At 43.2% G+C, this 461,373-nt stretch carries 410 protein-coding genes, 7 tRNA genes, 1 other RNA gene and 17 pseudogenes (2 of these 435 running past the window's edge); 223 read left to right on the forward strand and 212 right to left on the reverse strand.

Features of this window, described 5'->3' with window-relative positions; translation table 11 throughout:
- The 3 genes from myaer_RS06335 to myaer_RS06345 all read left to right on the forward strand — a co-directional run.
- On the forward strand, window positions 1-295 hold the 3' portion of the coding sequence (locus tag myaer_RS06335) for a PH domain-containing protein (RefSeq protein ID WP_002784373.1). 101 nt of this gene lie to the left of the window's left edge; 295 of the gene's 396 nt are visible here — the last part of the coding sequence; its start codon lies beyond the left edge, outside the window; it ends in the stop codon at window positions 293-295.
- An 85-nt stretch (window positions 296-380) separates the two neighbouring features.
- Window positions 381-1,529: a membrane protein insertase YidC gene (gene yidC, locus myaer_RS06340; protein WP_046661446.1), complete on the forward strand. Its 1,149-nt coding sequence runs from the start codon at window positions 381-383 to the stop codon at window positions 1,527-1,529.
- On the forward strand, window positions 1,529-2,023 hold the full coding sequence (locus tag myaer_RS06345; protein ID WP_046661447.1) for a protein jag: 495 nt from the start codon (window positions 1,529-1,531) through the stop codon (window positions 2,021-2,023). The genes yidC and myaer_RS06345 overlap by 1 nt, the downstream gene beginning before the upstream one ends.
- Window positions 2,024-2,127: 104 nt before the next feature.
- Here the strand turns inward: myaer_RS06345 and myaer_RS06350 are convergent, their stop codons facing one another.
- The 3 genes from myaer_RS06350 to myaer_RS06360 are packed head-to-tail and all read right to left on the reverse strand — an operon-like array spanning window position 2,128 to window position 4,605.
- The gene (locus myaer_RS06350; protein ID WP_046661448.1) at window positions 2,128-2,337 is read right to left on the reverse strand and encodes a hypothetical protein; all 210 of its coding nucleotides are present in this window, start codon (window positions 2,335-2,337) and stop codon (window positions 2,128-2,130) included.
- 11 nt (window positions 2,338-2,348) lie between these two features.
- The gene (locus myaer_RS06355) at window positions 2,349-4,028 is read right to left on the reverse strand and encodes a glycosyltransferase family 39 protein (RefSeq protein WP_046661449.1); all 1,680 of its coding nucleotides are present in this window, start codon (window positions 4,026-4,028) and stop codon (window positions 2,349-2,351) included.
- A gap of 1 nt (window position 4,029) precedes the next feature.
- Window positions 4,030-4,605, reverse strand: coding sequence for a hypothetical protein (locus myaer_RS06360; RefSeq protein WP_046661450.1), 576 nt, complete (start codon window positions 4,603-4,605; stop codon window positions 4,030-4,032).
- 236 nt (window positions 4,606-4,841) lie between these two features.
- Here myaer_RS06360 and myaer_RS06365 point away from each other — a divergent pair, with 236 nt between their 5' ends.
- Window positions 4,842-5,036, forward strand: coding sequence for a hypothetical protein (locus tag myaer_RS06365; protein ID WP_002738625.1), 195 nt, complete (start codon window positions 4,842-4,844; stop codon window positions 5,034-5,036).
- A gap of 149 nt (window positions 5,037-5,185) precedes the next feature.
- Here myaer_RS06365 and myaer_RS06370 read toward each other — a convergent pair whose 3' ends face one another.
- The gene (locus myaer_RS06370) at window positions 5,186-6,715 is read right to left on the reverse strand and encodes a pyruvate kinase (RefSeq protein WP_046661451.1); all 1,530 of its coding nucleotides are present in this window, start codon (window positions 6,713-6,715) and stop codon (window positions 5,186-5,188) included.
- A 479-nt stretch (window positions 6,716-7,194) separates the two neighbouring features.
- Between myaer_RS06370 and gatB the strand changes: the two genes are divergently transcribed.
- On the forward strand, window positions 7,195-8,667 hold the full coding sequence (gatB, locus tag myaer_RS06375) for an Asp-tRNA(Asn)/Glu-tRNA(Gln) amidotransferase subunit GatB (RefSeq protein WP_046661452.1): 1,473 nt from the start codon (window positions 7,195-7,197) through the stop codon (window positions 8,665-8,667).
- A gap of 164 nt (window positions 8,668-8,831) precedes the next feature.
- Window positions 8,832-9,482: a ParA family protein gene (locus myaer_RS06380; RefSeq protein WP_002777994.1), complete on the forward strand. Its 651-nt coding sequence runs from the start codon at window positions 8,832-8,834 to the stop codon at window positions 9,480-9,482.
- A gap of 17 nt (window positions 9,483-9,499) precedes the next feature.
- Here myaer_RS06380 and myaer_RS06385 read toward each other — a convergent pair whose 3' ends face one another.
- Both myaer_RS06385 and myaer_RS06390 read right to left on the reverse strand, forming a co-directional pair.
- Entirely contained in the window at window positions 9,500-9,952 is a 453-nt protein-coding gene (locus myaer_RS06385) for a hypothetical protein (protein ID WP_046661453.1), read from the reverse strand.
- Window positions 9,953-10,000: 48 nt separating this feature from the next.
- Entirely contained in the window at window positions 10,001-10,828 is an 828-nt protein-coding gene (locus myaer_RS06390) for a pentapeptide repeat-containing protein (RefSeq protein WP_046661455.1), read from the reverse strand.
- A 364-nt stretch (window positions 10,829-11,192) separates the two neighbouring features.
- Here myaer_RS06390 and myaer_RS06395 point away from each other — a divergent pair, with 364 nt between their 5' ends.
- From myaer_RS06395 to myaer_RS06405, 3 genes are read left to right on the forward strand one after another with little or no spacing between them, the layout of a single operon-like run.
- The gene (locus myaer_RS06395) at window positions 11,193-12,230 is read left to right on the forward strand and encodes an AI-2E family transporter (protein ID WP_046661456.1); all 1,038 of its coding nucleotides are present in this window, start codon (window positions 11,193-11,195) and stop codon (window positions 12,228-12,230) included.
- Between the two features lie 18 nt (window positions 12,231-12,248).
- A complete protein-coding gene (locus tag myaer_RS06400; protein WP_046661457.1) occupies window positions 12,249-13,106 on the forward strand; it encodes an amino acid ABC transporter substrate-binding protein in 858 nt (285 codons plus the stop codon).
- 12 nt (window positions 13,107-13,118) lie between these two features.
- Window positions 13,119-14,525: a DUF2079 domain-containing protein gene (locus myaer_RS06405; RefSeq protein WP_046661458.1), complete on the forward strand. Its 1,407-nt coding sequence runs from the start codon at window positions 13,119-13,121 to the stop codon at window positions 14,523-14,525.
- On the opposite strand, the gene miaA is transcribed toward myaer_RS06405, so the two are convergent.
- From miaA to myaer_RS06420, 3 genes are all read right to left on the reverse strand, one after another.
- A complete protein-coding gene (gene miaA, locus myaer_RS06410; protein ID WP_046661459.1) occupies window positions 14,467-15,414 on the reverse strand; it encodes a tRNA (adenosine(37)-N6)-dimethylallyltransferase MiaA in 948 nt (315 codons plus the stop codon). The genes myaer_RS06405 and miaA overlap by 59 nt on opposite strands.
- Before the next feature lie 323 nt (window positions 15,415-15,737).
- Entirely contained in the window at window positions 15,738-17,591 is a 1,854-nt protein-coding gene (gene ftsH3 / locus myaer_RS06415; protein WP_046661461.1) for an ATP-dependent zinc metalloprotease FtsH3, read from the reverse strand.
- A gap of 393 nt (window positions 17,592-17,984) precedes the next feature.
- On the reverse strand, window positions 17,985-20,312 hold the full coding sequence (locus myaer_RS06420; protein WP_046663621.1) for a tetratricopeptide repeat protein: 2,328 nt from the start codon (window positions 20,310-20,312) through the stop codon (window positions 17,985-17,987).
- 605 nt (window positions 20,313-20,917) lie between these two features.
- Here myaer_RS06420 and myaer_RS06430 point away from each other — a divergent pair.
- Window positions 20,918-21,979 (forward strand): CIA30 family protein, encoded by a 1,062-nt coding sequence (locus myaer_RS06430; RefSeq protein ID WP_046661463.1) that lies wholly within the window; start codon window positions 20,918-20,920, stop codon window positions 21,977-21,979.
- An 86-nt stretch (window positions 21,980-22,065) separates the two neighbouring features.
- Window positions 22,066-22,686, forward strand: a complete 621-nt coding sequence (locus tag myaer_RS06435) for a CPP1-like family protein (RefSeq protein ID WP_046661464.1) — start codon at window positions 22,066-22,068, stop codon at window positions 22,684-22,686.
- On the opposite strand, the gene myaer_RS06440 is transcribed toward myaer_RS06435, so the two are convergent.
- Entirely contained in the window at window positions 22,683-23,378 is a 696-nt protein-coding gene (locus myaer_RS06440; RefSeq protein WP_046661466.1) for an HAD family hydrolase, read from the reverse strand. The genes myaer_RS06435 and myaer_RS06440 overlap by 4 nt on opposite strands.
- Before the next feature lie 362 nt (window positions 23,379-23,740).
- Between myaer_RS06440 and sds the strand changes: the two genes are divergently transcribed.
- Window positions 23,741-24,712: a solanesyl diphosphate synthase gene (gene sds / locus myaer_RS06445; RefSeq protein WP_046661468.1), complete on the forward strand. Its 972-nt coding sequence runs from the start codon at window positions 23,741-23,743 to the stop codon at window positions 24,710-24,712.
- On the opposite strand, the gene myaer_RS06450 is transcribed toward sds, so the two are convergent.
- Both myaer_RS06450 and myaer_RS06455 read right to left on the reverse strand, forming a co-directional pair.
- Window positions 24,709-25,254, reverse strand: a complete 546-nt coding sequence (locus tag myaer_RS06450; RefSeq protein WP_046661470.1) for a hypothetical protein — start codon at window positions 25,252-25,254, stop codon at window positions 24,709-24,711. The two genes, sds and myaer_RS06450, sit on opposite strands and share 4 nt — an antisense overlap.
- Before the next feature lie 80 nt (window positions 25,255-25,334).
- A complete protein-coding gene (locus tag myaer_RS06455) occupies window positions 25,335-25,691 on the reverse strand; it encodes a 2Fe-2S iron-sulfur cluster-binding protein (protein WP_046661471.1) in 357 nt (118 codons plus the stop codon).
- Window positions 25,692-25,753: 62 nt separating this feature from the next.
- Here myaer_RS06455 and cimA point away from each other — a divergent pair, with 62 nt between their 5' ends.
- On the forward strand, window positions 25,754-27,394 hold the full coding sequence (gene cimA, locus myaer_RS06460) for a citramalate synthase (RefSeq protein WP_046661473.1): 1,641 nt from the start codon (window positions 25,754-25,756) through the stop codon (window positions 27,392-27,394).
- A 117-nt stretch (window positions 27,395-27,511) separates the two neighbouring features.
- Here the strand turns inward: cimA and myaer_RS06465 are convergent, their stop codons facing one another.
- From myaer_RS06465 to rimM, 4 genes are all read right to left on the reverse strand, one after another.
- A complete protein-coding gene (locus myaer_RS06465; protein WP_046663623.1) occupies window positions 27,512-28,006 on the reverse strand; it encodes a hypothetical protein in 495 nt (164 codons plus the stop codon).
- A 64-nt stretch (window positions 28,007-28,070) separates the two neighbouring features.
- A complete protein-coding gene (locus tag myaer_RS06470) occupies window positions 28,071-28,535 on the reverse strand; it encodes a hypothetical protein (protein ID WP_046661475.1) in 465 nt (154 codons plus the stop codon).
- Between the two features lie 64 nt (window positions 28,536-28,599).
- The gene (locus myaer_RS06475; RefSeq protein ID WP_046661476.1) at window positions 28,600-29,379 is read right to left on the reverse strand and encodes an ABC transporter permease; all 780 of its coding nucleotides are present in this window, start codon (window positions 29,377-29,379) and stop codon (window positions 28,600-28,602) included.
- Window positions 29,380-29,640: 261 nt separating this feature from the next.
- Window positions 29,641-30,219, reverse strand: coding sequence for a ribosome maturation factor RimM (gene rimM / locus myaer_RS06480; RefSeq protein WP_046661477.1), 579 nt, complete (start codon window positions 30,217-30,219; stop codon window positions 29,641-29,643).
- 150 nt (window positions 30,220-30,369) lie between these two features.
- Between rimM and myaer_RS06485 the strand changes: the two genes are divergently transcribed.
- On the forward strand, window positions 30,370-31,167 hold the full coding sequence (locus tag myaer_RS06485) for a Tab2/Atab2 family RNA-binding protein (protein ID WP_046661478.1): 798 nt from the start codon (window positions 30,370-30,372) through the stop codon (window positions 31,165-31,167).
- Here the strand turns inward: myaer_RS06485 and myaer_RS06490 are convergent.
- Both myaer_RS06490 and myaer_RS06495 read right to left on the reverse strand, forming a co-directional pair.
- Window positions 31,150-31,944 (reverse strand): CPBP family intramembrane glutamic endopeptidase, encoded by a 795-nt coding sequence (locus tag myaer_RS06490; protein ID WP_046661479.1) that lies wholly within the window; start codon window positions 31,942-31,944, stop codon window positions 31,150-31,152. The genes myaer_RS06485 and myaer_RS06490 overlap by 18 nt on opposite strands.
- Window positions 31,945-32,287: 343 nt before the next feature.
- Window positions 32,288-32,674 (reverse strand): AbrB family transcriptional regulator, encoded by a 387-nt coding sequence (locus tag myaer_RS06495; RefSeq protein WP_046661480.1) that lies wholly within the window; start codon window positions 32,672-32,674, stop codon window positions 32,288-32,290.
- A gap of 532 nt (window positions 32,675-33,206) precedes the next feature.
- On the opposite strand from myaer_RS06495, the gene myaer_RS06500 reads away from it, so the two are divergent.
- The 3 genes and pseudogenes from myaer_RS06500 to myaer_RS06510 all read left to right on the forward strand — a co-directional run bounded on the left by myaer_RS06500 (window position 33,207) and on the right by myaer_RS06510 (window position 36,450).
- Entirely contained in the window at window positions 33,207-34,190 is a 984-nt protein-coding gene (locus tag myaer_RS06500; protein ID WP_046661481.1) for a succinate dehydrogenase/fumarate reductase iron-sulfur subunit, read from the forward strand.
- A gap of 62 nt (window positions 34,191-34,252) precedes the next feature.
- Window positions 34,253-35,255, forward strand: a pseudogene (locus myaer_RS06505) (CsgG/HfaB family protein).
- A 232-nt stretch (window positions 35,256-35,487) separates the two neighbouring features.
- The gene (locus tag myaer_RS06510; RefSeq protein WP_046661482.1) at window positions 35,488-36,450 is read left to right on the forward strand and encodes a protochlorophyllide reductase; all 963 of its coding nucleotides are present in this window, start codon (window positions 35,488-35,490) and stop codon (window positions 36,448-36,450) included.
- A 362-nt stretch (window positions 36,451-36,812) separates the two neighbouring features.
- On the opposite strand, the gene myaer_RS06520 is transcribed toward myaer_RS06510, so the two are convergent.
- Window positions 36,813-38,075 (reverse strand): esterase-like activity of phytase family protein, encoded by a 1,263-nt coding sequence (locus tag myaer_RS06520; protein ID WP_046661483.1) that lies wholly within the window; start codon window positions 38,073-38,075, stop codon window positions 36,813-36,815.
- A 185-nt stretch (window positions 38,076-38,260) separates the two neighbouring features.
- Between myaer_RS06520 and myaer_RS06525 the strand changes: the two are divergent.
- Together myaer_RS06525 and myaer_RS06530 are read left to right on the forward strand one after the other, a co-directional pair.
- A pseudogene (locus myaer_RS06525) lies at window positions 38,261-38,379 on the forward strand (IS200/IS605 family transposase); the annotation flags it as partial.
- Window positions 38,380-38,740: 361 nt separating this feature from the next.
- Window positions 38,741-38,878: a hypothetical protein gene (locus myaer_RS06530; RefSeq protein WP_235614811.1), complete on the forward strand. Its 138-nt coding sequence runs from the start codon at window positions 38,741-38,743 to the stop codon at window positions 38,876-38,878.
- A 148-nt stretch (window positions 38,879-39,026) separates the two neighbouring features.
- On the opposite strand, the gene myaer_RS06540 is transcribed toward myaer_RS06530, so the two are convergent.
- Window positions 39,027-40,523 (reverse strand): IS5-like element ISMae6 family transposase, encoded by a 1,497-nt coding sequence (locus tag myaer_RS06540; protein ID WP_046660474.1) that lies wholly within the window; start codon window positions 40,521-40,523, stop codon window positions 39,027-39,029.
- A gap of 137 nt (window positions 40,524-40,660) precedes the next feature.
- On the opposite strand from myaer_RS06540, the gene myaer_RS06545 reads away from it, so the two are divergent.
- Entirely contained in the window at window positions 40,661-40,981 is a 321-nt protein-coding gene (locus myaer_RS06545; protein ID WP_268807327.1) for a PIN domain-containing protein, read from the forward strand.
- Here myaer_RS06545 and myaer_RS21310 read toward each other — a convergent pair.
- The gene (locus myaer_RS21310; protein WP_158524793.1) at window positions 40,934-41,080 is read right to left on the reverse strand and encodes a hypothetical protein; all 147 of its coding nucleotides are present in this window, start codon (window positions 41,078-41,080) and stop codon (window positions 40,934-40,936) included. The genes myaer_RS06545 and myaer_RS21310 overlap by 48 nt on opposite strands.
- 603 nt (window positions 41,081-41,683) lie before the next feature.
- Between myaer_RS21310 and myaer_RS06550 the strand changes: the two genes are divergently transcribed.
- Window positions 41,684-47,299: a beta strand repeat-containing protein gene (locus myaer_RS06550; protein WP_046661486.1), complete on the forward strand. Its 5,616-nt coding sequence runs from the start codon at window positions 41,684-41,686 to the stop codon at window positions 47,297-47,299.
- A 93-nt stretch (window positions 47,300-47,392) separates the two neighbouring features.
- On the opposite strand, the gene myaer_RS06555 is transcribed toward myaer_RS06550, so the two are convergent.
- A complete protein-coding gene (locus tag myaer_RS06555) occupies window positions 47,393-47,611 on the reverse strand; it encodes a type II toxin-antitoxin system HicB family antitoxin (protein ID WP_046663624.1) in 219 nt (72 codons plus the stop codon).
- 176 nt (window positions 47,612-47,787) lie between these two features.
- On the opposite strand from myaer_RS06555, the gene myaer_RS06560 reads away from it, so the two are divergent.
- Entirely contained in the window at window positions 47,788-48,408 is a 621-nt protein-coding gene (locus myaer_RS06560; protein WP_046661487.1) for a PEP-CTERM sorting domain-containing protein, read from the forward strand.
- Window positions 48,409-48,724: 316 nt separating this feature from the next.
- On the opposite strand, the gene dnaK is transcribed toward myaer_RS06560, so the two are convergent.
- The gene (gene dnaK, locus myaer_RS06565; RefSeq protein WP_046661488.1) at window positions 48,725-50,629 is read right to left on the reverse strand and encodes a molecular chaperone DnaK; all 1,905 of its coding nucleotides are present in this window, start codon (window positions 50,627-50,629) and stop codon (window positions 48,725-48,727) included.
- A 572-nt stretch (window positions 50,630-51,201) separates the two neighbouring features.
- Here dnaK and myaer_RS06570 point away from each other — a divergent pair.
- A complete protein-coding gene (locus myaer_RS06570; protein ID WP_046661489.1) occupies window positions 51,202-52,383 on the forward strand; it encodes an RtcB family protein in 1,182 nt (393 codons plus the stop codon).
- Window positions 52,384-52,495: 112 nt separating this feature from the next.
- Here the strand turns inward: myaer_RS06570 and myaer_RS06575 are convergent, their stop codons facing one another.
- The gene (locus myaer_RS06575; protein WP_046661490.1) at window positions 52,496-53,260 is read right to left on the reverse strand and encodes a YebC/PmpR family DNA-binding transcriptional regulator; all 765 of its coding nucleotides are present in this window, start codon (window positions 53,258-53,260) and stop codon (window positions 52,496-52,498) included.
- Between the two features lie 214 nt (window positions 53,261-53,474).
- Here myaer_RS06575 and myaer_RS06580 point away from each other — a divergent pair, with 214 nt between their 5' ends.
- From myaer_RS06580 to myaer_RS06610, 7 genes and pseudogenes are all read left to right on the forward strand, one after another.
- Window positions 53,475-53,960, forward strand: coding sequence for a pentapeptide repeat-containing protein (locus tag myaer_RS06580; RefSeq protein WP_046661491.1), 486 nt, complete (start codon window positions 53,475-53,477; stop codon window positions 53,958-53,960).
- 152 nt (window positions 53,961-54,112) lie between these two features.
- Window positions 54,113-56,044, forward strand: coding sequence for a transglycosylase domain-containing protein (locus myaer_RS06585; RefSeq protein ID WP_046661492.1), 1,932 nt, complete (start codon window positions 54,113-54,115; stop codon window positions 56,042-56,044).
- A 115-nt stretch (window positions 56,045-56,159) separates the two neighbouring features.
- A complete protein-coding gene (locus tag myaer_RS06590; RefSeq protein WP_046661493.1) occupies window positions 56,160-56,441 on the forward strand; it encodes a hypothetical protein in 282 nt (93 codons plus the stop codon).
- 32 nt (window positions 56,442-56,473) lie between these two features.
- Window positions 56,474-56,851: pseudogene (locus tag myaer_RS06595) on the forward strand (Uma2 family endonuclease); the annotation flags it as partial.
- Between the two features lie 72 nt (window positions 56,852-56,923).
- On the forward strand, window positions 56,924-57,913 hold the full coding sequence (locus myaer_RS06600) for a transposase family protein (protein WP_046660511.1): 990 nt from the start codon (window positions 56,924-56,926) through the stop codon (window positions 57,911-57,913).
- An 81-nt stretch (window positions 57,914-57,994) separates the two neighbouring features.
- A pseudogene (locus myaer_RS06605) lies at window positions 57,995-58,198 on the forward strand (Uma2 family endonuclease); the annotation flags it as partial.
- Between the two features lie 72 nt (window positions 58,199-58,270).
- Window positions 58,271-59,080, forward strand: coding sequence for a DNA adenine methylase (locus myaer_RS06610; protein WP_046661494.1), 810 nt, complete (start codon window positions 58,271-58,273; stop codon window positions 59,078-59,080).
- A gap of 84 nt (window positions 59,081-59,164) precedes the next feature.
- Here the strand turns inward: myaer_RS06610 and myaer_RS06615 are convergent, their stop codons facing one another.
- The gene (locus myaer_RS06615) at window positions 59,165-60,022 is read right to left on the reverse strand and encodes a glycosyltransferase (RefSeq protein ID WP_046661495.1); all 858 of its coding nucleotides are present in this window, start codon (window positions 60,020-60,022) and stop codon (window positions 59,165-59,167) included.
- Window positions 60,023-60,086: 64 nt separating this feature from the next.
- A complete protein-coding gene (locus myaer_RS06620) occupies window positions 60,087-61,691 on the reverse strand; it encodes a glycosyltransferase 87 family protein (protein ID WP_046661496.1) in 1,605 nt (534 codons plus the stop codon).
- A 285-nt stretch (window positions 61,692-61,976) separates the two neighbouring features.
- On the opposite strand from myaer_RS06620, the gene myaer_RS06625 reads away from it, so the two are divergent.
- Both myaer_RS06625 and myaer_RS06630 read left to right on the forward strand, forming a co-directional pair.
- Window positions 61,977-63,635, forward strand: a complete 1,659-nt coding sequence (locus tag myaer_RS06625) for an ArnT family glycosyltransferase (protein WP_046661497.1) — start codon at window positions 61,977-61,979, stop codon at window positions 63,633-63,635.
- Window positions 63,632-64,597 (forward strand): glycosyltransferase family 2 protein, encoded by a 966-nt coding sequence (locus myaer_RS06630; protein ID WP_046661498.1) that lies wholly within the window; start codon window positions 63,632-63,634, stop codon window positions 64,595-64,597. Before myaer_RS06625 ends, myaer_RS06630 begins: the two co-directional genes overlap by 4 nt.
- A gap of 44 nt (window positions 64,598-64,641) precedes the next feature.
- Here myaer_RS06630 and myaer_RS06635 read toward each other — a convergent pair whose 3' ends face one another.
- Window positions 64,642-65,007, reverse strand: coding sequence for a DUF1815 family protein (locus myaer_RS06635; RefSeq protein WP_046661499.1), 366 nt, complete (start codon window positions 65,005-65,007; stop codon window positions 64,642-64,644).
- Between the two features lie 491 nt (window positions 65,008-65,498).
- On the opposite strand from myaer_RS06635, the gene rpe reads away from it, so the two are divergent.
- Window positions 65,499-66,206, forward strand: coding sequence for a ribulose-phosphate 3-epimerase (gene rpe / locus myaer_RS06640; RefSeq protein WP_046661500.1), 708 nt, complete (start codon window positions 65,499-65,501; stop codon window positions 66,204-66,206).
- Between the two features lie 48 nt (window positions 66,207-66,254).
- Here the strand turns inward: rpe and hisN are convergent, their stop codons facing one another.
- Complete coding sequence (gene hisN / locus myaer_RS06645; RefSeq protein WP_046661501.1) at window positions 66,255-67,061, reverse strand: histidinol-phosphatase; 807 nt, start codon at window positions 67,059-67,061, stop codon at window positions 66,255-66,257.
- 485 nt (window positions 67,062-67,546) lie between these two features.
- On the opposite strand from hisN, the gene myaer_RS06650 reads away from it, so the two are divergent.
- Genes myaer_RS06650 through hypF form a run of 3 tightly spaced genes read left to right on the forward strand, consistent with a single transcriptional unit; the run spans window position 67,547 to window position 70,984 of the window.
- Window positions 67,547-67,942, forward strand: a complete 396-nt coding sequence (locus tag myaer_RS06650; protein ID WP_046661502.1) for a hypothetical protein — start codon at window positions 67,547-67,549, stop codon at window positions 67,940-67,942.
- A gap of 52 nt (window positions 67,943-67,994) precedes the next feature.
- The gene (locus tag myaer_RS06655; RefSeq protein ID WP_046661503.1) at window positions 67,995-68,669 is read left to right on the forward strand and encodes a hypothetical protein; all 675 of its coding nucleotides are present in this window, start codon (window positions 67,995-67,997) and stop codon (window positions 68,667-68,669) included.
- A gap of 50 nt (window positions 68,670-68,719) precedes the next feature.
- Complete coding sequence (hypF, locus tag myaer_RS06660; protein ID WP_046661504.1) at window positions 68,720-70,984, forward strand: carbamoyltransferase HypF; 2,265 nt, start codon at window positions 68,720-68,722, stop codon at window positions 70,982-70,984.
- A 124-nt stretch (window positions 70,985-71,108) separates the two neighbouring features.
- On the opposite strand, the gene myaer_RS06665 is transcribed toward hypF, so the two are convergent.
- Window positions 71,109-71,402 (reverse strand): hypothetical protein, encoded by a 294-nt coding sequence (locus myaer_RS06665; RefSeq protein ID WP_046661505.1) that lies wholly within the window; start codon window positions 71,400-71,402, stop codon window positions 71,109-71,111.
- A gap of 365 nt (window positions 71,403-71,767) precedes the next feature.
- Here myaer_RS06665 and myaer_RS06670 point away from each other — a divergent pair, with 365 nt between their 5' ends.
- Window positions 71,768-73,498 (forward strand): diflavin flavoprotein, encoded by a 1,731-nt coding sequence (locus tag myaer_RS06670; RefSeq protein WP_046661506.1) that lies wholly within the window; start codon window positions 71,768-71,770, stop codon window positions 73,496-73,498.
- Between the two features lie 123 nt (window positions 73,499-73,621).
- Here the strand turns inward: myaer_RS06670 and myaer_RS06675 are convergent, their stop codons facing one another.
- Both myaer_RS06675 and myaer_RS06680 read right to left on the reverse strand, forming a co-directional pair.
- On the reverse strand, window positions 73,622-74,053 hold the full coding sequence (locus tag myaer_RS06675) for a DUF3368 domain-containing protein (RefSeq protein ID WP_046661507.1): 432 nt from the start codon (window positions 74,051-74,053) through the stop codon (window positions 73,622-73,624).
- Window positions 74,040-74,324, reverse strand: coding sequence for a UPF0175 family protein (locus tag myaer_RS06680; RefSeq protein WP_002754799.1), 285 nt, complete (start codon window positions 74,322-74,324; stop codon window positions 74,040-74,042). The genes myaer_RS06675 and myaer_RS06680 overlap by 14 nt, the downstream gene beginning before the upstream one ends.
- A 477-nt stretch (window positions 74,325-74,801) precedes the next feature.
- Between myaer_RS06680 and myaer_RS06685 the strand changes: the two are divergent.
- From myaer_RS06685 to myaer_RS22445, 3 genes and pseudogenes are all read left to right on the forward strand, one after another.
- A pseudogene (locus myaer_RS06685) lies at window positions 74,802-75,104 on the forward strand (flavin reductase family protein); the annotation flags it as partial.
- 75 nt (window positions 75,105-75,179) lie between these two features.
- On the forward strand, window positions 75,180-78,845 hold the full coding sequence (gene bchH / locus myaer_RS06690) for a magnesium chelatase subunit H (protein WP_046661508.1): 3,666 nt from the start codon (window positions 75,180-75,182) through the stop codon (window positions 78,843-78,845).
- A gap of 39 nt (window positions 78,846-78,884) precedes the next feature.
- Window positions 78,885-79,074: pseudogene (locus myaer_RS22445) on the forward strand (hypothetical protein).
- A gap of 59 nt (window positions 79,075-79,133) precedes the next feature.
- Here myaer_RS22445 and moaC read toward each other — a convergent pair.
- The gene (moaC, locus tag myaer_RS06695) at window positions 79,134-79,634 is read right to left on the reverse strand and encodes a cyclic pyranopterin monophosphate synthase MoaC (protein ID WP_046661509.1); all 501 of its coding nucleotides are present in this window, start codon (window positions 79,632-79,634) and stop codon (window positions 79,134-79,136) included.
- A 43-nt stretch (window positions 79,635-79,677) separates the two neighbouring features.
- On the opposite strand from moaC, the gene myaer_RS06700 reads away from it, so the two are divergent.
- Window positions 79,678-79,751: transfer RNA gene (locus tag myaer_RS06700), tRNA-Arg, on the forward strand.
- Window positions 79,752-79,906: 155 nt separating this feature from the next.
- Here the strand turns inward: myaer_RS06700 and ureC are convergent.
- The 8 genes from ureC to acnB all read right to left on the reverse strand — a co-directional run bounded on the left by ureC (window position 79,907) and on the right by acnB (window position 87,089).
- Window positions 79,907-81,616, reverse strand: coding sequence for an urease subunit alpha (gene ureC, locus myaer_RS06705; RefSeq protein WP_046661510.1), 1,710 nt, complete (start codon window positions 81,614-81,616; stop codon window positions 79,907-79,909).
- Window positions 81,617-81,697: 81 nt separating this feature from the next.
- Window positions 81,698-82,594: a polyphosphate kinase 2 family protein gene (locus tag myaer_RS06710; protein WP_046661511.1), complete on the reverse strand. Its 897-nt coding sequence runs from the start codon at window positions 82,592-82,594 to the stop codon at window positions 81,698-81,700.
- A 178-nt stretch (window positions 82,595-82,772) separates the two neighbouring features.
- Window positions 82,773-83,114 carry a XisI protein gene (locus myaer_RS06715; protein WP_046661512.1) on the reverse strand — a complete coding sequence of 114 codons (342 nt, stop codon included), beginning with the start codon at window positions 83,112-83,114 and terminating at the stop codon, window positions 82,773-82,775.
- Window positions 83,107-83,391, reverse strand: a complete 285-nt coding sequence (locus myaer_RS22645) for an element excision factor XisH family protein (protein ID WP_419178820.1) — start codon at window positions 83,389-83,391, stop codon at window positions 83,107-83,109. The genes myaer_RS06715 and myaer_RS22645 overlap by 8 nt, the downstream gene beginning before the upstream one ends.
- Window positions 83,348-83,701, reverse strand: a complete 354-nt coding sequence (locus myaer_RS06725) for a hypothetical protein (RefSeq protein WP_046661514.1) — start codon at window positions 83,699-83,701, stop codon at window positions 83,348-83,350. The genes myaer_RS22645 and myaer_RS06725 overlap by 44 nt, the downstream gene beginning before the upstream one ends.
- A gap of 131 nt (window positions 83,702-83,832) precedes the next feature.
- The gene (locus myaer_RS06730) at window positions 83,833-84,099 is read right to left on the reverse strand and encodes a BrnA antitoxin family protein (RefSeq protein WP_002746336.1); all 267 of its coding nucleotides are present in this window, start codon (window positions 84,097-84,099) and stop codon (window positions 83,833-83,835) included.
- Window positions 84,047-84,340: a BrnT family toxin gene (locus myaer_RS06735; protein ID WP_002735016.1), complete on the reverse strand. Its 294-nt coding sequence runs from the start codon at window positions 84,338-84,340 to the stop codon at window positions 84,047-84,049. The genes myaer_RS06730 and myaer_RS06735 overlap by 53 nt, the downstream gene beginning before the upstream one ends.
- A 139-nt stretch (window positions 84,341-84,479) precedes the next feature.
- Complete coding sequence (gene acnB / locus myaer_RS06740; protein WP_046661515.1) at window positions 84,480-87,089, reverse strand: bifunctional aconitate hydratase 2/2-methylisocitrate dehydratase; 2,610 nt, start codon at window positions 87,087-87,089, stop codon at window positions 84,480-84,482.
- Window positions 87,090-87,248: 159 nt separating this feature from the next.
- Here acnB and deoC point away from each other — a divergent pair, with 159 nt between their 5' ends.
- The 3 genes from deoC (at window position 87,249) to hisG (ending at window position 89,776) form a co-directional block, all read left to right on the forward strand.
- Complete coding sequence (gene deoC, locus myaer_RS06745; RefSeq protein ID WP_046661516.1) at window positions 87,249-87,926, forward strand: deoxyribose-phosphate aldolase; 678 nt, start codon at window positions 87,249-87,251, stop codon at window positions 87,924-87,926.
- 245 nt (window positions 87,927-88,171) lie between these two features.
- On the forward strand, window positions 88,172-88,996 hold the full coding sequence (locus tag myaer_RS06750) for an HAD family hydrolase (RefSeq protein ID WP_046661517.1): 825 nt from the start codon (window positions 88,172-88,174) through the stop codon (window positions 88,994-88,996).
- Between the two features lie 132 nt (window positions 88,997-89,128).
- The gene (hisG, locus tag myaer_RS06755) at window positions 89,129-89,776 is read left to right on the forward strand and encodes an ATP phosphoribosyltransferase (RefSeq protein WP_046661518.1); all 648 of its coding nucleotides are present in this window, start codon (window positions 89,129-89,131) and stop codon (window positions 89,774-89,776) included.
- A 196-nt stretch (window positions 89,777-89,972) separates the two neighbouring features.
- Here the strand turns inward: hisG and chrA are convergent, their stop codons facing one another.
- Window positions 89,973-91,121, reverse strand: a complete 1,149-nt coding sequence (gene chrA / locus myaer_RS06760; protein ID WP_046661519.1) for a chromate efflux transporter — start codon at window positions 91,119-91,121, stop codon at window positions 89,973-89,975.
- A 307-nt stretch (window positions 91,122-91,428) separates the two neighbouring features.
- Between chrA and myaer_RS06765 the strand changes: the two genes are divergently transcribed.
- Together myaer_RS06765 and myaer_RS06770 are read left to right on the forward strand one after the other, a co-directional pair.
- Window positions 91,429-92,544: a TIGR03032 family protein gene (locus myaer_RS06765; RefSeq protein ID WP_046663628.1), complete on the forward strand. Its 1,116-nt coding sequence runs from the start codon at window positions 91,429-91,431 to the stop codon at window positions 92,542-92,544.
- A 379-nt stretch (window positions 92,545-92,923) separates the two neighbouring features.
- Window positions 92,924-93,907 (forward strand): hypothetical protein, encoded by a 984-nt coding sequence (locus myaer_RS06770; protein ID WP_046661520.1) that lies wholly within the window; start codon window positions 92,924-92,926, stop codon window positions 93,905-93,907.
- A 67-nt stretch (window positions 93,908-93,974) separates the two neighbouring features.
- On the opposite strand, the gene myaer_RS06775 is transcribed toward myaer_RS06770, so the two are convergent.
- Window positions 93,975-94,379 carry a type II toxin-antitoxin system VapC family toxin gene (locus tag myaer_RS06775; protein ID WP_002778866.1) on the reverse strand — a complete coding sequence of 135 codons (405 nt, stop codon included), beginning with the start codon at window positions 94,377-94,379 and terminating at the stop codon, window positions 93,975-93,977.
- Complete coding sequence (locus tag myaer_RS06780) at window positions 94,376-94,621, reverse strand: hypothetical protein (RefSeq protein WP_002747004.1); 246 nt, start codon at window positions 94,619-94,621, stop codon at window positions 94,376-94,378. Before myaer_RS06780 ends, myaer_RS06775 begins: the two co-directional genes overlap by 4 nt.
- 270 nt (window positions 94,622-94,891) lie before the next feature.
- On the opposite strand from myaer_RS06780, the gene myaer_RS06785 reads away from it, so the two are divergent.
- The 3 genes and pseudogenes from myaer_RS06785 to myaer_RS06795 all read left to right on the forward strand — a co-directional run.
- On the forward strand, window positions 94,892-95,215 hold the full coding sequence (locus tag myaer_RS06785; RefSeq protein WP_046661521.1) for a DUF4347 domain-containing protein: 324 nt from the start codon (window positions 94,892-94,894) through the stop codon (window positions 95,213-95,215).
- A gap of 19 nt (window positions 95,216-95,234) precedes the next feature.
- On the forward strand, window positions 95,235-96,221 hold the full coding sequence (locus myaer_RS06790) for an Rpn family recombination-promoting nuclease/putative transposase (RefSeq protein WP_046661522.1): 987 nt from the start codon (window positions 95,235-95,237) through the stop codon (window positions 96,219-96,221).
- Window positions 96,222-96,247: 26 nt separating this feature from the next.
- Window positions 96,248-96,589, forward strand: a pseudogene (locus myaer_RS06795) (hypothetical protein); the annotation flags it as partial.
- 67 nt (window positions 96,590-96,656) lie between these two features.
- Here myaer_RS06795 and myaer_RS06800 read toward each other — a convergent pair.
- Both myaer_RS06800 and myaer_RS06805 read right to left on the reverse strand, forming a co-directional pair.
- A complete protein-coding gene (locus tag myaer_RS06800) occupies window positions 96,657-97,061 on the reverse strand; it encodes a type II toxin-antitoxin system VapC family toxin (protein ID WP_002778866.1) in 405 nt (134 codons plus the stop codon).
- On the reverse strand, window positions 97,058-97,303 hold the full coding sequence (locus tag myaer_RS06805) for a hypothetical protein (RefSeq protein WP_002747004.1): 246 nt from the start codon (window positions 97,301-97,303) through the stop codon (window positions 97,058-97,060). Before myaer_RS06805 ends, myaer_RS06800 begins: the two co-directional genes overlap by 4 nt.
- Window positions 97,304-97,573: 270 nt before the next feature.
- Here myaer_RS06805 and myaer_RS06815 point away from each other — a divergent pair, with 270 nt between their 5' ends.
- The 5 genes from myaer_RS06815 to myaer_RS06835 all read left to right on the forward strand — a co-directional run bounded on the left by myaer_RS06815 (window position 97,574) and on the right by myaer_RS06835 (window position 110,223).
- Window positions 97,574-97,993: a DUF4347 domain-containing protein gene (locus myaer_RS06815; protein WP_071846425.1), complete on the forward strand. Its 420-nt coding sequence runs from the start codon at window positions 97,574-97,576 to the stop codon at window positions 97,991-97,993.
- 165 nt (window positions 97,994-98,158) lie between these two features.
- Window positions 98,159-99,847, forward strand: coding sequence for a CARDB domain-containing protein (locus tag myaer_RS06820; RefSeq protein ID WP_046661524.1), 1,689 nt, complete (start codon window positions 98,159-98,161; stop codon window positions 99,845-99,847).
- Window positions 99,844-100,833 (forward strand): transposase family protein, encoded by a 990-nt coding sequence (locus myaer_RS06825; protein WP_046660511.1) that lies wholly within the window; start codon window positions 99,844-99,846, stop codon window positions 100,831-100,833. Before myaer_RS06820 ends, myaer_RS06825 begins: the two co-directional genes overlap by 4 nt.
- A 73-nt stretch (window positions 100,834-100,906) precedes the next feature.
- On the forward strand, window positions 100,907-109,819 hold the full coding sequence (locus tag myaer_RS21915) for a pre-peptidase C-terminal domain-containing protein (protein WP_080949718.1): 8,913 nt from the start codon (window positions 100,907-100,909) through the stop codon (window positions 109,817-109,819).
- A gap of 65 nt (window positions 109,820-109,884) precedes the next feature.
- A complete protein-coding gene (locus myaer_RS06835) occupies window positions 109,885-110,223 on the forward strand; it encodes a XisI protein (RefSeq protein WP_046661527.1) in 339 nt (112 codons plus the stop codon).
- A 125-nt stretch (window positions 110,224-110,348) separates the two neighbouring features.
- On the opposite strand, the gene myaer_RS06840 is transcribed toward myaer_RS06835, so the two are convergent.
- From myaer_RS06840 to myaer_RS06870, 6 genes are all read right to left on the reverse strand, one after another.
- Window positions 110,349-111,128, reverse strand: coding sequence for an HNH endonuclease (locus tag myaer_RS06840; protein WP_046661529.1), 780 nt, complete (start codon window positions 111,126-111,128; stop codon window positions 110,349-110,351).
- Between the two features lie 40 nt (window positions 111,129-111,168).
- Window positions 111,169-112,254 carry an alanine dehydrogenase gene (gene ald / locus myaer_RS06845; RefSeq protein WP_046661530.1) on the reverse strand — a complete coding sequence of 362 codons (1,086 nt, stop codon included), beginning with the start codon at window positions 112,252-112,254 and terminating at the stop codon, window positions 111,169-111,171.
- Window positions 112,255-112,337: 83 nt separating this feature from the next.
- Window positions 112,338-112,640: a DUF3181 family protein gene (locus tag myaer_RS06850; RefSeq protein ID WP_046661531.1), complete on the reverse strand. Its 303-nt coding sequence runs from the start codon at window positions 112,638-112,640 to the stop codon at window positions 112,338-112,340.
- Window positions 112,633-112,887: a hypothetical protein gene (locus myaer_RS06855; RefSeq protein ID WP_002761850.1), complete on the reverse strand. Its 255-nt coding sequence runs from the start codon at window positions 112,885-112,887 to the stop codon at window positions 112,633-112,635. Before myaer_RS06855 ends, myaer_RS06850 begins: the two co-directional genes overlap by 8 nt.
- Before the next feature lie 108 nt (window positions 112,888-112,995).
- On the reverse strand, window positions 112,996-114,864 hold the full coding sequence (locus tag myaer_RS06860) for a cation:proton antiporter (protein ID WP_046661532.1): 1,869 nt from the start codon (window positions 114,862-114,864) through the stop codon (window positions 112,996-112,998).
- Between the two features lie 944 nt (window positions 114,865-115,808).
- The gene (locus tag myaer_RS06870) at window positions 115,809-117,605 is read right to left on the reverse strand and encodes an N-acetylmuramoyl-L-alanine amidase (protein WP_046661533.1); all 1,797 of its coding nucleotides are present in this window, start codon (window positions 117,603-117,605) and stop codon (window positions 115,809-115,811) included.
- Window positions 117,606-117,801: 196 nt separating this feature from the next.
- Here myaer_RS06870 and myaer_RS06875 point away from each other — a divergent pair, with 196 nt between their 5' ends.
- Complete coding sequence (locus tag myaer_RS06875; RefSeq protein WP_002736091.1) at window positions 117,802-118,236, forward strand: peroxiredoxin; 435 nt, start codon at window positions 117,802-117,804, stop codon at window positions 118,234-118,236.
- A gap of 280 nt (window positions 118,237-118,516) precedes the next feature.
- The gene (locus tag myaer_RS06880; RefSeq protein WP_046661534.1) at window positions 118,517-122,095 is read left to right on the forward strand and encodes an N-6 DNA methylase; all 3,579 of its coding nucleotides are present in this window, start codon (window positions 118,517-118,519) and stop codon (window positions 122,093-122,095) included.
- Window positions 122,096-122,257: 162 nt separating this feature from the next.
- On the opposite strand, the gene cruG is transcribed toward myaer_RS06880, so the two are convergent.
- Together cruG and cruF are read right to left on the reverse strand one after the other, a co-directional pair.
- The gene (gene cruG / locus myaer_RS06885) at window positions 122,258-123,445 is read right to left on the reverse strand and encodes a 2'-O-glycosyltransferase CruG (protein ID WP_046661535.1); all 1,188 of its coding nucleotides are present in this window, start codon (window positions 123,443-123,445) and stop codon (window positions 122,258-122,260) included.
- Window position 123,446: 1 nt separating this feature from the next.
- Window positions 123,447-124,361, reverse strand: a complete 915-nt coding sequence (gene cruF / locus myaer_RS06890; protein WP_046661536.1) for a gamma-carotene 1'-hydroxylase CruF — start codon at window positions 124,359-124,361, stop codon at window positions 123,447-123,449.
- 503 nt (window positions 124,362-124,864) lie between these two features.
- Here cruF and myaer_RS06895 point away from each other — a divergent pair.
- A complete protein-coding gene (locus myaer_RS06895; protein ID WP_046661537.1) occupies window positions 124,865-126,403 on the forward strand; it encodes a serine/threonine-protein kinase in 1,539 nt (512 codons plus the stop codon).
- Between the two features lie 72 nt (window positions 126,404-126,475).
- On the opposite strand, the gene myaer_RS06900 is transcribed toward myaer_RS06895, so the two are convergent.
- On the reverse strand, window positions 126,476-128,065 hold the full coding sequence (locus myaer_RS06900; protein ID WP_002801847.1) for a glycoside hydrolase family 57 protein: 1,590 nt from the start codon (window positions 128,063-128,065) through the stop codon (window positions 126,476-126,478).
- Window positions 128,066-128,212: 147 nt separating this feature from the next.
- On the opposite strand from myaer_RS06900, the gene myaer_RS06905 reads away from it, so the two are divergent.
- Complete coding sequence (locus tag myaer_RS06905) at window positions 128,213-129,367, forward strand: histidine kinase (protein ID WP_046661538.1); 1,155 nt, start codon at window positions 128,213-128,215, stop codon at window positions 129,365-129,367.
- Here myaer_RS06905 and myaer_RS06910 read toward each other — a convergent pair.
- Window positions 129,345-130,172: an alpha/beta fold hydrolase gene (locus myaer_RS06910; RefSeq protein ID WP_046661539.1), complete on the reverse strand. Its 828-nt coding sequence runs from the start codon at window positions 130,170-130,172 to the stop codon at window positions 129,345-129,347. The two genes, myaer_RS06905 and myaer_RS06910, sit on opposite strands and share 23 nt — an antisense overlap.
- Window positions 130,173-130,466: 294 nt before the next feature.
- Here myaer_RS06910 and rnpB point away from each other — a divergent pair.
- Together rnpB and rnc are read left to right on the forward strand one after the other, a co-directional pair.
- An RNA gene (gene rnpB / locus myaer_RS06915) (RNase P RNA component class A) lies at window positions 130,467-130,993 on the forward strand.
- A gap of 105 nt (window positions 130,994-131,098) precedes the next feature.
- Complete coding sequence (gene rnc, locus myaer_RS06920; protein ID WP_046661540.1) at window positions 131,099-131,803, forward strand: ribonuclease III; 705 nt, start codon at window positions 131,099-131,101, stop codon at window positions 131,801-131,803.
- A 16-nt stretch (window positions 131,804-131,819) separates the two neighbouring features.
- On the opposite strand, the gene myaer_RS06925 is transcribed toward rnc, so the two are convergent.
- Both myaer_RS06925 and myaer_RS06930 read right to left on the reverse strand, forming a co-directional pair.
- Window positions 131,820-132,890 carry a WD40 repeat domain-containing protein gene (locus myaer_RS06925; protein WP_046661541.1) on the reverse strand — a complete coding sequence of 357 codons (1,071 nt, stop codon included), beginning with the start codon at window positions 132,888-132,890 and terminating at the stop codon, window positions 131,820-131,822.
- A gap of 79 nt (window positions 132,891-132,969) precedes the next feature.
- Complete coding sequence (locus tag myaer_RS06930) at window positions 132,970-133,263, reverse strand: hypothetical protein (RefSeq protein ID WP_046661542.1); 294 nt, start codon at window positions 133,261-133,263, stop codon at window positions 132,970-132,972.
- A 335-nt stretch (window positions 133,264-133,598) separates the two neighbouring features.
- Here myaer_RS06930 and myaer_RS06935 point away from each other — a divergent pair, with 335 nt between their 5' ends.
- On the forward strand, window positions 133,599-135,839 hold the full coding sequence (locus myaer_RS06935; protein WP_046661543.1) for a glycoside hydrolase: 2,241 nt from the start codon (window positions 133,599-133,601) through the stop codon (window positions 135,837-135,839).
- 378 nt (window positions 135,840-136,217) lie between these two features.
- On the opposite strand, the gene myaer_RS06940 is transcribed toward myaer_RS06935, so the two are convergent.
- The 5 genes from myaer_RS06940 to myaer_RS06960 form a co-directional block, all read right to left on the reverse strand.
- Entirely contained in the window at window positions 136,218-137,408 is a 1,191-nt protein-coding gene (locus myaer_RS06940; RefSeq protein ID WP_046661544.1) for a HEAT repeat domain-containing protein, read from the reverse strand.
- Between the two features lie 111 nt (window positions 137,409-137,519).
- Complete coding sequence (locus myaer_RS06945; RefSeq protein ID WP_046661545.1) at window positions 137,520-138,296, reverse strand: energy-coupling factor ABC transporter ATP-binding protein; 777 nt, start codon at window positions 138,294-138,296, stop codon at window positions 137,520-137,522.
- Window positions 138,297-138,310: 14 nt separating this feature from the next.
- Window positions 138,311-139,084: a cobalt ECF transporter T component CbiQ gene (gene cbiQ / locus myaer_RS06950; protein WP_046661546.1), complete on the reverse strand. Its 774-nt coding sequence runs from the start codon at window positions 139,082-139,084 to the stop codon at window positions 138,311-138,313.
- Between the two features lie 118 nt (window positions 139,085-139,202).
- Window positions 139,203-139,526 (reverse strand): PDGLE domain-containing protein, encoded by a 324-nt coding sequence (locus tag myaer_RS06955; protein WP_046661547.1) that lies wholly within the window; start codon window positions 139,524-139,526, stop codon window positions 139,203-139,205.
- Window positions 139,527-139,554: 28 nt separating this feature from the next.
- Complete coding sequence (locus myaer_RS06960) at window positions 139,555-140,283, reverse strand: energy-coupling factor ABC transporter permease (RefSeq protein WP_046661548.1); 729 nt, start codon at window positions 140,281-140,283, stop codon at window positions 139,555-139,557.
- A gap of 427 nt (window positions 140,284-140,710) precedes the next feature.
- Between myaer_RS06960 and myaer_RS06965 the strand changes: the two genes are divergently transcribed.
- A complete protein-coding gene (locus tag myaer_RS06965; protein WP_046661549.1) occupies window positions 140,711-141,247 on the forward strand; it encodes a deoxycytidylate deaminase in 537 nt (178 codons plus the stop codon).
- A gap of 652 nt (window positions 141,248-141,899) precedes the next feature.
- On the opposite strand, the gene gyrB is transcribed toward myaer_RS06965, so the two are convergent.
- Window positions 141,900-144,566 (reverse strand): DNA topoisomerase (ATP-hydrolyzing) subunit B, encoded by a 2,667-nt coding sequence (gyrB, locus tag myaer_RS06970; protein ID WP_046661550.1) that lies wholly within the window; start codon window positions 144,564-144,566, stop codon window positions 141,900-141,902.
- 583 nt (window positions 144,567-145,149) lie between these two features.
- On the opposite strand from gyrB, the gene myaer_RS06975 reads away from it, so the two are divergent.
- On the forward strand, window positions 145,150-146,844 hold the full coding sequence (locus myaer_RS06975) for an iron uptake porin (RefSeq protein ID WP_046661551.1): 1,695 nt from the start codon (window positions 145,150-145,152) through the stop codon (window positions 146,842-146,844).
- Here the strand turns inward: myaer_RS06975 and myaer_RS06980 are convergent.
- The 6 genes from myaer_RS06980 to myaer_RS07005 form a co-directional block, all read right to left on the reverse strand.
- Window positions 146,841-147,551, reverse strand: coding sequence for a response regulator transcription factor (locus myaer_RS06980; RefSeq protein WP_046661552.1), 711 nt, complete (start codon window positions 147,549-147,551; stop codon window positions 146,841-146,843). The two genes, myaer_RS06975 and myaer_RS06980, sit on opposite strands and share 4 nt — an antisense overlap.
- A 153-nt stretch (window positions 147,552-147,704) precedes the next feature.
- The gene (locus myaer_RS06985) at window positions 147,705-149,054 is read right to left on the reverse strand and encodes an ABC transporter substrate-binding protein (RefSeq protein ID WP_046661553.1); all 1,350 of its coding nucleotides are present in this window, start codon (window positions 149,052-149,054) and stop codon (window positions 147,705-147,707) included.
- A 20-nt stretch (window positions 149,055-149,074) separates the two neighbouring features.
- Window positions 149,075-149,785, reverse strand: a complete 711-nt coding sequence (locus myaer_RS06990; protein WP_046661554.1) for a PspA/IM30 family protein — start codon at window positions 149,783-149,785, stop codon at window positions 149,075-149,077.
- Between the two features lie 107 nt (window positions 149,786-149,892).
- On the reverse strand, window positions 149,893-152,460 hold the full coding sequence (locus myaer_RS06995; protein ID WP_046661555.1) for an ABC transporter substrate-binding protein: 2,568 nt from the start codon (window positions 152,458-152,460) through the stop codon (window positions 149,893-149,895).
- A 32-nt stretch (window positions 152,461-152,492) separates the two neighbouring features.
- Window positions 152,493-153,857, reverse strand: coding sequence for a DUF1822 family protein (locus myaer_RS07000; RefSeq protein WP_046661556.1), 1,365 nt, complete (start codon window positions 153,855-153,857; stop codon window positions 152,493-152,495).
- 22 nt (window positions 153,858-153,879) lie between these two features.
- Complete coding sequence (locus myaer_RS07005) at window positions 153,880-155,019, reverse strand: sigma-70 family RNA polymerase sigma factor (protein WP_046661557.1); 1,140 nt, start codon at window positions 155,017-155,019, stop codon at window positions 153,880-153,882.
- A gap of 245 nt (window positions 155,020-155,264) precedes the next feature.
- Between myaer_RS07005 and myaer_RS07010 the strand changes: the two genes are divergently transcribed.
- The 3 genes from myaer_RS07010 (at window position 155,265) to myaer_RS22320 (ending at window position 158,678) form a co-directional block, all read left to right on the forward strand.
- Window positions 155,265-156,359 (forward strand): fatty acid desaturase family protein, encoded by a 1,095-nt coding sequence (locus myaer_RS07010; protein WP_046661558.1) that lies wholly within the window; start codon window positions 155,265-155,267, stop codon window positions 156,357-156,359.
- Between the two features lie 167 nt (window positions 156,360-156,526).
- A complete protein-coding gene (gene pgsA, locus myaer_RS07015) occupies window positions 156,527-157,042 on the forward strand; it encodes a CDP-diacylglycerol--glycerol-3-phosphate 3-phosphatidyltransferase (RefSeq protein WP_046661559.1) in 516 nt (171 codons plus the stop codon).
- Between the two features lie 199 nt (window positions 157,043-157,241).
- Window positions 157,242-158,678: a calcium-binding protein gene (locus myaer_RS22320; RefSeq protein ID WP_052734166.1), complete on the forward strand. Its 1,437-nt coding sequence runs from the start codon at window positions 157,242-157,244 to the stop codon at window positions 158,676-158,678.
- Window positions 158,679-159,071: 393 nt separating this feature from the next.
- Here the strand turns inward: myaer_RS22320 and myaer_RS07025 are convergent, their stop codons facing one another.
- The 4 genes from myaer_RS07025 to myaer_RS07045 form a co-directional block, all read right to left on the reverse strand.
- Window positions 159,072-161,324 (reverse strand): PBP1A family penicillin-binding protein, encoded by a 2,253-nt coding sequence (locus tag myaer_RS07025; RefSeq protein ID WP_046661560.1) that lies wholly within the window; start codon window positions 161,322-161,324, stop codon window positions 159,072-159,074.
- 119 nt (window positions 161,325-161,443) lie between these two features.
- Window positions 161,444-161,968: an acetolactate synthase small subunit gene (gene ilvN / locus myaer_RS07030; RefSeq protein WP_046661561.1), complete on the reverse strand. Its 525-nt coding sequence runs from the start codon at window positions 161,966-161,968 to the stop codon at window positions 161,444-161,446.
- Window positions 161,969-162,164: 196 nt separating this feature from the next.
- Window positions 162,165-163,784: an ABC transporter substrate-binding protein gene (locus myaer_RS07040; RefSeq protein ID WP_046661563.1), complete on the reverse strand. Its 1,620-nt coding sequence runs from the start codon at window positions 163,782-163,784 to the stop codon at window positions 162,165-162,167.
- 525 nt (window positions 163,785-164,309) lie between these two features.
- A complete protein-coding gene (locus tag myaer_RS07045) occupies window positions 164,310-164,849 on the reverse strand; it encodes a pentapeptide repeat-containing protein (RefSeq protein WP_004162624.1) in 540 nt (179 codons plus the stop codon).
- A gap of 69 nt (window positions 164,850-164,918) precedes the next feature.
- Here myaer_RS07045 and myaer_RS07050 point away from each other — a divergent pair, with 69 nt between their 5' ends.
- Window positions 164,919-165,536, forward strand: a complete 618-nt coding sequence (locus tag myaer_RS07050; protein WP_046661564.1) for a DedA family protein — start codon at window positions 164,919-164,921, stop codon at window positions 165,534-165,536.
- Window positions 165,537-165,705: 169 nt separating this feature from the next.
- Here the strand turns inward: myaer_RS07050 and myaer_RS07055 are convergent, their stop codons facing one another.
- The 3 genes from myaer_RS07055 to menB all read right to left on the reverse strand — a co-directional run bounded on the left by myaer_RS07055 (window position 165,706) and on the right by menB (window position 168,014).
- On the reverse strand, window positions 165,706-166,512 hold the full coding sequence (locus tag myaer_RS07055; RefSeq protein ID WP_046661565.1) for a TylF/MycF/NovP-related O-methyltransferase: 807 nt from the start codon (window positions 166,510-166,512) through the stop codon (window positions 165,706-165,708).
- Between the two features lie 118 nt (window positions 166,513-166,630).
- Entirely contained in the window at window positions 166,631-166,933 is a 303-nt protein-coding gene (locus myaer_RS07060) for an RNA recognition motif domain-containing protein (protein WP_002799864.1), read from the reverse strand.
- A gap of 247 nt (window positions 166,934-167,180) precedes the next feature.
- Window positions 167,181-168,014, reverse strand: a complete 834-nt coding sequence (menB, locus tag myaer_RS07065; protein WP_002743375.1) for a 1,4-dihydroxy-2-naphthoyl-CoA synthase — start codon at window positions 168,012-168,014, stop codon at window positions 167,181-167,183.
- A gap of 302 nt (window positions 168,015-168,316) precedes the next feature.
- On the opposite strand from menB, the gene myaer_RS07070 reads away from it, so the two are divergent.
- Window positions 168,317-168,490: a type II toxin-antitoxin system HicB family antitoxin gene (locus myaer_RS07070; protein ID WP_071846427.1), complete on the forward strand. Its 174-nt coding sequence runs from the start codon at window positions 168,317-168,319 to the stop codon at window positions 168,488-168,490.
- 104 nt (window positions 168,491-168,594) lie between these two features.
- Here the strand turns inward: myaer_RS07070 and myaer_RS07080 are convergent, their stop codons facing one another.
- Window positions 168,595-169,545, reverse strand: a complete 951-nt coding sequence (locus tag myaer_RS07080; RefSeq protein WP_046661566.1) for a glycosyltransferase — start codon at window positions 169,543-169,545, stop codon at window positions 168,595-168,597.
- Between the two features lie 104 nt (window positions 169,546-169,649).
- Here myaer_RS07080 and myaer_RS07085 point away from each other — a divergent pair, with 104 nt between their 5' ends.
- Complete coding sequence (locus tag myaer_RS07085) at window positions 169,650-170,267, forward strand: serine O-acetyltransferase (RefSeq protein ID WP_046661567.1); 618 nt, start codon at window positions 169,650-169,652, stop codon at window positions 170,265-170,267.
- Here the strand turns inward: myaer_RS07085 and ispD are convergent.
- The 5 genes from ispD to bchD all read right to left on the reverse strand — a co-directional run bounded on the left by ispD (window position 170,262) and on the right by bchD (window position 175,510).
- Window positions 170,262-170,942, reverse strand: a complete 681-nt coding sequence (gene ispD / locus myaer_RS07090) for a 2-C-methyl-D-erythritol 4-phosphate cytidylyltransferase (RefSeq protein WP_046661568.1) — start codon at window positions 170,940-170,942, stop codon at window positions 170,262-170,264. The two genes, myaer_RS07085 and ispD, sit on opposite strands and share 6 nt — an antisense overlap.
- Window positions 170,943-171,088: 146 nt before the next feature.
- Window positions 171,089-171,487: a DUF1824 family protein gene (locus myaer_RS07095; protein ID WP_046661569.1), complete on the reverse strand. Its 399-nt coding sequence runs from the start codon at window positions 171,485-171,487 to the stop codon at window positions 171,089-171,091.
- Between the two features lie 364 nt (window positions 171,488-171,851).
- Window positions 171,852-172,742: a hypothetical protein gene (locus myaer_RS07105; protein WP_046661570.1), complete on the reverse strand. Its 891-nt coding sequence runs from the start codon at window positions 172,740-172,742 to the stop codon at window positions 171,852-171,854.
- 10 nt (window positions 172,743-172,752) lie between these two features.
- The gene (locus tag myaer_RS07110; RefSeq protein ID WP_046661571.1) at window positions 172,753-173,256 is read right to left on the reverse strand and encodes a hypothetical protein; all 504 of its coding nucleotides are present in this window, start codon (window positions 173,254-173,256) and stop codon (window positions 172,753-172,755) included.
- Between the two features lie 256 nt (window positions 173,257-173,512).
- Complete coding sequence (gene bchD / locus myaer_RS07120) at window positions 173,513-175,510, reverse strand: magnesium chelatase ATPase subunit D (RefSeq protein WP_046661572.1); 1,998 nt, start codon at window positions 175,508-175,510, stop codon at window positions 173,513-173,515.
- Between the two features lie 190 nt (window positions 175,511-175,700).
- Between bchD and myaer_RS07125 the strand changes: the two genes are divergently transcribed.
- Window positions 175,701-177,383: a hypothetical protein gene (locus myaer_RS07125; protein ID WP_046661573.1), complete on the forward strand. Its 1,683-nt coding sequence runs from the start codon at window positions 175,701-175,703 to the stop codon at window positions 177,381-177,383.
- A 357-nt stretch (window positions 177,384-177,740) separates the two neighbouring features.
- On the opposite strand, the gene myaer_RS07130 is transcribed toward myaer_RS07125, so the two are convergent.
- The gene (locus myaer_RS07130) at window positions 177,741-179,024 is read right to left on the reverse strand and encodes a TldD/PmbA family protein (RefSeq protein WP_046661574.1); all 1,284 of its coding nucleotides are present in this window, start codon (window positions 179,022-179,024) and stop codon (window positions 177,741-177,743) included.
- A gap of 271 nt (window positions 179,025-179,295) precedes the next feature.
- Between myaer_RS07130 and myaer_RS07135 the strand changes: the two genes are divergently transcribed.
- From myaer_RS07135 to myaer_RS07150, 4 genes are all read left to right on the forward strand, one after another.
- The gene (locus tag myaer_RS07135; RefSeq protein WP_046661575.1) at window positions 179,296-179,829 is read left to right on the forward strand and encodes a type IV pilin protein; all 534 of its coding nucleotides are present in this window, start codon (window positions 179,296-179,298) and stop codon (window positions 179,827-179,829) included.
- A 775-nt stretch (window positions 179,830-180,604) separates the two neighbouring features.
- The gene (locus myaer_RS07140) at window positions 180,605-181,138 is read left to right on the forward strand and encodes a type IV pilin protein (RefSeq protein ID WP_046661576.1); all 534 of its coding nucleotides are present in this window, start codon (window positions 180,605-180,607) and stop codon (window positions 181,136-181,138) included.
- Window positions 181,139-181,440: 302 nt separating this feature from the next.
- Window positions 181,441-181,986: a type IV pilin-like G/H family protein gene (locus myaer_RS07145; RefSeq protein WP_046661577.1), complete on the forward strand. Its 546-nt coding sequence runs from the start codon at window positions 181,441-181,443 to the stop codon at window positions 181,984-181,986.
- Between the two features lie 127 nt (window positions 181,987-182,113).
- Window positions 182,114-182,902 (forward strand): hypothetical protein, encoded by a 789-nt coding sequence (locus myaer_RS07150; RefSeq protein WP_046661578.1) that lies wholly within the window; start codon window positions 182,114-182,116, stop codon window positions 182,900-182,902.
- Here myaer_RS07150 and myaer_RS07155 read toward each other — a convergent pair.
- A pseudogene (locus tag myaer_RS07155) lies at window positions 182,899-183,362 on the reverse strand (DUF29 domain-containing protein). The gene myaer_RS07150 and the pseudogene myaer_RS07155 sit on opposite strands and share 4 nt — an antisense overlap.
- A gap of 597 nt (window positions 183,363-183,959) precedes the next feature.
- On the opposite strand from myaer_RS07155, the gene myaer_RS07165 reads away from it, so the two are divergent.
- Window positions 183,960-184,895: an NAD-dependent epimerase/dehydratase family protein gene (locus myaer_RS07165; RefSeq protein WP_046661579.1), complete on the forward strand. Its 936-nt coding sequence runs from the start codon at window positions 183,960-183,962 to the stop codon at window positions 184,893-184,895.
- Between the two features lie 295 nt (window positions 184,896-185,190).
- On the opposite strand, the gene myaer_RS07170 is transcribed toward myaer_RS07165, so the two are convergent.
- Complete coding sequence (locus myaer_RS07170; RefSeq protein ID WP_046661580.1) at window positions 185,191-185,403, reverse strand: DUF2839 domain-containing protein; 213 nt, start codon at window positions 185,401-185,403, stop codon at window positions 185,191-185,193.
- Window positions 185,404-185,556: 153 nt separating this feature from the next.
- On the opposite strand from myaer_RS07170, the gene myaer_RS07175 reads away from it, so the two are divergent.
- The 5 genes from myaer_RS07175 (at window position 185,557) to myaer_RS07195 (ending at window position 191,084) form a co-directional block, all read left to right on the forward strand.
- Complete coding sequence (locus myaer_RS07175; RefSeq protein WP_046661581.1) at window positions 185,557-186,792, forward strand: LL-diaminopimelate aminotransferase; 1,236 nt, start codon at window positions 185,557-185,559, stop codon at window positions 186,790-186,792.
- A 91-nt stretch (window positions 186,793-186,883) separates the two neighbouring features.
- Window positions 186,884-187,714, forward strand: coding sequence for a metallophosphoesterase (locus tag myaer_RS07180; RefSeq protein WP_046661582.1), 831 nt, complete (start codon window positions 186,884-186,886; stop codon window positions 187,712-187,714).
- Between the two features lie 250 nt (window positions 187,715-187,964).
- Complete coding sequence (locus tag myaer_RS07185; protein ID WP_046661583.1) at window positions 187,965-189,794, forward strand: tetratricopeptide repeat protein; 1,830 nt, start codon at window positions 187,965-187,967, stop codon at window positions 189,792-189,794.
- The gene (locus myaer_RS07190) at window positions 189,794-190,891 is read left to right on the forward strand and encodes a glycosyltransferase family 4 protein (RefSeq protein ID WP_046661584.1); all 1,098 of its coding nucleotides are present in this window, start codon (window positions 189,794-189,796) and stop codon (window positions 190,889-190,891) included. Before myaer_RS07185 ends, myaer_RS07190 begins: the two co-directional genes overlap by 1 nt.
- Before the next feature lie 106 nt (window positions 190,892-190,997).
- A tRNA-Ser gene (locus tag myaer_RS07195) sits at window positions 190,998-191,084 on the forward strand.
- Between the two features lie 301 nt (window positions 191,085-191,385).
- On the opposite strand, the gene mfd is transcribed toward myaer_RS07195, so the two are convergent.
- On the reverse strand, window positions 191,386-194,895 hold the full coding sequence (mfd, locus tag myaer_RS07205) for a transcription-repair coupling factor (RefSeq protein WP_046661585.1): 3,510 nt from the start codon (window positions 194,893-194,895) through the stop codon (window positions 191,386-191,388).
- A gap of 393 nt (window positions 194,896-195,288) precedes the next feature.
- Between mfd and myaer_RS07210 the strand changes: the two genes are divergently transcribed.
- The 5 genes and pseudogenes from myaer_RS07210 to myaer_RS07230 all read left to right on the forward strand — a co-directional run bounded on the left by myaer_RS07210 (window position 195,289) and on the right by myaer_RS07230 (window position 197,978).
- Entirely contained in the window at window positions 195,289-196,224 is a 936-nt protein-coding gene (locus myaer_RS07210) for a metal ABC transporter solute-binding protein, Zn/Mn family (protein ID WP_046661586.1), read from the forward strand.
- Window positions 196,225-196,337: 113 nt separating this feature from the next.
- Window positions 196,338-197,033, forward strand: coding sequence for a metal ABC transporter ATP-binding protein (locus myaer_RS07215; RefSeq protein WP_002755806.1), 696 nt, complete (start codon window positions 196,338-196,340; stop codon window positions 197,031-197,033).
- Window positions 197,034-197,176: 143 nt separating this feature from the next.
- Window positions 197,177-197,275: pseudogene (locus tag myaer_RS07220) on the forward strand (DUF29 family protein); the annotation flags it as partial.
- 177 nt (window positions 197,276-197,452) lie between these two features.
- Window positions 197,453-197,710 carry a DUF4160 domain-containing protein gene (locus myaer_RS07225; RefSeq protein ID WP_002792623.1) on the forward strand — a complete coding sequence of 86 codons (258 nt, stop codon included), beginning with the start codon at window positions 197,453-197,455 and terminating at the stop codon, window positions 197,708-197,710.
- Complete coding sequence (locus myaer_RS07230; protein ID WP_046661587.1) at window positions 197,664-197,978, forward strand: DUF2442 domain-containing protein; 315 nt, start codon at window positions 197,664-197,666, stop codon at window positions 197,976-197,978. Before myaer_RS07225 ends, myaer_RS07230 begins: the two co-directional genes overlap by 47 nt.
- Before the next feature lie 175 nt (window positions 197,979-198,153).
- Here myaer_RS07230 and myaer_RS07235 read toward each other — a convergent pair.
- The 3 genes and pseudogenes from myaer_RS07235 to myaer_RS07245 all read right to left on the reverse strand — a co-directional run bounded on the left by myaer_RS07235 (window position 198,154) and on the right by myaer_RS07245 (window position 199,609).
- Window positions 198,154-198,720, reverse strand: a pseudogene (locus myaer_RS07235) (REP-associated tyrosine transposase).
- Window positions 198,721-198,969: 249 nt separating this feature from the next.
- Window positions 198,970-199,386: a type II toxin-antitoxin system VapC family toxin gene (locus tag myaer_RS07240; RefSeq protein ID WP_002792614.1), complete on the reverse strand. Its 417-nt coding sequence runs from the start codon at window positions 199,384-199,386 to the stop codon at window positions 198,970-198,972.
- Window positions 199,376-199,609: a hypothetical protein gene (locus myaer_RS07245; protein WP_002792613.1), complete on the reverse strand. Its 234-nt coding sequence runs from the start codon at window positions 199,607-199,609 to the stop codon at window positions 199,376-199,378. Before myaer_RS07245 ends, myaer_RS07240 begins: the two co-directional genes overlap by 11 nt.
- A 380-nt stretch (window positions 199,610-199,989) precedes the next feature.
- Here myaer_RS07245 and myaer_RS07255 point away from each other — a divergent pair, with 380 nt between their 5' ends.
- The 3 genes from myaer_RS07255 to myaer_RS07265 all read left to right on the forward strand — a co-directional run bounded on the left by myaer_RS07255 (window position 199,990) and on the right by myaer_RS07265 (window position 201,320).
- Window positions 199,990-200,256: a hypothetical protein gene (locus tag myaer_RS07255; protein WP_002798441.1), complete on the forward strand. Its 267-nt coding sequence runs from the start codon at window positions 199,990-199,992 to the stop codon at window positions 200,254-200,256.
- Window positions 200,207-200,449, forward strand: coding sequence for a DUF2283 domain-containing protein (locus myaer_RS07260; protein ID WP_002775710.1), 243 nt, complete (start codon window positions 200,207-200,209; stop codon window positions 200,447-200,449). The genes myaer_RS07255 and myaer_RS07260 overlap by 50 nt, the downstream gene beginning before the upstream one ends.
- Window positions 200,450-200,879: 430 nt before the next feature.
- Complete coding sequence (locus myaer_RS07265; RefSeq protein ID WP_046661588.1) at window positions 200,880-201,320, forward strand: DUF29 domain-containing protein; 441 nt, start codon at window positions 200,880-200,882, stop codon at window positions 201,318-201,320.
- Window positions 201,321-201,477: 157 nt separating this feature from the next.
- Here the strand turns inward: myaer_RS07265 and myaer_RS07270 are convergent, their stop codons facing one another.
- Window positions 201,478-202,344, reverse strand: coding sequence for an alpha/beta fold hydrolase (locus tag myaer_RS07270; RefSeq protein WP_046661589.1), 867 nt, complete (start codon window positions 202,342-202,344; stop codon window positions 201,478-201,480).
- 294 nt (window positions 202,345-202,638) lie between these two features.
- Between myaer_RS07270 and myaer_RS07275 the strand changes: the two genes are divergently transcribed.
- From myaer_RS07275 to myaer_RS07295, 5 genes are all read left to right on the forward strand, one after another.
- Window positions 202,639-203,619 carry an ABC transporter ATP-binding protein gene (locus tag myaer_RS07275; protein ID WP_046661590.1) on the forward strand — a complete coding sequence of 327 codons (981 nt, stop codon included), beginning with the start codon at window positions 202,639-202,641 and terminating at the stop codon, window positions 203,617-203,619.
- A 107-nt stretch (window positions 203,620-203,726) separates the two neighbouring features.
- Window positions 203,727-204,668: an ABC transporter ATP-binding protein gene (locus myaer_RS07280; RefSeq protein WP_046661591.1), complete on the forward strand. Its 942-nt coding sequence runs from the start codon at window positions 203,727-203,729 to the stop codon at window positions 204,666-204,668.
- Window positions 204,658-205,488, forward strand: a complete 831-nt coding sequence (locus tag myaer_RS07285) for an ABC transporter permease (protein ID WP_046661592.1) — start codon at window positions 204,658-204,660, stop codon at window positions 205,486-205,488. The genes myaer_RS07280 and myaer_RS07285 overlap by 11 nt, the downstream gene beginning before the upstream one ends.
- Before the next feature lie 2 nt (window positions 205,489-205,490).
- Window positions 205,491-207,017, forward strand: coding sequence for a GldG family protein (locus myaer_RS07290; protein WP_046661593.1), 1,527 nt, complete (start codon window positions 205,491-205,493; stop codon window positions 207,015-207,017).
- A 47-nt stretch (window positions 207,018-207,064) separates the two neighbouring features.
- Window positions 207,065-207,685, forward strand: coding sequence for a Uma2 family endonuclease (locus tag myaer_RS07295; RefSeq protein ID WP_046661594.1), 621 nt, complete (start codon window positions 207,065-207,067; stop codon window positions 207,683-207,685).
- A gap of 21 nt (window positions 207,686-207,706) precedes the next feature.
- On the opposite strand, the gene myaer_RS07300 is transcribed toward myaer_RS07295, so the two are convergent.
- Both myaer_RS07300 and myaer_RS07305 read right to left on the reverse strand, forming a co-directional pair.
- Window positions 207,707-209,191, reverse strand: coding sequence for a serine/threonine-protein kinase (locus myaer_RS07300; protein WP_046661595.1), 1,485 nt, complete (start codon window positions 209,189-209,191; stop codon window positions 207,707-207,709).
- A 90-nt stretch (window positions 209,192-209,281) separates the two neighbouring features.
- Window positions 209,282-210,181, reverse strand: a complete 900-nt coding sequence (locus tag myaer_RS07305; RefSeq protein ID WP_046661596.1) for a J domain-containing protein — start codon at window positions 210,179-210,181, stop codon at window positions 209,282-209,284.
- Window positions 210,182-210,403: 222 nt separating this feature from the next.
- Between myaer_RS07305 and myaer_RS07310 the strand changes: the two genes are divergently transcribed.
- From myaer_RS07310 to myaer_RS21940, 4 genes are all read left to right on the forward strand, one after another.
- Window positions 210,404-211,018 carry a DUF1349 domain-containing protein gene (locus myaer_RS07310; RefSeq protein ID WP_046661597.1) on the forward strand — a complete coding sequence of 205 codons (615 nt, stop codon included), beginning with the start codon at window positions 210,404-210,406 and terminating at the stop codon, window positions 211,016-211,018.
- A gap of 159 nt (window positions 211,019-211,177) precedes the next feature.
- Window positions 211,178-212,146, forward strand: coding sequence for an endonuclease/exonuclease/phosphatase family protein (locus tag myaer_RS07315; protein WP_235614816.1), 969 nt, complete (start codon window positions 211,178-211,180; stop codon window positions 212,144-212,146).
- Between the two features lie 39 nt (window positions 212,147-212,185).
- Window positions 212,186-212,317 carry a DUF433 domain-containing protein gene (locus myaer_RS21935; RefSeq protein WP_080949720.1) on the forward strand — a complete coding sequence of 44 codons (132 nt, stop codon included), beginning with the start codon at window positions 212,186-212,188 and terminating at the stop codon, window positions 212,315-212,317.
- 219 nt (window positions 212,318-212,536) lie between these two features.
- Entirely contained in the window at window positions 212,537-212,737 is a 201-nt protein-coding gene (locus myaer_RS21940; protein ID WP_235614850.1) for a DUF5615 family PIN-like protein, read from the forward strand.
- Window positions 212,738-212,785: 48 nt separating this feature from the next.
- Here the strand turns inward: myaer_RS21940 and myaer_RS07330 are convergent, their stop codons facing one another.
- Together myaer_RS07330 and myaer_RS07335 are read right to left on the reverse strand one after the other, a co-directional pair.
- Window positions 212,786-213,088: an element excision factor XisI family protein gene (locus tag myaer_RS07330; RefSeq protein WP_002784929.1), complete on the reverse strand. Its 303-nt coding sequence runs from the start codon at window positions 213,086-213,088 to the stop codon at window positions 212,786-212,788.
- Window positions 213,073-213,492: pseudogene (locus tag myaer_RS07335) on the reverse strand (XisH family protein). Before myaer_RS07335 ends, myaer_RS07330 begins: the two are co-directional and overlap by 16 nt.
- A 525-nt stretch (window positions 213,493-214,017) precedes the next feature.
- Between myaer_RS07335 and myaer_RS07340 the strand changes: the two are divergent.
- The 3 genes from myaer_RS07340 (at window position 214,018) to myaer_RS07350 (ending at window position 215,557) form a co-directional block, all read left to right on the forward strand.
- Window positions 214,018-214,632 carry a DUF1349 domain-containing protein gene (locus tag myaer_RS07340; protein ID WP_002734072.1) on the forward strand — a complete coding sequence of 205 codons (615 nt, stop codon included), beginning with the start codon at window positions 214,018-214,020 and terminating at the stop codon, window positions 214,630-214,632.
- A 115-nt stretch (window positions 214,633-214,747) separates the two neighbouring features.
- Complete coding sequence (locus tag myaer_RS07345; protein ID WP_079209156.1) at window positions 214,748-215,146, forward strand: hypothetical protein; 399 nt, start codon at window positions 214,748-214,750, stop codon at window positions 215,144-215,146.
- A gap of 3 nt (window positions 215,147-215,149) precedes the next feature.
- Window positions 215,150-215,557, forward strand: coding sequence for a hypothetical protein (locus tag myaer_RS07350; RefSeq protein ID WP_046661599.1), 408 nt, complete (start codon window positions 215,150-215,152; stop codon window positions 215,555-215,557).
- Window positions 215,558-215,762: 205 nt separating this feature from the next.
- Here myaer_RS07350 and myaer_RS22650 read toward each other — a convergent pair whose 3' ends face one another.
- From myaer_RS22650 to myaer_RS07370, 4 genes are all read right to left on the reverse strand, one after another.
- Window positions 215,763-215,906, reverse strand: coding sequence for a PEP-CTERM sorting domain-containing protein (locus tag myaer_RS22650; RefSeq protein WP_080949721.1), 144 nt, complete (start codon window positions 215,904-215,906; stop codon window positions 215,763-215,765).
- Window positions 215,884-216,192 carry a type II toxin-antitoxin system death-on-curing family toxin gene (locus tag myaer_RS07360; RefSeq protein WP_235614851.1) on the reverse strand — a complete coding sequence of 103 codons (309 nt, stop codon included), beginning with the start codon at window positions 216,190-216,192 and terminating at the stop codon, window positions 215,884-215,886. The genes myaer_RS22650 and myaer_RS07360 overlap by 23 nt, the downstream gene beginning before the upstream one ends.
- Before the next feature lie 100 nt (window positions 216,193-216,292).
- Window positions 216,293-216,517, reverse strand: coding sequence for an AbrB/MazE/SpoVT family DNA-binding domain-containing protein (locus myaer_RS07365; RefSeq protein WP_002757519.1), 225 nt, complete (start codon window positions 216,515-216,517; stop codon window positions 216,293-216,295).
- Window positions 216,518-216,580: 63 nt separating this feature from the next.
- Window positions 216,581-216,784 carry a hypothetical protein gene (locus tag myaer_RS07370; RefSeq protein WP_103672697.1) on the reverse strand — a complete coding sequence of 68 codons (204 nt, stop codon included), beginning with the start codon at window positions 216,782-216,784 and terminating at the stop codon, window positions 216,581-216,583.
- 90 nt (window positions 216,785-216,874) lie between these two features.
- Here myaer_RS07370 and myaer_RS07375 point away from each other — a divergent pair, with 90 nt between their 5' ends.
- The 9 genes from myaer_RS07375 to myaer_RS07415 all read left to right on the forward strand — a co-directional run bounded on the left by myaer_RS07375 (window position 216,875) and on the right by myaer_RS07415 (window position 226,097).
- The gene (locus myaer_RS07375) at window positions 216,875-217,129 is read left to right on the forward strand and encodes a hypothetical protein (protein WP_046661600.1); all 255 of its coding nucleotides are present in this window, start codon (window positions 216,875-216,877) and stop codon (window positions 217,127-217,129) included.
- Between the two features lie 61 nt (window positions 217,130-217,190).
- Window positions 217,191-217,370 (forward strand): Txe/YoeB family addiction module toxin, encoded by a 180-nt coding sequence (locus tag myaer_RS07380; protein ID WP_235614852.1) that lies wholly within the window; start codon window positions 217,191-217,193, stop codon window positions 217,368-217,370.
- A 370-nt stretch (window positions 217,371-217,740) separates the two neighbouring features.
- A complete protein-coding gene (locus myaer_RS07385) occupies window positions 217,741-220,311 on the forward strand; it encodes a DUF3536 domain-containing protein (RefSeq protein ID WP_046663631.1) in 2,571 nt (856 codons plus the stop codon).
- Between the two features lie 137 nt (window positions 220,312-220,448).
- Window positions 220,449-221,696 carry a tryptophan synthase subunit beta gene (gene trpB / locus myaer_RS07390; RefSeq protein WP_004163756.1) on the forward strand — a complete coding sequence of 416 codons (1,248 nt, stop codon included), beginning with the start codon at window positions 220,449-220,451 and terminating at the stop codon, window positions 221,694-221,696.
- 105 nt (window positions 221,697-221,801) lie between these two features.
- Window positions 221,802-222,791 (forward strand): CAP domain-containing protein, encoded by a 990-nt coding sequence (locus myaer_RS07395; protein ID WP_046661601.1) that lies wholly within the window; start codon window positions 221,802-221,804, stop codon window positions 222,789-222,791.
- 173 nt (window positions 222,792-222,964) lie between these two features.
- On the forward strand, window positions 222,965-223,594 hold the full coding sequence (locus myaer_RS07400) for a ribonuclease D (protein ID WP_046661602.1): 630 nt from the start codon (window positions 222,965-222,967) through the stop codon (window positions 223,592-223,594).
- A gap of 303 nt (window positions 223,595-223,897) precedes the next feature.
- Window positions 223,898-224,548, forward strand: coding sequence for a DUF3318 domain-containing protein (locus myaer_RS07405; protein WP_002756971.1), 651 nt, complete (start codon window positions 223,898-223,900; stop codon window positions 224,546-224,548).
- Window positions 224,549-224,662: 114 nt separating this feature from the next.
- A complete protein-coding gene (locus myaer_RS07410; protein ID WP_046661604.1) occupies window positions 224,663-225,658 on the forward strand; it encodes an anti-sigma factor antagonist in 996 nt (331 codons plus the stop codon).
- Window positions 225,645-226,097, forward strand: a complete 453-nt coding sequence (locus tag myaer_RS07415) for an ATP-binding protein (RefSeq protein WP_046661605.1) — start codon at window positions 225,645-225,647, stop codon at window positions 226,095-226,097. The genes myaer_RS07410 and myaer_RS07415 overlap by 14 nt, the downstream gene beginning before the upstream one ends.
- Before the next feature lie 6 nt (window positions 226,098-226,103).
- Here the strand turns inward: myaer_RS07415 and myaer_RS07420 are convergent, their stop codons facing one another.
- The 4 genes from myaer_RS07420 to petN all read right to left on the reverse strand — a co-directional run bounded on the left by myaer_RS07420 (window position 226,104) and on the right by petN (window position 229,452).
- Window positions 226,104-227,549 carry a serine/threonine-protein kinase gene (locus tag myaer_RS07420; protein WP_046661606.1) on the reverse strand — a complete coding sequence of 482 codons (1,446 nt, stop codon included), beginning with the start codon at window positions 227,547-227,549 and terminating at the stop codon, window positions 226,104-226,106.
- 103 nt (window positions 227,550-227,652) lie between these two features.
- Window positions 227,653-228,891 carry an exonuclease subunit SbcD gene (gene sbcD / locus myaer_RS07425; RefSeq protein WP_046661607.1) on the reverse strand — a complete coding sequence of 413 codons (1,239 nt, stop codon included), beginning with the start codon at window positions 228,889-228,891 and terminating at the stop codon, window positions 227,653-227,655.
- Window positions 228,892-229,202: 311 nt separating this feature from the next.
- Window positions 229,203-229,346 carry a hypothetical protein gene (locus tag myaer_RS21570; protein ID WP_002736416.1) on the reverse strand — a complete coding sequence of 48 codons (144 nt, stop codon included), beginning with the start codon at window positions 229,344-229,346 and terminating at the stop codon, window positions 229,203-229,205.
- Between the two features lie 16 nt (window positions 229,347-229,362).
- Window positions 229,363-229,452 (reverse strand): cytochrome b6-f complex subunit PetN, encoded by a 90-nt coding sequence (gene petN, locus myaer_RS07430; RefSeq protein WP_012265708.1) that lies wholly within the window; start codon window positions 229,450-229,452, stop codon window positions 229,363-229,365.
- A gap of 414 nt (window positions 229,453-229,866) precedes the next feature.
- Here petN and myaer_RS07435 point away from each other — a divergent pair, with 414 nt between their 5' ends.
- On the forward strand, window positions 229,867-230,262 hold the full coding sequence (locus myaer_RS07435) for a hypothetical protein (protein ID WP_046661608.1): 396 nt from the start codon (window positions 229,867-229,869) through the stop codon (window positions 230,260-230,262).
- A 189-nt stretch (window positions 230,263-230,451) separates the two neighbouring features.
- On the forward strand, window positions 230,452-231,552 hold the full coding sequence (aroB, locus tag myaer_RS07440) for a 3-dehydroquinate synthase (RefSeq protein ID WP_046661609.1): 1,101 nt from the start codon (window positions 230,452-230,454) through the stop codon (window positions 231,550-231,552).
- Here aroB and myaer_RS07445 read toward each other — a convergent pair.
- Window positions 231,529-232,665, reverse strand: coding sequence for a geranylgeranyl reductase family protein (locus myaer_RS07445; protein WP_046661610.1), 1,137 nt, complete (start codon window positions 232,663-232,665; stop codon window positions 231,529-231,531). The genes aroB and myaer_RS07445 overlap by 24 nt on opposite strands.
- 238 nt (window positions 232,666-232,903) lie before the next feature.
- Here myaer_RS07445 and myaer_RS07450 point away from each other — a divergent pair, with 238 nt between their 5' ends.
- Both myaer_RS07450 and myaer_RS22450 read left to right on the forward strand, forming a co-directional pair.
- Window positions 232,904-234,088: an AAA family ATPase gene (locus myaer_RS07450; RefSeq protein ID WP_046661611.1), complete on the forward strand. Its 1,185-nt coding sequence runs from the start codon at window positions 232,904-232,906 to the stop codon at window positions 234,086-234,088.
- A pseudogene (locus myaer_RS22450) lies at window positions 234,088-234,678 on the forward strand (DUF4276 family protein). Before myaer_RS07450 ends, myaer_RS22450 begins: the two are co-directional and overlap by 1 nt.
- Window positions 234,679-234,812: 134 nt before the next feature.
- On the opposite strand, the gene myaer_RS07460 reads toward myaer_RS22450, so the two are convergent.
- Both myaer_RS07460 and myaer_RS07465 read right to left on the reverse strand, forming a co-directional pair.
- On the reverse strand, window positions 234,813-235,205 hold the full coding sequence (locus myaer_RS07460; RefSeq protein ID WP_046661612.1) for a DUF4278 domain-containing protein: 393 nt from the start codon (window positions 235,203-235,205) through the stop codon (window positions 234,813-234,815).
- A gap of 154 nt (window positions 235,206-235,359) precedes the next feature.
- Window positions 235,360-235,809 carry an FHA domain-containing protein gene (locus myaer_RS07465; RefSeq protein ID WP_235614820.1) on the reverse strand — a complete coding sequence of 150 codons (450 nt, stop codon included), beginning with the start codon at window positions 235,807-235,809 and terminating at the stop codon, window positions 235,360-235,362.
- A gap of 488 nt (window positions 235,810-236,297) precedes the next feature.
- Here myaer_RS07465 and myaer_RS07470 point away from each other — a divergent pair, with 488 nt between their 5' ends.
- On the forward strand, window positions 236,298-236,471 hold the full coding sequence (locus myaer_RS07470) for a hypothetical protein (protein ID WP_235614821.1): 174 nt from the start codon (window positions 236,298-236,300) through the stop codon (window positions 236,469-236,471).
- A gap of 21 nt (window positions 236,472-236,492) precedes the next feature.
- On the forward strand, window positions 236,493-237,542 hold the full coding sequence (locus tag myaer_RS07475; protein ID WP_046661613.1) for an AI-2E family transporter: 1,050 nt from the start codon (window positions 236,493-236,495) through the stop codon (window positions 237,540-237,542).
- Window position 237,543: 1 nt separating this feature from the next.
- Here the strand turns inward: myaer_RS07475 and myaer_RS07480 are convergent.
- A tRNA-Gln gene (locus myaer_RS07480) sits at window positions 237,544-237,616 on the reverse strand.
- A 288-nt stretch (window positions 237,617-237,904) separates the two neighbouring features.
- Between myaer_RS07480 and myaer_RS07490 the strand changes: the two genes are divergently transcribed.
- Window positions 237,905-238,090 carry a hypothetical protein gene (locus myaer_RS07490; RefSeq protein WP_046661614.1) on the forward strand — a complete coding sequence of 62 codons (186 nt, stop codon included), beginning with the start codon at window positions 237,905-237,907 and terminating at the stop codon, window positions 238,088-238,090.
- On the opposite strand, the gene ctpC is transcribed toward myaer_RS07490, so the two are convergent.
- Window positions 238,080-239,372, reverse strand: coding sequence for a carboxyl-terminal processing protease CtpC (gene ctpC / locus myaer_RS07495; RefSeq protein WP_046661615.1), 1,293 nt, complete (start codon window positions 239,370-239,372; stop codon window positions 238,080-238,082). The genes myaer_RS07490 and ctpC overlap by 11 nt on opposite strands.
- Window positions 239,373-239,617: 245 nt before the next feature.
- Here ctpC and myaer_RS07500 point away from each other — a divergent pair, with 245 nt between their 5' ends.
- From myaer_RS07500 to myaer_RS07515, 4 genes are all read left to right on the forward strand, one after another.
- Complete coding sequence (locus tag myaer_RS07500; protein ID WP_046661616.1) at window positions 239,618-240,439, forward strand: cell division protein FtsQ/DivIB; 822 nt, start codon at window positions 239,618-239,620, stop codon at window positions 240,437-240,439.
- A 192-nt stretch (window positions 240,440-240,631) separates the two neighbouring features.
- Complete coding sequence (gene ftsZ, locus myaer_RS07505; protein ID WP_046661617.1) at window positions 240,632-241,879, forward strand: cell division protein FtsZ; 1,248 nt, start codon at window positions 240,632-240,634, stop codon at window positions 241,877-241,879.
- Window positions 241,880-241,885: 6 nt separating this feature from the next.
- Window positions 241,886-242,686, forward strand: coding sequence for a bifunctional hydroxymethylpyrimidine kinase/phosphomethylpyrimidine kinase (gene thiD, locus myaer_RS07510; RefSeq protein ID WP_046661619.1), 801 nt, complete (start codon window positions 241,886-241,888; stop codon window positions 242,684-242,686).
- Window positions 242,687-242,695: 9 nt separating this feature from the next.
- Complete coding sequence (locus tag myaer_RS07515) at window positions 242,696-243,181, forward strand: bZIP transcription factor (protein WP_046661620.1); 486 nt, start codon at window positions 242,696-242,698, stop codon at window positions 243,179-243,181.
- Window positions 243,182-243,507: 326 nt separating this feature from the next.
- Here myaer_RS07515 and myaer_RS07520 read toward each other — a convergent pair whose 3' ends face one another.
- Window positions 243,508-243,954, reverse strand: a complete 447-nt coding sequence (locus myaer_RS07520; RefSeq protein WP_046661621.1) for a tellurite resistance TerB family protein — start codon at window positions 243,952-243,954, stop codon at window positions 243,508-243,510.
- A gap of 496 nt (window positions 243,955-244,450) precedes the next feature.
- Window positions 244,451-245,962, reverse strand: coding sequence for an ABC transporter permease subunit (locus myaer_RS07525; RefSeq protein ID WP_002801414.1), 1,512 nt, complete (start codon window positions 245,960-245,962; stop codon window positions 244,451-244,453).
- A 198-nt stretch (window positions 245,963-246,160) separates the two neighbouring features.
- Here myaer_RS07525 and myaer_RS07530 point away from each other — a divergent pair, with 198 nt between their 5' ends.
- The 5 genes and pseudogenes from myaer_RS07530 to myaer_RS07550 all read left to right on the forward strand — a co-directional run bounded on the left by myaer_RS07530 (window position 246,161) and on the right by myaer_RS07550 (window position 251,087).
- Complete coding sequence (locus myaer_RS07530) at window positions 246,161-246,916, forward strand: amino acid ABC transporter ATP-binding protein (RefSeq protein ID WP_008206739.1); 756 nt, start codon at window positions 246,161-246,163, stop codon at window positions 246,914-246,916.
- Window positions 246,917-247,358: 442 nt separating this feature from the next.
- Window positions 247,359-247,499 (forward strand): annotated as a pseudogene (locus tag myaer_RS22655) (IS701 family transposase); the annotation flags it as partial.
- Window positions 247,500-247,835: 336 nt separating this feature from the next.
- The gene (locus tag myaer_RS07540) at window positions 247,836-249,560 is read left to right on the forward strand and encodes a fatty acyl-AMP ligase (protein ID WP_046661622.1); all 1,725 of its coding nucleotides are present in this window, start codon (window positions 247,836-247,838) and stop codon (window positions 249,558-249,560) included.
- A 47-nt stretch (window positions 249,561-249,607) separates the two neighbouring features.
- Complete coding sequence (locus tag myaer_RS07545; protein ID WP_046661623.1) at window positions 249,608-249,853, forward strand: acyl carrier protein; 246 nt, start codon at window positions 249,608-249,610, stop codon at window positions 249,851-249,853.
- A 76-nt stretch (window positions 249,854-249,929) separates the two neighbouring features.
- Window positions 249,930-251,087, forward strand: coding sequence for a cytochrome P450 (locus myaer_RS07550; RefSeq protein ID WP_052734167.1), 1,158 nt, complete (start codon window positions 249,930-249,932; stop codon window positions 251,085-251,087).
- 352 nt (window positions 251,088-251,439) lie between these two features.
- On the opposite strand, the gene myaer_RS07555 is transcribed toward myaer_RS07550, so the two are convergent.
- Window positions 251,440-252,648: a hypothetical protein gene (locus myaer_RS07555; protein ID WP_046661625.1), complete on the reverse strand. Its 1,209-nt coding sequence runs from the start codon at window positions 252,646-252,648 to the stop codon at window positions 251,440-251,442.
- A 145-nt stretch (window positions 252,649-252,793) separates the two neighbouring features.
- On the opposite strand from myaer_RS07555, the gene myaer_RS07560 reads away from it, so the two are divergent.
- The 6 genes from myaer_RS07560 to myaer_RS07585 all read left to right on the forward strand — a co-directional run bounded on the left by myaer_RS07560 (window position 252,794) and on the right by myaer_RS07585 (window position 260,827).
- The gene (locus tag myaer_RS07560; RefSeq protein ID WP_052734168.1) at window positions 252,794-256,267 is read left to right on the forward strand and encodes a type I polyketide synthase; all 3,474 of its coding nucleotides are present in this window, start codon (window positions 252,794-252,796) and stop codon (window positions 256,265-256,267) included.
- Window positions 256,268-256,343: 76 nt separating this feature from the next.
- Window positions 256,344-257,252 carry a hypothetical protein gene (locus tag myaer_RS07565; protein ID WP_046661626.1) on the forward strand — a complete coding sequence of 303 codons (909 nt, stop codon included), beginning with the start codon at window positions 256,344-256,346 and terminating at the stop codon, window positions 257,250-257,252.
- A gap of 397 nt (window positions 257,253-257,649) precedes the next feature.
- A complete protein-coding gene (locus tag myaer_RS07570) occupies window positions 257,650-258,000 on the forward strand; it encodes a hypothetical protein (protein WP_045358317.1) in 351 nt (116 codons plus the stop codon).
- 79 nt (window positions 258,001-258,079) lie between these two features.
- A complete protein-coding gene (locus tag myaer_RS07575) occupies window positions 258,080-259,591 on the forward strand; it encodes an AAA family ATPase (RefSeq protein ID WP_046661627.1) in 1,512 nt (503 codons plus the stop codon).
- 134 nt (window positions 259,592-259,725) lie between these two features.
- Window positions 259,726-260,079, forward strand: coding sequence for a DUF1257 domain-containing protein (locus myaer_RS07580; protein ID WP_002731874.1), 354 nt, complete (start codon window positions 259,726-259,728; stop codon window positions 260,077-260,079).
- A gap of 100 nt (window positions 260,080-260,179) precedes the next feature.
- Entirely contained in the window at window positions 260,180-260,827 is a 648-nt protein-coding gene (locus myaer_RS07585) for a class I SAM-dependent methyltransferase (protein WP_046661628.1), read from the forward strand.
- 14 nt (window positions 260,828-260,841) lie between these two features.
- Here myaer_RS07585 and myaer_RS21950 read toward each other — a convergent pair whose 3' ends face one another.
- Window positions 260,842-261,048, reverse strand: a complete 207-nt coding sequence (locus myaer_RS21950; RefSeq protein ID WP_046661629.1) for a hypothetical protein — start codon at window positions 261,046-261,048, stop codon at window positions 260,842-260,844.
- Window positions 261,045-261,278 carry a hypothetical protein gene (locus tag myaer_RS07595; protein ID WP_046661630.1) on the reverse strand — a complete coding sequence of 78 codons (234 nt, stop codon included), beginning with the start codon at window positions 261,276-261,278 and terminating at the stop codon, window positions 261,045-261,047. Before myaer_RS07595 ends, myaer_RS21950 begins: the two co-directional genes overlap by 4 nt.
- An 81-nt stretch (window positions 261,279-261,359) precedes the next feature.
- Between myaer_RS07595 and myaer_RS07600 the strand changes: the two genes are divergently transcribed.
- Window positions 261,360-261,623 carry a hypothetical protein gene (locus myaer_RS07600; protein ID WP_071846433.1) on the forward strand — a complete coding sequence of 88 codons (264 nt, stop codon included), beginning with the start codon at window positions 261,360-261,362 and terminating at the stop codon, window positions 261,621-261,623.
- 169 nt (window positions 261,624-261,792) lie between these two features.
- Here the strand turns inward: myaer_RS07600 and myaer_RS07605 are convergent, their stop codons facing one another.
- Both myaer_RS07605 and myaer_RS07610 read right to left on the reverse strand, forming a co-directional pair.
- Window positions 261,793-262,380 carry a hypothetical protein gene (locus myaer_RS07605; RefSeq protein ID WP_046661631.1) on the reverse strand — a complete coding sequence of 196 codons (588 nt, stop codon included), beginning with the start codon at window positions 262,378-262,380 and terminating at the stop codon, window positions 261,793-261,795.
- Window positions 262,381-262,743: 363 nt separating this feature from the next.
- Complete coding sequence (locus tag myaer_RS07610) at window positions 262,744-263,217, reverse strand: hypothetical protein (protein ID WP_046661632.1); 474 nt, start codon at window positions 263,215-263,217, stop codon at window positions 262,744-262,746.
- A 147-nt stretch (window positions 263,218-263,364) separates the two neighbouring features.
- On the opposite strand from myaer_RS07610, the gene myaer_RS07615 reads away from it, so the two are divergent.
- A tRNA-Asn gene (locus tag myaer_RS07615) sits at window positions 263,365-263,436 on the forward strand.
- Window positions 263,437-263,488: 52 nt separating this feature from the next.
- Here the strand turns inward: myaer_RS07615 and myaer_RS07620 are convergent.
- Window positions 263,489-264,748: a M16 family metallopeptidase gene (locus myaer_RS07620; protein WP_046661633.1), complete on the reverse strand. Its 1,260-nt coding sequence runs from the start codon at window positions 264,746-264,748 to the stop codon at window positions 263,489-263,491.
- Window positions 264,749-264,751: 3 nt separating this feature from the next.
- Window positions 264,752-266,029 carry a M16 family metallopeptidase gene (locus tag myaer_RS07625; protein WP_046661634.1) on the reverse strand — a complete coding sequence of 426 codons (1,278 nt, stop codon included), beginning with the start codon at window positions 266,027-266,029 and terminating at the stop codon, window positions 264,752-264,754.
- Window positions 266,030-266,393: 364 nt separating this feature from the next.
- Between myaer_RS07625 and myaer_RS07630 the strand changes: the two genes are divergently transcribed.
- The 5 genes from myaer_RS07630 (at window position 266,394) to myaer_RS07650 (ending at window position 273,089) form a co-directional block, all read left to right on the forward strand.
- Window positions 266,394-267,173, forward strand: coding sequence for a pantothenate kinase (locus myaer_RS07630; protein WP_046661635.1), 780 nt, complete (start codon window positions 266,394-266,396; stop codon window positions 267,171-267,173).
- 70 nt (window positions 267,174-267,243) lie between these two features.
- The gene (locus myaer_RS07635; protein WP_046661636.1) at window positions 267,244-268,311 is read left to right on the forward strand and encodes an NAD-dependent epimerase/dehydratase family protein; all 1,068 of its coding nucleotides are present in this window, start codon (window positions 267,244-267,246) and stop codon (window positions 268,309-268,311) included.
- 178 nt (window positions 268,312-268,489) lie between these two features.
- Window positions 268,490-269,761 carry a glycosyltransferase gene (locus myaer_RS07640; RefSeq protein ID WP_046661637.1) on the forward strand — a complete coding sequence of 424 codons (1,272 nt, stop codon included), beginning with the start codon at window positions 268,490-268,492 and terminating at the stop codon, window positions 269,759-269,761.
- 27 nt (window positions 269,762-269,788) lie between these two features.
- The gene (locus myaer_RS07645) at window positions 269,789-270,853 is read left to right on the forward strand and encodes an NAD-dependent epimerase/dehydratase family protein (RefSeq protein ID WP_046661638.1); all 1,065 of its coding nucleotides are present in this window, start codon (window positions 269,789-269,791) and stop codon (window positions 270,851-270,853) included.
- Window positions 270,854-270,863: 10 nt separating this feature from the next.
- Window positions 270,864-273,089, forward strand: a complete 2,226-nt coding sequence (locus myaer_RS07650; protein ID WP_046661639.1) for a hypothetical protein — start codon at window positions 270,864-270,866, stop codon at window positions 273,087-273,089.
- 41 nt (window positions 273,090-273,130) lie between these two features.
- On the opposite strand, the gene myaer_RS07655 is transcribed toward myaer_RS07650, so the two are convergent.
- Window positions 273,131-273,203 (reverse strand) — tRNA-Ala (locus myaer_RS07655).
- 131 nt (window positions 273,204-273,334) lie between these two features.
- On the opposite strand from myaer_RS07655, the gene myaer_RS07660 reads away from it, so the two are divergent.
- Window positions 273,335-273,886 (forward strand): 1,2-dihydroxy-3-keto-5-methylthiopentene dioxygenase, encoded by a 552-nt coding sequence (locus myaer_RS07660; protein WP_046661640.1) that lies wholly within the window; start codon window positions 273,335-273,337, stop codon window positions 273,884-273,886.
- Window positions 273,887-274,055: 169 nt separating this feature from the next.
- Here myaer_RS07660 and petG read toward each other — a convergent pair whose 3' ends face one another.
- Together petG and myaer_RS07670 are read right to left on the reverse strand one after the other, a co-directional pair.
- Complete coding sequence (petG, locus tag myaer_RS07665) at window positions 274,056-274,172, reverse strand: cytochrome b6-f complex subunit V (RefSeq protein WP_002738052.1); 117 nt, start codon at window positions 274,170-274,172, stop codon at window positions 274,056-274,058.
- Between the two features lie 232 nt (window positions 274,173-274,404).
- The gene (locus tag myaer_RS07670) at window positions 274,405-275,541 is read right to left on the reverse strand and encodes a metallophosphoesterase family protein (protein WP_046661642.1); all 1,137 of its coding nucleotides are present in this window, start codon (window positions 275,539-275,541) and stop codon (window positions 274,405-274,407) included.
- Between the two features lie 65 nt (window positions 275,542-275,606).
- Here myaer_RS07670 and trmB point away from each other — a divergent pair, with 65 nt between their 5' ends.
- The 3 genes from trmB to myaer_RS07685 are packed head-to-tail and all read left to right on the forward strand — an operon-like array spanning window position 275,607 to window position 277,705.
- Window positions 275,607-276,242 (forward strand): tRNA (guanosine(46)-N7)-methyltransferase TrmB, encoded by a 636-nt coding sequence (trmB, locus tag myaer_RS07675; RefSeq protein ID WP_046661645.1) that lies wholly within the window; start codon window positions 275,607-275,609, stop codon window positions 276,240-276,242.
- Between the two features lie 34 nt (window positions 276,243-276,276).
- A complete protein-coding gene (locus myaer_RS07680; protein WP_046661647.1) occupies window positions 276,277-276,885 on the forward strand; it encodes a hypothetical protein in 609 nt (202 codons plus the stop codon).
- A gap of 19 nt (window positions 276,886-276,904) precedes the next feature.
- Window positions 276,905-277,705, forward strand: coding sequence for a tetratricopeptide repeat protein (locus tag myaer_RS07685; RefSeq protein WP_046661648.1), 801 nt, complete (start codon window positions 276,905-276,907; stop codon window positions 277,703-277,705).
- A gap of 143 nt (window positions 277,706-277,848) precedes the next feature.
- Here the strand turns inward: myaer_RS07685 and glgA are convergent, their stop codons facing one another.
- Both glgA and dacB read right to left on the reverse strand, forming a co-directional pair.
- Window positions 277,849-279,327 (reverse strand): glycogen synthase GlgA, encoded by a 1,479-nt coding sequence (gene glgA, locus myaer_RS07690; protein ID WP_046661649.1) that lies wholly within the window; start codon window positions 279,325-279,327, stop codon window positions 277,849-277,851.
- A 192-nt stretch (window positions 279,328-279,519) separates the two neighbouring features.
- Window positions 279,520-280,944 (reverse strand): D-alanyl-D-alanine carboxypeptidase/D-alanyl-D-alanine-endopeptidase, encoded by a 1,425-nt coding sequence (dacB, locus tag myaer_RS07695; RefSeq protein WP_046661650.1) that lies wholly within the window; start codon window positions 280,942-280,944, stop codon window positions 279,520-279,522.
- 174 nt (window positions 280,945-281,118) lie between these two features.
- Between dacB and gorA the strand changes: the two genes are divergently transcribed.
- The gene (gorA, locus tag myaer_RS07700) at window positions 281,119-282,471 is read left to right on the forward strand and encodes a glutathione-disulfide reductase (protein ID WP_046661651.1); all 1,353 of its coding nucleotides are present in this window, start codon (window positions 281,119-281,121) and stop codon (window positions 282,469-282,471) included.
- Window positions 282,472-282,517: 46 nt separating this feature from the next.
- Here the strand turns inward: gorA and myaer_RS07705 are convergent, their stop codons facing one another.
- Entirely contained in the window at window positions 282,518-283,303 is a 786-nt protein-coding gene (locus myaer_RS07705) for a slipin family protein (protein ID WP_046661653.1), read from the reverse strand.
- 233 nt (window positions 283,304-283,536) lie between these two features.
- Between myaer_RS07705 and myaer_RS07710 the strand changes: the two genes are divergently transcribed.
- The 4 genes from myaer_RS07710 (at window position 283,537) to myaer_RS21580 (ending at window position 286,023) form a co-directional block, all read left to right on the forward strand.
- The gene (locus tag myaer_RS07710; protein WP_002745306.1) at window positions 283,537-284,022 is read left to right on the forward strand and encodes an allophycocyanin subunit alpha-B; all 486 of its coding nucleotides are present in this window, start codon (window positions 283,537-283,539) and stop codon (window positions 284,020-284,022) included.
- Window positions 284,023-284,471: 449 nt separating this feature from the next.
- Window positions 284,472-284,984 (forward strand): hypothetical protein, encoded by a 513-nt coding sequence (locus tag myaer_RS07715; protein ID WP_046661655.1) that lies wholly within the window; start codon window positions 284,472-284,474, stop codon window positions 284,982-284,984.
- 24 nt (window positions 284,985-285,008) lie between these two features.
- A complete protein-coding gene (locus myaer_RS07720) occupies window positions 285,009-285,518 on the forward strand; it encodes a tetratricopeptide repeat protein (protein ID WP_046661656.1) in 510 nt (169 codons plus the stop codon).
- Window positions 285,519-285,849: 331 nt separating this feature from the next.
- On the forward strand, window positions 285,850-286,023 hold the full coding sequence (locus tag myaer_RS21580) for a hypothetical protein (RefSeq protein WP_002804198.1): 174 nt from the start codon (window positions 285,850-285,852) through the stop codon (window positions 286,021-286,023).
- 62 nt (window positions 286,024-286,085) lie between these two features.
- On the opposite strand, the gene corA is transcribed toward myaer_RS21580, so the two are convergent.
- From corA to psaA, 8 genes are all read right to left on the reverse strand, one after another.
- Window positions 286,086-287,246, reverse strand: a complete 1,161-nt coding sequence (gene corA / locus myaer_RS07725; RefSeq protein WP_046661657.1) for a magnesium/cobalt transporter CorA — start codon at window positions 287,244-287,246, stop codon at window positions 286,086-286,088.
- Between the two features lie 91 nt (window positions 287,247-287,337).
- The gene (locus myaer_RS07730; protein ID WP_046661658.1) at window positions 287,338-288,615 is read right to left on the reverse strand and encodes a recombinase family protein; all 1,278 of its coding nucleotides are present in this window, start codon (window positions 288,613-288,615) and stop codon (window positions 287,338-287,340) included.
- A 137-nt stretch (window positions 288,616-288,752) separates the two neighbouring features.
- Complete coding sequence (locus myaer_RS07735; RefSeq protein ID WP_046661659.1) at window positions 288,753-291,071, reverse strand: dynamin family protein; 2,319 nt, start codon at window positions 291,069-291,071, stop codon at window positions 288,753-288,755.
- A 12-nt stretch (window positions 291,072-291,083) separates the two neighbouring features.
- The gene (locus myaer_RS07740; RefSeq protein ID WP_235614822.1) at window positions 291,084-291,539 is read right to left on the reverse strand and encodes a hypothetical protein; all 456 of its coding nucleotides are present in this window, start codon (window positions 291,537-291,539) and stop codon (window positions 291,084-291,086) included.
- A complete protein-coding gene (locus tag myaer_RS07745) occupies window positions 291,539-293,968 on the reverse strand; it encodes a dynamin family protein (protein WP_046661660.1) in 2,430 nt (809 codons plus the stop codon). Before myaer_RS07745 ends, myaer_RS07740 begins: the two co-directional genes overlap by 1 nt.
- Before the next feature lie 256 nt (window positions 293,969-294,224).
- A complete protein-coding gene (locus tag myaer_RS07750; protein WP_046661661.1) occupies window positions 294,225-294,716 on the reverse strand; it encodes a DUF29 domain-containing protein in 492 nt (163 codons plus the stop codon).
- A gap of 54 nt (window positions 294,717-294,770) precedes the next feature.
- The gene (gene psaB / locus myaer_RS07755) at window positions 294,771-296,984 is read right to left on the reverse strand and encodes a photosystem I core protein PsaB (RefSeq protein WP_046661662.1); all 2,214 of its coding nucleotides are present in this window, start codon (window positions 296,982-296,984) and stop codon (window positions 294,771-294,773) included.
- Between the two features lie 178 nt (window positions 296,985-297,162).
- Window positions 297,163-299,412, reverse strand: coding sequence for a photosystem I core protein PsaA (gene psaA / locus myaer_RS07760; RefSeq protein ID WP_002780971.1), 2,250 nt, complete (start codon window positions 299,410-299,412; stop codon window positions 297,163-297,165).
- A gap of 467 nt (window positions 299,413-299,879) precedes the next feature.
- Between psaA and myaer_RS07765 the strand changes: the two genes are divergently transcribed.
- Together myaer_RS07765 and myaer_RS07770 are read left to right on the forward strand one after the other, a co-directional pair.
- On the forward strand, window positions 299,880-301,454 hold the full coding sequence (locus myaer_RS07765; protein WP_046661663.1) for a hypothetical protein: 1,575 nt from the start codon (window positions 299,880-299,882) through the stop codon (window positions 301,452-301,454).
- Between the two features lie 280 nt (window positions 301,455-301,734).
- Window positions 301,735-302,301: a hypothetical protein gene (locus myaer_RS07770; protein ID WP_046661664.1), complete on the forward strand. Its 567-nt coding sequence runs from the start codon at window positions 301,735-301,737 to the stop codon at window positions 302,299-302,301.
- 116 nt (window positions 302,302-302,417) lie between these two features.
- Here the strand turns inward: myaer_RS07770 and myaer_RS07775 are convergent, their stop codons facing one another.
- The 4 genes from myaer_RS07775 to myaer_RS07790 form a co-directional block, all read right to left on the reverse strand.
- Window positions 302,418-303,065 (reverse strand): YqiA/YcfP family alpha/beta fold hydrolase, encoded by a 648-nt coding sequence (locus myaer_RS07775; RefSeq protein WP_046661665.1) that lies wholly within the window; start codon window positions 303,063-303,065, stop codon window positions 302,418-302,420.
- Window positions 303,066-303,076: 11 nt separating this feature from the next.
- On the reverse strand, window positions 303,077-303,382 hold the full coding sequence (locus tag myaer_RS07780) for a DUF2973 domain-containing protein (RefSeq protein ID WP_046661666.1): 306 nt from the start codon (window positions 303,380-303,382) through the stop codon (window positions 303,077-303,079).
- Between the two features lie 99 nt (window positions 303,383-303,481).
- Window positions 303,482-303,886: a DUF2605 domain-containing protein gene (locus tag myaer_RS07785; protein WP_080949723.1), complete on the reverse strand. Its 405-nt coding sequence runs from the start codon at window positions 303,884-303,886 to the stop codon at window positions 303,482-303,484.
- 15 nt (window positions 303,887-303,901) lie between these two features.
- Complete coding sequence (locus myaer_RS07790; RefSeq protein ID WP_046661668.1) at window positions 303,902-304,528, reverse strand: TenA family protein; 627 nt, start codon at window positions 304,526-304,528, stop codon at window positions 303,902-303,904.
- A gap of 396 nt (window positions 304,529-304,924) precedes the next feature.
- Here myaer_RS07790 and myaer_RS07800 point away from each other — a divergent pair, with 396 nt between their 5' ends.
- The 4 genes from myaer_RS07800 (at window position 304,925) to myaer_RS07815 (ending at window position 307,650) form a co-directional block, all read left to right on the forward strand.
- A complete protein-coding gene (locus myaer_RS07800) occupies window positions 304,925-305,131 on the forward strand; it encodes a hypothetical protein (protein WP_046661669.1) in 207 nt (68 codons plus the stop codon).
- A gap of 41 nt (window positions 305,132-305,172) precedes the next feature.
- A complete protein-coding gene (locus myaer_RS07805; RefSeq protein ID WP_046661671.1) occupies window positions 305,173-306,072 on the forward strand; it encodes an amino acid ABC transporter substrate-binding protein in 900 nt (299 codons plus the stop codon).
- Window positions 306,073-306,420: 348 nt separating this feature from the next.
- Window positions 306,421-306,633, forward strand: coding sequence for a regulatory protein SipA (gene sipA, locus myaer_RS07810; protein ID WP_046661672.1), 213 nt, complete (start codon window positions 306,421-306,423; stop codon window positions 306,631-306,633).
- A 66-nt stretch (window positions 306,634-306,699) separates the two neighbouring features.
- Window positions 306,700-307,650, forward strand: coding sequence for a glycosyltransferase family 2 protein (locus myaer_RS07815; RefSeq protein WP_046661673.1), 951 nt, complete (start codon window positions 306,700-306,702; stop codon window positions 307,648-307,650).
- Here the strand turns inward: myaer_RS07815 and myaer_RS07820 are convergent.
- The 8 genes from myaer_RS07820 to myaer_RS07855 form a co-directional block, all read right to left on the reverse strand.
- Window positions 307,637-309,235 carry a peptide ligase PGM1-related protein gene (locus tag myaer_RS07820; RefSeq protein ID WP_046661674.1) on the reverse strand — a complete coding sequence of 533 codons (1,599 nt, stop codon included), beginning with the start codon at window positions 309,233-309,235 and terminating at the stop codon, window positions 307,637-307,639. The genes myaer_RS07815 and myaer_RS07820 overlap by 14 nt on opposite strands.
- 165 nt (window positions 309,236-309,400) lie before the next feature.
- Entirely contained in the window at window positions 309,401-309,529 is a 129-nt protein-coding gene (gene psaJ / locus myaer_RS07825; RefSeq protein ID WP_002738148.1) for a photosystem I reaction center subunit IX, read from the reverse strand.
- Between the two features lie 45 nt (window positions 309,530-309,574).
- Window positions 309,575-310,069, reverse strand: a complete 495-nt coding sequence (locus myaer_RS07830; RefSeq protein ID WP_002748906.1) for a photosystem I reaction center subunit III — start codon at window positions 310,067-310,069, stop codon at window positions 309,575-309,577.
- A 132-nt stretch (window positions 310,070-310,201) separates the two neighbouring features.
- The gene (locus myaer_RS07835) at window positions 310,202-310,621 is read right to left on the reverse strand and encodes a secondary thiamine-phosphate synthase enzyme YjbQ (RefSeq protein WP_002757262.1); all 420 of its coding nucleotides are present in this window, start codon (window positions 310,619-310,621) and stop codon (window positions 310,202-310,204) included.
- 10 nt (window positions 310,622-310,631) lie between these two features.
- Window positions 310,632-311,432 carry a uroporphyrinogen-III C-methyltransferase gene (gene cobA / locus myaer_RS07840; protein WP_046661676.1) on the reverse strand — a complete coding sequence of 267 codons (801 nt, stop codon included), beginning with the start codon at window positions 311,430-311,432 and terminating at the stop codon, window positions 310,632-310,634.
- A 270-nt stretch (window positions 311,433-311,702) separates the two neighbouring features.
- The gene (locus myaer_RS07845; RefSeq protein WP_002757266.1) at window positions 311,703-311,993 is read right to left on the reverse strand and encodes an addiction module antidote protein; all 291 of its coding nucleotides are present in this window, start codon (window positions 311,991-311,993) and stop codon (window positions 311,703-311,705) included.
- Between the two features lie 9 nt (window positions 311,994-312,002).
- The gene (locus tag myaer_RS07850; protein WP_046661678.1) at window positions 312,003-312,293 is read right to left on the reverse strand and encodes a type II toxin-antitoxin system RelE/ParE family toxin; all 291 of its coding nucleotides are present in this window, start codon (window positions 312,291-312,293) and stop codon (window positions 312,003-312,005) included.
- Between the two features lie 177 nt (window positions 312,294-312,470).
- Window positions 312,471-313,277: a matrixin family metalloprotease gene (locus tag myaer_RS07855; RefSeq protein WP_052734169.1), complete on the reverse strand. Its 807-nt coding sequence runs from the start codon at window positions 313,275-313,277 to the stop codon at window positions 312,471-312,473.
- Between the two features lie 210 nt (window positions 313,278-313,487).
- On the opposite strand from myaer_RS07855, the gene myaer_RS07860 reads away from it, so the two are divergent.
- The 6 genes from myaer_RS07860 (at window position 313,488) to myaer_RS07885 (ending at window position 317,263) form a co-directional block, all read left to right on the forward strand.
- Complete coding sequence (locus tag myaer_RS07860; protein ID WP_046661680.1) at window positions 313,488-313,976, forward strand: hypothetical protein; 489 nt, start codon at window positions 313,488-313,490, stop codon at window positions 313,974-313,976.
- Window positions 313,977-314,121: 145 nt separating this feature from the next.
- A complete protein-coding gene (locus tag myaer_RS07865) occupies window positions 314,122-314,412 on the forward strand; it encodes a nucleotidyltransferase family protein (RefSeq protein ID WP_002757283.1) in 291 nt (96 codons plus the stop codon).
- Window positions 314,402-314,752: a DUF86 domain-containing protein gene (locus myaer_RS07870; protein WP_046661681.1), complete on the forward strand. Its 351-nt coding sequence runs from the start codon at window positions 314,402-314,404 to the stop codon at window positions 314,750-314,752. The genes myaer_RS07865 and myaer_RS07870 overlap by 11 nt, the downstream gene beginning before the upstream one ends.
- 380 nt (window positions 314,753-315,132) lie before the next feature.
- Complete coding sequence (speB, locus tag myaer_RS07875) at window positions 315,133-316,032, forward strand: agmatinase (protein WP_046661682.1); 900 nt, start codon at window positions 315,133-315,135, stop codon at window positions 316,030-316,032.
- Between the two features lie 46 nt (window positions 316,033-316,078).
- Window positions 316,079-316,152 (forward strand) — tRNA-Val (locus myaer_RS07880).
- Window positions 316,153-316,213: 61 nt separating this feature from the next.
- Window positions 316,214-317,263 (forward strand): aromatic ring-hydroxylating oxygenase subunit alpha, encoded by a 1,050-nt coding sequence (locus myaer_RS07885; protein ID WP_046661683.1) that lies wholly within the window; start codon window positions 316,214-316,216, stop codon window positions 317,261-317,263.
- Window positions 317,264-317,279: 16 nt separating this feature from the next.
- On the opposite strand, the gene myaer_RS07890 is transcribed toward myaer_RS07885, so the two are convergent.
- The 5 genes from myaer_RS07890 to lysA form a co-directional block, all read right to left on the reverse strand.
- Window positions 317,280-318,392, reverse strand: a complete 1,113-nt coding sequence (locus tag myaer_RS07890; RefSeq protein ID WP_046661685.1) for a hypothetical protein — start codon at window positions 318,390-318,392, stop codon at window positions 317,280-317,282.
- A gap of 129 nt (window positions 318,393-318,521) precedes the next feature.
- Entirely contained in the window at window positions 318,522-318,836 is a 315-nt protein-coding gene (locus tag myaer_RS07895; protein WP_002738222.1) for a DUF1825 family protein, read from the reverse strand.
- Between the two features lie 239 nt (window positions 318,837-319,075).
- On the reverse strand, window positions 319,076-319,825 hold the full coding sequence (gene uppS, locus myaer_RS07900) for a polyprenyl diphosphate synthase (protein ID WP_046661686.1): 750 nt from the start codon (window positions 319,823-319,825) through the stop codon (window positions 319,076-319,078).
- The gene (gene cdaA / locus myaer_RS07905) at window positions 319,822-320,742 is read right to left on the reverse strand and encodes a diadenylate cyclase CdaA (RefSeq protein WP_002757027.1); all 921 of its coding nucleotides are present in this window, start codon (window positions 320,740-320,742) and stop codon (window positions 319,822-319,824) included. The genes uppS and cdaA overlap by 4 nt, the downstream gene beginning before the upstream one ends.
- Before the next feature lie 21 nt (window positions 320,743-320,763).
- The gene (gene lysA, locus myaer_RS07910) at window positions 320,764-322,167 is read right to left on the reverse strand and encodes a diaminopimelate decarboxylase (RefSeq protein WP_046661687.1); all 1,404 of its coding nucleotides are present in this window, start codon (window positions 322,165-322,167) and stop codon (window positions 320,764-320,766) included.
- Between the two features lie 228 nt (window positions 322,168-322,395).
- On the opposite strand from lysA, the gene myaer_RS07915 reads away from it, so the two are divergent.
- Window positions 322,396-323,121 (forward strand): GUN4 domain-containing protein, encoded by a 726-nt coding sequence (locus myaer_RS07915; RefSeq protein WP_046661688.1) that lies wholly within the window; start codon window positions 322,396-322,398, stop codon window positions 323,119-323,121.
- Between the two features lie 35 nt (window positions 323,122-323,156).
- Here myaer_RS07915 and myaer_RS07920 read toward each other — a convergent pair whose 3' ends face one another.
- The 3 genes from myaer_RS07920 to myaer_RS07930 all read right to left on the reverse strand — a co-directional run bounded on the left by myaer_RS07920 (window position 323,157) and on the right by myaer_RS07930 (window position 324,812).
- Complete coding sequence (locus myaer_RS07920) at window positions 323,157-324,104, reverse strand: TIGR01777 family oxidoreductase (RefSeq protein ID WP_046661689.1); 948 nt, start codon at window positions 324,102-324,104, stop codon at window positions 323,157-323,159.
- A gap of 129 nt (window positions 324,105-324,233) precedes the next feature.
- Window positions 324,234-324,593, reverse strand: a complete 360-nt coding sequence (gene psb28, locus myaer_RS07925) for a photosystem II reaction center protein Psb28 (protein WP_046661690.1) — start codon at window positions 324,591-324,593, stop codon at window positions 324,234-324,236.
- 105 nt (window positions 324,594-324,698) lie between these two features.
- On the reverse strand, window positions 324,699-324,812 hold the full coding sequence (locus tag myaer_RS07930; protein WP_002731506.1) for a PetM family cytochrome b6-f complex subunit 7: 114 nt from the start codon (window positions 324,810-324,812) through the stop codon (window positions 324,699-324,701).
- Window positions 324,813-325,106: 294 nt separating this feature from the next.
- Here myaer_RS07930 and myaer_RS07935 point away from each other — a divergent pair, with 294 nt between their 5' ends.
- The 6 genes from myaer_RS07935 to alaS all read left to right on the forward strand — a co-directional run bounded on the left by myaer_RS07935 (window position 325,107) and on the right by alaS (window position 331,652).
- Window positions 325,107-325,628, forward strand: a complete 522-nt coding sequence (locus tag myaer_RS07935) for a DUF192 domain-containing protein (protein ID WP_080949724.1) — start codon at window positions 325,107-325,109, stop codon at window positions 325,626-325,628.
- A gap of 351 nt (window positions 325,629-325,979) precedes the next feature.
- Window positions 325,980-326,174 (forward strand): DUF2949 domain-containing protein, encoded by a 195-nt coding sequence (locus myaer_RS07940; RefSeq protein ID WP_002732568.1) that lies wholly within the window; start codon window positions 325,980-325,982, stop codon window positions 326,172-326,174.
- A gap of 176 nt (window positions 326,175-326,350) precedes the next feature.
- On the forward strand, window positions 326,351-327,247 hold the full coding sequence (locus tag myaer_RS07945; protein WP_046661691.1) for a flagellar assembly protein H: 897 nt from the start codon (window positions 326,351-326,353) through the stop codon (window positions 327,245-327,247).
- A complete protein-coding gene (locus tag myaer_RS07950; protein WP_046661692.1) occupies window positions 327,244-328,080 on the forward strand; it encodes an Rpn family recombination-promoting nuclease/putative transposase in 837 nt (278 codons plus the stop codon). Before myaer_RS07945 ends, myaer_RS07950 begins: the two co-directional genes overlap by 4 nt.
- Window positions 328,077-328,955, forward strand: a complete 879-nt coding sequence (locus myaer_RS07955) for a flagellar assembly protein H (RefSeq protein WP_046661693.1) — start codon at window positions 328,077-328,079, stop codon at window positions 328,953-328,955. The genes myaer_RS07950 and myaer_RS07955 overlap by 4 nt, the downstream gene beginning before the upstream one ends.
- A 72-nt stretch (window positions 328,956-329,027) precedes the next feature.
- Window positions 329,028-331,652, forward strand: coding sequence for an alanine--tRNA ligase (alaS, locus tag myaer_RS07960; protein WP_046661694.1), 2,625 nt, complete (start codon window positions 329,028-329,030; stop codon window positions 331,650-331,652).
- A 134-nt stretch (window positions 331,653-331,786) separates the two neighbouring features.
- Here the strand turns inward: alaS and myaer_RS07965 are convergent, their stop codons facing one another.
- Together myaer_RS07965 and myaer_RS07970 are read right to left on the reverse strand one after the other, a co-directional pair.
- A complete protein-coding gene (locus myaer_RS07965; protein ID WP_046661695.1) occupies window positions 331,787-332,062 on the reverse strand; it encodes a BrnA antitoxin family protein in 276 nt (91 codons plus the stop codon).
- Window positions 332,025-332,246, reverse strand: coding sequence for a BrnT family toxin (locus myaer_RS07970; protein ID WP_232306232.1), 222 nt, complete (start codon window positions 332,244-332,246; stop codon window positions 332,025-332,027). The genes myaer_RS07965 and myaer_RS07970 overlap by 38 nt, the downstream gene beginning before the upstream one ends.
- 161 nt (window positions 332,247-332,407) lie before the next feature.
- Between myaer_RS07970 and myaer_RS07975 the strand changes: the two genes are divergently transcribed.
- On the forward strand, window positions 332,408-332,632 hold the full coding sequence (locus myaer_RS07975; protein WP_046661696.1) for a hypothetical protein: 225 nt from the start codon (window positions 332,408-332,410) through the stop codon (window positions 332,630-332,632).
- Complete coding sequence (locus myaer_RS07980; RefSeq protein WP_008205811.1) at window positions 332,629-333,024, forward strand: type II toxin-antitoxin system VapC family toxin; 396 nt, start codon at window positions 332,629-332,631, stop codon at window positions 333,022-333,024. Before myaer_RS07975 ends, myaer_RS07980 begins: the two co-directional genes overlap by 4 nt.
- Before the next feature lie 151 nt (window positions 333,025-333,175).
- Here myaer_RS07980 and myaer_RS07990 read toward each other — a convergent pair whose 3' ends face one another.
- From myaer_RS07990 to myaer_RS08005, 4 genes are all read right to left on the reverse strand, one after another.
- Window positions 333,176-334,363 (reverse strand): RNA-guided endonuclease InsQ/TnpB family protein, encoded by a 1,188-nt coding sequence (locus myaer_RS07990; protein ID WP_046661698.1) that lies wholly within the window; start codon window positions 334,361-334,363, stop codon window positions 333,176-333,178.
- 169 nt (window positions 334,364-334,532) lie between these two features.
- Window positions 334,533-335,849, reverse strand: a complete 1,317-nt coding sequence (locus myaer_RS07995) for a family 10 glycosylhydrolase (protein WP_046661699.1) — start codon at window positions 335,847-335,849, stop codon at window positions 334,533-334,535.
- Between the two features lie 93 nt (window positions 335,850-335,942).
- Entirely contained in the window at window positions 335,943-337,520 is a 1,578-nt protein-coding gene (locus tag myaer_RS08000; protein WP_046661700.1) for a glycosyltransferase family 39 protein, read from the reverse strand.
- A 1-nt stretch (window position 337,521) separates the two neighbouring features.
- The gene (locus myaer_RS08005; RefSeq protein WP_046661701.1) at window positions 337,522-340,140 is read right to left on the reverse strand and encodes a replicative DNA helicase; all 2,619 of its coding nucleotides are present in this window, start codon (window positions 340,138-340,140) and stop codon (window positions 337,522-337,524) included.
- Between the two features lie 208 nt (window positions 340,141-340,348).
- Between myaer_RS08005 and cobM the strand changes: the two genes are divergently transcribed.
- A complete protein-coding gene (cobM, locus tag myaer_RS08010; RefSeq protein WP_046661702.1) occupies window positions 340,349-341,137 on the forward strand; it encodes a precorrin-4 C(11)-methyltransferase in 789 nt (262 codons plus the stop codon).
- A gap of 370 nt (window positions 341,138-341,507) precedes the next feature.
- Here cobM and myaer_RS08015 read toward each other — a convergent pair whose 3' ends face one another.
- From myaer_RS08015 to myaer_RS08030, 5 genes are all read right to left on the reverse strand, one after another.
- Entirely contained in the window at window positions 341,508-341,975 is a 468-nt protein-coding gene (locus myaer_RS08015) for a TspO/MBR family protein (protein WP_046661703.1), read from the reverse strand.
- Window positions 341,976-341,984: 9 nt separating this feature from the next.
- A complete protein-coding gene (locus myaer_RS08020) occupies window positions 341,985-342,326 on the reverse strand; it encodes a translation initiation factor (protein WP_046661704.1) in 342 nt (113 codons plus the stop codon).
- Window positions 342,327-342,435: 109 nt separating this feature from the next.
- Window positions 342,436-343,950 (reverse strand): cryptochrome/photolyase family protein, encoded by a 1,515-nt coding sequence (locus tag myaer_RS08025; RefSeq protein ID WP_046661706.1) that lies wholly within the window; start codon window positions 343,948-343,950, stop codon window positions 342,436-342,438.
- Between the two features lie 2 nt (window positions 343,951-343,952).
- A complete protein-coding gene (locus tag myaer_RS21585; RefSeq protein ID WP_170915472.1) occupies window positions 343,953-344,111 on the reverse strand; it encodes a hypothetical protein in 159 nt (52 codons plus the stop codon).
- A gap of 211 nt (window positions 344,112-344,322) precedes the next feature.
- Window positions 344,323-345,456 carry a HetZ-related protein 2 gene (locus myaer_RS08030; RefSeq protein ID WP_046661707.1) on the reverse strand — a complete coding sequence of 378 codons (1,134 nt, stop codon included), beginning with the start codon at window positions 345,454-345,456 and terminating at the stop codon, window positions 344,323-344,325.
- A gap of 89 nt (window positions 345,457-345,545) precedes the next feature.
- On the opposite strand from myaer_RS08030, the gene myaer_RS22660 reads away from it, so the two are divergent.
- On the forward strand, window positions 345,546-345,590 hold the full coding sequence (locus tag myaer_RS22660) for a helix-turn-helix domain-containing protein (protein ID WP_110980728.1): 45 nt from the start codon (window positions 345,546-345,548) through the stop codon (window positions 345,588-345,590).
- A 131-nt stretch (window positions 345,591-345,721) separates the two neighbouring features.
- Here the strand turns inward: myaer_RS22660 and myaer_RS08035 are convergent, their stop codons facing one another.
- From myaer_RS08035 to myaer_RS08045, 3 genes are all read right to left on the reverse strand, one after another.
- Complete coding sequence (locus tag myaer_RS08035) at window positions 345,722-345,943, reverse strand: hypothetical protein (protein WP_046661708.1); 222 nt, start codon at window positions 345,941-345,943, stop codon at window positions 345,722-345,724.
- Window positions 345,944-346,256: 313 nt separating this feature from the next.
- Window positions 346,257-347,366, reverse strand: a complete 1,110-nt coding sequence (locus myaer_RS08040; protein WP_002750186.1) for an iron-containing alcohol dehydrogenase family protein — start codon at window positions 347,364-347,366, stop codon at window positions 346,257-346,259.
- 19 nt (window positions 347,367-347,385) lie between these two features.
- Window positions 347,386-347,943, reverse strand: coding sequence for a Ycf51 family protein (locus myaer_RS08045; RefSeq protein WP_002750188.1), 558 nt, complete (start codon window positions 347,941-347,943; stop codon window positions 347,386-347,388).
- Between myaer_RS08045 and myaer_RS08050 the strand changes: the two genes are divergently transcribed.
- From myaer_RS08050 to queC, 4 genes are all read left to right on the forward strand, one after another.
- Window positions 347,920-348,537: a 7-carboxy-7-deazaguanine synthase QueE gene (locus myaer_RS08050; RefSeq protein ID WP_046661709.1), complete on the forward strand. Its 618-nt coding sequence runs from the start codon at window positions 347,920-347,922 to the stop codon at window positions 348,535-348,537. The genes myaer_RS08045 and myaer_RS08050 overlap by 24 nt on opposite strands.
- 193 nt (window positions 348,538-348,730) lie before the next feature.
- The gene (locus myaer_RS08055; protein WP_046661710.1) at window positions 348,731-349,048 is read left to right on the forward strand and encodes a hypothetical protein; all 318 of its coding nucleotides are present in this window, start codon (window positions 348,731-348,733) and stop codon (window positions 349,046-349,048) included.
- A complete protein-coding gene (locus myaer_RS08060; protein WP_046661712.1) occupies window positions 349,045-349,407 on the forward strand; it encodes an aspartyl protease in 363 nt (120 codons plus the stop codon). The genes myaer_RS08055 and myaer_RS08060 overlap by 4 nt, the downstream gene beginning before the upstream one ends.
- A complete protein-coding gene (gene queC / locus myaer_RS08065) occupies window positions 349,407-350,105 on the forward strand; it encodes a 7-cyano-7-deazaguanine synthase QueC (protein ID WP_046661713.1) in 699 nt (232 codons plus the stop codon). The genes myaer_RS08060 and queC overlap by 1 nt, the downstream gene beginning before the upstream one ends.
- Before the next feature lie 17 nt (window positions 350,106-350,122).
- On the opposite strand, the gene myaer_RS08070 is transcribed toward queC, so the two are convergent.
- Together myaer_RS08070 and myaer_RS08075 are read right to left on the reverse strand one after the other, a co-directional pair.
- Window positions 350,123-350,695, reverse strand: coding sequence for a manganese efflux pump MntP family protein (locus myaer_RS08070; RefSeq protein ID WP_046661714.1), 573 nt, complete (start codon window positions 350,693-350,695; stop codon window positions 350,123-350,125).
- A gap of 276 nt (window positions 350,696-350,971) precedes the next feature.
- Window positions 350,972-351,163, reverse strand: coding sequence for a hypothetical protein (locus myaer_RS08075; protein ID WP_046661715.1), 192 nt, complete (start codon window positions 351,161-351,163; stop codon window positions 350,972-350,974).
- A gap of 199 nt (window positions 351,164-351,362) precedes the next feature.
- Between myaer_RS08075 and myaer_RS08080 the strand changes: the two genes are divergently transcribed.
- Entirely contained in the window at window positions 351,363-352,316 is a 954-nt protein-coding gene (locus myaer_RS08080; RefSeq protein ID WP_046661716.1) for a branched-chain amino acid ABC transporter permease, read from the forward strand.
- Window positions 352,317-352,603: 287 nt separating this feature from the next.
- Complete coding sequence (locus myaer_RS08085) at window positions 352,604-354,991, forward strand: ATP-dependent Clp protease ATP-binding subunit (RefSeq protein WP_046661718.1); 2,388 nt, start codon at window positions 352,604-352,606, stop codon at window positions 354,989-354,991.
- Between the two features lie 55 nt (window positions 354,992-355,046).
- Here the strand turns inward: myaer_RS08085 and myaer_RS21590 are convergent, their stop codons facing one another.
- Window positions 355,047-355,187 (reverse strand): hypothetical protein, encoded by a 141-nt coding sequence (locus tag myaer_RS21590; protein ID WP_002786556.1) that lies wholly within the window; start codon window positions 355,185-355,187, stop codon window positions 355,047-355,049.
- Window positions 355,188-355,667: 480 nt separating this feature from the next.
- On the opposite strand from myaer_RS21590, the gene myaer_RS08095 reads away from it, so the two are divergent.
- Complete coding sequence (locus tag myaer_RS08095; protein ID WP_046661719.1) at window positions 355,668-355,853, forward strand: hypothetical protein; 186 nt, start codon at window positions 355,668-355,670, stop codon at window positions 355,851-355,853.
- A gap of 138 nt (window positions 355,854-355,991) precedes the next feature.
- Here myaer_RS08095 and myaer_RS08100 read toward each other — a convergent pair whose 3' ends face one another.
- Both myaer_RS08100 and myaer_RS08105 read right to left on the reverse strand, forming a co-directional pair.
- Entirely contained in the window at window positions 355,992-356,786 is a 795-nt protein-coding gene (locus myaer_RS08100) for a TrmH family RNA methyltransferase (RefSeq protein WP_046661720.1), read from the reverse strand.
- A gap of 62 nt (window positions 356,787-356,848) precedes the next feature.
- Window positions 356,849-356,932, reverse strand: a tRNA-Leu gene (locus myaer_RS08105).
- A 191-nt stretch (window positions 356,933-357,123) separates the two neighbouring features.
- Between myaer_RS08105 and murA the strand changes: the two genes are divergently transcribed.
- The gene (gene murA, locus myaer_RS08110) at window positions 357,124-358,437 is read left to right on the forward strand and encodes a UDP-N-acetylglucosamine 1-carboxyvinyltransferase (protein WP_046661722.1); all 1,314 of its coding nucleotides are present in this window, start codon (window positions 357,124-357,126) and stop codon (window positions 358,435-358,437) included.
- A 120-nt stretch (window positions 358,438-358,557) separates the two neighbouring features.
- Here murA and myaer_RS08115 read toward each other — a convergent pair whose 3' ends face one another.
- Complete coding sequence (locus myaer_RS08115) at window positions 358,558-359,160, reverse strand: Uma2 family endonuclease (protein ID WP_046661724.1); 603 nt, start codon at window positions 359,158-359,160, stop codon at window positions 358,558-358,560.
- A gap of 417 nt (window positions 359,161-359,577) precedes the next feature.
- A complete protein-coding gene (locus tag myaer_RS08120; RefSeq protein ID WP_046661726.1) occupies window positions 359,578-360,525 on the reverse strand; it encodes a hypothetical protein in 948 nt (315 codons plus the stop codon).
- Window positions 360,526-360,859: 334 nt separating this feature from the next.
- Between myaer_RS08120 and myaer_RS08125 the strand changes: the two genes are divergently transcribed.
- The 9 genes and pseudogenes from myaer_RS08125 (at window position 360,860) to myaer_RS08165 (ending at window position 367,866) form a co-directional block, all read left to right on the forward strand.
- Complete coding sequence (locus myaer_RS08125) at window positions 360,860-361,567, forward strand: SIMPL domain-containing protein (protein ID WP_004268195.1); 708 nt, start codon at window positions 360,860-360,862, stop codon at window positions 361,565-361,567.
- Window positions 361,568-361,684: 117 nt separating this feature from the next.
- Window positions 361,685-362,572 (forward strand): alpha/beta fold hydrolase, encoded by an 888-nt coding sequence (locus tag myaer_RS08130; protein WP_046661727.1) that lies wholly within the window; start codon window positions 361,685-361,687, stop codon window positions 362,570-362,572.
- A 42-nt stretch (window positions 362,573-362,614) separates the two neighbouring features.
- Window positions 362,615-362,989 (forward strand): hypothetical protein, encoded by a 375-nt coding sequence (locus tag myaer_RS08135; RefSeq protein WP_046661728.1) that lies wholly within the window; start codon window positions 362,615-362,617, stop codon window positions 362,987-362,989.
- A 349-nt stretch (window positions 362,990-363,338) separates the two neighbouring features.
- A complete protein-coding gene (locus myaer_RS08140) occupies window positions 363,339-365,375 on the forward strand; it encodes a type I restriction-modification system subunit M (RefSeq protein ID WP_046661729.1) in 2,037 nt (678 codons plus the stop codon).
- Between the two features lie 5 nt (window positions 365,376-365,380).
- Window positions 365,381-365,599: pseudogene (locus myaer_RS08145) on the forward strand (Uma2 family endonuclease); the annotation flags it as partial.
- Window positions 365,600-365,619: 20 nt separating this feature from the next.
- A complete protein-coding gene (locus tag myaer_RS08150; protein ID WP_004268200.1) occupies window positions 365,620-365,865 on the forward strand; it encodes a hypothetical protein in 246 nt (81 codons plus the stop codon).
- 91 nt (window positions 365,866-365,956) lie between these two features.
- Complete coding sequence (locus tag myaer_RS08155) at window positions 365,957-366,196, forward strand: hypothetical protein (RefSeq protein WP_004268201.1); 240 nt, start codon at window positions 365,957-365,959, stop codon at window positions 366,194-366,196.
- Window positions 366,193-366,600 (forward strand): putative toxin-antitoxin system toxin component, PIN family, encoded by a 408-nt coding sequence (locus tag myaer_RS08160; protein ID WP_046661731.1) that lies wholly within the window; start codon window positions 366,193-366,195, stop codon window positions 366,598-366,600. The genes myaer_RS08155 and myaer_RS08160 overlap by 4 nt, the downstream gene beginning before the upstream one ends.
- 21 nt (window positions 366,601-366,621) lie before the next feature.
- On the forward strand, window positions 366,622-367,866 hold the full coding sequence (locus myaer_RS08165; protein ID WP_080949726.1) for a restriction endonuclease subunit S: 1,245 nt from the start codon (window positions 366,622-366,624) through the stop codon (window positions 367,864-367,866).
- Between the two features lie 385 nt (window positions 367,867-368,251).
- Here myaer_RS08165 and myaer_RS08170 read toward each other — a convergent pair whose 3' ends face one another.
- Both myaer_RS08170 and myaer_RS08175 read right to left on the reverse strand, forming a co-directional pair.
- Window positions 368,252-368,470, reverse strand: coding sequence for a DUF4926 domain-containing protein (locus tag myaer_RS08170; protein ID WP_046661733.1), 219 nt, complete (start codon window positions 368,468-368,470; stop codon window positions 368,252-368,254).
- 11 nt (window positions 368,471-368,481) lie between these two features.
- Complete coding sequence (locus tag myaer_RS08175) at window positions 368,482-368,799, reverse strand: DUF6883 domain-containing protein (RefSeq protein WP_046661734.1); 318 nt, start codon at window positions 368,797-368,799, stop codon at window positions 368,482-368,484.
- Between the two features lie 27 nt (window positions 368,800-368,826).
- Between myaer_RS08175 and myaer_RS08180 the strand changes: the two genes are divergently transcribed.
- Together myaer_RS08180 and ffh are read left to right on the forward strand one after the other, a co-directional pair.
- Complete coding sequence (locus tag myaer_RS08180; protein WP_046661735.1) at window positions 368,827-371,799, forward strand: type I restriction endonuclease subunit R; 2,973 nt, start codon at window positions 368,827-368,829, stop codon at window positions 371,797-371,799.
- 108 nt (window positions 371,800-371,907) lie between these two features.
- Window positions 371,908-373,344 (forward strand): signal recognition particle protein, encoded by a 1,437-nt coding sequence (gene ffh, locus myaer_RS08185; RefSeq protein WP_004268212.1) that lies wholly within the window; start codon window positions 371,908-371,910, stop codon window positions 373,342-373,344.
- Between the two features lie 3 nt (window positions 373,345-373,347).
- Here the strand turns inward: ffh and thiL are convergent, their stop codons facing one another.
- Both thiL and myaer_RS08195 read right to left on the reverse strand, forming a co-directional pair.
- The gene (gene thiL, locus myaer_RS08190) at window positions 373,348-374,316 is read right to left on the reverse strand and encodes a thiamine-phosphate kinase (protein WP_046661736.1); all 969 of its coding nucleotides are present in this window, start codon (window positions 374,314-374,316) and stop codon (window positions 373,348-373,350) included.
- 159 nt (window positions 374,317-374,475) lie between these two features.
- A complete protein-coding gene (locus myaer_RS08195) occupies window positions 374,476-375,147 on the reverse strand; it encodes a hypothetical protein (protein WP_046661737.1) in 672 nt (223 codons plus the stop codon).
- 104 nt (window positions 375,148-375,251) lie between these two features.
- On the opposite strand from myaer_RS08195, the gene myaer_RS08200 reads away from it, so the two are divergent.
- The 3 genes from myaer_RS08200 (at window position 375,252) to cax (ending at window position 378,641) form a co-directional block, all read left to right on the forward strand.
- A complete protein-coding gene (locus myaer_RS08200) occupies window positions 375,252-376,736 on the forward strand; it encodes a site-2 protease family protein (RefSeq protein ID WP_080949727.1) in 1,485 nt (494 codons plus the stop codon).
- 156 nt (window positions 376,737-376,892) lie between these two features.
- Window positions 376,893-377,525 carry a YdcF family protein gene (locus myaer_RS08205; protein ID WP_046661738.1) on the forward strand — a complete coding sequence of 211 codons (633 nt, stop codon included), beginning with the start codon at window positions 376,893-376,895 and terminating at the stop codon, window positions 377,523-377,525.
- 27 nt (window positions 377,526-377,552) lie between these two features.
- Window positions 377,553-378,641, forward strand: a complete 1,089-nt coding sequence (gene cax, locus myaer_RS08210; protein ID WP_046661739.1) for a calcium/proton exchanger — start codon at window positions 377,553-377,555, stop codon at window positions 378,639-378,641.
- A gap of 2 nt (window positions 378,642-378,643) precedes the next feature.
- On the opposite strand, the gene rsmG is transcribed toward cax, so the two are convergent.
- The 3 genes and pseudogenes from rsmG to myaer_RS08225 form a co-directional block, all read right to left on the reverse strand.
- Window positions 378,644-379,321: a 16S rRNA (guanine(527)-N(7))-methyltransferase RsmG gene (rsmG, locus tag myaer_RS08215; RefSeq protein ID WP_046661740.1), complete on the reverse strand. Its 678-nt coding sequence runs from the start codon at window positions 379,319-379,321 to the stop codon at window positions 378,644-378,646.
- An 85-nt stretch (window positions 379,322-379,406) separates the two neighbouring features.
- Window positions 379,407-379,721, reverse strand: a pseudogene (locus myaer_RS08220) (ATP-binding cassette domain-containing protein); the annotation flags it as partial.
- An 80-nt stretch (window positions 379,722-379,801) separates the two neighbouring features.
- Window positions 379,802-380,449, reverse strand: coding sequence for an ABC transporter ATP-binding protein (locus tag myaer_RS08225; protein ID WP_002786686.1), 648 nt, complete (start codon window positions 380,447-380,449; stop codon window positions 379,802-379,804).
- A gap of 85 nt (window positions 380,450-380,534) precedes the next feature.
- Between myaer_RS08225 and myaer_RS08230 the strand changes: the two genes are divergently transcribed.
- Both myaer_RS08230 and myaer_RS08240 read left to right on the forward strand, forming a co-directional pair.
- The gene (locus tag myaer_RS08230; RefSeq protein ID WP_046661741.1) at window positions 380,535-381,449 is read left to right on the forward strand and encodes a Sll0314/Alr1548 family TPR repeat-containing protein; all 915 of its coding nucleotides are present in this window, start codon (window positions 380,535-380,537) and stop codon (window positions 381,447-381,449) included.
- 493 nt (window positions 381,450-381,942) lie between these two features.
- Entirely contained in the window at window positions 381,943-382,983 is a 1,041-nt protein-coding gene (locus myaer_RS08240; protein ID WP_046661743.1) for a fatty acid desaturase, read from the forward strand.
- 251 nt (window positions 382,984-383,234) lie between these two features.
- Here the strand turns inward: myaer_RS08240 and myaer_RS08245 are convergent, their stop codons facing one another.
- On the reverse strand, window positions 383,235-384,821 hold the full coding sequence (locus myaer_RS08245) for a serine/threonine-protein kinase (protein WP_046661744.1): 1,587 nt from the start codon (window positions 384,819-384,821) through the stop codon (window positions 383,235-383,237).
- 494 nt (window positions 384,822-385,315) lie between these two features.
- On the opposite strand from myaer_RS08245, the pseudogene myaer_RS22455 reads away from it, so the two are divergent.
- A pseudogene (locus myaer_RS22455) lies at window positions 385,316-385,510 on the forward strand (tail length tape measure protein); the annotation flags it as partial.
- A 167-nt stretch (window positions 385,511-385,677) separates the two neighbouring features.
- Here the strand turns inward: myaer_RS22455 and myaer_RS08255 are convergent.
- The gene (locus myaer_RS08255) at window positions 385,678-387,168 is read right to left on the reverse strand and encodes a UDP-N-acetylmuramoyl-L-alanyl-D-glutamate--2,6-diaminopimelate ligase (protein ID WP_046661745.1); all 1,491 of its coding nucleotides are present in this window, start codon (window positions 387,166-387,168) and stop codon (window positions 385,678-385,680) included.
- Between the two features lie 184 nt (window positions 387,169-387,352).
- Between myaer_RS08255 and myaer_RS08260 the strand changes: the two genes are divergently transcribed.
- Window positions 387,353-388,099 (forward strand): DUF4079 domain-containing protein, encoded by a 747-nt coding sequence (locus tag myaer_RS08260; protein WP_046663649.1) that lies wholly within the window; start codon window positions 387,353-387,355, stop codon window positions 388,097-388,099.
- A gap of 6 nt (window positions 388,100-388,105) precedes the next feature.
- On the opposite strand, the gene myaer_RS08265 is transcribed toward myaer_RS08260, so the two are convergent.
- Both myaer_RS08265 and myaer_RS08270 read right to left on the reverse strand, forming a co-directional pair.
- The gene (locus myaer_RS08265; RefSeq protein ID WP_046661747.1) at window positions 388,106-389,698 is read right to left on the reverse strand and encodes a DUF7305 domain-containing protein; all 1,593 of its coding nucleotides are present in this window, start codon (window positions 389,696-389,698) and stop codon (window positions 388,106-388,108) included.
- Between the two features lie 298 nt (window positions 389,699-389,996).
- Window positions 389,997-392,222 carry a glycosyltransferase gene (locus myaer_RS08270; RefSeq protein WP_046661748.1) on the reverse strand — a complete coding sequence of 742 codons (2,226 nt, stop codon included), beginning with the start codon at window positions 392,220-392,222 and terminating at the stop codon, window positions 389,997-389,999.
- Window positions 392,223-392,409: 187 nt separating this feature from the next.
- On the opposite strand from myaer_RS08270, the gene myaer_RS08275 reads away from it, so the two are divergent.
- Window positions 392,410-392,592, forward strand: a complete 183-nt coding sequence (locus myaer_RS08275; protein WP_002769951.1) for a hypothetical protein — start codon at window positions 392,410-392,412, stop codon at window positions 392,590-392,592.
- Here myaer_RS08275 and myaer_RS08280 read toward each other — a convergent pair.
- Window positions 392,585-393,124 (reverse strand): NUDIX hydrolase, encoded by a 540-nt coding sequence (locus tag myaer_RS08280; RefSeq protein WP_046661751.1) that lies wholly within the window; start codon window positions 393,122-393,124, stop codon window positions 392,585-392,587. The genes myaer_RS08275 and myaer_RS08280 overlap by 8 nt on opposite strands.
- Before the next feature lie 120 nt (window positions 393,125-393,244).
- Between myaer_RS08280 and rpsN the strand changes: the two genes are divergently transcribed.
- Window positions 393,245-393,547 carry a 30S ribosomal protein S14 gene (gene rpsN, locus myaer_RS08285; RefSeq protein WP_002740009.1) on the forward strand — a complete coding sequence of 101 codons (303 nt, stop codon included), beginning with the start codon at window positions 393,245-393,247 and terminating at the stop codon, window positions 393,545-393,547.
- 289 nt (window positions 393,548-393,836) lie between these two features.
- On the opposite strand, the gene myaer_RS08290 is transcribed toward rpsN, so the two are convergent.
- Window positions 393,837-395,990: a polyribonucleotide nucleotidyltransferase gene (locus myaer_RS08290; RefSeq protein WP_046661753.1), complete on the reverse strand. Its 2,154-nt coding sequence runs from the start codon at window positions 395,988-395,990 to the stop codon at window positions 393,837-393,839.
- 619 nt (window positions 395,991-396,609) lie between these two features.
- Here myaer_RS08290 and prfA point away from each other — a divergent pair.
- Complete coding sequence (gene prfA / locus myaer_RS08300) at window positions 396,610-397,710, forward strand: peptide chain release factor 1 (protein WP_046661754.1); 1,101 nt, start codon at window positions 396,610-396,612, stop codon at window positions 397,708-397,710.
- Window positions 397,711-397,877: 167 nt separating this feature from the next.
- Here the strand turns inward: prfA and myaer_RS08305 are convergent, their stop codons facing one another.
- A complete protein-coding gene (locus tag myaer_RS08305; RefSeq protein ID WP_046661756.1) occupies window positions 397,878-399,053 on the reverse strand; it encodes a transaldolase in 1,176 nt (391 codons plus the stop codon).
- A gap of 208 nt (window positions 399,054-399,261) precedes the next feature.
- Between myaer_RS08305 and rpmI the strand changes: the two genes are divergently transcribed.
- The 6 genes from rpmI (at window position 399,262) to myaer_RS08335 (ending at window position 402,451) form a co-directional block, all read left to right on the forward strand.
- Complete coding sequence (rpmI, locus tag myaer_RS08310) at window positions 399,262-399,465, forward strand: 50S ribosomal protein L35 (protein ID WP_002781071.1); 204 nt, start codon at window positions 399,262-399,264, stop codon at window positions 399,463-399,465.
- Window positions 399,466-399,496: 31 nt separating this feature from the next.
- The gene (rplT, locus tag myaer_RS08315; RefSeq protein WP_046661759.1) at window positions 399,497-399,844 is read left to right on the forward strand and encodes a 50S ribosomal protein L20; all 348 of its coding nucleotides are present in this window, start codon (window positions 399,497-399,499) and stop codon (window positions 399,842-399,844) included.
- A 13-nt stretch (window positions 399,845-399,857) separates the two neighbouring features.
- Window positions 399,858-400,814, forward strand: coding sequence for a PhoH family protein (locus myaer_RS08320; RefSeq protein ID WP_002772048.1), 957 nt, complete (start codon window positions 399,858-399,860; stop codon window positions 400,812-400,814).
- A gap of 6 nt (window positions 400,815-400,820) precedes the next feature.
- Window positions 400,821-401,789: a cysteine synthase A gene (locus tag myaer_RS08325; RefSeq protein WP_046661761.1), complete on the forward strand. Its 969-nt coding sequence runs from the start codon at window positions 400,821-400,823 to the stop codon at window positions 401,787-401,789.
- Window positions 401,790-401,939: 150 nt separating this feature from the next.
- A complete protein-coding gene (locus myaer_RS08330; RefSeq protein WP_046661763.1) occupies window positions 401,940-402,170 on the forward strand; it encodes a type II toxin-antitoxin system HicB family antitoxin in 231 nt (76 codons plus the stop codon).
- Between the two features lie 53 nt (window positions 402,171-402,223).
- On the forward strand, window positions 402,224-402,451 hold the full coding sequence (locus myaer_RS08335) for a hypothetical protein (RefSeq protein ID WP_046661764.1): 228 nt from the start codon (window positions 402,224-402,226) through the stop codon (window positions 402,449-402,451).
- Between the two features lie 41 nt (window positions 402,452-402,492).
- Here myaer_RS08335 and leuS read toward each other — a convergent pair whose 3' ends face one another.
- Window positions 402,493-405,045, reverse strand: a complete 2,553-nt coding sequence (leuS, locus tag myaer_RS08340; protein ID WP_071846436.1) for a leucine--tRNA ligase — start codon at window positions 405,043-405,045, stop codon at window positions 402,493-402,495.
- A 276-nt stretch (window positions 405,046-405,321) separates the two neighbouring features.
- Between leuS and myaer_RS08345 the strand changes: the two are divergent.
- Window positions 405,322-406,731, forward strand: a pseudogene (locus tag myaer_RS08345) (IS4 family transposase).
- 364 nt (window positions 406,732-407,095) lie between these two features.
- On the opposite strand, the gene myaer_RS21955 reads toward myaer_RS08345, so the two are convergent.
- Window positions 407,096-410,971 (reverse strand): CHAT domain-containing tetratricopeptide repeat protein, encoded by a 3,876-nt coding sequence (locus myaer_RS21955; protein ID WP_235614823.1) that lies wholly within the window; start codon window positions 410,969-410,971, stop codon window positions 407,096-407,098.
- A 490-nt stretch (window positions 410,972-411,461) separates the two neighbouring features.
- Between myaer_RS21955 and myaer_RS08360 the strand changes: the two genes are divergently transcribed.
- Window positions 411,462-411,728, forward strand: a complete 267-nt coding sequence (locus myaer_RS08360) for a hypothetical protein (RefSeq protein WP_046661765.1) — start codon at window positions 411,462-411,464, stop codon at window positions 411,726-411,728.
- Window positions 411,725-412,147, forward strand: coding sequence for a type II toxin-antitoxin system VapC family toxin (locus myaer_RS08365; RefSeq protein WP_046661766.1), 423 nt, complete (start codon window positions 411,725-411,727; stop codon window positions 412,145-412,147). Before myaer_RS08360 ends, myaer_RS08365 begins: the two co-directional genes overlap by 4 nt.
- 26 nt (window positions 412,148-412,173) lie before the next feature.
- Here myaer_RS08365 and myaer_RS08370 read toward each other — a convergent pair whose 3' ends face one another.
- The 3 genes from myaer_RS08370 to myaer_RS08385 form a co-directional block, all read right to left on the reverse strand.
- Window positions 412,174-412,413 carry an antitoxin gene (locus myaer_RS08370; protein ID WP_046661767.1) on the reverse strand — a complete coding sequence of 80 codons (240 nt, stop codon included), beginning with the start codon at window positions 412,411-412,413 and terminating at the stop codon, window positions 412,174-412,176.
- Window positions 412,414-412,667: 254 nt separating this feature from the next.
- Window positions 412,668-413,609 carry a DUF1822 family protein gene (locus tag myaer_RS08380; RefSeq protein WP_046661768.1) on the reverse strand — a complete coding sequence of 314 codons (942 nt, stop codon included), beginning with the start codon at window positions 413,607-413,609 and terminating at the stop codon, window positions 412,668-412,670.
- A 70-nt stretch (window positions 413,610-413,679) separates the two neighbouring features.
- Complete coding sequence (locus myaer_RS08385; protein WP_046661769.1) at window positions 413,680-414,672, reverse strand: hypothetical protein; 993 nt, start codon at window positions 414,670-414,672, stop codon at window positions 413,680-413,682.
- A 114-nt stretch (window positions 414,673-414,786) separates the two neighbouring features.
- Here myaer_RS08385 and myaer_RS08390 point away from each other — a divergent pair, with 114 nt between their 5' ends.
- From myaer_RS08390 to myaer_RS08400, 3 genes are all read left to right on the forward strand, one after another.
- A complete protein-coding gene (locus tag myaer_RS08390) occupies window positions 414,787-415,737 on the forward strand; it encodes a class I SAM-dependent methyltransferase (RefSeq protein ID WP_046661770.1) in 951 nt (316 codons plus the stop codon).
- Window positions 415,738-415,800: 63 nt separating this feature from the next.
- Window positions 415,801-416,967: a fatty acid desaturase gene (locus myaer_RS08395; protein ID WP_046661771.1), complete on the forward strand. Its 1,167-nt coding sequence runs from the start codon at window positions 415,801-415,803 to the stop codon at window positions 416,965-416,967.
- A gap of 280 nt (window positions 416,968-417,247) precedes the next feature.
- On the forward strand, window positions 417,248-418,234 hold the full coding sequence (locus tag myaer_RS08400; protein ID WP_046661772.1) for a quinone oxidoreductase family protein: 987 nt from the start codon (window positions 417,248-417,250) through the stop codon (window positions 418,232-418,234).
- Between the two features lie 379 nt (window positions 418,235-418,613).
- On the opposite strand, the gene myaer_RS08405 is transcribed toward myaer_RS08400, so the two are convergent.
- Both myaer_RS08405 and myaer_RS21595 read right to left on the reverse strand, forming a co-directional pair.
- Window positions 418,614-419,495 carry a tetratricopeptide repeat protein gene (locus myaer_RS08405; RefSeq protein ID WP_046661773.1) on the reverse strand — a complete coding sequence of 294 codons (882 nt, stop codon included), beginning with the start codon at window positions 419,493-419,495 and terminating at the stop codon, window positions 418,614-418,616.
- A gap of 34 nt (window positions 419,496-419,529) precedes the next feature.
- The gene (locus myaer_RS21595; RefSeq protein ID WP_174236436.1) at window positions 419,530-419,676 is read right to left on the reverse strand and encodes a hypothetical protein; all 147 of its coding nucleotides are present in this window, start codon (window positions 419,674-419,676) and stop codon (window positions 419,530-419,532) included.
- On the opposite strand from myaer_RS21595, the gene myaer_RS08410 reads away from it, so the two are divergent.
- The gene (locus tag myaer_RS08410; RefSeq protein ID WP_046661774.1) at window positions 419,618-421,102 is read left to right on the forward strand and encodes an efflux RND transporter periplasmic adaptor subunit; all 1,485 of its coding nucleotides are present in this window, start codon (window positions 419,618-419,620) and stop codon (window positions 421,100-421,102) included. The genes myaer_RS21595 and myaer_RS08410 overlap by 59 nt on opposite strands.
- 161 nt (window positions 421,103-421,263) lie before the next feature.
- Window positions 421,264-422,481: an ABC transporter permease gene (locus tag myaer_RS08415; RefSeq protein ID WP_046661775.1), complete on the forward strand. Its 1,218-nt coding sequence runs from the start codon at window positions 421,264-421,266 to the stop codon at window positions 422,479-422,481.
- A 61-nt stretch (window positions 422,482-422,542) separates the two neighbouring features.
- Here the strand turns inward: myaer_RS08415 and myaer_RS08420 are convergent, their stop codons facing one another.
- Window positions 422,543-422,974: an NUDIX domain-containing protein gene (locus tag myaer_RS08420; protein WP_046661776.1), complete on the reverse strand. Its 432-nt coding sequence runs from the start codon at window positions 422,972-422,974 to the stop codon at window positions 422,543-422,545.
- 129 nt (window positions 422,975-423,103) lie between these two features.
- Between myaer_RS08420 and myaer_RS08425 the strand changes: the two genes are divergently transcribed.
- Complete coding sequence (locus myaer_RS08425) at window positions 423,104-424,033, forward strand: NAD(P)H-dependent glycerol-3-phosphate dehydrogenase (protein WP_046661777.1); 930 nt, start codon at window positions 423,104-423,106, stop codon at window positions 424,031-424,033.
- A gap of 118 nt (window positions 424,034-424,151) precedes the next feature.
- On the opposite strand, the gene myaer_RS08430 is transcribed toward myaer_RS08425, so the two are convergent.
- The 3 genes from myaer_RS08430 to sir all read right to left on the reverse strand — a co-directional run bounded on the left by myaer_RS08430 (window position 424,152) and on the right by sir (window position 428,560).
- Window positions 424,152-425,231, reverse strand: coding sequence for an MAE_28990/MAE_18760 family HEPN-like nuclease (locus myaer_RS08430; protein ID WP_046661778.1), 1,080 nt, complete (start codon window positions 425,229-425,231; stop codon window positions 424,152-424,154).
- Window positions 425,232-425,233: 2 nt separating this feature from the next.
- Complete coding sequence (locus myaer_RS08435) at window positions 425,234-426,445, reverse strand: DUF262 domain-containing protein (RefSeq protein ID WP_046661779.1); 1,212 nt, start codon at window positions 426,443-426,445, stop codon at window positions 425,234-425,236.
- Window positions 426,446-426,622: 177 nt separating this feature from the next.
- Window positions 426,623-428,560: a sulfite reductase, ferredoxin dependent gene (sir, locus tag myaer_RS08440; RefSeq protein WP_046661780.1), complete on the reverse strand. Its 1,938-nt coding sequence runs from the start codon at window positions 428,558-428,560 to the stop codon at window positions 426,623-426,625.
- Between the two features lie 196 nt (window positions 428,561-428,756).
- On the opposite strand from sir, the gene myaer_RS08445 reads away from it, so the two are divergent.
- Entirely contained in the window at window positions 428,757-431,156 is a 2,400-nt protein-coding gene (locus myaer_RS08445) for an ATP-binding cassette domain-containing protein (protein ID WP_046661781.1), read from the forward strand.
- Window positions 431,157-431,332: 176 nt separating this feature from the next.
- Here myaer_RS08445 and msrA read toward each other — a convergent pair whose 3' ends face one another.
- The gene (gene msrA / locus myaer_RS08450) at window positions 431,333-431,995 is read right to left on the reverse strand and encodes a peptide-methionine (S)-S-oxide reductase MsrA (protein ID WP_046661782.1); all 663 of its coding nucleotides are present in this window, start codon (window positions 431,993-431,995) and stop codon (window positions 431,333-431,335) included.
- Between the two features lie 584 nt (window positions 431,996-432,579).
- On the opposite strand from msrA, the gene myaer_RS08455 reads away from it, so the two are divergent.
- Complete coding sequence (locus myaer_RS08455) at window positions 432,580-434,562, forward strand: ATP-dependent nuclease (RefSeq protein ID WP_046661783.1); 1,983 nt, start codon at window positions 432,580-432,582, stop codon at window positions 434,560-434,562.
- 211 nt (window positions 434,563-434,773) lie between these two features.
- Here the strand turns inward: myaer_RS08455 and myaer_RS08460 are convergent, their stop codons facing one another.
- From myaer_RS08460 to sat, 3 genes are all read right to left on the reverse strand, one after another.
- Window positions 434,774-436,426, reverse strand: coding sequence for a DUF6930 domain-containing protein (locus myaer_RS08460; RefSeq protein WP_046661784.1), 1,653 nt, complete (start codon window positions 436,424-436,426; stop codon window positions 434,774-434,776).
- A gap of 75 nt (window positions 436,427-436,501) precedes the next feature.
- Window positions 436,502-438,574, reverse strand: a complete 2,073-nt coding sequence (locus tag myaer_RS08465) for a caspase family protein (protein ID WP_046661785.1) — start codon at window positions 438,572-438,574, stop codon at window positions 436,502-436,504.
- Window positions 438,575-438,922: 348 nt separating this feature from the next.
- Window positions 438,923-440,092: a sulfate adenylyltransferase gene (gene sat / locus myaer_RS08470; protein WP_046661786.1), complete on the reverse strand. Its 1,170-nt coding sequence runs from the start codon at window positions 440,090-440,092 to the stop codon at window positions 438,923-438,925.
- A gap of 131 nt (window positions 440,093-440,223) precedes the next feature.
- On the opposite strand from sat, the gene myaer_RS08475 reads away from it, so the two are divergent.
- Both myaer_RS08475 and hppD read left to right on the forward strand, forming a co-directional pair.
- Window positions 440,224-440,928 carry an SDR family oxidoreductase gene (locus myaer_RS08475; RefSeq protein ID WP_002803710.1) on the forward strand — a complete coding sequence of 235 codons (705 nt, stop codon included), beginning with the start codon at window positions 440,224-440,226 and terminating at the stop codon, window positions 440,926-440,928.
- Window positions 440,929-441,068: 140 nt separating this feature from the next.
- Window positions 441,069-442,154 carry a 4-hydroxyphenylpyruvate dioxygenase gene (gene hppD, locus myaer_RS08480; protein WP_046663657.1) on the forward strand — a complete coding sequence of 362 codons (1,086 nt, stop codon included), beginning with the start codon at window positions 441,069-441,071 and terminating at the stop codon, window positions 442,152-442,154.
- Between the two features lie 31 nt (window positions 442,155-442,185).
- Here the strand turns inward: hppD and myaer_RS08485 are convergent, their stop codons facing one another.
- Both myaer_RS08485 and myaer_RS08490 read right to left on the reverse strand, forming a co-directional pair.
- Window positions 442,186-442,722 carry a retropepsin-like aspartic protease family protein gene (locus tag myaer_RS08485; RefSeq protein WP_046661787.1) on the reverse strand — a complete coding sequence of 179 codons (537 nt, stop codon included), beginning with the start codon at window positions 442,720-442,722 and terminating at the stop codon, window positions 442,186-442,188.
- An 83-nt stretch (window positions 442,723-442,805) separates the two neighbouring features.
- Window positions 442,806-443,147: a histidine triad nucleotide-binding protein gene (locus tag myaer_RS08490; RefSeq protein ID WP_002798810.1), complete on the reverse strand. Its 342-nt coding sequence runs from the start codon at window positions 443,145-443,147 to the stop codon at window positions 442,806-442,808.
- 181 nt (window positions 443,148-443,328) lie between these two features.
- Here myaer_RS08490 and myaer_RS08495 point away from each other — a divergent pair, with 181 nt between their 5' ends.
- Window positions 443,329-444,855: a YifB family Mg chelatase-like AAA ATPase gene (locus myaer_RS08495; protein ID WP_046661788.1), complete on the forward strand. Its 1,527-nt coding sequence runs from the start codon at window positions 443,329-443,331 to the stop codon at window positions 444,853-444,855.
- 292 nt (window positions 444,856-445,147) lie between these two features.
- Here myaer_RS08495 and myaer_RS08500 read toward each other — a convergent pair whose 3' ends face one another.
- Window positions 445,148-446,449: a hypothetical protein gene (locus myaer_RS08500; RefSeq protein ID WP_046661789.1), complete on the reverse strand. Its 1,302-nt coding sequence runs from the start codon at window positions 446,447-446,449 to the stop codon at window positions 445,148-445,150.
- A gap of 198 nt (window positions 446,450-446,647) precedes the next feature.
- On the opposite strand from myaer_RS08500, the gene myaer_RS08505 reads away from it, so the two are divergent.
- Window positions 446,648-447,076, forward strand: a complete 429-nt coding sequence (locus myaer_RS08505) for a hypothetical protein (RefSeq protein ID WP_002740194.1) — start codon at window positions 446,648-446,650, stop codon at window positions 447,074-447,076.
- Window positions 447,077-447,097: 21 nt separating this feature from the next.
- Here myaer_RS08505 and myaer_RS08510 read toward each other — a convergent pair whose 3' ends face one another.
- Together myaer_RS08510 and myaer_RS08515 are read right to left on the reverse strand one after the other, a co-directional pair.
- On the reverse strand, window positions 447,098-447,682 hold the full coding sequence (locus tag myaer_RS08510) for a pseudouridine synthase (protein WP_002793040.1): 585 nt from the start codon (window positions 447,680-447,682) through the stop codon (window positions 447,098-447,100).
- Window positions 447,683-447,841: 159 nt separating this feature from the next.
- A complete protein-coding gene (locus myaer_RS08515) occupies window positions 447,842-448,630 on the reverse strand; it encodes an ABC transporter permease (protein ID WP_046661790.1) in 789 nt (262 codons plus the stop codon).
- A gap of 367 nt (window positions 448,631-448,997) precedes the next feature.
- On the opposite strand from myaer_RS08515, the gene myaer_RS08520 reads away from it, so the two are divergent.
- Window positions 448,998-450,494, forward strand: coding sequence for an IS5-like element ISMae6 family transposase (locus myaer_RS08520; RefSeq protein WP_046660474.1), 1,497 nt, complete (start codon window positions 448,998-449,000; stop codon window positions 450,492-450,494).
- 750 nt (window positions 450,495-451,244) lie between these two features.
- Complete coding sequence (locus myaer_RS08525; protein WP_046661791.1) at window positions 451,245-453,371, forward strand: serine/threonine-protein kinase; 2,127 nt, start codon at window positions 451,245-451,247, stop codon at window positions 453,369-453,371.
- Between the two features lie 175 nt (window positions 453,372-453,546).
- Here myaer_RS08525 and myaer_RS08530 read toward each other — a convergent pair whose 3' ends face one another.
- Window positions 453,547-453,945 (reverse strand): helix-turn-helix domain-containing protein, encoded by a 399-nt coding sequence (locus myaer_RS08530; RefSeq protein ID WP_002777883.1) that lies wholly within the window; start codon window positions 453,943-453,945, stop codon window positions 453,547-453,549.
- Window positions 453,946-453,965: 20 nt separating this feature from the next.
- A complete protein-coding gene (locus myaer_RS08535) occupies window positions 453,966-454,178 on the reverse strand; it encodes a hypothetical protein (protein ID WP_046661792.1) in 213 nt (70 codons plus the stop codon).
- Window positions 454,179-454,491: 313 nt separating this feature from the next.
- Between myaer_RS08535 and myaer_RS22460 the strand changes: the two genes are divergently transcribed.
- Window positions 454,492-454,632: a DUF2191 domain-containing protein gene (locus myaer_RS22460; protein WP_071846437.1), complete on the forward strand. Its 141-nt coding sequence runs from the start codon at window positions 454,492-454,494 to the stop codon at window positions 454,630-454,632.
- Between the two features lie 69 nt (window positions 454,633-454,701).
- On the opposite strand, the gene dxs is transcribed toward myaer_RS22460, so the two are convergent.
- The 5 genes from dxs to myaer_RS08565 form a co-directional block, all read right to left on the reverse strand.
- Window positions 454,702-456,612, reverse strand: a complete 1,911-nt coding sequence (gene dxs / locus myaer_RS08545) for a 1-deoxy-D-xylulose-5-phosphate synthase (protein WP_002803695.1) — start codon at window positions 456,610-456,612, stop codon at window positions 454,702-454,704.
- Between the two features lie 407 nt (window positions 456,613-457,019).
- A complete protein-coding gene (gene larB / locus myaer_RS08550; protein ID WP_046661793.1) occupies window positions 457,020-457,790 on the reverse strand; it encodes a nickel pincer cofactor biosynthesis protein LarB in 771 nt (256 codons plus the stop codon).
- A gap of 174 nt (window positions 457,791-457,964) precedes the next feature.
- Complete coding sequence (locus tag myaer_RS08555) at window positions 457,965-459,713, reverse strand: ribonuclease J (protein ID WP_046661794.1); 1,749 nt, start codon at window positions 459,711-459,713, stop codon at window positions 457,965-457,967.
- A gap of 242 nt (window positions 459,714-459,955) precedes the next feature.
- Window positions 459,956-460,849 (reverse strand): 4-hydroxy-tetrahydrodipicolinate synthase, encoded by an 894-nt coding sequence (gene dapA, locus myaer_RS08560; protein WP_002803691.1) that lies wholly within the window; start codon window positions 460,847-460,849, stop codon window positions 459,956-459,958.
- A 274-nt stretch (window positions 460,850-461,123) separates the two neighbouring features.
- Window positions 461,124-461,373, reverse strand: the end of a protein-coding gene (locus tag myaer_RS08565; protein ID WP_046661796.1) for an aspartate-semialdehyde dehydrogenase. 788 nt of this gene lie beyond the right edge of the window; the window shows 250 of its 1,038 coding nt (coding positions 789-1,038); the start codon falls outside the window, past its right edge; it ends in the stop codon at window positions 461,124-461,126.

The raw sequence follows: 461,373 nt of genomic DNA on the forward strand, positions 1-461,373 counted from the left end.
CGTTGGGGCAGTGGTACGGGCAATCTGGTTAAGATATAAGATAACCGATCGGCGGATTTCGATCACCGGGGGTTGGATGGGACGCGATCGCACAGATATTATCTATTCAGAAGTGGCAAAAGTGGCAAAAATGCCGAGAGGAATTGGTGTTTGGGGGGATATTGTCGTAACTCTCAAGGATAGAAGTCGTTTAGAAATGCGCGCGATGCCGAAATTCCGAGAAATTCATGACTATATTGCCGAAAGAGTCGCCGATAAAACCGGTCGTCCCCTAGAATCGATCATAAGTCAATAAAACAAAATAATCGATCGCCGAGATTCGATAAATTAGATTTGTTACAAGTGAACCCCCATTAAACGAGAAGACATAGATTAAACCCATGGATTTTGGAGTCGGATTTATTTCCACAAATATCATGTTGCCAATCCTAGATTTTTTCTTTCGGATTGTGCATAGTTACGGTTTCGCCATCATTGCTTTAACGCTGGTGGTGAGATTTGCCGTCTTTCCCCTCAGTGCCGGCCAGATTCGCAATATGAGAAAAATGCGAATCACTCAACCCTTAATGAAGGAAAGACAGGCAGAAATTCAACAACGCTACAAAAACGACCCGCAAAAACAACAGGAGGAAATGGGCAAATTAATGCAGGAGTTGGGCAATCCCCTAGCCGGTTGTTTACCCCTGTTATTACAAATGCCGATTCTTTTGGCTTTATTTGCGACGCTGCGGGGTTCCCCCTTCTCGGATATTAACTATACCGTCGATTTACAGGTGCTGCCGAGCGAACAAATCGCCCTCGTCCAGCGCCAACCCTATGGCACCAAACCCCAAAACGTCTATATTGACGAGTCTCTCCACTATCCCATTACCGCTTTTTTACCCCAAGGCAATAAAATCGCCCCGGGAGAACAGGTAAAAATCGACCTGCAAAACGACCAGGGCAAGTCTTTGGGCCAATTAGCCACGGAAGTACCGGAAAATAACCTAAAACCCACCTACGAGGTAGTTAAAGGTCAAGAACTGGTGCAAGTTAATGAAGACGGTTCCATCGTCGCTTTAGCCCCCGGAGATGCCAGTATTAAGGTTATCGTGCCGGGGATTGCCGCTAATACGGGTTTTCTCTTTATTGAGGCCCTGGGAAGAATTGGGGCCACCGGTCCGGATGGTGAAATTCACTGGGATATCTTGGCGATGGTGATCGCTTTCGGTATTAGTATCTATGTTAACCAAGAGTTATCCGGCGCCGGTGCGCCTTCGGGGGGAGCAGCCCAACAACAGCAAACGGTGAATAAAATCACCCCGATAATTTTTAGTATGATGTTCCTGTTTTTCCCCTTACCGGCGGGGGTATTGATGTATATCCTAACCGCGAACATCTTCCAAACTATTCAAACGGTGATTTTGATGCGGGAACCGTTACCAGAAAACCTGCAAAAATTGGTAGCGGAACAGGAAAAAACGGAAAAATCCCGCGATGCTCTCCCCTTTGAAAAACGTTCTAGCAAGAAAAAGGAAAAAACATCGTAATGAGTATATGGGAGCAAAATAGCGAGAAAGCTAAACAATGGCTGGAAAAACTGCTAAAGTTGATGGCCATGCCCGCAGATGTCCAGATTGGTGTGCAGGAATTGGGAACTGGACCTTCCTCCTGTTGGTTAATTATTGATAGCAGTCAATTGAGTCCCCAACAAGTGGAACTCCTCCTCGCTAACAAGGGTGAGGGACTGGATGCGATTCAATCCCTAGCTAATACGATTCTGAATATTGGTGTCGAGTCGGCAGAACATCAGTTCTATATTGTCGAAATCAATGGCTATCGTCAACAAAGACAGGCAGAACTTTTCGACTGGGTGAATCAAGCGGCGACGCAAGTGCGGCAAACAGGACAGGAAATAGAATTAAAAGCCCTATCTTCGGCGGAACGTCGCCAAATTCATGCCTTTTTTCAGGAAGAAAACGATTTAACCACGGAAAGTCGCGGCGTGGAACCCGATCGCAGATTAGTGATTCGTTTAAAGTAGGATCAAAGGGTGGGGTAAACCTGCCCTCTTTTTTATTTTAGCCAGATATTTCCTGTCTCGGAGTTTCTTCACCTAACGGAAGATTTTTGATTGTTGCAGGAGATTTAATAACTTAACTTCAGAGCATTTACTGGTACATCATCCCAAGATTCTACGGTTCTTAAAACTGCCACCCATCCCGCTTCTTTTTGTTCGTCCGTAAGACTGGTTAACCAACTTTGATGACAATCTTTTGCCGCTTGTTCGTCTTGACAGGCAATACAAGCTTGTACTAAACCACAGGGATCAATCTGTTCATTTACCCAAATAATCATAGTTAATAGCCCTACTTAACTTTATTATTATAATCCATCGATCGCCCACAGAGAAACTTTTGATATTGATAACCTGTTACATAATTGGAGGATAACTCTGAGAGTTGACAGTCCGATAAATCTATTGAAGAATGGAAATTAATTAACCATAATTCAAAATGGGCAGAAGATGACAGATTAAAATTTGGCTTTTGTCCTGAGTTAACTAAGATAAACTTAGGGTTTTTATCGGGAAATCTTTGGTTAAATTCCCAAGCAATCCCCATCATTTCTCCCACCTGCACCAAACTCCTATAGCTGGTGGCAATTACTAACGGATAACGGCTATTATTTTCGATAGTGGTAACTAATTTATCTGGCCGATAATACTTACGATAGCCTAAATTAAAAGTAACACTTAGGGAACTAAATAAAGCCATAATAATTACAATAATTACGATTTTTTGCTGCTGCCTTTGCCAACAATTATCTAATAAAATTGCTAGAATTAAAATTACCGAGGGAAAGTAAACAAAACTATATCTAGCTCCCCGGGTAATATCGACCGAAAGCAGATAAGTGATGACAAAGAAAATAGCAATTGAACTGAGAAAAAATGCCGAGAGAATGCCTAATTCTGGTTTATAGGAGTCTAGCCACGCTGTTTTTAATTGTGGGATAATCCAGAGAAAAAAAACGATCATTATTGCCCCAGAAATCAAGATAATTATTAAAGATTCTGATTCAACGGGGAGCAGAGAAAGCATAGTAATTAATGTTCCCAGCAATTGAAAAAAGGGGCTAATTACTGCTAAAAAACTATCATTGTCTCTCTGAATCCAACCAGTCATCTGATTGCCATAATCTTTGGGTACAAACGTGATAAACCAAATAATAATAAAGCTCAAGTTACCTAAAAAAACTAAACTTAAACGCCACCAATTAGTTATCCAAAAGTTTTTTTGTTTGATTTGATTCGATAAAATCAATAATAAAGTTATCGCTTCCGCTAGGATAGTTAAACTAAAAAAATAGTGGACTAATAACCCGATACAGTTGACAATTAACCAGAAAAAAACCAAAGTAGGGGATATTCTCTGACGGTGGATAATTTTGCCACTTGCCCTCAGAAAACAGCCTAAAGATATGAGGACAAATACAACCGCTAAAGTATAATGGCGCGCTTCTTGGGAAATAAAAACCCCATAGGGAGAAACCGCCATTAAAATCGCCGCAAGAAAAGCGATCGAGCCAGATTTAAAGACCAATTTGCTGATAAAATAAATTAAAGGAATCGAAATAACTCCCCAAAATACTGCCAGCAATCGCATTCCTTCTAAAGATACATATTCTCCCCGATCAAAGAATAATTTATTCCAGAGATAGGCGAGAATAAAATATAAAGGTGGATGATTATCCTCCTGAATAACTAACTTAATTACATCGGCAATAGTTGCCTGATGGTTGCTCTGGAGAGGTGCTAATAAAGTGGTGAGGGAAATTATTTGATTTAACGGCACTATCTGGTAATTATTGCCAACACTAAAAACCATAGTGGCAAATTCATCCGTCCAGGGAGGTTTGCTAGTTAATTGTGTTAACCTAATAACCAGTCCCAAAATTATTACTAATCCTAACCAGCAAAAATCAGACCAAGATAACCGCTCCTTGCTTCTTTGTTGTAGAGCAGAAATGACTGTAGATAAATTCAATTTAATTGTTATCTCCAAAAGATTCGATTATTTTAACTGCTTCCGATGGGGAAATATCTTGACGGCAATTAGGATAATCATACTCCTCCCGAGCAATTAATGCCCCACTGAGACGATAAAAATATTCTCCCATTTTCATCCAATCGGAATATAAATCGGGTTCGGGGAATTGTTGCCTTAATTCCGAGTCTTTGGGTGTACCATAATTAAGCCAGTATCCTTCTCCAAATAGTGGGGAATTGAGCGCTAGGGTTCCCTCTAATTCTAAACCATCATCGCCCCTGGCGTTTTCGATTCCTTCCACCAAAAAACAGCTATTCTCGGCATTTTCAAAGAGGACTGCGTATCCTTTCCTCTCTTCTGCGAGGATTTTAATCTCGCTGGCCCGAAATCCAGGAGGGATATAGTTAGGTAAAATAATCTTAGCATCTAGCGATCGCAGTTGTTGGCGTTGACTGGCGCTCAAAGTTACCGTTTCTGCTCTCAAATATTGCCCATTGTCAATAATAACAATAGATAATCCTAAAACTAAGGGCCAGAAAAATTTTATGGTCATAATCGCTGTTTCTAGGGTCATATTCTGGAGAATATGTCAGTTTTTAGGCAATTTACTGATTATTTAACCAGATTAATGACGAATATTGCCCTTTTCCTGTTCCCGATTCCCTATCTACCGATTCTAATCGACAAAAAATCATAGCTTGTCTGTGGATTCCACTTTTTTCCACTTCTGTCACCCAGAATTATGGGACTGACATCACCCCAAACCCTCTCGTATTCTAAGGTTATCGACAGGAAAGAGAGGTAACAACCATGTTAGTCAGCCACCAAAATCCAACTTTTGTCCGTAACTACTTAATCGCAGTTATCTCCGTGGTGATGATGGGTGTGGGAGTTGCCGATCTCGTCAATAATCCCTCTCGAATCGCTCAACAAAACCGTCTTGATGGTTATGGTCGCTATGTTAGCGCTGGTTTGGTTAGCGGTGCGGTCAATAATATGCGTTAATTTGCCTCTGATTCTCAATCCTGTTTAAAAGGTGTGAGTAATTATAAATTATGAATTATGAATTATGAACTGGGGAGAATAAATAAAAATAATCTCCTGAATACTGACTCCTGACTCCTGATAACTGATAACTGATAACTGATAACTGCTTAAACCCAAGAATGGAGAGCGCGTAATTGGGGCGTTTTTTTAGCTTGGTGGGTCTGCATTCTTTGTAAAACATCATCGAGAATTGTCACCGCTTCCCGGATATATTTCCCCTTATTCAGCATGACACATTCGGCCCTTTCGGCCATAGCGGCATCGGTAATCTCGGCCCGGGAAGGAATACTTTTCTGGACCAGATTTTCTAGGACTTGGGTGGCCCAAATTACCGGAATATGGGCCGCTTCGCATAACCAGAGAATTTCCTCTTGAATTTCTGCTAATCTTTGATAGCCAATTTCTACAGCCAAATCACCCCGGGCAATCATCACCCCAAAAGGTTGTTTACCGGCGGCATGGATGATTAATTCCGGCAGATTTTTCACGGCTAAAGGTGTTTCTATTTTGGCCACGATTGCTTTTTGTCGCCAAGCATCCCCCAAACGACTTTGTAACTCTAGCTGTAGTGTCTCGATATCGCTGGCTTTTTGTACAAAAGAGTAACCGATAATATCGGCATTTTCGGCAATAAAATCTAAATCTTGCCGGTCTTTTGCGGTCAAAGGATCGATATTTAAGACAGTATCGGGGAAATTTAGGCCCTTATCTGCTTTGAGTTTTTCCCCTTTCTCCCTGGCGTGGGTAATTTTTAGTAAAAGACCTTCTGGCATTATGGCAATAACTTCAGCCCCAATATGACCATCATCAATCCAAACTTTCGCCCCGACGGGAATTTGGGGAATAATCTCCGGTTGGGAACAATTAGCCTGAAAATACTGAGGATGGGCAGTATGGGGCGCTTGGGTGGTTAAGAGGAGAAAATCCCCTTGATATAGTCTGGTTTGGGACTGGGGGGCTAAAATCTGTTCTAAACGGATTTTTGGGCCCGCTAAGTCCATATAAACTTTACAGGTATGTCCATTGACTAAATTTTCGGGATTTTTGACCGCCTCGCGCAGATTTTCGAGCATTCCCTGCCACTCTTTCGGGCTATCATGGGCGCAATTAATGCGAATACAGTCCATCCCGCAACGCAGTAATTGAGCGATAAAATCGGGGTCAGTTGCCGCCTCCGTCGGCATTGTCACCATAATTCGCACCTGACGCCGGGGGGAAGGCAGACCGAAAACTTCGGCGCTATGGGAGGCTAAAAGTTGATCTCCTTGGAAAAATGCCTCTAAAGGGGGATGTTTGGGTAATAATGAGGCTTCTTGATGACAAACCGCCCCTAAAGTGGCAATTACCGCATCGAGGGTCGGTAAAACTTTCGATTCAATCCGGCCGAGGGAAGATAATCCCCAGGGCATTAAAGCTAATTGTAAATCCCGGATATCTTCTTGTCTCAGGGCGAGATAATAGGCTAAATTACGGGTGCTAGGTTGAAAATTATCCTTTTCAATCAGGTTTTTCCACTGCTGCAATTTCTCCTCTCCTTCTACTGTCACAAAATGCCGTAACCTTTGCAGATGATGGAGAAGAGTTTGGGGATAGGATAATTGTTCTCGTTTGAGTTGTTCTGAGAGAGTTAAAGACATAAAATTAAGTAAAAAGTAAAAATCGTCAATTACTAAGGCAATACTCGTCTAGAAAATGATCACTTTCGCCGCTTATATTGCTTGTGGGCGGTTATGGGGTCAGTTCTCAGGTATAATCTCTCTATTTCTATACTAAGCAAATATCCTGTCTCTAGAAGTTAATTTTTGCTGCGATTTATGGGGTTTATCTTCATGGTGAGGTGGGAAGTTTTGGTTTTCGGGGTTCGCTGGTCGGTGGTCGCTACTAGAAAAGCTAGGTTTATCGGTGAAAAACTATCGATAAGCTTCCCTGTTTTATTCCATAAAATTAAAAATAATGGCGGACATTGGTTGAATCAATTATCTTTTTTGAGCTATATTCAGGCTGTATAAAGTGATTAGTAACTACAGTATTAAGTTTTATGAAGGGAGAGAATGCTCCAGAATCGCGACTATAATGATTAAACAGATCATTCCTGTGTCGGCGAGAGCGAGAAAATATGTCTGCCACTGAATACGAAGCAATTATCGGTTTAGAAACCCACTGTCAACTCAACACCAAAAGCAAGATATTTTGTCCCTGTCCCACCAACTTCGATAGTCCCCCCAATACTAACGTCTGTCCCATCTGTTTGGGTTATCCGGGGGTATTACCCGTCCTTAACCAAGAAGTCCTGGCCAGTGCCGTTAAACTGGGATTAGCTATCGATGGTAAAATTACACCTCATAGCAAATTCGATCGCAAACAGTATTTTTATCCCGACCTGCCGAAAAATTATCAAATTTCCCAGTATGATCTCCCTATTGTCGAACAGGGTCAACTAGAAATCGAGATCGTCGATAAAAAAACCAAGGAAGTTAGCCGCAAAATTATCGGTATTACCCGTCTGCACATGGAAGAAGACGCGGGAAAACTGGTTCATGCTGGCAGCGAACGTCTCTCCGGTTCCACCCATTCCCTCGTGGATTTTAATCGTACAGGTGTACCATTATTAGAAATTGTCTCGGAACCGGATTTACGCACCGGGGCCGAAGCGGCGGAATATGCCCAAGAATTGCGGCGTTTAGTGCGTTATCTCGGCATCAGTGACGGCAATATGCAGGAAGGTTCCCTGCGCTGCGATGTCAATATTTCTGTTCGCAAAAAAGGCGCTAAAAAGTTCGGGACTAAGGTAGAAATTAAAAATATGAACTCCTTTAGTGCTATCCAAAAAGCCATAGAATACGAGATCGATCGACAAATTGAAGCGATCGAAAATGGGGAATTGATCGTACAGGAAACCCGTCTTTGGGAAGAAGCTACTCAACGGACGATTAGTATGCGGAAAAAAGAAGGTTCTAGCGATTATCGCTATTTTCCCGAACCGGATTTACCCCCCCTAGAAGTCTCCCCCGAACAGTTAAAAGCTTGGGCGGAAGAATTACCGGAATTACCCGCTCGTAAACGTCGTCGTTATGAAGAAGAATTTGGTCTTTCCGCCTACGATGCCAGGGTTTTAACCGATGATCGCACCGTGGCCGAATATTTTGAAACTGCTGTAATTGCGGGGGCAAATGCGAAATTAGTTGCTAACTGGATCAGTCAAGATATCGCCGCTTATTTGAATAATAATAAGCTGACGATCACAGAAATTGCCCTGCAAGCGTCAGACTTAGCCGAATTAGTTAAACTGATTGAAACGGGAACAATTAGTGGCAAAATTGCTAAGGAAATTTTACCCGAACTTCTCACTGAAGGCGGTTCACCGAAAGCGCTGGTGGAAAAGAAAGGATTAATACAAATTTCTGACACTTCTGCGATCGAAAAACTGATCGAGGACATTATCGCCGCCCATCCAAGCGAGTTAGAAAAATTCCGGGCGGGTAAAACCAATCTAAAGGGGTTTTTTGTTGGTCAAGTCATGAAAAAAAGCGGCGGTAAAGCCGATCCTAAATTAACTAGCCAAATCTTAGATCAAAAACTTTCTGGTTAGTTATATTCAGTGATCAGTAATCAGTAATCAGTGGGGAGCTTTTTTTCAGTGATAAGTAAACAGTAATCAGTGAACTTAAAACTCAAATCTGATAACTGGTAACTGATAACTGGTAACTGATAACTGGTAACTGATAACTGATAACTGATAACTGATAACTGAAAATGACCTCGCAATTAAAGTCTAATAGCCCAAAAATTCTCGCTGTTGTCAACGGTAAAGGTGGTGTGGGTAAAACCACAACTGCGGTCAATTTAGCGGCAATTTGGGGACAGAATCAGCGTGTTTTGCTGGTGGATGCGGATCCGCAGGGTTCCTCCACTTGGTGGGTAGAAAGAAATCAAGCGGGTATGGTATTTGATTTAGCCAAGCAAATTAATACAGAGAAATTAGGAGAATTGCGTCAAATTATCGAGTACGATCTGATCGTGATTGACACGCCACCAGCTTTGCGTTCCGAATTACTTACCGCAGTAATAGCAGAATCAGATTATTTAATTTTACCGACTCCTCCCGCACCGATGGATTTAATGGCTTTAATTGACACGGTACGGACGGCAGTTAAACCCCTAGGAATTGCCTATCGGGTTTTGTTAACAAAAGTGGATTCTCGTAGTCTTAAGGAAACTTTGGAAGCACAAAATACTTTATTAGAATTAGGTATTCCCGCCTGTCATGCTTTTGTCAGAAATTATAAGGCCCACGAAAAGGCCGTTTTAGACGGGGTTGCTATTACCAATTGGCGCGGTAAAAATGCCCAAGAAGCCAGCGCCGATTATCGTCGTGTGGCCGAAGAATTAGAACGGGATTGGTAGATTTATCGACAGGTTTTCTAAGCACAATATTTTTGCAGTAAAGAAATCACTAAACTTAGACCATCGGGCTGAACTTGAACAGTATAGGCTTCGGCTTCAATTTGTCTGCTAAAACCCTGATAATTCATAAAAAATCTTCTGGTCATTGCTGGGGGTTCTATGGCTAAATTAAGAGCTTTAACTGTTTTGCCTCCATGACAAAGTTGAGCGGCATGGACAGCTTCATGAATTAATGTTGGTCGGGCAATACCTAAGTCAAAAACCAGAGGATGAATCCAAATAATTCTAGTTTTACTATCAAATAAACCATAGGCTCCTCGCACTGGTGGCGGGGCAATTTTGACGATAAAATTGTGTTTTTCTAGAGCTTTTTGCAGCCGTAAAAAATCAGGATTCGCCGCCGCTAAATTTTCTCCTGTGGCTAATTGCATCCCTAGAAAAACAGCAGCGATTGTGTAATAAATGCCCATCGGGTGATAGTTCCTATTAAAGAAAAATCCAAATTAGCAAGAGGTTATTCATTGATGAATCGAACCATCGGGGAGAATTGTTCCCGTTAAAATTGCCCTGGTTAATTTCACCATAATACGCTTACCAAAGCCAATTTTTGCCCCGCGTAAATCCGCCGCCGACAGATCCGCCCCACTTAAATCCGCCCCGATGAGATTGGCTTCCTGTAAATTTGCGCCTTTAAGGTTCGCTTCGAGGAGATTGGCGCGAAAAAGATTAGCTTTATACAGATTAGCTTTTTCTAGGTTAACTTTGTGCAGGAAGCTATCGCTTAAGTCGGCATGGCTTAAATCTGCTCCGATGAGACTGCGACTAGAGAGATCTTTTTCTTTCAGGTTAGCCCCCTGTAAATCGGCTCCGTTTAAATCCCGATAGTGAGGGCGCCCAGTGCCATGATTGTGGACCTGATGGTTATTCTGGGAGTGGCTGTGTTGACTATGGGTTTGTTGACTATGGGTTTGTTGACTATGGGTTTGTTGACTATGGGTTTGTTGACTATGGGTTTTATGACTGTGGGTTTGTGAATTTTGGCCGGGTTGGCTAGGGTGAGGCTGATAGGGGGAGGCAGTTTTATGAGCGTGGGCGGGCTGTTTTTCAGTTTTAGGGGGGGAATTGGAGCGTTTAGGAGAATTTTGATGAATTTGCCGCAATTGTTCCCTAGCATGGTTAATTTCTTGCAGTTTAGCGGTGGCTTTTTCCAAAAGACGCTGATTATCTTTGGGAATGCGATCGGGATGCCAAATAAACACCAAATCCTTGTAGGCTTGATTGATCTCATCGAGAGATGCCCCATGATCTAACCCTAAAACTTTATAGTATCGCTCCAATTCTTTCATCATCGAAGTCCTAATACAAGGATAAAAGCACTAATGGCTACAATTTCTCTGAGTCTTGTCGGATTTTCTAGGAGAGGATTTCTTTTAGGATAATTTGACTCTGGGAGAGTTGCCATAAAATTTGAGAAAATGTCTGGTAATTAAGAAAATCTCATTTTTCTATCCTGTTTTGTGGTGTAACTGTATAGCACATAACAGCAAAATTAGCAAATTTTTGATACAAAACTTAATTTATGCTGTTGGGGATGATGAATTATGAATGATGAAGTGGGAAGTGGGGAGTGAGGAGAAAAAAGCTGCCGACCGCCTCCTGCCTCCTGACTGCTGTATGATAAAACTTGTCCCGATAGGATAAATCAAGGTTGTGAAATTTGGTCAGTGGTTGGGGTTTATCTGTTTAATAATGGCTCTCTATGTATTGTGGCAGATTCGACAGCTGTTATTATTGATTTTTATGGCGATCGTGTTTACCGTAGCCTTAAATAGATGTGTGAAAGGATTGCAGAGATTGGGGATTAAAAGGGGGTTGGCTATTTTAATTACCCTGCTGACGAGTCTAGCAATTGTGATTTTATTTTTTATAATTATTGTTCCCCCCTTTATCGAACAGTTTCAAAAATTAATTGAACTTTTACCGCAAGCTTGGGATTTAGTCCGTAATAACTCGATTCAATGGCGACAACAATTCCAATTTGATTGGTTGCCATCGCTGCCTAATTTAAGTGATTTAGTCCAGCAGTTACAACCTTTAGGAACCTTTGTTTTTAGTAACTTTTTTACTTTCTTTTCTAACTCAGTTACGGCCATTTTGCAATTATTATTCGTGCTGGTGTTAGCAATGATGATGTTAGTCAACCCCCAACCCTATCGACAAGCTTTCTTAAAATTATTTCCTAACTTCTATCGTCGTCGTGCTGAGGAAATTCTTACCCTATCGGAAGCGGGTTTGGGTAATTGGTTGTTGGGAATTGCCATTAGTTCAACTATGGTAGGATTATTCAGTGGTTTCGGTCTTTTGCTTCTACAAATTAATCTAGTTCTCGTTCATGCTATCCTAGCAGGATTGCTCAATTTTATCCCTAATATCGGACCGACTGCTAGTGTGATTTTTCCGATCCTCATTGCTGTTATCGATGCACCTTGGAAAATTGTCGCTATTCTGATTCTCTATTTTATTATCCAAAATGTCGAAAGTTATTGGCTGACACCAACTGTCATGGCTAAACAGGTATCTTTGCTACCGGCAATTACCCTAATCGCTCAAATTTTCTTCGCTCAAATGTTTGGCATCTTAGGTTTATTGTTGGCTTTACCTTTGACGGTGGTAGTAAAAACATGGTTAGATGAATTATTATTCAAAGACATTTTAGATCAATGGGATCACGGCCATAAAAAATCTTAAATAACCTCGGCAAAAGTCATGAAATTAATCATTATTACTCTCGTTATTTTATCTAATTTTTTTGCTGCTCTCCCAGCTAAGTCTGAAACGGTTCTAGAAAAAATTAAACGCACGGGATTATTAGAAGTAGCGATGAGAGAAGATGCCATTCCGTTTGGCTATCGAGATAGTAATAATAATTTGCAGGGATTATGCTTAGATTTTATCCAATTGCTCAGAGAGGAACTAAGGTATAAATTAAACCTCCAGATCATCAGTGTCAAAATTTATAAATCAACTTTATTTAATCGCTTCCAGTTATTGGAAAATAAAACCGTTGATTTCGAGTGTGGTCCTAATAGTATCAGAAAAAATATACCTGATGGTGTCAGTTTTTCCCGTCCTTTTTTTGTGACGGGAACTCAGTTTTTAGTTCGGAGTGATAATCAGAAAAATTTTAACTTTTCCTCGTCCTTAGAAGGTATAAGTATTGGAGTTTTGCGAGATACCAGCACTCAAGAATTATTAAGACAAAAATATCCTCTTGCTACCTATCAGGAATTTCAAGGAGTGACGGGAAGACTGCGGGGTATCCAAAGTTTAAGAAGGAATAGAATAGATGCTTTTGCTAGTGATGGTATTCTGCTAATTGGAGAAGCTGTCATTCTCGGTTTATCCTTAGAAAAAGATTATCAACTTATCCCGCGCAATCCTTTAAATTGTGATTATTATGGTTTCATTCTTCCCGCTAATGATCCCCAATGGCAAGAGTTTATTAATGGGGTTATCGTCACCAGTGAGAACAGAAATATTTTTAAAACATGGTTTACTGAAGTTGCTTCCTATTTTAGAGATACCTGGCAGTATTGTCGTAATAATCCCGAAAAATCCCAGTAAAACTTAACAATTATGCCTAAAAAAAATGATTTATTTTGGTTAATTGGTTGCGCGACAATAATCCTGTTTATTTGCAGTGCCACCAGACATATTTTATTTCAATCTAATGCTCTCGATCTTGGTTGGTTCGATCAAGGAGTTTACCTAATTTCTCAAGGTAAACCACCGATTATATCTTTTGTTGACTACCATATTTTAGGCGATCACATCGCTTTTATTCTCTATCCTATAGCCTTACTTTATAAAATTTATCCTAGCGTTTATTGGTTGCTTTTCTTACAAGCTTTTTCCCTTTCTCTTGGTGCTTTTCCCCTCTGGCAATTGGCAATAGAAGCGGGATTAGAAGAAAAAAAAGCTTATACATTAGCCTTAGTTTATCTGCTCTATCCCCTGATTTTTAATGTTAATCTCTTTGATTTTCATCCTGAAGTTATCGCAGTTCCAGCGATTTTTTGGACAATTTTGGCAGCAAGATTAAATAATCTCTGGGGATTTTGTCTGGGAATCATTATTATTCTCGGTTGTAAAGCAATTCTCTCTTTAACATTGTTGGGAATGGGTATCTGGTTACTTCTCTGGGAAAAGAAAAAAATCCCCGGAATAATTGCCATGATTAGCGGCATTCTTTGGTTTATTATCACCACGAAGTTATTAATTCCTCTCCTGACAGGAAAATCGGCAGTTATTGAAATGGCTGATTCTCGATATAGTTATCTAGGAGATAGTTTACCAGCAATTATCTTTAATCTTTTCCTCAAACCCGATCTTGTCTTGGGAAAAATCTTTACTGGCAATAATCTAGAATACCTAATCCTATTAATTATTCCCTTAGTTTGGGGTTTATCCTGGCGTTATTCTGCCCCAATAATTGCCGCTATTCCCGCACTCGCTTTAAATTTATTGGCAGATCATGCCCCACAAAAAAACTTAACTACTCAATATTCCCTGCCAATTTTACCCTTTTTATTTCTAGCGGTTATCGCCACTTTAGCCCATAATAGTAACTGGTTGAAGCAGCCTAAATGGATAATTACTTGGGCAATTATTGCCTTTTTTGCCTTAGCTAAATACGGCTATTTTTGGTCACTATATTTAAATTCCCTCGATACTTGGTCCGCCACCCAAAAAGCTCTAACCCAAATTACCACCAGTGAGAGTGTCTTGACTACTTCTAGAATTGCCCCCCATCTTACCCATCGAGAAATGATCAAATTAGCGATCGAAGGTTCCCAATCCCTAGATTTAAATCAATTTAATTATATTCTACTCGATCGCCGTCATCCCGGTTGGTCTAGTTCACCAGAACTAATTGATGATCACTTAAATAAACTCAATCAAAATGAGAACTTCCGGTTAATCGTTAATCAGGATGATGTGTTTTTATATCGGGCCTTGACAACCCCTCAAGGAACAAAATAATTTTTCGTTCCACCAATTCCAATAAATTTTCTTTATCGATGGGAAACCAGATAATATCAGCATCGGCACGAAACCAAGTGCGCTGACGTTTGGCAAATTGACGGGTATGGAGGATAATTAAATCGATCGCCTGTTCTAAAGAAATTTCTCCGAGGAGATATTGCTTAATTTCTGCATAACCCAAAGTCTGCAAAAGTGGCAAATCCCAACCGTATTTATCCCCCAAATTCTGCACCTCTGCTACTAATCCCCTGGCGATCATTTGATCAGTACGAACAGTGATCCGCTTGTCTAAACTTTCTGGGGAACAATCTAAACCAATTTGTAAAATCGGATAAGTGGGAGGGTTTTCTCCCTGCTGACTAGAGATAGGTTTTCCTGTCAGATAAAAAACCTCTAAAGCGCGTAAAGTCCTGACTTGATCATGGGGATGAATTTTTTTAGCAGCCTCCTCATCTACCTGCGTCAGAATTTGATAAAGATAGGATTGTCCTAAAGCTTGTAATTGCCGTCTTAAATCCGGTTGAGGGGAAACCCTCGGTATTTTTAAACCTTTGACAATGGACTTGATATAAAGTCCCGTACCACCGACCAAAAACAGGGGAGAATAGTGGAGATTGCTGATTAAATCCTCAGCTTGTTCTTGGTACTGTGCTAGGGTAAAATTATCCTGAGGATCACAAATATCAATTAGATAATGGGGAATCCTCTGACATTCTTCTAAGCTAGGTTTAGCAGTACCAATATTAAATTCTCGATAGATTTGTCGGGAATCGGCACTGAGAATTACTGAATTAAACTTTTCGGCCAATTGTAGGGCTAAACTCGATTTTCCCGTGGCAGTTGCCCCACAAATAACAATCAGAATAGGTAAAGAGGAAGTAGTCATCGATACTACATGACAGTGAACAGTAATCAGTAATCAGTGAAAAGATAGGAATATTAAGCTAAGTAGGTAGGCGTTAAAAATTATCAGACATCCCCTCATCAAGGTAGGGTTGATTCATGAATCAACCCTACTTATCAAGGGGGGATTAAGGGGGGATATATCTTCAATTTAATTATAACCACTTACTTAAGACGCATTTAAACAGGGTATTGTGAAGCTGATTAACAGCTTATCAGCAAGAAATTAAGTTTGTCATTAATTTTCGTTGAACAAAAAAAACAGCACCCATCAGGATGCTGTTTGTCAAGAAAATGTTACAAAACTTAAGCTAAAGCCGCCATTTTCACATCGTTATTAGCGAGGATATTTTGTAACTCCTCCGCGTCCACGGTTTCTTTTTCCACTAACATTTGCGCTAACTGGTCCAAGATGACGCGGTTATTGACTAAAACCTCTTTAGCGCGACGATAGGCCTGTTCCACTAGGTTACGCACTTCCTCGTCAATAGCTGCCGCAGTTTCATCGGAGAAATCTCGATCGGAAGCGATATCACGACCTAGGAAAACATTACCATTTTGACGACCTAAGGCCACTGGACCCAGGCGATCGCTCATGCCGAAACGAGTTACCATTTGCCGCGCTACTCGTGCCACCTGTTGCAGGTCATTAGAAGCACCCGTAGTCACTTCCTCCTCACCGAAGATAATTTCTTCAGCTAAACGACCCCCCAAAGCTACAGCCATCTGATTTTGCAGATAAGCGCGAGAATATAACCCGGATTCCATGCGATCCTCGCTGGGAGTGAACCAAGTTAAACCCCCAGCGCGACCGCGAGGAATAATACTAATTTTTTGGACGGGATCGTAATCCGGCATTAAAGCACCCACCAAAGCATGACCAGCTTCATGGTAAGCAACTAAAGTTTTGCGTTTTTCGCTCATGACGCGATTTTTCTTCTCAGGACCGGCTAGAACACGATCGATCGCATCGTTGATCTCATCCATGGAAATCTCGGTTAAATTGCGACGTGCCGCTAAAATTGCGGCTTCGTTGAGCAAATTAGCCAGATCCGCACCGGTAAAACCGGGGGTACGACGAGCGATTTTATCGAGATCCACGTCTTGGGCCAAAGTTTTGCCTCTGGAGTGGACATTAAGGATTTCCTTACGGCCGGCGTAATCCGGACGATCCACCACCACTTGGCGATCAAAACGACCCGGACGTAATAAAGCGGCATCCAGCACATCGGGGCGGTTAGTGGCGGCGATAATGATAATACCTGTATTACCTTCAAAACCGTCCATTTCCGTTAATAATTGGTTGAGGGTTTGTTCCCGTTCATCGTTACCCCCCCCTAAACCGGCGCCCCGTTGACGACCGACAGCATCAATCTCATCGATAAAAACTATACAAGGTGCATTCGCTTTCGCTTGTTCAAATAGGTCGCGGACGCGAGAAGCACCCACCCCGACGAACATTTCCACAAATTCCGAACCGGAAATGCTAAAAAACGGGACTCCCGCTTCGCCAGCTACTGCGCGAGCGAGCAGGGTTTTACCTGTCCCCGGAGGACCGACTAAAAGGACTCCTTTGGGGATTTTTGCCCCAATTGCCGTGAAGCGATCGGCATTTTTGAGGAAGTCCACCACTTCGTTTAATTCTAATTTTGCCCCTTCAATCCCGGCCACATCACCGAAAGTAACCTGGGTTTGGGGTTCCATCTGTACTCTTGCTTTCGATTTGCCGAAGTTCATCGCTTGGGAACCGGGGCCACTTTGGGCGCGACGGAGCAAGAAAAATAGACCAACAAGAAGCAATATAGGGAAAAATAGGCTACTGAAGGCTCTTACCCATACTCCTTCTTCTCTTTGGGGCAGTACGGAAATATCAACGTTATTTTCCGCCAAGATGTTGATTAATTGCGGATCGTTGGGCAGGTTAACTAATACATTTGCTCCATCTTGGGTGGGTACGATCGCCCGTTGCCGGTCGGCACTTAAGCGCACGGTTTCTACTTTACCTTCCCGTACTTCCTGTAAAAATTCGCTATACTTCCAAGTTTGTTGCACTGTTGGCTGGCGATCGAAGAAAGCTGAGGCCAAGGCAAGGACTACGATTAACAATAGGGCATATAGTCCCGCATTGCGCCATTTTTTGTTATTACCGTTTTTGTTCACGCTGTCGAACTCCTGATAAATTGAGGATGATCTTATCGGTTGTTAAGGGGTTGTTAATTTATGTTAACGTTTCTCAGGAACAGTGGACAGGTTTTTTTTTAATATGCCCGTTCTGGTCCTCAATGGGGGTTAGCTGTTGGGGGTTGGCAGTGGGGGAGCGGGGAGCGGGGGAGAAAAAAGCTGATAACTGATAACAAGGACTGCATCCAAAACCTAATTTGTTCGGACAAGAGCTTTCATGTACTTAGTTTCTAGCCTTCTTTTTCGGGGGGAGAATTGCCAGATTCTTGACTGGGAGCCTTTTGAACCCCCCAAAAATTGATTATACAAGGGAGCTAATCAATGATAAAGTCTTGAAGCCTTTGTCAAAAATGAGCTTATTTTTTCGAGAAATTACTGCATTTTTAACATCCATTCTACCGCTCGTTCATACAGTTCTAAATTACCGGTTTTTATCAAGGCATTAGCGGCTTTTTGCAAATAGTTAAGGCTCACTACTCGACTACTAGGATTTTTATCATCGTAGGTGGCAAGCGCCAAATTATAATAAGCTTCGCCATAATTTGGCTGATAAGTAATTGCTAATTGATAATCGGTGATCGCTCCCTTCTTATCGCCTATTTTTTCCTTAACTAAACCTCGATTATAGTAAGCTTCAGCATAGTTAGACTGGAGAGAAATAGCCATATTTAAATCCTCCAAAGCACCAGCATTATCTCCCAAATCAAAGCGAATAACTCCCCGGTTATTATAGGCGATCGGATTATTGGAATTCAATCTAACTGCCCTATCTAAATCCTCTAAAGCACCTTCCTTATCCCCAGTTTGTCGTCGAATAATACCACGATTATTATAGGCGATCGGATTGGCCGATATTCTCGGTGTTACTTGTACATTATCGGGAATAGTAGCGGTATCCGTGCGTGCATTTCCCCGATTACTATACACCGTCACATCGATAGGATTAATGCTCAAAGATTGCAGATAATCTGTAATCGCTCCTTGATCATCTCCCACGTCAGCGCTACTATTACCACGACTATAGAAAATTCTCGCATCACGGACTTTTTGTAGAAATACATTATAATCCTCGATCGCTCCCTGTTTATCCCCTTTTTCAAAACGCGCATTAGCCCGTTTATGATAGCCTTCTGGATCGTTAGGATAGGCAACTATATAAGTAGTATAATCTCTTTCGGCCGCAGCAAAATTTTTCAAGGCAAAATAAGCATCTCCCCGGGCCTGAGCATGACAAGAGAGGTTATAATTAGGACGAAAATCGGTTTCTCTGGAGTCATAAAAATAATTTCTGTCGGCAGATTCTTGGATATTTTCGCTACAGACAGAGCGAGAAGTAAAACTAGGTGTATTGATCCGATCATCTTGGTCTAAGGCAATATTATAATTATCTACTGCCTCCTGATAACGCCCTAATTTATACAGCACTAATCCCCGATGATAGTGAGCGGCTGCATCATGACGATTTCGTGCCACTGCTGCAGTAAAATCCTCTAAAGCTCCTGCGTATTCTTGATATTTATTGGCCCGCATTAACCCCCGATATACATAAGCTTTTGCGTCTTGGGGTTGCAGATAAATTGCTTGGTTATAATCTTGAATTGCCCCTTGATTATTGTTGAGTCTTAGGTGAGCATAACCCCGTTTAAGAAATGCTCTAGCATGGGGAATTTTATCGTAGTTGGGATTAATACGGATGACAAGTGCTAAGTCTTTGATGGCTCCATTATAATACTCGATCGCTGTTTGATATCCTTCCGGGGAATTATTCGATAAATTGGCTAATTCTACTTCCTCGTCAGCCATTTCAATTTGTACTCTGGCACGGTTTTGATAACTGCTAGGAGCATTCTTGGCTAAAAATAGTTTGGGTGAGCATTTTAAAACGATTTTATAATCCTTAAAAGCATCTCGTTTTCTCCCTATCTTTTCTAAAGCTATGGCCCGATTATAATAGAGTTCAATTAGATCGGGTTTGTATGAAATAGCCAGGTCATAATCTTTGATGGCCGCCGCATAATTGCCTAAGTGAGAGTAAAGGTTTCCTCGATGATAATAGCCGCGATAATTTTCAGTTTCATAACCGATGAAACGCTGGTAATAATCTAAAGCCAAGGATTGATGACCGAGCAAAGAGGCAATAACTGCTAGGTTAAAGTAAACTTCGCTTTTATTGGGATTATATTTAAAGGCTTGCTGAAAATCTGATCGAGCAGCTTCTAATAATTTTAGCTGACGCTGCTCCTTGGCTATGGCTAAATTTAACACACCTCTTTGATAATAGGCTTGGGCTAGTAACTCTCGATCTTTGAATCCGGGAGCATTATAATTACTATACCAAATGTATTGACTGAAATCATCGATCGCACCGTTTCGATCGTTGATTTTTTCTCGCGCCATTCCCCGTTGAAGATAAAGTTTAATCGTACTAGGATCGCTAGGATAGACTCGCAGAGTGGCCGAATAATTAGCAATTTCTCTTTGGAGAGCATTTGTATCAACTTCTTCCCTAGAAATGACAGGACATTGCAGGTTTTCTACCGCTTTAACCGAATTAACTTCTAAACCAAATAATCCCCAAAACAACAGGGGAGAAAATAAAAATATTTTTCTAAAAAGCTTGACATTTAAACCGTTTTGTGCTAAAGGAGTCGGGATGGCTTGATCTGTCGATGTTTTAGGAATTAAGGATTGTTGTGGCATGATGATTAAAAAAATTTGTAGTAAACTCAAATCTGAATTGCATCACTATCCGATCATATTTAATAAAATACCTCAAAGGGGGTTCGATAGTCAAGACATTTTCGGGGACGATTGTTAATTGACTCCACGACTTTTTCGACTTTATACCGTTGGCTCGCCTAGACTTTTTATAGCAAATTAGTAGTTTTAATCAGCTTAAAAACTTAGATAGTATGGAATCGAATAAAGCAAAAATAGGCCCTCTTGGGTTTGCTGGGTACGAGCGAATAGAACGAACCACAAAGACACAAAGGACACAAAGATCGATCGCTCCTATATTAAGTTAAACTGATCAGACGAAGAATAAGAGAGTCAAAATTAATAGACCTCCCGCAAAAGTAAGTTCTCGATCCGCTATCGGGTCAAAATATCTAAAAGCACAGATAAATTTGACATCATCTTCGGTTTTATGGGTAGGATAGTTGTCTCTTGTCTTTTTTCTCCTCCTGTCTCGGAGTTTCCTCACCTAACGGAAGATTTTTGATTTTTACAGGAGAGCTTTTGATCTCAAACAGCCAAACTAACTCGATAAAATAAAAATTAATGGCAGTAAGGAGATAAAAGTTATGGCTGAGTCAAAAAACTGGGATTTTCAGAGATTTTGGCAAACTCTCGACTATTTTGATAGTATTCCCCTCTGGAGTTGTCTGCAAAAGCTGCTCGGTTTCGGGGAAGATAAAAAAATTCAGCTAACAAATGAGCAAGGCATGAAGACTATTTTAGTCATTGGTGGTGAAAATGCGATCGGTAGAAAGGTAATCGCTCAACTACAGCAGCAAAACTATCAAATTCGCGCTTTAGTCGATAATATCGAGTCTGCACGTCAATTATTCGGCGAAAATGTCGATTTATTCGCTCTGGAAACCCCGCAATTATTCACGGGGATTGATGAGATTATCTACTGTCAAGGGGAGAATAACCGCCATAATTTAGCTAATTTACTCGATTTACTGAAAAATGCTGGTGTAACCGCCGAAAAAACCCTCTTTGACTTTAGCAATCCCAGCAGTGATATAAAAGAAATCTGGGGTGCGGTGGATGATGTGGTGATGGGAGGAGTGAGCGAGAGTCAGATAACCCTGACTAGAGGACGAGCGCTCTTTTCTGGTATCGTTAGAACCGAAAATAACGGCGGTTTTGCCTCAGTTCGTACCAGAAACCTGAATCCTCCCCTAAATTTATCTAACTACGAGGGAATAGAATTACAGGTACAAGGGGACGGAAAACGCTATAAATTAATTCTGCGCTGTGAAGGACGTTGGGATGGTATCGGTTACTGTTATTCTTTTGATACATTTGATCGCACCCTGCAAAAGATTTCTATTCCCTTTCGCGATTTAATCCCAGTGCTGCGGGCCAAAACGATGAGAGATGTAGTACCCTTTGATAGCAGTAGCGTCTATGCTTTGCAGTTAATGCAGAGTAAATTCGAGTACGATGGGGCCTTAAATCCCCGTTTCTCTCCGGGGTTATTTGCTTTAGAAATTGTCACAATTAAAGCCTACGGTGGCAAAAATCGCTTAATTATCGTTAAAGAAGGAGAAATCGCCGAAAAAAGCCTCTTAGATGCTAGTGGTTATCCCTACGAAGCGATCGATTCTGCCCAGATTTTCGCTAAACTTAATTAATTTAAATAAGCTTGGATCTCAAGTTAAACTACAGAACATCGGGTTAAGATCATGACTATCGGGAGCATAATTAAGGAGGTATGTTCATGAGTGAACAGAATCCCTACGAACAACTTGGGGTTACTGAAGAATCCTCTTTTGAAGAAATTCAAGAGGCCAAACAAAGACTGGTGCAACAGTATCAAAATGATAGCAAAATTGTCGAATTGATCGAGGCGGCCTACGATTCCGTCCTCATGGATCGACTGCGGATGCGACAGGAGGGTAGAATTAAAGTTCCCGATCGCATTCGTTTTCCCGAACGTCTGGCGATTCCGGTGGAAAGTAAACCGGTTACTAGCGGCAAATCTCCTAACTGGTGGAAAAGCTTAATCGATACACCTTCTGCACAGGATATCGGTGTACCAGCAGTGATTTACGCTTGTTTAGGAGCAATAACGCTGTTAGTTCCCGATCCTAGCGGCTCCCTCTTACCGCTGCTCTTAGCTTTTGGCGTTTTCGTTAATATCTATTTTTTCAACCGCAAAGAAAAACGTTTTGGCCGCGCCTTGCTGTTCACTCTCGCTGGTTTATTGTTAGGAGTCGCTCTGGGAGCGGGATTAGCCAGTTTAGCGGCCAAGGCTGATTGGCATATTTTCGGTGATCGCCAAATTTATGCGCTCGTCACTTTTCTGATCTTTTGGGTGATTAGTAGTTTTTTCCGTTAACCGAACGCTCGCAGGGAGCCTAAGATCACTTCCACTGCTTCCCCAAGGTTATTGACGATATAATCAGGCTCGTAGCTCTCTAAACGGGAACGGCTGCGAATCCCCGATAATACGCCAATAACCTTGATATTCTGGCTCTTAGCGGCGGCAATATCCGCTTCCGTATCCCCCACCATCCAAGTGTCGGCAGCCGCCGGCAGTTCTTTAGCGGCCTTAGCCATAAGCAGGGTTTTGTCGCGCACGTCGTTGGTTTTGGTGTAATTGTTATTTAGACAATAACGACGATTAGCGGCGAAAAAACGACCGATATCGTAGCGATTAAAGGCATGATCTAGCTCGGATACCCGCCGCATCGTCATCACGACTAAATCGATCTTTAACTCTTGGATTTTCTGGAGAGTTTCCAAAGAACCAACCACCGGGCGATCGTGGACAAGATAGGGTAAAGTATGAACAGTTTGACGACGAAGATGGGCAAATTTACGCGCTTGATCTTCATCTAATCCTGACATTTCCCCGATACGCTTCTCAGAAACCTGATCCCGTTTTAACTGCCAGAATTCCGCTTTCGATAATTCCCCGATAATTTGACCTTTATAGGCGGTTTTCTGTAAACAGTATTGATAAACTTGGTAATATCGCTCCGATACGTCCATTATCGGGCCGTCAAAGTCGCTAATTAGTCTCAACATCGTTCTAATACTTCTCGCTTTATTAATTTTTATATACAAGTTACCCTAGAGTCTTTACAATTACAAGAGTTTTGTCGGGAAAAAGATTAGGAATGAGGGAAGTGGGGAGATGGGGAGATGGGGAGATGGGGTGTGGGGTGTAGGGTGTGGGGTGTGGGGTGTGGGGGGAAATGGGGAGGTGGGGAAATTTCAACTAATACCCCAAAACCCCAACCTCCAACCCCTCACTGATTACTGATTACTGATCACTGATTACTGATCACTGATCACTGATGCTTCCCCTTCCCTAGTCTGGACGGTTAGCTTAAAATAAATGTAAGGATATGTAAACTTTCGTAACTATCTCGCCAATTGGCTAACCAATGATCCCAACAACTTCTTTATTCGCACCCGTTGACGATGATCTCCGTCTTTTGACCGATAACTTAAAAAATCTCGTCGGCGCTCGTCATCCCATTTTAGCGGCGGCAGCAGAACATTTGTTCGAGGCCGGTGGTAAACGCGTTCGACCGGCGATCGTGTTGCTGGTATCTCGCGCTACTATGTTAGACCGGGATATCACTCCCCGTCATCGTCGATTAGCGGAAATCACCGAGATGATCCACACTGCCAGTCTCGTCCATGATGATGTGGTAGATGAGGCAGAATTGCGGCGCAGTGTTCCCACCGTTAACAGTTTATTTGACAATCGTGTGGCGGTTTTAGCGGGAGATTTTCTTTTCGCTCAATCCTCTTGGTATCTAGCTAATTTAGATAATTTAGAAGTGGTAAAATTGCTCTCGGAAGTGATTCGCGATTTTGCTGAAGGGGAAATTCAACAGGGAATTAATCGCTTTGATACCAGTATCTCCTTAGAAGCTTATCTAGAAAAAAGTTACTACAAAACTGCTTCTTTAATTGCCAACAGTGCCAAAGCAGCTGGGGTATTAAGCGAGCAATCGGCCGAAGTTAATCATCATTTATATAATTATGGTCGTGATTTAGGATTAGCTTTTCAAATCGTCGATGATATTCTCGATTTTACCTCCCCCACGGAAGTATTAGGAAAACCCTCTGGCTCCGATTTGATCAGTGGTAATATCACCGCTCCTGCTCTCTTTGCCATGGAGGAAAATCCCTATATAGAAGTGTTGATCGAACGGGAATTTAGTCAGGAAGGAGACATCGAAAAAGCTCTTGACTTTATTCACTCTAGCCAAGGTATTCCTCGCTCAAAAGAATTAGCCAATCAATACGGTCAAAGTGCCTTAAAACACCTTGACTGTTTAGCTTCTTCTCCCTCAAAAGATGTGTTAATTGAGCTAGTAGATTACGTTTTGAGCCGAATTTATTAGGGAATAATAGTTCTCGCCGTAGCAATAGTCCAAGCATCGACTAATAATAAAAATAGGGTGAGAATAAAAAGAATTCCATACATCCAAGGTTGAGAAAGGGGGCGAATATCAGTCATATCCAAGTTAGTTTTTTCCTCGATTATTTTGACCATGCGATTAAATCCCACTACTCGCATCGGCAATAAATAGGCTTTTTCTGCGGAGCGATCAAGGAAATAATAAACTAAACCACCCTGTCCCGTACTGCGACATTTAAGTTCTTTTATATCTGTCCAATTTAACCACCAACCAGAGCGAAGAAAAGCGGGAAACCATTGGGGATAGGTAACTTGTATCCCTGTCTCTGATAAAATCACCCTTTCACTTAAAGCTCCGTATAAAGCGATTAATCCTAAGCTAATTCCTACCCAGAGAAAATTGGGATTAACGGGGGAATTAGTGACTTTTGCTAAAAAGGGTAAAGGGATGGTTAACGCCACATATAAACTTAATAAAGTTACCCGAATTATTGGTGAAATGCGAAAAGTTGTTGTCTCGTTCATTTGATAACCTTAATCAGTAAACAGTAAACAGTGAAAAGAAGGCTCCGAACTTGCCACTTAATACTTTAACACTTTAATACTTAATACTGCTCACTGATAACTGATAACTGATCACTGATCACTGAGTCTCCTTGTCCCCAAAAACCATCGTATTTAGTAACTTCGATATCACCAAAAACTTTGACTTGACAAGCAAGACGACGGTTATTATCGGGGTTATGGGGAGGTAAAGAAAGACGCGCTTTTTCCTGCCAATTGATAGCAGAAACTTCGCCCACAATTGCCACCGCACAGGTTCCACAGCTGCCGATGCCGCGACAATTGATTAACTTGGAACCGCCGTTATACAAAGAAATGTCATGTTTTAATAATATGCGACGGAGATTTGCCCCTCGATCGCAGGTGATTGTTTGACCGTAAACTGTTATTCTAGGCATTAGGGGCGTGATTTTAAGTGGCTACAGTTATTAATTAATATTAACACCTATTGACTATTTCTATGAACAATGGTAAGCGCATTTGGGTCTATGACACTACTCTCCGGGATGGGGCCCAGCGAGAAGGTATTTCTCTCTCCCTAGAAGATAAAATTAAAATCGCCAGGGAATTAGATCGGATGGGTATTCCTTTTATCGAAGGCGGTTGGCCCGGCGCAAACCCAAGAGACGGTCAATTTTTCTGGAAACTGCACGAAGAACCCCTAAAACAAGCAGAATTAGTCGCTTTTTGTTCCACTCGTCGCCCCCATATCGAGGCCCGGGAAGATCGGATGTTAACCGCCATTCTCGCCGCTAGAACCCGTTGGGTGACAATTTTCGGCAAATCTTGGGATCTGCACGTCACAGAGGGCTTAAAAACCAGTCTGGAGGAGAATTTAGCCATGATAGGAGATACGATCGAGTATCTACGCTGTCAGGGAAAACGAGTCATTTATGATGCCGAACATTGGTTTGATGGTTACAAAAATAACCCCGAATACGCCCTTTTAACCCTCAAAACCGCCAGGGATGCCGGGGCCGAATGGTTAGTTTTCTGTGATACCAACGGCGGCACTTTACCCCAAGAAATCGCCCCGATTGTGGAGAAAGTGCGGGAGCAATTGGATATCGATCCTGATAACGAAAATGGGACTAAATTAGGCATCCATGCCCATAATGACGCGGGAACCGCCGTAGCCAACTCCTTAGCGGCAGTTAACGAGGGCGCACGCATGATTCAAGGCACAATTAACGGTTATGGGGAACGCTGCGGCAATGCCAATTTATGTACTTTAATTCCCAATCTTCAGTTAAAAATGGGATTTTCTTGTCTAGAAGAAAATCAATTAGGCCGATTGGCGGGAACTAGCCGAAAAATCAGCGAAATGGTCAATTTAGCCCCAGATGATCATGCTCCCTTCGTCGGACGTTCCGCTTTTGCCCATAAAGGCGGTATTCACGTTTCTGCGGTGGCGAAAAATCCCCTCACCTACGAACATATTAACCCGGAAGCGATCGGGAATCAGCGCCGCATCGTCATTTCTGACCAATCGGGGTTAAGTAATGTGTTAGCGAAAGCGCGTAGTTTTGGCATCGATTTAAATAAAGATGATCCCACCTGTCGGCAAATTTTGGAACGTTTAAAAATCTTGGAAAGTCAGGGTTATCAATTTGAGGCAGCCGAAGCTAGTTTTGAGTTATTAATGCGGGAAGCTTTGGGACAGAGAAGCCACCTTTTTGAATTAAAAGGATTCCAAGTTTATTGTGATATGCTCCGGGATAGTGGTAATGCGATTGCAACAATTAAAGTACGGGTAAAAGAGGAAGATTTATTAGAAGTGGCCGAGGGTAACGGGCCTGTGGCTGCTTTAGATCTGGCTTTAAGAAAGGCTTTAGTCAAATTCTATCCCGAAATTGCTAACTTTCACCTGACCGATTATAAAGTAAGAATCCTCGATAGTGGTTCGGGGACGGCAGCGAAAACTAGGGTTTTAATCGAGTCCAGTAACGGTCAACAAAGATGGACTACTGTGGGAGTGTCTAGTAATATTTTAGAAGCTTCCTATCAAGCAGTAGTAGAAGGAATTGAATATGGTTTATATCTGCTGCAAAACAATAAACTAGAATTATCGGGTCAATTTTGTCCTTTGGGAATAATTTAGGGAACAGTTATCAGTTATCAGTAATCAGTTATCAGGAGTCAGTTATCAGTTATCAGATTTTTTATCCCCACACCCCACACCCCACTTCCTGCTCCCCTTTATGGGATTGAATGTTTACTAGGATAATAATCGGGTAACAAAAGAATTTTGCCAACGACGAGCCAAGGCCCGCAGATACATATTAACGGGAAACTGATAATATTCGATAATTAACCAGAGTAAACAAATACCATGGCAAATAAAGGTTAAAATCGACCAAAATAGAGGCACCCATGACAAAGGACTCCCCTCGACCGGAGGAAAAAGATAGGCCCCCGTAGCCACAATTGCTGTGGGAAAAATCACAAATCCTAAACCGATAATTAAGTAAAAACCTGCCATCTCCATTCCTTCTCTCGGTAAACCCTGCCAATACTTACCATTCCAATACCAAGTTAAGGGTAATTGACTATCGGCCATTTTTAAAACCTGTTGTTCTAAATTAGCAGTAAAAATGTGTTGACAAAAGTTACAAGCATAGGCTTCCATGAGTGGTAAAGTGGCGATTTTACCATGGCGACAGACGGGACAAGAATAGGTATCGTGATAGTTTAATCGGGTTGGCTCGGTCATGGTAATGTGAGTGAGAGTAAAAAAGGCCATTGCAGATAATTAACTTTTCCCTATTGATAACTAATTAAGCAAGATTAGAAGGAATTGTCCCTAGTTTTTGCAGTTGTTTTTCAATATTAGCCTTTAATTGGGTCCGGGAGATTTCTTTTCCTGTTTGAGCGGTGTGTGCATTTTCCAGAAAAATAATACTATCTACTTTTTCTACGGCAAATAATTGGAATAAAAGATGGGTTACAGGAATCAGGAGCGTTGATAGGGGGGAATTAGCAGTATTTTCAGCAGATAGGGCCATTTTTTCCGTAGCAAAGGCATAGATCACCCTTTTTTCCTGTTGCGGCTGCTGCCGATGAGCTAAGGTGGTTAGTAACCAATCACCCTGGCTATTCTGCACCACATAGTATTGTAAATGTTTTAACTGTCTAGCAAAAGCCGCGAGGACAGGATTAACCGCTTCTTCCATGACCACGGTGGCCAGTCCGTAATTGACCGCTTCTCGACTTAAAATATGCAGTTGGGCCTTTAATTTCATGGCTAATAATGTCTATAAACTAATCGATGGCGATGACATTCATTTCTTGACTCGGCAACCCCAGTTAAAATTGTCGTCTTGAAAAGATGAGGATGGAGATACCCAATAATAGACCAGTATAAACGAGACTGTAGAGGGCATTACCCATTAAGACATCAGCACTAGGCAGCAAACCATAAACGGCCTCGTTTCTAAAATTCAATCTCTCCAAATCTGGGAGAATTAGATAAATATTTTTAGTGATAGCGAGGATATTGGCATTTTTGCTGATTATACCCAATTGGATCAGATCTTTGCTGATGTGACCCATTAGATAGAACCCAAAAGTCATTAACGTGGCTATAATCGAACTGGTAAATACCCCAAAAGTGATCGCCACGGCCGCGATGAGAATTAATTCCAAACCGAGATAGAAAACCGAGACAATCAGGGGTAAAGCTTGAAAAGATACTTTCATCCCCAGCAACATCAGCAGGTAAATCACCAACATTACCCCCAACATCACCGCTAAAACCCCGGACAAACCCAAGTGTTTACCGAGGATAAATTCGGCCCGACTCAGGGGTTTGGGAATCAAAACTAAAATAGTTCTCTTGTCAATTTCCTTATTAATTAGCTCTGTACCCACAAAAACCGCGACAATTACCCCTAATAACCCGATAGCGGCTAATCCCAAGTCAAGAAAGATTTTCTCATGGGTTCCCACCGCAATTTCCGGTAATAAACGCCAAGCGAAGGCCATCAATAGGGCAAAAAACCCGATAAAGTAAAGAATGCGATCGCGAATAACCTCGCGAAAACTATTAGCTGCGATCGCCCAGATTCTCAGGATGCTGATACCCATAGCTTTTCATCAAAATAATATCTGTCTTTTCTTTTGAGATTACCCATTTCCGTGGCAAAAGTGGACCTCCTCTAAAAATCAAAAATTGTCGCGGTTGGTTAGCAGTCCCTAGGGATAACTAGGTATTGTTAAGTTAGCTAAAAAAGCAGCTAATCCTTACTGTTCCAGTGTTACCTTATCTTTGCAGGCAGCTGACTCCTTGGTTTTGTTGTAGTTGTCCTGAAACTTCCTCACCGTCCCAATCCGCCATCAAGAATAAGCCTAGGATAAATTGATCTCTAATAACCCCGGTGGTGGCGTAATCTCGATGCGTGCCGCTTTCAGATCCACCAGTGGCACAATTTCTTTGACGAAGGGGACCAGGGCCCGGGCCCCTGAGTCGGAGGATGAACTTTTTTTCTTGAGGGGGGCGAGATTTGCTTCTAGTTGCACTGCTAAAATGTCATTACCCGCCCACAAAATATCCACCACAACCCCGATTTTTTCTCCTGTCAGGTGATGATAAACCTCTAAGTTTACTAGCTCGCTAACATGATATTCATCCGCTTTTAGGCGAGGTTTTTCTAGTTTATTCGCCCATAATTTATATCCGCGCAAAGCTTCAGCTTGTTCCCGATTTTCAACCCCCTCTAACTTGATAACATAAACATTTTTTCCCGGTAGCTCACGTCCCCTGAGCAGAGTAATTTCTCGGATTTCTCCCCCCTGGGCCCCTTGTATTCCCCTAATACCTCGCTTCTCAAAACGTTCGGGAAAATCTGATACCGATAAAACTCGCAATTCTCCCTCCAGTCCCTGGGGTGCTACTATTGTCCCAATTTCTAGCCAATTTTCTTCCATTGTCTCGACATTTTTTGCTATAGCTTTCCCTAGTATATAGCCTTTTTTGTCTCGCTCCTAGATTTTAAAAGTCTTGGTAAGGTAAAATTTTTAGTTGACCTCTACTCCTGACCATTTTTTGACTTTTTACTGGTGACTTTTTACTGAATTATGACTATTTGGCAAGCGGATTTTTATAAATCTTCATCTTCTTCCCCTCTTGGCACAGTCTGGCAATTGTTAATTTTCGATCCTCTCGGTCATCTTATTTATGAAAATTCCTGTCCCCAATCCCAAGCTAATAGTGACTGGTTAACCCAACAGTTACAGCAAGCTTGTCAAGTCTCCTCCCCAGAAATTATCCAAGTTTTTCGCCCCCAATGCGCCAATTTATTTCTCCTCGCTGGTCAAAATTTACAGATCAAAATCGAGTTAACCCGTCACGTTAATGCCCTGAAAAAACAGCTAGAATTACGCCAAATCCCCATCAATATCGACTCTCCTCCACCGCAACCCCTACCGGAGCAATTTTTAGGTCAAGAGTGGCGTTTTGCTCGTTTTCCCGCCGTTGATTTAGTTAATTTTTTTGGCGATCGCCGAATACCGATTCTTTCCCTACCAGAGGCCTTTTCTCCTTTAAAATTAGGTTTAGCCTCCACTTTAATGATCCCCGGTCTGGTTATTACCGGTGGTAAAAAATCTCTTGCCATCGCTCGTTGGCTAGGGGAAATTAACCCAGTATTTATCGATCATATTCCCACAGAAAGGGGGCGATCGGGCGGTTTAGTCTTGGAATCGGGCCTAAATGAGCGTTGGATTTTTCTCACCTATGAGGATGAAGAAGTGGCCCAGGCAGCCAATGCTTATCAGGCAACCAAAGAGGAAAGCCAAGGTTTGCACTTTCTCCTCATACAACCGGATGATTCCGGTCGCACTTTTACCGGCTTTTGGCTACTGAAGCAAGTTTAACCCCCAAGCTGTCCCCAAGAGGCAGAGAATGCCGGCTAAACCCGCTAAAGGTTGGTTATAGATACCTTTAACCCAAACTAACCCAGAATCGCTGTAAGACATCAATTCGGCACTGTCTAGCAAGGCCAATCCCCATACCCAACCGCTATGAAGTCCCCAAGCTAATCCTAAACTACCATGATCGATCGCCCGCGCCCAGACCAGAACCATGCCCATCAGAAATAAACCGGGTAGTTGCGGCAGCGTTTGCTGACGTTCCCAAAGCAGGTGCAGCAGGGCAAAAATTAGGCTAGAAATGGCTCCCGCCACCCCAAAACCGTATTCTTGGCTTAATTGGCTCAAAAAGATGCCCCGAAAGATTAATTCCTCGGTAATACCCACCCAGAGGGCCACTATCAACAGGGGTAAACTCAAGGAAAAAGCACGAGTTAGATTTTTGGGCTGCCAATGTACCCAGGTCAAAATCCCCTCTAGAAAAAAAATTATCCCTAATCCCACCACTGCCAAGATTAATCCTTTAGTTAGGGAGATAAATAGGGAAAATGACCAAATTAATCCGTAATTATCGAGGCTGCTCCCCTCTATCTTGAATAATCCCCAGATAACTAAGGGAGCCAAGGCGTAAAGAGAGGCCACCAAGGGCAATTTTTGGTCAGGTTTTGTCCCTTGCAGCGGTTGCCATCCCAAACGACTCCCTAAACCAATGGCAATGGGCAGCCAGAGAATTAACCAGGCTAACAGGAAAATAATAATTTTTATTAAGGCGGTAATCTCCATTGTCAATTAGGTGTTATGGAAGTGGGGTGTGGGAAGAATAAATAAAAATAATCTCCTGTCTCGGAGTCTCCTGTCTCCTGATGGCTAAAACAACAAACCCTCTAGGGACAGAATAACAGTGGAACTTTGCTCTGGTAAAGCCTAGCTCCAACAAAAATCTATCCTTAGGGGGTTGCGAAAAAGAAGAAAAAGTGCTTGAATAAAACCCCTCAAGTTGATGAAAGAGGCGGTCAGGGGTTAGAATTGGGGATAAGAATCTATATTGTCTTTTTGGTCGGTCTTGTCAAAACTAGCCCTTTTGACTGCCGATTTTTTTTATCCTTATCCCTACTCCGTAACCTATTTAAGCTTCTACTGGTTCTTCTGATTCCGTTTGTTTGAGGTGGATGTGCTTGTAGCCAAGTTTGATTTCAAATTCATCCCCGGGCTGCAAGTTCATTTGTTCGGTATAGGTGGAACCGATGACGATTTGACCATTTTTATGGACACTAACCCGGAAAGTGGGTTCGCGGCCGCGGCCATCTTTAGTGCCTTCGGGATCGAGAGGAACGCCTTTTGCACCCAAAACAGCATCGTAAAAGTCGGTTAAATTAACCCGAACTTGGCCATCTTTACTTTGGGAGTAGTAACCACAACGTTTTGCCGTTTCGCGACGGGGTAAGTGGGCCAACTCTTTGACTTTTTGTAGTAGAGCTTTCCCGGTTAGGGGAGTAGGAGAGATATCACTCATGGTACTTTTAAATGTCCCTTGATTTTTGACTGACTGTCAATTAAGTTTACACTGACAAATTGATCATACCAAAAATCTTGCCAAAAATGTCTAGAGGGGAATAATAAATTTTTTAAAACTGATGGTTCGATGATGACAATCGTGCTAAGAAGACCCCAGACTAGGTAGTAAGTGTAAACCTTGTGGGGGAGAGGAAATTTTTGGTTAAGACTCTCGCAATTTTTGGTCGGGTGCGAAGAAAACAGGGGGGAGAAAGTAAGGACATAAAACGGATCAAGCTATACCCAGCAAGGAATTGAGAAACTATACTTGTGGTTGGAGTTGGCAAAAAACTAATGACCCAGAGCAGTAAATCCGGGGTGATTAAACTGTTTTCGATCGACTTGCCCATCTATGATTAGGTCTAGATACTCACCCCTTGGCTAAACCGACTGGGGAAAATCTTAAGGATTAATTACCATTACTAGCTCCCCTTTGGCCCGTTAACATCGATTATCCTGAGTATTAGGAGTCCCTCACCCCCGTGCCGAGTATGGAAATTTCTTTTAAAATTCTGCGTCAACGACCCAACGACAGCCCCTACCTAGAAAATTTTACCCTAGAGGTGGAGGCGGGAAATACAATTCTCGACTGCCTTAATCGCATCAAATGGGAACTTGATGGAACTTTGGCCTTTCGTAAAAATTGCCGCAATACAATTTGTGGCAGCTGTGCTATGAAAATTAACGGTCGTTCGGCCTTGGCTTGTCAACAAAATATCGCCAGTGAATTAAACCATTGTAGCCAAAAAGATGCCGGAGAAATTCCCGAAATCACGATCGCACCCCTAGGCAATTTACCAATTATCCGGGATTTAATCGTCAATATGCAACCGTTTTGGGACGATTTAGAAAGGGTTGAACCTTATATTAGTAGTCAAGCGCGCACCATTCCCGAACGAGAATTTCTGCAAACTCCAGAAGAAAGAGCCAATCTCAATCAGATGGGTAACTGCATTATGTGCGGGGCCTGTTATTCGGAATGTAACGCCAAGCAAGTCAATCCCGATTTTGTCGGGCCCCACGCTTTGGCAAAAGCGCAGCGCACCCTAGCAGATTCTCGCGATGGTAATCAAGAAGGTCGTCTAGAACTTTATAACCAAGGCACCGCAGGGGTTTGGGGGTGTACCCGTTGCTATTTCTGTAATGCGGTTTGTCCCATGGAAGTGGACCCCATGGATCAGATCGGTAAAATTAAACAGGAAATACTCGCTCGCAAGTCGGCCGATAGTAGTCGTCCCATTCGTCACCGAAAAGTTTTAGTGGAATTAGTCAAAGCAGGGGGATGGGTGGATGAACGCCAATTCGGCCTCTATGTGCTGGGCAATTATTGGCGCGATTTACAGGGTTTATTAAGTATTGCCCCCCTGGGATTGCGGATGATTGCTAAGGGTAAATTTCCCACTTCCTTTGAAGCTTCCGAGGGAACCGAGGAAGTAAGAGGTTTAATTACTGCCATTCAAAATTCTCGCTCTTGATAGTTAGAGTAATTCTGAGATAATTATGATCTATATTCTATTTGACTGGAGAACCCCTTATCATGTTCGATCGAGATAGTATCCGTGGTTTTTCTGCCCTGATTACCCTTGTGGGAGTCGCTTCTAGTTTGGGTTTTAGCCTCAACGCACCGGCTTTCTCCCAAGCTATCTCTAACAATTTACCATTACTCTTAGCCCAAAAAAGCGAAAAGGTGCGAGTAGCGGTTTTAGACTTCGATTATAGCGGTCTTAGTAATCCCCAATGGTTAACATTTCTCAATGGTGGAGCCAGTGGTGTCAGTGATATTCTCGTCAATAAATTGGTAGAAAGTGGTCGCTATACAGTCATTGAGCGCAGTCGCATTGATGCTGTCCTCAGAGAACAGAATTTGGGGGCTTCGGGACGGGTAGATGCCGCTACCGCCGCTCAAATCGGGCAAATTTTGGGGGTAGATGTGGTGATTATCGGTTCGATTACCCAATTCGATTTACAAAAAAAAACAATCCGGTGGCTCGTTTATTATTTTTAGCACCGCTAAGACAGAAACCGATGCTTTTGTCAAGTTAAATGTCCGGGCAATTAATACCACCACGGCCGAAATTATTACCACCGCTCAGGGAGATGGTACTGCCAATCAATCCGATGGTTCAACCGTGGTTTTAGGGGTTGGGGGTGGTTCCCAAACCTCCAACGAAGGGAAATTACTCAGTATTGCCACCGATAAGGCAGTAGCGCAGGTGGTGGGTAATCTCAATGATAAAGCCGACCAAATCGCCGCTACACCGCGCTCGCTCCCGACTGTCACCGCTTTAGTGGCTGCCGTGGCCGGAAATCAGGTAATTCTCAATAAAGGCACGGGAGAGGGTTATCGTGTTGGTTTACGCATTTCCATTGAACGGACGACTCAAACGGTCAAGGATCCGCAAACGGGTAAGGTTATCCGTCAGATTACTCAACCGATTGGCACTCTCGAAATTGTCGAAGCTGATGGTCAATCTAGCGTCGGTCGCATCATTACCGGTAATGGTTTTAAAATCGGAGATTTAGCTAAACCGATTCGTTAATTGGGGAAGTGGGGAGCGGGGTGTGGGGTGTGGGGAGCGGGGAGATCGGTAAACTTAAAACTCAAATCTGATAACTGATAACTGATCACTGATAACTGATAAGTGAACACTCACGAAAATTTGAAGTTATGTAAAGCGAAGCCTGGGGTCAGGTAAGACAACCGATAGAATTTATAATCGGAATCCCTTGCATATTCCCTAGACCAGAGCGATTAACAAAAACTATCAAAAAATGGTACAAGATCAAAAACCCACGGTGATCATTACTGGGACAACTTCTGGAGTCGGTCTCTACGCCGCTAAATCCCTTGCTCAAAGAGGTTGGTTTGTGGTTATGGCCTGTCGGGATATCCCGAAAATGGAACAGGCGGCCAAGGAATTAAACATTCCCCGGGATAACTACTGTATTGAATTTATCGACCTCGGTTCCCTCGATAGCGTCCGGCGCTTCGTTAAAAATTTCCGGGCCTTGGGCAGATCTCTAACCGCTTTAGTCTGTAATGCCGCTATCTATCTGCCTTTGCTCAAAGAACCCTTAAGAAGTCCCGACGGTTATGAATTGAGCATGGCCACCAATCATTTAGGTCATTTCCTGCTGTCGAATTTGCTCTTGGAAGATCTAAAAAATTCTCTCTCTCCCGACCGCCGTTTAGTCATTCTCGGCACTGTCACCCATAATCCCGATGAATTAGGTGGTAAAATTCCTCCTCGTCCTGATTTGGGCGATTTAGAAGGGTTTGCCAAGGGTTTCAAAGAGCCGATTACTATGGCCGACGGCAAAAAATTTGAATCGGTCAAAGCCTACAAAGATAGTAAGGTGTGTAATGTTCTCACCATGCGGGAACTGCACAAACGTTATCACGAATCCACCGGAATCACTTTTACTTCCCTCTATCCGGGTTGTGTGGCCGACACACCGCTTTTCCGCAATCATTACCCCTTTTTCCAGCAGTTTTTCCCCTGGTTCCAGAAAAATATCACCGGTGGCTATGTTTCCCAAGAATTAGCTGGGGAAAGAGTCGCTATGGTGGTTGCTGACCCCGAATACCGTCAATCCGGTGCTTACTGGAGTTGGGGTAACCGTCAGAAAAAAGAGGGTAAATCCTTTGTTCAAAGGGTTTCTCCTCAAGCTCGCGACGATGAAAGAGGCGCAAAAATGTGGGAATACAGCGCTAAATTAGTCGGATTAGCCTAATTTCCGATTTTGAGACTGAAAAGGGACACAAGGTAACTTGTGTCCTACCGAAGCGGGGAGCGCCGGGACAGGGAGCAACAGTCCATAACTGGGTTTTTAAAGTTTGATTGGCAGTTAATGATATTATTAAAAACCGATTTGGTATTAGGCTCTCTTGGATTTGGTGGGTAAAATGTATTCTAAGATACATTCCTCCTAGCGAGGGGCTAGACGAACCACAAAGACAGAAAGAACACAAAGATTGATCGATCATATTGTAAGTTAAACTTATCACACAGAACCTAGAAGAGCCATTGTCCAATTGACGAAACGCTCGGCAACCGTAAAGATAGCCTGATCTCTATGCTGTTGCCAGATTTTGTTTAGCTTTCCCGTTTTTTGACTAGAATGACACCGCAACCGATCACCAGCAATCCTGCGAGGGTTGAGGGTTCGGGTACAGTTTCCACGCTAAAGGCGAGAAATTGAGTAAATTGGAGCTGGGTAAAGTTATTGTCGCTGACGAGAATTATTGATCGCTTGCCGTTCGGTAAATCGGGGCCGAAGGTAATCCCCTCCACGTTATCGATGGGGATATTTAACGAGGTCAGATCGAATAATAGGGTTTTCTGGGCGGCCACGATACCCGAAACCCCATTAATACTGGGAAAGGCACTAATATCGGTGGCCCCCTCCAGGGAAACCTCGTAGATTTTCACAGTATAGCCCGTATTCCCCGGTGTTATGGAGAAAGAACGTTCTAGGGAGAGAAAGCGTTTGCCACTATTATCAAGTGCCAGTAAATCGACGAGTCCGTTGACATCGAAAAGGCTTGGAATAGTCGGGGGAAGGGCGATTGGATCGGTATTGTAGAGGAATTGAGCGATCGGCTGTCCATTAGCGAGATCGTACTGCAATATCCGTGAGGGAGAACCGTTCGTTGGCGTCGCAGCCGGCCCATCCTGCACAAGCGCGTTCTCGGAGGCCGTGAACAGGAATCGCTGATCTGGGGTGGTGGTCAGACTTTCTAGAGCCAGATTATTGCGAACCCCGCTTGTGGTGGGAATCGGGTTCGGCGCGGGGATAAACTGGTTTGGAATCGGTAAAGTATCGTTCTGTTGACCGTTGGCCAGCGCGAATCGATTGACAAAGGGATCGAGAATCTGATTGTTAGAGACCTCCCCTTCGGAGGAAATATACAGATTAGAACCCACGAGCGCGATCCCTTCTGGATCGAGACTCAGCGCGGGGAAAGTTTGCCCGTTAGTCTGTAACAGTGGGGTAACACCGGTAAAGGTAACGCCGCTATTCGTCCCATTAACATTAAATAGCGTCGGATTGATCGTTGCGGTGTAGAAACGCGCCGGGCCGTTCTGAGAGCGATCGTCCGAGATGATGTAAAAGTTATTACCCGCCGGATCGTAGGTAATGCCCGATAATCCCCCGACCGGAACGGAGACACCGTTCACGGTTCCCGCTGGGCCTGAGGGAATCAACCCCGTGGGAACAATCGATTGACCGAGAAATTGTAAATTTAAAGGCGAAGCTTGAACCGACGAGGTAGCAAGGAAACCGACCGTTATGCTTCCGGCGATCCCGATGAAAAAACGAGAGGGGGATTTCATGATTTCTATCCAAAAAAACATTAGAACTCTTGCAAATTAATTATATGTTACAATCGTGTGTTAACTAATTTTTTTGGGAAAATTAGTTATTTAGTACATTTGCGCTAAATGAAAGCCTGAAGTTTAACTTTTAACCCAAAACTCTTTAGATATGCTTTAATCTCTTCGGGTCTAATTCCCCGCCGCTCGCAGGGTATAATAGAAAAATGAGTGAATACATCCATAAGAGCCATAATGTAAGTGTTTTGCTATATATCGTAAAGCCGTTTTCGACAAACAGGTAGATAGCTTGTTGAAAGAAGTCTGTCTGAAGATGGAAAAACGATAGGAGATCAAGTTTGTAGAAATTGGGCTGTTCTCGACTTTGTGTGATAATTTTTGCTCATGAAATCGTGAAATGTTTACTGGGAAAAACTTTGAGGACTATTTTGTTAAATAAACTATCAGTATACTGAGAGGGGGACAAGCACGGGGTTTATGTCTCTTTGTTATAATTCAAAGGCTAGGCTATAATAACTCTTCATAAACACCGATAATTTTAGTCAAAGACCTAAAAAAGGAAGATCATTATTCTGAGAGCGTGTAATTAGTATAATTAAAGTAAAAATCATTCCAATGTAGCCATAATTAAAAATATTAATGTAACTGGACTTAAACCTGAACAAATTCAGCAGATACAGGTACTTATGGCCGCATTTAAAGCTCAAAATCAACTCAATAAAAGTGAAACTGAAATTGATATGATTGAATACCTGTTGTCAAATCCTATAGAGGTTGATAATTTAGAATTTATGAAACGAGAAGAAATTTATGACAGAACTTAAAAGTCATATTTGTTTTGTTGAGTCTAATATTTAGCTTTATGCTTTTTCCACTGATAAAAAAGAAGAAAGTAAAAGAATATTGGCAAAACAATTAATTAGGGTTTGCTGAAAAAGTCATTGAAAAGTACAGGTCTCTTAATCAATGATTTCACTTAGCTACAAGCATAAGCTTTAGTTGTTGATTAATTTTTAAGTTATAACTTATCCTAATCATTGACCGAGAAAAAGTGCTGTTTTTCCATTTCAGACATAAAAAAGCCCAAAAAACCTGCCTCAACAGGTTAGAAAGATTCATGACTAAAAAAGTAATAGCAATCGCTGAAAAGGAAGTATGAGGAAGTTTAGCCATCACTTTACCTAAGCTAAATCTTCTTTTCCCCTGTCCAAATTTGCCCTCTATACAATTCCGAATCCTCTCATCATCGGTAGCTTGTTTCTTTTGTTCTTTACTAACATTTTTGGCTGGTCTTCCTAATGGGGGACCACTGATTCTGATTCCCCTTTCTTTACACCAAGCTCGGTTTTCTCTGGTTCGATAAATTTTGTCCACATGAACTGATTCTGGATAGTATCCTGTATAGTCATAATAAGCTTCTATTTGTGCTTTTAAATCTCCTGATTCATTAAAGTTATCCCAACTAATTCGGTCTAAAAATATGTAACCATCTATACAGCTTGCTGAGAATTTAGCCCCAAATTCTACGGGTTTTCCAGCTTTTCCTCTGACTATCGGACGGATGTGGGGTTGAGTTAAGCTGACAATTCTGTCTTCAATACTCTGTTTGTTATTTTGGTACATCCAGAGTTGTTGACGATAAACTTCTGTGACTACTAACAACAGTTTATAGTCTCTTTTTTTCAAGCTTTGTAGAGAGGCTCCTTCTGCTAAAAGTTGTTCAATATGGTCGAGATTTCTTTTCAGATATTGCAGTTGTCTTTTCAGAGCTTTTCGTCTTTGTTTGACGGTAGGTTTTCTTTTTTTCGCTACTTCTAAATAACTTTTTCTGGCTAGAAGACGATAGGTTCTCGGTTTTTGAACAAGTTTTCCTTTTAAAGTTTCATAGAGAATATCAATAATTTTTTCGGTTTGTTTTCTTCCTTGATTTAACAGGTTTAAATCCGTAGGATAACTAATATCTGCGGGCGCACAACTGGCATCTAAAATTAATTTACCTCGATTTTCTGGTTGACTTTGGGTTTCGCTCTCTAACTTTTTTTCGGTGTTTTCTTCTTCTTTTATTTCTCTCGAATTTTTGACCATAAAGCGATTCACTTTATTAATTAGTTCCAGAGTGATTCTTTCTCGAAAGTGAACCAACATTGACGCTTCAAACCGGGGTTCATTGCTGTAGGATGAAAACCCCAAGAAGTATTGTAAATAAGGATTTTCTTTGATTTGTTCTACCGTTTCTCTATCGCTTGTTCCTAATTTTTCTTTAATAATTAATGCTCCGAGTGCTGTCCTGAATGTTTTGGCGGGTGTGCCCATTTCTTCTGAAAAAAGTGATGCGTATTCCGCTTCAAATTCTGACCAGGGAATGAGGTTGGCCATAATTACCCAACGATTGTCTTGGGATAATTTCCCCTCAAAGGGCAGCTCGAAGTTTTCTGGTGGGGTTGAGGGTAACTCGCTTTTACGGTACATTAGCACTAATTAGAGAAGATGCAAGGGTGATGCAAGGGTTTTAAGAGATTCTAGCAGATTTAAGTGCATTTGGGAAGCTCTCAATCAAGCTAAAAGCCCTTTCCTGTAAGGTTTTTACCATTATTCAGCAAACCCTAATTAAAGAAAAGTCCATCATTATCAGTACCCAAATAATTAATGAGGTTTCTTGTAATTTACTTAAAAAGCATAAGCTTGATGAAAAACAACTGTTTAAATTAATTGTTTCCTTTTATAGCAAATATCAAGTTATCTCATTTAATCTTGATATTTTTGAATCTGCATCTAATCTGATAATTCAATACCATCTATCATTTTGGGATAGTTTAGTGATTGCTTGCGCTTTATTTTATGATGCAAATATTTTGTATTCAGAAGATATGCAAGATGGTTTAATTATTAATAAAAAATTCACTATTATTAATCCCTTTAAGCAATAAAATTATTTTACTGGTTAATGATGCTGTCTTTAACATTTCTAAAACCAGTCCTAACGGTACAGTCGTCGGCACAATTAACGCCACTGATGCCGATAACAACCCCTTAACCTACAATATCACCGCGGGTAATCCTAACCTCGATGGCGATGGTAAGTAGTCATGCAAAATAAATTTCCTAGTGAAGATAGGCAAGAGGCAAGAGGCAAGAGGCAAAAGCTTTGTCGAAACGTGTAATTAATTTTGCTCAGGTACTTATCTCCGCCTTTACCATCAATAATAGCGGCCAAATTGCCATGGCTGACTCCGATGACAAGGCTGTAGTCATCTCCCTACCCTAACTGACTTGACAAAAGTTGATCAAAATATAACCTTAGCAACATAAATCGGCTTATCCCTAGGTAAATCCTTGCAGGAGTGCCATTATACCAGATATTTTCTCTCTGCTCGATTTATTTAATAAGCTCTGCTGATGAATGAAAAAAAAAAAAATAAACTAGGCTTATAACTATTCGCCTCTACAATCTAAGCATTATCCCTAACCAGTGCTAAATTTTCTGACATCCAAGCTTGATTAATGGTTTTGGTGTCTTTAAAGGCAGTTTTCTCCACTATTCGCTTACTTATCAACTTTATCTAACTCGAACTAAGGTTCGGGTGGATTCCCTATTGACTCTGTACCATCTTTTTCACACGAGGTATATCATGGCTATCATCTACGTTAAATCCGGTTCTACTGGTAATGGTTCAGCGTGGAATAATGCTTATGGCGGTTTAGCAAGTGCCATAACTGCGGCACAAGCTGGCGATGAGATTTGGGTGTCTGCGGGTACTTATAAACCCACGACGGGGACTGACAGAACCGCGAGTTTTACCCTAAAAAATAATGTCGGGATTTATGGCGGATTCGCCGGAACAGAAACCGCAGTAAATCAGCGTAATATTACCACTAATGTCACCATTTTAAGCGGTGAAATTGGTGTAGCGGGGATTGCGGATAATTCTTATCATGTTGTTACAGGAAGTAGTACGAATAATACAGCGATTCTCGACGGTTTTACGATTACGAAAGGGAATGCGAACGGTACGACGGGAAATCAGGGTACTGGTGGCGGAATGTACGTCAATAATGGCAGTCCTACCGTCAGAAATACAGTTTTTATTGATAATAATGCTACTTCTGGAGGTGGATTATACAACGAGCAGGGAAGCAATCCTTTTCTGTCGGATGTACGGTTTGAATTTAATACTGCTACGGATGGAGCGGCGATTTATAATCGTTTGAGTAGTCCCTTCATTACTAATGCCACTTTTCGACTGAATACGGCGGTTAATAACGGTGGTGCGCTTTACAATGCTAGTAGTAGTAGTCCTACGGTGACTAATGCTGTTTTTACCCGAAATACAGCGACTACAGCCGATGGGGGTGCAGTTTACAATATCTCAAGTCTTCCTAATTTCACTAATACTGATTTTAGTGGGAATGTGGCGGCGCGAGGAGGCGCGATTTCTAATAATTCTAGTACCATTGGTTTAAGTAATAGTATTATCTACGGAAACCAAGATCGACGTGGTACAGGACCCGAAATTTTTAACAATGGCGGTACGATTAATACGAACAATAGCATCATTAAGGGCGGTGTCTTTAATGGTACGGATGTTGATCCCAAATTTGTTAACGCGAGTGGGGATGATTTACGCTTATTAGCAGGTTCTCCAGCTATAGATACAGGTAATTCTGCCTCATTACCAACGGATCGTCAAGATATTGATGCAGATGGCAATACTACAGAAGCTACGCCTTTAGATTTGGCGCGTAATCCCCGTATTGCTGGTTCTAGTGTGGATATTGGCGCGTTTGAGGGTGCAACTACGCCACCAACGGCGACTAAGCGCATTATTTATGTGAACGCGGCAGCGACAGGGGGTAATAGTGGTACTTCTTGGACGAATGCGTTTACTGATTTACAAGCAGCGTTAAATGCTGCACCCTTATTAGGGGATGAAATTTGGGTGGCTGCGGGTACTTATAAACCGACGACAACCACAGACAGGACAGCAACTTTTACCCTGAAAAACCAAGTTAAGGTTTATGGGGGTTTTGCTGGAACTGAAACGACTTTAGAGCAGCGAAATGTTACCAATAATGTCACTACTTTAAGTGGCGATATTGGAGGAACAACGAATGCTCAGGATAATGTTTATCACGTTGTTACTGCGAGTTTTACCAATAATACAACGGTGTTAGATGGGTTTACCATTGCAGCAGGTAATGCCAATGGTACGGGAACGGATCAAAATAATGGCGGTGGTATTTTTATCAATGATGGTACTCCGGTTTTGAGTAACCTAATTTTTGATAATAATAATGCTTCTGCTAATGGCGGAGGATTATTTAACACAGGTGCAAGTAATCCTACCTTAACTAATGTTACTTTCCGTAATAATAATGCTGCCAATGGTGGAGGTATTTTTAACACGGGTAGCAGTAATCCTACCCTGACAAATGCGACATTTACTAGCAATAATGCCAGTAGTCAAGGTGGTGCGATTTACAACAATAGTAGTAATCCCACTCTCAATACTGCTACTTTTACCAACAATACAGCCACGAATAGTGGTGGTGCAATTTTCAATACCAGTAGCAATCCTACCCTCAATAATGTCACCTTCACTAATAACCGAACAACTGCATCTAGCGGTGGTGGTGGAGCGCTTTACAATGGTAGTAGCAGTAATCCCACCCTCAATCAAGTTAGCTTTCAACAAAACAGTTCGGCTAATGGGGGTGCAATCTTCAATACCAGTAGCAGTCCTATCCTAACTGATGTAACTTTTGGTAGTAATAGTGCTACTAATGGTGGTGCTATTTCTAACAACAGTAGCTATACAGCAGGGGGGACTAATTTTCATCTAACACGAGTTACTTTTACTAACAATAGTGCTAGTTTTCAAGGTGGGGCAATCTTTAACGCCAGTAGTAATCCCAGAATGACCAATATAACCTTTACTGGGAATACAACCACTGATCCAGCTAATGGTGGAACTGGAAGTGATCAAGGAGGTGCTATTTACAACACGAGTAGTAATCCCACTATCAATAGCACTACATTTAGTCAGAACAGCGCAAATAGCGATGGTGGTGCTATTTATAATTACTATAGTAGCCCAACTTTGACTGATATTACCTTCACCAACAACAGTAGCGTTAATGGTAGTGGTGGTGCAGTTTACAACACATATTACACCACTGCTACTCTAACCAACGCTAACTTTAATTTGAATAGTGCTAACAATGGTTTTGGTGGTGCTATCTATGGTAGCAGTAGCAGTGTCATTAATCTAACTCAGAATAATTTCCAACAAAATAGTGCTAGTAGTGGTGGTGCGATTTACAACAGTAGCAGTAGTTCCAATCTGACCAATGTTAGCTTTAGTCAAAATGCTGCTAGTAGTAACGGTGGCGCAATTTATTCTACAAGTAGCAGTTCTACCCAAACTAATGTTACCTTCAGCCGTAATAATGCTATCAGTCAAGGGGGAGCAATTTGGATTAATGGAAGTGGTGCTAATACCTTAGTTAATACCAGTTTTTATGGCAATGCGTCCAGTAGCGGTAGTGCCATCTTTAATAGTGGAACTGCTCCTACTCTCCGTAATAGCATCATTTGGGGACATGGAGGAACAGCTATTGTCGGAAGTCCTACCATCACCAATAGTATCGTACAGGGAGGATATACCGGAACAGGAAACGTCACCGTTGATCCTTTAACAACTCCTGCAACTGCAATATTTGTTGATCCCAACTTCGATGACTTACGCTTAAAAAGCGGTTCCCCTGCGATTGATGCAGGTAGCAATACTTTCCTCCCCGCAGACAGTCGAGACTTAGACAAAGACGGAAACACCACCGAACCCCTCTCCCAAGACTTAGGGAATAATCCTCGCGTTAACGGTACTACAGTTGATATAGGTGCTTATGAATTTACACCCCCCGTCAATCAACCTCCTGTTATCACTAACAAAACCTTTACCATTGCTAAAAGTAGTGCAGTGGGTGCTACCGTTGGTACTGTCCCCATTAGTGACCCCGAAAATAACCCTTTCACCGTCACTATTACTAATGGTAATACTGACACAGATAACGACGGAACTCGTCCTTTTGCCATCAGTAACGCAGGAGTAATTACCGTTACTGACCCTGGTGATTTTGGCACAAATACAAGCTTTAATCTGACCATTGCTGCTAGTGATGGTAGCGCGACAGGAACAGGTAATGCAGTTATTAACTTAAATAGTCCGCCTACTGTTAATAACGCCACCTTCTCTATTGTTAACAACAGTGCGGTGGGTGCAACTGTTGGTACTGTCACCGCCAGCGACCCGGAAAACAATCCCTTGACATTTAGCATTACTAATGGTAATACGGACACAGATAATGACGGAACTCGTCCTTTTGCCATCAACAACTCAGGGGTAATTACCGTTACCGACCCCGGTGATTTTGGGACAAATAACAGCTTTAATTTAACCGTCACCGCGAATGATGGTAACGCCACAGGAAACGGTGCAATTGTTGTTAACCTAACCAGTCCTGTCAACCGTCCCCCAGTGGTTAATGATGCTGTGTTTAGCATTTCTAAAACCAGTCCTAACGGTACAGTCGTCGGCACAATTAACGCCACTGACCCCGACAATAACCCCTTAACCTACAGTATCACCGCCGGAAATCCCGATACTGATGGGGACACTATCAAAGCCTTTGCTATTAGTAACACTGGGGTAATTACCGTTACCGATACTAATGATGTCAGCGCACAAACTAACCCCTTTAACCTGACAATTCAAGCCAGTGACGGCGCTTTAACCGATACGGGTATCGCTACCGTTAACCTAAATAATGTCAATCCTCTCAGCTTCCAACTGAAACTATATGAGGATAATAACGGGACAGTTGGCAGTGAAATTACTGGGAACAATCCCATTCTCGGTAATAGCTTCTTTGCGGAAATCCTCGTCGGTGATATTCGTACCAATGCAGCCGGTTTAATCATTAATTCCCTTGATTTTGGCTTCGCCGCTGATGTTGCTCAAAATATCAATAACTTCGCCGATATTGGCAATGTCAACAGTCCCCTAGTTACTTCTAGTTTCCCCCTATTCCGAGGCGGGACTTTAGATAATACTAACGGACTAATTGATAACTTAAGTGGCGGTTCCGTCCCTCAAGCAAGTCAAGGTTCAGCGATTGGGGTCAATCAATTAAATCGCTTTAGTCTGCTACGATTTAATGTAGTCGGGACACGGGACAACTCCAACTTAAACCTCACCTTTGATCCTTCCCAAATTGGTTTTGCTGATGGCACATTTGCTGATCCTAATGGTACTTTAAGCTTAACCCGTAATATCATTATCAATGATGCTCCCATCGTCGGTAGCATTAACAACGTCAACCTCGCCGAAAGAAACGCAGCAGGTACAGTAGTAGTAGCCGGTAACTTAGTCGAAGCAACCGATGATAATTACGGACAAACTCCCACCTTTAGCCTCAGTACCTCTCCTAAAGATGGCTCAGGAAATGACCTTTTTGCTATCAATGCAACCACTGGAGAAATTACCCTCACTCAAGCAGGTTCTAATACCATTGACTATGAAAGTGGAGTAATATCCTATCAATTGGGAGTCAAAGCAACCGATGGTTATAAACTCTCTACGGAAAAGACATTTAACGTTAATATTACTAACGTTAATGAAGGGACAATCGTAGTAGATAAAAACGCCATCACCTTCGGCACAAAACTCTCCCAATACCGCCAAGGTGCAACCGATAGCCTCTTTGTCCGTCCCAATTTTGCTGACCGAACCCAATACATTGATATTACTAATACCGCAGTGGGAACTAACGATGTACTCGCCATTGCTGGTATTACTGTCAACGCACAAAATGTCACCACAGATGCCAATTTTGCCAATGGAGACATACTGCTAAACCCCGGACAAACTCGACGTATTGCTTTAGCATATACACCCAAAGCAGCGCGAGAAAACTTTAATTTGGCTAACGGTTTAGTCATCAACAGTAATGCTCAAAACAATTCCGCTTTGAACATTCAACTAACAGGGAAATCAACCTTTAACAGTGATATTTCCTACGATGGACGGGTGAATTTAACCGACTTAAACACCTTACAACGTCCGGGGTTATTCGGTAGTAGCAGTGGACAAACTAACTATGACCCTACTGCTGATATTACTGGAGATGGAAGAATTAATCTGTCCGAATTGGTTCCCTTAAATTCTGAATTTGGGTTAGTTATTTAGATTAACTCTGTAGGTTGGGTTGACCCAAGGAAACCCAAGAATTCAGATTAATTATGATGGCTTTTGATTAGGTTTGATGGGTTAGCGCACTTCCTAAACCATCCTACAAAATAAAGGTTCAGGTAAGGGTTCATTATCTGCTTGATAAGCAATCATTAGGGATTCTATAGCTTCTTTTCCATTAGCGACAGCTTCCTCATAAGTATCTCCATGAGTACGCCAATATTGCCCTGGAAAATCAGGCAATGCAACCAAAAAACAATTATCTTCATCAGACCATTGAATCACCATGCGATATTTAATTTGTGCCATTTTATTGATTCCTCTTAACTTCTTTTTCTTGATACAGTTTGGCATCGGTACTGTCTTTTCCAGAAACAGTAACTTTACCAGAGTACAAATGATGTACCCAGTTAGTGTGACTTCCCTTGCCGGGTTGTAGCATTTGTTTTAACTCACTAACTTTTTTAACTCAGGAGAACTACATTATGTCTAGTCTGACTACTCAATTCAACCTCAAAACTGATAATAGTGGCCTAGTGGGAACTATTATTAATAGTCCTCTCCGTGTAGGCGATAGATTTTTTGTAGAAATTTTAATGGAAAATAGTGATATTAATCCAGTCGGTATCACTAGCAGTGCCATTAATTTATCCTTCGATCCTCGCTCAATTCAAAACATCGATAATCCTTTCACTCCCTCAGATATCAATAGTCCTCTTGTTACCTCTAGGTTCCCCTTTGGACGGACGGGAATCTTAGACAATACCAATGGTTCAATTACTAACTTAGGCGGCGGTGCTTTCCCCTTAGCAGGCATTGGTTCACCTCTGGGAATTAATCAATTGGATACTTTTAGTTTATTGCACTTCCAAGTAATCGGCAATGGTAATTCTAGTCTGGTACTTAATATTGATTTATCTCAAACTGGTTTTAGCGATGGCAGTGTTGCCAGTTATTCTGGCAATCAAAGTCAGTTTATAAAAATAGTTCAAGTGGGTTCATCGACAGCTATTCCCGAACCTTCTACAATTTTGGCAATAGTAATATTAGGGTTAGGTGTATTGCTGTCTAAAAAGCGCAATCAAGACAATAGTAATGATGGTTAATTGATGTTTTTCGGGGACGTAAGCGATCGAGTTTACATCCCCGTGTGTAGTTTAGTCAACTTGGTTCATTATGCAAATCGATGTTACACTTAGCTGGAAACCCTATCCGGCAAGGGATTAATTCAATTTAGAGCGGGAAAAAAACACGAAAGACTTATCTGGAAGGTGTTTCAATCCCTTAGGCTCCTGATAAACCGCCGAGAAGCATACCAAACTCAGAAGAGCCATTTTCAGTAACAACCTTATCTGTAAGAAAGCCGCCATGAAAAAGGACACAAGGTAACTTGTGTCCTTGTCGAAGCTAGGAACTTAATTTTTATTTAGCGTCGGAGAATTCGGCATCGATGACATCATCGCCGCCACCAGCACCACCAGAGGGGCCATTGTCATCATTGCCACCGGGGGGATTGCTAGGGGACCCTTGCTGATACATACTGCTGCCGATCGCGTAGAGGACTTGTTGTAATTCCGGTAGGATGGTTTTGATCTTACCATCATCGTCTTGAGCGATCGCTTCTTCCAGGTCTTTAATCAACCCTTGGGCTTTATTTTTCTCGGATGGGGGAACCTTATCGCCTAACTCTTCCAACTGCTTCTCAGCTTGATAAACCAGGGAATCAGCTTGATTTTTGCGTTCAATGCGTTCGCGACGTTCCTTATCGACCGAGGCGTTCGATTCTGCCTCATTAACCATGCGTTCCACTTCATTTTGGGGCAGGGTAGAAGCGCCGGTGATGCTGATCGATTGTTCTTTTCCTGTACCTTTATCCTTAGCGGTGACATTTAAAATACCGTTAGCATCGATGTCAAAAACCACTTCGATTTGAGGCACACCACGAGGCGCGGGAGGGATGCCATCGAGTCGGAAAGTTCCCAAACTCTTGTTATCTTTGGCCATTTCCCGTTCCCCTTGCAGGACGTGGATTTCTACGTTAGTTTGTCCATCTACTGCCGTGGAGAAAACTTCCGATTTTTTGGTGGGGATAGTGGTGTTGCGGGTAATAATCCGCGTCATCACACCGCCGAGGGTTTCCACACCCAAAGACAGGGGCGAAACATCAAGCAGAAGAATATCTTTGACTTCACCGGCGAGAACACCACCTTGAATGGCAGCACCGACGGCTACCACTTCATCGGGGTTAACGCTTTGGTTAGGATCTTTGCCGAGAACTTTTTTAACTAATTCTTGAACGGCGGGAATCCGGGTTGAACCACCGACGAGAACCACTTCATCGAGGGCAGATTTATTGATTTTGGCATCACGGATGGCATTTTCGACGGGAATCCGACAGCGATCAATTAAATCGGCGCAAATTTCCTCAAATTTAGCTCTGGTTAAAGTGGTATCTAGGTGTTTTGGTCCTTCGGCGGTAGCGGTGATGAAGGGCAGGTTAATTTCCGCTTGGGTAACGCTAGAAAGTTCAATTTTGGCTTTTTCTGCCGCTTCTGTGAGACGTTGCAGGGCCTGTTTATCTTGACGGAGATCTATTCCTTCAACTTTTTTGAATTCTCCGGCTAGATAATCGACGATTTTTTTATCGAAGTCATCACCACCGAGATGAGTATCTCCAGAGGTAGCAAGAACTTCAAAGACACCATCACCCACTTCTAGAACCGATACGTCAAAGGTTCCCCCACCCAAGTCAAAAACGAGAATGGTTTCGTTAGCTTTTTTGTCTAATCCGTAGGCAAGAGAGGCGGCGGTGGGTTCGTTGATAATGCGGAGAACTTCAACCCCAGCAATTCTCCCGGCATCTTTGGTGGCTTGACGTTGGGAGTCATTAAAATAAGCGGGTACGGTGATGACTGCTTGGGTAACGGTTTCGCCGAGGTATTTACTGGCATCTTCCACCAGTTTCCGCAGTACCTGGGCGGAAATTTCTTCGGGGGCGAATTGTTTGCCCTGGGCGGGACAGTCTAATTTAACGTTGCCGTTGCCGTCTTGGAGAGTTTTGTAGGATACTTCTGTGGCTTCGTTGGTAACTTCGTTGAATTTCCGGCCGATGAAGCGTTTGACGGAATAAAAGGTATTTTGCGGGTTCATTACCGCTTGACGTTTGGCGATTTGTCCTACTAGGCGGTCGCCATTTTTGGCGTAGGCGACGACTGAGGGCGTGGTTCTAAATCCTTCGGCGTTGGCGATAACGGTGGGTTTACCCCCTTCCATAACCGCGACGCAGGAGTTAGTCGTCCCTAAGTCAATTCCAACTACTTTTCCCATAATCTTTGTGCTGCTCCGATACAACTATAGTGACTTCTAGAATCGGAACTGTACTCGGTTTTTAGGCGATACCCACCCTTATCAGTTCCTTCGTTATCTCTATAGTGCAAAATAACCCCGCTTTCTCGATAGTGTAGGTATCCGAACCTTTTTGGTAGTATTGCAGTAGTCGGTAAACCTCTGGTAAAAGTTAACAATTGTCGTGGGGGCAGTCTGAACGAGTAATTTAGATAGGGGCTGCTGAAAAAGTTTTTCGTGGGGGCAGGGTGTGGGGTGTGGGGTGTAGGGTTTTACCGATTTTGAGGTAGTCAGTTACCTAATTTTCAGGGAAAAAGTCCAGGAATTTTACCCCCGATCCTCCAATGGTCGGCACTTTTTGAGGTAAAAAAAGTCTAAAAGCCTTATCCAACAAGGTTTTTAGATTTTTTCAGCAAGCCCTAGATAGTCAATAGCTTATCCTCTGCGCTAAAATTACGATCGCCGATAACAATTTATCTAAATTCATCGCAGAATCTCCATTGCCTTATTGTCTTGGTTGCATCGGCTTTTGACCTGATTATTTCATAAAAAATATGACTTACGAAACTCTGGAACTTTCCACACCGACACCGATTTTATCTTGGGCGGGCCATGAATTGGGACCCCAAGAAACCCAAATGGTCAAAAATGTCGCTTCCCTCCCCTTTGTTTATAAACACATTTCTTTAATGCCCGATGTTCACTTGGGTAAAGGTGCTTTAGTCGGTTCGGTGATTGCCACCAAAGATGCCGTAATTCCTGCCGCCGTTGGAGTCGATATCGGTTGCGGCATGGCTGCCCTAAAAATGCCTTTTACTGGTGAACAATTGCAGGGAAAACTTAAAAAAATTCGCCTCGATGTGGAGGCGAATATTCCCGTCGGTTTTGCGGAAAATAAAGAAGTGGATCGGGAAGTAACTAAATGGCCAAAATGGGCGGAATTTAAACAGATTCATCGAGGCGTACAAAACCTAGAGAAAAAAGCCCTTAAACAAATGGGTTCCCTGGGAGGTGGCAATCACTTTATCGAAATTTGTTTAGATACAGATAATCAAGTTTGGTTAATGCTCCATTCCGGTTCTAGAGGTATTGGTAATCAACTGGCCCAATGTCATATTGATACGGCCAAAGAGTTAGCAAAACTAGCAGAATGTAAATTACCCGACCTCGATTTGGCCTACTTTGTCGCTGGTACAGAAGAATTTGCCGCCTACTGGCATGACCTACAATGGGCCCAGGAATATGCCCGTTATAATCGGGAAATTATGATGGCTAGATTTAAACGGATTGTTGAAAAACATCTAGCGGGAGGCAAACCAACTAAACCCCTCTTAGTAGTTAATTGTCATCACAATTATGCCGAAAAAGAAATTCATTTTGGGGAGGAAGTTTATGTCACCCGAAAAGGAGCCGTCCGCGCCAGAGAAACCGATTATGGTATTATCCCCGGTTCCATGGGAGCGCAATCTTATATTGTTAAAGGTAAAGGAGAACATAATAGCTTCTGTTCCTGTTCCCACGGGGCCGGGCGCTTGATGTCGAGAAATCTGGCTAAAAAAACCTTTACTCTTGATGATTTAATCGCCCAAACCCAAGGGGTTGAATGCCGCAAAGATGAGGGCGTTATTGATGAGATTCCGGGGGCCTATAAACCGATCCAACAGGTGATGAATCAACAGGCTGATCTAGTGGAAATTGTCGCCACTCTCAAGCAGGTGATGTGTGTCAAAGGTTAAAAATCATGGCCAGAGCGATCGATTTTTACGGAACCCGAATTTTTACGCGATTTTGGGGACAGATTATTTCTTGATTGGGCCCAGAATCAGTGAGCAGTCTAGGAATTTAGGGTCACAGATCCAGTAACATCAACTCCTCGACTAAATCAAAATTAGCCGTTACCGATTGCACATCATCGAGAGATTCTAGGGTGTCGATTAACTTCAATAAAAAACGGGCCTGGTCTCGATCGCTCACTTCTAGGGTATTAGTGGGAATCCAGCGTAATTCTGCTTCTTTGACCTTAAATCCCGCTGCTTGCAGAACCTTATTCAATCTCTCCAGGTTAGACACCTCAGTAAACACTTCTGCTCCTTGACCTTCCTCCGCACTGTCAAAAAACTCGTAGGATTGGGCCTGGCCCTCTAGGGAAGCTTCTAAAAGCTGATCCTCATCAATAGTTCCCTCAAGACGAATTACCCCCTTATGGTCAAACATCCAGCCTACACAGCCCGTTTCACCTAAATTACCGCCATTTTTGCTAAAAGCCACCCGCAGATCCGCAGCCGTGCGATTGCGATTATCGGTCAGTGCTTCGATCAGGATCGCCACACCCCCGGGACCATAACCCTCGTAGCGAATTTCCTCAAAAGCTGAGTCATTTTCCCAAGTTCCCGCCCCTTTAGCGATCGCTCTTTCGATATTGTCATTAGGAATACCGGCCGCCTTGGCTTTTTCGATCGCCGTGCGTAGCTGAAAATTGCCCGCCGGATCGGGAACACCGTTACGCGTAGCCACGATAATGGCCCGGGATAACTGGGTGAAAGTTTTACCTTTTTTGGCATCAACCCGGGCTTTTTGTCGTTTAATATTTGCCCATTTACTATGACCAGCCATATCTATCTAAGATATCCAACATCAAAAATCTAGCAGATCGATCACTCTTGGTAAATCCGGGGATAATTGTCAACGAGTGCCGGGTAATGATCATAAATCCTGTTTAGAAACTATAGGGGAGCGGGTAGTGCGAGCATTTGTCCTAAAATTCCCGATAGGCGGTTTAAATCCAGTACAGCTTATTATAGAAAAGGTTGATTGATCAGGTGGCAATATGGCGCAATTTTCTCGCAAAACTCTACTAACCTTGTTTGCTAGTATATTAGTATTATTATTCTCCTTGGCTCCAGCCCAAGCGCTAAGTTATAATAACCGCAATTTGACCGATAATGACTTTGCGGGGCAGGATTTGCGCGATTCCACCTTCGATCACTCTAATCTGCGCGGTAGTAACTTCAGTCATGCCAATCTAGAAGGAGTGCGCTTTTTTTCTGCCAACTTGGAGGGGGCTGACTTTAGCGATGCCAATATGAGAAATGTGGATTTAGAATCGGCCCGTTTAACCAAAGCCAACTTTACCAATGCCGTTCTCGAAGGAGCTTTTGCCACTAACATTTTAATCAAAGGTGCAATTATCGACGGGGCCGATTTTACCGATACAATTATTCGCTCCGATGTGGAAAAATATCTTTGTGAGATAGCCACAGGAACTAACCCCATAACTGGCAGAAATACCCGCGATACCCTATTTTGTCCCTAATCGCGCTGTCATGACCGATCGAATTAGAGCCAGATCGGCCATAATTGCTGTAAGCTAGTATTCGATTTTTTAACAAAACCTTTAGAATAGACTTTCAAGTAAGTCAGTTCGATCGATCAGTCCCCTCTTGGAAAAAGGAAATTGTAACCATCGTGTCCACCAGTACCCTCGGCAATCAAGACAAAGAGCAGAAACCTAGTAGTGACTCGGATAGCTTTTTCCAAGGAGTCTCTAGAGTCGCAGGGGGAACTGTTCTCGGCCTGTTGATGGTATCCACGGCCGTGGTGACGGGGGCTGTGGTAGGATTAGCGATTAGTTACCGCAATCTACCCGATGTGAGGATTTTACGCGGTTACGTCCCCACGGAAACCAGTTATATCTACGATGTTAAAGGCAGACCCCTGACCAGCTTACACGGGGAAGCGCATCGGGAAGTGGTGGAACTCGATCAAATTTCTCCCAATCTAAAACGGGCCGTGATGGCGATCGAAGATAGCCATTTTTATCACCATCGTGGTATTAATCCTAATAGTATCGGTCGGGCAGTAGTGGCTAACTGGAAAAGTGGCGGTGTGGTAGAAGGTGCATCTACCCTCACCATGCAGTTAGTCAAAAATATCTTTCTTTCCCATCAGCGTACCGTTAGCCGTAAATTAGCCGAGGCGGTCCTGGCAGTACGAGTGGAACAGGTTTTTAGCAAAAATGACATTCTGGAAATGTACCTCAATAATATCTATTGGGGTCATAATAATTACGGAGTGCAAACCGCCGCTAAAAGTTATTTTAATAAACCCGCCTCCGAGTTAAATGTAGCAGAATCGGCGATGATGGCGGGAATAATCCAAGCGCCGGAAGTTTATAGTCCTTTTAATAATTATAAAACCGCCAAGGAAAGACAGGCACTGGTTCTCAGTCGGATGCGTGCCTTAGGTTGGATTACCCCCGCACAGGAAGAGGCCGCTTTAAAGGAACCACTGAAACTGGGTAAACCCACCGCTTGGCAAGAAAGTAAATTACCCTACGTTACCGATGCAGTGGTGGCAGAATTGCGGCAAAAATTTGGCAAAGAAACCCTAACTAAAGGGGGAATGCGGATTCAAACCACGATCGATCTCGACTTTCAAAACATGGCCGAGTCTACCATCCAAAGGGCCTATAATAGCTTGCGTCGTCGCGGTATTCGTACCAAAGACCTACAAATTTCTCTAGTCGCAGTGGATCCCCGCACCCATTTTGTTAAGGCGCTCGTCGGTGGCGTTGATTACAATAAAAGTCAATTAAACCGGGCCATCCAATCCCGTCGTCAACCGGGGTCAGCTTTTAAACCTTTTGTCTATTATACTGCCTTCGCTAGTGGTCGTTTTACCCCCGAAACGGTGGTTAATGATGCTCCCATTCGTTTTCGCGAGGCTGGCGGCTTCTATAGCCCAAAAAACTACGGTGGCGGCTTTTCTGGTCCGGTTTCCCTGCGTAGCGCTCTGGTGCAGTCTCTGAATATTCCCGCAGTTGTTCTCGGTCGTCGCGTCGGGATAAATAAAGTCATTGAAGTCTGTCGTCTGCTGGGTTTCGAGAGTCCTTTAATTGCCGTCACTTCTTTACCTTTGGGTTCCGTGGATGTGACTCCTCTGGAAATGGCGGGAGCCTACGCTACTTTTGCCAGTAATGGCTGGCATTCCGAGCCTACCTTTATCATGCGTGTTACTGATAGTCGGGGTAACGTCATGCTCGATAATACACCCAAACCGAAGCTAGTTTTAGACCCCTGGGCCACCGCTTCCCTCAATTCTGTCCTACAGGGAGTTATTCGAGGGGGAACAGCAACCTCGGCCCAAATCGGTCGTCCGGCAGCGGGAAAAACCGGTACTACCGATAACGAGAAAAATGTCTGGTTTGTTGGTTATGTTCCCCAATTAGCCACGGCAGTGTGGATTGGAGATGACCAAAACCGCACTTTAGGTAAAGGTATCACCGGTGGCGGTTTTGCCGCTCCCATTTGGCGTGATTTCATGGCACAAGCACTTAAAAATGAACGGGTAGAATATTTTCCTTCTCCTTCCAAATTCCGCAAACCAACAGTTAAGTAGATGGTTAATCTAATTGGTTTGATCGTAATTTATTGATCGAGTAAAGGTGGCTATGTTAAAAATGAAACCCACGCTTTGAGCCTTCAGGTTTCCTACGATTAATAGGTAAGTTACCATGAGTACCATCCAAGTTCAAATTCCCGACTCATTACAGAAAAGTTTAGATGATCTAGCGGCTCGTGATGGAATTTCGATCGATCAATTTATCTTTACTGCGATCGCTGAGAAACTTTCAGCGTTGATGACAGAAAATTACCTAATAGAAAAGTCCAAAAAGGGAAGTCGAGAAAAGTATCAGGCAATCTTAACAAAAGTTCCCGATGTTGAGCCAGAAGCCTATGACCAGTCAAATATGCCTGAATCGTCGGTAAGCAACCCAGATAAAGTTCATTTATAATAAAGTCACAAAAAAAACCTTTGCTTGAACCGATGACGACTTCCTTGACTGAGAGTCTCACCCTTGAAGATTTCCTCAAATTGCCATATTTGGAGGATTCTCCAGCATGGGAATACTTGCATGGAGTCGCAATTCAGAAACCCATGCCTAAGACTCGACACTCTATCCTGCAAAAACGTCTTTTAGCTGCGGTTGACAGCCACACTGTTGATTATACAGCCTTACCTGAGTTGCGATGTACCTTCGGCGGGCGTTCGATCGTTCCTGATGTGGCGGTAATTGCATGGAATCGAATTAACCTAAATGAAGCAGGTGAACCGGAGGACGACTTTAGGGAAGCACCTGATTGGACTATCGAAATTCTTTCACCGGATCAAAAGGTAAACCGTGTAATTGACAACATTTTACATTAGACCTCTCCATAATTTAATTAAATCACAATATATAGGATATAATAAAACAAATAGTAACTCAAAAAAGCCATGAAAAACTACACTTGGGAATACATTCAAAAATATCCGAAACAAACTAAAAGACTATTAGGAATTGACTACCAACAACTAGAACAACTGATGGCACTTGGAAAACTTATACATCGGAAAAACCAATCAGAAATCGAAAAAACCAAAATTAGGATTAATCAACCAGGAAGCGGAACACCTCCTAAATTATCAGAAGAGGAACAAATTGTTCTAATGTTGGTTTATTTAAGACATCATCTAAGCTTTCAAATCTTAGGACTAATATTTCAAGTGAGTGAATCAACGGCTCATAATATCTTTACCTATTGGCAAAAACTTTTTGAAGGAGAGTTACCGCCAAGTTTGTTAGAACAAATAAAGAAGTGCCAAGAAGAGGAAATAATAATTGAACAATTAAGGGATTATGAGTTGATTGTCGATAGCGCAGAACAGCCCGTGGAGAGGCCGACCGATTATCAAGAACAAAAAATATATTATTCGGGAAAGCAAAAAAGACATACTTTAAAAAGTCAATTTATTGTCTTGCCAAAAGCTGAAGATATTGTTGATGTAGTTATTGGTCAACCTGGTCCGACGAGCGACATAAAAATCTGTCGGCAAACTTTAAGCAAATTCGATTCTCAACAAACTTTTATTGGAGATAAAGCTTACCTAGGAGAAAATCAAATCAGAACTCCTGATAAAAAACCTAAGAATGGAGAATTAACCGAGAATCAAATTAAAGAAAATAAAGTTTTATCATCTCGGCGAATTTTTGTTGAGCATTTAATTCGAGTTGTCAAAGTATTTAAAGTAGTTCAAGAAAGATTTAGATTAAATAAAAGTCGATATAAATCGGTTTTACTGACCGTTTGTGGCTTAGTAAGGTTGAGAATTAGTGCGCTAATTTTAGAAGTAATAGAAGGGGAGCAATCAGGGGAAGTAATTGACGTTATAATTAGCCATAGTTTTCCGTCAAAATTGGATTTTGTCTCTTCAAACCCTGATTAATCGGTTTTGAGAGCTAATTTTGACTCTTGGTCTAATCTGCCTCTCTTCCTTGCTGTGACTGACTTATAAATTTTTGGAGAGGTCTATTGTTTAAAACATGGCAGTAAATTAGGATGGATGCTTGATCCAGATGATTATTCTGTTTTAATGTTTACTCCCCAACAAGAGCCGGAAGTTTGCAGAGGGGATGACCAACTTAAGGTAATTGCAGGGGTTCAGTTGACACTGACTCCACAACAAATCTTTGCATGGCTAAAAGTTGGTCAAGCTAGACAAAGTAAGTAGAAGTCTGGGGAGAAGCACAAGGACTAACTTGGTCGTTAGACGAAATTCAATAATAAACGGATTTAGTATAAAATGTCAAAAATTAAAAGTCCTCTGCGCTATCCGGGGGGGAAATCCCGGGCAATTAAGCAAATTTTGCCGCAAATTCCTGTCAATATTGGGGAATATCGAGAACCTTTTTTTGGTGGTGGTTCTGTATTTTTTGCTGTTAAGCAACTCTTTGGACAACAAATAAAAACCTATTGGATTAATGACTTAAATTATGATTTATATTGTTTCTGGCAATGCGCTCAAGAAAATATTGAGCTTTTGGTAGCAAAGATAACAGAAATTAAACAGAAATATGATAGCGGACGAGAATTATTTCAAGATTTGACAAGGGAAGATTTAAAGTTAACCGATTTTGAAAAAGCGGTGCGTTTTTTTATCTTAAATCGGATTACTTTTTCGGGAACAGTGGATTCGGGGGGTTATTCCCAAGCGGCTTTTACCAGTAGATTTACTGATTCATCAATTGCCAGATTAACTCAAATTGCGCCGTTATTATCATCGGTAAAAATTACTAACCAAGACTACGAAGAATTATTATTTGCTGAGGGAAAAGAAGTTTTTATCTTCCTTGATCCCCCCTACTATAGTGCCACAAAATCCCGTTTATACGGTGTAAGAGGTAATTTACATACTAGCTTCGATCATCAACGTTTTGCCGATAATATGCGTCAATGTCAGGCTAAATGGTTAATTACCTACGATGATTGTCCAGAGATACGAAAACTCTTTGATTTTGCCCATATTATCGAGTGGAATCTTCAGTATGGCATGAATAATTATAAACAAGGAGCGGCGGCATCCGGTAGGGAATTAATGATCAAAAATTATTAGTGCGATGCCGATATATTCTATGCTATTAATCACAGCAAAAAAGCTGAATACTGACCACTGCCTGCAGCGGCAAAACTAAGGGGTTCAATCTAGACGCAGTTTACTGATAATTCTTTGACAATAGAGTTGAATTCCTTCTAACTTAGCTAGGGAAAATTTGGGTTTAATGGGAAGGATCAGTAAAGACATAAAACTCATCCGCAGCAAGCGATAAACAAGGATAGTTAAAGTCGTATGTTTTTCGAGACTGAGAAGATAACTATAGATATTATGAGTTAGTCTTAGATAACCATAGCGACGGGTGATAGAAGATGGTTCATGAATAATTTTAATCTGATTGGTAACAACGACTAAATAGCCTTGATTTGCGTATCTTCGGGAAAAATCAAAGTCTTCGTAGTAGAGAAAGTAATCGGGATCGAAATGGGGACAAGTGGAAAAATTAGAGAAATTAATTAATAAACTGCATCCCGTCACCCAGTCGGGAACAAGATAGGGTTTATCTCGATAGTCTAAGGATTCCTCCACCACGTTAATTGTGCCGATTTTGGCATTAAATTTTCCCCAACCAAACCAGATTTTACCATCTGGTTCGTAAATTTCTGTACCGGCGATGGCAACTTCCGGATATTGCTGAAAAAATTTGCTTGCTTTCTCCAGAGAGTCCGGTAATAAGTAAGCGTCAGGATTAACTAACCAAACGATAGCTTTTCTGTCTTGTTGATAAATCCAATCAAGTCCTAGATTACATCCTTTCCCAAATCCTAAATTTTCCCCCGCTTCAATAATCTTGACTCTTTGCGCTGCTAGAGATTGGATATTTTTATCTTCAGTAGAATTGTTAACAATGATGAGAGTAGCAGATAAGTCATCGTTGAGGGAAGCGATTAAACGCTTAATTAATTCCGCGCAATTGTAGTTAACCGTCAATAGATAAATCATTACAGATAAAAGTTAGGAGTCACTGGCAATTAACAATGGTTAGAGAATGGCTTTTCCGTGCTAATTACTTTTTTTGGAGACGACAGAGATTAAAATTTTCAATTTTACTAGGAAAGGGTTGACAATTTTGGAAATCAATAACGAGATTTTCTTTAGCCAAATCTTCCACTATATCAGGGGATTTTTTATTAAAGTCCGTCTGGAGAATGTAGAGAGATTCTGGGGGAGTATTAGCAATAAATGTCTCGGCATTTTTTCGCATTAAAGTTCCCTCACTGACTCCCATATTCCCTCGCAATCGCACAAAACGAGTCGAAGCGGGAAAATGGGGAACTAGATAACCCGTTCCTTCATCTCCCCAGATAACAATCGTGGAATTTTCGTAGGGTTTTAATGCTTGACTATCGATACCAAAATAATTATCTGACCATCCCATTCTCCACCAGTCTAAGGGTTTGACTGTAGCGGCAATTAAGGCAAAAATAGCGATAGATATTATAAAAACTGTCCTTTTATGAGGATAAAAATAGGCAATAATCAGGATAATTAAAACCGGTGTGATTAACTCTAGAACCATCAGATAACGATAAATAGAAAACCCCTTTAACCAGATCAGATAGGCACTACAATAAAAAGGTAGTAAAAATCCGAGAATGGGTAAATGGACTAAATTATTTTTTTGCTCTAGAGAACGGCGAGAGGTGTAGCGATAAATAATTACTCCCAGAAGAATAACAATTAAAAGATAGGCAATAGCAAAACGAGTCTCTTTAAATTTTACCTCAGCCACTAGGGTTTGTTCCTGCACAAAATAAAAGGGATAAAATAAAAATTGCCAAACATCTTTCGGTAAAAAGCGTACATCTTGCAGGTTAAAATCTGTTTCGATGTAGGGAGATTGAAAAATTTTGTTGAAGAAGGGAAAAAGGGGATTAGCAAAATTAGTCCACATCAGGATTATCCAATAACCCATCGTCAGGGAAAATCCCACAGCCATAGAGAGAATTAAGGACAGAAGATTACGCAGCTTTTCCCTGATGGTATTGGTTAAAAAACTAATCGCCACGATTAAACTGATACTATACAGTGCCGTGGTCAATTTTAGTCCTGTTGCTAGTCCTAAAAGCAATCCTGCGAAAATTATAGTTTTAACCTTAACCGGTTGATTACGACCAAGACAAGCGATAATTAAAAATAATCCTGCCAAAACAAAAACACTGCTGGTACTATCACCAATACTGGTTCCCAACTCTGATAGAAAAGCTGCCCCAAAAATACTGGTAATTGCTGCCGCTATGCTTAAAGTTATCTTGTATCTTTCGGAAACTTTATCGAAGGAGTGATAAGTGATTAAATGAACCAACCACTGATTTAATCCATGAAAACCTCCCAAGAAAAACCCGACCACCACAGGAGGTAGTTTTAAGTAATGGATAGCAACGAAAAAAGGAACATCCATCAGAGGATTAAAGAAAGTTTGTATCTGCGCGGGTAGGACATCATACTTAAATCTTCCTGTCAATAACATATAGGGATTATAAAAATGATAATTGCGTAAATCCCAGCTAACATCTTGACCTAAGATAACTGATAAAATCCCTAGTCCGATAAAATAAACTACTGCCCAGAAGAGGGGATGAGTCAGGGTGAACCGTTTTAATAATGCCATAATTTAATCAATAATTTTGGTGAATTCGACGAGAAAACTAAACCCAATAGGACTGTTTACTTTCAGCAAAAGCCAATCAGTTATTAGTTTTTATTGTGCCATTAAACCAATGACTAGCTCTGGGATGAGTCGGCCTTTTAGCTGATAGCTTTTTACTTGATATACCATGTTTGGCTAACAAATACAAACGGAAACTTTTGACTCCAAAAAACGTCTTTGGGCAAGTTGACCAAATTTTGATATACTAAGGTGATAAAATTGCCCACCATACTGACTCGATCGCCAATGAAGTCTAGAAAAGGGTTAATCTCGGTCAAGCAAGCTTATCTAAAAATTCTATCGGTGATCCTAGTTCTGGCGATAATTGGTTTATCGGTAGTAGGAAACTATGGTATCACTTGGGACGAACCGATCGAAGTGGATATGGTCAATCATAATCTCGAATATATCCGAGAAAACAAGCCCATATCAGAAATGTCGCGTCATTACGGCTTTTATTTTAACTACATATCCCAACTTATCTATGAAACCAAAGAAAATTTTTTCCCTGCTACCCCCAATCTTCCCCCCAATCCCACCGATAAGGAGGAATGGCTATCGAGGATCTGGCAAATAACCCGGGTTAAGCACGTTGTCACCTTTCTTTTTTCCCTGATTACCTATCTATCGGTGGTGGGAATCGTCGCTATCCTAGCAGGAATCGAATCTGCTTGGTTAGGTGCGCTAATTTTAGCCCTATTTCCCGCTTTTTGGGGTCATAGCTTCTTTAATCCCAAAGATATTCCCTTTGCAGCCATGTTCACCCTCGGAACCTTCGCCGGTTCCCTATTGCTAGATAAATATTTTCGATCCGAAAATCAGGCTATTAAACTAGGATTTAACCGTTTAACCGTTTATTCTTGTCTCTACGGGGTTCTCGCTGGTTTAATCACCGGAATTCGCATCGGTGGCTTTTTTATCCTCTTTTATCTCATCTTCGCCCATCTGGTGGCCCGATGGGATCTCAAAACCCTCCCCAAAACTCTCTGGCGTTTTCTGCCCCTATACGCAGTTATTATAATTTTTTGGGCAATAACAACCTATATAGTCCATCCTGCCGCTTGGAGAGACCCGATTACTTGGTTTATCGAAGCGATAACCCTCATGTCAAAGTATAACATCTGGGATAATACGGTTCTCTTTGACGGTCAAAATATCCCCGGTCGTTCCCTACCGTGGTACTATCTACCCCGGCTATTTTCCCTCACCACCCCCGTCCTCCTGCAAATCGCCGCCCTGGTCGGTGTAATTGGGATTTTGACAAAAATGACCAAATTAACGCCAACCCAGCGTGCTTGCGCCCTAATCACCGTACTCCAAGCGTTTTTACTGCCTACCGTTGCTATCCTGCGTCAATCTACTCTCTACGACGGCATCCGTCACTTTTTATTTGTCATTCCCGCCCTAGCAGCGATCGCAACTACGGTCATTATTTGGACATACCATAAACTCAAACAAAAGTCAATAAAAATCTTTCTCACTACCCTGCTAATCCTCAACTTTAGCCTCATTGTCCACGACATGATTAGCCTACATCCCTACGAATACACCTACTATAATCGCGCCTACGGAGGCTTAAAAGCTGCCCACGGTCAACAGGAAACCGATTACTGGGGATTAAGTCTCAAAGAGGGGATGGAATGGCTTAATCAAAATGCCGCCGCTAACTCTACCATTGTCGTTGCCGGTCCGATGTTTGCGGCAGAAATGGTAGAGAATCACCAACGAAACTTTACGATGATCTATCGAGATGACTTTGCTTGGGGAAAAGCTCCCGACCCCGATTATTACATGGGTTTATCCCGATACGATTATTTCCAAGCTTTCCCCCATTGTCCCACTGTTCACGCCGTCCAACGCCAAGAAACCCCCCTAACTATCATTAAACATTGTCGTCAGCCATGATCGAAATGACCTCTATTCCGCCGATTTCCCTGCAAAACTACCGTATCGCCGCGATTATTCCCTGTCACAACGAAGAACTAACAATCGCTAAAGTTGTCTCCCAATTCCAAACTTTTTTGCCAGAAGCGGCAATTTATGTTTATAACAACCGCTCTAGCGATGATACCGTGACCGAAGCACTGAAAGCGGGGGCGATCGTTCGTCAGGAAATCCAGCCGGGGAAAGGCAATGTTGTCCGGCGGATGTTTGCCGATATCGAGGCCGATATCTATATTCTTATTGATGGCGATGATACCTACGAAATTGCGGCAGTACGTCGCTTAATTGAACGAATGCTGGGGGAACAATTGGATATGGTCGTCGGTGCGCGTCGGGAAGCGGTAAAATCCTCCCAGGCTTATCGTCCGGGTCATCGCGCTGGTAATCTATTTTTAACAGGATTCGTGAAATTTCTGTTTGGAGCGCGTTTAATCGATATGCTCTCCGGTTATCGCGTCTTTTCCCGTCGTTTCGTCAAATCTTTTCCCGCTTTATCCAATGGTTTCGAGATTGAAACCGAGTTAACTATCCACGCTTTAGAATTAAAAATTCCCTTCGCTGAAGAACCAACCCTCTACGGGGAACGTCCCGAGGGTTCCCAAAGTAAGTTAAAAACCTTTCAAGATGGCTGGCGGGTATTGGGAACCGCTATCCTACTATTTAAAGAAATTCGTCCTTTTCTCTTTTTTAGCCTTGTCTCGCTGATTTTGGCGCTTATTTCCCTCCTCTTAGCGATCCCCGTCCTGTTTGAATACCTCGAAACCGGCCTAGTACCACGTTTTCCCACCGCTATTTTATCGGCCTCGATCATGCTTTTAGCCTTTTTAAGTTTGACCTGTGGCATGATCCTCGATTCCGTCTCCCGGGGACGAAAAGAGATGAAACGAATGGCTTATCTAGCTAACAGTTGGCCAAAAGGTTAGGGGGAAAAGTTCACTAAACATACAGGTCTAGGTCACATATCGGGTTAAATCGTCTGTAACTGTTGCAGCACGGAGGAGGGTTTTTTGCCAATAAACTCCGCTGGCGAAATTTGATATTTAATCAGATTGGCTAATTCCTCTAGTTGGCTGATGGCTTCCGCACCTTCGAGTTTCATTAACTCTCGGTCGTCCCGCATTTCTGTCCAAGTGATGCCGTAATCGGACACGAGAAACCGAATTAGATGGGTTTCACCCAATCCCACCATAAAGGATGCGCTGTTCATTTGACCGCCACAGGTGTAGCAAGATGCTAGATAACCTTGATTTTCCAATGCGATCGCTAAGGCCTGTAAATCCATGACTAAGTCTTTGACCAGTTGGCGATGCTGTTCTGCAAGTCGTTTAAACACAATTTTCCTCCTGATAACACTCCTCAATTATAAAACCTTAATACTTTTTTAAGATTCTTGCTTGAGAAAATAAGGTATGTGAACCAAGTTTTTTTACGGATGTTAAGCAACAAAATGTAAAGAACCCGAGGCCTAGGGTAGCGTGAATTCCTGAGTTCGCCAAGTATATATAACTACAAAGCCACCAGTTTATCCATCTTTCCACCTCCTCGATCCCAACCATTCCCATCATGCCCATTTTTAAAGTTTATGATCCGGTTTCGACAAAAAAGTTCGTAAATCTATATTGACAATTACATAAACCTATGCTTCTATGCCGGATGCGGAGGGGTGTGGGGTGTGGGGTGTAGGGTGTAGGGTGTGGGGTGTCGGGTGTCGGGTGTGGGGAGAATAAATAAAAATAATCTCCTGTCTCCTGACTCCTGATCACTGATCACTGATTGCTGATAAGATTGTTACGAAAATATAAACACGAAATTCTATAGTTAGCCATGACCCAAAACGGAAGCTCGAAGTCGATCGTTGTCTCTCCCTCGATCCTATCGGCGGATTTTAGTAAATTAGGAGCCGATATCGAGGCTGTGGATAAGGCAGGAGCCGATTGGATTCACGTTGATGTGATGGATGGTCGTTTTGTCCCGAATATCACCATTGGACCCCTGATTGTCTCCGCTATTCGTCCCTATACGAAAAAACCTTTAGATGTGCATTTAATGATCGTCGAACCAGAAAAATATGTGGCTGACTTTGCGAAAGCGGGTGCTGACATTATTTCTGTTCACGCTGAACATAATGCTTCTCCCCACCTTCATCGTACTCTTTGTCAGATCCGCGAACTCGGTAAACAAGCGGGTGTGGTATTAAATCCCTCCACTCCCTTAGATTTAATCGAATATGTGCTGCATTTGTGCGATTTAGTCCTAATTATGAGCGTTAACCCCGGTTTTGGTGGCCAGAGTTTTATCCCGGAAGTTGTCCCCAAAATCCGTCAATTACGCCAAATGTGCGATGAAAGAGGCTTGGATCCCTGGATTGAAGTGGATGGCGGCTTGAAACCGGCTAATACTTGGCAAGTTCTCGAAGCGGGTGCTAATGCGATCGTAGCAGGTTCGGCGGTATTTAATGCCCCCGATTACGCGGCGGCGATCGAAGGTATCCGTAACAGCAAACGTCCCCAACCTCAATTAGCCACGGTTTAATTGCCGCAGGGGTGGGTTAGCTGTTGATTAATTATCTTAGTATTGGCACTAACCCACTCTGCTGATTTGTTCTAAAACCTGCCGCCATAAACCCGAATTAGAGACGGCTAAAACTTCGCTAGAATCAGCTTTTAGGGGATTACCAGACCAATCGCTAATTATTCCGCCCGCACCTTCAATAATCGGGATTAAAGCACAAAAATCGTAGTATTTCAGGTCTGATTCTAGGATTACCATCGGCATGGCAGTGCAGCCAGTGGCTAACATCATATAGTTATAACAATCACCCCCAAAAGCGGTACGTTTACAGACGCTTTGCAGCTGACGAGCGATCGCCTGTTGTCGTTCTGTGATAAACATTAAGGGAGTGGTGGAGGCTAAACAGGCATTTTTTAAGACAAGTTCCCGATCCTGACGATAGGGATTAACAATCATCTGGTTATTATAAAGACTGGCTTTTCCCTTCACTCCTAACCAGCGATCGCCTAAAATCGGTTGATCGACAATTCCTAAAATCGGTTGATTTTCTGCCACTAGGCCGATTAAAGTTCCAAAAATCGGCAATCCTTTGACAAAAGAGGATGTGCCATCGATCGGATCCAACACCCAATAACGACCACTTTGGGAGGGAATATTGGCTCCTTCTTCCCGAATAACCCCATCTTCGGGTAATTCTCGCTGAATAATCGCCACCATCGCCTCCTCAGCTTCTTGATCGGCGATTGTTACTATTGAGGAAACTTGCTCGAGTTTGGTCTCGGTTTCTAGATGGGGCTGCCGAAAATAGCGCCGGATAATCTCTCCAGACGCGTCCGCTAATTGATGAGCTAGTTGGATAGTGCGATCGATATTCATCAATAAAAGTTATCCATACAGGAAAACAATAATGTTTATTTATGGTAGAGGGGAGAGGGGAGAGGTGGGGGATTTAGCGTAAATTTCCCTATCACCCTAAATCTCTATTGCCTCTTGCATAGTGCGATCAATATTCATCAATAAAAGTTATCCATACAGGAAAACAATAATGTTTATTTATGGGAAAGGGGAATTCGGGAATTGGGGGAAATTTCCCTATCACCCTAAATCTCTATTGCCTCTTGCATAGTGCGATCGATATTCATCAATAAAAGTTATCCATAGTGGAAAACAATAATGTTTATTTATGGTAAAGGGGAAGTGGGGAAGTGGGGGAAATTTGCCTATCACCCTAAATCCCTATTGCCGCGTCGAAGCTAGAACTATCAGTGGGTAACAGTTTGATTTTGACTCCATAATTAAATTAGTCAACGATCGACTCAATCTCAAGACGAGAAAAAATTAATCTATTAGGAGTTTAGCTGATGACGGCTTTTACGGAAAATGACCTAAAAAGGTTAGAAAATCTGATTATCAATGGACAAAAAGCGATCGAAACTCGTTTAACCTCTCTGGAGAATGGACAAAAAGCGATCGAAACTCGTTTAACCTCTCTGGAGAATGGACAAAAAGCGATCGAAACTCGTTTAACCTCTCTGGAGAATGGACAAAAAGCGATCGAGAATAGTGTCGGAGAGATCAAAAGAGAAATTCAGGTCTTAGAGATAGGACAGACGGAAATTAAGGGAGAAATCAGGACTTTAGACGCAAAAATCACCGGTTTAAATGAAAGAGTGCAACTCATCGAGGCATCCGTGGGAAAAATTCCCGATTTAGCTGAAAAAATCGGGGGGGTAAAAAACTGGATTCGGGGAAAATAAAACTAGGCCATGTAACATAGTATTAAGCATTTGTATATTTTTATTAATTTTTATGGAACAGACAGCTTTAAATCTGATCGCGATTACCGTTTTTTCGATCACTCTTTCCGTATTTGTCACCCCTTTGCTGTCTATTTCGCCTTTTGTCCCCGCTTTAGCTACTCTTAGCCTCTTGGGATTAGTTACCGTCGATACTCTCACCTTTAATAACCGGGGCGTGACTTTACTACTGGATGCTCTTTCTCCCAGTAAACACCGTCAAAGAGTTATTCACCACGAAGCCGGACATTTTCTCACCGCTTATATTTTGGGCATTCCGATCGCCAGTTATAGTTTGACCGCCTGGGAAGCCTTTCGTCAAGGCCAGGAGGGAGTCGGCGGCGTTCAATTTGACATAGCAGATTTAGAGCAAAAAGTCAAGAACTTTACCGATTTTCCTGCTTTTTTAGAGCGAATTTCTACGGTGTGGATGGCGGGAATTGCTGCCGAAACCTTAGTTTATGGTAAAGCGGAGGGGGGAGAAAGCGATCGATTTTATCTGCAATCGGCCTTAAAATTAGCGGGGGTTCCTGAGAATAATTATGCCCAAAAAGAGCGCTGGAGTTTATTACAGGCAAAAACTCTTTTAGAAAAACAACAGACTGCCTATCAAGCTTTAGTGATAGCTATGGAAAAAAGGGCCAGTGTGGAAGAATGCTGTCGGGTGATTAGTGAAAGTTTAGTATAACGGGAAAAGTAATCAGGGATAGATTTGATAATTTCTCCGTTAAATTATTTATGAATAATCAGAGCATTCAATCCGATCAGCGATTAGCTTTAATTGTGCGCGGAGCAGTACAAGGGGTCGGTTTTCGTCCTTTTGTTTATCGATTAGCAACGGAATTAAACCTAACTGGTTGGGTGAATAATACAGCAGCGGGAGTTTTTATTGAAGTCGAGGGCAATCGAGACAAACTAGAAACTTTTTTGAATCGATTATCTTTAGAAAAACCACCTCAATCGCTAATTGAAAATATTGAGAATCAATGGTTAAATCCTATCGGTTATCAAAACTTTAGCATACGTCCTAGCAGCGGCGGTGAAAAAAATACAATTGTTCTGCCCGATTTAGCCACTTGTCCCGATTGTTTAGCCGATATTTTTGACCCTAATAATCGTCGTTATCGCTATCCTTTTACTAACTGCACTAACTGCGGTCCTCGCTACAGTATTATCGAGAGTTTACCCTATGATCGCAGTGCCACAACTATGAGGGATTTTAATCAGTGTCCCGAATGTCAAAGGGAATACGAAAACCCTCTGGATCGCCGTTTTCATGCCCAACCGAATGCCTGTCCTAGTTGCGGACCCCAAATTAGTCTTTTAGATAGTCAAGGCTCTGTATTAGCGGAAAAAGATCAAGCTTTAATCGCTACTGCTAGAGCAATTAAACAGGGAAAAATTATAGCGATCAAAGGGTTAGGAGGATTTCACCTAGTTGTCGATGCAAAAAATACGGAAGCAGTGCAAAAATTGCGACAACGTAAACAGCGACCAGATAAGCCTTTTGCCGTGATGTATCCTAATCTTGAGTTAGTGAAAAACCACGGTTATGTATCTTCTTTAGAATCGCAATTATTGCAGTCTCCTGCTGCGGCAATCGTCCTGATTAAACAAAGAAAAAATTATCTTTCTCCTTCGGTTTCTCCGGGTAATCCCTATCTAGGAGTCATGTTACCCTATACTCCCCTGCATCATCTTTTATTAGCAGAATTAGGCTTTCCTATTGTAGCAACCAGTGGTAATCTAGCCGATGAACCTATCTGTATTGAGGAAAAAGAAGCTTTAGAAAAATTAGGAAAAATCGCCGATTTATTTCTAGTTCATAATCGTCCCATAGTTCGACCAGTGGATGACTCTATTATCAGGGAAATGGCGGGAAAAGCGATGATTTTGCGCCGTGCGCGGGGATATGCTCCCTTTCCAGTTAAAGTTAATGAGGGAGATTTTACCCCGATTCTGGCCGTGGGAAGTTATTTTAAAAATACCGTGGCTATCTACCAAAAAAATCAAGTTTTTATTAGTCAACATATCGGCGATTTAGATACGGTTAATGCTGTCAATCATTTTGAAAATATCCTCGATAGTTTAAAAAAATTATACGAGTTTGCACCCGAAGTTATTGCCTGTGATGCTCATCCTGAATATCTAGCAACCAAGTACGCTTATAGCTTAAATTTGCCCGTTATTCCCATTCAACACCATTACGCTCACGTTTTATCCTGCATGGCAGAACATCAGCTACAACCTCCAGTTTTAGGGGTTGCTTGGGATGGAACAGGATACGGTTTAGACGGCACAATTTGGGGGGGAGAATTTATCCATATTGCTGCCGATTCTTGGCAGCGCGTCGCCCATTTTAAACCCTGGCCATTACCCGGAGGAGAAAAAGCAGTTAAAGAACCCAGACGAGTAGCTTTAGGATTACTAGAAGTTATGGAAAATACTGATAGGATAAAATCAGCTTTTAGTGAACAGGAATGGTCTATTTTTAGGCAAATGTTAACCAGAAAAATTAATTGTCCTTTAACTTCTAGTGTCGGACGTTTGTTTGATGGTGTGGCGGCGATTCTAGGTTTATGTTATCAATTAAGTTTTGAGGGACAGGGAGCAATGCAGTTAGAATTTGCCCTTGAAGGCATTAAAACGGAAGAATATTATCATTTTTCTTTATCCGCCGACTCCCCCATAGTTATTGATTGGAATCAGATAATTTTAGGAGTTGTTGAAGATTTAGAAAAACCAGTACAAATCGGCATAATTGCCGCTAAATTTCATAATAGTTTAAGTGAGATTATTGTAGAAATTGCTCACCAAATAGGTAGAGAAAAAATTCTCCTGACGGGAGGCTGTTTTCAAAATCGTTATCTAACGGAAAGAACAATTAATCGCCTACAAGCTTCGGGATTTCAACCCTACTGGCAGCAAACTGTCCCCACTAATGATGGTGGTATTAGCCTTGGTCAAATTATCGGGGCTTTTTCTGAACTTAAACGGTTCTAGATAGGATAAAATTAACTTCTTGGTTAGGATAGGCAAGAGGCAAGAGGCAAGAGGTAAGAGGTATTTATAAGCGTTAAAGATAAACCACAGAGACACGAAGAACACAGAGAGAGCCGATTTTTTTCTAGAATGTTAAACGATGCCACTCGACGATTTTATTGCCTACTTTCAAAATAATTGCTTGACCTAAACCCAGTTCTTGTGTCACATTAACTAGATGGGCAAAATTTTGACGGGTGATTGCTAGTCCCTGCAAACAGGCTAGAAAATCGAGACAGAGAACCGTAGAAAATTCCCAGGTTTGTCGGTAAACACGGCAATTATCCGGTAAAAAAGCCACAAGAGTGCGAAAATGACTCAAAGCGGCTTTCTCAAAATTGGCGCTAGTGCAGTCAAAAGACGAGTGCTGATAGCTCATAAAAACTTTGCCTGATAGAGAAAGAGCAGGGTTTCCCTCAGACTAGCACCTCGCTTCTGGGGATCACGTTCCCTTTAGAATTTCTCAATAGACTGGCAAATCCCCCCAGAGGGGTATCCTTACCCGCGAGCAAATCGCTAGAAGCTAGGTTTCTTCCCGGAGATGGTGTACTTTAGATATTGATGTCCTTCCGGCTGGCAAGATAACCCGCAAATTTCCCCACTCGTCCCCAGCGATAAAAGGCTGTATTTAGTCAAAAATCAAGTGTTGACTTTGATGCAAAACTTGCCAAGTAAAAAATGATGACAGCCTCAAGTTGCCGCTTAACTACTTGACTAATTAACTGATAACTGGTAACTAAAATTATGAATAATGCAATTGTCAAACCGAGAGATGTACAAGTAGCACCGATAGCCGCCGATACTTTTGTCTTTCGTTCCCGCACTTGGGACCGGTTAAAATTCGAGATCGAATACGGATTACAAAAGGGAACCACCGCCAATAGTTATCTGATTAAAGGTGAAAAGGTCGCTCTTTTTGATCCACCGGGAGAATCATTCTCGGATATATTTTTAGAGGCTTTAACTAAAAGAATCGATCCGAAAACTATTGATTATATTATCCTCGGTCACGTTAACCCCAATCGTGCCGTCACCCTCAAGGCACTTTTAGAAATCGCTCCTCAAGTCACTTTTGTTTGTTCTAATCCGGGGGCAATTTCCCTGACAAAAATTCTCGAAACCGAAGCATTAAATCTGTTCGTTGTCAAGGGGGAAGAAATATTAAATTTAGGAGCAAATCATCAATTAGAATTTATCCCCACTCCTAACCCCAGATTTCCCGATCAACTCTGTACCTACGACAGCAAAACTGATATTCTCTACACCGATAAATTATTCGGAGCGCACGTTTGTGGCGACCAAATTTTTGATGAGGGTTGGAGCGTTTATAACGAAGATCGGCGTTATTATTTTGATTGTCTCATGGCTCCCTATGCCAGCCAAATTAGCAACGCTTTGGAGAAATTAGCCGCTAAATCGCCCTTATTTTATGCTGTTGGTCACGGTCCGTTGGTGCGTTACGCGATGCACGAATTGACCCTTTCCTATCAACAATGGTTAGCAGTACAAAAGTCCCAAGAGTTGACAATCGCCCTGATTTATGCTAGTGCCTACGGCAACACCGCCACCCTCGCTCAAGCGATCGCCATGGGGATCACGAAAGCGGCAGTAGCAGTCACGGCGATTAATGCCGAGTTCGCTGAACCAGACGAGATCAAAACGGCGATCGAAAAAAGTGTCGGTTTTATCTTTGGTTCCCCCACTTTGGGAGGACACGCACCGACTCCCATCCAAACCGCCTTGGGGATTACCCTGTCCAATGGCGATAAAAGCAAGCTGGTGGGGGTTTTTGGCTCCTACGGTTGGAGTGGGGAAGCGATCGATCTTTTGGAAGGTAAATTCCGGGATGGCGGTTATCGCTTCGGTTTTGAGCCAATTCGGGTTAAATTTAAGCCCACAGAGGCAGTTTTAAAGACCTGTGAGGAAGCGGGAACCGATTTCGCTCAAGCAGTCAAAAAAGCTCGCAAAAGCAGACAACCGAAAACTAATGTTAACCAATCCCAAAGCGATCGGCGATCGCAGTCCCTGGGACGTTTGGTGGGTTCTCTCTGTATCGTCACCTGCGAATTGGGGGAATTGCGCGGCGCCATGTTAGCCTCTTGGGTGTCGCAAGCGACGTTCACACCCCCCGGATTGACTATTGCCGTGGCGAAAGAACGAGCGATCGAGTCTCTGCTTTATAGCGGTACGCCTTTTGTCCTTAATATCCTCCAAGAAGGTCAACATTTGGCTTTAATGAAGCATTTTCTTAAACCTTTTTCCCCCGGAGAAGATCGTTTTGCTCATATCGAAACCACTAAAGCTGAAAACGGTGGGCCGATTCTGGCCGAAGCGCTCGCTTATCTGGAATGTCGGGTAGAACAACGAATGGAGTGTGGTGATCATTGGCTGATTTATGCGATCGCAGAAAAAGGCAGGGTTTTACACCAGGGTTTAACCGCCATCCATCATCGCAAATCTGGCAGTTATTATTAACTCATGGTGACGGGCAAGGGATCGCAAAAAACAAGGGTTTCGGCTGATCCCGAAAGTGAACAATACTCTCCCCTATCCTTCTGCTACTGTTTGTAAAACAAGATCAATAAATTTCTGGCTGTATTATATGCCTTGTTGTTGCATCGTTTCTATGTAAGGTTTGACTGCAGCGATCTTTCCCAACTGTTTTGCTTTAATTAAAATACCGATCGAACCTGTAATTGGAATATTGAGAGATTTACATACCTGACGAGCAGCTAATTCATCGATAAGCACTAAAGAGGCTTTTTGTTCTAGTGCAAGGACGATGACTTCTGATTCTCCTCGATCCAGAGTCGGTAATAGTAAGGAAACCTGCTGTTGAGAGGCGATTTCTCGGACAGAAATCCACTGTTCTCGTAATAGATCGATCGAGCCAGTTTTGTCTTGATCGTAAGTGCTGATTTCAAGAGCTACCGCCTTAGGAATAATGATGCTTTTAACTATTTCTTGTAAAAGACCGAGTTGACCAATTCGCGCAAAAGCGATGAGGGGAGTAGCGTTACTTACAATCATCAGGCTCCAGTTTTTCTATTCCCTTTAATTCAACCGCTAACGCCGATTCGTCATAATCAAACAATACAATCCCTTTTTTAGACAAAATATCCATAAATTCTAGGCGATTAATTCTCGCTAATTCCGCCGCTTTTCCTAAAGAAAGTCGCTTTTCTTGAAAATAATAAATAGCGGCCAGAAGTTTAATTTCTTGACCGAGTTCATCAATTCCTATTTTTAAAGCGGCAAGAACATCGGGAGAAAATTCTAGATTTAATATTTCATTTTTCATTCTAAGTACCTAGTTAAAAATAAAGTTAACTTTAGAGACAAGGGAACTCCGGAACAGGGAACAGAAGGGTTTCTGACTTTTTTTAAGATGCCTCTTAATTATTACAGCTTACAGCGTTTGTCATAAAGATGAAGTATAATCTGATTTGGCATCGTCTCCTGACTCCTGATTGAGGTGATTAAACCGCACAGTGCGCTATTATAGCAGAGGGCAGAAGGCAGAAGGAAAATCCTTGCCAGAACTGAATTTTAGCGATTTAGGTTGTCCTAACCAACTCGTTCTCTGCTATAAGTCTTATTAAGGGGGTGTTAGACCGATGCAGGTGAGATAGTGGCAGCAATTCTCATTTTGAAACGATTTTGCGTTGTTTCAGCGATCTAGAGATTCGTTAAGAATTATTAACCCCTCTAGGTGCAAGGGTTTTAATGTCATGAAACCTTAAAATGAGAATTGCTGGAGGATAATACCTCCCATCGACTCTACCCACTTTATATCCATTTTGTCCTTAATATCCTCCAAGAAGGTCAACATTTGGCTTTAATGAAGCATTTTCTTAAACCTTTTTCCCCCGGGGAAGACCGTTTTGCTCATATCGAAACCACTAAAGCTGAGAACGGTGGGCCGATTCTGGCCGAAGCGCTCGCTTATCTGGAATGTCGGGTAGAACAACGAATGGAGTGCGGTGATCATTGGCTGCTTTATGCGATCGCAGAAAAAGGTAAGGTTTTACACCAGGGTTTAACCGCCATCCATCATCGCAAATCTGGCAGTTATTATTAATTTGTCGTTATGATCATTTCAGGGGGTGTTTTCAGGCAGGATAACCCACCCTGATTGGTCTAAAAATATATTCTTATGAAAAGTATTGTTTTAATTGTTGGCTTTGAAACCTTTAACAGGAATTTGTATCGGCAATCGGGCCTGTTGGCCAGTTCTAAATGTCCCGATTTAGAAGTAAAAGTATTTAGCGATAAATCCTTGACTAGCGAACCGGAAATAGTCGAGCAAGCTTTAGCCACTGCCGACGTTTTTTTTGCTAGTTTGATCTTCGATTACGATCAAGTTACTTGGCTGCGGCAACGAGCGGCACAGATTCCGATTCGCTTAGTTTTTGAGTCTGCTTTAGAGTTAATGAGTTTAACCCGTTTGGGAGAATTTGCCATCGGGGATAAACCAAAAGGAATGCCAAAACCAATTCAATTTATCTTGAGTAAATTTTCCAGTGGCAAGGAAGAAGATAAGTTAGCTGGTTATCTTAGTTTCCTCAAAACAGGTCCGAAACTACTGAAATTTATTCCCGCTAAAAAAGTTCAAGATTTGCGTAATTGGTTAATTATCTACGGTTATTGGAATGCGGGAGGAACCGAAAATGTTGCCGCTATGTGTTGGGTAATTGCCCAAAAATATCTAGGATTAAAAGTACAGGAAATACCCGAAGTTATTGAAACTCCTAATAAGGGACTATTACACCCCGATTATCAGGGTTATTTTCTCACTCCCCAAGAATATTTGACTTGGTATCAAAAAAATAAATCCCTTGATAAACCAGTGGTGGCACTGCTGCTTTATCGGAAGCACGTTATCAGTAAATTGCCCTATATTAATCAATTAATCCGTCATTTTGAAACGGCTAATTTAATTCCCCTACCCGTGTTTATTAACGGAGTAGAAGGCCATACAATTGTTCGGGATTGGTTAACCACAGACTACGAAATTCAGCAAAGAAAAAAAGGAATCATTGAAACTCCTTCTTTAAGTCAAGATGCGGTGACAGTAGATGCAATTGTTTCGACGATTGGCTTTCCTTTGGTGGGGGGTCCCGCGGGTTCTATGGAAGCAGGAAGACAGGTAGAAGTGGCTAAACGAATTCTGTCCGCTAAAAATATTCCTTATCTTATCGCTGCCCCTTTATTAATTCAAGATATTTATTCTTGGACAAGACAGGGAATCGGTGGTTTACAGAGTGTGGTTTTATACGCTTTACCAGAATTAGACGGGGCAATTGATACAATTCCTCTGGGGGGATTAGTCGGGGAAACTATCTATTTAATCCCCGAAAGATTACAGCGTTTAACTGGACGTTTAAATAGTTGGATTAAGTTACATAAAACCCCTCCGCAAGAACGCAAAATAGCCATCATTCTTTATGGATTTCCCCCGGGTTATGGGGCAGTTGGTACGGCAGCTTTATTAAATGTTCCCCGGAGTTTAGTTAAGTTTTTACAAGCTTTGCAAGCGCAGGGTTATAATGTGGGAACAATTCCCGAAGACGGGGAAGAAATTATTCAAAAAGTTAAATTTGCCGATGATGAAAATCTCTCTAAACAAAATCGTTTATCGATAGAAACTTTAGAAAATTGGCTAGGTTATCTGTTAACTTCTCGCATTGAAAAACACTGGAAATCTCTGAAAGATGCGGGGATAAAAACCATTGGCGACCAGTATCATTTAGGGGGAATTGAGTTAGGTAATATCTGGATTGGAGTGCAGCCACCTTTAGGCATTGCTGGGGATCCGATGCGGTTAATGTTTGAAAAAGATTTAACTCCTCACCCTCAGTATGCAGCCTTTTATCAGTGGTTACAAAAAGATTTTAAGACCGATGCTATCGTTCATTTTGGTATGCACGGAACTGTCGAATGGCTGCCCGGTTCACCCCTAGGAAATACTGGTTATTCTTGGTCAGATATTTTATTAGGAGATTTACCGAATTTATATATTTATGCCGCTAATAATCCCTCGGAATCTATCTTAGCTAAACGTCGCGGTTATGGGGTGTTAATTTCCCATAATGTGCCTCCCTACGGACGAGCGGGATTATATAAAGAATTGATGATTTTACGAGATTTGATTGCCGAGTTTCGAGAAAATCCTGAGAAAAATTACGCTTTAAGAGATAGTATTCTTCAAAAGATTATTGATACAGGTATCTCTAAAGATTGTCCTTTTCTGGAAGCAGAAAAACAGGGAATAGAATTCACTTTAGAAAATGCCAAATTATTTAGCCGCTATGCACTAACCGATTATTTTGTCAAGGTGTATAATTACTTACAAATCGTCGAACAAAGACTATTTTCTTCGGGTTTACACACCCTAGGAACTGCTCCCAACCAGGAAGAATTAAAAGGTTATCTTGATGCTTATTTTACCGATTTATCTGAGCGAGAATTTCAGCAAATTATCGCTGACGAAGCAACCAATGAAAAGCTTAAAGAAGGCATTGCTATTAAAAATTTATTAGGACAAAATAGCGAAGAATTAACTAATCTTTTGCGGGGATTAAATGGGGAATATGTACCACCGGCACCGGGGGGTGATTTACTCCGGGATGGTGCGGGAGTTTTACCCACAGGACGCAATATACACGCTTTGGATCCCTACCGGATGCCTTCCCCCGCAGCCTACACTCGCGGACGAGAAATCGCCAAAAAACTGCTAGAACAAAACTTAACCGAAAAAGGAAAATATCCCGAAACTGTAGCAGTTTTACTCTGGGGATTAGATGTGATTAAAACTAAGGGTGAATCCCTGGGTATTCTCCTAGAATTAGTCGGTGCGGAACCAGTGAAAGAGGGAACGGGAAGAATTGTCAGATATGAATTAAAACCTTTAGGGGAAATTGGACACCCGCGCATCGATATTTTGGCTAATTTATCGGGAATTTTTCGCGATACTTTTATCAATATTATCGAGTTATTGGATGATTTAATGCAGCGGGCAGCCGAGATAGAAGAATCGGAAAATGATAATTATATCCGTAAGCACTATTTAGCCTTAAAAAGTCAAGGGATTGACAATGCCAGCGCTCGTTTATTTTCCAATCCTGCTGGGGATTTTGGCTCTTTAGTTAATGACCAAGTAGTGGAGGGAAATTGGGACAATGACAACGAATTAGCGAAAACTTGGGAAAAGCGTAATGTTTTTAGTTATGGTCGTCAAGATAAGGGACAAGCGCGGCCAGAAGTGCTACAACAGTTATTAAAAACCAGTGAAAGTATTATCCAAGAAATTGACTCGGTAGAATACGGTTTAACCGATATTCAGGAATACTACGGCAACACGGGAGGATTAAAATTAGCCGCAGAAAAACAAAGCGGTAAACGGGTGATGACGAGTTTTGTCGAGAGTTTTTCCAATGATACAACTCCCCGCAAATTAGAGGAGGTTTTGCGCTTAGAATACCGCAGTAAATTACTCAATCCTAAATGGGCTAATGCCATGGTTAATCAAGGTTCCGGTGGGGCCTACGAAATCTCCCAAAGAATGACCGCTTTAATTGGTTGGGGCGGTACGGCTAATTTTAGTGACGATTGGGTGTATGATCAGGCAGCCGATACCTACGCTTTTGATGCAGAAATGGCGGAAAAATTGCGTCAAGCTAATCCCGAAGCTTTCCGTAATATTGTCGGTAGAATGTTAGAAGCACAGGGTCGCGGTTTTTGGCAAGCAGACCCCGACAAATTAGAGAAATTACAGGAATTATATCAATTGACCGATGAAAAGTTAGAAGGGGTTACTTAGGGTTTTTAGGCTGCATCTCATTTTTGTCAATCTACCAAGTTGGGATTTTTACGGGGACACTCTCGGCTAAAATCGGTCATTACTTCCGATTTTACCACTCAATCCAAGCCTTTGGGGGGTTCTACCCCCCAAACCCCCCGTTGGGGGGTAGAACCCCCCAAACCCCCCGCGCATTAGTTTTTCGGTGGGATGCTTACACGCAGCCGCTGACCCATCTGTAATAATTTAAGAGTCACTGATAATTGCTGATTGTCGGTATTTCTGCAAATGTGAGATGCACCCGGGTTTTCATCGCAACAGGGAATCCTTGGCATAATCTGATTTCCCTCCTGTTTTACTCAGCAGACGGATATTTTCAATCAGGATTGATTTTTCTAACGCTTTAGCCATATCGTATAAAGTCAAGGCTGCCACAGATACCGCCGTTAAAGCCTCCATTTCTACCCCTGTTTCCGATTTTGTCACCACTTCTGCGCGAATTTCGTAGCCGGGTAACTCTGCTTTCGGGATAATCTGAACATTGATTTTTTGCAGGGGTAAGGGATGGCAAAGGGGAATTAAACAGGAAGTTTGTTTGGCCGCCATAATTCCCGCTAGTCTGGCCGTCCCTAAAACGTCACCTTTAGGCGCATTTCCCTGTTCTATGGCTTCAAAAGTCGTTTTTAGCATTCTCACTTGTCCTAGGGCGATAGCAGTGCGTTTAGTGGGCATTTTCTCCGATACATCCACCATCTGGGCCTGGCCTTGGCCATCGAGATGAGATAATTTTTCTTTACCCTCTTGCGTCATTGAATGAACCTGTGCTATATTGGTTTACTGTTGAGAAAAACAAGGGCTTGTAGCTTAGTGGATTAGAGCGTGTGGCTACGGACCACAAGGTCGGGAGTTCGAGTCTCTCCAAGCCCGTTAGATACAATGGCATATACTACAGGAATTAGGAACCTATGGTTCCTAATTCCTTTGGTTTTCTACCCCATCTCCCCCAAGTCCCTAATATAGAACAAGTGTATTTATTTTTTTTTCTGCAAGGGGACTGAGGTTAAATTGAAGTAAACCAGAATTCAAAATAAGAAATAGCGTTGGGCCATAGGTAAAACCGTAGCCGGTTCACAGATTAATAATTCCCCGTCAGCACGCACCTCGTAGGTTTCGGGATTAACTTCCATGCGCGGTAAAGCGTCATTTAGCTTCATACTAGCCTTACTGATATTGCGCGTATTCGACACTGCCACGGCGGTTTTTTTCAGCTTTAACTTCTCAGGAATGCCCGCTTTCATAGCATATTTAGAAACAAATGTCAAGGAAGTTTTGGCGATCGCACCACCAAAAGAGGCAAACATGGGACGCATATAAACCGGTTGGGGTGTGGGAATACTGGCATTAGCATCGCCCATTTGCGCCCAGGCGATTAAACCGCCTTTCAGGACAATTTCCGGTTTTACGCCAAAAAATGCCGGTTTCCAGAGAACCAAATCGGCTAATTTGCCCACCTCGATGGAACCGACATAATCGGAGACACCATGGGTAATAGCAGGATTAATCGTATATTTAGCAATATATCGTCTTGCCCGCAGATTATCATTCTCTCCCGTTTCCCCGGTCAGTCTGCCCCGTTGTAACCGCATTTTGTGGGCAGTTTGCCAAGTGCGGATAATTACTTCCCCCACCCGTCCCATCGCTTGAGAATCGGAGGAAATGATGCTAAAAGCCCCTAAATCGTGGAGAATATCCTCGGCGGCAATAGTCTCTCGGCGGATGCGGGATTCGGCAAAGGCCACATCTTCGGGAATACTCCGGTCTAAATGATGACAAACCATCAACATATCAAGGTGTTCCTCTAAGGTATTCGTCGTATAGGGACGGGTGGGATTAGTAGAGGAGGGTAAAACGTTCATTTCCCCGCAAACCCTGATAATATCGGGAGCATGACCACCGCCGGCCCCTTCCGTGTGGTAGGTGTGAATGACGCGATTTTTAAAAGCGGCGATAGTGGCCTCAACAAAACCGGCCTCATTGAGAGTATCGGTATGAATCGCCACCTGCACATCGTACTTATCGGCCACGCTTAAACAGGTATCAATGGCTGCCGGAGTGGTTCCCCAATCTTCATGGAGTTTTAAGCCAATTACCCCCGCTTTTACCTGTTCCGCTAGTCCTTCCGGCTGACTGCTATTGCCTTTACCCAAAAAACCCAAATTCATCGGGAAAGCTTCGGCCGCCTCTAGCATTCGATAGATGTTCCATTCTCCCGGGGTGCAGGTGGTGGCATTAGTTCCCGTCGCAGGTCCAGTCCCGCCACCAATCATCGTGGTAATCCCCGACGCAATCGCTGTCTCAATTTGTTGGGGACAGATAAAATGAATATGAGCATCAATCCCCCCTGCTGTCAAAATCATCCCCTCCCCGGCTAATGCCTCGGTAGCAGGACCGATAATAATATCGACATTATCTTGAATGTGGGGATTACCCGCTTTACCGATTTTATAAATTTTGCCGTCTTTAATGCCCACATCGGCCTTAACGATGCCCCACCAGTCGAGAATTAAGGCATTAGTAATCACTAGATCCACCGCCCCATCTTCCCTAGAAATGGGGGATTGGCCCATCCCATCGCGAATTACTTTACCGCCGCCGAATTTTACCTCATCGCCGTAGGTGGTGAAATCTTTTTCGACTTCGATAAATAATTCCGTGTCTGCGAGGCGAACTTTATCTCCGACGGTGGGGCCGTAGGTTTCTGCATAGGTGCGGCGATCGATGCGATAATTCATAGGGGGAATTCTTGAAAATCGACATTGATTATACGATCAATTTTCCAGGAATTATCGCTTTTTAGGGATTTTCTTCCATTTTTAATCTGGCTCATTTTCCAGGATTTCTTTGGCTTTCAGTAAAGCTTGGCGATGTTCTTCGGTAACGGTGGGATATTTTAAACCGAGGGATTCCAGGGTGTGATAAATAACCGCCCCCACAGCTAAACGAGTAAACCATTTGCGATCAGCCGGGATAATATACCAGGGGGCCCATTCGGTACTGGTATGATTGAATACCTCCTCGTAGGCTTTCATGTAATCACCCCAAAAAGCTCTTTCTTTGACATCATTTTCGGAAAACTTCCAATTTTTTTCGGGGCGATCAATTCTTTCTAAAAATCGTTTTTTCTGTTCTCCTTTAGAAACATTGAGAAAGAATTTTAGGACAATAACCCCATTGTTAACCAGATATTTTTCAAAATTATTAATCTCCTCAAAACGTCGCTGCCAAACTTTCTTGGTTCTGTCTTCTGGGGGGAGTTTTTGCCGTTCCAATAAATTTTGATGGACGCGCACGACTAATAATTCTTCGTAGTAAGAACGATTAAAAATACCGATACGACCCCGCTCCGGTAAGGCTTTATAATATCGCCAGAGATAATCGTGGTCTAGTTCTTCGGCCGAGGGTACTTTAAAGCTAAATACCTGACAGCCTTGGGGATTTAAGCCGGACATAACGTGTCTGATCGTACCATCTTTACCCGCCGCATCCATGGCTTGCAGATTAATTAACAGGGCATAGGTATCCTGGGCATAAAGTTTATCTTGAAACTCGGCCATTTTTTCGATCCCCTGTTGCAGCAGCAGCGTGGCATCTTCTTTGGTAATGTAGTCTGGCTTAAACCCGGGATCGTAGTCTTTGTGCAGAGAAATTTCTTTACCCGGTGGCACTATTAAGGATTGTAAAAATGCTTGGCGATCAATTTTGCTGACCATGCTCTTCTCCTTGATTGTTTTGACCCCTAAAATTACATTGTAGCACTTTTGCTCGGAAAATATCTAACTCTTAAACTGGCGAGTCAAAGATGAAGTGGCAGAAATGACCTAGAAACAAGTATATTTAAATACTCGATTTTAGCGACTCCTCATCTGACGAGAAAGTAAAGAATAATTTTTAGGTGATCGCAAATTCGGTAAACTGACGCACTTCGGGAGGTTGAAAAGCTAAAACTATTTCACTACTGGGAATTCCTACGCGCATTAATTCCGTGGCGATACTTGCTTCTGTCCAATCTTCTTCAATATAAATTTTGTCATTTTTTAGACGAAGATAAACGGAAATCGCTTTAATTAGTTTGCCATTTTTCCAGCCAATATTAAACCAAAGATATTGGCTTCTATTATCGTCAAACATCAATATTTTTTCTATGTCTTGATCGGGTACTTGTGAGAAAATTTCTGCATATTCTGTGAGAATTTTCTTGATTATGTTTTGATAATAATTTAGTTTATCCATTGGACGATTCCTCCTGATTATTGTCAACAATTAACAATAAAATTTGATACTTTTGCAAGATTATTTGTATGGCAGCTTGAGCGAAAAACTTTTCATAAATTTCTTGTCCGATTAAAAAAATAAAGAAATTAATACATACAAGATATTTATTACAATGGTTCTTCGTTACTTGGTATGGTTCGATAGGGTGGCATAAATCGACTAAATCCTTATCTGGCAAGAGATTTAATTGATTAGTTCGCTCCAGATCGCAAACAATTGACAAAAATCGCAGCAATGTCTGTCTCTATAAGGGTTTCATTCCTTATAACCCCGTCCATTGCATAAGACAAACCGAAGAACCGAAATTCGGTTCCTTGTTGAATAAGGGAAAGGGCTGTACTCAATGGACGTTGTGCTTGTTTCCAATATTGCTCAGATGACAATTGATCGATTACTTCTTCATTCTCATCGCTATAATACACATTATAAAAATATTCCGCATCCTTAAGTTTTGTAGATAAACTTATCAGCGTATCCCAAGCCAGATTTAAAAAATCAATGCCAGAGGATTTAAAATCATCTCCAGTCGGTACATCTATAATCATAATTTTTCGTACTCACTTTTATCATTTCATTTAAGGCGATTTATTGGTAAATGAGATTGTGTGGCTTTTCATCCCGCTCAAAATGATAGCGAACTTTTTTATTGTGTGGCTTGTACCCGAACTAAACTTGACTATACTTTGTGAGCCTCCGCATAAATCCGTAAAGCGGCGGACATTTTTTGTTCACAATCCTCGCCCTGTGATTGAAACCAAGCTAGGGTTTCGGGATCTACTTGAACAAGAACATTTACTTTCTCTACAGGTTTCCACCACCGCGATTTACTAAAAAACTCCTCGGTTAAGGGCGGAATATCGGATGTGTCGATTTCCTCTTCTGTAAGAGCGTCAACTTTCTCCCAATTCGTCTCGGAGGTATTGTTCATATCGTTTTCGTTCATAGGGTAAAGCTTTACGAAGTGAAATAATACGAATTGTATCTCTACTCGGTTCTGTAAAAACGACAACTACCACTCGGCCATCGAGCGTACCGATTCCTATCAATCGATCTTCGCCATAATTTTCTCGTTCGTCAAGGGAAACTCGAATGGGATGTTCAAATATCCGCTGCGCGTCCGCGAAGTCTAGATCGTGCTTGATGATATTCGCTCGGTTCTTTTGTCGATCCCACTCGAATTTCATATTTTTATTTTATCGAGTTGTCATTCCGTATATCGAAAAAAATCCTATAATTGTCGAAAATTCGATCGTTAGAGGGGTCATCTTGATCGAAATCAAAAGAAATCTTTCGCCTCGATCGAAATGACCCATAACCGGTCAACTAACTCAAAACACCAGAAGGAATCCCTAAGATATCCTCAATTTTAGGTAAATCTTCTAGGGGAATTACCCGGCCTTCATCCTCAAAACCAGCGATTTCATTAAAGTTCAAATAGCGGTATAAATCGCCAGCAAAAGGATTAATTTTCTCGGTGACAATTGCCAGGTATTCCTCGACGGTGGGAATGCGTCCCAGTAGCGCACAAACTGCCGCTAATTCGGCGGAACCGAGATAGACTCGCGCATCTTTTCCCATGCGATTATTGAAGTTACGAGTCGAGGTAGAAAATACCGTCGCTCTGTCTTCAACCCGCGCTTGATTACCCATACAAAGGGAACATCCAGGCATCTCGGTACGCGCCCCAGAAGCGGCAAAAATGCCGTACATTCCCTCCTCGCGCAATTGTTTTTCATCCATGCGGGTGGGGGGACAAATCCACAGTTTAGCCTTAGCAACTCCTGCACCTTCTAATATCTTAGCGGCGGCGCGATAATGACCAATATTAGTCATACAAGAACCGATGAACACCTCATCAATTTTATCCCCGGCGCATTCCGACATTAACTTGATATTATCGGGGTCATTGGGTGCGGCAACAATTGGTTCTTTAATCTCGTTTAAGTTGACGGTGATAATATCCGCATATTCGGCATCCTTATCAGCCTCCATCAGGACGGGATTAGCTAACCATTGTTCCATTTTTGCTACCCGACGCAGGATAGTTTTAGCATCACTATAACCCCGGGCCGCCATATTCTTTAACAGGGCTACATTAGAGCGTAAATATTCCGCCACTGTCTCGGTACTTAACTTAATCGTACAACCAGCGCAGGAACGTTCCGCCGTGGCATCGGTTAACTCAAAAGCCTGTTCTAATTTCAAATCCGGCAGCCCTTCCATCTCCATAATGCGACCGTTAAAAACATTTTTTTTGTTCTGTTTTTCCACGGTTAATTTACCCTCTTGGATGGCAACGTAGGGAATAGCATTAACAATATCGCGCAGAGTTACACCTGGTTGTAATTCCCCCGTAAAACGCACTAAAACCGATTCCGGCATATCCAAAGGCATTACTCCCAAAGCGGCGGCAAATGCCACTAAACCCGACCCCGCAGGAAAGGAAATTCCCAGGGGAAAACGAGTATGAGAATCGCCTCCAGTCCCCACCGTATCCGGCAACAACATCCGATTTAACCAGGAATGAATAATGCCATCTCCCGGACGTAAAGCGACCCCACCCCGGGTAGAGAAAAAGTCCGGTAATTGGTGATGAGTTTGAATATCAACCGGTTTCGGATAGGCTGCCGTGTGACAGAAACTCTGCATGACTAAATCGGCGCTAAAACCTAAACAGGCTAACTCTTTTAACTCGTCTCTGGTCATCGGGCCGGTGGTATCCTGAGACCCTACCGTGGTCATAATCGGGTCACAGGAAGTACCCGGCCGCACCCCGGGTAAACCGCAAGCTTTGCCGACCATTTTTTGCGCTAGGGTGTAACCTTTACCCGTGTCATTAGGCATAGTGGGACGGGTAAATAGGGTACTAGCCTCAAGTCCCAAGGCGTGACGGGTTTTATCGGTGAGACTGCGACCGATTAATAGGGGAATACGACCGCCGGCCCGCACTTCATCCAGAATTGTCTCAGGTTTGAGGCTAAAAGTGCTAATAGTTGCGCCCGCTTCGTTGGTGATTTTGCCTTCGTAGGGATAGATTTTAATCACATCCCCCGTGTTCATTTGGCTAACATCGCATTCAATCGGTAAAGCACCGGAATCCTCGGCAGTATTAAAGAAGATAGGGGCGATTTTACTGCCTAAAATATAGCCACCAGCACGTTTATTAGGTACAAAGGGAATATCATCGCCAATATGCCAGAGAACCGAGTTAATCGCCGATTTTCGGCTGGAACCAGTCCCAACCACATCCCCCACATAGGCGACCGGATGGCCTAATTTTTTCAATTCGGCAATGGTTTCTAAGGACCCGGGTTGACGGGTTTCTAACATTACCAAGGCATGAAGGGGAATATCGGGCCGGGTGGTGGCATGGGGGGCGGGAGATAGGTCATCTGTATTGGTTTCCCCAGGTACTTTGAAAACGGTGACGGTAATTTCTTTAGCAAGTTTCGGTTTAGCGATAAACCAAGCGCCATTGGCCCAAGCATCGATAACCTGTTTAGCATAGGGATTGGTGTCGGATAATTCCAAAACCTCGTTAAATGCGTCGAATACCAGCAGGGTTTTACTTAAAGCGCTGGCAGCAGCGGCGGCGATATTAATATCTCTGGATTTCAGCAGTTCAATCAGAGAATGAACGTTATAACCGCCGACCATGGTTCCCAGTAAGCTAACCGCACCCTGGGGGGAGATAACGTTAGATTTTATTTCACCTTTGGCAATTCCTGTTAAAAATCCCGCTTTAACGTAGGCCGCTTCGTCAACTCCGGGGGGAACACGGTCACGCAGCAGGGTCAGCAATTCTCCTTTGAGTTCTTCGGACGGATTTTTGAGTATTTCGCATAATTCCGCCGTTTGTTGAGCATTGAGGGGAAGGGGAGGGATACCTAATTTCGCTCGGTCGGCAACGTGCTGATGATAGGCTTCTAACATAGGTCTATTGTCTCCTAGTCTTCACTTGTGACGGTTTCTTCCTAGGTTACTGGATTTTTGCTGGTCTCGGAATTTCTAGGTTAGCGAGAGATGACTTTATTGTGCGATTTCCATAAAATGAGAAAATAGCGATCGATTGACTATATTGAGGCTTAGATAATGGCTATCACCGATTCTGATCTAGATTTAGCACAATATATCGACCATTCTCTCCTCATCCCCACCGCCACCAGTGAACAATTAGAGGCTTACTGTCAACAGGCTGATCAATATCATTTTCCCACCGTCTGCGTTTATCCCGCCGCCGTTAAGCAAGCTGTGCAGTTACTCCACGGCAAAAAAACTTTAGTTTCTACCGTGATTGGTTTTCCCGCAGGGGCCACTACCTCCGCAGTTAAACGTTATGAGGCTTTAGAAGCTGTAGATAATGGCGCTAAGGAGTTAGATGTGGTTATTAATCTCGGTTGGCTAAAAGATGGGAAATCTGAGCAATTATTCCAAGAAATTGCTAGTATTTGTCAGGAAACCGGCCAGACGGTAAAAGCGATTCTGGAAACCTCGCAACTAACGGACACCGAGAAACGTTTAGCGGCAGAAATTTGCATGGATGCAGGAGTGAGTTATCTAAAAACCAGTACCGGCTGGTTTGGCGGTGCAACGGTTAGCGATGTCAAGTTTCTCAAGGAAATTAGCAAAGGCCGGGTAGGAATTAAAGCATCCGGCGGAATTCGCACCCTAGAACAAGCGCTCGCTCTTATCCGGGCCGGAGCCACCCGTCTGGGAACTTCCCGCGGTGTCGATTTAGTCCGTCAGCAAAAGGCCGCCTTTGAGGAGTAAAATGCAGTGGGCTGCCCGCGCATTTAAATTGCTTGTTGAGTAGGTTGATTCATGAATCAACCTACAAAGCACTATGTTTTGACAAATTTTCAGCTATATATTTCCGAGAAATCGACTAAAAACGTTACCAGATAAGGATTTGAGAGAATGACATAAGAGAGAATCAAACGACCCCAGGGTAAGAGGGGGTGAGGAAGATTCAGCTAATCTAATAATAGGCGGTTAAAATGCCTCTTAGCTGACGGATGACATTCAATAAAAATAAGGGGGTTTATTTGCCGATAATTCGCTGTGGTAATCGAGAATTTAGAGATATTCAAGGGATTGTTTTTGATAAGGACGGTACGCTAGAGGATTCGCGAGCTTTCTGGTACGATCGAGCTATAGCCCGGATACAAGCCATTGAATCGCGAATCCCTGGTTTAGAGTCTTTATTAACTAAAACTTTCGGTATTGGGGCAAATAGTCTCAATCCTGCCGGTTTAATGGCAGTGGGCAGCCGCAGAGATAATCATATCGCCGCTGCCGGTTGTATTGCTTCCACCGGCCGGGATTGGTTAACGGCAATGGCGATCGCAAAAGCATCCTTCCAAGCGGCCGATGAAAAGGTTCCCCCCCGCTTAAATCCCCTCTATCCCCAATGTTTAGAAGTAATTCGTTATCTGCACGCGGCCGGTTTACAATTGGCGATTCTTTCCTCCGATACCACAGCACGAGTTGAGCAATTTGTCAAGGAAAATCACCTATTAAATTATATCAAAATTGCCCGAGGCTGCGATCGAGGTTTAAGTAAACCAGATCCCTTATTATTGCAAGAAACCTGTCAAGCTTTGGGGACCGCAGTGGACAAAACCCTGATGGTGGGGGACACTAGGGCCGATTGGGAAATGGCTAAACAGGCAAAATCAGCAGCTGCGATCGCAATTAGTTGGCAACCAGAAACCCATCAAGATTTACAATTAGCTGATGTGGTCATTAGAGAACTTGCTGCCATCTCGGTTATCAGCTTCTCAAGGCAAGAGGCAACAGGCAAAAGGCAAAAGAAAGAATCTGGCAATTCTCCCACCTAAAAAGATGGATAGTTATCAGTTATCATTTTAGCTTTCAGCCATCAGCCATCAGCTTTTTTCTCCCCCACACCCCACACCCCACACCCCATACCCCACACCCCACACCCCACACCCCAATTCATAATTCCCTCTATGCTAACAATTGCCTTACCGAAGGGTGCTTTACTAAACGAAAGTATCCAAATATTTCAGAAAATTGGCTTAGATTTTAGTGCCTTTCTTGACTCAAAAAATCGCCAACTACAGATTACCGACCCCACTAACCAAGCGAAAGCGTTATTAGTCAGAGCCACAGATGTACCAGTTTATGTAGAATACGGTCAGGCACAATTAGGCATCGCCGGTTATGATGTTTTATTGGAAAAATCTCCCGATGTGGCTAATTTAATTGACCTAAAATTTGGTTATTGTCGGATGTCGGTAGCTGTCCCTGCTGATAGTCCCTATCAAAGTCCTCTAGACATTCCCCATCACGGTAAAGTCGCCTCAAAATTTGTCAATTGTGCTAAGGATTATTTTCGTCGTTTAGATATTCCCGTCGAGATTATACCTCTCTATGGTTCCGTAGAATTAGGCCCGATTACGGGGATGTCAGAAGCGATAGTTGACCTAGTTTCCACCGGTCGAACTTTACGCGAAAATGGTTTAGTAGAAATTGCCGAATTATTTGCTAGTAGCGCTCGATTAATCGCCCATCCCCTCAGCTATCGACTAAATCGTGATCAGATTTATAACTGGGTAGAAAAGCTCAGTTTAACGAATCAGCACCCCCCTTATTAAGCGGGTATCAAGGGTAGGGTTGATTCATGAATCAACCCTACCTTGAATCAACCCTACCTTAAATCAACCCTACCTTAAATCAACCCTACCTTAAATCAACCCTACCTTGAATCAACCCTAGGGATCAAGGGGTGATCAAAGGCAAAATCTATCTTATATTTAATTAGAACCATTGACTTATTTCCCCCTAACCTAATTATTTCAATAGCAAACCAATAAGCGCACCAGCCAGAATTAACCAAGTAGAATTAACCTGAAAACGTAGTAAAAGAATAGCGGAGACAAGAGATAAAATGATAGCCAATAAATTAAAAGGTAAATTCCCGTAGGGTTGTAACCAAGTAGCTAGAGCTAAATTAAAAATAACTGCTACCATTAAAGCCACAGCACTAGCATTAATTGCATCTAAAAAAGCACCCGCCCAAGCGGACTCTCTCAGTTTAGGAATAAGAGGATTAAGTAATAAAACAAAGATAAAAGAAGGAAAAAAAATCGCTAGAGTCGCCACAATTGCCCCCGATACTCCTAATATTTGATAACCGATAAAAGTGGCTGTGGATAACACTGGACCGGGGGTAAATTGACCCACAGCAATAGCATCTAATAATTGTTGCTGGGTTAACCATCCTCTCCCCTGCACTAAATCCCCCTCTAAAAAGGCAACTAACACATAACCACTACCAAATAAAACACTACCCACCTTGAGGAAAAATAGCCCTAATCCTGTTAATGTTGGTGGGATGTTGCTAGGATTAGCAACCGCCGTCGCACCGCCTATTCCTGCCACAATCAGGGGAAAAGTAGCGAATTTTTTTAGGATAAACATTCCGATAATTCCGCCTAACAGTAAAGCGATAACTTCATTTAACCCTAAGATTAATAATCCGATAACTCCCAATCCGATGAAGAGTAATTGACGGGTTTTCAGTGCCTTTTTGCCTAAGCGCCAGAGTGCCTGAAAAATCACCGCAATTACTACCGGTTTAATCCCCGCAAAAATCGGAGCCACATCCGGTAAAGTCCCGTAGGTAGTATAAATCCAAGCTAGAAAACCCGTAATTAACACCGCAGGAGTAATAAAACAAACCCCCGTGATTATTAAACCCGCTAAACCACCAAAAATATAACCGATATGAATAGCCATTTCCGTGGAATTAGGACCAGGAATCAGATTAGTTGCCCCCACCAAATCGAGAAATCGCTCCTTAGTCATCCAACCGCGACGCTTAACCACTTCTTCCTCCATTAAAGCGATATGGGCAGCCGGACCACCAAAACCGATAAGGCCGATTTTGAGAAATAAAAGGGCAAGTTGTGAGAGATTGGGAGGCGATGAAGTCAGCATTTTCTGATTACCAATAGTTTTTCTAGAATCAAGTTTATATCCAAAAGAATAAGCTTAAGCTAAATTCTTGGCTAGATATCGTCACTGCTAAAATTCCATAATTGCAAAAGTGTTTTATACAAACTCAATCATAAATATTTAAGGCTCCCGGTCAAGTAAATTTGATACAAAAAAAGTTAAGAAAACTTTATAAATAATATTGATTAGTTTATTTATAATAAGCCCCATTAATACCAACTGAAACCATAATCAACCATAAACAATAATCAATTATCAGAATCGATGCTAATCTATGCAAAAAAACTCTATGGACAGCTTGCCGCCCAAGACTAACCAGTTTTCAGATACCCAAGAGCCAGCAGCGAGTCCAACTCAGCGCCAAGCAGTGCCGGTCAATTATGAGTACAGCCTCAATCTGCCGGAATTACTCAACCAGCTTGACCTCTCAGTGTTGATTTCCACCTACCAAGCGGGACGAGTGGCCAGCATTGGCACTTATCAAGGACAAATGCGGGTGAGTTTCGCCCATTTTGACCAAGCAATGGGTTTAACCCGAACCGCTACCGGAATTGCTGTGGGCGCTCGTCAGGCAATTTGGAATTTACCCGCTAATCGAGAGATTGCCCCCCAGATTAAACCAGAAGGGGAACAGGATATCGCTTTTTTAGCTCGTTCCTCTCACCTCACCGGTCTGATTATGGGTCATGATTTGGCCTTTGGCAGTAATCGCCTTTGGGTGGTCAATACCCTATTTAACTGTCTGGCAACCATCGAAGGAAATTGGAGTTTTCTCCCCCAGTGGAAACCGCCCTTTATTACCGAGTTGGTCCCCGGGGACCGCTGCCACCTCAATGGCTTGGCTATGGCTGAAAATAGCGGCACTCCCGCCTATGTGACGGCATTGGGGGAAACCAACGAGGAAAGCCTCTGGCGAGAGAATAAGGCCCAAGGGGGATGCTTGATTGATGTGCCGAGGGGAGAGGTGATTCTGCGGGGTTTAGCTATGCCCCATTCTCCCCGTCTTTACCAGGGTAATCTCTATTTTCTCAATTCCGGTTATGGAACCTTGAACCGTTGGCATCCCCAAACTGGCAGCACGGAAATCATCGCCGAATTGCCCGGTTTTACCCGGGGTTTGGACTGTTGGGAAGGTCACGCCTTTGTCGGGTTGTCCCAAGTACGGGAAACGGCGGTTTTTGGCGGTTTACCCCTGGATGAGCGGCGTAATCAATTGCGGTGCGGGTTGGCTATTGTCAACCTGGCTACCAGTCAACTGGTGGCAACTTTTTGGTTCAATAGCGGCGTGGAGGAGGTTTTTGCCGTCTCCGTCCTACCGGGCTACCGCAACCCGGCGCTAATTGGACCAGATACCGACCTCGATGGCTCTCAATCCGTCTGGATGGTGCCTTCTTTGGCGACTTAAGTAGGGAGGCACAATTATTTGTAGGATGGGTTAGCGGTAGCGTAACATGAGCAGGCGTTGGGTTTCATGCTTCAACCCAACCTACGTTCATCTTATATTTAATTCCACCCACCCACTTAATTGTTTAATTTTTACTCTTTAATTCAGGAAAAAATCATGTCAACTCCTTTTTTAGTTAAGGATATCTTCCCCGGTTTAGGTAGCTCCTCCCCCGGCAGTCTGACGGCATTATATAGTTTTACCAATAAATGTTAGAACAAAGATGTAGATGTAGGTTGCTCTAATGGGAAGTTTTGTGACGACAAGTAGCATTGATGATATTTATGGGGAATAATAGATTTAGATGAGTGCCTAACTTTCCAATTGGTAGCGACTTGCCATGAACCAAACAACCGCCAATTATGATGAACCCTGGAAAGAAGCATTAAGCGAGTATTTTGAAGCGTTTTTATACTTCTTTTTTCCCGAAGTTCACCAACTAATTGATTGGACAAAAACTCCCGAATCCCTAGAAAAAGAACTCAAACGGATTACCGCTTCAGCAAAGACAAAAAAACGTTTTGCTGACAAACTTTATAAGGCTTGGCTACTTGAGGGACAAGAAGTCTGGATTTTGATTCATATTGAAATTCAAAGCCAGTACGAAGAAAATTTCCCTCAGAGGATGTATATTTATAACTATCGGGCCTTTGATTTGTATCAGAAACCGGTTATCAGTCTCGCTATATTAGGAGATGAACGAGTAAATTGGCGACCAGATTCCTATAATTATACTATCGCTGGTTGTGAAGTCAGCCTCAAATTCCCAACGGTTAAATTACTGGACTATGAGGAAAACTGGTCAGAACTAGAAACAAGTAGCAATCCCTTTGCTATAATAGTCATGGCACACCTGAAAACAAAAGCGACTACTGGGAAGCTGCCACAACGGGAACAGTGGAAGTGGAAGTTAATCAGGGGATTATATGAAAAGGAGTTCGAGAGAGAACAGATAATTAAACTGTTTGAAATCATCGACAATATGATGACTTTATCCACTGAATTGCAGTCAAGTTTAGAAAGTAAAATCAAACAATTTGAGGAGGAAAGAACCATGCCTTTAATGAGTAATATGGAGTTACGAGGAATCGAACGCGGTAAAGAAATTGGCAAGGAAATTGGCAAGGAAATTGGGGTGCTAGAAAAAAGCCGCGATGACATAAAAACAGTTTTAACTGTGCGGTTTGGAGAGATTTCTTCAGAAATTGAAGAGATAATCGGCAAAATGACTAACCCTACTATCTTAGAAGAGCTACTAAAATTAGCAGCTACCGCTAATTCTCTCGCAGAATTTCAGCAGTCTTTGGCTAAAATCAATATCTAGAAAACGGGTTTCTTTGAGAACCTATTTAGAAACCGGGTTTCTTCGAGAAACCCGGTTTCTGGACTTATTAACGAATAAAATTAATCTGACAAATATTAAGAGGAATAATCGGTTCAAATTCTTTTCGGTCAGAAGTAAGTAAAATTCCTTTTTCTTGATTGGCTAAAGTCAAAGCAAAACAATCAGCTAAAGAAATGCGCTTAATTAGTGCCTTATATTGGCTTACTTGTCGCCAAAACTTGCTACTTAAATCAAAGCGAGTTTTTATGTTAATATCACTTAATTCTTGAATTAGTTTTTCTGTTTCTGATTCTCCTATATCGCGATAAAAATTATAGTAAACTTCGCAAAGATTAACAACATGAATCATTTTGTTATTATTTTGATTAGTGATGGTTTCTCTGACAAGATCCGCTCCTGTTTCATTACGAACAAAAGCAATTACAGCACAAGCATCTAAAATGATATTCATCTATTACGCTCCTCCCAATCAATTTCTGCTTGTTTTTGTTGGGCAAAATCTTCACTACTGGTGGGTGCATGAGCATATTTACCTTGTAATGATTTAATTAACTGTTGTCTTTCTTCTTCTGATTTAGGTTTAATTTGAGGCAAAAAATTTTGCTCGATTAACTCTCTAATTTGCAATAATTGTTCGCCAGAAAGATTAGCTAATGATTCAATTATTTGTTGACGTATTGCTGTAGCATTCATGATTATTACTGACAATTAAGTATAAAAAGTTACTATGGTTACAATCTATCACAAAAAATGCTAATTGGCCAGCAAACCTCTAAAATTAAGCAAATAACTGCCTCGCTTTGACGTTAGCGATCGCATCTTCGCAATAACTGAGAAAACGGGTTTCTTAGAAAACGGGTTTCTTTGAGAAACCCGTTTTCTGTTAATTTTTGTTATATCCCCCTTGAAAAATTCGGGATTCTTTGCACAAAATAGTCGAAGTCATCCTTTGCGGTCAATGTCATGACTTCTACCCTGTTGCCGATTTTTCCTGCTGTTGACGATGTTTTGTTCAATTTTGCTCAATCTGATGGCTTGAGTCAAGCTAATCAGGTGAATAGTGTGAGAAATCAGCGTTTAACCGCTACCGTAGTTTTCCTCGATGCTGGTGTTAGCGATTATCAAAGTCTCCAAGCTGGGGTAATTCCAGAAGTCGCCACTGTTATTCTCTCTCCCAACGAAGACGGAATCGAACAAATATCCGCTTTTTTACAACAAAATCCCCAGATTACCACCACCACCTCTATTATTAAATCGGTGCGTTACGCTATCGCGCTTCACCCCTAAGAGTAAGCGGACAACTCAAATGAACCAACCAACCGCCAATTATGATGAACCCTGGAAAGAAGCATTAAGCGAGTATTTTGAAGCGTTTTTATGCTTCTTTTTTCCCGAAGTTCACCAAGTAATTGATTGGACAAAAATTCCCGAATCCCTAGAAAAAGAACTGAAACGTATTACCGCTTCAGCTAAGACAAAAAAACGTTTCGCAGACAAACTCTATAAAGTTTGGTTACTCAGGGGTGAAGAAGTCTGGATTTTGATTCATATTGAAATTCAAAGCCAGTACGAAGAAAATTTCCCTCAGAGGATGTATATTTATAACTATCGGGCCTTTGATTTGTATCAGAAACCGGTTATCAGTCTCGCTATATTAGGAGATGAACGAGTAAATTGGCGACCAGATTCCTATAATTATACTATCGCTGGTTGTGAAGTCAGCCTCAAATTCCCAACGGTTAAATTACTGGACTATGAGGAAAACTGGTCAGAACTAGAAACAAGTAGCAATCCCTTTGCTATAATAGTCATGGCACACCTGAAAACAAAAGCGACTACTGGGAAGCTGCCACAACGGGAACAGTGGAAGTGGAAGTTAATCAGGGGATTGTATGAAAAGGAGTTCGAGAGAGAACAGATAATTAAACTGTTTGAAATCATCGACAATATGATGACTTTATCCACTGAATTGCAGTCAAGTTTAGAAAGTAAAATCAAACAATTTGAGGAGGAAAGAACCATGCCTTTAATGAGTAATATGGAGTTACGAGGAATCGAACGCGGTAAAGAAATTGGCAAGGAAATTGGCAAGGAAATTGGAGCGTTAGAAAATGCTCGTGATTTTGTGAAAAAAGTTTTGGAAAACCGACTAGGCGATATTCCTGGAGATATTGGACAATGTCTCAATGATGCTTCAGTTATTTCGGTTTTAGAAGAGATGTTAAAAGCCGCACTTATAGTAAATTCTTTTGAGGAGTGTAGGAAGTCTTTTAGTATCATCATAAATAAGTAGTGTGGGTAATACCTACCTTACTTAGTAAACTGTTTGAAATCATCGACAATATGATGACTTTATCCCCTGAATTACAGTCAAGTTTAGAGAGTAAAATCAAACAATTTGAGGAGGAAAGAACCATGCCTTTAATGAGTAATATGGAGTTACGAGGAATAGAACGCGGTAAGGAAATTGGAGCGTTAGAAAAAAGCCGCGATGACATAAAAACAGTTTTAACTGTGCGGTTTGGACAAATTTCTTCAGAAATTGAAGAGATAATCGGCAAAATGACTAACTCGACTATCTTAGAAGAGCTACTAAAATTAGCAGCTACTGCTAATTCTCTCGCAGAATTTAAGCAGTCTTTGGCTAAAATCAATATCTAGAAAACGGGTTTCTTTGAGAACCTATTTAGAAACCGGGTTTCTTCGAGAAACCCGGTTTCTGGACTTATTAACGAATAAAATTAATCTGACAAATATTAAGAGGAATAATCGGTTCAAATTCTTTTCGGTCAGAAGTAAGTAAAATTCCTTTTTCTTGATTGGCTAAAGTCAAAGCAAAACAATCAGCTAAAGAAATGCGCTTAATTAGTGCCTTATATTGGCTTACTTGTCGCCAAAACTTGCTACTTAAATCAAAGCGAGTTTTTATGTTAATATCACTTAATTCTTGAATTAGTTTTTCTGTTTCTGATTCTCCTATATCGCGATAAAAATTATAGTAAACTTCGCAAAGATTAACAACATGAATCATTTTGTTATTATTTTGATTAGTGATGGTTTCTCTGACAAGATCCGCTCCTGTTTCATTACGAACAAAAGCAATTACAGCACAAGCATCTAAAATGATATTCATCTATTACGCTCCTCCCAATCAATTTCTGCTTGTTTTTGTTGGGCAAAATCTTCACTACTGGTGGGTGCATGAGCATATTTACCTTGTAATGATTTAATTAACTGTTGTCTTTCTTCTTCTGATTTAGGTTTAATTTGAGGCAAAAAATTTTGCTCGATTAACTCTCTAATTTGCAATAATTGTTCGCCAGAAAGATTAGCTAATGATTCAATTATTTGTTGACGTATTGCTGTAGCATTCATGATTATTACTGACAATTAAGTATAAAAAGTTACTATGGTTACAATCTATCACAAAAAATGCTAATTGGCCAGCAAACCTCTAAAATTAAGCAAATAACTGCCTCGCTTTGACGTTAGCGATCGCATCTTCGCAATAACTGAGAAAATGGGTTTCTCCTTTAAGTAAGAAACCCGGTTTCTTGTATAAATGTTAATTTTTGTTATATCCCCCTTGAAAAATTCGGGATTCTTTGCACAAAATAGTCGCATTAATCTTTTGCAGTCAGTGTCATGACTTCTACCCTTTTGCCGAGCCTTTCTGCTGTTGACGATGTTTTGTTCAATTTTGCTCAATCTGATGGCTTTGTTCAAGCTAATCAGGTGGATAGTGCGAGAAATCAGCGTTTAACCGCTACCGTAGTTTTCCTCGATGCTGGTGTTAGCGATTATCAAAGTCTCCAAGCTGGAGTAATTTCAGAAGTCGCCACCGTTATTCTCACTCCCAATCAAGACGGAATCGAACAAATATCCGCTTTTTTACAACGAAATCCCCAGATTACCACCATTCACCTGGTTTCCCATGGTGCGCCGGGATGCTTATATTTAGGGAATTGTCAACTTAATTTAACAAATATTTACGATTATCGCCAACAGTTACAGAATTGGGCGAAGATTAATCATATTCTACGGCGTTGTCAAATTGAAAGATGATCAGAATCAGCTGGGAACTGAAATCACTTTGATAGCAAGGATTGCATTGCATCTTTCATATTCTGATCTGACAACGCCAATCCTTATGAACTCTGAGATTGATATTCTCAATCTTAATTGAGATGACTATATTTGTCTTGTAGCAAGGTTTAATACGTTTCTGCCATGGATACCTACTCCCCCGCCTTACGCTCTGCTGTTGCTGATGTTCTCCAATCCCTAGGGGATTTTGCCGCTGATCCTCTCTTTGCGGAAAAGTTTAAGCTAGTTTTTGGCACGGAGATTACGCCACGACGGTTCCGTGCGTTAACGTCCCCCGGAAATCTGCCGGAAGTTGAAATCCTAGCGGATGGGATTTTAGACGGCGCGGTAGGGGCTTTTTCGGCCCAGACAGGCAAGATCTATCTGTCGGAGTCGGTGGTTAATGGGGATGCGGGGCGCTTGCGGGCGGTGTTGTTAGAGGAGATTGGGCATTATTTGGATTTGGTGGTTAACGCTCAGGATACAACCGGGGATGAGGGTGAGTTGTTTTCGGCGCTGGTGCGGGGTGTTGAGATTGGCAGTGGGGAATTGCGTCGCCTACAGACAGAGGATGATTGGGCGGTCATTACCATTGATGAGCAGTTGGTCGCAGTAGAGCAGGCGACAACTAATCTGGGTTTAAGGCAAGGATATGGCTATCGAGATGATTCCGTCACGACATCAGACTCCGGCGATATCTGGATTTTTTCGACCACCGGTCAGGGAAATAGTAATCATTACGTCCAAGTGTCCTCTACCGCAACGAACGTTGATCTGGTACTAGACCTTTATAATCACTCTACCGGCCAGCTTTTAGTTCGCGCAGACGATTATGGCTCAAATTATAATTTAGAGGGCATTTCCCTTGCAGATCTTCCTGCTGGAACCTATTCTGCTGTTGTTTATAACTATTACGGTGCTAACATTGGTTGGCCAGGCTCGGCTGGCTACCGACTAGAGATTAATGCGCCCCAGTCGGATTTGTGGCCTGTACCGTTGGAGTTGATTATTTCCACGACGCCGGGGAACTCGACCCAAGCCACCCAGATCACCTCGACTAATACTCTCTATATCGACGGCGCTTGGCAGAATATCGGCAGTGGCAGTACGGTATCGGGCTTTTGGAGCCGTTTACTTCTGAATGGAACCCAGATTGCTTCTTGGAATAACCTTGCGTTTAGCGCTGGCGACTTTGACTACTTCACCGACTTCGCTCTTGGCCCTCTAGCACCGGGCAACTATACCCTGACCTTACAGGTTGACTCTACCAATGCGGTTTTTGAGAGTGACGAGTCGAATAACACATATTCTCGCACGTTTACAGTCACAGCACCGAGTATTCCTCAAGATGGATACGAATCCAATAACACCCTCGCGACGGCAAGAAATCTCGGAACCCTGAGCGGATTAAGCGCCCTGCAAAATCTGACCATTCACAGTTCTACAGATACCGACTTTTTCCGCTTTACCACGGCGGGAACCTCCACCGATGAACACTATATCGCCGCTTTCTTTAATGGCGCTCAGGGGATTATTGATCTTAATTTCTTTGACAGCGCCGGTAACTTTCTGTTCTATGCTCTGGGAGAAGGGTCTGGCTACAACTATGTTCCCCTAGGCGGTTTACCGGCGGGGACCTACGTTGTCCAGTTGGGGAGTTATGCTGGGCAGACCAGTCCTGGTTATTTACTGGAATTTAATCTGCCAGTGGCTTTTACGACTACAGGTGATCGCCTAGAAACCAGTGGCAATTCTAATAGACCTCTCCATAATTTAATTAAATCACAATATATAGGATATAATAAAACAAATAGTAACTCAAAAAAGCCATGAAAAACTACACTTGGGAATACATTCAAAAATATCCGAAACAAACTAAAAGACTATTAGGAATTGACTACCAACAACTAGAACAACTGATGGCACTTGGAAAACTTATACATCGGAAAAACCAATCAGAAATCGAAAAAACCAAAATTAGGATTAATCAACCAGGAAGCGGAACACCTCCTAAATTATCAGAAGAGGAACAAATTGTTCTAATGTTGGTTTATTTAAGACATCATCTAAGCTTTCAAATCTTAGGACTAATATTTCAAGTGAGTGAATCAACGGCTCATAATATCTTTACCTATTGGCAAAAACTTTTTGAAGGAGAGTTACCGCCAAGTTTGTTAGAACAAATAAAGAAGTGCCAAGAAGAGGAAATAATAATTGAACAATTAAGGGATTATGAGTTGATTGTCGATAGCGCAGAACAGCCCGTGGAGAGGCCGACCGATTATCAAGAACAAAAAATATATTATTCGGGAAAGCAAAAAAGACATACTTTAAAAAGTCAATTTATTGTCTTGCCAAAAGCTGAAGATATTGTTGATGTAGTTATTGGTCAACCTGGTCCGACGAGCGACATAAAAATCTGTCGGCAAACTTTAAGCAAATTCGATTCTCAACAAACTTTTATTGGAGATAAAGCTTACCTAGGAGAAAATCAAATCAGAACTCCTGATAAAAAACCTAAGAATGGAGAATTAACCGAGAATCAAATTAAAGAAAATAAAGTTTTATCATCTCGGCGAATTTTTGTTGAGCATTTAATTCGAGTTGTCAAAGTATTTAAAGTAGTTCAAGAAAGATTTAGATTAAATAAAAGTCGATATAAATCGGTTTTACTGACCGTTTGTGGCTTAGTAAGGTTGAGAATTAGTGCGCTAATTTTAGAAGTAATAGAAGGGGAGCAATCAGGGGAAGTAATTGACGTTATAATTAGCCATAGTTTTCCGTCAAAATTGGATTTTGTCTCTTCAAACCCTGATTAATCGGTTTTGAGAGCTAATTTTGACTCTTGGTCTAATCTGCCTCTCTTCCTTGCTGTGACTGACTTATAAATTTTTGGAGAGGTCTAATAATTTTGGAACAACGCCAACGTCCTTGGGAACCGTTGCGGGCTTTAAGCGGGAAAATGATCTGTCTATCCATACCCCCACGGATCAGGATTGGTTTTCTTTTACGATTACAGGGCAGACTAACAATAATCATTACATCGCCATTGATTTTAATAACACCCAGGGGAATTTAGATTTAGCCCTCTATGATAACCAAGGTCGTCTGATTACCTACGAGGCCAATAACACCGACGGGGAGTATATATCCCTCTGGGGACTGCCCCAAGGTACCTACCGAGCGGCGGTTTACAGTTGGCTTGGGCAAACGAATGAATATGATTTAATTATCAACGCGCCCGGAACGACTTCGGGGATTCAGAGCGACAGCTTTGAAAGCAATAACACCCGAAGCGCCGCTAAGGCCTTAAAGAATTTTGGTTGGAGTTCTGAGAGCGGCTACAAAGAGTGGAATAATCTTTCCATCCACACGGCCAGCGATGAGGATTGGTTTAGTTTTGACCTCAAGCAAACCGGTGTCGAGGGGCATTTTGTCGGCATTGCGCTGGATAATATCCAAGGGGATTTGGATATTGAGCTTTACAACAGCGCCGGTAACAAAATTGGGGAATCCAAGGGAACCCGTAATTTTGAGTCTATCAGTCTAGCGGGCCGGGGAACGGGTACTTATTTTGTGCGGGTGTTAGGTTTTAATAGTGCCGTCAATCCCAATTATTCCCTAGTCGTCAATACCCCTGGGGATGATATTTTTGAAGCCAATAATACGCGGGCAGTGGCGAAGGATTTAAGCAATCTCCGCACGTCTCCCCTCAAAACCTGGCAAAATCTGTCTATTACCGCCGGTGATAATGATTGGTTTAAGTTCAATTTACCGAGTCGGGGAACGGCTAATGATTTTGTCAGCGTTACCTTCGATCACAGTTTGGGGGATGTTGACCTAGAGCTTTATAACAGTAGCGGTACCCGTATCCTCAGTTCGGCAGGAACGTCTAATAGCGAGCGTATTTCCCTGGAGGGGCAGACTAGCGGCGATTACTTTGTGCGGGTGTTGGGTTATAACAACGCCACTAACCCCAACTACGACCTCACCATTAGCGCACCTTTAGCCAACGGGGCGGATAGCTTTGAGTCGAATAATAGTTTTTCGACGGCCTATAACCTGAATAATCAAATTGCGCCCTCCCAACAGGGGCGGCAGGTGGTCACCTTGGGGACTGATCCCGAGGAGTTTCTCTCGATTCACAACGGTAGTGATGTGGATTGGTTTAAGTTCACGATCGCCGGCGCCGGTCAGCAGGGACATTATGCGGCCATTAGTTTTGACCACACCCTGGGGGATCTAGATCTACAGCTTTACAATAGCTCTAACACCCTACTCAAAACCTCGGAGGGGGTCGCCAACGCCCATTCGGTGGACTTAAAGGGATTGAGTGCCGGGACTTATTATTTGCGGGTTTATGGTCACAATGGGGAGGTCAATCCGAGCTATACCTTGACAGTGGACGCGCCCTTTGCTGGGGTAACGGCGGACTGGGGGGAAGGCTCCGATAATAACAACGCGATCAGTCGGGCGACCAACTTGGGCAAGCTTGACCGTCAGTTTAATCGGGACAATTTATCGATTACCGCCAACGACACGGACTGGTTCCGCTTCGAGATTGACGCTAAGGGCGGGGTATCTGACGCGGCGGGTATTACTTTCAACCACCAGCAGGGGGATTTGGACATTGAGCTTTACGCTTCTGATGGGACGACCCTTCTGGATTCTTCCCAGGGAGTAGGGAACACGGAGAGCATTTCCCTCAATGGCCGCAACGCGGAGGTCTATTTCCTCAAGGTCTATGGCTATGGCGGGGCGACAAATTCAGAATATAGTGTGGCCATCAGCGCCCCGGTGAATGCGGCGGGGGATTGGGCGGATCGGCTGGCGGCCAATAACACGGCGGCGACGGCGCGGGATCTGAGGACGGTGCAGGGTTTACAAACGTGGGAGCCGTTCTCGATTCACACGGCGACGGATGTGGATTGGTTTAAGTTCACGACTTTGGCGACGGCCAGCGCCACGGATTATCTACAAATTGACTTTGACCATACCCTGGGGGATTTGGAGCTTGAGCTTTACGCTGCCAATGGCACGACTCTGTTAGGCAAGTCGGAAACCACCAATAATTTTGAGCGCTTGAATTTGGTTAACACCAGTAATCAACCCCTAGGGGCGGGAACTTATCTGGTGAAGGTGACGGGTTATAACGGCGCGATTAATCCCAGTTATCAGCTTTCCCTCAACGCGCCCGATCCTAGTGTCAGTAAGGCGGATTGGGCGGAGGCGAATAATACCCGCGCCACGGCGACGGATCTTCAGACAATTGACGGGTCTCGTCTGTTTTCGGGGCTATCCATCCATCAGGGCGGCGATGAGGATTGGTTTAAGTTTACGACCATTGGTACGGGTCTTGCGGGTCAGGAGGTGAGCATCGCCTTCGATCACCAGTTGGGGAATCTTCAGTTGCAACTCTACCGGGAAGGTCAATCCACGCCGGTGTTAACCTCTGACACCCAGGGCGATCGGGAGTCGGTGTCTTTGGCTGGGTTAGCGGCGGGAACCTATGTGGTGCGGGTTTACGGGGCCACCGGTTCGGTGACGAATCCGGAGTATTCCCTCTCGATCAACGCGCCCCAAACCCCGGAGGCGGATTGGCTGGATAAGCGTAGTCAGCCGAACAATACCCTAACGCTGGCCTATGATCTGCGGAATATTGACGGTAGTGTGGCCCTCAGCGGCCTCTCGATTCACACCACGACGGATGAGGATTGGTTTAAGGTACAGGTCAAGCAACGCACCGCCGCTAATCAGTTTGTCAACCTTGATTTTAATCACCAAGAGGGGGATCTGCGCCTCGAACTCTTTAACGCATCGGGGACTAAATTAAGGGAGTCCAATACCGATAAAAACTCGGAGCAGGTTTCCCTTGCGAACCTCGACCCCGGCGCTTACTACGTCAAAGTGTCCGGCGCCGTCAATCCCAACTACAGCCTCACGGTGCAGGGGATTCCTGACTTGGTAGCCGACGCTTTGGAAGGCGCGACCAATGGCCCGAAGGATGCTTATCAGTTGCGGGATTTGGCGGTTAGCGGTGGGAAAAACCTATTTCCAACCCCTACATACACCTATACGAGTCCCTACACCGGTAGGACGCAAACTTTTTATAGCGAAGCAGCTTGGACTGCCGCAATGATTACAGATAGAGATTATCACGAAGGATTATCCCGAAATCAAAAACGAGTAGAACAAAGACGGACATCCTCCGTACAAGCTTCTCCCCAAAGTAGCCGTACACCCCAACAAAGCTCTTCCCCCCGAACGGTAACACTTTCCCGCGATGAAGTGGGGATACTCGTTCAACTGGCCAGCCGAACTAATAATCCTCGTGCTTCTATACTTAGGTGGCTAAATATAGAGTCTCTGAATCAAATAAAAATAAAATCTTTAGGACAAAATCTAACAAGCATCCCCGATCTTTCCATCGACACCGCCACTGATCAAGACTGGTTCAGATTCACATTATCGGGTCAAGGGCAAGACGGACAATATGTCGGTTTAAACTTCGATAACTCTTTAGGAAACTTACAACTCGAACTCTTTGAAGTCTTTAACACCGACACCAATACCACCGAGAGCCAATACCGAACCTTCCTAGTCGATCGCACTGGGGGCAACAGTGGCAATCAACAGATCAACCTCGCCGGATTAGCCAAAGGGGATTACCTAGTACGAGTCAGTGGCGTTAACGGTGCGACCAACCCGAACTATAACGTGGTCTTTAACGCTCCCCCTGTTCTAGACACCGCCGGGGATTGGACAGAAGCCACCACCGACAACACCGCCAGCAAACCCTACGACCTCAAAACCGTCGAAGGCGTAACCTCCCTCAGCGCCCTCTCCATCCACACCGCCAGCGATCGAGACTGGTTCCAATTCAAAACCACCAGCGTCGGCAAAGCCGGTCATAACCTCCGCATCGACTTCAACCACGCCCTCGGCGACCTCGATCTCGTCCTCTATAACCAAGACGGCACCACTGTGCAGGGACGATCCGAAACCACCGAAAACTACGAAGAAATTAGCCTCGACGGCCTCGCCGCCGGTACTTATCAAGTCCAAGTCCTCGGCTACCAAAACGCCACCAACCCCAACTACACCCTCACCCTCAGCGCCCCCAACGGCACTCAAACCCCCATCCTCTCCGACTACCTCGAAACCAACAACAGCGCCGCCACCGCCACCGACCTCGATCGCATCAGTAACCTCCGTAGTATCCCTGGACTCACCATCCATCAAGGAGACAACGACTGGTTTAAATTCACCACCACCCAAACCAGCACCGCCGCCAACTTCCTCAGCGTCGAATTTGAACACGCCCAGGGCGACCTACAACTAGAACTCTATCGGGCCAGCAACCTGACCACCCCCTACAAAACCGCCAACCTCTCCAGCGCCACCAATAACCGAGAAACCCTTTCCCTCGCCGGAGAAATCGCCGGCACCTACTACGCGCGGGTCATCGGCAACAGCAACGCCACCAACAACTACCAGTTCTACATCGACGCGCCCACCAACGCCGCCAACACCAAAAACGAATGGACGATCTTCGTCTATATGACCGGCAGTGACCTCGCTGAATCCGCCTTCAACGACATCAACGAGATGGAACTGGCCGCCGCCTCCCTGCCCAGTAACGTCAAAATCGCCGTCTTCTGGGATCAAACCGCCAACCGACCCTACGCCACCGCCAATCAAACCGCTTGGGGAACCGCCGGCTGGGCCATTCTCCAACCCGACACCGATTTAGAGCGCGTCGCCACCCCCTTCACCCTCCTAGACGAGAAAAACTCCGGCGATCCCGCTACCCTGACGGAATTTATCAACCTCGCCAAATCCGCCGCCCCGGCCAATAACTACGGACTGATCCTGTGGAACCACGGCAACGGCGAACTCGGAGGCTTTAACGTCGATAACGAAGGCACCTCCGCCAATACCGGTGCCGATCGCCTCTACAGTACCGAACTCGACACCGCCCTCCAAAACGTCAAAAACGCCGATCCCAGCTTCTCCCTCAAACTGTTGGCTTTTGATGCCTGTTTAATGGCTATGGCGGAAGTTGCCTATATGGTACGCAACCACGCCGAAATTTTTGTCGCCTCTCAGGAAGCCGCCGAAGACACCGGCTACGACTACACCACCGCCTTCGCCGCCCTGATCAATAACCCCGGCGAAGTCAAAGCCATCGATCTGGCCAATAGCCTCATCGCCAGCTACCAACAACAACACCAAGGCGACCGTCGGGGTTGGGATACCCTCTCCGCCACCAGCACCTCTGCCCTCAACACCCTCGTCACCAGCGTCAAAACCTTTACCGACGCCGCCGTCGCCCTCACCAGTAATGCCACTTGGGACGCGATCAAAGATGCCCGCGATTTCGCCAACAGCTTCTACCCCGCCCCCTACTACCGGGATTTAGGTCAGTTCCTCCAAGCCGTCGCCACCAGCGCCAACAGCAATCTTCCCGCCAATCTCAAAACCGCCGCCAATAACGCCCTCACCGCCCTGCGTAACCTAGTGGTGGATAAAACCGCCGACCAACGCAACGTTCAGGGTCTCTCGGTCTATTTTCCCGACAGCGGGGCGATCGATGCCGGTTACCTCGGCCGCAACTCGCAATTCCTCAACGCCACCGGCTGGACAAATTTCCTCAACGCCTTTACCACCCGCGGCAGTAGCACCCGCAACCCCCTCCTACAGGATTGGGCCGAAGGCAACGACGTGGCCGCCCGCGCCTTTAACCTCAACACCTTAACCGGTAGCGGCCATCGCTTTACGAACCTCAGCCTTCCCAACGCCGCCGATCAAGACTATTACCGCTTTAACCTTTCCCAAGCCGGTGCCACCAGCAACACCCTCACTGTTTCCTTCACCCCCCAAAGCGGCCAAAGCCTAGCGGTTTCCCTCTTCGACCCCGATAACCGGACCACGGCGCTGAAAACCGCCACCGCCAGCAACGGGCAAGCCAGCTTTAACCTATCGGGATTAGCGGCCAATAAAGAATATCTATTACTGGTCAACAGTCCCACGACGACCGGCCAACCCATTCCCAACTACACCCTCGCCATTAACGCCCCCGGTGCTGTCCAAAACAGCAACGATTGGGCCAGGGGCAATAATACCGCCGCCAAAGCGGTCGATCTCGGCACTATCATTCAAAACAACTGGTTTACCGGCTTACAAGTCGATTCCACCACTCCCGATTGGTTTAAATTCAACCTGCCCAAGGTGAGTCAACTGGTTCCCCTATCCGTCACTGTTCACATTGCTGGCAATGCTACCGCCACCGCCCAACTGTTTGACCCCAGTAACCTCAATACCCCCCTGGCTACCCAAACTGGCGCTGGTTCCCTGCAACTCACCACCCCGACTCCAGAACCCGGTAAGGTCTATCAACTTCGAGTTAGTCAACCCTCCGGCCAACTGGCGATCGCATACTCCATCGCCATTGAACCCGTCCTAGTGGCGTTGCCGACAGGGACTACCCTAGCAATTTCTGCCACCAGTGCCAGTCAAACCGAGGGCAACAGTGGCAGCAAGGCCTTTACCTTCACCGTCACTCGTGCGGATAACACCACCGGAAGCAATAACGTCAACTGGGCAGTTACCGGCACTGGCACTTTTCCCGCTAACGCTGCCGATTTTGTCGGAGGAGTGTTACCCAGTGGGGTAGTGAGTTTTGCCCCGGGAGAAACCAGTAAGGTAATTACTGTTGACGTTCAGGGAGATACAACGGTAGAACTGAACGAAAACTTTACCGTCACCCTCTCCAATGCCACCAACGGCGCTACCATTACCACTGCTACTGCCACTGGAGCCATTCAAAATGATGATACCAGTGTCACCCCAATCGAAGCTTTTGGTAACACCAAATTAGTCCAAGACACAACTAATAACCTCTACGCACAAATTGGCAATAATAACCCCATCGCCATCAAAAATGGTGCCACTCAGATTACCACAAATATCTACCCTGGTTGGCAAACTCTAGCAGCAGAAACCGTCAACGGAGTCAATCAAATTTTATGGAAATATAACGATGGTAATTATCTCCACTTGTGGAGTTTAGATAGTAACTGGAATTGGCAATCTTCAAGCGGATGGTGGGGATTAAACTCAACTGAAGCTTTTACCCAAGAAACCAACTTCCAACAAGACTTTAACGGTGATGGAATCATTGGTTCACCCTACACCACAATTGAAGCTTTTGGTAACACCAAATTAGTCCAAGACACAACTAACAAACTTTACACCCAAATTGGCAATAATAACCCCACTGCTATTAAAAATGGAGGGACTCAGATTACCACAAATATCTACCCTGGTTGGCAAACTCTAGCAGCAGAAACCGTCAACGGAGTCAATCAAATTTTATGGAAATATAACGATAGTAATCATCTCCACTTGTGGACTTTAGATAGTAACTGGAATTGGCAATCTTCCACCGGATGGTGGGGATTAAACTCCCCAGAAGCATTCACCCAAGAAACCAACTTCCAACAAGACTTTAACGGTGATGGAATCATTGGTTCACCCTACACCCCAATCGAAACCTTTGGTAACACCAAATTAGTCCAAGACGCGACTAATAACCTCTATGCTCAAATTGGCGATAATAACCCCACTGCTATTAAAAATGGAGGGACTCAGATTACCACAAATATCTACCCTGGTTGGCAAACTCTAGCAGCAGAAACCGTCAACGGAGTCAATCAAATTTTATGGAAATATAACGATAGTAATCATCTCCACTTGTGGAGTTTAGATAGTAACTGGAATTGGCAATCTTCAAGCGGATGGTGGGGATTAAACTCATCGGAAGCTTTTACTCAAGAAACCAACTTTCAACAAGACTTTAACGGTGATGGAATCATTGGTTCACCCTACACCCCAATCGAAACCTTTGGTAACACCAAATTAGTCCAAGACGCGACTAATAACCTCTACGCACAAATTGGCAATAACAACCCCACTGCTATTAAAAATGGGGGGACTCAGATTACCACAAATATCTACCCTGGTTGGCAAACCTTAGCAGCAGAAACCGTCAACGGAGTCAATCAAATTTTATGGAAATATAACGATAGTAATCATCTCCACTTGTGGACTTTAGATAGTAACTGGAATTGGCAATCTTCAAACGGATGGTGGGGATTAAACTCATCGGAAGCATTCACCCAAGAAACCAACTTCCAACAAGACTTTAATGGTGATAATCAGATTGGTAATCCCTCCCTAGGTATTCTAGCGGTTTCTGCTAACGTCCCAGAACCGATTATCGGGTCATCAAACGATGATATTCTCACCGGTACTCTGGACAATGATATTCTAGTTGGTGACTTAGGTAACGATAGCCTCAATGGTGCTGCTGGAATCGATACTTTAACCGGTGGGGTGGGGACAGACATCTTCATCTTCCAGTTTAGTCAGTCCACCTCGACAGCCCTAGACCGAGTTACGGATTTTGCTATTGGTACTGATAAAATTGACCTGCTTAGTCAATCTGGTGCGGCAATTAATGCCCCGGTCGCTTTTACCCGGGCAACAGATAGTACCACGACCAATATTAACACCATGGTTACTAACGTCTTTACCGATGCTAATGGGGCAACAGCCGGAAATCAAGCTCTCGGAATTAACAGTGCTGTTTTAGTGCGGGACAATAGTTCTTCTACTTACCTAATTATCAACGACGGTACGGCGGGTTTCCAAAGTGCTAATGATTTGGTGATTAATCTCACCGGGTTAACGGGTACTTTACCGGCGCTCGGCACTATTGCGGTCAATAGTTTCTTTGTCTAAATTGATGGGGGGATTAATTCTCCCCTTTTAATTGTCTTTGATGATGAAAGTGAGGTAATCGTGCAATGGATACCCGATTAAAATATCAAGGTATTATTAAGACTGTTCTCCAGAATCATGCTAACTATCGTACTACTTTACCTGATGGCTACACTTCTCAGGTTATATTTGATGATGAACGAGGACATTATCTAGTTTTAGATTTCGGTTGGAGTGGTAATAAGTATCTCCATGCAACGCCAATTCACCTTAGCTTGGTTGTCGATAAAGTCTGGATTCAATGTGATGAAACGGAGGAAGGTATAGCTACTGATTTGATGGAGGCAGGTATTTCCAAAGAAGATATAGTCCTGGGTTTTCGTTATCCTAAAGTACGCAAATATACGCGATTTGCTGTGGCTTAGTGACCAAAAATGTTGAATCTATACATAAAACTTTATACACAAGCTTAAATTACAAAAGTGTTTTATACAAACTCAATTATAAACAAAGTAATGCAATTGATAATTTAATTGACATTATCGTACTTTTAACCCTGAAATATATGATAGCGATGATAGTTTAAAAAATCCAAATCTGGTGAAAAGCGAGCGGGAACATTTAAAGTTTTACCGCGATAGTTGATAAAATTTAGTGCTAACGTCTCGCTACCTTGATCCTGAGCCTTTTTTTCGATCTCATGGCCAATAATTAATCTTAAATCCTCATCGAAACTAATTAAACCTCGATCGAAAGCAGTATCATGAGTACGAGCTAGGCACAGGCCATTATGAGGGTTTAAACGCTGTTCGGGAAATTGACTCCAGGGTAATATATGACTAGCTGTTAGTAACAGAGGAATGGGATTTCCTGTAATACAGCAACGATAGTTATATAGGGCTAAAATTGTCTTTCTAAAAAAGTTTTGTCCGATTCTAACTTTTCTGATTGCCTCGTTTTCTGTTTTGATATTTTCCGAAAAATCAAGTCTAGTAAAATCCTCTTGCTGTTCGTTGATAACTCCTAAAAGAACTTGTAATTTTTCCTCACTTTCTAGGGCTAATTCTGTCCAGTTATCCTCGAACTCCTGCCAGATTTGTCGATCAGCTTTACTGATACCTTTTAACCCCTGTACTCCTCGCAATTGATGCCTGGGATCGAGAGAACCAAAATTACATAATTTCATCACCAGGGCCGATGGTGTTCGCTGTAACTTTTGAGCGACTTCGATAATAACAGGATTATTGGTGTGGAATTGTCCATAGGGAAATTTATAGTATAAATTGAGAGCGATCAGCAGCTCATCCCTTGTCCATAAATTCTTAGTCATAACCCCTAAAAAATACCACCATCAGCCCTCAAATTACTGCTCAAATCAAATCGGGAAAAACTTCGCGCACTGCTGGATGAATTAAGCGATGATTGGCGACATTTAACCCCTTAGCGAGGGAAACATCTTGATCCAAGGCTTTTAACCCATGGTCGGCTAATTTAATAACGTAGGGTAGGGTACTATTATTTAAAGCTTGGGTTGCCGTCCAGGGTACTGCTCCAGGCATATTAGGCACTCCATAATGTACTACTCCCGACTCCAAGTAAGTCGGTTGACTGTGGGAAGTGGCCCGCAGGGTTTCCACGCAGCCGCCTTGGTCCACTGCCACATCGACAATTACAGAACCAGGGTTCATTTTGGCGACTAAAGAGCGATAAACCAGCGTCGGCGCTCGTTTTCCTAAGACTAGCACTGCCCCAATCAATAAATCGGCCCTAGGAACCACATTTTCTAATTGTGCCGAGCTGCTATAAAGCAATTCTACCCGCGAACCGAATAAAGTCTCTAAATAGGCCAAGCGCTCGACGTTAATATCTAAAATAGTTACTTTTGCCCCCATACCGATGGCAATTCTGGCCGCTTCCGTACCCACCACACCACCGCCAAGGATAACCACTTGTCCAGGACTCACCCCGGGGAAACCCCCCAGTAAAACTCCCCTACCTCCCTGTTGTTTTTCCAGATAGCGGGCCCCAAATTGCACCGAAAGACGACCGGCAATAACACTCATGGGAGTTAAGAGAGGCAAACGACCATCGGCAAGCTCGACCGTTTCATAGGCGATCGCAGTTGTTCCCGACTCGATTAATGCTTCCGTTAAATAGCGCTCGGCCGCTAGGTGTAAATAGGTGAATAGGAGAGCTTCCTTGTTTAAAAAGCCGTATTCTGCCTTAAGCGGCTCTTTTACCTTGACAACTAGCGGTTTATCCCAAACTTGGGCCGCTTTTTCCACAATTTTGGCCCCAGCTTTTTGGTAATCCTCATCGCTGAATCCAGCACCCAATCCGGCGGCCGTTTCCACAAATACCCTGTGACCGCGATCATTGAGTACACGCACACTACTAGGACTTAAACCGACGCGAAACTCTTGATCTTTAATCTCTTTGGGAACACCTATTTCCATAGTTTGCTTCTGGGGGACTATTTCTAACTACTTTAGCCTGTTAGTCCTAGTCTGCCAGTTATCAGGCATACTATTGGGGAATTTTAGCAACTTTTTTGGTATTCTTCCAGCAAATCGATTAAATCTATCTGACATTTGCTGGGTAACAAATCCGCTAGAGAAACTTGCAGATGACCACCTCCGAGGGTGACTTTTATCTCACGCAGGATAGACATGACTGCATTCTCGCTTAAGCTGTCGTTTTCGAGTAAAGGGAAGACTTTTTCGGCAACGACGCTGTGTAAATGGGCCTCCCGGAGATAGAGATGCCATTTAGCCACGTCAATGTAGATATTGTCGCCGATTTGGGCCGCCAGATTTTCGATGTCCTGAGTTGTGTTAGCCATGGGATGTTACCGAGTAGTTAGCGATCGCCGCTATATAAATCAAATGTCCCACCAATAGGATAGCCCAAATTCCCGTGAACAGATTTAACCAAGTCCAATCGGAGAATTTAATGATATGAAAGAACCACAACCCTGAATTAATCGCTAAAAAACCCGCCACATGAACGGCGAAATTCATGCGATCATCTAAACGTCGGAAAGCGGGATCGTTTTTGCGGTCGGGTTGACGGGGCCAACGGGGAGGCATAAGCAGTGATCATTTATCAATTATCAGTTATCAGTGTACCGTTTTTTTTAGCTAAGTTAAGTTGCCAGAGTGCCTATCCTCACCAAGAAGTTAATTTTGTCCTATTACTTATCTACTGGTGGCGATTTCCACTTCGGGTAAGATTTCTAAAGATAAACGGGTTCTGACAGTGCCAGAAAGACGTTTAAGCAGTTGTGGGCGTAAATCGCGCAGAATATAAATTAATTCGTCTCCTGTGCGCCATTCTTCCCCTTCTGTTACTACCTGTAGGGAATTATCACGACGCAATAGTAGGGGCAGCAGTTCGCCATTTTCGATTAATTTAGTTAATCTGGTCTGTTGTTCGCTCAAATCATCGGCCTTAAAGATAGTTTTACCCAATTTAATCTGATTATCGTCTAAATACTGATTCCATTCCTTGACCGAAAAACTAGGCAGAAAAACCTGATTAACCTTATTTTTATCTGGGTTAGGGGTTCCCGCAAAGGCAGCCAACACCCGGGGGGGATGAAACTCCTCGCCGGCTCTTTGGGCTAAAACCAGATTAACCTCGCTATTATTAGTCAAAACTAGAAAAGTCCCCATGGATTCGATGCCAGCTTCTTGTAGTATTTTTGTATCAAGTGCGCTACTCTGCAGCACCGTCAAACCCTCTTCTTTTGCTTGCTGACAGGCTGCGGCATCCGTATCGATTAAAACCACGGTTTCCCCTTGTTCTTGGAATAAACAACCGATTAAGCGACCTAGGGGATTACAACCGACGATTACTGCCCCTGTTGCCGCAGAAGAAGTGATTTTTAGCCCTTTTGCCACCCAACGCGCCGTTAATCCCTGAATAAAAACGGTCATTAAAATTGTTAAAAAGACTAAAGCTTTGATCGCTTCACCGCCATTAATACCGGCACGGGTGAGTAAAATGGCAAATAAAGAAGCTACAGAGGCGGAAACGATTCCCCTAGGGGCAACCCAAGCGATAAATAGCTTATGTCGCCAATTTAGGTCACTTTTTAGGGTACACAGAGCCACACTCAGGGGACGTACCACCAACATCAAGACTAACACCGTCAGGACGCTGCCCCAACCCAACGCGATGACACTGGCGATCGAAAGATCCGCCGCTAGTAAAATAAACAGTACCGACACGCAAAGAGTGGTTAATTGACCTTTAAAACGCCTTAATAACCGCTCATCGGGAACGGCCGCCGCTTTTAGCACGATTCCCGCCATTACTACCGCCATTAACCCCGATTCACTGCGGCTAAATTGTGATAAACCAAATAATCCCCAGACTCCGGCTAAAACCACGAGATTCTTTAACTCAAAAGTCAGAAAATTGCAAGTTTTTATAATAAAACTTAACAATCCGCCTCCAGCAATGCCGATCGCCGCCCCGATGCCTAAACGCAGGGTTAAACCGGTGATGATTTCCATGGGGCGGGCATGACTATCAATAATCGTATTTAGCACCACTACGGCTAAAATTGCGCCCACAGGGTCGATTAATACCCCTTCTCCTTCCAAAAGCGTCGCCACCCGCCGATCTACGGCTACTTGCTTCAGCAAAGGCCCGATCACTGTCGGACCAGTTACCACCACTAAAGAAGCGTAAAGAAATGCGATCGGCCAGGGAAATTCCCCCAACCAGTGGGCCGCCATACCGCCACCAATGAGAGTGATGGAAGTACCGAGGGTGACAAGATTGCGTAAACTGCCAGAAACTCGCCCTAATTCCCGTCCGCTCAGGCTTAAACCGCCTTCAAATAGGATAATCGCCACAGAGAGAGCAACAAGGACTTCTAAGCCAATTCCCAGACTTTGTGGGTGTAGAATTTCCCAACCATCGGACCCTAAAGCAATCCCAAAAATGAGCAGGAAGACAATACTGGGAACTTTCAGGTATTCGGCAATGACTTGGGCTGTAATCCCCGCCACCACAGTGATGACAATTTGCAGGGTAAGGGCGAAAGATGGATCCATGTTTAGCGATCGGTTATCGGCTATCGAGGCGGGGTTATAGTTGGGGTTTAATCATTCTAATTATAGTTTTGATTCCCGCTCTGGCCCGGTCGGGAGGAAATAAGCATATTCCAGAAAACGGGTTTCTCAAAGAAACCCGTTTTCTAAGCTGGTTTTGGTGGGTAAAATGTATTCTAAGATGCAGTCTTGCGGGCGAGTGAGTGGAACGAACCACTCCAGACACAAAGGACACAAAGATCGCTACTATATAAGTTAAACTTATCACACAAAGAATAAGAGAGACAACTGATTTCAATTAAGAAGCGTTTTATCGGTCTAACTAGCTGGTTATAATTAAATTGAAGATAGATACCCCCTTAATCCTAGGGCTGATTCATTCTCCGAATCTAATTCTTTTTTTTGCTACCTTTAATCGCTTATGAGGTAAGCTAGGGAGCAGGGGAGTACAGGTTTTTGCTCTCATAGTAGGTTGATTCATGAATCAACCTACAAAGCGCGATGTTTTGAAAAATTTTCAGATATTTATTCCGAGAAATCGACTAAAAACGTTGCCAGATAAAAATTTGAGAGAATGACATTTGAGAGAATGAAACGACCCTAAGCTTAATCCCCCCTTAATAAGGGGAGCAGCGATTAAGTTATCTATAAGGGCGTGAACTGTGGGCAAATTTTCAGGTAAACTATCTTCATTTGTTTGCTCATCTAGAGATTTTTATCACAAAGATATCGCTGTTTGAATATCTGCTAGAGATTGGGCAACCATATATTTTAATATATCAGTTATTTTGTCCGATCGCTGTTCACTGGTAACATTTTTTGCATCGACTTGATTTAATTTACTCAGATTAAGATAAAAACTCCAGCAAATCCTATCACCAGCTTTTCAGCTAGGGCTTGTTTTTCATAAAGATTTAAGCTTATCTCCCTCCGATTGCCATTAAATTTTAACTGGAAGCAATTACCCCAGATTGTTGAAACCATTGGCTAATTCCGGCGGCTAAAACCTGCGCTAATTGTTTTTGTGCCTGAGTATCGGTAATCCATTCAAATTCTTGAGGATTACTCATAAATCCTAACTCTAATAACAATGAAGGACTACTATAGGGACGAGTTAAAGCCAAATTATTCCAAAATACTCCATAGGAAGGACGGTTAAGATTTTTGGTTAAATAATCGTGGAGAAAAACCGATAGATCCGCTGCCTGGGGATGATACCAAAATATGCCAATTCCTTGGGTATTTAAGGCATCTCCATCATCGGGTAAAGCATTATAGTGAACCGATAGTGCTAGGGTTGGTTGTAGATTATTAATCATCTCTACCCGTGCCGGTAGGGATAGTTCGATGTCCGTTTCTCTGGTTAAATAAACTGTTGCCCCCAATTTTTCTAACTCCCGTTTAATTAATTTAGACATAAGCAAATTAATCTCTTTTTCCGTGTAACCCGTTGGACCGACAGCACCGGTTTCTTTACCTCCATGTCCTGGATCTAATAAAATAACTTTGCCCTGTAAATTAGCTCTGTTTTCCGGGGGATGACGCAGGGTTAAGATTAAATTTGTCCCCTGGTAACGAAGACTATAACCCCACTGTTGTTTTTGGTTAAGATTAAAAGTGTATTCTATCGTATTCGGGTTGATTTGTCGCCAATCTAAACGTCTTACTAAAGGATTATCCACCAGAAAAATTGTATCGGTTTGGGCAATGGTATTATAAAGAGTCAAAATAAATTTATCATCCTCTTGTCTCACGGCGATGGGTACAGGATGGGAGAGGGGGAAAATAATTTCCGTTGCTTGATTGATACTTCGAGAAGAGAGACCGCGAATATTAGCATTATCTAAGACCTCATTAACTATTAAACGGGTTTCTCGCTCTAAAATCCAACCACCATAATCTAACCGTAACCAATCCCCTTCTTTCCCAGTGACTCTCGCTTTTGTGCCTTGGGGTAAAGGAGTTAAACGGGAATAATTACTACCCGGCCCCGTGCGAGCTACCCCTTGGACCGCTATAATTTCAATCACTGGTAAATTTTGATCGCTAATAATGTTAATTTCTCCTTGACCTTGTTGACTAATCGAGCGATTATTTAATTGTGCTGTAAAAATAGGTTTTCCTAAGTTAGCCTCTTGCTTAAACTGCTGACAACCTCGATAGTAACCAGTTTTATCCTCGGAATTCGCTTGATTAAGATTAGTTAAAACTGCGGCATTACTAGGCAGTTTTGTAGTTTGAGTTTGGGGTAAAAGAGGTAAGATTTTATCTCCTAACTGCACAGAAACCTGAGCTTGGGGAGTGGCAATCGCACTAAAACAAATCCATTCCCCCACTAACCTCGTCCTATGGACAGAAGGACTGAGAGAGTTATCAGCAAAAGCTAATTCTTGGGGAATAACGGACTGAGTATCTAGACGAATTATTTGACGATTAATAGTTTGGTTTTGATAGCGAATAGTGAAATTATTTTCGCCAACTTGTAGGGGAAAACTAGGGGCAAAATATCCTTTAGCACTGCGTTGAATCGGTTGATTATTAAGCAAAACTTGACCCGATGGAGGAGCAGAACCAATAAAAAAGATTTTCGAGGCCGTGGTTTGATGATTATCGGGGGGATAAACAATCATTAATGAGGTAGATTTAGCGCTGATGCTGTCATAAAAACCGATTAATAGCACTAAAACTAAACCAATTAAGATATTTTGCCCAAAAGTTCTCACTTTTAACCAGAATGGCCCCATATTATCCCCCTCTTAGCTGACAAATATTATCCTAGGACAAATTCTAGAGGTTTGTTGTTCGTCTTCTCAGTTGTACTGTATTTAAACTGATCAGGAAATTCAGTACAAATGCTCTGACTTCTTCTCCCCTCTCCCTGTTTTTGACCCTCATCCCTTATGATCAATATAGATTAACTTTTGTAAAGGAATCGGAGTTATGGCTTTAACCGTTGGAACAATCGCACCGAACTTTACCACCACCGACGATACTGGAAAAACCGTTTCCCTGTCGGATTTTCAAGGTAAAGTCGTAGTTTTATACTTCTATCCCAAAGATGACACCCCCGGCTGCACCAAGCAAGCGCAAAGCTTCCGGGATAACTACGAACAATACCAAGACAAGGAAATAGTAGTCTTCGGGGTGAGCAGGGATGACCAGGGTTCCCATGCACAATTTAAAGAAAAATACAGTTTACCCTTCCAATTGCTCGTAGATACCGATGGTGCTATCACCAAAGCTTATGATGTCGATGGTGGTGGCTATTCTAAGCGCGTCACCTATATCATCGATGCGGAAGGCAAAATTAGCTATATGGATGACAAAGTGAATACCGCTAGTCACGCATCGGATATTCTCTGTGTGGTCGGTTAATTTTTCCTAAAATCTTTTCTGGGTGTGTTAGGGGAACCTAATACACCCGATATTTATCTCCCCTTTCCGCAGTTGGTGGTGAGTCTTTCGTCTAAAAAGGGTTGACAAGCTCAGGTGAGGACGGTGGAGCGTCAGGGTTATTTGTTGGGAGTTTGTGGTCATGCGTCATCTTTTTAATTATATTCCTCGGTTTTAACCGGCTAAACAGTAGGTTGTCTGAAATACCCTGTTAATATTATAATTTTTTTATCTCAGTCAATGAATCGGCCATCAGACGCTTATGAGTTTAATTCAAGAAGGAATAAAAAAAGGCTTAATTAAGTTAGATGATGAGGAGAAATATATTACCTATATTAATCAAAATAAAAAGCGCAATTATAGCAATCCTGAAGAACAGGTACAGGCTGAGACTTTTTTAAAGTTAGTTTTGACCTATGGTTATGCTCAAAAGCGGATTCGGTTATTTGTTCCCGTAGTAATGGGATCATCGACCAAAGAAGCGGATATTATTGTTTATAATGATGATGGGCATAAATCCCCTCATATCGTTGTTGAATGTAAAAAACAAGAGGTTTCAGAATTAGAATTTACTCAGGCAGTAGAGCAGGGTTTTAGTTATGCGGTGGCGGAAGGAGCGAAATATGTTTGGATAACTTCCGGTATTAAAGATGAATATTATCAAGTACCAACAGAAAAGCCAAAGGAAAGAATTACTATCACTGATATTCCACAATCGGGAGTGGAAACATTAGCGCGTTTTAAATATGCTAAAGGTGGTGGTATTTCTAATGGACAAAAGTTATTTGAGTTAACAGTAGTTACAGAGGATGAGTTAACCCGTCGTTTTAAGCAGGCTCATCAATCGTTATGGGGAGGGGGAGAGTTGAATCCCTCGGAAGCTTTTGACGAGTTAGATAAGCTAATTTTTTGTAAAATTTGGGATGAAAAGAAAGCTCGCAAGGTAGGGGAACCCTACGATTTTCAGATCTTTAGTGTTGCTCCTAAAGCTAATGAAAAAGAGGAGGAAAGAAAGCAACGGGAAAATAAGCAATTAAGTGAGCGCATTAAGGCTTTATATGAAGAAGGTCGTCGAGCAGATGCAGAAGTTTTTAAGGATGATATTCGCTTAAGTCCAGAGAAGTTGCGGACGGTGGTGGGTTATTTGGAAAGTATTAATTTAGGCGAAACAGACTTAGATAGTAAGGGTCGCGCTTTTGAGACGTTTATGGGGTCATTTTTTCGCGGAGATTTTGGGCAGTATTTTACACCTCGACCAATTGTTAAGTTTATTGTGGATGTGCTACCCATCAAGCACAATTCTTTAGTTTTAGACACATCTTGTGGAAGCGGTGGTTTTCTGCTTCATGCGTTAGAGAAGGTTCGTAGGGAAGCTGATGAATACTATCCCAATTATCAAACGGATCCGAAAGAATATAACAAACATTATCAGCATTGGCATAATTTTGCTCAGAGTAATTTGTTTGGCATTGAAATTAATGAACAGATTGCTCGGGTTGCCAAAATGAATATGATTATCCATGATGATGGTCATACCAATGTAATTGCGGCGGATGGTTTACGCGATAGCGAAGATTTAATTAAACGGACAGAAAATAAAGGCTTTACATATAATCGCTTTGATTTTGTTATTACTAATCCGCCTTTTGGTTCGGTTATTAAACAAACGGAACAGGCTTATATATCCCAATATAGCTTTGCGATGAAGGCGGTAGATTGGTTAAATCCTAAAAGTAGGACAACGGAGCGGGACAGCCAAAGTACAGAAGTTTTATTTCTTGAGCAATGTCATCGTTTTTTAAAGGAAGGTGGCTATTTAGCGATGGTGGTTCCTGATGGTATTTTGACTAATTCAAGTTTGCAGTATGTCAGGGAGGGAATCGAGGAAAAATATCGCATTGTGGCGGTGGTTTCGATGCCTCAGACGGCTTTTTCTGCAACGGGAGCGGGGGTTAAAAGTTCGGTTTTATTTTTGAAAAAGCATTCGCAAGCAGTAACGGAAAGTATTCAACAGGCTAAACTGGCTTTACAGGATCAAATTAAGCAAGGCAATGATTATTTAAAGTTATTGGATAAGATTGAAAATAATAAGAAGCGGCATTTAAAGGAGTTACGAGGTTTTGATAATGCTCAAAATTTGTCCGGTAAAGCGTTGACGGATTCGGAGCTTTATAAGGAGTGGAAAAAGTCGGTCACGGCGGAATATAATGACCAAATTGAGGCTTTAAAGGAGTCTTTGAGTGATCAGTATGCGGAGGAAAAGCAAAAGGTAATCGAAGATTATCCGATTTTTATGGCAATTGCCGAAGATATTGGTTATGATGCAACGGGTAAACCGACTAATAATAATGAGTTAGATTTTATTGGTCGGGAGCTTGCGCGGTTTATTGAGTCGATAGAGTCAGCAAAAGATAGTTTTTTTTTAAGTCTTGATGTGGATAAAGATAAAATTTTTCTGGTTAATTTACAAGGATTAGAAGGAAGACTCGATCCACATTTTTACGAGCCAAAATTTATAGAGAATGAAATAAAATTACAAAAAATAGGTTGTACTAAATTAGCTCATCAAAGTTTATCTATATTTTCTGGAATTACTCCGAAAAGTGGAGGTGATGCTTATTGTGAAATGAATGTAGGGATACCTTTTATAAGAAGTGGTGACTTTTTAGAAAATGGTAATATTAATTTTTCCGAATTACTATATATAAAGCCAGATATTCATAATGGCATTATGAAAGGTTCACAACTTAAAAAAAATGATCTCTTGATCGCTATTGTTGGGGCTACGATAGGAAAAGTAGGAATCTATCAAGATGCAAGAGATTCTAATATTAATCAGGCGATTGCGGCTGTTAGATTAAAACAAAATCTCAAGCCAGAATTTGTCAGAGCTTTTTTGCTTACACCAATCGGTCAAAAAGTAATTGATCGAATCAAAAGACCAGTTGCAAGAGCAAATTTAAATCTTGAGGAAGTAGGTTCTTTTCTCATACCTAATTTTTCTATTTCTAAACAAAATAAAATTATCTTAGCAATGGAGAATGCTTATGCGGCTAAAAAACAAAAAGAATTAGAGGCACAGCAATTACTTGAAAGTATTGATGATTATCTGTTAGGCGAGTTGGGGATTGAGTTACCCGAACCCGAAGAAAACACTATTCAAAACCGAGTTTTTATCCGTAATTTAAGCGAGGTATCAGGCGATAGGTTTGATTCTTACTACTATAAAAATATTTTTGAACTCTTAAAACAATCAGTTTTAAATGGAAAATACCCTATCAATAGATTAAGAGATTTATCTTCTGATATTCAGAATGGTGTAGAAATAAGAAATTATTCTAATAGAGGTTTTCGTTATTTAAGAGTTACAGATTTAGGAAAATATGATATTAACAATAACTCTCCTCGATATGTTGATGTCACTGAAATTCCATCTAGGATAATTTTAAATGAAAGATGTCTTTTAGTTTCTCGTTCAGGTTCATTAGGCTTGATTAGTAGAGTAGAGCCAGAAATACAAAATGCAATTTTAAGTTCTCATATTTTTAAAGTTGAGCTTGATATAAACATTATTGTTCCAGAATATGCTGAAGCATTTCTCCGTAGTAAAGTCGGTCAATTGGAGATTTTTAGGGAAAATAATGGAGGTGTTATTCCAGAAATCAATCAAATAGCTTTAGGAAAAATACTTATTCCATTCCCTCCTCTTGAAAAACAAATCGAAATTAGTGAGCATATCACGGCAATTCGTAATCAAGCCAAACAACTCCAACAACAAGCCAAAGACGACCTAGAAAAAGCTAAACAGGAAGTCGAAGCCATGATTTTAGGTGATGACTAAAAGCCTAATTTATCGGCTCTTCTAGGTTCTGTGTGATCAGTTTAACTTACAATATGATCGATCTTTGTGTCCTCTGTGTCTTTGTGGTTCCTTCCACTCCCTCGCCAACAGGACTGTATCTTAGAATCCATTTTACCCACCAAACCTAAGAGAGCCATATTTTTAATACAATCGACCGCGCCAACTTTGGGGACGGGTAAAAGCAGAGATAAAAATGCGGATAACTGCCAGCGGATCTGCGAGGGGAGATAGCCAAAATAATCCCGAAGATAGATTGACTTTTTCGCCCCGATAGTAACTAGGAGAGACAGCCAATAAAAGGGCAAAACGAATCAATAACAGCAGCAGGTTTAAAGTCAAAACAATTTGTAAACTCAGGAAATTGTAGCCAAAAATCAAAGCTGTGAGCAGTAAAGGAGTGATAATTATCGGTAATCCCTGAGTAAGAGCTAATAAAGCTAAATCGCCCCATAATTGCCCCTGATAGGAGGCATCTTTGAGGTCAAGGGATCTGCCCCATTCGCGCCAAGTTTCCTTAAGTCCTTCGTACATCCGCACGCGAATCAACTTCGCCCCATCGAGAAATCCCACCCGATAGCCTTTCGTTGCCGCTAGACGGGCCAGGGTGACATCATCGCAAAAAGAACCTTTTGCCCCGCTATAACCGTCTAAAGCCGCTAAAACTGACCGGCGGCAGAGAAAACATTGACCATTGGCCATGACTCGTTCGGGATCTTGCCCGCGCACTCCGGCCGCATCAAAGCGATAGAGCAAAGTCATCAATAAAGCCGGCTGTAACCACCATTCTCCCGGATAGGAGAGGATAAATTGCGGCGACAGGGAAACTAAATCATAACCTTCTGCGATCGCAGCTTTAACTAAACTGGCGACTAAATTTGCTTGGGGTTGGGTATCGGCATCAATGCCCAAAATCCAGTCACTTTCAGGAGAACTAAACAAAAAACCATTATGTAACGCCCAGGGACGACCTACCCAATCGGGAGGCAAAGCATAATCGGTTTTCAAGCGAAAGCGGGGGTCTTTTGCCGCCATCTCCTTGACTTTTTCCCGCGTACCATCTTGGGAATTGCTATCGACAATCAGAATTTCTCGCACTTCGTAACTCTGTTGACTCAATCCCCGTAAACAACCGTCAATCCTGGCCACTTCGTTTAACGTCGGCACAATCACGCTTACTGTCCCTAACATTTCTGGGGTGGCAGGTTGGGGAGTCAGGGGAGGACGACGACGCGCCCCTTTTAGCAGACGGGAAAGAAGGATAAAAAATGCAACAGCCTGAGACAGCAGTAGCCCCAGGCAGAATGCACCGAGAATTATCTCAGTTAACAACTTATTTGGCTCCTCTCACCGAAACAACGGGGATTTTTAGGGTTGTTACTTCGCTGGTTGCCACTGTTTGCCCGGAAGCAACAGTCTTGGCGCGATTATAGAGGAGTATTAAAGGCAGAATACCGGTGAGTAATCCTAGGAAAATCGGCGGATAAATACCAGCACCCATACTCATGACCGTAGCAAAGCCAAAATTACCCAAATACATCACAAAAGGTAGGGTTAAATCTTGACTTGGCAGTTTCACCGGTTGCACTTGCCAGATTAAAGTGGCTACCGTCATAAAAACACAGCCTGTACCGAACCAACCGGCAAAATTTTCATAGGGCATCCCAAAGAAGGCCCCCGGTTGTTCCCAAATCCAGAAGGGCATGGTAGTTTGACTCATGGCCGGATCTAGGACAAAATCCCAGGAAGTTAATAATACCGCCCCGATAGCGATCGCTCCTAGATTTTGTAGCCATTGGGGTATAGCAAGAGTGGATAAACCAACGCGAGCGATGATATAGGCACTAAAACCGAGATAAAACCAAGATAGGGGGATGGTAAAGGGTACTAAACCCGCAATTTTGTAACCTAAGCCCGAAAGATAACGATAATGACCGAAAGGAAAGCCGGTACTGGTTCCTAATAGTTCGCTACAAAGGGATAAACTGATAGCGGGAACCATGAATCCTAACCAGTGCCACACTCCTAGAGTCCGATAGGCATAAACAGCCACCGCTGCCATTCCTAACACCATATACACCACACCCCCCCCGGCCATTGACCAAGCAAAGGCGGTTTTGCCAAAATCCGGTAAATTGGCCACAAATTCGGGATGAGGCAAGACTAGCAACAATCCCGCTAGTCCAAAAGCCATCGATACAATATGACCGATGAGCAGAGCTTTTTCGATCGCAATTAGTCGTCTCATTAAATCTCTAGCACTGCGAAAGGATAATCATTTTCAAGTTTACAAATCTTTATTAAAGAATTATTACGCAGATCGGTCACTTTCGGCAAAAAAGTTTTAGGGGGGTTAGGGAGTTTCCTGTAGTGGTGGTTTAGGAGTCCCTAGGCAGTCCCGATGAAAAAATTTTCACCCCCACAGATGAAAGAGGTTTCCTTCCCCACACCCTACACCCCACACCCTCTTTCAAGTCAGGAGAATCAAGAACGAATAATAATCAATCAAATTGTCTATTTAGAGATTTTATGCTATTTTATAGTTAGTTTTTTCAGTTTTTCGACCCCCAAAAATTAATTATGCAAGGCGCAATGACTAAAAATACCTGAAAATAGATGTTAACAATCATGCTTTTAGCCTAAAAAAAGGGCATTCTAAGGTTAAGTCCTCTCGATCACCCTGGAATTGCAGCGGTTCTTAAAAAAAACTCTCTCCACCAGACTCACTATAATTAAAACGGTAGCCTAGTTATGTCGGCAGAATCTAGACATCGGCGCCTACTTGCCAATCGATACCAACTGGTCGAGTTGATCGGTAGCGGTGCCATGGGACAAGTATATCGAGCGGAAGATAAACTCTTAGGTGGCGTAACCGTCGCCGTGAAATTCCTCTCGCAAACTCTCCTCAACAAAAAAATGCGCGAGCGTTTCGAGCGAGAGGCAACTATTTCGGCACTTTTAGGCGAAAAAAGTATTCATATTGTTAAAGTTCGTGATTATGGTGTAGATGAAAAGGAAGTCCCCTTCTACGTCATGGAATTTTTGCAGGGGGAAAGCATAGGAGAAATCATCAAATATCACCCGCTGCCCCTCCCGCGCTTTTTCAATCTCACCCGTCAGATTTGTTTCGGCATCGAATGCGCCCATAAGGGTATTATCTTCCAAGGCGAGATGTGTCCGATTATTCACCGGGACATCAAACCTAGTAATATTATCGTGATTCAGGACTCAGGATTAGGGGAATTGGTGAAAATTCTCGATTTTGGCATCGCTAAACTCATCCAATCGGGAGAATCCCAAACCCAATCGTTTATGGGAACCTTAGCCTATTGTTCCCCAGAACAGATGGAAGGTAAAGAACTCGATCATCGTTCCGATATCTACAGTTTCGGCATCGTGATGTACGAGATGATCACGGGAGAAACACCCCTTTTTCCCGATAATTCCTCCTTTGGCGGTTGGTATGAGGTTCACCACTACGCTGAACCCCGTGCCTTTAATCCTAGCTTGCAATTACCGCCAGAATTAGAACAGTTAATCCTGCGCTGTTTAGCCAAAGCACCCAGCGATCGACCGCAAAGTGTTACAGATATACTACAACTTCTCGAACGACTCGAACCCCTAGTCAAAAATAATCAACCCAATAAATTGAATCGTATCGGTGAAATAGTCCAAAAAATCGACGATTACACCACCAAAACTAAAACCCTTGATGATTTAGATCGAACCAGTGTTGCTGTCCCTAGTACCAAGGATATCTGTCTCAAGTCCAGTTGGCCCGAGGATAAACCGCGCCAAAAAATCGTCTTCCCACGCTGTATCAAGGCTGCTGACGGCGTTTTTGCCAGTTTATGGGTAATGTTGGATCGAGAAGATATCCCCGTTCGGGTTGCTAGTGTCCGTTATAATCAATTCCTCTTTTTACCCACACCCCACCCGATGATTCTCTGGATTACTGTCCTCTATCATCGTCAACAGGGGCCCCGCTGGTTGCCCTGTTATTTGGACTTAAAAACCCCCCAGGGTCAAAAAATGACCAAAACCCTCGGCGAAACCGGTCAATACTGGATTTTATTTTTCTCCCTCGAAGGCGGCCATATCTGTGAAAATGTGATCACCGCTAATATTCCTCCCAATCAATGCCAAATTTTGCAGCAATGGGTGAGAGATAGTCAATTAGCCCCAGTGGGCAGCCCGCAAATTAGCAAGCGGACGTTAAAACGGAAACTTGATGAACTTAAACCCAAAATTTTGGCCAAATTAGCCTCAGAATTAGCCCAAGACACATAAATTTAACTTTCTAAAAAATCAAATCGGGGGGGTATTAACTAACCCCCTTTTTATCTATACTACTCACCCAGATTACAGAGGTCGATAGACACGGTAATCAATATTGGGGAAAATATTATCGATTTCCTCGACTTTTTGCAACCAACCGGAGTCAATCTTCTCCGATTTCACATCTTCATAGATTTTATTTAACCGCAGCAGGTGGGAACGAGTGCGCCGGACAGCATAGGGAACCATTGTACCGGTTCGCATAATAAAGGCCCAGTCAGAAGATTGCGCTAATAATAACTCCCGGGCCGCCTGATTTAAAGCCCGTTCCTGCAATTCATCCTCCGCTTCGTGATGACTTAATTCAATCATCCGTTCCGTGCCTTTGTGTAGGTGAGGATAGATCCAAGCGTTAGTTTCATTCAGCCAGTATTCATGGAAACCCTTATAACCCCAACTGGATTGGGAAGGACGACAGACCTGCTGAGTCGGGTTAGCCCGGAGATAATCGGCTAAATGGGTCATTTGGTAGATATTTTGGTCATACCAGGACTTGCGGAACAGAAAATCGATAAACCAGGGTCCCTCATACCACCAGTGACCGAATAACTCGGCATCGTAGGGGGAAACAACCAGGGGAGGACGGCCCATAATTCCCGCTAAACTCTCCACTTGCCGCTCGCGATTATACATAAAATTGCCCGCGTGTTCGGCGGCTTTTTCTTTGGCCCAGTAAGGGTCATAAAGCCCTTTTTCCGATAAACCACCGTCCCGGCTAGTAATTTTATGGTATTTGATGCCTATATTCTTGCGTTGACCGTTGGGCATGATATAGGGCTTAATATATTCGTATTCCGCTTCCCAGCCCAAATCTTTATAGAATTCCCGATAAACTATATCCCCCGGATAACCGACCTGGGAAGACCAGACCTGTTGGGAAGATTCGTGGTCACGACCGAAAGCAGCCACCCCGGTTTCCGTGAAAATGGGCGCGTAACTGCCGTAACGGGGGCGAGGACGACCGTAGAGAATACCGTGGCCATCGACGAGGAAGTAACGAATGCCCGCATCGGCTAACATTCTTTCTACCCCTTCGTAGTAGGCACATTCTGGCAACCAAATGCCCTTGGGACGACGACCGAAATTTTCCTCGTAGTGTTGACAGGCCACCTCAATTTGCGCCCAGACCGCTTGTGGGTACATTTTCATCAGGGGCATATAACCGTGAGTCGCACCACAGGTGATAATTTCTAGGTTATTACTGTCGAGGAATTGTTTAAATGCTTTGACCAGATCTCGATCGTATTTTTCCCAAGTTTGTCGGATACTTTGGAAGGATTCAGCGTAATATTCGGCTAAGTAGCGAATATGTCCATTATGTTGATTATGGTCGATTTCTTTAGCAATTAATTCTTCTAACTTACCTAAGTGTTCTTCATAACGCTCTTGCAGTAACGGATCCCGCAGCATTGACACCAAAGGCGGAGTCATGCTCATGGTCATTTTAAAATCGATACCGTCCCGCTTGAGACCTTCAAAAACTTGCAGCAGAGGGATGTAGGTTTCTGTGATTGCCTCGTATAACCATTCTTCTTCGAGGACGTAATCGCTTTCGGGATGGCGGACGAAGGGGAGATGAGCGTGGAGAACTAGGGCAACATAGCCAAAAGCCATAGGATTTCTTCTTAGAATTAAGGAATAAAACTTTAAGATTAGGTTGAGTAGATTTTATACTATCTTAAGCTTCTACAATAAAGAATATGATAAAAGTCGATCGATGATCGATCGATCTCGTCAATCCCTAGGTTTACTAATTTTCCGATGCTCCCATCTAACGAGCCACTGACTGCTTTAGGGAGAGAGACGACAACGCCTCTCTCGATTCAACTTTTGCTCTTTGTTGATGACCGTCCTAGTTCTCAAGAAATTATCCGTCAAATTCAGGCCTATCTCCAGTCTTTAAGGTCTGATTACCCGATTGACCTACAGATCATCGAAATTCGCCAGGAACCTCATTTAGTCGAACATTTTCGCCTTGTAGCTACCCCTGCCTTGGTCAAAATCGCCCCTGGTCCCCGTCATACCCTCGCGGGCAGTAATCTGGTGGAACAGTTTAAAAAATGGTTGGTACGTTGGCAAAAAGCGATTAAAGAGGAGGTCAAAAATAATCACGCTGAGGATGCACAACTTCAAGAGGTGGAACATTCGGGCGAACTCATCCGCATCGCCGATGAGGTTTTTCGTCTCAAACAGGAAAAGGAAGAATTATTAGAACAGTTGAAATTTAAAGACCAAATTTTGGCTATGTTAGCCCACGATTTACGCAGTCCTCTCACCGCCGCTTCCATCGCTGTGGAAACCCTCGAATTAGCCTATCATCAACCAGATACGGAGCGCAGTCTGCAATTACGAGAACAACTGCACCAACAGGCCCGCAAACAGTTCCGGATTATGAACCGTTTGATTACGGATATTCTGCAAGCTTCTAAGAGCATGGCGGCGCAATTCACTCTCCAACAGAGTAAATTTTATCTGCAATCCCTCTGTCAGGAAATTTTGTCTCAATTGACCGATACTTTTCAGGAAAAGACTTTAACTCTCCAAAGCGATATCCCCCAAGATTTGCCCCCCGTCTATGCTGATGAGGAGTTAATCCGACAGGTGATTATTAATCTCTTGGAGAATGGGATCAAGTATACCCCCGCCGGCGGCGCAATTACCCTTTCTGTTCTCCATCGTACTACTCAAAAAGTACAAGTGAGCATCAGTGATACCGGTCCCGGCATTCCCGAAGAAAAACAAGAGCATATTTTTGAGGGTCATGTGCGTCTCAAACGGGATGAGGGTAAAGAAGGTTATGGCATCGGTTTATCGGTCTGTCGTAAGATTATTCGCGCCCACTACGGTCAAATTTGGGTGGATAGTGTCCCTGACCACGGCAGTAGTTTTCACTTCACCCTGCCAGTTTATCGCTAAAATGCTCCCCTAACCAATGATCAATGTCCCCTAAAACTAAGTCCTGGATTTCCCAGGGGAACAAATGGGCCGTATCTGGGTAACATTTCCACTGAGACAGTTTTAGTTTTTCGGCTGTTTCTTGGCTAGAAGCACTGGTAATATGGCGATCATTTGCCCCCGCCAGAACTAAGCAGGGAATCGTGATTTTGTCAAGAGATTTTAAACAATTGTAACCTTTTTTTAAAGCCCGATTTAAAGCGCGATCAGCAGCTGGAGAAGTGCCTAAGTAGGCAGGAACAGCATCTTGAGCGAGATATTGATAGGCAATCGCTTGATGTTGTGAAAAAAGGTACTGAAACAGGGAACGACGGGCAAAAGTATCAATATTCCAACGCCATCCCGGTTTGATCTGATTGAGAATTGCCGCTATCCCCGTCAAAACTAAATCTGTGGTGGTGATGGGAGGATGACTACTCCAAGGCCGTCCGGCCGAGGCCACTAGAATTAAACCGGCAAAGCGATCGGGATACCGCAATACTAATTCCAGTGCGATTATACCACCCAAAGACCACCCGAGAATTAAACATTGCTGGATTTTTTGGCGATCGAGCAGCTCGATTAAATCCTCTAGATGTTCTTCTAGCTGAAAATCCAGGCGATAACGACTTTTACCGTAGCCGCGCAGATCCGGGGCCAGGGTTTGCCAGCGTTGGCAAAAATGATCGGTAAATACAGACATACTGGCTGCCGAACCGGGATGACCGTGCAGACAGAGGATCGGATAGCCATTACCTTTGATGTTAACGTTTAGAGCGATCGACATTGAGCAGTTATCAGTTATCAGTTATCAGTTATCAGATTTGAGTTTTAAGTGAGCAGTATTAAATAGGGTCTGCTGAATAAATCTAAAAACCTTGTTGGGTAAGACTTTTAGACTTTTTGTCAATCAAAAAGTACCGGACTGGGAGCGATCAGGGGGAAAGAAAAACTTTTTGCCGCAAACCCTAAATAGCAGTTTCCTGCTGTCTTTTCACTGTTTACTGTTTACTGATCACTGATTATTGACTAGGATATATGAGCGATCGAGTCTCTGGTAAGTCATACTAGAGAATAGGAGAGAGTTGGTCTAGAGGTTGCGGAATCATTTTATCAATGATTCCGAGGAAAGTCCGAACTCCCGAAAGACCACACTTGCTGGATAACGTCCAGTGCGCGTGAGCGTGAGGATAGTGCCACAGAAAAATACCGCCTCCTTTTTTTAGTGTTGCCAAAGGCACGGCGTAGCCGTCCAGTAAACAGTGATCAGTAAACAGTAACGAAAGTAAATTCACTGATAACTAATAACTTTTCACTGATAACTTTCCACTGATAACTGATAACTGATAACTGATAACTGATTGGGGGTAAGGGTGCAAAGGTGCGGTAAGAGCGCACCAGCAGTATCGAGAGGTACTGGCTCGGTAAACCCCGGTGGGGAGCAAGGTGGAGGGACAAAGGTTGGTCTTTTTCCTGTCCCGTTCTTAGGAACCGCTTGAGATAATTGGTAACAATTATCCCAGATAGATAACCTCTATTCCAACAAAGGTAAAAGCGATTTTACTGCCGTTGGGAAATACAGAATTCGGCTTATGTCTGACTCTCTCCTTTATCAGTTATCAGTTATCAGTTATCAGTTATCAGTTTACTGATCATTGAAAAAAAGCTCCCCAATTCATAATTCATAATTCATAATTTATAATTCCCGCTCCCATGTCCTTAAGTGATCCGCGTCGCCAAAAACAATTAAAAACCCTAGTGGAAAAGCTGGGTTTATCGGCTGATGTCCCCGTCAGGTGGGATTTATTAGATTTAGCTCTAACTCATCCCAGTGTTTCGCGTGATAAGAATTATGAACAATTGGAATTTGTAGGCGATTCTGTGGTAAGACTCGTAGCGGCGGAGGTATTGTTAGAAACCTATCCAGAGGAGCTAGTGGGAGAATTTGCCGCCCTGCGATCGATGATGGTTAGCGATCGCACTCTGGCGGAATTTGCGGATCGCTACGGTTTCGAGCGTTATTTGTTGGTATCAAGTAGTACGAGTATCGATCAAGCGGGGCGAATTTCCCGACTAGCAGACGCTTTTGAGGCGGTCTTGGGAGCATTATATCTTAGTACACAGACAATGATTTTAGTGCGTTCTTGGCTAGATGAACCACTAAGGGAAAAAGCGGCCGAAATTCGTCGAGATCCGGCCCGACAGAATTATAAGGATGCCTTGCAGGAGTGGACACAAGCAACATACAAAAAACTGCCGCAATATTTAGTAAAAGAAATCAATGGTTTAGATCAAGAACGTTTTTGTGCGGAAGTGTGGTTAAATGAGCAGAAATTAGGAGTGGGAACAGGCAGAAGCAAAAAAGCGGCGGAACAGGCAGCGGCGAAATCGGCTTTTCTAGAAGTGGTTAAAGGCTAAATAAAGGAATTTTTGCCTAACGGACGAATTGCCAGAGGCGAATTTTAAAATCATAATTACCACTAGCCAAATACTGCCCATCGGGACTAAAAGCTAGGGATTCCACCCAGTCGGAATTATTATCAAACCAGGCCAACTGTTTACCCGTCGTCACATCCCATAAACGCACACCGTCATTACTGGCACTAGCGAGAATTTGTCCGTTAGGATGGAGTGCCAGGGAGCGAATTCGGGCCGTATGACCAATGAGAGTAAATAATAACTGATTATTGCTCGTATCCCAGATTTTAATCGAGCGGTCTAAACTACCCGTAATTAAATTTTTACCGTCGGGAGTGTATAAAAGCTTGCTCACCGCTTGGGGATGGGCGGCAAATTTCGACAAAAATTTGCCCTCGCGGATGTCCCAAAAATTTACCTCACCGTTTTCATGACCACTGGCAAGGGTGACACCATCGGATTTCACCCCTAGGGAATAAACAAAATTACCCACCCAATTTAAACGATAGAGGGGACGGCGGGGGGGTTGCACTGTCCAGAGGCGAATTCCTTCCAAACCACCACTAATTAACGTTTTACCATCGGGAGTAACGGTAAGGGCGAGGACAGTATTACCGTGTTCGAGGGCAATTCCTAAATACTTCCCTTCCACCAGATTCCAAAAATTAATGGAACCATCTAAACCGCTACTAACTAATAATCTTTCGTTGGGACTAATGGCTAAAGCTTTGACGCTGGTCCTTTGGGCGCGAGTTTGGGAAACTTTTTCCCCTGTTTTTACTGACCAAATTCTCAGGAGAGGATCGCTATCACTACCACCAGAGAGAACCAATTGGTTATCGGGGCTGAAAATCACAGCATTAGGGGTGGATTGTTGCCCTTCTAGGGTTTTAGCGAGGGTAAGTCTGCCTAAACCTTCTACTAGGATAGTTTCTGGGGTTTTTTCGCCACTTGCAGCTGCGGGTTTAGGGGGTGCAATGGGACTTTGGGCCTGACTAAGCTGATGTTCTCCGATTGTCAGCGTGGTTAAGACAGTGACCACAATTGCCCCGACAAGTTTCTCCCCACCTATAAATCGGAATTTCATAAATTTAGTTGAATATTAACGGTGCTATAGATTCTAGCCTTTGAGGGGATTGACTGCCAAGCAAGGTCAGATTTTTGAGCTAAGAAGGTCGATTTTTTTCGTTTTTCAGGGTTGGTAAAGCCACTTGACCTGATTGGGGCGGTAAATAATATCTTGCTGCTTCTTCTTTGTTGATTGCCTTGCTTTTTTGGCTCTGTTGCCATCGGGACAAAACAGCGATCGCCATAATCGTTGCCCCTAAAGATAGCAGTGTCCATCTTTGTCCTAGAACCCCGATGATGACATCTACTGCCGCTGCGGTAAAGATAAAGCTGGTTATTGGTTCTTGACGGTAAGCTTTCTTGAGAAAACGCGGCCAGAGGAGATTACTCATTTTATCTATTATTTCTACGGTTTCGATAATTCCAGCTTATCCTATCACCCTGAAAAATGTTGTCGATCGGGTGATGGGGGATTTTCAGTAATCAGTAATCAGTAATCAGTAAGAAAAATAGTATTAGGGATTCTAGTGCTGAACTGGAAATAATTACCACTAGAGGAGCCGATCCTTTAACAAATACAAAGAGACGATACCCCCTCAAAACCAGTTGATAGGATTATGGTAGTAACCGAAATCAACTTTTAAGAATCTAGAATGGGCTTTATTGTCTATTATCATCCAAATAACGGACAAAAAGCTTGTTATATGCACTTTTTCTCGGTATTATCATGGCCTATCCTCTCTACGTCGCTTTTATTTGGCATCAACATCAACCCCTCTACAAATCCTCTCAAACTAGCAGTGACGCTTCGGGACAATATCGTTTACCCTGGGTGCGACTGCATGGGGTGAAAGATTATCTCGATTTAATCCTAATTCTAGAACGTTTTCCCAAATTACACCAAACTGTTAATCTTGTCCCCTCTTTAATCCTGCAATTAGAGGATTACGTCAACGGACTAGCTATAGACCCCTATCTTGCCCTCACCGTCACCCCAGAAGCGCAGTTAACCCTGGCACAAAAACACTTTATCCTCGAACACTTTTTCGATGCTAACCATCGTACCCTGATCGATCCGCACCCCCGTTACGCCCAATTATACGCACAGCGTCAAGAAAACGGTCATAGTTGGTGTATTAGCCATTGGAATCTGCAAGATTATAGCGATCTCTTGGCTTGGCATAACCTCGCTTGGATCGATCCTATCTTTCACAGTGACCCGGAAATCGCAGCCTGGTTAGAACAGGGAAAAAATTTCAATTTAAGCGATCGCCAGCGAATTATCTCCAAACAGCGTCAAATTCTGCGTCGTATCTTGCCACAACACCGGTTAATGCAGGAAACCGGACAACTAGAAATCATTACCAGTCCCTACACCCATCCGATTTTACCCCTGCTGGCCAACTCGGAAGCCGGCCGGGTAGCAGTGCCGAATATGACCCTTCCTCGGCAATATTTCCGCTATCCTGAAGATATTTCGCGCCATCTCCAGAAAGCTTGGCAAATCTATATCGATCGCTTTGATAAACATCCTCGAGGACTTTGGCCCTCGGAACAATCCGTTAGTCCTGCGATTCTCCCCGCTGTCGCTAAACAGGGTTTTCAGTGGTTATGTTCCGATGAGGGGGTGTTAGGTTGGTCCCTGGGACATTACTTTCATCGCGACGAAAAAGGCAATATTAGCGAACCAGAATTGCTTTATCGTCCCTACCGTCTGGAAACTAGCAACGGCAATTTATCGATGGTTTTCCGCGATCATCGTCTCTCGGATCTGATCGGATTTAGCTATAGTGGCATGAAAGCAACCGAGGCCGCTACAGACTTAGTTAAACACCTAGAAGCGATCGCCGAACAACTGAAAACCAACGCAGAAACAACGACCCTAGAAAAACCCTGGTTAGTTACCATTGCGCTAGATGGCGAAAACTGTTGGGAAAACTATCATCAAGACGGTTTACCCTTCCTAGAGAACCTTTATCAACTTTTAAGCGACCACCAAGCGATCGAATTAGTCACCGTCTCGGAATATCTCGATCGCTTTCCGGCTAATGCAAAAATCCCCAGCCATCAACTTCATAGCGGCTCTTGGATCGATGCCAATTTTACCACTTGGATCGGCGATCCCGCTAAAAATAAAGCTTGGGAATATCTAATTTTAGCCCGTCAAACCCTCGCTAATCACCCGGAAGCGACGGAAGATAATAACCCCGACGCGTGGGAAGCATTGTATGCAGCGGAGGGTTCCGATTGGTTTTGGTGGTTTGGTTATGGCCATTCTTCCAATCATGACGCAATTTTTGATCAACTTTTCCGCGAACACCTGATCACTCTTTATCAAGCTTTAAATGAGCCAATTCCCTCCTATTTGCTCGAACCGGTGGAAGAACACGGTGATAAACAAAGTAATCGTCCGATGGCTTTCATTCACCCCATTATCGACGGTTTTGGGGACGAACAGGATTGGGATAAAGCCGGACGGATCGAAATTGGCGGCGCCAGTGGTACAATGCACCGGACTTCCTTAGTGCAAAGACTCTTTTTCGGTTGGGATCACCTCAATTTTTATCTGCGTTTCGATTGGAAACCGGGGGCAAACTTAGGAGAAGAAATTCCCGCAGAAGTACATTTATATTGGTATTATGACGAAGTCCATCGTCTGCAAAGTCCAATTCCCCTAACAGATATTCCCCCTCGATCGCCCCTCGATTACGGTTATCATCATCATCTAGGAGTTAATTTAATCACGGAATTTACTTGGTTAGAAGTCGCTCAAGAGTATTTTACTTGGCAACGAGTTCCTAGTAGTGCCAAGGCTTCTTTTAATCAATGTTTGGAAATTGCTGTCCCCTGGGAAGGATTACACATTGAACCCGATGCTCGTCTCCATTTAATCGCAGTTTTAGCCAATCAAGGTCAATACTATGATTTCCTCCCCGTTGAAGAATTAATCTTCCTGCAAAGACCTTAAATCAGTGATCAGTTATCAGTGATCAGTTATCAGTAATCAGTTATCAGCTAGAATCATTTATTAGTAAGTGATCAGTAATAGAAAGATATGTTTTAGCTTTAACTAATCAGATAGATGGCTCTCTTAGGTTTGGTGGCTAAAATGTATTCTAAGATACAGTCTTGGGGCAGTGAGTGGAACGAACCACAGAGACACAAAGGACACAAAGATCGATCACTAATATATAAGTTAAACTTATCACACAAAGAATAAGAGAGCCTCAATTTTTCCATTAATGCCCAATTTGCTCAAGAAGCGCAGGAGAAATTAAACGCTATCCTTGGGGAAATGGATGCGGATCACTGACAAATTCACCACATCTGTGCAGCGGTAAATTAGCTAGATATTCCCATGATCTAGCTTTTTCAGGGCGCTGAGAGCATGGAGACGGACGATCGCCTCCCCATCGGCTGCTAAAGTCAGCAAAATACTTTTATTGTCCCGATCTAATTCTCCTAAAGCGATCGCTAGAGACTGTTTAACTGCCGTATGAGCGAGGATCGCGGGATGGGAGTGATAAAAATTACCGAGAATTTCCCCTGCTTGTCGGCGTAATTTCTGGGAGGTTTGCCGGCCGAGAATAGCGATAATTTCCCGACAAATCAAGACATTTTCGCTATATAAAGCCTTTTCTAGGTAATTTAAAGCTTCCTCATCCTCGATCCAGCCCAAGGCTCGCACTACAGTTAATTTTAAACTATCGGGAGTTAAGGAAGATTGCAGCAGTGGATTTAAAGCTTTAGCTGAGGTTGCTGTGCCGATACGACCGAGAGCGATCGCCGTTTCCTGACAGATATCGAGGTGGATATCGAATAAGAGCGGTTGCAGATGGTTAACTAAATCTGCTTGGGGATAATTTGGCCCCAGGTAACTACTAGCTTTAATTGCTTCCCGTCGCACATCGATGGCCGGATCCTGTAAAGCATCGAAGATAATCGCAGTAATCTGGGGATGGTGAAAACTGCTTAAAGCTTCGATCACCATGGCTCGAATGATGCTAGATTGATCCTTAACTACGGTTAACAGAGGTTCGATAATTTCTGGCCGGCGAATTTGTGATAAAGCTTGTACGGCTAAAAAACGCCTGTTCGAGTCGGACAGTAATTGTCCTAAACTAGAGATGGCAGAACTGCCGATATTGGCTAAAGCGGCCGCAGCCATTTGGCTGAGTTCCTCCTCCTCCGATCTTTGCAATAATTGACTGAGAGCGAGAATACAGGCTCGATCGTCAAATTGACTGAGAATTCTCGCCAGAAACCAGCGCATTTCCCCATCTTGTTCCTCGGATTCTAACAGGGCAATTAAAGGAGCGATCGCTGATTTGCCGATTTTGGGAAATAGTTTCGCTATCTCCCATCGCTGTTGAAAATCGCATTTTTGTAAGGCTTCTAGGGCTAAATCGAGGATTTCATCGTTAATAATCGGTTCAATCGCATCTTTTTGGTTTAAAAGTCGCTGTATGCTGGCGTTTACTGTCTCCCAGTCCTTTTTATTCAACGCTATCTGAGCTTTTTCTAGCAGAGCTTGCATCGTGAGAAATGGCCTCGATTTTCGTGCTACCTATCTCAAGAATGTCAGACTTTCTCGCTTTTGTCCTCTCTCATAATGCAAGAAACCGATAATAAATCTCCAAATTGTGCATCAGACATCAGTAGAGGGGGCATCAGCGATCGCACAGTAGGGACGACTATAACAAAGGGGTGTTTCCAGGTCGTGTTGTTCCAAAAATTCCCGATTACTTAAAATCTTAGCGGTTTCTCCCGCTGCTACCACCTGACCACGACTTAACACCACCGTGCGATCGCATAGTTCTAAAGCCAGATCGAGATCATGGGTGGCGATCACCTGGGTTTGGGGTAAAGTGGCCAACAGTTGTATTAATTGCCGACGGGACCGGGGATCCAGTTGGGCGCTAGGTTCATCAAAAACTAATACCTGCGGCAACATGGCTAAAACCCCCGCAATAGCCACGCGTTTTTTTTCACCCCCCGATAGATTCTGACTGTTTCTCTTGCCGTAATGCTGGGAATCCAATCCCACCGCGTGTAAAGCATGATGACAGCGATGGTTTAAATCCTCTCCCCGAATACCCTGATTCATCGGTCCAAAAGTCACATCTTCCCAGACAGTGGGCATAAATAGCTGATCGTCGGGGTTTTGGAAGACTAAACCGACAAAATTGCGGATATTTTCTAAATTCTCCGGTTTAACTTGGTACGGACCGATGGTGATTCTACCGGTTTGCGGCGGGAGAATACCGTTAAAATGCAGTAATAAGGTGGATTTTCCCGATCCATTGGCCCCTACCAAAGCCACCTTTTCCGTAGCTTCAATGGCTAAATTAATACCCTTTAACGCTTCTGTACCGTCAGGATAGGTATAAACTAGGTTTTCAATAAAAATCGGGTTGTGGTGCATGAAAAACGAGACTTTTACCTGAGTAGATGTACCATTTGACCCCAGAGGATCAGAATTACTATGCCAATTATAGCTAGATAATCGTTCAGCTTGTTTTGGGGAACCTGTACAGAAGGCAAGGAACCGGTGTAACCCCTCGATAACATGGCTTGATAAATGCGATCGCCACGTTCGTAGGTACGGATAAATAAAGCGCCGATTATATGTCCCACTAGCAACCGTTGCCATCGGGGACTACTCATTAAATTGCGCGCAATTGCTGCCCTTCGCATGGAATTAAATTCAGCGATCAAAACAGCTAGATAACGGTACATAGAAGCCAAAATTGCCACCAATAAAGGGGGAGTTTTCAGGGTAACTAATGCTTGCAACAGGTCGGGAATTGCTGTCGTTAAAACCAGAATATTGACCGTACAAAGACAGAGAAAAGCTTTTAGGGCGACACTGCCTAAAACTAGCAATCCCTCGCTAGTTATCCGCAAAAATCCCCAAGACCAAAGAATTTCCCCGCCATCGCGAAAAAGGGTTCCTAATAAAACCACACCGATAAAGACAAATTCGATCGCTACTCTTTGTAAAAGTATGGGAATAGTCACCCGACTGATCAGAATTAAAATAATTAATCCTAATCCGTAAATCGCCCAAGTTTCCCAGCTACCATTCGGCGTTAAGGCTGTGGCAAAAACTAACAAAAGAGTGGTTAAAACCCGGGTATGGGGCGCGAGTTTCTGCCAAAAACCAAAATTTTGGCGCTCATTTTCGCGAGAAAAAGTGGCAATGTGTAGCATTTATTCAGTGATCAATTATCAGTGATCAGTTATCAGTTAGAAAGGGGATTTAGGGGTTTAGGGGTTTAGGGATTTGGGGAAATTTCAGCTAAATGCCCCACTCCCGACTCCTGATTCCTTACTCCTGATTTTTGGATTTTGGAATGATTAATTTACCGATACCCCAAGCGATGCCGAAAGTGGCAAGAGTTCCCAGAAAACCGGCGAGGGGAGTGGCCACACCTTGGGGAACACCTTTGAGGGCATAACCATCAAAAATTCGGGCGAAGGGTAATTGACCACCGAGGGCGTTAGGGTCTTCTTTTTCGCTAAATTGCAAGTCTTCCGCCACTCGATCGAGTCCGTCGGGATCGGGACTGGCAAAGGGAGAAAGAAAAACGGCGATAATTAGGGATAATACTAAGCCAATCAGAAAAAATTGGCTATTTCTGCGAATATTCATCGACTTAATTGCTTTATTGACGAGAAGCTTAGGAAGGGGAAACAGAAGTATTAACGGAATGGGGCGGATCGTAGAGGAGATCGGGACGGGTTCGCCAGATATAACCGACAGCGAAAACGGTAATCACCGCTTCCCCGATACCGATGAGGATATGCCAAGATAACATGGCAAAAAGGGCGACTAAAGGCGGTACAGTCCCCGATAAAGCCAATTGCAGGGCGCAAAACAACGCGGCTACCACCACACTTGTCCAAGCAGCGACGGCAACAGCGATCGCCATACTGCGCCAACTATGAAAACCGAGGGCTTTTCTAATCCCCAGATAGAGATAATAACCGCCAAAAGTCCCGATCAGACCCATATTGACGATATTTGCCCCTAAAACCGTTAAACCGCCATCTTGAAAAAATAAAGCTTGCACAATAAAAACCACCGCCATCACCAGAGAACCCGCCCAGGGACCGAGTAAAACCCCCGCCAGAGTCCCCCCTAACAAATGTCCGGAGGTTCCCCCCGGAATGGGAAAATTAATCATCTGGGCGGCAAAAATAAAGGCGGCACAAACTCCCATCAAAGGTACAGCCCGTTCAGCGTAGTGACCGCGCACTTTTTTGAGAGAAAAGCTAATCAGGACGACGGCAATTATCCAAGTAAATAGACTCACCGATGGACTCAAAAAGCCGTCGGGTATATGGAGGGCGAGATAAGGGGTCAGGAGAGGGTGAAACCAACCAAATCCTAGAAAATTAACAGACATTAAAACTCAGTCTCCTTGGCAATTTGGGTTAAAGATTTCAAGAGAATTGTTTCGCTGGGACGGAAAAGTCCTATCTTCTAGTAGATAACTAACCGCTTCATTCTACAATGCTCTCTCTGGGGATTTAACCCCTTTGGCTTCTTAAGAATTTCTGTTATTTTTCTGGTTGTCAGGGTTTAGCTATCGGCCAAAATCTCAATTATTCTCCAGCGTCAAATTATTTAAATTATTATTAACTTTCGATTTTTTTGTCGTTTTTATGCTAGGCATTAATCAGTGAGCAGTGAGCAGTTAGAAGAGGCTGGTGACTACATTGACTAAGCGATCGGTAGTCAGGGCAGTGCTTTAATTGGTTTAGAGGTCATCTAATGATAAGCTATCAGAGATAACTCCCTCTTTTTCGCTTTTTCTAGCTTGGTATAAAACCGTGATCAACTCTGAAGAAAAAAGACCGACTTGGGACGAATATTTTTTAATGATCGCTAAATTAGCCGCCACCAGATCCACCTGTTTAGCTTTTCCCGTCGGTGCGGTAATTGTCAAAGATCGGCAGGTTTTAGCCACGGGTTACAATGGTTCCCCATCGGGAACGGTTCATTGTACTGCCCAGGGTTTTTGTTATCCCGGTTTGGGAACCTGTCGAGAATCTGGAGAAATTCCCTCTCGGGCAATTCATGCTGAAGCTAATGCGATCGCTCAAGCGGCCAAACACGGTATTTCTACCCAAGGAGCTAGTATCTATGTTACCTTAGAACCCTGTATTTCCTGTTTAAAACTAATTATTTCTTCGGGAATTAAAGAAGTTTTCTACGAAGCGGAATTTAATAGTGGGACAAAAGCCATTTTAAGGGATTCTTTTCTAGAAACGGGGATTATTAAATATAAAAAGATTTATTTATCAGAAGAAATGGCTAGTCATGCGGCCTTATTTTTATTAAATCCCATTTCGATCGATCCCAGGTAGTTCTCGTCATCAGGCTAATTAGCAGCAAAACTCTCTCAGCTGTTGACTATCTAAATTACTCGTTAAGACTGCACCAGAGTGCCGGAGTTGGGAGCAAGGAGAGAAAGTTCAAGCATTTGTACTAAAATTCTCGATACACAGTTTTAAGTCATTGCATCTTACACAATTCTGGCTTTAAGTCAATACCCTTTACAAAACTTCAAAAATTGCCTCACAAAAAAATGTCACCTTTAGCGGCTTTTTTTGGGGAAGGGAATCGATACAGTCCCCTGATTGTCTTGGTTTTCCGTTGATTTGACGTTTAACGCTTAAACTAAGCCCACAGCATACCACGATCATACAATATTAATAAATGTAGTCAATCCCGATTTACAGCCAAATTTTGGCAAATTCTGGGAAAACTTAGATATGGCAGCTTCATTGTTACATTTAACTAATTGGCTAAAATATTTAAATATTTTAATTCTTTATTGATAAAGCTATAATTTTTACTTATTCTTGGCGACTGATTAACTAGGGTTGGGCAAAAAAGCTTGTAAGCTATATTTCAAGTCAGTCGAATCGGTAATGAATAATCAATCTTTCGTAACTGGATTTAGGGATTTTATCGGGGGCTGTATTAGCCTAGACTAACACAGCCCCAAGTTACCGTTTAAATGTCCAAATCCGTAAGATTTAAACGCGATCCGTGGGTTTCGATAAATTCTCGCCGGGGGGCAACTCGATCGCCCATAAGAATGGTAAATAATTCCTCAGCTTTGGCTGCGTCTTCGATTTCCACCCGTTTTAAAGTGCGAGTTTCGGGATTCATAGTAGTATCCCAAAGTTGTTGGGGCATCATTTCTCCTAACCCTTTAAAACGTTGGATTGTGTAGTTAGCATTGGAGGGAAATTCCGCTATCTTTTGCTGTAATTCTCGATCGCTATAGCAGTAGGAATGATTTTTACCGCGTTCCAATTTATAGAGAGGAGGACAGGCGATATATACATAACCTTGGTCAATTAAATTCTTCTGATAACGATAGAAGAAAGTTAACAACAAAGTTCGGATGTGTGCGCCATCCACATCAGCGTCAGTCATTAAAACAATGCGATGATAGCGCAATTGTGAGGGGTCGAAATCTTCTCCTTTAATTCCTAAACCGAGGGCGGTAATTAAGGATTGAATTTCCGTATTTTTGTAGATTTTGGCATCATCGGTTTTTTCGATATTGAGGATTTTTCCCCGCAGAGGTAGAATCGCTTGAAAACGACGATCGCGCCCCTGTTTGGCACTGTTATGGACGAAAACGCCGGAAGCAAGGGCAAAGTTATGGGTATGAGGAACCTCGATATCATAGACATCGAATCTTGTTTCTAATCGCTCGATCGCCACAACTCGATGATTGTAATTAGCCACCGCTTCTAAGGCTTTATTTTTATCACCATCAAAGTAGCGATCACAGAAAGAATCAAATCGCAATATTGATTTATCCCGCGTCTGAAGCCGATATTTTTGATAAGCTTCCAAATCAATATAACCTCGATCGATCTCAATTTGCTTTAAGGTCGCTAGGGTTTTTTGATAGTAAGTTTTCTTGATTGTGTTAATTCCCTGCCAACGATTATACCAATCAGCGATCGCATGAGTGAACAACCAAGAATCGGAAGCGGGATTCCAGACCATTTCATAACCGCTAATGGTGATTCCGGGGTCATGAAGAGCGGACAATTTCCGATACAAAGGCATTAAAGCATCTTCTGGAGTTAAAGCCGCAGCAGGTTTATAGCTACCATCTCTTAACAGGAAAAGATGGTCAGGAGTACAAATAATCGCTTCACCATGATCGAGAGTAATTTTAATTACTTCTGCGTCTTTTTTGGTGATGCGGGCATTAATAATTCGTTCAACCCCGATCGTGCCATTGTCACGAATGGTATAACAAAAATGTTCCTTTCCTTGGGCTTGTTCGGTCACTAGCTGTTTAAAACTGAGGTTGCGTCCATCGACAAGGGCGATTTCTGTATCACCATGAAAACAGCCGCCGGCGCTGTCCCCTTCAACGATGTAAATTTCTGACTTTTCCGGGTCTCTTTCGCTACAATCAGCCAATTTACCCGGTAAAGGTGAGGATTCCAAGACCGATTTCCGTCGTACTAAGTCCCGGGCCCGACGGGCCGCTTCCGCCGCCTTGTACGCTTGTACTGCTTTTTCGATAATCGTGTCGGCCACTTGGGGATTTTGTTCTAAGTATTCGTTGAGAGTTTCCCCCACCAGCGAATCAACAATACCCCGGACTTCAGTGTTACCTAATTTGGTCTTGGTTTGTCCCTCGAATTCCGGTTCGGGGACTTTTACGGAAATAACGGCGGTTAAACCCTCACGGACGTTTTCCCCCGCTAGATTAGGCTCGTTTTCTTTAATTTTATTGCGTTTACGAGCGACATTATTTAAAGTACGAGTCAGAACTGCCTTTAATCCCTCTAGGTGAGTTCCCCCGTCAATGGTGCGGATATTATTAGCAAAACCGAGAATATTGTCGCTATAGGCATCTATACACCACTGAAAGGCCACTTCGATATTAATTCCGTTCTTTTCCCCCGATACATAGATAATATCTTTGTGCAGGGTTTCTTTTTCCCGACACATATAGGCGACGTATTCTTTAATACCCCCCTCATAACAATAGGTTTCGATGTGGGGTTCTTCGGGACGGTAATCGCTAAAGGTGATTTTAACACCAGCATTTAAGTAGGCTAGTTCTCGTAAACGTCCGGAGAGGGTACTGTAATCAAATTCGATGCCTTGGCTAAAAATTTCGGTATCTGGCAGGAAATTAACCCTAGTTCCCGTTTTTTCCTCTTGACTGGGACTGCTGACCAATTCTGTGACGGGGATACCTCTTTCGTAGCGTTGGGTATGTACTTTATGATCGCGCCAGACTGTCACATCGACCCATGCAGAAAGAGCATTAACGACGGAAATCCCGACCCCGTGTAACCCTCCCGACACTTTATAGCCACCACTGCCAAATTTACCGCCGGCATGAAGTATAGTGAGGACGGTTTCGAGGGCGGATTTACCCGTGGTGGGGTGAACATCGGTGGGAATACCCCGGCCATCGTCGGTGACGCTGACGGAACCATCGGCCTTGATATCCACTTCGATATGAGTACAGTAACCCGCTAGGGCCTCATCGATCGAGTTGTCCACCACTTCATAGACTAAATGATGTAGTCCCCGCGGCCCAGTCGTACCGATATACATCCCCGGCCGCTTCCTGACTGGTTCTAACCCTTCGAGAACTTGTATCTGTTCCGCGCCGTAGTTACTTGTCATAAAATTTCCCTAAAAAGGCTGTGATCCCTGATTGAACCTAAATGAATGGCAAAATCTTCAAAAATTTTAGCACATAAGGGTTAAAGACTGCTTAAATGGCTTTAGGGAGAATTTTTTATTAGGGTTGGGGTGTGGTGCGATTCGTTGGCTAGAAACTAGACAGTAAGACGTTTAGAGGATTAGCCGCTTGGTAAATGTAGTACCTTGATAACTTTATAACCCTACAGGTGCGGGTTAGTAATAACCTTAGTCCTGTCCTCTAGATGCCTAGAGTGACGGCATTTCCTGCTGCTTTAGACTTGCTACATTTGAGGTAGTGAGCTAGGAAAAAAAGCGGTATCTGATAGCCTAAATCAGAAACCCGTTGAGCCAGAACTTATGGATAGCCCTGGGGCGAAGATACGAATTAACCATCGTCAACACCCACAGGGCTTGACATAAAACTTAATTTAGGAGTTACAAAGGTGAGATGCTCCCCAGGAAGGAATTGGAATAGAATGTGATTATAATTCAGGCTGAGTACATAGTCTGTTTGTATCCATATTCCATTCAATCCATCAAATAAGGTGTGAGGATTGACCCCATGTCAAAACTATTCAAGAACTTAGTAAAGGTAACTCCTTTAGTATTAGGTGCTTCTGTGGCGGCTGCTGGCGGTGCAGTGGCTCAAACCATGCCCAGTACGCCTCAACTTAAAATTGATCCAGCGGCGCCACAACAACTCGATCGCATTCAGCGCGCCCAAAATAGTCAGCAGATTAATAGGAGTGTTGATCAGGGTTCCATGTCCCAGGTGACTAGCGTTAACCAACTGCGGGACGTATCTCCCACCGCTTGGGCCTATGAGGCATTAAGAAGCCTTGTGGAGCGTTATGGTTGTATTGTAGGTTATCCTGACCGGACTTTCAAGGGCGCTCAAGCTTTGACTCGTTGGGAGTTTGCCGTCGGTTTAAATGCTTGTCTCAATAGTATGGAAAAATTGCTGCAAGAGGGAATTAAAATTACCCAAGCGGATTTAGAAACAATCAAAAAACTTGCCCAAGATTTCCAGACAGAATTAGCCACTTTAGGCACAAGAATTGATAACTTAGAACAGAGAACAGCTTTTATCGAAGATCATAGTTTTTCAATCACTACAAAACTGCAAGGGGAAGTTATTTTTGCTCTCAGTAATGCTTGGTCGGATGATTTTGCTGTCGATAGTAATTTTCCCAATTTATCACCGAGTCAACAGGAGAGTTTAAGAAATCGTCCCATCGGTAATCAAACTACTTTTAGCGATCGAGTTAGACTAAATTTAAATACCAGTTTTACTGGCAAAGATTTACTGCGAATGCGTCTGCAAGCTAGTAGTATTCCGAATTTAGCTAGGGCAACAGGTAGCGATATGGCGCGTCTTTCTTTTGATGCGGGTTCTCTCTACGATAATAACAATATTGCTCTTGACGACTTATATTATATTAGCAATATTGATCGAGTTAAAGTCTGGATGGGAGCAAGAGGATTAGACCTTGATGATGTTTTTGATGTGGTTAATCCTTTCCTAGAAAGTAGTGCTACAGGTGCTTTATCTCGTTTTAATCGTCGTAATCCTTTGGTTTATCGCGGTCCAGAAGGGGCGGGTTTAGGAGTGAGATATAATTTTTCATCTCAGTTAGCGGTGACAGCTTTGTATTTAGCAGAACAAGATACTGTCAGTAATCCTAATTCTGGTAATGGTTTGTTTAATGGTAATTACAGTACAGGGCTACAATTTAATGTTAAACCTGTTCCTAACTTACATTTTGCTGTCACCTATCTTCACGCTTATTTTACTCAAGGTTCGGTGAATTTATCGGGAAGTACAGGCAGTCCTATTACCCGGGATCCGTTTAACAATTTAGGGGCTGCTACCCGTGATAGCGTCGGTTTACAAAGTCATTGGAATATTAATGATACTTTTAGCTTAGGTGGTTGGATAGGTTACGCTAAAGCTTACGCTCAAGGGATAGATTCTTCGGCGGATTTATGGACATGGCAAGGCAATTTTTCTATTAGAGATTTTGTTAAAGAAGGGGCAACTTTTACCATTGCTGGTGGACAGTTACCCAGGGTGAGTTATGTGGAGGTGTTTACAGCAGATCGAGATACTTCTCACATTTTAGAAGTGGAATATTCCTATCCCATTAGTCGCTATATTTTGCTAACTCCGGGGTTTTACGTTATTTTTGACCCTAATAATTTTAGTGAAAATGGTAATATCTGGGTGGGGGTAATTCGGACAACTTTTCGGTTTTAAACACTGTCATCCTCAAATTTATAACCGACACCGACTACAGTTTTGATAAAGATAGGATTAGCAGGATCGGGTTCTACTTTTTTGCGTAAGCGTCGGATATGGGTATCTACTACCCTTTCATCGCCAAAAAAATCATTTCCCCAGAGATTATCGATTAATTGGGTGCGACTCCAGACGCGATTGGGATAACTGACAAAGGTAGCGAGTAGATTAAATTCTAAGGTGGTTAAATCGAGGGTTTCCTCTGGCATTCCCTCCAATTTACGAACAGCAGAATGTTGATCTAAGTCGATCAGAAAATGACGGCTGCGATGGAGTTGTTGGGGTTGACTATCGTGTCTTAAACTACGTCTTAATAAGGCTCTTACGCGAGCGGTTAATTCCCGGGGACTAAAGGGTTTTACCATATAATCATCGGCTCCCGTAGATAGACCGATAATGCGATCAATTTCTTCTCCTCTAGCGGTTAACATTAAAATATAGGGGTCTTTTGTCCCCGGTTTTTGGCGGATTCTAGCACACAATTCTAGTCCGTCTAATTCGGGTAACATTAAATCTAAAATAACTAAGTCTGGCTGCTTTTGATAAAATAGTTCTAGTCCTACCCTACCATTATAAGCCAGATGACAAGTAAAGGACTCCCTCTCTAAAGTTTGCTGAATCAAATGGGCGATTTCAATTTCATCTTCGATAATAACGATATCCATACAAAGGAAAAAGTTTACAAATATCTAGGCATATTTTAACATATTAGCCATTCATTTCTTGCTCAGGGTTGAACATTGAAATAATTGTAATTTTTGAGATTTTTTGGGGGGGAGAGTTGGCAACTCTCCCAACTTTTGTGGACTGGGGACTTTTCAAGGTAAAGCGACAAACTGCTCACCGGAGGGAGTTGATCGCACTTGAATTAAGACCGGTTGACCGATGCGATCGCCAGTATTAGGATCAAAGCTAATTTTTCCGGTGGCCCCTGTTTGATGAAAATTGCCGGAGCGCAGCTGGGATTGTAGGCCCTGACGATGGGTATTTTCCCTTAAACCGGCAATAATCACCCGTGTAGCGTCAAAACTGGTGGCTGTGCGCCAACTAACCGGACCGCGCCACTGTTCCTGCATAAGATTGGCAAAAGTCTGGTTAACCGAGGGGTGCCAGGGTGCGGCAAGGGTTAAACCTTGGGCGTTTTTGCCGCCATCTTCGAGGGTGCGAATATTGTAGAGGGTGGGACTACTAAACAGAGGCAAACGCTGACGATTGGAGCGAATAACCTCAAAAACGGGATCGAGACGATCAATATGAGCGACGACAAATAGGCCGTTAGCACCCCCAGAAATCGCCTGATTAAGGGCTTGATCGGCCTTAAAATTGGGTACACTCAGATCGCAGACAATCGGCACAATTTGACCGCCTTTTTTCGCCACATTAGCCATCAACTCATCTTTAAAGGAAATATTATCAGGAGCTTGAGAATCGTAGCAAAAAGCAATTTTCTGGACTTTAGCAGTATTTACTATGTAATTTGCTAAGGTTTCCGTAATTTTGCCGTTAGAAGCCACCAGACGAAAGATATAATTTCCCGCACCGGAGAGATTATTAGCCAGGGAGGTGGGAGAAATCATCACCAAACCGCCTTTTTCGTAGATGGGAGCGGCGGCTAAACTGGCATCGGAGGCATTATGACCGATAACAGCGATAATATCGGGATTTTTGACTAATTCACTGGCTACCTCTTTCGATATCTGCGGCTGATTATCGTCATTAACCACGATAACCATCAGTTTTCTGCCGTTGATCCCTCCCTGTTGATTGATCTGGGTTTGTGCGCTGGCGACTCCTCGCAATATTTCCTGAGCGACGTTGGGATTAGTTGTTGCTGGCACAATAACGGCGATTTTGAAGGGATTTGAGCCAGTTTGCAGGTTGCTTAGATAAATTACGCTTTCGGGATCGTTGGGATGTTGAGCGAGGGATTTTTGCAGGAGTTGCTCTGCTTCTTGGTGATCACCTTGAGCAATGGCAGCGATCGCTGATTCTTTGGTGGTGTTAGAATTAGTTTTGATCAGGAGATGATTGCCGTAACTGATGCGGGGATTATTATCGGCTTTTGGGGCAAATATTGCCAATATTTGGGGAAAAAGAAACCAACCGATCAACCCCAGTAAAACATAGGAAATTGGCGGTAAACCCGCTTTTTTGCCAGTCTTTGTCATCGCTTTACTCCTTAACTTTGCTAATTGAATTCGGCTAAACGGCGGTTAATTTCGTCATCAAGGCTTAAGAAATCGATTTCTTGAGCTAATTTCTCGCTATAGTTCTCGCTTAATTCACTATAGGCGTTTTCTTTTCGATAACGGTCTTTAATCGCTTCATTGGCATCCTCAAAGCGATCGCGGGAGTTATTGAGGTTGAGACTACTATCAAATTCGTTTATTTTGCCTAAAGCCTCATTCATGGAACTAATCGCTTTTAAGTTGCTCATTTCTAACTTATAATGCTCGATTTTTTCCTGCTCTTGGCGAAGTTTTTCCTTAGCAGCAATGACTACTTTTTCGGCATTATCAACCCGATCTTTCATAGCGGGTAGAATTTTTTCTAGGGAGAGAACCTTAACCATAGCTAGTCTTGCCGCTTCTTGAAGACCTTTTTTTTGAGCGGTGACAGCCTGTTGCAAGTAGTTTGTGTGTTCCTGTTTTTTTGCCTCGTATTGTGCTTGGGCCGATTGCTGGGCCGCTACTACTTGCGCCACCGATTCTGTTAATTCCGCTAGGGATTTTTGCATCGATTCTAGGGATTCTTTGGCCGATTCTACGGCAATTTTGCCGCCGGATTCGATGGGAATACCCCACAACCAATTCCAGATCGCAACGAGAGAATTTCCTGCCTTATCACCGATCAGCCAAAAAATCAAGGCTTTTGGGGTTAATTTTTTTAACAATTTCATGCCGTTTGTCTCCTAGAGGTGTTACCTGTTAATTAGGAGCGATGGCTAACTTTAATGCAGTGGATAAGGTTAATTTTTGTAAAAAGTCTTGACAAGGATAGGAAGGTTTAGAGTGGACCGGCAGATTTAATGGGAGCGAGGGGGACAAATCGACCATTTTTGACCTGTAGAATCAAGTAGCGGCGATCATCAGGATTATTATTCATGTTGCGGATACCATTCTCATCGAATCTAACAGTGCCAGTCATTCCTTCAATAGAAAAATCGTTTCTTAAAACTTTATATAATGATTCTCGATCGAATTTTTGTCCTTGTTGGGATAACTGTCGCAAAGCGGTGAGGATAACTTTGGTCGCATCGTAGGCCATGGGAGTGCGCCAAACATTGATCTTATTTTGCCAAAAACTGTGGATATAATTATCTTGTTTGAGATCATACCAAGGCACGGGGATAACTAAATTTTCCACCCCCTGTTCACCTTCTGCAAGGGTGAGATAACTTTGAAAAGTGGGTGAACCTAAAGTTACTAAGTTTAACTGTTGTGCGTGACGTTGCTTAAAGATACTGACGGCTCTTTTCAGATCATTAACATAGGGAGCAACCATGAGAATATTTACTTGATACTGAGCAATTTTTTGATAAATTTCCTGTTCATCTAAATTATTTTTTGGCTCGATATTGCAGTCAAAATCTGCATCTTTAATGACTTTTTGAAAGCGCTGACCGAGGAGAATGTTTTTATATTTTTTAGCGAAGTTATAATTATCCCCAGAGCGATTATCATAACAAATTAAATTAGTGGGGTTTTGGATAATTAGCTTGTCAGTTTGTTCGCGGATATATTCACTTAAGGTTGTGGCAAAAGTTTCCATATCGGGAACCATTTTATATATATAGCCATTGCCAGAGATTTTCGAGGAAAAGCTGGTGGGAGATAGGGCCACAATTTTCCCTTGTACATAAATATCTTTGGCCGCTTCACTAGCAGCAGAAGCATTATGACCAACCACTGCTATGATTGACGGATCTTTAACAAATTTTTCGGCTCGATCTTTGGCATCTACGCCACTATTATTATCATTAGCGACCACTACCTGTAGAAAGTGAAAATCGGGGTTTTTGGCCTGTTCATCGTTTAACTCCTGTTGAAATAAAGCAATACCTCGTAAAATTTCTTGAGCAATTTCTGGATTATTACCAATAGGAACACTGGTGGCAATTTTTAAGGGATTTCTATCTTGATAGGCCGCACGAGCGTTATTATAATAGATGCGAATCTCTGGATTATTGGGCAAGCGATCAAGGGATTTTTTAAAAAGCTGAATTGCTTGTTTATATTCTTTGTTTTTAAAAGCTTGTCTTCCCCGTTCAATCATGTTATCTTGTCGGTTTGTCTTTAATAATATTTCTTCACCTAAGCTAATTTCTGGGTATTTACTAGCATCATCGGAAAATACTCCTCCCCAATATAAAACTGATAAAGTTACCAGAAGACTTAAAATAAATAACAGAGCTTGTTTCCAGCGACTAGATAGACGTAATAACCTTTTATTTTTAGGTAAAATCAACGGTGGTTCTTCAGGATTTTCTATCAAACGAGGCAGCAAAGAAGAACTAGCAGCATCCACCTCAAATTCGTGTAATTTTAATTCTTGCCGAGCGATTGTTAAGGATTCTTGTAGGGATTTATGTTCAAGAAAATTGGGAAGAAAAACTTCTAGAAATCTCAAAGCAACCCGCACAGCGATGGGTTCTTTCATAACAATAATATGCGGTACTCCGATATTAGCCAACTGACGACCAATACCCAACCCATCGCAGGAGTTACATATAACAAGTTTTAAGCCTTTTTTAACAGCTATTTCTAGGGAATTTCTTAAGTTATGTGCAGGAGATAAAGCCGTATCATTATCAATGATAAAAACTCCATCGTGACCGTCGCTACTGGTTTGACTATGACCTAAATAAACTACAATATCCCATTGATTTTTGATCAACTCATTGTGAATATTTTTCGTTGAAGGAGGAACGTCTGAACTGGGACTTAATATTTGCATAGAAACCTTATCTTGGTTTCCTAGTGCCGTTTGCAAACTGGATAAACACAGGGAATTATGCTCGTTTTCGATGTCAATATTACCCAAAATTACTAAAATATTAATCGGAGAAGTCAGGTTAATTATCGGGGGATTTCTCTGGATAGTAAGAGCAATTTCCACATCAGGACACCATTGGTGTAAAAAATTCCAACACTCCCAGGGAATTTGTTGTAAATCAAAGTGGGTAGTTTGGATAAAAAATCTTACTTCTGACTTAGTACCTATATGGAACAAGATATGATTTTGTATCGAACTCAGATAACTAGAGTTTAGCCATTCATTTAGGCTATCTTGTAAAGTTTGAGTAGCTTGTCTCAGGTTGTCTCTAGGATCACCTACCGCTGCATGGGTGATCATACTATGAGGAACGGTAATTCCTAAACTGGGTTGACTTTCTACCCAATGATAATAAGCTCGACGATAATTTTGCAAAGCGTCAGCAATGTCAAGGTTAGGGACTAATCTACCCTCCGCAAAAGGTGCTATCAAGAGATGATTGTCACGAATTTCTAGAGTGACGGAAAATCCCGTCTCAAAACTGCCATCACCAATTTTCAGAATCACAACTCTGCTCATGTCTCTACCCTTGACATTTTCTGCTATCTCTATTAAATCCTAAACTGTTCGGTAATGCTACTGTCCCCTAAACTTAGGTTAACATTAAAGCGATCGTCGGCATCAGCTAGAAAATAAAGCTGTAGATAGCTATCTAAGGGTTTCTCCCTTGCTATTGCTTCTAAACCGGGGATTAATTGGCCTATTTCATCGCTAATTTGCAAAGATAAACCGGGGGGTAGCTTGGCAAAATTGTCCATGGCATAGGCACGAATTAAGACAGCAATTCTCTGGTCACTGGTCGATAAAACTCCCACCATTAAAGCAATTTTATAACCCATTAATTGACTACCCACATCGAGCATTTTACGGATAGCAGCATTGGGATAATGAGGATCAATATTCCAGAGATATTCTGCCGCTTGCCAGCGAATAGTTTCATCTTGGGTTTGATGTTGCAGTTTTGCTAAAGCTTCCTCTGGGGTTAAATGTTCCGAAAATTCCACCTCTTTTTGACTAGCATACAGTTGTCTAATTTCTCGCTGAATATCTGTCGGAGATTCTCGACTGCTGATTTTTTCGGCAGCCAACAAAAAACCCGGATTAATTGGACGATAACTGTCGATGGTGTTAAGGATTTCTTGCCATTTTTCGCTAATAATTCCCTGCAACCATTGACTAAGTTTAGTGGGGATTACCTCTAAACGCTGCTGATAAAGTTTTTCTCGCCATTGCTGATTATTCAACAAGGCTAACCACTGCTGAAAACTAATATCTAATCTCGGAGAATAGGGTGAAACTTGACTTAAATTTTTAATTAAATTTTCTGCTGTTACTGGCGATAAATTTGCTAAATATTCCAGCTTTTCTTTTTCACTCTCTCCCTCTAAACAACTCTGCCAAAGAATATCTAAATCATCAATCATTTGCTCACTGTCCAAATAATATTGATGGTAAATTGGATCGTATTCTGCGAGATTTTTAACATCTTGTCTGGATATAAAACCCCAGATATTGAGGAATTTTTCTGCTAAATCTACCTGCACCCCTAGATAAAAATCCGCCGCTAAATCGGGAATATCAACCCATTCTTGCTCTATTGTCAATCCCTCAATGTCAATAGTTTGACTGGGAATAATAGTAACTTTTTTATCTTGAATTTGCCAAGTAAACCCGTTAATAAACTCCCAAAGATACTGATGGTTCTCAGGTATTATTTGAAGGGAACAATCAAGATTATTTTTTAGCCAATTGCTTAAGCATATTTGCACCAAGTAATTAATCAAGGCCTGATTTTTGGCGGTTTGATTAGAGTATTGACCGAGAATCGATCGAGCTTGTTTAATCTCTGTTTCCGAAAAAGTTAGCCAAAGGGATTTCGGGTTAATTTGTTGCAAAATATCGAGGTTGACTTTCATGGTATCTCCTAATAGATTAGATTTAAGTTAAGTAGGACTGACAAAAATATTCTAGATAAGCATCGATCTCTTGTTTTTGCCGAGATTCTAATTTAATCTCATTTAACAACTTAGGACAATCTTTGCCTTCCCTTGCAGAGAGTAGCTGATAAATTTTTTTACATAATTGGGTTATTTCTCGACTAATAGTAGATGAATGAACTCCCAATCGATTAGCGATCTGTGCTTGCGTCATTTTTTGATGATAGTAACAATATACAATCTGTTTAACTTCCTCCTCAAGAGTGATTAATAACTTATTAATATCTTCCTGGATTTCTTGTTGTAGTAAATCGTTACTTGGCTTTTTGCTGGGGAGATTTTCCCAAAAGTAATTGCTATCATGTTCATAATTAGTAGGCTCAAATTTAGAGTAAGAAGGATCGATATGATTACGCATTATCTCCCCTATTTGATTGAGTTTTGCTTGCACTTCCTCCACGGTGAAAATAACTTGCGGTTGTAACTGCCGTAGGCGATCAATTACCTGTTGCCAATCCTCCCATTGCCATTTATCCAATGATCTAAGAGAAGCTTTTTTTTCCTCTCGAAAACAGTTAAATATTAGCAGATAATTCTCGTTAAAGATACCTGATGTTCGTAAAACTTTTTGAATTTTATTCGCACTAAAAAGACTGACTATACCGAGATTAGTCCTGCCGATAGTTTTATACTCTCCTCGCAGGAAATTATAGAGAGTATTTCTCAATTTTTTATCTGTCCATTTTTCTAAGATTAAGCGAAAAAATCCCAGTTTGGCCTTGTTATCCTGAAAATTACCGTAAAAATTGCTAGGATTATTAATGATTGCCGCAGAAAGCAAATTCAGCAAATAGTAGAAGAGGGTTTCATAATCGGCATCGATCCGATGGCCAACATTTTGATAGACCCTTTGAGTTACTATAGAGGAGCGATATTGTAAAAAAACCATCCAATGAGACTTGACTAATTGGTTATTAGGCTCATTCTGTAACCATTGCCACAGATAGAGATATACCGCTTCATCATTGGCAACCTTTCCAGCGATCGCCTCGATCGATCTTCTTAATTGTGGCACTTCGCACCAGAAAACTCGATCGCCTTCCATGGCTTTAATAGTAGTATAAAAGTACCTAACGCTCATCTCTATCACCGGCTACAGGTATCTGCTATCTGATTAGGTAAAAACCGAGGATTTTTTGCAAGAGTAGCAAATAAATTCAGTGATTCCCTTGCCAAGCGCACCTCTTTCTCTGACAATAGATGAGGGACTGATGAGAAACTATCAGTTATAGTGAGACAGCCTTAGCAACCCAGTAAAAGACTCGTAAATTCACTCTGAGCTGCCACAAATAGCCGTCATATCAACTTCTAGGACAAAAATTAGGAATGCGAGTAACTTTTACCGAAAATCAGGGTTTTAGAAAGGAATTGAATAAACGGGTTGATGCTTATTTTACCGAAAACGGCATCCCCACCAGAGATAATTTTGCCATGTACCTGAAGACGATGACGATTTTAACTTGGGTAATTGCCGCTTGGCTATTTGTGCTTTTTGGTCCAGATATCTGGTGGCTAAAAATTATCGGTTGCATGGTTTTAGGGGGAGGATTAGCAGGAATCGGTTTTAGCATTGGTCATGATGCAAACCATGGCGGCTATTCTAGTAAAAAATGGGTTAACTCTCTCCTTGGCATGACCTACGATTATATCATCGGTACTTCCAGTTATATCTGGCGTTTTCGTCATAATTATCTCCATCACACCTACACCAATGTTTTAGGGTACGATGTGGAAATTCACGGCGATGGTGTGGTGCGAATGACTCCCCATGCCGAGCATAAATGGTATCATCGTTATCAACATTTATTTATCCCGATTCTCTACGCTATAATCCCTATCTATTGGTCATTCTCCGATGTGCGCTCCATCCTCTTTCGTCATCGTTTTTGCGAGATTAAAATTCCCAATCCTAAACCGATCGATATATTCGTTTTATTGAGCGGAAAAGTTGTCTATCTCTTTTGGTTTATTGGCATTCCTCTCTTAGTTGGTTATAGTACCCTAGAAATAGCGTTCGGTTTTCTAATTGCTTTTATGACCTATGGATTGCTTGCCTGTCATGTATTTATGTTAGCTCACGTTTTGGAACCTGCCGAATTTATTCAACCCTCGGAAACCAACCAAATCGAAGACGAATGGGCAATTTTTCAAGTGCGAACTACCGTGGATTTTGCTCCTAAAAATGCTTTTTTAAATTGGTATTTAGGGGGATTAAATTATCAAGTAGTCCACCATCTTTTCCCGAAAATTTGCCATGTTCACTACCCTAAAATTGCCACAATTTTAGCGGAAGTTTGCCAAGAATTTGGCGTTAATTATGCCGTTTATCCCACCTTCTGGGGGGCTTTAGCTTATAATTATCTTTGGCTCAGACAATTAGGCAATAAACAGAGTAATTTCGATCTCAAGTTAGCCAGCTAAATATCAGTTATCAGTTATCAGTTACCAGTTATCAGGTGTGAGTTATCAGTTATCAGATGTAAGTTTTAAGTTAATTAGTTAGTTAGTTATCTTTATCTTTATACCTGTTTACTGTTTACTGATCACTATTTACCGATTACTGATTACTGATCACTGATCACTGAAAAATGAACCTACCCAACTCGATTACCCTATCGCGACTCTTGGGACTGCCATTGATATTATACTGGTTGCACCAAGGCACAGACATCGATCGCTGGTTAAGTTTAATTATCTTTCTGATTGCTGCCAGCACCGATTGGCTCGATGGTTATCTAGCGCGAAAATTGAATCAAATCACCGAATTAGGTAAATTTCTTGATCCTTTGGTCGATAAATTGCTGGTTCTTGCTCCCCTCTTGGCTCTCATTGAAATGGATTTAATTGCTGCTTGGGGAGTCTTTTTGATTCTTGCCCGCGAATTAGCGATCGCTGGTTGGCGCATTAATCCCAATTTAACGGGAAATAGCGACATAAAAGGGGCTAATTGGTGGGGAAAAAGCAAAACAGTCAGCCAGATTATCGCTATCGCTCTCTTAATTGCTCCCTTGCCCTCTGAATACAACTTGATTGCTCAGTTCGCTTTTTGGCTATCAGTAACATTAACCTTAATTTCTGGTCTGATTTATGTCACACAAAGGTGACATTAACTTTAATTTCTGGTGTGATTTATGTCACACAAAATTGATAAAAATTTGACCAAATGTAAAATAACGAACATTAGCAATAATTTGCGGAGACAAATCGAGAGAATGGGGTTGCATTTTTTTTTCTTGGTATATAATGGTCGGGAGAAAGATTGTCAAAATCTTCGAGTGCAAACATACCATTTAAAGAAAAACTATGTCTTCCATCACCACTATCACTACTGCTACTTCCTACACCACTGGTTTTAGTCTCGCTGTTGGTGACTATCTCTTCGTTCAGAATTTATTGGCTGCCAAGCCTTTTCTCGCTGTGTCTATGGTGCAGTCGACTGCTGTACCCGGACTTAATCTCACTGCCATGGGCGGTGGCTTTTGGAGGTTACGCAACGGAACGACCAATGATGTTAACGGAACGCTTTCCGCGTACCGACAACCCTTTTCTTATGAGTTTCTTCTGCCAGCAGGTACTGATACCTATGTTTCAAGTCCTTATACGACCGCCACTCATATACTACAAATCGACACTACCAGAATCACAAAAGCCAACAAGACCGGAACATTTTCGATAGGTCTCCCCAGTGGACTAGTCCTCAGCGATCACTATAGCATTTCAGGTGGCGGTGGAGACGATACCCTAACTGGTCGCAATGGAAACGATACCCTAGATGGTGGGGATGGAAACGATGTCCTGTCGGGTCTCTCTAATGACGATAACCTGTTGGGTGCTCAAGGAGACGATAGCCTGTTCGGTGGCGATGGGAACGATAACCTAGACGGTGGCGATGGGAACGATAGCCTGGACGGTGGCAATGGGGACGATAGCCTGTTCGGTGGCGATGGGGACGATATCCTGGACGGTGGAGACGGAAACGATGCCCTGGACGGTGGCCAAGGAGGCGATACCTTCCAAATCACCTCAGGCAGCGACACAATTTCGGATCTTGGTATCGGCCCCGATGTGTTGGTTGTTTCTGCCGGCGCAACGGTGACTGCAAGCTTGACGGCACCATGGACAGCGTCTTCATTGACTAGCAATAACGGCAATGCAACCATCAGTACGGGGGGTGTTTCCCTCGACCTAAGTGCAGCGGGCGGTTCATCGGGATGGACGGTCAACATTAGCATTAGTGGTGCCAATATCACTGGCTCCGCTAATGCAGACACCATCACTGGTGGGGGTGGAGGCGATGGCCTCACTGGTAACAATGGAAACGATAGCCTGGTTGGTGGGGGTGGAAACGATACCCTCACTGGTGGGGGTGGAAACGATACCCTCACTGGTGGTACTGGTACTGACCGTTTTATTTTCAATAGTCCTAGCGAAGGCATTGACACCATCACCGATTTTACCATCGCCGCCGGCAGCAATCAGGATTCCATCCGAGTTTCTGCCAGTGGTTTCGGTGGTGGACTGACTGGCTCTGCCGGAGGAACTGTTTTGCCTACTGCACAATTTCTCTCCGGTTCGGGAGCTACTAGCGCTGCTACTGCAGCTCAGAGATTCATCTATAACACCAATAATGGTGGTTTATGGTTTGACGTCGATGGTGTTGGTGGCACTGCTTCGGTTCAAATCGCAACCCTTACCGGTTCGCCGGCCCTAACTGCAGCCAGGATTACGGTTATTGCCTAATCTATCCCTGTCCATCCCCTGCGGTGGGTTGGGCAGTTGTGTATTTTTGGTGTAAAATCAGGCCACTGGAAATAATCTCTGCGGGTGTGTTAGCTAGGGCTAGGATACCCTTATTATCTGGGAAGTGGGCAGTGGGGGAGATTCAGCGGCTCTCTCACTCTTTGTGTGATACTAAATCCCTTGAGTATAGGCTACATATCAGGACAGGCAAAAGGCAGGAGGCAATAGGCAAAAGCGGAAATAAATAATCAGTCTTTAATAACTGGATTTAGTGTGATAAGTTTAACTTGTATAAGAGCGATCAATCTTTGTGTTCTCTGTGTCTCTGTGGTTTCTTCCACCAATCTTAAGGATAGACGGTTAAAATGGGTCTGAGCTTGAGAGTCATTGGGATTAGTTTTGTGTAGTGATTAACTGACGGTGATAATCGCCCCATAACCGGGCTGCCTGTTGACTACTGCCGGAAGTGGGAGAATTATTATCATTCCCTAACCAAATACCTGTCACCCAGTCGCGACGGGGAAGATAACCGATAAACCAGAGATCCACATAATTATTAGTAGTTCCCGTTTTACCCGCTTCTCCCATGCCAATACTAGCAGCGCCTCCCGTACCATTAGTTATCACCCCCCGCAATAAGCTATTCATCGTCTCGGCGGTTTTAGGGGAGATTACCTGCTGATTTCTCTCGTTATCCTCGCCATAGTCATAAATAACCCGACAGGTACTCAAATCCTCCAGATTTTCACAGTCGGAAGCGTCGAGAATGCGTTTAATGGCGTGGGGACGATTCCAGCGCCCACCGTGGTCAAAAACCCCATAAGCGCCAGTCATTTCCAAGACATTTACCTCGCTTTGCCCTAAAATTAGCCCCGGTACAGGATTTAAAGGTGATTTCACCCCCAAACGTTCCGCTACATTGACCACATTGCTTAATCCTGCCTCGCGAGCAATGCGAAGGGCGACGCTATTTTCCGATTGCGCTAAACCTTGAAACATATTGACCCCCCCGCTGCTGCGTTCACAGGGAGAATAGGCCTGTCCTTGCCAAGAAAGTCCCGCGCAGGTATAGGTTTTATAGGGCGATATTCCCTTTTCTAGGGCGGCAACATAAGCAAATACCTTAAAAGTGGAACCGGGTTGACGTTTAGCTTGGATAGCGCGGTTAAATTGGCTTTTTTGATAGTCAACTCCCCCGACTAAAGCGAGAATTTCCCCGGTTTGACTGTTTAGGGTAACTAAAGCTCCTTGGGAGTATCGATAGCGGGGTCCTTGGTTTAAGACATTATTTTTTAAGCTTTTTTCTGCGATCGCTTGCAGCCGGCGGTCTAAACTGGTTTCAACGATAAAATTGCCTTCTTTCGCCACTTCTTCCCCTAAAAGGTCCTGTAATTCCTCGAAAACGTAACTATAAAAATATGGTGCAATCGTACTGGATAGGGATTTTTTGGCTTGGGGACTGATTTCAATGCGGGATCTGCGGGCGCTGGCCGCCGCTTCTGGGGAAATCATGCCTAATTGGGCCATGCGATCGATGACACGATTACGATATTGTACGGAAGTGTCGTAATCTTGAATGGGATTAAATAAATTCGGGGCGGGTAACATAGCCACAAGGGTGGCAGCCTCCGAGATATCTAAATCTCTAGCGGATTTATCGAAATAAAAGCGGGCCGCATCTTCAAAACCGTAACCGGCCAAACCGAGATAAACTCGATTGAGATAGGTTTTGAGAATTTCATCCTTACTATACACCGCTTCTAATTGTAGGGCGACCACAGCCTCCCGGAGTTTGCGATCGGCAGTATTTTGGCGACCGACTTCGGGGAATAAACTACGCGCTAACTGTTGAGTTAGGGTACTGGCCCCTTGACGAATGCCTTGACCTTGCCAATTAATCATAACAGCCCGGACAATCCCCAAAGGATCGATGCCAAAATGCCAGTAAAACCGACTATCTTCGGAAGCGACAACCGCCTTGGGCAAATAGGGAGAAAAATCGCCCAGATTATCTAATTCTCGGTGAGTTTCCTGTCGAATGGGATTGAGGGGAGTTTGACCATCCCTAGCATAAACCACCACCGGACCGCTCACCCCGGAAGGGAGTGGATAAACATTAACTCTACGACTTTCCCAGATAATCCCTAGAACTAATAAACCGAAAATACCACCCGCACCATAGAAACCATAGCGCAAAAGTCGCGCCCACAGGGGAGGGGGACAATAATAGGAGATGGTGACACAATTGGCTAAGTCTGGGGGGGCCAGAGTAAAAGTATCACCATGACGCAGGGAAACGCTTTTCAGACGACGTTTACCCATATAAACCCCGTTAGTGGAGTTTTCATCTGTGAGCAGGAAATTATGGGGATTTTTCGGGTCACGCTGTAGGGAACAATGAATCTGACTGACCACGCTATTACGGATAGTAATATCACAGGAACTGGAACTACGACCTAACAAATAGCGATCGCCAATGAGGGGATATTTGCTTTCCCCGGTGCCATTCTCGTTTTTAAGGCGTAATTCAGGAACTCTCGCCCCTTTTTTGAGATTTACCGCCTGAAAATTCACCTTTCCTTGCAATTTCTGCACTGCAACGGTGACAAGTTGACTAATTTGGGTTTTCGGCGACTGGTTAGACATAGTTTTTATCAGTTATCAGCTTCTGGAGGCAAGAGGCAAGAGGCAATAGGCAAGTGGGGAAGTGGGGAATTTCAACTAAAATCCCAACACCCTAAAACCCCAATTCATCCCCAATATCCCTAAATTGACATTTTAGCCTCTAAAGCTTTCAGGTATTCCGTATTGACTCCCGACTCGCGAATCAGAGCAATTTTACCGGTACGCGCCACCTCGCGAATGCCAAATTTATTCAGCATTTGCATAATCGCCACCATTTTACCCGGATCCCCCACCACTTCGATGGTCAGGGTTTCCTCAGAAATATCCACAATCCGGGCCCGGAATACCTGCGCTAATTCGATCACTTCGGCCCGGCGCTCGGCGGTAGCATTAACTTTAATCAGCATTAATTCCCTTTCCACACAAGGGGTTTGGGTGATATCCTGCACCTTGAGGACGTTAATTAATTTGTAAAGTTGTTTGGTTAACTGTTCGATGCTGTTCTCGTCCCCCGGTACTACCATCGTAATCCGAGAAACTCCCATTTGTTCGGCAGGACCGACGGCTAGACTTTCAATATTAAAGCCGCGACGGGCGAATAATCCAGCAATACGGGTTAAAACTCCCGCTTCATCTTCAACTAATACGGATAATGTGTGTTTCATGGCGATTTATCTACACAACCTATATTTAACCATTGTAAGACAGGAGGCAAGGCCAGAACAGCTTGTCTTCACCTCACGACGACAAGAAATTTTAACGAAGGCAGGCGGCCGTTTTTGTAACGGGGATTTATGCCGCGCTCCAAAAACTTTTCGCCTTAAAAGGCGAGGTTTTAGACCCGATTTTTTCGATAATTAATTATCGGGATTTTTTGGCAATTGTCCAGAAGGGAAAAGTTTGACTGGGATTGATGATAACTCCCGTGATGCCATGGCGAGCAAAAGCATATTCTTTGGTTTGCCAAAGGGGAATATAGGGAACTTCATCGGCGAGAATTTCTTGAATTTTGCCAAAGATTTGCTTTCTTTTGGCTGGGTTACTTTCCTGACGGGATTGGGCGATTAATTGATTCATTTCTTGACTATAAAAAAATGAGCCTTGACTTTGTGATCCTCCTTCTTCGCAGCCAGTTTCTGGAGAACCTTTAGCACAATCTAAAAAGGGATAAATATAGTTATCTGCATCCAAAAAATCGGGATACCAATTAGATAGAGCAGTGGTATAAAGTCCCCGGCTAATATTACGGAAAAAGGCCGCCCCTAGGATACTATTAGGTTCAAATTGAATCATATTATCTAAATCCCGTTTTGCTAGGGCTTTCATCACTGCCGCCACGCTGCTGGAAGTGATCGATCCCGAGGAATGCCAAACTTCTACAATTGCGGGGTTTTCTGGACTATAACCGGCGGTTTTTAGTAATTGTTTGGCTTGCTCTATGTTATGATTGCCATAGCGCTCTTTAAACACCGGTTGTGACTCGGAAAAAGTAGTAGGAATAAGACTAAAAAGAGGGATGCCTTGACCTTGTAAAATGCGATCATTTAGTAAATCTCGATCGACTAGAGAAGCAATTGCTTGTCGCACTAAAATATTATTGGTGGGTTCACTTTTGAGATTGACGCTCATAAAGTTAATTGCTGCCCCAGAAGATTCGATGGCTTGCCATTTTCCCTGGGCTGCTTCTGTGCGTAATTTTCTCACTTGAGGAGCCAGTAAAGATTGATAGGCAATATCCACCGCACCCGTCTGAAAACCGTTAAATAAATTGGCAGGATTAGAGAGATAAATTTGCACATTAACTCCCTTATTTTTGGCTGGTTCTCCCCAATAGCGCTCGAAGGCTTCTAAACTAAAAGAATCGCTAGTAACTGCTTTTAAGCGATAATGTCCTGTGCCGATAAATTCTTCGGGTTTAAATTTACCCTCGCCAATTTGATAAAATTTGGGTGAAACCGCACAGGCTCCGGGATAAGCTAAAAGAGCGGGAAAAGCGGCAAAAGGTCTGGTTAGTTTAATAGTAATTTCGTCTTCTTTAGTAGCGGTGATTTTATCAATTGTATCCCGGAGAAGAAAGGAAGGTTCCCCACCATTTTTGATAAATCTTTCTAGGGAAAACTTCATCGCCTCCGCGTTAAAAACCGTGCCATCATGAAAAATAACTCCTCGACGTACTGGGATAGTATAAGTCAAACCATCGGGGCTAATTTGCGGTAATTCCGTGGCAAGGAGAGGCTTTAAATTAGTGGTTCCTTCGGCGTAGGTGTAAAGAGTTTCACCGAGATTATAAATAATAAAAAGTCCCGCTAACTCATAACTATCAGCAGGATCGATCGAGCGTGGTTTTAGGGTTGTCCCAATCATCAGGCGATCCCTATCCCCCTGGGGTAAATTGGAATTAGTGGACTGACAGCCCACAGTCAGAAGAAGACAGAGGCAAAATAAACTTAAATAGCGGTAAAGTTGGCGTAAAGATCTCATCGATGGCGATTAATGGCAGCTAGGTATCGATCGATCCTATCATTTTTGTGCATAATCTTTTCTTCTAGGTTCCCTGAAGGAAGTAGGTTAATTGCTTAATTGGTCGGGTAAAATTATTCAATAGCCGGACTGATTACCCCGACAATTAAATTAAATTTTCTGGTGGAGGATGGCAAAAACTTGATAAATTTAGCCAAGAAAAAGACCCAGGGCAGCAAAGGGGTTAAATGGTTCAGAATAGCTGGAGCTATGGAGGCAGATAAACAGGGAAATGGTCAAGATTTTTAAACCTAGAGCAGGTGACAGCAACTGATTAGAAACTGATCTTATTTTATAAACCTCTTACATAATTAATTTTTCAGAGTTCAAAAACGGCAGAAATAAGGATTAAATGGCATAAAGTCTATAAATAGACCATTTAACTGATTATTATTCATTCTTAATTCTCCTGACTCCTGACTACTGGCTACTGACTCCCAACCCTAACAACAATTTTTGATTTTTACAAGAGGTCTTATCAGCCATTTAGGTTAATCCTGTCCCCTCTAAACAAGCTCGATCGAAAATTGCCCCCGTGGTTACTGCCGAGGCTAAACTAGCACAAAGAAGATTGGCATCAGTAAAATTTGTTCCGCGTAAAATCGCCCCGAAAAAAATTGCTTCCTCTAAATCGGTGGCCGATAGATCTGCCCCGGACAGATTAGCGCTAGTAAAATCCGCTTGGGTTAAAATCGCCCCGACAAAACTCACTCCCCGGCCATCGACACCGCGAAAATCCGCCCCGGACAGATCTAGATGATTAAAAACCGCCCCGGCTAAAAAAGCACCGGCCAAACTTGCCCCAGTCACGATCGCATCGAGGAGAATTGCCCCGCGTAAATCGGCATTACGAAAATCTGCTCCCCTTAAATTTGCCCCTGTCAGGTCAGCACCGCGCAAATTTGCGCGTAAATTCGCCCCTGCTAGGTCTGCACCCGCTAAATCAGCCCCTGCCAAATTCATGCCCGCTAAATCTTTTATCTGACCCTGACGAATTGCTAATAAATCAATACTGGGAAAAGTCATGTTCAGCCACGGTTAAATACTGTAAAAATATCTTAGAATATTCGTAAACCTTTGTTAAGAAAGCGCTCCATGTCCCTAGAGCTATTATCCCTAGAAAATATTGAAGAAATCGCCCACCAATACGGATACTGGGCAGTATTTATCGGCATCACCCTCGAAAATATGGGGATTCCCATCCCGGGAGAAACCATCACCATTGTCGGCGGCTTCCTTGCCGGTAGCGGTGATTTAAACTATTGGTTAGTTTTAGTCAGCGCAATTACAGGAGCAGTTTTAGGCGATAATTTTGGCTATTGGCTCGGTCGCGCTGGGGGTTGGCCGTTTTTGTTAAAAGTTGGCAAATTCTTTCGGATTCCCCCCCAAAAACTAGAATTAGCCAAGGATCAATTTAGTAAAAATGCACCCCGGGCGGTCTTTTTCGGTCGCTTCGTCGCCCTGTTAAGAATCTTTGCAGGTCCCATGGCGGGAATTGCCCGAATGCCCTACGGTCGTTTTTTCCTCTGTAATCTGGGTGGAGCGACGGTGTGGGCGACGATTATGGTGACATTATCTTTCTTTTTAGGCCGTTTGTTCCCCTTGCACCAGTTAGTTAGCTCTATGGCTCGTTTTGGTATCTTGGCTTTAATTATCGTCCTGGCCTGGACAATTATCCACCCTATCCTTGAGTCACGGAAAACGGCGGTTTAAGGCCATGACGGGGTGCTGGTGCATTTGTTGCGTCGGAATATCGATTTGTTGTGGCAGATTCCCCAACTACCTAGGGTTTGCTGAAAAAGTCCTAGGCTGGGGTCAGGAGTCGGTCGTCAGTAGCCGGTCGTCGGGAGGGGGTACAGAAGAACGGATATCTTTGCGTCTGTTAGCCTTTTTTCGTCAAAACGATGAAATGTCCGTATCGAGTATCCGGGATCATGTACTCGTAGACCTTTTCCCGATCATTTTTATCTTGAATAAATTCATCTACGGCCGTCTTCACGCCCGAAGAAAAGAAACCGTAATCATCGACGATGATAACCGCCCCAGGGGAGGTGATCGGGTGGAGGAACTCTAATACCTGTTTGATCGGTTCGTACAGATCGAAATCCACATAGGCGAAAGAAACCCTCGCGGGTAAATTTTCCGCTCGCTCGAGGATTCGATCGAAAAATCCTTTGTGAATTACATAGCGATGTTCGGGAAAAGAAATCTTCCGTAATCGCTCTAGAACCATTCCCTCACGGCATCGCATTTTTCCCCTATAGGCTTCCATATTCCCCAAATCGAAAATATCGTGGAGCAAGCGATCTTTTTCCGAGGGGGCGGGCAACCCTTCAAAGGAATCGAATAGATGTAAGGTCTTGTCCGTTCCAGCGATTTCATTGGCGATCAGCGCGGAGGTTTCTCCCTGCGCCACACCGAACTCGCACACATCGCCCTCTACCTCCCGACACCGGGCTAAACCCTGCACGAGATAATAGGCCTCTGACGGAGGCGTGCCGAGCAATGTGGTTAATAGATGCAGACGAAGATCGTTAGGCTCTATTACGGGGTCGGATTCGTTGAGCCTCCCCTCGTAGGCCTGTGCCAGATTGGCGAAATTATCGAACCAGATCGGCAGCTCCGATGTGCGGTGGAGCGGTTCATCCTCGAGCGAGGACGAGGTCAGAGCAATGGATTGATCATTCATAGCTGTTACCCATTTAAAATGGGCATTAGGATGTTAGAAAAGAAACGCAGATTGATTAATTATCGATAAGAAAGCGGTTATCAGAAATAACCGCTTCTGGAATTTTCCAAGAATCTCTTTAACGTTCGCGGCGCCCGAAGTTTTTGCGCTCACCACCGCCACCACCACCGAAATTGTCTTCCTTGGGACGAGCTTTGTTGACTTTCATCTGTCGTCCCATCCATTCGGCCCCGTCAAGAGTTTCGATCGCTTTTGCTTCTTCCTCATCGGAGGACATTTCCACAAAACCAAAACCGCGCATTTTACCCGTTTCCCGATCTACGGGCAAGTAAACGCGACTAACCGTGCCGTATTCAGCGAATACCTCTTTCAAGTCATCTGTCGTGACATCATAAACCAGATTACCAACGTAAATCGTCATGGATTGTCTCCCAATATCACAGCCATTTCGAGAAGGAGATCGGACACAACCCAGTCAAGGCCATCAGGGAAAAACCACTTCTGTTTGAAACCAATGCTGCTACCGAACCTAACTACTCTCTCTAAACTAGCATAGCTTATCAGTGATCGGTGATCAGTAGGAGTAGGGAGTATTAAGTGAGCAGTATTACACGGCGGTTTTCTGCTTTCTTTTCACTGATTACTGTTTACTGTTCACTGCTCACTGATTAGGGCAGCCAAGGATATTGACTAAAATCGGGGGGACGCTTTTCGAGGAAAGCCTGTTTACCTTCGGCTCCTTCGGCGGTCATATAGTAGAGTAAAGTGGCATTACCCGCTAACTCCTGTAAACCCGCTTGACCATCACAATCAGCATTAAAAGCCGATTTTAGGCAGCGAATCGCCAAGGGACTTTTTTCGAGAATTTCTAAGGACCATTTAACCCCTTCCTGCTCTAATTCCTCTACCGGGACGACATGGTTAACCAAACCCATTTCTAATGCTTGTTGGGCGTTATACTGCCGACAGAGAAACCAAATCTCGCGAGCTTTTTTCTGACCCACTACCCGGGCCAGATAACTAGAGCCGAAACCGCCGTCAAAACTGCCCACTTTCGGACCAGTCTGGCCAAAAATGGCGTTATCCGCCGCTAGGGTTAAATCACAAACCAAGTGTAAAACATGACCGCCCCCGACCGCATAACCTGCCACCAGCGCGATAACTACCTTGGGGATGGAGCGAATTAATTTCTGTAAATCCAGCACATTGAGCCGGGGTACGCCATCATCGCCAATATAACCCGCCTGACCGCGCACCGTCTGATCGCCGCCAGAACAAAAAGCATATTTGCCATCGCTGTGGGGACCCGCACCCGTGAGCAATACTACCCCAATGCGGGCATCCTCGCGAGCATCACAGAAAGCGTCGTAAAGCTCAAAAACTGTCTTCGGACGGAAGGCATTACGCTTATGGGGTCGATTGATCGTAATTTTGGCGATTCCCCCCCATTTATGGTAAAGAATGTCCTCGTAGGTTTTGACGGATTGCCATTCAACGCTCATGGTCTCGGTTATAGGCACAGCTTTTTTACCTTACCTCATTTTGTCCCCCACTTTGCAGCGGGGAGCGCAAGAAGAGGGGAATGGATAGTTGACCGACAAGGTTTAAAGCTGATTCTCTTATAGCGTTTTTCAGTCTGCTGAGGTACAAAAGTTATGGGTTTTAGGCAAAAGGCAAAAGGCAAGAGGCAAAAGGGAAGAAAAATAGGTGTACCTCACTAGCTTAGGAAACGCTATATTGATATTTTCTGAGTATTGATTGAAAATATATTGATACTATTGGCTAACTTTAAAGAGCTAAAAATATGAGTACAAGTAATAAAACTAAGCCAGAATCATTAGAGTTTTATTTGGGATTAAAATATCCAATAACAATTTATCCTGATGATGAGGGGGGATATGTATCAGAAATTAAGGATATTACGCGATGTTTCACTCAGGGAGAAACCATAGAGGAAACCTTAATCAGTAAACAGTAAACAGTAAACAGTAATCAGTGAACTGAAAACTTACGTCTGATAACTGATAACTGATCACTGAAAACTTACATCTGATAACTGATAACTGATAACTGATAACTGAATTAAAGCCATTCGATTTCTTTAGCTTTTTCGGGTAATTTAGCCGTGGTTTGTCCTTGGCTGCGGGACTGAAACCCAATTAAATCGAGGGGAGTAGCCAATAAATCTACTATATCAGCTTTACCAAACAATAACTTGAGAGTATTTTTTGGTAGCTCTTTTAATAACCAACGACCGAGAGTAAAAAATAACTCTTGATTGGTTAAAGGTCGCATCAATTCCACACCATACAATTCATGAAGATAGCGATTTGATCGCCCATAACGTTTTAATTGACTTCTTAAGTCTTCTAAGGTGGAACGATGACGATGGTAAATAATTGCCTCCGGTGCGTAGGTTAATTGCCAGTCGGTTTGTTGTTGAATCCGCCAACAGATATCGGCATCACCACCGGTAGTTAAATAAGGACGAAATAAACCAACTTTTTCAAAAGCTTCTCGACGAATAGCGAGGTTAGCAGTTTGACCGTAGGGACAAAAAGAATGTTCTAAAAGAAATTTTGGTGACATAAAGTGACGACGTTCCGCATACTTTTCCAACCAAGTGGAACCAGTTAAGGCGGCAATTTCACCCGCTACCAGACCGATCCTAGTATATTTAAAGGGTTGAACCAGTTCTGTCAACCATTGCGCTGCGGGACGACAATCGGCATCGGTGAAGGCCAGAAAAGGATAACGAGCGCTTTTGATCCCTTTGTTACGAGCAGCGTAGGAGCTTTGTATATGATTTTCGCTTAAAATGATCAGGTTCAGTCCCCTGTGTTCTTCTGCTGCCTTTCCTAATAATTCTCCCGTGCGATCGCCACTATTATTATCAACTAAAATATATTCAACTAATTGACGGGGATAGGTCTGTTTGGCTAAACAATCAATGAGAGAGGGTATATCTTTTTCTCCGTTATAAATTGGCACGATCACGGATACTTCGGGAAGGAACTGTAGGGTATTTGACATCGTTGGAGTCCAATAAACGGGCGAAGGTTGAACTATTCGCTACAATACTACTATAATCAAGAGCAACAAAAAGCAAGTCTATTGTCACTTATTTTAGACCAACGATGAAAAGTTTCTTCCGAAAATTATTTTTCTATGTGGGTATTCTTTGGCTCTCACCCTTAATCATTGCTTTTCAGGTAGCTAATAATCGAGAACTTATCTTAGGTGATGTGCGGCGTTGGGTAGAGTTATTAGGCTGGGAAAAAAGATCAGATTGGTTACAATTATTAGCTCTGTGTCTGGAGGCAAAAGAATTTAGAAATTTATATTATTGTCGTCTTTTTCAAGGTGGTTCATTTAGCCGTTTTTTAATGTATATTCTTAGGTTTTTCTATCGAGAAAGTTCCTACTTATTTCTAGATTCTTCCTGTTCGATTGGCAAAGGATTATTTATTCAACACGGTTTTAGTACGATTGTTATGGCGGATTTGGGCGATAACTGTTGGATTAATCAACAGGTAACAATTGGCTATAAAGATAAAAGCGGCCGCCCCAAAATTGGCAACAATGTCAGGATTACCGCTGGTGCTAAAGTCTTAGGAAATATTACCATCGGCGATAATGTCACCGTGGGCGCAAATTCAGTGGTAGTCAAGGATGTTCCACCTAATTGTGTGGTGGTGGGTATTCCCGCTCGTATTATTAAACGGGACGGCGTTAAAGTAGATGAAAAATTATAAACGCTGACTTAAAATATATTCGGCAATTGCCAGATCTCCGGGGGTAGTAATTTTTAAGTTAGTTTCTTCACCGACGACAATTTTGACGGGAAAACCACATTTTTCTAATAAGGCAGCATCGTCGGTGACTTCCCAAGCTAATTTTCGGCCCTGTTCGTGACATTCTTTTAATAATTTTACCTGAAAACCCTGGGGCGTTTGGGCTGCCCACAACCGCGATCGATCAGGTGTATCCTCAATCCAACCCTTGCTATCGACAATTTTAATCGTATCTTTCACCGGAACCGCCGCTATGAAACCCTGACAAGTGGCTAAAGCGGCGGCACAGCGATCAAATAATTCGGGGGTGGCTAAACATCGCGCCCCATCGTGAATTAAAACCGTCTCAGCCCCCTCTGGTAGGGCTTGTAAGCCATTATAAACTGATTTTTGTCTGGTTTCGCCGCCTTGGATGATTTGCACGGGTTTAAGGGCATTTATGGCGGTGATAATCTCTCGGATCTCCTCAAAGTCTTCCGGTTGTGCCATGATGCCAATCCAGATAATTGCCCTGGATTCCATGGCAGCCAGTAAAGTCCAAGCGAGGAGCGGTTTTCCGTGCAGGGTGAGCAGTAACTTATTGCGATCGCTGCCCATCCGTTTACCCATTCCCGCTGCTGGAATTAACAAATACATATTTTTTTCAGGTAAAAAGTTAAGAATTCAGTGGACAGCAGTGGGGAGCTTTTTGCTGGTTAAGTAAGTGGTTTCAATATATCCCCCCTTGATAAGGGGGGTGCCGATGATTGTTAATCGCTTCAATAACCCCAAAACTATCCCTCTTAAGAGAATAAATCGAGGGGAAAGTGACCATAAGTACCGACTAATTGATCATTTTCTGATTGACAAGAAATCAGGACACCGCGATAGGTTCCCGTGTAGGAATCGAGATAGGAAGCTTGTCTTTGGGTATTGTATTTAATATACACCGCTCGCTGTTCTGGGTGGTCTTCTGGGAGAATATTAGGTAGGGGGTATCCTAGGGCTTGTAGATAACTTTTTAGGGCTTTAAATCCCTCTTCATTGTTATCGGCACAGATACCTAAATTAATTGATTCCGAACCTTGGTTAACTAATAAAATTGCCTGTCTTAGAGCTTCTTCTTCTTCGGGGGATTGGGCAATTTTTAGTTGAATACATCCATATTCTTTTAGGAGTTTCAAGGCTTCTTCCATAGACATGAGCGGTTAGATAGGCGGGGCTAAAGATAAAAAATAAGCTGGTGCTGCTGTCCTTAACGACAAATTCCCAAGAAAAAAAGCCCTAAATCATTGGGGTTTAGAGATAGGAAAATTTTGCATTGGTCTGAATCGTAAGATCGCCAATTTCGATCATATCAGGTTGGGGACAGGAAAATTTATCGGGGTTGTTCGATCGCTCGATTTTGTGCGGTCATTTCACGCGCTGCTTTTTGATAGCCAAAGTAAACACCTACATCCTGAGGGGAAAAGAGGAGCATTTCTGGTGAGATAGGATCTCAGTAGCTTCAGTCAACTCCTCCCATTTTTCTAGGGCTTTTTCTTCGGTTGTTTCAGAGTCTTGCAGTTAAATTTCCGCCACGGCTCTTTCGATTAAACGACGAGCCAGGGTTTGAATGCCAGTATGTTCATAGTAATTAGTCGTCATATCGAGGAATGCCCCAACATATACCAATTTATCGGCAGAAAAGTCGATAAATCCCTGAATTTTGCTCAATAATCCCTGCTGGCTCAAACTGCGCTCGCTGACAAAACCACTCATCCAACCTTTAGTCGAGTCGAAACTTTGACCAATAAAGTCTAATTTTCTGGCAGTATTTCCCCCCGGAATCAATTCTTTAATACTGGCGAAAGTAGAGTTAGATTCTAATTCTTCCGGCCTGAGAATGCTGAGGCTCGATTCCACTTTGCGGATAAAACTGCCCCCCAGAGGGATTAAACCATCCAAACAAACTAACGCCGCCATCCGCATCAAGGATTCGCCGCTATAATCTCCTAGGGAAGCGACGAAATCCCTGATACTATCCCCCGGAATGCCATTAATTTGACAAAAAGCGACTAATTCGGTCACTAATTTCAGGGTTAGATCGATGGTTTGCGCTTTTTCGGGAGCAGGGGTTAATCTTTCGATTAAACCGCCCATGAGGGGAATTTTACCACCGACGGCATTAGCAAGAGAGGCGGCGGCTAGGGCATTATCGGCGCTGTCGATGGTTTGATAGAGCCAGAGCGCCCGTTGATAGCCCTGGGATTTATCATTAAACAACCAAACGGCTCGATCGCCAATCTGTTGGATCATGCTTTCGTCGGTTTCGCCGGTGACTTTGATAATCGTATTTTTAAACCCGACTAGATTATCCCATTGCCCCGGCACTACATAATCAAGGGTTTTGAGAACTTTGACGGTGAGATTATTAGTCGGTAATTCGTCCACCAGTTCAAAAATTGGCTTACTCACGGATGTCTCCTTACTTTAATTTTGCTAAACCATCTAAATCGAACTTAGCTAACCAAGCTTGGCGATCGCTGGCGGTAAAATCCGGCTCCCGCGATAAAACCTTGACTTGATAGCGATTATTGACTAAAACGGCGGTGGCGGTTGTACCCTGTTTCACAGAGGGAAAACCTTTAATCGTGGTTTGACTGTCTTGGAATTTATTGGCCGCGGCGGGATTATTGCTAATGTCAGATATGGCTAACATAGCCACAACTTTGCCATCTTGCTTCAGTTTTGCCTCGGCAAAGCCTTTTTTCTCTTGGGTATAGACGCGCTCGTATCCTCCCCCAGAAGGTGGAAAAAACTGATTAAAACTGCCGCCAGAGGTGGATTCTTTCACCACTGCCGCCGCCCCACGAGCGGTGCTTTCTTGTTGGGCTTGGTCAAATTGCGAGGGAGCTTTAGCACAGGAAGTTACTAGCAAAAGTGCCGCTAATACCCCTGACATCAAGATTTTGTCAAATCGAAAGCTCATAGTTATCTTAATTAAAACTTGCTCATGTTTGTTTGTAGTATATCTCTCGCTTATTGCTGATTATTGTTAAGTTTTTCTAGATGCTGTCACACTGGACCGAAAAAAAACAGAAAATCAGCAAAATTCGAGTCAATAACGAAGGCAGGAGGCAGTCCCGATGAAAAAATTTTCACCCCCACAGATGAAAGAGGTTTCTTTCCCTACACCCCACACCCCACACCCTGCCCCCAGGAAACCCTTTTTTGGTAAACCCTAGCTACAGTCCCGCAATTGCCCCTCGCGCCATAGATGCGATCGCTTGTTCCGTGGCCCGGGGTAGATGATAATATTTACCCCCAGCTTTTAGGGCTAATTCTTTGGCAAAACCAGTGGAGACGAATTTTTTCTCCGTATCGATAACCAGCAGTTTAATGCCTAAAGAGCGAATTTTAGCGGCAATATCGAGCAGTTCTGCCTTAATATCCGGTTTTTCCCCCTCCGGAATCGGTTCGCCTAGAGATTTCGCCAAAGGAATATTACTTCTCCCGTCGGTAATCGCCACAATCACCACTTGACCGATATCCCCCGATAAACGGGCATTCATCCCCACATGAACCGCTTGGGTTAAACCGTGGGCCAAAGGGGAACCGCCGCCACAGGGCAGGGTTTCTAGACGTTTTTTCGCTAGGGTAATCGATTTGGTTGGCGGCAATAGTACATCTGCTCGCTCACCCCGGAAAGGAATCAGGGCAATCTGGTCGCGATTTTCGTAAGCTTCCGTTAACAGACGCATAACCGCACCCTTGGCCGACTGCATCCGATTCAGGGCCATGGAACCGGAGGCATCAACGACAAAGACAATTAAAGAACCGGCCTTGCGGGCCAGCCGTTTTGAGCGCAGATCCCCTTCTTCTATAATCACATGACGTTCGGGATTCCTCAAGCGACGGGCTTTTTGATAGGGGGCGGCCGCCCGGAGAGTGGCATCGACGGCGACTCTTTTCACCTTGCCCCGGGGTAACATCGGCTTAATATAACGTCCCCTATCTTCCGAGAAAATCAGGTTACGCGCCCCCGATTTCCCCTGACGCTGGGCCATCTGGGCAAAATACAGCACACTGGGATCCAGTAAAACCCCTTCCGGGTCGAAAACAAATTCTTCCGGCAAATTATCGGGCTGTTCCGGTTCTTTTTCCTCCTCTTTCTCCTCCTCTTTTTCTTCCTGTTCCTGCTGGTTTTCGTCTTGGGGCGGTTCCGGTGGTGGCGGTGGTGGCGGTGGCTGTTGTTCCTGTTCCGGGGGTGGTGGCGTAATCAGCGATCGAGGTACAATAACTAATTCGACGGCTCTTTTTAAGTCATCGGCACTGACTAAATCCCGACCTTCTAAAGCGGCGGCGGCCTTGGCTACTCTCACGGCAAAAATCTCGGCGCGATGACCTTCCACCTTACCGCGCACCGCTTCCTCCACTAGATAACTAATTTGTTCGGGTTTAATTTTTACCTCTTTTAACCATTCCCTCGCTAGGATAATTTCGGTTTTTAGATCATCGATTTCTTGGGCATATTGGGCGATAAAAGCGGTGGGAGACACAGCATACTCGATCGCCTGATTGACGGCGGTGACTCGTTGGTCTAAACTGAGGACACCATCGGCGGAAAGGGCAATGGCAATTCTATCTAATAAATGGGTTCGTAAATCCCCTTCTTCTGGGTTATAAGTAGCGATCAGGATCGGTTTACAGGGATGTTGAAAACTGATGCCTTCCCGTTCGATTTGGTTACGTCCTTCGCTTAAAACCGTTAGTAATTGGTTAGCAATTTGGTCATCGAGTAGATTAATTTCATCGACGTAGAGAATTCCCCGATGGGCGCTGGCTAATAAACCGGGTTGAAAGACCGGTTCCCCCTGTTTCACCGATTCTTCCACATCGACGGAACCCAATAAACGATCCTCGGTGACTCCTAGGGGAATCTGCACGAAGGGGGCCCGGATAACTTCCGTGGCGACCTCTCCACTGCTATATTCTTCTTTAGTGCGATCGTCCCATTCATCGGGATGGTTGGGATCACAATTAAAGACATTACCTGCGATAATTTCGATCGGTGGCAGTAGGGAATGTATCGCTCGCGCCATGACTGATTTGGCGGTTCCCCGACGACCGGCAATCACCACACCCCCTAGGGCGGGATCCACTGCGGCTAAAAGTAGGGCTAATTTAATCGCTTCTTGGCCGACAACGGCAGTCAGGGGAAAATTGAGGGTCACAGTGGGCATAGATCTAGATTCAGGCGGCCAAATTCTAGTGTAAAACAGAAGCTCCCGGGTCCGGCACTTTTCCCTTTTTGATTCCCGAACCCAGATTTTAGCTGCATCTCGATCGAGTTCTTTCTCCCCGAACCGATCGAGAAGTTACTGGGTTAATCTAGGATTAGCTCCTAATAACGGCTGTAGAGAGGAAAGAAATATGATAACGACAATAATCGATCGCCTTACGGAAACCAACCCGCAAATTATGCGAGAATGGCAAGGAAGATTAACCCCGAAAAATATCTCGATCGCCTCGGTTATCTCCCTAGTTGGTCAATTATTAGTTTATTTATACTATCAAAATCTCTTGCCAGTAGGGGCGGGATTTAATCGTTACTGTACCGCTAATCCCCCCCATAACAACGATTATGATCCCTATAGTGGGCTTAAATACTGTATCCAAGACTTAAATGGTCAATGGATGATTATCTCCCGGTTATGGTGGTTAGATGTCTTCACTTTTCTGAGTATTACCGGTATTTTCGCTCTTTTAGTGGTGGGAACCTATCAATTAATTGCGGATCTTTCCGGGGAAGAGTGCCGGGGTACACTTAATTTTATCCGTCTGAGTCCCCAACCCGCCAAAACGATTTTTATCGGCAAAATTTTCGGGGTTCCCATTCTCCTCTATCTCGTCTGTCTTCTCGCTTTACCCTTTCACTTGGGGGCGGGTTTATTAGCGGGTATTCCCTTGTCGTTAATTTTAGCCTTCTACGCGGTTCTGATCGCTAGTTGTGCCTTTTTCTATCATGCTGCCCTTAGTTTCGCTTTAGCCACGCCATGGTTAGGGGGATTTCAACCCTGGTTAGGCAGTGCTGCAGTCTTAATCTTTGTGTTTTATAGCAGTATTATTACTTTATCGGGCTATGGCGGTTTCCGTACCCCCTTTGATTGGTTAATTCTCTTTAATCCTAGTTTTTTCCTTCCCTATCTAGTTAAATCTACCTTTCTCCCCCCCGATGCGGTACGCTATCTAGGAATCTCACAAATCTTCGATCTGCGTTGGTACGGTCAATCTCTCTGGCAATCGGTTATAATGGGTATTAGCTTAATTTTGCTCAATTTCGCCCTCTGTACCTACGGTTTAACCAGAATTATCCAGCGTCGCTTCCATAATCCCCTCGCTACTCTTGTTAGTAAACCCCAAAGTTATTGGATGATGGGCTGTTTTAGCGCTATTAGCCTAGGTTTTGTTTTCCAAACGCTGGAACCGAGCTATATTTTCGATAATTTTGCGATTCTTAGCGTTTTTGTGGCGATTTTTGGCTTGTTAATCCTTTTTGCCCTCACTCCCCCCCGTCAAACTCTCCAAGATTGGACTCGCTATCGTCATCTACAAGGAAAAAAGAGCATTAGTCTGGGGAAAGCTTTAATCTTTGGCGAAAAAAGTCCTTCTACCCTAGCCATGGCTGTTAACCTCGCTATTGCCATTTTATTCATCCTTCCCGCTATTTTTATCGCCCCTCTCCATCAATATAAACTAGCCACTGCAGCCGGGTTTCTCTTGGCAATGAACATGATTTTAGTCTATGCCGCTATCGCCCAATTATTGATGTTAGCCGGCACAAATAAACGCGCTTTGCTGGCAGCCACTAGCATCGGCATTTTGATTATTTTCCCTTTCCTCTGTTTCGCTGTCTTGCGGGTTGATCCCAGTCAATCTCCGCTTTTATGGTTTTTTACTTTTCTTCCCATTGCCGCTACTAAATACGCTACACTTCCCTCTTTCGCTTTGGCAATCTTCGGTCAGTGGTTGGGTTTAACCCTCGTCGGATGGCAAATTAATCGGCAATTGAATCGCCTTGGTGCCTCGGCAACTAAAGCGTTAATGCCAAGCTAAAAAATACCGACTCACAGGGGAGATTAAATAATATCTCTGCTGACAATTTTCTCCCCTTGAGTGTCGGTTAAATTTTTTTTCCTCAAAGGCTTGACAAAACCCCACGACTTGACAGATAATTTCTTATATAATGGGAATCCGTGCCTGCCTGCGAACCCCCTCTTTTCAGGTCAAATAAAGCCCCAAAAAATTAACCCCAAAAAGTAGGCTGAGTTAATCTCAGTTCCGGTGCTGATTCGGAGCATCTTTCAATTTGACAACGCCTATTGTAGGGCTAATTCATGAATTAGCCCTACACCTAGTAATTTCAGTTCCCATCTGATTAGGAGCATCTTTCAATTTGACAACGCCACATTTTTACCTTACCACTGATAAACTATCAACGATTAGCGAGGGAGTATAACAGGAACCATTCCATTGATTATCGGCCCCCAGAGCGATTAAATTCTGCAAAGCGGTATAAACATTTCCCGTTACCATTGTATCTTTAACTCGTCCGGTGATTTTGCCCTTTTCTATGCGATAACCCAGATCGATATTGACAGAAAAATCGCCCGAAATATCGGCCCCATGACCTAAAATTTGGTCGATAACTAGGCCCTCATCTATTTGCGAGATTAAATCCTCTAAAGTTCCCTCTCCCGGTGCCACGATTAAATTAACTAAATCCGGCATGGGATAAACCCCTAAACCGGGACGAAAACCGTTTCCCGTCGGAGTAGTTTTTAACAATCTGGCCGTGGTACGATCGCTATAGAATTCCTTAACTCTACCTCCCTCAATTAAAGATAAAAATTTGGTAGGAGTTCCCTCATCATCAAAGGGACAACTATAGGGTTCTCGGTCCGGTTGTTGGGATAGGGTCAACTTTTCTGACATCACCAATTGACCAATTTTATCACTCCAGGGCGAGGACTGTTCTAAGATCTGTTTACCATTTAAAGCCATCTCCACCGTACCCCATAAGAGGGTAACTGCATTAGAGGTCAATAAAATTGGTAATTTTCCCGTGGGACTATCCACATTATTGGCTGCCCATTGTAGTCGCTGCAATAACTGTTTAATTACCGTTTCGGGATGGGGTGTACTGCGGGTATATTCCCCATCATAAACCGCCAGAAAATCCTCCCCCCGTACCCATTCAATCCCCAGATAATAACTCAAAGCTGTATCGGTATATTGACAATATAAACCCTCGGAATTAACCAAACGGGTGATTTCCCGTTCACATTCCCATTCACCACTACAAATAACCTCAGGATAAACTTGGCGAATATGGCCAATCATTTGATTACCCATCGCGATTAAAGATTCTACCGCCACATCCTGACCAATCGGGTCATAAACTGCCCGTCGTGGTGCCGAAAATTCGATTTCTTCCGGGGCATTGAGATAGGATAAATTTAACGCCGTTTCTACTAAAATTTCCGGTTCCACATCACCATAACCCACCGCTAACCCCGGACAACCCTCGCGCCATAATCTTAAGGCAGTTCCCACAGATTCAGAACTTTCTAGCTGTTTGAGACGATTAGCCTCAAAAAAAACGGGATGGGAAAGGGAGGAAGATTGATAAACTTCGGCTGCCACTGCTCCCGATTTGAGAGCCAGTTCGATGAGTTGTTGCGGATCGATCGTCATGGTGATAGTTTTTGAGATGATAGCTATCTGATTATCGAAAATTTGGGTTTAAAACCCCGTCGTTTCACGATAGCTTTTCTTGATCTCTAATATAGCACTCAAAACCTAGACCCAAAGCAACTTTTGGATAGGATGTCCAGTTGGCATCTCATAGTTAGTAAAAGTGTACGCTAATTCAGCAAGGTAAAAATTTTTTGCAAGGGTGATAGGTTTTCTAAAACAGATGGGTAAATTGTTTATAGACAGAAAAACATCCATCAGGAATACAGCCATGAACTCCGCTTTCAAATTCAAACTCATCCAAGCTCTCAACAAAAAGAACGGTAACAAAGGTTTCACCCTCATCGAACTCCTAGTTGTCGTTATCATCATCGGTGTACTGGCCGCCATCGCTCTCCCCAACCTCCTCGGTCAGGTGGCCAAAGGCAGACAAGCGGAAGCTCGCACCAACCTCGGTGTCGTTAACCGCGCCCAACAGGTTTACCGCTTGGAAAACACAACCTTTGGTACTGTATCTCAGTTGCCCGTTCAGTTTACCCTCACCTACTATACAAGTGTTAGCAATGTCAGTAATGATGCTAACGGTGCCGAGGCACATATGGCTCCTGCGGCAAACTATGTGAACGATATTCTCGAATACGGCTCTGCCGTCAGTCAAACCACCGCTGGAGTTTTTACTGCTGTTATCTGTGAACAGGCCACTCCCGCCACTTCTACTGCCCTAACCGCAGGTGTTTTAACTACTGCTGGTACTGCTAGTACGGACGCGGCTTGTGATGCTACTACTGCTCGTCCGGTTCAGTAATCCTAGTCTAGAAAAGTATGGGGGTTTTGGAAAATCTGCGCTCTTGGTTACTTTGGGGATAGGATTTTAGTCAGTGAACAGTAAACAGTGAGCAGTGAAATAAAAACTCACATTTAATGACAAAGACCGAATCTTAAACCTAATTTGTTAAGCTGAAAGCCATGACGTACTGACCTTCTTTTTAGGGAAGGGAATTGCCAGATTCTTTCTTGGATTCCCTTGCCTATTGCCTTGAGAAGCTGATAGCTGAAATCTCCAACGCCCAACTAGAAAAATACAGGCTATAAGCTGTTAAAAAAATGGAGTTTGCCTTTAATCCCCCCTTGATCCCCCCTTAATAAGGGGGGCAGGGGGGATATACCCTTAATAAGGGGGGCAGGGGGGATATACCCTTAATAAGGGGGGCAGGGGGGATATACCCTTAATAAGGGGGGCAGGGGGGATATACCCTTAATAAGGGGGGCAGGGGGGATATACCCTTAATAAGGGGGGCAGGGGGGATATACCCTTAATAAGGGGGGTGTCTGACAACTTGTAACACCTACCTACTTAAGTATTTAAATTGCTTGTTGAGAGTAGGCAAGAGGCAATAGTAAAGGCATTGGGGGAGATTCCGCTAATCTAAGAATAAGCGGTTTAAATGCGTCTTAGCCTACTTCACTTATCACCCCATCACCCCACTTGCCCAAAAAAAATTTTTTGCCAGGGTGATAGGTTTTCTAAAACAGGTGGGTAAATTGTTTATAGACAAAAAACATCCATCAGGAATACAGCCATGAACTCCGCTTTTAAATTCAAACTCATCCAAGCTCTTAACAAAAAGAACGGTAACAAAGGTTTCACCCTCATCGAACTCCTAGTGGTCGTTATCATCATCGGTGTACTGGCCGCCATCGCTCTCCCCAACCTCCTCGGTCAGGTGGCCAAAGGCAGACAAGCGGAAGCTCGCACCAACCTCGGTGTCGTTAACCGCGCCCAACAGGTTTACCGCTTGGAAAACACAACCTTTGGTACTGTATCTCAGTTGCCCGTTCAGTTTACCCTCACCTACTATACAAGTGTTAGCAATGTCAGTAATGATGCTAACGGTGCCGAGGCACATATGGCTCCTGCGGCAAACTATGTGAACGATATTCTCGAATACGGCTCTGCCGTCAGTCAAACCACCGCTGGAGTTTTTACTGCTGTTATCTGTGAACAGGCCACTCCCGCCACTTCTGCTGCCCTAACCGCAGGTGTTTTAACTACTGCTGGTACTGCTAGTACGGACGCGGCTTGTGATGCTACTACTGCTCGTCGGGTCAATTAATCCTAGTCTAGAAAAGTATGGGGGTTTTGGAAAATCTGCGCTCTTGGTTACTTTGGGGATAGGATTTTAGTCAGTGAACAGTAAACAGTGAGCAGTGAAATAAAAACTCACATTTAATGACAAAGACCGAATCTTAAACCTAATTTGTTAAGCTGAAAGCCATGACGTACTGACCTTCTTTTTAGGGAAGGGAATTGCCAGATTCTTTCTTGGATTCCCTTGCCTATTGCCTTAAGAAGCTGATAGCTGAAATCTTCAACGCCCAACCAGAAAAATACAGGCAATGTTGCCGGGGCATAACCATGAAATACCTTCTTTTTTTAGCAATTAAATCACAGGGTAAAAAAGCGACGGGTTTTACTTTAGTAGAATTGCTAGTAGTGGTGATTGTATTAGGGGTTCTCACCGCCGTCGGTTTACCGAATCTATTACAACAAGTCGCCAAAGGTAGGCAAGCAGAAGCACAGGCGATACTGGGACAAATCAATCGCGCCCAAGTGGCTTATCGCCTCGAAAATCCTACTTTTGCCAACTTAACTCAATTACCCATTAGTGGCATTAACAACGCTAGATATTATAGTTTTAGTGATTACGATGTCGTTCCTACCAATGCTACTCGGTCCTCCTATAGAGCGCAGGCACTGGATCCATTTCGTAATGATATTAAAAATTATGCAGGAGGAGTCCGACTGATAAACGGGCGCTTTTTTACCCTTATTTGTGAGGCTATAACTCCTTTACAAGATAGTGTTTTTGTCGACGGCTCTGGCGCCTGTAGTAGCGATAGCATTGGGTTTAATAATGATTCACAAGGGACTAACCAGCCAAGTCAGGGAGGTCCAATGTAATGTTCTGAACAATAGGGAGGTTGATCAAAGTGATCAGTTTCCCGCTTAATATTCATTTACGAACAGTCTCTAAAATAATCGAAAAACCTTTTATTTTTGTTAATGTTATTGACTTTCGTTCAAAGCTATGCTAGGCGCAAAAAAATCGCTCAATCTATCCCTACTTAAAACTCTTGGTTTAGTTGCCGTTATCGGTGGACTAATCATGGCCATTGTCGAAATGCAACAGGAAAAGGTGAAAACCTTGACCAAAGAAAAGTTATTAGAAAGAAATTATAGTCAAGAATCTCGCCTAGAAAATGCTCAAGTTGAGTTATTAAAAAATATGCCAGCTTTTGGCTTTGACAATATGTTAGCCAATTGGTCAATGTTACAGTTTATTCAATATTATGGCGATGGGGATGCTCGTCGGGAAACTGGTTACGGTTTAAGTCCCGATTTTATGGAAATTGTCACTAAAAATGACCCCAAATTTGTCCGCGCCTATTTGATGATGTCCGTCCCTTCTTCCCTGAATGCTGGCAAACCCGAAAGGACCGTTGAGATTATGAATAAAGGTTTATCAAAACTCACTCCTGATGTCACCGATGCCTATTTTATTTGGTTATATAAAGGAGTGGATGAACTATTATTTTTAGGTGATATTCCTGCGGCGAAAAAATCGCATCAAATGGCTGCCGATTGGGCGAAAATTGCCGGTAATAAATTTATCGAAAAATCCGCTAGGGGAACAGTAAAATTTTTAGAAACTAATCCCGATAGTCGCGCTCCTAGAGTCGGTGCCTGGATGTTAGTCTGGCTGAATAGCCAAAACGAAGAAACCCGCAAGTTAGCTAGGGAAAATATCGAAAAATTGGGCGGTAAATTGCTTGTGTTCGGCGATAATCAAGTGATGGCAATTCCCCCCAAGGATTAGGGGTTGGCATCTTTTTTATCCTGCCAAAACTTATGATTTAATAAGCAATCAATATCCTTAGAAAAAGGACAAATATCGGGAAAATTAGCATCATATTAAATTCGCATATTCTCCACCGCTTCCTGATAACAATTGTCACAAATATCGGTCAAAAACTGCATAAACTAGGGGAATCTTTAAGGATAGCTTTTAACTGGGATTGAAAGCGTTTAATTGTTACTTCCCAACCTCGATAACAGTCGGACAAAGGAAGATAACGCCGTTTTAAAGCCTGTTCAAATAATGTAATTAAACGGTTTTTTAGTTCCCTTTTGTCTCGTCTTCCCAAAGATTCCACCTCCTCGATCAAATTCTCTAAATCAACCTGAGATAGATATCCGGATTTTAATTGCTTAACCGTTTTCTCTATCCACAAAGCAAAATCTTGATCATAAAGATTTTTTACCTTTGCTAAAGTCATAATTTTGACCTTCTCTGTTGAGTAATTACCTTCATTTTACCGAAACTTCGCCAACAATTTAAGTCTGAATTGGCACTTACTTAAAACTTGCTGAATAAATCTAAAAACCTTGTTGGATAAGGGTTTTAGACTTTTTTCCCCGCAAAAAGTGCTGACCATTGGAGGGATCGGGGGTAAAATTCAGGTACTTTTTCCCTGAAAATTAGGTAACTGACTACCTCAAAATTGGTAAAACCCTACACCCCACACCCCACACCCCACACCCTGCCCCCACCAACAAACTTTTTCAGCAGACCCTACTTAAAACTTGCATTAAAAGTCGCTCGGTTTGGGTGCATCTCACATTTTCGGAAATACCGATAATCAGCAATTATCAGTCACTCTTAAACTGCTACAAATGTATGAACAGCCGCGTGTAAGCATCCCACCGAAAAGCTAATGCGCGAGGGGTTTGGGGACGGCGCTTGCGTCCCCAACGGGGGTTTGGGGGGTAGAACCCCCCAAAAGACTGGATTGATGACACAAACCTAAAAAGCACAGTTTTTAAACTGCACTGATCGAGGGATAATATAACCTTGATATTGACCATGGCGACTTATGAAAATTTTAATTATGGGTGGAACCCGATTTATCGGTGTTTCTTTGACTAAAGTGTTAGTAGAACAGGGTCATGAGGTAGTATTATTCAATCGTGGCAATAAACCCGCTCCGGTTGCCGGAGTACGACAGATACATGGCGATCGCACTGACCCCTTACAACTTAAAGAAAAGCTTAAAAATGAGAGTTTTGAGGCAATTTTCGATAATAATGGCAGAGAATTAAGTGATACTCAGCCCCTCGTCGAAATTTTTAGGGACAGAATCGGGCATTTTGTCTATGTTAGCTCGGCGGGGGTTTATCTAAAATCCGACCAAATGCCCCATAAAGAAGGGGATAAACTAGATCCCAAAAGTCGCCACAAGGGAAAACACGAGACAGAAAACTATTTAAGCGAGATGGGTTTACCCTGGACTTCCATCCGTCCGGTTTATATCTACGGACCGGGCAACTATAATGACCTAGAAGCTTGGTTTTTTGACCGTTTGGTTCGTAATCGTCCTATTCCTATACCTGGTCATGGGGAACATTTTACCCAATTTGGTCACGTTGTCGATCTGGCTAAGGCCATGGCCGCAGTATTGGGTAATTCTCAGGCTATCGGTCAAGTGTATAATATTTCAGGCGATCGCTATGTAACTTTTAACGGTTTAGCAAAAGCTTGCGCGGCAGCCATGGGGAAAAATGCCGAGGAAATCGAGATTGTTAACTATAACCCCAAAAAATTTGACTTCGGCAAAAAGAAACCTTTCCCCCTGCGGGTTCAACATTTTTACGCTGATATTAATAAAGCTACCCGGGAGTTAAACTGGCAGCCTGAATATGATCTCGTCAGTGGTTTAACAGACTCCTTCCAGAATGATTATCTCGCTTCCGGTCGCGATCGGCAAGAAATAGACTTGGCGATCGATGACCAGATCTTGGCAAACCAATAAAATTAATTTTCTGGTGGGGAGTTTTTTACTGTGAGCAGTGAACAGTAAGGGACTTGCGCTTTGATAATGTACCTTTTGGGCGAACGCAGTTCGCCCCTACATTGTGGACAAAATCAGTTACTGTAGGGGCGCAAAGCTTGCGCCCTCCGAGCGCTCAGGTTTGCTGATCACCCTAAGTAGGGGGAGAGAGCCTTCGAGATGTTGGGGACTTGCGCTTTGATAATGTGCCTTTTGGCCGGTCTGATTCTTCTACAGAGCGATTTTCTGCCTGGGACATTATTCCCACGCAAGTCCCTTATTGGACATTCCACCAACCGAAGGCCGGCCCGACAAAACGAATAACTAGCCAAACCCCGGCTAAAACTCCTATACCAATCCAGGCACCCCTAGTGGTTAACTTGTAAGCTTGGGATGCTTGACTTTTGGTAATCGGTAGCCAAGGCAGGATATTTTCTTCCTGTCCATACTTATCACCCAGGGCCGATTGACGACGTTTTGATTCACCCATACTAATGTCAGTTATTAAGAGGTTTTTCTCTGATTGTATATCGAAAGACAACAGGCCACACCCAATCCTACTGCGTGAAGGGGGGCGATCGAAACTGACGGCCGACGACTGACTGTTATAAAATTAAAGGTTGCGACTGAAACGAGAATAATTATGGCAACCATTAACAGTAATTACTTAAAACTAAAAGCGGGTTATCTTTTCCCGGAAATTGCCCGACGAGTCCAAGCTTTTGCGGCAGCCAATCCCGATGCTAACATTATCCGTCTCGGGATTGGGGATGTCACCGAACCTTTGCCCCTAGCTTGTCGCGAGGCCATGATTAAAGCGGTGGAGGAAATGGGCGATCGCTCTAGCTTTAAGGGTTACGGGCCCGAACAGGGTTATGCTTGGTTAAGGGAGAAAATCGCCGTCCATGATTTTCAGGCTCGCGGTTGTGAGATAAGTGCCGATGAAATCTTTATTTCCGACGGTTCTAAGTGCGATACGGGCAATATTCTCGATATTTTTGGAGATAATAACTCGATCGCCGTTACCGACCCAGTATATCCCGTTTACGTTGATACTAACGTTATGGCCGGACACACGGGAGAGGTCAACGACCGCGGCGAATACGAGGGTCTGATTTATCTGCCAATTACCGCCGAAAATAACTTTACTGCCCAGATTCCGGCGGAAAAAGTTGATTTAATCTATCTCTGTTTTCCCAACAATCCCACCGGGGCCACAGCTACCAAAGAACACTTGACAGCCTGGGTTAATTATGCTAGGGCCAACGGATCGATTATCTTTTTTGATGCAGCCTACGAGGCCTTTATCACCGATGCCAGTTTACCCCATTCCATCTATGAAATCGAGGGGGCGCGGCAATGTGCGATCGAATTTCGCTCTTTTTCTAAAAATGCCGGTTTTACCGGGACCCGTTGCGCTTTAACCGTGGTTCCCCAAAGTCTGATGGCCAAAGCGGCCGACGGGACGGATGTGCAACTCTGGAAACTGTGGAATCGTCGGCAATCGACCAAATTTAACGGCGTTTCCTACATTGTCCAACGGGGGGCCGAGGCGGTTTATTCCCCAGAAGGACAAGCACAAGTAGAAGAACTTGTCAAGTTTTATTTACAAAATGCAACAATTATCCGAGAAAAATTAACCGCCGCCGGTTTAGAAGTGCATGGCGGCGTAAATGCGCCCTACGTTTGGGTAAAAACGCCCCAGGGTCTATCGAGTTGGGATTTCTTCGATAAACTGCTACATACCTGTAATGTGGTGGGGACTCCTGGATCTGGCTTTGGGGCCGCCGGAGAGGGTTATTTCCGGCTATCGGCTTTTAATAGTCGTGCCAACGTCGAGGCCGCTATGGAGAGAATTATCGATAAATTTCAAGGCTAATGGTCAAGAGAGGGATGTTTGCGGAAGCATCCCCCAACAACCCCATCGGGAATTGATAGACTGGTAACTACTCACCGACAAAGGCTCACCGATGCGACCCTTTTGGCTAGAATCCTTACAGGTAGAAAGATTAACGATCGCAATTGCCAGCTTACCGGCAGCCCTGCAAGGGATCAAGTTGGTGCAGTGGTCAGATTTGCACTGCGATGAACAGCATTTGCCTGTAGCTGTCCTGCAAGAAGCGATCGCCATTACTAATCAGGAAAAACCCGATCTCATCTTCCTGACGGGGGACTTTATTACCTATAGTCCCAGGCCAATTTTTGCCCTAGTCGAGAGCATAAAAGCTCTCAAAAGTCAAGGGGGTATTTATGCTTGTTTAGGAAATCATGACAGTTATCTTCCCAACGCAAGGGAAACGGTCAGATCGGCCTTAACTAGCGTGGGAATTCGGGTACTCTGGAATGAAATCGTCACACCCTACGGCGAAAATTTTCCCATCGTCGGATTGGCCGATTATTGGTCCGGGGAATTTTTACCGCAAATCCTCGAGCAAATCTCCCCCGATATACCCAGACTCGTCCTTTCCCACAATCCCGATACAGCCATGATTTTAAAGGATTGGCGCGTGGATTTGCAGTTATCCGGTCATACCCACGGAGGCCAAGTGACTATCCCCGGTATGGGTTCCCTACCGATAGTTTTAGAGGAACTTAGGCGATCGCTGCCTGAACCATATCGTCCATGGGTCCCCTTTCATCGACAGTTCAGCAGAGTAGTCCGATACTGGCAATGGTCCGAGGGATTTCATCGAGTCGGGGAAAATCAATTATATGTGAATCGCGGCTTAGGAACCTATTTTCCCGGTCGTCTTTTTTGTCCCCCCGAAGTGACGGTAATTACTTTGATCAACGGCAGTTAGTCTTGAATCAGTGATCAGTGATCAGTTATCAGTTATCAGATTTAAGTTTTAAGTTTTAAGTGTGGAGCATTAAATCAGCTGCTGACTATCTAAATTACTCGTTAAGACTGCACCAGAGTTGGGAGCAGGGAGAGGGAGCTTGAGCATTTGTCCTAAAATTTCCCCTACGCAGTTTAAATTCAGTACAGCTTAGAATTTTCCTACTGTCTTTTCACTGTTTACTGTTTACTGATAACTGAAAAAACCCCCTATGACAGAAAATAGAGATAACTTCAACGAAACTTATAAGGCACTAATTGAGCGCATTGTCAATCTAACTTTAGAAGGAAAAATTCGGGCTAAATCACAGGTTTATAACCTTTTGTCCGAGGGAGTAAAAAATGGCACAGGAGAAATTTTTGAGCGTTGTTTAACCGAAAAAATAATCTTTACTCGCTCACAGTTAGAAACAAAAATTAAAGCGACTAGGGTTTTACGGGCCCTGGAAACGATCGAAAGTGAATGGGAAAAATATCAAAAAACCAATCAGCAAAATTCTCTCACTGCAGCGGCGATCAATAATCTGGTAAAAATCGATCGAGAGGATCGTTTACTGACGTTAGTTAATTTAATTGATCCCAATCAAAATAATGCTTTAACCCTAGAACAATTACAACAGTTAGCCAAGCATTTACAGACAGTTGCTCAGCAGCGGGGAGAAGCGGATTTATGGCAAATTGCCACGGGAATTAATCTGGGGTTAAATACTTGGTTAAATTTATCGAATGATCTCACCAGTTGGCTCTACGAACAAAATCGCAATCTTGGTTTTACTAATGATAATGAGCGAGTGACTCCCTGGCAAATTTGGGCAAGTAAAGTTAATCCCTCCTGGTTAAAACGAGTATTAGAAAGTTTAGCTAATCAACAAGCTTTTGATTCTCTCACCCAGGATTTAACTTTAGCCGATTGGGTAGAAACTGCCATTGTTTTTCAATATATCCAAAGGGGACTAATTAACTTTTTTGATCAGCGTATCTATAGCGAAAAATTGGGAGCCAAATTATCTATTTCTACCTTTCTCACCTTTGCTTTAATTTGGTCACTTTTAACCAATAGTTTCGAGCAAGTTAGTAAAAATTCCCTCTATAGTCGGGGCTGTTTTCAGATGGCTTTACAAATTCTAAGAACCTTTGCTCAACGGGATTATTTTCCTTTATACGGAGGAATTTTCGCCTCCTTTTCTGGCAGTTATCTCAAGGAGGCATTAGATTATTTATCAATTCCTCTGCGTTATGTGGAAGGTACGGGAGAAAAGGCGAGAATTTTAACTTTAATTGCCTATTCTAATCGCATTCGCGGCGACTATCCACAGGCTAGAGAATGTCATCAACAAGCTTTAGAAATTGCTCGTCAACAGCAGGACTCTGCTTGTGAAATAGCTAATTTAAACCATTTATCCCGTCTCAATGCTATCCAAAAAAACTATACAGAAGCGATTAATTTAAGTCAGAGAGCCTTAATTTTAAGTCGTCAACAGGGTAATAGTTTAGGACAGGCTAACGCTTTAGCTAATTTGGGTTATAGTCAGGTACAGGAAGCACAACAGTTAGAGAGATACGATCCCGAAATTTTTCCAAGTTCGATCGAGTATTTACAGCAGGGATTAAAGTTAGCCGAAAGTCTCCAAGATTGGCAGAGTAAATCCCTTTGTTGTAGCAGTTTAGGTCTAGCCTATATTATCCTGGAAAGACCTCAAGATGCGATTAATATTCTCCTGCAAGGATTGGAATCGGCCAAATACTACGGAGATCTATATCTGCAAGGTTTATTACTAACTTATTTAGGCGAAGCTTACTATCAAGACAAGAATTTTGAACAGGCAATTTATATGGGTTCTCTAGGAATGTATTGGCTGCACGAAATCGGTGCAGCAGAATGGCGACAAGCTGCTAGTCTATTAACGGTTATTCGCGGCAAAAATATCGCAGCTTTTGAACAGACTTTCAGTCACGAACGTTCCTCCCTGATTAAATCTATTGGACTGGAAGGCTACCAATATATCTCAGAAATTCTCAGCAAATATCAACAGGGTAATTAGTGAATACACAGCATAAGTTATTAATTAATCTCTCGGTACTTTTTCCCCAACCCACGGGAATCAGTACCTACATTCTTAACCTCTTACCCTACCTAAAAAATTTAGAACCAACCCTACTAACAGCTAATAGTTATCCCGACTTTAACTGTTATTCTATCCCCAAAGGTCTCAGCCCCGATCGAGGAGCGAAAGGTCATTTAAAACGCTTACTCTGGACTCAGTTTCGGTTATCGTCAATTTACCGACAATTAAACGCCAATTTACTCTTTTCTCCCCTCCCAGAAGCACCGATAAATTCTCACTGTCGCTTTGTCGTCATGGTCCACGATTTAATTCCCCTGCGGTTTCCCAGTCTTACTTCCCCCTTAACCCACTATTTCCGTTATTATGTGCCGCAGGTATTACAACAGGCAAAACATATTATCTGCAACTCTCAGGCAACGGCCAAAGATATCACTGAATATTATCAAATTCCCGCCGATAAAATTACTTCTATTCCCCTAGCCTACGATCATCATCACTTTCGCCCTACTGAAGATAATAAGCCAGAACATCCCTATTTTCTCTATCTGGGTCGTCCCAATCCCTATAAAAATTTACCGCGTTTAATCGCCGCTTTTGCCCAACTGCCCCCAGATTTAAGCGATTATCATCTTTGGATTGCCGGCAGCTTTGATCGCCGTTATACCCCCAATTTACAACAACAAGCGCGAGAATTGGCAGTCAGCGATCGCATTAAATTTCTCGATTATATCCCCTACGATCACCTACCCAAAGTTATCAGTCAAGCCACTGCTTTAGTCTTCCCTAGTCTCTGGGAAGGCTTTGGATTGCCCGTTTTAGAGGCTATGGCCTGCGGTACACCCGTCATTACCTCAAATTTGTCATCTTTGCCCGAAGTCACGGCAACAGCGGCAATTTTAATCGATCCCTATCGAGTCGAGGCCCTAGCCGATGCCCTAAAAATTATCGCTCAAGATCGACAATTACACTCAAAATTAAGTCATCTAGGCAAAAAACGGGCCGATGAGTTTAGTTGGCAAAAAACCGGTCTAGCTACGGCAGCAATCTTAAATCAATATCTAGGATGTGCTTGAAAAGTCTTACAGTGGGGACCCCAGACAGGTGACAGCGTTTCCCATCAAAAAATAATTTGACAGATCGGCAGCATTTGCTGTAGGATTGATGATCGTGACCTCAATTGGAGAGATGGCCGAGCGGTTGAAGGCGCAGCACTGGAAATGCTGTTTAGGGGTAACTTTAACGAGGGTTCGAATCCCTCTCTCTCCGTACCCAAAGCACCTTATGAGTAGGTAGGCGTTAAAAATTATCAGATATCCCCGTTATCAAGGGTAGGGTTGATTCATGAATCAACCCTACCTTATCAAGGGGGGATCAAGGGGGGATTAAAGGCAAAATCCATGTTTAATTTAATTATAACCAGCTACTTAGGTAGTCTTGCAAAAGTAATTTCCCGGTTGAGACAGGAGATTACTTTTAGTGATTATCTTCTCCCCTGCTCCCCACTTCATAATTGATAATTGATAATTCATAATTCCCAGTCTCCTATACTTTTTAAACAGGATTTAGTCTAATTCCTCGTCGGTAAACCATCTTTACACTTAGCTAACCACTCCAATAAACTATCTAACTGCTGTGGTGGTTTTACCGTTCCTAAACCCCTAACCGTCACCTGTTTGGGACTATAAACAAAGCGTGATTGTATATGTTGGGGTAGGTGTTCTTGTAATAATTTCCACGCTGGTTCCTCCATAGGAGTTTCTAGGATAATATGCTGTTTTCCATCGGGTTTAATTCGCGAAAAACCGAGGGATTTAGCCAGATGTTTTAACTCGATTACCTTAAATAATTGTGCCACCGGTGCAGGAATTGCACCGTATCTATCCACTAAATCCGCGGCAATTTGTCCTAAAGCTTTCTGAGAATTGGCAGTAGCGATCGACCGATAGACATCCATTTTCTGCTCCAGATCGGATATATAATCGTTAGGAATAAATGCCGTCAATTTCAGATCGATTTGGGTATCCTCCACTTGGGGAATTTCTTGACCTTGAATTTCCCGCAAAGCTTCCTGTAACATTTCCATATATAGATCAAAACCAATCGCTTCCATTTGTCCCGATTGTTCCGCACCTAATAAGTTACCCGCACCGCGAATTTCCAGATCCCTAGTCGCTAATTGATACCCCGATCCTAACTGGGTAAATTCTTGAATTGCCTTTAATCTTTCCCGAGCGGTTTCTGTTAGTTCTGCCTTGGCTGGATAAAGTAACCAAGCGTGCGCTTGTACTCCCGATCGCCCCACCCGTCCCCGCAGTTGATAGAGTTGCGCTAAACCGAATTTTTGGGCATCTTCAATGATAATTGTGTTAACTCTGGGAATATCTAACCCCGACTCCACAATAGTCGTACAGACTAAGATATCCGCTTCCCCATTATTAAAAGCTAACATGGTGGTCTCTAATTCGGACTCATCCATACGACCATGGCCGATGGCAATTCTAGCACCAGGAATCATCCCTTGAATTGCTGCCGCTTTTTCTTCAATTCCCTCGATTCTTGGTACTACATAAAAAACCTGTCCCCCCCGATCCAATTCATTGCGAATTGCCGTTCTAATCACATCAGAATTATAACTAGAAAGGTGGGTTTGGATGGGACGACGAGAGGGAGGGGGTGTGGTAATTAAACTCATTTCTCGCACCCCAGAAAGGGACATATAAAGAGTCCGGGGAATCGGTGTCGCACTCAAGGTTAACACATCAATATTACTTTTAAAAGCCTTAATTTTTTCCTTTTGATTGACCCCAAAACGCTGTTCTTCATCAATTACCAATAATCCTAAATCTTTAAACTCCACCGCTTTACTCAATAACAACTGAGTACCCACTACTATATCCAATTCCCCCGTTTTCAAGCGCTGGACGATATCTTTTTTCTCGGAATTGGTGCGAAAACGATTTAATAAACCCACGTTGATGGGATAGGGGGCAAAACGTTCTTTTAGGGTGTGATAATGTTGTTGGGTTAAAATCGTTGTTGGTGCTAATAAAGCCACCTGTTTATGACCCGTGGTGACAGCTTTAAAAATAGCACGAATGGCCACTTCTGTCTTACCAAAACCCACATCCCCACAGACTAAGCGATCCATCGGGCGATCGCTTTCTAAATCCCGTTTCACATCCTGTATCGCTTTCAGTTGATCAGCAGTGGGTTGGTAGGGAAAAGAATCCTCTAACTCCCGCTGCCAGGGATTATCCATCGGATAGGCAAAACCCGATTTTTTGGTGCGTTGGGCGTAAATATTGATTAAATCAACCGCTAACTTCTTAATCGACTTCCTGACGCGAGCTTTCGTCGCTTCCCACGCTTTGCCAGAGATTTTATGTAATTCTGGCTCTTGATTACCTGTATGACGATAACGGGAGAGATTATCAACAGAATCGGCAGGAACCCGCAATAATCCATCGGCATATTTAATAACTAGATAATCTCGACCTTGCACTATTCCGCTAATTGTGCTTTCCTGCTTTTCTAGTTTGATAAACTGTCCGATGCCATGGTGTTTATGTACTACAAAGTCGAGGGGACGGAGTTTGTTCACGTCCACCTGTACCGAGGCTGCTTGCCGACGTTTGCGGACGTAACCAGCAGTATTTAGAAGATGTTGTCCGAAGAACTCTCGATCAGTAACGACGACTATGCGATAGGTGGGTAGGATAAAACCTTCTAATTCAGCTAATCCTGAGTATTTTAGGGCTGTAGCGGTGTTTTGAATGATTAAGCGCTCGATCGCCCCAAAATCGAGGGGATTGGGGATAAATTGGGACGGACAGTCGTGTTCCTGTAATAACGAGACTGTGCGGGAGGGTTGGGCAGATATTAACCATGTAGCGTACTTATTTACTTTAATACCGCTATAAATCTCTCTTTTTCCCCGTAAAATTTCCGCTAGTTTGGCGAATTGTCCCGGACTGGTGGGAATCCGACGACTGGAGAGATTAAGGCTATTTTCGCAGAGGTGATCGTCTATTTCTGAGAGGTAGAGATGGGGAAATTTGACCGATATTTGCAGAGATTCGCCAAAAGAACGGTGAATTTTCGGTAAAGCTGGTTCTATCTCTTGCCAGCGTTCCCCAATATATTCTATCCAGCGATCGCTTCTAGCTTGACAGCTTTCCAGTTCATCAAAGGCAATAAGAGTATTTTCGGGGAGATAATCCAATAAAGAGGCAGCTTGAGGGAAGGCCAAGCCTAAAAATCGCTCAATTCCCTCTGGATAAATGCCATTAGCTAATTTTTCTCGATCTTCGGCCCCCAGATAATCGGCCACTGTGGGGGGAAGAGAAGGGGCAATCATCGCCGCAAAGCTAGTGGGAGTAAGAAGCAGATTGGGGATAGAATCGAGGGATCTTTGGGTGGCAGGGTCAAATTCTCGCAATTTTTCCAATTCATCGCCGAAAAATTCTAACCTGACTGGTAATTCTGCCGAAACTGGGAAAATATCAACGATATCGCCGCGACGACTCCATTGTCCTTCGGTTTCTACCAGTGAAACCCGTTCATATCCTAATCTAGCTAGGGTTAGATCGAGGTTTTTGGCTTCTATAACCCTTCCTACCGCAAAATTATCGCTATACTGCTCGAAAACCTCTCTAGGGGGTAAATGGGGCTGCAGGGCCTTTTCGGTGGTAATGATCGCCATTCCGACCTCTTGATGACCGATTAGTGCTTGTCCTGAGCTACGTCGAAGGGACGATAATACCTGCATCTGTCCCCAAATCATCTCGGATTCCCGATTAAATGTCTCGTAGGGGCAAGCTTCCGAGGTGGGATAAAAGAAAACACCTTTCCACGTCATCGCTTCTAATTGTGCCGCCCAACGTGCCGCTTCCTCCAGATTGGCACAAATAATTAAAAGATTTTTTCCTTGACAACGGGCGAAAGCTGTGCTTATTAATCCTTTCGGTAAGCGGGCAAGGCCCGTTAGGGTTAAATTGCCGTTTTTCTCCAGTTTTTGGATAAGTTCGGCAGTTAATGGCGATTTTTCAATGTTGCGAATAACGGAGGCAAAAGTCATTTTTTCGTGTTCGGCACTCGGTTTTTAGTTAAGCTCTACTGAATTTAAACTGCCTCTTGGGAGTTTTAGTACAAATGCTCAGGCTTTCTCTCCCAACTCCAGCACTCCGGTGCAGTCTTAACGAGTATCAGTTATCAGTTCACCGACTACTTTTTGGGGTTAATTTTTTGGGGCTTTATTTGACTTGACCAGAGGGGGGTCGCAGGCGCACGGATTTTCCATTATTTATATAATATCATGTCAAGCGTTGCTTGGCAAGAAAAAATTTTTTAATTGCCAGCAAAAGATCGATGGCAGCAAAACCAGTGCATCTATACCACAATATTTTCAGAATGATAACGATTCTCACCGACTGTGATAGGATGAGAATCATAATCAGACTCAGTTAATCCGATGGGTAAAAAATTCCAGTTAACAGCGATCGCTTTAACCCTGACTATAGCCAGCTTAACAGCTTGTAGCGATTCCTCGGTCAAGGAAGAGGAAGCAAAGACACCCTTACAGGTGACAGTGAGCATCGTACCGCAGGAATATTTCGTCAAACGCATCGGCGGTGATAGAGTCAGTGTTAATGCCATGATTCAACCCGGCACAGATCCCCACACCTATGAACCAAAACCCGAACAATTAAAAACCACAGCCCAATCGCAAGCCTACTTTAAAATCGGTGTATCCTTAGAAGATGCCTGGAAAGATCGCTTAAACAGTGTTAACCAACAGATGTTAATCGTCGATACCAGTCAAGGAGTAGATAAAATCCCTTTGACAGCAGAACATGATCACGATCATGATCACGATCATGATCACAGCAAGGAAGAAAAACATCAAGCTGGAAAAAACACCCTAGATCCCCATATTTGGTTATCACCAAAACGAGTCAAAGCACAAGCAAAGACTATTTATCAAACCCTAGCACAACTCGATCCCGATCAGGAAGCTATCTATCGGGCCAACTTGGAAAAATTCAGTCAGGAATTAGACGCATTAGATCAAGAAATTCGGCAAAACTTGGCAGGGGTCAAAAACAAAAAATTTATGGTCTTTCATCCCGAATGGGGCTATTTTGCCCAAGATTACGGTTTAGAGATGATCGCGATCGAAATCGACGGTAATGAACCCAGTGCTGCCCAGTTAAGTCAACTAATCAAACAGGCCAAAAAAGAGAATATTAAAGTTATTTTTACTCAACCAGAATTTAGTCAGAAAAGTGCCGAAACTATTGCTAGGGAAATTGGGGGACAGGTAATCCCTATCAGTGCCTTTGCTGAAAATTGGAGTGAAAACCTGCGACAAGTTTCCCAAAAAATGGCCACAGTTTTAAATCAGTAATTGCTTGTATATGTAGCTAGACACAATTAATTGCACATATCTAACTACCTCTTGCCTATTGCCTATTGCCTTTTGCCTATCCTAACCAAGAAGTTAATTTTGCTCTATTGTATATGTCAACGATCATTACCATTAATAATCTCTGGGCCGGCTACGAACAGGAACCGATCCTCGAAGATATTAATTTAACCATTGAAGAATTAGATTTCCTGGGAATTATCGGCCCGAATGGAGGAGGAAAAACTACCCTCCTTAAGGTTTTACTGGGATTAATTAAACCTTGGCGGGGAGAAGTCAGTATTTTGGGGCAAAGTGTCGAAAAAGGTCGGGAATTAGTCGGTTATGTGCCGCAGTTTGTCGAATGCGATCGCTCATTTCCCATCACTGTGGGTGAGGTGGTGAAAATGGGGAGATTGAGCAGCAAAAAACTCTGGCAAGGCTATAGTAAAAAAGATGAGTTAAGGGTAGATAAAGCTTTAGATAGTGTGGGAATGTTAGCGTTGAAAAAAAGGTCGATTGCTGAACTTTCGGGAGGACAGCGCCAACGGGTTTATATCGCTCGCGCTTTAGCGGTAGAACCCCGTCTCTTGATTTTAGATGAACCCACTGCCAGTGTCGATCCCCAAATGCGTGCTAGTATTTTTTCCCTGTTGCAAGAATTGAATGAGTGGATGACTATTTTAATTATTTCCCATGATCTGGGAACCCTATCTACCTATGTTAAATCGATCGGTTGTCTCAATCGTCGTCTCTATTATCACGGCCAAAAATCTCTCACTACCGCTATGTTAGAGCAAGTGTATTGTTAAAAGTTTTCTCCCTTTCTACTGTCAAAACCCTTGACAAATCCCCGCCCTTGACAGATACTTATATATAGAATGGGAATCCGTGCCTGCCTGCAAACCCTCTTTTTTTAGGTTAGATAAGCGTCAAGAAAATAAAAACCTAATACCTGACCAGCGCTAAAGACTTATACGAACAAGACTATCTTGCTTGGTTAGAAGAAACGGCCAAACAACTGCGACAAAGACAGACAGATGTATTGGATTGGGGAACCAACAGAGACAAAAATTATTATTAGTTGTAAATTTCATTATGACTAGGCTCAATGTAATCGCTGTTATTTTGTTGATTAAACTTTAAAATTACCATTGCTGGAACGCCAAGGGCGATCGTTTACAATAGGGGGCAAACTTTTAGAAAGCAACCTTTATTACTATTCTTACTCATGCCCACTCTATCAAGCTTCTATGGAATAAAAATCACCATGAACTATAACGATCACAATCCGCCTCATATCCATGCCGAGTATCAAGATTATGAAGCGGTTATAATGATTCACACAGGTGAAGTTTGTGGTCAAATGCCCAAAAGAGGACTAAATTTAATATGGGAGTGGCTTGATCTACACCAATCTGAACTATTGGAGAACTGGGAAAATGCGCGTCAAAGAAAACCTCTTAACAGAATCGATCCCCTTCCCTAAAAAGGAGCTATTTCTTCATGTTATCTGTGTGGAATATCTGGATAAGTATCAATTAAAGCTAACCTTTAATAATGGAATAGAAGGGATTGTAGATTTAGAACAAGAATTGTATGGAGAAATCTTTGAACCCTTAAAAGATCAAAGTTTATTTCAAAAAGTATATGTAAATAGTCGGACAATAGAATGGCCAAACGGAGCAGACTTTGCCCCTGAATTTTTATTTGAAATTGCCCTCGACAAGCAACCAGTGCGATCGCCGATTTTGTAGGTTGGGTTGACGAAAGGAAACCCAACATTTCTACACAGAAAATATCCCCTTTCCAAAACGAATTAACACCATTATCTTTTAATTTGTTGGGTTGCGTTCCTTAACCCAACCCACCGAATTTTTGAAAAATTTTAGTTGATCTTGTCGGTTGATACGACGAAACCCAACCTACATTTTATTCCATACCAATATCACTATCAAAGATCAGCCTTTCTGAAGCCCCCCACATCTGATCATAAATTCCTTCTTCAACATAACGATGAAAACTGGAGTGTTGCCAATCTTTCGGAGCATTTACTAATCCATGATGCACGGGATTGTAATGGATGTATTCGAGATGATTAACAAAATCTCGATCGCCGTAGGCGCGCCCTTGGCGACCATCTCGAACTTGATGCTCCCAAAAGCGACGTTGCCAAATAGCCTTTTCTCCTTTATGTTGTCGAGATGTTGAAATTTTACCCTGATATTGAGAATGACATTGACGGCTAAAATAACTTTTAATTAATCGCCAACGAGTTGAAAAATCTGCATCTGTTTCAGGCAATGTCCAAAGAGCATGAATGTGATCTGGTAAAATGACAATAGCATCAATCTTAAAATGATGTTGTCGCATAACATATTTAAAAGCATTTCGTAGTAAATCCACATTTTCAGGTTAACACAAAATTTTGTGACGATTGTATGTCACAACTGTAAAAAAATAAGTAGCTCCAGGTGTTTTTGCTCTACGGTATTGCATCAAGTTAGAATAACATTTATTGGATTGGTGTTTACGCAACTGGCGTTGGGTTTCGTGCCTCAACCCAACCTACCAAACTTTAAGACCGCAATTCCTTTGGCTTTTGAAAGTGCGATCGCTGTCATCTTGTTGATTAAACGTTAAAATTACCATTGCTTGGGATAGGAACGCAAAGGGCGATCGTTTTTTGATGATGGGGAGGGGCGATTGCTTTTTGGGGAGGAGAAAGTGCGATCGCCTGCCCTGAGATTAATCTCTCAACAAAGCTCGAAAACCAGCTTGCTGAAAATGAATATCCGTTGTTAATGCTTCCGTTATTCTACGCTCTTCCATTACAATAAAAGAAATACAGTCAACAATTCCCCAATTTTTATCGTTTCTTTGACAATATAGTTGAAAAGCTTTTTGATAAAGAATTTCCGATAAGGGAATAACTGTCACTGTTCTGTCCTTTTCTAATGAGGACAATAATTTAATTGACTTAGAGCGATATTTTTGTTTAGATAAAGCATTGCCAATCTCTAAAATAATGGCTCTGGTTGTAACTAAAGGTGTTTTTGAAGTTTTTAATTGTTGGGCAATGGCAAGTGCTTTATGATGATAATCGTCCGTAGATGAAGATAAAGCGATCGCATAACTTGTATCGAGAAATTTCTCAGGGTTCATGCTCTTTTTCTTCGCCATATAAATATTTATCTAGATTTTCTGACCAATCTGAGGGGCCGTCTAGTTGTAATGATTCTGCTGTCTCTAAAAAAGAAGTGAGTTCATTATTTTCATCCGATAAGTTATCAACAATAATGCGGACACGAGTATTAGCCTTCAATGTAACGGGTTGCTCTGGATGAAAGACCTTTCCGTCAAATAATGCGTCAATAGAATTAAGCATGATCTGTTGGTGAAATGATTTTTACTTGAAATATCTATATTATAAATGTAACACACCAAATTGATTGTTATTCGCTGTCATCTTGTGGATTAAACTTTAAAACTGCCATTGCTTGGGATAGGAACGCAAAGGGCGATCGCTTTTTGATGAGGAGGAGGGGCGATCTTGTAGGTGGCTCTTCGGGACTTGGTATGGTTCGATAGGGGGGCATAAATCGACTCAATCCTTATCTGGCAAGAGATTTAATTGATTAGTTCGCTCCAGATCGCCAACAATTGACAAAAATTGCGGCAATGTCTGTCTCTATAAAGGTTTCATTCCTTATAACCTCGTCCATTGCATAAGACAAACCGAAGAACCAAAAATACTCCGAAATCCTCGTGAACTTTATTTTAAGTCACCATGCCGAAGAAAAAATTATTCAACGCCAAATCTCTTTAAAAATATTGCAGGACATCCTCAATAATCCTGAGCAAATTTTAGAAGAAGATGGACTCAAAGTTTATCAAGGTACTTTTGTCGCCATTAACAATAAAACTTATCTTCTGAGAATTTACATTAATGACTTAGTTGAGCCTCAAAAAATTGTTACACTATATGTTACCAGTAAACTTAGAAAATATAGGCAGCTATCAAATGAAAGCTAAATATGATGCTGAAGTTGACGTTTTAACAATTACCTGGCATGACACACCCGTAGAAGAAAGTGAGGCAATCAGTCCGGGGGTTATTCTTGACTATGATCAAGCAGGTAATGTAATCGGGATTGAAATTCTTAATGCTTCTCGAAAAATCGAGAATTTTTCTCCGAATGTGCAGGTAGCTATTTCTTCTCGATAAAGGTGATCGCTGATCCTGTAGTGCGATCGCTGATCTTGTAAGTTGGGTTGAGGTAACGAAACCCAACATTACCTTTATTTCTTACCTTAATTTTTGGGGTTTCACTTCTACATTTTATTCCATACCAATATCACTATCAAAGATCAGCTTTTCTGAAGCTCCCCACATCTGATCATAAATTCCTTCTTCAACCTAACGGTGAAAACTGGAATATTGCCAATCTTTCGGAGCGTTTACTAATCCATGATGCACGGTATTCGAGATGATTAACAAAATCTCAATAAAAAACCCTTGACAAATCCTCGCACTTGACATACACTTATATATAGAATGGGAATCCGTGCCTGCCTGCGAACCCTCTTTTTTTAGGTTAGATAAGCGTCAAAAAAATAAAAACCTAATACCTGACCAGCACTAAAGAGGATAGGTTATGACAACTAAAGACCTATACGAACAAGACTATCTTGCTTGGTTAGAAGAAACGGCCAAACAACTGCGACAAAGACAGACAGATGTATTAGATTGGGAACATCTCGGAGAAGAAATCGAAGCGCTGGGGAATGAACAGAGACATAAAGTAGATAGTTATCTCCTACAATTGCTCATTCATCTGCTTCTCTACCAATACTGGCCGGAGGAACGAGAAAGATGTGCGCGGGGATGGCAGGACGAAATCGGTAACTTTCGGGTGGAATTAGAACTTTTATTGGAGTCAAAAACCCTCTATAACTATTTTTTAACCAGAATCGCCGTTATTTACCCTAAAGCAGTGAAGCGAGTCCGACAAAAAAGCCAATTACCGGCCGATATCTTTGCTGAAAGCTGCCCCTATAGTCCCGAACAAATCCTCGATTCCGATTTTCTCCCCTAAAATTCCGGCAGATTTTTTCAAAAAAATCCTTGACAAATCCCCGCACTTGACAGATACTTATATATAGAATGGGAATCCGTGCCTGCCTGCAAACCCTCTTTTTTCAGGTTAGATAAGCGTCAAAAAAATAAAAACCTGATAACCGGTCCCTAACTACCTATAAGCTTTTCACCCAATCACTAATCAACCGGTTAACCTCTGTGGGAATTTCATCGTGGGGACAATGACCGGCAGTTAGATAATATTCTGTCAGAGAAGGATAGTATTGACGGAATTTGGCCCCGCGTTCCCTAGTATTCATCCAAGGGTCCCCCTCACCCCATAACATCAACAGGGGACAACTTAACTTTTGCAGGAGAATATCCACATTTTCCCCCCGGGGAGATTTAAACACAGAAGCAAAAACTTTGGCTGCTCCCGCATCCAGGGAAGGACGACGGATATCTTCTATTAACTGCTCAGTAATGGCACTGCGATCGAGATATACTTTCTCTAGGGTTTTGCGGATAGTTTTGGGTTGACGGGTATAGAGAAATAAGAGATAACTAGCCCAGGGTTGCAGCAAGATCGATCGCAGTAATTTTTGTGCTAAATTAGGCTGACGATTGCTTTCTGTATCGCTAAAGGGACCGGCGCTATTGAGGAGAATTAATCCCCGAACATTCTCGCAATGATTAGCAGCTACACAGAGAGAAGCGTAACCCCCCAAAGAATTACCCGCTAAAACCGTCGGTTGGCCCACAACTTCCTTGATAAAATCGTTTAATTGTTGCTGCCAAAGATTGCCACTATAGACAAGATCCGGTTTAGCTGATCTACCGAATCCTAACAGATCGATCGCCCATACTTCCCATTCTGAGGCTAAACCTTGCACATTTTTTCGCCAATGGTCGGTGGAAGCGCCAAAACCGTGGACTAATAGTAAAGGGGGTTTTCCCGCAACTCTAGTACCCGCTTGCACATAGTGTATAGAATTTCCTTGCCATTGCCAATTTTGCTTTATCGTCAGAGCAGCTGTATTCATCGGCCGTTTTGTTAAGTAATGTGAATAATTCTTAGTCTAACCGATTGAGAAACTGGAGACAAAGCTAGAGATTTTTAGCCAAACCCCTTGACTGAAAACGGAACTTGACATATACTTATATATATAATGGGAATCCGTGCCTGCCTGCAAACCCTTCATTTTTGGGCAAATAACCCTAAAAAACACTCTCAAAAAAATCTTGAGCGGGATTAATCTGCTGGTATGGGTGGCTAACCCCAGAGAATTACTCCTGAATCATCGGGACAGTTTTTTGCTAATTCTGATATAACAGCTATGAAGATTTTGACGATTTTACAGGGATTAATCGACAAAAATCCCTTAAGTCAGGCGGCTCTAGAAGATTTACTAGCGCTCGAATCCTTAAATTTTAGGGAGACTAACCCTCTCATCCTACAGGAAAGGGCGGAACTATTAACGATTCTCTGGCCGCGAGTCTGGCAAAAATGTCAGGAGTTAGGGATAAATCAGCCAAATCAGATTTTGATCAGCTGTTGGCGCTTGTGGATTCCTTGGGCGCTAGAGCTACGCAGCCACGCAAAACCGTTGATTCAAGGCATTTTGGCTCCCCAAGGCACGGGAAAGACCACCTTAACATCCATAATGTCGATTATTTTAGCCTATTTTGATTTAAAAGTAAATAATCTCTCTTTAGATGATATTTATAAGACCTATAATGAGCGAATAAAATTGCGTCAAAAGGATAAAAGATTGCGCTGGCGTGGTCCACCGGGTACTCATGATATAGCATTAGGAATTAAAGTTTTAGAACAGGTTTGTCAGCAAGAAAGTCCGATTTTAATCCCGCGGTTTGACAAGTCACTGCATCGAGGACAAGGAGATAGAATTGCACCGGAACAAGTGGAGCGAGTCGATATTCTTTTTTTCGAGGGTTGGTTTGTGGGCATGAATCCAGTAGAAGAAACAGTCTTTGATCATGCCCCCGATCCGATTAATAGCGAAGAAGACCGACAATTCGCCAGGGATAATAATCGAAGATTGCGAGAATATCTACCCCTCTGGTCAAAAATCGATCGCTTACTGATTCTTTATCCCCTTGACTACCGTTACAGTTTACAATGGCGACAGGCGGCCGAAACAAAAGGAGGTATGACCCCATCAGAAATCGAGGAATTTGTCAAGTATTTTTGGAAAAGTTTACATCCGCAATTATTTCTGCCACCCCTGCTCAAACAAGCAGATCTAGTGGTAGAAATTAATCGGGATCATAGTCTAGGAAAAATCAGTTATCAGTGAGCAGTAGGCAAGAGGCAAGAGGCAAAAGAAAGCCCCAAACTTGTTACTTAACACTATTGACTGAAAACTCCCATCTGATAACTGATAACTGATAACTGATAAAGCTTATGATTGAAGTCGAACATCTGAGTAAAATTTATGGTTCTACCGCGGCAATCAGTGACGTGGATTTTACCGTAGAAAAAGGAGAAATTCTCGGTTTTTTGGGACCAAATGGAGCGGGAAAAACCACGACTATGAGGATTTTATCTGGTTATATTCCTGCCACAACGGGAACAGCAAGGATAGCAGGATACGATGTGCATCAACAATCCTTAGAAGTGCGTCGTCGCATTGGTTATCTTCCCGAAAATCCCCCCTTGTATCCAGAGATGACCGTGGAAGGTTTTCTTGATTTTGTGGCGCGGATTAAAGGCATCTCATCGGGGGATAGAAAAGCGCGGGTAGATTTAGTTTTAAGCAAGTGTCAGTTACTAGAAAAAAGAAAAGTTATTATCCGCAAGTTATCCAAAGGTTATAAACAGCGTGTGGGAATTGCCCAAGCGATCATACACGATCCACCAGTAATTATTTTAGATGAACCGACAGTAGGATTGGATCCGAAACAGATTATCGAGGTGAGAAATCTGATTAAAAGTTTAGCGGGAGAACATACAATTATTCTCTCCACTCATATTTTGCCAGAAGTGAGTATTACCTGCGATCGAGCGACAATTATTAATCGGGGTCGCATCGTGGCCAATAATATTACTACCGCCCCCCCTGCCAGTTCCAGTTATGAAATTGAGATCGAGGGTGATAGGGATTCCCTGCTAGAAATCCTGCAACAACTGCCGCAAGTCGAACAAGCAGCAAAAGTCGGCGATAACCTGCTCAAAATTGTTGGTCAAGTGGGAACAAACTTAGGGGCAGAAATTGCTAGAATAGTTGTCAACAATGGTTATAACTTATTAGAAATGCGTCGCACCCGCAAAACCCTAGAAGATATCTTTCTGGAAGTAATCGGCAGCGGGGAAAGTAACCAGCAAGAGGAGAGGCATGATCAATAATATCTGGGCGATTTTTCGCAAGGAATTTCAAAGCTATTTTACCGCCGCCAATGCCTATATCATTATGGGGATATTTTGGTTAGTAGCAGGATTTTTCTTTAACTCCCTTCTCTACGGCATTATTCTCGATATTAGTATCCAGGAACAATCGGGATTTCTGGTAGCCAGAGATACGGTATCTGAATTTATGACCACTTTCATCGGCATTATTTTATCCTCTTTATTGTTGGTAATTTTGCCAGCCCTGTCTATGGGATTATACGCAGAGGAAAAAAAACAGGGAACCCTAGAACTTTTAGCCACTTCCCCCCTGACCAATTGGAGTATAGCCATCGGTAAATTATTGGGAGTGCTGGCCTTTTTTACCGTGATGATTACCCCCCTCTGGATTTACGAAATAGTAGTTTTTAGTAGCGCAGTTCCCCCGGTAAATATAGCCAGTATTTTAATGGCTCATCTAGGATTAATTTTACTGGCAGCGGCCATCCTAGCCATCGGGATGTTTATTTCTTCCCTCACCAATAGTTCTATCCTGGCTTACATCATCACCTTTATCACCATCTTATTTATCTGGATACTGGATGTAATTGCTAACAATGCCGAAACCTTCTTTCGAGATCGCATCGGAGGAGAAGTGGGAGAACAGATCGGATTTTTCCTAAAAGAATTGCTCTCCCATCTATCTTGGTATCAACCCTTTAACAATTTCGTGCGGGGAATTTTTGACAGTAGTAGTTTAGTCATCCTCCTCAGTTATATTCTGCTGGGAATCTTCCTAACTACTCAATCGATCGAAGCGGACCGTTATCAAAGAAACTAACTATGATATCCTGGCAAAAATACAGTAAATTTCTCTATATACCCGCCCTATTTCTGGCTAGTGCCGGCCTAACCGTGGGGTTAATTTCTGGTCAATGGTCATCCCTCTCTCTGGGGTTATTAATTGCTGGGGCTATTCTGTTTCTAGGGTGGCTGTTGTTATTAGTAATCACTGCCAAAGACTTTTGGCAAAAAAGAAGTACCCGCACTGGTACTCAAACCCTCATAACTACTATTATTGTCCTCGGTGTTATCGGTTTAATTAACTTTCTCGCCCTCCGTTATCCCTATCGAGTTGATTTAACCGAAAACCAAATCTTTAGTTTATCCCCCCAAACCGAAAGACTATTAACCAATCTGTCAAAACCAGTCAAAGTCTGGATTTTTTCAACCCAGGGAATCAGTGGCAACGAAGAGGAACTTTTAGCCAATTATCAACGCAAAAACCCCCAATTTCAGTACGAAATAGTTAACCCAGAGAAAAAACCCAATATCGCTCAGGAATTTAAAAAACTAGCCAATGATAATCTAGCCAGAGTCTATCTACAGTATGGTGAAAAAAAACAACCCCTGAAAACTATTAGTGAAGAGGAAAGTCTCACCGAAGCGAAATTGAGTAACGCCATCGAAACCGCTAAAACCGATCGCACTCTAACCGCTTACTTTCTGCAAGGTCATGGAGAAAATGCCATCAAAGAACCTCAAGGGGGTTTAGGACAAGCAGTCAATAGTTTAGAAGCAAAAGGTTATCAAGTAGAACCACTTAATCTAGTGGAACGTTCCACCATTCCCAATAATGCCGATGTCATTATTATTGCCAGTCCCAAAAGAAAAATATTTCCCCAAGAAGTTACCGCTTTAAAAAACTATCTTGAGCAAGGGGGCAAAATTTTATTACTGATTGACCCCCAAACCGAAACCGGATTAGAACCCTTATTAACCTCTTGGGGTGTGAAACTAGATAATCGGATTATTATTGATGCTTCCGGTGCCGGGGAAATCATCGGTTTAGGTCCGGCTAGTCCCATTATTACCAATTACGGTAATCATCCCATTACTCGCGATTTTGCTAACGGTATTTCTATCTTTCCCTTTGCTCGTCCCATCGCTACCGTCCCCGTGGAAGGAATTGAAGCCGTATCTTTAATGATTACTAATGATAAAATGTGGGCTGAGAGTGATTTAAATGATCAGAATCTCCAGTTTAACCCTGAAAAAGATTTAGCTGGTCCCTTTGATTTAGGAGTTGCCCTGACGGGAAAAAAAGGTAAATTAATCGTGATTGGTAATGCCAGCTTTGCCAGCGATGGACTGTTTGAACAACAGTTAAATGGAGATATATTTTTAAATTCTGTGCAGTGGTTAGCCAGTGGTGAAACAGCCACCTTATCTATCCGGGCCAAGGAACCAGAAAATAGAAGAATCAATTTAAATCCCCTGCAAGCTAACGCTATTTTTTGGATAGCGATGGTGGTGATGCCTTTAGGGGGATTTACCCTAGCTGGATTGACTTGGTGGCAACGTCGTTAATCGAGTTAGAATCTAGAAAAATCATCTCTCTTATTCCTCTAACTGCCATGACCACAACCCAAACTATCCCCCAATTGTTGACTTTTGATGACTATATCAATCAATATCCCGATGATGGACAACAATACGAATTAATCGCAGGAAAATTATCGGCCATGATGCGACCGATCGGAAAACACGAAGAAATTGGCGGATTTGTTTCTGGAACCCTATTCTTAGAGATAAATCGGCAGCAATTGCCCTATTTTATCCCTAATACTGCGGCAGTAAAACCCCTTCGACCCCATACAGGTTATCTACCCGATATTATTGTCCTAGACAGAGAAAATCTAGTTAATGATCCCTATTGGGAAACCGCTTCCTCAATTTCTCTGGCAACATCAGCTAAATTAATTATTGAAATTGTCAGTTCCAATTGGCGAGATGATTATCTGAAAAAATTCGACGACTACGAACAATTAGGAATTGCCGAATATTGGATTATCGATTATTTAGCCAAAGGTTCGGCCCGATATATCGGCAGCCCCAAAGAACCCACCATTTCTATCTATCAATTAATCGATGGAGAATATCAAGGTAATTTATTTAAACAGGATCAACGTCTTATTTCAGGGGTTTTTCCAGAGTTAAACCTCACTGCTAATCAAATTTTTCGTGCTAGAGCTTAAAGAAAAACCCGCATTTTTAGATTAATTACTATTTTCCACCGTGGGAAGAGGAGAAGGTGATAAAACAGGAGGAGCGATCGGTTCAATTTTATCCTCATTAACCGGGGGATTAATCACCTCTGGAACAGGAGAAGGGGAAGGGGAAGGAGAAGGGGAAGGGGAAGGAGAAGGAGAAGGAGAAGGGGAAGGAAGGGGAGAAACTTGAGGACTCGGCTCCGTTTCAGGAAGGGGAACAGGAATAGGAATTACTTCTTCTGGGGTGGGACTAGGAGTTAATTCTGGAGTCGCTTCTGGACTAGGAATCACCTCTGGGGTGGGAGTAGGGGATGGAGTGGGAGTCGGGGAATAAATGGGAGTCCGTTGACGAGAAGGTCGTCGGATAGGGGGAAAATCTTGGGAGGGAGGAGGAATGATTTCAGGAATAGGAGAAGGTTCGGGGGTTGGTGATGGTTTAATTTGCTCATTTTTGGGAAAAATAGCCATAAATCCCCGATATCCTAGGGCAAAAGCCCCAATTGTCACCGCAAAAATCAGCAAAATCCACAGCCAAGGATTCTTTTTTTCCCCAGAATTGGGTTTAATAACCACAGTGGGGGAGACGGTTGGTTTTGGGGGTGTAGAGGACTTTAATCGGGGACTATGGGGAGAAACCGCGATAGTTGGTTGGGTGGACAAATCGGGGGATATTTCTGCCAAAGCTGCTAACATTTCCCTCGCAGTAGCAAACCGATCCCGGGGATGAAAACGGATCGCTCGATCGATTACCATAGCTAAATTAGGATTAACATTTTCTGCCTCCTGTCGCCAGAGAATTTCCCCCGTGCGCGAGTCAGTTTCTAGATATTGCGGCGTTTTTCCCGTTAATAAAAAAATCGCCGTTAAGCCTAGGCTGTAAAGGTCACTAGAAAAAACCGGTCTCCCGGCAGCCTGTTCTGAAGCCATATAACCGGGGGTGCCAAGGGCGATCGAATAGGCACTTTTTCCCGTAGGATCGAGTAAGGTGGCCACTGCTTCTTTCATTACCCCAAAATCGATCAAAATGGGCAAATTATCACTATTTCTTAAGATAATATTATCGGGTTTCACATCCCGGTGAATAATGCGGCGACTGTGAATAAAATCAATAACAGGCAGTAAATTCTCTAAAATCGTCCGCACTACCGAGGAAGATAAATTTCCCTGTCGTTGCTGTTTTTGGGTTAGTGTCTCCCCTTCAATCCATTCCTGCACCAGATAGAAATGATTATCTTGGGCAAAATAACCGTATAAACGGGGTATTTGGCGATTTTGCTCTCCCAATTCCTCTAAAACGCTTGCTTCTTTCTGAAAACGTTCTTTTAACCATTCTGGCATCTCCTCACTTTGAATAGCCGGCTGCAATTTTTTAATCACACAGCGCCGTTGAGAAGGCATATTCGTATCGATAGCGATATAAGTTTCCCCAAATCCCCCCCTAGCAAGGGTGCTAACAATTTGGTAGCGATTGTTTAAAAGCACTAGATTCATTACCCTGAGAGTGCAAGCGTGGTCATAAATTGTTCCTAGACTAACATTCTTTTGTTAAGGAAAAAGTCAAGGGAAAAACTAGAGTCAAGTCTAAGGAATCCAGCGACGGATTTTCGTCCACAAAGGTGCATTATCTTGACTACTCATCTCCTGAAAACTTTGATAACAATCGTAGGCGCGATTAAGATGGGCCGTGATTTCTGTCGCATTGGGATGGGAATTGCGATCGGGATGCCAATAACACAAGAGAGTTTTATAATTGTTCTCAATCCGGCTAGTCGTGCTAAAAGGAGTAATCCCCAAAACTCGCCACCAAACGGGATTAGCGGACTCTATAATCATCACGGCCAAGGAACGGGGCGAAGGATAGAGAATTTGGGCGATTAATAACCAATCTGACCCATAACACACCCGATAAACCGCTTTAACCCGCTCTTTTCCCAACTGTTGACAAGCTTGTAAATGCCATTGACGAAAATCCCTCCGCATCTGCTGATGAGTTCGCAAATCTCGCCTGGCAAATCTGCCCTCAGCCAGTTTATTAGTGCCAATAGTGTTAAAGTTACCATTAGCGATCGCTTTTAGATCCCAGTAAAGATGATAAAAAGGATCTTGACCCAAGGCTAGACTTTCCAGAATTTCCTTAGCGTAACCTCTAGCCGGATTTAATTGCAATAATTCCTCTAATTCCCGACAAAACTGCTCATTTTCGGGCATACCGCGCCATTGCCAATAATTAACATCCGGTTTTGCCAGAGACTGCCTATATACACTGCGCCACACCTGGGGAACAGTACAGGCGATCGGGGTAGCCAAGGGAGTAGCCAGGGGATAAGATTGACCCTTTAAAGAGCTTTCAGGAGCATCTTCTAGTAAACAAGCAAGATGATAGGCGGGATGACTACGGGGCTTTTTTTGGGGGCTAATAAACCAAAAAGCCGTTAAAATGAGAATTAAGTACAAGAGTAGAGAAAGAATTTGCTCCGCCATCGCCACTTTTAGTTAGTCTGCTCAGTTACCTCAAGAATTATAATTGGTGCTATGGTCGCTGAAAAGTTCTTTGTATCTCGGCTGATTGTCAGTAATCCACAAAACGGGGTGATATGCCGAAAGTTTCCCCATATCCTTACTCTGGTTATTCGGAAAGTTTTTGTATAATTAATGGTTAGCTGGCCTCGTAATACCACGATGTATCTGATTAGGAGCGATGTTATGGGACTTAGTGAAAATTTTTTACAGCCAGCATTGTCAGATGATTTTTACTGGCTCAACGAGCCGACGCATTATCGTTTGGGTAATGGCTTGGAAATTTCTACAGATGAAAAAACTGATTTTTGGCAAAACACGCACTATGGTTTTCAAAGAGATGATGGGCATTGCTTATTGATGCGACAAGTTGGGGATTTTTCCCTAATGACCCAAGTAGAATTTCAGCCTCGGGAAAAATATGATCAATGTGGCCTAATGGTGCGGATTGACAGTCAGAATTGGATAAAAGTTTCCACGGAATATGAAAGCGAACAAGCTAGTCGGCTTGGTTCTGTGGTGACCAATTTGGGATATTCTGATTGGGCAACGCAAGACATTTCTTCACGATACCGCGAAATGTGGTATCGCATCAGTAAACGGGGGAGCGATTTTCTGCTAGAGAATTCTTATGATGGGCAGGCTTGGCTGCAAATGCGGATCACACACTTACACAAGATAGCCGACGATTGCCAAATCGGAGTGTATGCCTGCAGCCCGATAGGCAAAGCGTTTCGCTGTTGTTTCAAAACCTTGGAAATCTCAGACAATCAGTGGCTGGTAATACCAGAAGCCAGCTAATAACTGTATGCACCCGACTGGCACTTATGCGCCTTAACGCCTGGCTTGTTGTGGTTCACGGCTTGTCTCAAGATCTGAGTTGCCGATTCTTTGTACACCCTATAAACTGGTTGGAGAACTTAAAGATTCACCTAATAAATCCGTCTAATAATAGATGTTATGCTGACCAGTATTTTGCTGTGGTTGATCGCACTTAGCCTGTTGCTAATCAGCTTCACCCCTGGAGAATGGTACAAGCTGTGGCTCTTTGAGATTTTGGGGGCAGGCTATCTTTGGTTTGCGGCCTCGACTTTGATATTGCTGTTGGCTCTGTTTTTACCCAGGTTCCGCCCTTCCCGCCGGAAATTGATGATCACCTTAGCTGTAGGGCTGGGGTTTTATGTCAGCACAATTGCTACCTGGTATGTTCCGAGGTTCCGAGATGCTAGAACTGGTGGTCTCCCATTGACCGTAATGACCTACAACGTCAACTACCAACTATGGGAGACCAGTGCCGTGACTAACCTAGTTCGGGCAAATCCCGTAGATATATTCGGGTTAGTTGAACCCCTCAAGGAGCAAGCCGCAGAGCTACTAGACAAGGTGCAGGATCTTTATCCTTACTATTACCGCGCAACGGGAGGCGGACTGAGTTTATTTAGCCGCTATCCCATTACAGAGGCAACGACTGATAACTTGGGAACCCGCCACCATAGCCTATTCGCAAGCGTTAATGTGACAGGACACCCCATTCGGGTTGTTGTTGCCCATCCCCTTGCCCCTATATCCATACCTAACTTTATCAATCGTAACCAGGCGATGGTAGCCCTGGCAGCCTATGCAGCACAGCAGTCAATCACCACCGTGATGATGGGTGACTTTAACCTCACCTCCTGGTCGATTTATTTTCGCAACTTTATCATTAACTCAGGATTACGCAGTGTCAATCTAGGGCATGGACTAAATCCAACCTGGTTTTACGCTGACGGAGCGCGATCGCTATCCCATCTCGATCATTGGAAACAAGCTCTAAAAATTCCCATTGACCACATTTTCGTCAGTCAAAATGTCAGGGTTGATCAGGTCATCACACTGCCTTCAGGTGTATCTGATCATCGTCCAGTGATTGCAAAACTACGAGTGACGTAGCTTGTTTTAGCCCCTCATAACGGAGGTAACAAAACCTTAATGGAAAGTCGTATCCATATCAATCCAGATATTTGTAATGGAAGACCTGTTATAGCTGGAACCCGAATTCCGGTGCAAACAGTTATGGAATTTTTAGGAGCAGGGGATTCTATTGAAGAAGTAATTGAATAATATCCTTCTCTGAATCGAGAAGATATTTATGCCTGTAGGCAATTTGCAGCAAGATTGATGGCGAATCACTATGAAGTCAGAAAAATTGCATGAATGGTTTTTTCTTTGATGAAAATTTACCAGCTAAAATCCTGTTTACTCCATCTTTACCGATCATTTTTAGGGAGAAGTCCAAGGGATACGGAAATTTAGCAATATGCAAAGGATAAAAAACTGGTTATTGTTACGAAAGATACAGACTTTTCCGATCAACTAATGCTTAATTTTTTTGCACCCAAAGTAGTACATCTCCGTTTTGGCAATATACGAAAACGAGAATTTCATCAGTTTTTAGCTCGTATTTGGCCAGAGTTTGAAGCTTTGGTTATTGAACATAAATTAGTTAATGTCTATTTAGATAGAATTGAAGCATTTAGATAATTTTTCCTAACATTCATTGCGATATCGCTAAGGTGGGTAATGCCTGCCTTACTCTAGGGAAAGTCCAGTAATAATATCTTCTGGGGGAATCCCAGCTTGAATTAAATTGGTTGTTAATCCTTCTTCAAGATTATCATCTTCAATGACAATTTTATTTTTCAATAAACGAGCGTGAAATAAAATTGTATTAATCCACGCTTCTTTTTCCCAACCAGTCATAATTATTAAAAAGTTGCCTGATTCTGGATCACAAACTGGGGTAATTTTAAGGGTTTGTAATCGAGGTTGCATCGCCGACTCTTTTCTGATAACTTGAGTCAGAATATCGGCATAATTTACTGTGTTATCCATTCGCAAATTATCTCCTTTTGAGGATTATAAATAATTAAATTGATTCTATTACGTTTAATAACCAGTTGGAAAATAGCTTTTTTGAAGTGTTTTAAATAAACTGCTTGACTAATGCCCAAAAAAAGTTTTCTTTCAGGTTCTTGTGAATCTAAAGCCCATTGGTATAATTGAAGTTGTCCTATTGTTTTTTCTAATTCACTGATAACTGAAGGCGTATCAAAGTCTTTGATTTCTACGGCAATTTTACGTTCTTATTTTTCCGCAGCAAAAAACTTTTCTGCTCCTAAATCAGCTTTAAGCAAGGTTTTTTCTAAGGTTAGAATTAAAGGATCATCAGTGATTTTCCAACCCTCTTTTTCTAAAGTATGACGTAATGATAAATGTAGATCGTCTCGTCTGGACATCCTTATAAACCCTGCTTAAGAGGTTCGATTTCTATTCTACTACAGTTCGCCCTAATTCGGATTTATTATGACCGCAAAAGCGGTAAGGTGGGCAATGCTCACCCTACTATTTCTATTTTCGCTTGGTCAGGCTAGAGACTAACCCTAATCCTCCTAATCCTAACAAGGCAACAACGGAACTCAGTGCAGATCTGGTAGGGTGTGTTCCCTCATGCAAGTCCTACCGCTGCAGCGATAGATTTGAATGATTATAAGCTAAAAACGTCTAGGCACAGCGACGGACGGGAGTGCGAGTGCCGTCGAATAATTGTAAATTTTTGTTACGAAGTGCAGTCAGATTGAAGAATTAGTGCTATGGTCGCTGAAAAGTTCTTTGTATCTCGGCTGATTGTCAGGAATCTACAAAACGGGGTGATATGCCGAAAGTTTCCCCATATCCTTACTCTGGTTATTCGGAAAGTTTCTGTATAATCAATGGTTAGCTGGCCTCGTAATACCACGATGTATCTGATTAGGAGCGATATTATGCGACTTAGTGAAAATTTTTTACAGCCAGCATTGTCAGATGATTTTTACTGGCTCAACGAGCCGACGCATTATCGTTTGGGTAATGGCTTGGAAATTTCTACAGATGAAAAAACTGATTTTTGGCAAAACACACACTATGGTTTTCAAAGAGATGATGGGCATTGCTTATTGATGCGACAAGTTGGGGATTTTTCCCTAATGACCCAAGTAGAATTTCAGCCTCGGGAAAAATATGATCAATGTGGCCTAATGGTGCGGATTGACAGTCAGAATTGGATAAAAGTTTCCACGGAATATGAAAGCGAACAAGCTAGTCGGCTTGGTTCTGTGGTGACCAATTTGGGATATTCTGATTGGGCAACGCAAGACATTTCTTCACGATACCGCGAAATGTGGTATCGCATCAGTAAACGGGGGAGCGATTTTCTGCTAGAGAATTCTTATGATGGGCAGGCTTGGCTGCAAATGCGGATCACACACTTACACAAGATAGCCGACGATTGCCAAATCGGAGTGTATGCCTGCAGCCCGATAGGCAAAGCGTTTCGCTGTTGTTTCAAAACCTTGGAAATCTCAGACAATCAGTGGCTGGCAATACCGGAAGCCAGCTAACAACCGTATGCACCTGACTGGCACTTATGCGCCTTAACGCCTGGCTTGTTGTGGTTCACGGCTTGTCTGTCTTATGCTAGAGTTTCATAATTACCCGAAGCTAATGAGGCCAAAAATAATGGACAAAAATAAGCCAGAAGAAGTTCAAGAAGCAATGATTTCAGTGGGAGTGGGTACAGCGATTGGAGCTAGTGCATCGGCAGTAGTTGGCGGTATGGGACTTGCTGTAGGAGGAACTGCTCTAGGAGTCGGTATGGCTCCAGTAGCAGCGGCAGGAGCAGTTGTCGGCACAGCAGTTTACGGAACCAAAAAAGCAATAGAAGAACAAGACGCAACGGCAATTGGAGCAGCGGCAATTGGTGCGGGTGCTGGAGCCGGTATATCAGCATTAGTTGGAGGTATGGGATTAGCAGTAGGGGGGACGGCAGTTGCAGTGACGATGGCTCCCGTTGCGGCAGTAGGAGCAGTAATTGGTTTGGCTGGATATGGTATCTCTAAATTATTCACTGAATAAGTAATGGCTAAACGGAAAAGACAGTCCCCCAATGCTGCTCAAAAATTAGTAAGAGGAGCAATTCGGGACTTTATTAATCAGGTTAATGGCATAGTTATTGAGCCGGAGATAAATACTCCTGTAAAGGGGACAGAGGCTTGGTATCGGGACGAACTTGCTAGAGAATTAGGAGGAAAAACCGAGGTTTACATTGATAAGGTAGGTAGAATAGATGTCTTAACTAATACTGAAATAATTGAAGTTAAAAATACAAAAGGCTGGAAATCAGCGATCGGGCAAATAAAGAGTTATGGACAGTATTATCCTAAGCATAAAATGAGAGTTCACCTATTTGGGAAATTGACTGAGAGTAAACTAGAAACTATTCAAAGAGTATGTAACCTAGAAGGTATAACTCTAACTTGGGAATAGTATGATTGCCGCTCTGGTAGGGTGCGTTCGCTAATGCAAGTCCTGCTACAAAGCGATCGCTTTTGGGGAACGCACCATGCACATTGATGGCAGCTGTCAGTCTAAGTGCGATGCCGAAGAACGTAGAAGCATGAAATCCAAGGACTGATCATGTTACGCTACCGCTAACCCGTCCTACAAATAATTTTGTCTCCCTCGCTATTTTCTAGACATCTTTCTCCTTGTCCTTTTTCCCTTTTTTAAGAAAAGGTATAGCACCTAAAACCACTCCTGTACCCAGGATAGTTAAGGATGGTTCAGGCACTGGTTGATACAAGTGATCGCCGTTAATCTTCCAGTTCGATCGCATATTGTTCGATCCAATCGGTCAATCTGGCCAAACCCTCCTTATATGTTTCGAGACCACCGGCAAGACCAAGAAAGAAAGTGACCGTTTCTGCTTCGCTGGCGTTCAAGCGATAGCCGTTCTTTCGCAAAAAAGTTGAAACGGTGGCCAGAGCTATACGTTTATTACCATCGCAAAAGCAATGATTTTTGACAAAACCGTAGTCATAAGCCGCCGCTAACTTAAAAATCGATGATTCGGGTTCGTACTGAAAAAAGAATTTTGGCTTATTGACAGTGGACTCTAACAGGGTTGGGTTTAAAACTCCTTGAGTCCCCCGGTTCGAGCGATTAAAATTTCCTGAATCACCCTAATCGCATCGCTCGATAACCATTTCGGTTCCTCGATCATTATTTGGCGAGTTCCTTGAAGGCGTTGCGGTACTGAGAATAAGTATCTTCAAAAGCTTTCATGGTTTCTTCAAAATCGGGATCAAAGCCAGAAATTCTGTATCCATCTGGCGATTCCGTGATATAAATCTGATCTCCTTCCTCTACGTTTAGTCGGGATAAAACCTCTTTCGGTAAGATCACACCTATGGAATTGCCGATTTTTCGGAGCGTTAGACTTGTCATAACCTATGACCTTCCGTAATTATGTTATGACAAATGTTATAACATAACTAACTGCCCAAAGAATTATTTTAAAGAAAAAGACTTCCGATCGTGAAAGCCGCTCTTGTAGGGTGCGTTTCCTAATGCAAGTCCTGCTACAAAGCGATCGCTTTTGGGGAACGCACCATGCACATTGATGGCAGCTGTCAGTGCGATGCCGAAGAAGGTAGTGCGATCGCTGTCATCTTCTTGATTAAACTTTAAAACTGGGATCTCTTTGAGTGTCATTAGTGCGATCGCTTTTCTTGTCAACAGTTCTAACTCATGCTGATTTTGATATAATAGCCATAATTGTTTGACATCTTAAGAGAAAAAATCATGATTAGAGCGATTAAACAGAAAGGAATTGTTGGCAGAGAAGGAAAAATAGAGCTTTATTCTACGGAACTAGAAGAAGGAACAGATGTGGATATTATTATTTTAGTATCTGATCCTGAACCCGATACAACCGAATATCTTCTTTCAACAGAAGCCAATCAGCGTGAATTATCCGAAGCTATTGACAGAATAGAAAATAAAGAAAACTTAGTGACAATTGCCGTAAAAGAATGGCGTGAAAAATATAGTATTTGATCCGAAAGCTTTTAAACAATTCAATGAATGGGCGATAGAAGACAAAAAACTCTATTAAAAAATCGTTGATTTAATTGACGACATATTGCGCCATCCCTTCTCTGGAATCGGTAAACCCGAACCCTTAAAACATCAACTCAAGGGTTATTGGTCAAGACGCATTAATGATGAACATCGCTTAGTTTATAAAATTACAGAAACAGAAATTATTATTATCAGTTGTAAATTTCATTATGACTAGGCTCAATGCGATCGCTGTTATTTTGTTGATTAAACTTTAAAATTGCCATTGCTTGGGATAGGAACGCCAAGGTCGATCGCTTTTTGGGGCAAGAGAAGGAACGATCGCATCTCTCCTAGGGTAGAACGCTGATGGCAATAGTCAACAACTTACCCGAAAAAGCTAGATTTTGTAACAAAAATTAGTATTACTTAGGGCTGTGTATAGAGAAGTTGCGAATTGTTAACCTTAGCTTTGCTAGGAAAATAAAATGTGATACTGTGACCCCAAGGCCGTGAAAAACGGCCAGGTTTTCAGTTTTTTTAAACATCAGGTCGCCACATTCTACAGCTATTTTCGCTCAAAAAAAAACGATTTTCTAGGCATTTCCATGACTTATCTTGTTGAACATCCTTCTACAACCTTTTATTCCTATACCGATACGGGGGTCGATCCCCTGAAAACCGCTCACGGAGTTTATATCACGGTTCACGGACATTTTTACCAACCACCGCGAGAAAATCCCTATCTAGACAGAATTGAACGGCAACCGAGCGCCCATCCCTTCCATAATTGGAATGAACGCATCCATCACGAGTGTTATCGTGCCAATGCTTTTGCACGCATTTACAATGACCGGGGGGAAGTAATCAAAATAGTCAATAACTACGAATATCTCAGCTTTAACATCGGGGCCACCCTAATGTCATGGATGCAATACCATGATCCCGAAGTTTACCAACGCATCCTGACAGCGGATCAAAAAAGTTGTCAACGCTTAAACGGTCATGGTAACGCCATCGCCCAGGTCTATAATCATATCATTCTGCCCCTAGCCAACAAACAGGACAAATACACCCAAATTCGCTGGGGAAAAGCCGATTTTCAGCATCGTTTCGGCCGTGATCCCGAAGGAATGTGGTTAGCGGAAACAGCCATTGATTTAGCCACAGTGACAGCTTTAATCGATGAGGGGATTAAATTCACCATTTTAGCCCCTTCCCAGGCCCTGCGCTGTCGTCCTTTCCCTAGCGACCATGATCCCCATCCCCAATGGCACGCGGTGGCCGGAGGTCAAATCGATCCCACCCGTCCCTATCGCTGTTACATCCCCGATGGTCGTTATCTGGATATTTTCTTCTACGATGGTCCAATTTCTCGGGATATGGGCTTTAATGATGTCCTAGCCAGCAGTGATTTTCTCGTCGGTCGTCTGGGACAGGCAATTAAAGGGGATCATCGTCCCTCCCAGTTAATCAGCGTCGCTACCGATGGGGAAACCTTCGGCCACCACAAACAGGGGACAGAGAAGTGTCTTAGCTATGCTTTTACGGAATCTTTCCCTAAAAACGGCTGGACAGTCACCAATTTTGCCCATTATCTCAGTATTTGCCCCCCCACTTGGGAAGTGGAATTAAAACCCGTGACCGCATGGAGTTGCTTCCATGGCGTAAATCGTTGGCAGGATGACTGTGGTTGTGGGGGAGGGGGAAATTACCAGCAAAAATGGCGTAAACCCCTGCGGGAGTCCCTAAATTGGCTCAGAGATGAGTTAATTAAGGTTTATGAGATTCAGGGACGGGAATTTTTCCGGGATCCTTGGCAGACAAGGGATGACTACATTGCAGTTATTTTAGATCGATCCCCAGACGCGATCGAACATTTCCTCGCTTTGCATCAAAGTCGCAACCTGAGTAAAAGCGAGAAAATCGATGCTTTGCGTTTATTAGAAATGCAAAGACAGGCTTTATTGATGTTTACCAGTTGTGGCTGGTTTTTTGAGGAAATTTCTCGACCTGAAGGCACGCAAATTTTGAGATATGCTGGCCGGGCCCTGGAATTAGCCGGAGAAGTGGCCGGAATTCAATTAGAAATGAATTTCCTCAGTCGTCTAGCTTTCGCTTCCAGTAACGTTAAGTTATATCAAGATGGGGCTGATGTCTATCGACAATTGGTCACTTCTGCGCGGGTGGATTTGGAACAGGTGGCGGCCCATTACGCTATTAGTTCTCTATTTACCAATTATCCCAGTCATCATCGGATTTATTGTTACAATACCCGTCAATTAGATTATCAAAAACAAGCGATCGGGTCTTTAACTTTAGCGGTGGGACAGGTGGAATTAACCTCGGAAATTACCCAAGAAAGTGAACATTTTGTCTTTGCTGTTCTACATTTAGGAGGTTGGGATTTTTACTGCTGTATTCAACCTTTTAACGGTCGGTTAATCTATACCAATCTTAAGGACCATCTCTTTGAATCTTTACAACAGGCCAGTGTCTCAACCATGATCGTAGAAATGGGGCGCGGATTGGGAGAAAACTTTTTTGCTTTACCCCATCTTTTTGCCGACGAAAGACACCGGATCATGCAGAAGGTGACAGCCGAAACTAAAAAACGTCTCGATCAATTATACACCCAAGTTTATCGGGATAATTACGGCATTTTAGCGGCTTTCCAACGGGATGAGCTGCCCGTACCTCAAGAGTTACAGGTAGCGGCCGATATTGCCATTTCTCACCGTTGTTTACAGGTGATTAATACCCTAGAAAAAGATTTTGAGCAGCGGCAAGCGACGGAAAATAATCTCGATCAATTATTGGCTATTGCTAAGGAAGCCAATCATTTACGCTGTCAATTAAATATTCCCGAAGCGCGTCAAACCTTAGAAAGTCTGCTCTGGCAATCTCTTTGGAAATTATTACACGATGGCGATCCTTTAACGGCGGAGGAGGATACTCGCTTAATCACCCGTTTAATTGAAGTTAGCCAACAATTAAACCTAGGATTATCCCTCGATCGCTCTCAGGAATTATACTATAATTATTTCCACGAGCGTCTAGTTCCTAATTGTTTGCGGTCTAATTCAATAGATGCTTCCTGTCCCTGGCCGATGACTCAATTAAAATGGTTATTACTATTAGGACAGGTGTTAAAAGTTGATGTGAGTATTTGGCTGTAAAATCAGTCAAAGGGTGGGCAATGCTCACCCTTTGATGATTAAGTAGGTTAGGCGATGATTGCCCTGAAACTCAGGTTAACCCAGAGACTAAACCCTTAGATTTATAATAGATCACAAGTCTCTCATCGAAGGTTTACATGACTATCACGCCGATTTATACCGCCTCAGCCAGCACAGTAACCCAGTATCCCGATGCTTTTGGGCGTTTTGGACGCTACGGGGGCAAATACGTCCCAGAAACCCTGATGCCAGCCTTAAGTGAACTAGAAACGGCCTATAATCAGTATAAGGACGACCCCGATTTTCAAGACGAATTAAATCAACTGCTCAAGGATTACGTCGGTAGACCTAGTCCCTTATATTTTGCCGAACGTCTCACCGCCCATTATGCCAAAGCTGACGGCACTGGGGCGCAAATTTACCTAAAACGGGAAGATTTAAACCATACCGGGGCCCACAAGATTAATAACGCCCTTGGTCAGGTTTTATTAGCCAAACGCATGGGTAAAAAGCGAATTATCGCCGAAACTGGAGCAGGACAGCACGGCGTGGCCACCGCTACGGTTTGCGCTCGTTTTGGTCTAGAATGCGTGATTTATATGGGAATTCACGACATGGAACGCCAAGAACTCAATGTTTTCCGCATGAGACTGCTTGGCGCGACGGTGCAACCCGTGGCCGCCGGGACGGGAACCCTGAAAGATGCCACCTCGGAAGCGATTCGCGACTGGGTAACTAATGTGGAAACCACTCACTACATCCTCGGTTCTGTGGCCGGTCCCCATCCCTATCCGATGATGGTACGCGATTTTCATGCGGTTATCGGTCAAGAAACTCGTCAGCAAAGTCTGGAAAAATGGGGCGGTTTACCGGATATTCTCCTCGCTTGTGTGGGTGGTGGTTCTAATGCTATGGGTTTATTTCATGAGTTTGTTAAAGAAGCTGCCGTGCGTTTAATTGGTGTTGAGGCCGCCGGGGAAAGTATCGCTTCTGGAAAACACGCCGCCACCCTTACCCAAGGTCAACCGGGGGTTCTACATGGGGCCATGAGTTATTTATTACAAGATAACGAAGGTCAAGTTATCGAGGCCCACTCCATTAGTGCCGGTTTAGACTATCCCGGAGTCGGGCCAGAACATAGCTTTTTAAAAGATAGTGGTCGCGCTGAATATTACAGTGTGACGGACAAGGAAGCATTAGAAGCTTTTCAACGAGTTTCCCGTTTAGAAGGGATTATTCCGGCCCTAGAAACTGCCCACGCTTTAGCCTATTTAGAAACTCTTTGCCCACAAGTGACCGGTAGTCCTCGCATTGTTATTAATTTCTCTGGACGGGGTGATAAAGATGTGCAATCGGTGGCTAAATATTTATCGATGAATGGTTAACAGTGAGCAGTTATCAGTTATCAGTTATCAGTGAGAGGGATAAGCTATTGTGCATCTAAATTTGATATTCGTTTTGACCTGTTCCTCGTTCCAGACTAGCTTAATATGAAAAGTTCTTTTAAGAAGGGTTATCAGTTAGGAATTTTGATGCTTGTATCGACAAGTTTAATGGCCTGTAGTGCCTTAAACTATAACTCTTTTACGGAACTCGTACCATCTTTCTCTCCCTCTCCCTCTCCTTCTCCTGTGGATGCGGCAACTTTACTTGTTTTAGAGAATAAAATCTATCAACAGGTCAATCGCTATCGTCAATCTCGCAATTTATCTCCCCTACTGTTAAATCCGGCAATTTCGCAACAAGCAAGATTACATAGCCAACGTATGGCCGCGGGTTTAGTTCCTTTTAGTCATCAAGATTTTGACAAAAGAGCGCAAACTATTGGTGTTTCAGTTCCCTATCAAGCAGTAGGGGAAAATCTGGCAGTTAATCAAGGTTATGAGGACCCGGTAATGATTGCTGTGGATGGTTGGATTAAAAGTCAAGGTCATCGAGAAAATATCGAGGGAGATTTTGATAGTACTGGGATTGGAGTAGCGACGGATAATCAAGGAAAATTGTACTTTACTCAAATATTTTTAAAACGTCAATCCGCTCCCGTTTCTACTAATCCCCTTAGCTATGATCCTATCGGGAATCAATCTTTTTTTATTACCCTCGAAGAAAACACTAATTATCAAGTTAATCGCTACCGAATTTCTCAAAATTTACCACCCCTACGTCTCGATGCTCGCATTAGTCACGAAGCTCGCTTATTTAGTCAAAAAATGGCCAATAAACAGGCTCCTTTTAGTCATGATGGTTTTGAGGGAAGAGTCAAGGCAGTACAAAGGAAGATTCCTTTAGAAAAAATGGGCGAAAATTTGGCTTTTATGAAGGGATATCCTGACCCCGTGAGTGTTGCCGTCAAGGGTTGGATTAATAGTCCTGGTCATCAAAAAAATATGGTTGGTGATTATAATTTCACCGGTATCGGTATCGCTAAAAATAATGCTGGTGAATATTATTTTACACAACTTTTTGTTAAAAAGCATTGACAAAATCCCCCCGATGATATTTAAATTTAATTAGCAGTTTTTAACTATCAGCCTTTTCAGTTATCAGTTATCAGGGAAATAAAGGCAGTCGTGCGATAGGCAAAAGCATTACAAATTTCCCTCCTGTCTCCTATCTCCTGTCTCCTATCTCCTGTCTCCTGTCTCCTAAATATATGAACTTAGACAATTTTCAAGTGTGCGATCAAGATTTAAGCGATGACCTATTATCGCGTTATCTAGGGGTTAATTCGATCGCTGTAGATACAGAAACTATGGGATTAGTACCGGGGCGCGATCGACTGTGTTTAATTCAACTCTGTGACCCCAGTGGTTTTGTCACCGCTATTCGCATTTTTAGGGGGCAAACAGAGGCTCCTAATCTCAAAAAGGTCATGGAAGATGAGCGGATAGAAAAAGTCTTTCATTTTGCCCGTTTTGATGTGGCTCAATTGTCCCATACTTTTGGCATTGCCACGCAACCGATTTTCTGCACCAAAATCGCCAGTAAACTGGCTCGGACTTATACTAGCAGTCACGGGTTAAAAAGTCTCGTGCAGGAATTGGAAGGCATAGAATTAGACAAAACCGCTCAAAGTTCTGATTGGGGAAATGCCGCTAATCTTACCCCACAACAACTGAGTTATGCTGCTAACGATGTGCGCTATTTACTGTCAGTGCGGGATAAATTAATTGTGATGCTGCAAAGGGAAGAAAGATGGGAATTAGCCCAAAAATGCTTTAGTTGTATCCCCATCTTCACCGCTTTAGATTTACAGCAATACAAAGATATATTTGAGCATTAGTCGGCAAAAGTTACGGTCTATTTAATAAGTAAATAGAAGATAGATTTTGTCGTTGATATCCCCTTAATAAGGGGGGTATCTGACAATTTTTAACACCCACCCACTCAGTCCGATTGACTGCCAATCGAACTTTAAAAACCCAGTTATGGATTGTTTCTCCCCACTTCCCACTCCCCACTTCCCACACCGATTACTGATCACTGAAAATACTCCCTAGGGCTAAAAGCTGCCAAGATCACAAAAAAGACCGCTATGATCGAAAATAGAAATCATCGTCATTGGTAGAGAATAGGTAAAAAATCTATGACATCTTATGCGGCCTCCTCTGCAAGAGCCGAAATGAGCGAACTTCGGCGCCTAAAAACCCTACTACCGCCAGAATTACAAAGTTGGGTAACGGTAGAAGGTTCCACAGAGGTTAACCCCCCCCTGATCCGTTGTGAAGAAATTGGCAGAGACGAGGTAGAAATTCAGATAGATTTAGCCAAATGGGAAAATTTAGCCATAGATCAGCGTAATTTGCTCTTTTGGCATGAAGTGGCCAGGATTCAAAATGATAGTATTCCGCGGGAAGGCTGGGAAATGGCCGCCCTCGCTATTGGCTTAGGTGGTGCGGTGGGGGAATTATGGGTACAGGACGGGTTATTATTACTTTTGGCCATGGGACTATGTGGGATTTCCGGTTATCGTCTCTGGCGCAAAAATAATGGTGATAAAATTCTCAAAGAAGCGATCGAAGCCGATGAAAAAGCGATCGCTCTGGCCACCCGTTTCGGTTATTCTCTCCCCAACGCCTACAAGAGCCTAGGCAGTGCCTTTAAAACCCTAATCGAACAAACACCCAACCGTCGTCTGCGTAAGCGTTATGAGACCCGTTTAGATGCCCTGAGAAAGAGTGCCGCCAAAGCGAAGGCCCAAACCCAAGGCCGTCCGCCCCTAGGGGAGATTCGTTAGCCGATGATCACAGGTAATCTCTGACATTACCCATTGGTATTTGGGGAAAAGTGTAGTAAACATTTAAGTAGGTCATCAGGCCTTGCTCATCTATCAAACCACCTCGTTGTGTCGATGACTTCCCCAATCCCTGAAACACGTTTTCTGATCATTCCGATGGAGTATCCAGTTTTGCGGATGCCGGAACGCTTGACTGTCTTGGAAGCAGTACAGTTCAAGGATCTGTTTCACCATCTCATCGCCCAAACACCCACTCCCGAAAAAGTCATTCTTGATCTAAATGCCACTCAATTTATGGACAGTAGTGGTGTGGGTGCTTTGGTGCATAATCTCAAAGCGGCCAGGGCAGAAAATATCGAGTTAGTGCTGGCTAACGTCCATCCCCCAGTGATGGGGGTTTTATCGATTACGGGACTAGATCAATTATTGACTTTCCAAACCCCCCCCCTAGCACCCCAAGAAAACGGCCTTACTGCCCCTGAAAACCATCTACCCGAAACCCATCCCTCAATTCGCAGTTGGTTAAAGCGCGGTCTTGACATTGTTGGTGGGACCGTGGGTTTATTAATCACGGGGGTTATTTTTGTCCCCATTGCCCTCGCTATTAAGTTAGACAGTCCAGGTCCAATTTTTTTCAGTCAAACCCGCTGCGGTTGGTTGGGAAAGGAATTTAAAATTCTCAAGTTTCGTTCCATGTGTGTGGATGCCGAAGCACTCAAGGATAAAATCCCCAATCAAGCGGAGGGAGCTTTTTTTAAGAATAAAAATGATCCCCGGATTACCCGGGTAGGAAAATTTTTACGTCGTACCAGTTTAGACGAATTCCCCCAGTTTTGGAATGTGATCACCGGTGAAATGAGTCTTGTCGGCACTCGTCCCCCCACACCCGATGAGGTGGAACGCTACGATGTTCCCCAATGGCAGCGTTTAGACGTAAAACCCGGTATGACGGGGGAATGGCAGGTGAATGGTCGCTCTCGGGTGAGTAATTTTGAAGAGGTAATTCAACTAGATTTGCGCTATCAAGAAAATTGGAGTTTAGGCTACGATCTACAACTGATTTTTAAAACAATTTTGATTCTCTTTCAAAAAAACAGTGGTGCCTTCTGAAGTCTTAAATTCCCCTTCTTCCCCCCTCCAATTCCATCTACAAGTCCGGACGGAATTGGCAGCTTTAATCCCAGTCCTACAATGGTTTGAATCTCACGGCCGTTCTTTTCTACCCGACTCGGCGCTTTGGCAGTGTAAGGTGGCTTTAGCGGAAGGATTTACTAATGCTGTCCGTTACGCTCACCAACATTTACCACCGACTACACTGATCGATCTAGAATTAACTTTACAGTCCCATTCTCTAGAAATAAGAATATGGGATCACGGTCAACCTTTTGATCTGCAAGCAAAACTTGATTCTCTACAACAACATCCCCTCGCACCTTTGGAAATGGAAAGCACTCGCGGATTACTTTTCATGCGTTCTTTTACTGATACTTTACAATATATCCGCACTGCCGAAGGGAGAAATTGTTTAATTCTCCAGAAAAGTTTTTAAGTCAATTTATCCCCTGTTAGAAACTACGTCAATGGCACAGGTTTCCAGACGAGAAAAAAGAATTATGCCACCACCCACACCCCAGACAAGGGTGGGAAGATGTCCCCAGGGTGCTTTGAGAGAGAAAGTAATTTGATCGTAGTATAACCACGTGTTATTAACTCGCCAACCTACTTTTGACCCAAAATCGTTCCATTTTTGTTGATCATAATTGCCGCTTCCTCCCAAACTTTCATAGATTCTTTTCTGAACAGATATACCTAATTTTCCCTGACTATATTTTAACCAGAGTTGATTGATAGTGGCTAAATCTTCACAGGGAAAGTTATCTATGTTTTCTATCTTAAGATATTTTTCTTTAGTTCGATCGGCAACTTTTAAAAATAGATTAGCTGTTTCTTGATCTGCCTCTTGCCATTTTTCTTGCGCTAAGAAATCGCGTAGGTTAGTGTAATCAATAGCCCTAGCACTTTTGAGGTTAATTTCCTCCCTGGTGGCGGCTGGAAAAACTGGCAAAACCGTTTCTTGAATTGTGGCCTGTGATCGGGGTTTTGGCGGAATCACTGCGGCTAATTTTACTGCTAACTCTTGCAGGACTTCCCCGGCTGATTGATAACGTTTTTTGGTGCCAAATTCAATTAATTTATCTAAAATTTCACCTAATTCAACACTAACAGGATTATTAATCAGGTGCTGTCTCCATACCCATTCATGTTCACTCACATCGAATAATTCAAAGGGAGATACTCCCGTCAATAAATAGATACAAGTGACTCCCAAACTATATAAATCACTGCTATTAATCGCTTTGCCATTGCCTTGTTCTGGGGCGATATATCCCGCCGAACCGATCACTGTTCCTGTCAGGGAAAGATTAGGAATGTTCATAAATTTAGAGGCACCAAAATCAACTAAAATTATTTTATTATCGCTGCTTCTTCTAATTATATTAGCTGGTTTAATATCCCGATGAATGACTCTTTTAGTATGGATAAAATCAAGAATTGGCAAAATTTCTAATAAAAGATATTTGATCTTTTCTTCATTGAAAACTCCTTCGCTTTGTAATTCTTGTTCTAGGTTTTGTCCCTCAATATATTCTTGCACAAGATATTGCCGCCCATCATTGCCGGTAAAATAGGCATAGAGGGAGGGAATTTGTGGGTGTTGACCGAGATTATCTAAACTAATCGCTTCTTCTTTAAATAATTCCGCCGCTTTCTTGAGAGCATTACTGCCTTGAGCGCTAGGAAAAAATTGTTTAATCACACAATAAGGTTTAGAAGGTTTATCCTCATCAATTGCTTGAAAAGTTTTACCAAAACCTCCTTGACCAATTAATTTTATAGCACGATAACGATCTTTGAGTAATAATTGAAAGCGACATTTTTGACAGAATTTATCTGTAGGATCATTGTTATGAAGACAATCAGGATTAAGACATAAACTCATAGCTGGTTTAAACAGGGATAGGGAAGATGTTTCAGTTATCAGTTCACTGTTTACTGATAACTGATAACTGATAACTGATAACTGATAGCTAAATCGAGGTTTCTTACTCCGGCCAAATTTCTGGCTGTTGATTTAATAAAAGCTGGGCTGCCTCTAACATATCATCGACAATATCGCGTAAATCTGTCTTATTATCGATATAAGCTTTTAACGCTTCCATCGGATCTAATTGATTACCCACCCCTAATTCTGGTAAACGGGGACGGGTTAATTGACTAATTAACTCAGCCCGAATACTATAACTATGGGCAGGTTTTAACGCCTCATCAAGCTGATTGGTGTTGATTAGTTCTAATTGTTCACTGCGAATTTTATAAACTAAGCGGATAACTGCTTCCTGAATATCGTATTTTTTCAGAGCTTTCAGCAATTCTTTTTGGGGGTTTGCTGCCTCGGAAACATCCACTTCGATGGAACGGAAAGGACGCACGGGTAAAGGGCAAAATTCCCATTTAACCTCTCCTTTAGCCACTTCTATTAAAACATAGCCTTTATCTTCTTTTTCCTCGCTAAAATCCACTCGATCGATGCTCCCCGGATAGACAATAGGCGGATCATTGCTAGGATTAAGATTTTGATGTTTGTGAACATGGCCTAGGGCAACATACTCGAATTGTGGACGATTTAGCAGGGATAAAGGCACTGTAAAACCTTTACCAACCGCTAAAAATCTTTCTGCTCCTAAACTAGCTCGATCGGCCATTAAATGGGCTAATAAAACTGTTGGTACACTTGTATCTAATTGGCGGATTTCTCCTTCTAAAACTGGTTCCAAACGGTTAATTAATAATTCATTTACCCCACTCAAGGATAAACCCTCGGTTTCGGGACGGGTTAAGAGAGTGGCGCGGGTTAACCAAGGTAAAGTAATTACTTGGATATCGCCGTTGCGGGTGGTGATGCGATGGGTGGTCAAGCGATCGCCAACAATAAACCCCGGCACCGCTAGGGTACGATAGATGGAGAGACTGACACCGCCATTACCCTGAGAATGTTGATCGTGATTACCCACTAATAACACCGTCGGGATTTTAGCATCGGCAAGACGACGGAATTGACTGGCAAAAGCTTCGTGAACAAAAGGAGGAGGAGTGGCATCGGGAAAAGCATCTCCCCCAAAAAGCACTAGATCCACAGGGGAGGCAATAGCCCGATCGATACAGAGGCTTAAACTGCCCATAAAATCCTCTAAACGCGTGTTTAATCCCGTTTTTGGATTTAAACGTCCATGGGAAAAACCGCTCCCCATGTGAATATCCGATAAGTGCAGTATTTTAATCATAAGTAGTAGGCAAAAGGCAAGAGGCAAAAGGCAAGAGGTGGTGAGATATGTCTAATTAATTGCGTCTAGCTACTTAAGACCTCCTGAAAAAGTAAGTTCTCAAACCGCTATCTAGTCAAAATATCTAAAAACTCAGATAAATCTGACATAATCTTAGGTTTTGTGGATATCATAGTTGTTTCTTGTCTTTTTTATCCTCCTGTCTCTGATTATCCTATCGACCGTCTCCTCACCTAACGGAAGATTTTTGATTTTTGCAGGAAATCTATAGTAAAGGAAAAACAGGCGTAATTAAGTACACCTGTTCGGGATTATTTTCCTAATTTTTTATCGCCATCTTGACGACGGCGATCGCGCCATTCTGTAGTCGTCAGGTAGAGAATGCCACCACTGACGATAACGAGGAGAATTAAGGCGACTAGAAAGAGAGTGTTCAGAATCAAGGATGTTTCCATGGTATCTATAGATTACCTAGAAACCGTTACGACCCCAAACCACCATGGCGATCGACCAAGTGAACAGGGCGAGAATGCTAACCCAACCAAGTGTCAAAATATCCATAATTGCCTTTGTTAAACGAATTACTTGCGAGTTGACACTCTCCGCCCTAAAAGCGCGGAGATTCTTGGGCTGAATCTTGCCGCTACTAGCAAAGCTAATTTTGGTCTTACAGTTTCATGTCTAGTCCGACTACACCTACAAGGTAAGCACTCTTAAAGACTACTCCCCAAGCGTAAATTTCTGTGTGTCCCACAGTATTTAATTGTTTTTCGCTCTTACCATGTGGACTTACGATGAAAGCTTTTGTACCAGTGATGGTTAGAGATTTAGGGATTACGGAGTGTCGCTTGTTTCCTGCGTTCCCAAAGTCAACGACTCAATTTAATGCTAACATAAAGTCGCCCTAAAGGGCGAGGTTTTCAACCCAAATTTTCGATAATACTTCATCAGTGACTCCGTTTTAGAGAGGCGATCGTGCAAATTACGCTCAAGGAAAGAATCGAATCCATACAGGTGGGGAGTATCTCGGCGCTGGCTTTCCTGGTTCCCTATCTGCTATTTTTAATTGTTGATCGACTATTTTTAGGGGAATCGCTCACAGTAATTGGCGCTTTTGTCAAGATATCCGGGGCGATAATTAGCGGATTTCTCTTCGGTGTCACCTATCGTTATGTCGTCCGTAACGATGATAATCCCCATCTCAAAGATGGTACAGTGGCAGCTTTTGCCCTAGTCCGCGGCCTAGTTCCCCTACAATTATCCACAGACTTGATCGCTGACGCTTGGCAATTAAGTCTCTTTCTGGGAGAGAGCTTTATCTGTTTTTTATCCTGTCGTCTGCTCTTAGAGTTGACTAAGCTGCGCCAATAACCGACTCAGTTATCAGTTATCAGTTATCAGTTATCAGTTATCAGTCATCAGATTTAAGTTTTCAGTGAATAGTATTAAGCGACAAACTCGGAGCTGCTTTTTTACTGTTTACTGATCACTGTTTACTGAAACATCACCCCACACCCCACACCCCACACCCCACACCCCACACCCCACACCCCACACCCTATGGCTATTTGTATTCCCGTTAATTTACCCGATCGCTCCTATAATATTCTGATCGAGAAGGGCAGTTTAGCTAATCTCGGTGGAGAAATGAGCCAGTTAAGCTTAGGTAAAAAGGTTTTATTGGTTTCTAATCCCGAAATTTTTGACTATTACGGGCAGATAGCCGTTAATTCCCTAGAAAAAGCGGGCTTTGTCGTTTTTACTCATCTGATCCCCGCTGGCGAAAATTATAAAACCCTCGATGCGATCGCCCAAGTTTATGATAGCGCCCTCGCTCACCGGCTGGAACGTTCCTCGACTATGGTTGCCCTCGGTGGTGGTGTAATCGGTGATATGACGGGATTTGCGGCAGCCACATGGTTACGGGGCGTTAATTTTGTCCAGGTTCCCACCACTCTGTTAGCCATGGTGGACGCTTCCATCGGGGGTAAAACCGGTGTTAATCATCCCCAGGGCAAAAATCTGATCGGGGCGTTTTATCAACCGAAATTAGTTCTGATTGATCCTAGCGTGCTTAAAAGCCTACCCGTGCGAGAATTTCGCGCTGGAATGGCAGAAGTGATTAAATACGGTGTAATTTGGGATGCTGAGTTATTTCAACAGTTAGAAGACTCGGACAATTTAGCCAGTTTTTCTCAGATCGATGGCGAGCTATTGCAAACAATTATTACAAAGTCTTGCCAAGCTAAAGCAGATGTGGTATGCACAGACGAAAAAGAAGCGGGTTTGCGGGCGATCTTAAACTATGGTCACACGATCGCCCACGGCATTGAAAGTTTAACGGGATATACTAGCGTTAACCACGGGGAAGCGGTGGCCATGGGGATGGTGGCGGCAGGAGCGATCGCTGTTAAACTGGGAATGTGGACCGCCGGGGAAAATCAACGTCAAACCGATTTAATCGAAAAAGCCGCCTTAGAAACCCGTATGCCGCCTTTAAATGCCGATGAGATGGTAAATGCTCTCACTGCCGATAAAAAGGTTAAAGATGGCCAAGTTAGATTTATTTTACCAACGGCAATCGGCCAAGTCACCATTAGCGATCGAGTCACCCCCACCCTGGTGCGGGAGGTGTTATCACCAACCGAATCCGGGCAGTAAAAGCTTTTTCAATTGTTGCATCGCTTGTTCCGTAACATCCCGGTATTTTAAATCTCCCACGAGAATACGTCCCATCAGTTGACCGGCGATCGGCCGTTTAACGGCGACATTGTAGGCGATTTGGGTAAATTGATAGAATAAACTGGCTAATTTGGCCGCTAAAGCCATATCTTCCCCCCATTCTTCCCGAATTATCCGACTATAGCTCGCCAAAGCCCGATTATCCCCGGCTAAAGCTCGATCGATCGCCTCGGCTGCCTTAACTCCCGTTAAAATTGCCGGACGGATACCCTCACCGATGAGAGGATCGAGAATACCCGCCGCTTCTCCTGTAATTAGGGCATTTTGGGCGTGTAGCGGTTGATTTCCGTTCCAAAGGGCTAAAGCATACTCACTATAGCGATAATTCTCTAAATTCCAGCCTTTTTGATGGGCATAATTTAACAGTTGTTTTTTTAGCTCCTCGGATTTGATGCTGCCCTTAAAACAAGCACCGCTAATTGTGTAACCATTAGACTTGGGAAAAGCCCAGATATAACCATTTTTTAGGGAACCAAAGTCAAAAAAAGCTTTTTTGGTGGGAATAGTCCCTTCTGCGTTAGTAATTTCCAGAGTAGCCCCGATCGCTTGGTTTTTCGCTGGTAATCCCAACCAGCGACTGGTATTGCCCCTAACACCATCGGCAGCAATCAGATATTTACCTGAAAATGTTCCTTGGGATGTGGTAACTTGCCAGTGATCTTGGACGAATTTGATCTGGGTAACTTCGCTGTTATCTTGGATAGTTGCCCCGACTGCGATCGCCTGTTGACCTAAAAAATCATCGAAACGATCCCTTTGTACCATCCACATTGGTTCTAGCATATTTAACTTAGTGGTGGCGGCATCCCCCTGTTTCCAAGTAAACTCCACTTGGGTGACGGTATTCTCGATCACGGGGGTAAAGTCAAAATCAAACCACTGCTTAATTGCCGGGGATACCCCACCACCACAGGGTTTATAACGGGGTAATTTCGCTTTATCGAGGATCAGGACAGATCGCCCCTTTTTAGCTAGATGATAACCCGCCGTCGTTCCTGCTGGTCCCGCACCGATGATAATACAGTCAAACATTTGTACTAATTTAAGTCGTTGAACAAATTTATAGACAATTTACGCTATTTTGGGCAACTTGTCTTGAGTCTGGTTTCTTGTCCCTTCCTCAGTCGGTTGAGCTTGCCTCTCTAGTTTCTAGTTGATTTATCCCCCAATGTCCAAGAGAGTCTAATCTCTGGCTTTTTTGGCTAATTGATCAATTATCTTCACCTGATCAATCGTATAATCAAAAAAACTATAACGGCTCGATTATATCATGAAAATTGTTTCTATTAAAATAAAAAACTATCGTATGTTTAAAAACATACACATAAGAGATATTCCCCCTTTTTGTGTGATTATTGGAGCTAACGGCACGGGAAAATCTACTCTATTTGATATTTTTGGGTTTCTGCGAGATGCCCTCAAAAACAACATTCGCCAAGCCTTACAAATTCGCGGCGGTTATAGAGAAATTATCACTAGAGGCCAAGAACAGGAAGATATTGAAATCGAGCTGCAATTTCGCATGAAAATCTTAGATACAGAACGTCTGGTTACTTATATACTTATAATTGGACAAAACAATAATCGCCCCATTATCAAACGCGAAATACTTCGCTATAAAAGGGGTGAACACGGTAAACCTTTTCATTTTTTAGATTTTCAACTTGGTCAAGGATATGCTATCACCAACGAAGAAGATTTTAGTAAACCAGATAAAGAACTCGATCGAGAAGAACAACAGCTAGAATCTAACGACATACTAGCGATCAAGGGATTAGGACAATTTCAACGTTTTAAAGCCGCTACAGCCTTTCGTTCTCTGATTGAAAATTGGCACGTTTCTGACTTTCATATTAGCGAAGCTAGAGGAAGTAAAGAAATATCTTACGCTGAACACTTATCCCCCACTGGCGACAATATAGCTACAGTTGCTCAATATATTTATCAACAATATCCCGAAATTTTTCAGCAAATTCTCGAAAAAATGAAACAACGAGTTCCGGGTATTTCCTCTGTGGAAGCCAAAGAAACCGAAGACGGTCGCTTGATTTTACGTTTTCAAGATCAGGCCTTTAAAGACCCTTTTATTGATCGCTATGTTTCTGACGGGACTATGAAAATGTTCGCCTATTTAATATTACTATTCGATCCCAATCCTCATCCCCTACTCTGTGTCGAAGAACCAGAAAACCAACTTTATCCTACTTTATTAAAAGAACTAGCCGAAGAATTCGCCCACTATAGCTATCGGGGGGGTCAGGTATTTGTTTCTAGCCACTCCCCCGATTTTCTCAATGCGGTTCCACTAGCTAGTATTTTCTGGCTAATTAAATCCCAAGGTATCACCCAAATCCATAGGGCTACCGATAGCGAAATCATCAAAAACTTAGTAGCGGAAGGCGATTTACCCGGCTATCTTTGGAATCAAGGCTGGTTTGAAGGAGTAGCACCATAATGAACTATGATATCGTATTTTTGCTAGAAGAGTCATCTATAGAAAATGTGTTAAACGAACTTTTGCCTAAACTTATTCCCCCAGAAATAAGGTATAAATGTATTAGTCATCAAGGCAAACAAGACCTAGCCAAATCTATTCCTATAAAACTCAAAGCTTTCAAGAAATCTAGTCCCAATACCAAATTTATTATTGTTCACGATCAGGATTCCCACGACTGTCAAAAACTCAAAAAAGACCTAGGGCAAATTTGTCAAAATTCCAGTGATGCTCAAGTCTTAATTAGGATTATTTGCCATGAATTAGAATCTTGATTTCTGGGAGATTTAGCAGCGGTGGCCAAGGCCTATAATTTAAATAGTCTCGGTCAAAAACAAAATAAAAGTAAATACAGAGAACCAGACCGGCTTAACTCGGCCAAACAAGAATTAAAAAAGCTAGTGAAAGAGTATTATGCAGGAACCCACTCTAAACAGATTGCCCCTCATCTTTCCCTAACTGAAAATAAATCGCGTAGTTTTCAAACTTTCATCCAAGGTATCAAAAATGTTGTGGAAATGATACAACGGCCCAATCCGAACCCGAACTAAAATAGACCTCGACCTAATATAATTAAAAGCCTATAAACTCCTAACCAGGGGGATAATTTCTCTGGGTGTCATTTTTAGTCCCAAAAATATTCCCCCCGGCAGAGGGGAGGGGAAAGTGGGGAAAAACCGCTAGATTAGCAGTTTAAGGCTAAATCTTGAGATTCTTTTTTCAAGAGATTAACGAGGGTTTCATCACCATTGTCTTGAGCGATTTGTAAACGACGTTCCAGACGACGACGAATATTGTTCAGATGGATGCTAGAAAGGGTTTCCTCTTGGACGACAATAGGGGGTTTGACAACCGGCAACGGACAAGTGTTCGGGATGACTTGCCCGGCAAGATGAGGACGGGTGCTGTAGGCAACTCCACGATACTGACGATGCAGTTTCGATTCTAATTGAAGCATATGGCGAGGATAATGGTGATTCCAGTCTTGACCTCGGTATTTACCCCCGATATCTGCGGTCTTCATCTCCAAGGGGAGAGAATCCCTTTCGTACTTAACTCCTCGATAGGCTAACATCATATCACTGACTCCCTGCAATGCTTTAAAGTGACTTTAATCCCCCCTGTCGTCTCTATTTAGGGACAACAAGTGAAAAGATTTTATTTCTTATTCTGTATCTATTTTTACATTTTGCCCAGGAAATTGAAAAAACTTTATAAAAATTTAATATTTTCTAGCTGGCTATAGTATCCTTTTCCGGCTGGATGCGGTCGTCCGCCAAAAGAGCCTCTAGGGGTTTGAGGATTAATTTTGGTTGCTCGTCCTCATCGATGAGACGAATTTGAATTTGCGGGCCAGAGGTGGCAAAACGAACCACCATCCCATCGACGACGGCAGTTTTCTCGATCGGTTTGCCATTGACAAACGTCCCATTTGTCCCTAAATTTTCCAATTCCCAATCACCCTGATCATTATGGCGGATTTCTATGTGCCGCCTCGAAACCACAGCACTATAGAGAACTACATGATTATCCAGCGCCCTGCCGACGAGAATGGTTGACTGATCATTGTCAAATTGCCAATGTTGTAGGGGTGTGGCTTGACTGGGGTGTAAAAGAGTTAAGGTGATCACGGTGACTGTTGGCGGCAGGATAGCAGCGGTGGACAGCGAGAATTTTATCATAAATGTCGGGTGAAGACCGTTCGGCTGAGCGTTCGTGTTAGTGAGCGGATCGAGTGAGCCTCGCCGAACGTCCGAAGTCTTCGCCGAACGTCCGAACGTCCTCCCCACGCCACTTTGCCCTTGCGTGGGGACTGACGCGTATTTGTTGATCCTCGACATTAAGTGTTTAATCCTAGCACTGAATATCCCTAGTTACAGCAGTTATCTTAATAGTGAGATACAAAGTTTTCCTTTTCGGTAGCCACTCGTCAGGAGTCGGTCGTCAATACCAAATTAGGTTATAATTTCTCTTGATGAGAAAGGCTGTAATTGACTAAGCCCCTTCTATTGTCCCATACTTTCCCTTCCCCTTAAACCGACCTCGCCCAGAAAATCTGGCCACTTCGCCCCAATATTAATAGAACTGATGGGGAATAATTTCCCGATTTTGACTAAATTTTAACCTCTTCAGGGATAAGATAGTGCTTGTTTCCCCTAACAATTCATCTATGAGCGGCTTTATTATAAAAATAATCTTGATATCGGCTTTAATCTCCCTGGGAATTAAATATCTTGCCCCTTTATTATCGATCGCTCCCAGTCCTTTTAACACTTTAATTCTGGTTTTTACTCCTTTTCTGCTCACGGTTTTTGCCCTCTGGAGACGGACAATAACTGATTAGGAATTTTTCTCCTTGCTCATCATGACTTTTGGCAGTAGCTTCGGTTTAGTCCTGTTAGTCTTTTGTCTGTTGATTCTCTGGCAGATTCGACAGATTCTCTTATTATTATTGATGGCGATTCTTCTCGCCCAGATTTTAAATTTGGCTGTAACTTGGTGGCAGCGTCATCACCTCAAGCGTTCCCACGCCCTAATTATCACTCTTTTTAGCTTCTTTATTGGTATTATCGGTATTTTTGTGGGGATTATACCCGCTTTAGTTCAACAATTTCGCCAATTATTTAGTTTATTACCCCAAGCTATAGAAAGACTCTGGGGACAAGTCCATAGTCTTGAGGATTATCTCGATCCTAGTCTGGCCACTGTCTTCCCGGATTTTAAAACGCTGCTGGCTCAATTACAACCCCTGATTAACCAAATTGCCGGCCGGGGTTTAAGCATTTTTTACGGCACTTTCGGCATTATCCTCAGCTTACTGCTAATTGTTGCCCTGAGCTTGATGATTCTCGCCGATCCTGCCGTTTACCACCGTTGTTTTCTGCGTTTATTTCCCGCTTTCTACCGTCCTCGGGTACGATCGATCCTAGAAGATTGCGATCGAGATTTAAAAGCTTGGCTAAAAGGGATTTTCTGTCATATGTTGATTATGACCTTGGGCAGTTGCCTAGGTCTATCTCTGATCGGCATTCCCCTCGCTTTTTCCCAATCTATTCTGGCGGGATTTCTCACCTTTATCCCCAACCTCGGCCCGGTTTTAAGCACGATTTTACCCTTTTCTATCGCCCTTCTGGAAGCTCCCTGGCAACCCTGGGCAGTTTTACTGCTCTACAGCAGTATTTATCTGTTAATTCAATATTTCGACCGTCATTCACCGCTGCCCATTTTAACAGTGCGGTCGCTCAAACTCTTACCCGCTTTTACCCTGTTGGCCCAGTTGTTTTTTGCCTCGATTTTTGGCTTTTTAGGGCTATTTCTGGCGGTTCCCCTGGCGCTTATCGGTCGTATTTGGCTAAAGGAAGCCTTGATCAACGATATTCTCAATCATTGGCGGATCGGGGATAAAAAATACTAAACTGGGGATCTAGGATTCGAACCTAGGAAATGGCGGGACCAAAACCCGCTGCCTTACCGCTTGGCTAATCCCCATTGCACAGACCTTTTTAATATTAGCATTTATCTCCCCGGTTTTGTCAAGAAGTTTATAAAAATTTTTTACTTAGAGTTTGCGGCAAAAAGTTTTTCGTGGGGTGTGGGGTTTGGGGTTTGGGGTTTGGGGTGTGGGGTGTGGGGTGTAGGGTGTGGGGTGTGGGCTTCGGCCGTGAGCTCAGCCGAACGGGTGTGGGGTGTGGGGTTTGGGGTTTGGGGTAGGGTTGATTCATGAATCAACCCTACTATAAATCAACCCTAGGGTTTGGGGTATAAGGAGAAAAATCTATGGATAATAGCGCACAAAACTGGTACATTGTCCGGGAAAATACCGGAATTTGTCAGATTATAGCCCTAGAAAACGGAAAAACCCCAGTCAATGGTCAATACTGGGGTCCTTTTGCCGAACGGGGAGAAGCGATCGCCCGTCGGGTGGGTTTAATTCGAGTGGGCAAATGTCAACCTATTGTTTAGCGGTATTGGTGGGCGTTTTTTTGCCTTCAGTGATTTCTTTTTCTAGGATTTCAAAAGCCTTCTTGAATTGCGGATCTTGGAAGGTTCCTACCCGATCCCGTTCCTCTTGAAGATTTTTGCGTTCTTCCTCACTCAGTTCCGACTCCACATCGGGATGAATACCATCTTTATTGATGTCGCGTCCTTTGGGGGTAAGATACTTGGCAATTGTCACCGCTAATCCCGAACCGTCACTGAGATTGCGTACCGATTGCACTAATCCCTTACCAAAGGTTTTCGTACCGACAATAACCGCCCGATCATGATCCTGTAAAGCTCCGGAGAGAATTTCACTAGCACTGGCGGAACCCCCATCGACGAGGACAACTAAAGGTTTATTAGTCAAAGCTTGATTGTTGGCCCGTTGACGTTCCGTCACCCCTTTGCGATCGACCGTAGAGACAATTAAACCATCGGGTATCCACATCCGAGCGATTTCGATGCTGGCGTAGAGTAAACCGCCGGGGTTAGAACGCAGATCGAGAATATAACCTTTCACCTCTTCGGTTTCCAATTCGCGAATCGCTTGACTCATATCGCCACTAGCTTGGGCGCTAAATTGATTAAGACGGATATAACCGATTTTACCGATCGGGGTGTTTTCCGTGTGGGCCCGCACCGGGTGAATTTCAATTTTGGCCCGGGTAAGAGTCAATTCTTTCTTCTCCTCACCCCGTTGAATCGTGATCTTAACACTTGTCCCCACTTTGCCGCGGATCATGCTCACCGCTTGATCCAGTTCCATGCCTGCGGTAGATTTACCATCGATAGAAATAATCACATCTTTGGGCAGCACACCGGCTTTAGAAGCGGGAGTATCTTCAATGGGTGAAACCACGACTAACTGCTTGGTTTTCTCATCTTTGGTCAGTTGAATCCCTACCCCGGTCAATTCTCCCGATGTATCGATCTTCATATTGTTAAACTCTTTGGGATCCATAAAACGGGTATAGGGATCATTGAGAGTTTTCAACATCTCACGGATAGCGGTGTATGCTTCCTCTTGATTTTTGTAGGAACGATTTAAATACTGATTGCGGATGGCGTTCCAGTCCGATTGATTAAAAGTGCCATCTAAATAAGTGCGGTTGATGATCTGCCAAACCTCATCAACGGTTTCCTTGGGACTTTCCTGAAAAAAAGCTTGACTTTGGGAGAGACGGAATCCCGCCCCCGTGACGGCGACGGTAGACAGGACCACTGCTGTAGCACCGAGAACAAGTCCGCGTTTGTTGATAACCATAGGTAATTTTCGGATAAATTAGGCTGTTCTTGCCGGAACGCTCTTTCTGGCTGACCGTCGAAATATCTTGGCAAAAAGGAGCGTTTAGGTTTACTGGAGACAGACAAAAGAACGCCTGTAGACTACTACTGTTATAACATTGATTATCTCTTTCTTTGTCAAACTGGTTATTTGAGTGGCTATCAAGTTGCCAGCAGCCCACCTCGCGACCTAAGATAACAGCAAAACTGCCCGAGATTTTCCCTATGAGTGATCAAATCCTTTCTTCCCTCTCCCTGGAACAAAAACGACAAAACCTGCGCCACCAAAGACGATCAAAAGTGTGGCAAGCCCTAGGTCGCTTTCTGGTGGTTAGTGGTTTAGCGGCGGGATTAGCTTGGGGGATGACTTCGCCCTATTGGACAATTACCAAGGCTCGACAGGTGGAAATCGAAGGCACGGAATTAATGTCGCCCGAGTCGATTCGTGCTTGGCTGAAATTAAGCTATCCTCTGTCTCTCTGGGAATTACCTACCCATCGATTGCGAGAAAAATTAGCAGCTATTCCCGCCATTGCCGACGTTAAGATCGAGCGGCAATTATTACCCCCGAAAGTGATTGTTTCTATTCAAGAAAGAAAACCTGTTGCCCGTTGGCGTTCTCATCAACAGCAAGGTTTTTTAGATGCCTCGGGAACGATAATTCCTCAAAACTATTATGGTCGAACTCTACCCAAAAGCCAATTACCTAGCCTAGAAGTGCTTGGTTACGACCGACAATATCAACAACAGTGGCAGAAAATTTATCCTTTAATTGACAACTTATCGATTAAAGTTACCGCCATCGATTGGCGCAATCCTAGTAATCTTGTACTAAAAACCGAACTGGGACAGGTCTATTTAGGTTTTTATAAGGATAGATTGCCCGAAAAATTAACCGCTCTCGTACAATCACGGCCATTGTCATCCAAGATACCCCTAGCGCGAATTCTCTACATTGACCTGAGCAATCCCGATGCTCCCACTGTACAATTAAAACCGCAGCCAGCCCCTATCGTGGCCAAAGTAACGGCAACTGCTAGGGATTAACTGCAATATATCAGCAAAAAACTGCAATTATTCCCTTTAGGTATTGCCAAAAAAACCAAATTATGATTTTCTGAACAAGAAACTGATAATGTAGATACTGGAACCGACATAATGTTAGTGATAGTGTTAACAGTGCATCTCTGATTTATCAAACCAATAACAGAATCTTGTACTAAGAGTGTTCCAATTCCAATGACATCGATTAATGAAATTGTTTCCATCTACCCAAATCTGAACAGTAACGATTATGCCAGTTCAGCTATGAGCGAAGATAATCATTCCTCTCGTAATAACACTGGTCTATCGTTTTCTCGCCCCCATGAATCACAGATGACACCCCGAGAAGAAAGTCGTAGTAATCGCATCGTGCCAAGCAATGTCGCCAAGATCAAGGTGATCGGGGTCGGCGGTGGGGGCTGTAACGCCGTTAACCGCATGATCGCCAGTGGCGTGACTGGAATCGAATTTTGGGCAATTAACACCGACGCCCAGGCCCTGGCCCATTCCTCCGCCCCCCAAAGGTTACAAATCGGGACAAAATTAACCCGCGGTTTAGGGGCGGGCGGCAATCCAGCGATCGGACAGAAAGCGGCGGAAGAATCTCGGGATGAAATCGCCCAAGCATTAGAAGGAACCGATCTAGTCTTTATTACCGCCGGCATGGGCGGCGGCACGGGAACGGGGGCTGCTCCAATTGTGGCCGAAATTGCCAAAGAAATCGGCTGTTTGACCGTGGGAGTTGTGACTCGTCCCTTTACCTTCGAGGGTCGTCGTCGCACTAATCAGGCCGATGAAGGGGTGGGCGGTTTACAAAGTCGGGTCGATACCCTGATTATTATCCCCAATAACCAGTTATTACAGGTAATACCCGCCGAAACTCCCCTACAGGAGGCTTTTCGCGTCGCTGATGATGTGCTGCGGCAAGGGGTGCAGGGGATTTCCGATATTATCACGATCCCCGGTCTGGTGAATGTGGATTTCGCTGATGTGCGGGCAGTGATGGCCGATGCGGGTTCGGCCCTAATGGGCATCGGCATCGGTTCCGGAAAATCTCGGGCTAAGGAAGGAGCGATCGCTGCTATTTCCTCGCCGTTACTGGAATCCTCGATCGAAGGGGCGAAAGGTGTGGTCTTTAACATCACCGGTGGCCAAGATCTAACCCTACACGAAGTCAATGCCGCTGCGGAAATTATCTATGAAGTGGTGGATCCCAATGCTAATATCATCTTTGGGGCGGTAATTGACGAGAAAATGCAGGGAGAAGTCAGAATTACGGTCATTGCTACCGGTTTTTCTGGCGAATCCCCCTCTCGTCCCACCAGTAGCAAGGTGATGATCAATACCCCCGCACCCAGTCCTGTCCCGACTCCGGAACCACCAAAACCGGCGGGATTAGATATTCCCGAGTTCTTGCAACGTCGTCGTCCTTTTGATCGCTAACCTCCTATGACTGCCATTGCCCTCACCATCGCCGGTTCCGATAGTGGCGGCGGCGCGGGAATTCAAGCTGATTTGAAAACCTTCGCCTTCCACCGAGTTCACGGCACCAGCGCCCTTACCTGCGTTACCGCCCAAAATACCCTGGGGGTCGATCGGGTCGAGTCCCTAAGTCCAGAAATGGTAACGGCCCAAATCGATGCGGTGGTCAGGGATTTCGGTGTGTCAGCGGTCAAGACGGGAATGCTGTTTAGTAGCGAGATTATCGAAGCGGTGGCCGAGGCGATCGAGCGCTGGCGTTTAACCAGTTTAGTGGTGGATCCGGTTATGGTGTCGCGGGTAGGAGCCAAATTAATTGATGATCGGGCTGTAGATAGTCTTTTTGATAGTTTAATTCCCCTGGCTTCGATTATTACCCCTAATCGTTACGAAGCGCAGCTTTTAAGTGGCATCGAGATCAATGATTTTGAGACGATGAAAGCGGCCGCCGAAATTATTTTCCAGAAGTCGGCCACACCGGTATTAGTGAAAGGAGGAGGTATGAAAGGCCGGCTGCGTGGGGTTGATATCTGCTTTGATGGGGAGGAATGGGAAACTTTTCAGACCAGAAGCGTCGAAACCAATAACACTCACGGGACTGGTTGTACTCTATCGGCCGCGATCGCCGCTAACCTCGCTTTGGGTGATGACCTGAAAATAGCGGTGAGAAAAGCCAAGGATTACGTTACTAACGCCCTCGATCATTCCCTCGCTATCGGTTACGGAACAGGTCCAGTGGGTCATTTTTACGCATTAAAAGCCCTAAATTAGTCAAAATTCATGGCCAATACGCCCCGTATTTCCCCCCAAGTACCCCAGAGTTGCACCGGTCGCCCCTCGGTTCCCCTCTCGGTCTATCGAGAATTAGTCAAAGAATTGCAGGCCACCCAGGCACGGGTGGAATTTCTAGAAGCACAAAACCAGCAACTTGTCAAGAGTAATCGGCAATTACGTCAGGAAATCGAGACAGTAGTTGCTCAGGGAAGACGATTAGAAAAAGTGGTAAAGAGTTTCGAGAGGAATCCCGTCGAGGAACCCTCCTTCGTCATCCCAGTTCCTCCCCGTCTGGTTACACCTCCCTCTCCTTCGCTGCGGGTTAAGGAAGAAATCCCGGTCACTCGTCCCATCACCGTTACTGCTTCAAAACAGCCATTTCCTAAAAATACTTGGTTATTGGTCGGGTTAATTATTGTCGTGGTTCTTACCTCCGGTTTCGGGGCTTTTTGGCTTATTTCTGCCTCTAGAAACGCGGGTTCGACCGACTGATTGACTACCACCTCGGCATTTTAAGCTTAATTTCTTGCCCTTAGTCGGTTTGCCGCAGGGAAAAACCATTGACGCGGGGCTGTCTATACTCGCACAGTGCAAATCCCACCAGGTACTTTACCCGATTGAACTATTGAGACTTAGCCAAGAGAAATAGCTTGGCCTTTTTCTCCAGATGACCGACAAATTCGCCAATGTCTTACACTTCATCCGATCAAGTCTTTCCCATCGTCAGCGATAGACGGGGAGAATGCGATCGAGCCTCGCACTAAGACAAAAACCAATGAAGATAAAAAGCGTTAGAAAATTAGCTTACCCTGGAAAAACTATCCCTTGTTCTTAATAATCATGACATCAATTATCTTGATCGCCGTCTGTTCGGGGATTTCTAAAATTTTGTAGAGTTTGTTGAGTAAATTTTCTTCCTCACTACTAACCTCCCCATCGGCCAGAATCAGATCCGCAGTTACGGCAAAAGCGGTTTCGTATAGATCGTGGGGAAGTGAGTCGATTGCCATATTGAGCAGAACTTGAGCGCCCTGACGGCTTAAAATCGCGCACAGCCTATCAAATAACCGTCCGATTACCTCGCGGGGATAACTGCGATATAGGTGCATTCGGCTTAGGGTGGTAATTAAAGCTTGGGTTTCCTCTTCCGATAAATAACCATCGGCGGCAACTGCCACTAGAGTAATTGCCGCAAACGCTTCTGCGGGAGTTAGAGAAACGTTACTCTGCTGACGAACACGAGATAACCCACTAAATAAGCTCATATAACTCCTACTAAAATTTAATTAGGTAAGCTCGAAAGATTGATGGGCAAGACAAAAACATCATAAACTAGGAAAGTAGGGTGAAGCAAGCGAACAAATGAACCAAGTCAAATTCGTTTATCAGTTAAGCCTATAGAAAACCTTTTAGTCTTGAGATAATATTAGATAAAGGTCTGATAGTCTCCGAACCCAATCGGTACGTCGATCTGGTTGTCGGATCAGGCTTTGGGAACCGTGTCTTTGAGTCAGAGGATAGCGGAGAATGGCAGCGATAAAGGTGGGGGCTAGGGGTTAATGTTAAATTTTATTAAGACAATGAAAGAGTTATTGGTTATCATCCTAAATCCGTTGAGTATAGGATACATATCAGGACAGGCAAAAGGCAAGAGGCAAAAGGTAAAAGGCAAAAGAGAAATAGATAATCAGTCTTTGATAACTGGATTAGTATAACTACCTCCTGCCCCCTGCCTCCGTTAACAGTTCCCATCTCTTGCCCCTAGGCTTTCTGTTCCTGTTTAGATTTATGTAGGGGATCCATATAAATCTCTAAGCGCTTAAATACCACGGAGGAAAGGGTAGTTAAAACCAAATAAACTAAAGCAACGGCAATATAAATCTCGAAAGCTTTATAGGTAGTGGCTACCATTAATTGACCTTGCCGGAATAATTCTTCAAAACCGATTACTGCCGCTAAACTGGTATCTTTAATTAGGGTGATAAATTCATTCCCCAACGGTGGCAACATCCGGCGAAAAGCTTGGGGAAAAATCACCTCGCGCATGGTTTGCACTGGGGACATTCCTAGACTAGAACAAGCTTCCCATTGACCATTATCGATCGATTGAATACCGCCGCGCATAATTTCAGCTAAATAGGCCGCTACATTTAAACTGAGGGCAAATAAGGCCGCTGGTAAACGATCTAAGTCGATATTTAAGCCAATTTCTCGGAACAACCCGGGCAAACCAAAATAGATCAAGAATAATTGCACCAGCATCGGTGTTCCCCGAAAGAAATCCACATAGATGCGGCAAATTATTTTTAACCATTTGTAGGGAGAAATCAGGGCAATAGCCACTAAAGTTCCGCCGATTAACCCGAACAGAAAAGACAGAACCGTTAACAGAATTGTCCAGGGAACCCCTTTAAAAATCAGGTTATAGAATAATTCTCCCCAGTTAAAACTCGATTCCTGTAAATTCTTTAAAGCTGGGGCAACTAAGGGTAATTCTGGCGGTTTTTCTCCAAACCATTGCCGAAAAATAGCATCGTACCGACCACTTTCTATGACTCGACCGAGAGCATCATTAATTAACTGGAGATAGGGGGAATTTTTGGGTAAAGCAATGCCGTAGAATTCTTCCGTTAATAATTCTCCGACTACTTTTACACCTCGTAAACCCGCTTCTTTAATTGCATACAAAGTCACGGGTTTATCGTTAACTACCGCATCAACTCGACCATTAATTAATTCCTGCAAAGCTAAAGCCGCCGAGTCAAATTGACTAACCACTGACCCGGGTATTTTTATCGCTTCTAAGGCTCCCGTCGTGCCAATTTGGACGGCAATTCTTTTGCCTTTTAAGTCTTCAAAATTTTTAATCGTTTTATTATCTTCCCGAACAGCGATCGCTAAACCAGCCTTAAAATAAGGTCGAGAAAAAGAAATCGCCTGGGCCCGTTCGGCGGTGATAGTCATGCCACTAATAGCGGCTTCCACTGTTCTCGCTTGTAGAGCCGGAATAATGCCATCAAAGGGTAAATTTCTAAAGTCAATGTTGAGATCAGCTTCCTCTCCAATCGCTCGCATTAAATCGATATCAAACCCAGTTAATTGTCCCCCTTGTTGAAATTCAAAGGGCGGAAAAGTCGCTTCTGTGGCGACTCGAAAAGGATTAGGAGGAGTCTGGGAAAAAGCGGGAATAACACTTAATCCTAGCGCCAAGACTAATCCTAACAAGGCAAAGATAACTCTCTGTACCGCCCGCCCTCGCCAAAATTTAATCATTTTTTAATTGTTTCTCCTTGATTTTTTTGCTCAATTAAGTTAAGGATTTCGTCCTACTTCCCACCCAAGACAGATGTAGAGAGACTATTTGAGTATTATGATTATTCCTCTTGATAAAATGTCGTCAAGGATACAATCTAGCAGAAACTAATCTGGATACTTTTATACAGAATGTAAAATTTTTTACGAGAGGACATCATGACCACTACCACCCCTGTGATTGTTAGTGAAGGTTTACGCAAAAGTTACGGCTCTTTAGAGGTACTCAAAGGAGTTACAGGCACTCTTTATCAAGGGGACGTGGTATCGGTAATCGGTCCCTCTGGCTGCGGCAAAAGTACCTTTTTACGCTGTCTCAATCGTTTGGAAACAATTAACGGCGGCCGCTTGGAGGTGATGGGAATTGACATCTCTTCCCCGAAGTTAAATCAATCGGTCCTCCGCAAGTTACGCAGCCGGGTAAGTATGGTGTTTCAACACTTTAATCTTTTTCCCCATCTCACCGTTTTACAAAACTTGATGTTGGCCCCCAAGCAAGTGTTACACCACCCGGAAAATGAGGCTAAAGATACGGCAATTCATTATCTGGAAAAGGTGGGTTTGGCCCCAAAAGCCGATGTTTATCCCGACCAATTATCGGGAGGACAAAAACAACGGGTGGCGATCGCTCGCAGTCTCTGCATGAAACCAGAGGTGATTTTATTTGATGAACCCACTTCGGCCCTGGATCCGGAATTAGTCGGGGAAGTGTTAAACGTTATGCGTCAATTGGCCGATGAGGGGATGACTATGGTAGTCGTCACCCACGAAATGCAGTTCGCCAAGGAAGTCTCTAACAAGGTTTTGTTCTTTAATCAAGGTGTCATCGAAGAAGCAGGTGATCCCGACACTTTCTTTAATAATCCCCACAGCGAGCGCTTACAAGCCTTTTTAAGTCGCATCAATAGTAATTAGGGTTGGCTGAAAAAGTTTGTCGGTGGGGTTATAGAATAACCGATTACACCACTTTTTAGCGGAATCTCCTTGGTCAGCTGTGAACGTGATTGACATCCTCGCCGCCCTAAAAGTGCGGCGATTCCTAAACCTCACGATTTAAGTTTCTGCTTCCACCACCGTCGCATACCACAGTTAAAAAACCATGTACTGTCTTACACAGAGTCCACAGACTTTCGCCCCATTTCAGAAGCCCGATTCCGTGTGTCCCACGGTACGTTGACCGCCTATAGCTTCTTGTACTTGTTGCGCGCGACTTTTTACCCGGCCAAGCTTTTCTGGTCGGAACCCCCTAAGCCGAGTTTTCAAGGTGCTGCGCCGTCCACTTGGTTTTCGAGACTGGCCTTTTAATTCTAACGTAAAGCCAACCTAGAACGGCGGGGTTTCAGACCCAAAATTTCCGATGAACCAATGCCGCCAGACGGAAATACCCCGAGGATTTTCGCTGATTGTCGATGACCGAGGACATCGAAAAAGCCGCAATCTGAGCACTGGAGTTGGGAGGCAGTACTTGGGAGAAATTGGCAAAACAGACAGTAGAGTTGGCTGTATAGTGATCGCTAACCTGATGATCACCGATGGTGTCATTAGTCTCTATAGTCAGCGATTCCCTCTGTAGCGATGTTTTTGATGGTTTTCTGCTGCGAAACAAGCTATAATGGTCGAAAAGTCAAATTTGAAAAATTTTGCTTCCAACCCTATCGGCGTAAGGATTTCAGGAGTTGGCACCCAGTAGTACATTAGCTTTGAATTGCTTTAACTGAGTCTCTGTAAGACTTTCGGCTATAGCTAGTACATTCATAGGGGGAAAGTTTAGTTATGTTCTACTTGGAACACAATCAAATTAAATCAACCCTTGCAATTTCATATTGAAGCGACAATGAAAGCAATAACCTCAATTCTTGACACCAGAGCCGAGCAAACCCCCAATCAGTTAGCCTACATCTTTCTTAAGGATGGTCAAAATCAAGAATCATCCATTGACTACAAAACCTTACAGCAAGAATCAAAGGCGATCGCTGATAGCTTACTTTCTCTTTGCCGCCAAGGTGATCGCGCTTTATTACTTTATCCCCAAGGTTTAGAATTTATTACAGCTTTTTTGGGGTGTCTATATGCTGGGATTGTTGCGGTTCCCGCTTACCCACCAAAGCGTAATCAAAAAATGTCTCGATTACTAGCAATTATTGAAGATTCTCGCCCTCAAATTATTCTGACAACCAGTTCACTTGTAGAGAAAATTAAGTCAACACTTGAATCTTTTTTAGACTTATCAGTAACCAGACTTTTAGTCACAGACAATGTGAATAATAACCAAGACTTTAAATTGCATCTTCCCAGGATTAGCGGTGATACCCTAGCATTTCTTCAATACACATCAGGTTCAACTGGTGCGCCGAAAGGAGTCATGATTTCCCATGACAACGTTGCCCATAATTCTGCTTATATTCAAAAAGCATTTCAACTGACAGGAAAAAGTGTTTCTATGACCTGGTTGCCCAGTTTCCATGACATGGGTTTAATTGATGGTATTATTCAACCGCTTTATACAGGTTTTTTAGGTGTTGTTATGTCGCCTGAATCTTTTTTAAAAAATCCAATGCTTTGGTTAGAAGCAATTACTAAATATCAAGCTACTCATAGCGGCGGTCCAAATTTAGGCTATGAATTATGTGTGCAGAGAATTACGTCTGAACAGCAAGAAATGCTTGATCTCAGTAGTTGGATCACTGCCTACAATGGAGCCGAGCCAATACGACGAAAAACGATGGAAAACTTTATTAACAAGTTTCAATCTTCTGGGTTTCAATCTCGATATTTTTATCCCTGTTACGGCATGGCAGAAGCCACACTAATGATTTCTGGAGGTAATATCGAAGATGAGCCAGTTTACTTAAATGTTCAATCAGAATCCTTAGAGAATAATCAGGTAGTAGAAGCGGAGAAAGACAGTAAAAATTATCAGGAACTTGTCGGTTGCGGCCATGTCTGGGAAAATATGGCAGTAAAAATTGTCGATCCTGAAAGTTGTTTAGAATGTGATGAAAATCAAGTGGGAGAAATTTGGGTTTCGGGTTCTAGTGTTGCCCAAGGATATTGGCAACAAGAAGAAAAAACGATCGCAACTTTTCAGGCTAAATTAGCTGATGGGGATCAAGGAAATTTTTTCCGAACAGGCGATTTAGGTTTTAGGCGAGAAGGAGAACTATTTATCACGGGAAGAATCAAAGATGTCATCATTATTTGGGGACGAAATCATTACCCCCAAGACGTTGAATATTCTGTACAACAAAGTCATCAGGCTCTGCGTTTAGATTCTGGGGCAGCTTTTACAATAGAAGTAGATAATCAAGACAAATTAGTGATTGTTCAGGAAGTAGAGCGTACCTATTTAAGCAAGTTAAATGTCAATGAAGTTTTCTCGGCTATTCGTGAAGCCGTTGCTCTCCATCATGCCTTACAGGTTTATGCGATCGCATTAATTAAACCCGCAAGTATTCTCAAAACCTCTAGCGGTAAAATTCAACGCCAGGCTTGTCGTCATGCTTTTCTCACAAACAGGCTGGCGATTGTTGCACAATGGCAACAAAATAAGTTATCATGACAGGTATTTGTTTTTCTTTGCAAATGTTTTGGTGGTAACTTGTTTTTATGAGTCGAGAAAAAATTGAACAGTGGCTAACAGATAGGCTGACAAGTCTTCTAGGTGTAGATAGGGAAGACATTGATTTAGAAAAATCTATTTTCACCTATGGACTAGATTCTTCCGTTGCCTTGAGTCTTACTGGCGAGTTGGAAGTCATGCTTGGTTTAGAGCTAGACCCAATTTTATTTTGGGAATATCCCAAAATTAGTGAATTATCTGAATATTTAGTAGCTGAACTAGCTCAAAAATAGGGGTGACTTTAATCATGAATGGGAACAAAGTTTTATTTATCCTTTTGATGCAGAATTTCAGGCTAATCCCTATCCTGTGTTTGCGCAGCTTCGTCAAGAAGATCCTATCCACAAAAGTATTTTTGGAACATGGATTATTACTCGTTATGCCGATGCCCTTACTATTTTAAATGATAAGCGATTCCAAGTAGATAATTTTCCTGAACGCCTTCAGCTAAAAAGTGCCTATCTCAAAGAAGATAATCTAGACATTCTTGCACAAACTACTGATAAATGGTTGTTTTTTTTGGAACCACCCGATCATACTCGAATTAAAAATGCACTAATTCCATCCTTTTCTAGAGCCTCGCTCAATGCTATGCGTCCTAAAATTCAGGCAATTGTTGACGATTTACTGGATAGATTTGCCCCAAGGGGAGAGATGGAAATCATAGCAGATTTTGCGACCCCTCTTCCTGCTTTTGCGATTACTAAAATATTAGGTTTACCGATTGAAGATTATCAACAATTAATGCGATGGTCTGCTAAGACCGTTTTCATTTTTGATCAACCAGTATCTTTGGAAGAATATAAAGAGCAAAATCAAATTCTCATTGAACATAGAGCCTATTTTGCTCAAAAAGTAGCTGAATATAAAAGACAACCAAACGACGGTTTGATCAGCCAGTTAGCTAATTATAAAGATAATATAAATGCCCTAACAGAAGATGAAATAATTAGCACTTCTATTCTGTTAATGGCGACATCCCAGGAATCAATGAAAGGACTACTGAGTAATGGTCTTTTAGCCCTTTTAAAACACCCACAAAGTTTAGAATATGTAAGACAAAATCCTGGTAATATTGAAAATATTGTCGAAGAATTGCTACGTTATGATAGTCCTATTCAGTATGTCTCTCGTCGAGCAATAGAAGACGTTGAGGTTTCAGGAAAAATTATTCATCGTGGGGAGTATGTCGTTATCTATCTCGGTGCAGTAAACCATGACCCTGAATACTTTTCTAATCCCCAACAACTGGATTTCAGTCGTCGCAAACCTAATTTGGGTTTTGGCGGTGGCCTTCACTATTGCATAGGAATGTTTTTAGCCAGGCTTCAAGTGCAAATCGCCCTAAATGCCATGGTGCAACGTTTGCCAGATATTTGCCTCAATACAGATAAATTAGACTGGTGCGACAGCAAGATTTCAAGAAGATTAAAAACTCTTCCTGTCAAATTTACTCCTCTTGCTTAATCTCAAGGTTAATTTTAAAAAAGCGATCGCTATTTTCAGTTAAATAACCTCAGTTCGGGTTAAGGCTATTTTCTTACTCATTCCACAAAAGAATAGGGTTTACAGCGAACGAGAAAATTAGGGTTTTAGCTTATCCCGAACTCAGGTTAAATAAGCTGTTCATAATTTAAATTGCTTGTTGAGACGAGGCAAGAGGCAACAGTAAAAGGATTGGAGGAGATTCGGCTGATCATTAAGAATAAGCGGTTTAAATACGTCTTAGCTTAACAGAATAGCGATCGCATTTTTGTCATAAATAAGAGCATCACCTTTGATAATTAGTGATGCTCACTTTAAATGAATTAATTGTTTCTTAGGAAATTACTTCAACCGTCCACTCATTGCCAATACCTGTACTCCAAGTGGTAACACCTTGCTCAGAATCAGGACGATGTAAATAATCGCCTTTCCATGACTTCAATTTGATCTTGTCACCAGCGATCTTCTCCACCGTCCACTCATTGCCAATACCTGTACTCCAAGTGGTAACACCTTGCTCAGAATCAGGACGATGTAAATAATCTCCCTTCCAAGACTTGAGTTTCAATTTCTTTCCTGTGGATAGAATATCCTGCTTGTAAGTTCCGCTAATACTATCAATTCGCAGACCAGTGGGCCCACCGATACTATGCAGTTTAAACTCCAGGGTGTTAGTTCCGACGACAAATCCCGTCGAAATTGAAAAACGACTAATCTTTGTCCACCAAGAGCTTAAAGCAACAGGTTTACCCACCGATACCCCGTTAAGCACAATATCAGTAATGTTGTCATCCACGGAAAGTTCACCGACAATGGAAGCTTCAGAAAAATTGGGTAAAGTAAAGGTGGTTGTATAGCTATAGTTGCCAACCGGACCGTTAGCCGAAGGTTTTTTAGGGCCAATCCATCGGGCGGTATTGGTATTCGTAACCCAGTTAATTGGTGCTAAATCCTTGTTGGGAGTGGTAACACCTGGAGTTACTGTCCCCGCCGGATAGGTTGTTAACTTATAGTGGGGGTCGGGAATGCTATCCCCTAAAACCTGACGGGCATCGTCAACCCCCGTATTGTAGAGGTTAGCGATCACTCCTGGCGCAGTGGGGACAATTTCCGTTGCTTTAGCAGTAGCAGAATAAGCAATCGTCAACTTGCCAGTGTTATCTGCGTACCATTTAGGATCATCGTTATTGACGAAAGAAACTGTGTCTCCCGGTTGTAATTCAAAGCTTTGTTGTTTGCCGCTCACCGTAGATTTTGTGTTGCCCTTGGCATCTTTAATTTCGCCAACTAAGGCCCCTGGATTCAAATTGGGATACTTAAGCCCAAATTTTTCATCGTTTTTGTCTCGGACATGACCATTGCCATCCACTGGGGTTTTGTATTTGGCTAGGCTAGGATCAGATGTTTCAAAGTTAATTAAAGTCCATTGACCTGTTGCCGTCAGGGAGATTGTCACCGTGCTACCGGAATTATTAGCCAGAGCTGGGGGATTATTAAGCTGGGTAGCCAGTTCTAATTGAGCCAGTCTGAGATGTTGAGACAAGGGAAGCTAAAACCATAAAAACAGAGAACTCGTTTACATTTGACGGATAAAGCCAAGGCAGTTATTCCACGCTTCAGCTTGACTGATCCTAAATTATATTGATATAGTAGTCAAGTGTACATGGCCACAGTATATACGAAACTTAATGATTAAACAGCCCATAGCAATTGTTGGTATGGGATGTCGTTTTCCCGGAGCCAATAATCCTAGTGAATTTTGGGAGATACTCCAAAATGGCGTACATACGATAACTAAAGACCCTATAGATCGCCCTACGCAGATGACAGGTTGGGCGGGATTTCTCGAGGGCATAGATAAATTTGATGCGGCGTTTTTTGGCATTTCTTCGGAAGAAGCGATCAAGATGGATCCTCAACACAGACTTTTGTTAGAAACCTCTTGGGAAGCCTTAGAAGACGCTGGGCTAGTTCCCGCTAATTTAGCAGGGACCGATACTGGCGTTTTTATTGGGCTTTCTGGTAGTGAATATCTGAATTTATTAATTGAAGATTCAACCTTTAATACCGCCATTGGAACTCTCGACTGTATGTTAGCCAATAGGATTTCTTCCTATTTTGATTTTCACGGTTTAAGTCTAACAATAAATACCGCTTGTTCTTCTGTATTAGTGGCAATAGATCGTGCCTGTCAAAGCTTATGGAATGAAGACATTTGTTTGGCTTTAGTAGGTGGTACACATCTAACTTTTTCTCCCGTGATTGCCTCTAGATATGTCAATGCGGGTTTGATTTCTGCCGATGGTTTGTGTAAAACTTTTGATGCTAAAGCGGATGGTTATGTTCGGGGCGAGTGCATCGGAGTCGTTGTCTTAAAACTTCTATCCCAAGCTCAAGCGGATGGCGATCGCATTTATGCTGTGATTCGGGGGAGTGGCGTTAATCACAATGGTAGTGGTAATGGCTTGACCGCACCCAATATGCAAGCCCAGATTGCTCTCTTGCAAAAAGTTTATCAACGGGCAGAAATTAATCCCAATTCCATTAATTATATTGAAGCTAACGGTACGGCAACGCCCATTGGAGATGCCTTAGAAATGAAGGCATTAGGAACAGTAGTTGGCAAAGATCGAACTGCTGATAATCCCTGTCGGGTGGGCAGTGTAAAAACCAATATTGGTCATACAGAAGGTGCTTCTGGTATTGCGGGGTTGATTAAAGTTGCTCTTTCCCTCTATCACCGTCAAATACCCCCCACTTTACATTGTCAAGAGCCTAATCCTGCCATTCCTTTTGCCAAACTAGGACTAAAAGTACAACAAACTTTGGAAACTTTACCCGAAGAAACAGGGCCAATTCGAGCAGGGGTTAGTTCTTTTAGTCTGGGGGGAACGAATGCTCATCTGATATTGGAATCAGTCCCGTCTCAAGCAAAAGCTGAACCTAATCTTTCTCCTTTACAAGTTTTTACTCTAACCGCCAAGACTTCTACTGCTTTACAAGCTTTGGTGCAACGTTATCAATCTTTCCTAGAAGATAACCCTGAAGTCGCTTTGTCCGATATTTGTTTTATGGCTAATACTAGGCGATCTCAATTCTCCCACCGTCTAGCTATGATCACTGAATCAAAAGAACAATTGCAAGAGCAACTAAATATGATTGTTCGCCAAGAAGCATTATCAAGTGTATTCAGTGGACAAGTTATAAGGCAAAAATCCGCACCAATTTGTTTTATTTTTTCTGGAAAAAGCCAGAAACTTAAACTAATTATTAAATCCCTTGCTCAAAGTCATCCAGCCATCTATTCATTGCTAGAAGAATTGCAACCACTTATTTCTTCTTATTCGACAAGATCATTTTTTCAATTAATAGAAGAAGAAAATTTAGAAAACCCTTTTCTTAGCCAAGTAGTCAACTTTATCTGTGAATATGCGATGACTCAATTATGGCAATACTGGGGAATAAAACCAGCAATCTGTATAGGTTATGGTCTGGGAAATTATGCTGCTTTAGTATTGGCGGGAATTTTAACTGTAGAAGAGGCAATTTCTTTAATCATAGAAGATAAAAACTCTGAATCACCTCCCAAGTTTCAAGCCGCAAAAATTCCCGTAATTTTACCGATCAGTGGTAAGACAATTAAAATTCATGAAACTATTGACTATAAGCAGTGGCAAAAAGAATTTAATGTCAATAACATGAACGCAGAAAATTTACCTAGCCTATTATCAGACTCTAATGTAATTTTGCTAGATCTATGTTCTCTGGAGATCAAAAGTCATGATTATCTCAAACAGCTTGATGATTATAACATAAAAAGTTCTGAACAAATAAAAAGTTTTGATTATTTATATTATTTATTTTCCACTTTAATCAAATTCTGGTTAATGGGGGTGAAAATTGATTGGTCTAAAGTTTCAAACTATCAACAATGTTATCCTATTTCAGTCCCTACCTATCCCTTTGAGGGTCAATCATACTGGATTGATGTATCACCTAAAATACCGAATCAACAAAGCATCCATAATCAAGAGAACTATTTGAAGGGACAACAAAGCAATAATCAAGAGAACTATTTGAATGTAGAATTTATCGCTCCTCGTGATAATTTAGAAATGCAATTGACCGAGATTTGGCGAGAAGTTTTAGGAATCCAGACTATCGGAGTCAAAGACAATTTCTTCAATTTAGGGGGACAATCTCTGGTGGCGGTCAAGCTATTTGCTCAAATCGAAAAAGTCTTCAAGGTCAATCTACCATTAGTCACCCTTTTCCAAGCTCCAACGGTTGAGCAAATAGCTAGGATTCTCCGGGAGAAAGCGGTTGAAACTGACCCCCAGACTCACAGCCTTAGACTTGAAAGCCAACTAAATCCTCAGTCTTCTCTAGTAGCTATGCAGTCGAGTGGCGCGAAAAGACCATTTTTTCTCGTCCCCGGTGGCGGCGGCGGCGAAAATGAATTAATCATCTATGCCAAATTAGTCTATCTTTTTGGTCAAGAACGGCCTGTTTATGGATTCCAAGCAAGGGGTTGGGACGGAATCGAAAATCCTCACAATACTGTAGAGGCTATGGCAACCGACTACATCAAAGAAATCCGTACCGTCCAACCCGAAGGACCTTATCTTCTCGGAGGTGAATGTATAGGCGGACTTGTCGCGTTGGAAATGGCACAACAGCTAGTCGCACAAGGACAGAAAGTGGGATTATTAGTTTTTCTCGATACACCTGTTCTAACTCTGCCGAGAAAACTCCGCTATCAGGTGGAGAAATTTTTCCAAATTCCAAGAATTCGCTATCATCTCAGAGAACTCCAATTCTCAGCCAAAGGAGAGAGTCTCACCTATATTTTTAACCAAGCATCAAAGGTGAAGGAAAAGCTGGCAGAAGACAGCTTCAGTCGCCACCGAAAAAAAGTTGCCAAAAACTACATAAAAATGATTATGCACTACAGACCACAAACCTATTCTGGTGGAATTACCTGGTTAGTCACTGAAAGTTTTTATCCCAAGGCTCAAAATCAGGGGTGGAACCATCTAGCCAGAGGAGGACTAGAAATTCACCGGATTCCAGGAACTCACGACTCTTATCTCGGTGACAATGTCGAGACTACGGCTGAAAGGCTTAAAGCTTGCCTTGACGAAGCGCAGGCAGATGATTGAAACCCGAATCAAGATATACTCTACCACGGCTGGCTTGTCTGAATTCGCCGCCAATATTTTTAATTTTGAATGACTTATGAAGGCTCCAGTGGCTTTTTTTATCTTTAACCGACCTCAACTGACAGCAAAGGTATTTGAAGGGATTCGTCAGGCCAAACCCAACAAACTGTTTATCATTGCCGACGGTCCGCGCTCCGCTCGACCAGACGACCGCGACAAGTGCGCTGCCACCCGTGCCGTTGTCAAACAAATCGATTGGGACTGTGAAGTATTCAGGAACTATTCAGAGGTTAATCTAGGCTGCGGACGCAGGGTATCTACAGGTATTAGCTGGGTTTTTGAGCAAGTCGAGGAAGCCATCATCCTAGAGGACGACTGCCTCCCCCACCCAACTTTTTTTCCATTTTGCGAACAACTATTGGAGAAATATAGAAATGAGCCAAAAATAATGAGTATCAGCGGAACTAACTGGTTAGGACAATGGAAATCAGAGCAGCAGAGTTATCATTTTAACTTTTGTGGGGGCATTTGGGGATGGGCCACTTGGAAAAGAGCTTGGCAAGGCTATGACTATGAGATTAAATTATGGTCAAACCGAAAAATCAGGCAAGAAATTAAAGATTTTATCGAGGATGAACAAATATTTAAATGGTACGACCAAGTTTTCTCCCAAGCCTATAGAGGAGAAATTAATACTTGGGACTATCAGTGGATGTTTCAATGCCTTTTCCACTCAGGATTAGAAGTGGTTCCCTCAGTCAACTTAATTTCTAATATTGGCTTCGGGGAAGAAGCATCCCATACTAAAAACCCCTATGATTTCAGAAGCAATCTTCCCCAGCACTCTATGTTATTTCCGCTGAAGGAAGCCAAGGAATTAGTAATAGACAGAGAATATGGCAAACAAGTAGTAAAAAAACTTTCTATCAATAGCCATCTCCTTGTCAGATTGAAAAATAAAATCAAGAGGTGGTGGGCTGGGTAAGCGCATCTTAACAATCCTTGACAAAATTAACTTTATGTGAGTTGCTCACCCAGAGTGCGATTCAGGAATATTTGAGTGGAATTTGCCATCTCAATTGTTAAGCAAGAATCGACCAACTGTTAAGATTTCGTAACTATTCTGATTGACTGGTATCACCTGAAATGCCCACGCGGATCACAAAATTGGCCAATTGTCAATCAGGAGGCTCCGAGGCAGGAGAGGAGACTATTTTTATTTATTCTCCCATCTCCCCACTTCCCTACACCCCACACCCCACTTCTCCAACAATTGTAAAGAAATGTTACAATTATGCTGTCATAACAGCTTACCATCTTGACAGGAGGGAAAGACAGTGGTTATAGTAAGGACACATACCCGGGTAAACCAATTTAGTGATATGCAAGACAAGCAAAAAGTCACACTGTACCTTCCCCCTGGAGTCCATCGTCAACTAAAAATAAGGGCTGCGATCGATGAAGAATCGATGTCAGGGCTGGTGGAGAAAGCGATCGCTTTCTACCTAAAATACCCCGAAAAGGTAGAAGAAATCGAAGCCGCCGCCTATGGCAAAACCTATCAGGTTCATGTCTGTCCCGAGTGTGATGCCGCGTTAGTAATGAAAGAAGATCGGCTAAGGTCGATCAAACGCCAGCCCGGAATAGTCGGCGACGAGTTCCCGCTCGAAGTTCCCGAACCCGTCGGCGCCCAAGCAACCGCAGAGGGAGAAGCAGCCTTAGTTCCCTGCTAAACTCTCAGTAGTCGAACAAGGCATCTACAGCCATCAGCCGCCCAAGGTCAAAACCGTTACCACAAATAGGGTCGATGTTATGAAAGAAGAGCTAGAAATTCTCGTCAAGGCTCAGTATCCCCTGATTTACCTCGTCACCTCCGAGGAGGAAAGGGCGGAAGAAGCCATCAGCAAAATAGCCCAACTAAATACACAACATCGACGGGTGTTTGTCTGGACTGTCACCCACGGCATGATCGAACAGGGTCAACCGCGCCAAACCAGTCAACATAATACCGTGTCTCCAGAAGCGGCGATCGAATGGGTAGTGCGTCAACGGGAAGCGGGCATCTACATCTTCAAAGACCTGCATCCGTTCATCACTTCCGCTCCGGTCACTCGCTGGCTAAGAGATGCGATCGCCAGCTTTAAAGGAACCGAAAAAATCATTATTTTAATGTCTCCCCTGCAAGAAGTCCCCATAGAACTAGAGAAAGACGTAGTAGTTCTAGATTTTCCCCTGCCGGACATGGGAGAGTTAGATACGGTTCTCTCGCAACACCTAACCAGAAATCAAAATCGTCGTACCACCACAGAGGTCCGGGAAAAACTCCTGAAAGCGGCCTTGGGTTTAACCAAAGATGAAGCCGAAAAAGTTTACCGGAAAGCCTATGTAAAAGCGAGCAAATTGACGGAAGACGAGGTAGAAATCGTCCTTTCCGAGAAAAAACAACTGATTCGCCGCAACGGAATTTTAGAATACATTGAAGAGGACGAGACCATCAATGCCGTCGGCGGTCTGGAAGAATTAAAAAAATGGTTAAAACAGCGCTCAAACGCCTTTACAGAAAGAGCCAGAGGTTACGGACTCCCCCAACCGAAAGGGATGCTAATTTTAGGAGTACCCGGCTGTGGTAAGTCCTTAATCGCTAAAACCACCTCGCGTCTCTGGAGTTTACCGCTCCTGCGCTTAGATATGGGACGGGTTTACGATGGTTCCATGGTGGGACGGTCCGAGGCTAACCTGCGTAATGCCTTAAAAACTGCCGAATCCATCTCTCCGGCCATTCTTTTCATCGATGAATTAGATAAAGCTTTTGCCGGTGGCACGGGATCCGCCGATTCCGATGGGGGAACCTCTAGCCGCATCTTCGGCTCCTTCCTGACTTGGATGCAGGAAAAAACCTCGCCCGTCTTCGTCATGGCCACAGCTAACCGGATTGAACGGCTACCCGGGGAATTTCTCCGTAAGGGGCGCTTCGATGAAATCTTCTTTGTCGATTTGCCCAATTCCGAAGAAAGACAAGATATCTTTAATATTCACCTGACTAAACGACGCTCCGACATTTCTCGCTTCGATTTGGAGCAGTTAGCCAAGGTATCCGATGGGTTTTCCGGTGCGGAAATAGAACAGGCGCTGATTGCCGCCATGTATGAGGCCTTCGCCCAGGATCGCGAATTCACGCAATTAGACATTATTGCGGCGATTAAGGCGACTCTGCCCCTATCTCGCACCATGACCGAACAGGTAACGGCCCTGCGTGATTGGGCCAGACAACGCGCCCGACCTGCTTCGGCCTCCGTCGCTGAGTACCAGCGATTGGAGTTCTAACAGACTTTCGCCCGCTCCCAACGGGATGAAAGGCTAGTTCTCAGGGACTAGCAATGCCTCGCAAAGCCGCTTGGCGGCACTCTTTAACTCTCAATCTGTTGTTGTTGATTCTTATCTACAAAGAGGAAATTCCAATGTCTCATTTTAGCACTCTCCGGACCAAAATCACCGATGCCGAAATCCTCAAAGCTTCTCTCCGCGACCTCGGTATTAGCGTAAAAACCGAAGCTGATGTTCGTGGTTACAACGGTCAACGGGTTCGCTCCGACATCGTTGCTGTTCTCGATGGCGAATATGATCTCGGTTGGTCTCGCAATACCGACGGCAGTTTCGATTTAATCGCCGACCTCTGGGGTGTAGCCAAAAAACACAATCAAACCGAATTGATCAACTCGATTAACCAAAAATACGCTGTGAACAAAACCCTATCCGAAGTGAAACAGCGCGGTCTGCAAAACGCTAACGTTAAGCTAGTCGTTCAAAGCTAAGATTTACAGCGCGTTCCCAAGCCTAGGGGTTGACCAGTTCGGTTAACCCTTTTTTCTGTCTGTAGGGTATGTTAAGAATAGTAAAATTCACTTGACAAAAATGCTCCGACCCGAAGAAAGAACTAAACTCGATCCGACCAAAGACAGCGATTTTTATGCTTTTCCCCGCTTCGTCACCCACGTGGATGAGGGTTTTATCGATCAATTAACCGCTCTCTACCGAGAGATATTATCGCCGAATACACGCATTTTAGACCTGATGAGCAGCTGGGTGTCCCATTTACCGGAGGAGATGGAATTTGAGCATATCGAAGGTCACGGGATGAATGGGGAGGAGTTAGCCAAAAATCCCCGCTTGCATAGTTATTTTGTCCAGGACCTGAATGCACAGCCAAAATTGCCCCTAGAGGATAGTTCTTTTGATGCGGTGTTAATCACGGTGTCGGTGCAGTATTTGCAGTATCCAGAGGCGATTTTTGCGGAACTGTATCGCATTTTAAAGCCTAATGGTCTGGTGGTGGTCAGTTTTTCCAATCGGATGTTTTACCAAAAAGCGATCGCTGCTTGGCGCGATAATAGCGATTTAGGCCGGGTGGCCCTAGTGAAATCCTATTTTAAATCGGTGGCGGGATTTAGGGAAGTACAGGCGATCGTTCGTGCTGCTACTACCCCCAGTTTCCTACAAATGTTAGGAATTATGGTCGCCGATCCCTTCTATGCAGTGATAGGGAAAAAGAATCCTCTCTAGGATTATAGTCATCGTTAACACTCAGAGGGCCATTCCGATAATACCTGTAATTCGTTGGAATAGCCTATTTGATCTCTCCTTGTTTGTTGTTCACTTGAGTTGTCAAGTAATAAATCACGATGGCGACTTGGTGAAATAGCAATAATTAAAGCTGGACGCAGTTTTCCTGATTTCAAGTCTGCTTGAGGAAAACGAATTAGAACAATATCACCTGGTTTCATGGTTGATAAATTTCTTGAGCATCTGCTAGGGAATATTCAATTTCATATCCTTCTTTGAAAAATTGCTCTAATGAAAATTTTTGCCAGTTTTCATCTTGCCAATTAGTATATTCTGAAATGTTGTTTGGCTTAGGGGAAATTAATCGGGTAAAGTTGGCAATTTTTTCAACAATGTCATCAGGTAATCGGTCAATCTGTTGGTGAAGTTCTTCACGAATTGTAGCAGACATAAGTTAAATTATTTGATTAAGGTGTAGAATGGATAGTATTGATTATAACTCAGATATTGGGGGGTAATTTGGGAAAAAGTAATGTTGGGTTTCTACAATATCAGCGATCGCACTACGTTCTTCGGCATCGCACTGACAGCTGCCATCAATGGGCATGGTGCGTTCCCCAAAATCGATCGCTTTGTAGCAGGACTTGCATTAGGGAACGCACCCTACGACTGCCATCAATGGGCATGGTGCGTTCCCCAAAATCGATCGCTTTGTAGCAGGACTTGCATTAGGGAACGCACCCTACGACTGCCATCAATGGGCATGGTGCGTTCCCCAAAATCGATCGCTTTGTAGCAGGACTTGCATTAGGGAACGCACCCTACGACTGCCATCAATGGGCATGGTGCGTTCCCAAAAATCGATCACTGGAGTAATAGGACTTGCATTAGGGAACGCACCCTACGGCTGTTTTTTTTCTGACTTCAGCAGACTAACGGCTAAACTCACCTGCGTGCGGAGCGCATCAGGTGTAGCGACTTTTTAGCCTTGATTTATATTCTACTGTTTTATATTTTAAATCTTCAAGAAATTCAAAATAAATATTTTTCTGATCAATTTTATGGATATTATCAATAGTTGAAAGTATATCATCACATTCTTGTGCATTTGCTCCATTCATTCCATATAGAATTCCCGCAGGGTATTCATGACCACAGAACTGAAGCCAATCTATAAACTTACAAATATATGTCGTCTTTACCCACTCATCATCTGGAAAACTATTTAACAACTCTATTAATAATTGCCGTTCACTTTTATATTCAAATTTTTCCCACAACTCTTGATCAGAATAAAAATGTTGAATATGTTTTATTAATAATTTTGTTTCCTGAAGTTTACCTTCATGGTATCCACTAAGCAGGTGAGGAAATACTATTCCTTTAAAAATTATATGATTTATATTGTTACTTTCACCATCATTTAAAATTTCATTTAATAAATTATTATCATTCGTTTCTTTCCAATATAAAACCAATTCGTTGGCGATGATGTTTGCCTTTTTTCGCAAACCATCACTCAGTAGTTTCTTGTATAAAAGATATTTTTCCATGACTTTATAGGCTAACTATTGATTATACAGAAACTTTCTGTCTAACACTCTCCAGAGTAACGATAGGTGGAAACTTGCGGCATACTGCTCCATTTTAGCGCAATCGCCCGAACTTTTCCCCATATCATACCCAAGAGCTTATTAGCCAGATTAAACAACCTCTTTTAAGTGGATTCCTAACAACAAGCTCAAATAAAATAGACTTTTCGGGAAGTGTAGCACTAAGTCTTCAATCCACCCGACAATTACCTAATTTTCGGGGAAAAAGTGCCTAAATTTTGCCACCGGCTGGCACTTTTTGAGGACAAAAAAGCCTAAAAGTCTTATCCCACAAGGTTTTTAGCTCTATTCAGCCGACCCTATTTATTGGTGTACCTGCAAATGAAGGACATAATGACCTAAAATCAGGTTATCTGACCATAATTCGTACTCTAGACGCAAATATTCGGGGAAATTATCCCCCTCTAATTTGAGACTACGGGTATAGTTGCGGACGCGAAAAGCGTAACCCGGTTGAGAACTTTCGGCATTTAACCAGTAGCGACTGACACCAAAAACCCCTTGCTCCCAAAAATGACGATAGGCGAATTTTCCCTGGCCCTGCATGGTCATAATTACCCGATTAGCCGAAATTTCTAGCCAAATTAATTTATTTTGATTATTTTTGGGTTTAAGTGTCTCTATTTCGGCGAGAGCCACCGGGGGTTGATTGAGGAGAAGATGAAACCGGTGGCGATCCTTTTGGTAGAGGGTAGCGGCAGTGTCTAAAGAGGAGAGGATGGGTAGATCTGTCGAGAGCAGACAGAAGGAAACGGGACGGCGGTGATGAGCAAGCATAGACTAGACTTAATGGTGTCCTTATCTCCACAATAGTGGATTCTCTGCCCACCGCTACCGGCACCGGAAATTTTTTTGAGAAAAAATCCAGAAAACACTTGCATTATTGAGGGACTTATGATTATAATTATTAATTGTGAGTAGCCTTCCTCGGTAGCTCAGTGGTAGAGCGGTCGGCTGTTAACCGATTGGTCGTAGGTTCGAATCCCACCCGGGGAGTTAATCAAAAATAGAAGCGGCAATAAGAAAGTATTGCCGCTTTTTGCTCTGACTAGAGAATTTCAGCGATCGCATTTTCTGGACCGACTAAAGAAATGTAAGGATTTTGAAAATATTTACTGGCTACCGATCGCGCTTGTTCGGGAGTAATCTGATTAATAGAATCCAGGAAAGTGCGATCAAATTCAATCCCCAAACCTAAGCTTTCGTACCAACCGTATAATTGAGCGATTTCGGCGTTAGTTTGTTTACCGAGAGCATATTGACCCAATAACTTATTTTTAGCTGACTGTAACTCCTCCTCGCTCAAAGTTACTTTATATAACCTTTCTGCTTCCTGACGCAATCCCGACAGGGCCATGGCTGTGTTTTGGGGTGCAGTTCCCATATAAATGACAAATTGGGAAGAATCGAGACGGGTGGGATAAAAAGCGGAAACATCGTAGGCTAATCCCCGTTTTTCTCGCAATTCCACGAATAAACGACTAGATAAACCATTCCCCAGATAGGTACTCAATAATTTTAAAACGGCATAATCATCCTCTTGCACAGAAGAGCCGGGGTATCCTAACATAACGATCGCCTGTTGACTAGCTTGGACGGTAGTTAAACAGGTGGGCTGAAAATCAAAAGCAGCTGGGGGTAAACTAGATAAAGGAAGATCGGGAATTGACCAACTGCCAAAAATTTCCGTCACTGCTTTTACTGCTTGCTCTAGGGTAATACGGCCAGAAAGACTAATTACCAAGTTATCGGGACGGAAAAAGCGACTATGATAGGCCAGCAGGTCATCCCGTTGCAATTGCGAAACCGTTGCCTCCGTACCCAATAAAGACATACCATAGGGGTGATTGGGGTACATAGCGGCGCGTAATTGATTAAAAGCCACATTAAAAGGCTGTTCCAATTGAGAGCGAATGCTTTGACGGGTGAGATTTTTCTCTAATTCGATTTCTGGGGGTGGAAAACTGGGAAAACGAATAATTTCCGCCGCTAGACGCAATATATCTAAAAAATCCTTGGTAACAGTCTTTAAACTAACCACAAAATAATCGGTCCCCGTGTCCGCACTTAAACCGGCCCCCGTGGACTCAATGCGATCAGCAATTTCTAGGGAAGATAACTTTTCTGTACCTTTGGTGAGCAGCACGGCTAAAAGACGAAATAAACCCGCTTTTTCGGCTTTTTCCCACCGAGTACCCGCATTTTTGAGAAAAATCCTCCCTGCAACTAACTCCACGGCCGTATTTTCCACCACTAAAAGGGTGATGCCATTTTCTAAGGTTAAGCGGTGAATGGGGGAAGCGGACATCTTTTATTCACAGGGTTGCATTATTGTAATAGCATATCGCTCCGGGGAGAGATACTGACGAGCCAGACGCTGGAGATCTGACGGTTGCAAACTTTGGATAACTTGGGGATAGATCGTGGCTAGGTCGGCAGCTCTCAGGGTTTGATAATATCCATAGAGTCCCGCTAATTGGCCCGGGGTTTCTGTGGAGAAAATATAATCGTTAGCTAATAACTGTTGAGTGCGGTGTAATTCTGGGGGGGTGACGGGATGATCGTGCAGATGTTGGAGATGTTCACAGATAATAGCTTCGATTGTCTCAGTTTGTGGGCTAGATAGCCAAGCGCCGATGGTAAAGAGACTGGAATCTCGTTGCAGGGAAAAATTACTGTTAATATCGAGGACGATTTGCGCTTCTTCTCGCAGCTGTCGCACTAACCGCGAACAGCGTCCCCCGGCAAGAATTACCGAAAGCAAGTCTAATCCAAAGGCATCTTCTAGGCGATCGCATCCTGGTCCAGTCCATCCCATCAAGAGACGAGAATGTTCTAGGTGGGGTAAATATACTTGGGAACGACGAATTTCGATCAGGGGGGGTTCGGCAACCACTAAATGGGGAGGGGATTCCGAGGGGACGGGAAATTCCCGAAAAGATTGCCGGATAATTTCTAAAGCTGGTTGGGGTTCAATTCCCCCGATAATCGCCACACACATATTTTCTGGTTGATAATAGGTGCGATGGAAACAGCGCATTTGATTGGGGGTTAATTGCTCTAAACGGGGTTCATCACCTAAAATAGAGCGTCCGTAGGGATGGTTTTGATAGATACTTCCGCAGAGGGTTTGGTAGGCAATCCAATCGGGATCATCATAACAGGCCCGTAATTCTTCTAAAACTACATCTTTTTCCCGATAGAATTCCTCATCGTCAATCTCAGCATGGAGGAGAATTTCGGCCAGATGGGGTAAGGTATGTTCAATTTGATCCACACTGGTGGTGAGATAGAAGTGCGCGTAATCGTGACTGGTGGCAGCGTTGGTCATGCCGCCACAATTTTCGATTAAATAGTCAAAGAGTCCGGGGGGAAGTTTTTTCGTCCCCTTAAAGATCATGTGTTCGAGAAAATGGGCCATACCTAACCATGGGTCGGGTTCAGCGATCGCACCTGCTTTCACCCACACATCCACCACCACCACAGGAGTCACGGGTAAATACTGATGAATTACGGTTAAACCGTGATCTAATTGCCATACCTGAGCGGGAAAAGAACTCGTTTGACACTGCGCTATCGACTTGATCAATGTCCGTTAACCAGATTTTTTGTTAAATTCTATACTTATGCTATCTTATCTCTTGCCTGCTCAACCATTAAAAAACTTTTGTCATGATTTCTAGATAATTCCGCCAAATATCGGCCTTATCAGTGATCAGTTATCAGTGATCAGTTATCAGATGTGAGTTTTTAGTGAAGAGTAAGACAGCCTTTCTCGTAAAGGTGAGGCACAAGCTGATCTTTGCTAATCAAGTATTTCAGCTGCAAGAACGAACCTCATGTATCTGAGAAAAGCTGTAAGTGAGGAGTATTAAATAGCATTAACAGTGCTGTCTTTTCACTGATTACTGATTACTGTTCACTGTTCACTGAAAATACTTCCCACTAACTAAATGACTGAGCAAGATACTGACTGGATAGGTTTGATGATCGGCAATTCTCGGCTACATTGGGGGTATTTTCGCGGTCAAACCCTGTTAACTTGTCTCGATACTCCCCACCTGACCGAACCCCCAAGTAATGAATTTTTGCAACAAATTTTCCCTAAACTCTTGACAAATGAATGCAAACGTGCATTGGTTGTCGCCTCTGTGGTTCCTAGCCAAAAAGAATTATGGGCAAATTATGGCAATTTACGGATAATTACTTTAAAAGATATTCCTTTATTGGATTTATATCCAACATTCGGCATTGATCGAGCTTTAGCTGTCTTAGGTGCGGGAAAAAAATATGGATTTCCCTGTTTAGTCATCGATGCGGGAACAGCCTTAACTTTTACGGGAGTGGATAGGGATAAAAAGCTAGTGGGAGGAGCAATTTTACCCGGGTTAAAGGTGCAATTAGCCAGTTTAAGGGAACGGACGGCAGCCTTGCCAGAGGTGTCCTTATCGGAAAGATTACCGCAGATGTGGGCAAAAGAAACAGCAGAAGGGATAAGAAGTGGGATAATTTATACAATTTTGGCGGGAATAGAAAAATTCAGTCAGGAATGGTTAAATTTATATCCAGAGAGCGGGATAATTTTAACGGGGGGAGATGGGGACTTAATTAGGGATTACTGGCAAGAAAACGCCATTAAATCACCCCTAGTGGATAAGACGATAATTTTTCAGGGAATTGCCGCAGTTAAGGGAATCTCTTCCTGTTTAATTGACAAAGGCGAACATATCTAGTAAAGTCGGGGAAAGTTTTCTCAACTTGGGAAATTTCTGAACAACTAGGCAAAAAATTCAGGATATAGTTATGGCGATCGTTCTAGTAACCGGTTCTGCTGGTTTAATCGGTTCCGAATCAGTCAGATTTTTTTGTGATCGGGGTTATACCGTTGTCGGCATCGATAATAATATGCGTCAGGTATTTTTTGGCGAAGACGCTTCAACGGAGTGGAATCGAGCCAAATTATCCCAAGATTACGGGGATAAATACATTCACCATGCTGTGGATATTCGCGATCATGAAGCTATTGCAGCTATATTTAAAACCTATAGTCATGATATATCCTTGATTATCCACACGGCGGCGCAACCTTCCCACGATTGGGCAGCTAAGGATCCCTATATGGATTTTAGTGTCAATGCTAACGGAACTTTAGTATTATTAGAAAATACTCGTCAACACTGTCCCCAAGCAGTATTTATTTTCTGTTCCACTAATAAAGTTTACGGGGATAGACCGAATGAATTACCTTTAATAGAAAAAGAATTACGTTGGGAAATCTCGGAAAATCATCCTTATTTTGCTCATGGTATTGACGAGTTGATGAGTATTGATGCTTGTAAACATTCTTTGTTCGGTGCCTCGAAAGTGGCGGCGGATGTATTAGTACAGGAATACGGGCGTTATTTTGAGATGAAAACTGCCTCTTTTCGTGGCGGTTGTTTAACCGGTCCAAGTCATTCGGGAACGCAATTACACGGGTTTTTATCCTACTTGATGAAATGTACGATGATCGGCAAAGAATACAGTATTTATGGGTATAAGGGTAAGCAGGTACGCGATAACATTCATAGTTACGATCTCGTCAATGCTTTCTATCATTTTTATCAGGCCCCGCGAGTAGCAGAAGTTTATAATATCGGTGGTAGTCGCTTTAGTAATTGTTCCATGTTAGAAGCTATTCAAGAATGTGAAGCGATTGCGGATAAAAAGTTAAACTGGCAATATGTGGAGACTAATCGCATTGGTGATCATATCTGGTGGATTTCTGATGTGAGTAAGTTTAAAAATCATTATCCTGATTGGCAGTTAACCTACACAGTAACGGATATTCTCAAAGAGATTTTTAGTCAAAACGTTAGCCGTTGGACTTAGGGCAAATCAAGAATTATTCTGGTCAATTTTTATCTGCTAGTTTTCCCTCGTTACCAAAGTGATTTTTAGCAAAATATACTGCTAGTAATTGAGGGACTATGTTAATTAGTTAGTAAGAGGATATTAATAGCAATATTGACCTAAAAAAACTAAACCAGAGCATATTTAAGAGACTATTATGTTAACTAAAATCTACAAGAATAAAATTTTCCGATTTCTCATTGCTGGGGGAGTGGCATTTCTAATCAACTTATTCTTAATTTATTGGTTCATTGACGACTTGGGATTTAATACCCCATTTCTGAAGAATGTTGCTAATGTTATTTCGATAGAAATATCTTTAATTGCTAGTTTCTTTATCTATAGAATCTGGGTGTGGACTGGAGGAGATTGGACAATCAGAGATGTGATTTTGATACAACTTCCTCTCTATCATCTCTCGGCAGGTTTAGCCGTTTTACTGCGAGTTTTCTTGATATTTCCCTTCTTAAACTGGTTAGGAATTAGCCCCGGAGTTAACACAATGATTGGGGTTTTACTGGGAGCTAGTATTAACTATGTTGCCAGTGATAGCCTAATTTTTAAACCCAAGAATAAGACTAATGAGACAGAAATGTACTATCCCGAAGGATTAGCACCAGCTTTCGAGATGGACGGTTACTCTCACCCACGTCAATCAAGGGATAACCATGCAGTAAAAACCTTATCAATAGTTATCCCTGCTTACAACGAAGAAGATTGCATCGAAAGCACTGCTCACTTAATATCCGAACGTTTAGAACGGGATAAAATTGATTATGAAATCCTAGTTGTTAATGACAATAGCAAAGATAACACCGAAGCAGTTCTGCAAAAAATCAACCAAGAAAACCCTCGGATTCGCTACATCAATAACTATTATCCCAATGGTTTTGGTTTTGCGGTACGCTGTGGATTAGAAAATTTTAGCGGCGATGCGGTGGCAGTAGTAATGGCAGATAATTCCGACTCTCCCGATAACATGGTGGACTATTATTATAAACTGCAAGAAGGCTACGATTGCGTTTTTGGTTCTCGTTTTATCAGGGGAGGAAAAGTTATTGATTATCCCATACACAAGTTATTCGTCAATCGTTTGGCTAATCTCTTCATTCAAGTTTTATTTGGGCTAAAATTTAATGATACCACTAACGCCTTTAAAATCTATCGGAAGGAGGTTATCGAAGGAATCTCACCTCTACTCTCTCACCATTTTAACTTAACAGTAGAGATGCCCTTAAAAGCAATCGTGCGAGGATATTCCTACACGACAATTCCCATCACTTGGCGCAATCGTACCACGGGGGTTTCCAAGTTAAAACTCAAAGAAATGGGTAGTCGTTATTTATTTATAGTTCTCTCTATCTGGTTAGAAAAATACCTTTCTCGAGGCGACTATAAGCGCAAACAGAAAAAGAATCAAGTCGGTTGATAATTATTATCTAGTGGAGTATTATTGATGACTAGGCAAGTGTTAATTACTGGTGGTGCGGGTTTTGTGGGCAGTTCTTTAGGTTTGGGATTAGCCCAACGTTATCCTGATTGGAAAATTATCGCTTTAGATAACTTAAAACGTCGCGGTTCTGAATTAAATATTCCCCGTCTCAAACAAGCGGGAATTGAATTTGTTCATGGAGATGTCAGAAATGCGGAAGACTTAGAAGCATCCGCTTTGCCAGTGGATTTAATCCTAGAATGTTCGGCAGAACCTTCCGTTTTAGCTGGTTATAATTCCCCCGGCTATGTTTTGCAGACTAACTTAATTGGAACGATTAACTGTTTAGAATTAGCTAGACAAACCCAAGCAGATTTTATTTTTCTCTCCACCAGCAGAGTTTATCCCATTGCCTATCTTAATCAATTAAACTATACAGAAACAGATACTCGTTTTCAGTTATCTGAACAGCAAAATTTACCCGGGGTTTCTGCTTTTGGTATCAGTGAACAATTTCCCTTAGATTTGCCCCGTTCTCTCTACGGTTCGACTAAGTTAGCATCGGAATTGATTATTAATGAATATGGGGATGCCTACGGATTAAGAACTTTAATTAATCGTTGTGGAGTTTTAACTGGTCCTTGGCAGATGGGAAAAGTTGATCAGGGAGTTTTTGCCCTTTGGGTGGCTAATCATTACTTTCAGAAGTCCTTAAAATATATCGGTTATGGGGGTACAGGGAAACAGGTTAGAGATTTTCTTCATGTAGCTGATTTACTCGATTTAATCGATATTCAGATTGCTAATTTAGAACAATTCAAAGGGCAGACTTTTAATGTGGGGGGTGGGCAAGATTTTTCTTTGTCTCTTTACGAAACCACAAAACTATGTCAGGAAATCACGGGCAATAGTATAATGATTGAGGCAGTTCCCGAAAATCGCACCGGAGATATGCCAATTTTTATAACTGATTCTCGCAAAATCAGTTCTATAACTGGATGGCAACCCCAGCGAGACGGTAGAAAATTAATCCAAGATATCTTTGATTGGATTTATAATCACGAGAAGGAATTAAAAGGTATTTTTTAACTGAATAATTATGCAAAAAAAATCTCTCAAATTACCTGTAGTCGTCAAGGGAATACTAATTATTATTACTGCCTACTTTTTTCTGGCAAATTTACCTAGGATTGACTGGTTAGAAATTGGTTTAGATGCTTCTTGGGCTTTTGCTATTAGTGATGCTGCCCATAAACAGTTAATTTTTGGACAAGATATTATCTTCACCTATGGACCACTAGGCTATCTGGTTCATGGCACATCTTTAAATCACAACTTTTCCCAAATTATCTATTTTCGCTGGTTGATACACCTTTGTCTATTAGGGGTGGTTATTCTCAGATTATTATTTATTAAAAGCTATAGCAATCAAATAGTTTTTGTGCTGTCAATTATTTTTGCTACTCTAGTAGGAAATCCCTACAACAGTATCGGCTTTACTGTTGATTATCAGATGACATTTATCCTCCTGATACTAATGTCTTTTGATAACTTTTTTCAAAAGTACATCAATTATTTAGCTATAGCTATTGGCATGATCAGTGGGTTCTCTATACTCACTAAACTAACTCTAGGAATTTATCTAGCAGGCAGCCTGTTTATCTACATATTTGTTAATATTGTTCGGGGATATTTTCAGAAGTCACCATCGATAGTTATAAAAAATGTTCTCGCTGGTATTAACTTAACTTTAAGCATTCCTTCCATTGCCTTTATTTTTCTCTATCCAGCCTCTTATAACCGAGCCTTTATTCACATTATAGTTAATCTTTGCATTGCTGGAGGAGTAGCTTTGGCTCTCTGGTTTATCGCCAGATCTGCCCGCCTATCGGCACCCCCCGTATTAAGGGAGGCAAGGGGGATCAAAGGCAAAATCTATCTTCTATTTAATCAGAACTACTTACTTAACTTCTTACCTCTGTTAGTATTTTATGGGCTTTATGGGTTACTTCTTCTCCAAACAATTAATCTAAATAATTTTCCCTCTCTCATGGAATATTTGAGTAATTCTTGGCAAATTTCTTCTGGTTATTCCAGTGCGATGAGTATTGTAGGAAATTACCCGCGTTTACTAATTGCCTTGCTCTGCTTTGCCTTAAGTTTGCTTTTAATGTCGCTGGCAATTATAGACCAAAAAATTAGTCTGGCTATTGCCTATATTTTCCCTATATTTTTATCATTTAAGCATGGATTTGTTAGGCAAGATGCTCACGTTGTTGTTTTTACACTTGTGGTTATTCTCTTAGCTTCTCTCTATACAATAATTATTAAAAACTCTCGGTTTAAGAAGATTGCCTATTGTGCTTGGGGAATAATTTTTTTGGGATGTATTCTTATCACCTCTAGTCCTAATCGGACTATACTGGAAAATGCTCGCCAGTGGAGTAATTTCAGTCCCGATAGAGTGTTTAATAATATCGGGGTTGTCATTTCCTCTATGCTTAATCCCACAGAATTAAAGATGCGAGGTGAAAGAAGTACAACTCAAAATTTACAAGTCATTGCTACCGCTACCAAAATACCTGATTCTGTGCTGGAAAAAGTGCAAGGCAAAACTATTGATATAATTCCCTGGGAATTTTCACTTATTCCGGGCAATCAGCTTAATTGGAAACCGAGGCCGATTATTCAATCCTATTCTGCTTATACAGAAAAACTGGATGAACTAAATTATCAAAGCTTATCTCAATCTCCCAGAGATTATCTGATTTATCACTTTCAATCTATTGATGACAGACATCCTTTTTTTGATGAACCTAAAGCCTTTTCCTATGTGGTTTGTAATTATCAACTTGACTCGGTAAATTCGCCCTTCCGCGTCCCCGCAATCAAAACCAACTTTTATCTTCTAGAAAAACAAAAAGTCAGTCGTTGCAGTCCAACCCCTTTAGGAGAGACTACTAATGTTACTTGGGATCAAGTCTATGAATTACCTACTCGTAATAGTGGGATTACTCGTGTTCAAGTTAAATTTGAATATTCTTGGTTGGGTAAAATAGTCAAACAACTCTTTAGAATCCCTCCCGTGATAATTAACGTTAATTATCTCGATGGAACTCAAGCCAATTTTCGCTTTCTTCAAGATAATTCAGCTAATGGAGTTATCCTTAGTCACTTACCAAGAAATACTCAGGAATTAATGGCATTTTTTCAAGGAAAATTACCACCACAAGTCAAATCCTTTAGCTTTTCTGTCAGTAATCCTCTGCTATTCTCGCCAGAAATAAAAGTAACGCCTTTTTGGGAAGTTGAGACTGGTTCATAATCTTTCTTGAACCTTGAAAAGCGGTTAATATCTCTGGAAAATGGAGAATAGGGAACTCGAATCCCTGACCTCTGCGGTGCGATCGCAGCGCTCTACCAACTGAGCTAATTCCCCATATATAGGCCATAATAGCATTTTTGAGCAGAAAATCCTAGGAACTGGCAAGGGATCGAGGCGCAAAAAATCGAGCGGCTTCTCTCTGGAAAACTTTAAAATAGAAAAAGTAATCTTGAGGATGATAACCAATGGCGATACTACGCTTAGAGAATGGGACAACCTATACCCAGTTAGCCGATATTAGTCTGGAATTGGCTAAATTAAATGTTACTTTAAACTATTGGCCGATCGAAAACCAGGCCACCCGTCAGCTACTTAAGCAAGCTTCTCTTACCGAAGAAGAAAAAGAAATAGTTTTAACCAGCTTAGACGGTTATTTTGAGCAACTAAAGCAAGAAGCGGGTTATCAAGCTAGAGATTTAATCGTTTTACACCCTGAAATTCCCAATCTCGACACTTTACTGGCAAAATTCGAGCGCTGTCACACCCACGCTGACGATGAGGTGCGTTATATCATTGATGGGGAGGGGGTTTTTGGCTTTGTCTTTCCCGATGGTTCTCAGGGGGAATTAACTATTCAACCTCAAGAATACATCAATGTTCCCGCCCATAGCGAACACTGGTTTCACCTCACTGCCAGTAAACGAGTTAAAGCAGTACGTTACTTCACCAGTACCGCCGGATGGGTTCCCGAATATACGGAAACCGTTATTCGTTTTCCTAGTTTAACAGCCGTGTAGCCTTTGGTTTCAGGCGAGTGCTTTCCCAGTAAGACAGATAAGTTTTGCGGGGATGGCAACGCCGGCAGCCACAATCTGTTAAGCGGCAAATCTGTCCTGTTGAAAATCTCCCGTCTAGTGCCTAGCTTGACGGGAGATTTTCTCAATTCGGGGGATTGGCGTGATAGATTTAGTCTAAGCCGAATTGATTGCCCCGTTTGTACTGTAAATAGGCGGCAACGAACAAACCCGCTAGGGTAATGGGAATTAAGCCTAGGACAATCCCTAGCACTAAAGGTTCAATCACGTCTGTACTCCTTGGATTAGCAATTTTTCACCCGTATTTTATCCTAGCAGGGGTCGCCCGCGAAAGATAGGGCGGACAGGGGGGAGATGCTGCGATCGCACACACTTCGTTAATATCACCTCCCTGGCAAAAATCAAAAATCCTCCCTTATGGGTGTAGGGTGTTTTGACATTTTCTGCCAAGATAGCAGCCGCGTACCATAACTATAGCTATAGTTAATTATTGGTTGCAGCTATTCTCTCATCTCCACCAGCAAGTCTGAGCGCTGATAACTGAACTGATGCTTGAAACTAATTACGGCTTGATTGTCGATAAAATGGGGATTGCCGAGGGGATCGATGGCACTGAAAGCGTAGAAATAACGGCGTACTAGGGGTGGAAAATCGCTAAAATCGAAGATTGTGTCACCTTGGGCCACATCTGCCCAAAAATTTCGTAATTTCGGGGCTAATTCCTCCGCTAGACTCATGGGAAGATTGAGGGGATGGCAGGTTAACAAACGCATCATAAAAGGATAAGAGCGATCGCCTAACCATTGCCGAGAAATAGCGGGTAAATTCTCCCATCCGGGTATATTTTGCAGATGAAAGGATTCTATGGCTAATTCTCCCGTGTTTTCGCAATATTCTAACACCCGGTAAGGATGGGGATAACTGACGAGGGAACCGGTGGTAATTTCATAGATACCTCTACTAAAAGCCAGATCCTGCACGTGGAGATGGCCGGTAATCAACAATTTTACGCCGTTTTCCTGTAGTATATCGAGCAGTTCTCCCGCATTAGCCAACATATAGCGTTTACCTAATTCATGATTGCTTTGTCCGGGTAAATGCTCGATAACGTTATGATGGATCATCACCATCACTAGATCGTTTTTTAGCGCTGGTAAAATCTGTTTTAACCAATGCAATTGTTCTGCATCTAAACTGCCAATTTGTCCACCTTGCTCATCGAATTGATTAGAATTAAGACCGATTAATTGCACTCCGGGTAAAATTTCTTTTTGGTAGTATATTTGTTCGGGGTCGCTGTAACCAAATTGTTGATAATAAAAGGGAAAATCTCCTAAACCGATCTGGTTTTCTGTTGCGGTTAAACTCAAAACATCATGATTACCCGGCACCACATAGACGGGAAAGGGTAAAGTAGCTAAACAATCGGCTAACCAACGATGATTTTCTGGTTCACCATCTTGGGTTAAATCGCCAGCAATCAGCAGAAAATCGAGGTTAAGGGTGATCAGATGGTCTAAAACAATTTTTAAAGCGGGAATACTCACTTCCACCAGATGAAAGCGATTAGAATGGTTCAAAATGGTTGTGGGTAAAGCGATATGAGGATCGCTGAGAATGGCGAAACGGAAATTCATCGCATTCAATTGGGCTAAATATCGGTAAACTAGATTGACCGAGGAGAAATGAGGAGAAAATATCTTTGGCTAAAGTTCGCGTTCGTCAGCACGTCAATCCCTTAAGTCATAAATATCGCCATCCGATCGCTCCCCCCGATTGGAATCAAGTTTATCAGGATATGACGCCACCTCTCCATCTTGATATTGGTTGTGCGCGGGGTAAATTTTTGTTACAAATGGCCCAAGTATATCCAGAAATTAATTTTTTGGGGATTGAAATTCGTCAACCTTTGGTAATTGAAGCCAATCAGGAACGGGAAAGGTTAGGATTAAGTAATCTCGCTTTTGTTTTTGGCAATATGAATGTTGCCCCAGAAATTTTACTGCAATCTTTGCCCGCAGATAAGTTATTTTGGGTGTCGATTCAATTTCCCGATCCTTGGTTTAAACAGCGTCACAGTAAGCGTCGAGTTGTGCAGCCGGAATTAGTCATAGCTTTGGCTAAGTATATGGTAGCTGGAGGCTGGGTTTTTTTACAGTCGGATGTGGAATCGATCGCCCTGGAAATGACGGAGAGATTTCAAGCACATCCCCATTTTGTTCGGCAACATCAAACCCCCTGGTTAGAGGAAAATATTTTCCCCATAGCGACGGAAAGGGAAAAGTCCACTTATAATAAAGGTCAACCGGTTTATCGCTCGCTTTTTCGAGTTCGGTAGCTTCAGCTAAAATATCTTGGCACTGTCTCAAATCATGGTTATAAATCTCGACTCACCCCTAATACTTGAGGACAATAATCGCCCCCCTGTCTCTCAATTGCTAGAATTTCTCTTAACCAAAGAAAAAAACACTAAAAAAACTAAAGAAAATCTGACTTTTGAGGCTTTAGTCGGTACTTGGCGATTATACTTTATCACGGGAACTCAAAAAGCGAAAAAGAGAGCGGGAATTGTTTTGGGGAAGGGTCGCTATCTACCATCCTGGTTAAAAATTACCATCTCTTACCAAAGAAATGAGAGTTTAGAACTGGGAGAATTTATCTCTGGAAGCGTCAGCAATCAGATAGTTTTAGGGGCAGTAAAACTATCTGTAAGCGGTCCGGTTAAGTTTTTTCCTAAAACCCGTCTTCTCGCCTTTGATTTCACCCGGCTCAACCTAACCCTATTTAATCGCTCTCTCTATTCAGGTTTTATTAGAAATGGCCAGGTAAGCGAAGCGAATTTTTATCAGGAAAGTATCAAAAAACAGGCATTTTTTGCCTATTTTCTGATCACAGAAACAATGATAGCAGCCCGGGGACGAGGGGGAGGATTAGCCCTTTGGGTAAAAGAGATAAGTGAGACAAAACTAGCTGAAAAATAATTTATTAGAGGAGAAATAGATGGGATATTCTATCGATGTAGATGGGACAAATTTTGACAGTGAAGTGATCGAGAAATCCTATCTAAATACGGTGATTTTAGACTTTTATGCCCTGTGGTGTGGACCCTGTAAATTGGTAAAACCGATGCTGGAAAAACTGGCAAGTGAATATAATTTTATCCTGGCAAAAATAGATATAGATAAAAGTCCCGAATTAGCCGAACAATACAATGTAGAAGGAGTTCCCGATGTGCGAATTGTCAGCAAGGGAGAAGTGTTACCCTGTTTTGTCGGTGCTTTGCCAGAAGAACAAATTAGAGACTTATTTTCCCGTCTCGATTTACAATCGGAATTAGAAACAGGATTAGCAGAAATCAAAGAAGCGATCGCCCTCGATAATTTGCCCGCAGCTAAACAATTATTTGATCGTCTTTTCCCTAAATATCCCAACGAACCGCGATTAATTATTATGGCGGTCAAATTTCTCATGCGTCTAGAAAAATGGTCAGATGCCTATCGATTAATTAGTGCTATTAAAGAGGAAAATCCTGTTATAAAAGGTTGGAAAACTCTCCTAGAATTTCAACAATTAAAACCAGAAAATAATCCCCTCGATCCGATATTTTTTACTGGGATTAATTCCGCATTAAAAGAAGATTATGCCGCCGCTTTAGATAAACTGATCAGCCTGGTGGGAGAAAGTAGAAAATATCGTCAGGATGGGGCAAGAAAAGCCATGTTAGCCATATTTCAGATTTTGGGGGTTAGTCATCCCCTCACCCAAGAATACCAAGCAAAGTTAACATTTCTGCTCTACTAGGTAGGGTTTACTAAAAAAGTTTGTTGATGGGGTTAGGAGTCAGGAATCGGTCAAAACTAAAGCAATTCCCCGGGGAATTTCAACAAATCTATTCCTAGAATTTCTGTTGACAATTGCCAGGGAATTGCTAGAGACAAGACAGCTTATTTGTGGCGAATCATTTCATAGAGGGCAACGTATTCTTCCCCGGGGCGATTCCAAGAGTAATCGCATTCCATGCCTTGGATCGCTAATTTTTGGAATTCTTCTGGTTGAGTGTACCACAATTCCAATGCCCGGGACATGGCTGATTCGAGGGCATTATTATCGGGATCAAAAAAGACAAAACCATTGCGTTCTTCTGGTTTGTGATAGGTATCATAATCGCGATCAAAAACCGTATTAACTAAACCACCAACTCCCCGGACAATGGGAACAGTTCCGTATTTTAAGCTGATTACTTGTGTCAGTCCGCAGGGTTCAAAATTACTGGGAACCACAATCATATCAGCCCCCGCATAAATGAGGTGAGATAATTCCTCATTAAAGCCCAATTCAATATGAACATCAGGGTTATTATTGAGGTGATTTTTCTCGTGCCAGAACCAGTTATTAATTAACGATTCGGTGGCGGAACCTAAGAGGACAAATTGCGCCCCGCGAGCTAAGGCATAATACATGGCATGGTGAACTAAATGTACGCCTTTTTGGTCATCTAAACGACCGACATAACAAATTAAGGGTTTTTCTGCCTCATCTCTTAACCAGAGTCTTTCTCGCAGTGCCTTCTTATTGCGTGCCTTCTCGGAGAAGCTATCAACACCGTAGGGTGCAGCAATAAATTTATCTACTTCTGGGTTCCAGATATTGTAATCTAAACCGTTGAGAATGCCAGTAAATTTGTGTTGATGCTGGTGAATTGTATGGCCCAAACCGTAACTAACATCAGTGTGGTGTGCTTCCCAAGCATGGTGGGGCGAGACGGTATTGAAATAGTTGGCAAAAACGATGCCACCTTTCATAAAATTAATCACAAAAGGATTGAAGTTATCGCGCAGTCGGGCATAGCTAAAGTAGTAAGGATCGTTATTTAATCCTGTTGCCCAGAGAATTTCCGCACCACCAAATCCTTGATGTTTAAAGTTATGGATGGTGTAGAGAACGCGCTGATTGCCCATACCATGATATTTATAAATTTCAAACAGTAAGGGCGGAATTAAACCGGTTTGCCAGTCGTGACAATGAATTATATCGGGACGTTTATTACTTCTGAGCAAAAATTCTAAAGCGGCTTTAGAGAAGAAGGCAAAACGCATATTATCGTCTTTACAACCGTAGTAAGTACCGCGATTAAAGAAATTATCGCCCGAATTGGGTTGAATAAAGAAACACAAGCGCCCGTGTACCCAACCACAAAAAACGTTACAGTGAATTGCCCCACCGAACCAAGGCACCCACAGGTCCCGATAAGCCTCGTGTAAGCCCCAAATTTGGTCGTAGCGCATACAATCATACATGGGTAGGATTAGCTCCACGCAATGACCGCGAATTTCTAATTCTCGACTCAATCCATATACCACATCCCCCAATCCCCCAGCTTTAATCACCGGGGCGCACTCAGAGGCAACCTGAACTATATACATATATCAATAACTCCCTCGATTAATCTACAGGTCAGCTAGAAGCAATTTTTACAAAAGTATACAGTCTTCTGTGATTAATTGACTCGATCGAATTAGTTGCGGGTTGGGGGTTGGGGAAGTTGGGGTGTTGGGGAGAACAAAGCTGCCTTTTGCCTTTTGCATGAGCGCCTTTTGCCTTTTGCCTCCTAAAGATTAACAGCGTTTTAACTGTCCTAGGAGCAAAATCACCTCATCGATGCCGTTTCTGAGGGTAGTGGCGGGTTTATCGCTGTTATTGACGGTTATGCTAAAGATTAGGGGTTGATTGTCGGCGGTTTCTAGATAACCAGCGAGAGCGGTAACTCCGGTTAAAGTCCCGGTTTTTGCCTGTAATCGTCCTTCTAGGGGAGTCTGGCGAAATCTATTGGTTAAAGTGCCATCAATGCCGCCAATAGCTAAAGAACGCCGATAATCAGGATTTTCTGCCATTATTTGTAAAATTTGACCTAAAGTATTCGGTTTAATCAGGTTTTGTCGTGATAGCCCCGAACCATCGCCGATTTTATAACTATCGCTGTTAATTCCCAGTTTTGTTAAAGTTTCTTGTAATCCCGAGACACCGCCGAGCATTTGTAGTAGGGTTTCCGCTAGTAAATTATCGCTATTTTTATTGACTTTTTCCACCAAATATGCTAAGGGTTCTGATTCTAAATTGGTGATTTCATCGCCGCGAATTTCTGAGCTAATTTCGGCGGTTTTAACGGTAATTCCCGCTTTTTCAAGGATATTACGCCAGCTATCCAGGAAATATTCCGAGGGTTGGGGAATAGCTAAATTAAAATCATCTTGACTATCAATAGCCAGAGAACCAGTGATAATCAGGCGATTATTGGCTAAATTGCCCTTAATTGCCAGAGTATTCGGGCTTCCTTGCCCTGCGGTGCTGGTTTGATTCTCAATTAGCCATTGTTTAGCGGCAATGGGATCGGACCATTGTAAATCTAAGCTTTGCCCCAATTGTCGCGGTAAAAGCCTTAAAGTGACGGAATTTTCGTTTAAAACCAAGCTAGAAGCACTAACTCCATAGTCAAAAAAGACATCTTCCCATTCCCAGGTTTTTTGACTATCGGAGACGACAAAAGGACTAGCAACGACAATTAAGCGAGAAATTGAGTTAATTCCCCCTGCTTTTAACTTTTCTGCTAATTTTTCTAACTTTTCTGTGGTTATGGTTGCATCTCCCCTCCCGACTAAGGTTAAAGTTTCTAAATCGGGGGGGTTGCCTTGGGCTAAAATGGGGGTTTTCAGACGATAATCGCGGTTAAATTTGCTAAAAGCGGCGGCAGTGGTTAATAATTTCGCAGTAGAAGCGGGAGTAAAAAAGTTATTTTCGTGGAGACTATAGAGATTTTCCTGAGAATTAAGGGATTTTACTAAAATTCCCCAATAAGCGCCTTGATAATCGGGGCGGGCCAAAATGCGATCGATCTCGGTGGCTAAGTCTGCTGGACAGATAAACTGGGAAGGGGGGGAATTGTCTTGACTGATGGGGTTTGCGAGGGTGAGGGGATGGTTTACCCAGAGAAATAGGGAACAAGTCCCCAAGAGAAAAGATAATTTCGATCGGCGTGTTAGCATAGAATTAAATCTTGGCAGTAGTCAAATTGGCTCTAATTTAGCAGCATTAGTGACTATATTGTGCTAGTTACTCGATAGATTCAGTTAGGGATTGATCCGAGATATTCGCTCTCCTTTTTGCCCTGAAAGTTTTTTGATTCCGTCAAATTTCTATTTATTTGCGAGGATATTTTTATGAGTTATGATTTTGATCTATTCGTGATTGGTGGTGGTTCTGGGGGTATTGCCACCGCTAGACGGGCTGCCGAATACGGGGCAAAAGTGGGATTAGCAGAATACGATCGTTTAGGAGGAACCTGTGTTAATCGCGGTTGTATTCCTAAAAAATTAATGGTTTATTCTAGTCGTTTTCCCCAACTATTTAAGGATGCGGAAGGTTACGGTTGGAGTCCGGTAGAGAGTCAGTTAAATTGGCAAAAATTAATTAGCGCGCTTAATCAGGAAACTATCCGTTTAAATGGCATTTATCAAAAGATGCTCGATAATTCTCAAGTGACGCTTTTTCCTAATTATGCCAAGTTTATTGATACCCATACCCTAGAGGTGGGAGATCAGAAAATTACTGCCGATAAAATTTTAATTGCCGTGGGGGGACATCCCGTTAAACCTGATATTCCGGGGATCGAACATACAGTAGTTTCTGATGCCATGTTTCAACTGCCAGAACAACCAAAAAGAATTATAGTTTTAGGGGCGGGATATATTGGGGTAGAATTTGCCGGTATTATGCACGGATTAGGGACGGAAGTGGTGCAGTTAATCCGTAAAGACAAGATTTTAAGAGGGTTTGATGAGGATATCCGCGATGAGATTCAAGGGGAAATGATCCGTCAGGGAATTAAAATTATGCCCGAAACTTTCCCCACTTCGATCGAGAAAACTGAAGAGGGGTTAAAGGTACATATTCAGGGGAAAGAAACCTCAGAAATGCTCTTTGTTGATGCCCTAGGATTAGCGGCTACTGGAAGAATTCCTAAGCTGGAAAAATTGGGCTTAGAGAATGTCAATGTCGAGGTAAAAAAAGGGGCAATTGTCGTCAACGAGTATAGCCAAACCAGTGAAGATAATATCTACGCCGTGGGCGATTGTACCGATAAAATTAATTTAACTCCCGTGGCGATTAATGAGGGGCGAGCTTTTGCCGATACAGTCTTTGGTAATAAACCCCGGTTAATGAGTTATGAAAACGTTCCTTCGGCAGTATTTTCTACTCCTGAAGCGGCGACGGTGGGATTAACGGAATTGCAAGCAAAAAAACAATATGGTGACACGGAGATTAAAGTTTATCGGTCTAAATTCCGCCCCGGTTACAATGTTTTACCAGGCCGAGAGGACAAAACTTTGATGAAATTAGTTGTCCATCAGGAAAGTGGTAAAATCCTTGGGGCGCACATGGTGGGAGATCACGCCGCCGAAATTATTCAAGGAGTAGCCATTGCCGTAAAAATGGGGGCGACAAAAGCCGATTTTGATGCCACTGTCGGCATTCATCCCAGTGCTGCCGAGGAATTTGTCACCATGCGTTAATCAGCAATTTTAGGTGTGTTAAACCAACCTAACACACCAGAGAAAATTAACCTTTTGGGCTATTGACAATTGAGCCATTTTGTGATGTTTTTTCGGTTAATTTTTGAGCGAGATTTAAGATATCAGAGGGGAGCATAATCACGGTACTGGTGTTATTTTCCGCTCCAATTTCCGTTAACATTTGTAGGCGGCGTAATTCCAAGGCGGCGGGGTTTTCCATGATTAATTGGGAAGCTTCCGCTAATTTTAAGGAGGCTTCCTGTTCTGCGGCAGCTTTAATCAAACGGGCCCGTTTTTCTCGCAATGCTTCCGCTTCCTTGGCCATGGCCCGCTGCATACCGGTGGGAATTTCCACATCTTTCATCTCCACCCGTTCGATATCAATGCCCCAGGGTTCGCTAATTTCATCGACAATTTGTTGGACCGCTTGATTGATTTTGTCCCGTTTTTGCAAGACATCATCGAGATGATTTTGACCGACGACATTTCTTAAAGTGGTCATGGCCGCTTGATAAACGGCCGCGGGGTAGGATTCGACTTTATTAATCGCTTTGCTAGGGTCGATAATACGATAGTAGAGAACCGCATTAACCTTAATTGTGACATTATCGGCGGTGACAGTTTCTTGCGGGGCGATATCGACGGTTTTAGTGCGAATATCCAGCTGCATTTTTTGGTCAACTAGGGGAATGATCCAGTACAGTCCGGGACCTTTGGTGTCTTGATAACGCCCTAGGCGAAAGATAACACCACGCTGGTATTCTCGATCGATTTTAAAGCCATTTAACCCCAGAATGCCCGCTATCAACAGCAAGGGTGCTAAAAATTCCATATTAATTACCAGTTATCGGGTTCAAGTTAATCGGTGTGCGGTGACATCTCAATTACAATCTCCTCGCTCCTGACCACTAATACATTCATTCTAGACAGTAACCGGGCTGTCGGGGAAACTCATGACGAAATATTACAGATTTTTAGGAATTGCCTAACCAGCAGCGATGACTCGACTTCCAGACCCCGACCTGAGATAAACTACAGAATGTTATCAGAATTTACCTTGATATTATGAGCGTAGTTAGCCAAGTCATCCTCAAAGCCGACGACGAACTTCGTTATCCTAGTAGTGGTGAACTACAGGGTATCGGGCAATTTTTAAAAACCGGTGAGCAGAGAATTCGCATTGCCGAGACTCTCGCTGAAAATGAGAAAAAAATCGTCGATCAGGCTCAAAAACAACTGTTCAAGAAACGTCCCGATTATAGAGCGCCGGGGGGTAATGCCTACGGTCAGCGTCAATATAATCAATGCTTGCGCGATTATGGTTGGTATCTGCGTCTAGTTACCTATGGGGTATTAGCTGGAGATAAAGGACCGATCGAACAAACTGGTCTGATCGGGGTCAAAGAGATGTATAACTCTCTTAATGTTCCCGTCCCCGGCATGGTGGAGGCGATTCGTTGTCTCAAAGAGGCCGCTTTAGGTCTTTTGACTCAAGAGGATGCTGTGGAAGCAGCCCCCTACTTCGACTTTATCATCCAGTATATGTCCTAAGCGATCGGGACAATCCCAGAGGCCTGAAGTCTGAAAAGGGGCAAATTTCGTCTCTTTCAGGGTTCAGGCTTGACTTTTTTCAGTGTTGCCAAAGGCACGGCGTAGCCGTCCAGTGATCAGTGATCAGTAATCAGTAAACAGTAATCAGGGATAAAGATGAAGATAAATAACTAACTAATTATAGCGTTTCTCACACCTGTGTGGCACAGTTAAACCTTTGCTGATTAAGCTTTTCCACATCGATAATGTACGGCTTGCGAACAGGAAATGCTATAACTTAACACTTACATCTGATCAGGTGATTTCCTCTGAAGAAATTACCAGAGGATCAATTATCTGCTGTCAGAGCTTGGCATTGTTAAACTCTGCCGAAGGTAAATTTGTTCTCGGAAATCACCTAACTTACATCTGATAACTTACATCTGATCACTGATAACTGATAACTGATTATGTTTTGGCGTATTATACTACTTACCTTTCTGATTCCATCGGTCTATGGGGTGTTTGGCTGGTCGATCGCCCATGAGCGTTTATCATGGAGTGATTGGTTACTTGCCCGTGGTGATGAGATGAATTGGACTCTCACTAGCGAATGGCTAGAAATCATCATCTATATCCTAGCGGTAGGGGTTATCCTCTCAATTGCCCTAGGATTAACTCTGTTTAGCGACTTAATGCCGCTATTTTTCCGCAGTTGGTTTAAAAACGATATTAGCGCTGTATTATCAATTCTCGGCTGGTCTTTGGCGGTAGTCTTTATCTTCCACAAGTGGGCGGTATTTAGTCGAGTTTTAATTCTGTTAGCTGCTGCTATACTCGGCCGTCTAGAACTTCAGGAAGCGGGTTACAATAGGTGGCAAGTTTTCCTGATGATCACCATCCTCTGCTTAGGTAGTTTTGGCCTGGGAATTTGGGCTTATCATCTTTGGGGTCAGGAATTTCATCAAGTTACTACTGATTAATCTTATCTCTAATCTTGAAAAAGTATGCCAAAAAAAAATAACGATACCCTCAAACGAGTCTTAATTGTTTCCTCTGGTTTAGTATTTCTGGCTTTAATGGTGGTGCCAACTTTGGGTTTATTGAAAAATAATAATTCTAATTCCCCCCAAGGCAGTCAACCCGGGCAAGAGGCAACGATTCCCCCCGAAAAATTAGCAGAAATGGTTAAAGGTTACGAGAAAATTCTCGAACGTGAACCGGATAACCCCACTGCTTTGCAAGGACTAGCACAAGCTCGCTTACAGTTAAAAGATTTTATCGGAGCCAGAGAACCTTTAGAAAAGTTATATCAAAAATATCCCGACAATCTGGAAGTTATGCTAGTTCTTTATGGAACAAGATTACAAACTCAAGATGTTTCTGGGGCCAAAAATATCCTAGAAAAGTTAGTCAAAAACTATCCCCAAGAACCGAAGTTTAAAGAAGAATTAACTCGCTTAAATCAAGCGATCGCGGCAGCTTCCAAACAGCAACCCCCAGAACCTAAAAAGTAATGAAAAAAGAATTAATTATCGAAGCTGGGCGAAGGGAAAGACAATATCGAGCATTTTTTATCTCTTGACTTGTTGCGATTATCGGCATTTTGGGCATCACTGCGGCCATTCTTCGGTAAATTAGCCCTTTTACCTGGTCATGGCGCTGCCCCCTAGACAACTAGAAAGAAACTTTGCCAATATCATCTAACGCTGACATTAGCTAACTTTGTTAGATAAGAACTTTTTTAAGAATTACGATCAGCCTATAATAATAACTGTAGTCACCCCTATCCTTTAGGGATAATTCTTGGTTTAGGGTTGATGTCCTTCAGCGCAAGCGAGATTGGTTATGAAAATTAGCGAACTAGAAAACTACTTGGCTCAGGTTAAGTTAGAGATTGGTGACATCGATATCGTCTATCAATGTCACAACCAGCACTATAGTTGGTTGGACAAAATTAGAAGCCATCAACTGAAAGTGTTAAAAAATACCGCTGACACTAAATTATTAATTTCTCTGTAATAGCCATTTTCTCTTACTAGATGCCAGCCATGCAATCCAGTCTGTCTAATCTGCTTAACAGTTTATCTTTTCTTCACTGTCGATAGGTTCTTAAACCAGCCGCGTCGCCAAAAGAAAATGATTAAACTGAAAGCAACGGTTAGCATCAACACCCAGACGAATACATAGCCCCAATACCATTCTAATTCGGGCATATTATAGGGGGATTTATCAGTATTAAAGTTCATGCCATAAATACCGACAATGAAGGTGAGCGGGATAAAAATCGTCGAGATTACCGTTAAAGTTTTCATAATCTCGTTCATTTTATTACTCACGGAAGATAGGTAAAAATCCATTAAACCATTGGCAAATTCCCGGTAATTTTCGATAACATCGAGGATTTGTACCACATGGTCATAACAGTCTCTTAGATAGGGTTTAATGGTTATATCGATGACAATGTACTCATCGCGTAGAAGCGCATTGAGGGTGTCCCTTTGCGGCCAAATTGCTCGTCGCAGGGAGAGTAATTCCTGACGTATTTGGTAAATTTTTGATAAAGTCTGTTCCGTGGGACTAGCTAAAATTTCGTTTTCTAACTCCTCGATTCTTTCTCCGTAGGACTCTAAAACAGGAAAATAACCGTCAATAATGGCATCCCAAATCGAGTAGGCTAAATAACCCGATTTTTGCTGCCGGATGGAACCTTTATTTAAACGGATTCTTTCCCTAACTCCCTCTAAAGAATCGTATTGTCCTTCTTCCTGCACGGTTAAAACATAATTCTTCCCGACTATTAAACTGATTTGTTCTAGCAAAAAACCCTGATGATCGATCAGGATGGCCATTGGTACTATAATTAAAATATAATTCTCGCATTCTTCCACTTTTGGTCTTTGGGGAATACTGACTATATCCTCAAGGGTTAAGGGATGTAAATGAAAAATTTCTCCCAACTCTTGCAGTTTATCTTCATTACCCAAACCGACGATATCAACCCAAGAGATGGAATCATCGGATAAATATTTAAGACAGTCTTGAGGTAAGATATTATTGACTCTAGTGGCTTGTTGGGAGTTATAATTGATTAAAAATATCTCGGTAGCAACGGCATTTTCATCGATGGTGATTAACCCCGGCATCGTCCCGGGTTGGTTATAGTGATAATCATAAAGGTGGGGTTTTGTCTGGGAGGATTTTCGCCCTTTTTTATACCGAGTTAATCTTTTGTTATTGCTCATAGTTGAGATCGATCGCTGTTGGTCTTTTTCTTAGCATTGATCACTCAAAAATTCCTCAATTTTTAGCTAACTTTAAGATTGTCCAAGACTGTTAAAAAACGAATATTAAACGTAAATGCCAATTATTAGCCGTTTCCCTCTCGATTTCGATGCGACGGATAAACTCACGAAAATAAAAACGGCGCTCGATTTCCGATAAATCTCGCCAAAATTGCGGAAAAGCAACGGCACGAGCGATAATAGTCAGGTTATCCGGGGGTAATTGGTCTAAACGTCCTTGAATCTGCGCGATCTCGTTTTTCAGTTTATAGGCCCGTAGATTAGCTGTTTCTCGATCTAAAATTCCCGCCGCTTCTAGGGAGGGCAATTGCGACAAAATATCGTTTTTTTGCCCTATTTCCTCGCTCATTCCCCGTTTGATCGTCTCTAAATCAGGTAAAGATATCTGGGCGATCGTCGGCGGTAGGTCTTGACAAATGCGCTCGATTGTGCTGTCGAGAATTTTTTCATAAGCGATCGCCGAACATTTTTTTGTCCGGGGACATTGCAAAGGTCGCAAATAGAGGTATTCTAGGCCCTTTCCTCGCGCTGTCACTTTGGTAATCGTCATCCCCGATTGACATTGACTACAGACGACTAAACCCGCTAAGGAACGCGGGGCGCTGGCACTGCGGGGGGGTAATTTGCGATTATTTCTCAGGATGCGATCGATCTGGGCTGCTTCTTCCCGGGAGATAATCGGGGTGTGGGTATCGGGGATAATATCTTGACCGAGATAGCACAAATCGCCGCGATAAACGGGATTGGTCAGCCATTTATGGGCAGTAGCTACCGATATCTTTTTACCGTAGCGTTTTTCTAGATAGCGCACCGTGGAACGCAGGGAAGCAGAAATCAAAAAGCGATCAAAAAAGTCTTTGACTACCGGCGCGGTACTGCGATCGAGTATATAACGCTCCTTGCCACGACGATAACCGTAGGGTGCTTTTCCGGGGGGAGGTAAAGCTTGCAGACGATTGTGAGCGTGGCCAGCTTTTAAACGATTACTTAGTTCGTTTTTTGATATTTCTTGCAGAATCTTGGCAAAATTCAGCTTATAATCTGGGTCTTCTAGGGCAATTATATCTATGTCGAGGGCTTCTAAGGATTGTAAAATTTTGCTAACTTCTGTGCCATTGTCTCCCAATTCTGCTAGACGACGCAGGATCAGCAGTCGGGGGGGAGTCCCTTGACAATCGCGGAGCAGTTGCTGCCGTTGTGAGCGATCGCCAAAATCCTGATACACTTGTTCGGGAGAATAGGCCCAAATGGAGGCATCGGGGGGACTATCGAGCAGGGGATTGGTATAGGTGTAGGCGATAATTTTCATGTTTTGCCAAAATCCTCCTATAGATAATTATCTATCTAAATTGGATCAAGAGGACGGGGGCATCTCACATTTGCAGAAATACCGAAAATCAGCACCGCCATCGTTGCAATAATAGCGGTGCTTTGCTATAGCTAACGCTACTGAGAGGAACTATTTCTTTTCAAGGCAATTGCTAATTGTCTCAGTCGTTCACTAACTTCTAAATTAAATTCTTGAGATTGCAAATTAGCGGGTAATTCTGCTACAAGCTGAGGATTCTCTTTATACCATTCGTTTTGAGCGACACCTGCCCATGTTCCTTCTTTTTCTCGAAAAATATCCACTAATCCTCTTAATTCTTGAATACAGTAGGACTCAAATCCTGCGGCTTCAAAAATACCATGGCGTAGATATTCTTCAAAAGCGTTAATATCATTAGTTACTTCAAAGGTAACAACCTCTCTGGGTGGGGTTAATTGGTCAGCCAAATCGATCCAATTAACCCCAACTGTATCTACCGTCATTCCGATAACGTTTTTGGCAATTTCTGTTACACCTAATACCTGTTGACGAAGACTAGGGTTAAAGAGTAAATCAGAACCATACTTAACGTATTTTTTTAAGACTCTAAAAGCAGGTTCATCTCCTTGATAATAGTTATCAATTAGTTCCACATCAGCCCCTAATGATTTGACAATTTGGCTGCGGGTATCACTGTTAACAGGACCGCGAATTAATGCTTCAGCAACGGGACGAGCAAACCTTAAAAATAACACTGATAAACTATTTTCTAACCGGGTTAAAAACTCCTGTTCTGAATAACCAATTAATCGTTCTTTTACTTGAGAACTTCCCCATAATAAAGAGGACATATAATCGACTAATTTTAAGGCTTCATCTTTTAATTCTGCCGCTAATTGTCGAGCAAGGGCAGCCAAAAATGTTCTAACATCCCCATACAAGTCATCCCGCCAAGCATAATTAGCTCTTACTTTGTCGAAGTCTGGAAAAGAATTTGCGTCAAAAATAATTTCTTTTTTTCTTAAAGTTTCCTGTCTTAATTTTGCCATTTCACTGGCTAACAGTTGCCCATAGCGTTCTTTAAATTTTTCGATACTACTGGAAGATTCGTTATTAACTTTTTCTAAGGGTTTGTTAATGGCAGATGTTTCATAAAAGTTTTGTAAATCAGCTTTTATCTGTTCCCATTTTCTATGCCACCATTCTGAAAAATCAATTCTTCTTCTTTCTTCTTCCAAGCGTTGTGCTTCTTCAGGATTTTCGGGAAATCTTTGACTGACAAAATGGTGAATATCCTCTGAGGTGCTGACAATTTTATCAATGGAAGCTTCACAGCGTTTCTTGAGAATTGCTACTCGCTCAGTATTAATATAATTAAAGATTTTTTGTTTAATTTCAGGGATTCCTGTAGCTTGAGTTCTTAACATTTCATCATCTATAATTCCAGTCAAAGTTTTTAATTTATCTTGAATATTGCTGGCTTTTCCGATTTCTAATTGAGTATGTTCTTCCGCCAGATTATTTAAGATTAAATAAGCTCCTGCTGAACCAGAAACAATGCGATTAACCGGTAAATTAGCGCGTTTTGACCAATCCTGAGAGGCTTCTGTAATATGAGTTTTAAGGGCTTCTGGGCTACCAAGAGAGTCAATATGACTTAAAAAGACAAATAATTTATCAGCAATGGTGACATTCTTATCACCTTGTTCTGTAAATTTAATAATTTCTAATTCGGCTTCTCGAATACTGCGAAAACGCTGAATCACGATGACTGCATCACAGTCAGATAACATTTGTTGGGCTTCATCAACGTGCTTGGCTAACCCAGAATCTGAACCAGGGACATCATAAAAGACGATTCCTTCTGCTTGAGCGAGTTTATTAGTATAAAGTCGTGCTTCTAGGACCGCATGGGCGTATTTTTCATCAGCAACGTATTTTTTTAGTTGTTCTCGGATGTCTTCTAGTCGAGTAAAAGGAATAACTAAATTACCTTCTCGTCTGACTTGTTTTAGGGTGATTTCGTTTTCTCTAATGGTGTTTAAGTCTTCTTTTGCGCCAACGGTTTCTAATTCTTTGAGAAGATGAATAAATTGTTCTTCGCTGCGGGTTTGCACTTCTAATCTTTGTTCAGATTCGCTTTTAACGGAATAAATTTGCGTGGTGGTAAAGGTACATCTTCCCCCTTTGGCAGGAAGTAAATCACATTCTAACCATGCGTTAATAAAGGTACTTTTTCCCGCCTTTTCTAAGCCAACCACAGCAATACGAAATTCTCTTTTTCTCAGTCTTTCGAGTTGACGGTTAGCAGGTATTGCCTCTTGCAGGAGGATTTCTGTTAATTTAGAGGGAACTTCAGCTTGGGGAAGTTTGGCTAAGTCAACGGCAAAATGTTGGATATTTAAGACATCACTGAGGCGGGTTTCATAGTAAGATGATGCGGATTTCCAATCCATTAAATTAACTCCTTAAATACGGTTAAATTTTCTGAGAATAGAGACATTTTTGAGAAACCCTATTTCTGTAACCTTCCCTGTTGCATTAAGTGGAAGTTCTCGCTTCATTCCATACTGAGTTTCTTTACCAATGATATTACCTCCATTTTTGAGATTAATTCTAACGTAGAATTTTAATCGACTTTCAGGAGAGCGTCCTTCGTCCGGTATAGTCTCTACAGATATTTTTTTATACTCTGGCACACATAAAAATTCTGTAGCACAATCAATTAATCTTACAACTTCATCTCTACTAAGAGAATCCCCTTTCCGCAACTTATAAACTGCTGATGCGGGAACGGCTAGACATAAAGAAGCTGTTGAATTACCTTGCTTTGTAGAACGAGTCTTGTCCTTGTCTATAGTATTAGATTTTATGGAAGATACAAATTCACGAAATTTTTTGCCAATATTCAAAACATCTTTCACTAATTCACATCCTCTTTTTCAAAATTTTCTAACTCAGCAAGGCTTTGTTTTAAAAATTTAGCTCTTTCTTGGATAGGTTTCCATATAATTTGTGTTTCCTCGTAGTTAGTAGTTATTTCCTGTTGAGCTTTTTCTAGGCTGGCTAAATAGCTATTAAAAATGTCATGGGTTTTATGATCTACATTTTTTTTTAAATTATCAATCTGTTCTAATAGCCATTCAAACATTGAACATAACATTTCAGGTTCGCCCTGTTGCTGGAATTGATGAATCCAATTCTGTAAAAGAGTTTCAGTGCTTGGAATTTCTGCAATCATGCTTTCCTTTTTTTTCATCCATAGCCAGTGTTTAAAACTTCTGTAAGTACCAGAACTGATTTCAATATCAGACTCCAAATTAAAGTCAAATTCCAGTTTTCTAGTAAATGTATTAAGTTCAGATTGTGGAAATTTTATAACAAAATTTGGTGCTTTTTCTTCAGCACCCTTTTCTATATGTTTAATATGAAATCTAAATAATTCAGATACAGATTCCTCTATTCTGTTACTCTCCTGAGCAGACACTCTCTTTAATATTTGCGATAAGATGATAGTTAGATGAATTGATAAATTATTTAACTCTTTCTTAATTATTTGAAGATTTAATTTCTCTTTATCCCTTTTTGCTGTGATTAATAAACCATTTCTTGCATCTGAACCTCTATAGCCCAATTGAATCAGGATATCCAAGTTGTTTTTTAGCATATTAACCTGATTAACATTGGCCTTTTTAAAGTTGATATTGTCCAAATCAACTCTGCCATTATCTAAAGATTTAACTACTGCTTCTAAAACGTTTCTAATAACAGTCTTTAGTGCCTCTCTCCACTCAACTAAGGGAACTAATTTCTCTTGAATTTGGTCATAAGGGGGAGTAAATTGAAGTTCATTGATAGCCTCTCTTAAACTAGCTACTAAATTATCGGCTGTTTTGGTATCAATATCTAATTTTTCAAAAACGGCTAGAGGCTTTCTTAATTTGGCATTACTAGCTTGGAGAAAAGAATCAAGATTTTCTTTTGTTTGTGATAACAATTCAGATTCTTGCTGATAATTTTCTTCTGAACTGTTAAGAATTGCCGTGGTCGTTTGTACTGCCCATTGTGCAATACTATTTCCTGCCGCTACATTAAATTTTTCTATAGCTTGGGGAATAACTAATTTAGGAAAATGTTCTGCTATATGCTTGCTTAGTTTGTCTTCAAATTCTTCTGCATAGGATTGTTTGAATAACTCTTTAGCAATTTGTTCTTGTTGAGAGACAGTCCATTTTTTAGGATCATTATCTAATTCTCCTTTTCTAATAGCATTCTTAATTAAGAATTGAAAGTGATCAATAGCTTGTTCATGGGGTCTTAATAGTTGATTAATTCTACTTTGATCGTGTTCTGACCATTTATCTTTTATAGTAGGTAACTCTTCTAAAATATCTTCAACTAATTCTTTATTTTCTTGGATTTGCAAAGCCAATAAAGCTGGCCATGTACTTAGTTTCAGAATTGTCAAATTTTCAATCTCTTCATTGTACTCTCTTAGTTGTTTTGTTAATTCTAATTTAATATTCTTGGTAGTCTTTTCAATAAAACGCTGTTCACTCCTCGGCCATCTTTGATCTTTTCTAAAAACATCAATTTTATTGAGAATAAATAGCATTCGTGCAGGAGAGCCGCCTAAATCTTTAACTTGATCAACAACTTCTGATAACAAATTATCAACTTTGTAAGGATCTGTTTCTTCACTATTATAAGTCACTAAACATAAAGCCTCACGACACTGTTTAATAATAGCTAGATTCCTCTCATCTCCGACATAAGATAATCCGGGTAAATCTAATAACTTAACTCTAACCCCTTTAGGCAATTCTAAGAGACTTTCATCTTTAATCAGTCTGAAAGGATAATAAATATTTGCTTGAGGACAAGCTAAATTAGGTTGTTCTTCTCTAGCATCAATATAACTACTCATTGCATCATATAAAAGGTCATAAATTTCCTCATCGCTAATATTTTTCCATTCACCACATTTCCACAAGGCTCCAGGTGTTTTTTCAATAATTAAACCTTTTTCTTGGTTATATTCAATCGTAACTGCTCCTGCACTCATCTCACTGACGGCGGTTGGTACAATATCAGCACCACAGAGGAAATTAACTAAGGTACTCTTACCACTGCTCGTCGTGCCAGTCGTCGCTAAAATCAGGGTAGGATGGCGCAATTCATTGATTAACACTTCTAAAGCTTTCTCTAGGTTACTAGAAAGTTCCTGGATTTCACCATGATAGGATTCAGGCAAATGCTGAATAATCTCCGTTTTGAAGTCACCCCAATAACCCGCTAGAAGGTTAGCTTTATTTTCCACTGCTTGGAAAACTTCGTAAGATTTTTGACCCATAATACTCTATCGCTGACAGAATAAGCCACAACTTCATTATAACGATAATTTTTTTTCCTGCCTATATCTCCTGCAAAAATCAAAAATTTTCCCTTATGTAAAGAGACGAACGACAGTAGGAGAAAAAATACAAGAAACCAATAGACTCTCGATAAAAACCAAGATTATGTCAAATTTATCTGAAGTTTTAGATATTTTGAACCGATAGAGCCTCGATAACTTACTTTTACAGGAGGTCTCCTTTAATTCTCCTATTCTAAACTGGTAAAAAATCAAAATCTATAATTTCTGCAAAGGTATAAGGACAAACTTGCGGAAACCTATCAACAGATAAACCAGTTTTTTTGATTACCGATCGCTTGGCTTTATCATAAATAATATCTAGCCTAGAAGCCCCATAATTGTAGAGGGTTTTTGACTGGAATAAAATTTCTAGTTCTAGACGGAAATTATCGATTTCATCGGCCCATCCCCGGCCACAATTACCTTTTTCAGTCAGCCAATACTGATACATTAATAAATGTTTAACGGTTTGAATTAGATAGCTTTCCACTTTGTTCCTTTGTTCTCTCCCCAAATCTTCTATCTCCGTTAAAAGATGTTCCCAATCTAAATTTTTAATCTCCCCGCGTCGAATTTGTTCAGTGGTTCGCTCAATCCACAAAACAAAGTCCTGATCATAAAGTTGTTTTAATTCTTCCACCTGCATAGATTTTTGGGATTGAGCCGTGTTTTTATTATCAATCATAAACAAAACCCCCCACCAATGGGCGGGGGGTTTTTTAGTTACCTAATTCAAGGTTTAGCCGAACTTGCCAGCAGTGGAGGCGATCAAGAAGGCGGCGTAGGTGAAGATATAGCCAACGGTGAAGTGAGCTAAACCAACCAAACGAGCCTGAACGATCGAGAGAGCCACGGGTTTGTCTTTCCAACGAACGAGGTTCGCCAGAGGAGTGCGTTCGTGGGCCCAAACGATAGTTTCGATCAACTCTTGCCAGTAACCACGCCAAGAGATCAGGAACATGAAACCGGTTGCCCAAACGAGGTGTCCAAAGAGGAACATCCAGGCCCAGACAGAAAGGTTGTTAACACCGTAGGGGTTGTAACCGTTGATTAACTGAGCCGAGTTAGCCCAGAGGTAATCGCGGAACCAGCCCATCAGGTAGGTGGAGTTTTCGTTAAACTGAGCCACGTTACCCGACCAGACACCGAGGTGTTTCCAGTGCCAGTAGAACGTTAGCCAACCCAGGGTGTTCAACATCCAGAACATGGCTAGGTAGAAGGAATCCCAAGCAGAGATGTCGCAAGTACCGCCACGGCCGGGACCGTCGCAAGGGAAGGAATACCCGAAGTCTTTTTTATCGGGCATTAATTTGGAACCACGAGCGTCTAAAGCACCTTTAACCAGGATTAGAACGGTGGTGTGTAAACCAAGAGCGATCGCATGGTGAACGAGGAAGTCGCCAGGACCGATGGTTAAGAAGAGGGAGTTAGTGCCGCTATTGATCGCGTCTAGCCAACCGGGTAACCAAACATCACCGTAGTTAGGATAGGCGGTGTAAGCGATACTATCGGGGTTAGACAACAGTACGTTCATGCCGTACAGGGTTTTACCCGAAGCTGCTTGCACGAATTGAGCGAACACAGGTTCGATCAGGATTTGTTTTTCGGGAGTACCGAAAGCGACGACTACATCGTTATGAACGTAGAGGCCGAGGGTGTGGAAACCTAAGAAAAGGGAAACCCAGCTTAGGTGAGAGATGATCGCTTCTTTATGCTCCAGCATCCGCGCCAGGACGTTATCTTTGTTCGCTTCGGGATCATAGTCACGCACGAAGAAGATAGCACCGTGGGCGAAAGCACCCACCGCTAGGAAACCAGCGATGTATTGGTGGTGGGTATAAAGAGCCGCTTGGGTGGTGTAGTCCTTAGCGATAAAGGCATAAGGGGGTAGCGCGTACATATGCTGCGCCACCAGAGAGGTGATCACGCCTAAAGAAGCGAGAGCCAAACCGAGTTGGAAGTGGAGAGAGTTGTTAACCGTGTCATAAAGATTTTTGTGACCGGCTCCTAACTTACCACTGGGGGGTTTGTGGGCATTGAGGATGTCCTTGATGCTGTGACCGATGCCCCAGTTGGTGCGGTACATATGACCAGCCACAATGAAGATCACAGCGATCGCCAAGTGGTGGTGAGCCATATCGGTTAACCAGAGGGACTCGGTTTGGGGATGGAAACCACCTAAGAAGGTGAGAATCGCAGTTCCCGCGCCTTGGGCAGTACCGAAAATGTGGTTAGCAGTGTCGGGGTTTTCCGCATACACACCCCAGTCACCGGTGAAGAAGGGTAGTAAACCCGCCGGGTGGGGGGGAGTGGAGAGGAAGTTGTCCCAACCAACGTGCTGACCGCGGGATTCGGGGATAGCAACGTGAACGAGGTGTCCGGTCCAAGCCAGAGAGCTAACACCGAACAGAGCGGCGAGGTGGTGGTTCAGGCGAGATTCAGCGTTTTTGAACCAAGCGAGGCTAGGACGGAACTTAGGTTGTAAGTGTAACCAGCCAGCAAAGAGGAAAATCGCCGAGAGAATCAGCAGGAACACCGCACCTTGGTATAGGTCTTGGTTGGAGGTCATACCGATGGTGTAGAACCAGTGGTAAACCCCGGAATAGGCGATGTTAACCGGATTAGAAGCACCAGCTTGGGTGAAGGCATCTACAGCGCCTTTACCGAACTGGGGATCCCAAATCGCGTGGGCGATGGGACGGATGTTTAAGGGATCTTTGATCCACTGCTCGAAGTTACCTTGCCAAGCGACGTGGAATATAGTGCCGGAAGTCCACAGGAAAATGATTGCAATGTGGCCGAAGTGGGACGCGAAAATCTTTTGGTAGAGATTCTCTTCCGTCATGCCATCATGACTTTCAAAATCGTGGGCTGTGGCGATCCCGTACCAAATCCGACGGGTAGTCGGATCTTGGGCTAGATCTTGGCTAAATTTAGGGAATTTAGTTGCCATAGCTGTTTAGGAAATTCTCCTCTCTAAATAACTGAGGCTCTTACACGAGTGCTGGTTATTTCCTTTTTTAAATTCACCCACTGTAATAGGAAACGCTTACAGTGGTATCGGTCAATCGACGCTGGTTCAGCCTAGTCTTGCCAATCCCCGGGGGACTGGCAAGCCCTTATAGGCAAGTTTAGCCAATCGAGAGACTTCTGGCCAAGAAGAATGCCCAAGTGGTGACAATACCGCCTAAGAGGTAGTGAGCCACACCAACGGCACGACCTTGAATGATGCTCAGGGCGCGAGGTTGGATAGCGGGGGCAACTCTTAACTTGTTGTGCGCCCAGACGATCGACTCGATTAATTCTTGCCAGTAGCCGCGACCACTGAACAGGAACATCAAGCTAAACGCGAAGACGAAGTGACCGGCTAAGAACATGATTCCGTAGGCAGACAGGGCAGAGCCATAGGAATTAATGACTTGCGCCGCTTGCGCCCAGAGGAAATCGCGTAACCAACCGTTGATGGTGATGGCACTTTGAGCGAAGTTACCAAGGGTAACGTGGGTGACAGTGCCATCGGGGGCGACGGTTCCCCAGACATCGGACTGCATTTTCCAGCTAAAGTGGAAGATTACGACCGAGAGGGAGTTGTACATCCAGAACAGGCCGAGGAAGACGTGATCCCAACCCGAAACTTGGCAGGTACCGCCGCGACCGGGACCATCGCAGGGGAAACGGAAACCGAGATTCGCTTTATCGGGAATCAGACGGGAACCGCGAGCGTAGAGAACCCCTTTGAGGAGAATCAACACCGTTACATGGATGGTGAAGGCGTGGATGTGATGCACGAGGAAATCGGCAGTACCGAGAGTGATCGGCATCATGGCCACTTTGCCACCCACTGCTACCACGTCGCCACCGAAAGCATAACTAGCGGTAGTGAGAGCGTTAGGAGCGGTGTTGCCGGGGGCTAGGGTGTGGAGACTTTGTACCCATTGGGCAAAGATGGGTTGTAGTTGAATTCCCGTATCCGAGAACATATCTTGGGGACGACCAAAAGCCCGCATGGTGTCGTTGTGAATGTATAAACCGAAGCTATGGAAGCCGAGGAAAATACATACCCAGTTCAGGTGGGAGATAATTGCGTCGCGATGACGGATCACCCGATCGAGCAGGTTATCGACGTTTTTGGCCGGATCGTAGTCCCGCACCATGAAGATCGCTCCGTGCGCTCCCGCACCGACGATTAAGAAGCCACCGATCCAAGTGTGGTGAGTAAACAAGGATAGTTGGGTGGCGTAGTCCGTCGCCTGATAGGGATAGGGCGGCATGGCGTACATATGGTGGGCCACGATGATGGTTAGCGAACCTAAGAGAGCAAGGTTAATCGCTAACTGGGCGTGCCAAGAGGTGGTCAGGATTTCGTACAGTCCTTTGTGACCTTGACCGGTGAAGGGACCTTTGTGGTTTTCGAGGATTTCCTTCATGCTGTGACCGATACCCCAGTTGGTACGGTACATATGACCAGCAATGATGAATAATACAGCGATCGCCAAGTGATGGTGAGCGGTATCGGAAAGCCAGAGACCACCGGTCACGGGGTTCAAGCCACCTTTGAAGGTGAGGAAATCCGAGTAAGCACCCCAGTTAAGGGTAAAGAAGGGGGTCAAACCCTGGGCGAAACTGGGATATAAATCCGCCATCTTGCTCGGTTCGAGGATGAACTCGTGGGGCAAGGGGATGTCTTGGGGAGCGACTCCAGCATCGAGGAGTTTGTTCACCGGTAAAGAAACGTGAATCTGATGACCGGCCCAACCTAGGGAACCTAAGCCGAGTAAACCCGCCAAGTGGTGGTTCATCATCGATTCCACGTTTTGGAACCATTCCAGTTTCGGTGCGCTTTTGTGGTAATGGAACCAACCGGCAAACAGCATCAGGCCCGCCATAACTAAACCACCGATAGCGGTGCAGTATAGCTGATAGCTGTTGGTGAACCCGGAGGCGCGCCAAAGGTAGAACAGACCAGAGGTGATCTGAATACCGTGGAAACCGCCGCCCACATCGCCGTTCAGGATGCCTTGACCGACGATCGGCCAGACCACTTGGGCGCTGGGTTTGATGGCCAGCGGGTTGGTTAACCAAGCTTCATAGTTAGAAAATTTCGCGCCGTGGAAGTACATTCCACTTAGCCAAACGAAGACAACGGCGAGATGTCCGAAGTGGGCACTGAAGATTTTCCGAGAAATATCTTCTAGATCGCTGGTTTGACTATCAAAATCGTGGACGTTGGCGTGTAGGTTCCAAATCCAGGTGGTGGTTTTGGGTCCTTTGGCTAAAGTGCGATCAAAATGCCCCGGTTGCCCCCACTTCTCAAAGGAAGTAGGTACTGGGTCTTTATCTACAATCACTTTAGCTACCGCCTCTTTGGGGGGGAGTGCCATGAGGATTCTCCTCTCTCGACAATAGACTTAGCGTTTTATTTGAGGATAGATTTTTTAACCTAAAAAAGGCAAGTTGAAATCTGACCCACCTTTTGTTAATGTCGCTTGACTTTCCTCTTGGGTGAGATTCCAGTCGAAAGCATCAATAGTAGATGATAAGTCTTTGTTCTCTTGTCTGTTCGTTATGCTTAACAATAATTAAAATTCTCTCAATCCTTGATAGGAGAGACGTTTTCTGCTATGGACGGTCTTAGTCAGGGTCTGACTGGTGATTTTTCTTTACAAAAGTTTATCAATTGTCGCTCCGGAAGCCAATTTCCCCTTTTTCTCCCTCACCAGACCATATAGAAAATTCAATAGATAGATTCTCAAAAAACAATCAAACAATTCTGTAAAATTGAGGCCATGACCTCATCTTCTCGCGCTTTTGCTGACACCATAGCATTCAATGACTCTAGCAAAAATCAATGGTTTGTATAGATTTTGGCCTTGGCTCTAGGAGGAACGTGCTATCCCTACTACATAGATTAATCCCCGTCAAAACCCTTCATATATGCCTTTTGATCGGTTTACTGACCACCCTGTTAACGGCCTGTGGCGATCGCCTGACAGCTACCAATCTCCCCACTTCCGAAACCCCTCATCTTCCCGTCGTTCGAGGCCGCATTTCTGAGGTTGCCCCCCCGGCCCTAATTCAGGAACTGCGCCCCAGTTTAGATCGTTACGCTCCCCAAGTAACGATTCTCAGTCCTCTGGCCGAACAAGTTTTCGATGACCCTCAGGTGACAGTTAAACTACAAGTGTCTGATCTGCCAATTTTCCAAGACGATACCCTGAAATTAGGACCCCACTTGAGCCTAATTGTCGATAATGAACCGGCAGCGGCTATCTACGACCTCAAGCAACCGATTATCCTAGAAAATCTTGCCCCAGGTACTCACACCCTCCGCGTCTTGGCCCTGCGGCCTTGGCAGGAAAGTTTTAAAAATGATGGGGCTTTTGCTGAAACAACCTTTCATATTCTGACAAAAACAGGCAAAAATGCCCCCGATAACAACTTACCCCTATTAACCTACAGTAGTCCGCAAGGAATCTACGGTGCAGAACCGATCCTGCTCGATTTTTATCTGAGTAATGCTCCTCTACGTCTGTCCAATACTGCCAACGGGGATAATAATCTTCAAAATTGGCGCATTCGTGTCACTGTCAACGGGGAAAGTTTTCTGCTTGATACTTGGGAACCAATCTATCTCAAGGGTTTTGCCAAGGGCAATAACTGGGTACAACTAGAATTCATCGATGGTAAGGGAAATAAAATCGAAAACGAGTTTAATACCAGCGTGCGCGTGATTAGCTTTGAACCCTCTTACCAAGACGGCCTCAGTCAATTAGTCCGTGGCGATTTATCCCCTACAATTGCCCGTAGCATTGTTGATCCCAACTATAAAACTCTTCCTAGTCTAGAGGAAGAAACCCCTATAGTTGAGGAAACACCCGTTATTGAGGAAGAAGAAACCCCTATAGTTGAGGAAACACCCGTTATTGAGGAAGAAGAAACCCCTATAGTTGAGGAAACACCCGTTATTGAGGAAGAAGAAACCCCTATAGTTGAGGAAAACCCTATAGTTGAGGAAAACCCTGTAGTTGAGGAAAACCCTGTAGTTGAGGAACCCCCTATAGTTGAGGAAAACCCTGTAGTTGAGGAAACCCCGGTTATTGAACCAGAAAGCCCAATTGTGGAAGAAAAACCAGTAGAAACAGAAACAATCGAAAAGGTCGAGGGAACCCCCGAAGCGATCGAATCTCCCCTAACCACCATACCAGAGACAAAGGAGATTAACGAACTGGCCCCCAGTATTCAGCCTCTGGTAGAAGTGGAACCCATTCCCGAACCCCAGAACAATAGCGAGAAAAAAATCACCATTTTTGATCGCATTCAACAAACCTTAAATCGCTTCCAGTTACCCTCTCCCCCAGCGGAAAAAGCTATCGAACTACCCACCCTCGATCCTGAATTATTCAGCAACATCGATCGATCTTAAAACCCAGCTTAATAAGCGATCAGTTATTTTAGGTATTAGCTATCAGCATTCAGCTTTTATTTAGTCGATTAATGGCTAAATAGCCATTTTTGCGCTGATTTTACTGTTATATGGCTGACGGCTCATAGCTGATGGCTTAAAGACCGCCCAGAAAAACCCCCGCCAAATCAACGAGCGAGAAATTATTAAACTAATATTTCGCAATATGGACAAAATCAGGAACTAAGTTATAATCTAAAACGTCTATAGACGGTTTACTAACTTTTTGCTTGAGGTAATTGTGTTTAACAAAATTTCCCTTGTCGCTGGTTTTGCCGGTTTAGTTGCCCTAACTACCGTTGGTGCTGTACCCGCACAAGCAGGACTGGAAAATAACGAAATTCTGATCAGTCAACTGCGCGGCCATGACACCTACAGAGGTGAGCCGCAACTCAACCCGGGTGACTATATACTCGGTCGCGTCCGGGGAACCGTGGGTGGCATTATGTCCATCCAATTGATCAGACTTGTAACAGTGGATGGCAAAGAAATTTTCAACGGCGACTTTGCTGACGGAACCACCGCTCGTATTACTGGGGATGGCACTGGTGGCGACGATGTACTATTGCAAGTGGTAGATGGCAAGTTAATTTATGTGGGTAAAGCTCATCCCTATTGGGTTTCCCGCTTGAAACTAAAATCAGAAATCGCCGTCAGTACCACTCGCTCGCAACTTTTAAGAGAAATCAACGAAAAACAACCTGCTTGGGGACTTCCCGCTTTACCCCCGGAAACCAGAACCTTTACTGAAGTTGCTCCTCAACCCGCTCCCGAGCCTAGTGTATCTCCTATCCGCGGACTTTGGTAGTGGGAAGACATCAGCAGAAAATCTCTTGTCTTAGAAGCTGAAAAATCTTCTCGAATTTAATACAAGTGTACTCAAAAGCTCTCTCTTGTTTCGATCGAAGGGGGGGTCTTTTTTAGTCAAAAATTGAGAAATAATTGTATTTCAGCCCAGATTGTCGTCATCACATCGGTAAGGGCATGATCGCTATCTAATTCGATTAATTTCACCCAAGGACGATTCATGCAATAATGGCGACTATTTTCTAGGGGAATCACCTCATCGGCACGACCATGAATAATCAGGGTGGGGAGCTGCCTGATTAACTTTTCTTGGGGATAATTAGCTAAATCATCGATAAATTTGCAATAAATTGGCAGATAACGGCGATAACCGTAGTGATAAACCGATAAACTCCCAGATTTTTGCCAATTGGCTAGGGTTTCTGCTCCCAATTGTCCCAACCAAATCGGCCCGAAATTAAAAGCTGGAGCTAATAAAACGAGCCTTTGCACCTGAGAATAGGTTTCTGCCAGCCAAGCTGCCGTTAAACCGCCAAAACTGGAACCAATCAGAGTAACAGGAACCTGAGATTGTTCAATCACTCGGCCGATTTGGACAATCTGACGAGTGAGAGTTAAGCTAGAAAAGTCATCACCGTTAAGATCGGGAATTTCCATCGCTAAACCCCTCTTTTGCCAACAATGTCTCAAAAATTGCGCTTTTGTTGATTGGGGGCTAGAAGCAAAACCGTGTAGATAAATATATCTGTTTTCAAGGACTGCCATTCTAGAACCAATTAGATTTCTTCATCTTGCTCTTTGGTAGCACTGGGAGAAGAATTATAAATGGCATCTAACTGCTGACGAGCATCTTCGACAGTGAGAGAACGAATCACTAACAGGGGTTCATTAATCGGTTGTCCAGTCTCGTCCAAAAGTTCCGGATGGGAAGTCATGGGATAACCGTAGGGATTATAGGAATTAGCCGATTTAGCAGGACGTTTCTGGGAATCCATGCTGACAGTAATCAGACTCCGAATTAAATTATTAATGGTCAAAAAAGCGATAACCGTGAAGGCGAGGATATAGAGCAGATGTAACATTGGCCGAGTCTCCCATGAATTATGTGTGAATATTCCTAAATTGCCAAAACTTTATGCTAAAAATTCGCTCAACTCTCTAGCTTACCAAAAAGTTTCAGGTTAAGCGTCAGTTTGAGGAGATTGATATTCTCCCCAACCTTGTAATCGACGACGACTGCTGACCCCCCAACACTCTGCCACCAGCTGGTGCCAAGGCAATAACATCTTGGCCTCGATACCCACCTGACCACCTGTGGTTTTAAAGAGTAAATAAGCCGTGGCTACCTCCTGTTGGGCGTTTTTGACTCTTGCTAATAAATCGTTTTGTTCCTCGAGGCTGAGAAAGGATAATCTCTCGGATTCGAGGAGGAGACGGGAACGGGAAAACCAATGGGTGAAATCCTCTAGTAGAGGTTCCAAGATAGTTTTCAGGAGTTCGTTTTCGGTGGGTTGCGAAGGAAACATTATTCTTATAATGACGATTTTGCTTACCTTAATCTTAGCGTTATTTATATTTCTTAACATTGTGACGGTAAAATTTTAAGATTTGCCCCGGCGGTAGGCGGCACTAAAGAAGTCCTGTTCGCAACTAAGAGCATAACGATAGGATAAAGAGATATTTTCCGTCATCAGCGCGTATTTATCCGCCAATTCCTCTAATTGACTTGCTAAAGCTGCGAATTCATACCCACTATAACTATCAATCCAAGCTTGATAGGGATTCTCAGAAATCGGTTCTAAGGCTAATTGTTGGCCTAGATAAGCATAAAGACGCATACAGGGACTCATCGCCACGGCAATCGCACCGATGTCACCCATCCAAGCGGTAGCGAGAAGAAAATCCCGATAGCGACGGGTGGCGTTAGCGGGCTGAACCTTTCTCAGGTCAACCCCCCACTGTAAAGCGTAATTTTCGTGTAATTCTAATTCCTTTAATACCCCTGCCGCTAACCGATGAAAGCTAGTGAATCCCTGCCAATCGGGAGCTTTAGCGGCGGCGATACTGTAAGCACGGGCGAAAGATTCCAGAAAAAAAGCATCTTGACCGACATAAAAAGCAAAACAGTCCCGTTTAAGCTCTCCTGTGGCGATACCTCGCACAAAAGGGTGTTCGAGGCAAGCTTGCACTAGATCTTGATGGCTGTGCCAAAGTTGCTGACTAAGCATAGGAAAATACTAATTATACTAAATCCGTTGAGTATAGGCTACATATCAGGACAGGCAAAAGGCAATAGGCAATAGGCTTCGGCCGTGAGCTCAGCCGAACGGCAAAAGGAGCAATAGATAATCAGTTTTTAATAACCAGATTTAGTATTAGGTGGACAAGGTTGGTTAAGTGGGTGGGTGGAATTAAATATAAGATGAATGTAGGTTGGGCTTCGGCCGTGAGCTTTTGCCGAACGGTTGAAGCATGAAACCCAAAGCCCGCATGGGTTACTGAAAATGGGTAAAACCCCACACCCCACACCCCACACCCTACACCCCGTCAGTTCATTTCCTTAACCCAAACTGACGTTAACCCTGTTATAATACAGATAACTGACTAAATTTGAATTAAAAACTATGCGACTTAAGCGATGGGAGTCCCCCCGCCGTCAGGGACGTAACGACAAAGGCAAGGGTGGTTCGGCCCGACAGCGACAACTGAAAAAACAATTTAAAATGCTGTCGAAAAAACTGAAAGGGGGAGAGAGTAACATCTCTCCTCTTTTTTTGTCCCCAGCAATCGCCACTGAAAAATCTTCCTCTGGGAAACTCTCAGTCTCCTGAAACAGTCCCAGACTTGAGCCACTTTCAGATTAGGGAAAAAAATGAAGCGTACACTTGCCGTCATGACGATGACAGTAGCTTTAACCGTCACCAGTAACCATTCTAGCCTTGCGGGAGCAATCTTTGATCGCATTCAAAAAACTGGGGTAATTACTGCCGGCGCTCGTAAAGATGCTATTCCCTTTGGTTTTATCAACTCCCAAGGCAAGTGGGTGGGTTACAGCCTTGATATGTTAGAGTTAATTCGCAAAGAAACCGAACGGAAGTTAGGAAAACCGATTAAATTAAAAATTGTTGAGGTTACTCCCCAAAATCGTTTTGAAAAGTTAAAAACAGGGGTCATAGATATCGAATGTGGCTCTACTACTTTTACTTGGAAAAGAGAAAATGAGGTTGATTTTTCCGTTAGTTATTTTGCCAGTGGCACTCAATTGTTAACCCGCAAAGGTAGTAATCTCGATGACATCGGTAGCCTGGCAGGTAGACGCATTGGAGTGATTGCCAATACTACTAATGAAGCGGTGATTAAAACCCAACAACCCGCCGCTATTTTGGTCAAAGTTAAAAATCGTGGCGAGGGTTTACAAAAACTGGAAACGGGAGAAATTGATGGTTTTGCCAGTGATGGTATTACCCTAGAAGGCTTAAGGAAAAACGCTAAAAATCCCAATAATTTAGCCATAGTTCCCTCCTATCCCTACGCCTACGAATCCTATGCCTGTACTTTACCCGAAAATGATTCTAAATGGCGCGATACAGTGAATTATACGCTATTAAAATTTATGGAAGGGATCGTTAGTGACCAACAACAAGCGGTGACAATTTATGAACGTTGGTTTGGTGAAGACGGGGTTGTTCCCTATTCCAGAGAAACTATTAATGATTATTTTCAAGGCATTGTCAACACCTACGAATGGATTCCTTTAACTGTATTTCCCTAAAATCAAAACCTTTTCAGAGACCAGTGGAAAAAGGCACTCTTGCAAGTGGGAATTATGAATTATGAATTATCAATTATGAATGGGGAAGTGGGGAGTATTTTCAGTGAACAGTGAATAGTAAACAGTAATCAGTGAACTGAAAACTCACATCTGATAACTGATAACTGATTCAAGGCTGTCTCCTGTCTCCTATCTCCCCAAAAGGAAAACTTACTATATCACCATTAAGATAACTGCTGTAGCAAGTGCCTGTAAATTTCCTCTAGCAGCCTTGGCGAAAAATCACCATCGGGTGATCAATCTCTGTGCTAAGTTAGAAGATTATCACGATCGCATCTAGCCAGTACCATGAGTGAAATTAGCGTCGGGGGAAAAGTCCGTCTGATTGCCATTCCCCCTTACCTGAAAACCGCCGATCCCATGCCTATGTTACGGCCGCCAGATCTGCTCGATATCGACGATATAGGCACGGTGATCGATCGCCGGCCGGGGGGTTATTGGGGTGTAAAATTCGATCGAGGCTCATTTCTGCTCGATAGCAAATATTTAGAAGCCATTTAAACCAGTTAAGTGTATCGCAGTCAAGACAACTTTGATAAATCACAAGCAAATCTAACGAGTTAATTTATGTCCAATACTTTTCTATCGATCATTATCCCGATGCGCGAGGGATTTAGCGAACATTGGCTAGGAGAATTATTGAAAGTCAAGGGAGATATAGAATTTATTTTAGTTCATCCTCCTGGGGTCAACCCTTCCCCAGTCAATGATCCACGCATAAAACAGATTGTCTGTGCTTTACGAGGTGAAATTATTCAAAGAAGTACAGGATTTTTAAATGCCAGAGGTACTTATATTCTCACAATCAATTGCGATGAATATTTACACCCGGAGGTCGTCACCTTAGTCAAAGACTATTTTGACCGCTTCCCCAATAGTTGGGTATTAAGATTAGCCAGACGTGGATTTCCCTACGGTGAACGAGAAAAATTAGAGAGTCCTTGGCCAACAATTCCCGATGTAAAAAGTTTAGCTATCTGTAGCAGGAGAGAGAATAATAGTAACTTATTTAAAGAGAATAATTATTTATTAGAAGCACCGATCGCTCCTTTAGATAATCCTTTTAATCCTAGCGCCCTGATCGGGAAACGTCGAGATCACAAGGGTCCTCACATGGAAAACTTTGATAAAAAAGTTTGGAAAAACGAACTGGTACAACCAGCAGTTAAAGAGATTACCGCTTCCATGAACGTCACTGGACCGATTAAATATATTCCCTTTTGGTGTTTAGATAGATTACTGGGTTTATATATTCAGGCCAAGTTTTTTGAGCGAGGTAAAACTATCGGTCATTGGCTGCCAGAAATAGCCGAACAACTGCGGATTGAAGATAATCCTCCTGAGTATAAAAGAACTAAACGTTTTTACTTTATTGCCGAGGTGATTCTCCTGAGAAATTTCCCTAAATACGGTTATCTTTGGAATTTAATTCTCGCTCAAGCGACGGAAGTACCGGGACGAGCCATCGATTCCCTAAAACGCAAATTATTGCCAGAAAAACCTTCTATATCCAAGTGATCGGTAATCCAGAATAATAACCTAAATTTATGGAACTATGCTCTGTTTCCCAATCTAAAACCTGTTCGACACGCTGATAAATTGCCGCCGCTTCTTCACTAGAATTGCCGATACAAGTTAACCCTAATTTACCAAATTCTGACAGCGCACCCATGAGATGAAAAACTGTTCCCGTTTTACTGCTACTATCAAAATGCAAGCGATGTTTAGCAATAATATCCATTAAATCATCGGGAAGTAAACCTTTGTATTGGGGTTTGTGGAGATTATCGGAGGCAATATAGTATTTTTCCTGGTGAGGTTGACTAAAAAATAATCCAGTTTCTCGATCGTATTCACCATTAGTTAAAAGTTTCAATGTCATGAAAGGATGGGTGGTTCCTCCTTTTCGCAGATTAATTTCGATCGCCTGTAAATCCCAGACTAAAGTGTCTGGATTTTTCACAGCGACGAAATCAACTCCATAGCGTTCAATTGCCCCCTTGGCTGCCAGAATTTCCCCTATTTTTAGGCCTAATTCCTGTAATTGTAGACGATAATTTTCATCGGCAGGAAAATGACAACCTAGATAAATTTGACCATCGGGACCGCCTAAAATTTGATCGTGAGTGGAAATAATATTCACTTCTCCCGTGGGTGTAATATAACCCTGCACACTCGGCGATCGCTTTTCTTCTCCTTCAATAAAAGCTTCGACAATTGCCCCTAATTCAGCAATTTTACTGGAAAAACTCTCCCAAGTTTCATCACTTGCTTGAAAACTCATCTTGTCTAATTGTTTAGCCAAGAGATTCATTCTCTCGCTTAAATCTAGACTGTTACTATCAACAATTCCCCCTAAAGGACGTAAATCTAAAACCGCATTTCCTTCTCCCGATAACCCCTCATTTAACTTCACTACCATGCGTTTTAATTGCGGTTGACGGGACCACAAACTAGCGGCTTCGTATAACAAATCCTTGACCGTATTTACCTGTAAACTACCGTCAGGATGGGGAATATTGCCTTGACCAAAAATCTCGCGACTGCCACTTTTAGAACCCCAATACAATAAGTCTGGACTACAGGCAAATAAAGGAATATCTAATTGTAAAGACAATTCTCGCTCTAAATTAGTAGAATTAAAACAAACCATGTAGGCACGATCTCGACGCAACGCTTGCCTGATTCTTTCTACTAAGCGCGGTCTTTCCAGAATTTTTTGGGTTAAAGGTTGAAAAGAGTTATCGTGAGTTGTCAGTAATAAAAGACGGTTATTAGCATGGGAAAAAGGAATCCCTGGCAACAATTGCAGGTAATAATCAATCACCATCCGCGACAGTGGCTGCGCTGTTACATAGATTAAACGAGTTTTCGGGTGTCGCAACCGAATCAGAGAAAATAATAATCTTTCTTCGTAATGTAAAAAACCCGCCACTTTTTGACCGACTCTCTGATCGATACTAAAAGAAGGGACAACGAGGATATCATAATCGCATTCATCCGATTCGGGAACGTTTTCTCCCTGCCAAATCTCTTTTAATTTTTCTTGTAATTCTTGATACCGCAGCCGCTTTTCTAGCATCACATCTCTATCTAACAGCATGGTTTGTCCCACCTCTGTGGTTGCAGACACCTGTATCTTATCTATTTTTAGGACCTGTGGTCTCCAGTGCCTTTCTTTTCTTAATATTCCCCAATCCCTCCGATCATTGCCCTTAAAAAGGGATACAGTGGACTCTGTATCCCCTTTAATCACCTGAGATTGGCTTTAACCTAGCGGGTGGAATAAGAGATCGGGATAAAAGCGATTAAATTCGATTAAAATCCCGGCGGTGAAAGTCAGCAGCGCCATAATTAACACGGGTGCGGACGAGAGAAATTTAGTAAGTCCTTCCATCTGAGTTCTCCTAGGGAATAAAAAGTCAAGGGTTTGACACAAAAATTAACGAGGGGAAACGGTAATTTCCGAATCCTTAACGGTTAATTTACCAGAAGTGGCTTCTTGTAAAGCCGCCAAGGGCCAGAGGAACCCCGTTAACATTTTGCTCAAAGCGAGGGGAACATCGATGATGATTTCCTTCATTTCGGCATCTTTGCTGTCGCGCACGGCGATTAAATAGGCCCGACCAACCCAACCGATCCAACCGGTAATGTACAGGAATAGGATGCTAGGGATAAAGAAATCACCCATGTGATCCCAACGACCATCAACAATTAGGTGCGGATAGCCTTCGGGTCCACAGAGAGCCTGGGAGTAGGTTTGAGCGCGTTTGGCTCCCGATTCGGGGTCAGGAGTGGTGTTGCGGAAACTCTTCGCTTTTTGCAGGAAAGCGGGATTTTCGCTACAAGGGGTCAGATTGGACAAATCAGCCGACGCTGGAGCGGCAAAGGTGAACCAGAGAGATAGCACCAGGGCCAGAGCGAACAATTTTCGCATAAATTGTTTCCTTTTGTTACGAAATATGAAGTTCTTTGTTCAAAAAGCGAACAATTTGATCGTACACGGAAAAAATCTTACTCCGATGAGGGGTACGAGTAAAGTTTCTATTACAAAACTATACGCAAAGCTTCAGACCCCGGTGATATGAACCACCACTTGTCTTTGGTGACGACTCTGACGATGTTCCCAGAGATAGATACCTTGCCAGATGCCTAAAACTAATTTACCCCTAGCGATCGGGATTTGTTCCGATGTCCGGGTTAGGACCGAGCGAATGTGAGCGGGCATATCGTCTGGCCCTTCGGTAGAGTGATAGTAGAGACTGCTATCTTCCGGCACTAACTTGGCGAAGAAATTGGCCAAATCCGTGAGAACATCGGGATCGGCATTTTCTTGGATCAGCAAGGAAGCGGAGGTGTGACAGACAAATATACTGCATAATCCCGTCGTTATGCCCGATTCAGCCACGATCGCTTCTATGGGGGCAGTCAGACGATGGAAATTCTTGGGACTGGTGGCAATTGTCAGGGATTTTTGATATTGACGCATGGGAACCGAATCAGAGAGAAATGGGGGTAGGGGGGATTGTCCTCGATAGCAAAGGTTGTCCCGCTTGCAAGAGATCGTGAAGGTCCACCACTGCCCCGATAACAGCGATCGCCGGGGATTCAAAGCCGGTGGCTTCGATCTGGTCCATAATCGTAGTGAAAGTACCGATTAACTGCTGTTGCTGCGGTGTTGTTCCCCAGCGAATCAGGGCGATCGGTGTTTCTGGACTTCTGCCCGCCTTGGTCAACTCCCCGATAATATAGGGTAAATTATGCACACCCATGTAAACAACAATTGTTTCTGCGCCATGGGCGATCGCTGACCAGTTAACTTGAGGACGATATTTACCCGCCATCTCGTGGCCGGTGACGAAGGTAACGGAAGAACTATAATCGCGATGGGTGAGGGGAATACCGGCGTAGGCAGGCACGGCAATTCCTGAAGTGATCCCCGGCACGATCTCGACGCTAATTCCGGCGGCAATCAGATCGAGCATTTCTTCACCCCCGCGACCGAAAACAAAGGGATCACCCCCCTTGAGACGAACAACCACAGCATTAGTCTGGGCCTTCTCGATCAGTAAAGCGGTGATTTCCTCCTGTACTAGAGAATGACGACCGCGACGCTTACCCCCATGGATTTGTTCGGCCCTGGGGTTAATCATGGCTAGAATCGAGGGGCTAACTAGGGCATCATAGAGGACAACATCGGCATTTTCTAGGAGAACTTTCGCTTTTAAGGTCAACAAACCGGGATCTCCGGGACCCGCACCGACGAGATAGACCTTACCGCAACTTTCTGATTGATTCATAGATACTGGGGAGAAAATTCTTGCTTCGATCGAATGCGCTTGATCCCTACTTTATTGTGACTGGGACAAAATTTGGTATTTTTGGCTACAGTTACTCGGCGATCATGCGCTTTCTTCATGAAGAATTATGATCTTAACATTACTTAACCTTTAATCTAGCGATCACTCTGATCCTAAATCTTGTTTAACAGGTATGGGGGAGAGCGGGTTTTTAAAGTGGGATTGGGAGTTAATCATACTATTAAAAACCGATTCAGTATAACGGTGAAGTTAGGCAATTGGTACGACTTGGAGGCGTAACCCAAGTGATTGTAAGACCTTAAGAACTGTGGCAAACTCTGGATTGCCTTCGATTGACAAAGCTTTATAGAGACTTTCACGCCCCAACCCTGTTTCACGGGCAATATGTGTCATCCCTTTAGATCGAGCAATATCACCTAATGCTGCTACCACTAAGCTTGGATCGCCATCTTCAAGAGCTGCTTCAAGATATGCAGCTATATCTTCTTTTGTTTCGAGATGTTCTGCCGCATCCCAAGGATAGGTTTGGATAGTAGCCATAAAAATCTCCTATAAGTCTTGTGCTAAATTTAATGCTGTTTTGATGTCCCGTTCTTGAGTTTGCTTATCTCCTGCTGCCAAGAGGATGATCAAGGTCTCTCCTCGCTGAATGAAATACACCCGATAGCCTTGGCCATAATCGATCCGCAGTTCCGATACACCTTTTCCTACTGGTTTAACATCGCCTGGATTGCCCATAGACAGGCGACGAACACGAATGTCTATACGTGCTTTTGCTTGGCGATCCCGCAAATTGCTAAACCACTGAGAGTAGGTTTCGGTCTGGCGAATTTCAATCATGCCCTGTATCCTATGGGATACAGAAGGACAAGCAATAAAAATAAGGTGCGTTACATTTCATTAACGCACCCTACTGGATTGTTTCAGCTAATTTGGTGTATTAGAAAAATGCTAGAAATTCTATAATCTAAGACTTTAAGCCGAAATCTATTGCCCTATTTTAGCTGAAACAGTCCACTACAAGATCGGCGTACTGCTACGCAGTGCCTTCGGCATCGCACTGGGTTCTTTTTCGGTTGAATGAGAGCGTTTTACTTTGCGTTTTAAGGTTGCACCTGCGCCAAGTATTCCCAGGGAAAATAGACTTATGATTGAGGTGGGTTCGGGAACTCTTGGTCCGTAAATATATCTTACTCCCGCTATATCATCCGGCTGTAGTCCATTAAAATTCTCACTATAATATGGGTACATAAGGGAATTAAGAACATTCGTATGATCAAGTCCAATAGCATGACCGATTTCATGGGCGGTCACTTGGAAAATATCCAGCGTGTTTATGTTACCATCAATGCTATTAACTGTCCAATTTTCAGAAACATCGAAGTGAATATCCCCTGCTCGTGTGTTGCCATTAGGTGGGGGATAATAGCCATGGGCAAGAGTTCCAAACGGACCGTCAAAAATGTGACCAGCTAAGCGAATATTACCCAAAATAGCATCGGGATGATCAAATGGTAATCCTGTGTCAGCTACTTCCACAAAGTTGATGTTAGCAACATTAGACCAAGCTTGAAAAGCTTTCTGAATTTCGGCTTTAAAGCCAGCAGGCATGAAAGATGCTAATGATGCTGTGGTGCATCCTAGTGGTTCAAATTGACCATTACAGGAAACACCACTAGGCATTAAACTCCAAGTAACATTAGCCCCTGTTCCAAAAACAGGATCACCCCATTTTGTTCCCGTTACCACGAATGCTGAGGCAGTTGAAGATATCCCAATAATGCCAGAGATAACCAGTGTGGTAAACAAAGTCTTTTTAATCATTATTTCCTCAATTTGAGTAGGTGACTTAAATTGCGCTTATTCTAAACAAACCAAACTTTTCTGTCAAGGCTTTTAAAGTCATATAAAGTTATATAAAGCAGTATTAAGAAAAATAACTTAAATCTAAAAATAATATTAAATTGACCGTACACCTGATAATGTCATATAATGTCGGGTAAAAGCTTATTAATCTTGATTCTGTGTGTAAAAATGAACAATTTTGATATTCACTCTTTAATTACAACTGTTGATAATCCCATCTTCTCCTATACAGGAGAGAATTTAGATGATGTTCAGTCTGAAATCTTAGAAGGGGTGATTAACCATCAAAAATACACAGAAATCGCTAAAAGTCATCATCGTTCCGAGAAATATGTCAAGGATGTAGCCGGTAAGCTATGGAAAACCTTATCGGAAATTTTAGGAGAAGAAGTTAATAAAGCTAATCTTAGGTCTAGTCTGCGAAGATATTATTATAATGTCGCTAACAATAATGTCGTTAACGGTGTCCAAATTAATAAAGGTCATATCTGTAATCAACTACCAGAAAACCAATTACAAAAATTTGATCCAGAAGAAGAATATAAACTCGAAATCGCTACAGAATTGATGAAGGAAGGCTTAACCGTCGAACAAATTGCTAGAGTGTTAAAACTTCCCTTAGAATTAGTTAAACAGCAACTTGAAAAACCTAAGTAACCTAATTAATGGTGGTATTTGGCACTGGCAGAGCATTTCTAAGTTCAATAATAATTTCTATTTTAATAAACTTCATCATGAGAGCCAATATCAACGAGACAACCATTAAGGTTACAATGAAAGAATCAGATTTCAGGAAATAGCCATGAAACGAGATGAGGTACTAACAATTCTCGCGAAACACCGAGAACAATTAGAAAAACTAGGGGTAAAATCTCTGTCTCTATTTGGTTCAGTAGCAAGGGATGAAGCACGTTTTGACAGTGATGTAGATTTATTGGTAGAATTTAGTAAAGCGGTAGGGTTATTTGAGTTTATCGAGGTACGACTTTACTTAGAAGATATATTAGGATGTTCTGTTGATTTAGGTACTCAAGATTCTTTAAAAGAACATTTACGACAACCTGTATTAAAGGATGTGATTAATGCCTTTTAGAGATTGGCAACTTCGTCTTCAAGATATTATTGAATCCATTGATGAAATCTTGGAATGGACGGCTAATATGACCTTTGAAGATTTTAGATCAAATCGAGTGACTCTTAAAGCAGTTCTTTATAATTTAGGAATTATTGGTGAGGCATCTAGAAATATTCCTAGTGAGATACAATTGCGTTATTCTCAAATTCCTTGGCGTTTAATGGGAGATATGCGAAATGTCATTTTTCATGAATATTTTCGGGTAGAATTGGCAATTGCTTGGCGGACGATTGAAAATAATCTAACTCCATTGCGTTCACAATTACAGGAAATTTTAGAAAATGAAGCCGAAAATTAATCTATAAAATTCCCCCTCAACTTATTCAATTAAGGGGGAATGAGTTATATAAAAAAAGCAATTTAACCGACGTTCTTGACAAAAGGCCATAACCTGTGCCTTGGGAGGGATTAAGAGAATTTCTGATGCCCTCTTACCCGGTAGAAATCAAGGAAACCCCCCATAAATCTAACTCGGTTTCAGCAAATATGCTCGCTCCCTGTCCATTGAGAAATATTACCATAAACATGGGTACAGCAAAAAAAGTTAAGGGATGTATCCATTGATGGATAAGGGTTTTTTGCTATTGCAGTAGATATGTCTGGGGTCAGTTGAGATAGACAAAAATAGTCAAAATATTTATAATAGAAGATTGGACTAAAATTTTCTGTGATTTGCCCATGTTATTGTCTGGCGCCACCGGTAGCGAACAATTTTTAGGTAGTGAAGCGATCGCATCTTACGCCACAGCTAAGGCCGTGATCCTGCCGATTCCCTACGAGGCCACCACCACCTATCGCAAGGGTTGTGAAACTGGACCGGCGGCGGTGATTACCGCTTCCCAACAATTGGAAGCCTATGACGAGGAACTTAAGAGGGAAACCTGTTTAGAAGTGGGCATCTATACCCATGATGCGATCGCAGATACCCGTCAACAACCGCAATTGTCCGCCGAGGAGATGTTAGCCGTCACCACAGCTACAGTTTCCCGTCTAATTGCCGATGATAAATTTGTCGTCGCCGTCGGGGGTGAACACGCTATCACTACGGGAGTAGTACAAGCTTATCGACAAGCTTTATCGGAACCTTTTACTGTGGTTCAAATTGATGCTCATGGCGATATGCGTTTTGAGTACGAAGGCTCCCACCATAACCACGCCTGTGTGATGCGTCGGGTGTTAGAAATGGGTTTACCGACCTTACCCGTGGGAATTCGGGCTATTTGTCGGGAAGAAGCGGAATTAATCGCTAAACAGCAGATTCCCGTGATTTGGGATCGAGATATCGCCGGTGATCCGAATTGGATCGAAAAAGCGATCGCCAAAATTACCACCGAGAAGGTATTTTTAACCATAGACGTGGATGGCATCGATCCGGCTTTAATTCCGGGGGTGGGAACACCCGAACCGGGGGGGTTAAGTTGGCATCAAACCCTAGGCTTTCTCCGTCGTCTTTTCCAAACTCATCAGGTGATTGGCTGCGATGTGATGGAATTGGCCCCGATTAGTGATTCGGTGGTCTCGGAATTTACCACTGCCAAGTTAATTTATAAGTTAATTGGATATCAATTTACTGTTTAGGGGCTTGCCTAATTAGGAGCAATCGTGTTATAATAACAATTCGTGCGGACGTATAGCTCAGTTGGTTAGAGTACATCGTTGACATCGATGGGGTCACTGGTTCGAATCCAGTTACGTCCATAAGGTATAATCTTGATTTCTAATGATAGGATGAACGATCGAAGCTCTCCAGAGAAACCCTATGACTAGCTTACTGCGCGACTTTTGGTATGTGGCCACACCAGCAAATAAACTTAAACCCGGTCAGCTAATGGCCAAAAAAATGCTAGGTGAACCGATTGTTGTTGGCAGGAGAGAGGATGGAGAAGTGTTCGCATTGCGGGATATTTGCCCCCATCGTGGCATTCCGCTGCACCATGGCTGGATTGAAGGAGATGGGGTGTACTGTTGCTATCATGGCTGGAAATTTAATACTAGCGATGGCGTTTGTTCTGAGATCCCCTCATTAACGGAACACGATCGCCTTGATATTAGCAGAATTTGTGTCACCAGTTATCCCTGTCGCGAAATACAAGGTCATATCTGGGTGTTTATTCCAGCAGACTCAAAAAGAGAAATTAATCGAGAAAATCTGCCTCCTGTGCCGACTATTAGCGCTTTTGGCAAACTTACCCCCAAAGTAGCCGAAACTATCACTTTTGACTGCAATATTGACCATGCAGTGGTGGGATTGATGGATCCGGCCCACGGTCCCTACGTTCATACTTCTTGGTGGTGGCGCAGCGGTCCGCGCAAATTTCGGGTCAAGGAAAAACAATACGAACCTGTCCCCCTCGGTTTTCGTCTTGCTCCCTATGATATGCCTGTAAGTGCGAAACCCTATAAAATTTTGGGTAATAAAGTATCGATTGAAATTGTTTTTGAATTGCCCTCGGTGCGTACAGAAATACTACGAGGCGACCGCCATTTAGCTTGTGCTTTTACGGCAATTACTCCCATCGATGAAAATCACTGCGAAGTCCATCAAAGTTTATACTATACGATTCCTTGGTTGGCATTTTTAACCCCTCTTTTGCGTTATTTAACCCTACAATTCCTCAAACAGGATCGCGATGTGGTGATTAAACAACAGGAAGGACTTAGTTATCATCCGGCTTTGATGTTAATTGATGATGCCGATACCCAGGCCAAATGGTATTATCGCCTCAAGCAAGAATACGAAAAATCTCAAGCAGAAAAACGTGATTTTGTCAACCCCATTAAAGCACAGATTTTACGATGGCGCAGTTAGAATTTGATCATTTTATTTAGGTTCTCACTAAGGATTTATTGACACTGGCCTCAATTTGATAAATAGAGGAAAGGACGCTACCTTGATGATTATTGACTAGATCGTATTTGACTTCTTGTAAATAATTAAAAATGGCATCTCGCAGAATCGGTTTTTCAATGTTTACCCGGTGCTGATAGTCCCATAAATCCCACACTATCAAACCAATTCCCACGATTGGATCAATTAATTCTGCCCCAAAACTACTCGCTACTGCTCCACCGGTTTTAGTGGCAATTTTCGCCCCCGTTTTTCCCGCTAGGGACAAGTAAACTGTGCTGCCAACTTTCATCACTGGAATCATAGATTTAACTCCTAAAGCAGTGGCACCACCGACTAAAAGTTTAATTGATGTGTTAGAAATATTGCCCTCGGTATCTTGAATTGTTATGGCTATATCACTAAGATAACGGTCCCATTTACCTTGGGGAATTTGATAACTGGCCTGAATATTCTCTAATTCATTGCTTAAATTACTGACATATAAATTAACGGCATCCCTAGTAATTCTCTCTAGACGCAACTGGGCCTCTTGGGGACGAATTACCCGTTTGGTAAACTCGGTTTGAATAGTTTTGGTCAAATTTTCTGCCACTACCTGTTCCGGGGGTGGATTATCTGTATTGACCCAGTGAGCGATCGAGGAGTATAATCCACTTAAAAAGGCCTTGCCCTCAAATTGTTTTTGATTGAAATAGTTAAAATACCAAGGCAGAAAACCCTGATCTACTCTTGTCATCAACTCCTTCACCCATGCCTCAATTTCTCCTAGGGCAAATGTTTGAGAATTTGCTCTCGCTGTCTGTAAAGCTTGGCTAATCTCCCGATCGATTTTGCTGTTAGATTTTTGGGGTATAGTGATGGGAATCTCTAGGTTAGTTTCAGTAGCAACCCTAGTTTTTAACGGTTCATTGCCCGCATTTCCTAGCCAAATTTTCCCTAAAAGAGGCACGATAACCACTAGAACAACTATAGCCCAAATTAACGGGGTGATCGCCTTAATCAGTTGACTGATCGCCTGAATGCGGTTAGTTTTTTCACTATACTGAGGTGGCTCAATATTCTCTTGTGAATCTGGCCTGGAGTTCATCAGCTAACCTACTTAAAATTATTGGATCGTCGTTCTCAAAAAACCGCAGAAACCCCAATTTTCCGAGCAGTAAACTGGAGAGGGCATATCGGGTAGAAGACAGCCAATACCCGATAAATATCGGCAATTTCAGCGAATTTCTGCCTTCATCCGCTCAAGGGTTTGCTGCATTTGGTCGAACATCATTTGGGGAGTCATACCAAATTGACCTAATTGGGTTTTTAGCTGTTCTACGGTCATTTGGGCGGAGAAATCCTCAGATAACTCGAAACGCTTCATAAATATCTTGTAGCGTTCCATTAACTCTTCCATCCTATCGATAAAGATTATTTTCCCCTCTCGATCGAATTTACCGTACTCGCTGCCCAGTTGTGTGAGAGACTGGTAATCCTCAAATAGCTGTCTAGCTTCCTGTTGAACCACTTCTGAGTCAAAGAATCCCATAATCTTAAAACGGCTTATTGTCGATAGTTATTCTCCATCCTATTTTATTTTAGCTGGGGAAAAAGTCTAGCTCCAGCCGATTTACGGATTACCGTATTGGGGAAATCGAGAAGATCACAAACGATCTCTCGTCGCGGTTTAACCGTTGCCCCAGGGAGTTTAACATAAAAAGTGAAAAATCAAGAATTGTCCTTTAACTGCCCCACAGGGACTATTTTGATCAATTTGGGCTGCGGCCCTTATAATTTGCCAAAACGACGATGACGACCCTGATAATCTTTTAAAGCGCGGTGAAATTGCACTCGATCGAAATCGGGCCAGAGGGTTTCAGTAACGTAGATTTCCGCGTAGGCCATTTGCCAGAGTAAAAAATTACTAATTCGCATTTCCCCACTACTGCGAATTAACAGGTCTGGGTTAGGAATCCCAGCAGTATAAAGATACTGTTCAAAGAGAGATTCATCGATCGCTTCCGGGGAGATTAAACCCTGTTGCACCTGACGAGCGATCGCCTGACAAGCTTGCACAATTTCCTCTCGGCCACCATAATTAGTCGCCACCGTAAATTGAATACCGGAATTTTTGCTAGTTTCTGCTTGAGATTTAGCAATTTCCCGTCTTAAAGACTCTGGCAAGGCTGATAAATTACCAATAAAGCGAATTTTGACATTTTCCTGCATCATTTCCTCTAATTCGCGCCGCAAAACCCGCTCGAATAGAGTCATTAAAAACTCCACTTCCTCCAGGGGACGACCCCAATTTTCCGTAGAAAAAGCATAAGCGGTTAGAGCGGGAATACCCCAGTCACGACAACAGCGCAGCAAGTCCTTAAGTGCATCTACTCCCCTTTGATGGCCCATAATCCGCGGTAAACCACGATTTTTCGCCCAACGACCGTTCCCATCCATAATCACTGCGACGTGCTGAGGCAAACGGTTTTTATCTAAATCCGTAGGTAATTCTGGTGACAAGCTCGGTTTAAGAGTCATTTTCTATCTTTGGGGGTTGCGCTGGGCGAACGGGAGAACTTTTCTAAGATTAGACGACCTTTTAAGCCAATTGTACGCCCTAAACGTCCCCAACTCGGTGCGACCACTTCCCCCTCTCCCGACGGAGAAAACTTCGCTTCGAGAAGCTCTTTTAGTTTACTACTGGTTAAAGGCCGATCCAAATTACCCCCCGACGCGAGGGAAATCGAGCCAGTTTCCTCAGAAACCACAATACAGATACAATTATCTAGCCTTTCGGTGATGCCCATGGCCGCCCGATGACGGGTGCCTAATTGCCTAGAGGTACTGCGCTCCGATAGAGGTAGAATAACACCAGCGGCCACCACTCGATCGCCCCGAATAAATACAGCCCCATCGTGTAGTAAAGTTTTAGTTTGAAAAATAGTTTGAATTAATTCCTTAGATACTTCACCATTTAGCATCACTCCTGGATTGACAAAGACCTTGGTATCGAGATTGCCACTGGTTTCTAATACCATCAGCGCACCGGTGCGATTTTGAGATAGATCCTTCACCGCGTCCACTAACTCATCAATGACATTATCGGTCTTGGGAGTGGGGGAACTTTTTTTAAATAATTCCCACACTTGACCTTTGCCCAATAATTCTAAAAAACGGCGGAATTCCGACTGAAAAATCACAGCAATCGCTACGGCTGCCCCCAAAATCAATTTTTCTAGGACTAACCCCAGCAAGCGCAATCCTAGGGCATCGCTAATCACCGAGGCCAGCATTAAGTAGATTAGTCCTCGCACCATCCAAAAGGTACGCCGCTCGCCGATAATTAGCAGCAGCATATAGGTAAGGAGGAGAACTAACCCAAAGTCTAGGACTGACAGACCATGGCTGAGAATCCAGGACAATAACCGGCGAGGGTCCAGAAAAAAACCCGACATGGGGGACGATAGCGATGAGGTTTATATCAAGGAGAGTCGATTGGGTAAGCGGTCTTGACGCAGCAGATCCGCCAGATTTTCCCGTTCAAGGATGAGATTAGCTTCTCCGTTGTGGACAATTACCGCCGCCGGACGGGGTAAGCGGTTGTAATTAGAAGCCATACTGTAGTTATAGGCCCCCGTGGCCAAAACCACTAACATATCCCCCGGGTTGGTTTTCGGTAGCGTAATATCCTTAATTAGAATATCGCCAGATTCACAATGCTTTCCAGCTATTGTCACCACTTCCTGACATTCTTGACTCATTTTATTGGCGACCACGGCCCGGTAAACCGATTGATAGGTAATCGGTCGGGGATTATCGGACATTCCGCCATCGACGGCGATATAGGTGCGGATTTCGGGGATTTCCTTGCGATTACCCACTGTATAGGCCGTTACGCAAGCGGTGGCAATCAGAGAGCGTCCCGGTTCGGCAATGAGCAGCGGATAAGCGATACCTCTTTCCTGACAAGCTTTAGCCACTGCTAAGGACACCGCTTGCACCCATTCCTCGATACTTGGGGGGTCATCACTTTCCAGGTAGCGAATCCCTAAACCACCACCGACGTTTAATTGCTCTAGGGGTAATCCCCGTTCTAAACCTAATTTAAACCAATCTGCCAACACAGCGGCTAAGTCTTGGTGGGGTTGACGTTCAAAAATCTGGGAACCGATGTGAGCGTGTAAACCCAGACAATTCAGCACCCGATGAGCTAAAACATAGTCAAATACCGCTTCGATTTGATGGGGGTCAAAACCAAATTTACTGTCTAAGTGACCCGTGCGAATATATTCGTGGGTGTGGCACTCGATGCCGGGGGTTAACCGCAATAGGATCGGAATAGGGGTATCAGGACGATTTTCGCCTAATTTAACCAGATTTTCTAACTCTAGCCAGTTATCAACGATAATAATGCAGTTATGCTCGATCGCATATTCTAACTCGGCGATCGATTTGTTATTACCATGAAAGTATATCGGCACATCGGTTTTATTGATCTGGTCTAAAGCGGTTAACACCGTATGAATTTCTCCGGCCGAGACCACATCAAAACCTAATCCCTCCCTAGCGACCACGGCCGATACGGCCAGGCAATTCCACGCTTTCGAGGCATAAATTACCCTAGATTCTCCGGGATAATGAGTCTGGAAACCTTGCAGATATTGACGACAGGCAGTGCGGAGGGTGACTTCATCGACAATATACAAGGGTGAACCGAAACGTTCCACTAGGGTGGTCACATCACAACCACCGATTTCTAGACAATCGCGGTTATTAACCTTGGCTGTCAGGGGGAACAGGGTTTGATTCGGGGATAGACACTCTTGATAGGCTAAATATTTTTGTCCGGAATTGTTGATTTTAGGTTCAGTTGATAGCATGAGCGGTGTTTTTTGTCAAGAAATCGATAATTTTTGTTACAATCTCCGCGCATCCCCGATTCAGTCAAGGGAAATTTGACCGTCGGTGATCTAGATAACCAAAATAGTTCTCTCTTTCAGTGTACGATCAACCACCCGCTAAAAATGCCTTTTTTGTCAGGAAAAAATCGAGCAGCGACCCCGAAATAGTGGTAATAGTATTGAAGGAGTGGTCTTAAAAGTGATGATATGACTGACCAGAATGGCGTGTTAGTAGAAGAACAAAGCGAGGATATTACCCGTAAGATGAGTCAATTAGCCACCGAGTCGCCGAAAAATCAATTACAAATCCTGACACAATTAGCCGGGGACGGAGAAGGTGGACTAACCGTATTGAGAGATTTTTTATTAGCCGGGCGCCCGACTCCTGTTAATCTGGTGACAGGGAAGGCTTATCAATTGCTATACCAAGATAATAGCGATCAAAGCAAGGAATTTTTAGCGAATTATTTCCCCACGGGTATTGTTCCCCTCGATAGTGCTAAGGGTATTGATTATCGACTTTTACAGGAATTATTGGCTAAACAGGATTTTCAAACTGCCGATAGTCTCACCCGTCAAAAACTCTGTGAATTAGCAGGAGAAGGAGCAATACAGAGAAAATGGGTCTATTTTACGGAAGTAGAAGCTTTCCCCGGTGTGGATATTCAGACTATTGATAATCTTTGGTTGGTTCATTCGGAAGGGAAATTCGGTTGGTCGGTGCAGCGCAAATTATGGATAGGTGTGGGACAAGATTTCCCGAAACTCTGGCCGAAAATTGGCTGGAAAAATGGCAATAATTGGACAAAATACCCCCAAGAATTTATCTGGGATTTAAGCGCTCCCGTGGGCCATTTACCCCTGTTAAATCAACTGCGCGGGGTGAGAGTGGCTGCCTCTTTATTCTCCCATCCCGTCTGGAGTGAAAAATAGATTGAGAGCATTCGGCCCGCTAGTGTATCAGATTTCTACATTTTCGGGACAATTTCCTCTAAGGCCGCTTCTAGATTAGGATAACGATAGTCAAAACCGAGCGCTTGAGTGGCTTTTGGCAGCACTTCTTGACCTTCTAGGACGATTTTTGCCCCTTCTCCCAAGAGAATTTCGAGGGCAAAATCTGGCACTGGCAACCAAGAAGGACGATTCATTACTTCCCCTAATATCTGACAGAATTCTTTCATCCGGACGGGATTGGGTGCAGTGGCGTTGAAAGTGCCGCTAATTTCTGGGCGATCGAGACAATAGATAATTAAATTAATTAAATCATCCCGATGAATCCAAGAAAACCATTGACGACCGCTGCCAATCGGTCCGCCGGCAAAAAGTTTGAAGGGTGGGATCATTTTCGCCAAAGCACCCCCATTGCCTAAAACAATACCCGTGCGGAGAATGACTAAACGAGTGCCGTAATCTTTAACTTTTTGGGCGGCTGTTTCCCACTTTTTACAGACATCTGCCAGAAAATCGCCACCGGGAGGGCTATTTTCGTCAAAACTAGCGGTTTCACTGGTTCCATAGTAACCGATCGCCGAGGAGTTAATTAAAACTTTCGGTTTCTGGGCGGCTAAGGCGGTCGCAACGCGCTCGCTACGCGAGATCGCCTCGACAATTTTCTCGGTGCCGATTTGCCGACTAGCGACGATTGCCTGTTTTACTTCACCGCTCCAGCGTTCCGAAATCGGTTCCCCCGCTAGATTAATCACCGCGTCACATCCAGAAATCTCTTTTTGCCAATCCCCCGATTCTGTGGCGATATAGGGAATAATCTCTATCTTAGGATAGATTGACTTTGGGTAAATTCTCTGGGTTTTATCGGGATTGCGCGTCAAAATTAGGATGTCATCGCCGCGATCATAGAGTTTGACCACCAATCGACTACCCACAAATCCCGTCGCCCCAGTAATCGCTATTTTCATGGTTTCTTGACTAAATTTATCCTTATTTTAGCTGGTTTTTAACTATCAGAACTCAGGAGTCAGGAGTCAGAAGTCAGGAGATTATTTTTATTTATTCTCCCTACACCCTACACCCCATCATCCCACTTCTCACTTATCCTGATACCCCATACCGTTGGCTGCCGCGTAACGATTCATAAAGCGCATAAAACGCTCCCAGTGTTCATCGGTGATTTCAAAACCACATTCTACCCGTTGAATTTCATCCCCTTCATCTCCTCCAAAAATAAACTTAGTCGAGTTGGGAATAACTGTAATCACTCCTTCCTCATCGGTGAGACGGAGATCGCCGTAGGTGCGGGTGGTGAAACTTTGGAAACGTTCGATCGCTTTCAGGGTTTTAAAAGTCATCAGGACATTGCGAATCCCGGTACTTTTATTTTGGCGGAGACTAACACCGCTTAATTCTTCTGATAAACCGACAAAAAACTCGATCGTGGGAGTGGTCATAGGTGTGGGTATAAAATTTTAGTTATTGATTTTCTCTTAATTACTTTGGACGGGAGAAAAGTAGTTCATGACTACTAATAAAGTAACCATGAACCGAAAAACAAGCTATTCCGCTTCTCCACCTTGGATTTTGAGGAGGAGAAAACCCCAAGCTAATCCGACGAGGACGAGAACGATCGCCACGATCGGCCCATTAAATAACATACTTTCTGCGGTCATGGTGATTGCTCCTGAGCCTAGAATAATCGATCAATGGTATTTTAACCTACGAAGGCGATCGACTGCTGCTGGACTAGGGCAAAATTGAGGGAGAAAATCGGCCAATAACTTTGAGAACTTTCCTAGTATATATGTTCTGGCTATGCCGCCCCTCTCCTCAAGGAAGGATGCTCAACCCCATGCTAGATATTTTTAATACTATCTTTATATTTGCCGTCGCCACTTTGTGTTAGGGTCTTATCTGCTTAATTCTCCACTTATACTAGAAAAATTAAGTATTGATAACTATTGGTGATGACTGGTAAAAAATCCTTTATGCTCAAGATCAAGTTAATATTATTTTTAGGTTTGTTGCTGCTGAGTTGTCAATTGACTAATCTCAATGGTAATAATAGTTCGACGGCTCAGATTACGATTGAGAATCAAGGGCAAATATTACCGATCACGGCCAAAGCAGATATTAATGGTCAGATGATTGAGTTAGAAGTGGCTAAAACCCCCGAACAACAGGCCAAGGGTTTAATGTATCGCTCGTCTTTGGAGAAGAATCGCGGTATGCTATTTCCCTTTGCACAACCTCTGATGGCACGGTTTTGGATGAAAAATGTCTCGATTCCTCTAGACATGATTTTTCTAAAAGATGGTATAGTAAAAGCAGTTTTGCTCAATGTCCCTCCTTGTGCGGTGGATCCTTGTCCTGTCTATGGTCCAAATACCATGGTTAATCAAGTGATCGAACTAGCTGGGGGTCGAGCCAAAGAATTAGGAGTGAAAGAAGGAGATAAAATTAAGATTGAGTCTATCTCAAGACCTTAATTTTTGAAAATGGTTTTAACTTTCTTATGGAAAGTGTACCTTGTCCGGAAGTATGAGTATGGCTTTTATCAGCTATTACGCATTTATACTGTTTAAAATATAACCATATCGATTAAGATTTTTATAGTCTATCAAATGATAGATTGAATAATCTTTACCCTTGCTATAGATTAAACAGAGACAAAATTCTGCTCGATCTAACGGGACTATCTTAAGAGAGCCAGCGATTTTTAGGAAAGCACTCTCTATCATCGGGATAGCTTAGATACAGAGAAATAACCGTCCTTGAAACCGATCAGGTGGTGTTTTGTTAAAATCACGAGATGTACTATTGAGGAAAAAAATACCCCTATGTCCACGATTGCCTATTCCCAATTCCGACAATTTCTGCAAGAGGAATTGTCCCTTCCCCAAGAATCGATCGCTATGGCCGAGCGCTCGATCCAATCTGATAAAATTCATTTACCGATGATTCTCTGGCAGTACGGTTTAGTGACCTTGGAACAATTAGATAAAATTTATGATTTTCTCGAAGAGGTAGTCTAATCTTACAATTGTTCACTATTGACAAGGAGAATAATTGCCGTGGCTACTCATAGTTTCTGGCACAGTTTGAAAATTCCCATCCTAAAAACTACCAATCATCACCCGAGAAGTGGGTTATTTAAACCCACTTTTTTAATAGCTATACAATTGAGAATTATCGATTAACTGCTCAGTCCATGAAACCCCATGACCAATTTGCCAAAAATTACCTTGAACAATTACTTTCTCCCCTGGGAACCGTCGAAATCAGTAAAGAAGTCAGCGATGAAACCCGACAGATAGATTTATTTTTTTCCCCCAATCCCGAACCCAACCCCGATTATCTGGGATTATTAGGAAGAATTGTCCTTAATACTGTCTTAATTGAACCCTATCGCAATCCTCCCAACCGGAGCGAGATTCGTAATTGTTTAGCGAAACTTTTGACGATTTTGGCCGAACTGCAAAGACAAGCTAAACGGGAAAATCAGAGTTACAATGAAGACAATGCCCCTCGTTTGTGGATTTTATCCCCTTCCGCTAGTCTGACTCTTTTAGAGAGTATTGGCGCAAAATTAGACCCAGATTGGCCAGAAGGAGTCTATTTTCTTCCCTCGCTTTATCGCACGGCAATTATCGCTATTAATCAATTGCCTGTGACTGCTGAGACTCTCTGGTTAAGATTATTAGGACGGGGAAAAACTCAAAACCAAGCGGTGCGAGAATTGTTAGAATTACCTCAAGGTAATGCTTTTCGGGAAAATGTACTGGAATTATTAATTAGTTGGCGGGTTACTATGGAAATAAATAACATCCTAGAAACTGAAGATAGAGAGGTGTTTATGACCTTATCTCAAACCTATCAGGAATGGAAGGAAGCAACTAAACAGGAAGGAATCGAACAAGGACTAGAACAAGGACTAGAGCGCGGACTAGAGCGCGGACTAGAGCGCGGACTAGAGCGCGGAAAACTAGAGGCTAAACTGGAATCTATTCCCCGTTTGCTGGCCTTGGGTTTAAGTGTGGAACAAATCGCTCAAGCTTTAGATTTAGACTTAGAACAAGTCCGACAAGCTATTCAAGAAACTCCATGAAACCCCATGACCAATTTGCCAAAAATTACCTTGAACAATTACTTTCTCCCCTGGGAACCGTCGAAATCAGTAAAGAAGTCAGCGATGAAACTCGACAGATAGATGTATTTTTTTCCCCCAATCCCGAACCCAACCCCGATTATCTGGGATTATTAGGCAGAATTGTCCTTAATACTGTCTTAATTGAACCCTATCGCAATCCTCCCAACCGGAGCGAGATTCGTAATTGTTTAGCGAAACTTTTGACGATTTTGGCCGAACTGCAAAGACAAGCTAAACGGGAAAATCAGAGTTACAATGAAGACAATGCCCCTCGTTTATGGATTTTATCCCCTTCGGCTGGTATCACTGTTTTAGAGGGATTTGGGGCAAAATTAGACCCAGATTGGCCAGAAGGAGTCTATTTTCTTCCCTCGCTTTATCGCACGGCAATTATCGCTATTAATCAATTGCCTGTGACTGCTGAGACTCTCTGGTTAAGATTATTAGGACGGGGAAAAACTCAAGACCAAGCGGTGCGAGAATTGTTAGAATTACCTCAAGGTAATGCTTTTCGGGAAAATGTCTTGGAATTATTAATTAGTTGGCGGGTTAGTATGGAAATAAATAACATCCTAGAAACTGAAGATAGAGAGGTGTTTATGACCTTATCTCAAACCTATCAGGAATGGAAGGAAGCAACTAAACAGGAAGGACGACAGGAAGGACGACAGGAAGGAAAACTGGAATCTATTCCCCGTTTGCTGGCCTTGGGTTTAAGTGTGGAACAAATCGCTCAAGCTTTGGATTTAGACTTAGAACAAGTCCGACAAGCTATTCAAGAAACTCCATGAAACCCCATGACCAATTTGCCAAAAATTACCTTGAACAATTACTTTCTCCCCTGGGAATCGTCGAAATCAGCAAAGAAGTCAGCGATGAAACTCGACAGATAGATGTATTTTTTTCCCCCAATCCCGAACCCAACCCCGATTATCTGGGATTATTAGGCAGAATTGTCCTTAATACTGTCTTAATTGAACCCTATCGCAATCCTCCCAACCGGAGCGAGATTCGTAATTGTTTAGCGAAACTTTTGACGATTTTGGCCGAACTGCAAAGACAAGCTAAACGGGAAAATCAGAGTTACAATGAAGACAATGCCCCTCGTTTATGGATTTTATCCCCTTCGGCTGGTATCACTGTTTTAGAGGGATTTGGGGCAAAATTAGACCCAGATTGGCCAGAAGGAGTCTATTTTCTTCCCTCGCTTTATCGCACGGCAATTATCGCTATTAATCAATTGCCTGTGACTGCTGAGACTCTCTGGTTAAGATTATTAGGACGGGGAAAAACTCAAGACCAAGCGGTGCGAGAATTGTTAGAATTACCTCAAGGTAATGCTTTTCGGGAAAATGTACTGGAATTATTAATTAGTTGGCGGGTTAGTATGGAAATAAATAACATCCTAGAAACTGAAGATAGAGAGGTGTTTATGACCTTATCTCAAACCTATCAGGAATGGAAGGAAGCAACTAAACAGGAAGGAATCGAACAAGGACTAGAGCGAGGACTAGAGCGAGGACTAGAGCGAGGACTAGAGCGAGGAAAACTAGAGGCTAAACTGGAATCTATTCCCCGTTTGCTTGCTTTGGGTTTAAGTGTGGAACAAATCGCTCAAGCTTTGGATTTAGACTTAGAACAAGTCCGACAAGCGGCGCGAGAGTAAAGGTGGAGAGTTAAAACGCAAAAATGCCACAATGGATAAAATAGGCATTTTTCTGACTAACTGACATCTTCTATGAGTAACCACCTAAGCGGAAGCGAGATTCGCCAGCGATTTTTAGACTTTTTTGCGGCCAGAAACCATAAAATTCTCCCTAGTGCCTCTCTAGTCCCAGAAGACCCCACCGTTTTGCTGACTATTGCGGGAATGCTCCCTTTTAAACCGATTTTCTTAGGGCAAAAGACCCCGGAATTTCCCCGCGCTACCACTTCCCAAAAATGTATTCGCACCAACGATATCGAAAATGTCGGCCGGACTGCTAGACACCATACTTTTTTTGAGATGTTAGGCAATTTTAGCTTTGGTGATTATTTTAAAGAACAAGCGATCGCCTGGGCCTGGGAATTGTCCACAGAAGTTTTTAACCTTCCCCCCGAAAGATTAGTCGTTAGTGTCTTTAAAGAGGATGAGGAAGCTTTCGCTATCTGGCGCGATAAAATCGGCATTCCTGCCCATCGTATCCAAAAAATGGGCGAAGCGGATAACTTTTGGGTATCGGGTCCCACGGGTCCCTGTGGTCCCTGTTCGGAAATTTACTACGATTTTCACCCGGAATTAGGGGATAAAACCATCGATTTAGAGGATGATAGCCGTTTTATCGAGTTTTATAACCTCGTCTTCATGCAGTATAACCGCGACGCGGACGGCAATCTGACACCCCTAGCGAATAAAAATATCGATACGGGGATGGGTTTGGAACGGATGGCGCAAATCCTGCAAAAAGTCGGCAATAACTACGAAACTGACCTAATTTTCCCGATTGTCGCCGAAGCGGCCCGGTTAGCAGCCATAGACTACCAGAAAGCGGATGAAAAAACGAAAGTTTCCCTAAAAGTCATCGGCGATCATGTGCGTTCGGTAGTACACATGATAGCGGATGGTATCTCAGCATCGAATAATGACAGAGGTTACGTCCTGCGTCGTCTGATTCGCAGAGTAGTACGGCACGGGCGTTTAATCGGTATTGAAGGTCAATTTATCACCAAAGTGGCGGAAGTTGCGATCGCTCTTTCCGAGTCCGTCTATGGCAATGTTCGGGAACGAGAAACGGTGATCAAGGCAGAATTAGAGCGAGAGGAAGCGAGATTTTTAGAAACCCTAGAAAGAGGCGAGAAACTGCTCGAATCGATTCTAGAAAAAGAAAAAAGCCAGATTTCGGGAGTCGATGCCTTTACCCTTTATGATACCTATGGCTTCCCCCTCGAACTCACTCAAGAAATCGCCGAGGAGCAGGGTTTAAGCGTCGATACGGCGGGTTTCGAGCAGGAAATGAAAAAACAGCAGCAAAGATCAAAAGCCGCCCACGAAACCATAGATTTGACGGTACAGGGTAGTTTAGATAAGCTGGCGGAACATATTCACCCGACGGAATTTCTCGGTTATACAGATTTGCAAGCAACCGCAACAGTAACGGCGGTTTTAGTCGCTGGTAAAACGGTGGAATCGGCCGCAGCAGGCACTGAGGTGCAGGTAGTTCTCGATAAAACCCCTTTTTATGCCGAATCGGGTGGACAAATCGGTGACAAGGGTTATTTAACTGGCGATAATCTGCTTATCCGCGTTGAGGATGTGCAGAAAGAATCGGGGATTTTTATCCATTTTGGTCGGATTGAGCGGGGAGTCGTCACCACCGGCGATACAATTAATGCTCAGATCGATCGCTCCTGTCGTCGTCGCGCTCAAGCTAATCATACCGCCACCCATCTGCTACAATCAGCCCTGAAAAAGCTTGTCGATGCCGGGATTTCCCAAGCGGGTTCCCTCGTCAGTTTTGAGCGCCTCCGTTTTGATTTTAACTGTCCTCGTCCCCTGACTAGCTCTGAATTGCAACAGGTGGAAGAACAGATTAACACTTGGATTGCCGAAGCGCATGACACCCAGATAGCGGTGATGGGATTGGAAGAAGCGAAGCAAAAGGGAGCTATTGCCATGTTTGGCGAGAAATACGGCTCAGAAGTGCGAGTTATCGATATTCCTAGCGTTTCTATGGAATTATGCGGGGGAACTCACGTTAAAAATACCGCCGAGATCGGTTTATTTAAAATCATCTCCGAGACGGGAATCGCTGCGGGAATTCGTCGCATCGAAGCGGTGGCCGGCCCTGCCGTGTTAGCATACCTGAATGAACGGGATCAGGTGGTACGGGATTTATGCGATCGCTTTAAGGTCAAACCTCTGGAAATTCCCGATCGCATTACGGCCCTACAATCGGAGTTAAAGGGGACACAAAAGCAGTTAGAAGCGGTTAAACAGGAGTTAGCACTAAATAAATCGGATGCTTTGCTATCTCAAGCTGAATCTATCGGCGAATTTAAGCTATTAGTCGCTTCTTTGGGCGATATTGATGCTAATGCTTTGATGGCCGCAGCCGAAAGACTACAGCAAAAATTAGGGGAAGGGGCAGTGATTTTGGCCTCGACTCCCGCAGCTGATAAAGTGAGTTTAGTGGCCGCTTTTAGTCCCCGGGTGATTAAAGATAAGGGTTTACAAGCGGGTAAATTTATCGGTGTGATCGCTAAAATCTGCGCTGGTGGTGGTGGTGGTCGTCCCAATTTAGCTCAAGCTGGGGGACGGGATGCTAGTAAGTTAAGCGAAGCTTTAGCTAAGGCCAAAAGTCAGTTAACTAGCAGTTTACAATAGTGTTAAGGGTGGGCATTTTGTCCACCTTTAAAAAATTAGTTATCCTCTCGGTGTGATTGGTAAAAATAATATGGAACTACTGATCAAGAATTTGGGGTCAATTAGAAATAATAATCAAGCTATAGATTTAATGGTTATTGGTGCGCTTCCATATAGGCTCGAAGCAACTGATTGATCTGTGTTTGATAGCCTTTTCCCTGAGATTTAAACCACTCGAATACATCATTATCAATGGAGAGAGTAACTTCAGCTTTGGCCTTGGTTACGGGGACACTTCGCAGCACTACGGATTTAGCAAACATTTCAGGTGTAATTTCTGGACAGTCTGACAAATCAATATCTTCGTCGCTCATTGCGTCTAATCGTTGCCAATCAGTTTGAGAGTTGCTTAAAGTAGGTTCGTTGTTCATATTTCGTTGCCTTTCTTGCAGAAATAATACGAGTGTAATCCTCACGTTCAGTATGGACAACGGCAATAATTCGCCCTTTTAGTAAACCCAATGTAACAAAACGCTGCTCTCCATAATCGAGACGATCATCTTCAACCGTTAAAAGGTCCCCATCGAAAACGGCGGGAACATCGGCTAAATCTATACCGTGTTTAAGAAGATTAGTAAGTCGTTTTGCTTCATCCCATCAGTATTCCATAACTGAACGACTGTTACAACTTTCAATTAATAGTCATTATCAACACATTTAGACTCTCATTGTCATATTATAGACTTAGTTAAGAGAATTATTAGAGAACCTTAACCATGCTCAAACATTATGACGTGACCATCCAAGGTGATCGCATCCAATGGCTAGGGGAAAAGCCCAAAGCACAGAATATTCGCGCCATCATTATCATTGAAGAAGAACCATCTCTCTCGACCCAAGTAAAACGCACGACCCCTGCTCATTTAATCGGTAAAGGCAAAACCTTAGGGGATATTGTCAGTCCTATCGTGGATCAAGAAGATTGGGAATGCCTAAAATGATCATCCTTGATACCCATATTTGGTTTTGGTATATCAATGAAAACTTTGAGCAATTTCCCCTAGAATGGAAAGCCCAGATTCAACAAGCCGATAGCGTAGGAGTATCCCCCATTTCTTGTTATGAAATGGCTTTGGCCCATCAAAAAGGTCGTTTAGCACTGGATATTCCCATCCAACAATGGCTTCTCGATGCCCTAACCCCTTCAGGCATTGAATTATTACCTTTAACTCCAGAAATTACCCTAAAAGCGGTTAATCTCTCTCCCGTTCACAAAGATCCCTTTGACCGCATCATTATTGGTACGGCTTTGGAATATAAGGCAAAACTCGCCAGTATTGATAGCTTATTTCCCAAATATCCCGAACTCAAAGATTACCTGATGTCAGCTTAGAAGCCCACTCTCCGAACCCTAAATTTTTACGTCATACCCAAGGCCACAAGATCGGCGATCGCACGATAAATCTCTATAATCTGGAATATCCCCCCATTCCAAACCACCCTTGACATCCTCACCGCCGTAAACGGACGGTGATTCCCAAACCTCACGATTTGAGTTTCTGCTTCTTTCCCGAAGGATTTTTCGCACCTGCCTTAACAGATTTACTCTGTTCTGGTCTTATGGTCGCTCTACAGACTGACACCGCAAGCCCTGCGGCCAAAATATTTTTACTGGCGTTAATATCTCGGTCATGGTGAGTCCCACAGTCTGGACAATCCCATTCTCGAACATTTAACGGCATTTTCTCAGCAATATACCCGCAATTACTACACCTTTTAGAGCTAGGAAACCATCTATCTATTTCGATGTAATTTCTGCCGTACCAACGGCATTTATAGGCTAATTGTCGGGTAATTTCTCCCCAGCTTACATCAGATATTGCCTGAGATAATTTCGGGTTTTTGACCATATTCTTGACGGCTAAATTCTCAACTACAATCGTTTGGTTTTCACGAACTAATTGAGTGGTTAGCTTATGTAAATGGTCTTTTCTGTTATCGGTGATTCGAGCGTGAATCTTGGCTACTTTGATTCTCGCTTTTTCCCGATTCTTTGAGCCTTTCTGTTTTCGAGAAAGATTTTTTTGCGCTTTTCGCAGTCTCCGATAATGTTTCTTAAAATGCTTGGGATTAGATACTTTATCGCCGTCGCTGGTAATGACAAGGCTACTAATTCCTAAGTCAATTCCGATGGCTTTATCTGTTACTGGTAAAGGCTTAATCGTTGGGTCATCAAATCTAATTGAAATATGCCAGCGTCCTGATGGATGTAATCTGACTGTTACCGTGCTTGGTTCACAGCTTTCTGGTATTTGTCTTGACCATCGAATAGGTAAGGGTTCTGTGCATTTGGCTAAATAGATTTGTTTGTCTTTAAATTTAAAAGCAGATTTGGTAAATTCGGCACTTCCTCCTTGATGTTTTTTCTTAAAGTTAGGATACTTAGTACGACCAGCAAAGAAATTAGTAAAAGCTGTTTGTAAATGTCTTAACCCTTGTTGTAAGGGTACACAGCTTACCTCATTGAGAAAGTCTAATTCTTCTTGCTTTTTCCACTCGGTCAACATTGAAGAAGTTTCAGTATATCCTACTCTTTCTTGTCTTTCGTACCATGCTTGTGTTCTGACATGGAGAGCTTTATTGTAAACCAATCTTACACAGCCCAAAGTGCGCCGCAATAGCGACTCTTGTTCGGGTGTTGGGTAAAATCGGTAAGAATAGGCTTTTTCCATGTCTCACATTCTAACACATATTTTGTAAACGATGCTCATATTTGACAGTAAAGCCGCCGTAAAACGGCAGGGTTTCAGACCCAAATTTTTCAATGAAAATAATTTTGTAACCGTTCAGGGGGGGGGTTCAAGCGACCAGTGGCATTGACTCTGTGGGCAAAAATTGCTATTAACTACCCGGAGGGGGAATTACAGGAATTTCGATCCCGTCCGGCGCTAAGGGGGGAGGTGTGGGGGTTGGTTCTGGCTGGTCAACAGGTTCAGGTGTACTAACTAAGGGAATATTTTCCAGCACGGGAAGACGGGGAGTAATGGGTTGGGAAAACATCGCTTGAATTGCCGCTTTTCTGGTTTCTGGAGGTTCCAAAGCTTGCTGCCAGAGACTTTCATAAAAGAAGAAAATCACCCCTAAACCCCGTTGACGAGCAGCCAACACCTTTTCTTCAATAAAGGGTAGGGCAATCGGTCGATTGCGTAAACCGGTCAAAACTCCCACACCGGTGGGGATAGTTTGCTGGGTTTCCTGAATTTCGGGACGCTCTATTTGTTTGAGAAAACTGGGCAGATCGGGACGATAAACCTGTACAATTAACTCGTCGACTAATCCTTGCCGCACCCAACCGAGCCAATCCTGTAAATGACCATTATAGGCGAATTCGTAGGGATTAGGGGCGATCGAAAGCAGTATATTCGGTTTAATTGCCTGAATTGATTCTTTGAGATTAGCCAGAAAAGCAGTGATTTTATCGGCCCGCCATTTTGTCCATTCGGGATCCCGGGGGTTAGCCGGAGGCGTTTTTTCGGTTTCCTGTTGATAAAGGGCGATAGTATAGGGATCATAGCCGAATTCGTTGGGTAAACTCAGATGATCGTCGAATTGGATGCCGTTAATATCGTATTGTCCCACCACTTCCAAGACTAATTCCCGCAGAAAATTCTGCACCTCGGGACGGAAGGGATTCAACCACACCACCTCACCGGCTGCCCCCACCCAAGTAGTCCCTCCGTCGCGTTTTTGGGTTAACCAGTCCTGATGTTTTAAGGCTAATTCTGAGGTGGGAGGGGCCATAAATCCGAATTCAAACCAAGGAATGACTAATAATCCCCTTCCACGGGTTTGTTCCACCAATTCTGCCAAGATATCTTGTCCCTGCGCTCCCGTAGGCACAAAAGGCTGTATTCCTTCCCGTTGAGCGATCGCACTGGGATAGAGAGCATAACCGGAATTCCAAACCACGGGATAGATAGCATTAAAATTAAGATTAACTAATTGCTCGATCGCCTGTTGTCGTTTATCCCTGTCCATCAGCATCGCAGTATCGTTGGTGGTAATCCAAACACCGCGGATATCGCCATCCCGACTTTGAGAGAAAGCAGCAGAAAAATAGCCTAATAGTAGGACTATTAGAAAAGATGCTAAAAATAGTAGTATGGGGAGCTTTTTAAGAATTTGCCGCCAAATGCTGGTCGGAATTAGAAAAGTCATTTCGTTAAAGGTGAAGATTAACGCTTTTAACTGGTTATGATAACAGCTTTGCTCAACTCTTTCAGGCTAGATTGACCCAAAATATATATTTACCTATTTCTTCACTTGCGACAATTGACCTTGAGGATAGAAATAATCAAGACGAATATCGAATTGATCTAGGGCCAGTAATAACCGATTGGAAGGACGAAAAAGAAATAAGTTGGTCCGGGGAATTTCTAGGACTTCTTTTAACTTATCGGTATCGGGGTTAGTGGTAGTCAGGAAGTATTGTACATCAGAATTAAGACGATAATTAAGGGAAAGCAAATCACCTAAGTTAGTCCAGTCATTACCTTCGTCGCTGATAATAATGGCATTGGGTACAGCATTGATTTTTCTGGCAACTTCTCCATTCCAATAACTAGGAACTTTTGCCCAACTGGTTTCGGAAAGAGCATTATTAAAGTTCGATATTATACTAGCATTTAACAAAAAAATCAAGATAATTTTACCGAAAATTCTACCTTGATTAAGCAATTGTGACAAGAAAAAAGCCACAGTTATATAGATAGTGGGAAAGGATGCAATTAGATAACGGGTGACAGTTGATCTAGTGGTAGTCAAAATTAGATCGGGAATGACTAAAGCTAGGAAAGGTCCTAGGGTTGAGGTAATCAGAAAAGTAAAATCTATGGGGTTATTGTAGCGATAAACTCGATAAAAAGCATAGATAGTTAAGATTAAAAAAATTAGTCTATATATATAGGTGAAGATGTTATTAAAACCAAAATCGCTATCGCTAAATGGAGAAGTAAAAGTTAAGAGCCATAATTTACCGAACAATCCCCAATCGAGATAGTTAACGGCAGCCCAACTGGTGGAGTTAAAGGCCCTTTGAGAGTTAGTTAAAAAAAACCGTAACCAGGGTATATATAAAATTATCATTGTTAACCCAGATAACAGGAAAAATATCAAGTTATTTTTTCGCTCTGGTTTCATAACAAGATACCAAAGTATAAAGGCTGCTTGAGCAAATAAGTTGAGAATAAAAAAGAGATGGGTGTAGAGTCCGAGAGTATTAGAGAAGGTGTATAAAGACCAATTAACAAGAGTTCTTTTTTTGAGGCATTTTAACAGCATTAATTGACTGATTATCGTTAACAAAACTAAAAGACTATACTGACGAGACATTTGAGCAAATATTATATCAATTGGAGACAGTGCCAAGAAAATTACTGCTAAAACTGCCGTTAACTTTGACGCAAATAATTCTAGAGATAGATAGTAAATAAATGGCAGGGAGAGAAGACTAAAAACAATCGCTAAACTGCGGGAAGAAACGGGAGAAAAACCGAATATTTTTTCCCAATAGCGAGAGATAATAAAGTATAAAGGTGGGTGCTGAGGGTCTTCTTTAGCGAGAGATTGAATCGTATCAAAAACATTACTTTCGGGTTTAAGTTGTTGAAATTTTCCTAATTCTGTGGTAGATAAAAGACGATTTTGAAAGATAGTATCAGCGATTTCCTTTGCTTGATAACCAGTGGTTCTAATCGTGGTGTAGGATTCATCATGCCAATAGATTTTTTTATCGATATTTGCCAAACGAAAAACCACACCGAGAGTTAGGATAATTGCCAAAAGTATTAAGAGCCAATTGTTTTTTTTATAATTAATAGTTGCTTTCATTTTAATAATTAGAGCGACTTTGTTTAAGATTAAGAAACTTGGTAAATTCCGGTTGAAAAAGTAGCTTAATCGTGCCAGTGGGACCATTACGGTGTTTAGTAATAATTACTTCGGCCACACCTCGATCGGGACTATCGGGGTTATAATATTCATCTCGGTATAACATCATAATTAAATCCGCATCCTGTTCGATACTATTATGGACGATGATATTATTGGCAATAAAGTTATGCAGTTTATCTACTGTTAAATCATACACTTCTGTCTCTCCATCCGCTTGAATTGCCATAACTTCATCCCAGTAAATATCACTATCCGCTAAGTGCTGTATTTGGGAACATTCAAGAATGTCTCCTAATTTATTGGCTCTTTCTCGACTTAAGTTTGATTTGTATAAACTTGTCCCACAATATTGATTACCCAGTGCAGCTTGCATTTGTCGTGTAGTTAAACCACTTTGTTCCATAGCGGGTACAGCATATAGTCGCCAGATATCATTAGGAATGATATCCTTATTAGGATTAGCTTGGTGATTTTGAAGATAAGTAGTTATTTCTTGTAAAGACTGGGTTTTATAGCTGCCAACAGCACCGATAATCTCAGTAAATTTCTTCAAGTCTGATTTACCTGTTATTGTAACATGGTATTGATCTCGTCCTTTTCCTGTTTGTGAGTGTTTCGATAGCTTTCCATTAATTTCTACTCTTAGTAAAAGCGATTGTACATCCTGAGCTAATCTTAAGCTACTGCTAGAATAATAAGCCATAGGACGAGGTGATTTTCCTTGAACCAATTTAAGGGAACCATCGGTACTCCAAAGATGACGTAAAAATAAGGCTATTGCTGATTGAGTTTGCTCAAAAACTTGAGGAGGAATGAATTTTTCATAGGAACGTAACCCCCAAATTTCTAGACGTTCTAACCATTGAGAAATAGGATTTTTAATATTATGAGTTAAGGGATAATTCGCTGTTAAATAAACCTGATACCATTGATGTTCAGGACTAATTCGAGGCTTAATTCGATTATCAAATACTTGTATCGCTAAAGAAGCAACTAAATTGGCTAAATCTAACTCTTTAGTCGTATATTGAACACTATGACGTGGTAAGGTACATCCATCACCAATTAGATGACCTAATAAGGCTAATTCAGTATTACTCATAGTTTGTAATTGCGAACTAGGTAAAAAGCGAGGTAAAGCGATATAATTACCAATATTTAATTCATCTAATCTTTGCCAACCGTGGACAGTCAAAAATTGATGATTGGCTGTAGCTCTAATCGTGCGACCTAAACGAGTTGTTAATCGAAAAACTGGCTTAAATCCTGTGGAAAAGACCTTAGTTACCAGTGCTTTTTCTAATTTCATTGTTTCCTCATTAAGAGCAAAAACCGTAAAATTAGAGCAATTCACTAACTGACGAATTGGCACTTTAGCACGAGGATCAGCTAACTCAACTAAACTATCACCCGCTAAACATCCCGACTCGCGTAAATCGGACATCATCGGTCTTTTATTATTGCGAGATTCCACAGCACGACTTAACTGAGAAAGAGCAATTACCGGAGCATGAATTTCTCTCGCTAAACCCTTAAGACTGCGGGTAATTTTAGAAATTTCCTGAACGCGATTATCACCTCCCCCTTCCATTAATTGCAGATAATCGATTAAAACTAATCCCATTTGTCCCTTTTTTTCTGCCTGTAAACGCCGCACTTGGGAACGCATTTGAATTACACTTAAATTGGCACTGTCATCGATATATATGGGCAAATTTAATAACTTTTCTAGTCCCCCAAGAACCTTCTCTAAATCATTTTGTCCCAAACGGCCAGAGCGAATCCGATTACTTTCAATTTTAGCCTCATTCGATAACAAACGTTGGGCTAATTGTTCCTTAGACATCTCCAAACTAAAGACAGCCACAGGTAAATTCTGTTGAGCGATATTATAGGCAATATTAAGAGCAAAAGAAGTTTTTCCCATGGAAGGCCTACCCGCGATAATAACTAAATCCGAGGGTTGTAAACCACTGGTCATCGCATCGAGATCATAAAATTGAGTTTCGATACCGGGTAGAGTGGTCGTCTCCTGCATTTTCTCAATTTCGTTAAAAGTTTCGATTAAAGTATCCCCCAGAAAAATTAAACCCTCCTGGGGTCGTTTTTGGGTGAGACGAAAAATCTTTTGTTCCGATTCATCGAAAACATTTTCTAATTCTAGCGTCGTATCCCTGGCTAACTCGATAATTTCTCCCCCGGTGGAAATTAACTGACGACGCATATATTTATCCATCACTAATTCAGCATAGCGATCGATGTTGGCAGCCGAGACAGTGCGCTCAATTAATTGTAACAATCGCGGCATCCCCCCGATTTCTTCCAGCAGATGATTATCTTGTAACCAACTGCTAACCGTCATTAAATCCGTCGGTTTTCCTTTCCCTTGTAAAGCAAGTGCCGCACGATAAATATCTTGATGGGTTTTCACATAGAAAGCTTCTGGAATTAAAAAATCACTGATTCTACCTAAAGCTTTTGGATCTAGTAAAATGCCACCTAAGATAGATTCTTCCGCTTCAATATTTTGGGGGGGGAGGGATTGATCGCTAATCATTGTTAATGCTGACCGTGCTTTATCATTAATTATAGTCATTCACCCTAATTAAATACAAATGTTCAGGTTAATGATAGGATTCAGGAGTCAGGAGACAGTATTCAGGAGATTGTTTTTATTTATTCTCCCCACATCCCACACCCCACTTCCCCACATCCCCACTTCCCCACTTCCCCACACCCCACACCCCTTGTAAACAGGATTTAGTATGACTTTAATGGACTCCTCTGCGCTCTCCCCGGCCGTTTACTTTATTGGTGCAGGACCCGGAGATCCGGAATTATTGACGGTAAAAGCCTATAAAATTCTCCAAAAAGCCGATGTCATCCTCTTTGCTGATTCCCTCGTCCCCCAACAGATTCTTGAGGACACTCCTAAAGATGCCGAGTTAATTCCCACCAGTAGCATCACCCTAGAAGAAATTATCCCTTTAATGATCGATCGCGTGCGTCAGGGTTTAGCGGTGGTGCGACTGCAATCGGGGGATTTAAGTCTCTATAGTGCCATCCAAGAGCAAATTGAGCTTTTGACAGCAGCAGATATCCCCTTTCAGCTAATCCCCGGAATTAGTGCCTTTCAAGGATTAGCGGCCAAATTGGCCCTAGAATTAACGATTCCCGAATTAGTCCAGACAATTATTCTCACCCGGGTGGAAGGAAAAGCATCTCATATACCAGAAAGTGAAGAATTAGCCTCTTTAGCCGCCCATAAAGCCAGTTTATGCCTATATTTAGCCGCCCGTCACATTGACAAAGCCCAGGAAAAACTCCTACGATACTACCAGCCAGAGCAACAGGTGGCCATTTGTTTCCGTCTCGGTTGGCCCGACGAAAAAATCTGGGTTGTCCCCCTGTCAGAAATGGCCCAATTAACCCATCGGGAAAATTTAACTAGAACTACCCTTTATCTAATTAGTCCCGCTTTAAACCAGATTACAGGAACTCGATCGCAACTTTATCACCCGCAACATTCCCATCTTTTCCGTCCTCATTCTTAGGTATTTTCCAGGAAATGTACCGAAAGAAACACTGGGTTTCTACCTAAAGATAGATTTAAAGAGCGGCGATTTTGTTTAGGATTATTTCAGGAGGTGGGACAATTTTAAAGCTTTTAAAATCCTGCTAACAATCCATGCACAGCTGCCCTATATGTTCGGGAATTACCCTTCGTCACCTTGTGGCTAGTCGTGCCTACTGGTATTGTCCTCACTGTCGTCAGGAGGTTCCTAACTTCCTTGATTGCTCCAGTCCTGCCAAGGTAAAGGTAGAGCGAGTTGGAGCGCAAAAAACAGTCTAGATTTTCAAGTTGGTAGATGGCAATAATATCTGTGGGATGTGTTAATTTTTAACCCATCCCACTTTCCCTATCTATACATCCCGAGGATTGAGATGACTCATTTCCCAAGTCACATAGGTACCGATCGGACTCCAAATCAGGTAAGGTAAGAGTAGGATGCCCGCCCAAGAAGAAACAGGGAAAACCAAGAGCGCCAGAAGACAACCCAAGAAAAAACCCGTACCTCCGATAATCGTTCCCGCTTTGAGACTGCGTAGTTTACAGGTGACGGGAGTGTAGGCAGTAATAGTCAATTCCACCAACAGATAAAAAGCCATCAAAAACCAGCGATTAGCCGGTTGAGCTTCCCAGACTAAATAAGCAGAAATTGCCCCACAAATATAGATAATTGTCCAGATAAGAGGGATTAATCCTTCAAAGGTTAACCAATCGGGACGACGCAAACGCGCAAACCAACGCACATCGCGAGAATTGAGTAATCCCCCAGCTAACGCTACCAAAAATCCGACGACACCGATAAGCAACCAAGAGGGAATCATCATTTTTAGCTATCCTCCGCTAATTTTGGCTTTGTAACCCGATTCTACGAGAATTTGTAGAATCTTTTGGCGATGATCTCCTTGGATCTCAATGGTATTTTCTTTCACTGTACCACCCGTTCCACAAGCGGTTTTTAACTGTTTTAACAATTTCGTCAGAGTTTCGGTTTGGCATTGAAAACCTGTAACTATGGTAACGGTTTTTCCCGCCCGACCAGATCGGGAGGTTTGTACTCGCAAATTCTGCTGATTCGGGGGTAATTCGGGAATGGAACGCTCAAAAGCTTGAGAATTGCTTTCATTTCCAAATTCCTGATAGGCAATCCGGTTTTTTTCCTTTGATTTACTCATATAGCAATTATCATACTGGGTTTGGGGGGTTTTTCAGTGAGCAGTAAACAGTAAACAGTAATCAGTGAACTAAAAACTGGCATCTGATAACTGATAACTGATAACTGATTCAAAGCTGACTGCTGATAGCTCTTAATTGGTTGGACTGACAGCGCATTTGATTAAGTTCAGCTGCCGACATTCGATCGAGATGACCTAAAATCATATTAACTCGACCTTGGGATTTTAGTTTTTCTCGATGTCGTGCCAAAAAATCCCAGTAAAGAAAGTTAAAAGGACAGGCTAAATCCCCGACTCGTTGATTTTTTTTATACAGACAACCCCGACAATAATCACTCATTTTATCAATATAGTTGGCCGAGGCGGCGTAGGGTTTGGAGGCGAGAATTCCCCCATCGGCAAATTGTCCCATTCCCAGTACATTAGTCTGCATTACCCAATCGTAGGCATCGATAAAAACACTATGAAACCAGTTTTCAATCTCTTGGGGAGAGCAACCAAAAATTAAGGCAAAATTGCTCAAAATCATTAATCTTTGAATATGATGAGCATAACCAGTATTTTCCACCTGTGATAATACTTGTTTGAGGCAATTCATCTCGGTTTGTTTACTATCCCAAAAGAAAGCTGGTAAGGGTTGTTGATGCTCAAACCAATTACCATTAGCGTAATCTTCTCCCAAATAATGATAAATTCCCTGCATATATTCCCGCCATCCCAACACCTGACGGATAAATCCTTCGATGCTATTTAGGGCTAAATTATCTTTTTTATAGGCAATTGCTGCCCCTTGAATCACTTCCAAAGGCGTTAGCAATCCTAGATTCAGATAGGGAGATAGTAGGGAATGCCAGAGGGTTTCTTCTCCCGTTACCATCGCATCTTGGTATGGTCCAAAGTTGGGCAGACAATTAGTAATAAAATGCTCCAAAACCTGTAAAGCTTGTCTGCGGTTTACTGCCCAGCGAAAAGGTTTGATTTTTCCATATTTAGGAATATCTAAAGCTTCCACATCAGCGATAACCTGAAGGGTAATTTCATCGGGTTCAAACCAAAGAGGATCAGTTGTTTTTAATCCATCCTTGGGCGGTTTGCGGTTTTGTTTATCAAAGTTCCATTGTCCTCCTATGGGTTGATTATCCTCGATTAAAATCTGCCATTTTTTGCGACTTTCTCGATAGAAATCCTCTAGTAATAGTCTTTTACGAGATTTAGCCCAATTATTAAAATCTGTCCTTGTCCAGAGAAAGTGATTATTATCAATTATGTTTATAGCACAGTCTAAATTGAGATTTTTAATTAATCTAAGAAAAGGCAAATCATTAGGCATCATGATCTGTAATTCTTTAATGCCTAATCGTTTAATCCAAGCAGATAAAATTGGTTCAAAATCTTCAGCAACTTCGTAGGTGACAGACCATCCTAAAGTTTTTAATTCTTCGGCAAAATGACGCATCGCCGACCAGATTAAAACTAATTTTTGCTGATGATAGGGTCTTTGTCGAATATGATTGTGGGATTCAATTAAAATAACTGGTGTTTCCTGTGAATAGGCTTGACAATTAGCTAAGGCCGCTTGTCCTGTCCATAATTGATCCCCTAAAATCCAAATACCAATGGTCATAATTATCTCATTGCCTCGACTATTCCCCCATATTTTTTAGCCATAATATCCGCCATTTCCCGAGCAGAAAATTTACTGGCTTTGTCGATGCTGGGGGTAAATGTCCCCGTAGAGGTTAAATAATGGGTAAATACCCCGACTTTTTTGCTAATAATCCACATATTTCTTGAAGTCAAAAATCAAAAAGGGGATGGTAATTATGAATTATGAATTAGGAATTATGAATTGGGGAAGTAGGGAGTGGGGTGTGGGGAGATTTTTTTCAGTGTTCAGTAAACAGTAAACAGTGAACTTAAAACTCAAGTCTGATAACTGATAACTGATAACTGATAACTGATAACTGATAACTGATAACTGATAACTGATAACTGATTAGGTTTTTGTCCTGAGACTTTGAGCGCTTAGATAAAGTTGCGTCCATTCTTTGACCACTTGTGTGCGTTTACAGTTTAATTCGCCAGCGATTTCCTCAAGGGTTTTACCCGCTTTTAAGCCATCGATAACGCTTTTACCCGTGGGAGAAAGGGCAGCATAGAAACTTTGCCATTGACTGAGAGTTAAGCCAAAATTATGCTCTTTGGGGCTGATTTGTAACCATTCACTGATTAATCCTGTCTCTTCCTTGAGGGCAAAAACCTTAATCGCATGATAGCCAACTTTTTCCCGGAGACGATAAATCCGTTGGACGGGAATATTCATGGCCTTTGCGATCGCATCTTGGTTTTCGCCCCCTAGATAGAGGTTAAACCAAGTCACCGCCTCCGGACTAACATTTTCCTCTAGATACCTAGCAAAACTCTCCTGAACTTTTACCCGGAGAATTTGCGCTTCTTGGGAAGTGCGTTGATCTTCGTAGGTAGCGATCGCATTTTGATCCAGTAAACTTAAGTTATTTTCCCCCTCATCGCCACTAATTTCATCGGAGAGAATCCGGATCATTTCTTGCCGCGGCACATTAGTGATACCGCTTCTCGATTGACGACGGAGATAATTAACAAAACGATAGGCTAACAGGGGTTGATTGCGGATCGGACGCAGGGCGTATTCCTCTAGGGTGGCTAACAGCAGCTGATTGCGAGTAGCTTGATCGTTGGTACAACGAGCGATCCATGTTAACTGGGATTGCAGATAGCGATCGCTATTTAACATTTCTTGAATAATTTCTTGCAAGACATCGGCCACCGCTTGCTGACGATCGCGACTTAAGGAAACCCAAGTGCGAATTTTTTGCCGGAGAGTGACACAAGCACCGAGACGATCAATCAGGTTACGATAGGCGCGGGTGGGACTAACTTTCAGATAGCGTTGCCGCAGAATTTGCCAAAGATAGACTAATCCCCGTTTAGCGATTTCTAAATCTCTCTGGTCCAAAGTTTCCCAACGTTGGCTATCTTCACCGAGCAACCAATTGATAATGGTATCCCGTTGGCGCTCGGTTAAGGAATCCTCTGTTTGAGAGAGGCGATCTTGCCATTGTTGCCTTAACTCGTCGATTATTGTCGTCATCGAAAAATTGATTCCCAAACCCCGTCTTTTTAGGACGGCTTTAGTTTAAATACTAGCGCATTTACACGGTGTATGCTAAAACCTGAGCCATGGAGAAAGCCTATCGCTACCGATTTTACCCAACACCCGACTAGAACGAACTAATCAATTAAGTCTTTTGCCAGATAAGGATTTAGGGCGATTGCATCCCTGCCTAGGGTGTCTTCCCTGAAAACATGACAATTTCAAGGTTAACCAATATTTGGGAACGCACCACCCCTACCATTTATAATTGGGGAACATTTTCCTGTTCATAATTTTCTATTAATATTCCCAAAATTTCCATTAAAGAAGCAAGAGGATGATTTTCATTTTCTCCTATTTCATCTATCAAATTATCTAACATAATTACTAATTGTTCATATTCTGATTCGCTACGGGGTATAAAGAGTATTGGCTTTAAGTTTGTCCAGGCTTGCCGTGTTTTCTCTAGATCTATCGTCGGCATTTTTTTACTCCTTCCATTTATTTTTGTCCTATTCAGAATGAGCCTGTAGGGTGCGTTCCCTCAAACCATTGTGGCTTTAACATTAATTTGTATTTGGGAACGCACCACCGCCAACGCTTACTCCCTATTGGGTTTCACTATCATTCAACCCAACCCACAATTGAAGGGTGATTATTCTTTTAATTGTCAGCATCAGGATTTTCAGGCTTGGGGGACTTTCAGGATGGTTTAGTTGAGCGCTGTGATTGATTTGCTGCTCAAAACCTAGGGCTATAGGTGAGAATTTTATTAATCAGTCCCGAAAATATTCCCGTTAATTAGCCTTAACTTTCTGCCCGATTGTATCGGCAGTGGTAGTAGAAACCATGGCCGCCATAACTTGTTCGGGGGAAACCGTAAAAGGTAAACGATGAATGTCCGAATTAGGCTGACAGGCAATTGCGGCCGCGTGGCGCAACTGGGCAAGAGAAACATCTCTTAATCCTAAATCCTCTAGGGATTTCGGTAAACCAATTTGTTCATAAAATTGGATTAGTTGCCCCCGGGCCGATACTGCTAATTGATTACCCAAAACTATTTCTTCTAGACGCAATTGGGCGAGAATGCCGTAGGCGACTTTTTCCCCGTGGAGCGCGTGATGGCAAGCGGGAATATGGGTTAAACCATTATGAATTGCATGGGCGGCCACGGTACGACAATTAGCACCCCCTAAACCACCAATTACTCCGGCTAATAAAACGGTGGCATCTACCACCTGTTTCCAGTCCTCCCCGCCGATATTTTCCAGAGCTGCCGGGGATTTTTGGAAAAGGATATCCCGCAAAACCCGGGCCTGTTGGACAGCGGCAATGATCAGGGTTTCTGTGGAATGACCGCTACTGACGGAAGCTTCGTACCATTTAGCGATCGCATCGCCAATACCAGCGATTAAGGTTCTTTTCGGGGCAGTTTGGATAATACCGTAATCGAGAATTAATAAATCCGGGCAACGGGCTAGGGACAGATCGTAAAGAAACGCCCCCGCATCGGAATAGACGTTAGATAGGGCTGTCCAAGCGGCACAGGTAGCGGCGGAGGTGGGAATCGTGGCGATCGGCAAATGGCACTGATGGGCGAGTAATTTGGCCGTATCGAGGGCTTTGCCGCCACCCACACCGATGATAAAATCTGCCTCATGACTCTTGACAGATGCCTTTAAATATGCTAGGGAATTTTCCGAACAATCGGGGGCATAACTGTGATAGCTAGGAGTGAGATTTTTCAGGGGAGATGACAAAAAAGCTAAATTGCGATCGCCGCCCACCACCAGGGGACGTTTACCCAAATCCGCTAACTTGCCGGTGGATTCTTCTAGGGCATTGTCACCCCGAATCACTTGTGCGGGGGCGATTAACAGGGGCAAAACAGCGACAGCATTGGACATTTTTTGACAACCTCAAGGATTATTGGCTAATTTTAGCGAAACTTTCGGGAAAAAGCTGTAGTTCAGGTGTATTATCCCCCGGGGCGGAGAAGGATTTTTTAATCTGTCCCAAGTACAAAGGAGCAGATAAACCGGGCTGAGGATGAACGAGAGTGCGAGCGCTAATGATAAATTGATTATTACCGCCAGCACCGGCGCGACCGGAGGAAAACAAGTCACTAGCGGCTTGTTTTAGGGTTGCTTCCACTTGCTCGGCAGTAACAGTATTGGGCAGGGAGATAACAGCTTGATTAGCTCCGTTATCATAGACAAGGGAGAATCTCACCGCTCCCGGAATTTCGGTACGGGTAAACAGTCCCAACCCAAGACCGAAAATCCCGACCGTCAACACGGCCATAAAGCTAGTGACGCCGACGAGACGAAAGCGGATTCCCCAACCGACGAGAAAAGCGATAATCGTAAGTACCAAAAAAACCAGCGTGGCAATACCAGACCATTGGGTGTATTTGGCGAAGTTCAGGGGAATGTCCATATTTTCTATAATACTAATTCTATGAAAACGGTTAGCATAAACCATTGTACCTATCCTGTGGTCGAAACTTTCCATTCCGTGCAGGGCGAAGGCTTTTGGACGGGAAGCAATGCTTTTTTCCTCCGTTTGGGAGGTTGCGATGTCTATTGCCCTTGGTGCGACCAAAAAGAGTCTTGGAATGCCCACCGTTATCCCCAACAATCCCTAGGGGAATTGGTTGAGATGGCAAAAGGGGCTAACCCCGCTATGGTGGTGATTACCGGGGGTGAACCTTTAATGCACAATCTTGATCCTTTGACCAAGGAATTAAAAAATCAGGGTTTACGGGTACATTTAGAAACTTCTGGCGCTCATCCTTTTACTGGGGTTTTCGATTGGGTGACTTTTTCTCCTAAAACCTATAAAATGCCCGATCCTACTATTTATGCACGGGTAAATGAGTTAAAAATTGTCGTGGCTAATCCAGAGGATTTAGACTGGGCAGCTATGCAGGAAAGTAAGTTATCGGAAGGGGTGATTAAATATCTACAACCTGAATGGAATAAAGTAGAAAGCAAAGAGTTAGTCTTTAATTATGTTCTCCAGCATCCCCAATGGCGCCTCAGTCTCCAAACCCATAAGTTTTTAGGTGTCCGCTAGTCAGTTATCAGTTATCAGTTATCAGCTTTTTTCTCCTGCTCCCATATCCCCCCGCAACGCGCACGAAGTGGTCTCCCCCCGCAACGGCTCGACTGAGCATCGCCGAACGTCGCGCATGAAGTGGTCTCCCCATCTCCCCAATTCATGATTCATAATTCCCAAACCCTAATTTACTAACAAGAGGTTAAATACTATGTCTAACAACAATTCTGAACGAGTAGTGCGTCGTGGTCGAGTTTTTCCGGAGATTCAATCTACAGAGGAAGAAAAGGCCAAACATCGCGCCCGACAATTAGAATTTTATCATCGTTGTTGGCCGATTTTTCAGAGTTTACAGCCCCGGTTAATGAAACATTATTATGGTTGGTACATTGCGATCGAACCCGATAGCGGCGATTATTTTATCGATCCCGACAAAGAAGTGGCCAGTAAAAAAGCCAGGGCAAAATATCCCGACAAAATCCATCATATCTTTGGAATTAATGAAACTGGAGTTAGTGGCAGAATATGATTGAAGGGAGATTTGGAGAAAATGGTCAAATTTATTTTGATATCGATTTAGTCAGCCCTAATGGTCTGGTGTTACCTGTAGAAGCTATGCTAGATACTGGTTTCACGGAGTTTTGTGTTATGAATGACCAAGATGCTCGCAGTCTTGAATGGCCATTTTTAAACCAAGATAAGTTACGCACCGCTCAAGGAGAAGCATTTTTTGATATATATTTAGGCAGAGTAAGAATTGATGGTCAGGAATACGAAATTCCCGTCTTTGCAGGGGAGGCAATTCAGGAGATTTTGTTAGGTTCGCGGTGGCTAAAACAATTTATCTTAGTAGCTAATTATCAACAAGCACAGGTGACATTAGGATAATGACAAAAAAGGCGATTATTTTACTTTCTGGGGGATTAGATTCAGCGACAACAGCAGCGATCGCTCTAGAGGCTGGTTATCAATTAATCGCCCTTTCCTTTCGTTATGGACAAAGACACGAGCGGGAATTAGCGGCAGCGAAAAAAATTGCTAATTTCCTCGAAATTAAAGAACATCATCTGATCGAAGTCAATCTATCTTTGTGGGGAGGTTCCGCTTTAACGGATCAATCTATTGCTATTCCCCAAGAGGGAATTAACCCGAATATTATCCCGATTACCTATGTACCGGGGAGAAATACAGTTTTTATTTCGATCGCTCTTTCTTTAGCGGAAGCAAGGGAAGCGGAGGCGATATATTTAGGAATTAATGCGGTGGATTATTCCGGTTATCCCGATTGTCGTCCCGAGTATTTAGAGGCCTTTCAAACTTTAGCTAATTTATCATCAAAAGCGGGTTTAGAAGGGAAAGCACCCCAATTAATTGCCCCTTTGGTGATGGATAGTAAGGTAGATATCGTCCGTCGTGCTGTTAGTTTGGGGGTTCCCATTGCTGATACTTGGTCTTGTTATCAAGGAGAAGTTGAACCCTGCGGTTTATGCGATTCCTGCCGTATCAGAGATCAGGCTTTAATTGAGGCCGGTTATCCCGAATTAGCTACTTCCCTCTTGAAACAGTCAGGAAAAGGGGGAGCATAGTGAAAAATGGAGATAATCTAGGCGATTAAATGTTCAATGAGGATTTTACCGCCGATTAATATTAAAACTAAACCGCCGAGAATTTCCACCTTTTGGCTAAATAAATTACCGAATTTATGCCCGATAAAAACAGCTATAAAACATAAAACAAAGGTAATAAAACCAATGACAGTGCAAGCTAAAAGTAAGGGAGTTTTAATCATCGATAAACCCAAACCAACTACTAAAGCATCGATGCTAGTAGCGATCGCTAATCCGATTAAAGTATAGGAATCTAGAGGATTAAATTTTTTTTCCTCGTCATCATTTTGAACAGCTTCGTAGATCATTTTACTGCCGATCGCCCCTAGAATAATAAAAGCGATCCAGTGATCAAAAGAGGCAAGAAAATCGCGACAGGTTAGACCAATACCCCAACCAATCATCGGCATAATTGCTTGAAATCCCCCAAAAAACAAAGCAATTTTCAAAGCCTTATTAACATGAATATGACGAATCATCAGGCCACTGGTTAGAGAAACGGCCACGGCATCGGCGGCTAATCCCACGGCAACAAAGGAAGTGGTTAAAAGTTCGAGTGAAGTAAACATCTATAGTTGTTTATCCTTTAATTTCCCCTTATCTTAACTAATTTTTCCCCAGAAAACTTTCATATTTCTCTCATGATCCTCTCATTTATCTATCATTTCTCTAACCTAAGTAGGTAGGCGTTAAAAGTTGTCAGATGCCCCCCTTATCAAGGGGGGATTAAAGGGGGGATCGGCACCCCCCTTATCAAGGGGAGCAGGGGGGATCGAACCTAAAATCCATTTTTAATTTAATTATAACCAGCTACTTAATTACTGAGAGGATCGAATTGAAAACGTTTAAAACCACATTATCGGTTCCTCACCGATTACCTCGACCTGATGGATTGCTTCTGGAGTAAAATTGATGATATCCTCAGCTTCTAGGACTTTTTCGCTCGCTACTGCCATTTTATCGGGAAATTCAGCCGTAGGAGTCCGAGTAACCAATCCTGCTGTTTTATAAATTCCCCCGAATTTTTTCCAGGACAAAGTTGAGGAAGATACCTTTTCCCATCATCGATCATCCCGTCTGCCTTTAAGGTGGCGAACGCTACCATATAGGAAAAGTGCCACATAAAAAATTATGATAATTTCGAGAATTACCGGAGAATGAGGTGGGAGAGAACGGTGATAAAATTAGCTAATTGACTCCCCTAACTTAAGCACCCAATAACCGCTCACTGAAAATATGGCTGATTTTTTTAACACCTATGGTTTTTTAATTGTTTCAATGATCTTTGGAGCCATATTAGGCATTTCAATTTATCTGCCCTTAATGGCCGGTCAATTATCCTTAGCAACCCCCGGTTTTTACGCTTTAGGTGGTTATGTTGCCGCCATTCTTTCCACGAAAGTTTTTACTAATACTGGTAGCAATTATCCCCTGGCTTTGGTCTTTTTAGAAATGTTAATTGCTGGCATGATTGCGGGAATATTAGCCATAGTTTTAGGTATTCCTGTTCTACGTTTGCGAGGGATTTATTTAGCTATTGCCACGATTGCCTGGGTAGAAATTTTGAGAATTATTGCCCTTAATCTCGAGATAACTGGCGGTGCGGTTGGTATTTTCGCCATTCCCCAACCCTTCACCACTCAATTAGCCTACCTTTGGCTGGCCTTGCCCCTCTTATTGCTAACTATGCTGTTTCTCTACCGGTTAGAAAACATCAAAATTGGTCGGGCATTTAATGCCATTCGTGCCGATGAGTTGGCGGCTGCGGCCATGGGAATTAATCCCACCTATCACAAGGTTTTATCCTTCACTTTCGGGGCAGTTTTAGCGGCAGTTGTGGGAGCGGTAAGCGCCCATTTTCTCAATACTTGGAATTCCCGTCAGGGAACCTTTGATTCTAGTATTATTTTCTTGGCTTTTGTTTTAATTGGTGGTTCCAGAACTTTTGTCGGGCCGGTGGTGGGGGGCATTGTTTTAACTGCTTTGCCCGAAGTTTTACGCGCCCTCGGCGGCGTGAATGGTTTACCAATTTGGTTGGGGAATTTCTTGCGCGATGGTCGTTTGATTATCTTTGGAATTTTAATCGTTTTGGGAACGATTTTTTATCCCCAAGGCTTAATTACACCTGAATTAATCAAAAAACTAATGCCCTTTAAAAGACGTTCCTCTCTTAGTCAAGTTGATTCCTAATTACAGTGATCAGATTTTAGTTTTCAGTTCATTGATTACTGTTTAAGTACCTAAGCAAAATTAATTACACATTTCGATAAAGCTTTTGCCTCTTGCCTATTGCCTCTTGCCTATCTTCACTAGGAAATTTATTTTGCACGACTACTTACTGTTCACAGCCAAAAACTCCCCATCTCCCCACTCCTGGCCCCTAACCCACCCTGCTGATACGGATATCCCCCTTCCGGCTAATGTAAAGAAAACGTTACAGTAACAGGTAAAGCCCAGTAGCCAGGAAGCCGTCGATCATGTTTGAATACTTTAACCAAAAAGCTATCAAAGCGGTGATGTTCGCCCAAGAAGAGGCCCGTCGTACCGGTCACAGTGTCGTGGGTACGGAGCATTTACTGTTAGGATTGATAGGAGAAGCCACCGCCACCGCAGCCTCAATTCTCAAGGATTTAAAAGTCACCCTGCACGAAAGTCGCCGCGTGATTGAAGGAATGACTGGCCGCGGCACCGGTTACAGTCCCGTTAATATCCCTTTTACCCCGAAAGCGAAAAAGATGTTCGAGCAAGCATTTCAGGAAGCTCGACAATTAGGGGAACAGGCGATCGCACCTGAACATCTATTACTCGCTATCACCACCGATCCCGAATCCCTAGCCGCTAAAATTTTAATTATGCAGGGTGTTGATTTGATCAAACTTCGCGGCCTTTTAATTAAAAATGCTGGGGAAAAAGTCGCTAGTGGTCGCTTCACGGCAAAGAGTGACTATGAAGACCAGAAAAATGCTCCCCAAGGCGGGATTTTAGCCCAATATAGTCGCAATTTAAGCCAAGAGGTCAAAAATGGCAAAATTGACCCTGTAATCGGTAGAGAGCCAGAAATCCAGCGAGTTATTCAAATTTTAGGCCGTCGCGGCAAGAATAACCCGATTTTACTCGGTGAGCCGGGGGTAGGCAAAACAGCGATCGCTGAAGGTTTAGCACAACTCATCCATAATGGCGATATTCCCGAACTTTTGCGGGATAAACAGGTAATTGCCCTCGATATGGGGTCTTTACTGGCGGGAACCCGTTTTCGCGGCGATTTTGAAGAACGTTTAAAGGGTGTGGTGGAGGAAGTTCGCAAATCGGGCAATATTATCCTGTTTATCGATGAAATTCACACTCTTGTGGGTGCTGGTAGCATGGGAGGAGCTATGGATGCTTCTAACTTGCTTAAACCTGCTTTAGCTCGCGGCGAGTTACAGTGTTTAGGGGCAACTACTCTCGATGAGTATAAACAGCATATTGAGCGAGATGCGGCTCTAGAAAGACGTTTTCAGCCAGTTATGGTGGGAGAACCGACTAAAGAGCAAGCGATCGAGATTTTACAGGGTTTAAAAGCCACCTACGAGGATTTCCATCAGGTAAAATACGATCAAAAAGCGATCGAAGCTGCCGTTAATCTATCCTCTCGCTATATCAATGATCGCTTTTTACCGGACAAAGCGATCGATCTTCTCGATGAAGCGGGATCCCGCACCCATCTACGCTATTCCCTACAAAGTAAAAGTCCTGCGGAGGTTAGCGAAGAATCACCCCTAATTAACCCCGAATCTTTAATTCCGGTGGTGGATGCGGAGGAAATCGCCCAAATTGTCGCCGCTTGGACAGGTATTCCCGTTACCCAATTAACTGAAACTGAGTCAGAATCGCTCTTAAATCTGGAATGTCAACTGCACGAGCGGATTATTGGTCAACAGGAGGCAGTGAATGCCGTTTCTCGTGCTATTCGTCGAGCGCGAGTAAATTTAAAGAATCCTAACCGTCCGATTGCCTCGTTTATTTTTGCCGGTCCCACGGGAGTCGGTAAAACTGAATTAACGAAAGCCTTAGCTAAGTTGCTCTTTGGCTCGGAATCCAGTATGATTCGCCTAGATATGTCGGAATTTATGGAATCCCACACGGTTTCTAAGTTAATTGGTGCGCCTCCCGGATACATCGGTTACAATGAAGGCGGTCAATTAACGGAAGCAGTGCGTCGTCAACCCTATAGAGTGGTCTTGTTTGACGAAATCGAGAAAGCACATCCCGATGTTTTTAATCTTCTCCTGCAACTGTTAGAAGATGGTCATTTGACCGATTCCCAAGGTCGTCGGGTGGACTTTAAGAATACCCTAATTATCATGACCTCGAATATTGGCTCAAAAGTCATCGAAAAAGGCGGTAATAGCTTAGGATTCGAGATTGCTGACGATTTTGCTCAATCGCGTTACCAACAGATTTCTAATCGGGTGACAGAGGAGTTAAAACAATATTTCCGTCCCGAATTTCTCAACCGTCTCGATGAAATCATTGTTTTCCGACAGTTAACTCGCCAAGAAGTTACCCAGATTGCCGATATTCTGATCGCAGATCTAGCCAAACAATTGACAGAAAAAGGCATTTCTGTGCAAGTTACCGCCGCTTTTAAGGATTTGGTCATCAATGAGGGTTATGATCCTAGCTACGGTGCGCGGCCTTTACGTCGTGCTTTAACTCGACGCTTAGAGGATAGTTTAGCCGAGGCGATGTTATCGGGAAAAGTCAATTCTGGAGACCATGCGCTATTAGATGTAACTGCTGAAGCTGTGGTGACAGTCTCTAGTCATCAGCGCTCCGAGCAGAACGATATTCTCTCGCAATTACAGTTACAATCGGTGGGTTAATCCGCTCAAAAATTGCTTTTTTTCGGGGTTGAAAAATTTTCAACCCCGATTTTTATCATCCAGGAAAAATAACTTCTAGGGGAGCGGGAATCATCTCGGTGCGAAAGTCAAGAATCTGAACTAGGATTAAATAGGCAACGGCGATTAAAATCGAAATCGCTCCCGTGATAATGGCGATAATTTTAGCAGAATTCATATAATTAACCGATAATTTCCTGAGATTATTGATCTATTGCCGCAAAAGCTACCGAAATTTATTCTCATCTACGATTGCGAGCCTAAACAAATGAACTAATAAACTCCGCTACGCGCTCGAGTGGAGTTTCTGACGCTTCTTTTTGCCTAGTTGCCCCATGCTTCCGCACGAGGTAGAGCCAGACGACTCTGCATCTAGAGAGGCTCGTTCCAAACCCCTAACATAATTAATCATAACCTGAGCGGCAGCTATATCCCTATCGCAAGAATAGCTACGAGAAATTTAGCTATGAACTCTTTCGGCTAAAGATTTCTTCTTTTGTTGACCACAATTAGGGCAAGTTTGAGATGGTTTAATGTTTTGGGTAGGAACCTCAATGTTAAGTAGTCGTGCAAAATTAATTTCCTAGTGAAGATAGGCAATAGGCAAGAGGCAAGAGGTGGTTAGATATGTGTAATTAATTTTGCTTAGGTACTTAAAATGACTGAACCCACCTTAACGGAACTGCATCAGAAAATCGATACAGGTGTTAGAGTCGCAATCGCAGAAGCAATTGAGAGACACCGCTTCTTAGGAGAGTCTATCAGCATTTTCAAAGATGGCCAAATTGTCACCTTAACAGCCGCGCAAATTCCGCCAAAACTTGCCAAAAAAACGGAAGTGTAAAAAATTGGTTGACTGTCTCAAATTGCACTATTCGCGGCAATTCTATCAAGACTAGAAACAAAAAACAAGCAATTTAGAAGGTTTAAGGGGGGATTACCCGGATGCTAATCTTGGTTTTAACGGTGGATTACGCTGACGCTAATCCACCCTACTGTAGGATAATTGTCTTCTAGCTTCGTAGAGGATGACAGCAGTAGCGATCGCAACATTTAAAGATTCCACAGCACCAAAGAGGGGAATTTTCACCGTTTCATCGGCTAAAGTCGCTAATTGGGGTGATAAACCGGCTCCTTCATTGCCTAATAATATTAAAGTCGGACGGGTAAAATCAATCTCCCAATGGCTTTTGGTGGCTGTGGGTAAAGTCGCGATCGCTTTTACCCCCTGTGCTTGATATTTTTTCACTAAAGCCGATAAATCCGATTCTACCACCAGGGGCGATCGAAACCATTCCCCGGCGGAACTGCGGATCACTTTGGGGTTATCGATTTCGACGCTATCGAGACTTAACCAGATACCCTGTACCTCTGTAGCCACGGCAGTGCGGATAATAGTGCCGAGATTACCCGGATCCTGCAATCTTTCCAAAACTAAGCCCAATTGTAGCGGATTTTGGGGGACTGGATGAAGGTGATCACGGGAAATAGTAGCAATCACACCATCGGGATTAACCGTTGTTGCTAGGGAAGCGAGGACTTCCGGGGAAACTATCTCGACTCGTTTGGCTTGATTTTGAAGCTTCTCCGCTAATTCTCCCTGTCTTTGCCGCCACTTTTCCGTATAACAAACCGTCTCTAGGGAACAATTCAGGGCTAAAGCTGTCTCTAGTAAGTGGGTTCCCTCAATTAAGGACAAATTCTGCTCCTGTCGCTCTCTAGTGCGGTGTAGCTTGCGAATTTGCTTGATTAAAGGGTTTTGAACACTGCTAATCATAGCCAATCGGATTTTTCACCCCGCTAGGGCTACCCTAAACAACTGCGTCTTGAGGGAGATAATGCGGAACTCGGGACTTGAACCCGAAAGTCTTTGCAGACACTAGAACCTGAATCTAGCGCGTCTACCAATTCCGCCAGTTCCGCATTTTTCTTTCACAATCTTTTATTATACTATCGGACAATCCATAAGTCAAGATAGTTGAGATAATTAAGACAAAAATCGCTTTTCGGGGTAGAATCACCAATAATTTCCTCAAAAATCTGATAAGATGCAGTCTCATTTTGCTGAAGCTTTCCTTAGCCAAGACTCCCAACCAAGATAAATGAATCATCCTATGACCATCGATACCGAGCATCCCTATTTAGAAATTCAAGGTCGTCACTCTCTCCGGGGTGAAGTCAAGATCAGTGGCGCCAAAAATGCCGCTCTCGTGATTATGGCGGGAGCTTTACTCTGCTCCGACGAGTGCCAGATTAGTAATGTACCCGCCCTAGCCGATATCGAGCGGATGAGTCAAATTCTCTCGGCCCTAGGCGTGCAGGTCCGTCGCACCGGAGATAGACTAGAGATTGATGGCAGAGACCTCAAACAAGCTCAAGCGCCCTACGATCTCGTCTCCCAGTTGCGGGCCAGTTTTTTCGCCATCGGACCGATTTTAGCCCGTTTAGGAGAAGCAAAAGTTCCCCTCCCCGGCGGCTGCGCCATTGGGGCCAGACCAGTGGATCTGCACGTTAGGGGCCTACAGTCAATGGGTGCAGATGTATTAATCGATGGCGGCATGGTACACGCCCGCGTTAAGGGTAATGGTCGTCTGAAAGGGGCGAATATTTATCTGGATTATCCCAGTGTGGGAGCGACGGAAACCCTAATGATGGCGGCGACTTTAGCGTTCGGGGAAACCATTCTCGGCAATGCGGCCCAGGAGCCAGAGGTGATTGATTTAGCCAATTTTTGTGTTTCCATGGGGGCAAAAATTCGCGGTGCTGGGACCAATACAATTGTCATCGAGGGAGTTTCCCGTCTGCACAGTACCGATTACAATATCATTCCCGATCGCATTGAAGCCGGGACTTTACTGATAGCCGGGGCGATTACCCGCTCAGAAATTAGTCTTTATCCGGTGATTCCCAGCCATTTAGCTTCGGTAATTGCTAAACTGCACGAAATCGGTCCGGAAGTGGTGGAAGATGGCCCTAATCGTCTCCGGATTATCCCTAAAGACTTAAAAGCCACCGATATCGAAACCCTGCCCTATCCCGGTTTTCCCACGGATATGCAGGCCCAATTTATGGCTCTGTTAACTTTAACCGAGGGCAGTAGCGTAGTTAATGAGACGGTTTTTGAAAATCGTCTGCGTCATGTGGCCGAATTAAAGCGTCTGGGAGCAGATATCAAGGTCAAAGGAAATGTGGCTTTAGTGCGCGGTGTGCCTTTCCTCTCTGGGGCGCCGGTGATGGCCACGGATCTACGCGCTTCGGCAGCTTTGGTGGTGGCGGGATTGGCAGCCCAGGGGACTACTATTGTGCAGGGACTCCATCACCTCGATCGAGGTTATGATAATTTAGAGGGTAAATTAGGAGCATTAGGGGCAAATTTACGCCGGGTTGATCCTTTAGCCTTAGAATTGGCTACCCTGTCCCCATCTTAACAGGATGATTAGTTATCGCTGTTCTATCAGTGTTGAGGATTCCCGTGAGCAACAATATAGAACAGCGTTAATCGTGCTTAGTTGTTCTATATTGACGGAACCTTTCATCAGCGATCGCATTTACCAAATCTTAGCCATTACTAACTCAAACCCCGGCAATTCTGGATCACCACTAATGGTTTCAGGAGCATTTAAAATCTCCGGTTCTCGATGGGGGCGATAAATATAGACTTGGCGATTTTGGCGATCAATTAACCAACCCAATAAAGTACCATTGGCAATATATTCCTCCATCTTTTTCTGCAAACTGGATACTGTATCACTAGCAGAACGCAATTCAATGACAAAATCGGGACAGATGGGGGAAAAAGAGGCTTTTTGTTTTTCTGTTAAAGCATTCCAGCGTTCTAATTTAATCCAAGCAGCATCCGGTGAACGAGTCGCACCATTGGGCAGCGTAAAACCCGCACTAGAATCAAACCCAAGCCCCGTTCCATCTAGTTCTGACCAGTTCCCCAGTTGCAGAGCTATATTAAAATTGCGATTACCCGTATCTGAAAAAGCAGGAGGCATAACGATCACTTCTCCACTAGCACTGCGTTCAATGCGTAAATCTCGATTGGCTAAACAAAATTCATAAAATTGCTCCTCCGTCATCGGCATAATCCAAGGAAGATCAATCATCAAAGGAGCCGAGGTCGCTTGTACAAGTAGTGTCGTCATATTTTCGCCCTACTCAAGAATTACACGAATTAACAACTGAATGCCCTTCAATCTTAACTTAGCTCTTGTCAACGGCATTATTAACTACCAAAAGATAGAATGCGATCGCTCTTAACGTTGCTAAAGAAGCCTGACGGAGAGTAATGTAAATATTTATAAAAATGTAGCTTAGAATACATTTTAAAAAAGGAGAGTGTGTATTGTTATTTTATTGTCCGTCTTTTCAGAAAAACAAACCACAAAAGTCTCCTAATACCATCAATAAAATCCGACAATTACCCTTCATTAATTGGAGGGGTTTTTATCAGTTGTCATACTAAATCCGTTGAGTAACGCACAGAAAGCGGGTTTCTCCGAGAAACCCGTTTTCTATTAATGCTTGGGGATAGTTTTTCCTAGCTTAGGGGGATTGAAAGTTTAATTTTCCCTGAATCTTTCTAACAGTTCTGAGCGAGATAAATTAGCCAGAGAAAGAAGTAACCCGGTGCGTTCCGAGATAGGAAGTTGGGCAATCTGTTCCACCAGACCAGATAATTCTGCATCTAGGCTGCCAAAACGTCCTTCCAGAAGACTGGTTATCAGGGATAGTTGTCCTTCTAAACTGCCTCGTTGTATCCCTTCTTGTATCCCTTCTTGTTTCCACTCTTCTCGTTGTTGTAAATAAGCTGGTGATAGGTTCATAATGTCCTCCTGTTCTTCGGCACTTAAATTATCTCTTAATTCCAAACTCTTGCGCCAGTTGGCCAGAATTTCCAGTAAATTCTCTTGGCAAGGATTACCTTCAGGTAATTGCACTAATTCTTCTACTGCCCGTTTTTGCGTCCCTCCTTTCCCTAGTACCCTCAACCATAAAGTCTCCTCATTGACTGGTAATTGATGGATGGCGACAATTCCTGTTTTGAACAGGCTAGGGGAAAAATAAACTCCTTTTCCCCACTCCTCTTTCATCCCCTCTTCCGGTAGGAATGAAGGGGGGATTCCCACGACTTCTTCAATCATTCTCGCCGAAAAAGTAGGCGTTAAAATCCAGAGAACTGGTAGTTCAGCTTCAGTTAGAGTTTTGTTTGTCCGTTTCGCCTTCCTCAAGACCTCGCCATGAACCGCATATAACTTTGAGATGCAGCTGCGAATCTCTACCTCGGAGGGAGGATTACGGAAGGGTTCAAATAAGCAGCAAGTCGCCGCCATTTTAGCGAGTATGCCCAAGGGTAATTCAGTCCTTGATGCTGAACTGGCTGGTTCAAACCAGACATCGATTTCTTGAACTTCACTCTTGACTTTCTTGCTCTTTTTAATCGTCCCTAGAGACGCTAAGAGTTCTTCTAAATATTCCTTGGCAAATTGGTCGTGAATTTGGCGAGTCATTGCAGGGGATAATTAATCCGAGAAAGTGCATTAACAATCTTGTTAGATCATAGCAAGTTTTGAGAATTTATCTTTTTAATCAACAGCACCAGTGTGCGAACCAATCGGCTCTCTTATTCTTTGTGTGACAAGTTTAACTTATATAATAGCGATCGGTCTTTGTGTTCTTTGTGTCTCTGTGGTTCTTCACACTCATTGCTTAAATGCCCCTTCTCAAGTTCCCAGAGCTTAGTCACCAATATTGCGAAAGTGACAGAAAAGGGATAATCTTCCACTCAATTGCCCAAAATAAAGGCTAGAATCGAAATATAGTATCGATCGCTACGGATTTTTCATGAATTACAGAAAATTTTGCTTGGCTTTTTTGCTGTCCCTTATCCTCATCAACACCGGATTAGTTATGCCTAGTTACGCAAACGAAAGAGAATTGAGGACAATTACCGTAACGGGGGAAGGGATAGAAAATATCGCCACTTCTCAAGCAATAGTGCGCTTAGGGGTAGAAATTCAAGGCAAAGAAGCGGGTAAGGTGCAGCGGGAAACCGCCAATCGTAGCGATGCGGTGGTTAAATTTCTCCGTTCCCGTCAAGTGGAAAAATTGGAAACCACCGGCATTAGTTTACAGCCCAATTACGACTTCAGCAACAATCAAAGACGTTTAATCGGTTATATCGGGGCTAATTTGATTAGTTTTCAGGTTGATATAGCCCAAGCGGGGATTTTAATCGATGAAGCGGTGAAAGTCGGGGCAACACGCATCGATGGGGTCAGTTTTACTGCCGGAGAATCAGCGATCGCAGCTGCCCAAAGAACTGCTCTCATCAAAGCCACGGAACAAGCTAGAGAACAGGCTACAATCGTGTTACAAGCCCTCGGTTTAGTGCCGAAAGAAACGGTTTCTATCCAAGTGGGTAATACCAGTAATCCCGTGCCAATAGCCCGCTCAGAAGCGGTTTTTCGCAGTGCCGATGCTGCCAGTAGCCCGGTTATCGGAGGGGAACAAACCCTGCGGGCTGCTGTCACCCTCGAAATTAGCTATTAAGATAACTTTCAGCTATCAGTTATCAGCCAGGGTTTTTTTGAGCGGAAATCTTGTATACAGACTGATAAAATCAACGCCGATGCTCGGAAACTCTAGAAAAAACTGTCCCCCTCATCCGTGAATTATCCCAACTTTTTACCCACTGTTAGGGAGGGATTGAGTGAAGATACCTCCCTTGCTCTCCTCGAAAATATCCAACAAATTGCCATCGATAGCCCCATCTATCCTCGATCGATTCTAACCACCTATAGTCAACAAGGGCAAGGTCAACCGCCCTTTGTTCTCCTGCACGGTTTTGATAGTTCCCTGCTGGAATTTCGGCGTTTACTACCCTTACTCGCCCAAAATAGGGAAACTTGGGCGATAGATCTACTCGGCTTCGGTTTTACTGAGCGATACCCAGATTTACAAGTATCTCCGAAAACTATTAAAAGCCATCTTTACCATTTCTGGCAAACTGCGATCGCAGAACCGATAATTTTAGTCGGTGCTTCCATGGGGGGTGCAGTGGCCCTAGATTTTGCCCTCTCCCACCCGGAAATAGTGGCAAAATTAGTCCTGATTGACAGCGCAGGACTAGCTAACCCCCCAGTTTTGGGTAAATTGATGTTTTCTCCCCTCGATAAGTGGGCAACTAATTTTTTAGCCAATCCCCGCGTGCGTCAAAATATCAGTCGTACTGCCTATTTTGATGCAACTTTGGCCACTGTTGATGCTTGCACCTGTGCCAATCTGCACCTGAATTGTCCCCACTGGAGTGAGGCTTTAATCTCCTTTACCAAAAGTGGCGGTTATGGGGCATTTTTGCCGAAATTAAGCCAAATAAACCGAGAAACGCTGATTATTTGGGGAGAAAACGATCAAATTTTAGGCACAAAAGACGCGAAGATATTTCAGCAGGCCTTACCCAATAATCAACTGGTTTGGATTCCTCGCTGTGGTCATGTTCCCCATCTCGAAAAACCGGAACTTACCGCGGCCGCGATAGTTAAATTTGCGAACTAAAAACTTATAATAGGATTATTTGACCCTATAGTGCCAACTTTTATGAAATTTTTGCCGATCGCTCTCGCTACATTCAGCCTTCTGAGTTTATCTGTCAATATTCCCCCTACTGTGGCCACACAACAGCTTTTTTGTCGAGGCCGCATGAATAACGGTTGGTCCTATTCAGCAGAATTTATCAATGGACGTTTTGAGCGCATTCGCTGGACGCGCTCCGGTCAACCTCCCCAAGTTTCTAGCCTTAGTTTTAAAAATACCAACAACAAAGGACAGCCGATTTATCGCGGCAGTTTATTCGCCGCAGTCAGTGTCACTCTGATAGACTTATCCAAAGGAGATGTCCGTCCCGGTTCGCAAATTTCCGTGGGAGTGGAAGAATGGGGTTGGTCGCGGGGAAACTGCGGTTTTAACAGTTGACATCCTCGCCGCCCTAAAAGTGCGGCGATTCCTAAACCTCACGATTTAAGTTTCTGCTTCCACCACCGTCGCATACCACAGTTAAAAAACCATGTACTGTCTTACACAGAGTCCACAGACTTTCGCCCCATTTCAGAAGCCCGATTCCGTGTGTCCCACGGTACGTTGACCGCCTATAGCTTCTTGTACTTGTTGCGCGCGACTTTTTACCCGGCCAAGCTTTTCTGGTCGGAACCCCCTAAGCCGAGTTTTCAAGGTGCTGCGCCGTCCACTTGGTTTTCGAGACTGGCCTTTTAATTCTAACGTAAAGCCGCCGTAGAACGGCGGGGTTTCAGACCCAAAATTTCCGATGAACAACTTCGGTGACAAGGTAAGTTTTATTTGGAGTATCGCGGATTTAATCCGCGACACCTTTAAGCGCGGCAAATATCAAGATGTCATCTTGCCTTTCACCGTGCTGCGTCGCCTCGACTGCGTGTTAGAGCCGACCAAAGAGGAGGTCTTAGCAGCCTACCACCAGTACAAAGACAAGCTCGACAATCTCGATCCTCTCCTCTGCAAAAAATCAGGATTTGCCTTCTATAACAGTTGTCCCTACGACTTCGAGAAACTCCTCGATGATCCCAAACAGTTGGCCGCTAACCTCAAGCTCTACATCAACAGTTTTAGCGGCAATATGCGCGAGGTGTTAGAGAAGTTCGACTTTGCCAACACCATCGACAAGCTGGAACAATCAGACCTGCTCTTTCTCGTCACCGAGCGCTTTCAGAACATCGATTTACACCCCGATAAGGTTTCTAACCTAGAGATGGGATACATCTTTGAGGAACTCATCCGCAAGTTTAACGAAGCTCTCGATGAAAATCCGGGGGAACACTTCACACCCCGGGAAGTGATTCAGTTAATGGTTAACCTCATCTTCTCCCCGGACAAAACACAGTTAAGCCAAGAATACATTACTCGCAGCGTTTACGATCCCTGCTGCGGTTCCGGGGGAATGCTGACCATTGCCAAGGATCGGATTTTGGAACTCAACCCCAAGGCCCAGGTTTTTCTCTTTGGCCAGGAAGTCAACCCGGAGACCTTTGCTGTGTGTAAATCTGACCTCTACATGAAAAGTGTGGACGGTAAGGACGCTGAAAATATCAAGTTTGGCAGCACCCTTTCCCAGGACCAGCACAGTGACAAAACCTTTGACTATCTCCTGGCCAATCCACCCTACGGCAAGGACTGGAAGCGAGATAAGGAGGCAGTGGAGACAGAGGCACAAAAAGCGGGCAGCCGATTTTCAGCAGGAACACCCCGCATCAGTGACGGACAACTTCTTTTTCTACAGCACATGATTGCACGCATGAAGCCGGAGACCCAAGGAGGCAGCCGCGTGGCGATTGTTATGAACGGTTCGCCATTGTTTACCGGGGATGCGGGAAGTGGGGAGAGCGAGATCCGGCGCTGGATTTTGGAAAATGACTGGCTCGAAGCAATCATCGCTCTGCCGAATGACCTATTTTATAACACCGGCATTGCCACATATATCTGGGTATTGACCAACCACAAGGCTGCTGAGAGGAGGGGTAAGGTGCAGCTGATTAATGCCTCCGAGTTTTGGCTGCCGATGCGGAAGAGTCTTGGCAGCAAGCGCCGGGAGATTAGTTCCCAGCATATTCGGGAGATAACTGAAATTTTCCAGAGTTTTCAACCCTCAGAGGTGAGTAAGATTTTTGATAGGGAAGATTTCGGCTACCGCAAGATTACCGTAGAGCGTCCCTTGAGGCTCAATTTTCAGGCATCACCGGAGCGGATTGAGCGATTGAAAGAGCAGAGCGCGTTTGCTAGTTTGGCAGTGAGCAAGAAGAAAAGTGATGAAATGAAGGGGATCGAGGAACAGGCCGGCAAGGAACAACAAAGGCTGATTTTAGACATTCTTAATAGTTTTCCCGATACTTTATATCAGGATCGAGGGGAATTTGAGAAGGTGCTAAAGAAAGGGATGAAAACCAAGGGAATAACGCTCGCACCAGCAGTTTATAAGGCGATTCTTTCGGCTCTTTCTGAGCGGGACGAATCGGCTAATATTTGTCTGGATAAACAGGGTAATCCCGAACCGGATACGGATTTAAGAGATACGGAAAATGTACCACTTAAACAGGATATTAATGACTATTTCGATCGAGAAGTTCTCCCCCATGTAACCGATGCTTGGATTAGTGACACGGTGCGGGATATTAGGGACGGTGCGCTTGGAAAGGTGGGGTATGAGATTAATTTTAATCGCTATTTTTATAAGTATCAGCCACCGCGAACTTTAGAGGCAATTGAAGCTGATATTAAGGAAGTGGAAGGGGAGATTTTAGCCATGTTAACAAGTCTAGAGGAGAGAATTTGAGCATGACCCTACGAGAGAAGATGCGGGAGTATTTAGAAAATGGCTTACAATTAGGATGGTTAATCGATACAAAAAGTAAAACCGTTGAGATTTATCGAGCTAATCAAGAGGTGGAAGTTCTGCACAATCCCACACATTTATCAGGTGAGAATATTCTAACTGATTTTGTTTTAGATTTGGACGATCCCCCCCACCCCCCTTCAAAAGGGGGGAGAAGCAAATAAAATAAAAAAGAGGTGTCAAAATGCCAGTAATTAAATTACGCTCTCATATCGGCGAAGATGGGATGTTACATTTAGATATTCCCCCTGAGTTTAAAGGTCAGGAAGTGGATGTAACAGTAACTGTTGAACCTATTACAGAGGAGAAAACCAAAACAAAGGAAACCTTATCTCAAGCAAGGGAAAGATTTGCTAAAGTGCGAGAACATTTTCAAGGAAGAAATTTTTTGGATAGCACAGAATTATTAAGAGAGGATAGACAAAGGTGACGAGTTTTGTTGTTGATGCTAATGTAGCTATCAAATGGGTGTTAACAGAAATTTATACAGATAACGGTTCTCGCTTATTAAGTCCCCAGTGATGAATATCTATCAGAAAACCTTGGTTATTCAAGATCCCAATCAGCTTGTTTTGTCTGATTTACCTTTTCAAAAAGGTCAGCAAGTAGAAGTAATGATTATTGCCAAAAATTATGACAGGGAAGCTCTAGCTAATAAGTTACGAGATTTCTTTAAAGAAGTCCAAGCTTTACACGCTGACAATCCTTTGACTGAAGAGGAAATTGAGGCTGAAATTGAGGATTATAGAAGAGGAAAATGAAGGTTGTAATCGATACTAATGTTGTTATTTCTGCCGCAATAGCTGACAGAAACCCGGAAAAAATAATTCTCTTTGTAGTATCTAACCCAGATTTTTACTGGATAGTATCACCGGATATTTTAGCAGAATATAGAGAGGTTTTATCCCGAAAACGGTTAAAGCTAACTAATGAGCAGAAACAATACTGGTTGACTCTTACAAGTGCCGTTACTTTTGTCGTCGATATTAATTTAGAAATTGATTTCCCCAGAGATAGAAAAGATGCTAAGTTTTTAGCCTGTGCAATTGTTAATAATGCTGATTACTTTATTACAGGAGACAAGGACTTTGATGAAGTTAAAAATCTAGGCCATACCAAGATTATTTCAGTTTCTCTTTTTCAGACAAAATATCAAATAAAATAGTAACCTAAGAGCTAGATTAATATGATGACAAAAAAATGGCAGCCTTATCCTACTTATAAGGATTCTGGAGTTGAATGGTTGGGTAAAATTCCAGAGCATTGGAAGGTGAAGAAATGCAAGCAATTGTCACTTATAAAAAGAGGTGCATCACCCAGACCAATTGATGATCCTTCTTTCTTCGATGATGATGGAGCCTACTCGTGGGTGAGAATTTCAGACGTTACTGCTAGTAATAAGTATTTAGAAACAAGCGAACAAAAATTATCCGAACTTGGTAAATCGAAAAGTATTGCTCTTGAACCCGGAGAACTATTTGTAAGCATTTGTGCCACCGTCGGTAAGCCAATAATTACAAACATCAAATGTTGTATCCATGATGGCTTTGTTTATTTCCCTTTTCTTAAAGAAAACAGGGAATATCTTTTTTATATTTTTTCAGGAGGTGAACTTTATAAAGGTGTGGGTAAACAAGGAACTCAACTCAACCTAAATACTGATATTATTGGTGATATTAAGCTTCCCATCCCCCCCCTTCCTGAACAACAAAAAATCGCCCAATTTCTCGACCAAGAAACCAGCAAAATTGATAAACTAATCACCAAGAAAGAGCGCTTAATCAAACTCCTTAAAGAGAAGCGCACCGCACTGATTAGCCATGCAGTCACCAAAGGACTTAACCCAGATGTTCCGATGAAGGATTCTGGGGTTGAATGGTTGGGTGAAATTCCAGAACATTGGGAGGTGAAGAGAGTAAAATATGCCTTCATTTTGCAACGAGGATATGATTTATCCAGCGACCAATTGATAGAAGGCATTTATCCCGTATGTGCTTCTAATGGAGTTATTGGGTTTCATAATAAATTTAATGTCAAGGCTCCCTGTATTACTGTGGGTAGAAGTGGAAGTGTGGGAGAGATAAATTACATTGAAAATGATTTTTGGGCGCACAATACAGCATTATTTGTGAAAGAATTTATAAATTCTATACCGAGATTTATATTCTATATATTGCTAATCCTTGATACTAAACGTCTGAGTGCTGGCAGTGCCGTTGGAACATTAAACAGGAATTATATCCATGAATTATTGACCCCTCTCCCCCCCATTCCCGAACAACAAAAAATCGCCCAATTCCTAGACCGAGAAACCGGCAAAATTGACAACCTAATCACCAAAACTCGCACCAGTATTGACCATCTCAAAGAATATCGCACCGCGTTAATTTCAGCCGCCGTTACTGGTAAAATAGACGTGAGGGAACATTAAAGCCATGCACATTATAACTCGCAAGCCTTTAAACGAATTTGCGGAGAGATACTAGGGTTGATTTATAGTAGGGTTGATTCATGAATCAACCCTACCCTTAGTCCCCTCTTGATAAGGGTGGTATCTGATAATTTTTAACGGCTACCTACTTAAGTAGGGTTGACTGAATAAATGTGAAATGTAGGCAAGGTAAGGGTTTTGTGGTTTTTCTCGTGAAACAGGTGCCAGATTTTGAGAGAATTGTGCTTCAAAACCTTGCGTCTTCATCAGTCTGCGTCCTGTAGGGGCGAAGCATTCGGGCAATAACCTATCGGTGAAACTGTAGATTTTTTATCCGAATGCTTCGCCCGTACTTTTTCAGCCAACCCTACATAAATATTTCCCACTAGACATGATAACTAAGTGCGGGTGTGGTTAATAATTCAATTTGTGATTCTGCTACCTCTACCGTATCTTGAAAAATTAAGCCTTCTAAACTGTATCCATCTTCCTCACCTTCAGCCCTCTGGTAATATTCAACAACTGTTCCAATACTCCCTTTTTTTAAACCATATTCAGGAATATCTTCTCTTAAAGAAACTTGGGAAAATAGTTTAAATTTCATGTTCCTTGCTCCTAACTGGGGAATAACGTTACAAACTTTGTTTCTCGATCTGTTACCATCCAAATTGTTTTTATAGGTAAAATTCTGCCATTTGGCGCAGTTAACTCACCGGTGATTTTATACTTTTGCCCATACCTAGTCTTAGTTGTTGGCGTAGCTTCTAAAGTTAAAATCTGTTGACGCAAGTCCCGCTCAAGTTCTTGCCAGTTACCTAAAGTATAGCCTCCCAGTGCCAGATATTGTGACTTGTCATCCTTCGGTAAAAAAACCAACAAATACTGAGTAAGTTTGGTTTCAGAGATAATGGCATTAACATCTAAGTAGGGCATAATATTGACAATGAGCAGTCTAAAGACATGATAGACACCTCCGAGAAAAACTTTGAAGCCACCATCGAAGCAAGCCTCCTCAACAGCGGCTACCAGCGCCGCAGCTCCAAAGATTATGAGCGCTCACTTTGCCTCATACCCAAAGATGTCCTTAACTTCATCCAAACCAGCCAACCTCAAGAGTGGCAGAAATTCCAAACCCAGTACGGTGACGACGCAAACACCCAACTCCTCAAACAGCTTGCCGAAGTCATCAAGAATCGGGGAACCTTAGAAGTCCTCAGAAAAGGCATCAAAGCCAACAGCTGCCGCTTCCAACTCGCCTACTTCCAACCCTCCAACAGTCTCAATCCAGAAACCCAAAGACTCTACCAGACAAACTGCTTCAGTGTCCTTAGACAACTGTACTACAGCCAGAAAAATCCCCTCAACAGCATCGATATTGTCCTCTTTCTTAACGGTTTACCCATCTTCACCGCCGAACTAAAAAACCCTTTTACAGGGCAAAACTTCCAACAAGCGATTAAACAATATCAAGAGGATCGAGATCCGAGAGAGCCACTCCTCAAGTTTGGCCTATGTCTCTCCCACTTTGCCGTTGACCCAGATCAGGTCCATGTCACCACTCACCTTCAGGGCCATGAAACCGGCTTCCTACCCTTCAACCCCGGAAAGACTGGCGTAGCGGCAAACCCAGACCCTACCAAATTCCGCAGCGCCTACCTGTGGGAGCAAATCTGGCGGCAGGATAGCTTCCTTGACCTAATCGAGAACTTTATCATCCTCCAGGAAAAAAAGGACGACAAGGACAGAAAAACAGGAGTAAAGAGCCTCATCTTTCCCCGCTACCATCAATTAGATGCCGTGCGCCGTTTGCTGGCCGATGCCAAGGCCGAAGGGACAGGAAAATCCTATCTCATCCAACACAGTGCCGGCAGTGGCAAGAGTAATTCAATAGCATGGCTGGCCCACGGACTTGTCAGCTTGCACGATGATCATAATAGCCGCGTTTTTGACTCTATCATCGTCATCACCGACCGCCGTATATTGGATCAGCAACTACAGGCCACTATTCGCCAGTTTGAAAAGACCTCTGGGGTGGTGGAAAACATCGACAAAACCTCGCGGCAACTCAAAGAGGCCCTAGAGTCCGGGAAAAATATCATCGTCACCACCCTGCAAAAATTCTCCGTCATCGTCGATCAAATCCAGTCCCTCTCTGGGCAGCGCTTCGCAGTAATCGTCGATGAGGCCCATTCTTCCCAGACCGGAGAAAGTACCAAAAAACTCAAAAGCGTCCTCACCGCCACCAGCCTAGAAGCGGCCGCCGCCGAGGAAGGGGGAGAAGAGGAGGATTTAGAAGATCGAACCGTCGCCGAGGCAAAAAAACGGGGAAAAATTGCTAATTTAAGTTATTTTGCCTTTACCGCCACGCCGAAACCCAAAACCCTAGAAGTATTCGGCACCAGACAACCGGACGGCAGCTTTGCTCCCTTTAGCCTCTATTCCATGGCTCAGGCGATTGAGGAAGGCTTTATTCTCGACGTGCTGGAGAACTATACCACCTACAAGACCTATTTTAATCTGCTCAAAACCATCGAAGATGACCCCCACTATGATCGCGCCAGGACCGCCTCGCTGCTGCGCCACTTCGTCGATTTACACGAACACACCATTAAGCAGAAAGTGGCCATCATTGTCGAACACTTCCATGAGCAGGTGGCCCATCAGGTGCAAGGCAAGGCCAAGGCCATGATTGTCACGCGATCGCGTCTCCATGCCGTGCGGTACAAGTTGGCCCTAGACCGCTATCTCAAGGAAAAAGACTATCCCTATCAGTCCCTAGTCGCCTTTACCGGGACAGTTAGAGACGGCGAAGACTTCACCGAAACCAAAATGAATAGCGCCTCCTCAGGTACTCATATCCCTGACAAAGCCACCGCAGACACCTTTCAACAAGCTCCCTACCGCTTTCTCGTCGTTGCCAACAAATTCCAGACCGGTTTTGACCAACCCCTCCTAGGCGCGATGTACATCGATAAGAAATTAGCCGGGGTTAACGCTGTCCAGACCCTCTCCCGTCTCAACCGCATCCACCCCCACAAAACCGGGACTCTGGTGCTGGACTTCGCCAACGAGGCCGATGAGATCAAGGCAGCCTTTAAAGATTACTACGACTGCACCATCTTGACGGAAGCCACCGACCCCAACCGGCTCTATAAAATCCAAGCACAGCTTGACGACTATCACTTTTACCAAGACTCGGACATCGATAGCTTCGCGCAGATATTCTTTCACTCCCAAGGAACTCAGGCCAAGCTTCATGGCAGCCTCGACCCCGTCCTCGACCGTTACCTAGAAGCTTCTGAGGAGGAAAAAGTCGGTTTTCGCGGTAAACTACAAGAATTTATCCGACTTTATGGCTTTGTCTCTCAATTACTCCCCATACCTGCTGCAGACTTAGAGAAGTTCTATGAATTTTCCCGCCACTTAATCTGCAAACTTCCCACCTCCCCAGAGGCCCTTCCTTTGCCTATTCAACAAAGCATCGAACTAAACTCCTACCGCATCCAAGAGACCCACAGGGGTAAAATTGAACTAAAACGGGGTGTCAGGGAAACTTCTAGGGTTTATTCCCTAGGCACGGGCCAACCCCCCACCAAAAAGATAGAACCCCTCTCGAAAATCATTGAAGAAATTAATCGACGATTTGGTACTGATTTCAGTGAGGATGAGCGAGTTTTTATCGAACACCTTGAAACTAAACTGGATGACAGCGCACCCCTGAAAGCGAGCCTTAAGATCAATACTCCCGAAAATGTTAAACTAGCCTTTGATATCCTGGCATCCGACATCATGCAGGACATGGTGGAAATCAACTTCAGCTTTTATAAAAAGTTCACTGACGACCTTGAATTTAAGGCCCTGCTCCTCGGTTTTCTCTTTAATCGATTCCTGCAGCGATCGAATACTTCCGAAGCTAAGACAGACTCAGTTTAACATTCGATCGAACTTTGCCGCCGATCCCCGACCAATGACAGGGTAAGGGGGGTCTTCCCCTGACATTTGAGATAAAATCGATCTAGTTAAAAATTTAATTCCGAAACTATGTTCGACGCACTGGCCGACCGCTTAGAAGACGCATGGAAAAAATTACGAGGTCAAGATAAAATCTCCTCGGCCAATATACAAGAAACCCTCAAAGAAGTCCGGCGGGCTTTATTAGAAGCAGATGTTAACCTACAGGTAGTCAAGGGATTTATTGCTGAGGTCGAGAAACAAGCCCTCGGCGCTGAAGTGATTTCCGGAGTCAATCCCGGTCAGCAATTTATCAAAATTGTCTATGATGAATTAGTCAAAATTATGGGGGAAAGCAACGTTCCCCTAGCTCAGGCCGATAAACCCCCCACCGTAATTTTAATGGCCGGGTTGCAAGGGACAGGAAAAACCACCGCCACCGCCAAATTAGCCCTATATCTCCGCAAACAGTCCAAAAGCTGCCTGATGGTGGCCACCGATGTTTACCGTCCGGCGGCCATTGACCAATTAATCACCCTCGGTAAACAGATAAATGTTCCCGTCTTCGAGATGGGTTCTCAGGCTAATCCCGTCGATATCGCCCGTCAAGGTGTGGAAAAAGCCAAAGAATTGGGGGTAGATACGGTTATCATCGACACCGCCGGTCGTTTGCAGATAGACACCCAGATGATGGGCGAACTAGCACAAATCAAGAAAATTGTCAAGCCCGACGACACTTTATTAGTGGTGGATGCCATGACCGGTCAGGAAGCGGCCAGTCTTACCAACACTTTTCACCAACAAATCGGCATCACGGGGGCAATTCTTACTAAACTTGATGGCGATACTCGTGGTGGGGCAGCCCTATCAGTGCGGCAAATATCGGGACAACCGATTAAATTTGTTGGGGTTGGGGAAAAAGTAGAAGCTTTAGAGCCATTTTATCCCGATCGCCTTGCCAGTCGCATCCTCAATATGGGTGATGTTCTGACGCTAGTGGAAAAAGCTCAGGAACAGTTAGACCTAGAAGACGCGGCCAAAATGCAGGCCAAGATTTTAGAGGCTAAGTTTGATTTTAATGACTTCCTCAAACAGATGCGGCTGTTAAAAAATATGGGTTCCCTGGGGGGAGTCTTGAAGTTAATCCCCGGTCTGGGCAAACTGAGCGGGACAGACATCGAAAAGGGCGAAAAAGAGTTAAAACGCACGGAAGCGATGATTAATTCCATGACCACGGAGGAACGCGCTAACCCCGATTTATTGGCTAAGTCTCCTAATCGTCGTCGTCGCATTGCCAAAGGTTCGGGACATCCGGAAACAGAAGTTAACAAACTAATTACTAATTTCACCAGAATGCGATCGATGATGCAACAGATGGGACGGGGACAAATGCCCGCTATGCCTGGGATGCCCGGGATGGGTGGCGGAATGTTTGGCGGTGGCAATCAACCGGGGTTCCGAGGTCAAGGTGGCAGCCCGAAAAAACCGAAGAAAATCAAGAAAAAGAAAGGTTTTGGCGATTTATAGAGGCTAAAAATGTTGAAATCCAGAGCTTAAACTGAGGTTTCTACCGTCGGCTAATTTTATCTCTTTCCCCGGGACAATTTGACCGATTATCGCCCCCTCTTCCCCCACTTTCTCCAGCAATTCTCTGGCACTGTCCGGGGGCAAACACAAAACTAACTCAAAGTCTTCACCGCCGTATAAAGCCCATTCTAGAGCTTTTTCGGCTCCTACATATTCTTTCAGGGTTGGATGCAGGGGAATCCTCTCGATTTCAGCACCAACCCCACTACAGCGACAAATTTGCATGATGGCATCTGCTAACCCGTCACTGCTATCCATGCCCGCGATGGGAAATTGCTTGACAATTTTTTGTAAATGTGGTATGCAATCAAGTCTCGGTCGCGGCCGTTGATGAGCTTGGATTAATCGCTTTTTTTGGGCGGAATTTAAATTCCTGCCGGTTTCAGGGTGCAAGAGTAACTCTAATCCAGCCCGCGATAAACCGTGATAACCAGTAATAACGATACTATCACCAACTTTTGCGTTAAAACGTCTAATTTCTTCATTTTTTGCCACTTGTCCCAGGGCGGTGATGCTGATGTTAATCTCCGTGGCCCGACAGACATCGCCACCAACGATCGCCGTCTGATATACTTGCAGACAAGAGCTAAGACCCCGATAGAGTCCTTCTAGCCAATCGATGGCTAGATTGGGAGTTAAAGCCAATCCTACCGTAATTCCCAGGGGTTCTGCCCCCATAGCCGCTAAATCGGATAAATTAGCCGCCGCCGCTCGCCAGCCCACATCTTCCGGAGAGGTGGTAAGATCGCTAAAGTGGACGTTATTAACTAAAACATCAGTGGTGACAACGAGAGAGTAACCCTCTTTCAGGGATAAAATCGCCCCATCATCACCGATAATCTCCGCAGGACAATATTTTTGCAGAATCGGTAGCAATCCCTGTTCACCCAAGTCTTTAACGGTTAAATTCATAATTTCTGGGAATTGAACGATGCAGCTTCTAAAAAGTCTTTAAGTAGGTAGGCACAATTATTTGTAGGATGGGTTAGCGGTAGCGTAACATAATCGGGCGTTGGGTTTCATGCTTCAACCCAACCTACGTTCATTTTATATTTAATTCCACCCACCTACTTAGTTAAGAAGATTGGCGCTGATTTTTTCGTAGGCGCTATCGATAATTCCCCGACCGCGCAGAAAGCCAGTATTAGCTCCCGGACAAAGATAAGAGAGGGTTTCCGGGCTAAAACGGTCTAAAATAGCCCTTTGCGATCGCAATTGCCGCAGCCAGTGGAAAGTTTTCGCAGTCTGTAGGGGTCGCGGTTGACCCTTAGTGTCGGGGAGAAGATGACGACCGGTAAATAAAACCCCCCCGTGACGGTTCCAGTAGAGACAGGAGGAACCGGGAGAATGGCCAGGAGTCCAAAAACCGCTACAAGTGGGAGATAACTGGATTTGCTGCTGAAAAACGGTAATTTGACGGTGAGGAAGCAGATAGGCTTCCTGTTCCTGTAGAATAATCTCACAATTAAGTAAACTTTGCAGAGAATCGCTCTGTTTACCCTGACCCCCGCGATGGGTAAAAAATAGGTAACGGACACCCTTTTCTCGGAGAAAATCCCGCTCGCTCTCCTCACAGCTAGGACAATCCACCAGAATATTGCCGGTATTTTCTACAATAAGATAAGAGGTTCCCCCTAGGGTTTCCCGATTAGGCGAGAAAGCGTATAAACCTTCTAGAATTAATCGAGGGGGTTTTGTGGTTTTGCTAACCTCTAAAGGAGACGATTCGGTTTCCGATCGCATGGTTTGCCTATCCAAATCACAATCAATGCGGTTTACAATCTAGCACGATCGATGACCGGGCGGGCTGAAATTAGCCGCTTTTTATTCAAGAGAAAAGAGCCGATATGGAAATGTGGTTGTTATTAGGGATTCTTGGCGGTTTCACTTATTTTATCGTCAAGCGTAGCGTGGCCAAAATCACGACAACACCAATATGGTTAATTTGGTTAGTCCTGATGACTCCGGCTCTTATTTGGACGGGCTGGACGTTAATCTATGGAGAGGATACCCCCATGCCGGCATTTCTGCTCATCGGTCCTTTTGTGATCTGCCCTTTTTTGTATTGGTGGCTAGTACAAAAGGGTCGAGTTACTCCCCAAGAAAGCCCCCCATCACCACTGGAAACAGCGAATTTAGTCCTAGAAAATATTGATAATCCTGCACCTAAAAATGATTTAAAACCGATCACTGCCGCAGAAGAAAAATCCCTAAGAGATTGTTTTCCTTGGGGTATTTATTATCTGCAAAATATCGATTATCGTCCCCAAGCAATTCTCTGTCGGGGGAAATTGAGAGCGGTTCCCGAAGAAGCTTATCAAGTGATTAAAAACAATGTGGAAAAGGTTTTTGGGGATCGCTTTTTATTGCTTTTCCAAGAAAGTTTTCAGGGACAACCTTTTTTCGCTCTTGTGGCTAATCCCTGGCAGCAAAAAACAGAAACTATAGAAACTGAAAAAGTTACTCGCCCCCTTATTTTCCTCGGTTTATTGTTATTAACTCTCTTAACTACCACGGTCATCGGTGCGGGATTAAGTGGCATTACCACCCAACAATTAGAAAATAATTCTAGTGTATTACTGCAAGGTTTACCCTACAGTTTAGGCTTAATTGCTATTTTAGGACTGCACGAATTCAGTCATTATTTTACCGCCGTTAAATATAAAATTAAAACTACTTTGCCCTATTTTATCCCCTTTCCTTTCTTCCTAGGCACCTTCGGGGCTTTTATTCAAATGCGCTCCCCTGTACCCACGCGCAAAGCTTTATTTGATGTGGCGGTGGCCGGTCCTTTGGGGGGTATAATTATCGCTATTCCTCTACTGTTTTGGGGATTGTCCCTCTCGGAAATAGTTCCCCTAACCAATCAAAGCAGTTTATTAAATTTTCAGGCCTTAAATCCGCAGTTTTCTTTTCTCTTATCTATCGTAGCTAAACTAGCCCTCGGCAGTGATTTAATCGCAGGAAAAGCCATCCATTTACATCCTTTAGCGGTGGCCGGTTATGTGGGAATTATCGTTACAGCCCTAAATTTAATGCCTGTGGGTCAATTGGATGGTGGTCATATTGTTCACGCCATGTATGGGCAGAAAACCGCCATAATTATCGGACAATTAACTCGATTATTCATGTTTATTTTAGCCCTAGTGCAACCAGATTTTTTACTCTGGGCGATTATTCTCTTATTAATGCCAGTGAGCGATCAACCTGCTTTAAATGATGTGACGGAATTGGATAATAAACGAGATTTATTAGGTCTATTTTCCCTGGCTTTATTATTAAGTATTTTGCTCCCCCTTCCCGAAGCGGTGGCCCGTTGGTGGGGGATGTAAGCGACCGCATCAATCCCCCTGAGTTCCAGGAAAATTATCGGTCAGTTAGGGAATAAAATCCCTATCTCCTACGTCAAGTGAGTTCGATGATCCTCACCCTCGATCACTTTAATCCACAAAGCTGAAGGCTGACAACCGCTCACCGATCACTGATATATGGTTCTCAAGGCTAATTCTCGCAGAAAAAAGCGAGTTTCTCCGCAAGGGAAGTTAGGCAAATCTAGGTTAAAATTGCTGGCTATTCCGCTAATTTTGGCGAGTTTAGGCTGGTTATACTACGATTTACGTCAGCAGTGGCTAAAACCAGAGGCGATTTTTGTTTTGGGAGGTCATGCCGATCGAGAACGTTTTGCGGCAAAATTAGCTAAGGAATATCCCGATCTACCGATTTGGGTGTCTTCTGGTAGTCCGCGACGATATGTGAGAAAGATTTTTAAAAAAGCGGGAATTTCTCCAGAACGTCTCCATCTCGATTACAATGCGCGAGATACTGTCACTAACTTTACTAGCCTAGCCGATCAACTGAAAGCCCAAGGTATTGATAGTGTCTATCTAGTCACTTCCGATAATCACATGAGAAGGGCGCGATTAGTGGGAGAAATTGTTTTTGGTAGTCGCGGAATCGTGATTAAACCGGTGACTGTTCCCTCCCAATCACCCCCCGAACCCCTAGAAAAATCGCTCAGAGACGGTTTTAGGGCAATATTATGGATAATAACCGGTTCTACTGGGGAATTTTGGCTAGAATCCGATTCTAGTCCCCCTCAGTTCCCAACCCAATCAAAATAAAATTATCTTGACAAAATCACCCACTTTATGTTAAGCAAAAACACCATTTTCGCCATCTTATTGATTTTTGTGCCGCTATCGATCGCCGGTTCCCTGTTACACTGGGGCGGAACGGTAGTTTTTATCACCGCTTGTCTAGCCATTATCCCCCTAGCGGCCTACATGGGGGAAGCCACCGAAGCGATTGCGGTGGTAGTCGGGCCAAATATTGGCGGTTTGATGAATGCCACCTTTGGCAATGCCACAGAATTAATTCTCGCCTATGTCGCTTTGCGGGAAGGGTTCATCGATGTGGTAAAAGCGACGATTACTGGCTCAATTATCGGTAATTTACTCTTAGTTATGGGATTATCGATGTTTTTAGGCGGTTTACGCTTCAAAGAACAGGAATTTCAGCCAATAACTGCCCGTTTAAACGCTTCAGCTATGAATTTAGCGGTGGTGGCGCTCCTTTTACCCACTGCCGTGGAATTTACCTCCACGGGAGTCGGGGAACCAGTCCTACAGCGTCTATCCGTGGCCGTGGCAGCGGTGTTAATTTTCGTCTATGGTTTAAGTCTCTTATTCTCCATGAAAACCCACACCTATCTCTATGATGTCGGGATTGCCGGTATCGAGGAGGAAAGCACTGGAGAAAACCCCGAAAAGCCGAAAATCTGGTTTTGGTCTTTGATTTTATTGATCGTTACCATCGCCGTGGCCGTAGAATCGGAGTTATTGGTGGCATCCCTAGAGGAGGCTACGGAACAGCTAGGTTTAACGGCGCTGTTTACTGGGGTAATTCTTTTGCCTATTATCGGTAATGCAGCCGAACACGCTACGGCTGTCACCGTCGCTCTTAAGAATAAAATGGATCTATCGGTATCTGTGGCCGTCGGTTCCAGTATGCAGATCGCCCTGTTTGTGGCTCCGGTTTTGGTTATCATGGGTTATATTATCGGTCAGCCCATGGATCTAAATTTTAATCCCTTTGAGCTAGTAGCAGTGGCTGTAGCGGTGTGGTTGGCTAATTCGATTAGTAGTGATGGGCGATCGAATTGGTTAGAAGGAATGTTACTCTTAGCTACATATACTATTCTGGCCTTGGCTTTCTTTTTTCATCCTCTCACTGCTTAAAGTTATTTCTTGGAGATATATAGACAATGACGGATGCTTTGGCTTAAGGGAGTGGTAAAACTGGCAATTTCGAGGATTTTACCGCCAGCTTTCCCTAGATTCTCCTCTAAACTTAAACTATCCTGCTCGGACCACTGACCACGATAGAGAATAGCGATTCCGGTCTTTTTCAGGAAAGGCAAAGCATAGTTAACACAGATATCCACATTACCTACCGCACGCAAACAGACGATATCGTAAGCACAGTTATGTTTAAGGTTTTTCCCGACGATTTCCGCCCGACCTAAACGAGTTTTCGTGTTATTTAACTCTAATTTGTCAATAACTTCTTCAAGAAAATTAATCTTTTTTTGGGTGGAATCCAAGAGAGTCACCGACCAATGGGTATATGCGATCGCAATTGGCACCCCCGGAAACCCGGCCCCGGTCCCCAAATCAATGACTGATAGGGATTTTGTCAATAGATCTGGCTGGGATTTTTGCAACCAAGCTAAACCCGATAAAGAATCCCAAAGATGTTTTTCCCAAAACTCCTCCGGTTGGGTAATTCGGGTGAGATTAAAACGTTGATTACCCTCTAAAATCAACTCATAAAGTTGTTGAAATCGCGCTTGTTGGGCCCCATCGGGTTGCCATTCTAGGGTTTCTTGCCAAAGGTCAAATAATTCAGGAAGGATCATTAATTCAGTTATCAGTAATCAGTTATCAGTAATCAGTTATCAGGTATGAGGGGAGTGGGGAAATTTCAACTAATACCCCAAAACCTCAACTATCTGTTTTTTCACTTTTTAATTCCCTCAAATGTCCTTGTTCAATTTTCCAGTGACGGTCAGCAATAGGCAATAATTCCCCGGCATCGTGACTAACTACTAATAAAGTCCAGTGTTGTTTGAGACTAGCGAGAAGTTTAGCCAATTGACGACGCATAGACCAATCTAAACCGGCCGTAGGTTCATCGAGAAGTAACAGATTAGGCTGCCGGATTAACTGGACAGCGAGGGATAAACGACGCTGTTGAACACCACTAAGATTGTGGGGAGAATTATCCAGAGGAATATTTTCTAATCCTACCTCCTTAATCAGTTATCAGTAATCAGTTATCAGTAATCAGTTATCAGGTATGAGGGGAGTGGGGAAATTTCAACTAATACCCCAAAACCTCAACTATCTGTTTTTTCACTTTTTACTTCCCTCAAATGTCCTTGTTCAATTTTCCAGTGACGGTCAGCAATAGGCAATAATTCCCCGGCATCGTGACTAACTACTAATAAAGTCCAGTGTTGTTTGAGACTAGCGAGAAGTTTAGCCAATTGACGACGCATAGACCAATCTAAACCGGCCGTAGGTTCATCGAGAAGTAACAGATTAGGCTGCCGGATTAACTGGACAGCGAGGGATAAACGACGCTGTTGACCACCACTAAGATTATGGGGAGAAGTATCCAGAGGAATATTTTCTAATCCTACCTCCTTTAGGGCCGCCGTTAGGCGATCGCTTTTAATCTCTGGATGACCGAGACGCAACTCCTCAAGGATGGTTTTACCGCAAAAATGACGTTCGGGAAACTGAAAAACGATTCCTCCTAATTGTTGCAGGTGCAGCACCGTTAATTCTTGGTCGCGCCAGTGAATCGTCCCTGCTGTTTTATCGGCAAAGCCTGCTAAAATTTCCAAAAGAGTCGTTTTTCCGGAACCACTGGGCCCGACAATCAGACCTAATTCTTGGGGGGCTAATTCAAGATTAATCCCCTGTAAAATGGGATTGAGGGCAGCGGGAGGATGATAAACCACATCTTTGAGATAAAGCATTGACAGGAAAATAACTGGAAATTAAGTCTAGAAACCCGTTTCTATTGTGACAGATTTTTTCATTCGCTCAAGGAGACTTTTGACCATGGTGCTGAGGTTAGGTTTAACCAAAAAAATGGCGATCGGTGCTTCCCTGGCTGTTATGGTAGTGGTTAACTGGATTGGTCCCGGGTTAGCTGGGGATCCTTTCCGCAAAACCAATCCCCGACCGATTGGTGATAAGACCGAGGCCGCTTTTAACGCTATTTTTAAACAAGGTAACTATCTAGAGGCAAAAAAATTAATTGTTGAGGCCACAGAAAAGGAACCCCAAGAACCTTTGGCCCATGCTATGCGTGCCTCTCTTGCTTTTACCGACCAGGATTGGAACACCCTAAAAACCTACTCCGAGAAAACTAAGGCAGCGGCCAAACAAATGCAGGACAGCGACCCTTTAAGGGGAAATTTGTATCTAGCGGTGGGGAGTTTTTTAGAGGGAACCTACGTTTTTCAAACCGAAGGAGCAGTATCGGCTATCCCCAGATTACAACAGGTGTTTCAGTATTTGGAAACCGCAGAAAAGGCTAATCCTACGGATCCGGAATTGAACCTGTTAAAGGGTTATATGGATTTGATTTTAGCGGTTAATCTACCCTTTTCTAGTCCCCAAGAGGCAATTGAAAGGTTAGAAACCTACGGAAGTCCCGATTACTTGGTTGATCGAGGTATAGCTCTAGCTTACCGGGATTTAAAGCAGTACGATCAGGCTTTGCGGTTTATCGATAACGCGCTGAAAGCGACCCCCGATAATCCGGAATTAATGTATCTGAAGGGTCAAATCCTGAGAATTCAAGGCAATACGGATAAAAATACCGGCTCTTTGAAACTGGCACTAGATTACTTTAATAATGCCCTGAAAAAACAGGAACAACTCCCCGAATCAGTCAAAAAACAGTTAAATCGCGAACACCGTAAGGTACAGGAGGAGATTAAATCCCTAGAAAACACCGCTAGTCGTTAAAAAACGTCTATTATCGGTTATCAGCTTCTGAAGGCAAAAGGCAGCCGTCAAGGCTGCATCGCAGATTTGCGGGAATACCGACAATCAGCAATTATCAGTGACTCTTAGATGATAACAAATGTATCAGCAGCTGCGTGTAAGCATCCCACCGAAAAACTAATGCGCTCCGGGGTTTGGGGGGTTCTACCCCCCAAAAGCTGGGATTGAGTGGTAAAATCAGAAACAACGCCCGATTTTAGCAGGGGGGTTTCTCCGTAAAAATCCCAATTGGTAGATTTACAAAAATGAGATGTACCCGCCGTCAAATTTTGCCAAAACAGAAAATCCCCTCTTATGTTATATAAAGTAAAGGATTATTAAGCTTCGCGGAAGTTTATTAATTAAAGTTAAAATATATTGACAAAAAAATTGGCTTGTGGTATAGAGCAGAATTTGGCTAAACCTCCTAGCTGATTTATTGTCAAGGGTTCACCTAAGTGTAATTGGAGATTTCATGACGGCAACGACGGATAAATTGCATGGGGAGTTGATCGCCTCGATCGAGCCAGACTTTAAACTGAAAGATATTATTAAAACCATTCCCAAAGAATATTTCCAGAAAGACCCAGTTAAAGCTTGGTTTGGAGTGATTACGAATATTTTGGCGGTCATTGCGGGTTATGCAATGCTAGTTTATTCTCCCTGGTATTTACTGCCTTTAGCTTGGATTTTCACTGGTACAGCTTTAACGGGATTCTTTGTGATCGCCCATGATTGCGGTCATCGGTCTTTTTCTAATCGACCCTGGGTTAATGATCTTGTCGGTCATATTTTCCTCTTACCGCTTATCTATCCCTTCCACTGCTGGCGTTTCCTCCACGATCGCCATCATGCTAAAACTAACATGGTAACTATAGATAATGCTTGGGATCCGTGGGAATTAGAAGCTTTTAACTCGGCTAATCCCCTAGTGCGTCTCTTTTATCGCGGCATTCGCGGTCGTTTATGGTGGATCGGTTCGATCGCCCACTGGGCTATTCTACACTTCAACATCGAACAATTCAAAGAGAACGAACGGGAAAAAGCCCGCTTTTCGATGATTGTCGTCCTAGTTTTTGCCGCTATTTTTTTCCCAACCCTAATTTTCTACACTGGTGTCTGGGGATTGGTTAAATTTTGGGTGGTGCCTTGGTTTGTCTATCATTTTTGGATGAGTACCTTTACCCTTGTCCATCATACAGACCCCGATATTCAATTTTCCTATCCCGAACACTGGAATCAAGCTTTAGCGCAACTAGAAGGAACAGTTCACTGTAGCTATCCCCGTTGGGTAGAAATTCTCTGTCACGATATTAATGTCCATATCCCCCATCATATCTCGACGGCGATTCCTTCCTATAACCTCCGCAAAGTTCACGCTAGTCTCAAAGAAAATTGGGGTAGTCACCTGAAAGAAACCGAGTTTTCTTGGGCATTAATGAAGCGAATCGTTGATCATTGCCATATTTTCGACTCCGAAACCGCCTACAAAACCTTTAAGGAAAGCCGCGGTTAAATCAGTTATCAGTTATCAGTTATCAGTTATCAGTGGGTAAGTTATCAGTTATCAGTGATCAGATTTGAGTTTTAAGTGACAGTATTAAATATCAGTTATCAGTGGGTAAGTTATCAGTGATCAGATTTGAGTTTTAAGTGACAGTATTAAATCGAAGTTTCCTACTGTCTTTTCACTGATTACTGATAACTGTTTACTGATTACTGTTTACTGGACGGCTACGCCGTGCCTTTGGCAACACTGAAAAAAGATTACCAGGAAGCGCGTTTACCATTGGGCATAACTGTTAACCAATTGGTTTTTGCTAGGGCGATTTGTTCCGGATTTACTTGAGCATAAGAGAGATTAGCCCCGCAAAGATTAGCGTTTTTGAGATGAGCGTCGCGAAGATTGGCTCCGATGAGATTCGCCCCGCGTAAATCGGACTCTTCCAGGTCTGCATAACCGAGATAGGCATTATTTAAATTGGTATTTTTGAGAATAGCTTGACTGAGATTAGCCCGGCCCAGATCCGCATTGGATAGATCCGCTCCTTGTAAATTAGTGCCTGTTAATTTGCATTGAAAGAAATTTACCCCCAAAAGTTTTGCTTTAGACAGATTGAGATTCGATAATTCCTCCTGGGCAAAATTGCGCCGGCCGTTATTGTAAGCATCGAGAATCGCTTTTTCATCTAAGCGGCGTTTTCTCTTCAGTAAGGTTATATCTGCGCTGCTGTGGTCTTTGTTTCTGGATGGTATATTTATATTGGTTGTGAAAAAGGCCATCTGTCCCCCCAGCAGATTATCTGGAGAGGCCCCTGAATTTTTATTTTTGGGGCGAAATTTAAAGTTGAGAGGGCCAGAAACGGAGGAAGTGGCTATTGGACCTAAATGTTGTGGTGGTTTCGGGGAAGTAACCATTGGAGCCGCGGTTAAACTTTGGGCTAGACTATCGGCATAAGCGGTCATGTCTAAAGCATCCATTACCTCTTGGGCGGATTTGTAGCGATGACGGACGGAGACTTCCAGCATTGTTTTCAGGACTTTAGCAAACTGGGGACTCACCTTGACTAATTTTTCCCAGAGTAATTCACCTGTATTGACATCAACTTCGATAGCTTTAGGAGATCTGCCCGTGAGTAGATAGATACAGGTAACTCCCACGGCATAGATATCACTAGCATAGACCGGACGCATGGCCATCTGTTCGGGAGGGGCAAAACCTTGGGTACCCACGGCAAAATTAGTGAAGGCAGTTTGAGAATTGACATTGGCAATAATAGTGTTAACTTGATTTTTGACAGCCCCAAAGTCAATCAGAACCAATTTTCGATCCGTTTGCCGAAGAATTAGGTTAGCGGGTTTGATATCCCGATGAATTACCTTTTGTTTGTGGATATATTTCAAAATCGGCAACAGTTCACTTAAAAACTGTTTGACTCCCGCTTCGCTAAACGGTCCGCGTTTTTTTACCTCTTGGTACAGGTTATGACCTTTAACGTATTCTTGAACTAGATAAAACTGTTGATTATCTTCAAAATAGTCCAATAATCGGGGAACCTGCGGATGAACGCCCAGTTTTCCCAGGGTTTCCGCTTCTCGCCCAAAAAGTTCCCTGGCCATCTGAAAAACATTAGGATCGTCAGTGGAAGGTCGCAGTTGTTTGACCACACAGATGGGGTTACCTGGTAGGGACAAATCCGATGAGACAAAGGTTGCCCCAAACCCTCCTTTCCCTAAAATGCCTAGGATCTGATAGCGGTCGTGCAGAAGAAGTTTTGAACCGCAACTCTCGCAGATTAACGCTTTTGGGGCGTTTTTCGGTTGAGGACAGTCGGGATTAAGGCAGTAGGTCATATAGAGTCACCAGTTGACCAATACTTTTTTGCTAACTATAGTTTAACAATGCACTCTTTCGAGATTCTCCTCAAGAGGGAGGACTTACCAGAGTCTAAAACCCTAAAGAAGCTTTAGACAATCAAAGCGCGTGTAACGCCTTTTAGTGTGACTGCTTGGTTAACGCAGGGGCAACTTATCAAGATAGCGGTTGCTGGCTAACTGGGATTTTCACCTAAACTATCCCAGTTTATCACAGATTTTAACATTGGCTATCTAAATTACTCGTTAAAATTGCGGGAGAGAAGAGAGAAGGGAGCAGGGAGAAAAAGTTTGAGCATTTGTACTAAAATATCTAATACGCAGTTTAAATAGGGCTTGCTGAAAAAGGCCTAGGCTGGGGTCCGGCAGAAGGCAGAAGGCAGGAGTTTAAGGCTTTGTTGCCCTCTTTTTTATTGTACCAGTTTATGTACTAAAACAAGGATAATGCCAGGTTTTTGAAGGTTCCAATCCTAAAAAAACGGAATCCAGAGAACTTCCCTGTGCATAGTTTTCGGACTTTATTGGAGGACTTGGGGACAATTTGCTTGAATACAGTAGAGTGTACGATTACAGAGGGAAGCTATCATTTTTCTAAGATAAATCGACCGACTGAACTGCAACAGAAGGCGTTAGATTTATTAGAGGTTTCCTTAATTTGTAACCAGTAAAGCTGCGGCGGAAATTCTCTTAATCCCTCCTAGAGCAGATGTTATGGCTTTTTGTCAACGGGGAAGTCCAGAAAGACAATAAAGCTTAACATTGGCTACTTCTGCCAATTGTCAACTAATGTTAGCTTTTCTTGATAATTCATCATCCCCTCATCCCTATCCCCTCATCACTTTTTCCCTTTCATCAAAGCAGCCCGGGCCTGTTCGCGGTCATCGAAATGGATTTTTTCCGTCCCCAAAATTTGATAATCTTCGTGACCTTTACCGGCAATAATTACTCCGTCTCCCGGTTGCGCTGCTTGAATAGCCGTGTCAATGGCCAAAGCGCGATCGCTAATTACCTGAACAGTAATTTCTGGGGGAATGCCAGCGATAATATCCTCAAGGATTCGTTCGGGAGCTTCTGTGCGGGGATTATCGGAGGTAACTATGGCTAAATCTGCTAATTCTGCGGCTATTTTCCCCATTAACGGCCGTTTTGTCCGATCTCGATCGCCGCCACAACCAAAAACGCAAATCATCCGACCGGAAATAAAGGGACGTGTTGCTTTTAAAACATTCTCTAAACTGTCGGGAGTATGGGCATAATCGACAATGACGCTGATATCTTGGTCGGGAGCGATGCTAACCCGTTCCATCCGCCCTGGTACTCCTGAAAACTGGGGAATTTGGGCGATTACTGTCTCTAAATCTACACCACATTCTAACACTGCCGCCACCGCCGCTAAGAGGTTAGCCAGATTATATTGACCCACCAGAGGAGAAGCAAAGGCTATTTCCCCTTGGGGAGTCACCATCACCCCTTCCACTCCCGTGGGTTGATAGTGTAAATCCTTAGTATAAAAATCGGCACTAGGATCGGACACACTATAGGTTAAAACCTGTTGGGGAGACAGGGAGGCCGCTAAACGTTGACCATATTCATCATCAAGGTTAATAACCGCCTTACCTTGCAGATAATCGGCACTAAATAATTTAGCTTTAGCGGCAAAATAATCCTCCATGTCGAGGTGATAATCGAGATGGTCCCGGGTGAGATTGGTAAACACCGTCACGGGAAAAGTACAACCCTGTACCCGTCCCTGGGCCAGTGCATGGGAACTAACTTCCATGACGGCGATTTCATTGCCGGCGCTCACCGCTTTGGCCAAACTAGCTTGTAACTCGTTAGCGAAAGGGGTGGTATGATTGGCGGTTTCTTGGAATCCTTGCCAACGGGTGTAAAGAGTTCCGAATAAAGCGGTGGGAATCTCTGCTTGGCTGAGAAAATATTCAATTAGATGGGTGGTGGTGGTTTTGCCGTTGGTTCCCGTCACACCGATTAATTTTAGGGTAAGGGCCGGATAATGATAGAATTTAGCAGCGATCGCGGCAGTGGCAGTAACTAAATCTGCCACAACGATTACGCAAGCATCCTCCGGGGGGGGAAATTTAGCGGCGGCTGCTGGGGAGATAAGCGCCGCTACGGCCCCGCTTTCCAAAGCGGAACGCCAAAATTCGCCGCCATCGACGCGAGTACCGGGTAAACCGATAAATAAATCTCCCGGTTGACAAGCATGGGAATTGGTGGAAATTCCTGTAATCTCGGTAATAGAAGCGATAGGAGAAGAAATCGGGGAAACCAGAGGGATAGTTTTTAAAAGTTCTTGTAGTTTCATAGTCAGGATTGAATCTAGGGATTGCTGCTTTTAGATTAGCCGATTATCAAAGAGGTTCCTAGGCTATTAATTTAACGATAAAAAAACTCAGCAGTAAGGATATCAACCGCGATAAGCTAAAAAAAACAAGGCTATAGCTTGTCAACTGTTGACGATTTTCTGCGGAGATTTTCGGGATATTTATATGCAATTCGTCGATTTTCTGGCTCTCATTCATCCTGTCCTAGCGATAGTGGTCGTTTTTCCTATTATCGGCCTCGTAGTTAACTTTGCTTGGCAAACCCGTCAACGTCGCCTAGAAACCAACGCGGGAAATAAAAGTAAAATTCCCCCAGTGGTCGGGCCAGAACATCTACGTTTAGGCCGCTGGTTAACGGGTACAGTGGTAGGGGTGAACCTTTTAGCACTAGCTTACTCGGTCGTTTACGGTTTTAATGGTTTTGTCGATAAACAAAAAGACGGAAAATTAGACCCCTTTCAGGTCATTTTTGTGATTTTGATGTTTTTTGTCACCATTGCCTCTTTGGCCTGTCTCTACCGCGCTAAACAAGGCCTCTGGCGCGGAATTTTTGCCACCTTGACTGGCATGGGTTTAATTATTATCGGTTCTCAGGATGGGGTCTGGCGACTCTCGGACCAATGGTACTGGTCCCACTACTATATCGGCATGGCCGCATCATTACTGATGATTTTCTCTCTGGCCATTGTCGAAGATATCTATAAAGACCGTTCCCATCGTTGGCGCATTGCCCATACAATTCTCAATTGTATCGCTCTGGCTCTCTTTCTGGGACAAGCCATGACCGGTTCCAGGGATTTGCTGGAAATTCCCCTCAGTTGGCAAAAACCAGCAATTTATCGCTGTGATTTCACCAATAAAACCTGTCCCGAACCGAAATCCTCAACCCCCCTGATCAACCCGATAAGTTAAACTTTTTTAGGGACTGGGAGAGGGAGAGGGTATGGGTTCCTCAAACCAATTGGCAATCTTATCAAGTTGGGGCAAAGTGTTTAAGGGATTGGGTTTCAGGTTTTCGATTAAGTCAGTCCATTCTACTCCTTGTATCACAGCAACTGCGCCGCTATTTGGGGCACAGGTTGAAATTTTGCCCCAATTTTTACCCCAGGCGGCGCCGACGAAATCACCGTTACCGGTTTTACCGAGGGAATAGTCAGGAGCAAAGATAAACGCTTCTAGTCTTCGGTTTTGACCCACTCTCAGACAAATTTGCGGCGCGGCGGCACCTAATCCATTATCGGCATAAATTTGTAGATTGCCCGGTTTACAGCCAGTCACGTTACCACAATTGTGTTCGATCTCACCATCAATATTACCTTTAACATAAAAAACTACCCGTTGCCCCGGAGTAATGGTGATCTTATCGTTACCACTCAAGTTGATATTATTAACGATATACTCGTACACCTGTACGCTTTGACCGTTAATCGTGCGAGTAGTGGGTGTGTCTCCCTGTCTGGGAAAAGTTCTCTGAGCAACCGAAAGACTATCGTTAAGTGCCAGGTTTTGCTGACCAGAGGGAAGGCCAGTGGGAATCGGCGGTAAATTGGGGAAAGGGACACCGACAAATTGCGCTTTGTAGGGGGTATTGGGTGCGGGTGTGGGCTGTTGAATATTATTTTGGTTAATATGACATTCTAGGTTCGGTTGCAAAGTTCCTGTCGCCTCGACAAATCCCGTCGTCGTCGTGGTGTCGCTCATAACCACATCCCCCTGAAATTTAGCACCGCCAGAATAATTTGGATTGCTGACCGTAATCTGGCTAGTTTGACTGAGATCTTCTGTGGCTCCCTCCCTTATCCACAAAGTCGGGACCGTAGTGCGAGTGAATGCGAGGGGACGGGAAGGAAAAATAGGGATAGTTACCACCACGCGGTTACGCGAGGCGGCATTATCGCCACTATCTCTATTGATATCAATGTTAGTTAGGTCTGTTGCGGCACTTTTGCGGGAAAGTCCTTCGAGGGTGAGAACTCCCCAACCCAAAATATTGGGGTCAGAGCTTGGGGTAAAATTGTATCCCACCACGCGATAATAACGATTATTACCTAGATCAAACCATTCACCACTAGCCAAATCTCTTAATCCTGGATTTACTGCTCGTTGTCCTGTGGGTGCGAGGATTTTGTAGGCAATTTCGTTATTACGATTGGGATTACCACAGGCGGTGGCAATGGCTAATTTTTTTAAATCTCTTTGGAAAATGCTACTAGGATTACCAGTGGGTACTTCGGCCCACTCCCAACAATCGCCGGAATCACAATTACTGGGAACCGTTGCCATAACTCGAATGCTATTGAGTAAATCCCGCACGCGAGCCACTCCAGCTTCGGCACTACTTAAAGCATCAGCCCGGGATTTTTGGGCAATTACTTTCGATTGATCCCCTTGGACGCGCATCATCACAGTTATTCCTGTTCCCATTATGATAACTCCAATTAACAAGGCAAGAGGCAAGGCAAACCCTTTTTCCCTATTAGCCATCAGGTGAAGGTATAAACGATTTTTCATAGACCAGTCCATCTAAGAATGGTTACTTTTATTATAATACTGTCAAGTTTTGGTCAAGTGACAACTGTGAGAATACAAGAATAGCACTGTGAGTAAAATCACAAACAAAAGCCAGTTGACACGATAATTAGCAATTAGTTTTTCGATAAGTAGGTAGGCGTTAAAAATTATCAGATGCCCGCTTTATTAAGGGGGATCGGCACCACCCTTATCAAGGGGGGCAGGGGGGATCGAACCTAAAATCTATTTTTAATTTAATTATAACCAGCTACTTAAGTATTTTCGACTTTTGACTAAACTAAAGGACTGTTTTTCGATTCAGAATTACCCGCCAAATCAAGCCTATCCCCCGACAAAAGCTGATAATTAACAACCAAAAAGATTGTAATTCTCCTGCCGTATTTTTCGGTTGCCAGCGCTGGGGACGACAGAATAAAAAAGTAATTAGCTTTCTCTGCTCTGATAGGGTAAGTGGCTGGAATTTAAGGGTTGCTTGCCAGATTTTTCCTCGTTTTTCTAGATTGACTAGATGAGCCGATAGGCGCAAATCTTCGCCTAAAATATCTAGGAGTAATTTTTCTGAGTATATGGGTTCCATCAGGTTAATTTCTGCTCCTATTTCCGAAAGTTTTTTCAGATTGCCCTGTATAATTATATCCGATTCTGTTATCAATTTAACGGGAGATTCCAGCACTTGGTATTGAGTTTCTAAGGTGAGGGGAGCTTCCAATAAAGCCACTAAAGCAGTCATGATAATAACCACGTTATATATAGCCAAAATCAAGCCAAAATTTAGGGGACTTGCTTGATAATTGTGATGGTGCAAATTAAAGAAAATACTAATTAAAGTAATGGTGAGAAAAAAGAGCAATGGGTAGGATAAATGCCAATTATATTGATAATTTTGGCGAGCAATTCCCTTCGGTGTCACCTGAAATCCCTTGTCAAAGGGTTTCCAAAGAACATGGAGAACTGTTAGGGCTGTAGGTACACAAATAATCATCGATAGTACCTCAGAAAAAATAATCGAGCGCGAGCGACAATTTAACCAGTGATAAGTGGCTAACTGCATCATCATGTAGGGTAAAAAGATATAGATTGTCTCATCAATAGTAATGTTAAAAGGTACTATATAACCAAAGGTATAAAGGAGAGGAATCAGCAGAGAAAATAAACGAGCTAAGGGAGAAAACCAAAATAATATTCCTTCTAAGTGTGCCAATCTTTGAGGTAGAGTTAATCCCGCAATTTTTAGGGGATTAGCTTTGATAAAAAAGGCCTGTAAAGTTCCCCTTGCCCAGCGCAATCTTTGCCGTAAATAAGCTGATAAACTTTCGGCAGATAAACCAGCACTGAGTTTTTCATTTAAGTAAATAACTTCATAACCTTGGGCAGAGATAGCAATTCCAGTAAAATAGTCTTCACTAATAGATTCTATATTAAAGTAGCCCACTTCTTCTAAGGCCTTTCTTCTGACAATAAAAGAAGTGCCAGCACAAACAGGACTACCCACCCCATCTTTAGCTGGTTGGATATGACGATAAAATAATTCTTCGTCGGGAGTAACGATATTTTCTAAACCTAAGTTATGGGCAATAGGATCGGCATTATAAAAGCTTTGGGGAGTTTGCACTAAGGCAATTTTTGGGTTTTGAAACCAGCCAACAGTTCTTTCTAGAAAGTTCTGACAAGGGATAAAATCCGCATCAAAAACTACCACTAATTCCCCTTGGCTTTGTTTGAGAGCATGGTTTAAATTACCTGCTTTAGCGTTTTTTCTATCCTCACGAGTCAGATAATGACAATTTAATTTTTCTGCTAATTGATGAATTTCTGACCTCTGGGTATCATCGAGGATATAAATATTTTTATGGGGATAATTAAGGGCTTGACAACCGATAATAGTTCTTTTTAAAATGAAGGCTGGCTCATTATAGGTGGGAATGAGGATATCTACCGTCGGTAAATACTGTTTATCGATTACCCCTTGGCTATAAAAATCAGCTTCTTTGCGTCTATCCTTCGTGGTTAAGACTAAAAATAACTGAATCACGCTACTACTTAAAACCATCATCTCAATGCCTAAAAGGAGTAAACTAAAAAAGCCATTGAGAGGAGTAGAAAGATTTAAGGTTTCCAGAATTCTCCAGAGTAGATAGCGCAGGGTTATAGCTAGAGTGATAGAAATAATGACTAATCTTGACCAAACTTGTGGACGCGGAGACAAGAAAACGATTAACTGCGTAAAAATTAGCAGGATAACCGTGGGTAATAATAATTGATAGCTATGAGCAACCGTGGGAACTTTAATCCAAGCAAATGGGTTAAAAAATTCTTCTACTAAGCCAAGGATTAATCGATAAATATTGTGTTCTGGCCAACATAATGATAAACTAACCATCATTAGCCCGCCGATCACTGCCAAAATAATTAAAATAACCGATATTATCACTAAAATCGATGTTAATACGGAGGAATATGCTGGTTTTTGAGGGAACGTAAAAATTGACTCTTGGTTAGACATAAATCCCCTTCTGAGTAAATAAATCTAACTACATTTTACAATTCTTAACAAAAACCCTGTGCATTTTTGGCAATGACAGGAGCGCTCTCCACCAAAATGCTAAATTTTGTATCAAACCCAAGATGAAACTAGCCAGAAAAAGTCTAGAAATAGTATACTCTGGTTAACCGTGAGGAAAAATCAATCTATGATAGCCGTCAAAATCGCCGTTGTTAGCGCTCTCGTTTTAGTTGTGGTCAAATTCGTCGCTTCTGTTCTAGGTAAAGGCAATATACCCCTACTTAATCAGGCTGTCACCGTGATTTTAAGCCTTTTTATCGGTTTTGAGTTGATTCAACTGGGACAAGCGGTGATTGAAAAGATTAATTAAGGGCTAAACGGGCCAGATAGAAGCTAGTAATAGTTTTAGCATCGATCGATTCTCCCTTGGTGATCGCTGATTCCATTTCCTCAAAACTCATAAAAACCACTTCCAGATCTTCATCGGCATCTTGAGCGGGGGGCAAGCTTAATTTTTCCAGATCCCGGGCCAGAAAAGCATAGATGTATTCATCGGAATAACCCGGTGCCAGAGCAAATTTACCCAAAGATTGCCAATTGTGGGCCCGATAGCCCGCTTCTTCCTCTAATTCTCGTTTTACCGTCGTAGCAGGGTCTTCTCCTTCATCAATCGTCCCGGCGGGAAATTCCAGAATGCGAGCTTGCAAACTAAACCGATACTGACGTACTAAAACTAATTGACCTTCCTTGGTGATTGGAACTGCTAAAGCACCCCCCGGATGACGCACACATTCCCATTCTCCCTCGACACCGTTAGGTAAACGCAGTTTCGAGACTTCAAATTGAAAGACGCGACCCTGATAAAAAAGACGTTGTTGGAGAAATTGAGGCGGTTCAGACATAGAAAATTTGCAACTAGGACTTTAAGAATTAATATCAACAAATGTCACCTTTGTCACCGGTGTTTCAGGTTATAATGAGAAATGCTGTCTTTACAGGTTAAATCTTTTTCGAGAAACCCCATGGCAAAAAAATCGATGGTAGAACGCGAGAAAAAACGCGCTCGTCTCAGACAAAAATACGAAGCTAAAAGAGCGGAACTAAAAGAACAATTCCGCACCGCCGAAGATTTTGAAGAAAAACTGGCAATTCACCAAAAATTACAGGAATTACCCCGCAATAGCGCTCCTAGTCGTCACCGCAACCGTTGTTTAACGACCGGCAGACCGAGAGGATACTATCGCGATTTTGGTTTATCCCGCAACGTTTTACGCGAATGGGCCCACCAAGGTCTTTTACCCGGTGTGGTCAAGTCTAGCTGGTAGTCAGAAACAATATCTAGGGAAAATACCGGGATAGAGGCGTGGTTTTTGCGTCTCTATTGCCGTTTTTAGGCAATTTTTTGGCTCTCCCAGGTTTGGTGGGTAAAATGTATTCTAAGATACATTCCTCCTAGCGAGGGGGTGGAACGAACCACAAAGACACAAAGGACACAAAGATCGATCGATCATAATGTAAGTTAAACTTATCACACAGAACCTAGAAGAGCCATTTTTTCGATAAAAAAAACTCTCGATCGAGCGATCGAGAGTTAACCATGAACAGAAAATTTACCTAGACTACAGTAGCAGCTTTACGGGCAGCGGCGGCCTCATCGGGATGAATACCGAGACGGGTGAGATTGAGACGACCTTTACTATCGATCTCGCGTACCTTGACTAACACCTCATCCCCCACGGCCACTTCATCCTCCACCTTACCGACGCGTCCCTCGGCCAATTGGGAAATATGGATCATTCCCTCTTTGCCTGGCAAAACTTCCACAAAAGCGCCGATTTGGATAATGCGAGTCACGCGACCGAGATAAACCTCACCCTCATTGAGTTTGCGGGTCATATTGTAGATCAGTCGTTTAGCTTTTTCGGCCTGTTCCCCATCGGTGGAGGAAATAGTGACAGTACCATCGTCATCGATATCGATTTTCGTGCCGGTCTGTTCAGTAATCCCTTTAACCGTCTTACCACCTGGCCCGATGACTAACCCGATCAGATCCGGATCGATCTTGATCGTCAATAACCGGGGTGCGTGGGGAGATAATTCCGTGCGGGGTTTTTCTAGGGTCGCTAACATCTTCTCTAGGATATGTTTGCGGGCCGGTAAAGCTTGTTCGATCGCCTTGGCCACCACTTCCATGCTTAAACCGGGGATTTTCATATCCATCTGAAGAGCGGTGATGCCAGAATCAGTGCCAGCCACCTTAAAGTCCATATCTCCCAGAAAATCCTCGATACCTTGGATATCGGTCAAAATCCGTACTTCTTCCCCTTCTTTAATTAAACCCATGGCCGCACCGCTAACGGGTTTTTTCAGGGGAACACCGGCATCCATCAGCGCCAGGGTAGAACCACACACGGAACCCATGGAGGTGGAACCATTAGAAGAGAGGACTTCCGACACCACCCGCAGCACATAGGGAAATTCCTCCTGGGGGGGGAGGACAGGTACGATCGCCCTTTCCGCTAAAGCACCGTGACCGATTTCTCGACGGCCGGGAGAACGCATCGGACGGGTTTCACCGACGGAAAAGGGTGGGAAATTGTAGTGATGAAGATAGCGTTTTTCGTCTTCGGGATGGAGATCGTCGCCCAAATCCTGAGCATCACCGGGGGTGCCAAGAGTGGCGATCGAAAGCACTTGGGTTAAACCGCGATTAAACAAACCGCTACCGTGAACCCGACGGGGTAAAACTCCTACCCGGCAAGAAATCGGGCGTACTTCGTCCAGTTTGCGACCATCAACCCGCACCCCATCCTCAATAATTTGGGCGCGCATCAGTTTTTTGGTCAGATCCTTAAAGAGATTACCGATTAACTTCGGCTCTTCCAGCGTTGGAGCTTTTAAGGGATCTTCATCGGGGAGAGCGGTTATAGTTTCCTTGAGCCGATTTTCGATCGCATCTAATTTCTCATCCCGTTCGGTTTTGCTGAGGGTAAACTGAGAGAGAATCTGTTTAATTTCCTCTTTAGCTTGTTCTCTCAGGAAATTCTGCACGGTTTCGTTTACTGCCGGTGCTTCTCGGGTGACGAGGGGAATACCCAACTGATCGATCAATTCCCGTTGAGCGGTGATCAGGTCGCGCACTGCTTCATAACCAAAATCGATCGCCTCAATAATATCCCGTTCCGGTAACTGATTGGCTCCCGCTTCGATCATCACCACCCCTTCGGGACTACCGGCCACCACTAGATCCAATTCTCCGTTATGGATTTCCTTGTAGGTGGGATTGATGATAAATTCATCTCCCAACAAACCGACGCGCACCGCTGCCATCGGTCCTTGGAAGGGAATCCCCGCCAACAGAACCGCCACGGAGGCTCCGGTAACGGCCAAAACATCCGGGGGGACCTCCTCATCCATCGAGAGGGTCGTAGCGACCACCTGAATATCATCCCGCATCCAATTGGGGAATAGGGGCCGCAGGGGGCGATCGATCAAACGACCGGTCAGAATTGCTTTTTCCGGGGGACGACCTTCACGACGCAAAAATCCTCCCGGGATGCGCCCGGCGGCGTATAATCTTTCTTCATAGTCAACGGTTAAGGGCAGGAAATCTACTCCTTCTCTGGCTTTGGCTGTGGTTGCTGTCACTAAAACCGCCGTTTCTCCCGATTGGATCAGAACACTCCCGCCAGCTTGGGGGGCTAAAAGCCCTATTTTTAGTCGAATATCCCTGCCATCAAAGGATATTGACTTGTCAAACTCTTCCATGTAAAGCTATATTCCTTTCTTTCACTTTTCTCTGTGCTGTGGCAATCCTAGCATTTTTTGTACCCCTTTCCAGCAGGTTTAGTATTCAGTGATCAGTTATCAGTGATCAGTTATCAGTGATCAGTTATCAGTGATCAGTTATCAGTGATCAGTTATCGGTTATCAGCTTTTTTCTCCCTGCTTCCATCTCCGATCTCCCCACACCCCACACCCCACACCCCACACCCCACACCCCACACCCCACACCCCACTACCCCACACCCCACACCCCACACCCCACACCCCACACCCCACACCCCAATTCCTGCTTTTAAACAGGTTCTAACATTACTTGCTCAAACCGGCCAAAAAATGATAGCTTCAGATATAGGAATAATCTGGTTAAGAAAAAAAATGTCTTCCCTTGCCGCTTGCTGGCCTAAAAATATTTCTAAGTATTAGCAAAACTGACTGACTCTCAGCAGTTGGGCGGGATTTTTCCTAGCTCGAAGAACCCCAAACCAAGAAAATTAAGACAATTAAAAGGATTGCGTCTCTATTATCTGTCAGACGCTTCTAATCCAGTGAATTTGCGGGTTATCTTCAAATTAACCCCGTTTAACCCTATTTATTATCGATCATGGCTGAAAGTTATTTATTAAACAAACTGCAATCTGTAGAACAGACGTACAAAGAATTAACCCGTCGTCTAGCGGATCCCGATGTCACCAGTAATCCGGGTGAATTGCATCGTCTGGCCAAATCCCGCGCTTCCCTAGAGGAAACGGTCAACACCTACGAAATTTGGCAAAAAAGTCAAGAGGATTTAATCGGGGCGAAACAAATCTTCAAAGAATCCGCCAGCGATCCCGAATTACGCGAAATGGCCGCCCTAGAAGTGGCAGCATTAGAGGCAAAAATCGCCACTTTGGAAGACCAATTAACAATTCTGCTGCTGCCCCGGGATCCCCTCGATGAAAAGAATATCATGCTGGAAATTCGCGCTGGAACCGGAGGTGATGAGGCCAGTATTTGGGCGGGGGATTTAGTTCGCTTGTACTCAAAATATGCCGAAACTCAAAAATGGAAAGTTAGCCTTTTGAGTGAATCTCCGGCGGATATGGGAGGATTTAAAGAGGCAATCTTAGAGATTAAAGGCGATAACGTCTATAGTAAGCTGAAATTTGAGGCGGGAGTCCATCGGGTGCAGCGGGTTCCTCTGACGGAAGCGAGTGGTCGCGTCCACACTTCCACCGCTACCGTGGCGATTATGCCGGAAGTGGACGATGTGGAAGTGCATATCGATCCCAAGGATATTGAGTTAACCACGGCTAGATCCGGGGGAGCAGGCGGTCAAAATGTCAATAAAGTGGAAACTGCGGTCGATTTAATCCATAAACCCACGGGAATCCGGGTTTTTTGCACCGAAGAGCGCTCGCAATTGCAAAACCGGGAACGAGCTATGCAGATTCTCCGGGCGAAACTGTACGATATGAAATTACAGGAACAACAGGAAGCGGTCAGTTCCATGCGACGCTCTCAGGTGGGAACCGGTTCCCGTTCGGAAAAAATTCGCACCTATAACTATAAGGATAATCGTCTCACCGATCATCGCTTAAATCAGAATTTTTCCCTCGATCGCATTTTGGACGGCGACATCGAAGAGGTGATCCAATCCTGTATCGCCAAGGATCAACAGGGAAAACTGGCAGAATTAGCGGCGGCCCAAGAGACAGCTTAATCAGCGATCAGTTACCAGTGATCAGATTTTAGTTTTCAGTGAATTTCTTTTCACTGGTTACTGTTTACTATTCACCACAAAAAGCTCCCCACTCCCTGCACTTTCCCCACTGGTGGGGGTGAGTGCGGGTGGGGACTGATGCCGGTTAGTTCAACTCACGACTAATTCTATGCTTCCACTAAACGAAAGGCCGCACCCAAACCGACAGCGATCTCATCGGGAGAAATTTTCCCATCATGGTTAATATCGATCGCATCGAATACCGCATCGGTTCCCGCCCATTCTTCCCGGGTGATGAAACCATCCCCATCATGATCATAGACTCGGAAAATATCTTCGGCGGCGTGTTCTAGGGTTGACTGACCTTCCAACTGGGTTAAACGTTGAATCAGCAATTGTTCTAATAATTCTAAAGCTTTGGTAAAACCTTGAATACCTTCCGTTAGTTTTTCGGAAGCCATGGCATCTTCGGCGTGCATTTTCGCAAAAGTGGCTTGATCCACGGCAATTTTGACAATATCAAGGGTTGCAGCCTGGTCTGGATCGAGCTTACGGGGTAAATCGGCTTCTGTCCCTTGCAATTGTTCGAGAAGTTTCGGGGAAATCGTTAAAAGATCACAGCCGGCTAACTCGCAAATTTCGCCGATATTGCGGAAACTTGCCCCCATAACTTCGGTTTTATAACCAAACTTTTTATAGTAGTTATAGATCTGGGTAACGGATTGGACTCCGGGATCTTCAGCGCCAACGTAGTCTTTACCGGTTTCTTTTTTATACCAATCGAGAATCCGACCGACAAAGGGAGAAATTAAGGTTACTCCCGCTTCCGCACAGGCGATCGCCTGATGAAAACCGAATAATAGGGTTAAATTACAGTGAATTCCCTCTTTTTCGAGGACTTCTGCGGCTTTAATCCCTTCCCAAGTCGAGGCAATTTTAATTAAGACTCTTTCTCTAGAGATACCCGCTTGTTCATACTGGGAAATGAGATAACGGGCCTTGTGGATGGTAGCTTGGGTATCGTAGGAAAGACGGGCATCCACTTCGGTGGAGACGCGGCCGGGGACGATTTGCAGGATTTGCAGACCAAAACCGATGGCTAGGCGATCAAAAGCTAATGTGGCCACATCTTCTGGGGTGGCCTGCTCCCCTAGTTCTTTTCTGGCCGCTTGCAGGGTTTGATCGACAATCGGCTGATATTGGGGCATTTGGGCCGCAGCCGTGATCAGGGAGGGGTTAGTGGTGGTATCTTGGGGGGTAAAAGCTTCGATCGCTTGGATATCGCCAGTATCGGCAACAACCACTGTAAATTGGCGTAATTGTTCTAGTAGGGTTTTAGCCATAACTTCTCCAGATGCGTGTTAACGCGAGACTTTATCTGGATCTTAGCGATTCGATCAAGAGGAAGGGAAAAATTCCCGATTGATTTAATTCCCAAGCACAGACCTGTCCAAAGTCGGGATAAGCCTGGAATCTTTGGGTCACTTCTTGCCCAAAGTCCTCTATTTGTGATAGTATTAGTGATTGTGTCGATTTAATAAAACGGAGTTTATGCCCAAGCTAAAAACGCGAAAGGCGGCGGCCAAACGATTTGAGGCCACGGGAAGCGGCAAAAAAATCAAACGTCGCAAAGCCTTCAAAAATCACCTACTCGATCATAAAAGTGCCGAACGCAAGCGCCGTCGTTTGTCCCAGATTACCTTGGTACACGAGCGCGACGAGAAGGAAGTGCGCTTAATGTTGCCCTATTTGTAAATTTTCCAGAAAAATCGTCTAAAGGATTATCATGTCTAGAGTAAAACGGGGGAATGTCGCCCGCAAGCGACGTAAAAAAATTCTCAAATTAGCCAAAGGTTTTCGCGGTTCTCACTCGCGCTTATTCCGTACCGCTAATCAACAGGTAATGAAGGCCTTGCGGAATGCCTATAGAGACCGTCGCAAACGTAAACGCGATTTTCGTCGTCTTTGGATTACCCGCATTAACGCGGCTGCTCGTCAACAGGGCATCAGTTACAGCCAACTAACCGGACAATTAAAGAAAGCTAATATCCTCCTCAATCGGAAAATGTTGGCCCAATTAGCTGTCCTCGATCCCGTCGCTTTTGCTAAAGTGGTAGAAACAGCCAAAGGATAATTTAGCCCCAAGCATGACGGAAACTTGGCAAACGATTCAATTCCCCAGTTCAGAAAGTGCGATCGCTTTAGCGGGTCATCAAGAAGCTAACCTCAAATTGATAGCCAGGCAAACTGGGGCGAATTTAGTCCTCAGAGGCATGGAATTGCGGATTGCGGGGCAACCAACCCCCGTGGAGCGTGCCACAGCGATTGTGCGCTCCTTAAGTATTTTATGGCAAGAGGCCAAGTTAATCGCCGAAGCCGATATTATGACCGCTATCCATGCCCTCGATACGGGGCGTTCTAGCGAGTATAAAGAACTACAGCAGGATATTCTCGCTCGTACCCGTCGCGGGGAGCTAATTCGGGCAAAAACCTTCCGTCAGCGTCAATATATCCAAGCGATTCAAAGTCACGATATCACCTTTTGTATTGGACCTGCCGGCACGGGGAAAACCTTTTTAGCCGCCGTTTTGGCCGTACAAGCTCTATTAGAAGATAAAGTAGAACGGATTATCCTCACCCGGCCGGCCGTGGAAGCGGGGGAAAAATTAGGCTTTCTCCCGGGGGATTTACAGCAAAAAGTCGATCCTTTTTTGCGTCCCCTCTACGATGCTTTATACGAATTTATCGAAGCGGCCAAAATTCCCGACCTGATGGAACGGGGTAAAATCGAAATCGCTCCCTTAGCTTATATGCGGGGACGAACCCTAGCTAATGCTTTTGTTATCGTTGATGAGGCCCAAAATACCACCCCAGCACAGTTAAAAATGGTCTTAACTCGCTTGGGATTCGGTTCGCGCATGGTAGTAACTGGAGATGTCACCCAAACCGATTTACCGCAACAACAGGAATCGGGGTTAATTGCCGCTCAAAAAATCCTAAAATCAGTAGAAGGGATCGCTTTTTGTTACCTATCCCGGGCCGATGTGGTGCGTCATCCCTTAGTACAAAAAATCGTCTCAGCTTACGAACAGCACGAAAAATAACAGATTATGGATATTAAAAATGGTTTCGTCGATGCGGTGGGTAATACTCCTCTAATTCGTCTCAATAGTTTTAGCGAGGAAACCGGCTGCGAGATTCTCGGTAAGGCCGAATTTCTTAACCCCGGTGGTTCGGTCAAGGATCGCGCCGCTTTATATATTATTCAAGAAGCGGAAAAAGCCGGTACTCTCCAACCGGGGGGAACCGTTGTCGAAGGAACCGCCGGCAATACTGGCATCGGTTTGGCCCATATCTGCAATGCTAAAGGTTATAAATGCCTGATTATCATTCCCGATACCCAATCCCAAGAGAAAATCGACCTATTGAGAACATTGGGTGCCCAAGTGCGTACTGTTCCCGCCGTTCCCTACCGAGATGCCAATAATTACGTTAAATTATCGGGGAGATTGGCCAGTGAGATGGAAAATGCTATCTGGGCCAATCAATTCGATAATCTGGCTAATCGTCGCGCTCACTACGAAACCACCGGCCGGGAAATCTGGGAACAAACCGACGGTAAAATTGATGCTTGGGTGGCTGCCACAGGAACTGGGGGAACCTACGCGGGGGTGGCGATGTTTTTAAAAGACCAAAATCCGCAGGTGCGTTGTGTGGTGGCGGATCCGATGGGTAGCGGTTTATATAGTTATGTGAAAACCGGGACAATTACCCTGGAAGGTAGTTCAATTACGGAAGGGATTGGTAATAGTCGTATTACGGCTAATATGGAAGGCGCACCCATAGATGATGCCATTCAAATTGATGATCCCACTGCCATTAAAGTTGTTTATCAACTATTACAAAAAGATGGTTTATTTATGGGGGGTTCTGTGGGTATTAATGTCGCTGCTGCCGTGGCTTTAGCTAAACAAATGGGGCCAGGCCACACCATCGTTACTGTTCTTTGTGATGGTGGGTCCCGTTATCAATCTCGTTTATATAATCCTCAATGGTTGGCTGAGAAAGGATTGGCTTAATCAGGAATTATCGGCTCATAAATTAGTGGAGATAATGGGAGGGGGAGGGCAACAATGAGGGAAGGCAGCAAGGGAAAATGAGGCGCTTCGGTTGGGCAAACACTTGAGACAAGATAGACAATAATAGAATATTAAAGGGGGAAAATTAAGATGAAACAGGCATTGACAGCCAGAATTTTTCAAGAGGGTAATTGGTTTGTGGCTCAATGTTTAGAGGTTGATGTGGCAAGTCAAGGAGAAACGGAAACTGAGGCGTTAATAAATCTTCAAGAAGCTTTGGAATTACACTTTGAACCGCCTTGTGCAACAGTGATTCCTCAATTGCAGAAAATCCCTGTACGGGCGAAGCATTTGGGCAATAACCTATCGCTGAAACCCTAGATTTTCTATCCGAATGCTTCGCCCCTACCCATCAATTCCTCATCTACCACGCCATGAGTGAACAACGCGCCCAAGCCTCCCTAAACCTGAAAGACTATCTCAATTTTTTAAGGGAGACATTACAAAAAATCTCTGAAGATCCTAATCCTCAAGTGATTTACCCCTTCTGGGCGCAAAATCTTGATAAGCTAGATGATAATTTAGCGCAAATTCTAGACAGTTGGGCGAGAGAGACATTAACGCAAGTCACTTTAGAAGAAGCTGAATATACTGATAACTGAAAAGGTTCTTAATTCCCTACCATTGTGATAATTACTGTCATTTAAACCACGACAAAATTAACTAATTTGCCCGGGACAACAATCACTTTTTTGATTTCCTTGCCCTCTAAATAACGTTGGGCGATTTCTGATTCCAGGGCGAGGGTTTCTAGGGTGCTTTTATCGGCACTAGCGGGAACTTGTATCGTGCCTCTGGTTTTTCCCAAAATTTGGATGACAAGGGTAATCTCGTCCACAATCAGGGCAGTAGGATCAACTTTTGGCCAGGGTTGCAGGTGAATTGATTGGCTATGGCCTAAAGCTTGCCACAATTCTTCGCTAAGATGGGGAGCAAAGAGGGAAAGTAAGATTAATAGGGTTTCGATTCCTTCCCGATAAATGGGGGATGCAAAACACTTATTATCCCCTAAAGCGTTACTGAGTTTCATCAATTCGGAAATAGCGGTATTAAATTGATAATCTCCTTCTAAATCCTCGGAGATTTCTTTAATAGCGGTGTGAATTGCCCGTCTTAAATCCTTGTCAGTTTTCGAGAAAGTTTCTATTTTTTTGACTTGCTTGGGTTTATTTTCAATATATTCGCTGACTAAACGCCACACCCGATTAAGAAAGCGAAATTGTCCTTCTACCCCCGCATCATCCCACTGTAAATCTTTTTCTGGGGGTGCAGTAAAAAGTATAAACATTCGAGCAGTATCGGCCCCATATTTTTCCAAGACTTTCAGAGGATCAACGCCGTTATATTTCGACTTAGACATTTTTTCAAAGAAGAAAGATAGAACTTCTCCCGTGTCTTTATCGCAATATTTATCCTCTTTATAGATAACATTTTCTGCGGGGACATATTTGCCAGTTTCGGGATTTTTGTAGGTTAATCCCTGTACCATTCCCTGGGTTAATAGACGGTTAAAAGGTTCATCGACATTAACTAAACCTCGGTCTCTTAAAACTTTGGTAAAGAAACGAGAATAGAGTAAATGTAGGATAGCGTGTTCGATTCCTCCGACGTATTGATCCACGGGCATCCAATCATTAACCTTCTCGAATTGAAAGGGTATATCTTCATTTTTAGCATCGGTATAACGGAGGAAATACCAACTAGAATCGATGAAAGTATCCATGGTGTCCGTTTCCCGTTTTGCGGGAGTGCCACAGCGAGGACAATCCACATTTACCCAGTCTTCTAATTTGGCTAAAGGAGAAGCACCTCGACCGCTAAATTCGACATTTTCTGGTAAAGTAACGGGTAAATTATCGATAGGTACTGGCACGGTTCCACAGTTAGGACAGTGGATAACTGGAATCGGACAACCCCAATATCTTTGACGGGAAATTAACCAATCCCGGAGACGATATTGTATTCTAGCTTTGCCGTAACCTTGGGCAGTGGCATAATCAATAATAGCGGTTTTTCCTGCTGTAGAATGCAGCCCATTAAATTGAGCGGAATTAATCATAATTCCCGCTTCTGTGTAAGCATCTTTTAACTCAATTTCGCCACTTTCTGGAGTAATAACTATCTTAATTGGCAGGTTATTTTCGTGAGCAAATTTAAAATCGCGACTGTCGTGAGCCGGGACTCCCATCACTGCACCAGTACCGTATTCGTAGAGGACATAATCAGCAATTAAAATCGGAATTTCTTCACCAGTAAAAGGATTAATTGCCAGTCCTCCGGTTTTAATACCGCGTTTGGGTTTATCTTCGGCAGTTCTTTCTAATTCGCTTTCGCTGGCTATCTCTTGAATAAAAGTTTCTACGGCCGATTTTTGTTCGGGAGTGGTAACTTGTAAAGTTAAGGGATGTTCGGGAGCAAGTACCACATAAGTCACTCCATAAACCGTATCGGGACGAGTGGTAAAAACGGCAATTTTTTCTGTGGAATTAACAAGAGGAAATTCTAAATAAGCACCTACCGATTTACCAATCCAGTTGGCCTGCATGGTTTTAACCCGTTCCGGCCAACCGGTAAGTTTATCTAAATCAGTGAGTAATTGTTCGGCATAATCGGTGATTTTTAGGAACCATTGCCGGAGTAATTTTCTTTCTACTTTAGCACCCGATCGCCAAGATTTTCCTTCACTATCTACCTGTTCATTGGCCAACACAGTTTGATCGATAGGATCCCAATTCACTGCCGCTTCTTTTTGGTAGGCTAATCCCGATTCAAAAAACTGTAAAAATAGCCGTTGGGTCCAACGATAATATTCTGGGGAACAGGTGGCAACTTCTCTTTCCCAATCGATAGATAATCCTAACTGTTGTAATTGCCGTTTCATCTGGGCAATATTTTGATCAGTCCATTTTGCCGGAGGAACTCCCCTTTCAATAGCGGCATTTTCTGCGGGTAATCCGAAAGCATCCCACCCCATGGGATGCAGCACGCGATAACCCTGCATTCTTTTCAGACGGGCAATCACATCGGTAATAGTATAGTTGCGAACGTGACCCATGTGCAGGTTGCCCGATGGATAGGGGAACATGGAGAGGGCGTAAAATTTCGGTTTATCGGCGTTTTCTGGGGTTTTGTCCAATCCCATTTGCTGCCAAATCTTCTGCCATTTCTGTTCGATTTCTGCGGGGTTGTACTGCACTGGGGTTTTTTCTCCTGAGTTTTATCTATCCTTCCTATTTTACAGCAGCCGGCTGGGGGCGATTGTCAGTCTTGCGGTTATCTACCCTAGCAAAAACCCGATGGGTTTTAAGTAAGTGGTTCTAATTAAATATGAACATAGATTTTGCCTCCGATCCCCCCTCTCTATCCATTAGTCAGATCTTTCTTAACAAAAAGAGAAGAAACTTAAAAAAAGGGGAAACGATTGATAGGTATAGTTTTGAAAGAAGGAATTAAGGCCGAGGTGAGCAAAAAAATGGAGAAATGGGCAGCCCAAGAATTACAGTATGCAGACCTAGGGGACACGAGAAGAAAGAAAAGGTTAATCAGTATCGTAGAAAACTTGGCCAGTCAATTTAATACAAGTGTTCTATAAGCTTCGGAAAATCTAGCGGCAGCGAGTGCCACCTACGACTTTTGGAATTCACCCTATTTTCACCCCTCATATCTAATTGCCGCTCAAGCCAAAAGTACAGTAGAAAGAATCAAAGAACATCCAATAGTTTTGGCAGTTCAAGACACAACAAGTTTAGACTTTACGACGCAAAAAGCCAAAAAGGGAATGGGTTATCTAGACTGTAAAAAATCCTTTGGTCTCAAAGTTCATACCACATTAGGACTGTCACCGCAAGGAATACCTTTAGGACTGATTAATCAATATGTCTGGGCAAGAGAAGAAAAGAATTTAGGGATTGCCAAGCAGCGAAAAAAAAGAGAAACCCAAGAAAAAGAAAGTCAAAGATAGTTAAATTCTTTGTCAGAAACACAATAACAAATACCCGAAGAAATTCAAGTAGTAACAATCGGAGATTGTGAGGCAGACATATTTGATTTATTTGCCCAGTCAAGAAATCCTAACTCTCATTTATTAATCCGAGGAACTCATAAACGAAAAGTTAACTATCTCGAAGACAAGGAAAAGTCAGGGCATCCAGAGACTAAATATTTACATCAATCCATCAGAGAAATAAAAGCCTGTGGTACCCTAGATGTGCAAGTAAAACGCAATCCTAATCACGAGGCTAGACTAGCTAAACTAACAGTTAGATTTGCCAGTTTTGAAATACAAGTACCTAAGCATCACTCGAAAGCGAACCCTCGTCAACCGGTCAAATTACAGGGAATTTTAGCTGAAGAAGAAAATCCTCATCCCGGAGTTAATCCTATCAGTTGACTCCTCTTAACTAGCCTAGACATTAGTAGCTTTGAATCGGCGATAACCTGTGTGCGCTGGTATAGTTATCGCTGGTTGATAGAACGCTATCATTTTGTTTTAAAAAGTGGTTGTGGATTAGAAAAACTGCAATTAGAAACGGGTCGGAGAATTGAGATGGCTTTAGCTACCTATTCAATTGTAGCTTGGAGATTACTCTGGTTAACCTATCAAGCACGCTTACACGGAGAGGAGAGTTGTGAAAGTTTTTTGGAAGAACATGAATGGCAATCTTTGTGTGCCACTATTCATAAAAAGAGTCCGCCACCTGACAAGCCGCCCTCCTTTCGAGAAGCGGTCAGAATGATTGCTTCTCTTGGGGGGTTTTTAGGTAGAAAAGGCGACGGTGAACCAGGTGTTAAAACTATTTGGTTGGGACTGCGAAGGTTACATGATATCAGCGAGACTTGGAAACTATCTCATCAAATTAGTTCCCCCATAGAACCCCCTTGAGCCATCTGGCACACTTTTCTCTTTTTGTCAAATTTTATGTTAAGAAAGATGTGACTAATGGATAGCCTTAATAAGGGGGGCGGGGTGATCTGAAAGTTTTTAATACTTATCTACTTAATTAGGGTTTGCTGAAAAAGTAGGGGCGAAGCATTTGGGCATAACCTATCGCTGAAACCGTAGATTTCCTATCCGAATGCTTCGCCCCTACCCCAAATTTTTCTCTAGCAACGCACCAAATAAATTAATGATAGGTGTGGTGCGTTACGACGGATTGTTAGATTTAAGTTTAAGCAGAGATTATCGCCGTCTAACGCACCCTACATTTTACTACATTTTACTTGCAACAAGGAAATAATTCCTAATTTTAAGGAAGTCCCAGACAATAGAACGCCCCCCAGTAACGATAATCCTGAAAAGGCACTGCATCGGGAGCAAATTCGTCAAGCCACTTGATCAATTCGCCGATTTTCTGATAATTAGCCCCAGCAGTATTGACGTTGGGATCGTTAGTTTGGCGCATTTGTCGCCAAGTCTGATAAGCCTGCTGATAATCGACTGTCAAACTGTCCCGCCAGTCTTTTTGGCAAGTCTCCCGCAGCGCTTGACGAGCCTGATGTAGAGCCGTTAAACGTTCCTCTCCGGCCCGCCTGGCGCGATGGTACTCCCGGGAAAACAGCGCCGTAGCTCGATCAGTCACCGCCCAATGACTACTAATCACAGCACGAGCGCCCCCCAACAGAAAGCCTGTACCTAAGCTGAGGGGTTCGTCCAGTAATTCCGGTCGCAGGTTTCCCTCTTCATCTCGGAAACCGGCAAAACTGAGACCGGTTTCACAACAGGAGAGAAACACTTCCGACAATTCGGGAAAACGCCACAGGGGACTAAGTAAATCCCGGAGGGTGACTTTTTGCTCCCCGTCTAGGACGAGGTGGGAGTTGAGGGGATCATCGGGGCGGCTGGTGGCGTGGTGGCTGGAGAGCAACGCCTGCACTTGTTTCAGCAATTGCAGATAAGAGTCGGGGGTGACAGTGCGCCCCTGTAGCCGCCGTTGGCGAGGCACATTCCAGGTTTGGGCGACCCACTCACACTCTAGGGGAGTATAGGGCAAATCCTCTGTGGTGTTTTCCACAATCCCCAGGGTGTCGGGAGTGGGTTGCGATCGCTCTTGGCACAGTCCGAGAATTTTCGTACTGGGGACAAACTGAAGGCGAAAGCGATCGCCCAGTAGTTGACCTTGGGCGGTGGGTAGAAGGTCGAAGGGAATTTGGTGCAGGAACAGGTGGGGAATCAGAATTAACTCAGTGATGCCCTGGAGGTGCTGTTGGATGAGGGTGTCGAATTGCAGGCGGGTTGCCAGTTCTTGCAGACGAGTGGCCATAGCTTGGTGCCACTCATCCCGACGCTGCTGGCGGGATTGGGGGGTCTTTGCTTGATTAATCGCAATGTAGGGGTTAACCCAGTTGTCGATCAGCCAGTTTTGCAGGTCGTTGGCGGACTCCGGGGGATTGGGAATAGTGTGGCAGTTGACCCCTTCCCCGCCATCCCGGGAGGGGCGACGCAGGACAAAGATGTGGGTATGGGTGGCGGTGGTGTAGAAGCTGAGGAGGGCAGTCTGGGGGGATGGAAGCAGCGCCGTTAGCTCATCGAGTCGGGGTTGGGGTTGGGGTTGCTGAAGTTGGGCGGTGATGGCATCAAAGCGGTAGAGAGCGTCCCAGGCTTGACGTTCGGCGGCTTCGGCGGCCTGGAGTTGTTCCGTGGCAAAGCTGGCGCGGGTGTTACCGATGGGGTAGAGTTGGGGTTTCTGGGTGAATCCGGGCTGGTCGAGGGGGTTTTGACGGAGTTGGGATTGGATCTGACGGCTATCCTTAACCTGCTGATACCAGGCTTGGATCTCTGGGGGAACGCGCCCATCGGCGTAGAGGTCGCCCACAGCGATCAGGTCGGCGAGGCGTTTGGAGCGGGAACGTTCGACGGTTCGCAACGCCAGGGAGAGATCGCCTTGGTTAACGGCGGCTTGGATTAGGTTTTCATAAACGCCGATAGACTCGCGGACAATCTCTTGGCGAAGGACTTCACTGGTTGCCCAGGCGCGGCTTTGTTCAACGGCTTCCACGGCGGCGCTGTAGCCTTCGATGGCGATGTTCCACCAACCCTGCTGGAAACCGAGATTGCCTAAGCTGCGCCCAGTTCTCAGGGTGTCAGCCGGTAAGAGAGCGGGGTTGAGAAAGGAAAGTGCTTCTCGATAATTGGCGATCGCCCGTTCTAGGTTGGCTACCGGCTCTTTCCCCAGTTCGGCTTGGGTGCGGTAGGCATTGCCCAGATTAGTGAGGGTTCCGGCTAAATCCCTTTCTAATCCGGGTTGGCGGCGGATGGTGGTGGCTTCGGTGAGGGCAGCGATCGCCCGTTCTAGGTTGGCTACCGGCTCTTGACCCAGTTGGGCTTGGGTGTAGTAGGCTACGCCCAGATTAGTGAGGGTTCCGGCTAAATCCCTTTCTAATCCGGGTTGGCGGAAGATGGTGGTGGCTTCGGTATAGGCGGCGATCGCCCGTTCTAGGTTGGCCACTGGCTCTTTCCCTAGTTGGGCTTGGACGCAGTAGGCATTGCCCAGATTAGCGAGGGTTTGGGCTAAATCCCTTTCTAATCCCATTTCACGGCGGATGGTGGCGGCTTCCTTGAGGGCGGCCATCGCCCGTTCTAGGTTGACCACCGGCTCTTTCCCCAGTTCGGCTTGGGTGACGTAGGCATTGCCCAGATTATTGAGGGTTTCGGCTAAATCCCTTTCTAATCCGGGTTGGCGGCGGATGGTGGCGGCTTCCTTGAGGGCGGCCATCGCCCGTTCTAGGTTGACCACCGGCTCTTTCCCCAGTTCGGCTTGGGTGACGTAGGCATTGCCCAGATTATGGAGAGTTTGGGCTAAATCCCTTTCTAATCCCGGTTGGCGGCGGATAGTGGTGGCTTCGGTATAGGCGGCGATCGCCCGTGCTAGGTTAGCCACTGGATCTTTCCCCAGTTCGGCTTGAGTGCTGTAGGCATTGCCCAAATTATTGAGGGTTCGGGCTAAATCCCTTTCTAATCCCAGTTGGCGGCGGATGGTGGCGGCTTCGGTGTGGGCGGCGATCGCCCGTTCTAGGTTGGCTACCGGCTCTTTCCCTAGTTGGGCTTGGGTGCGGTAGGCTATGCCCAGATTAGTGAGGGTTTGGGCTAAATCCCTTTCTAATCCCAGTTGGCGGCGGATGGTGGTGGCTTCCGTGTAGGTGGCGATTGCCCGTTCTAGGTTAGCCACCGGCTCTTGCCCCAGTTGGGCTTGGACGCCGTAGGCATTGCCCAGATTATTGAGGGTTTGGGCTAAATCCCTTTCTAATCCCGGTTGGCGGCTGATGGTGGTGGCTTCGGTGAAGGCGGCGATTGCCTGTTCTAGGTTGGCCACCGGCTCTTGACCCAGTTGGGCTTGGGTGCCGTAGGCTATGCCCAGATTATTGAGGGTTGTGGCTAAATCCCTTTCTAATCCCGGTTGGCGGCGGATGGTGGTGGCTTCGTTGTAGGCGGCGATCGCCCGTTCTAGGTTGGCCACTGGCTCTTGACCCAGATCGGCTTGGGTGCAGTAGGCTATGCCCAGATTATTGAGGGTTTGGGCTAAATCCCTTTCTAATCCCGGTTGGCGGTAAGTTGTGGTGGCTTCGTTGTAGGCGGCGATTGCCCGTTCTAGGTTGGCCACGCAAAATTCGTATCCATAGACGGCAATGGCTAGGTTAATGCGTGGATTACCTTTAGGAAATTCACGAAAAGCATCAGCAAGGTAATAGAGTATTGCCGCTAGTTGGTAAGTTTCCTCTGGACTGGCTTGTTCCTTGGTATTATTTCCCCAAGCACGGAGGAGGTTAACTAAGTTTTCATCTAAGAGATGGAGGTTATTGTCGAGCAGGGGATAAATTACTTGGCGGTTTCCGTCACTTTCCTCGACAGTTTGCAGTAGGGTTTGTAAAAAACTGCCGTAGGGGTCTTGGTTGTCTCTGGGCGGTTCTAAAAATTGCTCTAACTGTTGCGCCATATTCAGCAACCATCTCCCTTCATTGCTGTCTCCTTGCTGTTCTAAGAAGCCTGCATACTGCTTCATCACAGCGACTAAGCCTGCATCAACTAATTCCGCGTTAGCCTCTAATAGCGCTGGTTCCTGACCATTTTCGCACTGGAGGAGCGCTTGGATTAGGGCTAAGTAAGCTTCTATTCTTGCTTCGTTCATGATTGGTTTTAGGTTTTAGTAGTTTTTAGTAGGGTGCGTTAGCGATAGCGTAACGCACCAAATAAATTAATGATAGATGTGGTGCGTTACGACGGATTGTTAGATTTAAGTTTAAGCAGAAATTGTCGCCGTCTAACGCACCCTACATTTTACTATTTGGGGATGGGGAGTGAGTGCGATCATGGATTTTAAGCTATAATCAAAGATGTTGATTTATCCCATGAAGTTTTTAGTAGGGTGCGCCCTTCGATAGCGTAACGCACCAAACAAATTAATGATAGATGTGGTGCGTTACGACGGATTGTTAGATGATTGAGTAGGGGCGAAGCATTCGGACAATAACCTATTACTGAAACCCTAGATTTCCTATCCGAATGCTTCGCCCGTACCCCGAATTTTTCTCTAGCAAACTCAATTGGGGATGGGGGGTGAGTGCGATCATGGATTTTAAGCTATAATCAAAGATGTTGATTTATCCCATGAAGTAACAATGTTATCGATTAATCTAGATCGAGAAACCGAGAACTATCTAGCAGACATCATTTCCGAAGAGAATATTAGCTCAGAAGAACTTCTGAAAAAACTCATTTACGAACATTGGCAAAGCTTAAAACCGCGTAAAACTTTATTACAACGCCGGGGAGGTCATCCTCAGCATCTTTTAGAAAATGCTCCACCTGATTTGTCATTGCGAGAAAACCGCAAAAAAGTAGTAGCAGAATATATACAAAACCATCATCAGCAAGATCATTCATGACAAATTATCCCCCCAAAATTATTACAGATAGCAGTATTTTATTCGCCTATTACAGTTCCCAAGATAATTATCATCGGGCTGTCGTCAACTTTTTTGAACAATGTTCCAGCGACTTGATTACAACTGTTGCTTGTATAACAGAAGTAATGTATCTTTTAAGCCATAATTATCGAACACAAAATGAATTTTTAAGTGATTTATCCCACCAGCTTTATCAATGTATTCCCCTTTTACCACAGGATTTTGCCAGAATTATACAACTGAATGAACAATACGCTGACCTACCGGGAGATTTTGCAGATCTATCTTTAATAACTATTTCTGAAAGACTTAATATTTCTGCAATTATTACCTTAGATAGTGACTTTGATATTTATCGCCGTTATCGAAAAGAACCTTTTGAACGAATCTATTTATAACAATAAAATTTCAGGGCTATTTTATTCTAAAACGTCATGTCATTAAGGGGAAGCAACCCTTCATCTATATCAGGAAAATTGTCTGTAATGTCTGGCAAAGTAGTCAGCAAAGAAAGTAGAGAACCAGAAGAAATCGGCTCAATGATTAAGCGATGACCTTCTTTGCGTAACAAAACCTCTGTGCTTGATAAGGCAAGTTCAGGAGGAATATTTAAGACTTGCTCTTGTCCACTTGTTAGTAAAGAAACCTGACGTAAGTTTTGCATCTGTTGACCTCTTTTTTAATGATCACCTTACTATTTTATAACAGGGAACAGGGAACAGTAGTAGTAGGGTGCGCCCTTCGATAGCGTAACGCACCAAATAAATTAATGATAGGTGTGGTGCGTTACGACGGATTGTTAGATGATTGAGTAGGGGCGAAGCATTCGGACAATAACCTATTGCTGAAACCCTAGATTTCCTATCCGAATGCTTCGCCCGTACCCCCAACGCACCCTACATTCTGATATTATTATTTTTAAATACATTTTCCCAATTCATCAAGCAAATCCATCGCCACATCCAGCCAGTCCACCGCACCCTCTGAAGACGGCTCAGGCGTTGCTTCCCTTACCCCTTCTGGACGCGAGACTAAGGGTTTAAAATTCTCATGATTCTCGTTGGCCTTCTCTTCTAAAAACTCCTTTAATAGCGTCGGACGTTCATAGTCCTGCCGATAGTCCCAGACCCAGTTTAACACCGTGATTACCTCCGCTCGCTGTTCCGCCGACCAGCCTTGTTTATCGATATACTGCGCCATGATTTGCTGACAGTTTTCCCACCGACGGTAAGCCTCCCACAGCGCCGATATAGGTTTCCTCATCGCCAAGGACACCGCGCCGCCTTCTGGGAAATCCTGACGCAGGTCCGAACTCAACAGAACCCCAGTTAACCAAGCTCCCCCTTCCCCTAACTCGATTAAAATATAGGCTAGAGTTGCCGGATTTAGGTCAATTTCGACACTAATTTGGCTTAAATCCAACAGTTCTTCACCAGAGTCTTGAGGAATCAATATAGCTTCCAGTTTACCTAGCTTGGGTAGTACCACATCTGCTGTTGGATTGAGCAGTTGTAGCACCGCTTGAGCGTGGTCAGCCGCCGCAGCATCTACCTCTATCCCATGCCCTTCTAAATAATATGTCAGCACCGCCGCCGCTAAGGTGTTCTGACGAATCAGTTCCCCAAAGCTGGGATTAGGGTGAGCCAGGGCCAGTTTATTGGCTCGCTTTTGAGCCGCTGCGTCCCAGGGAACCCAAACAGAAGAGGATGCTTGTCCGGTGCTGTCCTCCTCCTCCGTTGTGTCTGCGATCGCTAACCACGCCTGAAACTCAGGATCGTTTTCCAGTTCGTCATCGTCAATCCAGTCCTCTAGGGGGTTGAGAGGTTCATTGACATCTGAGGTTGAGGTAGAGATAGACATAATTTTCTAGGAGGGAACGGGGGACATTAGAAAAGGAGTTTATTCGAGAAACTCCTTTTCTGGGTTAACTTCAGTCTTCCGAGAGAAGATCTTCTGCGGAAAAATGTTCTTGGAGCCAAGGACAACACTTGTCATTATAGAACCGGCGAATTGTGGTGTCGTCGCACCCCCACTGTTGTGCCATTTCCTCCCAAGGGACGGATTCTGGGGGTAAGAGATTTAAGATCACCAGTTGGGCGTTAATGTGCCTTAATGCTTTGCTTCGGGGCTGAATCTGTTGGAGTTCTCTAGCACAGGGACCCTCCACTGCTTCTCTGATCTGCTCCCACCACGCTTGAGACGGCCTAGACCCAATGTTATCTAAAGGATCATTCGCCCTCAAGCGTTGCTCTTGGGCTTTTCTGATAGCTACTCCCTCCAGGGCGCGATAGATGCGTATTTCTAGCCACCCTTTAACGGTACACTGTCCACTCTGTTGTCGGTAATGGGGATTAAAGACAGAATCCTTACCTCTGGGGGTTGGTTGGCCTTTTAAGCTCAGGCCAAGATAGCGCCACACCTGGAATTGCGCTTGATTAATGTCCTCTTGCTTAAGTTCCTGTTTATCTTTGGCACTAATCTTCCCTTTAATCCAGGGAGCGGAGATCCAGTTTTTGATTTTAGGATCTAACTTCCTGCCAATGTCATCCTTAAGAGTATGCCAGAGGCGATCGAGTTGCTGCCAAGTTGGGTTATCCTTTGCCCGATAGTAAGGAGATTCAGGTATGACGCACTCATTGCCACTGGGGTGACGGTTATCGAGGACAATCCGCACAAGAGCGCATAAGGGGAGGAGAATCTCTAGCGGTAGGCTGGTTAGCGCCCTTGGGGAGTTGAGAAATTGAATAATGTTATCTATAGATTCATAAAAGCGCTTTTCCGCTTGCAACCACTGCTCACTCCCTGAGGGGAGAAAGTTAGAGTCATTTTCTTCAAGGGGTTTGCCGGTTTCCGGCACAACATTACGGAGTCGTAGCCGCCAGTAGGTTGCCACCTTGACTAGGGGAATAAGCTCGTCGTTCACGGCATTGTCTTTTCCTTAAAATTATTTTTTCCACAACTGCAAAAAAAGTCTAGTGGGTCTCATTAGTTAAGTAAGCGGACGAAAAGCCGCAATAACTTAACAAGGAGTTGACTGATGGCAGCAACAATTCTAGCACCCTCGAAGCCGGATTTTTCCTCGATCGGAACTGAGCAAAAATCATTATTCGATCGGGTTATCAATCCCCAAGCCCTGTATAATCGTTTCGGATCTTCGTCTCAGGCATTGACCGCCCAGAATGAATTTAGTACTTCTGGACGGGGCGAAGATTATCTGGAAAGTATTCGGCTGTTTCCAGATGTTCGCTCTGAAGGAACCCTTGATTTATTGAGGCTGGCTCACCCCCAGGGTTCCCTCGAATTTGACGGTGACCATATTATCGCTGATCTTCTCGCTGGCGATGGCTATATCGAAGAAACGTCGAAAAGGCATCTGTCTTCGGCACCCCTTTTCATTAATTCTGATAGTTCTCCCTTCATGGTGGAGAAGTGTCGTAAGAAGGGGATGTTCGCCATTTGTCAATTCGCTCAAGACGCTTTTTGGCTGAAAAATCAGTCAGTCGATGCCACAATTTTCGCTTATGGCACGCACCACATTGATCGGGTCTTTCGGAGTCAAGCAGCGAAAGAAGGAGCGCGGATTTTAAAATCTGGTGGACGTTGGGTCCTCCATGATTTTGAGGAAGATGGCCCGATGGCTCGCTTTTTTGGCGAGGTAGTCAATGAATACGGCAAGACGCGCCACGATTATCCGCATTTTACCCGTCAGGAGATGCTTAATCTTGCTCAAGATGCAGGGCTTTCTGATATTGCGATCGACTACATTGCTGACCCTTTTGTGGTGCAGGCTTCCTCTAAATTTGCCGCCAAGCGTTTGCTTTGCAACTACGTTATCAAGATGTATGGACTGAGCGGTTTAGAGAATGAACTTGATTTCACTTTTCACCTGCTCGAACAGTATTTTAGCGTGAATTTGACTGAAAATCTGTCCGGCTATGAAGCTCGACTCATTCGCAACGCTTTAGTCTGTCACGGGACCAAACCTTAGTTGATTGATTCGCCCCCTGACCCATCTAGGGGGCTTCCTCACCCCCTGACCCTAGAAATATTTATGACTGACAATCTGACTTTTAATCAAGCGCCAACTGTGCGCGATTCTTTGCCTTCGCCGAATCGGTCGGGAGTAAGGAAAGAAATGGAGGCTTTACCCAAAGTTCTTCAGCCATTTTTAACCTGGGTTGTCGGTGTCCCCGCTACCGATGAGACTCTACCTCAACCCAGACCGCGCCGCTATTTAGCCAAGGTTTGCGGTTTACTGTTGCTGGGGATTTCCCTCAGTTGTTGGGCTTTAGCCCTTCAAGGGTGGGGTTATCTATGGTTGATTGTCGGTTGGAGTCTCACTGTTTCCGCCTCTCGACAACTGCAAGTGGTCATCGTTCACCATTGCGCCCACTCTAATTTCACAGGCGATCGATTATTCGATCAATACCTTGGACGGTGGATTTCCGCCTTAATGTTGATTCTCAGCTTCGATCAATATCGAATCCGCCATCGTAAACATCATCAAGATCCCTTGCTTGATGATGATGAGACAGTGGAAGCGCTTCGTCTTCGGGCGGGAATCCATCCTGGTTTGAGTCGAGAAGCGCTATGGCGACGGATGATCATGGGTTTGTTTTCTCCCCTCTTTCATGGCCGTTTCTGGATTGATCGAGTACGCTCAAGCCTATTTTCGAGCGATCGCGCCCATCAACTACGCAGTGGGTTAGTGGTCTTGGCCCAGTTAGGTTTGGTCGGGTTCGGTCAATGGTGGCTCGCCTACGGGGTGGCTTGGCTGTTCCCTGTGATCCTGTTGCATCAGATGAGTACCTTAATCCGCCAATGTTCAGAACACCTTCACCCCGCGCCCGAAGCAGATTTGAAAAAGGGCAAGCGTTATTATGCCCGGGCAACGGTGGGGATATTTTTGGGAGATCCTCTACCCAGGGCGGATCAACCCTTTGGCTCTAAATTCTGGCAATGGTGCGTTTGGTGGTTGAGGTTAGGGATGATCTATGTTCCGATTCGCTTGCTGATTCTAGTGGGGGATACCAGTTGCCACGATTATCATCACCGTCACCCCGGTGTCGATCAGTGGCTCAATGCGGCGATCGCCCGACAACGGGATGTGGACGCGCATCATCCGGGCTGGCCAGTACCCTATCAAGAAGTATATGGGCTATGGCGGGCGATCGATCTGTCGTTTACAAGTTTGAGCCTAATGTCAGTGCAAGAGTAAGCCATAGAACATTTGTATTAGTAATTGAGGCAAGGAAACGGGCAACAGGCAACAGGCAAGAGTAAGGGTTTTCGCTTGTTTTTCCAACCATTTTTGACAATATCGAGTTTAAATCCACAACAGCTTACTTGTTATTTACTTTTGCCCGTTGCCTATCCCCAATTCATCATTCCCAATTCCCAATTCATAATTCATCATTCATAATTCATCATTCATAATTCATCATTCATCATTCCCAATTCATCATTCATAATTCATAATTCCCCAAGGAGTTGACATCATGTTGTGTATAGTAGTTGAAAAATACGGACCCCCCGACCAGCTTCAATTGCAAATCCTGCCAACGCCGACGGTAGCGCCTGATCAAGTCTTGGTCAAGGTGAAGTATGCTGGGGTAAATTTTGTCGATATCTACGAACGCTCTGGGGTCTATTCTACGCCTCTGCCTTTGATTCCGGGAAAGGAGGGCGTTGGCGAGATTGTGGCCATGGGTTCTGGGGTCAAAGCCTTCCATATCGGGCAACGGGTAGGATTTCCATATATGGAACAGGGAGCTTATGGGGAATATATCGCCCTATGCGCCGATGGGTTAGTGTCGTTGCCAGAGTCTATCTCCGATGAAGTAGCGGCATCGGTTTTGTTGCAGGGACTGACTGCCTTGTTTCTCTCCCATGAGACCTTCCCTCTCAATCAACAACATACGGCGCTGATTCATGCCGCCGCTGGTGGAGTGGGTTTTCTGCTGGTTCAAATGGCAAAGTTGCGGGGAGCGAGGGTGATTGGTACTGTTTCTTCGGCAGCCAAGGCTCTGCTGGCGTTTCAGGCTGGTGCTGACAAGGTGATTCGATACGACCGCGAGAATTTTGTCGATGGGGTGATGGATTTCACTGCGGGTCAAGGGGTTGACGTGGTGTATGATTCGGTGGGTCTGAGAACCTTTGAAGATAGCTTAAAAGCCTTGAAAAATCGCGGTTTGCTGGTTGCTTGTGGGCAAGCGAGTGGAGAAGTGCCGCCGGTAGCCTTGAATCGTCTGCTGGGGTGTCGCGCTTCTGAGCGAGGCTCTTTTTATTTGACTCGCCCGGTCATTCGCCATTATATTTCCGATCCCATGGCTTTGAACCAACAGGCATCTTTACTTTTTGACTATTTGAGCTTAGGAAAGATTCAGCCTCCCTGTTATCAAATCTATTCTTTAGAGCAAGCAAAAGAAGCCCATTACGCCTTAGAAAGTCGGCAGGTTACGGGGAAGTTACTGCTGAAGAGTTAAGCAATGTGATACTAAATCCCGTTGTGATCCCCCACTTTTGTGTATATTATTGACATTTGAGTTGTGGACAATTGAAAGCACAATAGGTGATATATAGCGGTTCTCGCATCTGTGCGGCACACTTAAACCTTTGCTGATTAAGCTGTTCAGGATCGGGAATGTACCTCTTGTGAATCAGAAACGCTATATATAGCCAACCTAGATGAGTTGTCAAAAGGCATCAAATCTTTTAGGGTGTAGGGTGTGGGGTGTAGGGTGTAGGGTGTAGGGTGTGGGGTGTCGGAAGAATAAATAGAAATAATCTCCTGTCTTCTGTCGACCGTCTCCTGTCTCCTGACGACCGACTCCTAACCCCACCAACAAACTTTTTGCTATCAGCTTAATTTTCTTCCTGCACTTCTGGGGTTGGTTGTGGTAAACGAGCGATAAAATCTTTCATTTGGGGATGATTAAACATTTTCTCCGTATCTTGCAGAAGACGTTTACCCCAGAGATTTTCCTCTAAAAATTCCAGACTGACATAACGACTATCGCTAGTGAGAGCGGCCTGAGCTAATTTGATGCCCTCCTCAGTTTTCCCTTGACTATAAACAGCCACCGCAATAGCTAACTGAGGTTCCGGCTGTTTAGGATCGATTTTCAAAGCGGCCCGCCAATCTTTCAGAGCGGCTTCCTTGTCACCCTGTTCGTATTTAACTAAACCGATATTATTAATAGCCGGCCAAAAACTTTTATCTTGACTAACAGCTTTTTCGTAAGCTGCAATCGCCGCAGGATATTGTGCTAACTTGAGATAGGAATTACCGAGATCAAAAAGAGCAGGGGAGATATCGGGTTTCATTTGCAAACCCGCTTCAATTTGGGCAATAGCAGACTTGTAATCTTGATTCTGAAAATAGGCGCTACCGAGGGAAAATTTAATATTAGCGTGGGCATCGGCGGGAGCAAGGGACAAAGATTGATTTAATGCCTCGATGCCGGGTTGCACCTGATCGTCTTGCAGATATAAACTACCGAGAATAAACCAAGTTTGATAGAGATGGGGGGCTAACTGGACTGCTAACTTGGCCCTGGAAAGGGCTGCATCGGTACGACGAAAACGAGCCAATTGGATGGCATCCTCAGCGATTTCAATTCCCGCTTGTTCCATCTGTTCTAACTCCGGTTCGATGGCGTAGGGGAGTAGTGCTTGGGAAAAAGCCGGCGGGCTGCCAGCGACGAAAAAAATGAGCAAAGAAATGATTAATCTAAGTTTTGGCACAGTTTACCCCCGCGATAAGCCTTTTTAAATCAGTCTATCTCGCTTGGGAGTTGTTGGCGAAAGAAACAACAAAGGCAACTCTAGAGACGTTAGTATATAACCAATTAACTTTTGGCTGATCGATGGCAATAACCGTGTTGGGAAAATCAAATCGCCCCCTATTTTGGATATTCGGACTCATGGCTAGTGGTTTTCTGGCGGTGGGAGTGGTTTCTTATCGCTTACTGCAAACCCCTCCTCCTGCCCTAGAATTGGCGAAAATGACCGTTCCTGCTCAACGGGAAACCCTCGCTGTGGAAATTAAAGCTAGTGGTAGGGTGGAACCAATCCAAAGTGTCAACATTAGCCCGAAAAACCCCGGCCGATTAGTGCGATTATTGGTAGATCAGGGCATGATCGTTAAAAAGGGACAAACCCTCGCCGTCATGGATAATTTAGAGGTGTATGCCCAGGGGATGCAGTCAGAAGCGCATCTGCGGGAAGCTCTAGCCAATCTGGAACAGGCTAAACGCAGCATTCCCGAAGATATCCGGCAATTACAGGCCCGATTTTATCAGGCCCAGGCCAGTTATAAGCAATTAGAAGCCCGTTTAGCTCAGGCCAAAGAAAGAATTCCTAAAGATTTAGACCAGCTGCAAGCTCAGGTACAAGCAGCCCAATCCCGTTTTCGACTAGCAGAAAATCGGGTTAAACGCAATGAAAATTTAGTCCGGGAAGGGGCGATCGCTCAAGACCAATTTGATGCCGTCCTCAATGAATATCTCAACGCTAAAGCCAATTTAGACGAATCGATCCGTCGTTTGGAACAAGCGGATAAAACCGCTTCCCCAGAAGTGGCCGGAATTGAGCAGGAAATGATAGGAGCGGCAGCAGCGATCGCAGAAGCGAAATTTGCCCTCGAACAACGCCAAAAAACCCAAGAAACCGAGCTGGCTCGACTAGAATCATCTGTAGCGGCTGCTAGGGCTGATTTAGAGCAAATCAAGATTCAATACCGCGATACGGTCATTACTGCTCCCTTTGATGGCATCGTCACCCAAAAATACGCCACCGAGGGTTCTTTTGTCACTCCCACCACTTCGGCCTCCAGTACCGCTTCCGCCACTTCCACCTCGATTATCGCCTTGGCATCGGGATTGGAAGTGATTGCTAAAGTGCCGGAAGTAGATGTGGGTTTATTGCAGCGCGGCCAACCAGTGCGAATTGTCGCCGATGCTTTTCCTGAAGAAGTCTTTGAAGGTCGAGTTATTCTTGTGGCTCCTGAAGCAATTATCGAGGATAATGTCACCTCTTTTGAGGTCAGAATCGGTTTGGTGACGGGACGGGACAAACTCAGATCGAAAATGAATGTGGATGTAACTTTTGTCGGCCAGCAGTTAGATAATGCCCTCGTTGTGCCGACTGTCGCCATTGTCACCCGGGAAGGCAAGTCAGGGGTTTTAGTTCCCGATGCCGAAAATAAACCCAGTTTTAAACCCGTTTCGATCGGTTTGGTCTTGGACGATAAAACCCAAATTTTATCAGGTTTGGAAGCCGGAGAAAAGGTCTTTATCGATCTCCCCGAAGGGGCCGAAGATACCTCGAAAACTAATAAAAAATCTCAATAATTTTTCTTAACAAATATCTCCAAATTGTCTTTTTTATGATCGGGTAGGATTCAGGAGTCAGGATTCAGGAGACAGGATTCAGGAGACAGGAGGTTATTTTATTTATTCTCCCCACACCCCACACCCCACACCCCACACCCCACACCCAACTGATAACTGATATGTTTATCATCGAAAGTTTAAAAATGGCCGTCTCCACCCTAAGGGCCAATAAAGTGCGTAGCGGCCTGACCATGTTAGGAATTATTATCGGTAACGCTTCGGTGGTGGCCATGATCGGTATTGGCCAAGGGGCGCAAACCTTAGCCAATGACCAGTTTGCTAACTTGGGACCCAATACTCTTTTTGTGGTGCCGGGGTCGCGACAAGCACGCAATACCACTGTTAATTTACCGAAAACCCTAGTTTTAGCTGATGCTCATGCGATCGCCGAACAGGTTCCCACCGTCGCTGAAGTCGCCCCGGAAATAAACGCTCGTTTCCTGATTTCCTATCGTAATCGCAACATGACGGCTCTAGTCACGGGAAGCACCCCAGAATACGCTTCTGTCCGCAATTTTACCCTGGAAAAAGGTCGTTTTATCAATAATATCGATCTAGCCCGCAACAAACGGGTAACGGTGATCGGCACTGAAGTGGCAGCGCAACTTTTCCCCACCCAAAATCCCCTCGGTCAACAGCTGCGGATCAAAAATCTCAGTTTTGAGGTGATCGGGATTTTAGAGGCGAAAGGCTCCTTTTTTGGCAATAATCAGGATGAAATGCTGATTATTCCCCTTAGTACCATGAACTCGCAACTGGTGGGCAAAACCGGACCCTACGGTGTCGAGTTGAGTTGGATTAGTCTCACCGCGCGATCGGGGGAGGAAATCCGCGCCGCTAAGTTCCAAATCCAGAATCTCCTGCGTTTACGCCATAAAATCGTCGCTGAGGATGATTTTCGCGTCGAAACTGCTAAACAGATGATCGAAATCTTCGGCACGATTACCAAGGGTCTAACCCTACTTTTGGCTCTAATCGCCGGTATTTCCCTGATTGTCGGTGGTATCGGGGTGATGAATATTATGCTGGTTTCGGTTTCGGAAAGAACCGGGGAAATCGGACTAAGAAAAGCGATCGGAGCCAGAGAACAGGATATTCTCTTACAATTCCTGATTGAATCAACTCTCGTTTCCATCGCCGGCGGTGCGCTTGGCATTCTCTTCGGTGCAGGAGCGATCGTTCTCGTCTCCAGTTTCTCTCCCCTGGCTGCCACTGTTTCCGCCAGCGCCGTCGCCCTGTCTTTGAGCGTTTCCACGGGTATCGGTCTCTTTTTCGGCGTTTTTCCCGCCTATCGTGCCTCTAAATTGGAACCGATTGTCGCTCTCAGAAGTGTCTAATGTTTTAAGGTTTTTTCGGGGACGTTTTTGGCAAGGATTGCCTTTATAGCTAAGTTGGGGTCTAATGTGTGGGACGGATTTTATAATCCCGATAACGACGATAATCATTAAGAATGCGATCGTGATCAAAGCATAAAGGTTGGGGGAATTCCCAGAGATGAAAAATCCCGACTTTTTTGGCATCATCGGCAGCGATCGGTTTTCCTTTTGCCGTGGCGATAAAAACGATACTAATGGTGTGTTGACGCGGATCGCGGTTAGGATCGGAATAGACGTGAAATTGCTCGATTAACTGCACCTCTAAACTGATTTCCTCGTAAGCTTCCCGAATGGCCGCCTTTTCCACCGATTCACCGTAGTCCACGAATCCCCCCGGAATTGCCCAACCAAAGGGCGGATTTTTTCTCTCAATTAGTACGATCGGACGATGGGGCGAGTCGATCAGTTCGATGATAATATCAACAGTAGGGGCAGGATTGCGATAGGTTGTCATTTTTTTCAGTTGTCAGTGAACATTTATCGGTAATCTGTGAATAATTTCATTTAAGACTCATAACCTTAAAATCGAATGCTTTCTAACCAGTCACTGATCAGGGATCACTAATAAGGAGGAGAATAAAAGTTGTTAGAAAATGCCAAGAAAATTACGGTTATAGGTGGGGGAATTTGGGGGCAAACTCTCGCTAATTTGGCTAGACGTAATCACTTAGCTGTTAGGGTTTGGTCTCGTCATACTGGGGAAGATTTAGGGGCTATTATAGCAGATACTGATGTAATTATTTCAGCAGTTTCGATTAAAGGAGTTGTTCCCACGATCGAACAATTACAGCAATTACAATTAAATTCTTCCACAATTATCGTCACCGCCACTAAAGGATTAGAGCCAATCACCACTCGTACTCCTTTTCATCTCTGGAATCAAGCTTTTCCCGCTAATCCCCTTGTGGTTCTTTCTGGTCCCAATTTAGCTAAAGAAATTAATCAAGGTTTACCCGCTGCGACGGTGGTAGCAAGTTATGTGCAAAAAGCAGCGATATTGTTACAAAAATTATTATCTGGGGAATCTTTTCGGGTTTATCTGAATAGCGATCCCTTGGGGACTGAGTTAGGTGGCACTCTTAAAAATGTCATGGCGATCGCTTCTGGGGTTTGTGATGGTTTACAGTTAGGTACTAATGCCAAATCTGCCCTATTAACTCGCGCTTTACCGGAAATAATTCGGGTGGGAACTTGTCTAGGAGGTTGTCAAGAAACTTTCTTCGGTTTATCGGGTTTAGGGGATTTATTAGCTACCTGTAATAGTCCTTTATCCCGCAATTATCAAGTGGGTTATCAATTAGCTTTAGGTTTATCTTTGCCTGAGATTTTAGGGAAGTTAGAGGGAACTGCCGAGGGAATAAATACCACAGAAGTTTTGATGAGAATTGCCCAAGAAAAAAATTTATATGTACCGATTACCTGTCAAGTTGATCGTCTTTTGCGCGGGGAAATTTCTCCCCAAGTTGCCGTTTATGAATTAATGCGTCGGGATCTAAAAGCAGAATTTGATTAAGAAACAAGAGATTTTTTAGTAAACAGTAAAAAGTAATCCGTGAGGGGTTAGCGAGTGGGGAAATGATGCCAAATCTGGTTATAATTCACATTTACCAGAAACGCTATATTCATTTCAATCATTCCGAAATAACTAAATAAACTTCTAATCCTCTTTGACCTTCTTTGTCAAATTTTAAGCCTATTTCAGAATCTTTTATCTCTCTGATTGGAATTCTTCGGCGAGGGGTATTTTTGCCATTTTTATTAATTTGAATACTTTCAATAATAGCATTTTGACATATTTTTTTATTTTCACTGACTAAAAAAACTTTTTTACCGACTTCTAGTCTTTTATTGGGTTCCTGTGGCTCATCTGATATTTTGATAGCACAGGCTTTTTTTTGTTGATACCAATTGACAATTTCACCGAGCTTTTGAAGCTTTCCTATCTTTTTCTTCCTATCAACAAAGCAATAAAGAACTAATTCACTCATAGCTTGACATATAGCTTCGACAAAATCACATAATTGTAGTAACTCATTGGCATTAAGAACGGTATCTATTTCTTTACCATGAGCAGAATTATTACGAAGTTCTATAAAATTCTTTAATTCATTTTCCACACTACCCCTACTATTATTGTCAATAAAATTCTTAACTTCTTTATGATTTTCTATCCATTGCCAAGAATCAGTTGCAGATATGCCAGCATCGACTAAAAGTCTGGTTAATTGATCTTTTCTCAGATTAGCTTCATGTAACAAAAAAGCAGCTGATGTGAGATTATATTTAGTTGTATTTTTGTATTCAGTATCAAATAAATTTTTGATAATGTCCCTCTCTGAAAGAGAATCGAAGCGATTTCTTTTATTTTCATTGCCCAGTAATGTAGCACAACCAGTCTGATGCTTATTTCTTACAGATTCAGGTAAATCTTGATAGCAACTATATAATTGAGGCAGCAAAATAATCCAATCTCCCACTAGATTTTCGACAAAATTTTCGTAAAGAGCATATAACCTTGTGATAGATGAACAATGATCGTTAACTAGCCACTTGTCTCCTAAAGGAGCATTTGCTTGAAGATATTTTAAGTCTTCTGTGTTGAGTTGTGAAGGATTATCCGCAATAATTTCTCTAAGTTTTTCACTGATATTAATTATTGATCGAATGGTCTTTATCTCATCCTTTAGGTTATTTAAAAGTCCTTCAAACATTCTCAAATACTCTGCTTAAGAACTCGTTGAATCAGAGAATCAAAAATTTGAATACGAGCTTTAAAATCATCTTTGGTATCCCCTTCTCCGGTGAAAAGTCCTTTTTTTAATTTTTTATCTTGATGAGTAATTCCCTGGGAATCTTGAGTAAATAAGCTGATAGTTTCATCAATTATCGCTGATTTTCTAGTAATTAATTCTTGATAATCAGATAAATGGTTACTGAAACTGATCATCACTGCATCATAGTAAACTTTATAAGCTTTCGATTTATGTGTTTTGGTTTTACTATCGAAAGGCTTGAATAACTGATCCTGATAAATGTTAGATACTAACTCTATAGTTTGGTTAAATACTTGCTCGAACTCTTGGATATTCTCGTCGGAAAAATTAAGACTTTTTTTCATCATATAATTATCCAGATAGTTAGATAAATTACCTGTATATTTGTCAATATCCCTCAGGGCAAAAAAACGGAGGATTAATTCTACATCTTCCATCTTTTTATAAAATCGATTTTTTTTTAGTTCTTCTTTATCATCAATAGGAATATCCCAAGCTTTAGCAAAAATAGTATTCTCAGAAAGCTTTAATAAAAGTTCATTGAATTTCCCAGAGTAAAGACAGTTTCTTATTTCTTGTCGACTCAAAGATACACCTCCTGTATTGAGGCGTTCAAAAACCAGTTGTTTTAAAGATAAAGCTTCCTCTGTATCCGATAGAGACTCGGTAATAACAACTATAGTTGAAATGGCTCGTCGATTGATACCATCTTTGATTTTTGCAGGAAGACTTTCATAGGTTCTTCCTTCTAATTCAGGCCAGATCTCTAACCCTGTTAATTTTAATTTGTTATTATAAAAATTCTCAATTGCTGTGATTCTTTGTTGACCATCCATTACTTGATATGAGTTATAGGAAGTTTCATAGAGAATCAGAGGAGGTACGGGAATATTCATCAAAAAAGATTCAATTAGTCTCGATTGTTTTTGTGCGTCCCAGCGATCCCGTCTCTGATAGAAAGGACGCTTTTTCACATAGTTAGGTTTATTTAAAGACTCAGCAAAACTAGGCAATTTTTCTCGATTCATTTCTAATAATATTCTTCGTTCACCTTGTTCATATTTTTCATTAATTTCATTATCTGATAATTTTTTAACATCCTTTCGGGAACGTTTTTGCCAAGGATTTGTTTTAGTTTGTGAGATTGTCATAATTTCCCACCAGAGGGGTACAAATTGATATGACCAGACTTACCTCATTCATTTTTAAGCATAGACTGAGGATATATACGAGAATTAAGAGTTATTGGTAATCTTCCCAGATAACTCTCAAAAGTTAATTCTCTTAAATTGACAACTGGTCACTGATAACTGGTCACTGATAACTGATTAGGATTTTTGGCTGAAATAGGCCTCTAGCGCCTCATTGATGATTTGATTCATCGGCCGTTTTTCCGTTTCCGAAGCTTCCTTGAGACGGACAAACATATCATCGGGGACGCTGACACGGTTTTGATTTTTACGCACGCGTTTGGGTTTTGATTCAGTAGTAGTAGTTTCGGTCATTTTAGGTGTGTAGGTGGCTGAAAATGCTTGTAAAGCAGGGAAATTGACTCGATGACAGAATTCTCCGAAGGTTTCGTTATTTTGTTGATCCTGTTGGAAGTAAACGAAAATCGGTTCTAAGACCTTTTCTAGATCATCGATCGCCATTTTATCCAAATAGGGGCGCGCTAGTCGAGTTTGATCGGCTGTTCCCCCTAACCAGAGTTGGTAGGAATTGGGAGCGCTACCCACAAATCCTAATTCTGCCATATAGGGACGCGCGCAGCCATTAGGACATCCTGTCATGCGGATGACAAATTCCTCTTTGCTTAATCCTAAGCGATTAAGTAGGGTGCGAATGCGTTCAATCACGCTGGGTAAAATTCTTTCTGACTCAGTAATCGCTAATCCACAGGTGGGCCAAGCGGGACAGGCCATGGCATAACGGGTTAAAGGGTCAATTTCGGCGGGATTGGTGATAATTCCGTGTTCTTTCAGGATCGCCTCGATCGCTTGTTGATCCTGGGGTTCAATTTCGTAGAGAATGATATTATGGTTAGCCGTCAAGCGCATGGGCAACTGAAAACGCTCGATAATCACTTTTAAGGCGGTTTTTAGCTGAAAACTGCCTTCATTTTTGACCCGGCCATTCTCCACAGAAAGACCAAAAAATAATTTTCCGTCTCCCTGTTCATTCCATCCCAAAAAGTCTTGATATTTCCAATCGGGGAGGGGTTGGTAGGGGGCAATTTTTTGGCCGAAATAACCCTCAACAGTGCTGCGGAATTTTTCTACTCCCCATTCTTCGAGGATATATTTCATTCTCGCATGACGACGATCTCCGCGATCGCCGTAATCCCTTTGGGTTGCTACGATCGCTTTTACCAGATCGTACACATCTTCTTTGTCCACATAACCGATCGGATCGGCCATTCTGGGGAAAGTTTCTTCCTTATTGTGGGTCCTTCCCAGTCCACCCCCGGCAAGGATGTTAAAACCCTGTAATTGACCGTTTGCGTCGGTAATCACCACCAAACCGAGGTCATTGGTGTAGATATCGATGGAGTTGTCCCCCGGCACTGTGACACCGATCTTGAACTTACGGGGCATATAATGTTGACCGTAGATCGGTTCGATCGGATCGTTTTTGTTAATGCCATTTGTATCTTTTTGTCTCGATGCCTTGACTTCTGGCGCTTCTTCTGCACTGATCACTTTTTCGCCATCGAGCCAAATTTCGTAGTAAGCTCCAGTTTGGGGAGTGAGCAAATCGGCGATATTATTGGCATATTCCCAAGCGTAGCCGTATTCGGGGCGATTTTTGTAGGGGGCTGGCGGTGCGGTGATATTGCGGTTAACATCACCACAGGCCGCTAAAGTGGATCCCATACTGCGGATAATTTCCCCGAGGGTAGCTTTGAGATTTTTCTTTAAAATGCCGTGTAATTGGAAGCCTTGGCGGGTTGTCACGCGTAAAGTGCCGTTACCGTAGCGATCGGACAAACTATCGAGGGTAAGATATAGTTGCGCGGGAATAAACCCCCCCGGACTGCGGGTACGCAACATCATTTGATAGTCTTTTTCTTGACCTTTGGCTCTATTGTCGCGATTATCCTGTTGATAGGAACCGTGAAACTTGAGGATCTGCACCGCCGCATCGGTAAAATGGGTTGTATCTTCGAGGAGTTCACTGGCCAAAGGTTCTCGTAGATAATTACTGCGTTCTTTGATACCTTCGACTTTAGAAACCTTGGCGGTAGGAGAAATAGGAGTTGTAACCATCGTCTAACAGCACGATAACCTGTGGATAGGTCTTAGGAATAGGAATTTAGACAAGCTCGATCGATCCTAAGAAGTTTTACTAAGATGATCTCTAGAGTTCGTTCCAGACTCTGAGGTTAACAGTAGCGATCGAGACCTTAATTCTATCTTAGCTTCTTACCGTCCCCCGCGAACGCCACCCACCGATCAACTTTTTATGACCAATTCTCCCAACATTAAAACGGTTATTAGTCAAGAACCCTACATTATTCTTAACAATCAGGGAGAAATTCTCCCTTCTATTAATCTGAGTCGTCCTAATTATAAATTGGGTCGGGATGGTCAACAGGTGGATTTAGTTGTTCCCCAACACTGGACGGTGGTGAGTCGAGTCCAAGCTTGTTTTCGTCGTCAGGGAGATGATTACTATATCTACGATGGAGACGGGACTAATTCTAGTTCCAATAAACTTTTTATCAACAATCGTGTCATTACTCCCAAAGATGGCTATCTTTTACGAAATGGGGATGAGATTAATATCGGTCAAGATGCCAAAAATTCGGTCAAGATCACCTATTATCATCCTAACCAACCGGTAAAAAGCCAATCTTTCGCTTTTAAATCGGTTTCCCTCGGCCATCGCAGTGTAGTTTTAGGACGAGATAATGCTGCGACTGTGGTTTTAGACGCACCGACAATTTCCCGACAACACGCGATTATCGACAGCGATAACCAAAATCGTTATATTCTCTACGACAAAAGCACCAATGGAGTCTTTATCGACGGAGAAAAAGTATCGGGTAGTGCCATTTTAACCAACGGTTGTACGGTGAGAATCGGCCCCTATAGTTTTCGGTTGCAGGGAGATGAATTAGTTTTATTAGATACAGGAGATAATATCCGTCTAGATGCCGAAAATATCGTCAGGATGGTGCGGGATAAAAAGAAACAACCCTTGATAATTCTCAATCATATCTCCTTACCGATCGAACCGAGTCAATTAGTGGCGATTGTCGGGGGAAGTGGTGCGGGAAAATCGACTTTATTAAAGACTTTATTGGGAATTGAACCCACCACATCGGGAACTGTTTATCTGAATGGGGAAGAGCTGCGCCAGAATTTTAATATCTATCGCACCCAAATCGGTTATGTTCCCCAATACGATATCGTCCACAGGGATTTAACCGTGGGAGAAGTGTTATATTATGCTTCTAAATTAAGGCTACCTCCGGATCTTAATTGCCAAGAAGTGATCGAGAAAACCCTGCAGCAGGTGGAATTGTTAGCAAGAAGAAATACTTTAGTCAGAGACTTAAGTGGTGGTCAGTTAAAAAGGGTGAGTATTGCGGTAGAATTATTAGCTAATCCCAAATTATTCTTTTTAGATGAACCCACCTCGGGATTAGACCCCGGTTTAGATAAAAAGATGATGGAATTGCTGGCAAAATTGGCCAAAGAAGGCAGAACAATTCTCCTAGTCACCCATGCTACTAATAATATCAATCTCTGCGATCGATTAGTTTTTCTTGGTCAAGGGGGCAATTTATGTTATTTTGGTTCTCCGGGGGAGGCCTTAAATTTTTTCTCTTTACCTCAGGGGGATTTTGCCGATATTTATATTCATCTGGAAACTAGCGAAAAAGTTGAGCAAGAATGCCAACGTTTCCAACAATCTGACTACTACAAAAATAATATTGAAGCAAGAATCGGTAAAGTATTTCAGCAAAATAATAGTAAACCGCAACAGGTTCAACAATCTTTTTGGCTACAACTACAGGTTTTATGTCAACGCTATAGCCAATTAATTATCCGCGATCAGGTTAGTTTAATTTTATACCTATTAACCGCCCCGATCGGAATTTTTTTAATGGCCATGGTTTTAGGGGACGAAAATCCTTTATTTTTGGGGGATAATCCCAGTTTTGAGCAGGCTATCCAATCCGCACCTTTAGCATTAAAAACTCTCTTTGTTTTTACCTGCGCGGAATTATGGGTAGGTTTTGCCTGTTCCCTACAGGAAATTGTCAAAGAATCGCCAATTTATCGGCGAGAAAGATTAGTTAATCTGGGATTATTACCCTATTTATTGTCAAAAAGTCTGGTTTTAGCAGCCGTAGCTTTTCTGCAAACAATTGTAATTACCTGCGTGATATTTTGGGGATTTACTGACCCGCAACCGGAATTAATGACCTGGTTAATTGGCTGTTTTATTACCACATTTTTAACTATATTTGCGGCAATTAATCTCGGTTTATTAATTTCTGCTGGTGTTAGTAATATCACCCAAGCAAATAGTGCCTTACCTTTAATTTTAATTCCTCAGATTATCTTTGCTGGGGTATTATTTAACTTAGAAGGTCTGGGAAAATATCTATCATGGTTGATGATTAGTCGCTGGTCAATTGCTGCCTACGGTGTATTAGTAGAGGTGGAAGCTATGATTGCAGAAGCGAAAGAACAAAATAGTTTTAATTTCCCTTTACCCTTTGAGGATGCCAATCAAGTTTATCAATTATCTATCAATAATTTGTTATTGAATTGGGGAGTATTAATTCTTCATTCTCTTATTTATTTTCTCCTTACCTATTGGTGGCAAAAAAGAAAAGATATTTTATGATCTAAATTATGAACAGCTTAACTGATAAGTACCTAAGCAAAATTAATTACACATATCTAACCCCCCCTTGCCTCTTGCCTCTTGCCTTTTGCCTTTCTTCACTAGGAAATTTATTTTGCACGACTACTTAACTGATAACTGATAACTGATAACTGATAACTGACGGCTAACCCTACTTAATTTAATTTCAGATCAAGAGCGATCGGACATTCCACTTTCGTTCCCCCTAAACCACAGTAACCGCCGGGGTTTTTAGCTAAATACTGCTGATGATAAACTTCAGCATAATAAAATTCAGGTGCGTCGATAATTTCCGTGGTAATCTGACCGTAGTTCGCTTTATTGAGAGCTTCTTGGTAGATCGATCGAGATTTTTCCGCTAATTGCTTTTGCTGGGGATTATAAGTATAGATACCCGATCGATACTGGGTTCCCGTATCATTACCCTGACGCATTCCTTGGGTGGGATTATGACTTTCCCAGAAAACCTTTAACAGTTGTTCGTAGGAAATCACACTGGGATCATAGACCACTAAGACCACTTCATTATGCCCAGTCATGCCGGTACACACTTCCTGATAGGTGGGATTAGGGGTGATACCAGCCGCATAACCCACGGCCGTGGTGTAAACTCCTTCTAATTGCCAAAATTTGCGCTCTGCTCCCCAAAAACAGCCTAAACCAAACATTGCGGTTTCCATACCGGCGGGAAAGGGGGGCTGCAAAGGATGACCGTTAACGTAGTGGGCGCTAGGTACGGGCATTTTTTCCGATCGCCCAGGTAGGGCCTCCCTTGCTGTGGGCAAAGTTAATTTTTTTCCGAATCCGAATAACGCCATAATTAAGAATTTGTCCAGAAAGTTTTACCTTACTTTACATTGTCGCTTAATTTTGGCGATTTCAGTGATCGGTGATCAGAACCGAGGCTGCAGATCAATTTTTGTCAATCTACTGATACCATTTTTCTCAAGTAATGGCAGAGATGGTTAATTTCCCTTCCCCCCAACCCCGGTCCGGCGAAGGGAAGAGGCGAGTAGGATGCCTGCCACGAATAAAGAAAAATGCTATCAGCCAATTACTTTGAGAGTTAAGCAGTAAGCGTTGGGGTGGTTGGGTGTCGCTTTTTCAATTGAATTAATACGTTTTCTCCTAAGTATTGTTTCGCTCAAACCAACCTACGAGGCTGCTCCCTAATTAGATTTAATTGGGCTAACCTACTTCCCAATTGTGTTAGCATCAGAGATAAGTATAAAACAGCCGAACGATTAAAGCGGGACTATTGGCTCTATGTGGTGTTTAACTGTGGGACAATGTCGGAAGTTTATGTCATTCGAGATGCGGTTACGCTAGGACGGCAACCTGTTACAAGCATTGAACATTATCAGCTTCGACTAGAGGCAATTCTACGGCAGGATGAACGGGAATGAAGATCAGCAAAATTCAGATTAAAAATTTTAAGTCTTTTCAAAATGTTACCGTAGATTTAGATCCTGATTTTAATGTCTTTACTGGGGTTAATAATTCAGGAAAAACCAATTTGCTAGAGGCGATCGCTCTTTGGCATGAGTGTTTTAACTTCTTGTTATACCAAGCAATTCGTGCTAAACCTGAACGTTATCGAGCGGGGCATTATGTTTTTAAAGATACTCAGTATTTACTTTACACAGATGTAAAAACGGTTCGTAGTTCTAATATTGATGACTTATTTTATCAGTGCGATAAAAGTCAAAAAATTGAATTAATCTTTATCTTTCAAGACATATATTCTGAGCAAAGACCAAACCCATTATTAAAGATTGGTTTTTCAATTACAAATTCCCATGGCAACAGCTACAAGCTAGAATTTTTAAATCGTCAAGATTTTGATTTTTTTCAGTTTAACCAACTATTTCATAATTTTCCTAAAGCAATTGGCTGTTCTTTTGCTTCTCCTGTTGCAACGATTAGAGCAGACGAAAGATTTTTAACTACTCCGCAGGTACTAGAAGCAATTCAAAAGCGAGAATCGGTTGAAGTCATTCGTAATCGTCTATACACTCTTCATAGTGATCAAGCAGATCCTCAATTGTATGAGAGATTTAAGCGCGATTTGTCGTATATTCTCTTTGATAGCCCTAGTGCAGAGGTTAGCTTTTTTACTTCTAGTGATTTTCGGGATGATGTCAAAGTTATTATTAATTACAAAATTGATAATCGTGATATAGAAAAAGATATTTCTTTACTGGGAAGTGGGACAATACAGATTATTGTAATTTTATTAAATTTATATTCTTTTGGGCAAAGAAATGATCTCAATTTGATTCTTTTTGATGAGCCTGATAGTCATATTCATCGTGACATACAGAGTCGGCTAATCAATACACTGCTTAGATTCTCTGAGACAACACAAATTTTTTTAACAACTCATAATGAAAGTTTAATTCGACAGGTTTCTTTACATCAATTATTTCATCTGGAAAATAGACCTCAATATAATTATAATGCTTTATCTCGACAAGAACTTCCCGTAGAGCCACGCTTTAAAGGAATTTATCCCTCTGCGCTAAATCCTATTATTAGTTCTTTAGGGAATAGTAATGGTTTAGATTTTATTAATGCCGTTGAAGCGGATAAAATCATTTTTGTCGAAGGTCAGGATGATGCAAAAGCAATTTATACGTTATTACAAAAGAATACTATTGGTATAAATACAAAAAAATATTCTTTCTGGGTGATGGGCGGAGTCTCTCAAATTTTTAAGGATTTACCTAGTTATAAAAAGATTTTTCAGTTAATTAAAAATCAGCAGAATTTATGGCAAAAATCTGTGTTAATTTTTGATAGAGATTTCTTAAATGACGACCATAAAAATCTAATTATAAATAATTTAAATAATCGGTTTAATTTGCCAACTTATATCCCAAGTGCATATACGTTTGAATCTATTTTATTGACAGATTTTGATAAATTAGGTAGGTTACTTTTTCTGTGGTTAAGTCACCAGCAAAATTCGATTTCAGTGGATGCCGTAAGTCTTGCTCAAGGTCTTAAACAAGCCTATCTGAACTATATGAATCCCAAATTAGAGCAATTACTCAATGATAATGAGGCATTTGAACAAATCATCTATCAATGCCGCTCTATTCGGGATAAGCTTAAGAGTGATGATATGTTGGGTACAAATGATAGGTCAATTCCAGAAAATGATGTTCAATTATCAACTGCTTATCGCAACTATTTCAATCAAATTTTGAATACACGGGATTTTTACAAGTATGCCAAAAAAGATGACGTTCAAGCAATTATCAATCAGGTGATCAGCCCTCATAATATAGCGTTTAATATTGAGCAGGATTTTATTGCTTTATTAGAATGCGTTGATCGCTCAACTTGGTTTGAGGAGTGGGATTTTTTAACGAGATTGTAGAATTTTAACCATGATGACCTACCCTAAACGACTGATCGAAGTTGACCTACCCATTAAGGGAATTTCTGCCCATGCGCGGCGGTAAAAATCGATTCGTCATGGGCATATTTCTACACTTCATAGCGCAGCTTGACGGTGGGAGTATGTCAATGAATTTGCCAAGCAAACTGATTACTGTTCACTAAAAAAGCTGCGCCGCTGCCCGTTAAAATTAACTAAAGTGAGGCATAAGAGTCAAAACTCCCAAGTCTAAATCTTTACTATCGATCGATTTTGCCTCGTAGAGGGCTAACATATCGTTTAATTGGGGATTACCGCAGGAGGAACCAGTTACCCCCATGGCAACAATCAAACCACAATAACCCTCGGTATTTTTGATGCGTTTTTGCCAATTGCGGCGAGCATTACGGTGGTCGGGATCATCTTGCTCGAATTCCCCAAACAGATAGAGATCACCGTTAGCCATTTTCAGAATCCCGAGATCATAACGGGTATCTTCTAAGGGATCTTCGCCGGGGTTAAAACCAATAGCCTCCAAACCGCCAGCTTGTTGGATTTTTTCGATCAGTTCCTTGGCTTTCGGTCGGGAGGTCTGGATCATAACCACGGGGAAACCCTCTCCTTTTGTCGGTACGGACTGGGGTTGATAATGGATCTTCGGCCGATTGCGAATTTTATCCAATAATTGCCAGGGAACCATTCCCAGACTCAGATGTGCATTATCAGGGACTAGATTCTCCTTGAGTACGGATTCTTCCTCATCATCATCCTCATCATCATCGTCGTCGTCGTCGTCCTCCTCTAAGAGTTGCATAAATTCCGCACATAGATCGGGCATCGTGGCTACCGTCACCGCCACGGTTTCCCCTTTTGCTTGTTCGGGATCGAGGGGAATGCGAAAACGACGCTGTAATTCTCCGATTGGTTCTTCCGATAAAGCGGATTGATTGCCTTTCAAAAAGCGCAACAGAGCCATTAAAGCTAAATATACCGTGATTGCTTCTTCTTCATCTAAATAGGGGCGAATACCTTCGTAGGGATGCACGCTGCCAAAAACCGGATGAATCTGGGAGGGGGCAGCCGAGGCCAGATCGTAGTCATCCTCATCATCGTCCTCGTCATCATCGGCCAATTCGTAGCTTAAAAACCAGCAATCTTGGGAAAGAAAGGCTTTTTCTAATCTTTCCATCGATTTTTCTTCTAAAGCGGCCTGCCGGAATTGTTTGAGGGATGCTAGGGAACGATAGAGAATGACTCCGTATTCCCGACCGAGCATTCCCATGATACAGGCGTAAAGATACGGGAAATCGGGGCGATCGATCTTAATTTCCAAGATATCGTAATCAGCTAAACAGGACCAGGGTTCAGCTTTCCAAATTTCGTGAGCGGTTTTCACCAAAGCGGACTGCCAAGCGGGGGGAATTGCCGGGGGGCGGTTATTTTGGAATTCCTCGAATCCGCGAAAGAGATCATCGATCAGGGGCAAACTGGGGACATAATCGATGGTGATATCGAGATCTTGCAGTACCCCGCGCAGGAAAAACTGTGTTTCTCGATCGCGGACGATAATTTTTTTCGGTCTGGCTGGCCGGGCGGGATTTTGGGGTGTTTCGATGGCGCGGATTAAGGTTCTCACCATGGCCTCGGGCCCGGTTTCGGGGGAAACTACTTCCATAGCGCGTACACAGCCCTCGCTGCCATCCACCCAGATCACGCACTCGCCGCCGCTTTCTTGATTTGGTTCTAGGGTGGCCCGGGGCATTCTCTCGGATAAGGATAAAGCACGACGATCTCCTTCCCAAACGCTGGGAATTTGTGGGATTTTTTTGAGGCGGCTTTGGGTCGTCCGGGGCAGAAGATTCATCGGGAAATTTAGGGGTAGCTGTGTTAGGATTTTAACCTTTTCTTTTCAAGGATTCCATAGAATCATTCTATCGATTTAGTCGATAACTTGATAAATAAACCGGAAACCTGACCAAGTTCCCAGATCAAAGGCGTATTCATCAATTAAACTGCCAGAACTATCCATTTTCAAGCCTAAATCTAATTTTAGATCGCTCCAGAAAGCTCTGGCTATTTCTAGGGGGTTAGTCAGGGTGAGCAGTTGGGTTGCTTCTCCCTTGAGGCTTTGAGTGGCATTGAGAAGGGTTAAGGTGTTGGGGAAAGGATGGCGACTGAGGATCAGGAGATGTTCTCTGATGCCCTTGGCTTGACTAATTTTCCAATGCCCTTGGCGGTCATTGGGGATGGTGGCCTTGGTTTTGTCCGCCACGACAAAGGGGGCTAATGGGCTGGAATTGCTGAACTTATCGGGGTTTTCTGGACGGGAACAGTATAAAAACGGTTGGCGATCGCTGTCGAGGACAAGGATCAGTGCGTAGAGGGGTTGTTCTTCTTGATTCTCGATTTGATAGCGAATTTCCGTACCGACGGGCAGAATTAAGTCATTTTTAGCGGTATTAGCCCCCCTGCTACCCGCAATTTTTTGGGTTTGTACCGTGGAGATATAGGTTTGATCGAGGCTTTCCAGGGTGACAATGACGGCTAAACCGGAGGATTCTTGATTGATCAACAAGTGCCACAATTTGCAGGCCAGCAGGGTTTCTAGTTGCGATTGCAGTCGTTTAATCCCCGATTTAATTGCTTCGTTGGCCGCCCCTAAACTACCGATAATTAGGGAGCCATTAGGAGATAATAACTGATAATTGCCAGTTTCTTCGCTACCAACTCGACTTAAGAGACAATCTACCGTTTGTTCGCCAATGTTAACCACGGCGGCCACATCGGGCAAACTGGCAAAGGTACTGGTAGCATCTACCCGTTCAATCCGGGTTAAGTTACTATCCAAACCGACGATTAAGCCGATTTTACTCGGAAAAACCCGCAATTTTTCCTCTAGAATCTGTCCTATTTCTAGGGAAGCAGCGGCGGATAATAATTGCGCTTTCGCTTTTAAACCCTGACGGGAGAGAATTTGTAGGCTGATTTCCTCCCCAGTCGCCTCAATAAAGCTCAAACAGGAGTTAATCCCGTAATTTTCTAGGATTTCTAAGGGCAGGCCGACCAGATTGACTTCTAGGGTGCGTTCATCAATAAGATTTGTAACAATTGCCGCTCCACCCCTTGACTTTTCTGGCTGTATATGATATGGCGGCGCAGAATTATTTTGATTACCGGTCAGGATTGCCGGTTGCTGTTGTTCACTGCTGTGACTAGCGACGAGATGACGGAGACGGGGAAAAGCGATCGCAATTGTCGGACTGGGGCAAGCTTGCCAGAGATACTGGGTGAGATCATAGGTGAATAAGCCGGCATTGGGGCTATTACCGCTCAATTCCAGGGCGATTTGCTCTGGTTTAGCGGCAGCGAGAATAACGCCGTTACTAGACTTATTTTTGAGGTTAAAACGGGTTTTAATATCGGCAGCGAAAGTTAATTCGGCGGGGTTAAGATCAGTAATGGTTCTAGAATAGGAACGAATGCGAAGATTACCGAGATAGGGCTGAGGTTGGGGGAGATGACTACTATCAAAAATCAAGCTAAACTTATCCGTAGCTAGACAGCGAGCCATCAGCAGGATATTTTCCTTAAGTAAAGCATTTTCTGCCCCATCAGCAGTAATAAAAACTTCTTTTCTGTCCCCAACACTGCCATAACCACTAAAGTGAAAAATGACCACATCCCCTGCCTTGGCTTGGGCGATCAGGTGTTCTAAAAAAGCCGCTTCGATCGCTTCTCGACTGGCTTGTTGTCCCGTTAAAGTCACTATATCAGCATCCTGAAAACCAAAACGATAACGGAGAAGGTCTTTTTGTAACTCCACATCGGTAAGACAACCGGGCAGCGGCGGAATATTCGCCCCATACTGGTCAATACCGACTAAAAGAGCCAATTTTCGGGGATTAGGGGCGGCGAGAGCGGCCAAATGACGGTTAAGGGTCCCTTGACTAATCGCCAAAGTCAGCAACCCCCAACCTGTCTGCTGGATCAATTCTCGCCTAGTTATGTTCATCGGAAATTTTGGGTCTGAAACCCCGCCGTTCTACGGCGGCTTTACGTTAGAATTAAAAAGACCGTCTCGAAAACCAAGTGGGCGGACAGCACCTTGAAAACTCGGCTTAGGGAGTTCCGTTCAGAAAAGCTTGTCCGGGTAAAAAGTCGCGCGCAACAAGTACAAGAAGCGTTTAGTCAGAACCGTACCGTGGGACACACGGAATCGGGCTTCTGAAATGGAGCGAAAGTCTGTGGACTCTGTGTAAGACAGTACATGGTTTTTTAACTGTGGTATGCGACGGTGGTGGAAGCAGAAACTTAAATCGTGAGGTTTAGGAATCGCCGCACTTTTAGGGCGGCGAGGATGTCAAGATCCTTGCATGGCGCGGATTAATTCGGCAGCCACTTCTGGACGGGAGAATTCCGGAGGTGGTAATTCTCCTTTACGCAGCAGTTCCCGGACTTTCGTTCCCGAAAGGTGGATTCTTTCTTCTGGTAAACTGGGGCTAGTTTTGGTGGTTGCCATTCCCGAAGTGCGGGTACAGTAGAAAGCGTGTTCAAACTTCATCGGCACGATTCCCAATTCCCCAGGCTCGAACTCATCAAAGATATACTGAGCATCGTAGGTTCCGTAGTAGTCGCCGACTCCGGCATGGTCACGACCGACGATAAAATGGGTACAACCGTAGTTTTTACGGATAATAGCGTGAAAAATTGCTTCCCGGGGGCCAGCGTAACGCATAGCTGAGGGGTTGATAGCTAGAATAACGCGATCTTGGGGAAAGTATTTATCCATCATGATCTCATAGCAACGCATCCGCACATCGGCCGGCACATCATCGCTTTTGGTAGCGCCGACAAGGGGATGCAAGAATAAACCATCTACCACTTCTAGGGCGCATTTTTGAATGTATTCGTGGGCCCGGTGGATGGGATTACGGGTTTGGAAACCGACAATCGTTTTCCAAGCTTTTTCGTGGAACATTTGGCGCGATTGCAGAGGATCGATCTGATATTTGGGAAACTGGGGATGAGGATCGCGCTGAAGTAACCAAATTGGACCCGCGAGGTTAATTTCTCCCTGTTCGTAGAGGACTTTTACCCCAGGATGTTTCTGGTCGTCGGTACGATAGACGTTAACTGCTTCGTGGGCCTTATTGTAACGGTATTTTTGGGTTAGTTCCAGGACTCCGACAAAGTTGCCTTCGCTGTCATCTAAACGAATCCAGTTGCCTTCTTTGAGGGGATCCGCCACTTCTTCCCTAACGGAAAGAGTCACGGGAATTGCCCAGGGTAAACCATTGATTAGACGCATATCATCGACGACTTTTTCGTAGTCGTCCTGTTCCATAAAGCCTTTGAGGGGACTGAAACCACCAATAGCAATCATAACTAAATCCGAGAGCGCTCGTTCATCTAAGGAAACTCGCGGTAGTTTTTCAGCTAGGGCCAGAAATTCGGCTTTTTCGGCAGCGGTAGCAATACGATTAATTAATTGCCCACCGTGGGGCGCAATTCCTTCGGTCAGTACAGTCATAAAAATTTCTTTACATTGTCACGGTTTATCCTATCAGAAGTTGGTTAACCCTTAATCAAGGGGTTGGGACTAGCGATGATTTTCCAGTCGGAACAGTTTACAATAAGATTTGTAAAGAATTATCAATAATTATGAGCGAAAAAGTTGTTCTGATTGTCGGTGCTACGGGGGGGATCGGTGCCACTTTAGCGCGTAAACTAGCTGTTAATGGTCATAAACTCGTATTAGTGGCCAGAAATGCCGATAATTTATCTAATTTAGCTGGTGAGTTGCCTTGTCCCTCGTTAATTGTGCCGACGGATATCACTAATCCGACTCAGGTGGAAACTTTGATGGCCAAAATTGTCTCTCATTACGGCCGGTTGGATGTGTTGGTTAATGCGGCCGGAGCCGGTGTGATGAAACAATATAATAAAATCACGCCGGAAGATTTAGATAAAATGCTCGACCTCAATCTAAAGGGGAGTTTTTATACCTGTCAGGCTGCGGCTAATGTGATGAAGGAAAATAAGGCTGGTCATATCTGTAATGTGGTGGGAATTTTAGGTAAGCATTCTATGGCTATGGCTGCCGCTTATTGTGCTTCTAAATACGGGGTGGTCGGTTTTAGTAAATGTTTGGCCGATGAGTTAAAACGCTATGGTATTAAAATGACTTTATTCTATTTTGGTGGTGTTGATACTCCTTTTTGGGATCAGGTGAGCTTAAAAGTTGATCGCACTAAAATGTTAACCGCTCAAACCGCCGCCGATGCTATCTATTTTGCCATGAATGCTGAACCCCAAGCCGTCCCCATGGAAATTAATATTCAACCCGATAGTCATCTCTTTTTTTAGTCATCAGCTTTTTCAGTTATCAGTTATCAGTTATCAGTTATCAGTTATCAGTTATCAGTCAATAGCATTAAGTGGCAAGTTCGGAGTTTTATTTTCAATGTTTACTGCTCACTGAAAAAACCCTTTTTTTGACTTTATCTATGTTTATTGATCATATTCATTTTTATGTAGAATCGGCTAAAAAATGGCGGGATTGGTTTGTGGGGGTGATGGATTTTCAGGCGATCGCAAGTTTAGTTAATCTCCACACACACACGGAAATAGTCGGCAATGGCATCCAAAAAGATAAAACTAAACAGATTATTTTTATCTTATCTTCTCCCTTAAATTCCCTTAGTCCCGTGGCGGAATTTTTAAGTAAATATCCTGAAGGGGTGGTAGATGTGGCTTTTCAAGTGGAGGATTTAGACGCTTTAGCTAGGAAAATTAAACAGGATATTTTTATTCAGGAAACTGCTTTTTCTAGGGGGAAGATAAAAAGCTGTCAAATCTCTAGCATTGCTGATCTCAAACATACGTTAATTGAAAGACAGGGAATCACGCCAATTTTAGCCGATCCTAATCTGATTGAGTATGATATTAAGCAGCAATATAATCAGGATATTCTGGCAATTGATCATTTAGTTTTAAATGTTTTTCAAGGGAATTTAGAGTTAACAGCCAATTGGTATGAGGAAAATTTAGGCTTTAAAAAAAGGCAAACTTTTACTATTAAAACGGAGCGTTCTGGTCTTTATTCTCAGGTACTTGTTCACCCCGAAACTGAATTAAAATTACCGATTAATGAGCCAGATAGTAACAGTTCTCAAATTCAAGAATTTTTAGATATTAATCAAAAATCTGGCATTCAACACATTGCTTTAAAAACGGAAAATATTGTAAAATTAACTCAGAAATTAAGAGAAAAAAAGGTAGAGTTTTTATCAGTTCCCGACAGTTATTATCAACAAATTAACTATCAAAAGAAAGCCTTTAATATTGCTGATTGGGAATGGTCAGAAATAAAAAAAAGGGAAATTCTCATCGATTTTGAACAAAATAGTCATTCCCTCCAGGAAAAGCCAACTTTACTGCAAATTTTCACTAAACCAATTTTTTCCCAGCCGACTTTCTTTTTTGAATTAATCGAGCGACGTCATGCCGCTAGAGGTTTTGGAGAAGGCAACTTCCGGGCCTTATTTGAAGCGATCGAACGGGAACAAATACAGCGAGGAACTTTAGATTAGAGTCAGAAAAGCGATAATTTTTCCCATGAGACTATGAACGATAACGTAATTCAATCACATCTTTTTTGATCGTGACATCATAGGAACCAAAAAAGGTTTGTCCCAAGAGTCCTAACCCTTCCATTTGGGGAGAAATATTAACAATCTGATTATATAAAGTCATCTCGCCAGCTTTAACAGAATTAATGCGACCAAGATAACCAGTAACGACACCGCCGGCGGTATTATTGATTACTTCCCTTTCCCGTTTGACTTTCATCGCTTTTGCCATGGCATCGGTGAGGACGATCGAACTAGCTCCCGTATCAAAAAGCATTTCATAATAGTGACGGTTATTAAAAACTACCATCACCGTGGGAATGCCGTTAACCCGGCGTTGAATCGGTAGCTGATAAACTTGCGGGGAATTTTTCCTATTTCTGGATGAACCGCCACAGAGACGGCTAAGATCTATGTGTTGTCCATCTGCTCTTTGGAGAAAGCATTCCGATTGAGCGAGAGTCGCAGCGGTGAAGGGAAATAACAGCAAAGTGCTGGCTAATGCGATCGCAGAAATAGACCTATTCATGGGTTTAACATCGAGAAGACCGACTCGGAAAAGAACGCTTCTAGCCCTATAATTCCCCAAAAATGCGGGAAAATAAGGGGGGTTTAACCCGGAGGCCAGGTCATTGGGCGATCGCCTAAGAGATGGACATGAAGATGATCGACGGTTTGACCCCCATGTTCCCCATTATTGATCACCACTCGATAACCTTGACTTAATTTGGCTTCGGCGGCCACTTTTTTAACAGTTAGTAACAAATGTCCCAATAAATCGCGATCGCTGTCGCTGGCTTCCTCTAGTTTCGGAATCGGTTTTTTGGGGATAATGAGGATATGGGTGGGTGCTTGGGGATTAACATCTCGAAAAGCGAGAACCAGATCATCTTCATAAACGATCGAGGCTGGAATTTCTTTACGGATAATTTTGCTAAAAATAGTCTCGCTCATAGACAAATTGCTTTTTTTTTCAACTATACCATTAAGCTCTCAGCTTTTCTGGTGAGGTTATCCCTATAAATACGCTGATTTTCTGGGTAAATTCCCAGATAAAATCATTTTTATGCGGAAAACTAGCCTAACATCCTGTTTCATTTTCCTAAGAACTCACTTTATTTTTACTTGAGCCAAAATGTTAGCAAGGGTTTGGAGTGCGGCAATTATCGGTATTGATGCCATTAAAATCGGGGTAGAGGTGGATGTATCGGGGGGATTACCCGGAATTGCCGTGGTGGGTTTACCCGATACCGCCGTGCAGGAGTCGAAAGAAAGGGTAAAAGCTTCCCTAAAAAATGCCGGATTTGCCTTTCCCATCCGCAAAATTGTCATCAATTTAAGTCCCGCCGATATCCGCAAAGAGGGGCCAATTTATGATTTACCGATTAGTATCGGCATTTTAGGAGCCTCCGAACAGGTAGAAGCCGGTTTATTGGGGGATTTTCTCTTTTTAGGCGAATTATCCCTTGATGGTAGTTTGCGTCCCGTGGCGGGGGTTTTACCCATTGCTGCCGCCGCCGAAAAAATGGGGATCAAGGGTTTAGTGGTTCCCGCCGATAATGCCAAAGAAGCGGCCGTGGTCAAAGGCGTACAAGTGTATGGGTTTCGTCATCTATCGGAAGTGGTAAATTTCTTAAATGAACCCGATCGCCATTCACCGATGACTTTTAACGCTGCCGAGGAATTTGGGCGATCGCAGGTAAATCTCCCCGATCTCAAGGATGTCAAAGGTCAAGCCATTGGCCGGCGGGCCCTGGAAATTGCCGCAGCTGGAGGTCATAACCTAATTTTTGTCGGGCCCCCTGGGAGCGGTAAAACCATGTTAGCGCGACGTTTACCCGGAATTCTGCCCCAGCTTACCTTTGCTGAATCCCTAGAAGTCTCCCAGATTCATTCCGTCGCCGGATTATTGAAAGATCGAGGTTCCCTGGTGCGCGAGCGTCCTTTTCGCAGTCCCCATCACTCCGCTTCCGGGGCAGCGCTGGTGGGAGGTGGCACTTATCCCCGACCGGGGGAAATCTCCCTTTCCCACCGTGGTATTTTATTTTTGGACGAATTAACGGAATTTAAGCGCAGTGTCTTGGAATATCTCCGACAACCCCTAGAGGATGGTTATGTGAGCATTTCTCGCACTCGTCTTTCCGTCGCTTTTCCGGCCCGTTTTACCTTGGTGGCGAGTACCAATCCCTGTCCCTGTGGTTATTACGGCGATTCAGTGCAACCCTGCAGCTGTTCACCGCGACAACGGGAACAATATTGGGCGAAATTATCGGGTCCGCTTTTAGACCGTATTGACCTACAAGTGACGGTAAATCGCCTGAAACCAGAAGAAATGACCCAAGAGAGTCGGGGAGAAGCTTCTGAGCAAGTGCGGCAACGGGTGGAAAGGGCCAGACAAAAGGCCAGCGATCGCTTTCAAAATACCGAGATTTGCTCTAATGCGGAGATGAATTCCGAGCATTTGCGGCGTTTTTGCGCTCTTGATCATAGCAGTCGCCATATTTTAGAAGGGGCAATCCGAAAATTGGGTTTATCGGCCCGAGCAATGGATCGCATTCTCAAAGTTGCCCGCACCATTGCCGATTTAGGAGATAGTGAAATGCTGAAAAGTTCCCACGTTGCCGAAGCAATTCAGTATCGCACTCTCGATCGTTTAAGTTAGGGTTTGCGGCAAAAAGTTTGTTGGTGGGGTTAGGAGTCGGTCGTCAGGATTCAGGAGGCAGGAGACAGCTTTTTTCTTCCCACTTCCCACTTCCCACTTCCCACTTTCAAGTCAGAATAACAGAATGACCTCCCACACAGCAAAAGCGATTAAGTAGGTAGGCGTTAAAAATTATCAGACACCCCCGTTATCAAGGGTAGGGTTGATTCATGAATCAACCCTACCTTATCAAGGGGGGATCAAGGGGGGATTAAAGGCAAAATCCATTTTTAATTTAATTATAACCAGCTACTTAATCGGGGGATTCTAAGCGTTTTTGCCATTCTCGATCGATTTTATCGGAGCGCTCGATCTCTTGTTCGATATAGTCTTGATCGGTAGAATAACTAATATCAGCATCTGTAATCACTTTTTGGTCAGCGAATTGACGAGAGTAGGCCAGTTTTTGCTCTAATTCAGGATTATTTTGTGCTAATAGATCTGCTCTTTTTTCTCGCTGTTGATTGCGTTGATTAACTCGCTCATTTCTCCACTGCAAAAAGAAATAACGACCGAGGGGAATCCCCAAAAAAGCAGCGGCATAACTGAGGAGAAAACCGTAGATCCCTGTGACTATCGACCCCAGAGAACCGCTCAAATCGACACTATCACTGTTGAGCAAATATCCTAAAACTAAAGCGAGGATAAAGTTAACCGCCCCTAAACCTAAAGCTAAGATAATTTGACCGCTATCTGCTTCGCTAAACTTCCAGCGTTTTTCCCTTAGATAGGGTGACAATGCTTGTACTTTTCTCTCTTTGGTTGTCACCTGTAGATCGGGAAAATAATAGATAATATCGCCTCGATCGGACACTTCCGGCAACCCATTAAAACGAGTTAAAACTGGGAGTATATAATCTTCTGTCTCCTCCTGACTGGGGTTAATACTATCGAGATAGGGGGCAATTTGTGGAGCGATAATCGAGCCACGATTATTTTGAATTACTTTACCGATAGTTTGCCAGCGTCTCTCCTCTAAATTAAAATTAGGATCGCCATCGCCAAAAAGAAAAGAAAAAACTGACTCGAGAAAATTCATCTTACTAGAGGGTTTTTCTGCCTTAACTTCCCTATCTCTTTTTTCGTAGTAGTTATTACCAAAATCAGGATAAAAAATCCAGAAAAAGTCCGTGGGAAAGAAGTTAATATTAATTTTGCTATCTCCAGAATTGTTATCCGAGTCACTATCTTTAAACATTAAGCCGATCAGGATTGCCAGAATAGCCAGCAAGAGGATTAAAATCGAAATAATTAAAACAATGCCGAAGGAAATGCGAATAACATAAAAAACTACTTTCCAGATTTTACTGGCGAAAGCTTTTAACTGCAATTGCCAATATTTATTCAGAAGAATTGAGCGAAAATTTTCAGGGAAAAGATAGATAATCTCCCCCGTATCTGCTACCTGTAAATGTCCCCCCGCTTCCGCCGCTAAAGCTAATAATCCCTGTTGTGCAGCGTTAATCTCTAAACCCGATTTTGCCGCCACATCACCCACCGTAACCCGATAGCCTAATTTTTCGATCGATTGTAATAGAGACTCTTGGGGATTCATAGAAAATACTGTTCCTGTCGATTGTCCTATTTTCTAGTTTAGTTTTGATTTTGTCTTTTTGGCAGCGGCTATCTTGATTGACAGGTGCGCCATTTTTAACTCGATCGAGAAAATATCGTTATAATTGTTCCAATAGTCGCAAAAAGCAGGGCTAAACTGTATAAATAGTTACTTTATAAGCAATTATCAGAGGTGAGCATGAATGCGTCGGAACAGGCAAAAGGATTAGAATTAACGGCAAAGATCGCCACACTCGTCAACCTGTTTAAACAACAATTCCCCGATGCAAAGGCAGATCTGAAACCTTGGCGCAACGATCCCCACACAAGGGAGTTAACGGATCCCGACTCGATCGATATCGCTTTCCATTTTCCAGGCTGGAGTCCCAGAATTCAAGGGCGCAGTATTCTGGTACAAATTCGTTTTCATCTCGATAGCGAGGATCAGCATCAGCGTTTGATTGGCTTAGAAATGCAGGCTTTTAACCATCAAGGAACCGCTTGGCGACTATCTACGGTGGAAAATTGGCAATTAGTCGGCAATTATCAACCTTCTCCTAAGGTGGCTGATAAGTTAAAATATTTCAGCCGGCAGGTGTTTGAAGTTTTTAAAAATGAGCATCTATAGCTGATTTATCAATAATTTAATCTACAATTTTTCTAAGGCTTTTCTCTCTTTTTCAGTCACTTCTCGCCATTGACCGGGTTGTAATCCTGTTAAGCATAATTTATTGTTTTTGTCAATAGTAATGGCTGTTCTAATTAATCTTAAAGTGGGATAACCAACGGCAGCCGTCATCCTTCTTACCTGACGATTTCTTCCCTCAGTTAAGGTAATTTCTAACCAAGCGGTGGGAACAGATTTTCGATAACGAATCGGTGGCTCTCTGGGGGGTAAATCTGGTTCAAAATCTAGTAAATTAACTATTGCTGGTCGAGTGCGATAATCCTGAATAGGAAGACCTTGACGCAATTTTTCTAAAGCGTTTAGGTCTGGAATTCTTTCGACTTGTACCCAATAGGTGCGCGGATGAGCAAATTGACGATGACCTAAACGATGCTGTAATTGACCGTTATCTGTGAGTAATAATAATCCCTCGCTGTCCCTATCTAAACGACCGACAGAATAGATATTTGGGATGGGAATATAATCTTTTAAAGTCGAGCGACCATTTTCATCAGTAAACTGACATAATACATCGTAGGGTTTATAAAAAAGGATATATTTATTCAAGGGAAAAAGGAGTCAGGAGATAAGTATTTATGCAAAATTAATTTCTTGGTTAGAATAGGCAAAAGGCAATAGGCAATAGGCAATAGGCAAGAGGTAGTTAGATATGTTTAATTAACTTTGCTTAGGTACTTAACTGATAACTGATTACTGATAACTGATTCAATCCCGTTGATGGGAGAATTGATAAGCGCCGACGATTGAGAGAAGAATAGCGACGATTAATAAAATGGGGATAGCGAACCAAGGAAATTGATTAATATCGTAGGCTGCGGCTCTTAATCCCAGACTAGCATAGGTGAGGGGTAAAGAATAAACAATAATTTTTAATGGCCAGGGTAAGGTTTGGGGATCGAAAAAAGTTGCTCCTAAAAAAGACATCGGCACGATTAAAAAGTTATTATACAGACCGACACTTTCGAGGGATTTAACTCGCAATCCGACAATTGCCCCTAAACCGGCAAAGACGGCACAATTTAAGATTAAAACTAATAAAAAGAGGGGATTGAGAAAACTGACAAATTTTCCTGTAAATAAGATAGCAACGAGAATCACTGATGCAGAAGTCATTACACCGCGCAAAATTCCCGCGAAAACTTTGCCTAAAAATAATGAGAGGGGATGGACGGGAAGTAATAATAATTCCTCGAAGGTTTTACTAAATAAGCGATCGCCACATATCGAAAAGGTGGTTCCCCCGAAACTGATCGCCATTGAGGACAGGGCCACCATTCCGGGTAAAATAAATTCTAGATAAGAATCGCCGATCGAGGGTTTCATCGAGCGATCGAGGGCGCTTCCCAACCCCAACCCGAAACCGATAATATAGATTAGGGGAGAAACTAAACCTGTGGCGGCGATCTGAAGGACTCTCGCGCGTAAATCTAGCCATTCTCCCCAAAATACGGTTAAAGTGTCTGTTAATATCGTCTGAGCTTGAGCTAGTTTCACTGGTATTTTGGTTAATTAGTAAATATACTTTTAATAATAATTAATAATTGTCCCCTTTTTCAAGAGTGGCTCATCCCAGTTTAGTAAAATGTAGGGTGCGTTAGACGGCGACAATCTTTGCTTAAACTTGAATCTAACAATCCGTCGCAACGCACCACACCTATCATTAATTTAATTTGGTGCGTTACGCTATCGCTAACGCACCCTACTGGACTGGTATTTTGGTTAATTAGGGTTTGCTGAATAATGGTAAAAACCTTACAGGAAAGGGCTTTTAGCTTGATTGAGAGCTTCCCAAATGCACTTAAATCTGCTAGAATCTCTTAAAACCCTTGCATCACCCTTGCATCTTCTCTAATTAGTGCTAATGTACCGTAAAAGCGAGTTACCCTCAACCCCACCAGAAAACTTCGAGCTGCCCTTTGAGGGGAAATTATCCCAAGACAATCGTTGGGTAATTATGGCCAACCTCATTCCCTGGTCAGAATTTGAAGCGGAATACGCATCACTTTTTTCAGAAGAAATGGGCACACCCGCCAAAACATTCAGGACAGCACTCGGAGCATTAATTATTAAAGAAAAATTAGGAACAAGCGATAGAGAAACGGTAGAACAAATCAAAGAAAATCCTTATTTACAATACTTCTTGGGGTTTTCATCCTACAGCAATGAACCCCGGTTTGAAGCGTCAATGTTGGTTCACTTTCGAGAAAGAATCACTCTGGAACTAATTAATAAAGTGAATCGCTTTATGGTCAAAAATTCGAGAGAAATAAAAGAAGAAGAAAATACCGAAAAAAAGTTAGAGAGCGAAACCCAAAGTCAACCAGAAAATCGAGGTAAATTAATTTTAGATGCCAGTTGTGCGCCCGCAGATATTAGTTATCCTACGGATTTAAACCTGTTAAATCAAGGAAGAAAACAAACCGAAAAAATTATTGATATTCTCTATGAAACTTTAAAAGGAAAACTTGTTCAAAAACCGAGAACCTATCGTCTTCTAGCCAGAAAAAGTTATTTAGAAGTAGCGAAAAAAAGAAAACCTACCGTCAAACAAAGACGAAAAGCTCTGAAAAGACAACTGCAATATCTGAAAAGAAATCTCGACCATATTGAACAACTTTTAGCAGAAGGAGCCTCTCTACAAAGCTTGAAAAAAAGAGACTATAAGCTGTTATTAGTAGTCACAGAAGTTTATCGCCAACAACTCTGGATGTACCAAAATAACAAACAGAGTATTGAAGACAGAATTGTCAGCTTAACTCAACCCCACATCCGTCCGATAGTCAGAGGAAAAGCTGGAAAACCCGTAGAATTTGGGGCTAAATTCTCAGCAAGCTGTATAGATGGTTACATATTTTTAGACCGAATTAGTTGGGATAACTTTAATGAATCAGGAGATTTAAAAGCACAAATAGAAGCTTATTATGACTATACAGGATACTATCCAGAATCAGTTCATGTGGACAAAATTTATCGAACCAGAGAAAACCGAGCTTGGTGTAAAGAAAGGGGAATCAGAATCAGTGGTCCCCCATTAGGAAGACCAGCCAAAAATGTTAGTAAAGAACAAAAGAAACAAGCTACCGATGATGAGAGGATTCGGAATTGTATAGAGGGCAAATTTGGACAGGGGAAAAGAAGATTTAGCTTAGGTAAAGTGATGGCTAAACTTCCTCATACTTCCTTTTCAGCGATTGCTATTACTTTTTTAGTCATGAATCTTTCTAACCTGTTGAGGCAGGTTTTTTGGGCTTTTTTATGTCTGAAATGGAAAAACAGCACTTTTTCTCGGTCAATGATTAGGATAAGTTATAACTTAAAAATTAATCAACAACTAAAGCTTATGCTTGTAGCTAAGTGAAATCATTGATTAAGAGACCTGTACTTTTCAATGACTTTTTCAGCAAACCCTAATTAGTAAATACACTTTTAATAATAATTAATAATTGTCCCCTTTTTCAAGAGTGGCTCATCCCAGTTTAGTAAAATGTAGGGTGCGTTAGACGGCGACAATCTCTGCTTAAACTTGAATCTAACAATCCGTCGCAACGCACCACACCTATCATTAATTTAATTTGGTGCGTTACGCTATCGCTAACGCACCCTACTGGACTGGTATTTTGGTTAATTAGTAAATACACTTTTAATAATAATTAATAATTGTCCCCTTTTTCAAGAGTGGCTCATCCCAGTTTAGTAAAATGTAGGGTGCGTTAGACGGCGACAATCTCTGCTTAAACTTGAATCTAACAATCCGTCGCAACGCACCACACCTATCATTAATTTAATTTGGTGCGTTACGCTATCGCTAACGCACCCTACTGGACTGGTATTTTGGTTAATTAGTAAATACACTTTTAATAATAATTAATAATTGTCCCCTTTTTCAAGAGTGGCTCATCCCAGTTTAGTAAAATGTAGGGTGCGTTAGACGGCGACAATCTCTGCTTAAACTTGAATCTAACAATCCGTCGCAACGCACCACACCTATCATTAATTTAATTTGGTGCGTTACGCTATCGCTAACGCACCCTACTTATGATAAAATGCTGTCAAGGTCAGGGAGGGAAAACTTGCAATTATTCACTCAATAAAATAACTGATAGCCGAGATGAAACCCTGTTACTGCATTAATCCCGATTGTTCTCAACCAGACCATCCGAGTAATAATAACTCGAATACTCGTTACTGTCAAAGTTGTCGCTCTGAGTTGTTGTTAAATGGTCAATATAGAGTAAGTCGGTTATTGAGTGATAAGACCGGTTTTGGGGTTGTTTATGAAGCTTTTGAAGGTTTTACAGCCAAAATCCTCAAGGTATTACAAGAAAGATGGAATAATGACCCGAAGGCAGTGGAATTATTTAAACGGGAATATGAAGTTTTATTAGAGTTGAGTCGTCAAAATGTCACCGGTGTTCCTCGCGCAGATGCCTATTTTCAATATTCCACAAGGGAAGGGAAAATATTACACTGTTTAGTTATGGAAAAAGTGGAGGGGATTAATTTAGAACAGTGGCTAAAGCAGTATGATAAGTTAAGTCAAAAACGAGCCTTAAAATGGCTGAGAGAAATTACTTTAATTCTCGATAAAATTCATCAACAGAATTGGCTGCATCGAGATATTAAACCCCCTAATATCATGCTGCGGAATAGTGGCGAGTTGGTGTTAATTGATTTTGGCACAGCAAGGGAAGAAACCCAAACCTATCATCAAAAGGTCAAAGGTCAACAGGTAACAGGTATTACCTCAGCCGGATATACAGCCAATGAACAACAACATGGTCAAGCAGTGATTCAATCAGATTTTCATGCTTTAGGACGAACTTTTGTGCATTTATTAACCGGAAAACATCCTTTAGAAATTTATGATCCGATTAATGATGTTTTACCTTGGCGAGAAGAAACGGAAAATATTCACCCGTTATTGTTGGATTTTATTGATGAGTTGATGGGAAGATTACCCAAGAATAGACCAGCTAATACTAGGGTTATTTTACAGCGTTTGGATGAGATTGAAAGGCAATTAAAGTTACCTCCTATAACTCCTAATAGACCATCTCCACCACCACCAAATCCGCTGCCTGTTGTAACTCAAAAACAACCGCCAGTTATTCCTAAGATTAATCCTTCTCCGCCGGTTTCACCCGTAGCTGTACCCAAAAAAACACCAGCACAACTGGTTAAAAATAATAATCTGAGAAATGGATTAATAGCGCTCAGTGGCGTTTTGTTATTAGGAATAGGAATAACTCAAGGTTACGGTTATTTTAAAAGTCAAGAAGTAAATCCTCAAATTGCACCAATAAACTCACCCACCAATAAACTCACCACAAGAAAAAAAATTTCAGAACATAGTTTTCTCGATAAAACCCTAACTGGTCATTCTAACTGGGTTTTGTCAGTGGTATATAGTCCCGATAGCCGCTATTTAGCTAGTGGGGGTAGTGACAATACTATCAAAATTTGGGAAGTAGCAACGGGAAAACAATTGCGTACTCTTACTGGTCATTCTCGCGGGGTTGAGTCAGTGGTATATAGTCCCGATGGCCGCTATTTAGCTAGTGGGAGTGCTGACAAAACTATCAAAATTTGGGAAGTAGCAACCGGAAAACAATTGCGTACTCTTACTGGTCATTCTAGCGGGGTTTTGTCAGTGGTATATAGTCCCGATGGCCGCTATTTAGCTAGTGGTAGTTGGGACAATACTATCAAAATTTGGGAGGTAGCAACTGAAAGAGAATTGCGTACCCTTACTGGTCATTCTAGCGGGGTTTTGTCAGTGGTATATAGTCCCGATGGCCGCTATTTAGCTAGTGGTAGTTGGGACAATACTATCAAAATTTGGGAGGTGGCAACTGAAAGAGAATTGCGTACCCTTACTGGTCATTCTAGCGGGGTTTTGTCAGTGGTATATAGTCCCGATGGCCGCTATTTAGCTAGTGGTAGTTGGGACAATACTATCAAAATTTGGGAGGTGGCAACGGGAAAAGAACTGCGTACCCTTCCCAGTCATTCTGACAGGGTTGAGTCAGTGGTATATAGTCCCGATGGCCGCTATTTAGCTAGTGGTAGTTGGGACAATACTATCAAAATTTGGGAGGTAGCAACGGGAAAAGAACTGCGTATTCTTACTGGTCATTCTTACCGGGTTTATTCAGTAGCATATAGTCCCGATGGCCGCTATTTAGCTAGTGGAAGTGGTGACAAAACTATCAAAATTTGGCGGGTGGGACAGTAAACTTGTGTTGGGGGTGACAGCAATAACTTTTGTCTATCAAAAATGAGCGACACTTGCGGGAAACTGCACCGATGTCTTTAAAAATATTGGGTTTTGGCTCAAATTATTGAATCGAGCAGTTTTTTCCTAAGTATTAAAGCGCTCAACCCAACCGACAAGCTAGAGGGTATCGCATCTACATCAACAAACTATAATCTACATTAAAGAAATGTCCTAATAATTTCGCCTGTTCTTGGGTAATTGACCCTTTTCCTTCAATTAAACTAGAAGCAATTTTGTCAGAGCCAAGGATTCTGGCTATGTCTTTCTTATTAACGCTTTGCTGTTCCATCAAAAACAATAACATAGAATGAGGTGTGGTTGATTCCTGTAGATAAAAGCTTTTTTCAAAATTCCCAATTAAAAAAATTAGAAGCTCATAAAGTTCATCTTCTTCGGGAGTTCGCTGCTGACGGTGCATTAATTCTTCCACAATAGCCAAAGCTTTTTCATTTTCTGCCTCTGTTTTAATAACTTTAGGTAAATGGCGAGCTAGTAATTCTTTGTATTTTTCTGGATTAAAAGTAAGGGTCATCGGTGTCAAGGAGATACATTTCAGGATTCGGATGCTTCCTCGGCTAACGGTTTTAGGGACTGACGGTACTCTTGACCAAACTGCATTGCCTCTTCGTAAACCGGATCGTCAGCAAAAGTGCCGACAATTTTTTCCCACCAGGGAGTTTCGCTGACAGTAGGTAGCAAACGCTTAAGCAGTGCTACTTCAGCTTCTAAAGCTGCTAGTCTTATCTCTAGATCAGTGCTTAACATGGTTGACATATCCTCCTATTCTGCTCTTGCTCAAAGGTTAGCTTTAAAACAAAAACTGCTAAATCCCAGCCAGAAGCCATAAGATGAACTGATGAAACCATACACAGCACTCCGGGTAAAATTACCGATGAACGATTGTACACAATTCTGTCTTTAAGTCAAGTGGCTTTACAAAACTTTAAGCAATTTCTTGACAAAATTTAACCTTTTTTCTCATTTTTGAACCCTCAAAAATTAATTATGCAAGAGGTTTAATCTACTATACACAACTAGGGATACTACGAGAACTAACACTGTCATTGATGACCAACTCATGGCTGATGCTCTTAAAGCTACTGGACTCTCCTATTCTTTGTGTGATAAATTTAACTTCTATAGTAGTGATCGATCTTTGTGTCCTTTGTGTCTCTGTGGTTCGTTCCCCTCACTATTTATTGCCGGCAGTCTTCATTGACTATCTAGACCAAAAAAAACCAGTCTTCCCTAATTTTTCGGGAAAACTGGCCAAGCTAATCTTGAGATTTTAACCAACGTTAGCGGTTTGTTTTTGGCTAAAAAATGCCGCTAAAACCTGTTGGGCAATCTGGGGACTGGTTAAACCCAAATCAGCGAAGGATTCCTCTGGTGTTGCGTGGTCGACTAATTTATCGGGAACCCCGAAACGCTTGACCGGAACTAGAATATTAGCATCCTGTAAAGCTTCCAAAACCGCAGAACCAAAACCACCCATCAAACAACCTTCTTCTAAAGTCACCACTTTACCAAGACGTTGGGCAAGGGGAAAGATAAGTTCTGTATCAAGGGGCTTGACAAAACGAGCATTAACCACTGTGGCTTCGATGCCGTGTTCGCTGAGGATTTCGGCCACCTGTAGGGAAGTGTTGACCATAGTGCCGTATCCTAACAGGAGAATATCATCGCCACTGCGGAGAATTTCGCCCTTACCGATGGGTAAAGCTTCCCAACCCTCTTCCATCAGGGGAACCCCTAAACCGTTGCCCCGGGGGTAACGCATGGCAATGGGGCCGCTGGTATGATTAATCCCCGTTACGACCATTCTTTGCAGTTCCGCCTCATCTTTGGGGGCCATAATGGTCATATTGGGGATACAACGCAGGTAGGCGATATCGTACATCCCTTGGTGAGTCGGTCCATCGGCCCCGACAATACCGGCCCGGTCCATGCAGAAGAAAACCGGTAGATTTTGAATGCAGATATCATGAATAATCTGATCAAAAGCCCGCTGCAGGAAAGTAGAGTAAATAGTGACAACCGGGCGCATTCCTTCGCAAGCAAGACCACCAGCGAGAGTAACAGCGTGTTGTTCGGCAATTCCCACATCGATGTACTGTTTCGGTAGTTTTGCCTGAAATTTGTCTAATCCCGTCCCAGTAGCCATGGCGGCGGTGATACCGATAATGCGCGGGTCATTTTCCGCTAATTTAGTGAGAGTATGCCCGAAAACTTTAGAATAAGCGGGGGGTTTCGGTTTACTGGAGGGAATCGGTTTACCCGTGGCTAAATTAAAGGGATTTTGGGCATGATAACCCACTTGATCTTTTTCGGCCCATTCGTAGCCTTTGCCTTTCACGGTGGCAACGTGGACGAAAACCGGTCCGTGGACCTTATGGGCCTGTTTAAAAGTGGCGATTAATTCGGGAATATTATGACCATCAATCGGGCCAAAATATTTAAAGCCCAATTCTTCGATGACTGCGCCAACTTTGGGAACTGCTAACCGTTTCATTCCTTCTTTGACTCGTTCCATTTCCGGAGTGAGGGAGTCACCGAAGAAGGGTAGATTTTTAAATTGTTCTTCGAGATTATCGGCGATAAACTGGACGGGTTCGCTCAGACGAACTTTATTGAGATAGCGGGAAATTGCCCCGACGTTGGGGGAAATGGACATCTCGTTATCGTTGAGGATAACCATGATGTTGGTGTTCGGTAAATGTCCAGCATGGTTAATCGCTTCTAGGGCCATACCCCCGGTTAAAGCGCCGTCCCCGATGATCGATACTACCTTGAAATCTTCCCCCTTGGCATCCCGGGCTAAAGCCATTCCTAACCCCGCAGAAATGCTCGTAGAGGCGTGTCCAGCACCAAAATGGTCAAATTTGCTCTCGCAACGTTTTAGATAGCCCGCAACGCCGTTTTTTTGGCGCAGGGTGTGAAAATCGTTATAGCGACCGGTGAGGAGTTTGTGCGGATAAGCTTGGTGTCCCACGTCCCAAAGGACTTTATCTCGATCGAGATCGAGGGTTTGGTAAAGGGCGATCGTTAGTTCTACGACTCCTAACCCCGGTCCCAAATGTCCACCGGTAGCGGCGATCGTCTGGAGGTGTTTTTCGCGAATCTGACGGGCAATATCTTCTAATTGACGGAGTGATAAACCATGTAACTGGTTGGGATGAGTAATTTCACTTAGGTGCATATCGGCTTCTTTTTCAAAGTAGTTTATCCCTATACCAACTGTATAGGATTTTCAGCCTGAGATGAGGGAAAATCTAGGCTAGGGTCTGCTGAAAAAGTTTCTCGTGGGGGCAGGGTGTGGGGTGTGGGGTGTGGGGTGTAGGGTTTTACCGATTTTCAGGACGTTCGGCGAAGACTTCGGCGTGAGCTTTTGTCGAACGCTCAGTCGAACGCTCAGTCGAGTGGACGGTAAGGCTTCGACGGTGAGATCAGCCGAACCGCTTGTCGAACCGCCAAGGTCAATTACCTAATTTTCAGGGAAAAAGTCCCAGAATTTTCCCCCCGATCACTCCCATATCCGGTACTTTTTGATTTCCAAAAGGTCTAAAAGTTTTACCCAACAAGGTTTTCAGATTTATTCAGCCAACCCTAGGCTAGTCTGGCCGCCGTGCGTAAAATTTGGCCGGCTAACATGGCAGCCCCAAAACCATTATCTATATTAACCACACCCACACCGACCGCGCAGGAATTGAGCATAGTTAACAAAGGAGCAATACCGCCGAAACTGGTTCCGTAACCGATACTGGTGGGAACGGCGATCACTGGGCGATCGACTAATCCCGCTACCACACTTGGTAAGGCTCCTTCCATTCCCGCAACAACAATTAACACATCGGCGGCATCCAGTAGATGGCGATGATTCAAGAGGCGATGAATTCCCGCTACCCCCACATCCCAAAGACGCTGCACGGAAAAACCGCATAATTGAGCAGTAACCGCCGCCTCCTCCGCTACGGGAATATCGGCAGTTCCCGCCGTTAGGATGGAAATTATCCCTTTTGGGGGATTTTCTGGAGCGGCTGCGGCAATGGCACAGATGCGAGCCAAGGGATAATAAACTAAGTCCGTTACCTGTTCCTGTAGCTGGGCCGCTATCTCTGCTTCAATGCGAGTGGCCATAACCACGGGACTATTTTGACGCAAAACATGGATAATTTGGGCGATTTGAGCCGTAGTTTTACCCGGCCCCCAGATAACCTCCGGAAATCCCGTTCTTAATTGACGATGATGGTCAATCTTAGCGAAGTCTTCCACCGGTTCAAAGGCCAGATGTTTAAGTTTATCTAAGGCTGTCTCCGGGTTAATTTCTCCCCTGGCAACGGCGGTCAGCAGCGATCGCAAATCGGCAGCATGGAACATGGTCAGTTATCAGTTATCAGTTATCAGTTATCAGTGGGTAAGTTAACAGTTATCAGATTTGAGTTTTAAGTGAGCAGTATGTGTTAAGTGACCAGTATTAAATAGCAGTTTCTTGCCATCTTTTCACTGATTACTGATCACTGATTACTGATTACTGCTCACTGATTACTGATATTAGGAGGCCATGGTAGCTGCGGGACGACGGCGGCGATAAGTACGATTGTTCGCTGGTTCCGTTGCCGCCGCTTGCAAGAGGAAAATCACTAGAGGTTGACTCTGTAACTCCCGTTTGATTAAACGTTGCAAAGTCGTCTCGATTTCGGCCCGCAAACCGGCCCAATCCGGGGACCCCGTGGCGGTTTTAAATTCACCACTGCGATCGCTTAAACAGCGTTCGATCGCCCGAATAATTAACTGATTCAGCAGCGGGATTTCCACTTTTGTCACCACACCGCGCAAATTAATCTCTGGAGGTGCGCTTAATTGTCCCTCCCCGTTAAGGAAGGCCGCGATCGTAATCACACCATCTTCGGCTAATTGTTGTCTTTCCTGCATAATGTGTTCGTGAACCACACCCGCTTGATCAACTAACTCGATTCCCGAAGGCACTGGTGCACCGAGGCTAATGCGATCGCCAGTTAACTCGATCGTGTCACCATTTTTGACAATTACCATATTTTCGGCGGGAATACCCATACTTTGGGCCATCTGAGCGTGTTTGACCAGCATTCGGTGTTCTCCATGCACTGGCACAAAAAACTTCGGCCGGGTCAAAGATAGCATCAATTTATGGTCTTCTTGGGAACCATGGCCGGAAACGTGAATTCCCTTATCGCGTCCGTAAACTACGTTAGCACCCTGCATCATCAGGCGATCAATTGTATTGACCACGGCGATGGTATTACCCGGAATCGGATTAGCGGAAAAGACAATCGTATCTCCCTGACGCACGCGAATATGAGGATGTTCACCCTTAGAAATCCGCGTCATGGCCGCTAAAGTTTCCCCCTGGGAGCCTGTGGTTAAAATAACGATTTTTTCATCGGCTAAATTGCGGGTCGCTTTTAAGGGTTCAAATAGATCGTCGGGACATTTTATATACCCCAAATTACGCGCATGAGCGATGACATTTAACATCGATCGACCCACTACCACCACTTTCCGGTTAAATTTCTGGGCCAATTTCAACACCAGATTAATCCGATGCACCGAGGAGGCAAAGGTAGTGATCATAATCCGTCCCGTTGCTTGGTTAAAAACCCGCTCTAAACCGGGATAAACGGAAGCTTCTGAAGGAGTATAACCGGGTACTTCCGCGTTAGTGGAATCACTCAATAAACATAGCACCCCTTTCTCGCCATGTTCGGCAATTTTTTGTAGATCAAAAAATTCGCCATCCACGGGAGTATGGTCAATTTTAAAATCTCCCGTGTGAATAATTACCCCTAAAGGAGTGTGAATTGCTACACAAAAACTATCGGCGATCGAGTGGGTATTGCGGATATATTCCACCGTGAAAGATTTACCTAAACGCACCATTTGCCGAGGAACTACGGTTTCTAATTTGGTACGATTTGCTAATCCTGCTTCTTCCAATTTATCCCGCAATAAAGACATCGCTAGACGCGGACCGTAGATAATTGGTACATCAAATTGTTTGAGATGGTAGGGAATGCCACCGATATGATCTTCGTGACCGTGGGTGACGATCATACCCTTAATTTTATGGCGATTTTCCCTTAGATAAGTCATATCGGGAAGCACTACATTCACCCCGTGCATATCATCGGAGGGAAAAGCTAAACCAGCATCGAGGAGAATAATCTCATCATCGTACTCAAAAACACAGGTGTTTTTGCCGATTTCGTGTAATCCTCCTAGGGGAATGATCTTTAGTTTTGCTTGGGTTTTATCTTGACTCATTAGGTATCCTTTGATGGTAAGTTATGGTGATTTTTCAGGTTGGTTTTCTAGACAGGAAATCTCAAAAAATGAATAGTCAGAATGAGTATGACTAGGGGAATAACACCTAGCTAAATTCACTTATATCAATACTTTCTCGCCGTTCTAAACTATATTTCTTTTCTTCTAGTTAAGCTATTAATATTATAACCTACTTTCTCGAAAAAATCCTAGTTTAGTTAGCCAAATTTTCTAGTATTTTTCTAGATTAAAGCCAATTCTTGCATAATTTTTGCTAATCCTTCTTCTAGTTCGGGACTTAAGGAACATAAAGGAGATCGCAATCCCCCCACCTCCCAACCGACTAGATTTAAGGCCGCTTTAATTGGAATTGGATTAGTGGCACAGAATAAACCTTTAAACAGGGGAAATAATTTCAAGTTAATCTCGATCGCTTTGGCCGCATCTCCGGTTAATAAAGCTTGAATCATCCCTTGGATTTCTTCTCCCACTAGATGACTAGCAACACTGACCACCCCCACCGCACCACAGGTCATCAGGGGTAAGGTGAGAAAATCATCGCCGGAATAAATAGCGAAATTTTCAGGGGTATGACAGTAAATCTTACAGGTTTGTTCTAAATTACCACTAGCTTCTTTTACCGCCACAATATTATCAACTGCTGCCAGTTTAATAATCGTTTCCGGGGTCATATTTTGACCCGTTCGACCAGGGATATTATAAAGCATCACCGGCAGATCGGGACAAGCTTTGGCAATGGTCAGAAAATGCTCGTATAAACCCTCTTGGGGTGGTTTATTGTAGTAGGGAACCACTTGTAAAGAACCATCTAAACCCAGTTTAGCAGCCTGTTGGGTCGCTTCGATCGCTTCGGAAGTGGAATTAGAACCCGTCCCCGCGATCACTTTTCCCCGACCATTAACCGCTTTTTTGACAATACTAAATAGTTCGTATTCTTCCTGCCAACTTAGGGTGGGTGATTCTCCCGTCGTCCCACAGACCACTATACCATCGCTACCGTGAGTAACTAGATAATCGGCCAATTTTTCCACCAGGGCATAATTAACTTGACCCTCGACGGTGAAGGGAGTCACCATCGCCGTAATTACTCGTCCAAAATAGGTTGTTTCACTCATTGATCAGTTATCAGTTATCAGTTATCAGTTATCAGTTATCAGCTTCTGAAGGTAAGAGGCAAAAGAAAGAATCTGGCAATCCGCTTACCTAAAAAGAAGATTACAAACTAAGTACGTCTAAGCTTTTCGCTTAACCAATTAGGTTTTAGGTTCGGTCTTTGTTATCATTTTTTGAGCGATAAGCAATCAGCTTTCAGACTTTACTTATCCGGTTAATTAGCTATTTTTCTAATTATCATCGTCTTGATCTAGCTGATGGCTGATAGCTTGATTATCAAACTGTTGCTAATCTGGAACCGACGAGATTTTTCTTGACTAAAAGTTCCGCAATTTGTACAGCATTTAAAGCCGCACCCTTGCGAATTTGATCGCCGCATAGCCACAATTCTAGACCGTTAGGATGGGAGATATCTTGACGAATGCGTCCCACTAATACTTCATCGCGACCGGTAGCATCAATTGGCATGGGAAAATAATTAGCGTCCCAATCTTCCACTAATTTTACCCCAGGAGCAGACTCAAGA

Source organism: Microcystis aeruginosa NIES-2549 (assembly GCF_000981785.2).
In the GTDB taxonomy this organism is placed as follows: domain Bacteria; phylum Cyanobacteriota; class Cyanobacteriia; order Cyanobacteriales; family Microcystaceae; genus Microcystis; species Microcystis aeruginosa_C.

Excerpts from the sequence above, each read along its gene's own strand:
- yidC (WP_046661446.1), top strand. The coding sequence starts at position 381 with ATGGATTTTGGAGTCGGATTTATTTCCACAAATATCATGTTGCCAATC.
- myaer_RS06345 (WP_046661447.1), top strand. The coding sequence starts at position 1,529 with ATGAGTATATGGGAGCAAAATAGCGAGAAAGCTAAACAATGGCTGGAA.
- myaer_RS06350 (WP_046661448.1), bottom strand. The coding sequence starts at position 2,337 with ATGATTATTTGGGTAAATGAACAGATTGATCCCTGTGGTTTAGTACAA.
- myaer_RS06360 (WP_046661450.1), bottom strand. The coding sequence starts at position 4,605 with ATGACCCTAGAAACAGCGATTATGACCATAAAATTTTTCTGGCCCTTA.
- myaer_RS06365 (WP_002738625.1), top strand. The coding sequence starts at position 4,842 with ATGTTAGTCAGCCACCAAAATCCAACTTTTGTCCGTAACTACTTAATC.
- myaer_RS06370 (WP_046661451.1), bottom strand. The coding sequence starts at position 6,715 with ATGTCTTTAACTCTCTCAGAACAACTCAAACGAGAACAATTATCCTAT.
- gatB (WP_046661452.1), top strand. The coding sequence starts at position 7,195 with ATGTCTGCCACTGAATACGAAGCAATTATCGGTTTAGAAACCCACTGT.
- myaer_RS06380 (WP_002777994.1), top strand. The coding sequence starts at position 8,832 with ATGACCTCGCAATTAAAGTCTAATAGCCCAAAAATTCTCGCTGTTGTC.
- myaer_RS06385 (WP_046661453.1), bottom strand. The coding sequence starts at position 9,952 with ATGGGCATTTATTACACAATCGCTGCTGTTTTTCTAGGGATGCAATTA.
- myaer_RS06390 (WP_046661455.1), bottom strand. The coding sequence starts at position 10,828 with ATGAAAGAATTGGAGCGATACTATAAAGTTTTAGGGTTAGATCATGGG.
- myaer_RS06400 (WP_046661457.1), top strand. The coding sequence starts at position 12,249 with ATGAAATTAATCATTATTACTCTCGTTATTTTATCTAATTTTTTTGCT.
- myaer_RS06405 (WP_046661458.1), top strand. The coding sequence starts at position 13,119 with ATGCCTAAAAAAAATGATTTATTTTGGTTAATTGGTTGCGCGACAATA.
- miaA (WP_046661459.1), bottom strand. The coding sequence starts at position 15,414 with ATGACTACTTCCTCTTTACCTATTCTGATTGTTATTTGTGGGGCAACT.
- myaer_RS06420 (WP_046663621.1), bottom strand. The coding sequence starts at position 20,312 with ATGCCACAACAATCCTTAATTCCTAAAACATCGACAGATCAAGCCATC.
- myaer_RS06430 (WP_046661463.1), top strand. The coding sequence starts at position 20,918 with ATGGCTGAGTCAAAAAACTGGGATTTTCAGAGATTTTGGCAAACTCTC.
- myaer_RS06435 (WP_046661464.1), top strand. The coding sequence starts at position 22,066 with ATGAGTGAACAGAATCCCTACGAACAACTTGGGGTTACTGAAGAATCC.
- myaer_RS06440 (WP_046661466.1), bottom strand. The coding sequence starts at position 23,378 with ATGTTGAGACTAATTAGCGACTTTGACGGCCCGATAATGGACGTATCG.
- sds (WP_046661468.1), top strand. The coding sequence starts at position 23,741 with ATGATCCCAACAACTTCTTTATTCGCACCCGTTGACGATGATCTCCGT.
- myaer_RS06450 (WP_046661470.1), bottom strand. The coding sequence starts at position 25,254 with ATGAACGAGACAACAACTTTTCGCATTTCACCAATAATTCGGGTAACT.
- myaer_RS06455 (WP_046661471.1), bottom strand. The coding sequence starts at position 25,691 with ATGCCTAGAATAACAGTTTACGGTCAAACAATCACCTGCGATCGAGGG.
- cimA (WP_046661473.1), top strand. The coding sequence starts at position 25,754 with ATGAACAATGGTAAGCGCATTTGGGTCTATGACACTACTCTCCGGGAT.
- myaer_RS06465 (WP_046663623.1), bottom strand. The coding sequence starts at position 28,006 with ATGACCGAGCCAACCCGATTAAACTATCACGATACCTATTCTTGTCCC.
- myaer_RS06470 (WP_046661475.1), bottom strand. The coding sequence starts at position 28,535 with ATGAAATTAAAGGCCCAACTGCATATTTTAAGTCGAGAAGCGGTCAAT.
- myaer_RS06475 (WP_046661476.1), bottom strand. The coding sequence starts at position 29,379 with ATGGGTATCAGCATCCTGAGAATCTGGGCGATCGCAGCTAATAGTTTT.
- rimM (WP_046661477.1), bottom strand. The coding sequence starts at position 30,219 with ATGGAAGAAAATTGGCTAGAAATTGGGACAATAGTAGCACCCCAGGGA.
- myaer_RS06485 (WP_046661478.1), top strand. The coding sequence starts at position 30,370 with ATGACTATTTGGCAAGCGGATTTTTATAAATCTTCATCTTCTTCCCCT.
- myaer_RS06490 (WP_046661479.1), bottom strand. The coding sequence starts at position 31,944 with ATGGAGATTACCGCCTTAATAAAAATTATTATTTTCCTGTTAGCCTGG.
- myaer_RS06495 (WP_046661480.1), bottom strand. The coding sequence starts at position 32,674 with ATGAGTGATATCTCTCCTACTCCCCTAACCGGGAAAGCTCTACTACAA.
- myaer_RS06500 (WP_046661481.1), top strand. The coding sequence starts at position 33,207 with ATGGAAATTTCTTTTAAAATTCTGCGTCAACGACCCAACGACAGCCCC.
- myaer_RS06510 (WP_046661482.1), top strand. The coding sequence starts at position 35,488 with ATGGTACAAGATCAAAAACCCACGGTGATCATTACTGGGACAACTTCT.
- myaer_RS06520 (WP_046661483.1), bottom strand. The coding sequence starts at position 38,075 with ATGTTTTTTTGGATAGAAATCATGAAATCCCCCTCTCGTTTTTTCATC.
- myaer_RS06530 (WP_235614811.1), top strand. The coding sequence starts at position 38,741 with ATGGCCGCATTTAAAGCTCAAAATCAACTCAATAAAAGTGAAACTGAA.
- myaer_RS06540 (WP_046660474.1), bottom strand. The coding sequence starts at position 40,523 with ATGTACCGTAAAAGCGAGTTACCCTCAACCCCACCAGAAAACTTCGAG.
- myaer_RS06550 (WP_046661486.1), top strand. The coding sequence starts at position 41,684 with ATGGCTATCATCTACGTTAAATCCGGTTCTACTGGTAATGGTTCAGCG.
- myaer_RS06555 (WP_046663624.1), bottom strand. The coding sequence starts at position 47,611 with ATGGCACAAATTAAATATCGCATGGTGATTCAATGGTCTGATGAAGAT.
- myaer_RS06560 (WP_046661487.1), top strand. The coding sequence starts at position 47,788 with ATGTCTAGTCTGACTACTCAATTCAACCTCAAAACTGATAATAGTGGC.
- dnaK (WP_046661488.1), bottom strand. The coding sequence starts at position 50,629 with ATGGGAAAAGTAGTTGGAATTGACTTAGGGACGACTAACTCCTGCGTC.
- myaer_RS06570 (WP_046661489.1), top strand. The coding sequence starts at position 51,202 with ATGACTTACGAAACTCTGGAACTTTCCACACCGACACCGATTTTATCT.
- myaer_RS06575 (WP_046661490.1), bottom strand. The coding sequence starts at position 53,260 with ATGGCTGGTCATAGTAAATGGGCAAATATTAAACGACAAAAAGCCCGG.
- myaer_RS06580 (WP_046661491.1), top strand. The coding sequence starts at position 53,475 with ATGGCGCAATTTTCTCGCAAAACTCTACTAACCTTGTTTGCTAGTATA.
- myaer_RS06590 (WP_046661493.1), top strand. The coding sequence starts at position 56,160 with ATGAGTACCATCCAAGTTCAAATTCCCGACTCATTACAGAAAAGTTTA.
- myaer_RS06600 (WP_046660511.1), top strand. The coding sequence starts at position 56,924 with ATGAAAAACTACACTTGGGAATACATTCAAAAATATCCGAAACAAACT.
- myaer_RS06610 (WP_046661494.1), top strand. The coding sequence starts at position 58,271 with ATGTCAAAAATTAAAAGTCCTCTGCGCTATCCGGGGGGGAAATCCCGG.
- myaer_RS06615 (WP_046661495.1), bottom strand. The coding sequence starts at position 60,022 with ATGATTTATCTATTGACGGTTAACTACAATTGCGCGGAATTAATTAAG.
- myaer_RS06620 (WP_046661496.1), bottom strand. The coding sequence starts at position 61,691 with ATGGCATTATTAAAACGGTTCACCCTGACTCATCCCCTCTTCTGGGCA.
- myaer_RS06625 (WP_046661497.1), top strand. The coding sequence starts at position 61,977 with ATGAAGTCTAGAAAAGGGTTAATCTCGGTCAAGCAAGCTTATCTAAAA.
- myaer_RS06630 (WP_046661498.1), top strand. The coding sequence starts at position 63,632 with ATGATCGAAATGACCTCTATTCCGCCGATTTCCCTGCAAAACTACCGT.
- rpe (WP_046661500.1), top strand. The coding sequence starts at position 65,499 with ATGACCCAAAACGGAAGCTCGAAGTCGATCGTTGTCTCTCCCTCGATC.
- hisN (WP_046661501.1), bottom strand. The coding sequence starts at position 67,061 with ATGAATATCGATCGCACTATCCAACTAGCTCATCAATTAGCGGACGCG.
- myaer_RS06650 (WP_046661502.1), top strand. The coding sequence starts at position 67,547 with ATGACGGCTTTTACGGAAAATGACCTAAAAAGGTTAGAAAATCTGATT.
- myaer_RS06655 (WP_046661503.1), top strand. The coding sequence starts at position 67,995 with ATGGAACAGACAGCTTTAAATCTGATCGCGATTACCGTTTTTTCGATC.
- hypF (WP_046661504.1), top strand. The coding sequence starts at position 68,720 with ATGAATAATCAGAGCATTCAATCCGATCAGCGATTAGCTTTAATTGTG.
- myaer_RS06665 (WP_046661505.1), bottom strand. The coding sequence starts at position 71,402 with ATGAGCTATCAGCACTCGTCTTTTGACTGCACTAGCGCCAATTTTGAG.
- myaer_RS06670 (WP_046661506.1), top strand. The coding sequence starts at position 71,768 with ATGAATAATGCAATTGTCAAACCGAGAGATGTACAAGTAGCACCGATA.
- myaer_RS06675 (WP_046661507.1), bottom strand. The coding sequence starts at position 74,053 with ATGATTGTAAGTAACGCTACTCCCCTCATCGCTTTTGCGCGAATTGGT.
- myaer_RS06680 (WP_002754799.1), bottom strand. The coding sequence starts at position 74,324 with ATGAAAAATGAAATATTAAATCTAGAATTTTCTCCCGATGTTCTTGCC.
- bchH (WP_046661508.1), top strand. The coding sequence starts at position 75,180 with ATGAAAAGTATTGTTTTAATTGTTGGCTTTGAAACCTTTAACAGGAAT.
- moaC (WP_046661509.1), bottom strand. The coding sequence starts at position 79,634 with ATGACGCAAGAGGGTAAAGAAAAATTATCTCATCTCGATGGCCAAGGC.
- ureC (WP_046661510.1), bottom strand. The coding sequence starts at position 81,616 with ATGAATTATCGCATCGATCGCCGCACCTATGCAGAAACCTACGGCCCC.
- myaer_RS06710 (WP_046661511.1), bottom strand. The coding sequence starts at position 82,594 with ATGGTCAGCAAAATTGATCGCCAAGCATTTTTACAATCCTTAATAGTG.
- myaer_RS06715 (WP_046661512.1), bottom strand. The coding sequence starts at position 83,114 with ATGGATAAACTAAATTATTATCAAAACATAATCAAGAAAATTCTCACA.
- myaer_RS06725 (WP_046661514.1), bottom strand. The coding sequence starts at position 83,701 with ATGATTATAGATGTACCGACTGGAGATGATTTTAAATCCTCTGGCATT.
- myaer_RS06730 (WP_002746336.1), bottom strand. The coding sequence starts at position 84,099 with ATGAACGAAAACGATATGAACAATACCTCCGAGACGAATTGGGAGAAA.
- myaer_RS06735 (WP_002735016.1), bottom strand. The coding sequence starts at position 84,340 with ATGAAATTCGAGTGGGATCGACAAAAGAACCGAGCGAATATCATCAAG.
- acnB (WP_046661515.1), bottom strand. The coding sequence starts at position 87,089 with ATGTTAGAAGCCTATCATCAGCACGTTGCCGACCGAGCGAAATTAGGT.
- deoC (WP_046661516.1), top strand. The coding sequence starts at position 87,249 with ATGGCTATCACCGATTCTGATCTAGATTTAGCACAATATATCGACCAT.
- myaer_RS06750 (WP_046661517.1), top strand. The coding sequence starts at position 88,172 with ATGACATTCAATAAAAATAAGGGGGTTTATTTGCCGATAATTCGCTGT.
- hisG (WP_046661518.1), top strand. The coding sequence starts at position 89,129 with ATGCTAACAATTGCCTTACCGAAGGGTGCTTTACTAAACGAAAGTATC.
- chrA (WP_046661519.1), bottom strand. The coding sequence starts at position 91,121 with ATGCTGACTTCATCGCCTCCCAATCTCTCACAACTTGCCCTTTTATTT.
- myaer_RS06765 (WP_046663628.1), top strand. The coding sequence starts at position 91,429 with ATGGACAGCTTGCCGCCCAAGACTAACCAGTTTTCAGATACCCAAGAG.
- myaer_RS06770 (WP_046661520.1), top strand. The coding sequence starts at position 92,924 with ATGAACCAAACAACCGCCAATTATGATGAACCCTGGAAAGAAGCATTA.
- myaer_RS06775 (WP_002778866.1), bottom strand. The coding sequence starts at position 94,379 with ATGAATATCATTTTAGATGCTTGTGCTGTAATTGCTTTTGTTCGTAAT.
- myaer_RS06780 (WP_002747004.1), bottom strand. The coding sequence starts at position 94,621 with ATGAATGCTACAGCAATACGTCAACAAATAATTGAATCATTAGCTAAT.
- myaer_RS06785 (WP_046661521.1), top strand. The coding sequence starts at position 94,892 with ATGACTTCTACCCTGTTGCCGATTTTTCCTGCTGTTGACGATGTTTTG.
- myaer_RS06790 (WP_046661522.1), top strand. The coding sequence starts at position 95,235 with ATGAACCAACCAACCGCCAATTATGATGAACCCTGGAAAGAAGCATTA.
- myaer_RS06800 (WP_002778866.1), bottom strand. The coding sequence starts at position 97,061 with ATGAATATCATTTTAGATGCTTGTGCTGTAATTGCTTTTGTTCGTAAT.
- myaer_RS06805 (WP_002747004.1), bottom strand. The coding sequence starts at position 97,303 with ATGAATGCTACAGCAATACGTCAACAAATAATTGAATCATTAGCTAAT.
- myaer_RS06815 (WP_071846425.1), top strand. The coding sequence starts at position 97,574 with ATGACTTCTACCCTTTTGCCGAGCCTTTCTGCTGTTGACGATGTTTTG.
- myaer_RS06820 (WP_046661524.1), top strand. The coding sequence starts at position 98,159 with ATGGATACCTACTCCCCCGCCTTACGCTCTGCTGTTGCTGATGTTCTC.
- myaer_RS06825 (WP_046660511.1), top strand. The coding sequence starts at position 99,844 with ATGAAAAACTACACTTGGGAATACATTCAAAAATATCCGAAACAAACT.
- myaer_RS06835 (WP_046661527.1), top strand. The coding sequence starts at position 109,885 with ATGGATACCCGATTAAAATATCAAGGTATTATTAAGACTGTTCTCCAG.
- myaer_RS06840 (WP_046661529.1), bottom strand. The coding sequence starts at position 111,128 with ATGACTAAGAATTTATGGACAAGGGATGAGCTGCTGATCGCTCTCAAT.
- ald (WP_046661530.1), bottom strand. The coding sequence starts at position 112,254 with ATGGAAATAGGTGTTCCCAAAGAGATTAAAGATCAAGAGTTTCGCGTC.
- myaer_RS06850 (WP_046661531.1), bottom strand. The coding sequence starts at position 112,640 with ATGGCTAACACAACTCAGGACATCGAAAATCTGGCGGCCCAAATCGGC.
- myaer_RS06855 (WP_002761850.1), bottom strand. The coding sequence starts at position 112,887 with ATGCCTCCCCGTTGGCCCCGTCAACCCGACCGCAAAAACGATCCCGCT.
- myaer_RS06860 (WP_046661532.1), bottom strand. The coding sequence starts at position 114,864 with ATGGATCCATCTTTCGCCCTTACCCTGCAAATTGTCATCACTGTGGTG.
- myaer_RS06870 (WP_046661533.1), bottom strand. The coding sequence starts at position 117,605 with ATGGGGCCATTCTGGTTAAAAGTGAGAACTTTTGGGCAAAATATCTTA.
- myaer_RS06875 (WP_002736091.1), top strand. The coding sequence starts at position 117,802 with ATGGCTTTAACCGTTGGAACAATCGCACCGAACTTTACCACCACCGAC.
- myaer_RS06880 (WP_046661534.1), top strand. The coding sequence starts at position 118,517 with ATGAGTTTAATTCAAGAAGGAATAAAAAAAGGCTTAATTAAGTTAGAT.
- cruF (WP_046661536.1), bottom strand. The coding sequence starts at position 124,361 with ATGAGACGACTAATTGCGATCGAAAAAGCTCTGCTCATCGGTCATATT.
- myaer_RS06895 (WP_046661537.1), top strand. The coding sequence starts at position 124,865 with ATGTCGGCAGAATCTAGACATCGGCGCCTACTTGCCAATCGATACCAA.
- myaer_RS06900 (WP_002801847.1), bottom strand. The coding sequence starts at position 128,065 with ATGGCTTTTGGCTATGTTGCCCTAGTTCTCCACGCTCATCTCCCCTTC.
- myaer_RS06905 (WP_046661538.1), top strand. The coding sequence starts at position 128,213 with ATGCTCCCATCTAACGAGCCACTGACTGCTTTAGGGAGAGAGACGACA.
- myaer_RS06910 (WP_046661539.1), bottom strand. The coding sequence starts at position 130,172 with ATGTCGATCGCTCTAAACGTTAACATCAAAGGTAATGGCTATCCGATC.
- rnc (WP_046661540.1), top strand. The coding sequence starts at position 131,099 with ATGTCCTTAAGTGATCCGCGTCGCCAAAAACAATTAAAAACCCTAGTG.
- myaer_RS06925 (WP_046661541.1), bottom strand. The coding sequence starts at position 132,890 with ATGAAATTCCGATTTATAGGTGGGGAGAAACTTGTCGGGGCAATTGTG.
- myaer_RS06930 (WP_046661542.1), bottom strand. The coding sequence starts at position 133,263 with ATGAGTAATCTCCTCTGGCCGCGTTTTCTCAAGAAAGCTTACCGTCAA.
- myaer_RS06935 (WP_046661543.1), top strand. The coding sequence starts at position 133,599 with ATGGCCTATCCTCTCTACGTCGCTTTTATTTGGCATCAACATCAACCC.
- myaer_RS06940 (WP_046661544.1), bottom strand. The coding sequence starts at position 137,408 with ATGCAAGCTCTGCTAGAAAAAGCTCAGATAGCGTTGAATAAAAAGGAC.
- myaer_RS06945 (WP_046661545.1), bottom strand. The coding sequence starts at position 138,296 with ATGCACCACAACCCGATTTTTATTGAAAACCTAGTTTATACCTATCCT.
- cbiQ (WP_046661546.1), bottom strand. The coding sequence starts at position 139,084 with ATGCTACACATTGCCACTTTTTCTCGCGAAAATGAGCGCCAAAATTTT.
- myaer_RS06955 (WP_046661547.1), bottom strand. The coding sequence starts at position 139,526 with ATGAATATTCGCAGAAATAGCCAATTTTTTCTGATTGGCTTAGTATTA.
- myaer_RS06960 (WP_046661548.1), bottom strand. The coding sequence starts at position 140,283 with ATGTCTGTTAATTTTCTAGGATTTGGTTGGTTTCACCCTCTCCTGACC.
- gyrB (WP_046661550.1), bottom strand. The coding sequence starts at position 144,566 with ATGACAAGTAACTACGGCGCGGAACAGATACAAGTTCTCGAAGGGTTA.
- myaer_RS06975 (WP_046661551.1), top strand. The coding sequence starts at position 145,150 with ATGTCAAAACTATTCAAGAACTTAGTAAAGGTAACTCCTTTAGTATTA.
- myaer_RS06980 (WP_046661552.1), bottom strand. The coding sequence starts at position 147,551 with ATGGATATCGTTATTATCGAAGATGAAATTGAAATCGCCCATTTGATT.
- myaer_RS06985 (WP_046661553.1), bottom strand. The coding sequence starts at position 149,054 with ATGACAAAGACTGGCAAAAAAGCGGGTTTACCGCCAATTTCCTATGTT.
- myaer_RS06990 (WP_046661554.1), bottom strand. The coding sequence starts at position 149,785 with ATGAAATTGTTAAAAAAATTAACCCCAAAAGCCTTGATTTTTTGGCTG.
- myaer_RS06995 (WP_046661555.1), bottom strand. The coding sequence starts at position 152,460 with ATGAGCAGAGTTGTGATTCTGAAAATTGGTGATGGCAGTTTTGAGACG.
- myaer_RS07000 (WP_046661556.1), bottom strand. The coding sequence starts at position 153,857 with ATGAAAGTCAACCTCGATATTTTGCAACAAATTAACCCGAAATCCCTT.
- myaer_RS07005 (WP_046661557.1), bottom strand. The coding sequence starts at position 155,019 with ATGAGCGTTAGGTACTTTTATACTACTATTAAAGCCATGGAAGGCGAT.
- myaer_RS07010 (WP_046661558.1), top strand. The coding sequence starts at position 155,265 with ATGCGAGTAACTTTTACCGAAAATCAGGGTTTTAGAAAGGAATTGAAT.
- pgsA (WP_046661559.1), top strand. The coding sequence starts at position 156,527 with ATGAACCTACCCAACTCGATTACCCTATCGCGACTCTTGGGACTGCCA.
- myaer_RS22320 (WP_052734166.1), top strand. The coding sequence starts at position 157,242 with ATGTCTTCCATCACCACTATCACTACTGCTACTTCCTACACCACTGGT.
- myaer_RS07025 (WP_046661560.1), bottom strand. The coding sequence starts at position 161,324 with ATGTCTAACCAGTCGCCGAAAACCCAAATTAGTCAACTTGTCACCGTT.
- ilvN (WP_046661561.1), bottom strand. The coding sequence starts at position 161,968 with ATGAAACACACATTATCCGTATTAGTTGAAGATGAAGCGGGAGTTTTA.
- myaer_RS07040 (WP_046661563.1), bottom strand. The coding sequence starts at position 163,784 with ATGAGATCTTTACGCCAACTTTACCGCTATTTAAGTTTATTTTGCCTC.
- myaer_RS07045 (WP_004162624.1), bottom strand. The coding sequence starts at position 164,849 with ATGACTTTTCCCAGTATTGATTTATTAGCAATTCGTCAGGGTCAGATA.
- myaer_RS07050 (WP_046661564.1), top strand. The coding sequence starts at position 164,919 with ATGTCCCTAGAGCTATTATCCCTAGAAAATATTGAAGAAATCGCCCAC.
- myaer_RS07055 (WP_046661565.1), bottom strand. The coding sequence starts at position 166,512 with ATGAATGATCAATCCATTGCTCTGACCTCGTCCTCGCTCGAGGATGAA.
- myaer_RS07060 (WP_002799864.1), bottom strand. The coding sequence starts at position 166,933 with ATGACGATTTACGTTGGTAATCTGGTTTATGATGTCACGACAGATGAC.
- menB (WP_002743375.1), bottom strand. The coding sequence starts at position 168,014 with ATGAGCGTTGAATGGCAATCCGTCAAAACCTACGAGGACATTCTTTAC.
- myaer_RS07070 (WP_071846427.1), top strand. The coding sequence starts at position 168,317 with ATGAGTACAAGTAATAAAACTAAGCCAGAATCATTAGAGTTTTATTTG.
- myaer_RS07080 (WP_046661566.1), bottom strand. The coding sequence starts at position 169,545 with ATGTCAAATACCCTACAGTTCCTTCCCGAAGTATCCGTGATCGTGCCA.
- myaer_RS07085 (WP_046661567.1), top strand. The coding sequence starts at position 169,650 with ATGAAAAGTTTCTTCCGAAAATTATTTTTCTATGTGGGTATTCTTTGG.
- ispD (WP_046661568.1), bottom strand. The coding sequence starts at position 170,942 with ATGTATTTGTTAATTCCAGCAGCGGGAATGGGTAAACGGATGGGCAGC.
- myaer_RS07095 (WP_046661569.1), bottom strand. The coding sequence starts at position 171,487 with ATGTCTATGGAAGAAGCCTTGAAACTCCTAAAAGAATATGGATGTATT.
- myaer_RS07110 (WP_046661571.1), bottom strand. The coding sequence starts at position 173,256 with ATGAGCTTTCGATTTGACAAAATCTTGATGTCAGGGGTATTAGCGGCA.
- bchD (WP_046661572.1), bottom strand. The coding sequence starts at position 175,510 with ATGCCCACTGTGACCCTCAATTTTCCCCTGACTGCCGTTGTCGGCCAA.
- myaer_RS07125 (WP_046661573.1), top strand. The coding sequence starts at position 175,701 with ATGATAACGACAATAATCGATCGCCTTACGGAAACCAACCCGCAAATT.
- myaer_RS07130 (WP_046661574.1), bottom strand. The coding sequence starts at position 179,024 with ATGACGATCGATCCGCAACAACTCATCGAACTGGCTCTCAAATCGGGA.
- myaer_RS07135 (WP_046661575.1), top strand. The coding sequence starts at position 179,296 with ATGAACTCCGCTTTCAAATTCAAACTCATCCAAGCTCTCAACAAAAAG.
- myaer_RS07140 (WP_046661576.1), top strand. The coding sequence starts at position 180,605 with ATGAACTCCGCTTTTAAATTCAAACTCATCCAAGCTCTTAACAAAAAG.
- myaer_RS07145 (WP_046661577.1), top strand. The coding sequence starts at position 181,441 with ATGAAATACCTTCTTTTTTTAGCAATTAAATCACAGGGTAAAAAAGCG.
- myaer_RS07150 (WP_046661578.1), top strand. The coding sequence starts at position 182,114 with ATGCTAGGCGCAAAAAAATCGCTCAATCTATCCCTACTTAAAACTCTT.
- myaer_RS07165 (WP_046661579.1), top strand. The coding sequence starts at position 183,960 with ATGAAAATTTTAATTATGGGTGGAACCCGATTTATCGGTGTTTCTTTG.
- myaer_RS07170 (WP_046661580.1), bottom strand. The coding sequence starts at position 185,403 with ATGGGTGAATCAAAACGTCGTCAATCGGCCCTGGGTGATAAGTATGGA.
- myaer_RS07175 (WP_046661581.1), top strand. The coding sequence starts at position 185,557 with ATGGCAACCATTAACAGTAATTACTTAAAACTAAAAGCGGGTTATCTT.
- myaer_RS07180 (WP_046661582.1), top strand. The coding sequence starts at position 186,884 with ATGCGACCCTTTTGGCTAGAATCCTTACAGGTAGAAAGATTAACGATC.
- myaer_RS07185 (WP_046661583.1), top strand. The coding sequence starts at position 187,965 with ATGACAGAAAATAGAGATAACTTCAACGAAACTTATAAGGCACTAATT.
- mfd (WP_046661585.1), bottom strand. The coding sequence starts at position 194,895 with ATGACTTTTGCCTCCGTTATTCGCAACATTGAAAAATCGCCATTAACT.
- myaer_RS07210 (WP_046661586.1), top strand. The coding sequence starts at position 195,289 with ATGGGTAAAAAATTCCAGTTAACAGCGATCGCTTTAACCCTGACTATA.
- myaer_RS07215 (WP_002755806.1), top strand. The coding sequence starts at position 196,338 with ATGTCAACGATCATTACCATTAATAATCTCTGGGCCGGCTACGAACAG.
- myaer_RS07225 (WP_002792623.1), top strand. The coding sequence starts at position 197,453 with ATGCCCACTCTATCAAGCTTCTATGGAATAAAAATCACCATGAACTAT.
- myaer_RS07230 (WP_046661587.1), top strand. The coding sequence starts at position 197,664 with ATGCGCGTCAAAGAAAACCTCTTAACAGAATCGATCCCCTTCCCTAAA.
- myaer_RS07240 (WP_002792614.1), bottom strand. The coding sequence starts at position 199,386 with ATGAACCCTGAGAAATTTCTCGATACAAGTTATGCGATCGCTTTATCT.
- myaer_RS07245 (WP_002792613.1), bottom strand. The coding sequence starts at position 199,609 with ATGCTTAATTCTATTGACGCATTATTTGACGGAAAGGTCTTTCATCCA.
- myaer_RS07260 (WP_002775710.1), top strand. The coding sequence starts at position 200,207 with ATGTTACCAGTAAACTTAGAAAATATAGGCAGCTATCAAATGAAAGCT.
- myaer_RS07265 (WP_046661588.1), top strand. The coding sequence starts at position 200,880 with ATGACAACTAAAGACCTATACGAACAAGACTATCTTGCTTGGTTAGAA.
- myaer_RS07270 (WP_046661589.1), bottom strand. The coding sequence starts at position 202,344 with ATGAATACAGCTGCTCTGACGATAAAGCAAAATTGGCAATGGCAAGGA.
- myaer_RS07275 (WP_046661590.1), top strand. The coding sequence starts at position 202,639 with ATGAAGATTTTGACGATTTTACAGGGATTAATCGACAAAAATCCCTTA.
- myaer_RS07280 (WP_046661591.1), top strand. The coding sequence starts at position 203,727 with ATGATTGAAGTCGAACATCTGAGTAAAATTTATGGTTCTACCGCGGCA.
- myaer_RS07285 (WP_046661592.1), top strand. The coding sequence starts at position 204,658 with ATGATCAATAATATCTGGGCGATTTTTCGCAAGGAATTTCAAAGCTAT.
- myaer_RS07290 (WP_046661593.1), top strand. The coding sequence starts at position 205,491 with ATGATATCCTGGCAAAAATACAGTAAATTTCTCTATATACCCGCCCTA.
- myaer_RS07295 (WP_046661594.1), top strand. The coding sequence starts at position 207,065 with ATGACCACAACCCAAACTATCCCCCAATTGTTGACTTTTGATGACTAT.
- myaer_RS07300 (WP_046661595.1), bottom strand. The coding sequence starts at position 209,191 with ATGAATCTAGTGCTTTTAAACAATCGCTACCAAATTGTTAGCACCCTT.
- myaer_RS07305 (WP_046661596.1), bottom strand. The coding sequence starts at position 210,181 with ATGGCGGAGCAAATTCTTTCTCTACTCTTGTACTTAATTCTCATTTTA.
- myaer_RS07310 (WP_046661597.1), top strand. The coding sequence starts at position 210,404 with ATGGGACTTAGTGAAAATTTTTTACAGCCAGCATTGTCAGATGATTTT.
- myaer_RS07315 (WP_235614816.1), top strand. The coding sequence starts at position 211,178 with ATGCTGACCAGTATTTTGCTGTGGTTGATCGCACTTAGCCTGTTGCTA.
- myaer_RS21935 (WP_080949720.1), top strand. The coding sequence starts at position 212,186 with ATGGAAAGTCGTATCCATATCAATCCAGATATTTGTAATGGAAGACCT.
- myaer_RS07330 (WP_002784929.1), bottom strand. The coding sequence starts at position 213,088 with ATGGATAACACAGTAAATTATGCCGATATTCTGACTCAAGTTATCAGA.
- myaer_RS07340 (WP_002734072.1), top strand. The coding sequence starts at position 214,018 with ATGCGACTTAGTGAAAATTTTTTACAGCCAGCATTGTCAGATGATTTT.
- myaer_RS07350 (WP_046661599.1), top strand. The coding sequence starts at position 215,150 with ATGGCTAAACGGAAAAGACAGTCCCCCAATGCTGCTCAAAAATTAGTA.
- myaer_RS22650 (WP_080949721.1), bottom strand. The coding sequence starts at position 215,906 with ATGCGATCGAACTGGAAGATTAACGGCGATCACTTGTATCAACCAGTG.
- myaer_RS07365 (WP_002757519.1), bottom strand. The coding sequence starts at position 216,517 with ATGACAAGTCTAACGCTCCGAAAAATCGGCAATTCCATAGGTGTGATC.
- myaer_RS07370 (WP_103672697.1), bottom strand. The coding sequence starts at position 216,784 with ATGACACTCAAAGAGATCCCAGTTTTAAAGTTTAATCAAGAAGATGAC.
- myaer_RS07375 (WP_046661600.1), top strand. The coding sequence starts at position 216,875 with ATGATTAGAGCGATTAAACAGAAAGGAATTGTTGGCAGAGAAGGAAAA.
- myaer_RS07385 (WP_046663631.1), top strand. The coding sequence starts at position 217,741 with ATGACTTATCTTGTTGAACATCCTTCTACAACCTTTTATTCCTATACC.
- trpB (WP_004163756.1), top strand. The coding sequence starts at position 220,449 with ATGACTATCACGCCGATTTATACCGCCTCAGCCAGCACAGTAACCCAG.
- myaer_RS07395 (WP_046661601.1), top strand. The coding sequence starts at position 221,802 with ATGAAAAGTTCTTTTAAGAAGGGTTATCAGTTAGGAATTTTGATGCTT.
- myaer_RS07400 (WP_046661602.1), top strand. The coding sequence starts at position 222,965 with ATGAACTTAGACAATTTTCAAGTGTGCGATCAAGATTTAAGCGATGAC.
- myaer_RS07405 (WP_002756971.1), top strand. The coding sequence starts at position 223,898 with ATGACATCTTATGCGGCCTCCTCTGCAAGAGCCGAAATGAGCGAACTT.
- myaer_RS07410 (WP_046661604.1), top strand. The coding sequence starts at position 224,663 with ATGACTTCCCCAATCCCTGAAACACGTTTTCTGATCATTCCGATGGAG.
- myaer_RS07420 (WP_046661606.1), bottom strand. The coding sequence starts at position 227,549 with ATGAGTTTATGTCTTAATCCTGATTGTCTTCATAACAATGATCCTACA.
- sbcD (WP_046661607.1), bottom strand. The coding sequence starts at position 228,891 with ATGATTAAAATACTGCACTTATCGGATATTCACATGGGGAGCGGTTTT.
- myaer_RS21570 (WP_002736416.1), bottom strand. The coding sequence starts at position 229,346 with ATGGAAACATCCTTGATTCTGAACACTCTCTTTCTAGTCGCCTTAATT.
- petN (WP_012265708.1), bottom strand. The coding sequence starts at position 229,452 with ATGGATATTTTGACACTTGGTTGGGTTAGCATTCTCGCCCTGTTCACT.
- aroB (WP_046661609.1), top strand. The coding sequence starts at position 230,452 with ATGGCTATTTGTATTCCCGTTAATTTACCCGATCGCTCCTATAATATT.
- myaer_RS07445 (WP_046661610.1), bottom strand. The coding sequence starts at position 232,665 with ATGTTTGACTGTATTATCATCGGTGCGGGACCAGCAGGAACGACGGCG.
- myaer_RS07450 (WP_046661611.1), top strand. The coding sequence starts at position 232,904 with ATGAAAATTGTTTCTATTAAAATAAAAAACTATCGTATGTTTAAAAAC.
- myaer_RS07460 (WP_046661612.1), bottom strand. The coding sequence starts at position 235,205 with ATGATGTTAGCCTATCGAGGAGTTAAGTACGAAAGGGATTCTCTCCCC.
- myaer_RS07465 (WP_235614820.1), bottom strand. The coding sequence starts at position 235,809 with ATGATAAAATTCTCGCTGTCCACCGCTGCTATCCTGCCGCCAACAGTC.
- myaer_RS07470 (WP_235614821.1), top strand. The coding sequence starts at position 236,298 with ATGAGCGGCTTTATTATAAAAATAATCTTGATATCGGCTTTAATCTCC.
- myaer_RS07475 (WP_046661613.1), top strand. The coding sequence starts at position 236,493 with ATGACTTTTGGCAGTAGCTTCGGTTTAGTCCTGTTAGTCTTTTGTCTG.
- myaer_RS07490 (WP_046661614.1), top strand. The coding sequence starts at position 237,905 with ATGGATAATAGCGCACAAAACTGGTACATTGTCCGGGAAAATACCGGA.
- ctpC (WP_046661615.1), bottom strand. The coding sequence starts at position 239,372 with ATGGTTATCAACAAACGCGGACTTGTTCTCGGTGCTACAGCAGTGGTC.
- myaer_RS07500 (WP_046661616.1), top strand. The coding sequence starts at position 239,618 with ATGAGTGATCAAATCCTTTCTTCCCTCTCCCTGGAACAAAAACGACAA.
- ftsZ (WP_046661617.1), top strand. The coding sequence starts at position 240,632 with ATGACATCGATTAATGAAATTGTTTCCATCTACCCAAATCTGAACAGT.
- thiD (WP_046661619.1), top strand. The coding sequence starts at position 241,886 with ATGACTGCCATTGCCCTCACCATCGCCGGTTCCGATAGTGGCGGCGGC.
- myaer_RS07515 (WP_046661620.1), top strand. The coding sequence starts at position 242,696 with ATGGCCAATACGCCCCGTATTTCCCCCCAAGTACCCCAGAGTTGCACC.
- myaer_RS07520 (WP_046661621.1), bottom strand. The coding sequence starts at position 243,954 with ATGAGCTTATTTAGTGGGTTATCTCGTGTTCGTCAGCAGAGTAACGTT.
- myaer_RS07525 (WP_002801414.1), bottom strand. The coding sequence starts at position 245,962 with ATGATTAAATTTTGGCGAGGGCGGGCGGTACAGAGAGTTATCTTTGCC.
- myaer_RS07530 (WP_008206739.1), top strand. The coding sequence starts at position 246,161 with ATGACCACTACCACCCCTGTGATTGTTAGTGAAGGTTTACGCAAAAGT.
- myaer_RS07540 (WP_046661622.1), top strand. The coding sequence starts at position 247,836 with ATGAAAGCAATAACCTCAATTCTTGACACCAGAGCCGAGCAAACCCCC.
- myaer_RS07545 (WP_046661623.1), top strand. The coding sequence starts at position 249,608 with ATGAGTCGAGAAAAAATTGAACAGTGGCTAACAGATAGGCTGACAAGT.
- myaer_RS07560 (WP_052734168.1), top strand. The coding sequence starts at position 252,794 with ATGATTAAACAGCCCATAGCAATTGTTGGTATGGGATGTCGTTTTCCC.
- myaer_RS07565 (WP_046661626.1), top strand. The coding sequence starts at position 256,344 with ATGAAGGCTCCAGTGGCTTTTTTTATCTTTAACCGACCTCAACTGACA.
- myaer_RS07570 (WP_045358317.1), top strand. The coding sequence starts at position 257,650 with ATGCAAGACAAGCAAAAAGTCACACTGTACCTTCCCCCTGGAGTCCAT.
- myaer_RS07575 (WP_046661627.1), top strand. The coding sequence starts at position 258,080 with ATGAAAGAAGAGCTAGAAATTCTCGTCAAGGCTCAGTATCCCCTGATT.
- myaer_RS07580 (WP_002731874.1), top strand. The coding sequence starts at position 259,726 with ATGTCTCATTTTAGCACTCTCCGGACCAAAATCACCGATGCCGAAATC.
- myaer_RS07585 (WP_046661628.1), top strand. The coding sequence starts at position 260,180 with ATGCTCCGACCCGAAGAAAGAACTAAACTCGATCCGACCAAAGACAGC.
- myaer_RS21950 (WP_046661629.1), bottom strand. The coding sequence starts at position 261,048 with ATGAAACCAGGTGATATTGTTCTAATTCGTTTTCCTCAAGCAGACTTG.
- myaer_RS07595 (WP_046661630.1), bottom strand. The coding sequence starts at position 261,278 with ATGTCTGCTACAATTCGTGAAGAACTTCACCAACAGATTGACCGATTA.
- myaer_RS07600 (WP_071846433.1), top strand. The coding sequence starts at position 261,360 with ATGTTGGGTTTCTACAATATCAGCGATCGCACTACGTTCTTCGGCATC.
- myaer_RS07605 (WP_046661631.1), bottom strand. The coding sequence starts at position 262,380 with ATGGAAAAATATCTTTTATACAAGAAACTACTGAGTGATGGTTTGCGA.
- myaer_RS07610 (WP_046661632.1), bottom strand. The coding sequence starts at position 263,217 with ATGCTTGCTCATCACCGCCGTCCCGTTTCCTTCTGTCTGCTCTCGACA.
- myaer_RS07620 (WP_046661633.1), bottom strand. The coding sequence starts at position 264,748 with ATGTCCGCTTCCCCCATTCACCGCTTAACCTTAGAAAATGGCATCACC.
- myaer_RS07630 (WP_046661635.1), top strand. The coding sequence starts at position 266,394 with ATGACTGAGCAAGATACTGACTGGATAGGTTTGATGATCGGCAATTCT.
- myaer_RS07635 (WP_046661636.1), top strand. The coding sequence starts at position 267,244 with ATGGCGATCGTTCTAGTAACCGGTTCTGCTGGTTTAATCGGTTCCGAA.
- myaer_RS07640 (WP_046661637.1), top strand. The coding sequence starts at position 268,490 with ATGTTAACTAAAATCTACAAGAATAAAATTTTCCGATTTCTCATTGCT.
- myaer_RS07645 (WP_046661638.1), top strand. The coding sequence starts at position 269,789 with ATGACTAGGCAAGTGTTAATTACTGGTGGTGCGGGTTTTGTGGGCAGT.
- myaer_RS07650 (WP_046661639.1), top strand. The coding sequence starts at position 270,864 with ATGCAAAAAAAATCTCTCAAATTACCTGTAGTCGTCAAGGGAATACTA.
- myaer_RS07660 (WP_046661640.1), top strand. The coding sequence starts at position 273,335 with ATGGCGATACTACGCTTAGAGAATGGGACAACCTATACCCAGTTAGCC.
- myaer_RS07670 (WP_046661642.1), bottom strand. The coding sequence starts at position 275,541 with ATGAATTTCCGTTTCGCCATTCTCAGCGATCCTCATATCGCTTTACCC.
- myaer_RS07680 (WP_046661647.1), top strand. The coding sequence starts at position 276,277 with ATGGTTATAAATCTCGACTCACCCCTAATACTTGAGGACAATAATCGC.
- myaer_RS07685 (WP_046661648.1), top strand. The coding sequence starts at position 276,905 with ATGGGATATTCTATCGATGTAGATGGGACAAATTTTGACAGTGAAGTG.
- glgA (WP_046661649.1), bottom strand. The coding sequence starts at position 279,327 with ATGTATATAGTTCAGGTTGCCTCTGAGTGCGCCCCGGTGATTAAAGCT.
- dacB (WP_046661650.1), bottom strand. The coding sequence starts at position 280,944 with ATGCTAACACGCCGATCGAAATTATCTTTTCTCTTGGGGACTTGTTCC.
- gorA (WP_046661651.1), top strand. The coding sequence starts at position 281,119 with ATGAGTTATGATTTTGATCTATTCGTGATTGGTGGTGGTTCTGGGGGT.
- myaer_RS07705 (WP_046661653.1), bottom strand. The coding sequence starts at position 283,303 with ATGGAATTTTTAGCACCCTTGCTGTTGATAGCGGGCATTCTGGGGTTA.
- myaer_RS07710 (WP_002745306.1), top strand. The coding sequence starts at position 283,537 with ATGAGCGTAGTTAGCCAAGTCATCCTCAAAGCCGACGACGAACTTCGT.
- myaer_RS07715 (WP_046661655.1), top strand. The coding sequence starts at position 284,472 with ATGTTTTGGCGTATTATACTACTTACCTTTCTGATTCCATCGGTCTAT.
- myaer_RS07720 (WP_046661656.1), top strand. The coding sequence starts at position 285,009 with ATGCCAAAAAAAAATAACGATACCCTCAAACGAGTCTTAATTGTTTCC.
- myaer_RS21580 (WP_002804198.1), top strand. The coding sequence starts at position 285,850 with ATGAAAATTAGCGAACTAGAAAACTACTTGGCTCAGGTTAAGTTAGAG.
- corA (WP_046661657.1), bottom strand. The coding sequence starts at position 287,246 with ATGAGCAATAACAAAAGATTAACTCGGTATAAAAAAGGGCGAAAATCC.
- myaer_RS07730 (WP_046661658.1), bottom strand. The coding sequence starts at position 288,615 with ATGAAAATTATCGCCTACACCTATACCAATCCCCTGCTCGATAGTCCC.
- myaer_RS07735 (WP_046661659.1), bottom strand. The coding sequence starts at position 291,071 with ATGGATTGGAAATCCGCATCATCTTACTATGAAACCCGCCTCAGTGAT.
- myaer_RS07745 (WP_046661660.1), bottom strand. The coding sequence starts at position 293,968 with ATGGGTCAAAAATCTTACGAAGTTTTCCAAGCAGTGGAAAATAAAGCT.
- myaer_RS07750 (WP_046661661.1), bottom strand. The coding sequence starts at position 294,716 with ATGATTGATAATAAAAACACGGCTCAATCCCAAAAATCTATGCAGGTG.
- psaB (WP_046661662.1), bottom strand. The coding sequence starts at position 296,984 with ATGGCAACTAAATTCCCTAAATTTAGCCAAGATCTAGCCCAAGATCCG.
- psaA (WP_002780971.1), bottom strand. The coding sequence starts at position 299,412 with ATGGCACTCCCCCCCAAAGAGGCGGTAGCTAAAGTGATTGTAGATAAA.
- myaer_RS07765 (WP_046661663.1), top strand. The coding sequence starts at position 299,880 with ATGGTTTGTATAGATTTTGGCCTTGGCTCTAGGAGGAACGTGCTATCC.
- myaer_RS07775 (WP_046661665.1), bottom strand. The coding sequence starts at position 303,065 with ATGGCAGTCCTTGAAAACAGATATATTTATCTACACGGTTTTGCTTCT.
- myaer_RS07780 (WP_046661666.1), bottom strand. The coding sequence starts at position 303,382 with ATGTTACATCTGCTCTATATCCTCGCCTTCACGGTTATCGCTTTTTTG.
- myaer_RS07785 (WP_080949723.1), bottom strand. The coding sequence starts at position 303,886 with ATGTTAAGAAATATAAATAACGCTAAGATTAAGGTAAGCAAAATCGTC.
- myaer_RS07790 (WP_046661668.1), bottom strand. The coding sequence starts at position 304,528 with ATGCTTAGTCAGCAACTTTGGCACAGCCATCAAGATCTAGTGCAAGCT.
- myaer_RS07800 (WP_046661669.1), top strand. The coding sequence starts at position 304,925 with ATGCGACTTAAGCGATGGGAGTCCCCCCGCCGTCAGGGACGTAACGAC.
- myaer_RS07805 (WP_046661671.1), top strand. The coding sequence starts at position 305,173 with ATGAAGCGTACACTTGCCGTCATGACGATGACAGTAGCTTTAACCGTC.
- sipA (WP_046661672.1), top strand. The coding sequence starts at position 306,421 with ATGAGTGAAATTAGCGTCGGGGGAAAAGTCCGTCTGATTGCCATTCCC.
- myaer_RS07815 (WP_046661673.1), top strand. The coding sequence starts at position 306,700 with ATGTCCAATACTTTTCTATCGATCATTATCCCGATGCGCGAGGGATTT.
- myaer_RS07820 (WP_046661674.1), bottom strand. The coding sequence starts at position 309,235 with ATGCTGTTAGATAGAGATGTGATGCTAGAAAAGCGGCTGCGGTATCAA.
- psaJ (WP_002738148.1), bottom strand. The coding sequence starts at position 309,529 with ATGGAAGGACTTACTAAATTTCTCTCGTCCGCACCCGTGTTAATTATG.
- myaer_RS07830 (WP_002748906.1), bottom strand. The coding sequence starts at position 310,069 with ATGCGAAAATTGTTCGCTCTGGCCCTGGTGCTATCTCTCTGGTTCACC.
- myaer_RS07835 (WP_002757262.1), bottom strand. The coding sequence starts at position 310,621 with ATGCGTCAATATCAAAAATCCCTGACAATTGCCACCAGTCCCAAGAAT.
- cobA (WP_046661676.1), bottom strand. The coding sequence starts at position 311,432 with ATGAATCAATCAGAAAGTTGCGGTAAGGTCTATCTCGTCGGTGCGGGT.
- myaer_RS07845 (WP_002757266.1), bottom strand. The coding sequence starts at position 311,993 with ATGGCTACTATCCAAACCTATCCTTGGGATGCGGCAGAACATCTCGAA.
- myaer_RS07850 (WP_046661678.1), bottom strand. The coding sequence starts at position 312,293 with ATGATTGAAATTCGCCAGACCGAAACCTACTCTCAGTGGTTTAGCAAT.
- myaer_RS07855 (WP_052734169.1), bottom strand. The coding sequence starts at position 313,277 with ATGATTAAAAAGACTTTGTTTACCACACTGGTTATCTCTGGCATTATT.
- myaer_RS07860 (WP_046661680.1), top strand. The coding sequence starts at position 313,488 with ATGAACAATTTTGATATTCACTCTTTAATTACAACTGTTGATAATCCC.
- myaer_RS07865 (WP_002757283.1), top strand. The coding sequence starts at position 314,122 with ATGAAACGAGATGAGGTACTAACAATTCTCGCGAAACACCGAGAACAA.
- myaer_RS07870 (WP_046661681.1), top strand. The coding sequence starts at position 314,402 with ATGCCTTTTAGAGATTGGCAACTTCGTCTTCAAGATATTATTGAATCC.
- speB (WP_046661682.1), top strand. The coding sequence starts at position 315,133 with ATGTTATTGTCTGGCGCCACCGGTAGCGAACAATTTTTAGGTAGTGAA.
- myaer_RS07885 (WP_046661683.1), top strand. The coding sequence starts at position 316,214 with ATGACTAGCTTACTGCGCGACTTTTGGTATGTGGCCACACCAGCAAAT.
- myaer_RS07890 (WP_046661685.1), bottom strand. The coding sequence starts at position 318,392 with ATGAACTCCAGGCCAGATTCACAAGAGAATATTGAGCCACCTCAGTAT.
- myaer_RS07895 (WP_002738222.1), bottom strand. The coding sequence starts at position 318,836 with ATGGGATTCTTTGACTCAGAAGTGGTTCAACAGGAAGCTAGACAGCTA.
- uppS (WP_046661686.1), bottom strand. The coding sequence starts at position 319,825 with ATGACTCTTAAACCGAGCTTGTCACCAGAATTACCTACGGATTTAGAT.
- cdaA (WP_002757027.1), bottom strand. The coding sequence starts at position 320,742 with ATGTCGGGTTTTTTTCTGGACCCTCGCCGGTTATTGTCCTGGATTCTC.
- lysA (WP_046661687.1), bottom strand. The coding sequence starts at position 322,167 with ATGCTATCAACTGAACCTAAAATCAACAATTCCGGACAAAAATATTTA.
- myaer_RS07915 (WP_046661688.1), top strand. The coding sequence starts at position 322,396 with ATGACTGACCAGAATGGCGTGTTAGTAGAAGAACAAAGCGAGGATATT.
- myaer_RS07920 (WP_046661689.1), bottom strand. The coding sequence starts at position 324,104 with ATGAAAATAGCGATTACTGGGGCGACGGGATTTGTGGGTAGTCGATTG.
- psb28 (WP_046661690.1), bottom strand. The coding sequence starts at position 324,593 with ATGACCACTCCCACGATCGAGTTTTTTGTCGGTTTATCAGAAGAATTA.
- myaer_RS07930 (WP_002731506.1), bottom strand. The coding sequence starts at position 324,812 with ATGACCGCAGAAAGTATGTTATTTAATGGGCCGATCGTGGCGATCGTT.
- myaer_RS07935 (WP_080949724.1), top strand. The coding sequence starts at position 325,107 with ATGACTGGTAAAAAATCCTTTATGCTCAAGATCAAGTTAATATTATTT.
- myaer_RS07940 (WP_002732568.1), top strand. The coding sequence starts at position 325,980 with ATGTCCACGATTGCCTATTCCCAATTCCGACAATTTCTGCAAGAGGAA.
- myaer_RS07945 (WP_046661691.1), top strand. The coding sequence starts at position 326,351 with ATGAAACCCCATGACCAATTTGCCAAAAATTACCTTGAACAATTACTT.
- myaer_RS07950 (WP_046661692.1), top strand. The coding sequence starts at position 327,244 with ATGAAACCCCATGACCAATTTGCCAAAAATTACCTTGAACAATTACTT.
- myaer_RS07955 (WP_046661693.1), top strand. The coding sequence starts at position 328,077 with ATGAAACCCCATGACCAATTTGCCAAAAATTACCTTGAACAATTACTT.
- alaS (WP_046661694.1), top strand. The coding sequence starts at position 329,028 with ATGAGTAACCACCTAAGCGGAAGCGAGATTCGCCAGCGATTTTTAGAC.
- myaer_RS07965 (WP_046661695.1), bottom strand. The coding sequence starts at position 332,062 with ATGAACAACGAACCTACTTTAAGCAACTCTCAAACTGATTGGCAACGA.
- myaer_RS07975 (WP_046661696.1), top strand. The coding sequence starts at position 332,408 with ATGCTCAAACATTATGACGTGACCATCCAAGGTGATCGCATCCAATGG.
- myaer_RS07980 (WP_008205811.1), top strand. The coding sequence starts at position 332,629 with ATGATCATCCTTGATACCCATATTTGGTTTTGGTATATCAATGAAAAC.
- myaer_RS07990 (WP_046661698.1), bottom strand. The coding sequence starts at position 334,363 with ATGGAAAAAGCCTATTCTTACCGATTTTACCCAACACCCGAACAAGAG.
- myaer_RS07995 (WP_046661699.1), bottom strand. The coding sequence starts at position 335,849 with ATGACTTTTCTAATTCCGACCAGCATTTGGCGGCAAATTCTTAAAAAG.
- myaer_RS08000 (WP_046661700.1), bottom strand. The coding sequence starts at position 337,520 with ATGAAAGCAACTATTAATTATAAAAAAAACAATTGGCTCTTAATACTT.
- myaer_RS08005 (WP_046661701.1), bottom strand. The coding sequence starts at position 340,140 with ATGATTAGCGATCAATCCCTCCCCCCCCAAAATATTGAAGCGGAAGAA.
- cobM (WP_046661702.1), top strand. The coding sequence starts at position 340,349 with ATGACTTTAATGGACTCCTCTGCGCTCTCCCCGGCCGTTTACTTTATT.
- myaer_RS08015 (WP_046661703.1), bottom strand. The coding sequence starts at position 341,975 with ATGATTCCCTCTTGGTTGCTTATCGGTGTCGTCGGATTTTTGGTAGCG.
- myaer_RS08020 (WP_046661704.1), bottom strand. The coding sequence starts at position 342,326 with ATGAGTAAATCAAAGGAAAAAAACCGGATTGCCTATCAGGAATTTGGA.
- myaer_RS08025 (WP_046661706.1), bottom strand. The coding sequence starts at position 343,950 with ATGACCATTGGTATTTGGATTTTAGGGGATCAATTATGGACAGGACAA.
- myaer_RS21585 (WP_170915472.1), bottom strand. The coding sequence starts at position 344,111 with ATGTGGATTATTAGCAAAAAAGTCGGGGTATTTACCCATTATTTAACC.
- myaer_RS08030 (WP_046661707.1), bottom strand. The coding sequence starts at position 345,456 with ATGACGACAATAATCGACGAGTTAAGGCAACAATGGCAAGATCGCCTC.
- myaer_RS08035 (WP_046661708.1), bottom strand. The coding sequence starts at position 345,943 with ATGCCGACGATAGATCTAGAGAAAACACGGCAAGCCTGGACAAACTTA.
- myaer_RS08040 (WP_002750186.1), bottom strand. The coding sequence starts at position 347,366 with ATGTCCAATGCTGTCGCTGTTTTGCCCCTGTTAATCGCCCCCGCACAA.
- myaer_RS08050 (WP_046661709.1), top strand. The coding sequence starts at position 347,920 with ATGAAAACGGTTAGCATAAACCATTGTACCTATCCTGTGGTCGAAACT.
- myaer_RS08045 (WP_002750188.1), bottom strand. The coding sequence starts at position 347,943 with ATGGTTTATGCTAACCGTTTTCATAGAATTAGTATTATAGAAAATATG.
- myaer_RS08055 (WP_046661710.1), top strand. The coding sequence starts at position 348,731 with ATGTCTAACAACAATTCTGAACGAGTAGTGCGTCGTGGTCGAGTTTTT.
- myaer_RS08060 (WP_046661712.1), top strand. The coding sequence starts at position 349,045 with ATGATTGAAGGGAGATTTGGAGAAAATGGTCAAATTTATTTTGATATC.
- queC (WP_046661713.1), top strand. The coding sequence starts at position 349,407 with ATGACAAAAAAGGCGATTATTTTACTTTCTGGGGGATTAGATTCAGCG.
- myaer_RS08070 (WP_046661714.1), bottom strand. The coding sequence starts at position 350,695 with ATGTTTACTTCACTCGAACTTTTAACCACTTCCTTTGTTGCCGTGGGA.
- myaer_RS08080 (WP_046661716.1), top strand. The coding sequence starts at position 351,363 with ATGGCTGATTTTTTTAACACCTATGGTTTTTTAATTGTTTCAATGATC.
- myaer_RS08085 (WP_046661718.1), top strand. The coding sequence starts at position 352,604 with ATGTTTGAATACTTTAACCAAAAAGCTATCAAAGCGGTGATGTTCGCC.
- myaer_RS21590 (WP_002786556.1), bottom strand. The coding sequence starts at position 355,187 with ATGAATTCTGCTAAAATTATCGCCATTATCACGGGAGCGATTTCGATT.
- myaer_RS08095 (WP_046661719.1), top strand. The coding sequence starts at position 355,668 with ATGACTGAACCCACCTTAACGGAACTGCATCAGAAAATCGATACAGGT.
- myaer_RS08100 (WP_046661720.1), bottom strand. The coding sequence starts at position 356,786 with ATGATTAGCAGTGTTCAAAACCCTTTAATCAAGCAAATTCGCAAGCTA.
- murA (WP_046661722.1), top strand. The coding sequence starts at position 357,124 with ATGACCATCGATACCGAGCATCCCTATTTAGAAATTCAAGGTCGTCAC.
- myaer_RS08115 (WP_046661724.1), bottom strand. The coding sequence starts at position 359,160 with ATGACGACACTACTTGTACAAGCGACCTCGGCTCCTTTGATGATTGAT.
- myaer_RS08120 (WP_046661726.1), bottom strand. The coding sequence starts at position 360,525 with ATGACTCGCCAAATTCACGACCAATTTGCCAAGGAATATTTAGAAGAA.
- myaer_RS08125 (WP_004268195.1), top strand. The coding sequence starts at position 360,860 with ATGAATTACAGAAAATTTTGCTTGGCTTTTTTGCTGTCCCTTATCCTC.
- myaer_RS08135 (WP_046661728.1), top strand. The coding sequence starts at position 362,615 with ATGAAATTTTTGCCGATCGCTCTCGCTACATTCAGCCTTCTGAGTTTA.
- myaer_RS08140 (WP_046661729.1), top strand. The coding sequence starts at position 363,339 with ATGAACAACTTCGGTGACAAGGTAAGTTTTATTTGGAGTATCGCGGAT.
- myaer_RS08150 (WP_004268200.1), top strand. The coding sequence starts at position 365,620 with ATGCCAGTAATTAAATTACGCTCTCATATCGGCGAAGATGGGATGTTA.
- myaer_RS08155 (WP_004268201.1), top strand. The coding sequence starts at position 365,957 with ATGAATATCTATCAGAAAACCTTGGTTATTCAAGATCCCAATCAGCTT.
- myaer_RS08160 (WP_046661731.1), top strand. The coding sequence starts at position 366,193 with ATGAAGGTTGTAATCGATACTAATGTTGTTATTTCTGCCGCAATAGCT.
- myaer_RS08165 (WP_080949726.1), top strand. The coding sequence starts at position 366,622 with ATGATGACAAAAAAATGGCAGCCTTATCCTACTTATAAGGATTCTGGA.
- myaer_RS08170 (WP_046661733.1), bottom strand. The coding sequence starts at position 368,470 with ATGAAATTTAAACTATTTTCCCAAGTTTCTTTAAGAGAAGATATTCCT.
- myaer_RS08175 (WP_046661734.1), bottom strand. The coding sequence starts at position 368,799 with ATGCCCTACTTAGATGTTAATGCCATTATCTCTGAAACCAAACTTACT.
- myaer_RS08180 (WP_046661735.1), top strand. The coding sequence starts at position 368,827 with ATGATAGACACCTCCGAGAAAAACTTTGAAGCCACCATCGAAGCAAGC.
- ffh (WP_004268212.1), top strand. The coding sequence starts at position 371,908 with ATGTTCGACGCACTGGCCGACCGCTTAGAAGACGCATGGAAAAAATTA.
- thiL (WP_046661736.1), bottom strand. The coding sequence starts at position 374,316 with ATGAATTTAACCGTTAAAGACTTGGGTGAACAGGGATTGCTACCGATT.
- myaer_RS08195 (WP_046661737.1), bottom strand. The coding sequence starts at position 375,147 with ATGCGATCGGAAACCGAATCGTCTCCTTTAGAGGTTAGCAAAACCACA.
- myaer_RS08200 (WP_080949727.1), top strand. The coding sequence starts at position 375,252 with ATGGAAATGTGGTTGTTATTAGGGATTCTTGGCGGTTTCACTTATTTT.
- myaer_RS08205 (WP_046661738.1), top strand. The coding sequence starts at position 376,893 with ATGGTTCTCAAGGCTAATTCTCGCAGAAAAAAGCGAGTTTCTCCGCAA.
- cax (WP_046661739.1), top strand. The coding sequence starts at position 377,553 with ATGTTAAGCAAAAACACCATTTTCGCCATCTTATTGATTTTTGTGCCG.
- rsmG (WP_046661740.1), bottom strand. The coding sequence starts at position 379,321 with ATGATCCTTCCTGAATTATTTGACCTTTGGCAAGAAACCCTAGAATGG.
- myaer_RS08225 (WP_002786686.1), bottom strand. The coding sequence starts at position 380,449 with ATGCTTTATCTCAAAGATGTGGTTTATCATCCTCCCGCTGCCCTCAAT.
- myaer_RS08230 (WP_046661741.1), top strand. The coding sequence starts at position 380,535 with ATGGTGCTGAGGTTAGGTTTAACCAAAAAAATGGCGATCGGTGCTTCC.
- myaer_RS08240 (WP_046661743.1), top strand. The coding sequence starts at position 381,943 with ATGACGGCAACGACGGATAAATTGCATGGGGAGTTGATCGCCTCGATC.
- myaer_RS08245 (WP_046661744.1), bottom strand. The coding sequence starts at position 384,821 with ATGACCTACTGCCTTAATCCCGACTGTCCTCAACCGAAAAACGCCCCA.
- myaer_RS08255 (WP_046661745.1), bottom strand. The coding sequence starts at position 387,168 with ATGAAACTACAAGAACTTTTAAAAACTATCCCTCTGGTTTCCCCGATT.
- myaer_RS08260 (WP_046663649.1), top strand. The coding sequence starts at position 387,353 with ATGCAATTCGTCGATTTTCTGGCTCTCATTCATCCTGTCCTAGCGATA.
- myaer_RS08265 (WP_046661747.1), bottom strand. The coding sequence starts at position 389,698 with ATGAAAAATCGTTTATACCTTCACCTGATGGCTAATAGGGAAAAAGGG.
- myaer_RS08270 (WP_046661748.1), bottom strand. The coding sequence starts at position 392,222 with ATGTCTAACCAAGAGTCAATTTTTACGTTCCCTCAAAAACCAGCATAT.
- myaer_RS08275 (WP_002769951.1), top strand. The coding sequence starts at position 392,410 with ATGATAGCCGTCAAAATCGCCGTTGTTAGCGCTCTCGTTTTAGTTGTG.
- myaer_RS08280 (WP_046661751.1), bottom strand. The coding sequence starts at position 393,124 with ATGTCTGAACCGCCTCAATTTCTCCAACAACGTCTTTTTTATCAGGGT.
- rpsN (WP_002740009.1), top strand. The coding sequence starts at position 393,245 with ATGGCAAAAAAATCGATGGTAGAACGCGAGAAAAAACGCGCTCGTCTC.
- myaer_RS08290 (WP_046661753.1), bottom strand. The coding sequence starts at position 395,990 with ATGGAAGAGTTTGACAAGTCAATATCCTTTGATGGCAGGGATATTCGA.
- prfA (WP_046661754.1), top strand. The coding sequence starts at position 396,610 with ATGGCTGAAAGTTATTTATTAAACAAACTGCAATCTGTAGAACAGACG.
- myaer_RS08305 (WP_046661756.1), bottom strand. The coding sequence starts at position 399,053 with ATGGCTAAAACCCTACTAGAACAATTACGCCAATTTACAGTGGTTGTT.
- rpmI (WP_002781071.1), top strand. The coding sequence starts at position 399,262 with ATGCCCAAGCTAAAAACGCGAAAGGCGGCGGCCAAACGATTTGAGGCC.
- rplT (WP_046661759.1), top strand. The coding sequence starts at position 399,497 with ATGTCTAGAGTAAAACGGGGGAATGTCGCCCGCAAGCGACGTAAAAAA.
- myaer_RS08320 (WP_002772048.1), top strand. The coding sequence starts at position 399,858 with ATGACGGAAACTTGGCAAACGATTCAATTCCCCAGTTCAGAAAGTGCG.
- myaer_RS08325 (WP_046661761.1), top strand. The coding sequence starts at position 400,821 with ATGGATATTAAAAATGGTTTCGTCGATGCGGTGGGTAATACTCCTCTA.
- myaer_RS08330 (WP_046661763.1), top strand. The coding sequence starts at position 401,940 with ATGAAACAGGCATTGACAGCCAGAATTTTTCAAGAGGGTAATTGGTTT.
- myaer_RS08335 (WP_046661764.1), top strand. The coding sequence starts at position 402,224 with ATGAGTGAACAACGCGCCCAAGCCTCCCTAAACCTGAAAGACTATCTC.
- myaer_RS21955 (WP_235614823.1), bottom strand. The coding sequence starts at position 410,971 with ATGAACGAAGCAAGAATAGAAGCTTACTTAGCCCTAATCCAAGCGCTC.
- myaer_RS08360 (WP_046661765.1), top strand. The coding sequence starts at position 411,462 with ATGTTATCGATTAATCTAGATCGAGAAACCGAGAACTATCTAGCAGAC.
- myaer_RS08365 (WP_046661766.1), top strand. The coding sequence starts at position 411,725 with ATGACAAATTATCCCCCCAAAATTATTACAGATAGCAGTATTTTATTC.
- myaer_RS08370 (WP_046661767.1), bottom strand. The coding sequence starts at position 412,413 with ATGCAAAACTTACGTCAGGTTTCTTTACTAACAAGTGGACAAGAGCAA.
- myaer_RS08380 (WP_046661768.1), bottom strand. The coding sequence starts at position 413,609 with ATGTCTATCTCTACCTCAACCTCAGATGTCAATGAACCTCTCAACCCC.
- myaer_RS08390 (WP_046661770.1), top strand. The coding sequence starts at position 414,787 with ATGGCAGCAACAATTCTAGCACCCTCGAAGCCGGATTTTTCCTCGATC.
- myaer_RS08395 (WP_046661771.1), top strand. The coding sequence starts at position 415,801 with ATGACTGACAATCTGACTTTTAATCAAGCGCCAACTGTGCGCGATTCT.
- myaer_RS08400 (WP_046661772.1), top strand. The coding sequence starts at position 417,248 with ATGTTGTGTATAGTAGTTGAAAAATACGGACCCCCCGACCAGCTTCAA.
- myaer_RS08410 (WP_046661774.1), top strand. The coding sequence starts at position 419,618 with ATGGCAATAACCGTGTTGGGAAAATCAAATCGCCCCCTATTTTGGATA.
- myaer_RS21595 (WP_174236436.1), bottom strand. The coding sequence starts at position 419,676 with ATGAGTCCGAATATCCAAAATAGGGGGCGATTTGATTTTCCCAACACG.
- myaer_RS08415 (WP_046661775.1), top strand. The coding sequence starts at position 421,264 with ATGTTTATCATCGAAAGTTTAAAAATGGCCGTCTCCACCCTAAGGGCC.
- myaer_RS08420 (WP_046661776.1), bottom strand. The coding sequence starts at position 422,974 with ATGACAACCTATCGCAATCCTGCCCCTACTGTTGATATTATCATCGAA.
- myaer_RS08430 (WP_046661778.1), bottom strand. The coding sequence starts at position 425,231 with ATGTTTGAAGGACTTTTAAATAACCTAAAGGATGAGATAAAGACCATT.
- myaer_RS08435 (WP_046661779.1), bottom strand. The coding sequence starts at position 426,445 with ATGACAATCTCACAAACTAAAACAAATCCTTGGCAAAAACGTTCCCGA.
- sir (WP_046661780.1), bottom strand. The coding sequence starts at position 428,560 with ATGGTTACAACTCCTATTTCTCCTACCGCCAAGGTTTCTAAAGTCGAA.
- myaer_RS08445 (WP_046661781.1), top strand. The coding sequence starts at position 428,757 with ATGACCAATTCTCCCAACATTAAAACGGTTATTAGTCAAGAACCCTAC.
- msrA (WP_046661782.1), bottom strand. The coding sequence starts at position 431,995 with ATGGCGTTATTCGGATTCGGAAAAAAATTAACTTTGCCCACAGCAAGG.
- myaer_RS08455 (WP_046661783.1), top strand. The coding sequence starts at position 432,580 with ATGAAGATCAGCAAAATTCAGATTAAAAATTTTAAGTCTTTTCAAAAT.
- myaer_RS08460 (WP_046661784.1), bottom strand. The coding sequence starts at position 436,426 with ATGAATCTTCTGCCCCGGACGACCCAAAGCCGCCTCAAAAAAATCCCA.
- myaer_RS08465 (WP_046661785.1), bottom strand. The coding sequence starts at position 438,574 with ATGAACATAACTAGGCGAGAATTGATCCAGCAGACAGGTTGGGGGTTG.
- sat (WP_046661786.1), bottom strand. The coding sequence starts at position 440,092 with ATGACTGTACTGACCGAAGGAATTGCGCCCCACGGTGGGCAATTAATT.
- myaer_RS08475 (WP_002803710.1), top strand. The coding sequence starts at position 440,224 with ATGAGCGAAAAAGTTGTTCTGATTGTCGGTGCTACGGGGGGGATCGGT.
- hppD (WP_046663657.1), top strand. The coding sequence starts at position 441,069 with ATGTTTATTGATCATATTCATTTTTATGTAGAATCGGCTAAAAAATGG.
- myaer_RS08485 (WP_046661787.1), bottom strand. The coding sequence starts at position 442,722 with ATGAATAGGTCTATTTCTGCGATCGCATTAGCCAGCACTTTGCTGTTA.
- myaer_RS08490 (WP_002798810.1), bottom strand. The coding sequence starts at position 443,147 with ATGAGCGAGACTATTTTTAGCAAAATTATCCGTAAAGAAATTCCAGCC.
- myaer_RS08495 (WP_046661788.1), top strand. The coding sequence starts at position 443,329 with ATGTTAGCAAGGGTTTGGAGTGCGGCAATTATCGGTATTGATGCCATT.
- myaer_RS08500 (WP_046661789.1), bottom strand. The coding sequence starts at position 446,449 with ATGAATCCCCAAGAGTCTCTATTACAATCGATCGAAAAATTAGGCTAT.
- myaer_RS08505 (WP_002740194.1), top strand. The coding sequence starts at position 446,648 with ATGAATGCGTCGGAACAGGCAAAAGGATTAGAATTAACGGCAAAGATC.
- myaer_RS08520 (WP_046660474.1), top strand. The coding sequence starts at position 448,998 with ATGTACCGTAAAAGCGAGTTACCCTCAACCCCACCAGAAAACTTCGAG.
- myaer_RS08525 (WP_046661791.1), top strand. The coding sequence starts at position 451,245 with ATGAAACCCTGTTACTGCATTAATCCCGATTGTTCTCAACCAGACCAT.
- myaer_RS08530 (WP_002777883.1), bottom strand. The coding sequence starts at position 453,945 with ATGACCCTTACTTTTAATCCAGAAAAATACAAAGAATTACTAGCTCGC.
- myaer_RS08535 (WP_046661792.1), bottom strand. The coding sequence starts at position 454,178 with ATGTTAAGCACTGATCTAGAGATAAGACTAGCAGCTTTAGAAGCTGAA.
- myaer_RS22460 (WP_071846437.1), top strand. The coding sequence starts at position 454,492 with ATGGCTGATGCTCTTAAAGCTACTGGACTCTCCTATTCTTTGTGTGAT.
- dxs (WP_002803695.1), bottom strand. The coding sequence starts at position 456,612 with ATGCACCTAAGTGAAATTACTCATCCCAACCAGTTACATGGTTTATCA.
- larB (WP_046661793.1), bottom strand. The coding sequence starts at position 457,790 with ATGTTCCATGCTGCCGATTTGCGATCGCTGCTGACCGCCGTTGCCAGG.
- myaer_RS08555 (WP_046661794.1), bottom strand. The coding sequence starts at position 459,713 with ATGAGTCAAGATAAAACCCAAGCAAAACTAAAGATCATTCCCCTAGGA.
- dapA (WP_002803691.1), bottom strand. The coding sequence starts at position 460,849 with ATGAGTGAAACAACCTATTTTGGACGAGTAATTACGGCGATGGTGACT.